The sequence below is a fragment of the Undibacterium umbellatum genome (assembly GCF_014284125.1).
GTDB lineage: Bacteria > Pseudomonadota > Gammaproteobacteria > Burkholderiales > Burkholderiaceae_D > Undibacterium > Undibacterium umbellatum.
On record NZ_JACOFX010000004.1, the window covers coordinates 1 to 351,864 of the forward strand.

Below are 351,864 nucleotides of genomic sequence, written 5' to 3' on the forward strand. Positions count from 1 at the left end.
TTGGGCGAAATCCAGCTTTATGTTTCGCTAGATCCACATGGGTGACTGGTGCGATTCACGCAACCACACGTTGAAGCAAAAGGCACGACGGCATTTTGAAACAAACATGTGGTGGCGCAGTAAATATGATCGCGGTGTGTTGCGAGTATCTTGTTCGACTACTTGACTACCGGGGGCTAATGGGTGACCCCGGCTTTTGCGATTACGCCTTACCGCGTTACACATGGCCTTTCCGGCGTGCCGTATTTATATTATTTTGGCACCAGCCAATATTTAGTCAATTTCCAATTTTCCTGCGGGGTATTTTGGTAGAGAAGAATTACTTCTCTCTCTTCCATCTGACCCTTTTTTAATTTTATGCCAGTGAATAACCCGTTTTCGACGGCAGCATCTGCAATGGCAGTTAGGCGAAATTTGACATGCATGTACACATTGCCAGTATCCCCCTCACCACTATAAATTCTATGTCTTTCGAATGAAAACTTGCGTTCTGACTCTTTGACAAATATTTCATTAAAGTCGGTCAATACAGAATCCGATGACGGCTTGCCACAACTAGGCAAAACGACACAAAAAACTAATAGCAGTAAAAGACGAACAACCATGCATGGCCTTTCAACCTGTGCCACCTGAACAGCATTTGACGCATGACTGTTCTGGGCAATCGTTTCCATTCGGTGAGCAGCCTCCTGTTTTAGAACATGCGAATCCACGCTCATTGTCCTTTAAATCGGAACACTGAAATGCCCAAGGCGGTTCACCGGATATCCGTCCACTTAAATCCCATAAGTCATGCCAGTAGCCGGGATCAGGTCTTACATTACGACAATTCTAAACTAAGAAAATGTATGAATGTAAGACCTGACCCCTGCTTTGGAGAAAATGTATGAATGTAAGACCTGACCCCGGCTTCTGCGTCACTGGTAGGTACTTGATGATTTTCCACAACCCAGGTCTTCAATGAATTATCACAAAGTTTCAGGACTGCAAGTGTCTTAGATAGTCTCTGCATTTCGGCATCGCTATCTAATGGATTGAGAATGACATAACAAAATCTTGTCACAAATATTCCTAACAAGCTCCGGTACGTAATATCCATAAAATCCCGTTGAGCACCGCACGATTATCATGCACTTCGGGCCTTCCACGACCATCACTACGCCTGGTCGATTCTGGAATTAAGGGAGCCAATATGCTCCATTGATCTTCGGTTAATTCTTCTCTTCGTGTCATGCTCCAAAGTTAACATAATCCAAAAAAAGATAACAGGCCCTATTTATGAAATGAGTTCTAGCGGGTAGTAATGGGCTAATCACATTTTTATCAATCGACTTCACCTCCAAACCGAATTGTTTACAGTTTGTAGCTGAGAGCATTCCCGGTGGAGCAATTCTTACTATTTTTCCCTTGATGATCACAAAAGAATCATCATAACTACTTGCAAGATCTATCATTTCTTTTTGTGCATTCTTAATTAATACCGGGACACAGTTTTGACGATTCATATTTTCACGAGAAGGAAAAATATTGTGATTTTCGAATCGGTACCGCAAAAACCCACGAACAACGACATCCTGCTCATTATATTTTTCAGTATCTAAAAATACCGCTACATCTTGTAATTGTTTATTGTGCTCAACGCTTGTACAACCAGACATGGACAAGATATAAGCCATAGAACTGATGACGCAAATTAGCGCTTTATTTAGAAAAATCATCTTCAATTTCATTTAAAATCAACCTGTAATTTAATCTCTATGATAAATAATATGCAAAGGCATCATCATTTTTTACATTCACAATTTTGACCACGGGATTGAGTTTGAAACTCATTCAATTGTTGTTGCATCGCTCTCCGATCGCCAGTTGTTATTCGTCACTTGGTCTGGCAATTTCAGGTTTGCATCCCTAACAGACGGGGTCTTATATTACGACAATTCCAAACGAAGAAAATGCATGAATGTAAGTGTAATAATCGGCTCGCCGCCGAAAATCACGCCGAAGCAAACACTAGAATTCACTCTTTTAAAATCAATGACTTAGAATGTTTGCTTAAGACACCTGACTCCAGCTTTACATCTCGATGTCACAGGATTATGGGCGGTTTTTTCAAGATGAAAGCATACAAAAATCACAAAAAACTAACTTGCATCACCCGAGTTTGAATGTCATCATATTAATGCTTTATTTGCAATACCCCTATATGCGAATAAAGTTTGACTTTCTCTACAAGGAGTTTTTGTGATATTCAAAAAAAATGTGGTTGCATTAGGTACTGCTTTGTTGTTATCCATGTCAGGCGCTTTCGCAGCTGGCACGCTCATCCCCTCTTCCAATCGTGTTGATATGTCGCACGACGCGGCTCGCAATATCATTTACATTACCGATGCCAACCAGGTACTGCGTTATCACCTTACCAGTGGCAGTTTCTTGTCACCTATCGTACTAGGGCCTGTCACTAGCGGTGGCAGCAAGGCTCAACTGAAAGGGATAGATCTGTCGCCCGACGGCAATACCCTGGTAGTCGCAGATCAGACTAGCGATAGCAGCTCACAATGGGTATATCTGATCAATTTGAACGGCAATCTGACCGGGCCTCAGGCAATCAGCAAGGTCTCCATGCAAAAAGAATTCATGGAGAATGGTATGTGGTCTGTAGCGTATGCCGGTGATGGCAGCATTTTTGCATCATCACAGTTTGCCGGGTCTGGCACGGTTCCTCTGCGCCGCCTTGATCCCGCCACGTTCAACTGGAGCAAGCTTGGTACTTCTTACCCAGAAAATATCTTTAGCCAGAACACGATGTTGTCAGCCAGTGGCAATGGCGCAGTGGTTGCATTTGCAGAATCAAACAGTTCAGCTGGCCCCTGGGGACTATATGACGTTGTAAACAATAATTTGAAACGCTTCAATAATTACCAGACTGGCACATCTGCTTACAACTATGAAATTGCCACCAACAGCAATGGCACACAATTTGCCATTCCCACCTACTTTGGCACACAGATTTTTGGCGCAAACTATGCAAAACAAGGAGTCATAGGCCAATATGCTGGCCCACAACCTATCGGTGTTGCCTATCACCCTGTTGAAAATCTGATTTATTTCCCATGGGCTGAAACGCGTGAAGTCAAAGCATACGATTCCAATACCCTGCAGCAGGTGGCAAGCTATGATTTTGAAGACAACTTCATCTCCAATGGCAATAACGCCTACAAACAGGGACGTACCAAGTTATCACGAGATGGTTCTATTCTGATGGTGACAGTGACCGGAGGCGTTCGTTTTATCAAAATGTATGACAGCCTGCGTGCCAATACAGTCACGGCCACCAATACTGGTGAGCCAATGACATTGAACTTGCAAGGTTCTATCGGCAATAAGGGCAAGCTAACGTATAAACTTGCCACCAACCCAGCACATGGTACGGCCAGTGTTTCTGGTAGCGCAGTAAGCTATATACCGACACCAGGATACAAAGGCAGCGACAGCTTTATCTATACCGCCAGCTATGGCAATGCAACAGTCAAAGCCAGAGTGGTCGTCAAGGCAGCGCCCAAATAAGTCCAGCCAGGCCAGGGCGAGCCCCGTCACTTTTTTTGAATAACAGGGTTTGCCGCTGAACAGCTTCCAAGGCCATCATCGCCCGCCTGCCATCACAGGCGGGCGATGTCGCATGTAAATCGCTACAGCGTCACAATTCTTTTGCCAGCGCTACCATGCGCTTGATGTCATTGACCAGGAAGGATGGTACGCCAGCGATATGCTCAGCAGGTATGGCAGGGCAAACCATGCGGTCTATCAAATTGCCACATGCCCCCTGCCTTCATGGGAGACTGGTGCGATTCACGCAACCACACGTTGAAACAAAAGGCACGACGGCATTTTGAAACAAGCGTGTGATGGCGCAGTAAATATTATCGCGATGTGTTGCGAGTATGTTGTTCGGCTACTTGACTACCGGGGCTAATGGGTGACCCCTGCTTTTTAATGTAAGTCCTGACCCCGGCTTTGCGGGGCCGGTTACTACGCTTACATTACGACAATTCCTAACTAAGAAAATGTATGAATGTAAGAGCTGACCCATCTTTGCTCAAGGGCCGATTGCGCAGCGGCTAGAACTCATAAATTACTACCGTCAAGTTTAAGTCCGCAATGCAAACATTTTCTTGAAAAGCTGTTAGAGACATGGGGCGAAAAAAAGCCTGTGCCATAGCGCTTGAAGTGAAATTTCTCACCACACCTCGGACAAAGATATGAGTGAAGAAAAAAACTGAGAAAGAATCCGACAAATGCCCAGAAAAAAAATAGTTGGTAAATCGGCAGAACCGCATGCTTGAAGCTCGATGGAAGCACCAAAAAACTAGCAGCAAATAGAAACGTCACTAGCCATGGAAAATGGCAAACAAACCTAAGCATGCGTAAAGAACTTAGTTTCTCTTGGATTTCCAAAGGGGTTTTTGGTGTGTGCGACATATTGAGTTCTAGCGTTTGAATTGTGGGGCGGCGTAGCCGTACCACACGAATGATAAGTTATACATCGTCATCTGGCTTATCCATGAAGTCCTGCCATTCATTTTGGTGGTACACCTCGGAATTTTGCGAACATGGGCTTAGGTCCTACATTACGACAATTTCAAACCAGGAGAATGTATGAATCTAAGACCCCAACTTTCCGTGTTGCGAGTATGTTGTTCGGCTACTTAGACTTTAGAATCTGACCCCGTCTTTCGCTTCGTCAATCGGAGCTACGCAAGCTAATGACCCCTTTTCGGAAACTACTCGCCTTCTAGCCCATCGTTGATCATTTGCATTATCCAAGGAGGGGATGCTAAACGATTCCGTTCAAACCTTTTTAGCAAACATGCCGCCCCATCTAGCTCTTTGTCCCTACAAGAGAAATAAACAAATCCATCTTGCACTGCGACACACTGTCCGGCAATTCCTCCTTCAGAAACAATATATGCATGCCCCTCAAAAAGCAAAAACAAGTGCATCAGATTTGCAATCAAAAGCTCAGTTTTATTATTAATTTCTTTATCTTCTGAAAATTCGAATAGAAAAGTTCGCGGCAAATTCCGATCTAACTTTCCTGCTCCGAATAGCAGTATTTGTATCAATATAATTTGCATCGAATCCAAGCAATTAGAATCGTCTATTTGAAATATTTTCCATTTCCCCTTTGGAAGCCAAGAAACTACGTGAGTTGCAAAATTTAATAACTCTTGCGCATCGCTAGGCATTTGATAATTTATCCAATGTCCATTGCTATTTTGGTTGATAACTGCATCTTCTATACGATTCCAATTGCCAATTTTCTTTCCAATTCCAGATAGAAATAGATTAGCTTCATCCAACGATAAAACTTTCATTTTCAACTCCCGGTCTTACATTACAGAAAATAGAAAATGTGGTCATGCCTTACATAACAACAATTTTAAGCTAAGAAAAAGCATGAACGAAAAACACGCCCCTGACTTTTACTTTCGCTAGTCGGCGCCACGCGAGCCAATAGATGACTCCTTTGTTTTTTTGTGCGCTTCAATAAGTTGGAATTCAAATTGATCCACTTCCAATTTTGCATGAATTACCTGCCATACCGACGACTTCTTTTTCAGGGTTATGTACACTTTTCCGCTTCTCGCTTTGCCAATTATTTTGCATTCAAACTCGGCAGACCCCTGATCACCAACTGACTCCAACTCATATCCAAAGGGCGCCAATTTAAATTCAGTAATTTCTCCAAGTTCTTTTTGTGCAATGGTAGATCTAAAAACGAAGTCTTTTGCAACCTCAAATGCTTCGCTTGTACTGGAATAAAAATAGCCAGTGAAATAAGTCCCCAAAGTGATGACTACGATCAAGAGCGACCACTTTACAATACGCTTATGCATTCTCTATGCTCGAAATTTAGCTATTCAAAATATGATGTACTATGTTTAGCGCCGACGCTGGCTTTTGCCAAAAATGGTATTCACTCTTCATATCACTCTTCACCAATTAATTGCCTGTATTGATGACGACTATAGTCAACCATCGCCAGGAACCATTCATCAAAGCCAGTAAATTCATCGATTACCTGCCCTGCCAACCAAAATACTTTCCCTGGATTTGTCGAGTTCGGGGTTGAAATGACGAATACATCGATGTCTTCCATTGCTACGGCGATCGGTGTTAATTCTTCTCGTCGAAATCCACACAGTTCTTGCAGGCTTTCCAGGCTTTGCAACAGGGCATTTGCGCGGTCAAAACGCGCGCCTTGTACCAAGTCCTCTGCAGAAAACAGGTCAATTGTCTGGAAAAAGCTGTGCCAACCATTGGCATGCAATAAGAACAGGCGTAGTTCCAGATCAAGTGAAAAACCAAGCATTTTCTCGGTCGAGTCGATTTGCTCTGTTGAAGCGGCGACTTCAGGGAATGGATATTCCCACAATGACGCTTGGTCTGCCTCTGCATTTTTTTGTCTCACCATGTGTGCGATCAAAATCTCCCGCTTCCAATCCATTGTCGATACTCCAGAAACAAATGTCGTTTGAGAGCTTATCATTATTTCTCAGTGCTTTTGATCGTCTCCATATTTTTTCTATGACCCTCCATTGCCTAGATCTCCCATTGCGTAGTGCCTCAGAAATTGTCGTGGCAATGATCGCGTCTTTGGCCCAGATAGGCGGTTTTGAGTTAGGGATGCACGCCAATCGGGTGCGTCCTGACAGCAATCTTAGGGGTGAAATGTCGGTGTTTTAGGCGCAGTCGCTCAAAGACCTGCCAAAGCCCGCATGAGATTATTCATTGGAAATCAATTACTTAGAATGTCTTTTTAAGAGATTGAACGGTGAATTTACTTGACCAGCCTGTCTTTATCATGGATGATCGCGTGCTCAAAATCTCAGCAATAAAATTAGCGTTCTTGAATCAGCCAGGGCTATCGACTCAGCTCAATCAGCCTTGTCATTCACTTGTGATTTTTCCAGTGAATAATGGCGCTTTAATATATTCAATACAAAATAACTACTTCAATGAAATTATTCAAACAAATTTCTTGCACACTATTCTGTGCAATTTTGCTTTCCGCTTGTGGCGGTGGTGGCGGTGGCAGTGCGCCTGGTAACGGCGGCGGCAGTAGCGGCGGTAGCTCGTCCAACACCGGGAACAATAGTAATCCGGCTGGGGACTGGCTCACTTTTAATCCTGCACAAGTAGATATTACCGTCTATGAAGGGGAAAGTCTGCCGGTGAATATCGTCGGTACGGCAACGAAGACATTTGCTAAAACCATCAACATTGCGATCGTTGACAATGTTGGCGTGATCACGCCCAACACCGGTGTTTCGGCAATAACGCCAATGCAATACCGAGTGACGCTCAATAGCAATCCGGGATTAAAGCCCGGTGTCTATAGCTCGCAGATTTTAGTACGGCTGTGTGAAGATGATCCCAGGGTCTGCAACGTGCCATTTCAAGGCTCGCCTTGGACCTTGCCCTATAAAATCACCGTCAAAGCCAAGGCAGATGCTACCCAGCGTGTAAGCATTTCGCCAGCAAGCATTGATTTATCAGGCAATGAGGGCGACAATCTTCCTATGAAGATCAGCGTCAAACCAGGTCAAGACCTTCCGGCATCGTTCAATGTCGGTATCGTCGACAAGGACAAGTTGACTTACTCCTCATCGAATATGGGGTTCCAATATAAACCAAATCAAGAATACAACGCTGATTTTGTAGTGCGGCCCAATCTGCTGCCGGGGACATACTCAGGCCAGTTTGAAGTCAGAATTTGCGTCGACGATCCGAACTATTGCAGCCAGCCTCTGGCCGGTTCTCCCTGGATAGTTCCTTATAAGTTCACGCTCAAATCAAAAGCAGCCGGAATTACTTTAAATATCAATAGCTTGCCTTCTGTACTGGATTTTACCTACTACGAAGGAGAAACCAGGCAGTTCAGCATTTCTGCAGAATCTGTGACGGATATTGGTAAGCCTGTTAATCTTGGCATTTACGATTCAGCGCGCAATTCGACAGTTAAGAGCAGCAATAAAGTCTCCAATACGAAGACCATTGCGACGTTGGAAACAAGCCCGGCTTTGAAGGCGGGTGTTTATAACAGCACGCTGGAAGTACGTACCTGTGTCGATGATCCAATTGACTGTAAATGGCCGTTCAACGGCTCACCTCGCCAAATCCCTTTAAAGATTACAGTACGCTCCAACACCAATTTAACGCCGTTGAAATCCTTGCCGCAGGTCAGCAGCTGGAGCACATTCCAGGGCAATGCGGCGCATAGTGGTTATGTACCTGCGAGCTTCTATCCCAGCAATTTCTTAAGGCGCTGGAATTGGACACCTGCTAGTGCCGGCTTCCTGTCTGACATCAGCATAGAAAACGGTGTGGTCTTTCTTAACAAGACCAGTGCCACTTACCCAAGCGGTGTCTATGAATTGACCGCGCTGAACGAAAGCAATGGACAAGTTCTGTGGAAAACACCGATGGGAAAGCTGTCCAAAGCCAACGCGCCGGCGGCTGGATCAGGCAAGGTTTTCGTGACTTCAACAGGGCATAGTGATACGTTTTTCTGGGTATTCGACCAGGCCACTGGTGCTTTGCTCAACAAGATTGCGATGAACTCACAGTGGGAAACCTATCTTGCGCCGACTGTCTATGGCAATGAAGTGTTTACTGAAAGTGGCTACTACGGCGGGATGAGTAAGTACAGTATCGGCGAACAAAAAATATCGTGGGGAATTGGCCTGCCACAATATGATACCTGGACCCCTGCGGTCGATGCCAATTTTGCCTACACCTATCTGTCTGGCAGTTTGCATGCAGTCAGCAAAGCGGATGGAAAAGTCGCCTATACTATCAAGAACCCTGATTTTTCCTGGGCGGGTTATGGTGGATCAACGCCGGTTCTGTCCGAAAGAAATATGGCATTTGTCAGCGGCAATGGTCTGCAAGCTTTTGATCTGAGCAAGCAAACCCGCGCCTGGAGTGTCACTGGCAACATCTCAGCTGCCCCAGCTTATGCCAAGGATGTGGTCTTTGTTCTCAATGCCAATGGGACTGTACTTGAGGCACGCTCTGCACAAACTGGCAGCCTGGTATGGATGGCGAGTGCGCTGTCTTCAGACAATGTTTCTCGTAACTTTAGAAATATGGTGGTGACTGATAATCTGGTGTTCATCAGCTCCGGCAATAACACACTTGCGATTGACATCAAAACCCGTCAAGTCGTCTGGGAACACCCATTCGGTGGCTCACTCGCTATCTCAGATCGCGGCGTTTTGTATATCAAAGGCGATAGTCGTATTGAGGCGATCAATCTTCAATAAAGTGATCGGTAAGTTGTAGCATTTCATCCTTGGCTAAGTTGCATTTTCTTGGCCAGGGAGGTTCAACATTGTCACGGTGCGTGTGACGTCACATCGACACCCTGGGCGTGTTGAGGTCTCTTTCAGATAAAGCATTTCCGCAGTATCGGTATCGCGGCCCTGGAAAAACGGGGCAGCGAAAAACTGGGTCTGGTCTCTTAAGCAAACATTCTAAGTCATTGATTTTCAATGAGTAAATTCTCGTGTTTGCTTGGGCGCGATTTTCGGCAGTGAGTCGATTACTATGCTTGCATTACGACAATTCTAAACTAAGAAAATGTATGAATGCAAAACCTGACCCTATCTTTTCGTTTTCGTGATCCCATCTCGATAAAAACTTGACGGGAACCATAGAACCTAATGGGTGACACCGGTTTTGTTTGAAACATCCGATTACACTTCGCTAATCGGAGCTACACATGCTTCAAATTGATACTTTCGATAGCCTTTCAAGGACAAATCTTTTTCAATCACGTCGTCTTTTTTCTTTCCACCATTGAAAAAAGTAATTCCACGCAAAGACGAGGGCATTTTTGCAGAAATAAATGCGTCATAATCCAGCGCCGTTCGAAAAAGCCATAATTGCTCTAACTTAGGTAATCCTTCAAAGCCATCAATACGGCTCAATGTTTTGCATGTCGAGATATAAATATCTCTCAGCAAAGGATTCTCGCCTAGCTTTAAGCTATCTAATTGAATTTGACCTGATATTTCCAATTTTTCCAACCTGGGAAATCTACCGATATCCCCAAGTTCTTTCAGTCCTCGCACTCTCATGATTCTCAATTCTCTTAATTCTGGTGCCTCAATTTCCGCAATTGATTCATAACCTCCAAATTGAACTGACAGATCTTGTAAATTTCGAATTTTTGACACAAAGCTTAAGTCAAGCGTATTTTTTATTTGGAGTAATGATAAATTACGGAGTTTCGGTAATTGCGTGATGACATCAATATTTTTGAATTGCCCTCCCGTACCAAAATCGCGTAACTTCTGATATTTTCTTAAATGAATCAAGTCAATATTTGATTTTTTGTTTTCGCCTATGAAAAGGGTATCTAATCCGTGAAGAGCTTCAATAGATAATATATCTGGGACATCAAACCCAGATGCGCCTAGGTTCAATTCTTTTAAATTACTCAAATATGAAAGATCGCAAATATTAATGCAATTATTCATGCCATCAATAATGACATTTGTCGCTTCTGGAATAGACCGTAGTATGGACGCATTAAATTGCTCACCAAAATGTCCCCAAAAACGTATCTGAAGGTCAGGGCCTATCAATTTTGCTGCTTGATTTAATTCCGCAAGTAATTCAGGTGAGCAGGACGACGTCGAGCCAAATTGAATGACGACACGCCACCCCGGGGAAATCAAATTTTTAATCTCAGTTATATCAATCGCCCGAGGGCTTTCGATTCGATGATAGCAATACATTTTCATACTCCATAAAACTGCAAGAGGCGGGCAGGTCTCCTTAAGAAACATTACGACTATTCCAGGCTAAAAAAATGTATGCATATAAGCGCAGTAATCGGCTCTCTGTCGAAAATCGGGTCGAAGCAAAAATTATGATTTATTCATATAAAATCCATGACTTAGAATGTTTTCTTAAGAGAGCTGCCCCCAGTTTCCGATTAAACTACCGGATGAAAAACCACCTGCACAAGTTTATTTTCCAACTCGAGAAACTCAATGTTTTCCAGCAGTTCAGGATCATATAGCGGCGCCAGTAAAAACAATTTTTGACAAGTAAAAAATATTCTTAGTTGTAAGAATGAAAAGGCAATCCAATCAAATACTGATGGATTGGATACATCAGTCCATCGAGCAAGAAAGTGTCGGAATAACTTTACCTCCGCACCAGACATTATGATAGTGATCGCATACTTTCGGTCTGCGGTTTCCATAATTCTATAAATTTCCCGGATGCTCGTCTTTTTTTGGGTAACGTTATTCATTAAAAATTAAATAATTTAAAAAAATCAATGAAACTTTACTTGAAGGTAGGCGTTGTTGAAAACATCTTGATTATCAGGGCTGGCGAATAACTTCAGCCTTGTTACGATCGTCATTCATCCATTTCAATGCATTTTGTTTTGGATACCTGGCTTGAGAAACACCATTCTGTTCGGCCAACTCTAACCAGCGTAGCGCTTCAATATAACTTGTCCTTGTTCTATCTCTCTGCAAAACAGAGCCAAGATTATACTGAGCAATAGGATTTCCTCTATGCGCAGAAATTCTGAGCCAATACACCGTTTTATCAAAGTTCTTACCCGCTATATCGTAATACATCCCCAAAGCGTTAGCTGCCCACATGTCTCCAGTTTGCGCTTTTGCGATTAAGTCATTAAGTTCTATTTTTGATAAGCGCAGATTATCCACGACATACGCTTTGGACGACTTTTCTCTTTTGGATATACTCTGTCTATCAAGTAAAGTGCGGTTCTCTTTATTGGACAATAAAACATGATCAGCAAATGAATTTGAAGATACGAAAAAAAGAATGCTCATAAAAATAATACTTTTCATATCAATTCCCTCGCCTACATGTATACATGACGAATTTACCGGATTTACTTAAACATTGGTATTTTTGATCGGCATCGTCGCGCCCGTTATGAAATGAACGCCATCTGAACGACACAGAATATGGGGACACAAAAAATGGCGTCAGGTCTCTTAAGAAAACACGTTGAAACATAGATTTTTTACATGACGGCAATTCTACGCCAAGAAATGCATGGATATAAAATCTGCCCTCAACTTTGTTGAGCAATATGTGCCATGTTCTTGATTGATTTGCTTTTCATTCTTGCGATAGACCTGGTCATCTTCAAGTGTTTCCATCTATCTGTCCCTCAGCTTCAAGCATGTTGTAGCTTGATCGTACAAGCTTCAATTTCTGTCAGTGTTTTGTCAGGCTGTGCCCATCGATGCGGTGTTGTCGTCTTTTGATACACGACATGCGTGCGATTGCGCTGCGTCAATCGCACGCTGCTGACTAATCCAAAAATCAGTATCCACTCATTGCGCTGCAGCCTTCCAGTAGCGGTCTATCCATTGCTGGTGCGTGGGCATGGCGGAGACGGCGTGCAGGAAGGTGGTGCGCATGCCTTCGACGTAGTCGAGCAGTTTGTCTTCGGGCATGTCGTCGACGATGGGGTGATAGCCTTGCGGAGTGATGCGCTGACCCAGCATGACCTGGACCCAGCTTGGTAGCGCGAAGAAATCTTCGCCGTTGCGGAAGTAGCGACCATCGTAGCGGAACAGGTCTATCGCCTCGCGCAAGCTGTCGGGGATTTCCATGGTGCGGCAATGGTTCCAGAACGGTGTGTCGGTGCGTTCTGTGGCGTGGTAGTGCAGGACCAGGAAATCGCGGATACGTTCGTATTCTGTCACGGATTCACGGTTGTAGCGTTCGGCCAGCAGCGGATTGAAATCACGTTTGGGGAACAGGCTCAGCAAGCGGGTTATGCCGGACTGGGCCAGGTAGATGCTGGTTGATTCCAGTGGTTCGAGGAAGCCACTGGCCAGACCCAAGGCGACTACATTCTTGTTCCAGAATTTCTTGCGCATGCCGGTGGTGAATTGTAGCTGGCGCGGCTCGGCCAGCGCCTTGCCGTCGAGGTTGGCCAACAGGGTTGCAGCGGCTTCGTCGTCACTGATGTGCTGACTTGAATAGACGTAGCCATTGCCCACCCGGTACTGGAGCGGGATGCGCCATTGCCAGCCTGCGGCACGTGCGGTGGCGCGCGTGTAGGGGGTGATAGGATCGACACTTTCACTCGGTACTGCCAGTGCGCGGTCGCAGGGCAGGTAATGTGTCCAGTCGAGGTAGCCAGTCTTGAGTGTTTGCTCTATCAACAGGGCGCGAAAGCCGGAGCAATCGATGAACAATTCGCCATCGACGACTGCGCCGCTGTCCAGGGTCAGCGATTCGACAAAGCCATCGTGGGCGCGCTGTTTAATGCCAATCACCTTGCCTTCGATGCGTTGCACGCCACGGCTTTCTGCCAGTTCACGCAAATAGCGGGCATACAGTGTGGCGTCGAAATGATAGGCGTAGGCGATGTCGGCCAGGGGGGAATTGGGTGCAGCATTATGGTCGCGGGGTGCGAACTTGCCGCGTGGTGCCATCACGGTCTGTGGCGAGTAGTCGCCGATGGGTGCGGCGCGGCCAGACAGAAAAAGCTTGAGCCAGAATTGGTGAAATGGCAGTGGGCCCAGTGAGCGACCGATGGCACCAAAACCGTGGATATAGCTGTCGCCGATGCGGCCCCAGTCATTGAATTGTATGCCGAGCTTGATGGTGCCTTGTGTGCGTTTGACAAACTCGGCTTCGTCTATGCCCAGCGATTGTCCATTGAATAGCCTGATGTGCGGGACGCTGGCCTCACCGACGCCAACGATGCCTATCTCTTCAGATTCGACCAGGCGTATGGTGGCACCCTTGCCCAGGTAGGTGGCCAGAGCAGTAGCCGCCATCCAGCCCGCGCTGCCGCCACCAACGATGGTGATATTGCTGATACGCTTGTTGCTTGTCATTGCGCCTCCCAGAAAAAACGGCAGTGGCCGCTTGGTCGGCCACTGCCTGTAAAAACCTTCCCCGGCCTGACGGCGCGGGGAGGTGGCGGGTAATACTGTTAGATGAGAAACTGATCGATTAGAACTTGTAATTCATCCCTACGTAGAATACACGACCTGCATAACCACTGGAGTAGAAGCGGTCTTTAGTGTCGTTGCCAAGGTGAGAACTTGACTCTGCCTGGGTCAGGTTCAGCACGGAGGCAGTCAGGCTGAGCTGGGCGTTAAAGTTGTACGCTGCATTCAGGTCGAGCTGGCTGTATGGGTCTTGGTAGACATTCAGGCCATTCACCAGACCGCCGACGACTTCACCACGACGGTTGTACGAAGCACGCACCAGGTATTGATCGGTGCTGTAGAACACGGTCAGATTAGACTGGCTTTTGGCACTGCCAACCAATGGTGACTTGCCGATTTCCTTGCCATTGGCGAGGGTGATCGCAGCCTGGTTGGTATTGTTATAGGTGTAGTTGAACTGGAAGCCAAGCCCGGATTTGAAGGTATGCTGTGCATACAGTTCAACACCCTGGGAGACTGCATCGCGGCCACCAGCGCTGGTTGAATAGTTTTGCACGGTCACTGTGTTACCACCAACAACCATGGGCATGCTCAGCACAACAGGCACCGCGAAGTTGCTGACGTTTTTACGGAAGATGCCAGCACCCAGCACCGAGCCGCGATGGAAGTACCATTCCAGGCCCAGATCAAACTGAGTCGCCTTGTACGGTTCCAGTGACTTGTTGCTGCCCTGACCAAACCAGCCCTGCTGATCCGCACCACCAGTCAGGCGACGGTCATTGACATACTCCTGGCTGTAGTAGTTCAGGCTGCCTGGAGAGGCGATGTCACCATAGCCTGGACGTGCCACTACTTTTGAAGCTGCTGCACGCACGACCAAATCATCACGGAGATCATAGGCCAGGTTAAAGCTTGGCAAGACGTCGGTGTAGTTGCGGTCAAGCGAGCTGACCACGAACGAGGATTTGCGTCCCATGCTTTCTGGCACCGTGGTGTAACCACTCACGCAACCAGAACCCGCCGGAGCGCCAGTGGCTGGCAAGCCACCTGCACGGCATGGTGCCGGTGTGCCGTTGGCACCGTTGAAGAAGTAGTCGTTGTAGTAGTCAACCTGATCGGTAGAATCAGCATGTTGCTTGGTCTGCACCAGTCTCACGCCGACATTACCACGCAGGCGATCGGTTTTGATATTGGCTTGCAGATAGGCAGACATGATTTTTTCATTGACGTTATAGACGAAGTTGTCTTCGTTACGCGTCCGCATGGCGCCGTAAGTCTGGTCCAGGTGAGCAATATAGGCCGGGAAATTGATCGCCGGGAATGCGCTGGAGCTGAAGCCGCCCGCAATATTGTCCAGCGATGTCGGGTACAAGAAGCCCGGCTGGAACTTGGACGCGCTGGAGTCACAACCAGCCTGGTAGCGATTGTCGTAGTTGCTGCCATCGGTGCCCTTGCAAGCCCAGTAGTTGTTGCCAGTGCTGCGGTGGGTGCCGCCATCACGGTACTTGGCACCAAACTGCAAGGAGTCCAGCCAGTTGCCGTCGGTATGCCAGGTAAAGTCGGCCTGTGCATATTTTTGTTCGGTGCTGTTCTTGGTCCATGAAGACGAGGTGGAGCCAAGATCGATTTCGCCTATACCTTTTTGCAGGTTGGCCATCAGTTGCGGCGAGAAGGTCATGGTGGGCGTACCTACCGTACTCCAGGAACTGGCGTAGTTACCCAGCGTCCAGCTGCTGTCGGCGTTTTGCATGCGCGGTTTGATCGGCATGGTGAACTGCATCTCAGGTCCGCCGCTGGCCCAGGTACGACCGCCCTTGAAAGTAGCGTCGATCGACGTGCCGCGCCATTCGGCTTCGAAGTCGGCAGTCTGCGACAAGGAGCGTTCGCGGTTGAAGCTGCCCGTGATCTGCGGAGTTGGGATGGTGCAGTCATCAGGGCCGAAACCGCCAGTATTTTTGATGCCGCCCGCTGCCGCCGCATTGCCGCTGCAATAGTAGGTCTTGCCTGGGCGGGCGCTGTATTGCGCGCCGGTGACAATGGTGCCGCTGCGGTCAAAAGTCAGTCCGTCAAGCATGCGGCCACCAGGCCAGTTGCCATCACCGTCATAGCGTGCCAGATTCCATTCAGGAATCTTCAAGGTATTGGTCTGCGAGTTTTGCGACAAATCAAAACGGAAGTAGTTGGCCGTCAGGTTGAGGTTGCGCACTGGTTTGAATTGCAATGTCAATTGCCCGCCCTTGCGTTCACGCTCTTCCGTCTTGACATCAAGATTGACCGAGGTTGGCATCATGAAATTGCTGTAGTACTTGCCGCTCTGGTCGTAGAAACCAGACTGCCCCCACCATTTGGAGTTCAGACCTGATGGGCCACCATTGACATCAACTGCGGGGTGGGTTTTGTAGTTGTCTGCATACCATTGCCAGTTTTCTGTGCTGGCACCCATGGTGCGTGCAGTACGGTTTTGCTGGGTGTAGCCAACCAGCACGCCGAAGCGATTGCTTTCATCATGCCAGGCATACTGTCCAGAGATTTGTCCATCGACTTTTTTGGTGGTGTCGGCCCAGGTCCCTTCGGCGGAGACAAAGCCACTATGGGACTTGACTTCCAGCGGACGGCGCGTGCGCAGGATCACTGTGCCACCTATGCCGCCTTCGTCGAAACGCGCTTCCGGTGTCTTGTACAGCTCGGCACTGGAGAGCATGTTCGACGGCATGAGCATGTAGTTGAATGAGCGTGTAGGGTCGCCGTTGGATTCTGCCGTGGCGATGTAGTTGCCGTTTAACTGTGTCAGCGTCAATTCAGAAGACAAGCCACGCACGCTGACATTTTTACCTTCGCCACCGCTGCGGTTAACGATAACGCCAGGCACGCGCTGCAATGCATCTGCCACGTTTTTGTCCGGGAACTTGCCGACATCTTCTGCGGTGACCACTTCAACGATGGAGTTGGCAGTGCGTTTTTGATCCAGACTTTTCTCGATCGCATAACGATAGCCAGTCACGACCACTGAAGGCGGCTGTTTCGCTTCGGCTGCCTTTTCTGCCGAGTTTTCTGCTGGTTTTTCAGCAGTCGCCGTTTGCGCGTAAGCAGTGGAAAAGGCCAGCAATGCTGCACCCACCGCCATGACGATGGGCCTTACACGGCAATGACGATGGCGTGAAGCGGAATGGGTTCTGAAGCTCATGTATGTCTCCTGGTTGTGCCCAATAGCGGGCTTGTTATATGGCGCTGGCAGGGTTCTCTTCATTCGTGGAGCAGACCGGTACCTTCCGCATCTGTTCGCTTTCACAGAGAGCGTACAACGCAAACTGGTGAGAGTCCCGACGATTTACTAAACGACACAATTTACTTCTGCATGTCGTTGGGCATTGCATTGCACCCAGAGATGTTTATACAAAAGAAAATACGGCACTCAAACAAAATTTCAGAATTAGGCTGAAGTTTAGTTTGATTAGTAAACGCAAGCAGGGGTGAATGTGTGGCGATTCCGCCACAATGGCAAGCCGTCAAAAGGCTGATTTTCCATGTTCCTCATTCTGTAGATTGGCGGTCATCAGGCAAATCGCAACCGCATCTGATTTGGGAAATTAAATGGAGAAAAAAATCGTGATTTGCTGGCACTACCCGGCTTAAACCACGATGTCTGGACATAAAGGAAATACAAATATTGCCAGCTGCCTATGCGCCGCAAGGCTTGCATGTCAGTGCGCCCCAAGTTGGGCGACCATTTTGTTTAGTGAACTTTATAAACAAGCATGCATTTTTTTGATTCAATTGAAGTAAATAATTTGACGCGTTATAAATATCATGACGAAAAAAGCCTGGTGCAAACACAAAATAAAGGCAGAAAAACAAAGACTTTGCGTTTATTAAACCATCACTAAACCAAGGCAAGGAGACTATGAGAACGCAGCAGACAATCTCGCCCAACTCTTCATGTTGGTGTCAGCACGCCCTGGCACACATGGTCCCCGCACACTTATTTGAGTATGATCCCTTGATGTTTTCTTAATATTAAGGTGTTTGGTTTTTCAGCCAGCCAGCATTCCCGCCCTGGCTTTCATTTCAGCTTGATTGGAGTCTCACAATGTCCTACCAGGTTTTGGCAGTTCTGACACTTTGCAGCGGTATCTTCTGTGTAAACTCATTTGCAGGGCAACTGGAAAAGCCTGGCGAAAAATCGCATGCCTTGGCTGTGATTCCCAAACCTGCCAGTCAACAATTGGGTCAAGGTAGTTTTAGCCTGTCTGGTAAAACCCGGCTGTTCGCGAGTGATGCGGCTGCATTGTCGAATGCCAGCCTGTTGAATGACAGGCTGGAGCAAACGCTGGGTTTCAGGCTGGCCGTGCTACAAAAACTGCCAGGCAAGGGCGATGCCAATTATCTGCTGTTGAAGACTGAAGCGCAATCGACCAACAAGCAAAGCCAGGATGAAGCCTATGCACTGGCGATCAATCCACAGTCCATAGCGTTGAAAGGCTCGCCAGCAGGCCAGTTCTATGGCATGCAAACCTTGCTGCAAATGCTGCCAGCCAAGGCCAGCGACGTGGCCCGCTTGCCTGCTGCCAGCATTGCTGACAACCCGCGATTCTCCTGGCGTGGTATGCACCTGGATGTGGGACGGCATATGGTGTCGGTAGAATTTATCAAGAAATTCCTCGACCAGATGGCGTTCTACAAGATGAATACTTTTCACTGGCACCTGACAGAAGACCAGGGATGGCGCATAGAAATCAAAGCCTATCCCAAGCTGACAGAAGTGGGTGGCTGGCGTAAGGAAAGCACGCTGAAGCGTCATGTCGAGCCTTACATTGGTGATGGCAAACCCTATGGTGGCTTTTATACCCAGGAGCAGATAAAAGAAGTAGTTGCCTATGCTGCTGCCCGCCATATCACGGTTGTGCCAGAGATTGAATTGCCCGGCCATGCGCAGGCGGCCTTGGCAGCCTACCCTGAACTGGCCTGTACACCGGGCCCGTTCGAGGTAGCGACCAACTGGGGCATATTTGAAGATATCTTTTGCCCAAGTGAAGCCACCTTCCATTTCCTGGAAAACGTGCTGACCGAGGTCATGGCCTTGTTTCCTGGCCAATACCTGCATATAGGTGGCGATGAAGTGCCCAAGGCGCGCTGGAAAAAAAGTGCGCTCGCGCAGGAAGTCATGCGCAGGGAAGGCTTGAAGAATGAAGAAGAATTGCAAAGCTGGTTCATACGCCGCGTAGAAAAATTCATCAACAGCAAAGGCAAGCGCCTGATAGGCTGGGATGAAATTCTGGAAGGCGGCCTGGCCCCCAATGCCACCGTCATGTCCTGGCGTGGTGAAGATGGCGGTATCGCGGCAGCCAGACAAGGCCATGATGTGATCATGAGCCCGACCAGCCACTGCTATTTTGATGCTGGCCAGGGGCCAAAAGAACAAGAGTCGTGGGAACTGGGAGGCGAGCTGCCTATCGAGAAAGTGTATGCCTACAATCCCGTGCCTGCTGTGCTCAAAGCTGAAGAGCAACGCCATGTCAAGGGCGTGCAAGCCAATATCTGGACTGAATATCTGAGCAAGCCAGAGATGATTGAATACATGGCCTTTCCGCGTCTGCTGGCTATGGCAGAAGTGGCATGGACTGCGCAACAAGGAAAAGAGTATGCCAGCTTTGAAAAGAGGCTGGAGGCCCACTATCCAAGACTGCAACAAGCCGGGCTGGCCTATCGCATCCCCCGCCCCATTGGTCTGCCAGCACAAGTTAATGCAATGGATAAGACACATACCCTGGCCCTGCACGCACCTGTCGCGGGCAGCAAGATGTATTACACCGTTGACGGCACAGTGCCGGACACAAGCTCGCCTCAATATATTCGCCCGCTGGTGATTGCTGTCAAGCCAGGCCAGGATAGCCTCGTGCAAGTGCTGACGGTGAGCCCGGACGGCAGACATAGCGCCGTACAGCGTAGCGTCATTCGTAGTGCTGGCATTGTGCAAAAATAAGCTGACTTCGTACTGCATGGGATCTCGGTAAAGCCCGCCATTTGTACATGGCGGGCGTTGGCAGTGACCGGTCCAGCCTGTGTCCCCCTCATTCCTTTCATCATCGGATTCTAAATGAACACGTCCCGGAATTCCTTCATGCGCTTTGTGCACAACTCTTGCATGGCCTTGCTTGCTGCCTCATCCAGTCTGCTCATGCTCGCGCCTGCCGTGGCGGCTTCCACTCGCGTGCAGGATTTATCCGGCACCTGGACTTTCCGCCTGCTGCCCGATGACCCGGCTGCCGCTCAGCATGCGCAAGCCACACAATGGCGTGCCGCACAAGTACCAGGCCATGTGCATACCGATTTGCTGGCGCATCAATTGATTGCTGACCCTTATGTGGGCGATGCCGAAGCCGCCCTGCAATGGATAGGCAATGCTGCCTGGGAATACAAACTGGAATTTGATCTGGATGAAAAAAACCTGACATCAAAACACCAGGACCTGGTGTTCGAGGGGCTGGATACTTTTGCTGATATCTACTTGAATGGCAAGAAAATTGCAGCGACAGACAATGCCTTCCGACGCTGGGTTTTACCAGTCAAGACGCTGCTGAAAAAACGCCAGAATGAATTGAAAATCATCCTGCATTCACCCATACAAAGACTGTTGCCACAAGTGCAGGCCATGCCGATCAAACTGGCGGGCAACTATCCATCGCCGTTTGGTGATGAACCCCGTGACGCCATGACGGGCAATTTTTCCCGCAAGCCTGGCTATCACTACGGCTGGGACTGGGGGCCACGCTATGTCACTGCCGGTATCTGGCGCGCGGTAAAAATTGCCAGCTATGATGATCTCTTATTGCAGGATTTTCATATCCAGCAAGACAGGCTGAATGCACAAAGCGCAGAGCTGGAGGCAAAGTTTGAATTGCAAGCTGATAAAGACGGCCAGGTTGATCTGGAAGTGCGCGTCAGTGACCCGGAGGGCAAGCAGATCATGTCCAGGAGCTTGCATGCCAGCGTCAGGAAGGGCCGCAACCAGCTCTCTTTGCCACTACAGCTCGATAATCCACGCCGCTGGTATCCGCATGGCATGGGCGAGCAAGCCTTGTACAGCTTTGAGCTCAGTCTGAAAAAGGGCAAGCAACTCATCACCGAAGTAAAAAAACGCACGGGCTTGCGCCAGGTGGAACTGCGCCGTGACAAGGATCAATGGGGGCAGGCATTTGGCTTTGTCATCAATGGCGTACCGGTGTTTGCCAAGGGTGCCAATTTGATTCCTTTCGATATGTTCCCCAACCGCGTCAAGCCTGAACAAATGCGGGCGATTTTGCAGTATGCAAAAGATGCCAACATGAATATGTTGCGGCTATGGGGTGGCGGCTACTATGAAAGCGATGCCTTTTACGACATGGCAGATGAACTTGGTTTGATGCTCTGGCAAGATTTCATGTTTGGCGGTGGTGTCGTGCCTGGCTATGACAAAACTTTCCGTGCCAATGTTGTCGCCGAAGCCAAAGACCAGTTATTGCGCTTGCGTTCCCATCCCAGTATCGTACTCTGGTGCGGCAATAATGAAGAAGAAACAGCCTGGAAGGATTGGGGCATAGGAAAAAAACTCACTGAAGAAAATCCGATTTTTGCCGAGCATGTATGGGCAGGCTATGTCGCCTTGTTTGGCAAGGATTTGCGTGAACAGGTTGCTCTGCATGGTGCGGGTGTTCCCTACTGGTCCAGCTCACCCAGCAATGATCTTGCTGACAAGGCTAACGATAGTAACAACGGTGACAAGCATTACTGGGATGTCTGGGCTGGTTCGCAGCCAGTCGAATTTTATTTATCCGAGACACCCAGGTTCATGTCGGAATTTGGCTTGCAAGCCTGGCCAGTGCAAAGCACGGTCGATAGTTTTGCGCCACGTAGTGAACAAAAGATCGATGGCCCGCTGATCCGCGCCCACCAAAAGTTCCTGGCCGGTGAAGGCAACCAGCGTTTGCTGCACTACATCCGCGCGAATTATCATGAACCAAAAACCTTCGCTGACTTTATTTACCTGAGCCAGTTGATGCAGGCTGAAGGTATAGAGCTGGCATCGCTACATCACCGCAGCAGCATGCCACGCACCATGGGCTCTTTGTACTGGCAACTGAATGATGTGTGGCCAGGTGCATCCTGGTCCAGCGTGGATTATTTTGGTCACTGGAAGGCTTTGCATTTTCATGCCAGACGATTCTTCGCACCAGTGACAGTGGCCGCCTTGCATGACAAGGGAATCACCCGCCTGAGTGTCATGTCAGACCTGTTGCAAGAGCAAAACCTGGCGTGGCGACTGCGCATCATGGACGTACATGGCAAGGCCTTGCGCGATGAAACCCAGGCACTCAAGCTGCCCGCCACCAGCGCCACGGAACTGGCACAGATCAAGGATACAGACTTGCCAGCGGGAGCGGATGCCAGCACCGCTTATGTTGTGGTAGAGCTGATGAAAGATGGAAAAAGCATCGCCCGCAGCATTGCCTATCTGCAGGCATCGAAACACATGCAATTACCCAATCCTGGGCTGGAGGCAAAGATAGTCGCTGAGGCTGATCATTATCGCCTGGACTTGCGGGCAGAAAAGCTGGCGCGTGCAGTCTGGCTGGATTTTGGCGAGCATCAAGCACGCCTGTCGGACAATGCCCTGACATTACTCCCTGGCGAAAGCATTTCCCTGCGCCTGGACAGTGTGCAAAGCCTGGCTACTTTGCGCGCCAGTCTGCGCATACAGCATCTTGCCCAACTCCAAACTACGCACCCCTAACGAGAAATCACATGCGAAGAAAATTGCCAAATCTAAAAACCGCCCTGTCTATCCTGCTATGCAGTGCCAGCCTGTTGCTGGAGGTGAATCCAGTCTCAGCCCAACCCGTCATGCAGGCAGGGAAGCTGACCTCTTTCACGCGCAATGCCGACGGCGTGGCGATAGCCACTGAGCATGCCCATGTGGCACTGACGGTATTTGCCCCCGGTGTGATACGTGTGCGCGTAGACAAGAAAGCCCTGGGGCCGGATTTTTCTTATGCCGTCACTGGCAAGCCCGGCAAGACAGATTTCCAGCTCAGTGAGCAGGAAGACAAGCTGGTGTTGAAAACGGCTGCCTTGCAGGTGCAGATACAGAAACGGCCATTTTCTGTGCGCTTTGAAACGCCAGAAGGTGTGCTCATCAACCAGGATGAACCTGGCTTGTCCAATGCTTGGATAGGTGACGAAGTCGGTAGCTACAAGACGCTGCAAGAGGGTGAGCGCTTTATCGGGCTGGGTGAAAAAACCGGCAACCTCGACAGACGTGGCAGTGCCTACACCAACTGGAATACCGATGCCTTTCGCTATACCGGAGAAACCGATCCCCTGTATGCCAGCATCCCCTTCTACATAGGCATACATCATGGCTTGAGCTATGGCATTTTCTTTGACAACAGCTACCAGACTGACTTTAATTTTGGTGCCAGCAACCGGCGTTTTTCTTCCTTCTCCGCCCAGGGTGGTGAGCTCAATTATTACTTCATTTTCCAGCCGCGTGTGGCAGACATTATCCGTTCATATACAGACCTGACCGGGCGCATGCCCTTACCGCCCTTATGGAGTCTGGGCTATCAGCAAAATCGCTGGTCTTATTATCCAGAAGCAGAAGTGATGCGGATAGCGAACACCTTGCGCGAAAAGAAAATCCCGGCAGACGGCATCACCCTCGATATCCATTACATGGATGGTTATCGCGTATTCAGCTGGGACAAGCAGGCATTTCCTGACCCCAAGGCCATGACAGACAAGCTGGCAGCACTGGGTTTCAAAACCACCGTAATTGTTGACCCCGGCATCAAGATAGACCCAGGCTATGGCACTTATGCACGCGGCATGCAGCAGGATGTATTTCTGCGCTATGCCGATGGCGCGCCCTATGCCGGCGAAGTGTGGCCAGGCTGGGTGTATTTCCCGGACTTTACCCGCCCTGCGGCGCGCGCCTGGTGGCAGGCTGAAATCGCCAGTTATGCAAAGCAAGGGGTGGCCGGTATATGGAATGACATGAACGAGATATCCACCTGGGGCCAGAAAATGCCCAACAATATTCTCTTCGATTATGATGGCCACCCCACTACCCACAAGCAGGGCCGCAATGTCTATGCGCTGGAGATGGCCAGAGCCAGCCATGAGGGAATGAAGCAGGCAACAGGCGAACGCCCATTCACCTTGTCACGCTCAGGCTATGCTGGCTTGCAGCGCTACGCGGCGATCTGGACAGGTGACAATACGGCAGATGAAGATCATATGTTGCTGGGTGTACGCCTGCTCAATAGCCTGGGCCTGAGCGGCATGCCATTTACTGGCATGGATATCGGTGGGTTCACCGGCACGCCTGCGCCTGGCCTGTATGCACGCTGGATGCAGATAGGTGCTTTCACGCCCTACTTCCGCAATCATGCGGCCAGTGACAGCCGCTCGTCTGAACCATGGACTTATGGTGAAGACGTGCTCAATATCAGCCGCAATTATATTAATTTGCGCTACCGTCTCATGCCTTATTTGTATTCCAGTTTTTACCAGGCAAGCAACTCCGGCCTGCCGGTCATGCGCTCACTGGCGATAGATTACACCCATGATGAACAGGTATATAGCAGACATTACCAAAACCAGTATATGTTTGGCGATGCTTTCCTGGTTGCGCCTTTTGCCAGCAACAAGGAATTTGGCCGTCTCTACCTGCCCCAGGGTGACTGGTATGACTTGTATAGCGACAAGCTGGAAGCTGGCAAGCAAGCCAGGGCGCTGGAATTGCGGCTTGACCGTTTGCCAGTCTATGTCAAGGCGGGCAGCATCGTGCCTATGCAGTCGCTGGTACAAAGCACGGCGCAGCAACCGGAAGACACCTTGTTCATCCATGTTTATCACGGAACGCAAGGCAACACTGTCAGCTATTACGAAGATGACGGCAAATCCTATGCCTATCAAAATGGCGATTACTACAAGCGCCAGATCAGCTTTAAGCCAGAGCGCAAGGAGATACAATTCGACGCTGTAGAAGGAAAACATGGCTCCAAATTCCGCAAGCTGGAAATCCTCTTGCACGGTTTTCATGGTGTCAACAGTGTAGAGTTAAACGGCAAGACTCTCCCTGTGCAGGCACGACGTGTTGGTTTTCTCGGTAAAGGCGATAAAGAGTTGAATTTATCTGCTGTCACGACCGCCAATAGTGCTGAAAAATTCACGCTCAGGTATTGATATGTCGACGCTGTTATCAAACCAACTGATCGTCGCGGATGTAGGGGGAACCCATGCCCGCTTTGCCATTGCCGGGCTAAACCCGCACGGCGAACCTGAACTCAGGGATTATCATCGCTTTGCCTGCGCGGATTATTCCAGCCTGGCCGCGATTATTCGTGCCTATCGTGAAATGACTGACAAGCAATTAAATCAAGCCAACAGTCAAGCCAGCATCGCCATTGCCGGTGTGATACAACAAGACCAGGTGCGCAATAGCAATTTGCCCTGGCCTGTCTCTCGCATGCAAACCATGCAAGAGAGCGGACTTGCGCAATTGCGCTTTGTGAATGATTTTGCGGCACTTGCCTGGTCGGTGCCTGTCATCAACGCGGCAGATGCGCTCATCCTCAATCCAGGCAATGCACCAGCGCTGGTCGGACCAGTGCTGGTGGTGGGGCCAGGAACCGGGCTGGGCGCGGCAGTCTGGCTGCCAGGGCCACCTTCTCAGGTACTGGCGACGGAAGCGGGCCATGCAGCACTGGCGGCTGGCAATCCACAAGAGGCATTACTGCTTGCACAATGCTGGAAATCTACGCCTCATGTTGACAATGAAATGTTTTTGTCTGGCCCTGGCCTGTTGCGTCTGTATCGCACACTTGCGCTCATGCAGGGCAAAGCCAGTACCCTGGAAACCCCGGCGCAAGTAAGCGCTGCTGCCATCGCCGGGCAAGATAGTATTGCCCAGGAAGCCGTAGAGACTTTTTGTGCCTTGCTGGGCAGTTTGCTCGGCGATCTGGCGATTTATTATGGTGCGCAGGCAGTCTACCTGGCAGGCGGGATACCCGCGCAGATCAGCGAACTCCTGCAAAAAAGCGATTTCAGAAACCGCTTTTTAAACAAGGGTGTGATGCGTGCGGTGGTAGAAAATGTCCCGGTCTATCTGATAGAACCCGGCCAGCTTGCCTTGCTGGGTGCGGCCCAATGGAATTGGCAAACAGGAGTACGCTGATGGCGGGGATCCTGCTGGAAATTGCTGCGAATTCGATCGAGTCTGCCCTGGCTGCCGAGGCCGGTGGCGCAGACCGGATCGAGCTTTGCGATAACCTCGAACAAGGCGGCACCACGCCTTCGCATGGCACGATCGCGATTGCGCGTGAACGCTTGCATATACCCATCCATGTCTTGATACGGCCACGCTCAGGGGATTTTATCTACACCGAGGCGGAGCGCGAAGTCATGCTCTACGATATAGAACACTGCTTGCAGACGGGCTGCGATGGTGTGGTGCTTGGCGCACTGGATGCGGAAGCAGAGGTGGATAGCACATTCTGCCGCGCCATGCGCGCAGCGGCAGGCAATATGTCATTGAGCTTTCATCGCGCCTTTGATCTTTGTGCCGCGCCAGAGCGCAGCCTGGAGGAGATCATCTCGCTTGGCTTCGAGCGCATATTGAGTTCAGGTCTGGCAGACTCTGCCCCGCTAGGTAATGCACAACTCGCCAGCTTGGTGCGCCAGGCAAACCAACGCCTCAGCATCATGGCTGGCGCAGGTATCAGGCCGGAGAATCTGGCTGTCCTAGTGGCAGCAAGCGGCGTCACCGAAGTGCACGCCTCGGCCAGTGGAGTGCATTTCGGTACGTTACATCACAAAAGAAAATTGCACGGGCTTGCAGCGGACTTTTTGGAAACACAAACAGAGCTTGTACGGGAGTTGCGCCAGGTGTTGGATCAGTTGGCGTGATTAATCTGGTGGGCTGAAACAAAAAAAGCAGGACCGGGGGCAGTCCTGCCTATAAACTCGTTGAGTGTGTGAAGCTTAATTAGTTTTTATTGTTTATCGAGCGCGCCTGGCGGCAGTGCCTGCAAACTGCTGCCCCAGGATTTGGCTTTGTCATCACTGCTCAGGTCCAGGCTGAGTTTGCCACCGGCCTGTATCTGCTCCCAGGATAACCATACCCGTGACAACGGTTTGCCCTGCCACTGCGCCTGGCGGATATAGCGTATGGGCGTACGGGCTGCAGCCTTGCTTTCTATGCTGAGCGTTTTGCCATTTCCCAGATCCAGATCGACCTTGGAAAATTTGGGTGCATGCAGCAAGAACTGGCCGCTGCCCGGCATCCACGGATAGATACCCAGGCTGCTGAAAATATACCAGGCCGACATGGTGCCAAGATCATCGTTGCCAGTCACGCCGTTCGGGGCATTGCTGAACAGGGTTTCTGCGGCACGCAGGACCGTGGTGGTTTTCCAGGGTTGACCTGCCAGGGTATACATCCATGGCACATGCAAATCCGGCTCGTTATTGGGGTTGTAGCGATACTGGTTATAGTAACTGTATGGCCCCACCACCCAGTCCTTGCGTACAGCCTGGTAATCGTTCTTCTCGATTTCATCAAAGGCAAAGAAGGCATCGAGTCGCTTGGCTGCTGCCTCACGCCCACCCATTTCGGCAAACAAGGCTTGTGCATCCTGCGGCACCAGCCATTGGTATTGCCAGGCTGTGCCTTCATGAAAGCCATGTTCGGCACGCGGATTGTAGTGGCCTTGCAGTTCTGAGTACCAGCTACCATTTTCCAGTCTTGGCCGTGGGAAGCCCTTGAAGCCCAGCTCTTTGTCAGCGGCATCCTTGTCCCACAGCTTGCGCCAGTTTTGCGCACGCTGGCGCAATATGGCAGCATCTGCCTTTTCACCCAGCGCCTCTGCCATGTAGGCCAGTGCGCCATCGGCTGCGGCATATTCCAGGGTTGCTGAGGCACCATGATGCGGATCTACATCCATGCCCTTGGCCCTGAAGCCTTTATCGTATTGCACGAAACCATCACGCAGATATTGTGGGTTGCCTGCCCGCCCTTCTGAGCGCAATTTAAAACTTGGCACTTCAAAGGCATTCTGGCGCAAGGCAGCATAGGCAGCTTTTTCCTTGCCCGCCAGGGCACCATAGCGCCACAAGTCAGCCATGAAAGGTGTGACCGGGTCACCCGTCATGACATTCGATTCAAAATTCGCATAACCCCAGCGCGGCAACCAGCCTGCCTGCTGTTGTATCTTCAAGACCGAGTCGGCAATATCACGCGCCCTGGCTGGACGCAGCAATGCGATCAGCTGATTCTGGGCGCGGTAAGTGTCCCATAGTGAAAAGAATTCGTAGTAGTTGCCATTGTCGACCTTGTGGATGACATCGTCGTAGCCGCGGTAACGCCCGTCAGTATCATTGCCTGTCAGCGGTTGCAACAGTGCATGGTAAAGCGCGGTATAAAAGACGGTGCGGTCATCCGTGCTTGCACCTTCTACGCGTATGCTGGAGAGTTCCTTATCCCATTCGTCCTGCGCCTGCTTGCGCATATGGTCAAAGCTGCGCAGCTTGCCATTGACTTTGCCTTCTGCGCGCAAATTTTTCCTTGCTCCTTCTGCATCGACATGGGAAATAGCGCTGATGGCGGTGACTGCCTTGTTCGCTTTCAGGTCAAAACTGAGCCAGGCACCATGCGGCTTGCTGTCACCTTGCTGGCTCAATTGCATTGTGGCCTCAGTACCGCCGCTTTCATCCCAGATGCCATGAGTACGGAAAGGCTGGTCAAATTCCAGCCTGAACCAGGTTGTGTATTGCGCGCCGCCGCAGAAACTGCGCGTGACTATCTTGCCTTCCAGGGTGTGATTATCGAGCACTTGCAGATGGCTGCCTACCACTGAATGCCGTTCATTTGCCTGACCAAGATTGACCAGGATATGGCCTGTTTCAGTGGTCTCATGGAAAGTATAACGCTCGGCTCCAGCCCTGGTGACTGCCGTAGTCTCAGCAGTGATGCCACCATAATCGGTAAGCCTGACTTTGAAGTAACCCGCATGGCCCACTTCACCATCGTGGGTGTAGCGGGAACCGTAAACTTTATGGTCGAAGCTGCCCGGCTTGCTGGTATCAAAATTACCGCCAGGTTTGATGCTGCCTGTGACGGGCAGGACTGAGAGTTGGCCGCCCTGCTCCCAGCATCCAGCGCCAGACAAGAACGAATGGCCAAAGCCACGAATTTTTTGATCGGTATAGCGCCAGCCTGAATAGTGCTCGCCGATAGGGCTGAGCTGTATCATGCCAAAGGGGGCGACAGCTCCAGGAAAAGTATTGCCGTCATCCTGGGTGCCAATAAAGGTGTTGACCGGGTAGTTTTTGTCTTTTGCTGTATCTGCATAAGCGATACTGCTGGCATTAGTGCCGGCCAGTAGCGCAATCATGCTGGCGACAGCTAAGCGCCTGAAAGTGGATAGAGTATTCAATTTGTCTCCTGTGTTTTTGTCTTGCCGTCATCGTGATGGCGGCAAGGTTCATCTTTTGCTTTATTTCTTTTGGTTCAGCTTGAATGGATGCGCTTCTGTATTGAAAGTGACTGCATCAAAATTGAGAGTCTTCTTTGGTGCGAACAGCAAATAGAAATATTTGAAGGTTTCGGCAAATACAAAGCTTTCCATCGAGTCTTCGCGGCTGGTATTGCGGACATCCTTGAGCGCGGTGAATCCAGCTTCGCTACGGCAGCGCTTGACAAAGTCGAGGAAAAATTCCTTGCCCATGGCGCGGTACTTGTTGTCACCTGTGTAGTGGTACAGGTAATACGCTGACTCGACGATCTCAGGACGCAAGGCATATTCCGGCGAAGTAACTTGCATGGTCTGATAGTTCAGGGCTTCTGGCTCTATGCCATGCAGACGCCACATTTTCAGATTGGATTCCTGCAGGCGTTTGGCTCTGTCCATGTCACCACCGAGAGCCAGTAAGGCTGGCATGAAGGCATCGAGTGCGCCATATTGCGTGGCGTTACGGGTGCCCTTGTCCATGTCAGCATGGCCGTACCAGAGTTCGCCACGTACCTCGTCGCCTAAATACTGGTTAACGCCGGGGATACTTTTTTCCCACATGGTCTTACAATCCTGGTCACCAAACAACTTCCAGCATTTGTACAGATATTCATAGTAGGAATCGATACCACCACCGATGTGGGCGTTCTTGTTGACCCAGACACCCGCCTCGACATCGACGGCTGACCCAACCAGGCCCAGCTTGGAGCGCAGATCATAAGTAGCCACCAGCGCCCGCTTGGCTTTGTCATAATAAACCGGGTTGCCAGTCAGCTTGCTCAGCATGCCAAACTCCAGCAGCAAGGTGCCTGTTTCTGCCGGGTTACTGATCTTGCCACGTACCTTGCCAGTGCGCAGATTGACATGGGTGTAAGGCATGCCAGTGGGCGATTCAAATACCGGCAGCAAGCGCTGGCCCAAGTCCGTGGCCAGCGCCAGCAATCTTGGGTCTTCGGTCATCTGGTAGGCAGACAGCAGGCCACCCAGCAAGCGTATGGTGATTTCAAAATTCTGGACATCCATGTCCTGGTCGAAAGAGAGCTTGCTGGCAATCAGCTCACGTGCTTCATCAGCCTCTTTCTTCAAGCCCATCAGCAACAGGGTATCGAGCGCATCCACCGGTGTCATCAATAATGACTGGGCATACCAGTTATGGCCGGTTTTGCTCACCGGTTTCAAGGCATCCTGGCCCCAGGCATAGCGCTTGTAGGATTGCCAGGCATGCTGGGTTTCCTTTTTTACTTGCTGGGCCAGATGGGCAGCTTCTTTTTCCGTGACGGTTTCCTGCTTTGAGGCGTGGCTCAGGTTGCCGATACTCAGAGCGGCCACCAGCAGTATGCCGGGCAATAGTTTGATACGCATGTTGTTCTCCTCAATCACTGATATGGATGTTTTTTTGTCAGGGTCTTTGTCTGTGATCTCTGTTCAAGATCTCTATACAGAAGCGTTGTACAGTGCTTCGATTTGTTGCAGGCTTGGTGCCTGCGCGCCTGCTGCCAGGCAAGCTGCCGCACCGGCCGCCAGGGAAAAGCGAAGGTGGCTGGTCTGCTCTCTTTCCGGATGCATGGTCAGGCTATACAGCAAACCTGCAATGCTGGCGTCGCCTGCACCTATGGTGTCAGCCACCGTCACCTTAATGGCGTCGGCCTGCCATACCAACTCTGCTACATGCAATGAAGCGCCCAGTTCGCCACGGGTGTACAAGACGGTGGCGGCAGGGTTAATGGCGCGCAATTGCGTGAATGCCTGATCAGCATCCTGGCAACGGAACAAGCCGCGCAGGTCATCGTCAGAGACCTTGATCAGGTCTGCCAGTTGCCCCATTTCTTGCAGGATGGGGTCATAGTCGGCATTCATGTTGTTGCGGAAATTCGGGTCGTAACTAATCCGCACACCTTGCGCCTTCAACTGACGTGCCAGACTCAATAATTTTCCTGCCAGCGGCTGGCGGGCCAGGCTGATGCCGCCAAAATGCGCCCATTGCAAGCGTGAACTCCAGCCTGTCGGCAACTGTGCCGGGTCAAAATGCAGGTCTGCACTATCGCTGCCGATAAAGAAGTAACTGGGCGGTGTGCTTTCGCCAACGATGGCCAGCAATGGCGGGCGATCGTATTGCTGCAGCAAACGCAAATCCAGCCCGGCATCGGCACTGGCGCGTACCAGTTCCTGCCCGAACAAATCCTTGCTGACGGCACCTGCGAAACCGGTTGCCAGACCCAGTTTGGCCATGCTGCGGGCCACATTCCAGGTCGAGCCACCAACCACGCTGCGCCATTGGCCGGGGCCGCAAGCGATCATGTCGGTCAGGGCTTCACCGGCACTGAGCATGATGGGGAATTCAGCTTCCATGTTTCTCCTCCTTCAGAACGCGCAGGATTTCATAGCAGGCACCCATGGTGTGATAATCCACTTTACCCGCCGGGCTTTTCTCATCACTGAGCTTGTTATTTTCGCGCGACAATATCCTGAACCAGGCACCAAACTCATGATCTATCATGTGCTGCCAGCTGTACTGCCACAGGTGTTCATAGGTGTCCCAATAGCTTTGCTTGCCTGTGCGTTTAGCCAGCAGGGCTGCGGCAGCCATGGATTCGGCCTGCACCCAGAAGTATTTGTCACCATCACAGATACTGCCATCCGGGGCGAAGCCATAGCAGATACCACCGTATTGTTCATCCCAGGCGAACTGCATGGCTTTCTGGAACAAGGCTTCGGCAGTAGGCAATAGCCATTCCTTGTCGTGTTGCAGATGCTGGGCATGGCTTTCCAGTTGCAGCAATAACTTGGACCACTCGGTGAAATGGCCAGGCTGGAATCCCCAGGGGCGGAACAGATTGGCCTTGTCATCCAGGTTGTAGTTCCAGTCTATGTTCCAGTTGGCGTCGTAGTGTTCCCAGATCATGCCACCCGCCAGCGCAGCCTGGCGCTGGGTGATGTTGTGTGCCACGGTTTCTGCCCTGTGCAAAAAATGCAGATCACCGGTTGCCTCATAGGCGGCCAGCAAGGCCTCGCAGGCATGCATATTGGCATTCTGACCGCGATAGCTGTCCAGATGCTGCCAGTCGGCACTGGCCTGGTCGGCATACAGACCATGTTGAGGCTCCCAGAACCGGCGTTCCATCAAGGCCATGGTTTCATCGAGATAGCCACGAGCCTCTGCCACGCCAGCCATCAATGCATGGGCATAAGCCAGCATGACGAAGGCCAGGCCATAGCAGTGATTATCGCCATCGACGACGGTCTTGCTGGCGTTTTCCCAGCGCAATTGCCAGGCGTAGCCGCCAGTCACCGGGTCACGGTGCACCTGGCGCAAGAAATCCACGCCATGCTTCACCTGCTCCAGATAGGCTGGATTATCAAATTGACGATAAGCCATGGCATACACAAAGACAAAGCGGGTGCTGCTGACCAGATGGCGACTCTGGCTATCATAGATACTGCCATTGTCCTTGAAGTAGTGGTAGAAGCCACCACTGGCATCAATACTGCGCGGATAGTAAAAATTCAGCGTGTCACTGATATGGTCAGTCAGGACAGAAATTGATTTGAAGTCAGGAAAGGGATGCATACAGGTATGGGTGGTGGTCAATAAGGGCCAAAAATTGTTACAAATCATCGTTACAACTGATCGTTACAACTAATCGTCGCAACTGCTTTCGCGCACGATCAGTTCAACGGCCAGGGTTTTTTCTACGATGTCGTCTGCTTGTTTGCGTATCAGCAAATCCACGCCGGTGGCACCGAGTGCTTCTTTGTTCACCCTGATACTGCTCAGGGGAGGTATCGACTTGGCGGCAGCGCTGATATCATCAAAACCAACTATGGCGATGTCATGCGGCACCTTCATGCCAAGGTCAAGACAGTAGTGCAGCGCCGCCAGAGCAGCGCTATCGTTGTAGCAAAACACGGCATCAGGAGGGCGACTGAGGCTCAGCAGTTCGCGCATGGCTTCGCGCACGCCGCCTTCAATGTCGCTGGGGTCGGGGATGCTGACTTCCAGGCTGGGATCTGCCAGGGTCTTGGATTCATACAGGGCCTGGCGGAAACCACGCGCCCTTTCCTGGATACTGAAATGTGCCAGTGAGCCTGAGATCATGGCGATACGTTTGCGGCCAGTCTGTATCAGATGGCGGGTAGCCAGGAAGCCACCCAGGCGGTTGTCGGGGTTGATCGAGGTATAGCCGCGCAAACGCATGTCTACCAGCACGATGGGCTTGCTGGTGTGCAGCAGGGCTTGCAACAGTTCTGGCTCAAAAAAGCCAGCGCACAATATCGCGTCCGGCTGGTGCAGGCGTATCTGCTCCATGACAGGCTCTGAGGGGCCGATTGCCACGAAAGAGAGTGCTATCCCTTCCCGGCGGCAAGCCTCTTCGGCACCATGCAGTACAGGGGAGAAAAAAGGGCTGCTCGACAGGGTATTGTGCTGGCGATGCAGGAGGAAAACGATGCGCCTGATCCGGCCCTGCTTGAGATTGCCAAAATCATAGCCCAGCTCACGCGCCACTTTGCTGACACGCACGCGTGTGGCCTCGGTTAGGCCACTCTGGTTCTTCAATGCGCGTGATACCGTACCAATCGACAGTCCGGTCGCCTGTGCAATATCGCGTATGGTCACACTCATGAAGTGAACTCCTTGCTGGTTAGGTCAGTTTCGATATCTGGAAAACGGGCATTCATCATGTTCATTGTGCTGATCAGGCTTCTTGTTCTGAATGCGCTTCATGCATTCTTGCGTTTATCAACATCAGCGCCGCATCTGCGTGCTGCATATGCCTTGCCAAGGGTAAATTCAAGCGACCTTGAGCAAACTCAAGCAGGCTTAAGCAGGATTAAGCAGGTTTAATAAACGTATCAGCGCATGTCAACAAAGCCTGTAAATCCTCAGAAAATGCAGTGTTTTACAGAGTAACTCTTTTATACAGGTGGCAAAATCGAGGGTCAATAAACGGCGGGTAAATTGTCTTAGTTTATTAATTTTAGTAAACAAACTTTAAAAAAAGCGCTTTATTGATGCAGATCAAAAAAAATGGCGCACCTGAAGCGGCGCGCCATGCAAGTCAGCAACAGCTATTTTTAATGCCCGGCGGTGCTGGTTTTACCCAGTTTGATACCTTGCGCACGCAAGATGCCCTGCACTTTCCAGGCATAGAATGCCAGGTAGGCAAAGCAGACGACGCCCACCAGGTAACTCATTTGTATGCCTATCTTGTCAGCCACATATCCCTGCAACCAGCTGACGATGCCGCCACCCATGATCATCATGATCAGGTAATTGCTGCCCTGGCCTGTGTGCTTGCCCAGGCCGCTGATTGCCAGGGTAAAGATGCAGGGCCACAGAGTGCTGCAAAACAAACCTATGCTGGTGAATGCATACACACTGACCATGCCCGAGGTACTCATGCCGATGACCAGGCCAGCTATCCCCAGCAGGGAAAAGATGCCCAGCATTTTGGCGGGATTACCCTGGCTCAGCATGTCGGCTGCAATCAGTACCAGCACGATGGCGGCATACACATAAAATTGACTGAGCTCATGCTGGGCGATCGCATTGACCAGCAGGAACACGCTGAAAGCCAGATAAGGTGCCAGGAACTTGAGCAGCTTGCCCAGGCCAGCCTGCACATCAAAGGCTTCAACTGCACCGGTCCAGCGCCCTATCATCAGACTGGCCCAGTACAGCGAGATAAACGGTGCCACGTCCCTGGTTTGCAAACCCAGCTTGCTTTCCATGTAGGCTGGCAGGTTGCTGGCGGTAGACACTTCTACGCCCACATACACAAAAATAGCCAGCATGCCCATGACCAGTTGCGGGAACTGCAGTGCCGATTGCTTGCCCGATGCATGGCCGGAATCTTCATTGGCCTGTACCGCCGGACGATCAGGCAGAGAAGAGAACTTCAGCATGATGGCGACCAGCAAGAACGCCGCACCCAGCATCAGATACGGGAATTTGACGCTTTCTATACTGAGCTGGCGGTTCATGCTCGTCGGCGCACCAAAGATGGCAAAGCTGACGATGAGCGGGCCGATGGTCGTGCCAAAATTGTTGACCCCACCCGCCAGTGTCAGCCTTTGCGAACCTGTCTCAGGGGAACCCAGGGCGATTGCCAGCGGGTTGGCGGCAGTCTGTTGCAGCGAGAACCCCAGGCCAACAATGAACAAGCCCGACAGCATCAGTGTGAAGGAGCCGGTATTTGCCGCTGGCAAAAACAACAGCGTGCCTGCCGCTGAGATCACCAGCCCGAGCGCCAGCCCGTTCTTGTAACCCATTTTATTGACCAGATCAACGCCCATGAAACGTGATACCGCCAGATAGATCAGTGAGCCTACGGTATAGGCCACGTAGAAAGCCAGGGACACCAGTTGGCTTTGCTCCTGGCTAAGATGAAAGGCTTCTTTAAAGACGGGGATGAGAATGTCATTGCTGGCAGCAACGAATCCCCAGAAAAAAAACACTGTCACCAGTGGTAAAAATTGTCCCCATTGTGTTTTTGTATTAGTCGCATGCATAGTGATATAAGTAATTTAGGTTTGACTGCACATGTTGCACTTGCCAGGCTTGGTTTGTCTCTCTTCGGTTTGGTGGTTTTATCCAGGTATGACAATAGTAAGCCTATCATCTGCACCTTGATTAGGAAACTGCAGTTTGTATATATACCGCCCTATGGACGGGCGTGCAATTCCAGTTTTATATTTGGATGATGTTTATAGATTTTACTAAACAGAGATTTACTAGGCCGTAGGGCATCCTTACGATGCATTTTGGAGGAACATGACAGGACCGTTCGTATAGTTTTGAAGCGCTTGCTACCGCTCTTTGCGCAATATACATAAGATTACGTTGTGCTTACAGCTACTGACAGTCTGCTCAATAATGGTCAGCTTTATTTTCGAAAAAACAGAGCCGTAGCAGGCTATCATAACTAACTCTCTTTAAACCATCTTTTGTCGGGATTCTTATAAAACATATCCTGATACGCTGAAATTGAATCTTTGATGTACTCAACAAAGCCCGAAGAAATCTGAATAGGCACAGGATTAGCCTCCGAGAATGCGAAAATTGGAGGATTATCATTCCCATCACAAATAAAATAGTGATATGACCCACCTTGGTATTCTGAAAAGAGGAATGCATTTTCAGGAAGTGAAAAACTCACTCCCCATTCTCGAACAGCTTCACCAAAGCTGTCCCACATATACAGCACATCATCATAAAAAAAACTAATATCTCGCGAAAATAACCCAGCTGAAATTCCGCATTGCTGTAGAAAGTCCTTATACGACTTGGGTAAGCGAATAGAGTACTTCTGTTCAATCAATTCAATTTCTTTAGCAGATATTCCTAAAATACCAGTTCCCTCATCTAGTCCCGCTTGCTCTAACCATTTTTTGAAATTTATCATGCAGTACTTCCCTTTATTTAGAAATTTTGGCCTTTTCTTATTTTCCCACCAGGTACAAGCGCTGACCTCGCATTGTCAGTATGAGTTCCAGGTATGAATCAAACGATCACATGACTACAGGCGACGTATTCACTCAAAGAATTTTCCACACCCTCTCAATCATGGCATAGCCCTGCCCATCATAGTGCTCCAACTCCGCACTACGATAAGGGAAAAAGTCATTCTCACCAAAGTAGGCTTCGCTGAGTTCGGCAAAGTATTCCTGATGATTGCTAAGGGCATAGGCTGCCTGCAACGCTGGCCTGTGGTCGCGGGTGACCTGGCGGTAGAGGCCAGCGGCTTTGGCATTTTCAAAGGCGCGCAGGATAGTGGCATCCAGCTCGGGGTGCTGAAAATGATAGGCGTGCGCCATTTCATGCAACAGGGCACAGGCTTGCGAATTGACCAGGGTGGTGAATTCTCTCCAGTTACAGATTTCTATATTTCCGGCAAACTCGATCGGGTAGCCATGTTCTTGCAACCATTTCGCCGAGGGATGATGTTGTGCACCGAAAGCGCGGTAAGTGCCGCTGGACACATAGATACTGACGCCCCGCAAACTGCCTTGTGTATGGGCGGGCAATTTTTTGAGTGTGCTCAATTGCCCGCTCAAGGCTGTCATGAAAGCAGACCTGGCAGCGGCATCTGCGGTTTGCAAACCCTGGTCGAACATCAGGGTCCAGCCATCGATCTGGATTTTCTGGTAGGGGCTGGCGGCACTCAAGGACGTGCTGGCCAGCGATAACCAAGCGGGAGCGAGCAGTAAGACACGGCGGCGCTGGTTGGGATGAGTTGTTGGCATGCGAGTTGTCAATGATCTCTTTGTCGACGATTAGAACATAGCGAACTGGACTGTTGCAATAGCCTGCTTTAGCCATGATAACGCTTAACGCCAGGTACAGATTGCTACTCATGCTAGACTTGCGGCCTGTTCCTCATTTATTGCAGTCATGATTTCTACGAACGGTTTTCAATGTGCGACATGCGGTGCATTTCATGAAGGCTATGCCATGTGCTATGGTCCTGCCGCTCCAGAAATATGGAGCACCATACCAGAAGCTGAACGCGACGCACGTTGCGTGCTATCGTCAGACCAGTGCATGGTGGATGAGCAATATTTCTTCGTACTGGGGCGAGTAGAAATCCCCATCATAGAAACGGGCGAACAATTTGTCTGGCTGGCTTGGGTCTCTTTAAGTGCTGAAAATTTTAATCGCACCTGCGAGTTATGGGAAGAAGAGGGCCGCGAAAATGAGCCGCCTTACTTTGCCTGGTTTTCTTCTGCCCTGCCCTATGAGAAAAGCACTCTCCATCTGGAAACCATCTTGCATACCCGTCCCCTGGGCGAACGCCCGGCAATAGAGCTACAGGAATGTGATCACGTTTTATACCATTATCAAAAGCACGGCATGCCACTGGCAGAACTGCAGGCGCTGACCGAGCGCATCATGCATGGCTGACCGACGGCAACAGCTAAAAAGTGATCTGACAGCGACAATCTGCAGAGTGATCTGTGCGCTCATTCACCCAGGCATCTCGCCTGCAGTGTTACTATCAATTTACTTGTCCAATTCAAAAATTTCATCCATTGAAACGCAGCAAAAAATACAGAAAAAACCCGCTCACGGAAAAGTTGCACATCAGCCGCGCGCAGCTTGATGGCCTGGATTTACTGGCAGAGTTGCTTGCATCTGCTCAGTTGCTTGAAGCAGCAAGCTTGCAGGCGAGCTTTGCCCGCATAGGTGAGGTTCTATATAGCAATGCCTTGCGCCTGCAACTTGATGAAGACAGCGATCACCTGATCCTGTTTGCCCGCAGCGTCGCTGGAGAAGTGATGTCCACCGAGGCGGCTCAGCTATTCTGGGAAGGCGCTTCGTGCTGGCACCATAGCCCCGGCTTTGACTTTCCACCCTTTATCAAAAAAGGCAGTGGTGCCAGGCTATCGGTGGCAGGAGTGCTGGCAACAGAAAGAACGCAGCAACTCATGGCTGCCATGTTTTTATGGGTTTTGCGCGTAGACCCTGATTTGCAGGAGCAAGCCCAGCTTATCCTGGATGCCTGCCCTGACTTTGCCCATTTGAAAACGATGATGCCGCCATGACTGCCTTTGCTATGTATGTTGCAGCAAGTTAGCTAAAAAACCTTTTCCACGTTGCGACCTCGTCATCCGGCCCGACGCTGCGTTTTTTGCAAATGTTGAAGCGGCCTGCGCCATTGTCTTTCAGGCTGCCGTCGTCGGCGATGTAATAACCGGTGCGGTAGTATTCTTGCTCATCCTTGAACTTGGGCTTGTGGATGACCACCGGTTGCAGCATGGTGGGCATGGGCTTGCCGTCCTTGGTCTTGCAATCCCACTTTACGGCGGAGCCGCTGTCGTCCACACGCATGGTGGCGACATGGTTGTTACGGGGCTGGTCCCATTTGATCTGGTAGACGGCATACGGCAATTTACTGGCGTTGGCCTTGAATTGCGGGTCGTCCTGGCGGGCTGGCACGGTATCGACCACGATCAGGGCCATGGAGGCATTGCGCTTAAATGGCATGGAGCGGAAGTTGGGTGATTCTCTGACCCAGTAACTGACATGGTAATTGCCCGCTTTGCTACTGTACACCTGGCGCAACTCTTGCTGACTGAACAAAGCCGCGCGTGATTCCAGCACCAGCTTGTAACCAAGCTGCTCGCCTTTGATATTGATGGCGGAGTAAGCAAAGTCCCTGAACTTGGGATCTGTCGCCATACGGCTATAGATGGGGTCATCAGCACGTTGGGTGATGACGTCGGCATCCTGGTCCATGGCGGGCATGGCTGTCCACATCTGGGCCTGGGCTGTACCGGCCAGGCTCAGCGCGGCAATACCGCATGCCAGGCCAACATGGATGTTCTTGATCGTGTAGGTATTCAACATGGTATTCAGGCGTCCAAAGAAATTAAGTCATCAGGTTTTCAGTTTCATGCCATTGCTCAATGCAAAATGGTGCAGTTGATCAATGATGTTCTTCTTGGAGACGGCGATGGTGATGACGCTGTGCTCTGCATCATTGATCCAGAATTTGACCCTGCCGATGGCGTCAGAATAGGTCAGCCAGCGCTTGAGTGTCGCAAAGCCACCATTTCCGCCACCGGCGATTTCAGGATCCTTCATGCCGCGGATGGAGTTGTCCACGACTTCGTAAAACAGTACATCGGCACAGGCAAAGGATTTGGACTTGCCCTCGTCAATGATAAAGATGGACTTGGTATCATAGTTAACGGCGAGCCCGTCGTGGTCACAGACATCGGCACATTTTGCACTGTTGACGCCCGAGAATTGCTGAATCTCCGCCACCAGCTTGCTGTGTCTGCGCGTTTCCGAAAACAGGCCTGCAAAGAAGCTGTAGATAAACCAGACGACCACAGGCAAACCCAGGATATTGATCATGTACTGGGCGCTGAAGGTGATTGCAATAAGGTAGAACAGGAACCAGGCTATCAGGATGTTCCTGATAAGAGGAATAGTGATTAAATGCATTATTCTTTTGAGCATCGTGCCAACCTTATCATTACGGAAAGTATTTATAGCACATTATAAATCTGTGTCTCCGGGTATTCTCACAGCTTGCATGGCAAAAGTGTAATCAAAAGTTACAATTTGTGCAGGCCAGACAGCGCGGCTTGGTATCCCACGCATCCTGAATCAAATTTTCATCATGATGGCTTGCATAACATTAATTTATCTGTATATACTGTGTATATGAAATATGGTTTTGTGTTTTCTCAAACAGATAGAAGTCCCATGTATCAGCAGATCATGGAACAAATTAAACAGCGGATCGCCGTTGGCGATTGGCCGCCCAATACACTTTTACCCTCCGTTCGCGAGCTGGCTACGGAAACCAAGTTAAGCATTATCACGGTCAAGCGTGCCTATCTGGAATTGGGGCGAGAAGGAGTAATTATTACCCAGCAGGGCAAAGGAAGCTGGGTAAGCGACACGCTTGACCTGGCCACAGTTCAGAAACAAGAGTTAATCCAGCATCTGGAGCAGGCCAGCAAATTGGCAAAATCACTTGCCATACCAGAAGACAAAATACTGCAACTGATAAAGCAGTTTATGGAATAGGGAGAAAACCGGATGGATTTGCCGCTTGCAGTAGAGTGTAAAGGCCTTACCAAGGATTACAGCCATTTTAAGCTGCAAGGCGTTGATCTGTCTTTCGAGCAAGGTGCAGTAATGGGGCTGGTCGGTCCTAACGGCGCCGGCAAATCGACGATCTTGCGATTGGTGATGGGCTTGCTGGGGCCAGACGCTGGCTCCATCAGGGTATTGGGGCATGCCATGCCAGACGAGCAAATCGCGGCCAAGCGCAATATCGGTTTCATCTCAGATGACATGCGGCTTTATGAGAGCGAAACAATTGCTTTTCACATGGATTTCATCAAATCGATATTTGACACCTGGGACGCCGACTATGCCGACATCCTGTTGCGCCGCTTCGACTTGCATAAGCATCAAAAGGTCAAAGGCCTGTCCCACGGCCAAAGAGTCAAGGCTACGTTGTTGTTAGCCTTGGCACGACGGCCCAGATTGCTGGTTTTCGACGAGCCAACCACTGGCCTGGATCCGGCAGTCAGGAAGGAAGTGCTCGACGAAATGATGAATGCGCTTGCAGACGAAACACGATCCATTCTTTTTTCATCACACAATACTTTGGATATAGAGCAGATATCCGACTACATCACCTTTATCTATGGCGGCCGCATCATCGAATCCCGCAACAAAGAAGATTTCATGGATGGCTGGCGCAGACTGCGCCTGACCAATATGCAAAGCAAACCTTTGCCAAACCTGCCAAATATCAAGGATATTCAGCAGAGCGGTCATCTGTGTGCGGTGACTGTCAATGAATATGATGAATCCGTTCCCGCGCAATTCAACAGCGCAGGCCAGGTCATCACAGCCATCGAACGCTTGAGCCTCGAAGAGATATTTCTCGCAAACGTCAAATGCGCCAAGGCAATGACAATGATGGAGTTTATCCAATGAACGTCTCGATCATCCCCCAGCTTGTCAAAAAAGATTTCCTTCTCGTTTACCGCACCATACTGATGTTTGCTCTGGTGAGTCTGAGCTTCATCGGCATTTTGCCGCTGCTCCATGGAAACATTCCAAACTGGGTGCTTATCAATATCGGCTTTATGATGCTGCTTGGGCCTGCTGCGACATGCGGCATTGTTCTACTTATGAAGACAAACGTGTTTGAGAAAGAAAAATCCACACAGCCCTTCATCATGAGCCTGCCAGTCTCAGCGAAGGAATTCACTCAAGCAAAGCTATTGATCAACCTGCCGGTATTTACCGTCTTCTGGCTGGTGGTCAGTGCGGTTGCATTTTACTTCGCCTTTGGGCTTGGGCTCTTTCCACAGGGCGCGGTTCCATTTGTTACCATGGTATTTCTGGGCATATTTGTCGCCTACACCTGCATACTGAGTGTCAGCTTGCTTTTCCAGTCGCTGCCGATGACCGTTCTTTCCATTTTGATCTTCGAGTTGGGTACGTCCGCTTATTTGTGGACTATCGCCTTTCTCGATCCGGTTGCGCATTTCGTGTATGGTCCAGTCATGATGTGGAACACCACTGCAACGACTATCGTGACAGTACAAGTGCTCGTCGCAGTATTCGCTATCTTGATGACATTACATATTCAGGGTACGAAGCGGGACTTTATCTGAGCCGGAATAGTCGCATTGGTTGCGACGAAACCCGGCCATGTTCAACACAGGTGACCGCGTACTCTCGGTGTGAGTGACCTGCCTATCACTTCACGTTTGAACAAATCCAGCACGATGGAAATATAGAACCAAGCGTCGTCTTCCCCCACCGAAATTGACGATCGGGCAGCATGGCTGCTATCAGTATGCCTTGCCTTGAGTCAGTTGTTAGCCAATCCGCCTTGCCCATTTCTTTAGCAGCCTGCAATAAGTTGTCACAGGCACGCGCCGGGTTGGATAGTCGAGCCTGGTCATGTCTGCCATTCACCATCAACAACGTGCTGGAAATGCTGCCAGACAATCGCCGCGTGGCGTACCTGCACTCAGGGCAGGAGGATGTGGATGATCTCATCAGCGACTTGCAGGCCGCTTTGCAACAAATTGCTTATTGAATGTTAATAAATTAAAAATAATACATATCAATATTGCAGGCCCATATACAATTGCATAACATAGATGTAAATTTGGTAATCATGTTTTAATTTCATCATTTAAAGACAATTTGTCTATGGGCTGGCCAGGCTGACACAATCGCCTCAAGGGAAACTGTTACAAAATTCACATTGCAATGATATTGCCGTAGAGTATTATTTATAAACGAGCGCAGGAGAAAGGATGTCTAATGAATGACAGCATTCCGCAAACCCGGCCAGTCACCATTCTGGTCGTCGATGACGATGATGTAGACGTCCTGGGTATAGAACGCGCTCTGAAAAAACTCAAGATCGCCAACCCAATTGTGCGCGCCCGCGATGGCGTTGAAGCGCTGGAAATCCTGCGCTCGCCCGAAGGCCTGCCCAAGCCTTATATCATCTTGCTGGACATCAATATGCCGCGCATGAACGGGCAAGAGTTGCTGGCTGAATTGCGTCTGGACAAAAACCTGAGCTCTGCCGTGGTGTTTGTGCTGACCACTTCACAAGATGACCAGGACAAGCTGATGGCTTATTCCAAGCATGTGGCTGGCTATATCGTCAAACAGCATGTCGGTGACGGTTTCATGCGCGTCACTGAAATGCTGGATCATTACTGGCGCGTAGTTGAGCTGCCTGTAGCCTGAGGTACAAACATGATACTGAGCGCCCCCCTCCAAACTTCCACTCTCGACATCCTCATCATCGATGATGATGAAGTTGACAGGCGCAACGTTATCCGGGCGCTCAAACAGGTTTCGGTCAGCGTCAGGATCGTCGAAGCCAGCAACGCGCTGGATGGCTTGCTCAAAGCCAAAGAGACCTTATTCGATGTCATTTTGCTGGATTACCGCCTGCCTGACCGTGACGGCATAGAAGTATTAAAAAGCCTGCGCCTCGACAAGACCCACCATGCTGCCATCATCATGCTGACGCACCAGGAAGACGTCAGCCTGGCCGAGCAAGCCATAGACGCCGGGGCGCAAGATTTTTTGTTAAAAGAAGAAGTCAATGCACGACGGCTGATGCGCGCCCTGCACCAGGCACGCCACCGTCATAAACTCGAAGCCGAACTCAGCCGCAGCTATAACCAGTTGCGCGAACTGGCCGAGCATGATGCCCTGACTGGCCTGGCCAATCGCTATGATTTTGAACGTGCCCTGGCCTTTGCCGTCAGCCGTGCCAAGCGCGAAAACCTGCATGGAAAAATGGCGGTGCTGCTGCTGGACCTGGACCGTTTCAAGAATGTGAACGACACCTACGGCCATGCCATTGGCGACCAGTTGCTCATCAAGGTGGCGCGCCGCCTGGGCACCACCACCCGTGGCAGCGACTTGCTGGCACGACTGGGTGGCGATGAATTCGTGGTGCTGGTGCAGGATATGGAAAGAATCGACCAGGCTATTTTGCTGGCCAGCCGCATCGTCGAAGCCTTCAAAAAACCCATCGTACTGGATGGCCTGGAATGGCATGTCACCATGAGCATAGGCATTGCCGTCTTTGGCTCGTGCGCCAATGATGCGACCGAGCTCATGAAATGCGCCGACATTGCCATGTACCGCGCCAAGCAAGAGGGGCGCAACCAGAGCCATTTTTATTCTGATCAGTTACACCAGGCCGTGCGCCACCGCATGTACCTGGAACGTGATTTGCGCCACGCCCTGCGCAATGAGCAATTGCAAGTGTATTACCAGGCCAAGATCAACCCTTTTGATGGCCGCATAGGTGGCATGGAAGCGCTGCTGCGCTGGCACCACCCTGTCGAAGGTGTGCTGACACCCGGCGTATTCCTGCCCATGGCAGAAGAACTGGGATTGATGTTCGAGATCGACCAGTGGGTCATGCGCACCGCCTGCGCCCAGTTACAGGAATGGCGCTCGCTGCCGTTCTTGCACGCACAAGACTTGACCATGGCAGTCAATGTCTCAGCCATCCAGCTGCAGGGCGACAATCTCATCTATACCGTCGATGAAGCTTTGCTGACCAGTGGCCTTGATCCCAGTTACCTGGAGCTGGAAATTACCGAGAATGCATTGATACGCGACCCCCATCATGTCGCCACCATCCTGCACAAGCTGGTTGGGCGCGGCGTCAAGCTCTCACTCGATGATTTTGGCACGGGTTATTCTTCCTTTGGGCATTTGAAACTCTTCCCCATCCATGTGCTGAAGATAGACCAGAGCTTTGTCGCCGGTGTCGGCAAGGGTGATTCACCGGAGCGCCTGCTGGCTGCCATGATCGCCTTTGCCCAGACCATGGAATTGTCGCTGGTGGCAGAAGGGATAGAAACCGAACATCAGGCGCGATTCTGTGCCGACCGCGGTTGTGAGCTTTTACAGGGTTATTTGTATTCTCGCCCGATACCATCGAGTGAATTTGAAGATCGCTACCTGACCGGAAGCTTCCGCCATGAACCAATTGGACCAGAATGACACAGCTAGCAATCGCCCGTCAAACTGTGTGAATGAGCAGCACGCCCTGCTGGCTGCCATCGTCGCCTCGGCCGATGATGCCATCATAGGCAGCGACCTCAGCGGCAATATCCTGAGCTGGAACCATGCGGCAGAAATCCTGTTTGGCTATAGCGTCACGGCAATTTACCAGCGCCCCTTTACCAGTCTCTTCCCGTCCGGGCAATTGCCCGATCATCTCTCGCTCATCAAACTCTTGCAACAAGGTGCCTCGATAGGTCATTTTGAAACCATGCGGCGCTGCCAGGATGGCACAGAACTGCCGGTGGCCCTGACCATCTCGGCCATACGCGACGAGGGTGACAACATCATCGGCCTGTCGCTGATTGCGCGTGACTTCAGCGTAGGCTACCGCATCGCCGCCCGCCTGACGCAAAGCGAACGTCATTTCCGCCAGGTGGTGGATGCGGCGCCGAATGCCATGGTGATGATAGACCGCCGTGGCCTGATAGAAATGGTGAACACTCAGGCCGAAACTATCTTTGGCTATACCCGATCAGAATTGCTGGGCAAGCCGCTGGAAATCCTCATCCCCTCTCGCTTCCAGCGTCATCATCCCAGCCTGCGCACTGGCTACTTCGCCAACCCCGTCAGTCGCACCATGGGTCAGGGACGCGAGTTGTATGGTTTGCGCAAGGATGGCACCGAATTCCCGGTAGAGATAGGCCTCAACCCCATAGAAACTACCGACGGCATCAAGGTTTTGTCGGCGATTGTCGATATTACTGAACGCAAACGCCAGGAAGAACGCTTCCGCCTGGTGGTGGAAGCCGCACCAAATGCCATGGTGATGATAGACAGCCAGGGCAAGATAGAAATGGTGAATGCACAGACTGAGGCCATCTTTGGCTATGCGCGTGAAGAATTGCTGGGCCAGCCCATGGAAGTGCTGATACCGGCCCGCTTTCGCGCCCACCACCCTGGCTTGCGCAGCAATTTTTTCACACAGCCAAGCAGTCGCAGCATGGGTTCTGGCCGTGACCTGTTTGGCCTGCGCAAGGACGGCAGCGAGTTTCCGGTGGAAATCGGTCTCAACCCCATAGAAACTGCCGACGGCATCAAGGTCTTGTCAGCCATCGTCGATATTAGCGAACGCAAGCGCCAGGAAGAGCGCTTCCGCCTCGTCGTCGAAGCCGCGCCGAATGCCATGGTGATGATAGATAGCCTGGGCAAGATAGAAATGGTGAATGCCCAGACCGAGCACCTGTTTGGCTATCAGCGTGAAGAACTACTGGGCCAGCCCATGGAAATCCTCATCCCGGCCCGCTTCCGGCCACAGCATCCCGGTTTGCGCAGCAGTTACTTCGCCAGCCCCAGCACCCGCGCCATGGGCACAGGCCGTGACCTGTTTGGCTTGCGCAAGGATGGTAGCGAATTCCAGATAGAAATTGGCCTCAATCCCATACAAACTGCCGATGGCCTGAAGGTGCTGTCTGCCATTGTCGACATCTCTGAACGCAAACGCTTCACCGATGAACTGTCACGGCGCAACCAGGAATTGAATAGTTTTGCCTATGTCGCCTCGCATGATCTCAAGTCGCCCTTGCGCGGCGTCGACCAACTGGCCACCTGGCTGACTGAAGACCTGGCCGGCAAGATCGATGACGAAACAAATGAACACCTGCGCCTGATGCGCATGCGCATCAAACGCATGGAGAAACTGCTGGATGATTTGCTGCTCTACTTCCGTGCCGGGCAATCAGGTGGTTCGGTAGAACGCATAGACGTTGCTGAACTGGTGCGCGATGTGTTTGATCTCTGCTGCTCCGACAAATCGTTCAGGCTGGAATTGCAGGGCGAATTCCCGCGCTACCATACGCACAAAGTACCGCTGGAACTGGTGTTTCGCAATCTCATCAGCAATTCCATCAAACATCACGACACCAGGCAAGGCTGCATCGTCGTGCAAGCCATCCCGAATGATCAATGGCTGGAATTTGCCGTCTGCGACGACGGCCCCGGCATTGCGCCAGAACACCGCGAACGCGTGTTTGCCATGTTCCAGACCTTGCGCCCGCGCGATGAAGTAGAAGGTAGTGGCATGGGCCTGGCCATCATCAAGAAAACCATAGAATCCCTGGGTGGCAGCATCGCCCTCAGCGACAACCAGCCACGCGGAGCCATCTTCAGGTTCACCTGGCCACGTAAAACAGTCGAGGCATAGTCATGGCGATGTCAGACAAGAACAGGACATCCATGACATCTCAGGCAAGCCTGGAATTACTGGCTGCCATTGTCAATTCATCAGAAGACGCCATCATCGGTAGCGACCTCAATGGCCATATCATCAGCTGGAATCATGCCGCCAGCCTGCTGTTTGGCCATGCGCCTGAGGCCATACTCGGTCAGGCCTTTGCCCTGCTCTTCCCCGCTGGTCAATTGCCGGATCACCTGACCCTGATACAACTGCTGGAGCAAGGCAGCGCCATCGGCCAGTTTGAAACCATGGGCCAGCACGCCGATGGCAACGAGCTGCCGGTGTCACTGAGCATCTCCGCCATCCGTGATGCAGCGGGCCGGATCTTTGGCCTGTCCCTTTCTGCACGCGACTTTAGCAATGGCTATAAACTCGCTGCCCGTCTCGCCCAAAGCGAAAGGCATTTCCGCCTGGTCGTCAATGCTGCCCCCAATGCCATGGTGCTGGTGGGCCAGAACGGCTTGATAGAAATGGTCAACGACCGCACAGAAAAAATCTTTGGTTACCAGCGTGCCGAACTGGTGGGACTCGCGTTTGACCTGCTCGTACCTGAGCGCTTTCGCAAGCAGCACCATGAACCACAAGCGCCACAAATGCAACAAATGCAACCAGCTCCCACATTGTATGCCCTGCGCAAGGACGGCAGCGAGTTCCCGGTCGAGATCGGTCTTAACCCCATCGACACTGCCGACGGCGCCAAGATACTCTCTGCCATTGTCGACATCTCCGAACGCCAGCACTTCATCGATGAACTCTCACGCCGCAATCAAGAGTTAAAAGATTTTGCCTATGTCGCCTCGCATGACTTGAAAGCCCCCTTGCGCGGCGTAAGCCAACTGGCCATGTGGATCACCGAAGACCTGGAAGGCCAGATCAACGAAGAAACCCGCGAACACCTGCACCTCATGCGCGTGCGCATCACCCGCATGGAAAAATTGCTGGAAGACTTGCTGCTCTACTTTCGCGCCGACAAACTTGGCGGCAACATCATCACCGTTGACTTTGCCGAACTGGTGCGCGATGTCTTTGAACTATGCTGCAGCGACGCCTCTTTCGATCTTGAATTGCAAGGCAGCTTCCCCAAAGCCCCCACCCACAAAGCCGCCCTCGAACTGGTTTTGCGCAATCTCATCAGCAATGCCATCAAACACCACGACAAAAAAAGCGGCCACATCATCGTGCGCTCTGTTGCCTCGCCCGAAGATACACACTATATCTTCGAAGTCGCCGACGACGGCACAGGCATTCCCCCAGAACATCATGAACGCGTCTTCGCCATGTTCCAGACCCTGCGCCCCCGCGACGAAGTAGAAGGCAGCGGCATGGGCCTGGCCGTCATCAGGAAAACCATAGAGTCGCTAGGCGGCAGCATCAGCCTTGCTGCCAACCAGCCACGCGGGGCAGTGTTCAGGTTTAGCTGGCCGCGGGTCGCAGAATAATTTTACTAACCTAAGCAGTGAACGTGGAGTACGCTGAGCAGCGAAACACACAAGACCAAAAAACTCACCACAGAGACACAGAGACACAGAGGAAGGAAAGACTGCTTGCAAGCAGTCTTTGTTCCGCAGGCATGCGGTATACCGCACGAATTCTCTGATGCACCAAAGAGGAATGCAAGAGACTAAAAGAAGATATTGCCTGGTATTTTCTATGCCCACCGCCCCCTCTGTGTCTCTGTGCCTCTGTGGTGAGATTGTTGGTCTTGCTTTCACCAAGAAAAGAATGGGCGTTTTGCCAGACAGCATCTCAAAACGCCCATCCCATCTCTACTGCGGTGGGAACAAATACGTCACCGAGTAATTGCCACTGCCAGAATACGATTTGACTTGCACATAGTAGTAGCCGGCCGTGCCAGCGTAGTTGATAGACTCGGTCGATGTGCTGCCTTCGCTGCTGGCTACCTTGGTCCAGGCGCTGCCTGAATATTTGTAGAGGTAGAGGTCAAAGTCGGTGCCCGCTGGCCCGCTCAGTTGTATGCTGAAGGTGCCGCTGCCTGCCTGGATATAGCCGGGTGATGCGCTGGGTGCATTGGCTGTCGCGCCGTTGGTCAGGGAACCTGTCTGGGTGACCAGGCCGCCTGTAGGCTGTCCGTATGAAGCAAACACGGCCCTCGCCAGTCCTTCGTTAACGGCATGCCATGGATAGCCAAGCGTGCGCATGCGTGAATTTTCTGTGGGGCGGTATTTCCCTGTCTTGCAATATTGCGCGCCCTGGAAGGTACCAACCGTACCATTGGGATATTGCCCCAGGCCGGTCGGCACGGCAGTTGTAGAGGCGATTAAGCGCCCCCATTTGACATTGCGCGTGCCGTTGAGTGAGACGTTACTCGAAGTCGGCTCTGCCCCCTGGTTGCAGGTGCCATAATCATATTCGTCGGCCAGTGCAAAGGCGGTGTGGCCAATCTCATGCAGGGCAATTTCTACGGACTGGGCATTCATCGACAAGGTAGCGATTTCACCGCCAGAGCCGCCATAGCGCGTGGAGTTGGACACGACGACGATAACATCGCGCTGGTCAGGCGCGAGCACAGAACCGATGATGTTGTACACCTTGGTCGAATTCACGCAGAGCAGGCGGTCGATGTTATAGCAATAAAAGCTGCCATCCATGGCGGTGTCGCGGTAAACACCTTTATCCGGCTCATCGGCTCCGGATTGATTACTGGCGACATCGACACGGTGTACATTCATGCTGGCGCGGTTGGCGACAAACAGAGGGTCGGCCAGAAAACCATCTATCACTCTCTGCGCGTCAGTACGCCATTTGCCCATCTCGGCAGCGGTATATCCGTCGCCAACAAAGACCAGATCCATGCGCGCATTTGCCGGACCATTATTGACGATGGTGGTGACAGTTGCAGCAGGTGGCGGGGCCCGCATGCGTGCCAACTGGCTGCTGCGCAGCATTTTTTCCAGCGCAGCACGGCCAAATACGGTCTGCTGCGGTGGTACAGGTGTCATACGAGTATCGCCCGCGGCCCCCATGGATTGCTGCAGGATTTCTATGCTGGCGATCTTTGCATCAAAAGGCATCGACACCTCAAAGACACCGTCTGCCTGCCTGACTTGCTGAGACACTTCAATGGCCCCGGTTTTGGGGTCGAAAGCTTCTATATGACGCTGCTGTGCATTCCTCACCAGCACTTCATGGATGACAGCCCCCTGTGCATTTTTGGCGACGACGCGCCACTTCTCTGTCTGGCCGCCATCTGCCAAGCTGGGCGTCAGGGCAAATTCGCCAAGCTCGGCGTGAACTGGTGTAAAACTGGCGCTCTGCCTGCCATCGCTATAAGCAACACGCAAGGAGATATTCCCGGCATGTGCAGTGCTGATTTGAACTGCCATTGCTGCAACGAACATCAAAATAAGTTTGATCGCATTCATACGGTCTCCGAATAAAATAGGGTGAATGTAAGAACTTCGTGCTGATTGAATGGAACGTTCCTGCCGGAAGAAGTTGGCAAGAGGGCAGACGCTGCGCAAGTTGTCGGCAGCTGGAGATCAGTATAGTAAACTGGGTAGAATAAACAGCAATTAATGTAAGCAGTTGTGAATGCTGGTGATGCTTGTCAGACGCATGCTATTTGACGCGAGTATAAGATTTGACAATGCAACAGAAATCAAATGGCCATCTGCAAGATGCCTGACAACATACCCTACCTATTGGTGGTAACAGGCAAATCCAGTTCTGCCCCATACACCCGTATCAAGTCATCGACATGCAGTGGCCTGCTCAGCACAAAGCCCTGTATCAGCGTGTCGCCAAACTGCCGCAAGAATGCCAGTTGATTGTCCGTCTCCACGCCTTCAGCAATCACATTCAAATGCAGGTTACGGCCCAGTTCTATGATGGTGCGGACGATGGCGCGGTCTTCGCTTTGCTGGGGCAGGCCCATGATGAAAGAGCGGTCTATCTTCATCGAGGAGATGGGCAGGTTTTTTAAATGAGCGAGTGAAGAATAACCCATGCCAAAATCGTCGAGGCTGATGCCAAAGCCCATACGCCGCAACATACTCATAATGGGGATGACGTGGTCTGGCTGTTGCATGAGCATGCTCTCTGTCAGTTCCAGGCAGAGGTGGTGTGGTTTGATGCCGGATTTATCGACGATGGCGCGCAATTCGTCGGGCAAGGTGCTGGAGGTGAATTCAGAGGCGGCCATGTTGACATGTACCTTTAAATTCTCAAAGCCAGAGCGGTGCAGGCGTGCCAGGTCATGACAGGCGCGGTGTACTACCCAGTTGCCGATCTGGATGATGAGACGGCTTTCTTCTGCGATGGGGATAAAAATATCCGGGCGCACGATGTCGCCATTGGCGCGGCGCCAGCGTATCAGGGCTTCTATGGCATGAATCTGACCGTTACCAGCGAAGATGGGCTGGTATTCCAGATACAGGTCATCGTCGGCGATGGCCTGATGCAGCTCTGCCTCCATGGTCAGGCGTTGGGCCAGGTCGGATTGCTGTACGGCCAGGGTGTATGAGGTGCTGCTGGAAAAATAACTGACGGCATTACGGCCGCTTTTCTTGATACGGTACATGGCGGTGTCCGCACCCCGCAATAGCTCAGGCCCGGTCAGGCCATTGTCGGGATAGATGCTGATGCCTATGCTGGCAGACACGGCAAGCTCATGGCCATTGAACATGAAAGGCAATTGCGCTGCATGCAGCACTTGCTTGACTAGGCGATCAAGCTGTTCATTGAAGAGTGTCTCAGAACCATCGGGCTGGTACAGGATGGCAAACTCATCGCCACCCAGCCTGCCGACCAGTTTGCCCGGTATGGCCAAAGCTTGCAGACGCTGTGAAAAACCACGCAGGACAACATTGCCAGCCTCATGACCAAAGGCGTCATTAACAGGCTTGAAACGGTCAAGGTCAATAAAAATAAGGCCAAATACTGCACCGTTGACGGCACTGCGCTTGCAGGTGCTGTCGAGTATCTGGTAAAAATGGCTGCGGTTGGCCAGCTCGGTCAGGCCATCAATTTGTGCCAGCAGGCGTATGGTTTCCTGCTGCTCCAATCGTTGCGCTGTCTGTGCAATCAGTGCGCCTATGGTGGCTGAGAGCGTCGGCAATTGTGCTTCGCTCTGACGTGTCAAGTGACTATAAAATTCCAGCACACCGGGGCAGTGGCGTTCACCTTCGTCTGTGATATAGGCAACCGGGAAGATATAACCAGAACGTAACTGGCAACGGCTAGCACTTTGATTGCGCAAGAAATCTTCATCGCCATCCATGTTCTCTACCCAGCGTGGCTCACCTTGCTGCCACACCTGCCCTACCAGTCCTATGCCTGGTCGCACCTGCATGGCCTGACTATCCTGGGTAAACATGGTCAGGGACTCATGTTGCGCATGCCAGTAATTTTGCAAGCTGAGTTTGCGCTCGCCCTGGCTGTCGGTCTCTACAGCCCAATAGGCACCCCAGTCCCAGCCCAGGTTTTGACACACGAGCTGGATGACTTTGGTAACGGCACTGCCTATGGAATCTGCGCCAACAAACAAGCGCGTGCTTTCGAAACTGAGCCGTTCGCGCATGGCCGCATGTTTGGCCGCCGTAATGTCAGTCAGTATGCCTTCGCAAAGTTCGTGGGTATGCGCTCTGGCAATTGATGTCAGGCGCAACCAGCGCAAGCCGCTGCCCTCAATAAAAATGCGGCACTCCCATTCCAGCGAAGTGCGCCTGGCATCAACGCTTTGCAGGAAGCCATAGCCTTGGCGCATGTCTTCCAGCAGCACCCTGTTAAAACTGCTCGCAGGGCTGGCATGCCAGCCTGCCTGCACACCCAACAGGGTGGCAGCAGCCATAGACAAGACCATTTCTTCGCTGCCAGGATGAAACCACCAGCGCCCAAAAGCCGCAGCCTGCTCGACCGGATCAAGCACCGACGCCTGCGCCAGCAAGGCAAGCAGTTCAGGCGTGGTGCAGTGTTCTACATACTCTGGCAGGAATGAAAGAGAGGACAGTGGAGTAGAGTCATGCATGGTGAGAAATACGTCCTGATATGCAATGGGATATTTATCACCAGCAATTTTTGTACCACTGCACAAGGCAATAATGCTGGTTTGTAGTGCGTAAAGGCCTGACTATCTGAGCGCAAACCCGGTTTCTTATCGAGAGAGCATCAGCGCCCAAGAAAAGTACATCAAAAGCGCACCAAAATCGTACAAAAAGCTTGCCTCTCTATACCTGCAAAAAAACCAGGGTAACAACCCTGGCTTTTTTCCTGACTCTGTCTTTACTTGCCAGGGTCTAAGCAATTGCCTGCGCAAGCGCCTCAAGCGGCCTTGTACTGTAATTGCCTGGCTTTCGGTTTTGTGCCTGCGGCCGAAACTGGCATCGCCCCGTCTGCGCGGTGCACGCTGACCTGCCTGGCGTGAGCGGAAACCACACTACCGTCATTCAGCTTGAAAACGCTGATGGCTTGTTGCAGATGCTTGCTTTCTTCAGCAAGGCTACCAGAAGATGCAGCGGCCTCTTCCACCATGGCTGCATTTTGTTGTGTCAGTTCGTCCATTTGGGTAATGGCCTGGTTCATTTGCTCTACACCATCGCTCTGTTCACGGCTGGCATTGCTGATTTCATGAATAATGCTCGTGACATTTTGCACTGAGGTCACCAGTTGCGACATGGTACTGGTTGCTTCTTCAACCAGTTTATTGCCCGTGCCGACCTTGCTCATGGAGTCGCCGATGAGTGTCTTGATCTCTTTGGCGGCACCGGCAGAGCGTTGGGCAAGATTGCGCACTTCACTGGCAACCACCGCAAAGCCACGCCCCTGCTCACCAGCGCGGGCTGCCTCTACTGCCGCATTCAGTGCCAGGATATTAGTCTGGAAGGCAATGCCGTCAATCAGGCTGATAATGTTCTCTATACTTTTTGCCGAGTCGCTGATTTCATGCATGGTGGTGCCCACCTTATTGACCATCTCACCACCTTGCTGCGCCACCCTGGAGGTGGCTTCTGCGAGTTGGCTTGCTTGCGCCGAACTATCCGAATTTTGCTTGATGGTAGATGCAAACTGCTCCATGCTGGCGGCAGTTTCCTGCAAGCTCGATGCCTGGGATTCTGTGCGGTTGGACAGGTCCATATTGCCGTCTGCAATCTCCCTGCTGCCCCTGGCAATGGAATTGACGTTACTACGAACGTCATTAATGATGGCAACAAGATTGATATTCATCTGCCGCATGGCTTGCATGAGTTGCCCCATGTCACTGTTATCGCCCTTGGGGACGACTGCAGTCAGGTCACCACCTGCCATGGTGCGGGCAGCCTGAACGGCTTGCTGTAAAGGCTTCAGGTAAGCACGATGAATGGCAAAACCATTCCAGGCGATCAATGCGCTGGCCAGGCACAAGATGGCCAGGTCAAACAACTGCAAGCCAGAGCGCATGAAGTGCGCCACACTGCCAGCCGCGACGACGGCAAAGATGGCCAGCATGCCCAGGGTGAGCCTCGCCGTACCAGACATTTCCAGCCCACGTTGTATCCTACCCTTCAGGCCGGTCTGTACCAGTTGCCCATGATGCAGTTTCATGCTGCCACTCTTGTCTTCACGCATGCGCTGGTACAGTTTTTCTGCATCATCAATCTCGGCACGGCTGGGCTTGGTCCTGACCGACATATAACCAACTACCTGATTCTTTTCGATGACGGGCGTAACGTTCGCCCTTACCCAATAGTGGTCGCCATTTTTGCAACGGTTCTTGACCATGGCATCCCACTGGCGGCCTTCCTTGACAGTACTCCACATATCGGCAAACGCCTGGACGGGCATATCTGGATGGCGTACCAGATTATGCGGCGAACCGATCAGCTCATGCTCTTCAAAACCGCTGATTTCAATAAAGGTGGGATTGCAATACTGGATATTGCCCTGGAGATCCGTTTTGGAAACGATGGACTGCCCGTCTTTCACTTCAACTTCTTTTCCGCTGACTGGTTGATTATTGCGCATGGGAGCTCACCTCTTCAAGAAATTGCGACGACATTGACCCACGATGACAGAATAGCTGCGACACCTATCTACATGAAATCCAGATGCTTTTTTACGTCAGGCGGTGGCAGTGGCGACGTCCAATTCCTTGTCCTGCAGCAGCGCATCCAAATTAATCAGGATTAACATGCGATCGTCTTGCAGCCCAAGCCCTGTGACGTAGTCTGCATTGAAATCGGTGTTGAAACTGGGTGCTGGTTTGATTTGCTCTGGGGTAAGCGTGGTCACGTCAGAGACGCCATCAACGACAATACCCACCATGCGGTTTGATGAATGCAAGATAATGACGACCGTTGTATCGTCATAGCTTGCCGTACCCAGCTTGAGGCGGATACGCATGTCAAAGATAGGGATGATGACGCCACGCAAATTGACGACACCTTTGAGATAAGCAGGCGCACCAGCAATGGTGCTGACTGGCTCGTAGCCACGTAGTTCCTGCACTTTCTGGATATCCACACCATACTCTTCGCCGCCTAGGCGAAAGGCGAGAAACTCGCAGGGTGAATCTGAAAAATCGTTTGCCTGGGTGTCAGGATGTGTTGACATGCTGTGCTCCAAATCCGCTGCTATCACCAGTCACGAAAGCTCGTGCCCGATTAAAAATCCGCACACCATTTTGGTGCTATGGACGCATTTTGTATCTATACAAAATCGATGGATCTGGGCCTGACCCCTGGTGCAGATCAGCGCACAATCAGGCTCTTGCGCCGGAAAACAAACGGGGACAGGTTCTGCCTGTACTCAACAATCTCTGCCCCAATATTTATTATGGCGCGCACAAGAATACACGTATTGCTTTACATCAATATCTACATGCTTCAATGAGCCATGTTTTTCATATGGTTTTATATTTTACTAATGTTTGCTGTTTCTTATATTAGCAACAATAATTAAATTTAACAGGTAATTTAGCATTAAATGATAAATAAACCACAAAAAAGCCAGAGCACCCGCCCTGGCTTTTTTGACTTGCTTGCAGACAACAGGCAAACCCAACTACCGCCTGCCCATCATCTGCCATTACTACATGGCCTTACACAAACGACGCCTCATTCACATCACAAGCCGCATGCCTTGCATACGTCGCACTGGCAAACGCCCTGCCCTGTGACAAGGAACGCAAGTCGTTCGTATGGCCGAACAACCTGGTCAAAGGCACATCAGCCACGACTTCAACACGGCCTGTGTTCTCGGTGATGCCCAAGACACGGCCACTGCGTTTTTGCAAGTCGCCGATAACGTCGCCCGTGTTAATGGCGGGAGCATCAACAGTCACTTTCATGACCGGTTCAAGCAAGACCGGTTTGGCCTTGCGCAAGCCTGCCAGCACCGCTTCTTTGGCGGCGATGATGAAAGCCATTTCGTTACTGTCAACGGCATGGAAATCACCATCAAGCAAAGTGACTTTGACGCCAGTCACTTTTTGCCCAAGCGGGCCTTGTTGCATGGCCTGCTGCACGCCTTTTTCAACAGCCGGGAAAAACGCCGTTGGTATCACGCCGCCCTTGACGACATTGGCAAAGGCAAACTCGCCTTCATCAAGCAACTCAAGCCGCACAACAACGCGGGCATACATGCCCTTGCCACCGTTTTGCTTGTCCAGCTTGCCTTCTGCTTCGACCACAGGCAGGCCCATGGTTTCCTTGTAAGCCACATGCGGCGCACCGACACGTATATCCACCGCTGCTTCACGGCGAGCACGCTCCAGCACCACATCCAGATGCAATTCACCCATGCCCCACAAGATGGTCTCGCCAGTTTCGACATTATTTTCCAGACGCAAAGACGGGTCTTCACGACGGAACTTGTCTAGCACTGCCAACATCTTGGCACGGTCAGTACCACTGCCGGGCTCAACCGCCAGCGCCACCACAGGCTCGCCAGCATGAATGGTTTCCAGCGTCCACGGCTGCGACTTGCCAGACAGGGTTTGGCCTGTCAGCGCGTCTTTCAGGTTGGCGATGGCGATGATACTGCCCGCTGTTGCCTCAGCCACCGACGTACGTTTGTCAGCATGCACGACATACAGACGGCCTATGCGCACAGGTGCATCGAGAGTCGCATTCCAGATGGTTGCACCTTCATGCAAACTACCACCATAAATACGCACAAACGCAAGCGAGCCATGTTCATCATGCGTGACCTTGAACACCAGCGCCGCCAGAGGATCAGCATCGCCAGTTGCCACGGTCACACTGTCACCGTTCAGCGTTGCCACAGGAGCAGCGCGGTCATCAGGTGCAGGCAGCCAGGCTATCACGGCATCAAGCAGCGGCTCTATACCTGCGTTTTTATACGCAGAACCTGCCAGCATGGGCGTGGCTTTTCTGGCCAGCGTCAGTGTACGCAAACCTTGCAATATTTCTGCTTGGCTGAGCGTGTCATTCGCCAGATAAACATCCGTCAGCACATCACTCGCTTCTGCTGCAACCGAGGCTGCATACGCATAGGCCGCCAGCGCTTGCGCCTGCAATTCTGCGGGCAAAGCCAGCACCGTCATATTGCCCTTGGCATCCCATTGCAGCAGACGCTGTTGCAAGACATCAATGACGCCACCAAACTCATCCGCTGCACCGACAGGTATCGCCAGCGGCACAGGTCGCGCACCCAGTTGCTTGCGCACTTGTTCTGTGACGCGGGCAAAGTCAGCGCCGGTCTGGTCCATCTTGTTGACGAAGATGATCATCGGCACGCCATGTTTCTCGGCCTGGTGCCAGACAGTCTCGGTCTGCGGCTGCACGCCAGCCACGCCGGACAAAACGGTGATGGCACCGTCCAGCACGCGCAGGGAGCGTTCAACTTCAATCGCAAAGTCGATGTGGCCTGGTGTATCAATCAGCGTGAATTCATGACCGTTCCAGACGCAGCGGGTCGCCGCTGCACCAATGGTGATGCCGCGTTCTTTTTCCAGTGCCATGGTGTCCATGGTGGCATTGCCTTCATGGACTTCGCCAGTACGGTGGATTTCGCCAGTTTTAAACAGGATGCGTTCAGACAGCGTGGTCTTGCCAGCGTCTATATGCGCGATGATGCCAAAGTTGCGCCAGTTGTTGCGCACATTGTTGAGCGCAGAGTGAGCAGATGCCTTGTTGGAAGCGGCACGGGGGACAGTGTTCGTCATGATGGGTCTTTCTACATAGCGAGCGGTCGTGGGTTGTCTTGGTGACAGCGCCGCGGGGCCATGCGACCACCCTCATTTCAGTGGACCCGCGCGCGTTCTACATCTGCTGACTTCATGTTATATGGCTCCTCAATGAGAGAATGTTTGCTTCAAATGGCACTACAAAGTGCTGACTAAAATGGTGCTCAGTTTTTGGTTATCAAGGGCAAAAACAGAGCGCCGAAAACAAAGTACTGGAAAACAAAAAAGGCCCTTGTGGGCCTTTGTTTTTTCCTGATGCTATCTGATCAGAGTTTCAACGGGCACACATCAGCGGCCCCGGGATGTCGTCTGACATGCCGGGAGGGCGGAGGTAAAAAAGAGTATGCTCAGTGTTTTCATCCGAATAGAATAATCCTGTTTTTGCAGCTTGTCAAATAGGGAGGCAAAAATTTCGGAGAAGGAGTGAAGTTTGCGTGAATCATCATTTCTGCACATTCATCTACTAGCAATTGCATATTTATTAGATAAAATGCATAATTCAGTCATCGAATACAGTTCAGCAGAAAGTATTTAATGAGCAACAACACTATAGACACCGCCATGGCCAAGCGCATGCTTGATGCCTCTGCCATACAGGGCGCGTCCATCATCGGTCAGCCAGGCGGTTGGGGTGTCATGCTGAAATTTGGTATTACAGAAAAACCGCTGGGCGCACAAAGAACTGACCAGCCTCGCGTGTGGCGCTCACTTGACCGCTGCATGGATTACTTGAAAACCGAATTGCATATCACCCGCGTCGATTTGCTCGATGCCAGCAAACACAGCGATGCATCAGATAAAACCAGCGTTCGGAAAGACACCTCAGAACGCATGCGCCAGGCACATGCAGCCGCCGCTTACAACAAGTGGTTTCGTGAACAAGTGCAAGCTTCGCTGGATGACCCTTCCCCTGGTATCGCAAATGAAGATGTCAAACAAAATTTTGCCGCCAAGCGCGCAGCATTGAAGCAGCGTATTGCGGGCAACAAAGCTTGAAACTAATCTGGAAACCACTCGCGCTGGCAGATCGCGAACGTATCATGGACTACATCGCAGAAGACAAACCACAAGCTGCGATTGATCTTGATGAAGCTTTTGAGCACACGGCAGATCAGCTTTTGCTCAACCCACGTATGTACAAACCTGGCCGTGTCAAAAAAACCCGTGAAGCAGTTGTTCATCCCAACTACATCATCGTTTATTCGATTGATAGAAGTACCATTAACATACTCAGGGTCTTGCATAGTGCGCAGGCATGGCCTTGAATTGCAAATTCAAGAACACTTAAAAATCCATCATTGAATTCGCATTGCACTTAAGGCTACGCTGAATAAGCATCAATTTTCGATGGACGAAACTCCAAGTAGCACATTCAATTGATAAAAGCGTCGTTCGAGCTATTTTTGCTCCCCCCATCAGGCCATTGATGGGGTTTTTGCTCATTTTTGTCCACTATGGGCGCACCTGTACCAGCAAGTGCCGACGCGATAAATAAATATTGGCCAAGGCCAGCGCAGTAAATGCGCGTGCGGCATTCTTTGCCAATCCACAATACCGCACCTTGCTGAATCCCCAGAGGCGCTTGACCACCGCAAAGACGTGCTCAACGCGCGCACGGATCTTCGATTTATTGCGGTTCTTGCCTCGCTCAACCTCGTCAATCTCCCCTGATTTGCGGGTGCGTTGATTGGTAAAGTCTTTGGCTCCTGGTGCTTTGGAGAGAATCAAATTCTTTTGACTGGCATAGGCACTATCACCGTACACCCGTTTTTCACGCCCATGCAGCAGCTTGGGCAGGGGATGCTTGTCATGAACGTTGGCTGATGTCACAACAGCACTATGTGTCAGCCCACTTTGGCTGTCGACGCCGATATGCAGTTTCATCCCAAAGTACCATTGCTTCCCCTTACGCGTTTGCCGCATTTCGGGGTCACGTTGCTTCTCACTGTTCTTGGTCGAACTCGGTGCAGCAATAATGGTCGCATCGACGATCGTGCCTGTCTTTAAACTCATGCCGCTGCTGCTAAGAACGCGGCCAACTTCCGTGAATAACTGTTCAGCGAGCTTATGCTGCTCCAGCAAATGCCGGAACTTGAGCATCGTGGTGGCATCAGGCACCGACTCACAGCCAAGATCTATGCCAACAAAGCGACGCAGGCTGACGCTATCGTATAGGGCTTCTTCGCAAGCAAAGTCGGCCAGGTTGAACCAATGCTGGATGAAGTGAATGCGTAACATTCGTTCCAGGCCAATTGGTGGTCGACCGTTCCCGCGCTTCGGATAATGCGGTTCAATGATTGCGCAGAGTTCCTTCCACGGCACTATCTTGTGCATCGTGTCGAGAAAAACGTCACGTCGTGTCGGTTTGCGATGTTGTTCAAAGCTCGCATTCTGATCTTCTGCCATCGCCAGTGTCTGTTGTTTCATGGAAGTCAAACGTCTTGTTCGGTTGTCAGTCTTTAACGCTTGAGAATAGAATCCGTTTACTTAATCAGCGTAGCCTTAAACCTTCCGTGATACAGATGCATTAAGAAATGCTCAGTTACAACATGGGCCAGCCGATCAAAACTAACCTACAAAAATAAAGAAAAATTAAATGCAGCAGATCATTGGTACCATCACTTCACTGATCATTGGTTTTTTTGCTTGGGGTTTCACCCTACTATTTAGCAAAGGTTCAAATTCACTTGGCTCCTTTGGTTGGATTGACGCCTTTGTTTTCTTTACTCCTATCGTCTGTTTGATAGTGCCAGCAGCGACCCGCCGTTTTAAAGACAATTCGCCAGCCCAGGGAATGTTTCTGCTTGCCATTGCGCCCATTATTGGAATATTGAACTATATCCCCTTGTTTTTTTGCGTGTTTCTAATGACGAAAATCTTTGGTAACAGCCCAAATAATGATTATTATTCAGTTCTCTTGTGTCAATTGGTCTGGGCCTGCGTACTTTGGGTAAATTTAAAAGTAGCTGACAACGGACCTAAGCTTGAGGACCGTCCCCTATCAAATCAGGAACAGCACAAAGCAAAGAACTATTCTGGAATTTTGCAAATCATAGGATTGGCATATGCTTGCCTTGTCGCATATTTTTTGTTGAAACTATGAATTACCTTTACCAATCTGCATCACTATTTTTTCCATTGCCCGCTACCGCAAAACTGATCAAATAAGCTCCCCCTACCTCACCCCATAAACCGCCGACACCCGCGTCCCTACCACCAGCAAAAAATGCGTGACCGCACAGGCACTCAGTATCCACGCCAGCGGTAAGCTACCCACCAGCGCCCCCGACAACACCAGGCTCACAGGCATCAGCAGTTTGAACAGCGAACCGGTGAGGCCGGATATGCGGCCTATGTAGCGGCTGTCTGTACTCTCCTGGCGATAGCCCCAGACGCAGACATTGCCGATGACTGTGCAAAAGCTGTTGATGCTCAGTGCCAGCAACAACAAGGGGATGCTATTGCCCCAGGCCAACAAGAGCATGGAGCAGGCCTCGACGCCCAATTCCAGCGCCAGCAGGCGGCCCAGGCCAAAGCGCTGGCGCAGGCGGCTGGCGACCAGGCCGCCGATGACGCCGCCTATGCCTGCCACGCCATACATCAGGCCGACTTGAGCCGCGCCCAGTTGCAACTGGTCACGGGCGCGAAACAAAAAGAGTACATCTACCACGCCCGCGCTGCCATTGATGATGACCACCAGCCAGGCCATGTGCCACAGGGGTTTATTGGCGACCAGCACGCGCCAGCCATCGCGCCACTCATTCCAGAAACCATCGGGATCAGGCTTGCGCACTGGCAGTTGCAAATCCCTGAGCAACCAGGCGGCCAGCATCATCGCAACCATGGGCAACCACAGGCCCAGGTCCATGCGTATGGCAATCACAGCGCCCGCCAAAGCCGGGCCAAGTATGCTGAAGACCTGGCTTAACACCGTCAACTGCCCGGTGGCGGGCAAGAGCAATTGTTCTGGCAGCATTTCTTTGAGCATACCCATGCGGCATATCGCATACAGGTAATGCAGGGTCATCAGCAGGAAGGCGGTGATGAAGAAAAATGACAGTGCCCGCGCACCATTATCCAGCAGCATTGCCTGCATGCCGGTTAACACGACGATGCCGACAATGGCAAAGCGCGCCCAGCGGCCCCGGTCTATGCGGTCTACCCAAACACCGATGAACATTGCCAGCAGCAAGTTAGGCAACAACTCAACCGCGCGCATGCCCGTCATGACCCCGGCAGATTGCGTCAACTGGTAGAGTATCAGCGGCATGGCCAGTTGATAGATTTGTGTGCCTAGCGAAAAGCTGATGGTCGATGCATACAGACGGCGAAAGTTGGCGTGTTGCCAAAGCGAAGGAGTGGACATGAAGGAATGCGAGAGAACCTGGTTAATCAATGTTTTAGTGGACTGTAACAATAGGAAACGAAGTGCCTGCCATGTGCGCAACGACCATGGCTGCGTTGCAAATGCTCGCGATAGCCCCGCTATCGCTGCGCTTTGCGCCTTGCCCTGATGCGTCGGGCGCATGTCTTTCACTTCCGTTTCCTACTGTTACAGTCCACTAGCGTATATCAAAGGCGGAAAGACAAAAACGGATAGAATCAAGTATTTCTTTCCGCCTTTATTACGACACCAAGATGCGCCTGCTTGATCACTTCCAGCGCCTGGCCGACTGGCACCCCAGCGCCCCTGCACCTGACCTGGCACAGATTGCTGCGGCCCTGTGCTGTAGCGAACGCAATGCGCGCACACTGCTCAAGCGCATGCAGGAGCAAGGCTGGATAGACTGGCAGCCAGGCAATGGGCGCGGTCATCGCTCACGCCTGCGCCTGTTGCAAGACCATGAAAGCCTGCGCCTGCAAAGACTGCATCACCTGCTGGCTGACGGCAAACTGGAAGCTGCCTTCGATGGCTTGCCCAGTGCGGGGCGTGAACGCCTCAAGCAATCGCTGCCCGGCTATCTGGGCAGTGGCCGTGCTGGCACTTTGCGCATGCCCTTCTACCGCCCGCTGCATGCGCTGGATGCCATCCACATCAACCGCCGCACCGAGCAGCACATCATCATGCAGATATGCGCTGGTCTGACCGAATATGATCGTGCCAGCGAACAAATCATCCCCGCACTGGCGCACAGATGGGATGCCAGTGCCGATGGCAGCAGTTGGGAATTTATCCTGCGGCCCGGCCTCCAATTCCACGATGGCCGCCCTGTGCGGGCCGAGGATGTGGTCTATTCCTTGCAACGCGCCCGTGATACCGCTGGCCCTTACCGCGCCATGTTTGCTCATCTGGCCAGCATCAGTGGTACTGAGCGCAGTGTGAAGCTGCAACTCAACAAACCCGATCATTTGCTGCTGCACCTGCTGGCGCACCACGCCGCCGTGATCATGCCAGTGGATGATGACAAACGCGCAGATTTCGCCAGCCTGCCTATGGGTGCCGGGCCTTTTCGCCTGATACGCAACAATGAACACCGGGCCACGCTCGCAGCGTTTGATGGCTATTTTCGCGAACGCGCTTTGCTGGATGAAATTGATTTATGGGTCGTGCCACATGGCAGCCCCTTGCCTGAAGTTGACCTGCATCTGGCGCATGCATCGCCTGATCAAGTACCTGCACCTGATGATAGCTGGTCGCGAATACGCGCGCTGGAACAAGGCTGTGACCTGGTCATGCTGAACCCGGCCCGCGCAGAATTTGCCACGCCTGCTGCACGCCTTACCATCGGTGCCTGGTTGCGCCCCGCTGCGGCAGAGTTGGCCGCAAAAGAAACCCGCCCCATGGCTTTTGGCATGCTGCCGCAGTGGAATCATTTACCTGAAAAAACGACGATAACAGCACCCACCTTGCCAGAACATCTGGACATAGTGACCTATGAGCTGGACAGCCATATAGCCCTGACCCATTGCGTCGCGGGCAGGCTGCGCGAGGCGGGAGCCGCCGTCACTATCCACATCCTGCCCTTTCCCGAATTTGGCCCCTACGGCTGGCGGGATTGGGCGGACGTCGTGATTGCTGGTGACGTACTCGACAATGACATGGAATTTGGCTTGTACAGCTGGCTGGCCGGAGAATCACTGGTCAAGCAAATGACGGACAAAACAGCGCGCAACTGGCTGGCGCTAGCCAGCACAAAAATCGCTGCAGAGGCAGACGCGATAAAGCGCGCAGCATTCATCGAAGCCTGCTTCGCCCGTATGGTAAAACAAGCCTGGATACTACCCATGCGCCACACCCGCCACGGCATAGACTATGGCCCGCAACTCGGCGGCGTGACCCTGGCACGTTGTGGCTGGATGGATTTTCGCAAGCTATGGTTGCGGCCTTGAAGTATGTCAGCAAAACCGGTTAAGCAGGAATAACTAAGTAGAAGTAGCGCTAGCCGCGAACGTTTTACCTTGTCTATCGTTGTTAGCTATATCAGGCATTCGCGGCTAAAGCCACTCCTACAAAAAATCCAGCGCAACACCTGACGCACCTCACTTATTTCATTTACAATAAATCTTTGTTCATCAATTACTCAAATGTCCATGCGCAAAATCATTCCCCTCCTCATGTTGTCAGGTGCACTCCATGCGTCTCTTGCTCATGCAGATCTTGACGCCGGATTTAAAGCGGCAGAGAAAAAGGATTTTGCAGCTGCACTCAAGGAATGGCAGCCACTGGCAGAAAAAGGCAATAACGTAGCGCAATTTCATCTGGGCGTCTTGTATGCAAAAGGCCAGGGGGTGCCGCAAAACTATGCCAAGGCCGCAGAATGGTATCGCAAAGCTGCCGACCAGGGATACTCCAGCGCACAGCACAACCTGGGTGCTTTTTACTATAAAGGGTGGGGGGTAACAAAAGATTATAAGCAGGCTTTCATTTTGTTCAGCAAAGCAGCCGCGCAGAATGTGCCCACAGCGCAATTCAGGCTTGGTGTCATGTACGAACTTGGGCAAGGTGTTCCTAAAAATTCTACAGAGGCACTCATCTGGTTCCGCAAGGCAGCTGAGCTTGGCGATGCTGAGGCCCAAGTGCAAATGGGCCACATCTACTTTACTGGAACAGGTGTCACCAAAGACGAAGCGCAAGCGGCGGCATGGTTCCGCAAAGCGGCAGACCAGGGGGATGCCGATGGGCAGCTCAATCTGGCGTTTATGCTAAACAATGGCGAAGGTATCAACAAAGATGCTCAACAAGCTTTTGAATGGTATCTCAAAGCAGCAGAGCAAGGCCGGGCCATTGCACAATACAATGTGGCGTTCATGTATGACAAGGGCCTGATAGTGCCGCAAGACCATGCAAAAGCCTTTACCTGGTATGGCAAAGCAGCAGAACAGGGAGACCGGTCCGCACAACTCAGTCTTGGATACCTGTACAACCAAGGGCGTGGGGTAAAGCAGGATTATGCACAAGCGCTGGCATGGTACAGCAAGGCTGCCGCTCAAGGCGTTGCCACTGCACAATTCAACGTGGCAGCCATGTATCTCGACGGCGAAGGCGTGACACAGGATAACGCGCAAGCTTATAGCTGGTTTCACAAAGCCGCAGACCAGGGACATGCTGCCTCACAATTTTATGTAGGCATTTTGCACCTAAATGGAACGGGCGCGCCCAGAGATTTTCCTTTGGCCTTAAGCTGGTTTCGTAAAGCTGCTGACCAGGGCAATGGCGATGCCCAGTTAGCATTGGCGGCAATGTACGAGAAAGGAGCCGCCGTATCACAAAACAAGGTAATAGCCTGCGCACTTTACACGCTGGCAGCCAGCTCGAATACCGAAGGTGCTAAAACAAGTCGCGACAAGATCCTTGCGACAATGTCTGAACAATCAGCCGATGCAGCGCAAAAACTGTCAATGCAGATGGCTGGGCCTGGCAACCTGCTCAAGGCACTTGATCAGTATGTGCTACGGTGAATGTGTCAAGTACACAGATCAAAGCTACCCTTATGCAAAACATCCACCCCATCACCCGCGCCGATATCAGCAGGGGCACGATCATCATCACCGTCGGCATGCCGTATGCCAGCTTCGTCGACAAATTTGGCGAGAAGCATTCAGATCATCCCAGTGACTGGGACAGCCCAGGCCCGGTAGAGCTTTGGTTTTTTGAGCTACCCTGGGGACATAAAATCACACTGGAATATCAGATCAGCATAGACCAGTGCAATATCTATCTGGACTTGTTGGAAATTGACGCCGTACTGGATTATCTTCAATTGCGCGCGTATGAATTTTACTTATGGACTGACAGTATCGATTACATCAAGAAGTTTCATCCCGAAACGCAAACAGCATTGCAAGCCCATCACTTGTACCGGCTGGATGACAATGGCAACTGCATCCTCATGCAGACTTACGAAAGCTTCAGGGTCGCTGACTATTACAGAAGACTGTATGAAGAGCGCGGGCATAAGCAGTTGTACAGTGTGGAACGGGCGGCAGAATAATTTGGTTTAACTAATTTGTAGGGTGCGCCGTGCGCACCAGATTTAGACAATATTAAGCTTGCATATAGAAATAAAATGTACCTTTGGCTTTGAGTGTTTACCGGAGACCGTGCGTGACATCCTGCATGCCAATAGCAAACATAAAAATCACGCAGAGAATTCCATAGGTTTTGCTATCTTTCAGGATAAATTTTCTTTATGAAAAACAGTTACAACGACGCAGCGTTTTTCCTACTGCTTCATATCACAATCATTCTGTTCATGGTGGGAAGTCAGTTTCTGGGAATGAATTGGTCTTTCGCCGAGAGCAATGCCTTTGGGATCTTGCTGGCACACCCAGGCTTAGCAATGCTGCATTTATCTTTTTCCCTTTGCCTCTTATTTTTATTCTGGCTCAAGAACGAGAAAACACACAAACTGATGTTTTGCATCGCACTGATTGGCTGTATTTACGGAGCCTACCTGATTATCTTCCATGCGATAGGTCTAGATTTTCTATTGATATTTGGTGCCAGCAGAATCATGCGCTTTAGCGCGCCAGTCGCACTGCGTGGCGGAACCGGCATATTTGCTAAGCCTATCCATCGAGCAGAAGATCATGCACAAAAAGAAAATTGATCAAAAAATGAATCTCAAAACATTCACACTAGCAGCATCGATACTTTGTTCTGGATTGCGCAGGTAAGGCTACCGATGAAAAACAACTACAGCGATGCCGTGATTTTACTGGCACTTCATATTGCGACTATCCTGATCTTGATGGGTGGACAGCTACTTGGCGTGCATTGGTCTTTTACCGAAGAAAATAGATTTGGGCGCATGCTGACACATCCTGGGCTGGTGGCGATACATCTATTCTTTTCCACCAGCCTGTTATTTTTATTCTGGCTCAAGAATGAGAAAACATACAAACTCATGCGTGGCATTGCACTGGCGGCCTGTATCTATGGGCTATTTCTGGCCTTTGCCGTTTCCATAGGTATAGATTTTGTACTGGCGTTTGGAGCAGGCAGGCTATTGCGTTTTGGCGCACCAGTGGCATTGAATAGCGAAGCTGGCGTATTCTCCAAGCCCACCCATCGTGCTGATGGAAATTAAAGCAATCTACAAAACAGTACGGCATACGTAAATCATGCATACCCATATTAAAGATCCTGCAGCATTTTTTCTTGCACTTGGCGGTATGCATGACGCCAGGTTTCATGTGAGAGTCAATCAGTCAGATGAGACATTGATGATTGATGTGGACGACATCTATCTCAACTTCCTTGATTTGCCTGAGTATCCTGGAAAACAGAACTCTACTTTTACTTTTTTCGATGTAGAAAATATCTGCTTGGATTTTGCGGTGGAAGACAGTATCAATTGCCGCATTTATGACATAACGATTAAGAGCGAGAAAGATTCGTGCAGAGATACTCTGATAATGTCCATCTCACCAGGCGGGCAACTCGCTTTTGATTTTTCTACTGTAAGGCGAGATTAGAGTACGCTGTATTCACCCTATAAATTTACGAACAGCCACTCTCAAAGTCAGTAATCACTCGATCAAAAAAAGCACGCAAGCAAGCGGTAGAACAAAAGAAAGCGTCATTGATGTCATCAAATAGTGTCAGTGGATTGCCTGATTCAGTCACACCATGATCTAACAGGCTGACAGAAGTAATGACATCTGCGGGCGCAAAAGAATCTGTATTACCAATTCTTTCCATCGCATTGATTGAAAAACAAATAAATTTCCCGTCAGCGAGCTTACCGCAGTTGCCACAGGTTCCACTTGCGGGGAAAAATCTGCCTGTTTTGTGTGTTTGTAGAGGATATTTCATATTTTGGAATGAGCATATGCCGGCAAGTATTGACGCGCGCGGCACGCCAAGATTAGCAAGCAAGGTCTATATCTGTATTGCCCTCATCTTAACGCATCCCCGCATCAAACAAAAACGGCAGCAGCCGCGCGATATTGCGCGCGTCGTCTATGCCTCGGTGTGCGGTGCCGGCAAATTCCAGCCCGGCATGGCGTATTGCCTGCCCCAACCCCAGTTTCTTGCTCAGATTAAAACGCTCAGACATCAAAGGCTTGAGGTTGATGTGCGGTGCGCCTATGGGATTGGGGATGCGGTGGAATGCACAATCCTGCTGAAATTGCTTGCGGTCATAATCGCCCCAGGAACAGAACACGAAACCCTGGTATTGATACAGCCATTTTTTAACCTGTGCGGCCACGTCCTTGAATAAAGGCGCGCTGTCCACGTCATGTTGTTGTATGGAGGTGAGTTCTGTGCAAAAGCTGGTCAGAACTGGATATCTGACCGGCCGCACAAATCGCTGGAATTCGCTGACAACTTGAAATTGGCGTGCTTCGACCATAACAGCGCCGAATTCGATGATTTCCATCTGCTCACGCGGCACACTGCCCTGGTCGCAGCAGGTGGCTTCAAAGTCGATGACGAGGTAATAATTTGTTTTCATATTTTTCTTATTGTTGGGCGCGCAAAGTCGCAGGCACAGGCCATGCTGCCACGCGCATTTTTAAAGTTTTCTGAAAAGAGATTCAGATTTTATATCGCAAGTATTTTTTGATGTCTGCAGAGCGAATTGCTGTGTGACATCTTGCTGAACATGTCATGCTTGTTGTGTCGCACCAGCTATTGTTAACTTCTTTTTTAGGCTGGCCAACATATCCGGGATGGGTCTTGATCACATAAGGCGGTAATGCTGCGATGGACGGATTGTAGCAAGGGCTGCTTGAGGAAAGAAAGCTTTTTTGCATTTGATGTTGTGAGTTTGCTGCATACAAACCCACGCTTTTGCATGGTTTGTGCTGACTGCCATTCACATTCTTTTAGCAAAAAAACTCATGGAAGGCCAGTTCGTTCATTGCCATATCTGCTACTATCGTCCATATGATCCCGTCTTGATTGCGCCATGAAAAAAAATCTCCGGCTTTGTCTCGCTGTTGCCATACTATTGACCTGTTACCCTGCAGCTTCGCAAAGTATTGCTGAAGCAACTGCGATTCGCCAGTCAGGTGATTTGAAGACTGCGTTTGACATGTATGAAAAACTTGCTCATCAAGGCAATGCAGAAGCGCAGTTTCATCTCGGGTTTTTCTACGAAACCGGGCAAGTCGTACCGCAAAATTATGTGCATGCTGAAACCTGGTACAAAAAATCTGCACTACAAGGCTTTGTCAAAGCCCAGTCCAGCCTGGCCTGGCTGTATGCGAATGGTCTGGGCGGAGTAAAAAAAGACCCTTTGCAAGCCGCCATCTTTTATGAAAAGGCCAGCGCCCAAGGTGATGAAGTTGCCGACGGCTCGCTCTACAGGCTGTACAAGCTTTACCCTGAACTGCGCGACGCAGTAAAAAATGCCAGAGAAGCCGAAGCCAATGCCAGCCGCCAGCAAGCCCTGGCGCAACAACAGCAAGTGGAAAACGAGGCGCTGCAAAAAGAATCGCTCGCCTGCCTCGATACACTTTACAACGACACCAGAACCAAATCACTGGCTGGCAAGCTACTCATGGATACCCGCAAGACAAGCAGCCTGGAACTGATGGCGAATAACACCAAGCCCAATGCCAAGGACAAGGCGGCGCTGTCGTATGTCGTCGCTGAATGGGAAAGATGCATCGATATCCATGCCGAACCGCGCAAGAAAACACTGCGACCAGAAATCGAACAGTTAATCAGCGCCTACCGGCTGGATTTGCGCAATGCCTTTGCCGACCTGTATGGCGGCAAGTACAGCTACGGTGAACTGGCCAGGAGCAGGGCCAAACTGGACCTGGAATTCAATCACAAACTCAGCAACACGGTCGCCAGCCTGCAAGCCAAAGACATGGCCGATGCCAGACAAGCGCAAGAGGCAGAAGCGCAAAGACGCTATGCCGAAGCACAAAACCAGCAACAGCGCGATGCAGAAAAGCAAAGGCAGCAAGAAGCCCGCCGCCAGCTACAAATCCAGGAGGCTCAACTGCAACTGGCCCAACAGCAAGCGCAGCAACAAGCTCAATTGCAACAACGAAATAACTTCTTGCAAAATTTGCAGTTACTACAAATGCTTAACCCGCCAGCTCAACCACAGGCGCCAGGACAAGCACCGCAGGTGATCATTCAGCAGACACCAGCGCCGCCGCCGCCACCACGTCAATGTACATCGACACGTTTTGGGTCTACGGTAACCACGAATTGTTTTTGAATGCGTCATGTGGCTTTGAAGCAAACTTCAATTGCGTAAAAAACTGACGATCAAAATACAAAATGTATCCAGCAAACTATAATTCAGAAAACATTTGCATAGCTCTTGGTCTGGGGGGTTTTGCCAATGACGATGATATGGCTCAGGCAGAATATGCTTTGCGTGTATTGTTCAAAACATCCCATGAGCCAGAAATGTGTCTGACATTTATTCAAAAAGAGGGGGTAGTCAAACTCACGCTAGTAGCAGCATTGTCACCGGTCTGGCAACAAGCCTGGGAAATACCAAAACAAACACCGACTCTTCGCTCACAGACAGACATCCCAGTCGATGCCTTCATGCATCTGCTTGATTTGCTCATGGTGGCAGAATGCGCACTGGAAAAACCACAGTCGTTCACCGTGCATGACGGCATGGTCGTTCATACTGTCTTGCGTGGCGGGGCTTACGGCTTAATCAATATAGGTGATAACAACGCCAATCATAAAGCCTATTCCCAATTTTTTTGTGAGGTACTTGATCTGGCGAAATCAACCATGAACGATGTCAATGCAAGTCTAGCATTTCGCCAGTTTAGAGGACCAACCAAGCAAGTATGCAGAACCCTGATGCTGGGGTCGCAAGAAGAAACTGCCCAGATCATGAGCGCATTACAAAGGGTGCATGCAGAGGATAAAAGCAATTAAATCAACAAAGCATCTTATACTGGCACACAACTTCTACTTAACACATTAATTCCACTTCACATTACTCACCCCGCCCAGGAACCCGCATGAACACCGTATTCGCCGCCCCCGTCTTTGACACCACCGTGATATTTGAAGGCAAGGAACTCTTCAAAGGCAAAAGCGCCGCCGAAAACTGGGCCAAAAAACTGGGTGCAGAACTCGACTGCGTCACCACCGTAGAAAAGATAGGCACGGGCTGGGCTATCTGCGGCAATGTCGATGGCGAGGATTGTGTCTGGGCGATCTTGGGGCAGAGGTTGAAGAGGATCAATAGGGAATAAAGGATTGATGGGATGCGCTTTAGTGTGCCTGCGCACAAGAATTTCCCTATTCCAGGACGACCATGATGGATGAAGCAAGCTGGATACAAATCGCATACCCAAGCACAGAGCCAGACTGGCCTGCGGTCGCGGAGGGCACGTTGCTGCAACTGGTCAGAGAACATGAAGAACCCAATTGTGCCGAATTTGCACTCTCAGAACTTTGGCGCCGCAATCATCCTGCGCTTGAAGAACTATGCATGTTGCTGTTACACAGCCCGCATGCAGATCAATGGCTGAAGGCTTCCGCTATCTCAAAACTATTGCTATCCAAACCCATGACAGGCTTTGATGTGGCGCTGGAAATGCTCGACACATGTGCCGCAGTACAACTGGAAGAAATCATAGAGGCGGCCAACTATGAATATCAGGGCGATTTGCGTGACGCCTTGCTGTTGCATCCTTTGATACCGAGGCTGAAAAAGCGTTTGCAAGAACCAGAGATGAAAAACCTGCCATTTGTTGATTTGTTTTTTGAGAATTTTGCCTGATCACTGCACACAAAGACAGCCTTTGCGCGATCAAATCACAGCTTAAAACATGCGTGACATTGGGCAAGCAAAGTCGCTGGATTCCGGATCGAGTCCGGCATGACGGGTTTGAGGATATGAACTCGAAAATGAATATCCGTATCCGGCGATTTGTCATTTCCAATGCAAACGGCAATACTTTCGTTTCTCGTACCCACAGGACACACGACCCTGACTACGTCCACTGTGCTGGTCCATGCACGGAAATCCCCTATCCAACAATAGCCACTGCACCGTCATGCCAGACTTGATCTGGCATCCAGCGTTGATTAGCCGTGTCTTTTTTGAGGTCGTGAAAGCAAAGCATGCTTAAGAACAAGCCAGCAATTTAACTCCTGCTTGCCAGTCCCTCTCACAAAAACTCCACCAGTTGCCCGCTCACGCTACGCAGGCGTTGGCTCATGAGTTTGGCCAGCCGGGCCAGGATTTGCACTGCCAGCGCTGGCTTTTCCCTGATGATGCGCTGGTAATTGTCCTTGGTCAGCAAGAGCAGGATACTGGTATGTGAGGCGATGCAGGTGGCTGAGCGTTTTTCGCCATCGATGATGGACATCTCGCCTATGGTCTTGCCGCGCCCTACCGATACGATGCGGTGAGGCGTGCCGTCCAGATCAGTCTTGAGTATCCCGACTTCACCCTTGACCAGCAGGCCCATGTAAGAACCTGATTCGCCCTCCCTGAAAATGGTCGTGCCTGCCGAGACTTCATAGCATTGCAAATAGGCCGCCAGGGCCTCGATGTCTTTCCACTCAAGGTCAGCGAAAAGCTGGGATTCGGCAACCATGTCGCAGATATCGCGCGCCTGAAATGTTGTGCCCGCGCCAACGAGACGGAAACCTGGCAAAGCCTGATCTGGATTCATTTTTTGCACCTGTTCAATTTCTTTGAGTGACCATCAATCACACGAGAAAATCGCGTAGCCATAAGCCATTGTGGCTCGCCAATATTTTCATAGTTTATCGCAATCAGGACAACTACAACAGTGCAATAAGTTGAGCAAAAAATGTGCAGATTGCCAACATGCGCGTGAAATATCCGCTATCTGCCAACGCGATCAACTGTACCTCTGAATGGCAAGTAGTGAAAGAAATGCATGAAATGGTTTATTTAAGAAGATGCTAATTTGCAATGATCAGGTATAATTTTTGGCTTCCAGTACTAGCCAACAGCTATAGGGCGCTGAATGGGCAGACCGCCTTTTCAGCAATCCCAATTTTACAGAATCAGATGAAAAAATATCTAAGCATCATTTTGCTTTCTCTCGCAGCTGCAACACTAAACCCTGTTAATGCGCAAACCAATGAACTTCAAGTTCTTTATGACAAAGTTCAGTCACTCTCCAAACAGGGGAAATACGCCGAAGCGATCACTGCCGCGGAACAATTATTGCGTCTGTCAGAGGCAAATGGGCCGGAGAATCAGAATGTTGCCAGCAGCCTGAATGAACTCGGTAGTTTATACAGGACGCAAGAAAAATATGCAGAAGCCGAGCCTTTATACCTTCGTGCGCTGGCAATTCGTGAGAAAACACTGGGGCCAAACCATATCGACGTAGCACTCGTTTTGAATAACCTGGCCTTAACTTACAAATTGCAACGCCGCTACGCTGAGGCTGAGCCTTTATACAAACGCGCCCTAGTCATCATAGAAAAAGGGCTGGGTCCGGAACATGCCTATATGGCCTCAGCCCTCGATAACCTGGCCATGCTTTACCTGGCCCAGGATAAATATGCCGAGGCAGAGCCTTTGATTAAACGCTCCCTGATCATCACTGAAAAAGTAAAGGGTACGAATAATTTTACGATGGCGGTCATGACCGGCAATCTTGGAGAATTACTTGAAAAGCAAGGTAAATTCGAAGAAGCTGAATTGTTTTATAAGCGCTCCACCGACATCTGGAAAAAGGCAGCCGGTGCAAATCAGCCAGTGGTAGGAGCAAGTATGGAAAGGCTTGCGACACTTTATATAAAATTATCCAGGTTTACTGAGGCGGAACCACTATTGAAACAATCACTGGAAATTGTGGAGTACGCGATGGTCCCGAATCACGAACGCATCATACGGACCCGCAATAAGCTCGTCGATTTTTACCGCAAAACTGGCCGTGAAGATGAAGCCGCGGCGCTGGAAAAAAGTGCAGCCAAATCTGGCAAGTAGTAGAGCCAGCAAGGCTTGCGTCGTTGCGCTTCCCATCATGCGTAGTCATGTAAAGTACACATCCCCTTAAGCATAAATTAGCGCACAAACTTTACAAACTATCCCTCACATCCCCATCCGCATACGCCTGATATCGCGCAGCGGTGGTTCACCAAACAGCCGCGTGTACTCCCGGCTGAACTGGGAGGCGCTTTCATAGCCTACTCTGAGGGCGGCGCTGCTGGCGTCGATGTCTTCAATGAGCATGATCTGGCGGGCGTTTTGCAGGCGCAGGTGTTTCAGGTATTGCAAGGGGCTCATGCCTGCCACGGTGCGGAAGTGCAGCCTGAAGGTGGAGGCGCTCATGTGGGCCTTGCTGGCAAGCTCGTCGATGGCAACGTCCTCGGTGTAATTCTGCTTGAGCCAGGCGATGACGCGGGCAATTTGCTGGCCCGTTGAGCCAGCGGTGACCAGGTGGCGCAAGACCGGGCCATGCTCGCCATTGAGCAGGCGGACGATAATCTCTTGCTGTATCAGCGGCGCCAGCATGGGCACTAGTTGCGGTTCATCCAGCAGGCGTACCAGGCGGGTGATGGCGTCGAGCAAACCCTCATCCATATTCACGACAGACATCGCCAGCGAGGATGCGGCCTTGAGCGGTGCAGCGAATGTCATGCCAGCGGCGCACTGGGTGATGGTATGGGCATCAAGTGTCAGGTACATGCCCAGAAATGGTTTGGTGCTGCTGGCAGCCGTCACATAAGACACCACCGGCAAATCGACCGAGGTGACCAGGGATTGCCCTGGCACATAGTCAAATACTTCTTCCCCCAGATTGACGCGCTTGCTGCCTTGCACGGTCACGCCCAGCCCCAGACCATAGAAACAGGGCATGGGGTCGGTGATCTTGCTGCGTCTCACCATGATCAAGCCTGGTACCTGGGTGATGCAGTCGCCGTCTGCCTGAATGATGTTGCCGACCATGTCAGCCAAAGAGGGGCTTGATGATGGATAGGCGGCTGTCTGGAGTGAGGTCTGCATGATACGACGCTAGGTTTTTTGAACTGTAGGTTTTTGAACTATCGTCAGCCTACCATTTTCAGGGTGGAAATTTCAATTTCTGCCGGGCATTCATCGAAATAGGCAAGAAATACGTCGAATCAGGCAAACGCTTTATTGGCGGGAGAGCTGACAATAGCCGTCAATTAACGCATTGCAGCGGCAGCCTGAACATGGGCATGGCCGCCGCCATTCACCTGGCACCAATCCGGCACCATCCCGGCATCAACAACATATCGTCACCCCATACTGGAGGTTTTCATGATCAACTCAACTATTAATGGCAAGAATACCAGCGTCGATGTCGCCCCCGACACGCCTGTGCTGTGGGCCCTGCGCGATACGCTGGGCCTGACCGGCACCAAGTTTGGCTGCGGTGCGGCTTTGTGCGGTGCCTGCACCGTCCATTTGAACGGCCAGGCCATACGCTCTTGCGTGACGCCCATCTCTGCCGCTGTTGGCCAAAAAATCACCACCATCGAAGCCATAGGTCAGGACAAGGTCGGCAAAGCCGTGCAGGCCGCCTGGGTCAAGCATGACGTGGCCCAATGTGGTTACTGCCAGAGCGGTCAGATCATGAGCGCTACCGCCCTGCTCAAAACCAACAAGAAACCCAGTGACGCCGACATCGACAGCGCCATGGCGGGCAATATCTGCCGCTGTGGTACTTACGTACGTATCCGCGCCGCCATTCATGACGCCGCATCCACCTTGGCCTGATCAGGAGAACCAACATGCATTTTGAAGCCCGTTTGAATGAACTGCCACGCCATTTGCAATCTCTGTTGCAATCCACCAGCCCCGAAACTAGTGCAACTGGCCTGAGCCGCCGCAGCTTCTTGAAGATGGCAACTGCCAGCGGGTTTGCCCTGGGTTGCTACCCCATGCTGGCGATAGGCCAGGACGCCGCAGCCAAGGCACCCGCCGGTTTGAAACCAACCGAGCAACCGGGTGCCTTTGTCCAGATTGCCAAGGATGGCACGGTCACAGTAACGATTAACCGCCTGGAATTTGGCCAGGGCGTGCAAACCGCCTTGCCCTTGATACTGGCAGAAGAGCTTGATGCCGACTGGAGCAAGGTCAAGTATGCCAATGGTAGTAATCACCCCGCCTATGTCGATCCGGCATATGGCATGCATTTGACGGGTGGCTCAAATTCTATCGCCCATTCTTATACCCAGTACCGTGAGCTGGGTGCACGCACCCGTGCCATGCTGGTACAGGCTGCGGCGACACAATGGAGTGTTGATGCCTCTGGCCTGCGCACAGAAAAAGGCGTGGTCGTCGGGCCAGGTGGCAAAAAACTGACCTATGGCGAACTGGCAGAAGCGGCCATGAAATTGCCAGTGCCAGAAAAAGTCGTTCTGAAAGACCCAAAAAGCTTCCGCCTGATCGGCAAACCCACAGGCCGCCTGGACGCCAAAGCCAAGTCAACTGGCACCCAGGATTTTGGGATTGATATGCACTTGCCCGGCATGCTGACGGCTGTTGTCGCGCGTCCGCCGGTATTTGGTGCCAAACTCAAGTCTGTCGATGATAGCGCTGCCAAGGCCATCAAGGGTGTCAAGGCCGTGGTACGTGTGCCGGTAGATCGCGGTGGCGAAGGTGTAGCAATTATCGCTACTGGCTACTGGCCAGCCAAGCAGGGGCGCGATGTGCTGAAGCTGGAATGGGATCTGGGCAGCGTAGAAAAAGTCGATAGCGTAAAACAACTGGCCAGTTATAAAGAATTGGCCAAGCAGCAAGGCGCATTGAAGTACAACGACGATGTATCAAAAATCGCCACTGCACCGCATAAACTGAATGCTGAATTCAGTTTTCCTTACCTGGCCCATACGCCTATGGAGCCCTTGAACTGCACCGTCTCCATCAAAGGCGACAAGGCAGAATTGTGGGTTGGCACACAAATGCCTGGTCTGGATGGCTTTGCCGCATCCGCCGCGCTGGGCCTGAAGCCAGAAAACATCGCTGTCCACACCCAGATGGCCGGTGGCGGTTTTGGTCGTCGTGCCATTCCTACCAGCGATTATGTGGTGGAAGCCTGCAATGTTACCAAGGCAGCAGTCGCCGCTGGCCTGGATGCGCCAGTGCGCACCCTGTGGAGCCGTGAAGATGACGTCAAGGGTGGCTACTACCGCCCCATGCATGTGCACAGGGCAGATATCGGTTTTGATGCGCAGGGCAATATCCTGGGCTGGGACCATGTCATCGTCGGCCAGTCCATCGTCAGCGGTACGCCATTCGAAGGCATGATGGTCAAGAATGGCGTCGATGCGACCGCCGTTGAAGGCATGAAAGAACCGTATGACATGCCGATGCGCCTGTCAGTCCATCACCCAAAAATCAATGTGCCGGTCTTGTGGTGGCGCAGTGTGGGCTCTACCCATACTGCCTTTGTGATGGAAACCCTGCTCGATGAAATCGCCGAAACCACCAAGCAAGACCCGGTGGCCTATCGCCTGAAACTGATGGGTGACAAGCATCCACGTCATAAGGCAGCCCTGGAACTGGCGGTAGAAAAATCTGGCTATGGCAAAAAGAAACTGCCTGCAGGTCGCGCCTATGGCGTCGCTGTGCATGAATCCTTCTCGTCCATCGTTGCCTATGTGGTAGAAGCATCCATCAAAAATGGCCAGCCCAAATTGCACAAGGTCACGGCTGGCGTGCATTGTAATCTGGCGGTCAACCCTAAAACGGTGGAAGCACAGGTGCAGGGTGCGGCATTGATGGGCTTGTCGATGTGCCTGCCAGGCGCAGCCATCACGCTCAAGGATGGTGTGGTCGAGCAAAGCAACTTCGGTGATTTTGTTGTGCCACGCATTACCGACATGCCACAGGTTGCCGTGCACATCGTACCTAGTGCAGATGCACCTACCGGCATGGGCGAACCTGGCTTGCCAGCGCTGGCCCCGGCATTTGCCAATGCCGTTGCCAGAGCAGGTGGCAAGCGCTGGCGTGAACTGCCATTCAAGACGGCCTAAGGTCAAATCAGTTAAGGTCAAAGCATGGAAGATCTCGATACCCTGGTCCTGCGTACTGCGCTAAGCTGGCACACGCAGGGCTTGCAAGTCATTCTGGTCACGGTGGCGCGCACCTGGGGTTCCTCACCACGCCCGCCAGGGTCGCTGATGGCGATCAACGGGCGCGGTGAAACCGTGGGCTCGGTATCGGGTGGCTGCATAGAAGATGACCTCATCCACCGTATCAGGGAAGAAGGCGTGCAGGCTGTTTGTGCAGGCAATCTGCCGCTGGTGCTGCGCTATGGCATCTCTGCCGACCAGGCGCACCGCTTTGGCCTGCCCTGTGGCGGTACGGTAGAGCTGGTGTTGGAGCCAGTATCTGCCCATAGCCGTCTGGATGAATTGCTGCTCGCCTGCGAGCAGCGCCGCAGTGTGGAACGCACGCTCGATCTGCAGACTGGCCATGCTCAACTAAAGGCAGGCCAGTATGATGGTTTGCCCAGGCTGGATGATCACAAACTGGTCACGTACCTTGGCCCACAGGCACGCATCATCGTCATCGGTGCCAGTGATCTGTCGCGCTACCTGTGCCAGTTTGCACTGAGCCTGGGCTTTGCCGTCATCGTCTGCGATCCGCGTGAAGAATACCGCGCCAGTTGGCAATTGCCGGGGGTAGTCGTCAGTGATGAAATGCCGGACGACCTGATACTGCGCCTGCAACCCGACAACCGCACCGCCGTCATCGCCCTCACCCATGACCCCAAGCTTGATGACCTGGCCCTCATCGACGCCCTGCAATCAAACGCCTTCTACGTCGGCGCCATCGGCTCACGCCGCAACAGCCAGCAAAGACGCGAACGCCTGCACATCCATTTCGATATCCCTGAATCTGCCTTGCAAGCCCTGCATGGCCCAGCAGGTCTATACATAGGCAGCAAGACCCCGGCAGAAATCGCCCTCTCCATCATGGCAGAAATTGTCGCGATCAAGAATGGCATCGCGCAGCCAGCCAGCACGCCTGTCGTGCTTGGCAAGGCCATGTATGAAAGCCAGCCACGACAGGCATCAGATACCGCCACCTGCGCGATATAAGCCTGGCAGACAGATGCCGACCTCGCTGCGGCCTGATATCATCCGGTATCACCGAGGAAAAACACATGAGCGCACAAGCCCCCCGCAGCCTGAACGGCATCACCCTGGAAAAAATCCTGGAACAACTCGTCAACTATTACGGCTGGGACCAACTAGGCCAGATGATAGACATCAACTGCTTCACCAGCGACCCCAGCATCAAATCCAGCCTGAAGTTTTTACGCAAGACACCGTGGGCCAGGGCCAAGGTGGAGGAATTGTATTTGGGGATGCCGGGGTGAAGCTGGACGTTGCCGTAACCAGGGTGCGTTATAACGCAACCTGCAAACTGGAACTTTGGGGGTAAAAAAATGATTGAGAAAAATGCTTCCATGAGCGAACAAAATATCTTATTAGACAATATGCCTGAAAGTATTTCCAAATTAGTAATTGAACCATGGGCGGAGGAAATTGCGATTGAGCAAGGAGACAAAGTAAATGTAGTAGGATTTGGCCCGATTGCGAATGCACGGTTGCAGCTTGAGTTTAAAAATAACTCGTTAATCATTTATGCTTGGCAAGGCTCTACATTAACTGTCCGATTGAATGAGAGAACTGTGGAAACGGCATCAAAGGTAATCGAGGCCATTTGAAGAGGGACATACAGCCCCCGTAGATACGATTAGTGAAACGTAATCGTACGCATGTCGTGCCACAAATAGCGAGAGCTTATAATCAAGCTCCACGGTCACCGCTTTTCCATTTCAACGCGAGTGCAATGAATGCTTTGTCCGGGATCATAAAGCAGTATAGAGAATTGCTGCTCACCATGCGTACGATTACGTTTCACTAATCGTACCTACGACAATGTGATTTTTGCAATGTACAAATGCAGCTATCCGTAGTTTCTTTAAGGTGAAGAAATTGAAATTAAAAATTCGATCTAAAGATTTGTTTTTAGGTGCCTTGCTTAGTGTAATCGATGCTGGGATTTTTGGTCTATTGGAAAAATTTAGTCAATCGACTTTATTTCTCGTTCTTTCACTATATCTCTATTACTCGGCAAAAAAACTTTCCAAACAGGAGAGGTGCGATTCGGACTCTGCAAAAGATCGAAATGATATGTAAAGAAACAGGTAAGAGGTAATCAAGCCCCCGTAGGTACGATTAGTGAAACGTAATCGTACGCATGCGATGCCGCAAACAACAAAAGGTCACGATCAAGCAGCAAAGAGTATCCCCATGAAAAATATCTTGGAAGAAGTTTCCACACTCGCCCAGGCAGCCCACATAGAATTGCCGCCCTTGTTGCAGGCACTCTATCGCGATGGCTTGACCAGCTATGGCAAAGACAGGGCAGACTGGCAAGCCAACTGGGAACACTACCTGCAAGAATCACCGCCTGCGCTGGCCAGCAGCTATGATTTTGAATGGCTGGATGCAGAAGCGATTGCAGAAACCATCAAGGGCTGGCTGCACCCTGAAAGCCAGAACGGTCGCAGCTTCTTCCCTTTTGCCCAGTCTGGTGCAGGTGATGTCTTTTGCCTGACAACGCATGAAGATGAGCATGAAGGTGAATGCGTCGTGGTCTATATCTGGCTTGACTCAGACGCACATACGATAGAGGCGTTTTCATTTGCTGATTTTATCTACTCCAGACTGGTCACGGCGATGACGGATATGAGCCACTTGCTTGATGACTTATCCAGTGCCGCCAACGCCAGACAGTGTCTGCTGGCCGATATCCGCAGGTTAAGCGCTTACTTGCCCGCCGACGATGCGACGCGTTTGCAAGCTTATCTTGAACGCCCGGTGATCGAAGTGGAAGTGACCTACGGTCGCCGCACTGAGCGCGTGCCTTGCCTCATCGCTGATGAAGACTATAAGCTGCTGATGCAAGGAAAGCGCGCAAGCGTGGACTGGCCAGTGCATATTGTGGCGCGATGGGACGTTCGGCCTGTGTTGCCTGCGTAGGTACGATTAGTGTAGCGTAATCGTACGCATGTGGTGTGCAAATAACGAGAGGTCTCAAGCATCGCATGGATGCCGCTCACTCATCTCAGCGAAAATGTGATAACTGCTTGATTTTACATCACAAAGTGGCGGCAACTATTGAACAGCGTAGAGAGTTGCTGATGACCATGCGTACGATTACGTTGCACTAATCGTACCTACATCGCTGGTGCAGGTGATGTCTTTTGCCTGACAACGCATGAAGATGAGCATGAAGGCGAATGCGTCGTTGTCTATATCTGGCATGACTCTGACGCACATACGATAGAGGCGTTTTCATTTACTGATTTTATTTATTCCAGACTGGTCACGGCGATGACGGACATGAGCCACTTGCTTGATGACTTATCCAGTGCCGCCAACGCCAGACTATGCCTGCTGGCCGATATCCGCAGGTCAAGCGCTTACTTGCCCGCCGACGATGCGACGCGTTTGCAAGCTTATCTTGAACGCCCGGTGATTGAAGCGGAAGTGAACTACGGTCGCCACACCGAGCGCGTGCCTTGCCTCATCACGGATAATGACTATAAGCTGCTGATGCAAGGAAAGCGCGCAAGCGTGGACTGGCCAGTACATATTGTGGCGCGATGGGACGTTCGGCCTGTGTTGCCTGCGTGGGTACGATTAGTGTAGCGTAATCGTACGCATGTGGTGTGCAAATAACGAGAGGTCTCAAGCATCGCATGGATGCCGCTCACTCATCTCAGCGAAAATGTGATAACTGCTTGATTTTACATCACAAAGTGGCGGCAACTATTGAACAGCGTAGAGAGTTGCTGATGACCATGCGTACGATTACGTTGCACTAATCGTACCTACTACACCAATCCTACCCACGACACTAATTTCCCAAATCGTCAAAAAAATCCAGGAAAGCATAAGCTTTACCATCAACGCATTGAATCAAGTCAACTACCTGAAAATCAACGATCCCGTTATTCTCAGCGCAGAGTTTCAACCAACTGATTTCACAGGAAAACCCACAAATTCCACCTTGTTCGCGAATTTTCCTCGCCAATGAAAACGCTTTTTTGATATCCGTTGCTGCAAGAGATTTGATAAATTTAACCAAATTCATGTCAGAAACACTGCCGCCAAAAATCAGAGCAACGCAACCATACTTCTCAAGCAGCTTTGCCCGAACAGGATTACCCAGAGGTCCGTCTGCATCTACCTCGATTGCATTTCCACATTGATGGCAGCGATAAGAGCTGCTCCAGGACGGCCCTTTAGAGAAGCGCAGACTATAATTGACCTTCATCGAAGTGGCGCAACTACCACAAGATTGTTCTATATCCATTACCATTTTCCGGCACTACTTTGTGAGTCAAAATAACCAGGCCTGAAATTTCTTTACTTCAAAATCATGCATGAGAATACGCGAGACCATTCACGCCTGCATGAGCTACTTTCCCTGACTTACGCAGCCAGCCTGTCAGCCACTACACGCATGAACGCCTCAGGCTCTGCCTGCGGTCCATCACCAAAATTGCTATGGTCGCCGTCGGCAGTCCATTCGCAGAAGACTGTCCTGCGTGTGCCGTCCATATTGATGCCGCACTCCAGGGTGAAGTAGCGCACGCCTACGTCCTCAGGTACTTGCTCGCTTTCGCCATCCAACATTAACACTGCGGCGACGTAGTGTACTTCTGCCACTGCTCTGGGTTCTGGCATTTTGAGTATCACGGCGGGGTATTGCAGCAGGCGGCAAGTCGTGACTTCGACATCGTCGACATTCAACTCACTGGCAGGTTCTTTGACATGCCTGGCGCAGACATCCCACATCCAGGCCAGGTAGGGCCTTTGTTCTTCCGATGCAATGATGGAGAAGAATTGCAAAGGGTTATCTACACATGCCTGGCGCACGCCCTGGTGGGCGAATATATAGTGCTGCTCGCGCGGTTCGCTGAGCAAGTCTGTTGATGGGTCTTTCTTTTTTTTTCCGAACATGAATGCTCCTTCTACATGTGGGTCTGCTTCATTCAGTGCTGGTGGAGTGTCTTTGCGACGCACACCAAGCAAGCGTTCACATCGCCAAAGTCTTGTGATGTAAATAGTTGCGATAGGTGATCTTGAAGCTGTCGATATCGCGCTTGTCGTCCTGTATCAACAGATCGCGCACTTCGTAAGCGCCATCTTCAATTTTATATACCCAGAAATCGAGAATGACTTCAGGGTGATCTTGCGAGACGATGGAGACGCCCTTGCCACCACCGATGATGTTGGAATATTGATAGACCATGAATTTGCCTTTCAATATTTTCTTGTCCAGCGCCAGGCTATCAAGCACCTTGGCGGCCCCTTCATCGACAGGAGACACTGCCTCACGATGACTGGCATAGGTATTGAGAAACTTGCGCAGGTAAATCACTTCGGCAGTTTTATACGACTTTCCGTATTTGACGAGTTGTTCTTTATTGAGTACGAGTTCTTTGGGTGCTTGTGCATGGCCGAGCAAAGGAAGCAGAAACAGGGGGAGCAGGAAAATTGTACGGAATTGCATGGATACTTTCAGTGTTTTTTTCATTATAAGCGATGGCAGTTAAGCAGTACCACAGGCTGCACCTGGCTTTAATCGCCCGACACCATCAATATCACTATGATGCGATCACTGTCGCGCTGGTGAAATGTCCATAGGTAACGTTGTGCCCTGTGGTCGTCATGGTTCAGATATTCTGTGCAGTCCGGGTTCCAGGCATAGATATCCTGTTCGCCGTGCATCCCATTGAACAAGCAATCTATCGTTTCAAAGTAGGCACTATTGATCTTGGCGTTGTCGCCATTCAAACCATGTTCTGGCTCACAAAACATGTCTGTGAAGCTGGGTTCGTCTCCGTAGAGCGAGTTTAGGGCTATTCTGTTTTTTGGAATTTCATCATCGCCAAACCAGAAAGCCCAAAGTGGAAATTGTTTTCCTTTACTCTTGAGCACAAGGCGACGCTGCTCCAGATCGCAAGCCTGACCAAGGAACTGTTGCCTGGACATAGCGAGCGGCGCATCCAGCAAATGTGCATGGACAGCTAATTGAATATGGTCTGGTTTAAAGCGTTCTTGATAGTCGTATGCTTCAGACAGCCTCTGCTTGAGCTGATCGCAGCGCTTCTGCATCAACTGCGAGGCAAACAAAATTGCTTGCCGGTGCGTTTCTACAGTGACGGGCATGCCAACGGGAATACGCAAGGGTGCGAATTCAACGTCACAGCCTATCTGTGCCAGCTTCAGATACAGATCTTGAAATTCTTCGATTTCTTCAAATTGGATATCCATAACGCGTACCGCGATTTTGTTGACGTGACATGATAGCAAATTGCAGGACAGGCTAGTGGTACGTTACAAGGCGCTTTACAAGACTGGTGCAGCAGCCAAATTTCGGCTCCGATGCACAACGACGTTCACCAAGAATCCGACTGGCAGTTCAGGAGAATTCAGTTATCCGGCGTTGTTGACTTGCGTATTGTCAGCCTTTTGCTGAGAAGTCCGGCTCATCCACAGCATCGTACAAATATACAAAGAAAAAAATGCTGTCTGTATGAATTCTGCATACCAAAACAGAAAAATCGACATGGTCAGCAATGACGACGCTGCGCCGTTATTTGTATTCTCTGTCTGTCTTTTGGGGAACGACAACAAGACTGCCCAACATAACATGATGAGAAAAAACGGGCCTGCGAAAGCCGGGTTCTGCAAACTACGCATTCCCGTCAAAAAGAAGTCCGTGCCGACTACGCGATACCACAACATGGGCGTACCCAGAATAGCAACGGCTACCCACGCGAAGAAAAAGCCGTCTCTTTGATTTGCAGGCTTTGTTTTCGAAATCTGAGCTGTTGTGCTGCTGAGTGGCTCGCCCTCACCCCTTGCAAGAGTACTCAATAATCCGAGACCAGCGCCCATGATGATCAAGCCACCCGTGCGATGAAACATCGCATAAGTTTGCAGTAAAAACCCGATGGTCAGGAATGAGCACCCCACGCCGACGATGTTTTTTCTTGTCTGCCTCTTTGGCAAGGAAAGAAGGACTGCACAGAAAAATATGATTAACAGGAAAGGAGCTGAGTATGAAAATTTTTGCAGTCTACGAAAGCCATCCAAAAAATAGTCTGTTCGAAAAAAATAGTACCAGACAGGTGGTAGCCAGACAGTCAGTGTCAGCAACCAGGCAATGAGGAGGACTTGTTTGTGCTTGGATATCTGCATCAGAGTATTTTATTTTTTAGCACCGCATTGTGGCGCAATTGATGTTGAAGATTCATGCTTGATTTTTTGCTTAGGCGCTACATGCAGCTTGATAGCTGAGCATCTTGTAGCGGCTACTTTTCTTCAAATCTCAGTCGATAAAAAATCACGCGTACTTCGATTTCACGGCCTGTGGATTTGCTTTTAGAAAAACTGAGGAAGGGGCCGCTACGGCGGGCGATACTGAGGGCGGCCAGGTCCAGGTCATGGTTACCTGATGATGTTTCAAGCTTTATGCCATCTCCTCTTAAATAGATGCTGCCATCTTCCTTAATCGGAATGGAGACGTAGGCCTGGCCCTGGAGTTTCTTGTCGTGCATTGATGGAAAGTTACTGGCGACATAGCTGTCGATTTTCTGGCTCACAGCTTGATAGAAACTGGCCAGCTCGCTATCGTTGGTCGTGGGAGTGACATAGACTTTTTTTACCTTGCGGGCAAACTTTCGTGTTTCAAGAAACTCCGCATTCAGCAATAGCTGCCAAAAAAGCAGAACTACCATGCTCGCATGAAAAAATTCTGGATCAGAACGAAAGAACACCGCAATCGCGAGCAAAGAAGCAGCCGCGCCTGATCTGGCATTGACAGTGTGTTTTGCCGGGAAGGACAACAAGACCGCCCAGAATAACATGATGGACACCAAAGGCGCTGCGACAGCCAGGTCTTGCACACCGCGCATACTGCGGAGAAAAAAGTCCTTTCCGCTCAAGAATACCCAAAACCAGGGTAAGGCAAGCATGAAGACACTGGCCCAGACGGTTATGGTGCTGAGAATTTTTTTCACAGGCGCTTTTTTATCGCCTTGATGGAGTTCAGCAGATTTGTCGTCCATCTTCCTGGATACACCTCCTGTCAAGGTATGCAATAAGGCAAACCCGGCCAGCAGGAAAATGAGGCTGCCTGTCAGTGGCAAACCGGCATAGGTTTGGAGCAGCAAGCCCAGAGTCAGAAATGAACATGCGGCACCGATGATGTTTTTCTCGGTCCTGTACTTTGGTATCGATAAAATTACAGACCAGGCAAGTATAAGCAGCAGGTAATATACTGAATCCCATAAGTCACGCACACCATAGACGCCGGGGAAAAAGTAAGCTGTCTGGAAAAAATATTGCCTGGTGGGTGGCAGCCCGACGAGTATCGTCAATGCCCAGACGATGAGGAGGACTTGTTTTTGTTTTGAAACCAGCATCGCAGGGTTCTTATTTCCCATCTTCGGCCACTGGCTCCCCCCTCACCATACTTAACAGTATCATTCCTGAAAAGAGGATGACGAAGCCGCCAGTATGATGAAAGAATTCATAATAAATGAGCAAAAAACCCAAACTCATGAGAGAACTACCTGCACCGATAACATTTTTCTGTGTTCTGGTTTTACGTAGTGTTAGCAGGATAGCCCAGCAAGATATGATCAAGAGGAAAGGGGCTGACACTTTGAAATCCTGCAGGCCACGAAAATTCCCCAGGAAGTAATCAGCCTGGACGAAATAAAACCAGATCGGCGGCAACCAGACGAATATGGTCAAGCCCCAGACGATGGATAGAATTGATCTGGTTTTGTTTAACAGCACGGGATTCCTTATTTGATAATGCTGACTATTATGCATACTTGCCATATTACCATTACTCACATTAAACACATAGCCAGCCTCCCCCAACCCCCTCACATCATGGCAAATGCCTGCTTTGCCAACGAATGGATGCTGCGAATGCCCAGTTCACAGCGAAAGCCCGTCTTACCTATGGCAATTGCCTTTAAGTTGGGCGCATTACGACGAGTCCAAATCAACGGCTGCGTTTGTCTATTTCTGATTTCTCCCGCGCAGCTACTCCTTCTCCACATACAACTCCCGCGCCATGGTGACCACATCATCGACACTGAGTTCGCTGAATCAGATTGGCAGCACCGAGTGCCAGCAAATCCCGGTTGGGGGCGATAGTATCGCCATGGCGTATCGCAAAATTGCGGATGGCGCTATAGGATTCGGCGTACAAAATCAAGAGCATGGCAATGCTCAGCTCACCGATGCGCAGATACTGGATATAGGTCACCCCTGCTCAGTTGTGGTGCTCTGGGCGGTCATCAGCAGCCCGGTGGCACTGGCGACTGGCAGCCATAGAGATAGTTTCGCATGGATTTCGGTGACGGGCATGTGGCAGCGTCTGGCTGCAGCCTGTGCACAGTGGCTGAGTGTGCGGGCTTGTCGTCTGGCGGCAGACAGGGCGTAAAACTGCCAGTCCTCAAGTGCATGGCAACTGACGTGGTAGCGGTGGCGGCTGATGGCAATGCAGGAGGTGGCCCTTACCAATGGATGTTGCGGTCTGGCACTGCCGGGGACTGTGGCAGCGGCCAGCCAGGGCTGGAAGGCGGACAGCGGGTGTGCAGTGAGCAGCAATCGTGTGGTGGCAGGCAGACTGATGACGGTTTTCGCACCGAGCAACACTGCCATGGGGTCTGGTGCGGTATAGTCGGTTTGTTCCAGGCCGGGTGCGCGTTGCGCGCAGTTGCGGGCATGTTCTATCAAGGCCAATTCAAGCGGGAAGCGCAGGCTGTGGCCTTCTCTGGCGGCACTGCGCTGGGTGTGCCGTAAAAACCGGGTGAAGTGGCTGCCCAGATCATGCAGGGAATAACTCGCAGGCGGGAAACTCGCCAGATAGCTGCGGCAAAAGAAGTTGAATAAATCCTCGCCCAGATGCAGGCGTAAAGCCGGATAATCACTTTGCAGGCAAGCCAGCAGGCGCAACCAGTAGCCATTGGCATACACTGCCAGCCCGGCCTGAACATCAGCGACTTTGCCCTTTACCAGCATGGCACTGGCATCACGCCCGTGGGCAATGGTGGCATGCTGCAAACCCGCTGCCAGCCCCTGTGGGTTGGTGATGGATGCCAGCATCCATTGCTGTAGCTGCACCAGCGTTGCGGGTTCAGGCTGGTTCGAGATGGTCATGGCTGTGCTGGCTTGCTGCTGGCAGGTGGAAATCAATGGGATGCGCAAACTGCAGACCTTGTTGCTGCTGTACCGCTTGCTGGGGCAACTGTCCGGCGAGCACGGCGCTGGCTTTGGCCAGCTCTGCCAGCAGGTCTTCGTAATCAGGGACGTTGGCATCCCATTCCAGCAGGGTGGCTACGCCGCCGGTGAGTTTTTGCGCCAGTGCATACAGCTGCCACACAGGAGTGGGCACGGGTGCGTCGTGGGTGTCGATGAGTAACTCGCCTGCGCGGGTGGGGCCCGCCAGATGGAGTTGCACAATGTGACTGTGCGGCAAGGCGCGCAGGTAGTCGATGGCATCAAAACCGTGATTGTGGGCGCTCACATAGACGTTGTTGACATCCAGCAGCAGGCCGCAACCTGTGGCCAGAGCCAGGCGGGAAATAAATTCCCACTCTGGCATGGTGGAGTCGGCAAACTGTATATAGCTGCTTGGGTTTTCCAGTACCAGCGGGCGCTGCAATATGTCTTGCACCTGATGCACCCTTTGGATCAGGTGTTGCAGGCTAGACTCATGAAAAGGCAGCGGCAACAAGTCATGCGAATTATGGCTGCCCAGGCCAGTCCAGCAGATGTGGTCAGACACCCAGACTGCACTGACGCGGTTTGCCAGCTCCCTGAGCTTGCGCAGATATTCCAGATTGAGCGGGCTGGCGCTGCCTATCGACAGTGAAACGCCATGCATGACGATGGGCAATTGAGCCGCGAGTTGTTCCAGCACATGGGCGCTGTAACCTGCATGATCAATGAAGTTTTCTGAAATGATTTCAAACCAGTCTACCCTGGCACCGCCAGCCAGTATGGCTGGCAGGTGCTGGGTGCGCAGGCCAAGACCCATGCCCAGATTGGGCAAACCCAGCCGGGCCTGGCTTGCGCCCTGGCTGGTGCTGTGCATGATGTCTGGCTGCTTCACCGGGATTGCCTGCACATGATGCTCAGTTAGGCGGCAAGACCATGCGCAGCGGGCTTGCTGCAGGCGGGTTGCCCGCAGCAACGGGGGGCTGTTGTGCATTCATGACGGCGGTATAAGCAGTCCAGGCTGCAGCGTACACGGTCTGGTTTTGGGTAAAACCAAAGGTGCCAAGCGTAGCCGGTGGCGTGCTGAAAATATCGGCAATATCCATGGTGCCACCGCTGCCATAAGTCTGGAAAACCGAGATCGGTACGGCACAACCACCTTTTTGATTACAGGTATTGTCGCTGGGGGCGATAAAGTTTTTTGAATTCCCTGCCGTATCAATGATGGGGTAACCGCAACCACCCAGGCCCTTGCAGGAGTTGGAGCTGGAGCAGGTATGGTAAGCCGCCAGCGCAGCGCAGCTATTGCCCGGATTTTGCACACTCAGACCCTGGCAGGCATGGCGGTCGGCATCGGTAATGGGAGGCAAGCTACCGCTGGCAGACAAATCAGGTGCCTCACCAAACACAGCCCAGTACAGCGACATGCGGTCACCAGAAGCCGCCATGGCCTGGTAGGGGAACCTGGCACTGCTGCTGGCCCAGTATTGGGTCAGCGCCTTGTTGATGCCATCGACAGCACCTGCCACCAGTTGCCCCAGCAATTGCGGATAATCTTGACCCGTGCGCATGGCGGTCAATGAGGCAGCGACTTCGTCCGGGCTGGGCAGGTTGGCTTGTGGCTGATAGGCTGATGTCTGCAGGTCAGCACCTGTCCAGGCATTACCTGCGGCATACCATTGGGCAAAATTGAGGTAATCAGGTTCTTGCACGACGTTTTGCAGTTCATTAAAACGATCCCAGTGGTCGATGACGTCGCCATGCGAGCGGGCATCGACATTGCCTGGTTCGTACGGGTAATCAACTATCAGCGCTGCGCGGTCGGGGCGGAAGCGGGTTTCAACGGCATTGTCGGTGACTTCATCCCGCAAGCCGACCGTGGTATCAAGCGAGACGTTTTTATAAATGCGTCGCTGAACCTGCAAACGGAAGCCCTTGAGCAAGTTTTCTACCCCACCCTCACCCTGGTTGACGATGCCATTGATCATGTCGATGGCTTGCAGCAAGGCCATGTCGGGGTCACTGGCGCTGATTTTCATGGGCATCAGCGGATACTCATCACGACTATGGCCGCTGTATTTGCCATTGAAGATATCGCGCTGCTGATCCAGCCTGCTGGCATCAAACAGCTTGGACCACAGCGTTACGCCGCCTTCATACTCAATCGCCAGGTACTGCATGAAGCACTGGTACATCCAGCCTATGGTGCCAAACTGGGGAAGATTGGCCTCGGTGTTTTTTGCTGTCCAGTTTTCAAAGGGAACGGCAGGGAAATAGTCGGCAAGCTTGTCGGCCTTGATGTCTGCCCTTGCATCATCATGGCTTTGTTCTATCGCCAGGAAAAGTTGTATCTGCTCTGTTGTCAGCGCAGCCAGGTTGACTTTCACGTCGGCAAAACTGGTGGTATCGGTGAGGTCAACAATGTGCGGGATGGTTGTCAGTGTCGGCCCATAGCAAGCCCAGCCGCCATTTGTATTTTGCAACAAGGTCTTGTCAAAGAATTGCGGCGGCGCGCCCAGCACGGTGGCCAGGTTGGCAGCGAGTTGCAGGTGCAACATCTCCTGGATAAACACACTGAACACAGTATTGTAGGCACGCTGGTTGGACGTCAGCGTGGTGCCCGCCGTGGTGGACATGCCGGGCCACAAGCGCCCCTGCGCCAGCGGGTTGCTGATCGTGTGCGTACCCTGTATGGACGACATCGCTGCCAGGTACAAAGGAATGGTGAAATTCTCCACATTCACCGCCGCTTGCGCCAGGGCAAGCACCGCTGCCGTGTCTTCTGGCAAACAGGAAATGGGGCGGCATTTGACTGGACAAAAACTGGTGGGGATTTGCCCCCTGAGTGCATCATTCGACATACGGTCTCCTATGGGTGTGAGGGAAAAACCTTGTTCAGAACAGATGTCAAAATGGTACACCAATAGTCACAAAGATAATGCAAAATAATTATTACATAATGTTAACTTTAAGCATTTCTCTGCTTGCCCGAATGGAAAACGCAGACGCGTGATGTGTGTAGTGCTGAACAGTCAGGCCTTTTCGGGTTGCGGAAAATCAGACGACTTTACTCTGTAGGCATTTGCCATCCAGAACATGGCAATGGACGTAAATCCTGCTGAACCGACATGCGAAAAAAATAAGTACGTGTGGTAAGCGATATGAAATTATCATATTACTATTACTCATTGCAATCAAGTAGCGGAAGCAGCGCAGTGTAGTCCAACTTGATCCAGACTTACGCAGCCGGGGCGGCTCTGAGTTAGCCCCATCAAACCTTCTCCACATACAACTCCCGCGCCATGGTGACCACATCATCGACACTGAGTTCGCTGAAACTGCCGATGTGCAGATGGGGTATCTCTGCTCTTTCCAGCACGATGCGGCTGGCGGATTTGAGGCGGGCCAGCATCAGGTGCTTTTTTTGCAGATAGAGGCTGGCGCAAAAGTCTGAGAGGGCTTCTATGCTGGAGCTGTCAAGATCGGGGGATTCTTCCAGGCTCATGACGACGACTTTGGCGTCGCTGGCGACGGCATATTGCTTGGCCAGGCTCATGGTGCGTTCAGCATTGCCAAAGAACAGGCCGCTCTCTGGTCGCAGGATCAGCACGCCGGGGATGAATTTGGCCTGGGGATAATTGACCAGACTGACAAAGTCGTGGCCACCATTTAAACGGCCAAGGACCGAGATACTGGTATAGGCCAGCCTGCGCAAGAGCATCAGCAAACTGATGCCGATAGCCACCAGCAAGCCATCCAGCACCCCCAGCAAGAGCACGGCTACAACCGCAGCCAGGGCCACGAACCTGTCCCTGTGTAATTTGAAGTAAGGATAAAACGCCGATGGCCGCAATGAATGGCTGACCGCGTGGATGACAATGGCCGCCAGCACTGGCGCAGGTGTCAGGGCAATCACTGAGAGCATGGTCAGCACGATGATCAACAAGGTCGCTGCGGCGGCCCAGCCTGCCGCTTTGCTGCGTGCGCCATTGTTTTCATTGGCAGCCGTAGCAGAAAAACCTGCACCCACGGGCAAGCCCTGGAACAGGCCCGACATCAGATTGGCAGCACCGAGTGCCAGCAAATCCCGGTTGGGGGCGATAGTATCGCCATGGCGTATCGCAAAATTGCGGATGGCGCTATAGGATTCGGCATACAGAATCAAGAGCATGGCAATGCTCAGCTCACCGATGCGCAGATACTGGATATAGGTCAAATCTGGCAAGCTGGGGGCTTGCAGTTGCAAATCAATTTTGCCAACCAGTGGCACCCCGTACTGGGCCAAGCCCAGCCACTGCCCTGCCAGAATACCCAGGGCCAGCACCAGCAAACCTGCTGGCAGGTAAGAAAAGCGCGCCAGCACAAACAAGAGCAGCAAGGCCACCAGGCCCACGGCCAGCGACAGCCAGTTCCATTGTGGCAGTTGCTCCAGCAAGGCATAAGAAAAGCGCAGCATGTCAGTATGATGAACATGCACCCCGACCACATGGGCAAACTGTTTGATGATGATGACAGCAGACAAACCAAAGGCAAAGCCGCGCAAGACTGGCCGGGCGATAAAGTCAGAAATGCTGCCCAGTTTGGCCACACCGGCAATCATGAAAAACACGCCCGTCATGATGACCACGCCCATCGACACCAGTATGCGCAAACCCACGTCTCCGTTAGCCATGGCTGCCGTCGCCGAGGCCAGCACGGCGGCAGAAGATGAGGTGGCTGCGACGATGGCAAAGCGGCTGCTGCCCATCAGGCCATAACAGACCAGGCCCGCAAACACGGCGACGATACCTGCCTGCGGCGGCAGATTGGCAATGCTGGCATAGGCCACTGCCTCAGGCAAGAGCAAACCCGCCAGCGACAAACCAGCGATGATGTCAGACCAGGCCCAGGTTTTGTTCATGTGCTTTGAATGTGGTTGGATGCATGCGCCTTGTGGTGACGAGCACTTATTAGATAAATAATTTATATTTTATGGCAGAGAGTAGCAGCCAGTATACGCTGCGTGGATAGGGATGGGGGAATTGTCAGGCTGTGGCAGATGCTTGTGAGCATCAGCAAAACTGCATAGACCAGTATGAACGAAAGAATGGACGCAGCAAACTACACAATTTTGCTAACCGCGCATATTCCTAAAGAAAAGTCTGTCTGGAAAAAATATTGCCAGACTGGTGGCAGCCACATCGCTAATGTCACGAACCAGATGGCGATGAGCGCGTCTTTGATTTTCGGGATGTGCATTGCGAGAGTCCTATGATTTCCATTCGCGATTGATGACATGCGTGGCCAAAGCTACAGCCCGCGCCCCGTATCCTTCCGCTCTATCCCGACCAGTTTCAAAGCCAGCACAGCCAGACCCAGCACGATGCCCACAATGATGTCAGTGATCTTGCCCGAATAAGGCAGCAGGAAGATGCTGTACAGGATGCAAGCCAGGATGATGACAATGCAAGCCCCGATTATCATCGTTCTGATGATAGTTGTATTGCCTGCGGGAGGTGTTTTCATCTCTATCGCGCCTCACTAAGCCAGACCAATCTTGTGCTACATGCCGATAGTCCACATTTTACTTCGTCTTAGCAAAAAGTATTGCGTACTTCATAATTTATATTTCCTATCGGCAATACTCCGGTGTAAAGCTTTGGCTATAAGCGCACTGGCCGAATTGCGTTTCCCCTCGTTTCCCCTATCGTATGACGTCGCTGGCCGCAACAGGTCGTCGTGCAGGCTTCTCAACATTGCGCCGCAGCTCCCTGCCAAAACAGGCAAAAACCGCAACATTATGTTACAAAGCAAAATATCCGGCCTCAAAATCGGCTAACTTCGCATTTTTTTCGCTCCAATGATCAGCAGAATTTCCATGTGGAAACTATCTATTTTCCCTATATTCACCTAACTTCAGACAAGCTGCTGACAAAATGATGACAAATTAAGCTTGCTAATATATTTCCCCTTCTGATACATTGCGTTACATTAATCTGCAATACGAAACAAATGGTGCGATTGTGAACATGTTGAACTGGCGTGAGTTGTGGACTGCGGGCAGGGTACTGGAGGCTATTGATACAAAGAAGTTGTATGCAACAGGCAGTTTCACGGCGAGCCTGCGCTGGGCTCTGTCTGTGCGCCTGGCGGACGAGCGTACCAGCCTCAAGAGCAAAGTCCTGTTCCTGTTACGCAGCAGTGCGCGCCCGCAAGTGAGCTTGCGCTGGTTTCATTTCCTGCACCAGACCTATTTGCGCAAGGCTGCACCAAGAGATATGGCCTTGCTGGACGCCATTCACCGCCCCTTCTTTGACCGCCAGATTTGTTGCGTATCGCGCCTGCGCCTGTTGCGCAATCATTTCCATTTATCCGCCCAGTTGTTTGGCAGACGCCGCACTCAGGAGATGCTGGCAGGTAGCGACTTTACCCTGGCCACCATCGTGGGCAAGGATGAACAGAATTACCGTATCAGCCTGTTCCGCAGTTGCGCCTTTCAACGTGAAGGCGGCTTGAGCCTGGGCCTGTTCCAGGGTAGCCAGCTGTTGCAAAGCATTAGCTTTTCATTTGACCGCAAAGGCCACCAGTTGATGATCAGAGTAGGTGGCGTGCAATCATGTAAGCAGAACGCGCGCGAGACCATGCGCGCCTGCACCAAGAACCTCTTTGGCATACAGCCACGCCTGTTGTTGATCGAAGCCTTGCGTAGCCTGGCGCGCGAGCTGCACTGCACGGGCATAGAATGCATTGCCAAGAAGAACCATATTTACCAGTCCTGGCGCTACCGCTTCAGCAAGACCATCAAGGCAGAGTACGACAGCCTGTGGCAATCTGCCGGGGCCTGCGCACTTGCCAATGGCAATTACCTGCTGCCGCTGGCGAGCGAGGACGTGCCACTTTCTGAGCGCCCTTCCAACAAGCGCAGCGAATACCGCTCGCGTGATGGCCTGACCATGGGCATGCGCGAAGGGATAAGGCGCAGCCTGGTCGCGGCCTGAGCCTGGCTTGCCAGACTTGCGTGGCTTATTTGATTTAGATGGCTTAATTGGCTTATACGGGGCAAGTACAAGTTGCCCTTTCAAGCACCTACTCCGTCTTTAGCAGAAGCGGCTTCAGCCGCGAATGACTGTTGCCGCACCCAGCTAACGGCTAAAACCGCTCCTGCGGTTGCAATTGCAGTGACGTAGGGCGCATTGCAATGCGCCGCATGAAATCATCACTTCTCAAAGCAAATCATCCTTGCAGTGTGCGGCGTGCACAGGCGCATGTTGCACAAGAATATATTGCGCCCAGCATCACGGCCAAGTTCGGGGAAGACGGTTTGCGCCAATCAATTTTGATTACAATAGCAATGACCAGGTGTTCTGCCTGCCTCAGTCACACAAACATACCACCAGCACAAATTGGAGGTATTGATGAGCAGTGCTTCAATGGCAAATTCTGGCCCCACCAGCAGCGACAGCGAAACAGTCGATCTGCGTGCGCAGACGCTTTACCACGGTACCAGGGCTGACCTGCAGGTGGGCGATCTCATCGCGCCGGGTTACCGTTCGAACTATGGCAAGCGAAAGAAGGCAACTTACGTGTATCTGAGCGCGACCCTGGACGCCGCTACCTGGGGTGCAGAGCTGGCAGCCGGTGACGGCCCGGGCAGGATTTATATCGTGGAAGCGATGAGCGAGATCTTCAATGACCCGAATCTGACGGACAAGAAGTTCCCTGGCAATCCGACAAAATCATACCGCAGCCGTGAGCAATTGAAAGTCGTCGGCAAGGGCACGCACCAGAAATGGTCCAGGCCATGAAGAATCACATAGAACAACTGCGACTGCAGGGGATAGAGGCGATCGACGATTGAGTCGCCAGCCATGTCCCTGACATTTCAAGCTGCTTCATAGCATATCATCATGCTAAACAATAACACACTAAACTATCATAATAGCGCGCTTGCGCACCCATGATAGTGATACTATACTGTGCATATGCTCACAAACACCTGCACCCTTCAACTTTTCATTGACGCTTCCTGGCGTGATGCGGCTGCACTTGAACTGACGGGTGAACCACGACTGGGAAAAGCGGCTGCCACTTATATAATTTACTCACCCGACTATACGCTCAAGTATTGGGAAAGAGCAGATGCAGCGGCGCTGACGGTAAATATGCCTGTCGATCTGTTTGGTCGCAGCAGCGAGGCTTGGCCAGCTTTTCTCATAGATTTATTACCTCAAGGATATGGTCGTCTTGAATTATTGCGGCAACTCAAGATGGCGGACCAGTTGGCATCTGATGCGGGCACTGCAGACTGGCCTTTGTTACTTGCTGGTGCTGGCAATACAATTGGCAACATCAGGGTAAAAGAAGCGCATGAATGGGTCGCAGCCCGTAGTGGCAATAGTGAGGGCAAGCAGCGGGGCTTCACCGCAGATGAAGTAGCAGCAAGGGCTGAGGATTTCAACGAATACCTGGCGCAGCATGGTTTGTTTCTGGCGGGCTCATCAGGCATACAAGGTGAATGGCCAAAGATTTTGTTGACGCGGGCACACGATGGTCTGTTTTATCTGGATCACACTTTGCCTGATGAACAAGCAGCGGAACATTTTATCGTTAAATTTGGCCGTGGTGCGAACCGTGACCTGGCCAACATCCTGCGCCTGGAAGCTCCATACATGCACCTCGCCAAAAGACTTGGGTTGCACGTGCACGCCGACCTCATCTTGCGCGGGCGTGCTCTGTTCATCCCCCGTTTTGACCGCGAAGTGAAGGACGCTCAGGTGCTCCGACACGCGCAGGAAAGCATAGCATCCTTATGCGGCATCAGCGGCTTGGGCAATCTTCCTACACATAATGAAATTTGCCAGCGCCTGGCAAAAGTCGTGACTGATCCAACGCTCGATATCATCGAGTACATCAAACGCGATATCGCCAACATCGCCCTTGGCAACAAAGACAATCATGCACGTAACACTGCGATACAGCGCAGACAGGACGGCAATATCGTCCTGACGCCCTTGTTTGATTTTGCGCCGATGCGTTTGCATCCTGATGGCATTGCCAGAAGGATACGCTGGCAAGCAGATGACGGCGGTTCGCCAGACTGGGCCAGTGTTATCCAGCAAGCCTGTGCAGCGGCGGCACTCGATAAGGCTGTAGTAACAGATGGCATACGAATGATGGCAAAGCCAATGGCGAGTCTGCTTGATGATGCAAGGGATCTGGGCATAGAAGAAGAATTCCTGACACCGCTGGAGCAAAGCATCATGAATATCCGCAAGCAACTGGAGAAGCTGTAAATGGACAAGCGTTTCAAACCACTGTCTCCAGCAGAAGAGTTACAGGCGCGGCGAACACTGGCGGAAGAACTGGCGGCAGAACCGGCCATGCCGGTTCCGGCTGTCATCAGAAAAATACGTATGAGCCTGCGCCTGACCATTGCTGAATATGCGCGGCTTTGCGGGGTGTCTGCCCGGACTTTGCAAGACATAGAGCGTGAAGTATCCAGCCCCAGCCTGAGTACGGCAGACAAGCTGCTACGCCCCATAGGGATGAGCGTGGGCGCAGTACAAAAGCCACTGCAATACCAATAAACCACAATCTTGCAGCAAGATGCTGTAATTCTCACAAGAAAATCGAGTAAACTTAAGCGACAACAATATTGCCAGCCCGCTTTACGCTGCCCCACAACCGGAGAACATGCTTGATGACAGCCCAGCAGAATCCCATGTCTGCCGCCAGGGTATTGCTGCCGGCCAGCCTCTGGTTTTTTGTGCTGGCGGTGGCAGGCATGTGGCTGACGCGGGGTGAAAACCAGGTGTCCATCTTGTGGTTTGCCAATGCGCTGGCTGTGGCTTATATGCACGGCCAGGGGCGCAGGCGGCAATTGCAGATACTGGCACTGACCATGGTCGCCAGCCTGGCAGCCAACCTGCTGACGGGCAATAACCTGGCGGTATCTACCCTGTACACGCTTGCCAATGCCGCAGAGGTAGCGCTGGTCAGCTATACCATACGCCATGCCGGGCTGGCTCAGGACTTTGAACATTCCAGCAGCGATATGCTGAAAATGATACTGCTGGGTTTTTTGCTGCCCTGCGCCTGCAGTGCCACGCTGGCCGCAGCACTGGTGGCCTGGGTGGGTCTGGGCGAGTTTGAACTGATTTTCACTGGCTGGTATGTATCGGCCTCACTGGGCCTGATCCTGATTTATCCGCTGGTGCGCAGGATGCGGCTGCAAGCGGCGCCCGCCTGGGCCAGCCGCATCGACTGGCAACGCTTTGCCCGCTATGCCTTGCCTATACTGGTACTGGTGGTGGTCGCGCTGCTGTATCTGCCGCTGCCCTTTCTCTACATCCTGGTGGCACTGACTTTTGCTACCCACAGGCTCAATTTTGATGAAGCCCACTTGCTGACCGTGCTGGCCATCACCTGCCTGGGCCTGATGCTGAGCCTTGGCCATGTCATGCCCCTGGGTGGCGTGGCACGCTGGCAATTATTGTTTGTCTATCTGCCCATCCTGATTACTTCGGTGCCGCCGATGCTGATGGCGGCAGCGCGCAATGAAAACCAGATCAGGGAAGCCGAGCGGCAGCGGTTTTCTGAAGAGCTGCAAAAGAGCAAGCAATCGCTGCAATCCACCATCGACCATATGCCGGCGATGATAGGCTACTGGGACCAGAAATTGCATAATCATTTTGCCAATGCCGCTTACGAAAAATGGTTTGGCCTCACGCCAGATCAGATACGCGGCATGCATATCAGCGAAGTGTTAGGGCCGGCAATATATGAACAAAACTCAGCGCACATGCACGCTGCGCTGGCAGGCGAGGCGCGTATTTTTGAGCGCTCTATCGTTGACGGCGATGGCAAGCTGCACAATGCCCTGACCCACTATACCCCGCACATAGTCAAAGGCAAGGTGCAGGGGTTCTATGTTTTCGCATCCGATATCACGCCATTGAAAGAAGCGCAGCTGCAAGAAAATCGTGCCCAGGCCAAATTTGCCAGCGTGATCGAGGCTGCCAGTGAATTTGCCATCATCACCACTGACATGGTGGGCACGATCACGCTCTTTAGCAAGGGTGCCGAGCGCATGCTTGGCTATGGCGCAGACGAGCTGGTGAATTTGCACACCCCCGCCATACTCCATCTCCAGGAAGAACTCAGGGCAAGGGGTGAACAACTCACCGCCGAGCTTGGTTACCCTGTAGAAGGCTTTGAAGTCTTTGTCGCCAAGGCCAGGCGCGGCTTGCCGCAAAGCCAGCAGTGGACCTTTATCAGCAAGCAGGGCCAGCATATTCCGGTCAATCTGGTGATCAGCAATATCCATGACGAGCATCAGCAAACCATCGGTTTTTTAGGCATTGCGACCGACATCAGCCGCCAGAAACAACTGGAATCCTCGCTGATTGCCGCACGCGACCAGGCGGAGATGGCCAGCCGCACCAAATCAGAATTCCTGGCCAATATGAGCCATGAAATCCGCACGCCCATGAATGCCGTGCTGGGTATGAGCTATTTGCTGGGCCAGACTGATCTGAACGCTAACCAGCGCAATTATCTGGACATGATACGTTCATCCGGCCAGTCCCTGCTGGGCATATTGAACGACATTCTGGATATCTCAAAAATAGAAGCAGGCCGCATAGAATTGTCACCCACACGCTTTCACCTGAAAGATGTACTCAGCGCCCTGGCCAATATGATGTCCGTCAATGTCGGCGAGAAACAACTGGAATTATCGATGGGCATAGACACCGCCGTGCCGAGGGAACTGATCGGTGACGCGCTGCGACTGCAACAAGTGCTCATCAACATCACCGGCAATGCCATCAAGTTTACCGAACAGGGTGAAGTATCGCTACTGGTGCAGTTGAACCCTCAGGAAGCCCAGACTGGTGACCGCTTGCTGGTGCAGTTCATTATCCGCGACACAGGCATAGGCATGTCGGCCGAGCAAATCAGCCGCCTGTTCAGTGCCTTTGAGCAAGCCGATGCCTCCACCTCGCGCCGCTTTGGCGGCACCGGCCTGGGCCTGGCGATCTCAAAACGCCTGCTGGATTTGATGGGTGGCGAGATCAGCGTGCAAAGCCAGGAAGGTACGGGCACCGAATTTGTCGTCAGCGTGCCCATGCAAGTCGCCCCGCCGCTGGCAGACGACAGCAAACCCGCCAGCCTGACAACGAGCAGCAGCCAGGCGCGCAAAATTCTGGTCGTCGATGACAATGCCACCAGCCGCAGCTATATCGCCAAAACCATACAAGCCTGGGGCTGGCAGGCAGACACCGCCAGTTCTGGTGAGCAGGCCCTGCAAAAAGTCCGCGAACATCTGGCGCACATGCACGACCCCGACTATGACTATTGTGCCATTCTGATCGACTGGCACATGCCAGGCCAGGATGGCCTGACGACCCTGGCAGCCATCAAAGCCCTGCTTGCCAGCCAGCAAATCCCCCTGATATTGATGACTAGTGCCTATGACCGCAGCGCCCTGAACATGGATGGAAAACCCGATGCCCCCGATGCAGTGCTGCTCAAACCGGTGACCGGTTCCAGCCTCTATGATGTGCTGCAAGAAACCAGCCACCATCTGCAGCATGCTACGCCCCTGGCCACAGCCAACCTGAATAGCGCCCCGGTTGTGATAGGCACTGGCAGCTTCACCGGCAAACAAATCTTGCTGGTAGAAGACAATTACTTCAACCAGATCGTCGCCACCAAAATCCTGGAGCAAACCGGTGCCGTGGTCAAACTGGCCAATAACGGCAGCGAAGCGGTAGAAATCATGAAAAGCGCGGCCGGGCAATTCGACCTGGTGCTGATGGACGTGCAAATGCCCGTCATGGATGGCTGGACCGCCACCGACATCCTGCGCAATGAGCTGGCCATGAACCTGCCTATCCTGGCCATGACCGCAGGCGTGATGACCTCAGAACGCGAACACTGTCTGGCCGCCGGCATGAACGACGTCATCTCCAAACCAATAGACATAGACCAGATGCTGGCCGCGCTGGCACGTTACCTCTCACCAGCCCAAGCTGCCACCCCGGCCCCCTCGCCTGCCCTGCCACCTGTCCTGCCAACTGTCAGCAACCAGCCTGCCAGCCATATCCCGCCGATAACAAACGCAGACGCAGACAGCAGGCCCACATCCAGCCAGCCAGCCATCACCAGCACTGCCTTTGATCCAGCCAAACTCATGGCCCTGGCCAAGGGTAATCCCGCGCTCATCAAGACCCTGTCCGGCGTGATACAAAACATGATGAATCATGCCAGCGACGACTTTGCCCTGGCCATCAGCCACTGGCAGCAAGGCGACACCCAGCAAGCTGCACGCGGTCTGCACACCCTGCGCGGCAGCATAGGCACCCTGGGCGCCAAGGACTTTGCCCAGGCCGCACTGGCACTGGAAAACGCCATCGTCCAGCAAGACCAGGCCCGTCTACCCGAGCTGCTGAAAGTCGCCCAGGCGCAATTGCAACTGACCATCGACAGCGTACAAGCCTGGCTGCAGGCACAAAATAATGACCAGGCTGCAAGGCCACCACAAATCACGCAACTTAGCCCGGCGCAATTGCAAGAATTCAAGACCCTGCTGCAAGACCAGAACATGAAAGCCAGTTCCCTCTACAAGGAACTGCAAGCCAGCCTGCAACAAGACTGGTCTGCCGAACGCCAGCAAGCCATGGAAAATTCCATGCTGGCGCTGGACTTTGCAACAGCCCTTGATTTACTAGGGCGTGCTGACATATCTTTTAGTCAAGCGAATGGGTGAGAAACCTTGCCTGGCTAGGCGTGCGGAGCGCTGCTTGGCGAGCCAAGTGAGCGACGCACAACAACGCCAGGCGAGGTTTCTGGCCCATTCCCTCCGGGTTCCACCTAGGCGGCCCCCACCATATCGCACGCTGGACTGCGTTGCGTGTCTTGTCAGGGGCACCAGCCCTGACTGCACCACCCTTGCAGGGCGCATGTGCGCTGGTAAGCGCACATCGTTGCGCAGGCAGGCGGCATGCCGCCCGCAACCCCTGCTCCACCACATTGCCAGCCCGCGATATGGGGGGAACGCTTTGTCTAAAAGATATGTCAACACGCCCTAAAGCCCAGCACGTAAATAACAGCGCGGCTTAATATCAACAAAAAGGATTGCATCAAGCGCAACAGGTGCTATTCTGGAAAATACCGACTGCAGTATTATTGACACTGACATGGCGACACTAAAATATCTGGCATCCCTGACAAACAATCAAGAATTCTTGTCACGCCGCCCCAACATACTCATCGTTGATGACCAGGTGATCACTATCCAGACCCTCACCCAGATTTTTGCTGACGACCATGAAGTCTTCATGGCCACCAGCGGCCAGAAGGCCCTGGAATTTTGCATGAAAACCCCGCCCGACCTGATCTTGCTTGATATCATGATGCCCGACATGGATGGCCTCGAAGTCTGCGCCCGCCTCAAGCAAGACGAACTGACTGCCGACATCCCCGTGCTGTTTGTCACCTCCCAAAACGACTCGGCAGAAGAATCACGCGCACTCATGGCGGGCGGCATCGATTTCATCAGCAAACCCGTCAACCCGGATGTGGTGCGCGCCCGCGTCAAGACCCATATCACCCTCAAACTGCAACACGACCTGTTAAAAGAACTGGTGTTTACTGACCCCCTGACAGGTTTGCCCAACCGACGCAGCTTTGACAATTCCTTCGACAAGGAATGGCGGCATTGCCAGCGTTATGGCAAACCCCTGGCCATCCTCATGATCGATATCGATTTTTTCAAACAATACAATGACCACTATGGCCATCAGCATGGCGATATCTGCCTGGCCGCTGTTGCCGCCTGCCTTGACGCCAGCTTCCGCCGCCCACATGACGTGGTAGCCCGCTATGGCGGTGAAGAATTCATCTGCCTCATGTCAGAATGCGAACTCGACGCCGCCGTCAGCAAGGCCGAGACCTTGCTGCACGCCATCATCGAACAAGAGATACCTCACATCACCTCCAGAGTCTGCGAGATGATCACCATCAGCATAGGCGTGGCCGCCACCGTGCCCGGCAACAGCCAGGACCAAGCCACCCTCATCACCGCCGCTGACAAAAAATTGTACGCAGCCAAGCAGGCGGGGCGTAACCGGGTTGAGAGTTGAGCGTTGACGATAAGAAAAAGCACTGCCCGGCGCATTGCATTTCAAAGCAATCGATACAAAAAAATCGACGTACTATCCAGATGAATAGCACGTCGATCTTTTCAAGCGCAACCCTCATCACAAGGGTGCAGGCTTAGCGGCTTATTTCGATGCTGCTGGCGCGGCGGCTGCTGGTGTTGCTGCCTTGGCTTCGTCCGCTTTCTTGTCTTTCTTCGCATGCTTTTCCTGCTTGGCATGCTTGACTGCTTTTTCTACCGCTGGCTTGGCTTCTACCGCTGGCTTGGCTTCTGCTGTTGTTGTCGCTGTCGTTGCTGCGGCAGCCTTCACAGCCGGTGCGGGTGTGCTGGCCACGGCAGATGCAGAGGCCGCAGCGACTGGTGCAGTTGCTGTTGCAGCCTTAGCTGGTGCTGCTGGCGTTTGTGCAAATGCACTACCCATCAAAACGGTAGAAGCGATCAGTGCGGTCATGAGCTTGTTCATTTTTTATATCCTGGTGTGGTGGTGTTTTTTTCCGGCAGCATTTTGCTGCCGGTATTCATATGATTGCGTTAAAACTTATTTCGAAGCGGCGCTGGCAGAGGCAGAAGCAGAGGCTGCTTTCACTTCTTTCTTGGCGCTCTTGTCAGCTTTAGCTGGCTTGGCTGGTTTGGCTTCTGGCGTAGTAGCAGGTACCGTTGCTGCTGGAGTAGAAGCTGCTGCCGATGCCGACGCTGCCATCACTTTTGCAGCCGGAGCAGATTTTGCGACGCTGGCGGCTGCGGCAGAAGCTGCTGGCGCTGGCTTGGCCGACGCTGCTGCGCTGGCGCTGGCTGGCGTTTGTGCAAATGCGCTACCCATAACAACTGTGGAAGCGATGATGGCGGTGATCAGTTTGTTCATGATATGTTTTCCTATTTGTTTGGGTTACTTGCTTTTGTTTTGCTGATTTTTTTGTTTCGTAGTCAGCCTACGTAAGCCAAAAACGCCATCCAGGGACTTTGCGTTGACGCAAAAAACCACATCCTGTGCAGCTTAGTGTTGTTGTTCTAAACCGCATGTCACCTGTCAACCGTTTGCACTGCTCATGCGTTACGCGCGTAGGAACATGAATAAATCAAGACCTCGCAGCACAAAAAAAATTGAGACGCACAGAAAAAAAACGACGCCTGCTTTATGCATGACGTCGTTTTGTTTTTTGGGAAATCGATTTCCCGTTGAGCTGGTGCGTTGTAACGCAGCGCACTAAAGCGCACACCTTGCGACTGTCACCACGGGCATTACTCTGTGGCCGTTCTGTACCTCTATGGTGAGTTCTTTGGTCCAGACCTTCATCACGCGAGTGCTGAACCGCAGAAGCACAATTACCTCACCTTGGACCACCTTGAAAACGGGCTGTTTCAAAAAATGCGCGGCGTCCTGTGATGACAACCTCTTCACCAATCATGAGCAGGGTTTCTTGTGGCTTTATCTCGCTTGAAAAATCCAGGCTGCCATACAGCATGTTCACTTCCAGCTTGCCGATCTGGACTTGCTCACCAAGATGAAAACTACCGGTGCAACACTTGTCTTTTTTTAATTCCTGGCAAGTCGATGCAAGTTTGAGTCGTTTCACAGACAGTTGTTGCAGGTTCACTTGTGGCACACAGTCTGTCATTTCCAGGCTCAGTTCCGTTGTCGATGTTGGCAAGCGGCCAGAGATATCAAGGCTGTTGACACCAGAGAATTCCAGCTTGTTGACAGAAGCAGGCAAGAGGATTTGAACTTCGTTGTGCGAATAATCCCCCGGTGTCACACCTCTTTCCAGCGTGATATTGATGACCCCATCAGCCGCATCTCCGCGCACGGACATACCCAGGCTTTGATTATTGACGGAGACCTGAGAAATCTCCGGATCAAAAATCAGCTTGATATTCCTGGCGACAAAGTTCGCATCCGGCTTGCGTATAACCAGCCTGTCACCACTGCCAACCACAAACTGTTGTCCAGACTTGTGCAAGTCTATCTCATGTGAGCTCAGCTCTTTTTTCTGTTGCTTCAGCAAGGAATTGCCAACAAAATACCAGACCACGGCAAACACAAACAACCACAAACCCAATTTGGGCAATGAGCGAGGTATCATGCGACCTCCCGTTCTTTGATATGAAAGTACAAGGCTGCCCACAACAACGCTGGCAAACCCAGCCAGAGAGCCAGTGACAGCCCATATTCCGATGTGCTGTACGTCTGGACTTCATCAAAATTCAAAGCGAATATCCCCAGTTGCGGCAAGGTTTCCGTCCATATGGAAATGATGAACAGTAAGAACAAAACCAGCAAGGTGCGCAACACGGGCGAGCGCTTGAAGTAAGCAGTCCCGCTGGCGATAAACGCCTGCGCCGTCGACAATATCACAAAGAAAAATACTTGCCCGGTCATGAACATTCTCGCATCTTTGCTGCTCACCTCTGCCAATTGCGTTGTCAGAAGGGGGAAGTAAACACGAAAATCATAGTTACAGCTTTCACAACTGCCCGCTTGAAAAGCCATCGCCTTGGCCACCTGGACGGCAGGATAATTCAATAGCATGTATAGCAAGGTGTAAGCTAGCGGATAAAACACGCTGATCACCAAAAACGCCATCAGCCACTTTTCAAACACGGATGCAGGGCGCATCAGCGCGACCAGGCTGGCACCAGGATTAAGCAGGTACTTGAAATAGCGCCCCGCAAAAATTATGCCCGAAAAAAACAAACCCGTGAGATACCATTGCATCTGTCCCACAAACTGAAACTGCCTGAGTAAAGTATGTCTGTCACTACTGAAAAAGATCGCCATAAAAATCAAATCCAGCATTACCAGCACCGCAACAAACCAGGCATACTCGCGCCATTTTTCGGCCCAGTGTGCGCGTAGCAAACGGCCAAAGCGCGTGGGACTAAAAAAATTGTTCATGATGGTTTTCCCGTCTCGGTCTGTACACTCGCCACGGCATCAAGCACACCCTGCTTGTTCATGCTGAGAGCCTTGTAAAGCAGCTCAAGGTTGACTACACCTGGCGCGGTATCTCGATTGCACGCCACATACGCCCATTGATTTCCCAGTGCCTCTTGATAAATGGCACCTGCTACATCTGCCTGATTATCCGTCACCCCCAGGTAGAGGCTGCGTTGCAGTGTTTGCATGCTGGCCGACAGGGCAAGTTTGCCGCCATCCACAAACAAGACATGGCTCATCAGGCTTTCCAGATCATGCGCCTGGTGGGTGCTGATGATAACCATGCGGTCGGCATGTTCTTTGCCGCTCAGTATTTTTTTAAACTGTGAACGCCCGACGATGTCGAGGCCATTGGTAGGTTCGTCCATGAGCAATAAGGGCGTGTGGGTTGCCAGTGCAAAGGCAATAACCGCTTTTTTCTTTTGCCCCAGGCTCATCGCTGCAAAGCTTTTGTCACGTGGGATTTCAAAAATCTCGGCATAGCTTAAAAAGTCATTGCCAGAAAATCGCGGATAAAACGGTGCATGGGTTTTATATAACACCGCCAGGCTGATATCCGGGAGATGAAACTCTTCCGGCACCACATACACTTGTTCCAGAAACGCAGGCAAGCGCGCCGCTGGTTTAAATCCCAGCACCTCCACCGCTCCCCCATGCGGGAACAGCAAACCCGCCAGCACCTTGAGCAGCGTCGATTTACCACTGCCATTGCGGCCAAACAAACCATACACCCCAGGCTGTGTCAGTTGCAGCGAGAAATCCTCATAGACACTCTTGCGCCCATATTCAAATTGTAGTTCTGTGACTTTGATCATCTGTTTCCTGTTGACGCCTATGTAAAGACCTGACAATCGCCTGCGCAGTTTGGCACCTATTTCATCCGCGCCAAACCGAATCACCCGGAAAGCAAAATCAGTTATTATTTCCGTGCGCGCACTTTACTTGAAAAACTCTGGCGCAGTAAGAACGAGAGTTTATTATCATTTGGCATCCTGGTGAGACTTTATGCAGACACTATTTGCAATAGATAGCCTCACTCATCCGGAAACAAAATACTGGCACTTGGCAAATAGAAGTTGGATATCAAGACAGGTGGGATAATCTAGTTGGTCGGCACTATCTGCGTCATCGCCATCGTCGTGCTGACCTTGGTACTATCCACTGTGCCAGAGTCACACAGCCCTGCTCTGCATGGCACCGCGACGCTCACGCATGTTGAAATGAATGCCAGCCATATACTGATTAGCGGCCAGTTTCTGGGATTTTTATGCCAGCAAATGGCAAGAAGTAAGTTTTTTGCGATACAAGAGTTGCCTTGTAACGCACCCGACTGGTTGCCTGTCCCGTAACAAGAATACTGGTGCACTATTGTGACAAGCTGACTATATTTTTATCGGCAGGCTGTTTGCGGACAAAACGCACACTTGCCCTATTTCCCCTTACTTCACCATCAATGACCGTTGGTATAAACCTGCACTTTTCGAGTATGCCGATCAGTTCACCGTACAAGTTTCCCTCATTTTTGAAATTTCCACCACGGAAACCATAGGGCTTTCCATCAACATCGATCTTGAAGTTGATTTCATTTTCCTGAGGTTTGGCAGTAGTGAATTCCATGTCAAAAATGTCGGATTGATAGCTGGATTCGATTAACTCTGGCTTTGGGTAGGGCTTACCACCAGGATTGACCTTCCAGTCATATTCGTAATACGCCCATCCCGCAACAGGGCGTCCTTCAAATGTTGCCACATTAAATTTGCATTGGGCTATTGCATAGAGTGCCATATCATCCAGCCGCTTCCAGTCACTGCTGATGGATGCATATTTGCCTATCACCTCACCATCTTCTGCGATCAGGAATTTCAAGCTCATTGAACCCTCCATCGCGTATCGGGTAGTTTCAGGCGGGAAAGGCGGGTTCTTGCAACTCTCTTTGACCAGCTCAGCAGCTTTGTACTTTGGGTTGAGCGCCACCTGCCATATGATATTCGGCGGGTTCAATACCTCTTTCATATCCACTTCCACCTGCTTTGCCAGATCATCACGTTTCGTCTCTTGATAAACCTTGATCAGATCAAGCACTGCGTTTTTCTTGTATGAATTGTCCAGCCCAAATTCTCGCTTTACCTTGTTAAGATAAACGGCCAACCTCAAATAATTCTCGGCTTTATCCCATTCTCTTTGACGCACATACACCTTGCCAAGGAAGGCAAATTCCTCATCCAGGCGAGTTGCCCTTACACTGCCGCTGTTCTTCCCAAAAATCTCAATCGCCTGCAGTGAGGCTTGCTCTGCTTCAGCAAGCTTCTCCTGCAACAAGAGCAGTTCTGCATACATGTGCAGAAAATTGGCATAAGATTGCCCTGTCAATTGTGGATGTATCTCTCTAAAAGCCAATATCTGTGAGCAAACTTTTTGTGCCTGGTCAAGTTGCCTGGACTTGATATGCAATTCCATTTTTTGGGTAAGAACCCTGAACAGTAACAGAGGAGAAGTAGTTTGCACCTTATCCGCGATGACCAGAGCCTGCTGGTTCAATGACAGACTGTTCTCAATATTCGCTGGAATGCGGGAGGACTCCTTCGCCGCCGTCGAGATCAGTTCATTGACATTGCCAGCCGTATCAGCATACGTAGCGTTTGACAGTAGCAGAGCCAGGGCAGGTACAAGGGGGAAATTCTTCATATTAGAAAAGTTTTTAAAAGAAGGAGACGCATACAGGTCAGCATTCATGATAAGCAGAGCCTATGCAAGGGCCTTACTTTTTGGGAATTGTAGAAATTAAATTGACCTGGATCTTAACATCTATAGCGGGTCAAAAAGTCCTGAGAAGGCAGTAAATTTTTCAGGTACCAATTGGCCATGACCATGGGCGCAGATTCAAACTCTCGCCTCATGACTGCCAACGCTGGTCACACTGCCCACCTTGACTTAAGCCCATTAAAGGTCTGCCTGGGCGGCGCGTTGTAAAGCCACCCCTACTGAATGCGAGGCGCATGGTGAGCCAATTTTCTGAATGCATTATTCCTGCACAATACCTCTGCTAACATACCCTTGCCGGTAATTCCGCATCGGCATAGTTACATAGACCAGCCCCTGGTCCGACACCAAAGACACTTCATCAGTCGCTTTGTTGAATTTCACCAGAAGCTGCGCATCAGCCGATTTGGGCAAAAGTATGCTCCTGGTAACCGACATCAGATTGCAATAGTCATCACCGCAAGCATAGATATAGGCATCAATGAGAGGCAGTCCGCTGCCAACCAGATGAAATACCCCAAGCAGATAAGATTTTCTGTCCAGATTGACTCTTTGCGTCACATGCGGCAACTTGTCCTGATTTTTTTCCAGCCACACCTCCAGTTTTTCTTCAGCAGAACTCATGGACGGAAAAAGAAGAAATGATTCTGCTCTCACTTGTGATGTAAGAGTCAGTAAAAATACAAAAGGCAATATTATTCTATGCATAAATCAATCTACAAAATCCAAGTTTATCCGTACTAACTACTATCACTATTACTTGAGCGGAAACGTCCAAAGCACTTTCTGCATATTGCCAGGCAACTCCCATACCTCAGTAGACAACGCTTGACCTGATCGTTGGCATTCCTTGACTAACGTGCCAGCTACCACATTCACCAGACCGCTCGTTCTTGAAAACAAATAGAAAAATCAGGTCCCGGTGCAACCGCATAGACTGGCCAGCCAAATTCTTTTTCCACTTTGGCTTTTAATTCCTGCATCAGCAACACCTTGCAAGGCACTGGCACATCTATCATGCCGAGTTTTGTCCATTCACGTCAGCAAAACTCAGCTTGCTTGACTGTGCAATTTTCTCCATGCTCTCGCTCGCTCCTAAGACATCGCATGAATTTCTGAGCATGCCGCACGCGTAATAATTGCTTCGTTTATCGCATTTTCATCATTGCAAAAATTCACTCTCACTTCCCCATCCATTTTTTCAACAAGCGTTTTTTAAGCGATGCACGTTCTTGCGGATTGCATCCTATGCGATTGGCGATATGTTCAGCAGCTTTTTCCTGGCGCGCAAATGGGCGGTACGTGTGGCCGTCCTTGCCAAAGGCCCACACATTGCTGACCTCTCTTTCCAGCACGGGCAGGTGCGCCGCCAGTTCTTCCGGGCTGGCGCTGCGCAAGGCCATGCGCTCGGTCGTGCGCCAGCGGGTATGCCACATCTTTTTATCCTTGCGTTCGCTACTACAGACGGCTCTTCCGCTGATAGGATTAGTGCGATGGCTACGACTCATGGGCTTTACTCTCAAAAAATTCCACATTCACGGCGACAAACGCCCTGGCCCTCGATGGATAAATGTCGCCTCTTTAATGCCGGGCAAGCCCAGGAACAAGGCCGTCAAACGGGCCAGACCAAGGCCAAAGCCACCGTGCGGTGGTGCTGCGAGTTTAAATGATTCCAGATAAAACTCCAGCCCCTTTCCTGTCAGCCCCTTTTCTGCCAGTTGCGCCATCAGGATATCGTACCTGTGCTCGCGTATGGCACCCGTGGTAATTTCAACGCCACGATACAACAACTCAAAACTCCGTGTCAGGCGCTCGCCTTCGCGCATATGGTAGAAGGGTCTCTGCTTCCATGGTACGCGGGTCAGTGCCACCAGCTCATGGCCCTGCTCCTGCATCATCGCGCCCAGCTTTCGTTCTTCCTCAGCACTGAGCGACTCGTCGCCGGATACACCGAGCAAGGCCTGTGCTTCTGCAAATTCAAGCATGATGCAGGGGCCAGGAACCCTCGCTTTGGGATAGTGTAATACCAGCTCTGGCCCCATCCTGGCAATCACTTGCTGCAAGGCGGCAGTGATCATTGCACACTCAAGATCGATGATCTCGACTTCGCTTTTCACCCCTTCGAGTTCCACGTCAAAGGAGATAAACTCGGTCGCGTGGCGCGATGAAAAACTGGGTTCTGCCCTGAACACAGGCCCGACCTCATAAATCTTGCCCAGGCCCGCCATGATGGCAATTTGCTTGTATATCTGCGGTGACTGGGCCAGATAAGCGCGTTCGCCAAAGTATTTCACTTCAAATACTTCGGCCCCTGATTCAGATGGCGCACCCATCAACTTTGGCGAATGTATGCCAATAAAACCCTGATGCCTGAGATAGCTGGTCATTTCCATTTCGATTTCACTTTGCGCTATCAGCGCCAGTGCCTCTTTGCGCTCGCGGAAGCGCGCCGCCGGCCATGCCAGCCTGGCGCCAATTTCACTGTCTGCGGATATTGGCCATTGTATTGTCGGTGACAGCAGTTCTATTGACTCAGCCTGTATCTCAACGCCGCCAGGCGCCTGCGCCGATGCGACTACAGTGCCTTCGACCGCAGCATAGGCCTGATGCATCAATCCCTTCGCTTGCTCACGCGCCGTACCAGATGCCACGACCTGCACTTTGCTCGCGCCCGACTGCAAAATGACAAACGCCATTTTGCTCTGTATGCGGGTAGTCGCCACAAAACCCTCTACTCTGATTCTTTTTCCTGCTTGTACAGCGATTTCCTCGAATGTAAACATGTCCTTCTCCTTGATTGCGGGTTGATAAAAATGCCGCCTTCGGATTCCGGAAATGAAAAAGCCCGGAATCTCCGGGCCTTTTTGAATCGTGGTATTCGCTATTTAATCTGATAATGCGCAGATACAGCGAAACGACTCCAGCCCGAGTTCGAGTTGGAATCATTATTATTAATGCGAGCAAGCAGCAAACCACTGTTCGCGCAGGCAAAGCTACGCAGGGAGCGCGGCTCCGGCGTACTTGCAATGCGTGGATACAAAACAGTTTGCATGGTTACTCTTAAAAGAATTATTGGGTGTCTGCATGAGACAGTGCAACAAGGCTATATCAAGATGATCCAGGCTGTCAATAGCCCTCGCTGATTTACTGCTCTGCAAACCCGGACACGCCTTCCAGAAAGCAGGTGCGTTGTAACACACCCTAATTACCTATTGCCCCGCCACAATCTCCAGCACCGCCGCAATTCGCCCTGCCAGTGGTAACACGCCGGGTTCATAATTCGACAGCACAACCACGGTATAGCCTGCATCGCGATACATTTCGAGTTTGCTGTAGATGCCAGGGAACTGCCCGCTGTGGCCCACGACTTGACCCAGCTTGCCCGAGCTTAGCTCGAAGCCGTATCCATAGCTGCCCTTGTCTGCACGGCCGCCGGTATGGTCTTGCCAGAATAACTGGCGTGTTACTGGCTTGAGCAATTTATCTGCCCGCAACGCATTGGCAAAACGCTGCAAATCATGCACAGTAGAATATGCTGCGCCATAAGGTCCGCCGCGCACAGGTATCAGCAATGTGTTTTCCTTTATGGTCTTCGATGCTGGCAAGCTGAGGTAGCCAGTCGCGAGGTTCTCTGTCCCCTCGTCCCTGACATAGGTGTCGGTACTGAGCATGCCTGCCGCATGGAAAACATGCTGGCGCACATAGTCGTCATAATATTTTCCAGAAACTTTTTCGATAATGACACCCAGTAAAAGCATACCTATATTACTGTACAAATAATTGCTGCCGGGCGTAAACTCTGGCCTTGCGTCGCGCGTAAATGCTTTATAGCCATCCAGGTTTTGCAGCGAAACCAGCTGCCTGTACGGGCTGTTAAAAAACTTGTCATTAAAAATATCGCCCAGGCCAGATGTGTGCGACAGCAACTGGCCTATGGTGATTTTCTTCGCCACTTCAGGTGACAGCCAGCTGGCATCCACATATTTGCTGATCGGGTCGGCATACGACAAACGCCCCGCCTCTGCCAGCTGGCCTATGCCAACTGCAGTAAACATCTTGCCGACCGAGGCCACATTAAACCTGGTACTTAACGTGTTCGCCACACGATAACGCTTGCTGGCCTCTCCACATGCCGCCTCGCTGATGATGCTGTCGCCTTTTGCGACCAGGTAGGCACCAGAAAATTCATCCTTGCTGCAAACCGTACGGAACAATGTTTGCAGCTTGTCTCTGAGTGCTGCTTCCATAGCGGGCGACAGGGCCGTGTTTTTTTCTGGAATTGCAGACGCAGTGGTTTGCCCGGCAACCTGGGACGACAACAGCAAACTCAATATGGCAGGCAGTACATGGTAAGGACGCATTCGTTTCCTTTTCGGGTGCATGGATGAGAAGCGGAAAAAATTTTGTTGACCGCTTTTGTTGACCGCAGTTCATGACGTTGTATATTTTATATGAGTATGCAATTAAAATGAACAGCACCACTCATCTTTATGAGTCACACATGACACTGCAGGGCTTATGTATTTGCCGCTTCATTCATCTCGTAGATACTGTCTTGTGCGGAAAAAATAGGCGTCCTGGATTCAATGCATACCAACCAGCTCGTAGGTACGATTAGCGCAACGTAATCGTACGCATGCAATTGCACAATCTTGTGCGTTACCTGGAAATTTCTGGATACAAATTCAATACGGAAATTTGCAATGTCTTTCCGCTCTTTGAATCTTGAAACATCCATTTTGAACGAGGAACTGCATTACTGTTAAGGAGAAATCTACATCACTACCTGCGTGTCAAATCGATCGTATCGAAGTGATTCATGCGTACGATTACGCTGCGCTAATCGTACCTACGCGAGCTAGCCGATATCACTTTTCAGCATGCGACATTTGAATCAACTCGACATCAACTTCATTGAGCAGACCTTCTAGTTTCCTCGGTACAGGGCTATCTACAAAAACCTCTGCAATTTGAAATGGATCTAGCATGGGGGTCATGTTATTCAGGCTGGCAAACTTGCCAACGACATATCTTGCGAAATATCGAGAATTTTCTATGTCGTTGACGTACCAACATCCACTGTATTTTTGCACGAAATACTCGCCGATAAATTGGCCAACTCTTAACATAAGCCATGTCCTGTCGTCATGGTCTGCAATCGCCATGTTTTGTAATGCGCTATCCAGATAACTTGCAAACATTTCGGCATTTTTTAAAACTTCATGTGCCGGCTGAATTCCCATTACACCAACAAACTCTACAAGTGTTGGAATAAGTCCTTCATAAAATTCATTCAAGCCGTCTTTTCGTTTTTCTAATAATTCACTGTCTTCTGGTTTCATTGGTAGTTCGTTCCAAAATATAGGTTTCGATAGAGAATGGTATCTAGTGATGTTCGCATCTACGCATTATCGCACCCCAAGTCCCGAAGAGCGCTCGTAGATATGATTACCATCGCGCAATCATGCGCATGCAAGCGCCCGCAAACCCTTTGCCTATTCCCGAGATCAAACCACTGCCCACATCAAATTGCGGCAAACAATTTAGGGTATTAATTCTAAACACCACATTTTCACCCCAACGTGATTCACCCTTAACGCCATCTGTAAAAAACCTGTATCACAACAAGCTTTTTTTGTGCTGAAACTGCTTAAAAAATGCACAAATCGGCACAGAGAATTGTCCTTGTTTTGTATTTTCAGGCACATATTGTTGCAATTTCACAACCGATTTATCAGCCTCCATTCATGCATTTTCAGTAATGAAACTATCTACTTTCCTCTGTGAAAATAAGTTTTCAAAAATATCAAGGGTGTTGGCAGAAATTATTTGTATATACATAAACACTTATTGCTTTTGACATATTGTTAAAGAATGTTAATAATCATTTTCGTTGAAAAACGGCAAACTGGTATTAGTTTTCATTTTTGCCGTCTCAAAATTTAGCAGTACAAATATCCTTGCATGGCGTGTGTCTATTGCAAGTGGTCTTACTATTGCCTGAAAGAATTGCAGTGTGAGCAATCTGATCAATTGCTTGCATGGCAATGCGGAATGAAGGGTGGGCCTCGCGCAGCTTGCCTGGAAATCCTTGGATGTAGGGTGAAGACGGTGCGGATACACCGTTTTTGTCTGTGCATCCATCCCTGCTTTGGGAAGAGCAGGGATGAGCATCTCACTGTACCGGCCGCCAACACGAACCGGACACTACTTCGCATCAAAAAAACAAGGAGAGAAGTAATGCGTATCAGTTGTCATTTAAAAATAGTAACTGGTGTTTCCATGGCTTTGGCCATGATGTTTAACACCGCCCAGGCTGCCGAAGCATGGGCACCGACTGCCACCAAGGCGACGGTGGTACCACCCGCACTGACTGCCAAGTCTGCCCCTGCCGCGCTGATGCAGGCCGGTGCGCCGACGCGGGTGGTGGTTGCACTCAAGCTGCGTAACAAGGCTGAGCTTGATACCCTGACCACGGGTATCCTCAACGGTAAAAACACCAGGTCGATTTCCAGTGCCGAGTTCATGTCGCGTTATGCACCAACGACAGCGCAAGTGCAGGCCGTGGTCAATCATTTGAAGAGCAGTGGTTTCGTCAACATCTCGGTGTCGGATAACCGCATGCTGGTGACGGCAGACGGTGCGGCAGCCACGGTGAAAACGGCTTTCAATGCAGATCTGAAAACCTACTCGGTGCAGGGTCGTTCTGTGCATGTCAACACGACAGATGCACAGGTGCCGCAGTCACTGGCAGACACGGTGCTGGCAGTGCATGGCTTGCAAAACCTGCATACCTACCGCACCAACCTGGTCAGGCCACATGCCAATACCCTGGCTGTCGGTGGGCATAATCCTACCGAGTTTTCTGCCATCTACAATGCCAGCAGCTTGCCCAGTGCGGTGAATGCCACCATAGGCATCATCACGCAAGGGAGCATGACGCAAACCATCAAGGACTTGAACACCTTCACCAACAAGGCTGGTTACCCAACGGTGAATGTGGAAACAGTGACGATAGGTGCGCCCAGCTCTGATACCTCCGGTGTCGGTGAATGGAATATGGACACGCAAGATGCGCTGGCAACGGCGGGCGGCACCATCAAAAAAATGGTGTTGTACACGGCCACCACGCTGAACCTGACGGACATCACGGCGGCCTATAACCGTGCTGTCAGCGACAACGTGGCCAAGGTCATCAATGTCTCTTTGGGCATGTGTGAAAACGATGCGTTCAATGCGGGTATCACCGCCAGCAATGACCAGATTTTCCAGACTGCGGTAGCACAGGGCCAGACTTTTGCAGTCTCGTCCGGTGATTCCGGTGCTTATGAATGCGGTGGCCCTGGTACATCGCAAAGTTATCCGTCGGCTTCACCTTATGTGATTTCGGTGGGCGGTACTTTGCTCAACACTTCAGGCACGACCAGGATTTCTGAAACGGTGTGGGCTTGTACCACGGCCGCCAGTTGCCAGGCCGATGCAAACGGTGGCGCAGGCGGTGGGCCATCCCTGACGGAATCAGCACCCAGCTGGCAAATCAGTTCCGGCGTTTTGGGTTCTTCTACCAAGCGAGGCACGCCAGATATTTCATTCAATGCAGACCCTGCCAGTGGTGCACTGGTGATTGTCAATGGTGGTATCCAGCAAATTGGTGGCACCAGCCTGGCAGCACCTATCTTCACCGGCTTTTGGGCGCGTGTGCAGTCGATGAACAATAACAGCCTGCCCTTCCCTGCTGCGGCGATTTATCAAAAAGCCGCCAGCACACCGGGCATGTTCTACGACATCACTTCTGGCAGCAATGGCGGATACAGCGCCACGGCAGGCTGGGATTATGCCAGCGGCTATGGCAGCCTGAACATGGCTAACTTTGCCGCGGCCATGGGCTCGACGCCACCACCACCCAATGTCCTGGTCAAGGATGTGCCAACCACTGGCATCAACCTGGCAACCGGTGCCAACCGGGTGTACACCTTTGCCGTGCCAGCCGGTGCCAGCAACCTGACGTTCAAGACCACGGGCGGCTCAGGCGATGCTGATCTGTATGTACAAGTGGGGGCAGCACCAAGCACCACGACCTACCTGCAAAAATCAGATGGCTCGACCAGCACAGAAACCATCACCATCGCCGCACCAACAGCAGGCACTTACTACGTCTTGCTGAATGGTTACACCGCGTCGAATGGCATCAGCCTGGTAGCCAGCTATCAGGCAGGCATACCCGGCAATGTGTTGAACAATGGCGTACCGGTGACAGGTATCAACCTGGCTTCTGGTGCTTCATCGGTCTACACTTTTGTGGTGCCTGCGGGCCGCCCATCAGTGACATTCAAAACCAGCGGCGGCTCTGGCGATGCTGATTTGTATGTCAAACTGGGTTCTGCACCGACCACAACGTCTTACCTGCAAAAATCCAATGGTGCCAGCAACAATGAAAGCATCACCATCAATACACCTGCCGCCGGGACTTATTATGTCCTGGTCAAAGCGTATAGCACCATCAGCGGTGTGACTTTGCTGGCGACGAATTGAACGATGCCCTGAGCAAGTAGTAATGCAGTATGCAAGATGAAGTAAGGCCCCGGGATTTTTCCGGGGCCTTATTTTTTCGCTTGCCGGATTGAGTTTTTCTCCTCACATCAATGATGTTTATAATGAGGCTCTTATGCAGCTTGAAGAACCGGAACATGAATGTGGAATTATTCACTGGATGAAAAAACCGAGCGCGGCGGTGGCTATGGCCAGTCAGAAGTGGAATTGCGCTATGCACTGAGAGTCAAACACAATTTGGTGATGTTGAAAGTGGCGACCTATGAAGAGTCACTCTGGAGTGTACTGGTATCCATGCTATTTTGGTCGCCGTTAATATGGTTCCTGTTTTTTCTACCAGTTTGTTTCTTACTGCTCTGGGTCGCCAGCAGTTTTATCGACCTTCCACAGTATATGCATGGTGTCTATGCGCTGCCACTCGCCTATGCCAGCGGCTTGTATTTATCGCTGCGTAAGCAATCCCCCCTGCGCGACTACAGGACCAGAAAGCAATATGTAGGGACGAAAACGCTACTGCTGGACTTCAAACAACAATTGCTGATCGCTGAAGAAGTGTTTCGTTTTGCACCAGAAAAAAATTGCGTGCAGACCGTCGCCTTCAACAAAATCCATGTCAGTATCGAATGGAATAAAGGCGTGGAAGACTCTGACTATCCAGGTTTTTATACGGACTACGTCGGCATTTATTTGCGACTGAAATCTGGCGGCCTCAAGGGCATGGCATGGGCAAACAGAAAGCTGGGAGAACCAGTCTTTCGCCGGGAATACGATAGCGGCAGTACCGACCAGGCAGTAAAAACCCAGGCAGAACTGGATGAGATGATCGCTCTATTAAAGACGCAAAATCTGCATCAAAAATAACAACTGGAGTCAATCAATCATATGCTTGCCAGCCAGCACCGCTGTCTTGCGGGAAAAGGAGCGACCGACTCCCGACATTTAAAGTAACGGTTTATCCTGCGGACAATACTTGTACGGCGAGAGTACCTTCACCGCATTGTCTGCCACGAGACGTAACTGGTGTTGCACTTGTGGACTGATATCTGAAGGAGCAATGTCAGGTAGTGACGAAGGCAATTTTCCTGACAGCGTCGCGTACAAGACGAAAGCCGTCAGTTGCGCGCCAGCTGGTGCCGAATGGTTGCCATCGTCAGCATACAAAGACAAGTCAGGGCGGTCTTGCAAAGCAAGATCCCACGCCTGACCAATCGGCGCGATACAAGCGGGAGCCTGTTCAGCGATCTTGACATGCTGAGCAAAGATACGATCAGTCTCCGCGATGCCCCTCCGCGGCCATTCTGGAAAAAGCACTGGCAAGGCATTGGATTTACGCGCCAAACCAACCAAAGTGATTGCTTCAGCAATGGAATAAGAATTGACGCCCGAGCTACTGTATTTCTGTGCCTGCAGAATAACAGCATTCCATTTCTGATTATTGAGTAAAGCTAGCGTGGGCTCATACTTCGAGTGTTCGTCAAGAAACAAACTCGCCGGAGCTGCAACGACCGAAATGGTCTTTCCTGGATGCGCAACGCGCATTATCGCCTCTAACCGCGCTGACACATTGTTGAAAAGGGTATGGCTATTCCCGATCATCAAAACCTTGATTTCAGCGTTGCCCGTGCCAGCGCCCGTGTCAACGCCCGCAGTGTTCACCGAATTACCAGACGTTGCCTGCGATCTGTCTGAACCGCCGCCACAAGCCATCAGCAACAAACCCATCAATAAAGAAAATAACAGTCGATGCAGGCTATTGCGCCGTTGGTCGTAAAAATTCCCACATATCATTTGTCATTCTCCTTGATGTCGGCGCTTGGATGTAGGCCCAGGAAAGCAGCTTATGTCGTACCAACTTCTTGAAAAGAAATCGAATCGAAAAATCGTTTCTCAAGATACGCAGTTGCAGAAAACCCACGTGATCGTTGTGGCTGCACACGTGCCTTCGTTCTACGGCCAGCAATAGCCTAATCGCATCGAACGATAGGGGTGACACGGCCTATTTTCGCAAAGTCATTCTGATTGCTGGCGCTTGCGTTTAGCTCAGATTATACAACACATTTTTTCGCGCTTATTTGGCAATTTCAAGGGTTTTTACAGAGGGCGAAAGGGATGCAGCGAGCAAATCCAGGACGATACTGAATGGGTCAAGATCCATCGTGGTGAAAGATTAATTGTCTACCATGCCTCTATCGGTTAGGCTAGGTATTGACTGCGCTCCTCAACCAAAAACATTCCCCCACGTCTGGTAATTCACGCACGACAAAGCCGCGTCTTTCCAGTACACGGCGTAATTTCAGGTTGGGCTTGGCACAATGTACGGCGTGCACACGCCATTCCAGAAACTGCAAACCTTCACGTTGCGCATAGCGGTTGGCCAATGATGCCAGGGCGGGTAAAGCGCCTTCGCCGCCACCATCAACGTGCGCCAGTTCCATAATGAGGGTGTCACCAGAAACGCAAAGCGGCCCAGCATGTTGGCTGACCCGGCCTTGAAGACCAGCGCTTCGTCGCTGAGTATGATGGACTGCATCAGTTCAGCAGGAAGGTTCAGGATTTCGTCGGTGGTGTAGCCTTCCAGCAGTATGTTTGACATGGGTTTGACGTATGATCAATATTGGTTATCGATCATAACAAAATTCAGTCAGTCGAGGGGACGTAACAGAGTGAGGGACTGATCTGACATTCATACATTTTCAAACCGGCGGGAGATTGCGCGATCGCTAATAGCTCCCAGGGGTTACTTGGGTAGTTATCTTAAAATTTTGCCCGAGTTCCTTCTGCAATCTTCCAGCCAGGCGCTCGCCAGCCGTTATGAAATTGCGCTCGTGATCTGCATTTTTAAAGCCTGAATTTAGCGGATCTTCAGTATTTAATGTTTCCGTATATTCGTCTCCCCACAATGAAAGTAGATTTTTCAGTTCATCTGAAATGGGGAGGCTGTCGTGGTCAATGTTCCCAATCTCCCCCGGTGAAGCCTCCCATAAGGGGAAACAGTTGTAGTCAGCCATTAATTTGATCATTCTCATTTTTTACCTACGGCGATGGTACAGGTCTGACATCCATACATTTCCAACCCGGCAGGCGATCATGCCGTGGTGCTAATCTTCAGTAGGAGTCAGATAACTGAGCTTCTCTGTGTCCCACCCATTAGTTTCTTTTCTTCGCCAAGTCAGTTGCCCTAACAACCCACCCTCGCTGTCATACAAGCGAATATTGGCTGCGCTAAGCACTCCAGGACCGGGCCCGCAATATGGGCCAATATGCAGCGTCTCGCCTTCTATGAAACCAAAATCGCACTCAGCATGTTTGATCAAGGGCTGCGCAACGTCAAGATATTGAAAGTTCGTACCGCCACAACAGAGTACCCGTGGTGCATGGCGGCGTGCCATTCTCCAGCGGAGATAATGACCGACTTCGCTTACGACTTGTTCAGAATCCATAAATGCTGAATGCAGAGGATAGTCTATCTCTTTCCCGGCACGTGCAGCGCCATAGGCGTTTTCAAAGTCGCGCAATGGAAGTATGTCTTCGGCAGCGCATAAGCATGCACAATCCTTGCACCAGGCAGGCCGCAGCGGGATTTCAAGTAACTGGCTATCTTCCACTTGTTGTCCCATGGCTACCGAACCCAAGTAGTAATAAGCCTCGCGAAACGGCGCTCGAAAAGTTGTCTGGCAACTGGAACAGCGAAATTCATTAGGAAACATATATGCTACTCACAAGTATTCGGTGGTACGGGCCAGGTCTGACATTCACACATTTTCAACTCTGCGGGGCAATGACGCGATTGCTAATCACCCCGAAAGATAACACTTTGCAGCAGATTCCTCGAACTACCTCTGTGCTTACTCGGTGTCTCTGTGTCTCTGTGGTGAGTGGTTTGCATGACCGTTGCAGAGCGTCACATCACGCCAAGCCTGCGATTGACGCTATGCCAATCGCACTTGCGGGTATAGCGAATGGCTTTTGCATCGGGCACAATAGAGCGCACTACTCACGCCGCAGCACATAGCCTGTTGCCGCAAACGTTTCATTGCCCACCAGCTTGCCCTCAGAACGGGAGTGGACTTTGAAACCTTCGCTCAGGTACAAAGCCAGTGCGGCTTCGTTGCCTTCCAGGACTTCTGTATCAAGCTTGCCATCAAGCGCGGCGATGGCGTGGCGCAGCAATTGCCTGCCTATGCCTTGCTTGAACATGGCCGGGTCTACATACAGCCAGGTCAATTCGTCTTCTGACCAGCCTGCAAAGCCTTGTACTTGGCCATGCACTTCAGCCACCACCAATGCGCCATCGAACAAGCCTTCATTTTCGCCGGTTTGCTCCAGCGTTAAAAACGCATCCATCAAGCCCGCTGCCTGCAATTCAAAGACACGCGCGGCATCATGGATGACGCACAGGCGCTCCCAGTCGCTGGGTAAATAGGGTCGTATGTTCATTTGTTTTTTTATTGTTGGAAATGGGCCGATCAATGTAAAGGATAAACCAGCGATTGACAACTTGCACTGGCATGATTGCTGCGTTTCCACCTGCAATATGAATGCCGATGTGTGGAAAAAATCACTCGCCATAGATAAGGCAGCAATCAGCAATTTATTTCCATTCGCAGCAGCGTTGAATTTGTGGTTTGTTTCGGTTTTCGTGGGGAGTAGAATAGACGTGTTAGTGTGGCGTGCAGCTCGTCAAACATCGTTGGCAGAGAACATCCCCCTCTTTGCAAGCCCTTTCCCTTTTGGAGTTAACTGCAATAATGCTCATCTTTGGCACTAAATTCTTTGGACACGTTGAAACGATTGATGACCGCATTCATATTGCAACGCGTTTCCATCACTTGCTTTTTATTCCGCTCATTTATCAGGGCAGCTTTATTGTGCTGGATGAGAGCCAGGCGCTGCGCATTGCCATCAACTTGAAGTCGATTGCCTTTGCCTACCTCAGATTGTCGCTGGTTGCAGTCATTATTTATGCGACGCTCGTTTTGATGGTGATGCTTTCCTCCTCTCCCATCGAGCTTGATGCATGGATTGCTGCGGCAGGGAGCGCCGCTGTCATCATCCTGTCATTCGTGGCTGTGTATTACAGTTTTCAATTTGGAAAAGCAAGCGAACAAAAGAAAACCCAGCTACTGGAAATGCTTGCGCAAAACAGGGCAGATATCATGCCTATCGTTAATGCGCAAATGCGTCTCTTTTGAAGCGTGGGTGGGGCGTCTGCTTTGCAGGATACGTTGTACCTCACCCTGCCCTTGATAGCAATCACGCCCTCTGCGGAGCATGTTTTTTGCGTCAGACACAATTAAGCAGCCTCTGCCCCTGATGTTCTTTGATTAATGAAAGAAATTGATTACACTTACAAGCTGGCAATTCTCGCTGGTTTTTCAAGAAAGTGATCGCGCCCATTACCTCTGCCCACAAATTGATCGTCTGCCATGAGTGTGACCTGATCTGCATGGACTTGCCGCTGGCGACGGGTGAAGCCGCGAGCTGCCCGCGTTGCGGGGCGACGCTGTACAGGAATGGCAGCGCCAGTGTCGACCTGGCGCTGGCGCTGGCTCTTACCTCGGTGATTTTGTTATTGCTCTTGAATAGCTTCCCGCTGCTGTCGCTCAAGGTGCAGCAAGTCACCCGCGACACCACCTTGTTGCGTGCGGCCCTGACAATGTGGGACGATGGCATGCATCTCTTGTCGCTGCTGGTGATCGCGACCACCATGCTGGCACCGGCCATGCAGATATCGGTCGCCATTTACTTGCTGTGCGTGATCAGGTTTGGTGACGCCAGCCGGGCGCTGGGCGCACCTTTGCGCGCTTTGCAAACCCTGCGGCCTTGGAATATGGTGGAGATTTTCATGCTGGGCTTGCTGGTGTCGCTGGTCAAGCTGCAACATATGGCTGACATTGTCATCGGCCCTGCCTTGTGGTCATGCGCGTCGCTGATCTTTTTTTCGGCGGCACTGACATCGGTACTGACACCGCGCAATGTCTGGCTATGGGCGCGTGCGGCAGACAACAAGACTGCACCTACCGGGGTGACGCATGGTTGATCACCCGCCAGAACACCGCTACATCCCCGTTGCTGGCCTGGCCGGCCAGACTGGTGCTGCTGCCGGCCTGATCAGTTGCGATATTTGCGAAACCTTGTGCTGCACCCATGACGACGCTGCCACCCATTGCCCCAGTTGCGGTGCCTCCCTGCATTTGCGCCACAAAGACAGCCTGACCAAATCACTTGCCTATCTGGTGGCGGCGACGATCTTGTATATACCCGCCAATCTCTTGCCGGTCATGCAAACCAATACCATTTTTGGGACGCAGGATGACACCATCATGAGCGGGGTGCTGGTGCTCTTGCATACAGGCTCGTGGCCGCTGGCGCTACTGGTCTTCTTTGCCAGTATCGTCGTGCCCTTGCTCAAACTGTTTTCCATCAGCCTGCTGCTGTACACCTGCTGGAAAAAATCCACCTGGAACGCGTTGCAGCGCACCCAGTTATTCCGCATGGTAGAAGCCGTGGGCCGCTGGTCGATGCTGGACGTGTATGTGGTGACGGTGCTGGTGGCGTTGGTGCAGTTCAAGTCCCTGGCAGCGATACACCCTGGGGGTGGCGCGCTGGCTTTTGGTGCTGTCGTGGTGCTGACGATGTTGTCGGCACAAAGCTTTGATTCACGTTTAATCTGGGTAGCAAAGTCGCATGAGTGATCCAACTTCTGAACATCCTGGCACGCCTGCAGCAGACCAGTCCGCACCGACTGGTGAAACTGTTGTTACTGTTGATGCAGTCGACGCTGTCGTGCCCGCCGTCAAGGTCCGGCCAAGGCGACGCCTGCCCTCCTTTGTCTGGGCGGTGCCTGTCATTGCGGCCCTCATCGGTGTCTGGCTGGTGGTACAAGGCATTACCAGCCAGGGGCCGGTCATCACCATCAACTTTAAATCAGCCGAAGGGCTGGAGGCAGGCAAGACCAAACTGCGCTATAAGGATGTCGATGTTGGCCATGTCAAAGCCATTGCCCTGTCACCAGACCGACAGCGTGTGCTGATCACGGCGCAACTCATCAAAAGTGCCTCTGACATTCTGGCCACGGATACCCGTTTCTTCATTGTCAAGCCACGCATCTCTGGCGGCTCTGTCTCTGGTCTCTCCACCCTCTTGTCCGGCAACTACATCAGTGTTGATGTCGGCAAGGCAGAAGAAACCACCAATGATTTTACCGGCCTGGAAGAACCACCCCTGGTCAACCGCGATTCGCCAGGGCGCGAATTTGTCTTGCACGGTGCACAGACTGGCTCGGTCAATTATGGCTCACCCATTTTCTTTCGCCACATCAATGCTGGCCACGTCACCAAGTTCCAGCTAGACCGCGATGGCAAGGGCGTTACCATCCGCGTCTTCATTGACGCACCGTATGACCAGTACGTCACTGCCGATACCCGCTTCTGGCATGCCAGCGGCGTTGACATGCAGCTTGATGCCAATGGCTTGCGCGTCACCACAGAATCGCTCACGTCCCTGATTGAAGGCGGCCTCGCCTTCCAGGAACATGATGATGCCCTGCCCGGTGGCAAACCCGCCTTCGAGGGCAGCGTCTTCCCCCTGTTTGAAGATCGTGAACATGCCATGCGTGCACCAGACACCAAGGTGCGCAACTTTCTCATGTACTTCCCTGAAACCCTGCGCGGCCTCTCCAAAGGTGCGCCGATTGATTTGCGCGGCATCGTCATCGGCGAAGTCAAATCCCTGGGCGTAGAATTCACCGAGAATGGCCGCCTGCCGCGCTTCCCGGTCGAAGTCAGCCTCTACCCTGATCGCCTCAAAGCCCGCGTCCGATCAGGCGCCCGCCTGCCCGATGACGATACCGAAGCCAAGGAAAGATCGCTGCTTGACCACCTCATCGCCCGTGGCCTGCGCGGCCAACTGCGCAGCGGCAACCTGCTGACAGGCCAGCTCTATATCGCCCTTGATTTTTTCCCCGATGCCGCACCCGCAAAAATGGACTGGCGCAGCGACTACCCCGTGCTGCCTACCGTCGGCGGCGGCCTGGGTGAAATCCAGGACACCGTGGGCCGCATCGCCAAGAAGATAGACAAGCTGCCTTTCGACAAAATATCAGGCGAACTGGTACAAGCCCTGGGCAAGCTCAACACCACCCTGGCCAGCACAGAAAAACTGGTGCGCCGCCTGGATGCCGAAGTCGCGCCCGAGCTGACCTCCACCCTCAAAGAGGCACGCAGCACCTTGAACAGCGCCAATGCCCTGCTGGCAGAAGACGCCCCGCTGCAGCAAGACATGCGCGAATCACTCAAGCAAGTCGCCAAATCTGCCCGCGCCGTCGCCAACCTGGCCGACACGCTCGAACGCCACCCCGACGCCCTCGTCTTTGGCAAACAAAAGGTAAAACCATGATGCGCAGCCTGCCTCTCCTGACGATATCCCTGGCTAGCCTGCTGCTGGCCGCCTGCGCCACACCGCCCGTTGAACACCTGTACCGCCTCGACTACCCCGTGGCAAGCGCCAGCCATGCCGAGGCGCAATATGAAGTCGTCATCGCCACTGTCAAACTGCCAGAGGCCGTCAACCGCCAGCAACTGGTCATCCAAAAATCTGCCACCGAATCCCTCATCTCTGACGAACAACGCTGGCTGGCCCCGCTGGATGAACAACTCACCCACGCCCTCACCGCCCACCTGCGCAAAAACCTGCCCGACGCCTGGCTCTCCACAGACACCGGCATCAACGCCAGCATCGCCGCCACCCCAGGCAAGACCCTGCCCCGCTACCTCGTCAAAGTACAAATCGACCAGCTACTCATCCACAGCGGCAGCCAACTCACCCTCGAAGCCAGCTGGGTCGTACTCGACCACAGCCGCAAACTGCTCAAGCGCGAACACCAGGTATTTACCGTGCGCCTGAATGGCACCGCATACGAAGCCATAGCCCCGGCCATGTCAGAGGCAGCACGGCAGTTGGCGGAGCAAGTCGGGGGGAGTGTATTGGGTGCGCGCAAGTGAGTAGATACCTTGCCTCTGTAGGTATGATTAGCGCAGCGTAATCGTACGCATGCGATGCCGGACAAGTCACAACATCGCCTATAAAATCTCTGCCTTCAAGCGCCGGAAGAACGAAGCTCTTAATATGAATTTTCTCGAGAAAACCAGTTTTAAAAATAACAAACCATGCTTCACATGCGTACGATTACGCTGCGCTAATCGTACCTACGCGCTAACTCATCGCTCAGCATTGCCTCACGCTAAAAATAACTCTATCTTCATACTGAAAACACCTGCAAGATATGCCACCCAATTTTGACAAAGATGCTGCACTTGAATTGCAGCAACTGGATATTATCCATCACAATGATGGTGCGTATAAAAAATTCAAACCATTTTATCTGGGAGGGATATTTCTTCTTTTGAGTCTGGCTACCGGTGCTTCTTTCCATTCGATGTCACTGCGGATATCTGTTCACCAGCTCATTATCAGCATAGTGGCCGCCTTGGTGATGCTCGTTATTTTAATCGGCATGTATGCAAAGACCTTATGGAGAATCAGACACAAGACTATGCGGAAAGAGGATATCCTCCATCTTAGAAAATGGAATGCATATGAAGCTGAACACCAGGATAAGATTGCTTACATTACCATCGCAATATTGGCAGTGCTTTGCATATTCTTTAGCGTCGGATTCTTTTTTGTTTTGATGGCGCAGTTATTCCTTCTGCTGGGATTATTCTTTGTTCTTTTTGCGACTATCACCAAATTTTTTTAATTGAGTTGATTTTCTTTTTGGTGCATTTGCTTGTAACTAGCTCGTAGATACTGCGATTAGCGCAGCGTAATCGTACGCATGCAATGCCTGAAGCAACGAAAGACCTCAAGCAAATCCCATGAGAACCATCCGTCCTGCTATGCACGAGTGTAATGTATACTTGATTCAATATCTTAAAGAAGTCGTGATTCTCTATCAGCCATGCGTACGATTACGCTGCGCTAATCGTACCTACGCGAGATTGAAGGCGTAAGATATCTTGCAGATGATAAGCGGCCAGGATCGCCATGAAAAAAGTAAGAACCTCTTTTTGGAAACAATCTGCATCTTTTTACATAGGTGCAGGCCTTGTCGCAGAAATACCTTTGACGCTGTTTTTGAATCTCGATATCACCCGTCAATTTCTCGACAGGTTTGTCGATTGGCCACCACCAGTCTGGTTGGTGATGATGCTCGTGCTCCTTGCTTACGTTTTTACATGCTGGCTCGGTTATAAGCTGGGTCTCGGAGAGTGAATTTTTTTTGGGCGACCTGTCCACAATAGCCCGTAGGTACGATTAGCGCAGCGTAATCGTACGCATGAGATGCCGGAAATAACGAAAGGCATCCAGCATCTCCTCTGATACCCGTCTGTCCTTCTCCTCATGAGGGTGATGTATACTTGATTCAAAATCTGACGTCAGCCAATTTTATCAATCAACGTCGAGAATTGCGGCTTACCATGCGTACGATTACGCTGCGCTAATCGTACCTACGCGAGCTACAAGAGCTAAACACTAAAGACTACTATGCGCAACCAAATCCGGGATGAAGTTATTTCTATCGCTCCTCACGATGCCATGGAAGGTGATGATATTTCTCGCTGCCTTGCATGGATAGACTCCGGTGTTGATTTGTGTCGCATAGCAAAGCCAGCCACGCCACCGATGCATCTTGTGTCCTATTTTGTTGTTGTAGATGATGGGCATGTCCTACTGGTCGATCATCGGAATGCACAGTTGTGGCTTCCGCCAGGTGGCCATGTTGAACAAGGCGAACACCCGCGTGTTGCAGTTGTGCGTGAATTGGAAGAGGAACTCGGCTTTGTGGCATCACATCCAATAGAGGCACCTCTATTCCTGACCATAACGACGACTGTTGGGCTGACGGCGGGACATACGGATGTTTCGCTATGGTACGTAGTGCGCGCTAGCCGTTACCAAAACTTCCAATATGACGAAAGCGAGTTCAGGGATGCACGTTGGTTTCCGTTCGACGAAGTCCCGCTTGAGCGCACGGACCCGCATATGAAACGCTTCCTTACCAAGCTGGCCCGCGTAGATACGATTAGCGCAGCGTAATCGTACGCATGCGATGCCGGAACATCAAGCATATCCCATGAGAACCATCCGTTCTTCTCTGCACGAGTGTAATGTATACTTGATTCAATATCGTAGAGCAGTCATTTTATCGAGCAGCCATGCGTACGATTACGCTGCGCTAATCGTACCTACGCGAGCTACAAACATACCATTAAAAAATCCCCAGGATACTCTCCCATGTTTTTACGCTTTACAAAAAGCTCGCGTAGGTACGATTACCCGTAGGTACGATTAGCGCAGCGTAATCGTACGCATGCGATGCCGGAAACTCAAGTAAATCCCATGATAACCGTCTGTCCTTCTCTGCACGGGTGTGATGTATACTCGATTCAATATCGTAAAGTAGTCGTGATTTTCAATCAGCCATGCGTACGATTACGCTGCGCCAATCGTATCTACGCGAGCTGCTGCCAACTGGCGCGCAAATGATGACTTCATTGGATTCAGAGGAGTGAAACAGTAATGACTGCACTTATTTTTGAAACAGTAGGCGATGTAAACAGCACATATGCATATCTATGTGTTTATCAGGAGAGTGATAAAATTAATCCATTTATGGAAATCAGCCTCACTGAGGATAGGGAAATATTGTTTACCATTTACTCGTTTCCAAAAAACGTCGCTTTGACAACTGCGCAATGGGAAGAGATATCTGATAAAGCAAAAATATTTCTCCCTAAAGCATTAGCAAATGAAGACGCATCCTGATTTTTATAGTTCTTCAACCCGCGTAGGTACGATTAGCGCAGCGTAATCGTACGCATGACTAACCGTAAAACATCTGATCTTCCCCAAATAACATGCCCAATTACCGCCGCGCATTCATCCCGGGAGCAACATGGTTTTTCACCGTGAACCTGCTGCAACGGCAAGGCAACGATCTGCTGGTGCGCGAGATTGAACTCTTGCGCGAGATCATCAAGAATGTGCGGCGTAAATATCCCTTTCATATCGATGCCTGGGTAGTCTTGCCAGAGCATATGCATTGCGTCTTCACCCTGCCTGAAGGTGACAGCGATTTTAGCCTGCGCTGGCGGCTCATTAAGAGCGGTTTCTCACGCGCACTGCCCAAAACAGAATCACTCTCCGCTGCACGCCATGCTGCAGGTGAACGCGGCATCTGGCAACGCCACTATTGGGAACATCTGATACGCGATGAGCTGGACTATCAAAGGCATGTCGATTACGTGCATGTCAATCCGCTCAAACATGGCTTGGTCAGGCGCGTTTGTGACTGGCCCTATTCCACTTTTCATCGCTATGTTAGCGAAGGCGTGTATCCTGTTGACTGGTGTGGTGATGTGGCGGCGGAGATTTGTGGTGGTGATTGATAGGCGTGTGCATTTCAATCTGCGCCAGGAATCGCAGCTGGCCATGCGTACGATTACGCTGCGCTAATCGTACCTACGCGGGCTATAATAAAGGACAGGTAATTACAGCCACCCAGGCAAATTTATTGAATGAACGATCGTTCAGATTGTGATATGCTTGGTCTCATGAAAAATCCACACCCCTCCCAGACCCGCGAAGAAACTACCAGCCTTCGCCGTGAAGCCATCTTCCAGGCTGCACTTTGCTGTTTTGTAGAGAAAGGCTTTCATCAGGCCAGCATGCGCGACATAGCCGCTCTGGCGGGCGTGAGTGTGGGCAATGTGTACAACCACTTTCCGTCAAAAGAAGTCTTGATTGCTGAAATTGCAGCCCTGGAGATGCGGGAACTGGCTCCTTTGCTGCTTGCGCTGGAGCGCGCTTCGCCGCTGAGTGGCCTCTTGAAGTTTGCCAGGGACTACACCGCTTTGTGTTCAGAACCTGGCAGCGTCATGCTCAGCAGCGAGGTGATTGCAGAGTCTGCCCGCAATCCGGTGCTTGCGGGGCTTTTTGCAGACAACCACCGCAATCTGGTCGCTGCCTTGCGCCGCACCTTGCAAGCGGGCATGCAAGCCGGGGAGATAGACCCCGCACTGCCCGCAGATACGACAGCGGCGCTGGTGCTGGATGCTATCGAGGGGCATGCTCTTCGCGCGGTACTGTTTGCCAGCAAGAAGGCGCAACGTAAAAGGACGGAAGACGAGCTGGCCCTGCTGTTAAACAAGCTGTTGCAGCCATGAGACCATCACCATGAAAACGCAAACGTCACCTCGCCTTGAAGGCCTGGACCTGGCGCGCTGCCTGGCGCTGGTGGGGATGGTGCTGGTCAATTTTCGTTTGGCCATGGGGGTTGAGCATGGCAAACCCACCTGGTTAGCGCACGCATTTGAAGCTTTGCAAGGCCGCAGTGCAGCCCTCTTTGTGGTGCTGGCTGGCATGGGCTTTGCCATGGGTCTGCGCCGCCTTGCGCGTTCTGAGGCGATTGCACTCACCTTGCGCCGGAGTATTTTCCTGGTGACGCTGGGAATGCTCAATTTTCTGGTGTTTCCAGCGGATATCATTCATTACTACGGGGTGTATTTTCTGGTGGGTGTTGTGCTGTTGCCCCTGGGTAGTCGCGCCCTGCTGGGGTGTATGGCGGGTATTGTTGTGGCTTTCCCCTTGCTCAGCTTTTTCCTTGATTACAACCAGGGCTGGAACTGGACGACGCTGGAATACGCTGGTTTCTGGACACTGCCTGGTTTCCTGCGACACCTGCTCTTTAATGGCTTTCACCCGGCGCTGCCATGGGTGGCATTTCTGCTGTGGGGTATGTTTCTGGCGCGCACCGCATTGCACAACACACGCACCCAGGTTGCCATGGTGGTGGGTGGCGCGGCTTGCGCTTTTCTCGCCCATTGGCTATCCGCAGAGGCTATCGCTTTGTGGCCGGCGTATGCAGATCTGTTTGGTGTCAGCCCCATGCCGCCGATGCCATTGTACATGCTGGCCGGTGCCGGGGTTGCTACCAGCATCATCGGTCTCTGTCTTGTTATCGTAGCGCGTTGGGGTCAGTTTGCTGGCTTGCGACTCTTGCTTCCGGCTGGGCGCATGACGCTCACGCTCTATATTGCGCACATTTTCATCGGCATGGGAGTTTTAGAAGCCATGGGCTGGCTTACAGGACAAGGCCTGGTGCAGGTTGCAGTGGCCGCCACCACGTACTGCCTGCTTGCCTTAACATTCGCATGTGTGTGGACGAAATTCTTCGAGCATGGGCCGCTGGAATGGCTGATGCGCCGACTCACACGATAAACCTTCTTGCGAACCCAATTGAATATGCAGACCGCAACCAATCCCGACCACAACGCGCTCAGCACTGAGCTGGATGCTTACCTGCGCAGTGTTTATCCCAGCCATTTGCCAGGGGCGGCGGTGCTGGTTGCCAAGCATGACAAAGTCATCCTGCAGGCCGCTTACGGCATGGCGCACATGGATGAGGCTCGCCCCCTGTCTACCGATAGTGTCTTTCGCATGGGTTCGCTGACCAAGCAGTTCACGGCCGCAGCCATCATGCTGCTCGCGCAGCGCGGGCAACTCCATGTGCAAGACGCGCTGCATACTCACCTCCCCGACTTTCCAGCGCTGGGCCGGGGAATTCGCCTGGAGCACTTGTTGAACCACACCGCTGGCCTGGCTTGTTACACAGACCGCCCCGACTTTGAGCTGGTGGAGCCACTCGACCTGTCGCCAGTGCAAGTAGTGGCCTTGTTTCAAGATACGCCACTGCTGTTTGTGCCTGGAAGCCAGTTTTCGTATAGCAACTCCGGCTACTTTTTGCTCGGCCTGGTGATTGAGAAAGTCTCAGGCATGTCGCTGGCACAGTTCTTTAGCAGCCAGATGTTTCTGCCGCTCGGAATGCGATCCACTGGCATGGAAGGATACGCAGGCCTCTGCCCCCTGCAAGGCTACACGGAAGAGCCTGACCTGCAGCTTGCACCTGTCATCAGCATGTCGATTCCCTTCGCCGCAGGCGCGCTGGTCTCAAGCATTGGAGATATGTACCTCTGGGAGCAACACATGGCACGCTCGACTCTGCTCTCGAAAGAAAGCTGGCAACAGATGTGTGCCCCGACACGCCTGCTCAGCGGCGAGCTGTGCGGTTATGGCTACGGCCTGGAGAATCGCCAGGTTCATGGCATCTCCGTAGTAGATCATGACGGAGGCATCAGCGGCTACAGTAGCTATAGCGCACGCACCCTCGATAGCGGCTTGTTTGTGCTTGTGCTGAGCAACAACGATTCAGGGCAACCGTCTACGATCGAAGTGGGGGAATGGCTGGTGCAAAAGGTGACAGAACGTGGTGGAGCCTGTGTCGATACAAGCGCAGCGTAGTCGTACGCATGGACAACGGTAATTTTCTAAGCCGCTGAAAAATCACGACTGCTCTATGAGCTTGTATCAAGTATTCATCACACTCGTTGCTGAGATGAGCGGGCGATTGCTTCATCTGTCACCCACAAGGTCAGGCGACCGCGCCGCCGAAGACCGGCGTGGTACTCCGCCCAGGTCGTTACCTTGAATTTCATCTTCGGTATGTGGTGGCGTCGCTTTTCGTTGTGTTTGTTGGGCATGGACCGGCACGGATTATCAGGGGCCAGCACTTTACCCGATTCACTTGGTGTCCGTGCAACAACGCCGGTGTAGGGCGTGCCGTACCCATGAGGCGTTTGTGTGTGGCTTCGGCCACCGCGTTGCACAAGGCATCGCCATCGCTTCAACCATCATTGCGCTATCGCGGCGACTTCAAGAAACATGCGAGATCGCTACAACCCAGGCTGCTACGAACAACCCAACGCCAAACGACGCATGGGCCATCAGACTGCGCAGGCGCGCGGTGTTCGGCTGCGGTGTTTTCGATGCGGCAATGCCCGCACCCATGCCAGGTTGCAAGATGAAGAACGGGGCCGCGACACTGAGCACCCCGAAGATCGCAGCGGGCAGAAAGGTGGGCTGGCGCGCCCATTCAATACCCACACACGCCAGAAGCGCCGCCGCGAAGGCGATCCCGATGCCGTAATGGGCACCCCAGCCGATGACGCCTTCGCCACGAATGGGAGTTGCCCGTGAGATGCTCTCGTGTGTGAAGCGTCCACTCGGCAGGTGACCGATCCAGCGTCCGACCATCGCATAGTTTAGCGACGGAATGCCGAAGCAGCGCTTGATGAAGATTGCCCACAAATCCATCACGACAGTTGCGCCAATGCCGATCAGCGTTGCGCATACGAGGAATTCGAGTTCGTTGTTCATGGCATTCCCCTTCTAGTGCGCCTGAATCGGTCGGCATCCTCTCAGCCCTTGAGCTGAGGAGCGATAGAGTAGGACCATCGCCAGGCGTGCTGCAATGACATACACGACTGCGGTCGTACCTAATGCCCATACGTACCCGACTACAACATCCGCTTGTACCACAGCCACCGACATTAGGGCAGCCAGGCCGACCGTCGGCCCCAGCACGGAAAGGCCGCCCGATGTCGCCATCGCTTTGCCAAAGGCCGTCGTCTGGGGAAACAGTGTGCGCAACAATGCCATAGCAGCGGGTGCCGTCAGAGCACCACCGACACCTTGCGCGAAGCGCATGCCTACCAGCACCTCGAAATTGGGAGCGAAGGCGGCGACCATGGATGCGAGTCCTAAGATCGACAGCCCCACCCCAAACATCTGCCGCCCGCGATAGCGGTCTGCCAATCGCCCGCCGAACAACAGCAGGCCACTGAAAGGCAGTCCATAGGCCGCTGTCACCAACAACAGATTCGCGGGACTTAACGCAAACTCGCTGGCGATCTTCGGTAGTGGCACATTGATGAAGGTGATCGTGAAGATCAGGGTCGCCTGGACTATTGCCAGGATCGTAAAGGCCAGGCCAGTACCTTGTAGCGGCCCACCTGCTCGAGTAGCAGTCTGAGGCGGTTCGATGCCGTTATTTGGGAGAGTTGGTGACACGGGTGAAGACTCCTTTTAAGTTAATCAAGTCACGACGACTGGCAGGGATAGGCGCGGATATGCGGCTATGTGGCTGAATGACCTAGTGTCAGAACCACCGCCGTGTTCGTCTTTTATCTTGTCCAAAGAACACACTACATTCAATTGATTGATTGAATGATAGATTGATGCTATTGTTATGTCAATGATCCCTACAACCCCTCCATCGCACCCTCAGCGTTTCGTCGCACTGGCAGAGATTGCCCGGACGCTGGGGCATGCCCATCGTCTCGTCCTTCTTGATCACATCGCCCAGGGGGAACGCGCTGTTGAGCGCCTGGCAGAACTGTCCGGGCTGTCCCTCGCCAACGCGTCCCAGCACTTGCAACACCTGAGGCGCGCAGGCCTAGTCCAAACTCGGCGGGACGGTAAGCATGTGCTGTATCGCATGGGTGCAGGCCCAATCGCCAGCTTGCTCGCGTCCCTGCGGGACTACGCGGAGCATCAGCATGCAGAACTCGAAGAATTCGTCACCGACAGCATCCACAAACGGGAACGCTTGGAGGGCGTCTCTATCGAAGAACTGCTGAGCCGGATTGAGACCGATAGCGTTGTTCTGCTCGATGTGCGCCCGGAAGAAGAGTTCGCGCTGGGGCATCTGCCGGGGGCCATCAACATTCCCGCCGAAGAGCTGGAGCGCCGACTTATTGAGTTGCCTCCGAACGCGGAAATCGTGGCCTACTGTCGAGGGCCGTACTGTGTCCTCTCCACCCATGCCGTGGAGGCCCTACGAGCCAATGGTTTGCAGGCACGCAGATTGAGTGCAGGATTTCCCGAATGGAAGGCCGAAGGGCTGCGCGTTGAAACCACCCCTTCCTAAACGGGTCGTAAAGATGCTTTCCCTTGTCCCATTAGACGACTGGATGCCGATCTAGCCAATCGTTGACCCGCGCTGTCGCCCAATCTCCCAGCCCGTGTAGGTACGATTAGCGCAGCGTAATCGTACGCATGGTCAGTGGCAATTCTCTATGCTGCTGAAAAATCACGACTGCTTTGTGAGTTAGAATCAAGTATTCATCGCCCTCGTGCTGAGATGAATCGACAGCGATCATGAGATTTATGTGAAGCCTTTCGTTATTTTGGCATCGCATGCGTACGATTACGCTGCGCTAGTCGCACCTGCGCCCCCGAGCAGGTTCTAATGGGCGCACCTGAATCAGTTGAGGATAAACATCAACCTAAGAGGTAAAAGGTATTTTTCGATGGGTGCACATAATAATCATATGCATATTTTTTCTCACATTCGCCTTCGTCTCGTCTATGGCTGGACGGATACCATCATCGGTCTCCGGTGAAGCAGTGAAGCGGTGGTCAGGTAGCTGGAACAGATCGTCTTTGCCGCCGAAGCTGTAGCCAAGCACTGCGAACAATTCGGGGTAGCGGGCAGCCGACAGCGTGCGGCCATCGCAAAGCATCCATCCCCTCGCTTCGAGCGCGGTGCTCATGTGCTCATTGGAGGTATCCAGGTAACCAGAATAAGGGACGATCGTGCCTATCGGTGTGCTGCCAAATCCTGGCTGGCCAAATCCTAGTGGCCGAAATAAGGGATTATTCATGTTCAGTGTTCTCATTGATTTTTCTCTGCCAGCCCGTGTAGGTACGATTAGCGCAGCGTAATCGTACGCGTGGACAGCGGCAATTCTCTACGCTGCTAAAAAATAACGGCTGCTTTTTGGGCTTGAATCAAGTATTCGCCATTATCGTGCTGAGATGAAGAGACGGCGATCATGAGATTTGCTTGAAGTCTTTCGTCATTTTCGGCATCACATGCGTACAATTACGCTGCGCTAATCGTACCTACATTCCTTTTTCTATAATTCAGCTATCTCCACATCACCAAAATCAAAAGAAAAGAAGTAAAAAAAAGTAACGATAAAAATGCTGATATTTTTGTTTTATTTAGATCATTGCTATTATTTTTTTGCCGATATTAAGACATAGCGATATCAAAAACAAAATATAATAAAGAATTAATGTCCAAAAAATACACGCTTGCAGGGCATATGCCCCTCCACTAGAATTCAGTAACTTCTCTGGAAAAGCTATGAGCTCTCCAGTCAAATTTACGACGCTAGAAGTAGCTCCCTCAACTCCAGCCATCAATATCGTTGCAAAAATATATAAAGTAAATATTGGAAAAAAAATAGCTGAATATTTGCCTGCAAAAATCAAGGCGTTCAATGTCTGTAATACAGAATTTTTCTCGAACATAGTTTCGTTTGAATTACCCATATTTCCTCGAGCTCGCGTAGGTACGATTAGCGCAGCGTAATCGTACGCATGGTCAGAGGCAATTCTCTATGCTACTGAAAAATCGCGACTGCTTTCTGCGCTTGAATCAAGTATTCGCCATTATCGTGCTGAGATGAAGAGACGGCGATCATGAGATTTGCTTGAAGCCTTTCGTCATTTTCGGCATCACATGCGTACGATTACGCTGCGCTAATCGTACTTACGTTCTTTTATCTGCGCCAACTTACGGATCGTTTTATTCCGACAACAGTTTTGGCTTGAAATTAAGAATCGCATCAGCGATCGCTTCCGCAGATACTTCACCATTCTCAGGATAAAAAATCAATCCAGTCACGTTAGGCATCGGCGAAACTTGCTCTAACTTATCTATGTACGCATCAAGCTCCTCTTCAGTCCCTTCCGCGTTCATGATCTTTGCAATGAGGTCAATCAAATATTTTCTGTCCGGCGCTATCATTGCTCTCTCCCGTAGTGGAATGCACCATCTAATATTTTCGTATGCAACCAGCGGCAATTCTTTATGCTGCTGAAAAATCATGACTAATTTTTGAGCCTGAATCAAGTATTTGTCATTCTCGTGTAGAGATGAATCGACGGCGATCATGAGATTTATGTGAAGCCTTTCTCTATTCTCGGCACAGCATGCGTACGATTACGCTGCGCTAATCGTACCTACGTCCCTAGTGGAAATACATCCTAAATAAGTCAAATACAACAAAAGCACCAATTACTAAGCTATACAAACTTGCGAGCTTTTTCCAAGCAGAAGAGTCAGACTCATATCGAATCCGTTTGGTGTTTTTTCCAGAGCCAATTGGAAGAGGTGGCTTTTTTACCCAAATAAAAACGATAGAAAATAAAAAGAAAAGAATAAAAAATCCACTGAAAAGAGACATGTATATACCTACAAAAAAACACAACAAAAAACAAAACTTTTTATCGACTTCTTACAAAGCTCGTGTCGGTACGATTAGCTCGTGTAGGTACGATTAGCGCAGCGTAATCGTACGCATGGTCAGCGGCAATTCTCTGTGCTGCTGATAAATCACGACTGCTTTCTGAGCTTGAATCAAGTATTCGCCATTATCGTGCTGAGATGAAGAGACGGCGATCATGAGATTTGCTTGAAGTCTTTCGTTATTTTCGGCATCACATGCGTACGATTACGCTGCGCTAGTCGCACCTGCGCCCCTGAGCAGGTTCTAATGGGCGCACCTGAATCAGTTGAGGACAAACATAAACCTAAGAGGTAAAAGGTATTTTTCGATAGGTGCACATAATGATCATATGCATACTTTTTCTCACATTCACCTTCGTCTCATCTATGGCTGGACGGATACCATCATCGGTCTCCGGTGAAGCAGTGAAGCGGTGGTCAGGTAGATGGAACAGATCGTCTTTGCCGCCGAAGCTGTAGCCAAGCACTGCGAACAATTCGGGGTAGCGGGCAGCCGACAGCGTACGGCCATCGCAAAGCATCCATCCCCTCGCTTCGAGCGCGGTGCTCATGTGCTCATTGGAGGTATCCAGGTAACCAGAATAAGGGACGATCGTGCCTATCGGAGTGCTGCCAAATCCTGGCTGGCCAAATCCTGGTGGCCGAAATAAGGGATTATTCATGTTCAGTGTTCTCATTGATTTTTCTCTGCCAGCGCAGTTGATTGATAACTTCAGCACAGCCGCCACTGACTGCACCAGATTGGCTGGCTTGCTGATTTTTGGGCACCGCTTCCTCACCTTGCGTGAGGAAATTTGTGGATTGCCAGCGAGGCGCAAAAAGCGAGGCTAACGAGCCAAAGGAACAAGGCCATAGGTGTACTTGATGATGTAAGCGATACCCTTGACATCTCCTCCTGTTGTTGCCGCAGTTTCGGCGCCTGGCAAGCTCGCGTTGCGGTAGTCAGGGATACAGAATTGTTCACCTTGACCTCCATAGCGATAGCCAAGCACGGCGTACAATTCGGGATAGTGGACAGCCAAGAGCGAGCGTCCATCGCAAACCATCCAGCCCCAGGCTTCCAATGGGTTAGGCAGATTGTCATTGCTGTTAGCTGGGCTATGGCCGCCAGCAAAAGCGACGACCGCACCGACCGGCACATCACCAAAACCTGATCGCATCCCAAAAGGGCTATTCATGCCATGTTGCATCATGTTGCATCCTTCATCTCAAGAGTGTGAATCGACGAAATCGCCATATTGACCGGCTCATCCATATCCATTTTGCCTGTTGCATCAGAAAAAACTGATACTTGACAAATGTTATTCAATGATAAACTAAATTAGTCAATTGGGATACTTCGCGCTGGCCATGATGAGTCAACGTCAAGGCAGGCGGACCCATGCAGCCACATGCTGGCAGCTAAAGCCGCTCTTCAAGTCTGGTGCGGTGATGTGGGCCACAATAATCCGGGAACGCCAACGGCGTAGCTGTACTCATTCGGATGCTCTCTGTCGGCTGCCAACACTCTCAACTTCGCCAGAAAGTTCAAGCATAAATATTCAGTGCCCATGTACTTTCGACTTCCAGTTTCAACTGCGTCAAGGCTGGGGCCAAGGTCATGCCGAACGGATAATACATTCGCTTGATTACCGTATGCAGAGAGTCTATTATTGCTCGATTTGCAAATTGTCTGGCAATGGCAGTTTTACGGACACCCTCCATTGCGACACAATCTGAAATGTAGCATCTTGCGAGAGTCGTTTACCTTGCGGCAGACGATCAATGATTTATTTCAACCGATGAGACTTAATAATACTATGGAGAAGACATGACTGAAGCAACGAAAAATTCAGCGTCGTCAGGTGGGCTAAGCTGGTTTGCCCGTAGCCTGAATGTGATTGAACGCGTCGGCAATAAATTACCCGATCCCGCCATCTTGTTTGCCTTGTTCATGATTGCTGTCTGGGTGATTTCCTGGGCGTTGTCGGGTGTGAGCTTTACTGAAATTGACCCACGCAATGGCAAGCCAATTCAAATTAAAAACTTGCTTGAGGGAGCTGCACTCACCACGTTCATGGCAAAGTTGGTCAGTACCTTTGTCAGCTTCCCGCCATTAGGCGTGGTATTGGTTGCGATGCTAGGGCTTGGTGTTGCAGAGTACACTGGTTTTATCAACGCTGGCTTGCGTTCTATTTTGTCAGTAACGCCAAAAATGTTATTGACGCCAGTCCTGGTGGCTGTGGGTATTTTAAGTCACGTCGCGGTTGACGCTGGCTATGTCCTGGTGATCCCATTGGGCGCTGTAATTTTTTATGCAGCCGGGCGACACCCGCTGGCAGGTATAGCTGCTGCTTTTGCCGGTGTTTCCGGCGGCTTCTCGGCATCCTTGTTCATCCCGAGCAGCCTCGATCCATTGCTGGCCGGATTGACTCAGGCATCGGCTCGTCTCTCGTCCAATCCGGCAGCGGCAGAGTTGATTATCAACCCTTTGAATAATTACTACTTCACATCTGCTTCAGCGATATTAATTGTGTTTATCGGTTGGTTCTTGACGGATAAAGTGATAGAACCTCGCCTGAAAAACACGCCTGTCGATGGTGATCCGGCAGGCTTGCCGACCCTGGACCCGTTGACGCTGTCTGAGCGACGTGGTTTGCGCTTTGCTGTCTTATCCATGTTGTTGTGTATTGCACTGCTGGTTGTTACTATCTATCCGGCGACTTCACCCTGGCGTGGTACTGATGCCAGCCTGACCCATGCGACGGCACCTTTGATGCAGTCGATCGTCGCCTTGATTTTAGTGTTCTTCCTGATTCCCGGCGTGGTGTATGGCTATGCTGCGGGCACGGTAAAAAATCACCGTGATGTTATTCAAGGCATGACCAAGTCCATGAGCGGCATGGGCTATTACATAGTGATGGCATTTTTCTGCGCGCAATTTATCTACGCATTTGGACAGTCAAATCTTGGCGCATTGATTGCCATCAAAGGTGCTGGCGGTTTGAAAGAGCTTGCATTGCCCATGGGCGTAACCTTGATCGGCATCGTGATACTGACCAGTCTGGTGAACTTGCTGGTGGGCTCGGCTTCTGCCAAGTGGGCATTGATCGGTGCGGTGATGGTGCCAATGTTAATGGAGTTGGGTGTGTCACCGGATTTGACCCAGGCAGCGTATCGGGTAGGTGATTCGTCAACCAATATCATCACGCCGCTGATGCCGTATTTCCCATTGATCGTGGTGTTTTGCCAGAAGTATGTCAAATCAACCGGCATCGGCACCTTGATTGCCTTGATGCTACCTTACTCAGTTGCCCTGCTGGTACTCTGGACCACATTTTTGCTGTGCTTCTGGATGCTTGGTTTGCCACTGGGCATCGGCGCAAGTTATAGCTTTCCGATAGCACGATAAATGGCTGGACGCGGGCTTGGTGCATTGCGCAACAAATGCACCAATAACCGCCGCCATCCCTCAAAAAAATCGACATGCTATCCAGATGAATAGCACGTCGATCTTTTCAAGCGCAACCCTCATTACAAGGGTGCAGGCTTAGCGGCTTATTTCGATGCTGCTGGCGCGGCTGCTGCTGGTGCTGCTGCCGCTACTGCTGGTGCTGCTGCCTTGGCTTCGTCCGCTTTCTTGTCTTTCTTCGCATGCTTTTCCTGCTTGGCATGCTTGACTTCTTTCTCTACCGCTGGCTTGGCTTCTACCGCTGGTTTGACTTCTGCTGCTGCAGTTGTCGCAGTCGTCGCTGCTGCAGCCTTCACAGCCGGTGCTGGTGTGCTGGCCACTGCAGATGCAGAGGCCACGGCGACTGGTGCTGTTGCAGCCTTAGCCGGTGCTGCTGGCGTTTGTGCAAATGCACTACCCATCAAAACAGTAGAAGCGATCAGTGCGGTCATGAGCTTGTTCATTTTTTATATCCTGGTGTGGTGGTGTTTTTTTCCGGCAGCATTTTGCTGCCGGTATGCATATGATTGCGTTAAAACTTATTTAGAAGCGGCGCTGGCAGAGGCAGAAGCAGCGGCTGCTTTCACTTCTTTCTTGGCACTCTTGTCAGCTTTGGCTGGCTTGGCTGGTTTGGCTTCTGGCGTAGTAGCAGGTACCGTTGCTGCTGGAGTAGAAGCTGCTGCCGATGCCGACGCTGCCATCACTTTCGCAGCCGGAGCAGATTTTGCGACGCTGGCGGCTGCGGCAGAAGCTGCTGGTGCTGGTTTGGATGCCGCAGTCGCAGAAGCGCTGGCTGGTGTTTGTGCAAATGCGCTACCCATAACAACTGTGGAAGCGATGATGGCGGTGATCAGTTTGTTCATGATATGTTTTCCTATTTGTTTGGGTTACTTGCTTTTGTTTTGCTGATTTTTTTGTTTCGTAGTCAGCCTACGTAAGCCAAAAACGCCATCCAGGGACTTTGCGTTGACGCAAAAAACCACATCTTGTGCAGCTTAGTGTTGTTATTCTAAACCGCATGTCACCTGTCAACCATTTGCCCTGCTCATGCGTTACGCGCGTAGGAACATGAATAAATCAAGTCCTCTCAGCACAGAAAAAAACGACGCCTGCTTTATGCATGACGTCGTTTTTTTTGGGGAAATCGATTTCCCCGTTGAGCTGGTGCGTTACAACGCCCCCTACTAAAGCGCACACCTTGCTGCTGTCACCAAGGGCATTACTCTGTGCCCGCTCTGTGCCTCTGTGTCTCTGTGGTGAGTTCTTTGGTCCAGACTTTCATTACCGATGAGTTGCCACCCAACACGTAGGGTGCATCACGACGCACCACTCTTCAAATTGGCTGCATTTCACGTTGAACCGGTGAGTGGTGATACGCCCTGCTTACCGGGATTTTGAGAAAGTACCGCGACATCCATTCATCGCCGTGCACGTGAATGAATATCGGCCACGGCAAGCAGCACATTGCAATGCGCACCAGGTCAATGCGGGCATCACATGCGTACGATTACGCTGCGCTAATCGTACCTACACGGATTGAACCCGGCCTTCGGGCGAAATCGAAACCAATGCGCATTTGAACTCATTATCAACTCCGCATTTCTACCAGAAGTATTGACTACACATGGTTTCAATCTCTTCTCCGTTTATGTAAAAATCGGCAGATTGACCGTGAGGAATCCATACAACCATCGCATCTTCACAAGAATGAATTTCGAGTGGCACAGTATCTTGACCCTTCAATTGAATCGCCAATGCGTCATTTTTTTTCAATAGAATCTCATCTGTAGATGGTTCTATAAAAACCTTCAATTCGTTAAATTCTGTATTTTTTAAAACTATACTCATTCCCAAGCATCCAATATTTGTTGTATTAATTTCGACCTTGCTACGGGGGAATCAACCGAATTTCCTTTTTCGGCTGCTATCGCAGCCCGCGTAGGTACACGGGCTGATGATGTATTTTGCCTGGGGCAATGGCGGGCAATACATTTTCATCATTCCTGAACTTGAGCTAGTCGTGGTCTTTACCGGTGAAACCTACAACTCAGACAAGTCGGAACTTCCGTTTACCATCTTGTAACAATATATCTTGCCCTCGATTCTCTGATGCGAGCTGATTGCCGAAGCATTTGAAAGAAATCATACCTGATAGCACCTTCATGAATCAGTTACTACGAACATTACCTGTAGGCCATGGCTGATTTCGTTAACAGGTCCAATAAATCCTTTTACGCAAATCAACCACATCGGGGCCATCGCTACAGCCACCAACGTCCCTGGCATAGCGGTCAGCCTTGCTGGTGCCTATGATCCATTGTTTCGATGCTGCATGCCACATTAGCGTTCCCTCGGCAATGACGCCTTTGGGAAAAACTTCCGATGCGCGCCGGTTGATCAAGACGATATGATGACCACGAATTTTGGCCGTCAGCACCAGGCTGGGCATGTTGGGTTGTTCTGCAAATCTGTGTTTGAACGTATATTGTCCAGACTGGAGCGGCAACGGCGGCGCGGCGGCGACTGTGCTTGTCCAGATGGCCAATACGAACATCGCGATCAGGTGTTTTATTCCATGGACAGTCATGTGCTTCTTTTTTGACGGCATCAAATTCCCATTCCCCCCCGTAGGTACGATTAGTGCAGCGTAATCGTACGCATGTGAGCCGCAACTTTATTTACTGATTGAAAAACAAAACGGCTTTTTGATATTGAATCAAGTATACATCGCACTTGTGCACGGATGGATAAAAGACGAATACAGTATTTGCTTGTGGCCTTTGGTTATTGATGGCACTGCATGCGTACGATTACGCTGCGCTAATCGTATCTACACGGGCTAGTCCCACCGTGCAAACATGCTCGCCGCCCGCATTCATCCCATTTTCCAACATGCTTATGTTTTGACGATCATTTTTTTTCTAACCAAAATTGCAAAGTGTAATCTCCAGAGTCTTTTCGATACGCTTCCAAGCACAGCCTGTAATCCGGTTTGACGCATCCCACTTGACGATACCATGACTCTTTACTGGACGACAGCCAGGGAATTATTTCATCAGAGATTTTCTGCGGAATCATGCTTTCAGTGAAGTCGCCGTCTTTCTGTTCTTCTTTGCGCTTGAGATAGGCTGTCAGCTCTTCTTTTGAATAGCTTTGTTTGACATCGACACTTATCGATTTCAATTTCCTGCTATCCGGATAGGTAGACAGTGAGATACTTTTCGCTTTTGCCCGAAAATCAGTCTTATCGGGAAGACGGACGGTCAAGTAGTAAATAATACCGTCGCAATAATAGTTATTATCGAGCCCGGTAAATTTAAAACAGTGTGCTTTTTCTTGCGACATGATTGTATCTATCGTCGTGCTCTCGTCCACCGTTACATTGATATGTGCAGGCCAAATGCGCTTGATCAGGAAAATACTTGTAGGCACAAAGACGCAGAGGGATAAAAAACCAATAATGAGCGACTTATCAAAATTGGTTCTGCGCCTTTTGTAGGCATAGACAAGACCAAACCCTGATGCAAGGTAAGCCGCCGCCCAGATACATAGAACACCCCCCCCAGATAAGCGAGTTCAAGACCCATTCCCCCCATCATATATTCGCCCCTTCCGCATCAATGATGCTGTCAGGCAGCAGACCTGCCGTTTTTTGAGATTTCATCAACATTCCTTTCAGACTGAGATTGTTTTTATTGTTGTAATCAGTGTAGCGTAAATGCGTGCATCATGCTTTTATCATAACGGCGCTGATAGCCACGCGTACGATTACGCTACACTTTCTACCTACGTCCCGGACAGGCTCTTTGCTTCCATTATTTTGATATTTTCAAATGCGGCACGATCTCAACTGGGATTGGATGAAGATTCCTGGGATCGGCCATCTTCTGAATTTGCTGGCGCGTGATCTCACGAGTAGCCGGGTTATTGTATCGGTTAGTAAACTGATCCAGCCCCGTGCTTGCATAAGCCCAGCGTTCATTAATGTTAGAGAGATCGATGCTTTTATCCGTTGGCGAAATTTCAAAATAGCCGGGCTCCCCCTTTTGACCAACATGCACATCCAATGGCAGTATTCGTGAACCGGTAGCACCGTTGATCCATGCGCCTCCGCTCATCATGGGTTTTTTATACATTTCTTGAAGAACATTTCTTTGTTCATGATTAAGCATTTTCTTGGCTGAAATAGCGCGAAGTATTTCTGCCCGCTCGGGGTCTTTGGTTTCCTGACTGGCTTGAAGCGCTTCAAATGCCTCTCTCATTTCATCTTTCATGCCAATATCATTGGCAATCGAGAGCAATTTCGCAGCACCATGCTGCTGATAAAAGCGCAGATACGGCGTAATGTCTTCAAATACTTGCTGATTTCCTTTGGCAAGGTTATCAAAGGCCATGCCAGGCATGGAAGAGCTATCCAATCCTCTATCAGGTGTAGCCGATAAAAAATATTTACCTTCTACTGACTCGCCTCTATTTCTCAGAGACCGCTTGGCAAGCCATGCGAGTGCGGCACGAACTTCGTTCGATGCAAATGGTGCGAGACCAGTCCAACCCAATTCTGGATTTTTTTTATTGATATCTGCATAGGTGGTAATGTAAATGGAATTTTGGTCAAATCCCTTACTAAAAGTATCGCCACCGTGTTTCTCTTTCAAGTGCCGACCGACATCCATGATGCCTTCTTTAATGCCCTTAAATGATGAAATAAGCTCGTTTCTACTGTGTTGCCTGACGCCATTCCCAAAGCTGACCTGCGCGTTTGATTGTTCAACCCGCTGCCTTTGTGCCAGCTCAATCGCCTGCCGTCTTTCAGACGTATCAGCCGCAATCAATTGGCCACCTGCACGCAGGTTCGCATTGGTGATGTTATTCGGGATAGTCAAGACGCGTCCAACTGGTAGATTGCGTGCACCATCGGCGGAAGTTGCTAATCCATTCTGAGCAAGGATGGACATGCCTGCCCGGCCATCATTAAAATATTGCTTACCGAGCTGCGAGGGATTATCACCACGTTGGATAGTGTGTGTACGAGGTGCAAATCTGAGGTCTGCAGCATTACTGAGCAAGTCGTCTATCTTTATCGGGATATTGACACCGCGTTCTACTTCTTCTCGCGTCAAGACGGGCATGCCACGCAATCTGCTAACGTCTCTTTGCAGGGGCAGGCTTCCTACGTCCTCAGGACGAATCCTTTCTGTAAGACTTGCGCCCAAAGAATAATCAGGCAAGAAATTAGCGCTATCGTCATCTGCTAATTTCTCTCTGCCATACGGGGTATATGTTGAATTGCCTTCTTGCAGGTCATCAGGACTAACGATGCCTAAACTATATTCCTGCGGAGTCGAAGTATCAAATCTGCTGAGTAATCCCGTATTTCGCGGCGCTAAATTTTGCGCAGCAAAAGATTCGCTGTTTGTCTCACCATTATTCGACATGGTGTTCAACAGCCAGCTCCTCGCGGGGGTGCTAGCTTGCAGGTATTCACGACCGAAGCCACCGGCGTCAGTAGTGGGCATGCTGTCGTCTCTTGCCATCAGCCTGACGCCTGTGTTTGCCGGGGAGAATTGGTTGCCCATGTCAGCGAACAACGGCAGCCTGTAGCTGTCTTCATCATTATCGGCTCTGCGCATGGCGGTGCCGGATAGCAAGAGACGGATGCTGGGGTCGAGGTCTGAGAATTGCAACTCGTCTGCCAGGTCTTTACCATAAGCTGGCGCATTGAAATTATCATAGTCGTCAAACTCATCAAAATCGGGAATGCGGTAGTACAGGCCGTCGCGGCCGCGTATGCTGCTTCTGTTTGGCATGGTTGTTCCTTATTTGTTTTTGAATGAAGATGCAGGCTTGTTGCCTTGTTGTGGCATTGCTGTTGCGCATGGCAATGCGCCCTGCACTACAGCAATTGCTTCCTGTAGGAGCGGCGTTAGCCGCGAAGCTTGCGACCCTTGCAAGCATTCACAGCTAAAGCCGCTCCCGCAGAAACTCTTCTCCTGCATCAAGAGCTTGATACAGCGATGTTTGTTGAGCGGCGTGCGTCAGGCGCACCGGTTTTTTTGATGTGAATGCCTGCAAAATAATGGTGAAATATAGTGCGCACGGCGCGCCCCCTACTGACCGCATGACGCAGTTTTTGGCATATCCAATTTTTTTTTTGTACATTGCCGTGATGTAGGGCGCAATATATTACGCCGCATGTGCACTTGGCATACGGCAAAGATGTTTTTCGAGAGAATGCGGTGATCACATACGGCGCATTGCAATGCGCCCTACGTCAAGGAAATTGCTGCCCGCAAGAACAGCTTCGGGCGCGAAAAATAAGTATGATAAGCATTTGCGGCTAAAGCCCCCCTACGGGAACATGCGCGATTTGAAAATGCAGGTGTTCGTATTTGCCAGCTCACACACCCCATTCAGCTAGTATGACTTTAAAGTCCGGAGAGATATCAAATCCTGGTAGCCAGTCGTCTTCAGGATAGGCATCAAGTCTCACATAAAAACTGCCATCTTCGTGCAAATATAAACAAGAGATTGGCGCGTTGAGGAGTCGGTAATCAGGATGCTTTTTTCGCCACTCCTCAGTTGGAGCATCAGGCAAATTGGATGAGGCAATGATTTCAGGTAGCCGTGCAATCAACTCTGCAAATATGTCCATTTGCGCTTGAATCGGTTCGCTTCCCATTGCATTTATCGAAACAGGATAATCTATCCCATGTACTTTTGCTTCTGCAATCCAGTCATTGTGTTCGGCGCGGTGCCTGTACTGACCAACCAGCGGGTGACTTATCCAATTCAGGTTTTGGGTTTGTGCGACATGATTTTTTTCGTTCATTTTCTTCTCCAGAATAATGAGTCTTTGTATTGTCGATATTCTTCATCGACAAGAATTTTTTTATACGAACATTCTACACGGTATACATTTTTCAACATGTAGCAGTACCTGCCACCGCGCACGTCTCCTCCAATGAGGAGACGAGGGAAAATTCGTCACGAACTGGCGATATAAGGTATTTCTATCTTGTTGGAGGAACTACTCCTACATCCTGATCCCGGTAACCAACGCCAAAGTAGCGATTGATCGAACCACAATTCTGGCAGGCGGCTCTGATATTGCCTGTAGGATCATGTAGCTGGGCTGCTCCCATAAAGCCCCAGGGTTGTTCATTATTATTCAATATCTGGGAAAAAACCTGAGGTTCGGCGCAGGTGCCGCGAAATCCTGCGGTATCTGGATGTAAATTGTTTTGGTCGATCAGCTCTTTTACGAAAGAATTCTCTATTGACGGAATCTTTAAGTCTCTTCGAGGGTTAATGCTATATCCGAGTTTCACTCCCCCTGCCTTGTCAATGAAAGCGGTTACCATTCCTGATTTTGCGTCGTTTTGCACTTCTTTCACCGCTTGTTGTGCCAAAAATTCAGCATTCGCCTGGTTTGGAAATATCCGGACTTTATCAAGCTGGTTCCTCCAGTCAGCTGGTAAATCAGCTTTTGAAAAATTGCGTTCATCCTTAAGCCCAGCTTCTGACATGAAGCCGCTTTCAGGTCGCATGCTGTCGCGATTTGCATTCGCTCTACTACTGAAGCCTGAATTTGTATTAAAGAAATTCGCTCTGCGAAATGGAGGAACTGTATTGCTTCCCCATAATTGTTGACTGTCATAAGTAGTACGACTTCGCGGTCTACCAACCCTTGCCCCTGCAATATCAAGCCCTATGGCGCCAAGTTGATTTGCAGATTCAACTTGTTCTTCATTTCCGCCAAACAGGCGGGTATAAAAGCCGGGGGCATTAAAAATTGGGCCAAGCAAAGCGAGTTCGAGATTGTTCTTTGCTCTCAACCGTGCCGCATAGTCGGTCCTGTCCAGTTCCATGCGTTCATTCGGCCGCCCGGCATGTAGCATTCGTAAAGAATCGGGCATCCTTGATTGATCTGGAGTTTCGAACTTTCTCAACTGTGGCAGTTCATCTGTCAACTCTTGCCAGTAGTAATAGCCCGGCGGTGGCGGTGACCATTTTGTGAAAACTTTTTCTTTACCTGCACCTGGTCCAAAAATGGTGACCTCTTCTGTCAACGGTGCCATTTGAGGCTTGTTGTAGGATATTGCCCAGCTCATGGCGCCGGTATCGCGGTCTGTAAAACTTGGCGGCCCTTGCTTCGCAATGATCCCGGGCAAGGAATCATACCTATCGCCAGGATCGCTTTGGCCTGGCGTGGCACGAGGAAGTAAACTTTGCCTCTTTGTGTAGGTTTGCGGGCTGCCGCCATAGAAATGTTCATCTGCAGCAGCTAGTCTGATGTCCGACTCTGCTGGCGAGAAGCGGCTGCCCATGTCAGCAGAAAGCGGTAGACGGTAGCGGTCTTCATCACGACCACCTCTGCTGACGATCGTATTGGACTTCAAGCGGGGAATGCTGGGGTCAAGATCTGAGAGTTGCAGTTCGTCTGCCAGGTCTTTACCGTAAACTGGCGCATTGAAATTATCGTAGCCGTCAAACTCATCAAAATCGGGAATGCGGTAGTACAGGCCGTCGCGGCCTCGTATGCTGCTGATGTTTGGCATGCTTGTTCCTTATGTGTTGTTGAATTGGGGTGCGGGCTTGCTGCCCTGTTGCGCGTGGCAATTACTCAGTGCAGGGTGCGCTGCGCGTAGCAGTGTTGATTTTGCTGTTTGAAAAAATTGGCTGGAAATGCTGCGGGTGGTACGGGGATTGTGCGGAGTAATGCGTTACAACGCCCCCTACTAAAGCACATACCTTGCGACTGTCAACACGGACATTACTCTGTGCCGCTGTGTCTCTGTAGTGAGTTCTTTGGTTCTGACCTTCATCACGCTTGTGCCACCCGCAATACGTAGGGTGCATCACGACGCGCCATTCTTCAAATTGCCTGCATTTCACGTTGAACCGGTGAGTGACAATACGCCCTGCTTACCGGGATTTTGAGAAAGTGCCGCGACATCCATTCATCACGGTGCACGTGAATGAATATCGGCCACGGCAAGCAGAAAATTGCAATGCGCACCAGGTCAATGCGTATCACATACGTACGATTACGCTGCGCTAATCGTACCTACGCGGGCTTCTTATCGCTTTCGAAATTGACATCTGAAAAACGACGTTCAGGATCTTTTTCTACTCATTCAAGTCTTTCAATATCTCCGATATCATCTTCCTCACTTCGTCATCTTTGTCATGGACAAACGGCCGCAATAAGCTTGACTTGTCTGGTCGATGTGAGTATGCAATGATTGGTATTGCATGTACCAGACATATGGCTGGAAGCTGGTTTAAAAGTTCAGCAGTTTCATCTGCAATCAAGTGTGTTAAATCCCCATTGTCAAATACTGTCGCAAGGAGATTGAATATACTCTCATTGACAGCTGGATCAGCTTCATGTTTGAGTTGATTCATTAATTGCTTCACGATAGATTCCAGATCTGTCGGATTTACCTCCCCATAAACAATAAGGTCGTTCAACTCATCAATGAGCAAATCGCGCTCTTTACACGCAGGGTTACTGATTCTGTTCATCAAGTCGTTCATTGTCCACCTTTCTTTGATTTCATTAAACCTGCCAAGCTCATTATTGGCGCTATGATGCGAAAGCTGGTTCAGGTCGCTTTAGGCGTATTGAAATCTGGCAAACCATTCGATGCTAGCTTACATTTAGCTTGACCGGAATAACAGTATCTACACGGCCTGAATCACACCCCCCACTCAGCCAATGTGACTTTGAAGTAGGGAGAGATATCAATCATAGGGATCCAGTCGTCTTCAGAATAGGCATCAAAACTCAAAAAAATCTGCCATCCTCGTACAAACGAAAAAACGAAATTCGTGCGCTGGCGATCCGGTAATCAGGGTGCTTGCTCCTCCATTCATCCGTGGGCGCATCCGATAAATTGGAAGAGGCGATGATTTCAGGGAGCAGTGCTATCAATTCTGCAAACCTGTCCATTTGCGCTTGTGATGGTTCGGTTCCCTTTGCGGCTATCCTGAATGGATAATCAATGCCGCGCACGGCAGTATCAGCAGCCCAGCTACCCGATGGTCCTCTCCTGAAGTGTCCGACCAGAGGATGGGGAATCAATTCAGGATCCAAGTATGAAGGTTCTAAATTTGTTTGATTTGGCACGTGATTTTTCCTGATATCGGGTACGCTAATTGTATCTACACAGGCGACTCTCAATTCCTGCTCCCTTGAACCAGATCCGATATAACACCAAATTTTTTTGCTTATGTGATCCACTCAGCTTCAATCACGATGAAATCTGGCGATGTCTCGAAGCTTGGGGACCAGTCATCTTCAGGAAAAGCACCAAGAAAAATAAGAAAATTGCCGTCTTTACGGATCGACAAATACTGAACTTTTGCATTAAGCAAGCGATATTCGGGGTGTTTTTTCCTCCATTCATCCGTGGGGGCATCAGGCAAATTGGATGAGCTAATGATTCCGGGCAGCCGTGCAATCAACTCTGCAAATGTGTCCATTTGCGCCTGAATGGGTTCGGGTCCCTTTGCATTTAACGAGACGGAGTAATCAATCCCATGTACAGGTGCTTTTGCAATCCAACTGTTCTGCTCAACGCGGTATCTGTATTGACCAACAAGGGGATGATTGATCCATTCCAGTTCACTGGCTTGCTGCACTTGATTTTTTTCGTTCATTTATTTCTCCAGAATAATCTATATGCTTCTTTAGGTCAGCCCGCGTAGATACGATTAGCGCAGCGTAATCGTACGCATGTGAGCTGCAACTTTATTTACTGATTGAAAAGCACGACGGCTTTTTGATATTGAATCAAGTATACATCGCACTCGTGCAGGGATGGATAAATGACGAATACAGTATTTTCTTGAGTCCTTTGGTTATTGATGGCACTGCATGCGTACGATTGCGCTATGCTAATCGTACCTGCCCGGGTTAATTGTATCTACGCAGGCTACTCTCAATTCCTGCTCCCTTGAACGAGATCCGATATAACACCAAATTTTTTTTGCTTATGTGATCCACTCAGCTTCAATCACGATGAAGTCTGGCGATGTCTCGAAGCTTGGGGACCAGTCATCTTCAGGAAAAGCACCAAGATAAATAAGAAAATTGCCGTCTTCACGGATCGACAAATACTGAACTTTTGCATTAAGCAAGCGATATTCGGGGTGTTTTTCTCTCCATTCATCCGTGGGGGCATCAGGCAAATTGGATGAGCTAATGATTCCGGGCAGCCGTGCAATCAACTCTGCAAATGTGTCCATTTGCGCCTGGATGGGTTCGGTTCCCATTGCATTTAACGAGACGGAGTAATCAATCCCATGTACAGGTGCCTTTGCAACCCAGTCATTATGCTTAACACGGTACATGTACTGACCAACAAGCGGGTGATTGATCCATTCCGGTTCTTTCGCTTGCTGTACTTGATTTTGCTCGTTCATTTATTTCTCCAGAATAATCTATCATTGCGCAATCTATATACTTCTTCAGGTCAGGCTCTCTGATACAAATATTCTACTTGATATATTGGTTCAAAGCGTTGACGCACGCAACACCCTGTGCACGTCAACACTAATGAGAAAATAAAAAATAGTTACAAATTGACGATGCAGGGCATTCCTATTTTTGCGGAGGTACAACTCCCAAATCCTCATCGCGATAACCAACCCCGAAATAGCGATTCACAGAACCACAATTCCGGCAGGCTGCCCTGATCTTGCCGGTCGGATCATGTATCTGTGCTGCCCCCATGAAACCCGATGGTTGATTATTATTGTTCAACATCTGTGAAAAAATCTGGGGTTCTGCACAGGTGCCGGGATATCCTGCAGTTTCTGGATTTAAATTGTTTTTGTTGATCATGTTTTGCACGAAAGCGTTTTCTATTGAAGGAATCTCTAATGCTTTTCGAGGTCTCTTGCTATATCCAAGCCTCACTCTACCTACTCTGTCAATATTGGCGCTTACCATTCCTTCTTCCGCGATGTCCCGCGCTTTTTTTGCCGCCAGTTGTGCCAAACTTTCTGCATTAGTCTGGTTAGGAAACATCCTGAATTCATCGAGTCTGCTTGTCCAGTCAGATGGTAAGCTACCTATCGGAAAGGGGCGCTTTTCTTTGATTGCTGCTTCTGACATGATGCGGCTTTCAGGCTGCATGCCATCGCGGATTGCATTCGTTCTGCCATAGAAACCCGGGTACTCATCAAAAAATGTCGCTCTGCGAGAAGGGGGAACAAAGCTGTCTCCCCTTGGTCGTTGACTAGTAGTAGCGTTTCGTTGAGACGTCCCTGCCCTTGCCCCTGCAATATCAAGCCCTATGGCGCCAAATTGATTTGCAGATTCGACTTGTTCTTCATTTCCGCCAAACAGGCGGGTATAAAAGCCGGGAGCATTGAAAATAGGGCCAAGCAAAGCGAGTTCGAGATTGTTCTTTGCTCTCAACCGTGCCGCATAGTCGATCCTGTCCAGTTCCATGCGTTCATTCGGCCGCCCGGTATGTAGCATTCGTAAAGAATCGGGCAACCTTGATTGATCGGGAGTTTCGAACTTTCTCAACTGTGGCAGTTCATCGGTCAACTCTTGCCAGTAGTAATAGCCCGGCGGTGGCGGTGACCATTTTGTGAAAACTTTTTCTTTACCTGCACCTGGTCCAAAAATGGTGACCTCTTCTGTCAACGGTGCCATTTGAGGCTTGTTGTAGGGTATTGCCCAGCCCATGGCGCCGGTATCGCGGTCTGTAAAACTTGGCGGCCCTTGCTTCGCAATGATCCCGGGCAAGGAATCATACATATCGCCAGGATCGCTTTGGCCTGGCGTGGCACGAGGAAGTAAACTTTGCCTCTTTGTGTAGGTTTGCGGGCTGCCGCCATAGAAATGTTCATCTGCAGCAGCTAGCCTGATGTCCGACTCTGCTGGCGAGAAGCGGCTGCCCATGTCAGCAGAAAGCGGTAGACGGTAGCGGTCTTCATCACGACCACCTCTGCTGACGATCGTATTGGACTTCAAGCGGGGAATGCTGGGGTCAAGATCTGAGAGTTGCAGTTCGTCTGCCAGGTCTTTACCGTAAACTGGCGCATTGAAATTATCGTAGCCGTCAAACTCATCAAAATCGGGAATGCGGTAGTACAGGCCGTCGCGGCCTCGTATGCTGCTGATGTTTGGCATGGTTGTTCCTTATGTGCTATTGAATGGGAGGTATAGGCTGGTTGCCCTGTTGCGCGTGGCAATTGCTCAGTACAGAGTGCGCCGTGCGTACCGGGCGTTGATTTGGATATTTGAAAAATTGGCTGGAAATGCTGCGGGCGGTACGAAGTGGTGCGGGGTGGTGTGTTAGAGCGCACCCTGCACGATGCGCAATGTGCAGGGTGCGCGGCTGATTGTGCCGGGCTTACAAAACCAGCTTGCGTTCTTCGACCAGGTATTGCAGTTCGTCCAGCGCATTGATAAAGGCTTCTTGCGGGTCGAGCTTGGGGTATTTCCAGAAGTTCATCAGGCCCAGGTGTTTGCAGATGGCCCAGTAGGTCCAGGGTTGTTCGAGGCGCAGGTCGTTGATGAGGGCATCGATTTCCTTGACCTTTTTATCCCTTTCCAAATCCCAGACAGCATGGCAATCGTCGCTGGCGACGCAATAATTGCTGAGGGCATTTTTGCCGATGATGCCGCCACCGATGCCGGTGTCGCGGGCGATTTCTGCGTGGTTGTTGTTCATCCACATGGCCCATTGGTCCAGCCAATAGGTCAAGAGGTCTTTTTGCTCTTTTTGTGGATCATTGCTTTTGGTAACTGTGTGTGCAAAATTCTGACGTGCGTTCATGCTTGCTCCTTGTTGTGCATGGGCTGTAGAGGTGTTGCTTGCGTATTTTTTTTAAACTCTAAGGCTTTAAGATCTATATCAAACCACCCGCCGATACGATTCCCAATCAAACACCAGGGCCTTGCCGCCGCCTTCGCGTAGTCTGTCCATGGCGCGGGTGCCGATGTAGCGTTCGAGTTCTGGCAGGCCCAGGTTGCTGATGAGGATGCTGGGTTTCATGACTTCGTAACGACCGTTGATGATGTCGAACAGCAGCATTTTTTCTGTCTCGCTGCCAAACTGCACGCCGACTTCGTCGAGTATCAATAAATCTGGTTCTACAAATTCCTGTATCAGTGCCGCTTCGGTGTAAGGGCTGTCGCGGCGGTAGCTTTCTTTGATGCGGCGTACTGCTTTCAACACTGAGCTCATCACGGCCTGTTTGCCTGCCTCCATGATGTGTCTGGCAATACCCACGGCCAGATGGGTTTTACCTGTGCCCACGCTGCCGCAAAAGATCAGGCTGCGACCTGTTTTAAGGACTGCATCAAACTCTTGCGCATAGCTTTGGCAAGTGCGCAATGCCTGCTCTGCGGCGGTGCAGGTAGGGCGATAATTTTGCAGATTGCGTTCTGCAAAGCGTGCCGGTATGGCAGCACGACCCAGACGTTTTTGCCACAGTGCGGCTTGTTGCGCTTGCCGTTGTTGCTGCATGCTGGCATGGCGTTGTTTCGCGTCGCTGGCTTGTTGGCATTGCTCGCAACCAGACCAGATGCCGGGCTTGTGCGAGTAGGCGGTGTAGCCACCGTGCTGCTGGCAATGCCTTTGCTCGCTGCAGAGCTGCATACCACCGACGCGGACAAAACTGCTGCTGTCAGAATGAGCCATCCTGGGCTATCCCCTGTGTGTAGTTGGTGTTGGCAAACCCTGTGTGCTTGCTGCTGGCAGGTGGCGCGTGATCGGCAGGCATGCTCCAGTCGGCCTTGTAGTGCTCGTAGGGACCAAAGAAGGTGGCTGCATGCTTGACGAATTTGGGTGACTGCCCGCTGGCGACGATGTAGGCGGCATAGCGCCTGACACCATCGACCATGAGTGCTGCATCGACACCATCTCGCCGTCGCGCCAGCCAGGCTTGCCATGCTTCTTTTTTGCTGGCACCGGGTCGGCGTGGATAGGCTTTCCAGGCGGCTTCGAATTCGGCGGGGCATTCGTCGAATTTGCCTGATTTTTTTGGCTTGGCAAGCTTTGATTCCTCACCATCGATTTCCTGACAGGGCGAAGTCATGCCAGGTTTTATAAGATTACAGGAATCAGTAATCAGATTATATGAATCAGCCGGAGCAGCATCCGTTAACTCTGGTGCAGGGTTGTTAGCTTGCACAGTACTTGCACTGTGCTGACCTGGTGCTGGCAGGGCACTGGGTGGTTCATTCCTGTGCGGATGCTGATGGGATTTGAACTTGCAGATCTGAATATAGCCTACGCCGTCCACCACATAACGCTCGATAAAGCCATGTTTGGCTAATGAGTTCAGCAGGCCATCGATATCGCAATCGTCATAAGACATGATCTCGCTTCGGATTCTTTTATGGCGATCTTCCAGTCGGCCCTCTCTGTCAGCCATAGTCCACAAACCAGCAAACAGCAAGCGGCCAAGAGGAGGGATTTCAGCCAGCAAGTCATTTTTAAAAAAGCTATGCTTGATATTTCTTGCGCGGGGCATGTAAAAAATTCCTTTTAATACTGATTGAATCTGACCACACAGGGCATGCAGGTTGCACCGGACCTCGCCAGACTACGAGGCAACAGTCCAACACTTCGCTTTCTCTGTGGCTCGGTGGTGGATGGTCTCTTTTTGCTACCCACCACGACACAATTTGCAATACGTATACACAGGCTGATTCTGCGCATTGCAAAACTGCCGTATTGACCGCATTTGTCCGCGCCCGTGACGGCAGCGCGGGCCTTTGCATAAGCGGCGTGGGGTGATGGTGTGGGTGGGAGAAATCACCCGGTTGTCCAGATGCTGCCAGTCGGTGGTTGCGGGTGACTGGCTCAGCATAGGCAGCTCCTGGTTGGTATTGCTGATGGATTTTTTCCACAGGCGTACCCGATCAGGCGTGCGCGTGCGGACACCTGACGCTGGATGTCTTTTTGTATTGTCATGTTGTCGTAGTGTGGCTGCGTGGGCAGCTTTAATAATGGTGCGGTTAGGTAGAACCGGAAGACCTATCAACACAGAAAGGGCAATGAGCTATTGCAAGAACCATTGTCACGTGACGTGTACATGACTCCCGCCCCTTCTAGGGGAGGAGCCTGGGCTCGGTTCTTAATATCTCGTTCCTCTGTGTAGAGAGGTCTTCATCGTCAAATTTATATGCCCCCTGCATGCAGGGCCTCGGTCGTCAGAAAGACGACAAAATAATCAGCCGGGTAGCAAAAACACAGGCGGCTGATGGTGACCAGGGAATCCTGGTGGAGTAAGTAGATGGTTAAACAGTATTCGCGCGGTAACAGATCAAGGCAGGCGAACGGCTTTATGTTTAAGGTTGTAGGATATGTGGATTGATACCTTCGCTTCATTGTCGGATGCATACCGGATTAAAGTAAGCGAGCTCTTCCCCACAAGTTCAATTATATACATTTTCGTATTACCATCCAAGTTTTTTTCACTAATTCTTGGCATTTTTAATGCGATAACGCATAATGCAGCCATGGACGCGAAAACTAATATCAAATACCTTATGGATAAGTCGGGCATGAACCCGACTTCGTTGGCAACTGCCCTGGAAAAAATGTTCCCTGATGAAGTCCGGGTGCCGCAGGCGACGATCTTTCGTATCGTCGAGGGCATTACCAAGGACCCGCGCACTTCGTCGCTGGCGCCAATTGCCAAGTTCTTTAATGTCAGCCTGTCAGATTTGCGCAGCAAGGATTTGCGCGGCTATGAATCCAGCCAGCCTGCCGCTGTAATTGATGAGAGCATCGGCATTGCCGCTATTAATTACTATTCAGCCAAAGGCTCCTGTGGTGGTGGCGCGCATAATGAAGACGCCGAGCCCAAGGGCCAGCTCATTAAAGAGGTCGGCTTTTTCAAGAAATATGGCGTCAAGGCAGAAAACCTGGCCGCCATCTATGCCGACGGCAGTTCGATGGCAGACTTTATCGTCGATGGCGATATGGTCATCATCGACCAGACCAAGACCGAACCGCAAAGCGGCAAGATCTTTGCCATCCAGCACCCTGACGGCCTGCGCATCAAGCAATTGCGCCGCGAAATCGACGGCACCTGGGTGCTGGAAAGCCGCAACCCGGACAAGCGCACTTATCCCGATGAGCGCATCACGCCTGAGAATGTGGGCTTGCTGAAGATTATCGGACGCTTTGTATACAGGCAAGGTGGTTGATGCGGCTTGAAAGTGCTGTCTATATAAGTACAGCGATGGTCACCGCAGTTTCATGTTCATTTGCTATGATAGGTAATGTTGAAGCCCATGATTACTAACCAACTCAAATAGGGCTTACGCAAAATTGTCCCAGCAAGGCGTCGCGACGAAGACAGTACTCTAGTACGGCTAGGAGCGACAACGCAGCTGGGGCGGTTTTGCGTATGCCCCGACACATATGCAAACTACGCTGTCCTACGCACTCCACACCCCGCGCCTGATCGTGCGCATGATAGAAGAAAGCGATCTGCCTGACTTGTACCAGGTGTTTTCTGACGAGGCCGTCACCCGCTTTTTGCCCTATATCACCTGGACCGACACCCTCGCTGCCCATAGCTGGTACCAGCGCGTCAAGGAGATGGCGGCGCAGGCGGCGGCCATGCAATGCGTGATCGTCGATAAGGAAAGCAACAAGGTCATCGGCGCTTGTCTGCTGTTTCGTTTTGATACCGAGTGTGAGCGTTGTGAACTGGGCTATGCCTTGGCGCAGCCCTACTGGCGCGGCGGCTACATGGCCGAAGCCCTGCGCGCCCTGCTGACCCATGCCTTTGGCGAGATGGCTATCAACCGCGTGGAAGCAGAAGTTGATCCGCGCAACCCCGCCTCTGCCCAGCTCTTGCGCAAACTGGGTTTTACCCAGGAGGGCTTGCTGCGCCAGCGCTGGAAATTTAAAGGTGAGATCAAGGATACCTGGATGTTTGGCCTGCTGCGCGATGAATGGCAGGCAGCGAAAGGGGCTAACTGATACTGGCCTCGGCCTTACTGGCATACCATCGCCAAACCGATTCAAGACTTGTCCCACCACACCAAGGAAGACACTCATGACTACCTTTGCCACCTCACGCGACATCCCCGCCAGCCCAGAGCAAGTCTTCGCCGCCATCAGCGACCCGCAACGCCTGGCGCGCTGGTGGGGCCCTGCCGGTTTTACCAATAGTTTCAGCATTTGCGAATTCAAGCCCGGCGGCTACTGGTCTTTTGTCATGCACGGGCCTAACGATAAAAACTATCTCAACGAAAGCCAGTTTGCCGAGATAGAGGCACCCAGCCTGGTGGTCGTGCAGCACATTTCCGAACCCAGGTTTCGCCTGACGATTTCGCTGGCTTCGTCAGCGACGGGCACCCTGGTGTCATGGTCACAGGTTTTTGAAGATGCTGACATTGCCAGCCAGGTTGAGCATATCGTGGTGCCAGCGAATGAGCAGAATCTGGATAGGTTGACGGCGGAGGTGGTGGGTGGGTAAAGACTGCTCTGTATTAATTTCGAATAAAGGCTTATATTGCATTGCAAGCTTGCATAATATATTTCTGAAAGAATCCCCATCATTCCAAGGTCATTGAAGCCCCCCCCCGGTAAGGTAAACCCCAAAATTAAAGATTGTCTTTTGGGGTTTTTTTACGTCCTTTATATCCATTCCTGCACTTTCCACGTTTACATATAACCAACAATTCCATACGAAATCATACTTTTTAATACAATTTCGTATTGACAAGGATTATACGGAAGCGTATAGTTCTATACATGGTCAGACAAACAAAGAAAGCGACAAATGAGCACGCAAACTTATTTTGGATTACCCAAAACCTATTACGCCCAACCAGCCACTGCATCGACGGCGGTACTCATCAACGGGCAAAACCTGATCGACGCCTTTGCTGAATGCAGTATGGAACAATGCAACAAAATGGCCAGCATGCTGGACCAGGGGCGGTATGAAAACTTTGGCAGGATGATGGCCAAGGTGATGCTGGACTGGCAGCAATAAGTCTTGAACTGAAATTTGTGCGCTGAAATCTGAACACTGAATTTTCAACACAGCATTGTCAGCATTTATTCAACATTGAAACGCGCTGCAACTAATCGCATCGCACACGCAAAAGTAGACGCTGGTGAAATTGGGTCGCGGCTAATTTCACGTTCGCCGGAGTAGCGTCCGGCACCTTGTCTGCGCTGGCCTTGCACCTTCTGCTGCCGCGCTCACACGCGGCGGGCAAGGCCAGCGCATCACATTGTCATCCGTTTTTTCCAGCACCCAGCCAGCCGCAATGGCCAGCTATAGCAGCACCGCAGCGACAACAGCGTTGCACACCAAAGCATCACCCCATCTGAGTAGAACTCATTTCATAAATAGGGTGAGATGCGTTTGCCTCATAACGTGGGCTGGCAAGGCGGACGAGGCAGTCAATAGCGGTGCTATTGATAACGAGTCGAATTGTCAGCACCTGCAGTCCAGCACGCGTTATGAGGCAAACCCTTCGGGAACTAACGATTTGGGCGCATTGCAGCGTTGCGCCCTTTGCTAAGGCAGGAGCCTTAGCTGCAGGTCACGCCTTGCACTGCATCCCAAATCGTCTTGTTCGCACTCACCCTATTTATGAAATGAGTTCTAGATTGATTAACACGAGAACGAGTGCGTTTTTTCGCTGTGTATGCGCTCGCCTGAATTTTGTGAGGACTAGCATGAAAACATCCCTGACAGACTGGCTGATCACTGCACTGGCGTATATCGTCATCTGTGCCGTGCTGAGCATGATGAGCAATGAAGAAGACCATCCGGGCAATGCAGATCAGCCTGAACAACAGGCGGCACCTGCCAGCCAGGCGGCCACATTACACGCCTCGGTGAGCGCGCAGCTGGCCCAGACAAGCAACAAACCACAAGCTGAGAACAAGGCACTGCGCCAACTGGCGCAAGAAGCAGAACGCATGACCGGCTTTGGCGCGAGTGTGCAATGAAACATAGCCGCCAGTTACGTGCCGTGGGCAATGCCCTCTTCGATGCGCGCAGCAGCCAGTGCATGGCGATTGCCTACGGCTGGCAGGCCGAAGCGCATTACGATGCCAGCGGCAATATCTGCAACCCGGATGCCCTGCAACCATCTGACGAAGCCATCGCCAATGCCCGCGTGTGGGCCATGGCACCAGAGCTGCTCGACAGGGCACAAGCCCTGGCCGCCAGGCTGCGGCAGGATAGTCAGTGGTTTGCCGCGCCGGAAGCACAAGCCCTGCGTCAACTTTGCCAATCATTAGAGAAAGCCACAACATGAACGATACACACGCCCTCATCAATCACCTGCACATGCGCCTGCGCATCATGTGTGCTGTCTACCGCATGATCAGAAACCTGGGCTATAGCCGTCTGGCGGCATGCAAAACGGCACTGCAACACTGAACGATTTTTTTACTGCAAGGCGACAACATCAATGGCAACTGTCAATAAAGTTATCCTCGTCGGCAACCTGGGCCGCGACCCGGAAACCCGCTATGCCCCCAATGGCGAAGCCGTCAGCAATATCACCATCGCCACCACCGACAACTGGAAAGACAGAACCAGCGGTGAGCGCAAGGAACGCATAGAGTGGCACCGCGTCAGCTTCTTTGGCCGTCTGGCAGAAGTGGTGGGCATGCACCTCAGGAAAGGTGCCAGCGTCTACATCGAAGGCAGCCTGCGCACCCGCAAGTACCAGGACAAGGATGGTCAGGACAAATTCATCACAGAAGTGCGTGGCGACACCATGCAGATGTTAAGCAAACCTGGCACGCCAGCAGGTAGTGCCGATGGCCTGCCAGCAAGAACACCACAGCCAGCCAGAACGCCTGAAACCTGGGACAACATGGATGATGACTTGCCGTTTTGAATGCCAGAAAACACAGGATATTTAAAAAAATGTAGTCCTCTCCCCTGCCAGGGGAAGCAATTAACAACCGCCGAAAGGAAACAACATGAGAAACGACATCGCCGTACGCTATGCCCAGGTGGCGCAAATCCTGAGTGACAAATTCCTGTTCATTGAAGACATCATGCGCGAGCTGCGTACCTCGGAGAATTATGCGCGCAAACTGATTAGTGACCTGTGCTTCTCAGGCCATGTCGTACAACGCGCCACGCCCACGCCCCGTGGCCGCAGCAAACTGCAATTTGGCTGGCACAGCGGCAAACCCGCTCCCACCATGTACACCCGCCAGATCAAACCCGACACAGACAAAATCCGTCGCACTGATCCGCTCATGATAGCCCTGTATGGTGAAGCAGGATGCAGGCAGGCCGGCAGGGCAGCAGCATGACTGAGCAAACCTGTGGCCCCTTGCGCGTATCGTGCCAGCTCTTGCCCTGGAGCCGCAACATCGACCTGCGCCTGGCACGCCGCCACGCAGGCAAGCTGCACACCGCACTGCCCCTGCACTTTGCTGAAGTACCAGAAGGCCAGCCCGGCGCACCTGCACTGACGATGCCATATGAAGATGCCCAGCAACTCATGGATGAACTCTGGCACTGCGGCTTGCGCCCCACTGGCAATGCAGGCATATCAGGGAGTGCCAGCAATACCAGCAGCAGTACCGGCAACATCAGCAGCAGCGCCGCGCTGGCCGCCACAGAACGCCATTTAAAAGACATGCGCGACATGGCATTTTGCCTGCTTGGTGCATACAAGGTCTAAGACCAAAATACCATCGCTACAAGACAGGAGCATCATGGCAATCAAACGCATCATAGGCCAGGACGGCCTGCCCTACCTCATCAACTCGCCAGATGAGACAGGCGACGAACAATACGCTGACTGGTCTGCCCCCGGCTTGCTACCCGCGAGCTATTCAGGCCAGCCTGACGCCCAAGACCACATCCGGATGATGCCCTTCTCGGACATCCACAATTACGAAGACGAACAACTGCCTGCGCGCCTGTACGCCAGACTGCCAGCGCAGAATTCCAGCCTCCTGCCACTCGATACGGCCAGCAGCAGCGACTATATGCCCAGCCCGGTGCCGGTCAAAGGTTTGTTATTGCGTGCCATGGCGGCCAATGATGAATCAGGCGCGAGTGTGCCTGCTGCGCAGACGGACGACCTGGATAGATGGTCGTACAATCCCATGCATGAGCGTGAGGAAGACGCATCAGAGGATCAAGCTGTAATGCGCGGGAAAATGGGGCTGTTGAACAGGTTTTCTTATCCGGATTCAAGGGACCGAGATTCAAATGTAAATGACTCTAATGAGCCGCAAGATGACTCTCCGGAGAATCATAAGTCACGCTATCAAAATAATTTCATGAATATCTATTTTAAAAATGATCAGCTAGCCAATGGCGATGGAAAAACCAGATTATTTAAAGATGAATCATGGCAACAAGCGACGTATCGCCCATCCATCAATATGAAACATGCTATTACATCTGATATTGATGCTTGGTCCAACCAGGCTATGGGTTTTGGCGAAAGCCCAAACTCACCAACTAGTGCGATACGACTCGTTACTGCCTCGCAAGCGGATAATATTTCTTCCATAATTGGTAAGAGTGATCCACGAGAAATTGGTAACTTCATGCAAGCCAATACCCTTGACAGCAGTCGAATTCTGGCAGGGAAAACCTACATGATCCCTCAGAATAGCCGCATAAATGGGGATACGCATAAGATCGGCCAAAGAGCATTGGATATAGATAATATCCGTCGACTTTCCTCCGACCGTCCAAACATATCTCAGCAAGATTTATCAACTTCTGAAATCGCGTATCTAAGTAAGATGCTTAATCAAGATATCCTGGGAAACAGAAATTTAATTCCAAAGGACGCACCGTTGATGCGTACTGGCGGGTTACAAACGTCACCTTTTGGAGGCACTCCTCATTATGGTGCTATTGATGTTCGCGGCGGAGACGAAAGCTTACGATCCATCCAAAGAGTTCCAAAAGAGATTCCTACAAACCATTTACAACCTGGTGAAACTATCCAGGGCAATGTGTTCTTTGGTGGAGCGGGAATGGATGGCCCCTATATCCAGGATATGGTCCGTGCGTTTGACCAGCACGGAATAAAATTAACGCCAGCAAACAGGGATACCTGGTCGTATGGAACCTTAATAGATGCAGGGCCTGGCGTGCAAGCGTATCGATATGGTCGACACCCATTTCCTACTCCGCTTGAGAAATTCGATCAAAGTGGAAGCCAGTTCAACCTCATTGGCTACTCCTATGGCTCAGAAGTGGCAACACAAGTCGCCGTAAACTACGCCAGAGCAGGTACAAAAGTAGACAATCTTGTTTTGATCGGATCTCCCATCAGCGATGATTTCCTAAAAACTGTCAAGAACACAAAGAACATTAACAATGTTATCGTATTAGATCTTGAAAAACAGGGCGATCCAATCAAGGCAGGTATACCACTCACATCCTTGGTTGCGGGAGCACCTACCTTAATCAAACAGATGTTGGCAGGTACTGGGGAAGGTCATTTTTATTATGCCCCGGACTCAGATGCAGGTAAGGAAAGAAGAAATGCCCTGGCAGAATATCTATACAAGCAAGGAGTTCGATAATGGCCGTTTGGCAGCAACGAATAAGCATGGTTTTATATTTTTTTTCTTTGAGCATTAACTCTTTTGGAACAGTCTGGCTCGTCTATTATCATTGGAATGTTTGGATGAAAGGTAAATTCTTTTTAAGCTCTTTTAGTGGAATCATTGTGGCTGAATATGTCACTGTGAGCCTTGCATTATGGATCGCTGGAAGGTATCTTTATAAGACAAAGATATTGGATCGTCTTGTTTATGGATTGACAGCCATTCCCTTCTTGATGCTTATTTTCATTCCTGCAAAATTCTATATTGACTAAACACCCATGACAATCGAAGTGAAAACGACGTCAAAATATTAATTCACATTTCTGGTCGCGGTTAGTCACAGCAAGCAGGAAGCAGGAAGCAGGAAGCGTTTTAACGCACCAACTGTAAAGGTAACCCGAGGATGGTAACAATACGGAAATAGGCCAAAACCTGGCCGCCCTTAAAAGTAAGACATGAATTCCATCTTGAAAAAAGTAGCGAGCATACTTTCCTTGATATTCCTTGCCGTGCTTCCGCTGCTTGCCTTTACTTACTTCCTGTTCCATGAGCCGGGAGAAAAGGTGCGCGAAATCTATTCGTATGAAGATCAGAAAAAGAGGGGTGGCCACCATGTCACCATCTCAACTGATGGAACACATAAACATCAATTTACTGATGAGGAAGACCGCTACGTCTTGAATGTTTTCTTTTATAAGCGATTTATCAGCGTAGACATTTCTCTTTTCAACCGGGATGAGGATATCATCTCTTACCTGAAAAAATGCAAGGTCATTGAAACAGATGAAGGTCTTACTTTTTTGCAGCCTAGCGGTTATTCAACATTCATTCCCAGGTCCGAGCTGCCTTGAAATGAATAGCTGCATGCAGGCATGATTAATGCACCGCATTCGTAGATTCTGCACACATATCAAGTCAACAGCGATTAGGGTAAGCGTTGCAATGCACCAACTATGCGGCAAAAACGAGGGCGCTGGCAATGCGAAAGCGGTGCGTCAAAACGCACCCTGCTCGCATCTCAGTCTGGTCCTTACATCACCGCAATCAGGCGCACCCTTACCGCATCTTGTTCGGCAGTTTCGCAGCGTTCTATGCAAATTTGCAGGTCTTCGATGAGGTCTTGATCATCGTCGGCTTCTACCAGGGCTTGTTCCAGTACGCGCAGGGTGGACAGCAGTTCGGTGGGACTGACCCATTTGGCATTGTCGGCCAGCCATTGCTCTGCTTCATCTTCATCCATATCTTCTTCGCTGACATTGAGTTCCATGTCAGAAAAATCGACAAACTCGGTCAGGGCGACGATATCGAGCGTAGCGCATTTCTCATCGAGGGCATCCATGCTGTCATACAGAAAAGCCAGGTCATCCGGCGCAAAATCGTCGGAATCGTTTTCCAGTGTCATCCACAAGACGGTACTCATTGCTGTTGTTCTCCCAGGTAGAGGATATTCAAAAATGCTGCTTTGCCCATTGCGACCCCGCCGTTTGCCTGGCAAGCGGCAGGCAATGTGCCAGTGTATGCCAGATTATCTGGTATAGTAATGACAATAGTGTGACAATCACATGACGCGCCCACGATCGTTTTCACCTGGACGGTACTTCACCCCCACTTCAAGCTCATTTTAGCCCGCATGCAAGCCCAGCTCATCGCTTTATTAAACGCCCATGTCCCTGTTGATGCCACAGAAGCCGCACATCTGCACAAGGCGCTGGATTTTGTCGGCAGCACCGCCGATTGCTGCAGCCGCACCACGCTGGTGGGGCATATCACGGCATCTGCCTGGATACTTTCTGCCGATCGCCAGTCAGCCTTGCTGACGCATCACAAGAAACTCAATCGCTGGTTGCAACTGGGTGGGCATGTGGACGAAGAGGATGCCAGCATACAAGCCGCCGCCATGCGTGAAGCGCGCGAAGAAAGCGGCATCGACGGTTTGCAATTGCTGAGTGCGGCCTTGTTTGATGTGGATGTACACCCCATCCCCGCCAGAGCAAACGAACCAGCACACTTTCATTATGACTTGCGATTTTTATTCCAGGCAGTGAATGACAGTGTGAGCGTCAGCGATGAATCGCATGCACTGGCCTGGGTGGCTTTGAACGCGCTGGCGCAAGACGCAGAGAATGCCTCGGTGAGCCGGATGGCGAGGAAATCTTTGGTCGCTGCGAACGTGTAGGATGCTGGCTGAATCCATTTAATTCATAACACCACTTTGTCATTTTTTGTACTCATGAGCGCAGAAGCGCCAACGATTACCTTAGCGACAACATAACAGGCAACTTCTGGCTTCCATCTCAGTGTGAATTTGCTTTTTTTCCCATTTACTTTGCAGACCAAAAAGGTGCCATGCAGATCATGATGAACTTGCTTCGCGGACTTTTCATTGCAGCAGCATTTGTAGTCGTATCGGCCAATGCGCTGGCAGAGCTGCCAGAAATACCCCGCCATCCACCGTTTCGAGAACTATATCTGGCACGGGATAAGTCCTTGGTGGCGTTGATTGATAATGGCGTGGTCAGAAGTAGTGATCAAGGAAAAACCTGGACCAGAGTTTTTGAAGAAGATCGCCATCGACGAAGCGGGTTCTTCGTACGCCAGAAAAAGCAGTTGCTGCTGGTCATAAGGGGAGGAAACATCTACGCCTCCAAAGATGAAGGGAAAACATGGCGAATGAGAGGCATATCAGCAGACGTAAATTGGTCAAGCTATCTGGGCTACAGAGGAGGAAAATATCTAAACAAGATAGATGACAGAGGTTACATTTTTGTTTGCGACCAAGATAAATTGCATATTTCTGAGAACGGCGGAAAAAGTTGGTCCAGCCAAAAACCATTACCGACTTTACTTGGGCCAACCCAAAGTATTCTGAACATAGCTTTCGATAAAAACAAGGTCTATCTATTGAGTCAGCACGCTTTGATAGTGAGTGAAGACAGGGCCAAGACTTGGAATGTAGTTACTGCTGGCAAATTCCCAGAGATATTTGGCACTGCATTGACTGATCCATTGAGCCACGTATCTTTCGATGCAAGTAGTAATGGTGACCTATTCCTGATAGGTAAAGGCCAAATCTTTGTTAGTAGCGATGGCGGTGTGCACTGGGAATTTCGCGATTTCAATATCCCCGCAAGCCCGTCTGAGATCCTGTTTTCTCGTCGCGATGCAATTTATATTGCAGCAATCAACGAACGTGCCCCCTCGTCGCAGCGATATAAAGTTTTCAGGAGCAAAGATAATAGAACCGCAGTAGAATTTTCTGCTCATCACCCGACACAAGACTTACAGCTCGACAAGCAGGCAAATATCTACATCGTCACCGAAAAAAACATCTACAAGACTATAGACGAAGGTGCTAGCTGGGAGGTAATTAACAACAACCATATCAAATGGTACGAATACTGAGCGGTCTTGATTTTTATCAGCCCAAGACCTCTATGGCCGCCTGGAGACAATTGCTGACCTTGCACATTGCCTGGTGCTATGTTCATTCGCAGACTAAACAAGGCATGTGCACTGTCTTGATCCCCCCATACAAGCCTGGCTGATTTTGACAGTGCGCAAGAAACTTGCGCCATTCGGAAAATAGGCGCGTGCACTGCGGCATTCGCGGCAGTCTTCACCTGTGGCAGGCAAATGGCGACAGGTGTGGCGACCCTAATGTCTTCATCAGTTCATGTTTTGCATTAAGTGTGTGACTGGCGGGCTGCGGCATCCCCCCGCTTTTGCAGACGCTGGCATTTCATATTACACAAATTCAGGGTGTGTTGCAAAAAGTCGAAGGTGAAAACATCGCATCATAAATAGCAAGCACGGAATTCAAATATTCGGTACAGTTGATCTATGCAAAGTTTTTGCGCGCTATCTCCTGGTGGTGTGTGGTCTGTCCCTGGCATGCAGCGGCGCAAGCTTTGATGCAGGTCAATGAAGGTGATGCATTGCATGGATCGTTTTTGCACTTGCAGCAAAAAGTGTAATCGGCAATGTTTGCTTATACTGTTGCAACATGTTTATTCGCACCCTGTGAGTGCGGCATCCTTAGAGGCAAGGAATATGAAAATCTATTCGGAAATCATCGTTCTGTATGCGCACGTCGCCATGCCAGGCGAAGATGATTTCTGTCCGGCATTCTGGCAAGCAGAAGAATTTGATTCTGATGGCGATTTTTATGGCGATGACGTCGCCAAAGACTGGACCACGCTGAAGCTGACCAAGCATTATGCCAATGGCCGCGATAGCGACTTTCAACTCTACGTACACCGTGAAAAAGGTGGTGACGCCGCGCATGAACTGGCCCGCTTTATCCAGTACCGCAAGGACGGCCACTACAAGGAAAAAAAGCAAGTGCATGAAGCCAAAAACCTGTGCGTGGCATCGCTGCAAATCAGGGCTGCGTCACTTGAAGACTACCGCGAGTTTTTACGCACCGTGCATTTTTTTCTGGAACATACTGGCGGCATCGCGGCCAATGTGGGCGGTTTTGATGCCTGGGATTTCAAGACGGAGTTTGTGGATTGATGGCTGGTAGGGTGTGCCGTAACGCACCGGCGCTGGAATTCAACTCTATGTGATGCATTTGCTGCGTCATGATGAACATTGCTTGGCCGTTCGCAAAAAAATAGCGTAAATTATTTTTGACACATCAGTGGTGCGTTGTAACGCGCCATACATGACTGCATCGCAATGAAGTAATGTGTTGTTGATCCACCGTCTGTCGATATTGTATGCCCCGCATGCGTACGATTACGCTTGCGCTAATCGTACCTACCGCACTAATGTCATTGGGCGTGCTTCTGCCCTTTCGTCATGTCGCCCAAGCAAAGCTGCTTTACAATAGCGATATCGAGAACAAGCAGTCGCATCTTTATGAATGAACAGGATTTCTGGCACATCGTTGCCGTCACCAATCGCACGGCGCGCTACCAGCGTTTTCGCGCCGAAGATCTGGAATACCATCTCAGCAAACTGGCACCGCAACTCATCGTCGAATTTAATCTCCACTTCCACAAGCTCGTCAATCAAGCAGAGACCGGCGACGTGTATGGCGCAGGATGTCTGTTGAGTCAGGACTATATGTCTGACGATAGTTTTTTGTATTTCCGTTACTGGTTGGTCTCTATGGGCCAGACAGCTTATGAACAGGCGCTGCTTAACCCGGACAGCATGGCAATGCTGGAAATTGTCCATGATCGTGATGGCTACCCACGTGTTTCTGATGAGTCCTATTGTTACGCTATCTACAAAGCCTATGAAAAAGTAACAGGCAAACAAATCTTCGATGCGCCCAGCGCGTGGGAAGTAGATAAGAACTCAGTAAAACCTGAAGATTTCAACTGGCAGGATTACACCCACGTCAGTTTGTCAGAAAAATTTCCACTGCTGTGGGCCAATTACCTGGCCAGTGAGCCAGATCGCGAAGCCGCCTATAAAAGATTTTCTATCAGTAGTGAGGGCATCAGTGGGGAATGGTAAAGATGTTGAAGCCAACGCCTGCGCGATGGTCTCTTGATGCACAAAGGCACCATCACCTGCTCACAACATCTCTAGCGTACGCGTGAAAGTCTCGCAGACTATCCTGAACACACTGCCCCGTGAAAAATACCATTCATGAACCACGGCCTGATTGTCGTCTGTCAAACTCACTTCATGTATCAATAAATCGCCATGGCCAATTGTCCCAAATGGTGGGTGAACAAACTCTTGCGGTGTCACGATGCTGTACTCAATCACACCCGAATAAACAAGATGGATTTTAAGATCATGGTATGGCCCCAGAAAGCTTGCTTCAATCTGAATGGCGCGCATTTCTGAGCGCTCACCACTCGCTGGTTCCGAGATGCAAAATCGCTCAAGCCAGGCATCATGCAGACTTTGATGGCTCATATCGTAATTTCGATTATCTACCGCGAAGGCATACACGTCTGGCGGAAAATGATCACAATGCACTTGCAAGTATCGTTGATATGACGTGAAATCAAAGTCATATTCCCCTTTAATTAGCGATTCAAAGAATTTCATCTTATAAAAATGTAGGTTAACTCGTGTGCGATTGGCGAAGCGCAATTGCTCGCATGCTGATTCACTGTAACTTATTTCTGATTTTGTTGCTCGCAGCTCACGTAGCTGCAATTAGCCCACCGTCATCGTACAATTCTCCCGCTCCACCAGTCGCCAGTTGAAGGCAGCCAGCCACCGCCTCGCAATGCAGTGCATGTGTTGTTGATAAACCGTCTGTCGATATTGTATGCCCCGCATGCGTGCGATTACGCTTGCGCCAATCGTACCTCGCTACGGTAGAGCCTGTGAACTTGGCAAGCCAGAGGCTGATGTCATCACTACTTGCCTGCATGATCGCGCAGGCGAAGCGAATGCTCTCGCCCAAAAAATACAAAAAAAAGCCACGAAGGGGGAGACTTCGTGGCAAACAATACCTAAGGAGACACTACCAGCATATGGTATTCAAATAATGTTACACAAGTATGACTATTCGATTTTACATTTGCTTACAAGCATGCAATCTGTACCCTAGCCCGTAGCGCTCCTTTGCAAAGTGCCGCAGCTCAGCCGGTACGTACCTTGCCAGGATGAGGGATGCCAAGTTCTCTGAGTTTCTCTTCACGTATGCGGTAGGGACAACCGCCCATCCACATGTCCTCTTCCGGGTGTGGGAACTTGCTGGCGACGAAATCAACAAAGCGCCTTACCTTGGCCGATAACTGGCGGCGGCTGGGGTAGACCATGGAAATCGACACCGCACCAAAGCAATGCTCAGGGAACAGGCGCACCAGTCTGCCTTGTGCCAGATCATCGTCAATCTGGAAGGAGGTACGCAGCACAAGGCCCATGCCTGCCAGCGCACAGGCGCGCAAGACGTCGGCATTATTACTGATGACCTTGGCCTGTATGGGGATGCTGCGGAAAGAATCGCGCCCGGTGCGCTTGTCAAAGGCCATCCAGTTATCGCGCAAAAAATCATAGTTGAAGTTGAGGCAGCGATGGCCCGAGATATCCTCAGGCGTGGCTGGCGTGCCATGCTCTTCCAGATAAGCTGGCGAGGCGCAGAGCAAGACCTCGGACGTGGCCAGCTTGCGCGAGATCATGCTGCCATCGACTTTTTGCAGGTCGAGGTAAAAGCCGACGTCTATCCCCTCTTCCACCAGATCAACATGGTGGTCAGTGATCTTGATGTCGAGCATGACATCAGGGTATTCTTTGGCAAACTCAGGCAACAAGGGGGCCAGTTGCGCTTTGCCGAAATGCGGTACAGAATACACCCGCAAGGTGCCGCTGGGCTTTTGCGCCGCATACGAGGCAATGGCATCGGCGTCGTCGATGTCGCTCAAGATGGCGCGCACCCTTTCCAGGTAGACCATGCCAGTCTCGGTCAGCGACAATTTGCGGGTAGAGCGATTCAGCAAGCGCGTGCCCAGATGGCTCTCCAGATCGGCCATATACCGGGTCACTACCGCATTGGACATGTCCATTGCCGAGGCTGCCCTGGCAAAATTGCCCAGCTCCACAACCTTGGCAAAAATGCGCATAGATTGCAATCTGTCCATTTCAAGTCCTTTATTGTTCCTGTTTCAGCAATAGTATATTCCCATTTCAATACTTTATTGTTGAATCCGAAAAGCATACACTGCTTTCCATCGGTGCAGTGCAACATAAATCCAGCTCTACACCGCGCTACTGGCGACGACTTGATTCAGTTGTTATCGGAAGTGAAATTTCACTTCTCATGACAATTGGGCAAGATCACCGAGGTGGCTGACCCTGAAACTTACTTATATTGATAGGAACGATCATGAATGCGAAACAACTCTTTTTGGCAACCAGCGTTACATTTCTGACAGCCACTGCCGCCTTTGCTGCTGACACAGCGCCAGTAGAAAAAACCCGCGCCCAAGTCGTCGCTGAACTGCAAGAAGCACGCGCCAATGGCGAAGAAATCGGCATGGAAGGCTACTCTTGGTACCCAGCCCAGAAAGCGGCCCTGGTCAAAGCCAATGAAACACGTCTGGCTGCTGACAAAGCCAATGCTGAAAAAGTAGCAGGCAAAGCGCAAAAATCGACACAGAACTGATGGTGTTGAAATAGCTGGTCAGGTATGCACTGGCTGGCGGATAGAATGAAAAAACCCGGCGATCTTGGATTGGCCGGGTTTTGTTTTTCTGGGTGATGTTGTGAAGACCTTTCAACACAGAGAAAGGAAAGACTGCTTGCAAGCAGTCTTCGTTACGCAGGCGCGCGGCGGGCCGCCCTATGCGGGCCGCACGAAATCCCTGCTGCACCACAAAAGGTTGCACCGAGTTTCACAGGGAAAATCTGAGTTGACTCTGCCTTTGACACGCTGCTCAATACATCGAAATCCCCATCTTCAACAAGAAGCCTTACCTCGTCATGCCATAGAATCCCAATTAGTCGGTGTTTGCCTGAATAAAAACGTACATGACAGCAAACGTACGAACCCACTAGATATCGGAACAAGCCATATCTAGAATTCGATGCTCAATTTCTTCTTATAAATCTCTAGACGCTTTTCTGCGCGTTGAATGAACTGATCATAATACAGAATCTCAGAATACAACTCTCCATATTTAATGTTAGCTTGCGTAACAGGCTCTGTATTGAAATAACCAAGGCCGCTAGGAAACATTGTGAAAGTTCCAGGCATTCTGGTTTCGTCTAATGTATCCCCAATCAAATATCCATAGAATTTTTTGATCTTTCCATTTGATTTTGATGCAAGTAACCTGGAATATTGTATAAGGTCAGAAATATGCTCCTGCAACTCGACACCTGGTGCTTTAAATTCAATAATAATAGCAGCTCCCTCACTATTAAAGATAGCAATATCCGGTCGCTTTTGTGAGTGATTTTTATTGTTTTTTGCGAACAGTTTCTCTAGCTCGTTGTCGATTTCTGGCTCAAATAGCATATTTGACTTGTCAAATTTTATGCTAGATAAAGCTTTATCAGATGCTATATGTTCGAAGTAGTGGTATTCCTCATTCAATAACCAAATATCGTGGTCAATCAATTCAGAATTATCTTTTCCACGTGGGAAAAAAATATTGTGAATTATCTTTTCATTATCCCGCTTGCCATCTTCATCCTGGCAAATCAGCATAAGTTCAGTGGCTTTCTTTAAAATCTCAAGCATTGATGCTCTTCGAACTACCAATTGAGAGAGATTCGCCATGTCAACTTTTTTGATATTAGATGTGTACTTCCATGAGAGAAGCGCTACCTTTTCTCTAAAATCACTAGTTCTCGGATCAAGACCTAGTAGCTCTTCCTTGATATTAAAAATATCGGACGTATCGCGAACTATTTCATCCTGAAATTTTCTAAGAACTCGCCGTGCGATATTTTCTTCCGTATCACTATAATGAACTTTAATATTCACTGAATTTAGCATTGCGTGCGTGATACCAAATCGGGCTTGAGTTGACCAAATTAATTTTTCTTTGTCAAAATCACTTGGAGTGATTATTTCATAGACATAGTCAGACAACGAATCAATAATATCTTGAAGAGAGAAGGTCGAATCAAGCTCTCCATTAGAACCACATTCCATTGGTATATTAAAGCCATCTCGCTGCTCATTTACCTTACCCTCCAGGAATTCGCCTTCTACTAAAATCAACTCAAAATTCCCATTTATTGGATTATTTCTGTCTGAGGTTTTTTTCAGAAATTGTTTCGTCAAAGATTGCACCAACGCAAAATTCGCACAGAGCGCAACCTCATGCTTTAAACCGGGATATGCTTGGTAAGGCAATGAATATCGAGTTATGTTTAACGTGATATTTCGATCAAGTAGCTCTCTGTCATGCGAACAAGTCAAAGGCAGCCTTTTAACTTCTGTTGCCGTTGGAAGATCTTTTGAACATATCGATAGTTCTTGACTAGGAACTTCCTCATCTGCGTCAATGCTAGTCTGCTTTATCGATATTGAGAATTCACCGATTAAGCCTTTTAAAACTATGAGGCGCTGAAGAAACGCGATATACAAGTGGCTATGCACCGCTTTCGCCGAAAATTCTTCTCTCAAATCAAGTGACCCAGCATTCTCAACAACCGCAAGAGTTTTATTGAAGTCCTGAAGTATTAGTGTTGTTTCAGTTTCTTGTGCGTCCACTTCTACAGTATTGAAACTTTCCTCAGATACTTCGCGAGTTTCAGCACGAATACTTAGCGTGCGATGAATCGTCTTACTATTTTCGGCCAAAATGCTACTGATCTGCAGTTTTTTAAAATAATGAAAAAACTGAATCCTACCTGCACCTTTACATTTTCCAATGCCGACAATTTCCAGATAATCTTTATAGGTTGAGTCCTTCGTAACAAAAGCCTTGACCTGTTTCTCACCAAATCCAGCGCCATTGTCAGTACAAGAAACACGAAGGTCATAACCGGCGTTAAAAAACTCAGTTTTATAAAAATCAAGGCTTATCAAAACAAAGAATGGAGGAACACAGCTTTCTGCTTTTTTCCTAATAAGATACGAATCAATGGAATTGGAAAGTAATTCTTCAAAAACTATATATTTATTTTTACTGGCCGACGTGTTTTTTAGACCGCCCTTGATGTCAAGCGTCATATTATGTATCCGTTACGAATATATGAAAATCGGGTTAAGTGTAAGTTTGAGTTAGGTAGCGCGATCGTACTACTCAGCAGTTAGTCGCACAGTAGCATAGTCAACATTTTCCTAAATGTATTGCTGCAATAATTTCACTCTCGCATCTTAACGTAATCCTTTTACCTGCACCTCCATTGTATGGATCACAATAGGATATTTAGTAATTTTAAATCTACTCTAAATTACAATCATCTGCAACTTTTATAGCCTAACGTCCTGAACATCATGCCAAATTTGCTCAAGTTTCTGATGACGTTCAACTCTAACGCTTTCTTGATTGTTGCGGATGAAACTTCGGCAAGCAGCAAAGCATACTGGACTCGTACAAATAAACCACTTGATGCAGGATCAAGTCCGGCATGAAAGATTTAAAGGTGCTGCGTTAAAACCTTCTCTCTGCTCGCAGAAGGCCGCGCTTCCGACGTAGCCGGAAGAGCATCGCAATGCGCCGCACGTGCGTGTCGCTAACGGTGTGCTCTATTTCACCGGCAAGTCAGAAATTGAGGATGACTCCCGTATGAGCGGCTTCAGCCGCGAACAGATGTGCCGGGTCAGGAATTCGCGGCTAAAGCCGCTCCTATGGGTGCCAATCATGGTGACCGTATACAGGCTGATCCACTTGCACATCATGCCAAACTTGATCGCGCCGCCGGCGTAAAGCACTACTCCTCAATGCCGAAATACCACTAGTTGTTTTTTGCATGGATGAGCTTGCTTTATCTTGTAATAAAGTTTATTTTAAAAGACAATATATTAGTTTTATTTCAAGATAAAACAAGCGTCAGCATCAAGCTTTTGCTGTGGATATTCCCAAAAAACTGCCGTGCGTTTTACCTGGTCGGGCAAAAGTGTGCGCCTGGCGGACGGTAGCGAACTGGCCCTGGGGCTTTTCACACTGCCATTCCTGCATTCAACGCTGGTTTTGCCAAACTCAAGGAGAAGTCTATGGATACCGTAACTAGCCAAGTCCCCACCTTAGTCCCCGATCTGGTTCCCACCCCCTCCCGCCGCCGTTTTTTGCAGACATCCACCGCCCTTGCCACTGCCAGCATGCTGGGTATTTCAGGTGAGGCCAGCGCGGCACCGGCGCTGCATAGCAAGCGCAACCTGGCGGCGCTTGCACGCAGCATGGCTGGACGCCTGATTTTGCCTGGCGAGCTGGGCTACATGATGGCCGCAGCACCGAACAACCAGCGCTATGCAGACATCCTGCCCGTCGCCGTTGCCATGTGCGCCAATGATAAGGATGTGCAGTTGTGCCTGCGCTGGGCGATAGATCATCGCCAGCCCTTTGCGGTGCGCTCCGGTGGCCACAATTACGCAGGCTTTTCGACCACCAGGGGTTTGCTGATCGACGTTAAGGCGATGAATGGCATCAGCGTCAATGAAAAGGAGAACACCTGCACCATTGCAGCAGGTGTCAGCAACCAGGACATGGCCAACTTCTTTAGCGGCAGCAGCCTGGCTGTGCCATCGGGCCGTTGCCCCACTGTGGGTGCGGCGGGTCTGGTGCTGGGTGGTGGCTGGGGCTTTTCTGCCACCCACGCGGGCCTGACTTGCGATAGCCTGAAATCGTCAGAAATTGTTTTACCCAGCCAGCAACTGGTGGTGGCCGAAGACAAGGGCAGCTATCAGGATTTGTTCTGGGGCTTGCGCGGCGGCGGTGGCGGCAATTTTGGGGTGAATACCTCGTTCACCTTTAACTTGGTGGATGTGTCGCACAATGTCACCATTTTCAATATCCTCTGGCCTGCACAGAAACAGATAGAATTGTTTTCTGCCTTGCAGGACCTGCAGCAAAATAATCCCACCACCATTTCTACCCGCAGCAAAATCGTGCCCCGCCGTGCAGGCAGCAACTACACCATGGCAGATTTGCAGGTCACCACCCTGGGCCAGTTTTTTGGCGGCAAAGAAGCTGCGATGAAGGCTTTGGAGCCAGTATTGAACATGCTCACGCCTGTCAAAGCGGATATTCGTGAAATGACTTACTGGCAGGCGCGTGATTATCTGATCACCGACGACCCCAATGGCATGTATGACCTGCGCTCTTCTTATGTCGGCGAAAAAATGTCACCAGAGGGCATGGAAATGATGGTGCGCTGGATGCTGAAATGGCCAGGCGGTTCACTGGTGCCAGAAAACATGGGCATTCTGTTTGCGATTGGTGGCAAGGTGCGCACCGTGGCCGTCAACGCCACTGCCTACCCACATCGCAATGCCAATTATATTTTTGAAATGGAAGCCGCCTGGGGGCCGATCGACAAGCTGGACGTGGTACAGAGACAGCAACAATGGCTGCGCGACTACTTTACTGCCATGAGCCCATTCGTACTGCCGCAAGCCTACGTCAATTTCCCGAATCGCGAACAACCCAACTGGGCAAAGGCTTACTATGGCCCTAACCTGGACCGCTTGAAAACCGTCAAGCACAAGTACGACCCGCACAATTATTTCAAATTCGAGCAAAGCATTCCGCAGGGATAAAATACCTAGCCTGCGACGACAGGCCCCGCACACTGTCATGCCAGACTTGATCTGGCATCCAGTGTCGTTAGCCGTACCACCCGTTTGGCCGCAAATGCACAACAGAGTATGAATGCCTCAGCAAGAAAGCACGCTGGCGGCAGGTGAGCGAACCCACTGGATGCCGGATCAAGTCCGGCATGACGGGTTTGCGGTCATGAGCATGCAAGGGCTTGGTCTCGTGTAAAGGCTCAACATAACCACAAACCCCCAAAATATTTTCTCTCCTATCAAAAAATATTTTCTGCACCAACATGGCAATAAAGCCTGGCAAACAGGGGCCTGGCTGCTGTTTTTGCACTGGCGTGGAGAGTTTATTGTCGATTCAATATAGCCTGCGTGCACCTGAATAATGCACGACTAGCATTATGCTTTTTGCGAATAATGCCTATATGAAATAGTGATTTTTTTGCGCCGCCTGGGCCACGTATATTGCAGTCATCTGCCTGCGACATGGCAGTCTTTGCCCCAGGTTCAACGATCAATCTATTTTTTCTGAGGAGTTCATTATGACCCCACATTTGCGTCTATATGCCGTCGTCACCACCCTGGCTTTTGCCCTGGTTACCATCCCCGCTTTTGCCATGAATGCCAGCCAGGCTTTTGTGGAGTCTGGTTGTGATGCACCCTCCTATGATCAAAGGACGCTGACAGATGAAGTGCAAGGCCAGGTCAGGCTAAATTTTTTGCTGGATGAAAAAGGCAGCGTTGTGGATGCCAAGATTGCCGGCAGCAGCGGCATTCGCGTGATTGACAAAGAATCCTTGCGCGCTTTAAAGGCTTGCCGTTTTCAGGTCGGTGTCACACCGGGCTGGAATAATCTGGCCTTTGTCTGGAAGTTGAAATAAGCAGCAGGACTGCCAACGGCGTGTTCCGGTGCTATATTCTGCCTTCAGAATAGTGCACCGGGACCGCGCCTTGAACACCACAGAAACCTCCACCCTCTCTACCCTATCCACCCCAGGCGGTAACAAAGCCAACGAAGACCTGATACTCAGTCTCAGCCATGATGACGGTACACTGGATTTGCTGATGTTTGATGGCGCCAGTTCGGTATCGGGACAGCACTATCTCGATGACGCCATGGGGGACCCCGCCTGGTTCGTACAGCAATTTTCTGCGGCACTGACACAAATCGCTACGCCCAGCTTGACGCAGGCAGACAGCATCGCGCTGGCCTTGCTGGCCCTGCGTGAGCAGCACGCGACTTTGCTGCAAGCAGCCGCCATGCCCACGTATGCCTGGCCAATTGCCGCCCTGACCTGGTTGCGCGTGCCGGCAGATGGCAAGCGAGCCAGCCTCTATGCACTGGGTGACTGCAAGGCTTTCTTGCTCGATGCGCAGGGCAAGGCCACCGATCTAGACCCCTATCACAACCCGCAAGAAGGCATACTCAAAACCGCGATAGAGCAATTGAAACAGGAAGGCCTGGATGAGCAGGCACGCTGGGCCAGGCTCTTGCCTATGCTGCGTGACAGGCGTGTGGCGCAAAACATGAACACGCAGCCATCCATACTCTGCCTGCATCCACAGGGGGATTTCGCCGCACGTGAGCACCACATCCCGCTGGACTCATCAGGATATGTGCTACTCATGACAGATGGTTTTTACAGGCTGGTGGACAGCTACCACCTCAATACCGACCAAAGCCTGCTGCAAGACTGCGCCACCCGTGGGCTGGACGCGCTGATGCAGGAATTGCGCGCGCATGAAGCAGGCGGTGCTGGTGGCATGACAGTCAAAAAGGCGGATGATGCATCGGTGGCGATGCTGCGCCTGGGGGAGTGAGCTTGTATTTCGTGGTTCAAAGTAATATTACCAACGACTACGCCGCTCCTTATAATTGCCACGGCATCAATTTAACTGCATAAGAATTTCTCTCAGCCGATGCAAGCAATGAATGCTGTGTCTCTGTAACTCTCGCAACAGAGCGCCATTCATTCGTTGGCTGACGGCATAAAAAACAATTGAGATTGCGATATGACAAGCATACCTACATACTAGCATTTTCGTTTACTGACCTACACTAGGGAGCACAAGATGGGAGGTAGAGCCTTTATCGTTATAGGGCCAGATGCAGAAGAACAAATGGAACCGTTTCGAAGTTTTGATGGTTATGTAGACAAGCATGTTCGAAGCATAGACATACTTCAAGAAACTCTGGAAGATTTTGCAGATTCCCAATCTGGCCTCTCACCCGCAACATCCATGAGTTTTGAAAGCTATGTACGTGAACGTCGAAGTTTAGGAAGAATACTAAAACCTGGAGAAACACCAGACTTTTTGGATAAGGACCGGTTTGGCTGGGTACGTTTGGATGAAGCAGGCAAGGTGAGTGAAATATTTCATCGCGACAGGCCATATAGTTTTTGGGTCAACTGGGGAGTGCTGGCAACTTCTTGGATGCTTAAACCCGGCATTGCTGCAACATCAACTATCGCATCAGACAGAATATCTGGATCGAGCACACCTGGCTATACAGGCAGTGCCTTGAAACGGGAAATTGATTGGAAAAAAATGCGAGGCGACATAGCGGAGGAAGCTGGTGAATATTGGGATTTGTCCGCAGCGGGCATGCCATTACCAACGCATACCAGGCTTAGCTATGCAGGTCTTTCCCGGAATATCTTCCTTCAGTATCCTCGCGAGAAATTCGTTCAGGTAAATGTTGATATGCTCATTAATAGAAGTGCCCTGATAATGAATGGCAAGGTAATAGATGATCAGGATTTTAATGGGTGGGGCAACATCGCTTCAAAAAACGAAGCCTGGTATCGTTATCTGAATGAGCTCATTGACTCACTCCCTGATGACACATTAATGACAGATGTTTATACACGAGATTAGTCATTCAAAAAAGCCCGATAACGATTGTTCAGCAAAGTGAGTTCAAATTAATAATGAACAAGAACAAACTACGCATTGCTGCCTTCCAGCGCCATCCTGTTTTTGATGACCTGCAAAAGACGACGGCACGATTACAGGAAGACCTGCGCTGGTGCCGGGATCATGGTGTGGAGCTGGCCATCTTCCCAGAATCTTATTTGCTGGGATATGCCTCAGATGCGCCTACGATAGCGCTGCGTGCCCTGTCCATCAATAGCCCCGCCTTCCAGCAAATGCTGTCAGACTTATCTGTATTTGAGACTGACATCATGATAGGATTCTTTGAGCAAGGCGCGGCAGGTATCTACAATTCTGCGGCTGTTATCCGGCGAGGCAGGCTGTTGGGCACCTATGCCAAACAGCATCCCAATGAACGCGGCGTTTTGGCAGGGGCGGCATCGCCCGTGTTTGACCGCTCTGGATTTTCTTTCGGCATCAATATCTGCAATGACGCCAATTATCCTGCATGCGCAATGACACTCAGCCAGCAAGGCGCGCAATTATTATGCTACCCCTTGAACAATATGCTGTCCCCCTCTACCGCCGAAAAATGGCGTAGCAAAAGCGTGGACAATCTACGCCAGCGCGCCATGGAAAATGGCTGCTGGGTGGCTTCATCTGACGTAGTCGGCACACATGAAAACAAGATCAGCCATGGTTGCACCTGCATCATCGCACCTGACGGCAGCATGGTCGCCCGCGTTAATGAAGGAGAGGCAGGCGTGATCGTGTTTGATATCCCCATCCTGGCCTTCAAATAAATGCCAACACCAGCCCCGGCAAGAACATCATGCCTGTCAGCATGACCGCGCCACGCCGCAATTGATGAGAGCACGAAGTGGGCATGCGGTGGGCATACAGCGTGAAGTCCCGGTTTATCCGGGTTTTCTGGCGATATGCACAGCCACTATCCCCAGCGACAGGCGTTCATAGCGGATATCGCAAAAGCCCATGTCCAGCATTTCTGCGGCCAGTTGTTCTGCGCCGGGAAATTCGCGTACACCGTGCAGCAGGTATTTGTAGGCGGATGCATCGCCACCCGTGGCAAGCCAGCCTATGGCGGGGGTACAGATAGCCATATACATCAGGTAGGCACGATGTAACCATGCAGGGCGAATGTTGGACGCCTCCAGGATGATAAGACGGCCACCAGGGCGCAAGACGCGCAGGGCTTCTTGCAGGGCCAGATGGCGCTGGCATATTTTCAGGCCGAGTGAAATTGAGTAGGCATCAACACTGCCGCTGGCAATGTCAGGCATGCTGTGCATGTCGAGCTGGCAAAGCTGGACTTGCGCACCATGCTGGCCCAGCTTGCCTTGCGCAATGGCCAGCATTTGCGGGCTGATGTCAGAGGCAATAATACGGCGGCTGGCAGGGATCTGCTTTTTTAACACGCGCAACATGATGTCACCTGTGCCTGTTGCACCATCAAGCAAGGTTTGCCATTCTTCCTGCGCGATGATGTCGGCAACACGGCGCTTCCACATGCGGTGTATGCCAAAACTGAACAGATCGCACAGCCTGTCATAACGGCTGGCGATGCGGCCAAAGACATCGTCACTGTGGGCAACAAATTCTGCGGCGTTGTCGGAATGTTGAATAGACATATGCTCAGGCATGCTCGTGATGAGAATAGAAATAAGCCCTGAGTGTAGCTTATCAGGTATGAGCAAGCCCATTTTTTATTGCGATGATTTTTGAAAAAGACCAGCCATCTCACTGCAGGGACATGGGGAAACAGAGATCGCATCGAGGCTGTCTCACCACAAGCGAATCGCGCTAGTGTCTCCTGCAAAAAGAACTTCTGAAAATATTTTAAAGAGATGTGTAAGTAATCCGAAATCCAGCCGACTGATGCATAAGTTCTGTTTGTTGATGCGAATTTGCATGGCAGGCAAGGAGCTTGGTTTAACTATCACCACTTTTTTTACCTTCATCTATTTTCGGAGAACACATCATGAAAAAATCTATCCAAGCTGGTGCATTGATCGCTGCTGCTGCCGCTACCATGGCTTTGTCTGGTTTTGCCATTGCTGGCACCAGCACCATCAGTGCAGGTGACAAGGTACATTGTGCTGGCATTAATAGCTGCAAAGGTACGAGCGATTGCAAGACAGCCGAAAACGCCTGCAAGGGCCAGAACTCTTGCAAAGGCCATGGCTTTGTCTCCGTGGCTGCCGGTCAATGCCTGGCCAAAGGCGGCAAGATCATTGATCTGGACAAGTAATCCGGCATCCTCGCCTGGTCAAAGAAATGCGTTGGCGATACAAGCCAGCGCATTTTCTGTTTTCACTTCACATCGCTACCTCATGACAAATCCCTCTACCTCTGCCAGCTTTGGCCTGGGCTTGCGCACCGATCATTATCTGGCCATTCTGGCCGACAAACCGGCGGTGGACTGGTTTGAGATTTTGTCTGAAAACTATATGGTGCCTGGTGGAAAACCACTGGCCATGCTCGATGCCATCCGTGCTGATTACCCCGTCGTCATGCATGGGGTGTCGATGTCGATAGGCACACCGGAGGGGCCATCAACAGACTATCTGCGTGACTTGAAAAAACTCATCGACCGAGTCGCACCGATGTGGGTGTCTGACCATATCTGCTGGACCGGTGTACATGGCAAGAATATGCATGACCTGTTCCCGCTACCGTATAACGAGGAAACCATTGCCCTGGTGGTGAATAATGTACGCCGGGTGCAAGATGTATTAGGGCGCAGGCTGGTGCTGGAAAATGTATCGAGTTACCTGCAATACAGCAGCGACAGCATGCCCGAATGGGAATTTGTCGCCGCCATCGCCGAGCAGGCCGACAGCATGATTTTGCTGGATGTGAACAATATCTATGTCAGCAGCGTCAACCATGGTTTTGATGCGATGGACTATTTGCGCGGCATCCCTGTTGGACGTGTGCAGCAAATCCATCTGGCCGGGCATAGTGACCATGGCACGCATATTGTCGATACCCATGATCAGCCCATCGCCGACCCGGTATGGGACTTGTATGCGCAGGCGATACGCCGCTTTGGTGCGGTGCCCAGCATGATAGAGCGTGATGACAATATCCCGCCACTGGCCGAACTGGTGGCTGAACTTGAACGGGCGCGCAGTATTTGCAATAGCATTTTGTCGCCAGCTATAGCCGCATAAAAAAGGAAGATCACATGAATGCGACTCAGTACCTGCAATCCGATTTTCAGCAGTTTATTCTGGGGCAGCGTGATGCTGGCAGCATGCACATGCACCTGGCAGTGACACCCGGCCTGGACCGTGATGCGCGGCTGGATATTTATTACCAGGCGTATCGCCTGCGTTTGCGTGATGCCCTAGCCGAGGCGTACAGCAAAACACACGTCTATCTGGGTGATGCCATGTTTTATCAGGCATGTGCAGCGTATATCGAAAACCACCCTTCGCCCTATCGCAACCTGCGCTGGTTTGGCGATGCATTTGCAGCGCAGTTAGGCACGCAGTTTCCTGATCACCCGCAAGTGGCCGAGCTGGCGCGATTTGAATGGGCGCTCGGTCTGGCCTTTGATGCAGAAGATCATCCCATCCTTGGCCTGCCTGATCTGGCCACAATCAGCGATTGGGAAACCGTGGGTTTGCGTACCAGCAGCTCGCTGCAATTCATCCCCATGCAAAGCAATGCCGTCGCCATCTGGCTGGCCTTGAGTGAAGTCCAGACACCACCTGCGCCAGCATGCAATGAACAGCCCACCACCTGGATAGTCTGGCGCAAACAATTGCAGGCATGTTTCAGATCGCTGAATAAAGAAGAAGCCCAAGCCCTGCAAGGTGTGAGCCAGGGCCAGCGTTTTGCTGATGTATGCGAACAGGTGGCAGAAGACAAACCAGAAATCGCCAGTGAGATAGGCGGCTGGCTGCAAACCTGGGTGGTGGATGAGTTGTTGGCGGGGGTAGTGGAAAGCTGACAAAGAGCAGTACAAGTGTACTGCCATGTACACCATTCTGATCAGCAAGAATCAAAGGCTTGATGATTCGTATTATAAAGCCAAAATGCAGGCCATGACTTCGTGGCACGGGCTTGCATGTCAATAAATTGCAGCCTCGTTGAGGCATTGCAACAGCTTGCAAATTTCTTCGATTATTTTCATCTCAAGCACTGGCGTCAGGCAATTGTCTGCCTCATAATCCGCGTCCGCCAGAAAAAAGGGGGATCTGACTTGTGCATCTTTTCACAAGAACACCATGCTATTTTCATAGCGCCCTCCTGATCTGGCGTTTGTGTTGACGTTTGCTTTACTAGCTTGTTTCTCATCCACCCCTGATGTTGACGACATCACTTTCCAGGAGTCTCCATGAGTTCTAAAAACGACACATTCTCTTTTTACAGCAAACAGCAAGAACAGCAGACATCAAGCAGGCCGATCCGTTTGCCCACGGAGTCGGGGCAGCGTGACCATCATTGGGCAATGACGCGGATTATCCTGCCGCGCTTCCTGCGTGAAGATGTCGCGGCCGTTTTCACAGAACACTTGCGCCAGGATGGGCGCAAGATGGTGGCAGATACCTGGGACGACTTTGGTCGCAGCACCATCAAGAACCCGTCCGATGTTATCCCCAGTGAAGAGATTGCCGTCTTCATCGACCACACGGCGAAAGGCACCGAGATCATCACGATACAAATGCCCATGCCCCTGTATCGCAATGAAACTTACTTCATGGCCATCGTCTGCCAGGCACCGCCTGACAACTATCGTACTTTCAGCCTGGAATATAGTGTGATGCCGCAAGGGGGCCAGCCATTTACCATGCTGACCGGCATCTGTAATGGCAGCCGCAGCAATTATGGTCCGGGCCCGGCACCGGGGAAAGAGGCATTTATTAATGCAGTCACCAGAATACTCAACGAAGACCAGGCGCCCATGACGACCTTTGATTTGCCAGCAATGCCTTAGTGACTATCAATTTCAGGTAGTAACTCTTCTTGTTTATATAAAGCAGCTTCTTCGACGGATCAGATGCTGTTAGGGCGTGTTGACAGGCAGGGCATGAACAATCGCCCTGCCTGTCACTATTTCATTTCCACAAATGTTTCCATTTGTAATTTTCTGAAACAATTTGACACAATTATGGTGTCAATGTTTTAATCCACGCTTTGATTTTTGGCGAAGCGTCGCTTTGCCTTCCATAACAAGAACGCGCAATATGAAATTTGACTCTTTCAACGCCAAGCCGCAAGGCCAATCGGCCGGGGCTCTCAGCCTGGACGGCTGGGATAAGTCAGAAAGTCAGCCTGAAGTAAGCCATGTGTCATCCAGCCAGCGCGAGTTGACTGGGCATGACATCGCCAATTTGCGTCCCAGGGAGTTTCGTAACGTCAGCCTGGGACTGGAGTTGTATGCGCCAGGTAAGTGGCACGAAACCAAGAATAGCCGCTCCTTACGATTGCATGATATGGCCACTGGCACCAAGCTAAAGGCAAAGGGCTTTGCGCGGCAGGATGTGTCGATAGAAAAATGGGTGGGTATGCGCCTGCCTATGCTGACGAAAGAAATGCCAGAGATGACGCAGGTGGCGAAACCCGTTGCCATTCAGGGCGAGAACTGGGGAAGCCGCGTCCAGGGGATAGTCACAGAATACCAGGGCCGCTTGCCTGGCGATGAGGAAGATAGCCATCTGCTGATATGCTGCCTGCGCACCGACAGCATGTTGATTTCAGTGACCATCAGCGCGCCAACACCAGTGTTTGCCATGAATCGCGCTGTGTACAACTGGATCTTTAGCCGCTGCGACATAGGCATGGCGTTTCCGGTGTTACCGGCGTTACCGGCCAGCACACGCGGGACTGGTGCCCGACATCAGCCTGCGCAAGACTCTTATGATTATGTGGAGTTAGGCAATCTTGCCAGCGGCATGCGCTTACTCAATGTGGCCATGTTGATGTTTGGCGGCATCGTCTGGTCGGTACAGCATTTCCACTTGCGCGGCACGCAAGCTGCGATCATGGTGTTTCCGTTTCTAGCGCTGGTCGCCGTCATGAGTCTATTTGGCTTGATACGCGTGTACCGTGGTGCTGACTGGGGGCGGTCATTTAAAATTATCGTGGGCATCCTGGCTTTTATCCCATTTTTCAATATCCTGGCCGTGCTGGCCATCAATCTGCGCGCCAGAGCTATTCTGCGTGCCGAGGGTTACAAGATAGGTTTACTGGCTTGCAAAGAGGCGATACCAGAATCCAATCATGACATGAGCAATGTCATCATGTTGACGGTCGTGCTGATACTGGCTGAATTTGGCTATGCGTCTTATATGAACAGTCGCTCAAGCGCTGCCCCGGAGTCGGCACTGACAGAACTCTCTGTACCAGGACAGCACTTCAGTATCAGCATGCCCGGCGAGCCTGTCGAGCAACGGCTTGCAGCACACGCCGGGGTCAGCAATCACCATACCTATTTATCGCGTGCTGGCAAGCTCCAGTATGCCATTACGTATTTCGATCTTGCCAGCAAACCAGACGAACCGGGTCTCTTCCTTGAAGGAATAAGGGATGGCATCGTCAGTGATCTTAAAGCCATCGTCATTGAAGATAACACCACCATGCTAAAGGGAAACGCGGGGCGCAGCATGGTCTTGTCTGCCAAGGGAGAGATCAAGAAAGTGACATTTTTCCTGGCTGGAAAAACCGTCTACCTCATCGAGGTAACTGGACCAAAAAGCGAAGAGCATTCACCCAGGATTGCTGCGTTTTTTGAGTCTTTTCATTTGAACTGATGGCGGCAAGAAAAAACAGTACGCACTGGCCAGGCCAGAGTACCGCTTTCTTGTCAGTATCAGTTGATTCTGTGCTGCTCTTTGCAGTCGCCCGGTTGCAGGGCAACTTTCCAGGTGTCGGTGGACAAGTCATTCAATGAACGCGCCTGCGTAGTGAAGACGTAGTCAATCCTGAGCTTTGCTTCCGACAAGGTTTTCATCTTGCCCTTGCAGTAAGCCTGGACCAGCACTCGTTTAAATTCTTCACGCTGTTCGGTAGAGATCTCCCGCTTCCATCCCTCAGTCGAGTACAGGCTGACTGTATGGTCAAAGTATTCTGCCTTCTCAATTTTCACACCGTTCTCAAATTTGATGGGCAGCTTTTCCTGAATACGCTCTACGGCATATTTCGCTTTGGTATCGTTCACTGTGGATTGATAGCCCTCTTGCCCCATACCAAACAAGAATTTTCCAAGAACCACAAGACTAATAAGGAAAATCAAAAAACGCATCAGTATGAGCTTTCAAATAGAATGAGGGAGAGCGCACTGCGCAAAATGCAGCAGCAATGCCCTGCTCTCAATGAGATTGACAGTGGGAGCGAAAGTGAAATGCACGCGCACGCCAATACCAGAGAGGGCCGCATTTTAACAACGATGGGCGTGCAAGAATATAAAAATATTGCAAGCGCCAAGGGCAATGCTAGAACACTTTTCTGACCTGTCATTCCATTTACCTGAAAACGGTGAGATTCGAACTCACGGCCCCCGACAGCGATGCTGTATGTAGACAGGTGCATTGATCCACTCTGCCACGCTTTCAAATTTATTCTGCCACATGCTTTGTAGACGCAAACTCGCTCGCGCACGCATATGCTTTACTGACGCGCTCTTGGTGCTCTTGGTGCGCGTGGTGGGACTCGAACCCACATGCCAGAGGCGCTGGTGTTTAAGACCAGCGTGTATACCAATTCCACCACACGCGCTTTACTTCTGCCCCTTGAACACATACAGAGGCATTAACTGGCGGAAACGGTGAGACTCGAACTCACGGAACCTTTCGGTCCTACTGTCTTCCAGACAGCTGCAATGGCCGCTCTGCCACGCTTCCAAATTTCAACATACTGGTGCGCATGGAGGGACTTGAACCCTCACGCCTTGCGGTACTGGCTTTTGAAACCAGGGTGTCTTCCAATTCCACCACATGCGCATTACTCATTTACCTCAACCTGCTTTGGGGTGACCACCCGGAATCGAACCGGGATAAGCGGAATCACAATCCGCGACTTTCACCGTTAAGCTATGGCCACCCCAAAGCAGGCTGAGTTTTTCTTTCATCGTTACTCATTCCCTATACTGAATTGCAGACAGAAAGCAAATTCAGGGTGTAGAGAACGTCGTGTAAAAACGACGCCCCCTACAGACCGATGCAAGGTTCAAACTGGTCGGAGTGCGAGGATTCGAACCTCGGACCTTCTGCTCCCAAAGCAGTTGCGCTACCAGGCTGCGCCACACTCCGAAAAACTTCACTACTCAAACTGGCAGGGGATCAAGGATTCGAACCTTGGTATGCCGGACTCAAATTCCGGTGCCTGGCCGCTTGGCTAATCCCCTATATAACTGGTGCGCATGGAGGGACTTGAACCCCCAATCCTTTCGGCACTGGTTTCTAAGACCAGCATGTATCCCAATTCCACCACATGCGCATTTATTCATTCACATCACGCAGCATAAAATTGCGCGATTCAACTGGTCGGAGTGCGAGGATTCGAACCTCGGACCTTCTGCTCCCAAAGCAGTTGCGCTACCAGGCTGCGCCACACTCCGAAAAACTTCACTACTCAAACTGGCAGGGGATCAAGGATTCGAACCTTGGAATGTCGGGTTCAAAACCCGATGCCGTCACCGCTTGGCTAATCCCCTGTAAAACTGGTGCGCATGGAGGGACTCGAACCCTCAAACCTTGCGGTACTGGCTTTTGAAACCAGGGTGTCTTCCAATTCCACCACATGCGCAAAATTCATTTACCTCAACCTGCTTTGGGGTGACCACCCGGAATCGAACCGGGATAAGCGGAATCACAATCCGCGACTTTCACCGTTAAGCTATGGCCACCCCAAAGCAGGCTGAGTTTTCTTTCATCGTTACTCAGTTCCTGTCCTGAATTGCAGACAGAAAGCAAATTCAGGGTGTAGAGAACGCCGTGTAAAAACGACGCCCCCTACAGAACGATGCAACGTTCAAACTGGTCGGAGTGCGAGGATTCGAACCTCGGACCTTCTGCTCCCAGGGCAGTAGCGCTACCAGGCTGCGCCACACTCCGATATGACTCACTTGCTTGTTGCAATCTGCAATCAAGCTTAAAAATTCTGCGTTATAAAACCAAAAAGCCCGGTGCGTTAATCGCATCCGGGCTTGTCGCTACAGTTGGCGTACACCTTTAACTGGTGACGTTTCCCTGCGGGGTTTCCCCCCGGATGTTGAGTTGCACGCATGCGCCCAGATGATGCAAGGGCAAGGCGAAGAGCGGGCTGGGTGATGCTGGTTGCGGTTGCAGGGCTGGCTGCGACTGCAGGCCAGCGGCTACAGAAAGGGATGGGGACAAAGGTGCATCCAGCAGCGCTGCACCAGCCTGTGCCATACCCTGCGCGATGAGGCGCAAGTTCTGGTTCAGTTGTTGGAGTAGCGTTGTGTTCACAATATGTCCTGTTCTTTAAGTTTGATGTTTGTATTAAAGCTGTTGTTGCTGTATTCGATGGATGTATCTTGCCACAGCTTTTTGAATAAAACAAGCATCTGATGACGATTTTATTCAATTAATGTTTTATTTTTTCTACAGGCGAGCATTTTTACATAATGAAGAGAGGCTAACAAACCTGACGCCTCGCCATGAAATAGACTGACTTCATTAAATATTATGCTAGACTAATTAACATTAATTTGATCGTTGCTGATGCTTGGAACTTGCAATGGGCCCCCGCTCTTCTGCATACCTCTACAGGAGAAAACTGGAAGGGTAATGCATGAAAACACTGCGTAAGACCTTCAATATCAAGCTCAAGCGCGTTCATGATGCGCCATTTCTCATTGCTGTAGTCCGTATCAAAAATCTGCTCATGGTTTCTCACTTTTAGTAAAGTTAAGGGGTTGTTATGTCAGGCAAAAAACTAAGCGATTTGACGAAATATATAGGGGTACTGCCCTATGCCAGTGAACTACTGGGTGTGTATCAACCCCTGCTGGGCTGGAAGTCAAAAAGAAAAGGGAAACGTCATGCGCGTTTGCTGGAGCGTGAAAAGTCTATTACGCTCAATGAGGCATTAAAACAAGTTCAGGGCAGTTACAAGTTCTTGCAACAAGAAGGCAATCCTGCAGCTTTTTTGGCGAACAGGCCGGCACAAAGCACGATCAAAAATTTGATAGAAATCAACGTAGGTAGCGTTCAGAACCCGGTTGTCTCACCAAACCAAAGCAGCTTTCTCCTCAGTGCATTAAGCAGCGCGTTCGCTGATCGGCTTGCGAATGTCGATGCAGGTGATTTGGAAAACAAATTTATTGACGCGTGTGATCTGCTCATTCATGCCGATGCGCTTAAAGAAACCTTAAACAGCCAGGATGAACATGGCGTACTAAGCAATGTGATCAACGCCGCCAGCCAATCTTTTGAGGGCGAACAGAATATAAGCGATGAAATGAAGCGGCAAGGCTTTTCAAGCTTGCTGGAGCATGAGTCCAAAGTAGCCGGAATGCTGTTGTACTTAAAAGAGAAAAAGCAGTTTGACACACTCAAAAGTCTGTTTTTAAAAAACAACTCAGGGCCATTTGAAAATTTGAATTTTCACTCGCTGGGTGAGCTTTTCTTTGACCGCACTCAAGCCAGCATCAAGGAAAAAGCAGAGGCAATCAGTTTATCGCCTATCGGTTTGGTGCATTTATTCAGGCAGTATTTCTTTGAACTGGATACCTTTTTAGGTACGCCCATAGAGCACATCTGGCTTAGCCCTGCCGCCTCCGCCGAATTAATTGAAGTGTCGAGCAAGCGTATCCTGACTGAGAGATCGACCGAATTTTCGACCGAGACCTTATTTAAAAGTGAGCTGGAGAAAAAGTCTGATGAAGAAATGAGTGATTTGGTCAGGGAAAGCAACAGGCAAGATATTAAATTTGGCGCGAGTGTGACAGCCTCGTATATGTCTGTCACTGCAAGCTCTAATTTTGATTACGCGCAATCTCAGGAAGAAGCCAGAGAATCCACCCATAAGCGCACACGCCAGCAGAGTGAAAAAATCAGCCAGGAATTAAAGCAAACTTATAAAACCACCTTCAAGACTGTCATCGAATCGAATGACACTCACAGCAAGCGTTACATACTGGCCAACAATACAGCGCAACTCATTAATTATGAAATGCGCCGAAAAATGCGGCAAATTGCGATACAAGTGCAAGACATAGGCACTTACTTGTGCTGGGAAACTTTTGTCGACGAACCAGGCAAGCAGTTGGGATTAGCGAATCTTGTCCACATTGCGAGCGATGAGTCGCTGAGCAAAATACACGACCCGGAAAAAATTATTCTGCCTGAATCAATTGATGTTCCCAGTGAAATCAGTTACCCCTGGCGAATCACAGAATTACCTAACGGGGTACATATCTTGAAACTCATTCCTGTCATCCCGCCAAGACAGGATTATATCCTCAGCCAGTGGACCCTGGATTTAATGAACGGCCCTCCATGGGATTTCAAAATCATAGAAAGAGCCGCAATCGTTGTGGACGGTGAGAAGCGCATTACTGAGCTGGCTTTTGTCCTGGACATTCACAATGACGATGGAATTGAAGACGACAGAAGTTATGATTTTAAATTCAAATGTTCAATTCGTTATGTTCCATCAAAAGCCGCGATTCAAAAAAACAAGGAGGACAATGATGCGCTGATCAACAAGACGACGGAAGAGCGCAGCCTTGCAGCAAAAGAAGACTTCATAAAGAAAGTGCGTGAACGGATTAAGCTTTCGTCAGAGATCAGGCCGAGAAAAAATGAGGATTTGCGCGAAGAGGAACGCATTATCATTTATCGCAATCTCATCAAATCTTTAATGCATGAAGACAATTACCAGCGAGGAGAGAGCGCAGAAGAGCTGGCAGTGCGCCACAATTTGTCCGAGTACCTCAACTCGCTCTTTGATATTGACAAGATGCTCTATTTTGTCGCCCCGGAATGGTGGAAGCCCTCCGTCCATCATGGCCAGTTTGTGGGCACCGCGCCACTGAATAGAGAAGGCACCGCCACCACTGTGGCGAACAACACGGGGCAGGCTGCATGGAGGGCACATTTTGCCTCTCCGCTGAGCATCATTCAGCCCGTTAAACGCAACAACGAAACCCAGATCAACTCTGCGTATCTCGCCAATTGGTCAAGTAATGAACAACGTAGCGATAATTATCTCATTACTGAAGAGTCAGCCCCTGCCCCTTTGGGCGCGTCTTTGGGCTGGCTCATGCAATTGGATGGAGATAATATGCGTAACGCTTTTTTAAATGCTCCCTGGGTCAAAGCCGTCATGCCTATACGGCCCGGCAAGGAGAAGGAAGCCCTCGCCTGGTTAAGAAGTGCCAACGTCGAAGGCATTGATGGCCTCGATGCGATGACAGAAACGCTGGATGAAAACAATGTTCCCATGAGTATTGAGCAATCCATTAATCAACTCATTGATAAACTCAATAAGAAACATGAATATCAAAAAGCGAATCAGGCTTTTGGCAAGAAAGAACTGGCAGATGAACTTGATGAGGCCGGCAATCCAGTAGTGATCGACGACAGGGACAAAGTACTGTCACGCCCCATTAACAAGGTGTTTGAGCACGGTTTTTATCCTTTGCAAAATAGTTTTGCGTTTAAACCAGGTGCAGAAGAAGATACCCCGTATTTTGATGTGTTCGATCAATGGATAGAAATTGTTCCTACCGATCAGATTGTGCCTGTTGCCGTTGAGTACGACCCAAAAACAGGCAGAATGAAGTAAGCACATCATGGGCAAGCCAACTATTCCAACGCCCATCAAGCCTGGCCCTGGGTCTATTGTGCAACCCAGCCAGGCAGCAAGCCCCGCACCACCAGAAATAGCGGCTCCTTATACGATCCCTGCCCCGCGTACTACAAACAGGCAAGCCACCGAGACCGCCTTGCGCTCATTGCTGGATGCCAATCTGCTGATAGAGCGGGCTAAGATCGTCACGCCTGCCGATATTGGGCGTCTGCAAGCGGAGTTAGGTATTCAAAATTACCCGGTTGAAGCACGCATCAAATTTTATTTTAACGCCATTGAAGCGCATCGAAGTCGCTACACAGGTGATATTGATAATCTTTATGAATTACTCGCCTTCGAATTCAACGCTTTAGCCGATGAACATGCTTTTCCTTTTCTTGAGAGTTTGCTGAGGACGGGTATCGACAAAGTTAAAAAGATGAAAGACGTGGCAGAACAATCGCCCGTCGTTGGACAAAACGCACGTTGGACTGGTGTTTTAAAACTACTTTTGAATTATGAAAAACAGGGTGCCAATCTTCGCTCTGCAAATGCCAGTTCATCGCAAACAGAATCTCCATGGCTGGTTCACTGGAACCGCGCCAAATTTCTGGTCGAAAAAGATAGGATCATCCCCGCCGAAACACAAGCCAGGTTATTCAAATACGATCAACACAGCTCCTATGGAGGCTATCCAGATGCTGACCCCCAACCACAGGCAGTAGGCTCGCATGAACTCAAGGAATTGGTATGGGAAGAATTCAAAAGTGAAGGTTCATGCGCATCCATTAATATCTTGGATGGTGCCATATTTACCTGGGGACGAGGTTTTGCTGGCTTAGGCGGTGGCTTACTCTCTTTACTGGCTAAAATGTATGCCGACCCTGATTTTCAACATCTGTTTCAAGCTGTTGGCATTCAAGTTTTGCAAATTTCCATAAAAAAAGTCAAAAGCGATGTCTTGCATATCGTCACCAGCGATGGTGCAATACAAGGCAAGGATGCCTTGGTGTGGAATTACATCAAAAGTAATCGCGCGCTCATTCTCTTTTTTATTGCCTTGGGCGAAATGAAGGTAATGCCTTTGCAACTCAGCAAGACTCAGGATTACTACAGGCAAAAAAACGTTGATCTACAATTTGCAGAAATATGTAATAGGAACCCCATTTTCAAAGTTCCCGACGCACAACTCGCACTTTGGAAGCAAGACTTTGCCTATAACCCGGCGCTGAATAACGCCGGTGATAGCGAAGTTCAAAAGAAAAACGCTGCGGCCAAGAGCAGTTACGAGTGCTATGTTCGATTCCTGGCCCATCTATTTCATTGGCTGCCTGTCTTTGGACAAGATGCCGTGCGAAGTAAAGAAAACAAACAACCCAAGCTTTTTTCATTAAATATTCTCAAAGATGAGAATGGGCAATACTACAAGGCCAGCATACACAATACCTTGTTGCAATTTGCAGATAGGGCAGCGGATGACCCTATCAACCAGGCCTGGACGGACATAGGTGGACTAGCGCCGAATGAGCAGATTAAAATTTTTTACAACAGCCTGAAAAAAACCAGAACAGTGCTGGATGAAAACGGCAATACTGGCCCAAAGAAAAAACAAACCAATGTCGCCCCGCTTATTATGGATAGTGGCCATTTTCCTGTTTTTGGGCTACGACGGAATAAAAATGCAAGCCCTCTTGAAAGCGGACCAGTTAACGCGTTCATAGCGCAAGGTTTGACTAACGGTAAGGTTATTGAGTTTTCTACGATTGAACTGTTTGATAACGCGAAGCCAGAATTAGGGTATCAAGTTAACGAGCTAAAAACCGGGCGAGTCATTAAGTTGAATCGAATGGAATTTCAGGGGGCTGCGATTTACTACAAATTTTCGCCCCCAAAAAAGTCTGGCGATCATCCTACTATTACGGGTGGTTATGTCATCAAAGCTATTTAGGAATGATCGAACACAGACAGTGCAAAGCGTGCTTTGCATGTGTTAATACTATCCCCTTGAGTGAATATGAACATAAAGACTGCCATCATTCAAGTCATCACCACTTGCATCCAACCACGGAGTAAGCCATGCCACAAAACAGCGCAGACAATACCAAACCCGCCTCCCCTCTCTGGAAAAACTGGAGTCAGAATCTGTTTTACCAGGGCGACAATTATTACTACACACCACGCACGCGTGCAGAATTGCAAACCATCGTCACCAATGCCGCAGCACAGAACAAGCAGCTACGTGTGTCCGGCCAGCGCCACTCGCAAACCCCGCTGGTGGCCAGCAGTGAAACACCTGCCAGTGGTGTCGTCATCGTCGATCTGTCTTGCTATGCCGACCTGGGTCGCGAAGGGGATCAGCGCATGCAGATCAACAGCGACGGCAAAAGCGTCACCGTGAATACGGGTGTACGTGAAGATGAACTTGACGCTTTCCTGACACAAAACAAACTGATGCTGCAAACCGTGACTGCTGGCGGCTTTTTCAGCCTTGGTGGCATGACCGCGGTGGACGTGCATGGTGCGACTGTACAGGCACCTATCTTTGCCGAGACCGTGACTGCCTTTGCCATCATGGGGCCCAGCGGTATCGTCAACACCATTGATGCGAATACGCCCAAAGTAGGTGCCTGGTCACCACTGCAATTTGCCCGCGTGTCACTCGGTGCCCTGGGTGTCGTCACAGCCGTGACCATCAGCGTCATGCCACGCCCTTTTGCCAACTGCCTGAGCGCCGGCATCACTGATTATGTCTGGGAAAACGCTGCCAACTTTGGTGCTGGCCTGTCTGCCTTGCTGGCATCCAAATCCAGGGTGGAAACCTTCTTCAACCCCTATGCACTGAGCGGCACCAGCAACTTTACGGCGGCCTGGTGGAATGTGGAAAGCGGCTCAGGTGCAGCCCCTACCCCGGAACCAACACCAGACGCCTGCCAACTGGCAAAGAAAGACGAATTTGGCGCACCGTATTTACCCTTTGGTGAAGACCTGGCCGAAGACGCCGCCATCTATGCGCAAAGCTTTGATGCGCCAATAGTCGGTACCGCTGCGGCGGCTCTGATCACCTCGACGGCGATCTCCGTCATCAAGGGTGAGGTCAAGGCCGCTGCGCAAAAGAATTCTGACCTGTGGCTGGGCGATGCTGCCAGAGTCATCTTCATGTCTTATTTTATCGAACTGCCTGACCTGGGTGCCAGCAGCTTATCCACAGTATGGGGTGCATTAAAGTCAGTCAGCGACAAGGTCAACAAGAGCAGCAACTTTCACATCGCCGCACCAATGGAATTTCGTTTCATCAAGGGTGGCAACACTGCCATGGCAGGCACCTATACCAGCAATGCCGAGGCTTATTTCGTCAACCTCGATTTGATCGCCTTCGTCGCCGTGCATGAAGACAAAAGCGGACTCGACTACCCCACCAAGCTGTTGAACTTTTTTGCCGAAGTCGAAAGCGAATGGGTCGCCCTCGGTGGCTGGCCCCACAATGGCAAAATGTATGGCTTCTATGACCCCGCCACCGGCCCTGCGGCAGCAACGCAGCCCTTCAACCCTGCTTTCATCAAGCAGTTACGCAGCCGCCGCAAGGAGCGCGTGCAAGCCTTTGATGATTATCGCCAGAGTTGTGACCCTACCGGGATGTTTATTAATCCTTATGTGGCGAGACTGGTGGGAGAGTAATGGCTGCGGCGTCAAATTCTGCCTCCTGATATGTTGATGACAGGTCAGCATCGACCGAATGCCGAGCCTGGCAGTCATTGGATAGACATACGGCGCATTGTTCGCCGTATGTCTGCAAGGTTCCCGGCATGGATTATTAGCCCTGAGTCCTGTCAACCCATGCGGCGCATGGCGATGCGCCCTACTTTGCGGATGTTCAAAACACCGCTGCGACGCAACCACCATCAAGCTTTCCATTCACTGACACTCAGATTCATTGCAACAGTGTTGCAAAACAATTTGAATTACTTTATGATTCTGGAAATGCAATTGTGTTGCAAATAAATTTTCCGCTGTAGATCATGTGTTTCCAGACGCATGGTTGATGCTGCCTGCATGTTTGACGAACTGCATTCTAATTTGCTTGCGAATCGGCGTGCGAATTTGCGTGCTGATCTGCCTGATGTTCAGCGCCGCGTGCGCGTCCATGCAAGCGCTACGCAAAGCTGGAAAATTGTGGAATACCTTGATACGTGCAGACTGAAACCAGTCTGTTTTTTTAAGTAAATAATGCAACAAAGTTGCATTTAACAATATGACCAGGGCTGGATATCCCACCTGATAACACAAAAACCGCTGCCCCTGATTTGTCATCGAATACCACTACTGCACCCGCCACCACCTATCCCCGACACAGGACTCATCATGCCGACTACCCAGCTTTTGCCCGTGACCGTACTCTCAGGTTTTTTGGGTGCAGGTAAAACCACCCTGCTCAATCACATCCTCAACAACCGTGAAGGCAAGCGCGTGGCTGTCATTGTCAATGACATGTCCGAGGTGAATATCGATGCAGACCTGGTGCGGCAAGGTGGGGCTGAATTGTCGCGGGCGGACGAGAAGCTGGTGGAGATGAGCAATGGCTGCATTTGCTGCACCCTGCGGGAAGACTTGCTGATAGAAATCCAGCGGCTCGCCAGTGAGCAGCGTTTTGATTATCTGCTCATAGAATCAACCGGCATATCCGAACCCATGCCGGTGGCCGAGACCTTTACTTTCCGTGATGAAGATGGTCGCAGCCTGTCTGACATTGCGCGGCTCGACACCATGGTCACGGTGGTGGATGCCTATAACTTCTTGCGCGACTATGCCTCGGGTGACAGCCTTAACCAGCGTGGCACCTCCATGGGTGAAGAGGATGAACGCACTGTGGTTGATCTGCTGGTGGAGCAGATAGAGTTTTGCGATGTCATCGTGCTTAACAAGGCCGACATGGTCAGTGCTGATGAGTTTGAGAGGCTGAGCCAGATCTTGCGTGCGTTAAACCCGCGAGCCGATATCGTGCCTTGCAGTTTTTCCAATGTGCCACTGGACCGGGTTTTGAACACAGGCCGCTTCAATTTTGAACAGGCATCTGCCGCACCAGGCTGGCTCAAAGAGCTGCGCGGCGAGCATGTGCCTGAGAGCGAAGAATATGGCATACGCAGCTTTGCCTATCGCGCGCGCAGACCGTTTCACCCGCAGCGTTTCTGGTCTTGCATACACCAGGGCTTTGCGGGTGTGGTGCGATCAAAAGGTTATTTCTGGCTGGCGACGCGTATGGATATCGCTGGCGAATGGTCGCAGGCAGGCGGTATTTGCCGTCACCATCAAGCGGGCTTGTGGTGGTCTGCCGTCAACAAGGCAGAGTGGCCGCAGGATGCAGACTATCAGCAGCATATTTTAAGCAAATGCATAGAACCCTATGGTGACCGCCGCCAGGAACTGGTGTTCATCGGTGTGGACATGGATCAGGCGGCGATAGAAGCGATGCTGGATGCCTGTCTGCTGACAACGGCCGAAATGACAGAGGGAGCAGTGCAGTGGATCAGCTATGCCGACCCGTTTCCATCGTGGATGAAAGTGGATGACAGCGATGATGACGATACGATCTCACAGCACATGGAAGTAACAGCATGAACAAACTGATCCAGATCATTTTTCTAAGCTTATTGCAAGCAGTAGCAACCAGCAGCACCGCCCATGAAGCCCATGTACACGGCAGCGCCACGGTATTGCTGGCGCAGGATGGCAACAGACTGACGCTGGAATTTGACAGCCCGCTGGATAACCTGCTGGGCTTTGAACATGCGCCGCGAACGGACAAGCAAAAACAGGCAGCCAGGGCTTTGCTTGATATCATGCAAAAACCAGACACCTTATTGAAGCTCAATGCCGAGGCAGATTGCCAGCTCACCACCGTGAAGGTAGTTGCTCCTGTGCTGCAAGCTGCAGCGGCTACGGCGTCTAAGGATGAACATGCGAATCTTCATGCTGAATATGAATATAGCTGCACCAAAGCCGCAGCATTAAAATCGCTGCACCTGAGTCTGTTTGATGCTTTCCCTGCGATACACAAAGTCGATGCGCAAATGGCTGGTGCGCGCGGGCAAGTGGCGGCAACGCTAACGCCGAAACAACGCACGCTGACATGGTGATGTCTGCAATAGAAAAAGACAGCAGCCCCGCGCTGAGCCTGAGCAACGTGCTGTTCCGCTGGCAGGGCGGGCAGGCAGCTTGTCTGGACATAGAGCACTTTAGTATCAGCAAGGGTGAAAGCGTGTTCCTGTACGGCCCCAGCGGCAGTGGCAAGAGCACGCTGCTGTCGCTGGCGGGTGGCATCATCACGCCGCAGCGTGGGCAGATCACGGTGCTGGGCAGTGATCTGGGTAGCTTGTCTGGCGCAGCGCGTGACCGTTTCCGGGTGGATCATGCGGGATTTATTTTCCAGCAGTTCAACCTCATCCCTTATCTGTCGATGCTCGAGAATGTCTTGCTGCCCTGCCGCCTGTCGCAAAGGCGGCAGCAACGTGCCAGTGCAGCGCATGGCAGCACGCGTGAGGCGGCAATGGCTTTACTGAATACTTTGGGGCTGGATGCCGACCTGTACCAGCGCCATGTCACAGGACTTAGCATAGGCCAGCAACAGCGCGTGGCTGCGGCGCGTGCGCTGATCGGCCAGCCAGAAATCATCATCGCTGATGAACCTACGTCGGCACTGGATGCCGACAGGCAAAGAGACTTTATCGCGCTGATCTTGGAGCAATGCGTCAGCCATGGCAGCAGCCTGTTGTTTGTCAGCCATGACCACAGACTGGCCAGCCAGTTTAGCCGCGAACTGGATTTGCAAAAAATTAACCGCGTGGAGCATCACTGATGTTTTCGCAGCTATTTTCGCAGTTATTTTATTTCTTGCGACTGGCAGGCAAGAGCGCCTGGAACCGCCGCCTGACCCTGGGCCTGATGCTGTTTGTCATTAGCCTCTCGGTTTGCCTGTTGCTGGCGGTAGAGAGGCTGCGCAATGATGCGCGCGAGAGTTTTTCGCATGCCGTCTCTGGCACTGATCTTGTCGTAGGTGCGCGTACCAGCCCGGTGCAACTGATGCTGTACGCGGTGTTTCGCATTGGTGCGGCGACCAATAATATTGCCTGGCAAAGTTACCAGGATTTGCTGCAAGACCCGGCGGTGGCCTGGGCCGTGCCGCTGTCGCTGGGTGACTCGCATCGCGGCTTTGCGGTGGTGGGTACCACGCCAGATTACTTCAGCCGCTTTCGCTATGGTGATGCACAAGGCTTGCAACTGCGGGCGGGCCAAGCCTTTGGCGAGAGTGCAGACCATTTGTTTGCTGCCGTCATAGGGGCGGATGTGGCAGACAATCTGGGCTACCAGGTCGGCTCAAAAATCACGCTCAGTCATGGTACTGGCGATGCTGCGCTGGCTGAACATGCCGACAAGCCTTTCAAGGTAGTAGGCGTGCTGGCGCGCACCGGTACGCCGGTAGATAGCAGCGTGCATATCAGCCTGCAATCCATGCAGGCTATTCATCTTGACTGGCAGGGTGGTGCGCCTGTACCGGGCTTTTCTATCGCGGCAGAACATGCGCGCAAGTTTGATTTGCAACCAAAAGAAATCACCGCTGTGCTGGTGGGCCTGCACAAGCGCAGCATGGTGTTTCGCTTGCAGCGGCAGATCAACACTAAAAATGGAGAAGCCTTGCTGGCCGTGCTGCCGGGTGTGGCGCTTGATCAGTTGTGGCAAGTCATCAGCATCGTTGAGCGGGTCTTGCTGGCGATGTCTTCGCTGCTGGTGGTACTGGGCAGTGCAGGCTTGCTGGCGGTGATGCTGGCGAGCCTGAATGAGCGCAGGCGTGAACTGGCGATTCTGCGTTCTGCCGGTGCTGGGCCGGGACATCTGTTTTTGATGCTGATGGCAGAGAGCCTGGGCCTGACCATCGCCGGGGCTATCAGCGGCCTGCTCCTGCTCGATGTGCTGACGCTGGCAGGCAAGGACTGGGTACAGATGCATTACGGCATCCTCATCCAGTCTGGCCTCATCAATGCCACAGAAATCCCGCTGCTGGGCATGGTGGTGCTCATGGGCATGCTGGCCAGCCTGATACCTGCCTGCCTGGCTTACCGAAATTCCCTGGCCGATGGCTTGACACCGCGTCTGTAGAAAAAGGATCTCCATGAAACAAAGAAAAAATTCGCGCTTTGCTTACCAGTTCTGGCTGGGCTGCGCCTGCTGTATTTTATTCATGCTGACTGCCTGGTTGCTGATGACAGCCAAGGCTGCGGAACCCGCCGGGCAATACAAGCTGGGGGACAGGCTGCCACAGAATAAGGTTGTAGCCGCGCCGCCCAAGCCAGTTACACCAAAAACACCAGCCACGCCCGCCGCAAGTGAAAGCTACAAAGAGATACGGTGGGAAGCCCTGATTCCCAAGAACTGGGACCCCAGCAAGGATTTCAAGAACCTGGACATGAACTTCCTCAACGACAGCGACCCACGCGCCATGGCCGCCCTGCAAACCATGCGCGAAGCCTGGGACAAGGCACCGGTTGAGGCCAGCCTCAATGGTACGCGCATCAAGATCCCCGGCTTCATCGTGCCGCTGGACGGCGAACGCGGCAAATTGCGCGAATTTTTACTCGTCCCCTACTTCGGCGGCTGCATCCACACCCCGCCGCCACCTGCCAACCAGATCATCGATGTCGTGCTCGACAAGCCCGCCAAGATACAGATGATGGATGCGGTATGGGTCAGCGGCGTGCTGGAAACCATCCGTAGTGATACCTCCATGGGCAGTGCGGGGTATCGCCTCAAGGGGGTGAAGGTGGAGGCTTATGTTTATCCGAAGTAGCTTATCCGAACCAGCGCAGGTTAGGCCAACCTACGCCCTATTCAACCTCCGTCCCCAAATCAATTTTTCAATTTCCTCAGGAATCCCATGCATTACAAACACCTCACCCTGCTCATCGCCGCCGCATACCCCGTGCTCACCCACGCCCAGGAACAAACCCAAAGCGAAGTCCTGATCAAAGCCCAGAGACAAAACTACCGCAGCATCTCCGCCACCGGTGCCACCAAGACCGATGCCTTGCTGGCAGACCTGCCGCAAAGCGTGCGGGTATTGACGGCTGATCTGCTCAAGGACAATGGCGTGACCAGCCTCAACAATGCGCTGGACTTGACGAGTGGCATTGCGCGCCAAAGCAATCTCGGTGGTTTGTGGGACAGCTATGCCATGCGCGGTTTTACCGGCGACCCCAATTTTGGGTCTGACTATATGGTCAATGGTTTCAGTTCCAGCCGTGGTTACAATGGTTTGCGCGATACTGCGAGTACACAATCCATAGAGATATTGAAAGGGCCATCGTCTGCACTATATGGCCGTGGCGAACCCGGCGGCACGGTGAATATCATGACCAAGAAACCGCGCTTCAAGCCTGCCTATGATGTTGACCTGACGCTGGCCAGCCACCAGACTTACCGTATTGCTGCTGACCTGACCGGGCCAGTCAGCGAGACCATCGCCTACCGCATCAATGCGGCGGCAGAACAGGGTAACAGCTACCGCGACACCATCAGCAGCAAGCGCAGCTTTGTCTCGCCCTCGCTGGTGTGGCTGATCGGTGAGCGCACTACCCTGTCGTATGAACTCGAAGCCAGTGAACAAAAAACACCATTCGACCGTGGCGTGCTGGCCGTGAATGGCAAGCTGGGCCTGATACCCAATTCACGCTTTCTGGGTGAGCCAGGGGACGGCCCGATGACGGTAAAGTCACTGGGGCATCAGGTGTTTGTGCAACATGATTTCAACCAGCAATGGTCGCTGCAAAGTGGCTTGTCTTACCGCGACAGTGCGCTCAGCGGTTACTCCACCGAGGCAAACAATCTGCTGGCAGATGGGCGCACCTTGCGCCGCCAGCGCCGCTACCGTGATTTTTCTGCGACGGACAAATCTGCGCGGGTGGAACTGGTCGGCAAATTTGACACTGCTGGCATCAAACACCATGTGCTGCTGGGTGTGGATACCTACCAGTTTGATGACAGCCGCGTGCAGTTGCGCCGCAATCCATCAGCCACCAATGCCTATGCGATCGATATCTACAATCCTGTGTATGGCAAAACTGCCGACCCGCTGACGCTGTCGATCAACACCCTGGAGAACCAGCGTGCGCAAGGGTTTTACCTGCAAGACCAGCTTGATCTTGGGGCGCAATGGAAGGCACTGCTGGGCCTGCGCAGTGACCACTATGACCAGACGCTGACTAATTACCGCGCGTCCGTCGCCAGCAGCCAGTCACTCAGTGCCACCAGCCCGCGTGCTGGCCTGGTGTATCAACCCGTGAAAGGCATATCGCTGTATGCCAATGTGGCAAAAGGTTTTAGACCGAATAGCGGCATCAGCATCAGCAACACCGCCTTCCCGGCAGAAGAAAGCCGCTCCTATGAAGTGGGCCTCAAGTTTGATACACCAGACAACAAGACCAGCGCCACTCTTGCGCTGTACCGTATCAAGAAAAGCAATGTGCTGACCACCAACCCGGCCAATACTGATTTCTCGATTGCGGCAGGTGAAGTGGGCAGTAAGGGGCTGGAGCTGGATGTGGCGGGCGACATCGCCAATGACCTGCGCCTGTCTGCCGCCTATGCCTATACCGATGCAACCGTCACCAAGGGCGACAACACTATCATCACTGGCAGCCGTTTCCCGAATGTGGCCAAACATAGCGCCAACCTCATTCTGAGCCAGTTATTCAACATAGGCACAGCCAGAGCCAGCGTCGGTGCGGGCATCAATTATGTGGGAGAACGCCTGGGTGACGTGGCGGTGTCTTCGAACTTTATGCTGCCCGCCTACACCACAGTGAAACTGATGTCTTCTTACAGCCCCAGCAAAGCCACGCGGGTGTCGCTGAATGTGGATAATCTGTTCAACAAGCGCTATTACGCCAGTTCATATAGCCAGTTGTGGGTGGCACCTGGTACAGAGCGCAGCGTGAGTCTCACCCTGCATCAACAGTTTTGATGGTGTTGACGATGACGGCCAATAATCCAAACCAGCAGCGTATCAACAGCATCGATGCGCTGCGCGGCCTGGTCATGATGATCATGATGTTTGACCATGTGCGCGAAACTTTCTTTTTGCATCAGCAAGTCAGCGACCCCATGGACGTGAGCCAGACTGCGCCAGCATTATTTTTTACACGGCTCGCTGCACATCTGTGTGCACCGGTGTTTGTGTTCCTGACGGGTTTGTCTGCCTGCTTGTACGCAAACCCGCCATCAGGCCCGCGCGATGCCAGTGGCTTTCTCATCAAGCGTGGCTTGTTGCTGGTGGTGCTGGAACTGACGGTCGTCAATTTCGCCTGGGCCGGGCAATTTCCGCCGCCGACCATCTACTTGCAAGTGATCTGGGTCATCGGTCTTGCCATGATTATTCTGGGTTTGCTGCACAAGTTGCCGCCGCTGGTGTTGGGCCTGCTGGGCTTGCTGATCGTGGGCGGGCAGAATGCCCTGGCTGGCCTGAGTTTTGCACCGGGCACCGCATCGTATAGCTTATGGACCTTGCTGCTGCACAGGGGCTATCTCATCAGCGACGCAGCCATCAAGATCAAGGTCAGTTACCCTCTGCTGCCGTGGGTAGGCATCATTCTGCTGGGTTATGTTGCTGGCCATTTGTATGCGACAGGCATCAGCGCCCCGCGCCGTCAACGCCTGTTGGCCATCCTGGGCACCACCGCTCTGCTGATGTTTGTCGTGCTGCGCTGTGTCAATGGCTATGGCGACACCCAGCCCTGGCAAGATCATGGCAACGAACTGCTCACACTGATGTCCTTTTTCAACCTGACCAAGTACCCGCCCTCACTGGACTTCGCCCTGCTGACACTGGGCACAGGCATATGCTGTTTATCCTTGCTGGAAAAATACCCCGGCAAGTTAAGCCGCATCGCCAGTGTGTTTGGAGGTGCCCCCATGTTTTACTACCTGCTGCATCTGCTTGTCCTGCTGGGCTTGCAAAAACTGATGCTCGCTGCTGTTGGTGCCAGCCATGGACAGCGGTTTGGTGTTGAGCATGTCTGGCAAGTCTGGTTGATTGCTGTAGCCCTGATACCAGCGCTGTACTACCCCTGCCGCGCCTTCGCACGTTATAAACGGCAAAGCGGGAAGGCATGGGTCAGGTATTTTTGATGGACAACGAATCACCCAGCGGGGTGCCAGGGTGCGCGATCCTCATCATTTTCTCGACATGGAGATGGCGCGCGCGGCGTACCCAGCCACCGGTTTATGGCCGTGACGTAGTCATGGCGGGGGGCACATTGCGGTGCGCTCAGTGTCATCATCGTACATGGCGAAGAATGAATATTCCTCTGTGCTTTCTCTGCGCATCTGGGGTGAGAGGTTTACAAAGACAGCCGTAACTTACGATGTTGTTGCAGAGTCTCGTGAATGAAACCATGCAAGATCAAGCCCATCCTGTGCCATCGCAATCTCATCCAGTATAGGTGCGAACGGCACAACAGCCTGTTGCTCAAGCCTGGCATACAACTCTGCCGCGAAGCGGTGCGCATAGTCTTCTTTGGTCGCCTGGGTTTTTGCGGCCCATTCCTCATAGGTGCTGCGGTTTATATCAAGGTGATGACCTATCTCATGCAAGAGTGTACGGTACAGTATGGTATTGCGTGAAGACTGGGCGGTACGCGTAACCTGGACACCGCGACGGGTCATTTCGATGTGATGACCATCTTGCCGCAAGCGTTTTAACTCACGAGCTTGCTCAGGGTTGGTTGACTTGGACCAGATATAAGAGTCAGGCATTTGCGCCTCAATGATGACAGCGGCACCACGTTGTTTGCGTATTTCATACCTGTACGCTGCCCGGCCCCACACAGGCTGCAAGATGCCCTGTTTGCGGGTGGGCTGGCGCAGGACGATGAAATCAAAAGCTGCCGTCACCTCGTCAGGGCAACCTGCCAGCACCTTGCAAATATCGTCTATGCTGCAAGGGTAAAAGTGACCAGGTCGCGTAGGCTGGACAAAGAACAGCATCTCACGCCCATTGATCTGGCGTTTGACCAGCACATGCGAGCCCAGTTGTTCCAGAAAATACTCACCCCAGGCCTCAGGCACGACCATGCGGTTGTCATTGCCGTGGCCGTGGGCCTTGGTGCCGACATGTTTATTTCTGCGGGTGGGGTTCCAGCCAGGGTGCATGCTTTATAGATGCTTGATAGAAACGCCAATTGTAATACAGCCCACGGGACTCTACTCCCATACTTCAGTCTGGTGTTTTTTCCTGTAGTAAGCAATGAACTGCAAGATGGCATTCAAACCAAACAGGCCACCGGCAATGAATTTTGCCACTTGCTGGCTCTGTGCAGACTGCAGGGCCCGCAACAAGAAAATCAGGCAGATCAGGAATTGCCAGTCACGGCAACAACCGCCTTCAGGGAAGACTAAAATCAAAGCTGTAAAAATGCTGCCCTTCCTTGATTTCAATGCCCATGCTGCCGCTGATGCCGGTCAGCGCATCGGTGCCTGAATCAGGTACGACCTGTATCGTCAGTTGTGGCTGGCCACGGTTCATGGTGCCGGTGTGCATGAGGACGAAACTGCCCTTCTTGCCCAGCAAGGTGCCAGTTACTCGTTCTATCGCGACATAGCCCGCCGAGCCTTTGATCTCGCCCATGGCTGACAGCATCTCGCCCAGGCTGTGGGCTTGCAAATCGCCATGAAATTGCTTGTCTATCGTCATGCGGCCCAGCCTGGCAGCTTCTATTCCTGGTGCTGCGGCTTGCGGGTTGAGTTTGACTTCAAATGTGCCGCTGATGTGATGTGGGTGTTGCATACTCTGCTCCTTTGCGATGGTAGGCGGGAATTAAGGCCTGAGTCTGTCAAGTCGCAGTGTACAGCGAGAACGCACTGGAGGCGACAACAGGCAGGCAATCGAACCGACTTACGTTGACCAGACCCATTTTGTGCGGGATTTCAGTCAGTTGGTGGCGATGACTCAGGGAGGATGAGAAGAGTTTGCGTCAGGCAGGGCAGGCTTGCAAAATAGATAATTATGTTTTATCTTATATTTTCTCCTCCCCGACAACAAGGAAATAGCATGAACTACGACAATAGCGCGACTGCCCTGTTTCACCCTGAGCTGCAAGCTCCCTTACTGACAAATAATTTTCCGGCAAGCGAACATGCACTTTGCGCAGAATTGTCGCGGCTGGCGTATTGGCGTTACGAAAACGAGGGGCTAGACGACCAAGGCAAATTTGTACGCAAAGAATTCACTAAAATACTTGTCGATGCAGGTTTTAATCACCTGGTGCTGTTGATCGACGCACGCACCGGTACGCAGGGCTTCGCCGCCACCAGAGGGGGGAAAGCCTATGTTGTCTTTCGTGGGTCACAAACGGATGAGCCTGCAGATATCTTCATCGATGGCTTTTTCTGGCCAGTACCATGGAGAGGCAAGGGCTGTGTACATAACGGCTTTCTGGCATCTTACCAAGGTATTGAAGGCCAGCTCAATGAATGGCTTAAAAAACATCAGGACATGAGGGTCTACTTTACTGGCCACAGTCTGGGGGCCGCAATAGCAACGCTGGCGGCAGCCATCCATACCAACAGCACTTTGATTACTTTTGGATCACCGCGTGTTGGCGATAAAGAATTCGCCCAAGTCTTTGATCTGCGCGATGTTCGTCGGTATGTCAATCATGCCGATCTTGTTACCCGTGTACCACCCGATTCTCTACCCTTTGCTACTTCAAACTCTGGTGCTTCAACAATTTTTCCAAAGATCGTCTATTTCGCACACGTCCAGGGCATGCGCTATCTGGATGCAAACGGCAAAGAGGCAACTGGTAAAAATGCGCTAACCAAGTTTGAACACGCCAGTAATTCAGTGTCATTCAACTGGCGCTTACAAGTACGTGGTATGTGGGATTCAAATGAGACCACGATCAATAGTCGCTCCCTGACTGATCACGCGCCGATCAATTATCTGCGGGCGGTGCTGGATTTGCCAGGGTAACAAGGGGGCCATAGCGCCCCCCGTTTTTTCGCTTTATCAGGCAACAATAAAGTTGGCAATTTCGCTTTGCAGGGTTTCTGCCTGTTGCGTCAGTGCGCCTGCGGCTGCGGCGGTTTCTTCGACCAGGGCAGCGTTCTGTTGGGTATGTTCATCCAGTTCATTGATGGCAGTGGCGACCTGCGACACACCGGTTGCCTGCTCTTTAGAGGCAGAGGCAATTTCGGTCAGGTAGGTATTGATCTGGCGGGCGTTGTTGACCATGGTGTTCATGGTGGCACCAGCCTTTTCTACGACGACGGTGCCACTGTTGATCTGATCGACGCTATTGGAGATAAGGCTCTTGATCTCTTTGGCGGCATCGGCACTGCGATGCGCCAGGCTGCGCACTTCGCTGGCAACCACGGCAAAACCACGGCCTGACTCACCTGCGCGGGCCGCTTCTACGGCGGCATTGAGCGCAAGGATATTGGTCTGGAAGGCGATGCCGTCAATCACAGAAATGATGTCGCTGATCTTGGAGGACGATGCATGGATATTGTGCATGGTGTCCACCACATCGACGATGACCTTGCCACCTTCTTCTGCGACGTTGGCGTTGTCGGCGGCAAAGCGTGCCGCCATCAGGGCCTTGTCGGTGGTGTTGTTGACGGTGCTGCCGATTTCTTCGATGGCGGCGGCTTGCTCTTCCAGCGAGGCTGCGGCATTCTCTGAACGCGATGACAAATCCAGGCTGGCAGAAGAAATTTCGCTGCTGGTGTGGTGCAGGGCGCGCGCCGAGTGGCGCACGGTGCGTATCAGTTCATGCAGGGCATTATAGGTCCTGCGCAGATCGACGATCACATCTGCTGTTTCGTCCTTACCCCACGGTGCAGCGGGAGAAACCCGCAAGTCGCCCCCCGACATTTCATCCAGATGCTTTCTGATTGTCTGCAACCCGCCGCGCGTCACCAGAAAGAAGCTGTAGAAGAAATAGGCTGCCAGCAACATGAAAAAGATAAATAGACCAAATCCTGTATATAGTGCGTTTTTCATGCTTGCGATGCGGTTTGCGAGAATTTCATCAAGCTCAGCCAGCATGTGGCCTGCCAGTAGATGTTGCTCCTCTAAAGCCTTATTCGCATGAGAGACGAAAGCGATTTGAAATTCAGGTGAGAAATTCTGAGTTTCAACGAAATTTTTTTCAAACACTGTTATAAATGAGGATATATCGCTACTGATTTTTTTTGTATCCACTTGCTTCGCCAGAGCGGGATCGGCTCCCACAGCTTTTCCAAGCGCTTCCTGTAAACCTTCAAATTCATTTGCTGCAACCGCATGCAGACTGATCAGCTCCACACTCTGCTTAGGGCTGACGTTGCCACGTTGCAATGTCGCAATGCCCATACCACGCAACAAGCCCGTCTGATCAATCACCTGTGGCATATGGCCTAAAGATGCATCCATCAGGTAGAAGCTCGCAACTTCTGGGTCCAGGGTCAAGTTTGAACCATCGGTCACGAGGCCCATCAACTCGAGCAGGGCTTTTATATGTTTGCCATGGACTAGTAGAACTTCATCCACCGTCTTAGCAGAGGCTGTCTCAGCATAGGCTGCCTGGACTTGGGCAAAGGCTTTCGCGCTGCCAAAATCAGCCCCATATTTTTTTTCGGCTTCCGCCAATTTGGCCTGCAATACTTTCAGTTTTTCTTTGGTCGCTTCAACCGTGGCAGCAGCTCCTGCGTTGGCAATTGCAAGGCCAGAGTCTCGGCGTAATTGCTGGGCATAGTCGATCATCTGAAAAACAATCTGATTGTATTCGACCCCTTGTCTTTCTTTAGCCGAGAAATTGATATTCTCAAGCGTCTGTTTCACATAATGCCAAGAAATCAATGACATGGGGATCAAAAACATCAGGCAAATGACAGCCGCTTTTGACTTAAACCGCAAATTGCGCATCAAGACCACACCCATGCTCCAGATTCCAAGGGCGGCGAAGGCGGAATCATATTTGGGCTTGGCAGATGGCGCGGCCAAGAATTGTTTCAGTTCCGCACTGGCTCTGACAATGTTCGACATACTCACGTCCTTTTGATACGAAGTTTAGCGCTATGGAGGGAGCGAAGTGTGCATGAAATGTCTCCTGAGACACACAACCCGGCTTTGATGCAAAAACTGACCACGATGCTGCCGCTTGCTGCTTGATGACTTACTTAGCTGATGCAAAATTTGAAACCGTGTTGCACTATCTGATTACTCGTGAGGATGCCAGCTCATCACACGCCGGAGTTCTCGCTCCAGTGCGTCGATCTCCAGAGGTTTGCTGACATAGCCATCGGCTCCCGCGGCGCTCAGTCTGGCTCTGTCCGTTGGTTCCGCATGACCAGTGACCATGATGACACGCTGATGCCTGCCGTTAACCTGCTCTTGTTTGCGCAATGAGGCAAGCGCCTGCAAGCCATCCATATTGGGCATCATGATATCCATCAGAACCAGGTCAAAACGTCTTTTGGCTAATGCAGCCAGGGCCTTTTCACCGTCGTCAACCACCACACCAGTGTGGCCCAGACTATTGAGCAGGATAGTGGCGAGCCTTTGCATGAAGAAATCATCATCAGCCACCAGCACATGCAGTGAAAGTGCATTTTTTCCAGTGCCTGTATCCCCCATGCCTTGCAGTCCTCTGCCAAGATATCAAACCGGTTTTTGATCAGTTTCACCGCATCGCTACTGTGTTGATCGACTTAAAACCAGGGCGAGGAGGCAAATGAAGGTGTTTCTTCAGACTTGCTTATTGAGTACTTAGCTTACCCGAAAAAAAGTAGAAAAATACGACTTGCACCAAAAATCCACACACGATAATGTCATTAGCAACAATCGTTGACATCCCTTGCATTTGGCAGTTTCAATAATACAAGCACAACATTGCACATACACATTGTAGGAAAATCATGCAATATTGCAATATTAACTTTCATTAAATCTATCTCATCACCCCATGCCCGCCAGCCGACCAAAACAATTCACCCTGCTGCCCTGCCACTTGCCTGGCGTGGAAGCAGTGCGGGCGCAATCCCGGCACCGCTTTGGGCGGCACATGCATGAGCAGTTTGGCATAGGCGTTCTGGTGCAGGGTGCGCAAAAGTCCCTGAGCAGGCTGGGCATGGTCGAAGCCATGGCGGGGGATACGATTACTGTCAACCCTGGCGAAATCCATGATGGCACGCCGATAGGGGATAGCGGGCGTAGCTGGCAGATGCTGTACTTTGAACCGGCGCTGATCGCCAGCCTGATGACCGATATCAGCGAAGGTAAAATGGCCCAGGCCGAATTTCGCCTGCCAGTCATGCGTGATGCACATATCAGAAAAGCAACGCAGGAATTGTTTGCGACGATGACTGCAACACCGCATGTGGCAATGTTAGCAGAAGAACAAATGCTCTTGCTGTTCGCCAGTGTCATGCAACAGCCTGCCGTGCTCGGCCAGACGACGCCGACTGCCATACACCATGCACGCAGCCGCATTGATGACGACCCGACCGCCATCCTCAGCCTGCAAGACCTGGCGCAGCAAAGTGGCATGAGCCGCTTCCAGCTCTTGCGCGCCTTTGCCAAAGTCACGGGCATGACGCCGCATGCCTATCTCCTGCAACGCCGCCTGCACCACGCCCGCCGCCTCATCGATGCCGGCATTCCGCTGGTACAAGTCGCCATGGACAGCGGCTTTGCTGACCAGAGCCATCTGACGCGGCTATTTGTGCGCAACTTCGGGATATCGCCAGGGGCTTATAGCACCAAGCGATAAGCTGCAATTTTATTCAAGACACCGCAATTTCAAACTGGCACGCTGTGGTTTTTTCATCCATAGAGAGGCAGGCAATGTCAGAGAAATTAGTGGGATATGCATATTTGGCGCTGGCGATGTTCGTCGTTGGCAGCACGGTAGTGGCCAGCAAAATCATAGGCAGTGACTTGCCGGCCTTCACCGCAACAGCCCTGCGCTTTGCCATCGCCTTCCCCTGCTTTTTAATCTTGATGTGCGTCACCGGTACGCGCCTGCCAAAGCTGGGTAAGCGGGACTGGTTCTTGCTGGTCTTGCAGGCCGGGGCTGGCAGTGTCGGCTACACCACATTGCTGATCGCCGGTATGCACCTCACATCTGCCGCAGATGCCAGCGTCATCATCGGCACCCTGCCCATTGTTTCTGCCGCGATTGCTATTGCTGTTTTAGGTGAAAGGCCACATGCCAGCTTATTGCTGGCGGTGCTACTGGCAGGTGCAGGGGTATTGTCGATTGCAGTCAGGGAAGACGGGTCTGGTAATGCTGGTCAGCATTCGCTGCTTGGCAACGCCCTTATTTTTGCTGCTATCGTCTGCGAAGCTTTGTTCATCCTGCTCAATAAACGCCTGAAGACGGCGATACCACCACTGGCCTTGTCCACCATCATGACGGGCCTGGGGCTGGCCTTGTCCATCCTCCCCGCCCTGTTTGAAATGGCATGGCAAACACCCGTCAGCAACAAGGCAATCTGGGCCGTCATCTACTATGCAATAGTGCCGACGGTCGCTGGCTTTTTGCTGTGGTATGCCGGTGCCGCCAAAGTCAGCGGCAGCGAAGCCGCCCTGTTCACCGCCCTCGCCCCGGTATCTGCTGCGGTGCTGGCAGTTGTGGTGCTGGGTGAGACCATCAGTGCCAGCCAGATCACGGGCATCACCTGCGTGCTGCTGGCGATAGGCGGGATGGCTTTGTTGGGCAATGGTCGACCTGTGTTTTTAAAAAGACCAAAAATCTCACCACAGAGACATGGAGACACGGAGACACCGAGATAACACCGAGATAATTAATTAAGCGCGTCGTACCCAAATGCCAGTGGTGGCAAGCAAACTCTCTAAATACTTCTCTGTGCTTACTCTGTGTCTCTGTGCCTCTGTGTTGAGCGGTCTTGAATGCGCTCGCCGCTTCCTCAGATGGTTCATCGAGCCCCGTCTTATGCAAAACCGTGTACATTATGCATCTGTCCAAACCAGCCACCACCCATAACAGGGCTGTGCCATGTTCACAAAAAAAATGCTCCCCTTTTGCATCGCCTTAGCTGCCAGCGTATTGACCGTCACTGCCAGCGCGCAAAGTCTGTCACCGACTGAGCAGCAAATCGTCGCCGCAGTGCATGCCAGATCAGAAGCGGCCCTGCAATTACTGGAGCGCAGCGTCAACATCAATAGCGGCACACTCAATCATGCAGGCGTGCGTGAAGTGGGCAAGCTGTTTCGTGTTGAGCTGGATGGCCTGGGTTTCAAGACCAGCTGGTCTGAGATGCCCGCCGCCATGAACCGTGCCGGGCATTTGCTGGCCGAGCGCGAAGGTAGCCAGGGCAAGCGGGTGCTGATGATAGGCCATTTGGATACTGTCTTTGAAAAAGACAGCCCCGTGCAATTGTGGGAGAGAAGAGGCAAGCGCGTGCGCGGCCAGGGCGTGAATGACATGAAAGGCGGCGATGTCATCATGATCGAAGCCCTGCGCGCCCTGCATGCCGTGGGCGCGCTCGACAATACCCGCATCCAGGTCATCTTCAGCGGTGATGAAGAAAGCGCAGGCCATCCCATCGCCACCTCACGTGCTGATCTCATCAATGCTGCCAAACGCAGCGACGTGGCACTGGCCTTTGAAGGCACGGCACTGGACAACCAGGGCAATGCCACCGGCACCATAGGCCGCCGTGCATCAGGCGGTTTTGTGCTGGATGTAAAAGCAAAACAAGGCCATTCTGCCACCGTGTTTAGCCACACTGGCTATGGTGCGATCTATGAAACTGCGCGCATACTGAACAGCTTTCGCGAGCAACTGATAGAGCCTGACCTGACTTTCAACCCCGGCAATATCCTTGGCGGCACCGAGATCAGTTACGACGGCCAAAACAGCAAGGGCACAGTCTTTGGCAAAACCAATGTCATCGCCCCCAGCGCCCAGGTGCATGGTGACTTGCGCTACCTCAGTGCAGAACAGGGCCAGCGCGCCAAAGACCGCATGAAAGACATCGTCAGCAACAACCTGCCCGGCACCAGCGCCAGCATACGCTTTAGCGAAAACTACCCGCCCATGTCCCCCACACCCGGCAACTACGCCCTGCTGGACCTGTATTCCAAAGCCAGCTTTGACGCAGGCCTGGGCGAGATAAAAGCCTTCCCACCGGGTGAGCGCGGCGCAGGTGACATCCAATTCGTCGCGCCTTACGTAGACAGCCTGGATGGCCTGGGTGCCACTGGCAGAGGTGCGCATTCACCGGATGAAGACCTGGATATTTCATCGATACAGAGAGCGACCATCAGGACGGCGATTTATTTGTATCGGTTGACGCGGTGAGGAGCGAGGGAGAGATGTAAGAACAGCGATCATCCGGTGGTGCGCATGGCGCACCCTAAAAAAAGTTCCTGATACAAAAATGACAGACGAGATAATCCAACACACCGAGCAAAGTCGCTGGATGCCGGATCAAGTCCGGCATGACGGTTTGGGGGATGTCGCTTTTAATTGTTGCACGCGTTTCCGAGCATCACAATAAGCCGACTCGCTAGCCAGTGTTGACTGCGCCAAGTGCAATTGCCGTGTTAAAAACTTCAAGGCCACTCAACATAGAGACTCCGGGACACAGAGCAGGCACAGAGATATTTTAGAAGCCCCACATGTCGTGAGCCGCGCGCGCAGTTGAACTCTGTGTCATCTCTATGTTGTAGCAGGGGCTACGTGCGGCGTGCCGCGCGCCTGCGTAACGAAGACTGCTTGCAAGCAGTCTTTCCCGGTCTCTGTGTCTCTGTGTCTCTGTGTCTCTGTGTCTCTGTGTCTCTGTGTCTCTGTGGTGATATTTTTGGTTTTTATCAAAAACCCGGCACTACAAATACGGCGCAATATTCCTCATCGCCCGCTCGACATATTCTTCTTTCTCACCCACCGGGGCGACGTAATGGATGGCGCTGGCTGCGGCTTCTGTGTCTACCAGGCGGGCGATGACCCAGGCGGCCAGGTATTGCGATGCCAGGCAGCCGCCAGCGGTGGCGATATTGCCCCTGGCGTAAAAGGCCTGGTTGAGTACGTCGATGCCTGCCGCCTGCACCCAGGGCTTGGTGGTCAGGTCGGTGCAGGCTGGCACCTTGTCCAGCAAACCCAGCTTGGCCAGCACGAGTGTTCCTGAGCATTGTGCAGCCAGCAATTGGCGGGATGGATCAAGCTGCAATTGCGCCATCAGGGCCGCGTCTTCCACCACTTCCAGGGTGCGTGAACCGCTGCCGACAATGACGGCATCTGCCGTACAGGCTTCTTGCAAGGATATCTGTGACTCCATCAGCAAGCCATTCATGGAGCGTATTTGTGCAGATGGGCTGGCGATGGAAACGCGCCAGCCTGGTGTCTTGATGCGGTTCAGTATGCCTAAAGCGATGAGTGAATCAAGTTCATTGAAACCCTCAAAACTGAGAATGGCGATGTGCATGTGCATCTTTCTGGGTGAGGATAAAACTAAAGTTGGCCGCTCATTGTCCACTCTGTACCTGCCCTGCGCGTCTGTATTGAGTGGTCTTGATTTCGTGAGCACAACAAGTTGCGCTCAGCCTTCTCAGGTAATCATATCCCAATATTTTTGCGCCATTTCCTCGTCCTCTTCCACGCCTTCGCCATGTTCATACATGAGGGCCAGGGTTTCTGCAGCTTTGGGGTGGCCGGCTTCTGCGGCGCGTTTATACCATGCCACTGCCAGTGCCATGTCTTGCTCTACGTGGCGGCCAGTAGCGTGGAAAGCACCGATGTTGTACATGGCGCGAGGATGTTCTGCTTCGGCAGCACGGCGCAGGCAGATGATGGCTTTGTCCTCATTGACTTCGACACCTATGCCCTGGGAATGATAGATATACAGCTCAAACATGGCATCGGCATTGCCCATGGAGGCAGCCTTGTTGAGCATTTGCGCCGACCTGGCTGGGTTGGCATCCGTACCAAAGCCATGACAGGTGACCAGTGCCAGCAGGTAGAGGGCATCGCTGTCGTCCTGGTGTTGTATGCACCATTGATGTAGCAAGGCAAAGGCTTGTTGCGCTTCTTCCTCGGCGCAGTCTTCACGCCGGTAGAACCAGCGATAGCGCATCAGCGGCACAGCAGCAGCATGTTTGCCCAGGGCGATCACTTCCAGCAAGACTTGTTCTGCCGCAGGAACATCGGCGTCATCGATGGGGCTACGCACCAGCCAGTCCGCCAGCTCTATGCCAGCCTCTGCCAGGCCAAGATCAAGCGCCTTGCGCAAGGCGAGCGGCACTTGGCGTGCTTCGTCTACGGGCAGGATACCTATGATCAGGTCGCCACGTTCTATCCGGTTCAGCATGGCGATGGACCAGGCTTGCAGTTCAGCAGCGTCTGCCAGCGTAGTGCTGGCTGCTATCCATTGCGGTACGTCTTTGGGGTCTATGTTTTGATTCATTTTTTTCTCTACGTTTTATTTCAACATATTATGTCTTAACCATGGCATTTCATTGAGTATGGTGACTTTGACTTCTTCAGTTGCAGCATCGACTTCCACCATGCACAAGGGTTTTGTATCCCAGTGATTATCAATAGGTATGCCGTTGACACACATCTCTTCTTCAGGTTTGGCGGGTGGCAAAAGGCTAACTTTGAGGGTCACGCTGTTTCTTGGTTTTCCTGGGATGATAATGACACCAGAGGTGATGCGTCCTGCCTCATCTGCCGGAATCTGAGTTTCGCCAAGCAGACGTATAAAATGTGCCCAGGCTAGCTCTTCCAATTCTTGCCAGCGACGTTTTCTCTCTACATGTGGATTCATGATTTGCTCCCCTTCTCTTTACGCCACTCCTTCTGGCAATTTGCATAATTCGCAAATTCATAACTGACGCCGACTTCGCCACGGTTGATGGCCTTGGCCTGGGCGAAGACGATGATGTTGAGGATGTTGTCGGGGAGTTCGCGCTCTGTCTTGCCGCTGGCCCACAGGTAGCCGTAGCTGACTGAACCTTCTTTGAGGCCGACCATCCAGAATTGCGGGCGGCGGGTGTAGATGTCGGTGTTGGCTTTGTCTTTTTTGAGGCTGGGTTTGCCGTATTGCTGTTCCAGCGCTAGTGCGATGCGGTCGGCAGCGGCTTTGATTTGTGCGCCTGTGCCACTGACAGCGGTAATGGTACGGGATGCGCCTACCTTGCAGACGCCGCTGATGGGGGCGGTGATGGCGTAGTAGTCACTAAAATCATCTGCCGGTGCCGGGGGCTGGCCCTGGAACAAATGCCTGGCCTTGTCGGATTTGACAAAACCCAGGCTGCTGGCAAGTTCGGTTTCGCTGATGGCCATGGCAAGGCCGAAGGGGCCAGTGTACTTCGCGATGCTGGCCGCTAATGGCAAACTGGCCGCTGCGGGCGGGCTTGCCGGTGGATGAGTGGGAGCACTTGCGGGCAGCAGCGCTGTAGCCTGGCTGGCTGTGGCTTGTTCGGTCGCCGGGCAACCTGTCAGCAGGCAGCATGCGGCTATGCTGCTGATGCAAAGTTGGTAACTAAACAGTTTATTCTGCATGTGCAGTGTTCGCATTCATTTTCTTGGCCAGCTTTTTTCAAGCTGACAATGTAATGCGTTTATGCCTGTGTTTGCAACAAGCTTGAGAGATCAATCGACTTGTTTCAGCATCGCCAGGATTTCCTCGCGGGCCTGCGCCTGTTGCTGTTCCCTGGGGATGGTGGCGTCACCGTCCAGGAGTTGGTAGCGGTAATGGGCGAATTGGGAATGGTTGCCGCCGTCAATTTCTACCCATCTGGTTTGTCTGGGCAGCAAGTTTTTGTTGGCGATGATTTTTTCTCTTGGGGCGACCTGGTCATTGGTGGCAAAAACTTTGGTCACGGGTATGCGCAAACCCGACAGGTCGGCCGATTTGGGATGGGTACTACCCAGCAACAGCATGCCGGCTATATGGTCAGTATCGGTCTGCACATAGCGCGCCGACAGGGCAGCGCCCAGGGAATGACCGGCAATCACCCAGGATGGCAGGCCGGGATGGCTGCTGATGATGTCTTTGGCTTGCGACAAGACGATTTCCTTGTGGGATTCCAGCGGGGCAAAGCGCCAGGGCAGTTTGATGATGAATACCGTAAAGCCGGCTTCGGCCACTGGCCTGAGCAGGGGGATATAGGCATCTGCTGCAATGCCGCTGCCGCAGAAAAAAATCAGGCCACGTTTTGGCTGGGCCAGCAAGGGGCGCAATTCCAGGGATGCCGGGGTGTCAGTGAGTGCGATGCTGGTACTGGACTGGAACATGCTGTCATCGACATCGCGGGTCCGGACATTGTTGATCATCCAGAGGGTGGACAAGGTGGCAAAGCTGAAAAAGAAATAGCGTATCCAGCTATGGATACGGGTTTTTACAGCGAGTGGTGGCTTGCTCATGGCAAACATGGCAGGGATTCCATCTAGACAGGACAGGAGTGTGACCAGGCCAGCCACACTCTTTCGACTCATTATAGGCGCTCCACCCATCTGTAGCTAATGCAATTGCAAAACAACAATGCAATATATTGATTATTTGATTTTTTTGACATCCAGCACAAATCTGTCTTTGAGTTTCAAAGCCGAACCACAGCCTGTGAGTGGCTGAAGGCAATAAAGTTCAGCTTGCCGGCCCACAAAAATGAATATCCTTGCGTCGTCGTTTTAGCGGTTGCGGAGACGTAAAACTGTAGCGTATATTGCGGCTTGTTATCAACTCACCATGGATACCCATGACGCGATTGCTCATCAGCAGCTTGTTTCTACTCCTGCCTGTGCTTCAACTCAGCCAGCCTGCCGCAGCCACTGAAGTCCCACCAGCAACTACCACCACAGAAGAACCCCAGTCGGTCGCCGTCAATGGTATCAAGAATCCTGAACTGCGCTCTTACCGCAATATGCTGGCCGGGCTGGACATGTTTGAGAGCAAGCACCATCTGGCGCCAACGGCGGATAACTTGCGTTTCGTGCTCAAGCCCAGGCATGCCAGTACTTCGCTGGCCGGTCTGAGCCTGCGCATCGCCAATGATGACATGTCCATCCCGGTGGAGGTTGCTGCTGATGGCAGCTTTATCTTGCCACGTGACCAGGCAGCAGCCGATGGCGAGGCCGAATTGATACTCAATCGCGCACGCGGTGAATTCAGTGGCATGCCACGCGTGACCAGCGCCAATGTCCCGGCAAATATGCGCCGCCTTGGTGATGTGCGTCTTGAATGCCAGGTCGCCATCGCGATTGCCAAGAAAGAATTCAATGTCTTGCTGCGTGCCGCTGCCGCAGTGGCTTTGGGCGGCACCGACTGGTGCCTGTCCTCCAGGGTCAGCTATGGTACTTTTACACCTTTCCCGACGGACAGCGTCAGCCTGGTGTCGGGTGATAAACGCACGGTGCTTTTGAGTGGTCATCGCCTGAAGTATGCGGTGCTGCCGCTTGCTGACCGCAACTGGCCTGACGATACCCTGGTCGAATTCCAGCCATCACCAGCCACCAGCATTGCCCATTTCACTGCCCAGCCTATCTACCTGAGCGGCACCATGAACAAATGGGATAACTCTTTGCCTTTAACGCAGGTTGATGCCAGCAATTTTAGTGTGGATGTGGTTTTAGCCAAGGGCATCAGCAAGTTCAAGATAGTGTCGAAAGACTTCAAAATGGTCGAACTTGGTGTAGGTGACACCAGGGCCAATGAAACCAAAGGCAATTTCGCGATCAATACTGGCAAGGCGCTGGCCTGGGCAGGCAAGGATGTGTGGTTTGAGCCGCCACAGGCTGGCAAGTATAGCTTTACCCTGAATGTGGCTGATCCGGATGCGCCGGTGTTGACGATTACGGCACGGGAGTAGTGGATGCGGGTTGTGCGGGTGTGGGTTGCAACAATGTAGCTTGGGCCGCCCCTCCCCTCACATCCTGTCCAGCGGCAACCTCGTCATCAAGAAATCCAGCAAGGCCGCCACGCGTGGGGGTATCGCCTCCTGTTTATAGAATACCGCCCAGACTGGTTGCATCCAGGGCAGGCTGATGTCTGGCAGCACGGGCTTGAGCCTGCCGTGGGTGCGGTCGGCCATGGTCAGAAAGTCGGACAGGCAGACGATGCCAGCACCTTGCACGGCTAGGTGACGCAGGGTTTCGCCGTTGCTGGCGCTGACGACGGGGTCGATGATGTAGCCTTCATTGTTTGCGGCATCCGTAGCAGGTAGCGGCCAGGTATTCAGGCTGGCGGGCGCGGTGAAACCGAGCAGCCTGTGCTGCGCCAGGTCGGCCACGGTCTGTGGTTCACCATGGCGTGCCAGATAATGCGGTGCGGCTACCAGGCGGATGCGGCTGCTACCCAGGCGGCGTGCATGCAGGCTGGAATCGCTGAGCTGGCCTATGCGTATCGCCAGGTCGGCCCTTTCTTCGATGAGGTCAACAAAGGTTTCGCCGCTGACCAGTTCCAGCCTGATGAGGGGATAGGCATCCAGAAACTCCGCCACCAATGGCGCGATCAGGTGATCAAGTGCGGGGGTGGCGGCGTTCACCCGCACCAGGCCGGATGGCTGCGACAGGCGTGCAGTCAGTTGTTCTTCAGTGTCATCAATATCACAAAGTATCTTCTTTGCCCTTTGCAATAGCCAGTGACCTTCCTCGCTCAGCTCCAGCTTGCGGGTGGTGCGCGTCATCAGCGTCATGCCCAGTTGTGCTTCGAGACGGGAAATGCTGCGGCTGATGCCGGATGGCGTTTGCCCCAGACGCTCGGCAGCGGCTGAAAACGAGCCGGTATCAGCCACCGCGACCAGAGCCTTCATGGTTTCCAAGCTTAGCATTATTGACTCCGAGTCATAAGTTAAGTGTAGCTTAAGCTATTTTTCTTTGCCCTGCATGGGATCAGACTCCGTATTCGTTCTATTTTCATTACCTGGAGTCAAACATGCCACTTGCTCTCTGGGCGCTGACACTCAGCGCCTTTGCCATCGGTACGACAGAATTTGTGATTGTCGGCCTTATCCCCACCATCGCCAGCAGCCTGGCGGTGTCTGTTCCTTCTGCCGGTTTGCTGGTCAGCCTGTATGCGCTGGGCGTGGCTGTTGGTGCGCCGGTGCTGACTGCACTGACTGGCCGCGTGCAACGCAAGCAGTTATTGCTGGGCCTGATGGCCTTGTTCACTATCGGCAACCTGGTGGCCTGGATGGCACCCAACTATGCCTCGCTGATGGCGGCACGGGTGCTGACTGGCCTGGCGCATGGGGTGTTCTTTTCGATAGGTTCAACGATCGCCACTGGCCTGGTCGCCAAGGACAAGGCAGCCAGTGCGATTGCGCTGATGTTCAGCGGCCTGACGGTGGCGCTGGTCACGGGGGTGCCGCTGGGTACCTTCATAGGACAGCATCTGGGTTGGCAGGCGACGTTTCTGGCAGTGTCGGCACTGGGTGTGATTGCGTTTATCGGTTGCGCGATATTGATCCCCGCCACCATCGCCAGCAGCAAGCCTGCATCTTTATTGACGCAAATGGCGGTGCTGAAAAAACCGCGCCTCTTGCTGGTATATGCGATGACAGCCCTTGGTTATGGCGGCAGCTTTATCGCCTTCACTTACCTGGCACCGATACTGCAAGACATCAGCGGCTTTAGCGCCAATGCGGTGGGCCTGGTGATGCTGGTGTACGGTGTATCGGTCACCTTTGGCAATATCTGGGGTGGCAAGCTGGCAGATAAAAAAGGGCCAGTCGCGGCACTGCAGATCGTGTTTGCTTTGTTAGCGCTGGTGTTGCTGGTGCTGACTTTTACTGCGCATAACAAATGGCTGGCCTTGCTGACCGTGCTGGCCTGGGGTGCAGTGGCTTTTGGTAATGTGCCGGGCTTGCAAGTGTATGTAGTGCAGCGGGCTGAACAGGATGCGCCACAGGCTATAGACGTGGCATCAGGTTTAAATATCGCGGCATTTAATGTTGGCATCGCCTTCGGTGCCTGGGCAGGTGGCTTGATAGTCAGCCATATCGGCTTGATGCATACACCATGGATAGGTGCGCTGGTGGTAGTGGGTGCCTGGGGCTTGACGACGCTGGCGGGGCGGCTGGACAAGGCGGATGGGATTTCCGTCTCTCCTGGACAAGCAAGGGCAGTTGCCATGCATTGAGTGTGGTTAGGCCCCCTTCATCTTACTCCTCAGTAGCGGCTTTAGGTGCGAACAATTGACACAGTGTTAGCTAATAAAGCCGCCCTGCATTATTGCAAGGCTCGCACCTGCCTGTAAAAATTATCCTGCCAAAGTATGGGCGTAGTTTCTTTCTTCCAGATCCGCTTTCGCTTTAGCAATAACAGCGACAGCCTCCTCAGCACGTCCAGTAGCTCGCAATACCTTGATGATATTGGTGACATCCTTGATGAACCTGTCCCACATTCCTTGCATAAAATCATCGTTAGAAAGTTCCGGCATGGTGGCACAGATTTTCAGTGTTTCGTCATGTTTTTCCAGCTTGTCTTCATAGAATGCCAGCGCATCGTCAATATAAGTGGCGCACACGGCGATGTGTGGCGAACTGACCAATTCGTCCCAGATGAAATGCACGATTTCTTTGGCGAGTTTGGGGTCTGCCTGATGATAACCAATGAATTTTTCCAGCACGGTCTCTTGCTGATTAAGGCAGGCACCTATAGCGGCATAGTCATGAAAATATACTGGATTGCGCGACTGCTCCAGCGCAAGGATGCTGTGTTCAAACTTTTGTTCCAGACGAATCCGGGCTGGCTCATACTCCTGGCCCAGTCGCGCCCATTCAAAAAGACAAAATGACAGCCGCACACCGTAGAGCGTAGCCTGGTCTTCGTCCAGGGCATGATCAAAAAACCATTCATAGGATACCAGCGATGATTCATATTCTTGTGCGGCATGCGCCTGCCTCGCCTTGTCGAGAACTTGCGTGGCCTGCTGGTTATGATCATTCATTAGGTGATTTTCCTTTAGTGAGTTGCCAATGTGAAGAACTTGATAATCAATTACGTGGCCAAAGCGTCGTCGCCTGGGTAATCAACTGAATAGTCAGTTGAGCGCTTGTGCAAAATTTTCCATGATGTAGAAATCAATTTGTTACTTTCAAATTTTATTGAGTAACTAAAATCCGCTTGTCAGTTGGGGATAATTTTCATTATTGCAAGATTTCATTTAAGTATTTGCGATACATTTTCTACCGTCATTTATTGTCAGGCATACGATCAACTTTGGCGGACGTGGCAATAATATGTCGCAAGCTGTGACGTATACACTGATCGTTGAATAAATCCTGGCTCCCACTACCTCGTGCTAGCAGCTTGCCTGCATTAACCCTTATAAACGGCTTTGGCCGCGAACAGCCTGTGCATGTCACTCGTCATGTTCGCGACGGTAGCCACTACTACCTGCCTCCTCACAAACAAGATTTGCCCAGTCTGATGCTGTTGCAAAACAGGGTTGGCAACTGCTTTTCCCGCGGACCAATTGTAAGTTTTCTGTAACAGGGAAATCAATTTGTTTCTTACAATTTTGTCATAAACAAAGGAGCGGTAATACCACTTTCATTTTCAGGAAAATTTTGTCAATAACAAAGTTAATTTTGATATTCCATGGCCATTTTTTGTCAGCGGCGCATCTGGGTCTGCAGAGGGTTTGTGCATGTGGTATTACCACGCGAATTGCCACAAGAATGGAAAAGTTTCCAACTTTTGCAGGACAAATTTTCCAGTCAGTATTGGGATGCTTTCCAGACTGACCAAATCTGTCAACCCCAATGACAAAATTTGAGATGGGCCACGCCCCATTTCAGGGCAGACATCAGCCCATTTGCGCGACCTTGCAACATGCCTGGCAATTGGATACTGTCAAGCCTCGACCAGTAACACAGACCAGTTTTACCTGATTCTCTTTTGTGAAGGCATGGTACAGACCAGGCTTCACTGGCACATCCACAAGCATGTGCCATGCAATATAGACAGATGCCGTGCACACATCCACGCATCCATATGCGCCAACGTAAAAACCAGGAGTTCCTACGTGAAAAAACTATCCAATCGCATGACGGCCATCTGCCTGGCCTCATCGCTACTTTGCCTGCAACTGGCAGGATGCGGTGGTTCAAGCACTGCCGATTCAGGTACAACAAGCACAAGCCCCATGGCTGCGCCACCGCAAGGCCCACCTGCAGAAACTGCACTGACACCTGTCAGCGCTACCGCCAGCTCAGTTGAACGTGGTGACCTGTCGGCAGCGGCGGCAATCGACCATAATGACAACACCCGCTGGGGCAGTGCTTTTACCGATGACCAGTATCTGACGCTGGACTTTGGCAAGTCTGAAACCATCACCCGCGTGCGCATACAATGGGAAAATGCCCATGCCACGCAATACCTGCTGCAAGTCTCTGACAATAATAGTGACTGGACCACGATCAAGACGGTAGACAATAGCAAGGGTGGTATTGAAGACCTGACAGAGCTGAATGGCAAAGGCCGTTACCTGCGCGTGAAGGGTATCAAGCGTTCTACCCAGTATGGTTATTCCATCATCGAGATACAGGCATTCACAGGCACGCCAGTAACACAACCTGGCACAGATCCAACCCAGCCCAGCCAGCCCGGCAACCCTGGAACGATAGACTTGAGCAAGCCTGGTGTTGCCGTCAAGCCTGTCGCCGCGACTTCATCCGCAGTAGAAAACCAGGCCATGTCAGCCGCCATGGCGATCGATGGCAAAGCCAATACCCGCTGGGGCAGCACCTCTGAAGATGGTGCCTGGATACAGTTTGACTTTGGTGCCAAGACACCAGTCGGTTATATGAAACTGGTATGGGAAAACGCCTACGGCAAGGAATACGCCCTGCGCGTCTCCGACGATGGCCAGACCTGGACGCAACTGCGCTATGTCAGCGGTGGCAAAGGTGGTTCGGAAGAATTCTTTAACCTGGGTGCAAATGCCCGCTACCTACGCCTGCAAGGCGTGGCCCGTGCTACCCAGTATGGTTACTCTTTGTTTGAAGTTGAATTCAAGTCACCAGGCAGCGACAACACCCTGCCAGATGCCACCACCTCTGCTTTAAAATTCCCTGCCAGTGGCAGTGGCTGGGCACCTTTGCCTGCTGCAGCAGAACCGCTGGAAAGCCTGCAATTCACTTTACCTGACGGCACGCTGGTCACACGCTTTGGCGCACGCGGCCTGGCGCGCCATGGCCGTGAACGTGGCGAAGAATGGAATGAGATAGGCTATGGCCCGAATGAAACTGTTGATGCTGCAACCGGCTTGCCAGTCGATAAAGGCCCCGGCAATTACCTGACCTTTGTGGCGCAATATTTCAAGAACCGCACCTGGGGTTTTGAGATCATCGACAATAGCCGCGTGGCAGGCGTGACCAAGCCTGTACTCACAGTCAATCAATACAATACCGTGGACTTTTTGCCGGGTGGCGTGGCTTTCTTCCGTGGCTTTGACCGCGTTGGCGTCACCGGTTATGGCTGGATGAATCCGGGTGAGCTGGTAGACCGCAATGTCGCCATCTGTAAACCCGTACCCTACCCTGCCAATAACAAGCTCAGCAGTGCTGACGGCATCAATGGTGCCTGTACCTTGCGGGTCAAGAATTATCCCGGACATAGCGACCTGGATGCAAACGGCTTCCCGAATGGCAAAAACATTCCGGCACGCCCGCTGGTGGTGGGTGACATTATCGAAGTGTCGCCATCCATGTTCTCCACGCCTGAGGGCATGGCTGCCAAGGGTGATAATGGCGGTGTGCGCTATTACTCTTCTGAATGGATTTATGTGGTTGGTGCTGGTCTCAAGCCTTGGTATGGCGTACAGCCACGTTTGAACTCGGTGCCACTGCCGGATGAAACTTTGTCTGGTGGCCAGGGCTCAGTCTCTTACAATTATTCTGACAATGGCTTGTTCATGTTCCAGCAGCCGCACAATAATGCGGGCATGCAAAACATACAGCGCTTTGTTGAAGGTCGCCGCCTGGTGCATACCAACTTCACCACGGGTGACCATAACGAGAATGGCAATGACCGTTACCAGCAAGCCGTGGGTTTGCAGGGGCCGCGTTTCAACCAGTCTGCCTGTATTGCCTGCCACGTCAATAATGGTCGCAGCCCTGCACCCGTCGCCATCAACCAGCGTCTCGACAGCATGTCGGTACGGGTGGCAGCTACCAATGCAGCGGGCCAGCAATTGCCGCATCCGCAATATGGCACCGTGGTGCAGATGAATGCCTACTCAAGCAGCGGCATGCCACAAAACTGGGGCACCAATGTCAACGTCGCCGGTTTTGAAACCCGCACAACAAAACTGGCCGACGGCAGCAGCGTAGAACTGCGCAAACCCACGCTGGCATTTGAGGGTGCCGTACCAAGCGTGTATTCGCTGCGCGCTGCCCAGCCGATGATAGGCATGGGCTTGCTCGAAGCCATACCTGAAGCCGACATCCTGGCGCGTGCCCGCACATCGCCAGATGCCGATGGTGTCATGGGCACCGCCAACTATGTGTATGAACCAGAAACCGGTGCAGTGCGCGTAGGCCGCTTTGGCTGGAAGGCATCCAAGGCGACCCTGCGCCACCAGACTGCCGCTGCGCTGTTGCTGGATATGGCAGTCACCTCTGCGCCCTACCCTAACCGTAGCTGCACGACAGATCCGGCTGGCTGCGCCAAGGCGGGAACACAAAAAGGTATCTCGGAAAATGATCTGCAATTGATCACCCAATACCTGGGCCTGGTGGCCGTGCCTGCACAGCGCAGCATCGCCAGCGGTTTCCCCAAAGGGGTGGCAGCCATGGAGGAACATGCTATCAATCCTCAGCAAGTCAGTGCGGGTGCCAAGGTATTCCAGTCCATGCGCTGTTCAGCTTGCCACACGGTGGAGATGAAAACGGGCAGCGGCCATTTGCTGGCTGAATTGCGCAACCAGACCATCAGGCCATACACAGACATGCTGCTGCATGACATGGGCGCTGGCCTGGCCGACAAGCTGGTAGAAGGCCAGGCACTGGGCAATATGTGGCGTACCGCGCCGCTGTGGGGCATAGGCTATACCGACAAAGTCATGGGCAATAACAGCAAGGTCGGCTACCTGCACGACGGCCGCGCCCGTAACCTGACCGAAGCCATACTCTGGCACGGCGGCGAAGCAGATAAATCCCGCCAGCGTTTCGAGAACCTGTCCAAGGCTGATCGTGATGCGGTGCTGGCTTTCTTGAAGTCTTTGTAAAGCTGGTGTAATTCGCTAGCATTGCTTAGTAAAACGGCTGCTGAACAGATACATGTTCAGCAGCCGTTTTCCTGATGGGCAGGCACTCTGCGAGTATGATGCAACAGAGATATCATTCTTCATATTTTTACGAAGAAATCCCATGCGCCAACTGGCTAAGGTCTGATATTACTTCTCGTCCTTGCAGATCAGTGCAATTTGCGAATCCTTGAGTTTAGCAAGACGCATTCTATCTACTACAAGTTTTGAACAAACGGGCTCAATTGATTTTCTGGCGTCAGCAGTCGCCGCAACTTCTTTTGGTGCAGGTACAGGGCAACCTGCTCTGATATTTTCGACTACCTGACGCACGCCTTTAGTATTTATATCCTTCGCAACCAATTGCTGCAACATGGTTAACACCTCAACACGCAGCCTTTCACTCTGAATCAATTCTTGAAATTCAGCGCCAGTCAAAGTGACCGATCTGACATTTTTTTCAGTTTGACTGGCAAGGCGCATCGGCCTTGCCTCTTTATCTCCAAACCTGAGAGTGACGGAATCTACTCCACCTTTGATTTTTATATAGAGCGTATCTTCCGTTAACTGGGTTTCAAAACCCTCACCCAGCAAGCCTGTGCAACTGACCTTATCTGTCATCATGTCAACGCTGCGTACCACACGCCAGTCATTTTCCTTGAAAACAACAGGCGCATCAGCGAGTGCTGCATAAACTGTTGGCGCAACCAACGCCGAAATCAATAAGCCACTTTTAACAAATCGCTTGATCACTTTTTCTCCTCTTATAAAATGAATCTCAATATCAATGTTTCCACTCCGGCCATATTTTGCATTAAAAACCATGATTCGTTCTCATTTTTTAGAGGTCTGGATACGATTAACGCATCATCACCGTAGACATGCTATGTCTTTGCATCGCGCCTGTTTTGCGGCTTGCAACGGAGTATGAACCGCGTTCATCTTGAAATGGATAGGCACTGATCATGCGTTAAGCCTGGAATATTTTCCTTTTTGGATGGCATGCTCGTGCGCGATTACGCTGCACTAATCAAAACTGTGTTCCGCAACGCCTGTCAGTTCATAACATCTGCACTCTCAGCCAAATGTGAAGGCAAACGCGCCTGCACCTGCATCAAGAAAACGGATTTCAAACGTCAATTCCCTGACCTTGCCCAGACTGGCGCACCAGTTGGTAAAGGCGTGCATCGCTGATGATGCCATTGCCTGCTGCATCGGTATCTGAACCGTGGTCTGCACCGGGTACATGGCCATCTATCCTGACCTGAAAACGCACAGGCATGCCATCGTCGCGTGGGCCCAGCACCAGATGCAGGGCCGTAGATACGATTAGCGCAAGCGTAATCGTGCGCATGCTACCTGTTCCAACTCTCTTCTGCACCATGGCTACATTACGGTTTTCATTCGAAAATAAACCATGTTCATGTTGAGATAGACTGGCGAGTATCTTGCGATATGCTTGAGGTCTTTTCCTTTTTTTGGGGCACTGTTGTGTACGATTACGCTACTCTAATCGTATCTCCGGGGACTATCTCTGCTCAACCCCATTCCCTTATAGGACGCGGGTTTTCAGATGCATTTATTATTCCATGCAGCTTTAATAACTCGAAATAGAAATTTGGCAAATTCTGCAAAAAGAACCAATTTGCCATGCCAAATTCATTGAGCTCCACTACTACCCTTCCGTCGAACAAATTGATAAACAATACCTCACTCTCTGTGAAAACAAGGTTTTCCCGCACCTCAGGGTAAGTGGTAGAAATTGGGTAGGCTAAAAATGAAAAGTCATCACTCGTGCCAGCCAAAGCTTGACTGGGAATCAGAACCTCTGGCAATTGATGACTGACATTTTCTCTATCAATAGTCGCTAATCGCGAAGTTAGGGCATCTACCAAACCCGGCAAAGCGTCTTGCAACAATACTCCAGTGACAGGTGACGATCTGAACCCGACTTTAAACGTATTGTTCATCCAAATGCCTTCCTATTCGCCAGAACGATACCAGTCAGTGTTTTCATGCGAATGAGCTCTAAAATCAATACCATAGCACGGGATTGGTGGTGGATGCGTAGCAATCACGAAGGCAGGCACAACATCAAGACATCGCGACATCTCCAAGCCAAGGAAATGTATGCATGAAAGACATCGCCCCGGATTTCGCTTCTGCGCTCATCACCGGGGCCTTTATAGCGGCAGTGTCGCTCTTCTACTTGGTGCAATCAACTTTCAACAATAATCGCTGGTGGGCTATAGGTTTGCGTGAAGCTGACAGTGGGGCCGGGAACGTAGACTCTTAAAATCAAAAAGAAACTTTCGTCGCTGGGGGACTGTAACCAGTAACTTCCGGCAGGTAAGGTGTCGGGCTTGTCGCTTTGGATCACGATGGTGATGCCGCCCTCGGCATCGGTGGTTGAAAATTCCGGGTAGTAGCCATTGATGGAATAATTGCTGGAACCGGGGCAGAGATTGTAAGTCGAGTTATACAAGGTGACCGACCAGAAGCCATGCATGTCAGCGTTGAAGGGCGGGAAATTGCCAGCCGAAAACGTCATGCGATAGCAATTGGAACCATTCAATTCATTGCCCTTGCTGTCGATGCTGGTGTTGATATACACCGCTTCGTCCGGGTCATTGGCGCAGATGCCCGACAGGGATTGCACCGCTGCGCGGGTGATAAAGTCGCTGTGCTGCCCGGCGCGGCCCACGTCTTGTGGTGGATACGTCCAGTTATTCACCGTTTTCCCGCGAGATTTGCTGAATTTTTTCAGCAAGTCCAGCCCATCTTTCGCCGCCCGCTGAAGACCGATGCGGGCAGCTTCGGATTGCTGCTCTACATGCTGGTTCGGGCCGATGTTGATCGTGGCAAAGAGGTTTAGCAATTGCTGCTGATTGATCCCCGGTGGCAAACCGGGCGGGTTTTGTGTCATGGATTCGTTCATGGTGTGCCATGCTCCTGCGGTATGGTTGTAGTCCACACCCCAGGGTATCATCACCGGTTTTTTATACGGCGTAGGCGCATTGGGCCAGTCGGCCAGCGGCGTTAAGAGGTATTGCTGCTGGACCTCATTGGCGGCTTGAACTTCGGCCGTGCTGCTGTTGTTGACTCCGGTGCGTCCCAGCAGGAATACGGTATCAGTGCGCGAGCGCGGCAAGATATCCGCCACGCCATCTGGCACCGTGCCGTTCCAGTGGTGTGGTGCGATCAGGTAGTTGCCTGCTTCTGTACCTGTGGCATACGTTCCCACATAGGCAAAGTTGTCGGCATCCATGCACACCATTTCGATCACGAAATACCGGTCGGTGACTGCTGGAACCGAGATAACTATGGGGTCTTCGGCGATGTCGAGCCAGGCAGTGGAGTACAGCGTATCGGTATTGGGCGCACCACCCGTTTGTGCTGCCGGAGTAGCCAGTACGGCTGCGTGATGAAAGGTATTGATAGGCGCATACAGGTCAGGCAGCCCATGCTTTTCTGAAAAATGCTTGCCTGCTTCGCTGGCCCACAACCAGCGCAATTGCGCATTGTAAATCCAGGGGAAACCATAGATGTAGGCTTGAATGCCCAGCGAATACGCATACTCTTCTTCGGCATTGTCTGCGTCAGGCAGACTGAGTTGCGGCAATAGCAGGCTGAACTGGCTGGCGTCCGGTGTTGATGCTGCATTGCTCATGATGACTCCTGTCAGGGGTGGAATGCTGGGGACTGAAGCGAAACACGTTCTTTGTCTTGGAGGCGTAGTCAGTGTTTTCAAACTAGCTCGTGTTTGCCAAGCTTGAAACCCTCTCTGGCAAGAGAGGGTTCCCTACAGCGATAGCCTTGTTGGTGCAATTTTTTGCAAGCCCTATCCTATTTAAAACAGGCGCTGGTATCTTGCGGGTTTTTCGCATTGCCAGGCATCAGCTCGAATGGCGTAAAGCGGCCAGGTGCCGTGTATTGCTTTTGCACGTAGTCAGAGTACGACGCCAGGGCGGCGTTCATCGCATGCAGCCGGTTCAAAGTGGAAAGCTGCTGCAGTGGTAATGTCACCAGGCTGGACTGGTAGACTTCGCCGCGTGTCCATTTCTTACCCTGTGTGATGGTACCGACCAGCCTGGCCTGCAGATCAGCGGCACTTTGCCCCAGTGCGTTTTTACCGCCAACAACATCAGGCGGCAGCAGTTCAGGGTTGACGATCCATCCCTTGGCCTTGGCCACCGTATTACCAAAAATAATCAGCTCGTTCAAGGTCATATTGAGTGCTGTGTAATTGCGCAGGGGCAAGGGAGAATCGCCAGTCGCGGTTTCTTCTGTATGCCCGGCGATGTGCGGCGCCGTGGCACAGGTCGCACCAAAGATGAGTTGCAACTTATTGCCGTCGAGTTTCATATAGCTGCCGACATCGGTGCCGCCAGGAGGAGAAGGCGCATCGTCACCGCAGTAAGTCGAATGCGAAGCCGTGTCCTGCATGCTATGTATGTACAAACCGATGCGGGCAAGCTGCACCGGAACCGGCGGCAAGGCTGGGTCTTTCCACAAGACACCGGTGGTGCGTGACTTGTCCTTCAACCAGGAGCCAAGTTCGCGGTAGCTGACGTCGCCACTGCTGTTGTCGAGAATTTTATCTCCCGAATTGAAGCTGACCTGAACACCCTTCTGGGAGCGCGTAATCACTGGCACATTTCCCTGCACAGTGACGCCGGTCCTGCACGCCGGGCCACTGAAATTGGAAGCGCCATTGGGCACTGTCAAACCTGCCGCGCACAGCAAGCCAGGTTCTTCATCTGGCTGCATGGCCCATTGCCGCATATTGGAGAGCGAACCCTCATAAACATCGTCAATCACGAGCGGATAGCCGGGTACAGGGAAGTGAAACGGGTACACGGCCTGGATACCACTGGCACCATGCACGTCCGTGCCTGCACCGTTAGGAGAAAACGGCAGCACGTAGTGATACAGCGGGCCATCGGTTGTTGCATTGGTGCGCTGAAAACCATTAAATTTGGCCGTGATATAAGACTGGCCAGAGTTGCTAGCAGACGCTTGCACGCCGCACTGATCAATGGGTGCATATTGCGTGTAGTCTGCCACTTCATTGTAAGCAACAATCCAATACGCCACATCGGCCCTATAGCCCAGTGCCTGCGCCAAAAAGTAAGTGGCATCTGAATGGATCATGCTTCTGGCGGGAACAGGCGCGGCAATTTGCTTCACCGCCTGCGCAAGCTGCGCCGGACAAGCTTTACCTGCAGACGGCGTCTTCGCACACGCCGCACGCGGCTCCACGCAGGCCACGATCTTGCGGTCTTTCTTGGAGACACAGATATCTTCAAAATAAGCATGCGCGACTTGCGGCGCAAAGAATAGAGCCGCCAGCAGGGACGACCCACTACCGATCAAACGCTGAATTTTCATGTGATGTAATCCCAGGATAGTATTCGCACAAGCTGCTAAAAACGTCAGGCTGACGAAGATTGTTAAAATGAAGGCTGTCGATCAAAAACAGGATGAAAGCGACGAACGCTACAAGGATGCCTGGAAAATCGCTGACAAAATTGAGATTAACATAAAAACATCTTTAATTAATGTAATTACCACATCAATTAGTCAAAATACAACAACTGTGACTGTGTTTTTTCTATCGCTTTTTTCAGGGCCGTAGATACGATTAGCGCAAGCGTAATCGTACGCATGCTACCTGTTCCAACTCTCTTCTGCACCATGGCTACATTACGGTTTTCAGTCGAAAATAAACCATGTTCATACTGAGATAGCGTAGCGAGTATCTTGCGATATGCTTGAGGTCTTTACCTTTTTTGGCGACACGGTTGTGTACGATTACGCTGGGCTAATCGTAGCCACTTGGTCTTGCCAGATTTTCTGCCATCAACGTCACCCAGGTTTTGAGAAAAAGCAGCCCTTCATAAATATTTTTGCAGATCAGCGATATTCAATCTGGTCGCCATTTTTTGCCGGTCTGCCTTCAATTCTGCCAGAGCTGTTTTCAATTCGCTTTCCGTCGGTCTCAAGGGTTTCAGACTGGGGCCGAGGACAGGGATGATGCGGCGTTTGACATAGCGGTTGCCTGCTGTGAGCACTTGCCAGCCTATTCCCAGCAAGGCGGTGATGGCGCAGGCAAGAAAGATCAGGCCTTCGTCAAAGGGCAGGATTTTCATTAGCAGTACGGGGACGATGCTGATGAAAAAAATCGAACCCACCAGCGCCAGACTGATACCCAGGTCTATGTGAGTCTGCGCCATGCGCCGTTCTACCAGGGGCGACAAGAGATGAAAGGGTATCCTGATCATGGAAGCGCGTTCTTGTGGCGTCAGCAGGGCTGGCGTTTTTATGATTTTTTCTGCGAGTTCCAGCCTGTCTTTATACACTTCCGACAGGTTTGGGAAAGTCGTCTTTATCAGCTCAGCAAGCGATTGCCACTTCTGGGACAGTGTGTGATACCAGGCAGGATCGGCATTGAACAGCGTATTGCATTGCAGGCATTCACGCTCATGGCTAAGCAACTCCCCGTCACCGGAGGTAATGTAATATACATGGCCAGCCAGGCCGACGCGGACCAGCCTGAATGCCTGCGGCGCACGGCAGATAGGGCAAAAATCGGCTGCATAGCCAATATTTTTGCGTACATGTTTTTTCCCCAGACGATGAACACGGATTTTCCCCCTTCAGTTTTTTTATCTTGTTTGATATCAGCATCATGCCTGCATAATCAGTGTTGGCATTATATCCATGAACTATTGTCCAGCAGTTGGAAATCATTGCAAAAACACAAAATAACAGAGTCTTACCTTCGCCTATTTCAGTCGTGTGACACTATCTTCATGTAAGACCAGCACCTTCCGTAGTTCTACTCCCCCGCATCCAGATACCCAAACACCGCCCTCCTCACCCGCTTGCGCAAATTGGCGGCACTCGTATTTGCGCGCGCCCGCTGCATCAACCTTACCCTTGATGATGCCCATTAAATCAACCATGACTTCTGTATCGCTGGCACCTTCTGGCATATCGGCCTGAGAGAGTATGTCGCGTATGGTTTTGCGCAGGCGGGTGGACTGGCGTTTGAGGTCTGCTGCTAGGGGCAGGCGTAGCTCTTCGGCGTCGAGTATTTTTGCCAGCGCTGGTCTTTTTAGCTGGTGGGTGACGGCAACAGCTATCAAGTCTTAGAGTGCCTTGCGGCCGCCCTGCTCCAGGTCTATTTTCTCGGCATCTTCGACGAGTGCCGTGGTTTGCTCCAATATCAGCGCCCTGCTGATGGCGTCTTTTGAGGGGAAGTATTGGTAGAGCGAGCCTATGCTGACGCCAGCCTTTCTTGCTACTGCGTTGGTGGAGCAGGCACTCAGGCCTTCAGATTCGAGAATGTGAGCAGCAGCTTGCAAGATGGCATCTACGGTGGCGACAGAACGAGCTTGCGTGGGGCTTTCACGAGGGCCGACCTTGCAGCCGCCATGGTGACCGCTGCTACATCAGCGCCTGAGGACCGTGTGTGGGATGTATTTGGAAATGATGCGGAGCCTGTGCCTGGGTGATTGGCAAAATGAAGAATACGCTTATTGAGGCCCAACCTGAGCAAACTTTGCCGAATCGCTTGATAACATTATCATTTTTGTGTTTATATCAACCCATCAATTCAATATTGGCATTTTTTGATTTGATTTTTTTCATTTTCGCTAAAGGCAGCTTGAAACCCGGCTTGCCTGAGACGATGTAACGATAATGGTATTCAATGAATTCTGTGTATAAAAACCTGTCTTCCTGCGGCAGGCATTTGCTGGCATCTGCCGCACTGGCCTTTGTCATGCTGCCTGTTAGCGCGCAGGCGCAAGCCACATCTGAAGTAAAGGCCGATTCAAAAAGTGCTGCGACTGCCGTGCGCCGCATTGCCATCACCATCGACGACTTGCCATTTGAAACCCGGCGTTTGAAACTCGCCGATGAACAACGTGCGACCAAGGCGATACTGGCGACTTTGCAGGCCCACAAGGTCAAGGCTTTGGGCTTTGTCAACGAAGACCGTTTGCTGGTCAAGGGCGAGGTCGATGCCCGCATAGGCTTGCTGGAGTCATGGCTGGATGCGGGCATGGAATTGGGCAATCATAATTTTGGTCATCTGGGTTTTCATGGCAGCAGCCTGGCAAAGTATCAGGAAGCCGTCTTGCGTGGTGACACTTTCACACGCTGGCTGATGCAAGAACGCAAGCAGGTACCGCGCTATTACCGCTACCCACACAACCAGACTGGCGATAACGCTGAAGTGCAAAAGCAGTTTGAAGACTTCCTGCAACAGCATAACTACAAGATCGCGCCTTTCACGATAGAGCATGATGACTTCACCTATGCCCGCGTGTACGAGGATGCCGTTCTGAAAAACCGCAAGGAGGATGCCGAGCGCCTGCGCAAAGATTATCTGGCCAATCTTGACCGCGCCGTCAACACCTTCGAAACAATGAGTGATGAAATGTTTGGACGGCAGGTTTCCCACATCCTCAACATCCATGCTTCGCTATTGAATGCCGACATGCTGGACAAGATGCTGAGCAAACTGGAACAACGCGGCTATCAGTTCATCACCCTGGAAGAGGCATTGCAAGACCCGGCCTATCAATTACCAGCCGGGCCCAGCCGTCAATATGGCATGTCTTGGCTGGCACGCTGGGCACGCATGGCAAAAAAACGCCTGTCAGTGTATGGCCAGCCTGATCCTGAAGAATGGATCATGAAGTGGGATAAGGAATTGCAGCGTTGAGGTTTTTTGCCAGGCCGCAGGTTGAGCCGGGCCCAACCTGCTAGCTTCAAGACCACTCAACACAGAGGCACAGAGACACAGAGACACAGAGTCAGCACAGAGAGAGATTTTTGAGTGAGCATAGTATTCGAGTACGTCGCTTCCCCCTTTAAAATCTCAGTGTTCCCTCTGTGTCTCTGTGGTGAGAAGTTTGGTCTTTTGAAAATACGCAATTAAACACCTCAATACGCCGTCTCCGCCACATTCTGATGCTCCAGCACTGCGCGCAGGGTGTTGCCCATCGTGCCTTGTTCTGGTTTGCCAGCGAAGCCGCATTCAGTAATGCCATTCAGGAACTCGGCATCGCGGCCGCTGAACAAGGGGCAGCGCGGGAATAGCTCGGCCACCCAGTCAACAAAGGCGCGCACCTTGGGTGACAGATGGCGATTGGCCAGATACACCACCGAGATGGGCATGGGGGCTGGTGCCCATTGCGGTAAGACTTCGCGCAAGGCACCCGACTGCAGATGTGGCATCAGCATGAAGCGCGGTGCCTGTATCAGGCCAAACCCCTTGAGCGCACAGGCCAGATAGGCTTCCGAGTCATTCACGGAGATTTTGCCGTTCACGGTGAGGGCTATGTTCTTGCCATCGACGATGAAATCCCAGTCCCGGTTACGGCCAGTGCGGCTGGAAAAATAATGCACGGCCTGATGGTGCTGCAAATCTTCCAGAGCTTGCGGTTCGCCATGCAAATCCAGATAGTCAGGCGCGGCACAAGTGATGCTCTGGAAAGTGCCTATGCGGCGGGCAACCATGCTGGAATCCTGCAACTCCCCCACCCTGATCACGCAATCAACTGCCTCTTGCACCATGTCCACCATGCGGTCACCCATGCCCATGACAAGCTTGATATCGGGATAGCGATCATAAAACTCGCAGACTTGCGGCAGCAAGACCAGGCGGCCTATCGAGGTCGGCACATCGATGCGCAAAGACCCCTTGGGGCCGCGCGCCACGTTCTGGAACGAGGATTCGGTCTCGTCCACATCCGCCAGAATACGCACACAGCGCTCATAGTAAGCCGCGCCATCTGGCGTCAGGCTCAGGCGGCGGGTGGTGCGGTTCAGCAGGCGCACCTGTAACAGGCTTTCCAGGTTCTGGATGATGGTGGTGACGGTAGTACGCGGCAAGCCGAGGTTGTCGGCGGCACGGGTAAAACTATTGCTGTCCACCACGCGGGTGAAGACTTGCATTGCCTGGAAGCGGTCCATCGCGGTACTCCTGAATAACTGGTTGGCATAGTCAAGGACTATTCGTCTGAACGAAGTATAAACCTAATTTGATGCTTGATTAGTCGGCCTGGCGGAATAGTCATGTTCGATTATAGGCGTTTATCCGGCAGCGCATAGTGCCTACTATTCGGTCCATTCACTAAGCTCTGGCGCGATTGGCGACAATATGATGGACGAAACAGCAATAATTCCCGATATTTCTGGCAACCCCGGCAACACCATCAAGAAAAGAAAAAAGACCACAAAGACGGCTGAGCCATCTTTGCAGATAGAAAATTTCCTTATCCCTGGCCCGCTGGGGGTCATTCCCGTGCGCCTTTATCGCCCGCAGGGCAATGCAGTTTTGCCGCTGGTGCTGTATTTCCACGGTGGTGGTTTCATCAGCGGTTCCTTGAATGATGCCGATGTACCGGCGCGTTTTATTGCGCGGAACAGCAATGTCATCGTCTTGTCCGTTGGCTATTCACTGGCTCCGGGCAAGCCCTTTCCTGCCGCGCCGGAAGATGCGTATACCGCCATGCTGTGGGCTATCAAGAATGCCGCCAGCATCAGGGCTGACGCCAGCCGCCTGGCAGTAGCGGGCGACGATGCAGGTGGCAACCTGGCGACTTGCCTGACACTGATCGCACGTGACCGCAATGCCCCGCCGATTTTGGCGCAAGCGCTGATAGGCCCGATGCTGGACCCCAGCATGACACGTCTGGGTGACGCCAAGAAACTGGAATCCGACCTGACCCCGCAAGAATGCGCGCATTGCTATGGCCAATACCTGCCGCGCTCATTGCAACGCCTGCACCCCTATGCTGCACCGCTGGAATCCAGCCGCCTCGGTGGCTTGTCGCCCGCCTTTATCGCCACTGCTGAACATGATGTCTTGCATGTGGAGGCAGAAAAGTATGCGGCTGCCCTGATCACCGTTGGTGTGCCTGTGCAAGTAGCCCGCTTTGCCGGGATCAAGCATGCATCACTGCCTGAGCATCAGCCCGTACTGGTGGAAGTGGCAGATTTTTTGCGCCGCCGTCTGGCCTTACCTATGGAATTGACTACATCTGCTTTCGTATCCCTGGAGGAAAAATAATATGTCTGACGAAACAAAAAATTCTCAAGAACTCAGTAACTTACATCCAACATCCACGAGGAATATCATGTCTGAATCCACTACGTCCACTGCACCAAGCCGCAAATCCATCGCCATCAGCGCTGCCATTGTTCTGTTGATCGCTGCCGCAGGCACCATAGGTGCCATCAATGTTGAAGCCAGCGATGCCGCACCCAAAGCTGCTCCACCGCCAACCACAGTCGATGTCGCCGAAGTCGTCAGCCGCAATATCGTCGATTGGCAAAATTATTCAGGCAAGCTAGAAGCGGTAGACCGCGTCGAGATACGTCCGCTGGTAAGCGGCACGCTGACTGCCGTGCATTTCAAGGACGGCAGCCTGGTCAAGAAAGGTGATTTACTGTTCACCATAGACCCGCGCCCGTATGCTGCTGAAGTGGCACGCTTCCAGGCGCAACTGGCTGCTGCCGAGGCACGCGCTGCCTACACAGGTTCTGACCTTGCCCGTGGCGAAAGACTGCTCGGTGAAAACGCCATTGCCCGCCGTGATTTTGAAGAAAAACAAAATGCATCGCGTGAAGCAGCAGCCAATGTACTGGCAGCACAGGCAGCTTTGAAGACAGCAAAACTCAATCTTGAATATACCCAGATCACGGCCCCCGTTGCGGGCCGCATCTCGCGCGCTGAAGTCACAGTCGGTAATGTCATTGCAGTCGGTGCCAGCTCACCAGCTTTGAGCACGCTGGTATCTGTCTCGCAAGTGTATGCATCTTTTGATGTAGATGAACAAAGCTTCTTGAAATACGTCAACCCGGCGCAGGCAAAGAATGCCCAGGTGCCGGTCTTCCTGGGTCTGGCGAATGAAGAAGGTTACTCACGCCAGGGCAAGGTGGTTTCCATCGACAACCGCGTCGATACTTCCTCAGGGACCATACGCGTGCGCGCCGTTTTTGAAAACCAGGATGGCTTGCTTCTGCCCGGCCTGTATGCCCGTGTACGCCTGGGTGGTGGCGCACCACATGCGGCCCTGATGATAGATGAAAAAGCCGTGGGCACAGACCAGAGCAAACGCTTTGTGCTGGCAGTCGACAAGGACAACCACACAGCTTATCGCGAAGTACGCCTCGGTAACAGGCAGGAAGATTTGCTGATCGTGGAGTCTGGTTTGAAAGCCGGTGAACGCATCGTCGTCAATGGTCTGCAACGTACACGCCCTGGTGACACCATCACGCCGAATGTGGTGGCGATGAGTAAAGCGCCTCCCGCAACTCCCGCATCTGCTGCCCCAGCGACCCCGGTTGCAGGTGCTGAAGACAAGGCTACTCCAGCTAACAAATCTTAATCGTCACATACATAAATATAGACGCAGATAGAAAAATATCATGAATATCTCAAAATTCTTTATCGACCGCCCCATCTTCGCCGGGGTGCTGTCGGTAATTATCCTGTTGGCCGGTGCGCTGGCCATGTTCCAGTTGCCTATCTCGGAATATCCCGAGGTGGTGCCACCTTCTGTCGTGGTGCGGGCGCAGTACCCCGGTGCCAATCCCAAGGTGATTGCAGAAACCGTGGCTTCTCCTTTGGAAGAATCCATCAACGGTGTGGAAAACATGCTGTACATGCAGTCACAGGCAAACAGTGATGGCAACCTGACGGTGACGGTCAACTTCAAGCTTGGTGTCGATCCTGACAAGGCACAGCAACTGGTGCAAAACCGTGTCTCGCAAGCCTTGCCACGCCTGCCTGCAGATGTGCAGCGCCTTGGTGTGACAACCATCAAAAGTTCACCTGCGCTGACCATGGTGGTGCATTTGATTTCACCGGATGACCGCTATGACATGACTTACCTGCGCAACTATGCAGTGCTGAATGTCAAAGACCGTCTGGCGCGTATCAAGGGTGTGGGTGAAGTGGGCTTGTTTGGCTCTGGCAATTACGCCATGCGCGTCTGGATGGACCCGCAAAAAGTGGCACAGCGTGGCTTGACCGCATCTGACGTGGTGAATGCTATCCGCGAGCAAAATGTGCAGGTTGCTGCTGGTGTCATCGGTGCATCACCTAATGTGCCGGGCACACCTTTGCAATTCAATGTGAATGCGCAAGGCCGTTTGAAATCGGAAGCAGAATTTGCCGAGATCATACTCAAGACTTCTGCCGATGGGGCAGTCACCCGCCTGGCGGATGTGGCGCGCATAGAACTGGATGCCTCTGAATATGGCTTGCGTTCTTTGCTGGACAATAAACCAGCCGTCGCTATACCTATCTTCCAGGCACCGGGTGCCAATGCGCTGGATGTGTCTGACCAGGTACGCGCTGCCATGAAAGAATTGTCGGCAGACTTCCCAAGCTCAGTGCAATACAAGATCGTGTATGACCCTACGCAATTCGTACGTTCCAGTATCCATGCGGTCGTCGAGACTTTGCTTGAAGCGATTGCGCTGGTGGTGCTGGTGGTCATCGTGTTTTTGCAAACCTGGCGTGCATCGCTGATCCCCTTGCTGGCCGTGCCGGTATCCATCGTCGGTACTTTTTCTCTGATGCTGGGCTTTGGCTATTCCATCAATGCCTTGTCACTGTTTGGCATGGTGCTGGCCATCGGTATTGTGGTCGATGATGCCATCGTGGTGGTGGAGAATGTGGAAAGAAATATTTCGGCTGGCCTGACGCCGAAAGAAGCGACGTATAAAGCCATGCGTGAAGTCAGTGGCCCCATCATCGCGATTGCTTTGACGCTGGTTGCCGTATTCGTACCACTGGCCTTCATGACTGGATTGACCGGGCAATTCTACAAACAGTTTGCGATGACGATAGCCATCTCTACCGTGATTTCTGCTTTCAACTCGCTGACCTTGTCACCAGCACTGGCAGCAATTCTGTTGAAAGGCCATGACGAAAAACCAGACTGGCTGACGAAGGTGATGAACCGTCTGTTTGGTCGCTTCTTCAATGCCTTCAACCGCATGTTCAATCGCGGTTCTGAAAAGTATTCCAAAGGTGTGGCCGGTGTTATTTCCCGCAAGGCTTCCAGCATGGTGGTGTATGTGGTGTTGCTGGCGGCAGCCGTGGGTGTTTCCTATATCGTGCCGGGCGGCTTTGTGCCGGGTCAAGACAAGCAATACCTGATCAGCTTCACGCAATTACCGAATGGTGCGACGCTGGATCGTACTGAAAAAGTCATCCGTGACATGTCGGCCATCGCCTTGAAGGAACCGGGTGTGGAGAGTGCAGTTGCCTTCCCGGGTTTGTCCATCAACGGCTTTACCAATAGCTCCAGCGCCGGTATTGTTTTTGTGACGCTGAAACCGTTTGAAGAACGCCGCAGCAAGGAGCTGGCAGCAGATGCGATTGCAGGCAAGCTGAACCAGAAGTATTCAGCGATCAAGGATGGTTTCATCGCCGTCTTCCCGCCACCACCTGTCATGGGTCTGGGCACAGTTGGCGGCTTCAAGATGCAGATAGAAGACAAGGGTGCACTTGGCTATGCAGAACTGGATGCCGCAGCACAAGCCTTTATTGCCGCTGCCAAAACAGCGCCAGAACTGGGTCCCATGTTCTCAAGCTACCAGATCAATGTGCCGCAACTGGATGTGAATCTCGACCGTGTCAAGGCCAAGCAACTGGGTGTGCCGGTAACCGATGTGTTTGACACCATGCAGATTTATCTTGGTTCTTTGTATGTAAATGACTTCAACCGCTTTGGCCGCGTGTATCAGGTACGTGCCCAGGCAGATGCACCTTATCGTGCCAAGCCTGAAGATATCCTGCAACTGAAAACCCGCAACAGCGCTGGCGAAATGGTGCCGCTGTCTTCCCTGGTCAAGGTAACCCCTAGCTTTGGCCCGGAAATGGTGGTGCGTTATAACGGCTACACGGCGGCTGATATCAATGGTGGCCCCGCACCTGGTTATTCATCCAACCAGGCACAGGCTGCGGCAGAACGTATTGCTGCAAAAACCCTGCCTGCCGGTATCAAGTTTGAATGGACTGATCTGACTTACCAGCAAATCCTGGCGGGCAATGCAGGTGTCTGGGTATTCCCTATCAGTGTCTTGCTGGTGTTCCTGGTATTGGCGGCGCAGTATGAAAGTCTGACCTTGCCACTGGCAGTCATCATGATCGTGCCCATGAGTTTGCTGGCGGCCCTGACCGGCGTCTGGTTGACGGGTGGTGATAACAACATCTTCACCCAGATAGGTCTGATGGTGCTGGTGGGACTATCGGCCAAGAATGCCATCCTGATCGTGGAATTTGCGCGGGAGCTGGAACTGCAGGGCAGCACGCCTTTGCAGGCAGCGATAGATGCCAGCCGTTTGCGTCTGCGCCCTATCCTGATGACCTCCATCGCCTTCATCATGGGTGTGGTGCCACTGGTGATTTCCAGCGGCCCTGGTTCTGAGATGCGTCAAGCGATGGGTGTTGCGGTGTTCTTCGGCATGCTGGGTGTCACCCTGTTTGGCCTGTTCCTGACTCCTGTGTTTTATGTATTGCTGCGTACTCTTGCAGGTAGCCGCAAGCTGCATTCTGCGGTGGTGCATGAAGCACCAGCCGTCGCCCATGGCCACGCGATAGTAAAAATTTGAGAGAGCATGATGATGAATACAATCAAACCCCTGAAATCTGCTTCATCCCTGTTGATGTTATTGCTGGTGCTGGCTGGCTGTTCAGTTGCACCGATTTATCAGAAAGCGGAAGTGACAACTCCCGCTGCCTATAAAGAAGTGCAGGCAAACAGCAATTGGAAAGAAGCACAACCCTCAGAAGAAGTTGCCCGTGGCGACTGGTGGAAAATCTTTGCAGATGACAGCCTCAATGAGATGGAAAGCCAGGCCATGGCGGCCAACCAGAACCTCAAAGCCGCTGCCGCACGCCTGAAGCAATCCCGTGCCTTGCGGCAGGATGCCCGCGCTGGCCTGTTGCCGCAAGTGAATGCGGGCCTGGGTGCAAACCGTGGGCGTGCAGCACCGGCGTCCCAGGGTTTGCCTGAGAATGCCAGGATGCCGACCAGCACCACTTACAATGCCCAGCTAGGCGCATCGTATGAGCTGGATCTGTTTGGTCGTGTCGCCTCCAGCATAGATGCCGCAACGGCAGATACGCAAAAGAATGAAGCTCTGTTCCAGTCCGTGCAACTGGCCTTGCAAGCCGATGTAGCACAAGCTTACTTTTTGCTGCGGGAACTGGATGCAGAGCAGGCTTTATATGCCGCTACGGTAGAACTTCGCTCGAAAACCCTGAAGCTAGTGCAAACCCGTTTTAATGAAGGCGATATCAGCGAACTCGATCTGGCACGCGCCAAGGCAGAACTGGCAACAGCGCAGTCAGAATCACTGGGCCTGGCGCGCAGCCGTGCGGTGGCAGAGCATGCACTGGCAGTCTTGCTGGGCAAGACACCGGCAGAATTCAATTTCCTGCCACGACCCTTGTCACGCATCGTTGTCAATGTCCCGGCAGGTTTGCCATCGGCCTTGCTGGAACGCAGGCCAGACATAGCAGCAGCTGAACGCAGCATGGCTGCCGCCAATGCCCGCACAGGCGTGGCTCGGTCTGCCTTCTTCCCAAGACTGGATATCACAGGCTCTGCCGGTTATGCATCAGCCAGCCTGGGTGACTTGCTGAACTGGAGCAGCCGTACCTTCTTGCTGGGGCCTTTATTGTCCATGCCCTTGTTCGATGGTGGTCGCCGCCAGGCCAGTGTGGACAGGGCTGGCGCAGTCTATGAAGAAGACGTGGCCAACTACCGCCAGACCGTGCTGAATGCCTTCAGGGAGGTAGAAGACAACCTGGCCGACTTGCGCATCTTGCGTGACCAGACTCAGGCGCAAGACAATGCCGTGCAGGCGGCAGAGCGGGCGGCGAAACTCTCGCATGTGCAATACCGCGAAGGCTCGGTCAGTTACCTGAACGTGATCGATGCTGACCGCACCGTATTGCAGCAACAGCGCATCGCTGCACAACTCGATGGTGCGCGCGCCAGGTCAGCAGTGAGTTTGATACGTGCACTGGGTGGTGGTTGGGATAGTCGCAGCCCGGCAGTAGCCACTATCAAGCATGTACAGGTGGCAAACGCAGAGTAAATTCTGGCGTCTTGATTTCCCCAGACCAGCGTTGTTATGGCTTTTGCAGCGTACTTCCTTGCTGGAAGTACGAATCCCCGCTTTTTGTCCGAAGAACGCTAACGCAGGCTTGCACGTCTAATTCGAATCCGCATATCATAAAAAAGATAAACTTCACTTTCATGCGAGTTTGTGTAAAGTTGATGGAGTCACCAGACCACGACAGCAATGGCATCGCATTCATCTAGCGAGAATCATGACAGACACATTCGACAACCGCCCCCGAAGAAAAGCGCTGCAATTGGCGGCGTCTTTTCTGGCAGTCACTTTACAAACACAAATAGGACATATCGCCATGGCAGCAGATGATGATTTCTTGAAGTTCAGTTCGTATAATCTTAGTGTCCGGGTTTTTAACGGCGGTGACTTTCGCCTGGTCTATGCCAATTCACCGCATGCCCTTGCCATAGGTGAAATTGCCAGAGAGAAGACTGAGGCGGATGCAAAGCGAGCGCCAGGTTTTAGTTCAGGCTATACAGCCTTCGCAGGCCCGGCAGAGATGGAATGGCGCTCCAAAGACGGTAGCCTGCTCAAGCACACGCTAGACCTCGACAGCATATTTAAAGACAGAAAAGTGCTCCACCATGAAGACCCGGCGCGCATCTATAAACCCTACCCGTTCTCTGGTGGCGGACCAACCATCGTGATCGAAGCAAATGACCACACCGTGAACGTGTATATGTTTACTACCCTACAGATCATCTCTGAAGACCCCAATGTCACCCTCCGTGAAGCCCATAGAAATTGTGTGCTGGCGTATTCAAAAACCTTGTAAGCCTCTTTGACAGGACAGATGATGGCTGTAACCCAGGCAACGATGGCCGGAAAATAAAAACTGAGCCCGAACTTTTGTGATGAACAGGTGTGCAGGATTTGAACCTGCGCTTGCCTCGTCGTGGCGTCGTAGACGAGCGGAGCGCGTATTCTCTCGTGAAAGGCTTTCACACTCTTGCTGCCACTTCTCCCCTCTTGGTTGGGGCGGCGGCATGGCAATGATGATGCCGCTCGTCGCATTACTGCAATCAATGGCCTTGAGCGTGTGATTGCTTCTTGTCTGTGCTACCCACCATGGGTGATCACTATCAAGATCACGCAGGCTGCATGGCAGTTTCCAGGCTTTTGTCCGAAGAACGCAAATATTGGCTTGCAGGTCGAACTTGAATCTGACTATAATTTAGCACTATTAGTCTCATAAAAATATCTACTTCAATTTCGTGCGTGCTTGTGTCATGTTGATGGAGTCACCATACCACAACAGCAATGGCATCGCATTCATCTAGCGAGAATCATGACAGTCACATTGGACAACCGCCCCCGACGAAGAGTGCTGCAATTGGCGGCGTCTTTTCTGGCAGTCACTTTACAAACACAAATAGGACATATCGCCATGGCAGCAGATGATGATTTCTTGAAGTTCAGTTCACATGACCTTAGTGTCCAGGTTTTTAGCGCCAGTGACCTTCGCCTGGTCTATGCCAACTCGCCGCATGCCCTTGCCATAGGTGAAATGGCCAGAGAGAAGACTGAGACGGATGCAACACGAATGCCAGGATTTACTTCAGGTGAATACCCGACCTTTGCAGGCCCTGTAGAAATGGAATGGCGCTCCAAAGACGGTACACAGCTTAAGCATACACTGGATCTCGACAGTATTTTTAAAGATAGAAAAATCCTTCATAAAGAAGACCCGGCGCGCATTTATAAACCCATGCCAATTTCAGGTGTTCCACCCATCATCATCATCGAAGCAAATGACCGCACTGTGAACGTATATATGTTCACCACAATACAAATCATCCCCGAAGACCCTAATACCACCCGCCGTGAAGTCCACAACAATTGTGTGCTGGCGTATTCAAAAACCTTGTAAGTCTTTTTGACAGGACAGATGATGGCCGAAACCGCAGGCAATGATGGCGTGGACGTCAAAGTGGCGACGCCCGAAGATCTCGCCACTTACACCAAAGCGCAAGCCCAGGTCGATGCATTTAAAGTACCGACGATTTACGACACTCATGACCCGCATGCCAGAGTATTTGTCGCCCTTTTTGATGGCACTGGCAATGATGCCATCAATGACCCTGAGCACTTGACGAATATTGGCATTTTGAAGGAACAACTTGAAGACATCAATAGGAAAAATCCAAATATCGCTTCTCGTTACATAGAAGGCCCAGGAACGCAAGGTGGCGTCATGGGCACGGCCGATGGTGCGCTGGGCTTGACGCACAGCGCTCGCGTTGAGGCCATGTACAGAAAGTTTGAGGTTGTAGCTAACAACTGGCTCAGGGAAGACCCGGATGCCAAGATCAGCGTCATCAACACCGGCTTTAGTCGCGGCGCTGAAGAGGCGGCGACATTTTCTCGTCTCGTCGCTGAACGCGGGGTGCTCGACCTGCAATCCAAAATCGTACAGGCACCACTAGATGGCTCAGGCCCGCCTACTGCGTCCTATACTGCGCCGCCGCTGCGCTCAGGCGACAGCATGCCGCAAACCCTGGCTTTGTTCGACCCCGTCGGCACGGGTGTGCCATGGTTAGGTGACCGAAGACCTGCGCCGTCGGTTGTGTCGGGCTTGCAATTTAGCGCCAAGGATGAGCAACGGGTGCAATTTCCCGGAACAAATTATTGGCCCGAAGGCACGTCTGCTGATGGCCGTTTTTTGAGAGTGACAGTGGCCGGGGCGCATTGCGATATTGGCGGCGCTTACGAAAAAAATGGCTTGTCGAATCGCAATTTCAATATGATGTCGCAGTTTATCAATGTCTCGCTGGGGGACAATCTGGTCAAGAAACTGGAGATACCTGCAGACCCAGCCATGAGTGCGATTCACGATTCATCGCAGCATAAAATGTATTGGATAAAAAAACCTGGGGATCGTCTTACCATTGACAGGCTGGATATTTTGGGCAGAAGCACAGAACCCATGAACCCGGCGATGGAGATCTATACAAAAAACGCCAAAGCCCTGGGTGCGCCGCAGGAAGAGAGCAAACTGGCTGCTACTGGTTCTGCCACGACGCCTGCGGCCGCAGCTGTGCCAGCCCCGGCCTCGTCAGCAACCGCCATCAAACTCGATGGCAAGGAAGATCAACAACCCAGGCAAGCAGCGCCAGTGGCTGTTGAGCCAGATGCCAAGCCTGTAACCAATACCGGTTTGCTGACGATGCATGACAGCCCGTCCAGCCGTTTGATGTCGCAATTCAAAGAGACGCCACGAGCAACGGCACAAGCCAAACTATAAGCGCACCGGAATAGCTTATGGGTATGGCTAGTTTCGCCAATACTGCCGCCCAGGGGATAATGCCTTGGGCAGGTCTTGCGTCACGGCAATTCTAAATTAAAAAAATGTATGAATGAAAGCCCCCCTCCTGCCTTGCAAAACCGCCATACGCAGAAATCGGCTGCACGCAATATTCCTTGAACTCGTGGTAGAGCTAAGAGATCACTGGCCCGTATTGCCAGCTGCAAAAAAAATCATCAAACCAGCGGATCTTTCTTCAGGGCCAAATGCCAGGACTGGGCATAAAAAATCTTTTTTTGCAGCTTCATCGGCTTAAGATTGTTAAGCCCTCCCTCGAGCGAGCACTCGATGAATGCATTTGCCACGACCATCGCCGAATAAGCGATTTTCACCCCGCTGCGCGCCCGCCACCATGTCCTGCGCCTTCTATCCTTACCAAGTCATCTGGTTTCACAAATTGTCTTGCCATGTATGCATACTGAACAAATGATCAGAATCATGCTATTTTGGCATTTTTTATACTTATAAATATGTTATTTTACTTAATAAATTCATATGCACGTCATCACCACCCCACATCATCACCTGGCAGCACCAAGCAAGCTCAAGTAAGCCCAAGTAAGTTCATAAAGCTGCTCGCAACACCTCAGTAAGCACTACCGGCGGTAAAAAAGCTAGCCTCACTCGCATAAAATCACAACAGGAGCAGCAATGTCAGAACAGACTTATGAAATAGGATTAGTGGGCGCCGGCGCTATCTCGGCAGGTGCCTATACCGGCGGCGTCGTCGATTTCATGGTGCAGGCACTCGATGCCTGGTATGCTGCCAAGGAGCAAGACCAGCAAAACAGCAACACCACTGTGCCTCCGCATGATGTCAAACTGTCGGTGTTTTCCGGTGCTTCTGCAGGTGCCATGACCGCCGCCATCGCCACCGCCTATCTGGCCTCAGAACAGCCACCTGTTACCAGCCCCGACGATGCCCGCAACAAGGCAGGCCAAAACAAACTCTATGACAGTTGGGTAGAACGCATCGACATCAGCCACCTGCTAGAGAGCAAAGACCTGGCACATGACAACGCCCCCGTCACCTCTCTGCTGGACTCCAGCATCCTCAGCGACATCGCCAACAGCGGCGTCTCCATCAACCCGCGCCCCGCACCGCGCCCGTACCTGGCCAGCAACTTTGAACTCATCCTCACCGTCACCAACCTGCGCGGCATTCCCTATGGCTTCAACCTCCTTGGCAGCCAGCAAGGTAGCTACAATATGTCCCTGCATGCCGACTATGTTCATTTTCGCATCAACCAGAACGGCGACCAAGCCCTGCCAGACCGCCACAGCATGCGCTGGGTCGACTTCCAGACCGACTCCCCCATCAAAGACAAACTCAAGCTGGCCGCGCTGGCCTCCGGTGCCTTCCCCTTCGGCCTGGCACCACGCCTGCTCGACAACTCCATCGCCAGCGCCCCGGCAACTGACCTGTATGGCGCCCGTAGCTGGCCCGTACCCACGCCCGACGCTGTTCCCCACCAATGCACCAGCTACCGCAACATCCCTGCCAGTTTTGGCCAGTTGCCGCCAGAATACCACTACGCCTATTATTGCGTCGATGGCGGCGTCATGAACAATGAACCGCTGGAACTGGCACGCAAAACCCTGCTCACCGATGGCCAGCACAATCCGCGCGAAGGCAACAAAGCCACCAAGGGTCTGCTGCTGATCGACCCCTTCCCCAATAACAGCGAATTTACCCAGCAATACCCGGCCAGCCCGGAAGTGCCCGACATCATCAGCACCGGCATGGCCCTGTTCTCTGCCCTCACCAACCAGGCTCGCTTCAAACCCGATGAACTCTTGCTGGCCGCAGATGAAAACGTCTATTCCCGCTTTATGGTCGCCCCCAGCCGCGACAATTCCGCCACCCCCATCGCCTGTGGCACCCTCGGTGGTTTTGGCGGCTTCCTCAAGCAGGATTTCCGCGCCCACGACTTTTTCCTGGGTCGTCGCAATATGCAGAAATTCCTCAAAGACCACTTCGTCCTGCCAGAAAACAACCCCCTGTTCGAACACTGGCCAGAAGAAATGCGCGCCAAATATTGCGTAAAAGACAAAGACGGCAAACCCCTGCGCTACCAGGAACAGCAACCAGGCCAGAATCAAGGTGAGGGCGAGGGTGAAGAGCAGGGCGAGATCGAGAAGCAGGACAAGGACACAGTCAAAATCCCAGCTCCGCGCCTGCTGCCCATCATCCCCCTGGTCAACAACAGCCTCATCGACGGATGCTACAAACCAGTCTGGCCCAGCTATAGCCAGGACGAACTTGAACAACTGCGCAGCCAGATCAAAAACCGCCTCGACAACGTGGTGGACCATCTGATCCAGCATTACCTGAGCAAACAATGGCTGATCACCCGCTGGATAGCCCAATTCGTCGTCTTCAGAAAGAAGCCAGAAATCCTCGACAAAGCATGCGTCTATATCAGCGCTGAATTGAAAAAGGCAGGCATCATGACATAAGCTAGCCCAGTAGTAGCAATGCCAGCCATGCCATGTGCTGGCATGGCGAGCCTCTGGTAGAGCCACCACCGCAAAGTTTTCCCCACAACAAGAAAATTAGATAAATTTGCAACAATCTGCAAAATATATTGATTTTTTGCTCATTTTAATTATGAAAAATGCTAGCCTAATACGCATTAGGTGAAACGTGATTTTCCGCAAAAAAAATTGGAAACATCCCTTGATATAAGGCAGATTTCCAAACACTGGCACGCCTGGCAAGCAAAGCGAAGTGCCGGTGATGTTCGCACCGGTTGCCACTCAAAAAACAGCAATAAGCCAGCCATCGGCGCAGACCAAGACACAGGGAGGACAACATGCACAACATCAGTCTGACGACAACACTGCTTATCAGTATTGCCTTATTGATGCTTGACGGGCGCGCATGCGCCCAAGGCCTTTCAGGTAATACAAAAACGCCTCTAGTCAAATCCGAGCTTACAGTAGAGTTAATCAAGGCGATGTCTGATAGCGATAAAAAACGCATCTACATCATCCAGGGCGAAGATTACGTCGTGATCAAATCTCAGGGCGGCAAGGTGTACACAGTCAACCTGTTTGCGGCCGATGCTGTCAAAAAAAATACGGCTGACAAACCCGAAGATAAAAAATCGGAATAACACAACGGCCATTCAAACACTGCCGTGTAGCAGATCAGCAGATCAGCAACCCAGGCATATCAGCAAGAGGAGCAAGCATGCCAGCAATCGACGCGACACAAGCCACGGCACCGGAAGCAAACACGGCCACGCATGCTGGCATAACAAGTACGAACAGTACCACCGGCAATACCCCCAGCAACGAGTCCATCGCAGCCAGCGCCAGCCCACCTGCCAACGTACCAGGGACAGCAGACGCTCCCACACCGCCATCGCGCAAACCCGCCAGCAGCATTATCGTCGTGCTACTGCTCGCGATCAGTTTGCTATATGTCATCACCGCCACTGAACACCACTACAACAGCGCCCACGATAAAAATCTGCTCATACAAAAGCAAATCCTCTGCCTCTCCCTGGAGAAAAACCTGCAAGCCCAGCTCAAGACCAGCAGCGACAATTCACACATCAGGGTAACCAAAGAAGTTCTCAAACAATGCGAAAAAAGCCTGTACGACAACCCTGATTTTTCTGGCTATGCGGACAAACTGACTGCTGACAAAGACGCTGAAGAAGCAAGCAAAGCAAAATTGCTGGAACGATTCTTCTTCTCGCCGGGTGGCGCGGGCAACTTCGTCTATAAAATTGGTCTGGCCGCCTTGTATGCCATCATCATCCTGTGCGCCTCACTCATCCTTATCGCCATCATAGAATCGCAAGGACTGATTCACCATGACAGCAATGACATCATTGACAAGCTCAAAAGCTGGATGGGGAGCAAGAGCGATGACAAAGACAAGAACAAATCCGCCCTACCCGGCCTGCTTGCCACCGCCTTGTTTGTCGGCCCCGCAACAATGGGCGGCTTCATGGCCATCCATACTGAGCCACTCAACATATCCATGAAAGCAAGTGGCAAGATTGGAACTGGTGGCACCAACAGAGACATCCATATCGGCGGTGACGGTAAACCCATCAACATTCCAGTCAAGTTTGATGTCGACCCCGTCAGCACCTCCCTGCCCATCACCCTCAAACCAATTGCCGCGCCTGTCAGCATCGACGTCAATGTCAATGGAGACGCAAAAACTGAAACCACCTTACAACATCAGGTCAACGTCGCCCTGCCCACGCTGGAAGCCAAACTGGAAAACAATTTTCGAATTCAAGATGAACTTAACACGCGCCTGATCGTTCTATTGAACAAGCCCACTCCCAACATTGCACTAGATACCGCTGGTATCAGCTCCGCCATTACTCGCTTGTCCCATGCACAGGAAGAAAACCTCAAGATTCTCTCCAGCCTTAGCAAAGAACTCATCAACCTGTCAAAGAACGAAAAATCCAAAATCAACTCCAGCGGCCTGGAATGCACCATCAAAGGTAATTGCCCCCCGATGCATTGACAAGCTCCTAACCAGCAAAACGTGCTGACTTTCCTACCTCAAACAGCGCCCTGACTCCTCCTCGTCCGGCTCAGTCGCTGGCATGGCCCAGCTTGCTTACAATGTGGGACGACAATTCAAAGCTAATAAACTGCATGAATGAAAGTCCTGGGTATCATCTAGCCTTCCCCCTCCTCTGGCGTTAGCCAAAGGAGTAAAGTTAATGTGCGAACGAAACTTTAACGAGGAGGACTGTATGTTATTTTGCGGGATAGACCTGCATTCGAACAATTGCGCTGTGACTATTTAAGTCAAATCCGACAAAGTATTGTACACAAGGCAGCTGGATGATGATCTGCCCATCCCTTAGACACAACACGGTACTCAGATGTTTCTGGAATAGCTATGATACTTGGGCGAAATCCAGGATGATGTTTCGCTGAATCCACATGGGAGAAGCTGCGATTCACGCAAGCACACGTTGAAGCGAAAGGCACGACCGCATTTTGAAACAAGTGTGTGGTGACTCAGTAAATATGATCGCGGTGTGTTGCGAGTATGTTGTTCGCCTACTTGACTAACGTGGGGAAATGGGTGGCCCCGGCTTTTGCGACACATGTTTTGTGGTGTCTTTCTTTGGCAAAAAAATTATCAATAGTTATCACAAATTACATGAATCGGTGCACAATACAAGAGCTGACGGCAGCTCAATTTCTTCCGTCCCCATCACCATTTCATAAAGGAGTGTCGATATGCCTGCTCTGCTCTGGGATCGCAAAAGCGTGCCGCCCGCTGCCACCGTGGTAGTTAAACGAATCGAAGGTTTCTTCAGCAACCCATACGACGATAACGGAGCCTTACCTGGCGGCACCTGGACAATTGGTTACGGCACCATCGTCGATGCTGACGGCAAGGCGGTGACGCCGCGAACGGCTGCGATCACCGAAGCCCAGGCGCAAGAATTACTTCGACGTGACATGGGCGGCGCGGCGCGAGATGTCGCCCAGCGCGTCAACGTGGAATTGACCGAAAATGAAGCGGCTGCTCTGATCTCCTGGACCTACAACTTGGGTGGCGGCAATCTGTCCAAGTCGACCATGCTAGTCAAGTTGAACTCCCATCAGAAATCTGGCGTGCCGACCGAGATGCGTAAATGGATTAACCAAGAAGGCAAGCCTTTGGTCGGCTTGTTGCGCCGGCGCTGGGCCGAGGCCGCCATCTTCAGCGGCATCGATCCCATCAATGCTTGCGTGCTTGCCTGGAAAAACATCGATTCGCTCGACGACTGGCCCGATTTCCCCAATGCTTGACTAGGGCGTGTTGACATATCTTTTAGACAAAGCGTTCCCGCCATATCGCGGGCTGGCAAGGCGTGCGGTGCAGTCAGGGCTGGCGCCCCTGACAAGACGCGCAACGCAGTCCAGCGTGCGATATGGTGGGGGCCGCCTAGGTGGAACCCGGAGGGAATAGGCCAGAAACCTCGCCTGGCGTTGTTGTGCGTCGCTCACTTGGCTCGCCAAGCAGCGCTCCCCACGCCTAGCCAGGCAAGGTTTCTCACCCATTCGCTTGACTAAAAGATATGTCAACACGCCCTAATGTGTAGTAGGCGCGACTGATCTACGGGGGGCTGGTCCCCCCATTTTTTTTACCGTAGCTAAAACTAGCACTATGCCGCAATGGCGAGTTTTTGTTTCGGAGCCCCACCCACCCAAGGCCATGTTGCGCCTTTGGTGACTGTATGGCCAAAGCCACCCTGTGCCGCAATCCCGTACTTCTTCCACAGTATCAAACAGATGATGGGATACCCATCGATAGCGCGGTGGGTATCGTGCCGCGCTTGCCGCTTTGGTTTTGAAAACCAACCTGCTTCGCATCGAAATTGTTGTTAAACGCATCATTCATGCAAATTTAACAAAATAATGCTGGCATTCTTATTATCATATAGTAAAGTCATTATATTAATTTTCATCCGTCTGCCTGCTTCTTGTCTACCGCCTGTGTATGAGGTGGCAGACAGCTAGCAGGCGGCAACAGACTGGCCTTATGGTCAGCCTGCTCTTGCTCCATCCTTTCCACCCGCGACACCACCTTGCCAGCTATAGGAGAAGCGCCATGAACACCTCTTTGACTCTTGCCAGCCCCCAGCACCCCCACGCTATAAGGGGGCAAGCATGATACGCCTGCAACTCAACCCCATTGCCAGCATCGCCGATGCCCAGGCCATGTTGCAAACCGCCATCAATGTTGAATTTGGCACCCTGCCGCCCTATCTGTATGCCCAGCTCAGCATACTGCCGGGTAGCAATGCCCCCGCCATGGCGCGGCTGCAAACCATTACCCATCAGGAAATGATCCACCTCTGCCTGGGCGCCAACATCCTCAATTCTCTCGGCGGCAGCCCCAAGCTGGTGGCACCGGTCTATCCTGGGCCCCTGCCGGGCGACATCGGCTTTGATGGCAAAGTGCTGACCCTGCACCTGCTGCCGTTTGGCAAGGACGCCATGAAACAGGGCATGGACATAGAAATGCCGGTAGACCCAATCGACTTCCCGCAGCTCAAAACGGCCACCCTGACTGCCACCAAGGCCGTCACCATCGGCCAGTTCTATGAAGCCCTCGATGCCTATCTGAAATCCCTGCCCGCCAGCGCCTGGCAGATGAACCGCAACCAGATCAGCGACGCCCAGTTCTTCCCTGGCCAGATCTTTGCCGTCAACAACTATGCCGATGCCCACCGCGCCATCCAGGTCATTGTCTCCGAAGGTGAAGCCACCAGCACCAGCCCGCTCGACTTCAGCAATGAACTGGCTCACTTCTACCGCTTTGAAGAAATCTACCGCAACCAGGTGCTCACCAGCATCCCGGCCAATCCCGGCTATGCCTGGGGTGCGCCGCTAGGCGTTGACTTTGCCAAATCCTACCCCGCCGTTAACGACCCACAATTGCTCGACTACAGCAAACAGCCAGAAGCCGCCCGTGCCGCCCAGCAAGCCTGCACCGTTGCCTACACCGCCATGGTCGACAGCCTTAACCTGGCCTTGAACGGCGATGCCGCCCAGCTTGGCATTGCCGTACGCCGCATGTTTGACCTGCGTATGGCCGCCATCCACGTCCTGCAGACGCCGCTGGCCGACAAGAGCAAAGTGGCCGGACCGGCCTTCATCTACCACGCTGCCTGAACACGGCACACCGCAACGATCACGGGAGAAACAGCATGAGCATTCTGCAACTACCACGCATCCACTTCAGGGGACAAATGTCCTGGGACCCCATCGTCACCAACAACTACCCCAATTTCTATAATGAAGACACCGCCCAACCCGCCCTGACCCCATCTGAGAGCATGAACCAGTTCCGCCAGGCAGCCATTGAAGCTGCCAAGGGTGGCAACTGGAATCCGCACGGCACCCACCGCTCCGCCTTCTTTGACACCAGCGTCACAGCCGTTGACCTCGGCCATGGCCCGGTCACCACCGACAAACTGTGCGGCGCACCGGCGGTCCTTAACGCCATGCTGGTTGACCTGGAACCGTATGGTTCCTGCTCCTCACAATTATTCTTTGACACACTGCGCTTTGGCATAGACGGCGGCTGCCGCATTGTCGCACCGCGTAATGAACGCTTCACCGCCCGCTACATCAACTTTAATCGCAACCCTTTCGGCTTTACTGCTGGCGGCGCCTCCGTCAACTGGCAAACTACATTCGCCACCGCTGGCCTCACCATCAACAGCCACGGCAGCGATGTCCTGCACGCCCTGCAGCAAGCCCTGCATGAGCCAGACGCACTTGGCCTGGTAGTCGCCTTCAATGCCTACCGCACCATTTATTTTGATGACCCCACGCTGCAAAATAGCAAGCCCCCCAGCATACCGGTACAAAACCAGCGCGAAATACTCTACCAAAAATTGCTGGCCGGTGGCTTCCAGCCAAATCCCGCCCGCAGCCTCATCGTCGGCACCATCGGCGTCTGGCGCAAGGGCGAAGCCACGCACGAACCGAGTGACCGCGCCCTCTTGCCCGATGCCAATGCCAAAGCCTTTGTCGCTACGGCCCATGCCCGCATAGACCGCGGCCATGTCAACCTCGATCTCTCCAACAGTATCAGCGAAACCGGCGCAGCCCTCATCAAGCAAGACCTTGGCACCCTGCAAGTGGTGGCCGTCGATGCAGCCAGCAAAAAAGAATACCAACTGGCCAGCTTCAACTACCCCCAATATGACCGCCACGCCTATGAAGCCAGCGCCGGCATTGTCAGCGTGCCGCTCAACCCGGCCTTAAGCGCCGCCGACCTGGCCCATGCCGAACTGGCCGACTGGCAATTACGCAGTAGCAAAGAAGGCTTGCTGCTGAGTGAATCGGCGACCCGCATCATCCCGCAAAGCCCCAATCTCTACCTCGACCAGGGCCCGGCTGGCAACACCAAACTGCAACTCTACCTGCATGGCAAACCCGTGCAAAAAATCAGCGACGTCACCGTCTACCAAGTCAAAACCAACCTGCAGACCGAAGAACTGGACATCATCGGCACACAAGAACTTAAAACCAATGCCCAGGGCCAGCTCGTCATCAGCGCCGATGCCAGCACTGGCAATGTGTATGGCTACCTACCCCTGCTCGGAAAAAACCTGCCCCCCCCACCCGACCTGAAAGACGGCATCGACACACAGACCTACACCTATGCCTACGTGCGCGTGCTGCCTGCCGACAGCGCCACTGCCGCCCTCCCACCAACCTGGGACAATGTGTACAAAAACGTCCTCATCAACTGGAACGCCATGGCACCCTGCATGGACAACTGGCTAGACCTGGCCAACCCGGTACAAGTCCACAACTACGCCAGCATCCTGCAGCGCCTGACCGACCCCAAAGCTTTTGAAAGCTACCTCTTCATGCCCGTCACCCGCGACATGACAGTCGGGCAGCGCAGCCTGCTGAACAACTTCCTCAAGCAAGCCCTGCCTCATCCAGCCGACCTGGTAGAAAAAGTCAGCACCCGCACGGTGGCCACCGCAGCACCAGTCAGTGCCAGCACAGCGCCCCAGCAACAGCCAAACGGCAAGCCCAATTTTGTCGAGCTTAGCCGCAGCCTGCGCAATGTCGACAATGAATAAGCAGAGGTGAAACAGAGAAAAGTAATATAGCGAAAAGCACCGAAGGCAGCACCAATGCAGGGCGCAGGCTTTTGTTCACGAGCCTGCGCCCTCTTCGTCACAGATGAATACAGGGCAAACTACCGCAGCGTTAGCACCTGTTGACGATCTTGAACGTAAGCGCGAGCCTGGCGTATGCGCTACATAAGCTGCTCGTGAACGAGAACCCATTTCGCTTTTATGCCAGATCAAAATGAAATCAGGTCCTACATCACGACAATTAAAATCAATAATCTGCATGAATGAAGAACTCATAATCATCTAGCCGCCCCCCTCTTCAGCAATTGGCCAAAGGAATAAAGTCAAGGCGCGAACGGACTTTAACTTGGGGACGGTACGTTATTTTGCGGCATAGACCTGCATGCAAACAATTGCGCTGTGATTTTTTAAGACGCATCTGACAAGGTGTTGTACCCAGGTCCGCTGGCCATTGATCTGGAAACTATTTGTGACCACAGCCTTTTTTCATGCCTCGATTTTAGATTTTCCATGCAGTTATCCTGGCTTATTTACGCAGGCGCACGGATTCCGATTGTCCCAAAAAGCCAATATGACTGCACGAAGCAAACGATCCTTTTCCGCATGCTCTGCTTTGCGTATTTCTTTTCACGTGACCACACTGAAAGCTGGCGCAATGGACGTTCTATTCAGTATCAAGAAAGGATCTCACGCATGGCCTATCGACACAGAGAGTTTCACAGGCTGGAAAATATAGGATGGTTGCGTGCTGCTGCTTTAGGTGCAAACGATGGCATAGTTTCGACTTCAAGTTTGATACTTGACGTTGCTGCGGCACATGCAACCCACAGTAGCATAGTCATTACCGGTATGGCGGACCTGATTGCTGCTGCCAAGGGAAAAATAATGCACTGCCTGACGGTGCTTCAAATCCGCAAGGGCTTGCGGGTTCGCCATGCAAATCCAGATAGGCAGGTGCAGCGTGGGCGATACTCAGGAAAGTGCCTGGGCGATCGGTCGTCAAGCTAGCAGCAGATCACGCGAGCACCCAACTGCAGTGCGATACGCGCCTGCCGCATCTCGCACCGCAACGCAGAAAACAAATAGAGTGAAACCATGCACACAACTGGATACAAATTGTTGCAACTCTTTGAAAAATGAAAAGCTAAGATGGCGCTCCCAGCTTGACATTTATTGATGTGCAAGCCATTCCCATAGCAGAATATCTACCCCAAATAATACAGTGACACACAAATCCACCACAGCCCATACTCTGGCTTGCATCAGCCTGGCCTTGCTGGCTACCGCTTGCAGCAAGAAAAACGAAGATCCCTCTGCCCCAGCAATGGCATCCATGCCAGCAGTAGCGTCTGTCGCTGCAAGCACCCCGGCAGCAACTGCCAGCAATGCAGCAGCCAAACCTGCAGAGGCTGGTTCCAGCAAGTTGCAAGACTATATCGCCTGCTATAACAAGCTGGACGGTGACGCCCACCGCAGCATTGCGCGCTATCAAAGCTGGGTCAAGGACATGGACAAAGGCCCAAACGGAAAAGAAATGGTGGTGTATGGTCTGTATAAAATCGATATGGATGACATCGCCAAATGCAAAGCAAGTTTTGGCAAGGCCGCACAAAGCAAGCTCGACAATGCCGCGACTGCCTATATCGACATCCTGAGTGAACTGGGCGCGCTGGTTACTGAAGCAGAAGTGTACTACAGCCGCGACAATTATAAGGACGATGCCTTTGCCAAAGGCAAGAAACTGCATGGCCCACTAGCCGATGCGATGAAACGCTTTGAAGAAAAAAGCAATGTCTTCTCGAATGAAATCGAAGTCGAGAATGACAAGGCCCTGGATGCAGAAATGCAGCAACTGGAAAAATCCGAAGGCCGCCAGCTGCCCTATTTGCAAATGGCATTGATGAGCAAGGCCAAGCAACTGGTGCGCCTGATCGGTGAAGAAAGTTTCGACGCTGCTGCCGCCGGTAAATTGTTGGCCGACTATGAAAGTCTTACCGATGAAGCCATCGCCTACGCCAAGAAGAATAGCGAAAGCGCGGCCAGCGGCTGGTCCACTCTTGAACGTGCAACAGAAGATTATCGCAAAGCTGCAAAAGAACGCGTACGCCGTATCCGCGACAAGGTGGCGTACAGCGAAGGTGAAAAAATGATGCTGAAGCCAGGCTCAGGCTGGATGGTGGAAGGCAGTCAGGAAAAAGTCACCAAAGCCTACAATGCGATGATAGAGGCGAGCAACCGCATGAATCGCTGATACAGATAACACCGGGACTTTCGCAGCACAATTGAGGCAAAAGTCCTGAACACAGAACCAACCCGGTAGTGCTCCAGTCCCCATCTGGAGTCGCTCTTTATAATGCCCTCGTTTTTTGAGGGCATTTTTTTATGGTTGCACAGATTTGCATTGCGCCGCTTGCTTGCCGATAGTCGCCTGGTCGCCAAACAACAGCCTCACCCCACATTGAGAACCAAACATCTTGCTCTGGTCATGCCCCACCCCCTGCACATCAAAATAATGATGCACGAATTTGCCTGATGCTTTGTCTGAAACTTTGCCTGCCTGGCTTTGTCCGCTCAGGTATTGCTCATAGGCCCAGTAAGCATGGGCGCGTTCGAAACGTGTGGCACCCTGGGCCTCTGCTGCACAAGACTTGTCTAGTACGCGGTGATTGGGGTCGGTATCAAGGCTGCCGACCAGATAAGTCACCTGCCTTTGCAGATGGCGCTGGGATAAATCCTTGCCCGCCATGCCCCTGGCATAGGCGACCATATTTTGCATGCCATAACGATAGTCATCATAGGCCGGGCAGATGGTTTTATCATAGGGCGCAAATTGACCGGTACGCTGTAGCCTGTCAGGCGTGAAGTGTAAATAGGAAGACGGGTTCGCCACCACATACTGCACGTCCAGCCCTCTGGCCCGCAAGCTTTCATCGACATGGTTCAACACTGCATAACGATGCACCAATTGCCCGCCACCAGAATGTCCGGCGAAAGTGATTTTCTTTAGCAGCGGCAGACGCGATTTATCGGCAAGGAACTGAGCGATATCATCCAGCACCTGCAGGGAACTGAGACCAGCCAGCGTCCCGGTGCCAGGCAAAGCGGCGTCACCCCCCGTCCATCCTTGCACAGACCAGACCGGCATTTGCTCAAAGCCCTTGTCAACATCGGGCTTGCCAGGAAAATTAGGCGCCAGCACCAGCACCTCATCCTGCGAACGGCCAGATGCCTGCAACAAGGCCATCGCCGCTGCATAATAATCATTCCCATTGCGCTGTATGCCATGCTGGACGATGATGACTTCACGTATCTGGCGCAAGTCCCCTTTCAGGACATGATTGGCATACACAGGGAAGTCATAACCTGCCTGTTGCTCAGGCACAGGCAGGTGCAAGCGCTGCCATACCGGGGCAGCAGCTTGTACAGGCAGTGCCAGACTGGCGGCCAGGACAAACACTGAAAGCGGGCAGAGGAAATGATATGGTCTCATGTAAGCCTCAACTAAAGTATCGTAGCAATCATGGCTTGCCGATGTTGTCGATGCAGGGCCGCGCCAGGTTTGTTAATGTATGCCGGTAAAGGGTTCAGGTTTTATCCACCTTGTACCTATTGTGATCCTCGTTTGAGCGGGGCCGGAAAATTCATTCACGGATGGCACATTATTGCGCGACTCCAGCGCCATGAAGGCTGGCAGGGTGACCTGAAAATCACTACCGAGAGGGGTATCAAGATGGAAGCTGATGAACAGATTGCTGCGTGTACTGCCACTAAATCCCTCCGCCTCCCGCGTGATTGTGTCGATGGTATCGCATGTGTTTGCGTTTATATGGACTGGGCGGTAAATCTTGCCATGATTATGTACCATGGCTGACTGACATAGCACGGCAAAAGTATACTCAGGGCCTCGTTTTTCAAAGACATGATCTGTGCTGACATGAATACTCACTTGCCGGATGTAGCTGTCTGCGGAAATGGAATAGGCAACCCGGTCTTCCTGGCTGACTTGAAAAAACGTAGGCTGCGTCGCATATTCCTTGCGACGGATGACTTTGATGGCACTGTCGTCAACCACGTCATAATATCGGCCACAGGCACTGAGCAGCAAAGCACCCACGCAAAGACCCATAGCTTTCGTGATTTTTTGATTGATTCTCAACATATGATGGACTATTCCAATTACCTTGTATGCCAGAAATCCGAGACATTCTCTATGAATGACTATTTGCTTTCTGCGCCTGCCACGTATTTGGCGACGATTGGGCGGCAGGCTTGTATTGATGCTAGCATAAGATGCCTGAGAGGGACCATATCGTCATGAACAAACACCGCAGCGACTGGATACTTCACGCACCTGGCTCTGCCAGGCTGGAACGCATAGAAGCCTTTTTTGCTGGCAATGCCTACGCCATGCACAGGCATGATACCTATGCCATCGGCACCACCCTGTCCGGCGTACAGAGTTTTCTCTATCGCGGTAGTGAGCGGCATAGCCTGCCTGGTGGCACCATGGTGCTGCATCCTGACGAGGCCCATGATGGGCAGGCGGGCACAGGGGCAGGTTTTCATTACCGCATGATCTATGTCGAACCTGCCCTGATACAGCAGATACTGGGCGGCCAGGCCTTACCGTTTATCAGGCATGGCCTCTCGACAGACCCGCGCCTGTTTGCCGCCACCCAGGCCCTGATACAGCGCATGGACAGCCCCATGGACGCTATGGAAGAACAGGATGCCCTGTTCGACTTGGCCCAGGCCTTGCACGCCTGCTCTGACAAACACATCGTCGATGCCGCCAGCAAACAGTATTTTGATTATCGCGCGGCGGAACGGGCACGCGAATACATGCACAGCGCGCTGACCAACAATATCACTCTGGAAGAACTGGCAGAACACAGTGGCCGCGACCGCTGGAGCCTGTCACGCGACTTTCGCCTGCTGTTCGGCACCAGCCCCTACCGCTACCTGACCATGCGCCGCCTGGACCTGGTCAAGAGCCTGCTGATGCAAGGGTACACGCTGGTGCATGCTGCACTGGCGGCTGGCTTTAGCGACCAAAGCCATATGAGCAAACACTTCGTCAAAACCTTTGGCCTGACACCGCTGCGCTGGCTGAACATGCATGGCAAGGTGACGCGTCGTTAAGAACTGACGCACAAACGTACAAGAATTGCAGATGGGGCTTGCGTATGCTGGGGCTTTTCAAACATAGCCAGGGATACCAGCCATGAGCAGCAAGACCTATCAAAGCATCAACTTCAACAGCAAATTCAGCCTGTTCAGCGAACAGTGGTCACAAAAAGTCATCGCCGAAATGAACGACTACCAGTTCAAAGTCGCCCGGCTGCAAGGTGATTTCATCTGGCATGATCATGCAGACACAGACGAGAGTTTCATCGTCCTCGAAGGACAATTACGCATCGATTTTCGCGATGGCCATGTGTTGATATCAGCAGGTGAAATGTTTGTCGTACCGAAAGGCGTAGAACACAAACCCAGTGCGGTCGATGAAGTCAAACTCTTGCTGATAGAACCGCGCGGTGTCGTCAACACCGGCGCTGAAGGTGGTGAGCGTACCAGTGCGATGGATGTGTGGATTTGAGGTTTAAAGTTCGCTTCGTCGCCTGCGATTGGCTTTTCTGCATCGTCTAAAAAGAACGCACCACTCATTCTAAGCGACCAATCCCAAAACGTCATGCCAGACTTGATCTGGCATCCAGCGGCGTTGGTCGTGCACATGTGCAGTAATCCGTTGATCACAAATCAGCAAGCGCATAGACCGCCAGGAAATTTACAGTCACGGTTGGACGACGCTGGATGCCGGATCTAGTCCGGCATGACGAGTGTAAGGATAATCGCCAGAAATCGACACGACGTTTATACCCTTAAATTTATGCTTATTTCATGCGTCGCAAGAGGTTTAAATTGCGACGTCAATTTCGAAATTCTGGTGCGAGACACGCATCAAACACTTCGTGCAATTTTTCCAAGTCTATATTCCGTGGAAAAATCTTATCCTGGGTTTTAGCACTACCATGCAGTACCGTAAAAATCGCCCAATCCATTTTAAGCAACCGCTCGTTGTCTTTAATAGCGTAGATATCCTCATATACTCTATCATGCAGTGTACTCAGCTCAGGTATGGTTACGCCACCGTTATCATGAAATTTTTTACTGCTTACATCAATGCTTGCTGGCCAGAGCGAGACCACCATCTCAAACAATACATCAAAATTTGTCATCCGTAATCCTCGATTATTTTCTGATACGCACAGCACATCCGGCAATTGTGTAGCGACATATTGAAGTACCTATCTGTTTTTATCCACAGCAACAAGCTTATTTACCTGCGGCGGATATTTTTCATCAAACACCTTAATGCGCAGCATACCTATTTTCTCGCGTCTTTCATTAAGCTTTTCTGGTTCATGAACCTCCCCATATAATTCTACGCCGTCTTTTCCAGGAACAAAATGAGTCCCATACAGCTGACCCAAGCCCTGATCAAAACGCATGCGGTCCAGCATCATGACATAGCGAAAACTGTGCAGCTGATTATTCTCATATAGCTTTTCAAAGTAAGGAAAATATTCGATTCTGTCTTCCTTGCTGCTGTGCTGGATAGTCAGGAACATGGCAGAGTTGGCCTTGTAGCTCAGTTGTTTTGCATCAGGCCAGCCACAGGTGTTGAAAATATCGTGGACGATGGCGCGATTTTTTGCATCTGCCACAAGTATGTCTTGCAGGATTTTTTCTACTTTGGCTTTATTTTCAGGACCGGGCGCAAATTGTTGATCATAGCCAGCCAGCATATGCGCAGTACGCAAACCCTGATCACGCTCCAGCACTTGTTCAAGTTCTGCATTCATCTTGCTTGCTACGCAGATTTCTTGTGCCGGGCATAAAACAGAATGGAATGCGAGCAGCAGAAAAAGTATTTTTTTCATTGATGTCTCTCAAAAATGTTGATGAGCGATTGCGGCAAGAAGACGCGTGCTTACTTCCCTCACCCAAGCGTGAATATGAACATAGCAACAAGTTATCATTAAAGCACTTGTCATTTCACATAAACAACATATTTTTATGAAAGACAAATATTATTTCCTGTAATATATTACATATTGCTCTTCAGTACTTTTACCAGAACAACGCATTAGCAGTCATTCACAGCCAAAAACCAGCATGCCCATCCCAGCCAGCACAGCCCCCTTAACCCGCTCTCTTGCCCGAGAAGAGGTGTACCGCAATCTAAAGCAATGGATCATAGAATTGCAGCTCGCCCCTGGCGAGATACTGCGTGACCAGGAGCTGGCGACGCAGCTGGGGGTGTCGCGCACGCCCGTGCGTGAAGCCTTGCGGCAACTGGAGGATGAGGGTCTGGTCGTCACCAGTTTTCATAAATGGACCAAGGTCGCACCGTCCAACCTGGCCGATATTGCCCAGCTTTATCCAGTCGTCGCCGCATTGGAAGCCGCCGCGCTGGAACTCGCCTTGCCACATTTGACGCCTGCCGATTTGCAGGAGCTGGCTGCGAGCAATGACGCATTGGCAGCGGCGATTGCGGCGCAAGACCACCAGCTTGCCACGGCGCTGGATGCGGAATTCCATGCCATCATCGTTCGTGTCAGCATGAATCTGGAAATAGAAAAGATGCTGGCCAGCCTGCGCCCGCGCATACGCCGCATAGAACTGGCGCATTTTGGTGACCAGCGCATGGCACCGCAATCAGTTGCAGAACATGCGGCCATCATCGAGGCTTTGCGTGCTGGTGACAGCCAGGCTGCTGTGCAGCTCATCAAACAAAACTGGAGCCTGCCGCCAGATTTATTGCAACTGGCCACCAAGACCACGATGGACCCGGCCCCAGCCACCCTCACCTGACTAAGCTCATTTTTTGGAGACTTCCCTCATGTCATCTGCCCTGCTCATTATCGACTTCCAGAAAGCCGTCTTCACCGAGCCGCCCGCCTATCAGGCTGAACTGGTGCTGGCCCGCATCAGCGACCTCATCACCAGGGCGCGCAAGGCGGGCATGGCGGTCGTCTACGTACAGCATAATGAAGCAGGCACGGTATGGGAAAAAGACAGCGAGACCTGGCATTTCCCCATGGAGATTGCGCCGCAAGCTGACGACTATATCTGCCACAAGCAGCATAGCAGCGCCTTCCAGCAAACCGGTTTCCAGGCCGGGCTGGCAGAGCGTGGCATCGATGAAATCTATGTTTGCGGTTATGCCAGTGAATTTTGCCTGGACAGCGCGATACGCCAGGCCGCAGCCCTGGGCATCAAGACCAATGTAGTGGCCGATGCCCACACCACGCGCCAGCGCCCACACCTGGATGCGCCTACCATCAGCAACCACCATAACTGGGTGTGGAGCGAGATGGGCCAGATCAATGTCATCCCGGCGGCGCAATTGCCATTTTGAGACTGAGATAAAACCATGACTCATATCAGCAGCCAACTGGCACAGCCTGCCAGCGATATACCCGAAGGCTTTGCCTCATTGTCGCAAGGCGTGTTCCATGCATCGACCATCGTCTTCCCCGATGTCGCTTCCTTCCTGCACAGGCAGGAACAGGCGCATACCGGTTATAGCTATGGGCAAAACGGCACGCCTACCCATTATGCGCTGGCACATAAGCTGTCCGAACTGGAAGGCGGCGGTTACACCGCGTTGGTGCCCAGCGGCCTGGCGGCCATCGTGCTGGTCAACAGCATGCTGCTGGGTGCAGGTGACCATGTGCTGCTGCCAGACACCATCTATGGCCCCACCCTGACAGTCACGCAAACCCTGTTTGCCAAGTGGGGCGTGCGCCATACCATCTACCCCAATGATGTCGGTGCAGATATTGCCGATTTTTTTGAAGATACGACCAAGCTGGTCTGGACAGAAAGCCCTGCCTCCAACAGCATGGAAATGCAAGACATACCCGCCATCGTGGCTGCCGCCCATGCGCGCCAGATCAAGGTCGCCATCGACAATACCTGGGCCACCGCGCTGGGTTTCAGGGCGCTGGACTCGGGCGTGGATTTCAGCATACAGGCCCTAACGAAATACGTAGGTGGCCATTCTGATTTACTGATGGGCGCAGTCAGTACCCGCGATGAAGCCAGCCATCACGAACTGCGCAGGACTGCAGAATTGCTGGGCTATTACGTCGCCCCCGATGAATGCTTCCTGGCCCTGCGAGGCTTGCCAACACTAGCCTTGCGCATGGAAAGACAATACGCATCCGCATTGCGCATGGCAGAATTTTTGCAAAGCCATGCGGCGATAGACCAGCTACATTATCCGCCGCTGCCAGGCGATGCTTATCATCATTTGTGGAAACGTGATTTCAAGCTGGGCAATGGCCTGCTGTCTTTTACGCTCAAACAAAATGAGCTGTCCAACATAGAAAAATTTGTCGCGGCGCTGAAGCTATTCACTCTGGGCAATAGCTGGGGCGGCGTGCACAGCCTCATCGCCGTGGCACCACAGCGCGCCCCCAAAACCGGCTGGCTGCTGCGCCTGCATGTGGGGGTGGAACACGTGGATGATTTGCTGGAAGATGTGAGGACGGCGCTGGAAGCGTTGGAAATATGAAAATAATCGCATTCATACTCACCTTACTTGCATCCAACCTGGCACAGGCCACTGACTTCGCCGGACAATTGCAAGCCATGGGCTTTAGCCAGCAAACACGGGAAAAACCAGGCGGCATAAAGCTGGATCGCATTCATCTTCCCTTTTATGGCGTCAAAAGTGATAAAGGGCAGCTCGTTGTCAATCAGGGTCAACGTACGCCAAATGGCCTCAGCTTCTATATCGACAGCAAGCGATATCACTATGAAGCACGCGACAATGGCGAGTTTGGTGGCAAACTGATCGCTACCGATAAACAGGGAAAATCCTTCACTGTCATTAAAGAAAACATCAAGGGTTTCTTCAAACTGAACCAGCAAATTTTTGTACTTGCCGGACTTGCGCATCACCTTAGCGACAGTGGCCGTCTCTACCGCATTGATGAGAGTAGCGGCAAACCTGAGCTGGTGCTAATCACCCTGTTGACAGGCGCACCCGTCGATGTCGCTACAACGCAAGACCGCGTATATGTGCTGACAAGAAATGAATTGGAAGTAATCAGATTTTACAAGGATGAAGTTAGTTTGAGCATCATAGTTCACAATGCGCCGTGGTACTCTGTACCAGCCAATATCACCATGCATGATGAGGAATTCGCCATCGGCATGCATGCCGGTGTGGTGGTCGTTAACTATGATGAACTCAGAAAAATTGCTGACATACAGTATTTTTCTAAATAGTATTGAATAGCTGAGCACAGCGCCGCCAGTCGACTGCGGCGCATCATGCAGATTGCTTTCGCCAGATATGCTCTTGCAAAAAACAATTGCATCCTCAACTACGCAATATCGACACAGGTAAAAGAGTACACATCATGAACCATCATTACAGACAGTTCCTACTGATCCATAAAGCGGCAATCGGGCCGCCAGGATTGATGAGGAACAATGATGAAAGATCTCTCTCGCGCCCTACGCAGGCATCATGCTGCGCGGCTTAAAAAGAAACGTCAATACTATTTCTATCGCTGGCCAAAAAGACTCACCCTGGCCGAATTAGGCTCGGTGCTGAATACGGCAACAAGATGCAGCTGCTTCATGTGCGGCAATCCACGCAAGTATTTTAAGGAACGCAGCGTGCAGGAGAAACGCTGGATGCAGGTAGTAGAATAATAGAATGATGCACTTTGTAGGTACGATATAGCTCAGCGTAATCGTTCGCATGCAACAAGTAGCAGCTCAGCATTGCTGCTATTTACAGGTACGACATGCGTACGATTACGCGATGCTAATCGTACCTACGCGAGCTGCGGGGCATCCTACAAATTACAGACATTCGCCAACCATAGGAGCGATTACTGACTGCTAATCGCCCTTAATCGCTGGATGGATATTAGAGCCAGGATGAACAGTCTTAAAAATGACTACGATTTCGTTTGTAAATGGGGAAATTTATAATGAGTTTTGCACTTTTCGAAGTTGTTTTTTTGAACGAGAATTTATCTGATGAAGGTCTACTTGTGGGGACGAAAGGTACTGTAATTGACATTTACATACAGCCAAGTGAAGCATATGAAGTTGAATTTTGCGATAGTGCAGGAAGAACTATTGCAACCCTGGCTCTATTGCCGAATCAATTGAGGCTGAATGAATAAGAGCTGTTTCAGGCTCGATATTCATACATTTCAAACCCAGCGGGGGAAAACCATTCAGTGCTTTTGAGATGAACACGTTAAATAAACTAGTAAATTTGTTGACGCCATATGTGAAAGACAAAACACCTGTTGCCGAGTCAAAAATCTGGCAATTCGTACACGAGAAAAATATTTTCTTGCGCGAAGATCATTTGAATTTTTTGATGGAGTTCGGATTTGAGGTGCAGAATGGTCGGGTGCAAATCTTTAAGAACTATGGAGGAGATTTTGACTTCGAGCAATTTGCTAGAGTTTATACCCAAAATCATCCTGATATGGCTCTACCAAATGGATATACTTACTTTGGCTCCACTTTTGTTGGTGAGGCGTATTGCATTGAGCACGAGTCAGGAAAAATTTTTACTTATGACTCAGGTGAGAGATACGATTTGGTGCATGAAAGCATAGCTGGTTTTCTTTTAAATTGTTTTCTTATAAAAGACTATGAGTCTGCATTTGCCAATACGACAGCAAGACAAGATTTGGATTTGGAGTTTTTTACTAAATTTAGATCGACAAATGAAAATGGCAAAATAAATGAGGCAACACGCTTTGAAGATAGTAGTGGTCAAATCAATGTCGACTCTGAATTTTACTCAATTGATAGACAGTTAATTAAGTTGTTTTTGCCGAGAAGAGCTATGGTCACAATGAGTGGAGGTATTTTAGATCAGTTGTGAAATCGGGATCACTCGTTAGCCCTCGATAGTCATGTAGTCGAACCAAATACTCGGAACACTCCGAGATCATATTTGGACTACTGGCTTTTTCCAGCAGCTCGATGACGCCAGGGGCAACAGTAATTGAGGCTCAACATCTCTGCCATTTCCAGGCACAACATGCGTACGAATGTATGATTGCGCGATGCTAATCGTACCTACGACACTGAAGCCTCTGCACCATCTCAGTGTCTCAGTATCTCAGTATCTCTGTAGTGATATTTTTGCTCTTATTCAGTGATGACGTTACAAGTAACGGCCCCTACCTGGTATTGCCAGCGTTCAATTCATTCCGCAGACTCTTCCAAACGCTGCCGCATCAAAACCACAAAACTATCCAGCTCAGGCGCAGGCCCAGCGCCCAGATTGGCGTTGGTCGCCATGTCGTCTATCTCGCGCAAGACAGTGCCGCCGCCCATGGAGGTCTGGCCTAACACATAGTAGCGGATGTGCTCATTTCGTTTGTCGCGCACGACGCCGGAGAAATGCGGTGCTATCACCCAGGTGCCTGCGCTTTGCGTTATTTCCTTGACGGACTTGCCTGTCAGGTCCACCGCCACCGGCTGTGGATAGGCGAGTACCAGCAAGCTATGATTGGCATCAAGATCAAACTGGTGCCAGTGATATTGCCCGGCTTCATCTTGCAGGCTGGGGATGGAAAGTGATTTGCAGGCCAGGTGATAAAACAGAAAATGCGAAGTCTCGCTGGAACTTTCGACGATATCAAATAACTGCTTTGCCTGACGGAAAACGTAATGGGGCAGTATCTGGTAAGCAATGTTATAAGACAATTGCTCCAGGGAGGTGCGTGCAGGAGGTTTGCTTTTGAAAAAGTCCAACAGTCCCATGTTATTTTCCCGGAGTGTCGTTAAGAGGATTTCTCGCAAGATGGCGAGCGAGAAATTCAGTCAGGAGAGCCACTGGCTTAAGTCCGGGGCTTAAGCAAATGAAAACATAAGCGATGTTGTTTTGTCAACCATTCAAACGAATAAGAAACATAATTTCATCATGTTTCACATCGCCAATTCAGGTGCTGCATGCTGCGCATGATGGGTAGCACGCAGCACACAAAGTCAAGCCATGCTTTCCAGCGCCCGCGCCAGCTTTTCCACATCATCAAGAGTATTCAGATAAGAGAAAGATGCCCGCGCAATGCTGTGCAGGCCACGTGCCTGCATGTCCAGCGGCGTGTACGGTACGCCATTGGCACCGATATAAATGCGCTCTTGCGCCAGTTTGTTTTTAAGTGCCACCGCATCATGACCACGAAAATTGAAAGCGACGATGCCTGATTGCGCGCCCTCGCCCATGTCATGCAGGCTGATGGCGGGTATGCTGGCCAGCCTTGCGCGGCAGGCTTTTGCCAGCGCAGCGCTGACACTGCCGAGATTTTCCACGCCCAATGTCAGTGCGAGTTTGACGGATGCAGCAAGGCCCAGTTGCAGGGCCACGGCGGCTTCACTGGTTTCGAAGCGGCGGGCGCCCTGGCGTAACTGCACTTCGTCTGCTGCTATGGGGGCTGAGGATACATCGACCCAGGCAGGTTCCAGTTTATCGAGAAATGATTTGCTCACATACAGCAAGGCCGTGCCGCGTGGGCCGCGCAAGTGTTTGCGGCCTGCGCTTTTGAGCACATCGCATTGCAGTGCTTGCACATCAACAGGTACTTGGCCCAGGGCTTGCCCGGCATCGATGAGATAAGGCACGCCTGCTGCGGCAGTGACCTTGCCCACGGCAACTGCATCGTTGATGAGGCCGCCATTGGCGGGCAGCCAGGTTAGTGAAACCAGGCGCACGCGGCCGTCCATCATCTGCGCCAGTGCGGTGGCATTGACACTGCCATCGGCATGACAGGGGATGGTTTCTACCGTGGCACCGGCTGCCTGTGCTGCGCGCTGGTAGTTTGCCAGGTTACCGCCCCATTCTTGTCTGCCTACCAGTATGCGGTCGCCCTGCTGCAATCTCGGCATGGCGGCGAATGCACTGCCAAAGCCGCTGGAGCCTGAGGTCATGAGGGCGATTTCATCGCTGCGGGCATTGATGAGTCTGGCGGCATCTTCACGCAATGCTTGCAGTTTGTCGGCCACCAGCAAGGCCGCTTCCATGGGGCCGACCTGTGCTTCCAGATCAAGATGTTCATGGATGGCTTGCAAGGCAGCCTGTGGCAATAGCGAAGCACCGGCATGGTTCAGGTGCAGGCCCTTATCCAGACCCGGAGTTTGCGCACGCAATTGAGCAAGCTGTTCAGTGCTGATCATGCTGGCACCAGTTGCACTATCGCATCCACTTCAACGGCTGCACCCGTCGGCAGGCTGGATACCCCTATCGCCGTGCGTGCATGGCGGCCACGTTCACCGAGGGTGGCTACCATCAGGTCTGACGCGCCATTGGCGATGGCGCTATGGCTGTCAAAGTTTGGTGTTGCAGCAATGAAGACGCCCAGGCGCTGTACCTGGGCGATGCGTTCTACATCGCCACCAGTGACGGCATCGATGATGGCCAGCACACCGAGGGCGGCAATTTCTGCATCCTGTTTTGCGGCTTCCGGCGACAAGCCAGCGCCGACCACGCCAGCCTTGGCCGCACCGGGGCGGCCGATTTGTCCGGCGATGATGAGCAAATTACCTTGCAGGGTGTAGCTGAGATAATTGGCTGCCGGTGCCTTGACTGGTGGCAGGGTGTGGCCAAGTTCTTGCAGTTTTTGTGAGATGCTAGTCATGATGATTCTTTAGCTAAGTTGTGGATTAATCGAGAGCAAGAGCTTGCCTTGTGTGCCGCGCTCTGCCAGTGCAATATGGGCTTGGGCTACATCGGCCAAGGGATATTCTGCATGGATGCGCAAGCTGACCATGCCTGTGGCCAGATATTGAAATACCTTGCTGGCAGCTTCTTGCAATGCCTCAGCCGTGTTCAGATAATGCGGCAAGACCGGGCGCGTCAGGGTGATGCTCTTCTTCATGAGTTGCAAGACATCGACAGGATCAGGCTGGCCGCTGGCTGCACCAAACAGGATGACGTGGCCACAAGCGGCGACTAGTTCCAGGCTTTGCGTGAATGTGCTTTTACCGACAGAATCGAACACCACATCCACGCCACGCCCCTGGGTTTGATCAAGCACCTGGGCAAGCCACTTGCTACCATCATCATAGCGAACAGGCTGTACGCCAACACTGCGCAACCAGTCTGCCTTACTGGCAGACGAGGCCGTTCCAAACACCGTCAAGCCACGTGCCAGCAGTATTTGCACCAGCCAGCCGCCAACCCCACCAGCCGCGGCATGCACCAGCACGGCACCAGACCTGGGCAAACGCGCCACCTGATCGACCAGCATGATGGCAGTCAGGCCATGCTCGATTGCCGCGCAGGCATCACGCAGGCTGACCTCATCCGGCACGCGCATCAGATGGGCGACAGGCACCGCTACCTGGCTCGCATAACTGCCCTGTACACCGATGGTGTAAGCCACTCTGTCACCCACGCGCCAGCTACTGTCTGCCGGGGCCGAGGCAACGATGCCCGTACCTTCTATACCCATGGCCCAGGGCAGTTTGACGCCAGGGTAACGGCCTTCGCGCTGGTAGATATCCACAAAATTCACCCCCGCCCAGGCGGCATTGACGATGACTTCGCCAGTTGGGGCAGGCACTTCTTGCAGTTGTAACTGCTCTGGCCCGCCGAACTGATTGACGATGATTGCTTGCATTTGCTTTTTCCTGGATTGAACAATGCTGAAATTATTGTCGTAATATGTCAGGACAAAAAACGATACTTTCGCAATATGAGAGTGAGGAAAAATCAATATGCATGGCAAACTGCCGCCCCTGTTCACCCTGCAAGCCTTTGAGGCAGCCTCGCGCCTGGGCAGCTTTAGCCGTGCAGCAGAAGAATTGAGCCTGACGCCCGGTGCCATCAGCCGCCAGATACGCCAGCTGGAAGACTGGAGCGGCCTCACTCTGTTCAAGCGCCATGGCCCAAAGGTGAGCCTGACGGACGATGGCACCGCCCTGCTGACGCGCCTGGCCGGGCCTTTGTCTGCCCTGCACCAGGCCATTTACCCGCCAGCCGACACCACCCAGAAAACCCTGCACATAGCCACCCTGGCATCGATCGCCAAAGAATGGCTATTGCCGCGCCTGGGCAGCTTTAGTTCTGCCAATCCACATATCCGCCTGATCATTGATACCGACTATGCCCTGGTGCGCGCTGCACCGCGCGTGGCCATGGTGGCGATACGCCACGGCAGCCGCCAAAGCACAGACCAGATTTGCGAAACCCTGTTCACAGACCGGCTCATGGCCCTGACTTCTCCAGAACTCAAAGCGAAGCTGGGCACCGATCCCACATCCTGGCCCGCCAGCGCCATGCTGCAACACCTGTCGCTGGACCCGGCAGCATGGCTTGCATCCGCAGACATGCCAGAAGACTTTACACTGCAAGGCCAAGCCTTTAACGATGCCGACGTGCTGCTCGAAGCAGCCCAGCTTGGCCAGGGCATTGCCCTTGGCCGCCTCTCCATCGCCTGGCGGCGCTTGCAGGCGGGCAGCCTGGTCCTGGCCTGCGACACCATTTGCCCAACGCCACGCGACAACCTCCTGATCTTGCGAGAAGATAGCGCCAGCTTGCCCGAAGTACATGCCTTTACCACCTGGCTGCGCGAACAGGCAGGTGCATGGCAGCTGGAAGTGGATGCATTTGATAAGTATCAACGCAAGAACAAAGACATTGGCCCATCTGGAAATTAAATACCTGCATGGAACTGGTGGGCACAAGGGCCTGATACAAGATGTTTCTTGGTCATTTCACTGACGAAAACGCAAATGAAGACTAAAATGTAGTCTACGCAGTCTTTCAGTGAGAGTGGCTACATGAAACCCGTCAGCAAGACCCCAGAATTAGCAAGCACAAGCGCAATCGTTGGAATACTAGGCATCGCGACTTTAGCCGGGCTACTGTATGTCACGATTACCGATACCACTCACACTGCAGCCCCCATCAAACTGACACAGGCCAGCACCAAACTTGCAGGCAACACACCGGCGTCTGGCAAAGCTGGCTGGAATCAATTAAATCCTGCACAGCAAAAAGCCTTGCTGCCCCTGCAATTGCAATGGGACAAGCTCGATGAAAAGGATAAAGCGAAATGGCTGAAAATTGCCAACCGCTATGCCAGCCTGGCACCTGAAGAACAAAAACGCTTTCATAAGCGCATGGAATCATGGGCGCAACTCAGCCCCGAACAAAAACAAATCGCCCGCCTGAATTATTCCCAGGCAAAGAAACTCGAAGCCACACAAAAATCCAAACAGTGGGAGGCCTACCAGCAACTACCCGCAGAACAAAAGCAATTGTTGGCCAGCGGCGTGCCACCTCAATTCGCCAAAGTACCATCACCCAAGCCACTGGCTGACACCATCAATACGGCACTGGAAAGTAACCCAGCATCAGCATCCGTCAATGAACAAAGCGCCGCATCTGCCAGCATAGGAGCTGACCAGGATGCCCGGAGTACGCCGGGTTTTCAGGCTGATTTGACTGGGGTGGGGAAGTAAGGTTTTCACGACGTTCTTATGAATTTTTCAGCGCCATGTTAGCGAGATGGGTGGCAATGGCATTGAGCAAACCAGTCACCCAACAACAATTTTCTACATGGAGAGTGTCTGTGCAAAATTACAAATTGATTTTTCCAATTTTTCTTTTGACCTTAAGTCAAATCGTATCAGGAGAAACTATGCTGGAAAAGATAAGTTAAAAAGCAGTGAACCTTTTAAGAAAAACATTCGCCTTATCGATGCAAAACAAAATGCTGAAGCAACTGCCGTTGTAGCTGCGCGCGGGATACCAGGCAAATCTCAGTGTGATCTGAAACAGCAATCGATTCAATTCGAGTTGTCACGACTAAAATGATCTTCACATCGGATAACGTTTGATGGCGAGGTCGCACAGGTGCGATTAGCTGTATTAGTTTTGATATTTTCCGGCTTGATATTTGGCGAGGATGATACCTATTTCGGGCTACCTCAATTGCCCTTATAAATCCCCGCTTCCAAGGTGTACTCGCCACTGCGCACGTAGTAGGTGGATTTGTTTTCCAGTTGTTTGGTGACAGGATTATTGTAGCGATAATCAACCCAGCCTTTGCCCTTGGCTTTTGCGCCTTCGACAATTTCTTTGCGGAAGAATTTGCCGTCAGCATCGGGCAAGACTATCATGTTTTTTCCTATCAATTTGGGATTGATAGGATGCGCCAGGGTGGTGCCATCGAGGCTACGCACGACGAGGTAAAGGTCGCCTTTGACGAATTCAGGGTTTTTGTTATTCACTTCTTTGATGAGTGCTTCAACACTGTTTTTCTTGACGTAGGCCAGACCTTTTTCAACCATGTCTATGGCGTCAGCCGGGCTGTCAGCATAAGCATTCGGGAAAATCATGGCACTTAACAGTGCCAGAGAGATCATTGCAAATCGCTTCATGATGTCTCCCGATGTGATAATGTTTCCTCAGTATATGCAAGGAGCATAGCTGAGACAAGATAAATTGCTGGCTTGCCTGTCGGTAGTGTGTATTGTCTTCAGGGATGCTGAAACGATACCGTTCGCCGGAAGGCATGGCTTAGCATGCCAAATCATTCAAGTGCTGACAGCGCACCTTCCGTCACTACCAGCAACACGCAACTATCACCATCGATCCCATGTTCTGCTCTTAATGCAGGGTCTGCTGCGACATGCAGTAAACCCGCCAGGCCAGCACAGCCGGATGCGGTGCTGGCTGGGCCGCCGTAGGTTTGCATGATGCTGATGGCAGCCTGTAATTGCGCTTCGCTGACGCTGATGGCGCTGGCCTGGTGTTGCAGCAAAATCGCCAGTGCCGGGGCAGACGCCAGGCCGCAGGAGAGCATCTGGGCGCTAGTATCCAGGTCACCAGTGACATTGATCGGGCTGCCTGCTTGCAGGGCCAGGGAGACACAGGCGGCTGATGCAGGTTCGACGGCGATGATGCGGCGTGGGTCGCACATGCCGCCGCGCAAGCCCTGCGCCATCGCGGCGGCCAGGCCACCAACGCCTGCCTGGATGAAAAGGTGGCTGGGCCGCTGCGCCAGCTCTGTCGGCAATTGCTGTTGCAATTCTGTACAGATCAGGCCATAACCATCCATGACGTCCTGCACAACGATGTCATGCGGGTCTGCCGATGTGTCTGCCACCAGCAAGCCTGCGCCGCTACTGGCGGCGGCTGCGGCTTGCAAGACCGCTTCATCATAGCTGCCCTTGATCCAGACGACTTCACCACCCAGATGCTGTATGCGCTCTGCCCTGGTTGCTGCCACGCCCTCTGGCAAGTAGATGATGGCTTTTGTGCCTGCGCGTTTGGCTGCGGCTGTGACTGCCAGGCCGTGGTTACCATCGCTGGCGCAAATGAGTCGGGGTAGCCTGGTGGCTGTTTGGAGTTCTTCCAGCGTCGCTTTGCCTGTGGCGCGGGCCAGTGCGCGCAAGGCCGCGACCATGCCGCCCAGTACCTTGAAATTACCTAGCGGGCGCTGGTTTTCTGCCTTGACCAGAACGCGCCGGACTCTGGCCGCGGCAGCCATTTGTGGCAAGTCCAGCAAGTCTGTGGCCTGATAAGCATTCAGCAGGTCGGATGCCTGTATATGGTGTAGTGATGTGGTTTTCATCTGCACAGATTACCGTTTCGCCAAAAATCTACGCCGCAAAGATGGTGAGAACTTGCCAGAAACAGGCAGATTACAGCCCTCCATTGCGTCGAAAACGCGCGAGACTGGGATTAGCATGGGGCAGTCTCTCACTACATGAAAACATCGCCATGCAATTACTTTATCAAACCCATTCTCCCTATGCACGCAAAGCCCTGGTATTTGCACATGAAGCCGGCCTGGCTGGCCAGTTGGAAGTCATCCACCATGAAACCAGCCCGACCAACCGCAATGAAGCCGTCTATGCACAAAACCCGCTGGGCAAAGTGCCGGTATTGTTGCGGCCTGGCTTGCCACCTGTTTTTGATTCTGATGTGATTTGCGAGTACCTGGACAGCCTGCACACGGGCCACCCGCTCATCCCCTTGCAGGGCGAAGCACGCTGGCATGCCTTGCGGGTGCAGGCCGTCGCCAAGGGGATGGCAGACTCTGGCATTGCAGTACGCTGGGAAACCTCGCGCCGGCCAGAAGCCTTGCGCTATCCGCCATTGCGTGATGGCCATACACAAAAACTGCTGGCCAGTTATGACTGGCTGGAGCAGGAACTGGATGTGGGCGGCGCGGTGCATGTCGGCCATATCGCCGTGGCAACATCGCTGAGCTGGCTGGAGTTTCGTGAGCTACCTGGCTTCAGGGATCAACGACCAAAATTGACGGCATGGTATGAAGCCTTCATCGCACGACCATCGATGCTGGCGACGCCTTTATCAGGTGAAACCCAGGACTAATGGATTAACATTATTCTGCCTCATCCAGCGGCACAGGAATACTCAAGCCACGCTTGACCAGCCCCAGGGCGACGTTGGTGGTGTAGCGTTTGACGTTGGCATTTTCTTGCAGCAGGCGCGACATCAGTGCTTCGAAGGCTTCCATGTGAGGTGCCGTGACGATGAGGACAAAATCGACTTCGCCGGTGACATAGAAGGCTTGCTGTATTTGTTCTTGCTCATTGAGCCAGGAACGCAATTGTGCCAGCAGCTCTGGTCGCTCGCGTTCTACTTCCAGCGAGACGATGAAGAAATTGGGGCGGCCTATTTGAGCAGGGTCAAGCACCGCGGCATCACGCATGATGACACCCTGCTCGCGCATGCGGCGCAAGCGTCTTTGTATGGCCGAAGGTGACAAGGCCACCTGTTCGGCAAGGCGCTCAGCCGCCAGGCTGGAATCTTGCTGAACCAGGTTGAGTAACTGGCGGTCGAATCGGTCGAGTTGCATGGCGAATGTGAGCTAAGTCGTCAGGAAGTGATCTGGTGCGGAATTGTAGCACCTGGAACTTCTAACTCATTTATGCAAACTTATTTGCGCGGTTTTGCCTTGACAGGAAAAGCCATGCCAAACACCTGCCTAGCCAGCGGGTGAGCATCTTCAGGCAACCGGCCTTCGTAGTAAGAAGCGATGGTTTCCAGAAAGTCGCGGCGGGCAAGGACGGCATTAATCTGTTCTATGGCTTGTTCGCCAAACGGGCTTTTGGCGCATGCAACATAACCCAGCAGGAAAGGGGGTTGCTCTTGCAGGGGATAGAATTTCAGGTCGACAAAATCTGCACTGTCACGACTGTTCAAAAAACTGGCTTCATAGGGATAGCCGAGGATCAGGTTAACGCGACCCAGGGCATTCATCTGGAACAGGCTTTTCGCCGCATTGGGGGCGCTGTTGAGAAGGATGTTTTTCTTGCCCTTATCCTTATAGATCTGCAATAGTTCATCAATGGCAGCACCATAGCTGCGGCCACTTTGCACGCCAACAGTCAGGGCCTCGTCCTCCAGCAGCCTGCTCAGGTTGAGTTTGTCGCCCGCCCCCAGATACGGGCGCAATTGCGCAATCTGCGCACGCGGCATCATGGCACCGGGTGATATCTGGGCAAAGAATGGCGTTGAGAACACCATGGTTTTTTCGCGCTCGGCATTTTTAAACAGGCCCAGGGCACAGGCATTGGGTTCATCTCTGAGCATCAACTCCAGACGCTTGAGCGGCACGTGGATGAGCTTGTGCTGGTAGGCAGGCAAGGCGGGGATGAGATGGCGTTTCAAAGCAAGATCAAGGATGCCCTCAGCCTTGTTTGGACCCTCAGGGATATACAGCGGTGGCAAAGGATAGACATACCAGTTGATCTCGCCCGCAGTCTCCCCAGCAGCCTGGCTCATGCCACTGGCAAGCAAGCCAGCGGCCAGGGCTATTCCCTTGAACCACTTTCCAGCAAACGCATGCAGAAACGAAGCACCCCGCATTCACCCTCTCCTCTTCACTACTTGTCATAGTACAGCACAAGTATGTCACATTTTGCATATTTGACAAAGATGGAAGAGAGGCGTCTTTGCTGGATGCGGAGTGCGCACCATCATTGTTTTTCATACGTCAAAGACTGTGCGCGCAGTGCTCCCTATTGTGAGGCCAGAATTACTCAAAAATCCCCGTCAGTTGACACCGACAATACCCGCCATTGTTGCAATTCCTGCTGGTGTTTTTCCAGGCTGGCAGCGACGACTTCTACGGCATCAGAACCGGCTGCATAGCGCAATGGTGGTTCTGCCATATTGCTGATGGCCAATACCGCAGCACCCAGTTTGACCGGGTCACCAGCTTGCTGGTGGTTGTAGCTGGCGAAGGTATCACGGCTGTTGATACCGCTGTTGGCGTAATCGCTTATCGTCTTGTCGCCATAGCGTACCGATGTCTGGTCAAGAAAATCTGTCCTGAAGAAGCCAGGTTCAACGATAGTAATATGGATACCGAAGCGTGCCACTTCAAGCGCCAGTGATTCTGAGAATCCTTCGATGGCAAATTTGCTGGCGCAATAGACAGATGCACTTTCAAAACCGGCCACGCCACCTATCGATGACAAGTTGAAGATATGCCCGCGCCTTTGTTCACGCATGACAGGCAAGACTGCGCGTGCCATGTTCATGCTGCCATACACATTGGTGTCGAATTGCTGGCGGATTTCTGCGGTGCTGATTTCTTCAAACAGACCGAGTTGACCATAGCCCGCATTATTGACCAGCACATCCAGGCTGCCAAACTGTGCGCAGGCGGCCTTGACGGCGGCTTGAGCCTGGGCTTCGTCATTGACATCCAGCGTCAGTGCCAGCACTTTATCACCATAGCTGGCAAACTGGCTTTGCAGTTTGCCGATATCGCGGCCAGTAACGACGACCTTGTCGCCACCATCCAGTGCGGCCCTGGCTATGGCTGCGCCTATGCCGCGGGTGGCACCAGTAATTAACCAGGTTTTTTGTTTCATGATCTGCCTTTCGAGTATGACCGCTGATTGCGGAATGTGGCCATGATAGGCAGACAGCACCACAAACTAAATGCCGGAAACTTTCTGATTCTTGCCTAATCCTATTGCGCCCGGCAAATTTGCGGCGATTATTGCTATGATGAATGCCTGTTCCTCTTCTTCACACTTATGCAAAACCAGGACGATATCAACCAGAAACTGGCCAACATGGTGGCCAGCCTGACGCCGCAAGAGGGCTTTACTGCCTCGGCGCTGGACTATGTGCATTTCATGCGCAGCGACCATGCCTATAGCCGCACGCCTGTCATGTATGAGCCCTGCATCTGCATCATCGTGCAGGGGCGCAAGCGGGCCTATCTGGGGGATGCCATGTTTATCTATGATGCGCGGCAATACCTGGTGGTCTCTGCGCCCATGCCCTTTGAAGCCGATACCGAGGCCAGCACCGAGCAACCCATGCTGGGTATCCATGTCGGCATACAGCAGACCCTGGCGGCAGAACTGGCGCTAGCAGTTGAAGAGGCACAAATTGCACAGCCTGCCAGCATGAACGGTGGCACAAGCGCAGCCGCAGCCTTCATGTATGCCACGCAGGTGGACGATACCCTGGCCCAGGCCGTGCTGCGCCTGTTACAAGCCCTGGCATCGCCGCTGGAGGCAAAGATATTGGCACCTGCCATTGTGCGGGAAATTTACTTCCGCATCCTCATGGGCGAACAGGGCGCAGCCATGCGCGCCGCCCTGAGCCAGGGCAGCCATTTCCAGAAGATCACCCGCGCCCTGCGCAAGATACATGAAGGCTACAGCGACAAGCTCGATGTGGACAGCCTGGCGCGTGAATCAGGCATGAGCCTGCCCGCCTTTCATCTGCACTTCAAGCAGGTGACCAGCACCACACCCGTCCAGTACATCAAGGCCATGCGCCTGCACAAGGCACGCCTGCTGATGATACGTTCCGGCATGAATGCCTATACCGCATCGAATACCGTGGGCTATGAAAGCAGCTCACAATTCAGCCGCGAATTCAAACGCCTGTTTGGCCGCAGCCCACTGGAAGAAGTCAGGCAGATGCGTACGGCCTTGCGCATGCATGAGGGGGCTGGCTTGAATTGATTTTATCCCTGGCCTCGTCGCGCAGGCTGACTATCATTCCTGCTCATGTTGCTGGTGTATACTTGCGTCAGCATATCTGAGCCCCCATATTTTTCTTGTTCTCAACATCTTTACTGGCCTAAACTTTTCTTGCGCCCACCTGCATGACTCAATCAAAAGACCTAATCACCATCGCCACTTTTCTCAATCCCTGGGATGCCCATATCTTGCGGGGATTGCTGGAATCGGAAGACATCCCGGCATGTCTGGCTAGCGAACATGTAGTCTGGCTCAACTGGCAATGGTCTATGGCATTGGGTGGCGTAGATTTGCGTGTGCCTTATGCAGCGCAGGACCGCGCCAAAGAAGTGCTTGAGCAGTATATGCAGGGGGATTATGCCGCTGCCCTGCAAGCGGCAACGGATGCCGAGTTTGGTGCTGCTGAACAGGCAGATGCTTGCCCGCATTGCGGTAGCCGCGATATCTCAAGCAGCAATACCAACCCGGGCATGCTCAGTGCTCTCGGTATATATTTTTTCCTGGGCGTTATCGTACCTCAGCCCAAGGCAATAAAGTGCAGGGCTTGTGGTCACTCTCTTAAAGAACTGGCTGAAGATGCAAGCAAGAGCTAAAGTGCGTGGCTTGCCTTGGCCATTTTACAATGTAAAATAGCTCATGTAATTAAGCCAAATCCATCTGGAGTATTTCATGACCATCACCATCGTCAACAACACTGGCTACGAAGCTTTCTTCACCATCAACAAAGGCGATCTCGTCATTGCGCATTGGACACACCTGAGTGGCAATGGCAAGCTGGAAATCCAGACCGATATGATAGGCACCATCATCGCCAGGGCGAATTTTCTGAATACCGAATACGTCTCTGACAGGATGCAATTGAATGACACCGCCGCCTATGTCGCGCAGATAGACCAGGACCTGGAAAACAAATCCTATGTCTTGCGCCTGGTGGAAACCGGCAGCAGCAAACCGCCTTTCATGCAGCTCTACAAGACCTGTACTCCGCCAGTCAGCTTTATCCTGCAAATGCATGGTTTGTTCGAACAGGAAATCACCCAGGGACGTGGCTTTAACGCACTCAATTTGCAGACCGGCCCCGGCTATACGGTACAGGCTGTGATCAACGGTATTACGCTGCCGACAGTGAACTTTAGTGATGAAAACGCCAGCATCACTGCGGTGGCGGTAGAAGATAATCCTGTGGCAGGCTTTTACAAGCTGGAAGTGACTCAATCAACGAACTGAGGGTTGGCAGTATCAACAATCGACGTATGCAGTTTGCAAATTGGGCCAGCCCAAGCGACGAAACTGCCCCTGGCTCTGGTGTGTATTCCTCTATGCCTGCCCGGAGAACCAGCAGGGAATCCGAACGACATGCTGTTTTCCATCCTATCGAGGACTGCTATACGCCTACGGACGCACCAAACGCAAGTTGGGGCGTTTGGGTGGCATATCTTCCGCCGCAATCGCATTGACGACCTGCAATTTGGCCTGAGGTCCCTGCATGGTTCCAAGTTTGAAGCCGCCACCAAGTTGCGCCAGATGGTTTGCCTGCTGCTCCATTAACCTGGACGTGGTCGTGCTCACGCCCAGCAGGATGGCGTCTTTGCGGTTCGCGTAATCCATGTCGCTGACTGCGTGCCTGATTTGCCTGATGCTGGCTTCCTGTTCTTTGGTGGAGGCATTGATACTTGCCATCACGGTATGGGAATACTGTATGGCAGTGAGCAGATGTTCAGTGCCTGCGCCGCCCTGGCTGATCAGCTTGCTGCCGTTCTCCATTTTCTCCTGCGACTCATTGAGCAGATTTTTTATTTCTTTGCTGGCAAGGGCAACACACTGGGCCAAGTGGCGTATTTCTGGTGCTGTCACCGCAAGACCCTGGCTTGCATCAGATGCAGTGCCGTCTTCCATCGTGGCCTTGAGCGCCAGGGTGTCAATCTGGAAGGCCAGTTCATCAATCACGTGGATGTTGTCGGCAATCTTGTCCGATGCATGCCGGATTTGTGTGATTGTCTCAAACGCCCCACTGGCCGACTCCATTTTTTTAATGGCAAGTTCGCTACTGTCATCGACCGCTTGCATGGCCTGCCGTGCTTTCTCACTATTGTGGCGCACTGCTGATGCCAGTTCTTTGGTGGCAGTTGTTATTTGCCTGTGCAAGCTGGCTTGCAGATCAATGCGCGAGGACAACATTGCATTATGGTTCACTTGCAGGCCAGATGTTCTGGCGATGTGGGCAGTGTCCAGACGCATGTCCTTGACGGTTTTTGTCAAACCCCTCTGCAATTGCTGCATTGAGGCCAACAAACTTGTCCCCTCAGTCACATCTGCGGTGATGTTGACATCGAGATCACCGTCAGCAATTTGTCTGGCTATCTGAGCGGCATAAGCTGGCTCACCACCAAGCTGGCGATACATGACCTGGATAAGGAAGTAAGCCAGTGCTGCGGCCAGTACCAGGCCCAGGGCGATGATAGCCAGTATCAGCTGGTTTGCTGTGTCGTATCTGGCTTGTGCACTTGCATACTCTTTTTTCGCCAGGTCCAGCTGCGCGGTCCGCAAGCCTTGCACGGCGTTGATGATGGGGCCATGAAGCGGCTCGGCGAGCCGCTTGATTTCTCTGATTCTTGAGGTGTCAGCATCGCGCAGGGCTTCGATGAGAGGCAAGCTGACTGCGTGGTCGAAACCGATACGCAAATTTGTCAGTTCGTCTGCTTTTTTTCTGGTTTCTGGTGACATGGAATGAGTTGCAAATTGCATCCACAATTGATCCATATCACGCTTGTCGCGCTCGATCTCCTCTGCGCTTGCCTGCATTCCTTCTATTGTTGGATCGGCCAAAGAAGCTGGAATAGCATAGCGACTATTTAATAATAATTTCTCTATGCGGTAGATATTATCCAGCACTAACGTGTGCTCTGCATGGCTGGTTTTAAGACCTTGGTGCAAGGCATTCATCGCAAACAGGCCTGCCAGCCCGACCAGTATTATCATCGCACTCATGATACCCATCACGAGCATCAGCCTGGTTTTTAGCGTCGTCTTCATTGCACTGCTCCGATCATCAATCTTTACCAAAAAATAAATCAGCAAAATACATGACAGCGCACAAATATTATTTCAACAACAAGCACCCTGAGGTTTAACTTGTCATGTATTTCACTTTCTTCAAGCGACATATTTGCGGCGTTACTTTTGCGCTGCTATTCATGAAGGTAGAGGAAAATTGCCGGATGGAAAACCATATTTAGCAATCTTTGACGGTCGGTAATATGAATTCACATTCATATAGAAATGATACTAATGGATCATCTTGCCTATCCCAGAATCTGGGGCGCTGCTGGCATACATCACGACGGTGCCATTTTCCTGCATCGTCGTCAAAATAATTGCTGCTATGTGCGTTATCGAACTGTTCATAACAGTGTAAGCGCGCATGCTCAAGTCTCCACTTACCCAGAAGGACAAGATAATGATTGATACTACGTCCAGTACATATACGCCCAACGGTCCAGCTGTCAGCAGCAATGGACACCAAGGTCCAGGCCCTGAACTGATGGGTGCCAACACACTTACCGGTAACAACGTCGTCAACCAGGCCGATGAAAATCTGGGTGACATCAAGGAAATCATGCTGGACATGCGCACAGGCCGTGTTGCCTATGCCGTAGTGGCTTTTGGTGGCATCCTGACCATAGGCGAAAAATTGTTTGCCGTACCATGGTCAGCGCTGACGCTCGATACCCTCAACAAACGTTTTGTGTTGAACATCGAAAAAACCCGCTTTGAAAACGCACCCGGTTTTGATTCTGACAACTGGCCAGATATGGCCAACCAGGCATGGGCAGACTCCATCCACAGTTACTACGGCCTGACAGTATGAATGCATGACGAAACGCTGCAAGCGCAGATCGCCGCAGTCAGAAAGACGACCTTGATCTATGAACAGCAGCATTTCGTTTTTGTAGATGACGAGTAAAAGTGACACAAAAACTGGTGCTGTTGGCTGAAGAGGCACAGCGCCAGTTTTGCGTCAAAAGTAATAACAAAGCAAGGAGCACGATCATGGACTATACAGAAATGCTGTTCGCCTTTAACGTACATGAAAAGGCGGTGCATCAGCGCAGCCGCCATTTGTTCCGCACACCAGAACCCCAGCGTGATGCCGAAGAAAAAACTTATACACTGGAAATGGCTGTCAATGAAGTATTGGCAGAAACCCGTAAAGTGGCGTTGATGATCAGGACCAGTCCTTACTAGTTTTATTTGGCAGTTTTCAACAAACTGCCGCATCCACTTTCTTGAGCCGGCCCTGTATTAATCAGGGGCAGCAAGGCAGCAAAAGGGCTCAGCAAGGCCAGTCCGATGGCACCACCGGCGCGCATGGCCATGACGGTTTTATCGACCGTCACCTGGGGATGTAAAAACGTGCCGCGTACATACAATGGCGCACGCAAGGACAGGATGCGCAAGCCCTTGCTGTTGGGCTTGATCGTCAGGTTCAAGTCTTCTTTCTGTAAATTGATGCTACCAGTGATGTCTATCAGTGCCTCGTCAGTATCAATCAAAAAACTGCGTGCATTCATTTGACCATTGGTGACCGAAAAATCTGCCAGCATGCAATTGAGTTTGACCTGTTTGTCACCAGCAAGACGGGTCAGGATGACATTGCCGATATTCAAGCCCATTTCTTCCAGCAAGAGTTTGCTGACAGAGCCATGGTTGATCACGCTGCTCAGTTCGCCATTGGATGATGCCAGCAACTCAGCCACAGAATCACCGGTGGCAGTCAGCCTGGCATCGGCATTGATCTCCCCCACAGTCAGCTTTGATGCGGCAAGCGTGGGGATGAATTTTTGCAATTGCACATGTCTTGCCGTCACCTGCATTTTTGCCCGTATGGCTGGTGCCTGGGCTATATTGCTGTCTTGAACCATTTCCTTGCTCTTGACTTTGTTACCGTCGCCGCCACTGCCATCGAGAGTAATATGCGCCTGCATCTGTCCACCAGCCAACTCGAAACTCAGGGGTAGCATGGTGATCACGCCATCTTTCATGATCAGCCTGGTTTGCAGTTTGTGTATGGGCAAGACTTTTTGACGTATCAGTTTGGCGGCGCTCAAGCTTACATCTGCATCGATGCTGCGCCAGCGTTCCGTATGAAAGCTTTCTACTGGCAAGAGTTTGTCAGCAGGTTGCACGGCTGCCGTACCACGCTTGATTTTGCTGGCATTGGAATCGGCACCAACCAGCGGTGCCAGGTCGATAGATTGCAAAACTTCAGAGCGCATATTGCCTTGCAACAGGGGACGCAACTTGCCCCCTTTTCTGGTTTGGTAATCCAGGCTGCCAGCGAGGTCGCTGGACCCGACCTTGCCGGTGAATTTTTCATACTTCCAGTGATTGTCGATCTTGCCCAGGGTGGCACTAAGATGGCCTGCGGTGCTATACGCCGGGGTTTCAGGCAGGACTATGCCGGTCAGCGGATACAAGCGCGCCATACTATTGCCGGATATTTTCAGTTGCATATTGACGGCTGCCAGTTCGCTGGGCCTGGTGACACTGCCTTCGACACTGACTTTGGTTTGCCCCATTTGCAATTGTGCCAGGATGGGAAAAGGCTGAGTCTGATTTTGCAAACTCAGGATGGCCCCTGCCTTGCCACTGCCAGTGACAGCTTCGCCATACAGTTTGCCCTTGAGTTTCCAGCTGATCCCATAGTCAACATCCGTACTGAGGCTGTCTATATCTGCGCTGATGTCTGCATGGCGGATGGCATCTATGTAATGCACTTTGCCCTGGCTGAGTACCACTCTGTGCAATTCCAGCCGCCAGGGTGAGGATGTAGTGTTTTTCTTGAAGGTCCAGTTATTGCTGCCATCGGCATAGCGCTGCAAGAACAGGCTGCTGTCCTGGAAGCGCAAAACAGGGATGTCCAGCTTTTTTTCAAGCAAGGCCAGCGGGTTCAGCGAAAAAGACACTTCATTGATCTGTGCCATGTTTACTGCCGGAATCGGACCCGAGGCGGAAGCGGATGCCGGCACTGGTTTTTCTGGATGCGCTATCCCTGCAATATCTGGTGGCAGGCCGATATGGATATCCTGGGCCAGCAAATGCGGCCAGGGAATCTTGCCGCGCCAGCCAGTCACTGTTTCTGGCCCGCTGTGCGGCTCTTCCCAACTCAGGGCCAGATTGCCGCGTATGCTGAATGGCCGTCCCAGGGCTTCGCTGGTGCGCTCATTGAGCCAGGGCTTGGCGCGATTCCAGTCCATATTGAGTACGATCACCACGAAAATAGCCACCAGGCTGATCACCCCCAGCATCAGCCAGAGACTGATGCGCACTATTTTATTGTTGATTTTCATGAATAAGTAGTTGATGTTTTATTGCCAGACTATAGCCTACTGGAAAACAATATGGCTCTATGTACGGCAGCGTACTGACGTCATTTTTGGCGGAGTATATAAAGGAGTCTGGGCGAAGCAAGTCGTCTATCAGAACTCCTTATTATCTCTTTAACCGGAAAATCATCATGCATGAAGTCAATAGCAATCTCCGCAATGGCATGGACACAGCGGCCATACGCGAAGCAGCCAAGAATCTTGATGACGGTGCTGTCACCGCAGGGTATCAGGGCAATCGCAAGGAAGTCATCGCCATGCTCAATGGTGCTCTGGCCACCGAACTGGTCTGTGTCTTGCGCTACAAGCGCCATTATTACACAGTAGCTGGCGTACATAATGGACCTATCAAGGCAGAGTTTTTGCAACATGCCATGGAAGAACAGGGACATGCAGATTTGCTGGCAGAACGCATCGTCCAGCTCAACGGCAAGCCTGACTTTAACCCGGCCTCACTGGCTGAGCGCAGCCATGCTGAATATGATGATGCCGAGGACGTGCGCGCCATGCTGAAAGCCAATCTGATTGCGGAACGTGTGGCCATAGAATCGTACAGGCAGATGCTGGAAAAAATCGGTGACAGCGACCCAACTACGCGCCATATGCTGGTGGGAATCATGGCCAAGGAAGAAGAACATGCGGATGATATGCGGGATTTACTGGCATAAGCCAGGCCCGCCATAAAGAAACGCAGCATCACCACAGCAGCACCAACTTCAAGAATTGCAGTTCCAACTCAACACCTAAAGGAAATATCATGCTCGAATCTGATTTTAAATCTGTCAACAAAGACATCAAAGTATTACTCAAAGATGCGCAAGCATTGTTTAATTCTGCGGCAAGTCTCACCGGCGAAAAAGCCGATGAAATGCGTGCGCGCGGTATGAAGATGGTGGATGCGGCGATGGCCATGACGCACGATGCGCAAGTGTCGGTCGTGGCCACTGGCAAGCAGATGGCAGTGTCTACCGACACGTATGTCAAGGAACATCCTTGGAGCACCATAGGCGTGGCTGCAACTGTCGGCATGCTGGTGGGCCTGCTGTGTTGTCGCAAATCTTGATCAGCTACAGCCAGTTACGCCGATAAAAAAGCAGCCTGATGTCAAGGCTGCTTTTTTCTTGCCTGCGTTGTTTGTGTAATTTGCTCTACGCAAAACACCCGCAATTGCTGCAAGACCTGGGCCACGGCCTGATTGCTGGCGACAACACCGCCATAGGCATCTTCACTTGCAGTGGCGGTGCTGGCGCTGAATTCGCGCCAGGCAATGATTTGCTGGTTTTGCCGGTCTGACAGATGAGCGCGCAGTTTGAACTGGATGCTGCTGGGGGTGCTGCTGAAGTCTTGTTGCAGGCTGAGTATTTCCAGGTCCAGCCGATAAGTTGTCAGCACAGCGCTGGGTGCCTGCAAGACCACCTTGAAGATGCCGCTCGATTCCAGTGCGGTGGCAACCAGGGGCATGAGCATGGCAGCAGGTGGTTTTTGCCACTGGCTTTGCTGGAATTCTTCGATCTGGTAGGGCTGCCGCATGAAGAGCATGCGACTGGTATCATAACCAGCCGCAGCACGGATATTACCAACCAGGATACTGGCCGTGGCATTGGCGGGCACAGGTGAACTACTGGGCACGACGGCATCCAGCCTGTACACTGCCATCGGTGGCACATTGGCAGGTTGCAGGGCTGAACAAGCAGTGAGAGTTGCTACCAGTGTGGCGATCAAACTGATGTGATGTGACTGCTTCATGGCGTGACTCCTTTGGATTCACCCGGACCTGGCGGTGGTGATTGTCGCCCTCTGATCAGGCTGCTGGGATTGTGTTCGGTCTGTTCTATGAGGCGGGTCATGGCGGCTGACAAGGTCGTCAGTTCTGCCATCAGTCTTTGCAGTTCTGGCAGCGTGTCGCTGCTTAACTGTCGCACGCCGCCGCCAAGTTCATCGGCAGTTTTCCTGGTGCTGTCGCTGGCCTTGCCTGCCTTGTCTGCCATGCTCGCCACTGCATCGGCGCTCTTGCCTATACGCTGGAACAAGGCATCGATCTTGGCACTGGCCTGGGCAGTATTGTGGGTGGTGATGGCGGCATCACTGATAGCCACGCGCATGGCATTTTTTTGCGAGGCCAGTGTGTCCATGACGGTGGAGGTGTCACGCAAAATCTTGCTGAAGGCTGCGCGGTTTTCATCGTTCAGGATGGCATTCACATTGGCTGCAGTACGGTCGAGATTGGCCAGCACCGCACTCAAGACATTTTCCAGCCTGGCGCTTAAAGAGGGTTTCGTCGGTATCTGTGGATAGGGTTGGCCTTCTGTTGCCTGTAACAGTGGCGCTGCCGGCGAACCGCCGCTCAACTCTACATAGGCAATACCTGTCAGCCCCTGGGTTTTTAGTACTGCCAGGGTATCGGTCTTAATGGGTGTGCCAGCGACAATGGCAAACACCAGTTGTACCTGCTGCGGATTGGCTGGGTCCAGGCTGATGCTGCGTACCTTGCCGACGTTGACGCCCTGATATTTGACAGGCGCTTCCAGATTCAGGCCTGCCACTGATTCATTGACAATGGATTGGTACAAGACGGTCTGCTGGCGCTTGCCCAAGCCGACCGACAGCCACAATACCGCAGCCACCAGCAACGCGCCCAGTGCCAGCACAAAGGCGCCAACGGCAGCATAATTTACTTTGGTTTCCATGGATTTTCCTGTGTAGCCCGTTTTTCACTACTATGTTTTTCATTGCTATGAACTTGTTGCTGCGCAGCCCTGCCGCGTGCCCCATCGAAATAATCACGGATGATGGGGTGCTCCAACTTAGCCAATTCTTCCATGGTGCCCACCGCCAGCACCTTGCCCTCGCCCAGCACTGCCACCCTGTGCGTGACTTGCCATAGCAAATCCAGGTCATGGGTAATCATCACGATGGTGGGCTGGTAAAGCGCATGCAGATCGCGCAGCAAGGTGTCCAGGCCACCGGCACTGGCGGGGTCCAGGCCGGCAGTCGGTTCATCGAGGAACAAGAGTTCCGGATCCAGTGCCAATGCCCTCGCCAGTGCAGCACGTTTCAACATGCCACCACTTAATTCTGCCGGGTACAGGCTGGCCGATTCTGGCTCGAGACCACTCAACGACAATTTCCAGGCAGCGATGTCGTTGATACTGGCATCATCCAGTTCGCTGTGTTCGCGCAATGGCAAGCCTATGTTTTCTGTGACTGTCAGCGTGCCAAACAAGCCGCCTTTTTGAAACATCACGCCACAGCGTTGACGTAAAGAACTGGCCTGTTCGTCGCTAACGCCAGCCAGATCACAACCGAGTACCTTGACCGTACCTGAATCCGGGGTGTGCAGCAGAATCATTTCACGCAGCAAAGTCGATTTGCCAGAACCGCTGCCGCCGACGATCGCAAATATCTCACCACGGCGTATCTGCAAGTCCAGCCCCTCATGCACGACCTTGTCACCAAAGCGGGTGCAGACTTGCTGCATTTCAATGGCATAGTCATAGCTCGCAGCCTGGGGCGTGGACTGAGTATCTGTCATTACAATCCCATCAAATTAAAGATGACAGAGAACACGGCATCCAGCACGATCACAATGAATATCGCCTGCACCACACTGCGAGTGGTCTGGCGGCCTACACTGTCGGCATTGCCCTTGGTACGAAAACCCTGATAGCAGCCGATGATGACGATCACTGCTGCAAACACCAGTGATTTACCCAATCCTATGAGCAAGGTCTTGAGAGGGATTTCTGTGGCAAAGCGGGTCATGAATTCATGCGTGCCCACGTCGAGCTGGCTGCTGGCCATCAGCATGCCACCTGTGACACCGACCAGATCGGCAAACAGGGTCAGTAGCGGCAAGGCCAGCATTAGCGCCACCAGTTTGGGCAGCACCAGCAATTCTATGGGCTTGATACCTATGGTTTGCAGGGCATCGATTTCCTCGGTCACGACCATGGTGCCTATCTGCGCTGCATAGGCAGAACCAGAACGACCGGCGATGATGATGGCAGTAATCAGTGGTGCAAATTCGCGTAGCATGGCATAGCCAACCAGCTCGACCACGAAAATATTCGCGCCATAATGCTTGAGCTGGTCTGCGCCCTGGTAGGCGATTACGATGCCCAGCAAGAATGAAGTGACACCGACGATGGGCAATGCCTCGAAACCGGCCACCTGGATATTGTGCAGGATAGTACGACCACGCCAGCGGCGCGGATGCAGGAACAGACCCAGCAGGCTGAGGGCGGTCTCGCCCATGAAGCTTAACAATGCCAGATTGTCTTTGTACACATCAACACTGGCCTTGCCGATTTTTTCCAGCATGCCTGGCGTTTTTTTGACAGGGGTAGCAGCAGGCGGTATTTCACCCAAACCATCCAGCATTTGCTGATATTGCGCAGGCCAGCCATTCATCTTCAATTGCACGCCGCTGTCCCGCATTTTTTTCAGACGCGATTGCAATACCCAGGCCGTGATGCTATCGATTTTTTGTATTTGCTGGCCGTCCAGTTCCACCACTGCTGGATGTCGCATGAGCAAGGCATCCATCTGGCGTATGACCTTGCCTAGTTGGCAGACTGTCCACGTGCCGGAAAATTCCAGCACTCCTGGTGTCGTTTGCTTGATGCTGGCAGGCATGGGGGCGGGGTCATTGGCAGCTATTTGGCCGGCAACTTTGTTTGTTATGGTCGCGACTGGTTCAGGGGGGCTGGTGGGGGCGGCGGGCATGATGATTTATTTTTTGATGCACATGCTGACTAGCTTGCCGTGTTATTGGGTCTTGATCTGTTCGGTGGCGTACCAAGTTTTATTTTGCTGGCTGGGGTAGTTTTAAGGGGTGCGCATGGCAGTTTGATGAATCGATGATCCCTATCGAAGCATGCATGGGTGATACGCTCGTTTCCTTCAGCTACGTTATTCCAGCGTGTGGTTAGCTGGAATCCATCGGGCTGGCGTTCCAGCGGAGTTCGTAGCGGGCCACGCAATGTATCAAATTCAGAATCGAGGATTTACGAATTGGATTTTCAAATACTCTCATCAGTCATTCACGATTGCAGGCCGGGGGTAGCCCGGCGGCTACTCCCTTTTCTTGCTCGCCAAGAAAAGGAAGCAAAAGAAGGCGACCCAGGCGTCGTCGCCCCTGCGGGGTTCCCGTTTGTGCGGTACAAAAAATGGGAAATGCCCGAAACTCGCTACGCTCAAACAACGGTCATTTCTTTTTCCATTTTCTGTACCGCACAAACGGCGTCGACACATGGGAACTGCGAACGTCAAAAACAACAGCAACGTCAAAGTCAACAGCAACGTCAATACGACCACTATTCATATTGTTCAGTTCATTAAGTACCTATGCAATAAGCTTCCCTTAGCATGATCACTGCCCCCGCCACCCTCCCCCCAGCGCCTTGTACAAGCCCAGTTGCGCCTGCAATCTGGACAGGCGGATTTGTGTCAGTTGATCCTGTGCCTGGAAACGGCTACGTTGGGCATCGAGCAAGACTAGCAGGTCGTCGGTACCGGCGCGGTAGCGCACTTCTGACAGGCGCAAGGCCTGGTCGCTTTCTTGCAGGCTGGCTTGCAGCAGGTTCTCTAGCGACTGGGCGCGGCTGCTGGCTGCCAGGGCGTTGTCTACGTCGGCCAGGGCAGCCAGTACGGCTTTGCGGTAGGCCAGCAGCAATTCGCGCTGGCGTGATTCAGCGATGCTGACCTGGCTGCGCAGGCGGCCACCATCAAAGATGGCTTGCGTCAGGCCAGCGGCGATGTTGAAGGTAGTCAATGGGGCATTGACCAGGCCTTGCAGGCTATCGCTGGCGAGGCCCAGAGAGCTGCTGAGGCTGATGCTGGGGAACAGCGCGGCGCGGGTGGCATCGATGTTGGCGTTGGCAGCCGCCAGTTGCGCTTCGGCGCTGGCCAGGTCAGGGCGGCGCTGCAAAAGGCTGGCGGGCACTCCGGCTGCCACGGCAGGCAGATTCAATTGCTGTAGCTTGTCACCTGCGACCTGGAAGCCAGGTGTTACCTGTCCCAGCAAGATTGCCAGGGCATACAGATATTGCTGTTCTTGCAGTTGCAAGGGTGGGATGGCGGCTTGCTGGTTTAGTACGGCGGCACGCTGGCGCGTCAGATCGAGTTGAGCGGCTGCGCCGTAACGCACGCGTGCTTCCACCACTTGCAAGACACGGCGCGCAATTGTCAGGTTTTCTTGTGCCACGGCCAGACGTTCACGTACTGCCAGGATTTGAAAATAGCCTGTGGCGATACCGGCAACCAGGCTGAGTTGCAGACTGTCGCGATCAAACTGGCTGGCTTGTTGCTGACTTTTGGCGACACGCACACCAGCGGCATTCTTGCCCCAGAAGTCGAATTCATAACTGGCGCTCAGGCCCAGGCTGGTGCTGTTGCCACTACTGCTGCTATTGTTATTACTGCCGCCTGCATCAGTAGTTGCCGTGTTGCCGCCACGTGTTTCGCGATGCGATACACCAGCAGAACCAGACAACACAGGAAACAGCGATGCCCCGGCGATGCGGGCCTGCGCTTCTGCCTGCACGATACGTTCAGCGGCCATGCCGAGATCAGGATTATTTTGCAAACCTAGCGCGATCAGGCTATCCAGTTCAGGTGAAGCAAAATCTTGCCACCATGTCGCAGTGATCGTGCTGGCAGAACTTGCCTGTGCCTCTGACCATTGTGCAGGCAGGTCTTTCACGACAGAGGCACTGTCCCGACTGGTACTCTGGCTGGCGCAGCCATTGAGTAACAGCAAGATGACAATGGCAAGGCCAAGGCTGAGGCTGGATGTCAAGGTGTCAGGATAGCGTTTCATCATTTGCCCAGTGCGATAACAGGGTCAACCTGGGCTGCCTTGCGTGCCGGGAAGTAGCCAAACACCAGGCCTATTGCCAGTGCGCAGCCAAAAGCCAGCACCACCGGTGCGATGGAAAATTGTATCGGTGTGCCAAACATATTGATGATGAGAGCGGCCAGCATGCCCAGTGCCACGCCCAGCGCACCACCCAGCACGGATACGACCAGTGCCTCGATCAAGAACTGTTGCAGGATATTGCGCATGCGTGCGCCAGTCGCCATGCGTATGCCAATCTCCCGCGTGCGTTCAGTGACGCTGACGAGCATGATATTCATCACGCCTATGCCACCCACCAGCAAGGAAATCGCAGCAACAGAAGCCAGCAATACGGTCAGGGTATTCTGTGTATCGGTGGCGGTTTCCAGTATGCTGGCCATATTGCGAATCTGGAAATCGACCGCCCGATGGCGTGCCTGTAGCAAGCTGCTGACGGCATCCTGGGTGGCATCTATGCCTGCTACATCATCGACTGCGACGGTGATGGTGCGTAAAAAGCGCTGGCCAAACAGCCGCAGGCTGCCTGTGCTCAAGGGTAGAAGTACCACGTCATCCTGATCTTGCCCGCCAGGCGATGCGCCGCGTGCGGCCATCACGCCTATCACCTGGAACAGCACATTATTCAAGACCACATACTGGCCTATGGGTTTGCTGTCGCGGCCAAACAGATTATCCACCACGGTCTGTCCCAGCACGACCACGGCGGTGTAGCTGCTGACATCGTCTTCCGAAAAAAAGCTGCCCTGGCTGACACCCCAGTTGCGCGCCAGTGGAAAGCTGGCCGAAGTGCCGGTGGCCTGGGTCTGGTAATCGGCATTGCCAAAGCGGGCGGTGACGCTGCCACCGAGTTCAGGCACGGCTGTCAAGACATTGGGCAAGCTGGCAATAGCGTCGGCATCTGCAGATACCAGTGTCGCCACGCTGCCACCAACGCCACGGCGGTTGGGTGCACCAGGGCGCACCACCAGCAAATTACTGCCCATGGAGCTGATGCGTGCCAGCACAGTCTGCTTGGCACCATCGCCTATGGCCAGCATGGCAACGACGGAACCAACGCCAATAACGATGCCCAGCAAAGTCAGCACGGTGCGAAACAGATTCGAGCGCAAGGCCCTGAGTGCGGTCTTGGCGGCAGCCAGCAAACCACTGAGGAATGCTTCACCCCGGTCATCACTGCTGTTGAAAGTATTGTCCAGCGTGGGATTGTCTTTTTGTGCTGCCCTGGATTCAGGCGCTGTGATATCTGGGCTGCGCGTACCAGAGTCGGCGACGATCATGCCATCCTTGATCTGAATTATGCGATGCGCCTGTTCGGCCACCTCTTGTGCATGGGTGATCAGGATGATCGTATGGCCGCGGCGCGACAGGTCTTTCATCAAGGCCATGACTTCGATGCCGCTTTGGGTATCGAGCGCACCGGTAGGCTCATCTGCCAGCACGATGCGACCTCCATTCATGAGGGCGCGGGCAATCGAGACGCGCTGTTGCTGGCCACCAGACAATTGACTGGGACGGTTACGCAGGCGTTCACCCAAGCCCAGGGTGGTCAGCAGGGAATTGGCACGCTCACGTCTTTGCAAGGGTGCCACACCGGCATAGAGAGCTGGCACTTCGACATTCTCGACCGCATTTGCAGTGGGGATAAGGTTGTAACTCTGAAACACAAAACCAAAGGCTTCACGCCGCAAGCGCGCCAGTTCATCGCGCTCGAAACCGGAGACATCATTGCCTTCAAACAGATACGTGCCAGACGTGGCGCGGTCCAGGCAGCCGAGTATGTTCATCAGCGTGGTCTTGCCGGAGCCAGATGCGCCCATGATGGCAAGAAATTCACCCGCATAGATTTTCAGGCTGATGCCATGCAAAATCTCTACTTCCATGTCCGCGGTCTGGTAAGACTTCCTGACATCACGCAATTCTATTAACGGCAGGTCGGGGCTGCTCATCTTGGGCCGCCGCGCTGATTATTGCCGGTCAGGGCGCCACCTGGCGTTGCGGTCGCCGGGGCGGCGGCTGACCTGGTGCCAACCACCACTTTTTCACCTACTTCCACGCCCGACAGGATTTGCGCCGACACCCGCGTCATGACGCCAACCTGCACTGCCCTTTCGCTGACTTTGCCGTCCGCATCCATGACGCTGACCATGGCCTTGCCATCCTTGAACTGGCCACGCGGGTCCTGAGCCGAACCGCCACGCCTGCCAGTTTTCGCAGGCTTGCCATTTTCAGGCACGGCATGCAGGGCTGTCAGCGGTACAAAGACGGCATCCCTGGCACTGGCGAGTACAAAGAATACTTGCGCCGTCATTTGCGGCAGCAGGTTCTGGCGTGTATTCGGCACTTCAAACAGGGCATCGTACAAGACTACGTTATTGACAACATTTGGGGTAGGCGAGATTTGCCTGAGCTTGCCGTAGTAGCGGCGTGTGCTGCCACCCAGGGTGGTGAAATATACATCCATACCCAACTTGAGTTTGCCCACATCAGCTTCTGATACCTGTGCCTGCACGGTCATGATGGACAGGTCGGCAATGCGCATGATGATAGGTGCCTGCTGGTTGGAATTCAGGGTCTGCCCTTGCCGGGCAGTTTGCGAGACTACCGTGCCTGCTATTGGCGCATAGATTTTGGTGTAACTCAGATTGGCATCATCACCACGCAGGGTCGATTCAGTCTGTTGCATCTGGGCCTTGAGTGCTGCTACCTGGGCCACGGCAGAACGTTGCTGTGCCTGGGCGATTTGCAAAGCTTCTTCTGTCGTGGCCTGTTCCTGCATGAGGTTTTTTTGGCGCGTCAGTTGCAGCTCAGCCAGTTGCAGTTGGGCTTGCTTGTCGCTCAGTTGTGCAGTCTGGTTGCGCAACTGGGCGCGGTCGGCGTCGGCCTTGGACAAATACACGGTGGGGTCTATTTCAGCCAGCAAGTCCCTGGCCTTGACGATGGCACCGACTTCCACATGCAGCTTTTTAAGCTGGCCGGATACCTGGGTGCCGACATCGACAAAGTCTTTCGGTTGCAGGCTGCCGGTGGCGGTGATGGCATCTTCGATATCGGCCTTTTGCACCTGGGCAGTGAGCAGTTTTTCAGCATTGTCTGTACCATCCATGACCAGATTTCGCACATAGATACCCCCGGCAATAAACAGGATCAAGGCAACAACGATCGCAGTGATGATGCGAGGGCGTGTCCAGCGACTGTGCGGTCTGATGGCGGGCGTGCTGGTCAGTAATGGCGACGCAGATGGTGGCTTGCTCACCGGGGTGACAGTAGCGGCATTGGCATCACCAGTCGCCACACTGGCGACTGCGGTATCTGCCATCAATAAGGTAGCTGTGTTGGCGGTGGCAGATTTTTCAGGGTGCTTTTCTGAAGCAGGCTGAGATGGCAGCTCAGGCGCACTCATGACTTCGCCAGCCATGTAGTCGCTGGCATCACCAAGAGCAACTTGCGCAAAACCGCTCCAGCGACCCAGCATGGCATTTTCATGCACATGCCTTGTATGGGCCACCGTATTATGCCAGAGCGATTTTGCGGAAGTTCTCTCATGCGGAATACCCCTGAAAAAGTTGCTGCACTCAGCACTTGCCAGACCCTATGCTGACAGCGCTGCATTGCGACGTCCGTACGCTGGCGAACAGACGCGTATTCACTCCTGCAGCAGGATGACGGTGTGCGACCAGATAACAGCACATTTTGAATCCCATGCAAACCAGCATAGCAATGGTGAGACTGGTGCGTAGCAACAAAATGTATCGCTTTGCATCTAGTTGTAGATATTACCAGTACTGAACACCTGGTCACAAACCAGGTGGACAGCTTCCTTGACCCGGCGCAATCACCTTGATCGCGCCCCTGTTATTGAGAGAAAATCATGCTCTATACTATCGCTATTATTTTACTTGTCTTGTGGCTGCTCGGCATGGTGTCTGCTTACACCATCGGCGGTCTTATCCATATCTTGCTGGTGGTTGCCATCGTCATGGTGCTGCTGCGTGTGATACGTGGCGAGCGGCTCTGAAGCCTTTGTCACATATACCCAGGGCTTTGCTGCAACGTAGCATTGCTCTGGGGCGTTTGCTGCCCGGCATAGGCAGCATCTTGCAGTGCGCCGTCACTGAATGGATACGCCACCGCTCCTCCAGCAAGGGAGCTGCGCTGGCTTTTTACACCTTGTTCTCAATGGCACCAATACTGGTACTGGTGCTGGCAATTGCCGGGTTTTTCTACGGTAAAGAAGCTGCCCAGGGGCAGCTATTCCATCAACTGCAAGGTCTGGTTGGACGTACCAGCGCCGAGGCCATACAAGCCATGCTGGCAGGCGCACGCAATGAGGATGAAGGCCGTCTGGCTACCATCATTGCCAGCGTATTGTTGCTGGTGGGCGCCACCAGTGTGTTTGCCGAATTAAAAGAATGCCTGGATGAAATCTGGCAAGTGCCACTGCAAACAGATAACGGTATCTGGTATTTGCTGCGTACTCGTCTGTTGTCGTTTGGCTTGATCCTGGTGCTGGCCTTCCTGTTGCTGGTATCACTGGTGGTCAACGCGGTCTTGCTGGCACTGGAGCATTATTGGCGCGGCAGCCAGATTACCGTGACTTTGGTGTTTTTGCCCCTCTCTGCCCTGGTGGGCTTTACCGTGATTGCCTGCCTGTTTGCCGTCATCTTCAAAATGCTGCCAAGAGTACGCCTGTCGTGGAATGATGTCTGGGTAGGTGCACTCGGCACAGCCGCTTTATTCCATGCTGGCAAATATGCCATAGGCGTGTATATAGGCAACAGTGGCATCGCCAACAGCTTTGGTGCCGCCGGATCAATGATCGCGATTTTGTTGTGGGTATACTATTCGGCACAGATTTTCCTGCTCGGTGCAGAGTTTACTCGCCAGTATGCGTACTCACTGGGCAGCTTGCAAAAACAAAAGCAAACTGCCACGTCGTAAAGTAGAACTCATTTCATCAATAGGGATGAGTGCTAAGCACCTGACTTATTTAGCCGAGACTCTCCAGATGATGTTACCAACGTCATCTGCCACCAGTACCGCCCCCGCTTTGGCGATATGAATGGTGGGCAGCAATTTTTGTTCCGGCTCAGGCAATACAGGCTGGCTGCCAAAACCTGGCGTGTCTGAAAGTGCGTTTGACTGCACAGACGCTACCATGCAGGCCTGCAAGCTCAACAGCACGCAGGTGCTGAGAATAGGTAATGTGGGTTTCATCCGTTTCTCCAGAGCAGAAAAGTAACTTTTCAATAAGCGATATAGACAATCGATATAAAAGCACTGGAGCTGATTGCGCGTCTGTTCGTCAAAGCACACTGATCAAAAAATATAGACCCTAAGCAATTCAGGGATAAAAATACTAGCCGCCTGTGCAACACAGGAGGAAAGGTTTCGCCTTACAGAATAAATCATATTGAGTGACGAAATGCTTGAACTCATACCAAAAACATCAGGTTTCGGTGAAATTTCATCACACCATTTTAATGCCGAAATGTTTGCTTACAATCATCCATGATTTGTCACCGAATTAATATTGTTAAACAATGTAAACTGTATATTATTACTGCTGGTTAATAGTTTTATCAATGGAAACGCAACTGCCCAGTTTCGTTTTATCCATTCAGAGCACATGAACACAGCATTTCTACATGTAGTAAAAGAGCCTGATCTGGCAAGGGATTTGAGCCGGATTGCGGATGATTTTGACATACTCGGTTTTTTCCATCACTTTGGCAGTTCCTGTTTTGCCATGTCAGCCATGCTGGCACAGATACTGTCAGCAAAAGGCTATCAGGCCAGAGTCCAGGCTTGTTATGGTGAAATCTGGAAAGATAATGGCGTTTTTTACATAGGCTATCAGGGCTTTGCCCATGAGGGGCAAAAAGAAGGCCATGCCGTCTGTATCGTCAATGAACAATACCTGGTCGATTTTGGTCTGGGCACCTTAAAAAAACACTATGACCCGAATTTTGAATCTGCACTGGTCTGCGAACTTGCTGACGGCGCGGAGCATATTGCGCACACCCAGCTCGATAATGGCGCTGACATGCTCTGGAGGACCGACTGGATTTCCCCCATGGTAGAACTGGAATTGCAGTCACAAGAGCTGGGTATCCAGCGCATTTTGGCAGTCTATCAAGATTTTCAAAAAAACCGTGTGGCGTATCTGGTCAAAAAAATGTTTGCCGCCCCCCCTCTCATGCCAATCCCGGATGCGCCATTGGTCTTGCGTCTGGCAACCGCCGCATAATCCTCACACTGATGGCCGCAGCCGCAAGGCCCGCTTTACCATTTCGCCTTGCACCGGGGATGCCAATATGGTTAATATTGGCTATCAAATAATAATCACAGCATTGAGAAAAATATTACCTTAAGTCACCATTTGAAAAGCTAATCATCTTGAGAGCATGTTAAATTATTGCTCTTAAAGCCTGAGGTTTTTCAAATCACCCAATGTGGAAAAGCATCATGACTGAACCGCGTGTAGACTTGCCCGTCAGAGTGCCGCCAGCACCGGCCAGGTCCATACGCAATTATTTGCTGATGCTTGTGCTGGCAGTATCCCTGCCTTTGGCGGCGGTTGTGGGCTTTGGTATTTATCACGACTTCCAGCAATCCACCGAATTCACCAAAAATTCCCTCAAGATCATGACGAATGTCATGTTGAAGAATACCCGTGGCAAACTGGATCAGGCCCACAAGCTGATGGAAGGTGTTGCCAGTTTACCTCTGGTCAGAAAATTGCAATTGCAGGATTGCCCTGAAAAAATGGCTAACCTCGCCAGCCTGAACCCGGCCTATGCCCGCCTTGTGATTACCGATTTGCAAGGACAAATACTGTGCAGCGCCAGGACTGGCTCCGCAGCATCCATCACAGCCGTGGTCAGTACTGCTGAACTTGCAGATACCATCAAGAGCGGGAAACTGAGCATTTCGCCGCCACGCCGCCTGAATGCATCGGCAAGCTGGAATACCGTCATGAGCCTGCCTGTGCGCAATGAAGAGCAAGCCATCATCGCGCTCGTCATCCTGTCGCTGGATGTGAATTTTTATGATCCTGCCATCCCTGCCGAATTTTTGCCTGAGTCCAGCCGCTTTGGTTATTTCCGCGATGATGGCATCATGGTGTGGCGTAATGTTGATCCCGATGGTGTCATAGGCACCCGCCCCAATGCAGATGCTGCAAGGCGTATCGTCAAAGTAAAAAGCGGTGAATTTGAAAGCCGGGCCGTAGATGGGATAGTTCGCTTCTTTTCTGTCGCACCGCTGACTGAGTATGGTCTGGTGGCCTTTGTCGGTGTGCCATCGGCTACCATATTTGCCGAGGCCCGCAGCCGTGCCTATGAATCCATAGGCCTGAGCCTGGCGATGATCAGTCTGCTGTTGTTGGTGGCGCGTGTGATAGGACGCTGGATCACCCAGCCCGTGACTGCCCTGGGACGTGTCGCCCATGCGGTCAGCCATGGTGACCTGGGCGCCAGGGCGCAATTGCAGGGGCCTGCTGAATTGCAGGCCGTGGCCTTTGAATTCAATCGCATGTTGGCGGCGCAGCAGCATAGTGATGCCCAGTTCCGCGCTTTTCTTGACAATAGTGCCATCGTTGCCTGGATCAAGGACGAAGACGGCCGCTATCAGTTTGTCAGTGACAACTATTTGCGTCGCTTCGCCTTTCAGGCAGATCAGGTGCTGGAAAAAACTGACCATGATTTCCTGCCTGCCGAGCTTGCCGATGCTTACCGCGCCAGTGACCTGGCCTTGCTCAACAGTGGCGGGCAAGATGAAGCCATCTGGCCTTCTGTCAATGCGGATGGCAGCAATAGCTGGTGGCTGGTCAACAAGTTTGTTTTTCTTGCGTCTGATGGCAAGCGCCAGCTTGGCGGCCTTGCCGTCGATATTACCGAACGCAAGCGCATGACCGATCTCGATGAAATGATTTTGCAGACCGCCATGGATGCTTACTTGATGGTGGATAAACATGGCAACATCAAGGCCGTCAATGAAACTGCATGTAGCATGATGGGTTACACCCGCGAAGAACTGCTAAATCTGAACATAGACGATATCGATCTGCTGTACGAAGAACATGGCAAGCCCGCACATGAAAGACTGGACAATGTACGCCTTGCTGGCGCCATGCAGTTTGAAGCCAGGCACAGATGCAAGGAAGGGCATATCATTGATGTTGAAGTCTCGGTGCGTTACTTGCCAGGCCAGGAATTATTCCCGGCCTTTGTGCGCGAAATAACAGCGCGCAAACAGGCAGAGCAAAGCCTGCATCTCGCCGCCACCGTGTTTGAATCGCATGAAGGCATGTTCGTGACAAATGCCAACAAGATTATCCAGCAAGTCAATCGCGCCTTTACCGAGATCACCGGCTATAGCCGCGAGGATGCGATAGGAAAAAGCCCCAAGATTCTTAATTCTGGCCGCCATGACACGGAGTTTTTTGCCGAGATGGATGTACATCTGGGCATGAGCGGCTCCTGGCAGGGTGAAATCTGGAACCGGCATAAAGACGGCCATATCAGCCCGCAATGGCTGGCCATCACCGCCGTGTATGGGCACAATAATGAATTGCTGCATTATGTCGGCACCCTCGTCGATATCTCCATGCGCAAGGCAGCAGAAGATGAAATCAAAACCCTCGCATTTTATGACCCGCTGACCCGCCTGCCCAACCGCCGCCTGCTGACGGACCGCCTGCAGCAAGCCTTGCTCGCTTGCGCCCGCAGTGGCCACAAGGGCGCGCTGATGTATATCGACCTCGACAACTTCAAGACCCTGAATGATACCCAGGGCCATTACAAGGGCGACCTGTTGTTGCAGCAAGTCTCGGAACGCCTCATCCATTGCGTGCGCGAAGGTGATACCGTGGCACGCATAGGAGGTGACGAGTTTGTCGTCTTGCTGGAAAATCTCAGCGAATTTGCTCATGAAGCTGCCAGCCAGATAGAAATGGTGGGCAAGAAAATCCTCGCTGCCTTGAACCAGCCATATGAACTCGAAGGCTATGAATGCCATAGCACACCCAGCATAGGCGCGACCCTGATTGCCGTGCACGACTGCGGCTATGAAGAATTGATGAAGCAAGCTGACCTCGCCATGTATGCTGCCAAGACCGCAGGCCGCAACACCCTGCGCTTTTTTGACCCCGCCATGCAAGCCGTCGTCAGCGCGCGAGCAAGCATGGAAAAAGAATTGCGCGAAGCCTTGCGTGAACAACAACTGCGTCTGCATTACCAGGCCCAGGTGGGCCGCCATGGCGAACTGGTGGGGGCCGAAGCGCTGGTACGCTGGCAGCACCCGCAACGCGGCATGATTTCACCCGCCGAATTTATCCCGCTGGCAGAAGCGACTGGCCTGATCCTGCCGCTGGGCCAGTGGGTCTTGCGCACCGCTTGCCAGCAATTACTGATCTGGGCCAAAGACGCCGACAGCGCGCAACTGACCATCGCCGTCAATGTCAGTGCACGCCAGTTCAGGCAGCTAGATATCGTTGAGCAAGTCCTCGGCATTCTGCAAGAGACTGGCGCAAATCCGCAATTATTGAAACTGGAACTGACCGAAAGCCTGCTGGTTGATGATGTCGAAGACACCATCAGCAAAATGGAGCAACTCAAGGCCGCTGGCCTGTGCTTTTCACTGGATGATTTTGGCACCGGTTACTCGTCACTCACCTATCTCAAGCGCCTGCCACTGGATCAGTTAAAGATAGATCAGTCCTTTGTCCGTGATGTACTGACAGACCCGAATGATGCCGCCATCGCCAGGACCATCGTCGCCCTCGGCCAGAGCATGGGCCTCTCCGTCATCGCCGAAGGTGTAGAAAGCGCAGAACAAAGAGACTACCTCGCCAGCCAGGGTTGCTATGCCTATCAGGGTTATTATTTTGGCAAACCTGTGGCAATTGCAGAATTTGAAGCAGCAAGAATCAAGACATTCGCGAGCTGAATATGTCACTTTCGAGTGCAAAACTTGTCTGATGCGAGCGCATGCTGCTATAGTCAAATGAAGAATTGCATTTGCAGAACATTGCCAGACCAACCTGATGAAAAACGCCAGGCAAAGGAGCAGCATGAAAATCATCTGTATCAACGCTTGTTTGCGTATGGCATTCTTAATGATTTTCATCATGTCTGGGCACAGCTTTGCCCAGCCCCAAAAACCTGTATCCCCGAACTACCCTGCCCTGATCCTGAATTCGGAAGACTTCCCGCCTTTCAATTATCCTGACACCGATGGTAAGTCAGCAAAAGGCCTGGCGTCGGAAAAAATCATCGAGTTAATGGCACGGGCAGAAGAACAATACAGTATTCATTTCTTTCCTTGGGTGCGCTCTTTCCAGTCTGCGCAGAAAGATGCAAATACCTGCATCTATGTCACCACCCGCACGCCTGCCCGCGAAGCGATGTTCCAGTGGGTAGGCCCCCTGGTAAAAAACACATGGACAGTGTTTGCGCGTGCCGACGATACGCGCCGCCCGATCAGCATAGATGACTTGCATCCCTACTTGCTGGGTGCTTATCGCCAAGGTGCGGTATCAGAGCATTTACTGGCCAAGGGCTTTCGCACTGAACTTGCCAATGCTGACCGCGACAATCCGAGGAAATTGTTAGCAAAACGTTTTGATTTTTGGATAACAGGCGAACTGGTAGGGCATGCGTTCATTAAGGACCTGGGTCTTAAAAATCAAATCGTACCCATCTTGCCTTTACAAACCAAATATCTCTACCTGGCTTGCAACCACGGCGTCGCCAAGGAACGTATAGATCGCTTGAACATGATCTTGAAAAATATGGAGAACGATGGCACCAGTGCCAATATTGAGAAAAAATTTCGCTAAAGGCTGCGTTATTAAAGAAACCAGTCAGCACAGTTTTCCGGATGTATGTAACGGCCCCAGATCCAGTAAGAGAAATTCAACACCACCATCAATGACAGCAACATGCGCATGTGCCTCAAACCACAGTTATTGAAACCAAGTCTCTGATAAAACGGCGCTTGCTCGCTCACCGTGGACTCTCCTGCCAAATAGTAGTAATAGTGCAACCAAATATGAAGCAAGCGATGTAAGGCGGCAGAGACAGTCCATAGTCGACACAGAAACGACAGGGATAATGCATACTTCCTGGCAATAAAAAAAGCTCTTGGGCATAGTAGAATGACGGCATACCCCCTTACCGGAAATCTGCATGTCCAAGAAAAACGAACTTACCCTGCTGATGGCAAAAGTTCTTTTAAAACTCACCTCCGAGTCCCCGCAAGCCTGGGACCAGTCGTATTGCCGTTTTTTGGCCCAGGATAAAAACCAAGCCAGCTTCCAGTTCATGTCCAGACTGGGCAAGACACTCAGGGTCTTACCAGCCCCGCCTGAATACACAGACTTGCTGGGTCCATTGATGCATTCGCTGTTTGATGAAATGCAGACAGAAACCACGCACAGGCCAGTCCTCGCCGTACTGACCGTCGATGCCGCCAAGACGTATAAACTCAAGCTGGAATACCATAACCCACATGCCCATGAGATCAGCCTGCAGGCGCTGGGCACAAAGACCTCGTACTTTGCCAGTGACGAAGTAGACTTGCCGCTCTGAGACATCTCACGGCACAGAAATGAGCAGGAGATTGCAATCGGTAAAAGCCTGAAATGGTGCGCGAGGTTTTCTGTTGATATTCATACGATTACGCATAGAATCTAATTGAACCTGCGCGGGCTACTAAACACCCTGCAACATCATTTGCGTCAGCAAGTTCCAAGCGAGTCCTTTCCAACAGTAAAGTTACATGGCAAATGTAAATTTACCAACATCATTACACAACTCTATCATGATTTGACTTCGCTCGAACGGCTTTCCGGGGAATTTGATATATACGCCAATGGCGTATAATATAAAGATAAGGTATCAATGTATTGAAAGGGTGTCGATGGTTTTTGTAGAAACTACTGTTTTTACCAGTCAATTGAAAGGCTTGTTGACTGATGAAGAATACAGGCAATTACAAAACGAACTGGTAGAAAACCCTGAATCTGGCAGCCTGATTAGTGGTGGCGGTGGAATTCGAAAGATACGTGTCAATTACGGCAGTAAAGGTAAAAGCGGCGGGGCAAGAGCAATTTACTATTTTAAATCAGCAAATGACCAAATCTACATGCTCGTGATTTATCCAAAATCAGTGAAAGACAATTTATCAGCCGCCGAAAAAGCCATACTCAAAGATTTGGCCAAGTCATTGTAAGTCGCAAATGCAAGGAGTTAAAAATGGACAAAGAATTATTCGCAAACCTGGTTGCCAGTCTTGCAGAAGCAGGCAAAATCGCTAAAGGCGAGGCCAAGCCTGCTCGTACTACGACATTAAATAAATCTGGCAAGACGAACAAAGTTCAGGCAAAACCAGGAAACAAAACTGCCACTGTGCCAGCAATTCCACATACAAAAATCGATGCCAGACAAGTGCGCGAGAAAACAGGTTTGTCACAAAGCGATTTTGCCACTGTCATGAACGTCAGTATCAAGACCCTGCAAAACTGGGAACAACACAGACGTGAACCAACTGGTGCGGCAGATTCCCTACTCAGAGTATTTGCCGCTGCGCCAGAGCTGGTTTTGAAGGCTTTGCATCAAGCCTGATTGCTTTTTATTTAGCAAGCGTAGCTAGGTTTCCACAGAATCTAATCGCATCTACGCGAGTTCACTCAATTTTTGTAGGAATTTTGGATTTGAGATAGCAGCTTAAAATACAGTAAATTTAATGTAATCACACCCTAATTGATGCTCTTTTTCTCGCCAGTCGTATACGTATTCATTTTCGTCAAATCCTTTGCATGCAATGCCAAATGATGTCGTGCCATTTGGATTGGTGACAGCTTTTCTAGCAATGTACTTCCAATACAAATAATTACTTTTGTTAAATTTCTCGGATTCGAAGCGCGATAATTGGACAATTCCACATTCGCCGTCAGGTGCTGATTTTGCAATCCACACAGGCATCTCTCCACTAAATTGTGGCGCTGGTTGAAAGCTCTGCTTAAATGTTTGAGAAGAAACTTTGCATGTTCGCATTTCACGGTCATGACTATTGCGGACAATATTTAAATAATTGCTTTCATCAGCTTTATCACAGAACGCAACTAAGTCTCGCCCCAATTTTGCACCATCCCTTTTTTCAGTGGCACTCATCTGACTTAATTTTTCACTTTTCGGCGCTTTGCGCTTACCGTCAAATATCTCAATCATTTGGCGATAAGAGTCGCACTCTTCTGCACTAAATTTGATTGGATTTTTATTGTATTCTTCTTTTGCCTTAATTAATTTTTCAGGCAAGTTCTCTGGACTCGTCAATCTTCGAACGCTTGATTGTGTAAATTCGCAGTCTAATAAGTTTGATTCTCGATTTAAACATCTATATGTAAGAGAATGCGTTTCTTTGGTGTTATAGAGCAAACCGACAGTTGGTGCCTCTGATGCAATTGCAACCTCAAAAAAAAGAAGCGTTATCAAAAAAAATAATCGAAAATTACGCATAATATTTAACTAGATCAGGTCTTTGCATTAGTTCGATATTCAACAAATATCACTTCTTATTTTTTGCCTGCGCTAACGCACTACCAGCAGCTGATTTCGATTGAGCACTCGTTCGACCATCACGCAACACCTGAGAAGCAGCACTTGCAGCAGAGGACGAAGTTTGTTTTTTAGGTGCACTTGTCTGTGACAAAGCACTAGCAGCGGCAGTTTTCGAATTTGCACCAGTTGAATTGCTATGTAGAGTTTTGGAGGCTGATGTGGCTGCTTTGCTTCCTGTGGTCTTAGTATTTGCCATACTTCGTTCCTGTTATTGAGTGACACCAACATTCAAAAAAATTGATTTTAAATTTACTTAATTTTTATTTAAGTATATGCATTACATTCGGTTACATTTACCAAGAGAGTGATATATTTTAGACATTTAACAAAATTAAAACTTTTCTGTTGTATTTGTGTGTTGACTCAAGTTAAAAAGAAGACAAATTTACGACTTAGAAGAATTTTTCATTCGTAAACATTTCCAAATTGCATCACGTCGTTATATGAATCTATTTATTTGCCAAGCTAGGAAATTTGTATTTAATTTCTCAAAAAAAATGACTGCGTCACCTCCAAGTGATGCAGTCACATAATCAGTATAGACAGAAGTGTCACGCCCTGGGAATTATCAACGTGATCTCTATTTTTCTATCCATCGCTACTTCCCCACCCTATCCCCCGCAAACCCGATCACCGACGCATTCGCCCAGTTTGCGCACACCCTGGCTTTGTCATTCGCCTTGATGCCTGTCGTCTTTAACACCAGCTTGCTGATGCCGCGTATGTCGAGTTCTGGTTTGACTACGGCTGGTGCTGTGATCAGGCCGCTGTCGAACAGGAGTTTGTCGTCGCCCCAGACCTGGAATTGCAGGCCGCCGTTGTTGCGGCAACTGTCGTCTATGCCGACGTCGGCGCGGAAGGTTTGCCAGTTGCCTGTGAGTTTGTAGCCGACTTCGCTATTGCCTGTCACACCCAGGCCTTTGCGGAAGCGCAGGCCGTTCATTTGCATGCTCGCGTCTCCTTTGCTTGCCTGGACTTTATACGCCATATCTCTGGCGTAGCTGGCGCTATTGCTGGCAACAGCATCAGACAAGAACACTTGCGCCTTGGGCTTGTCGGGCATGGGGTGTTCGAGGATGCTGAACTCTGAAATAGTGATGGGGGTGACGATCACGGGGTTGAAGGCATTGTATGCCTTGGCAGTGTTGGTCGCGCCTGTGCTGGTCAGCACCATCGGGTCTTGTGCTTCGCCATCATCATTCTGGTCATGCGTGCTAAGTACGCGGAAGCGGAACAGGCGGCCTGCTCTGGCGGCAAATTCCACTTTTTGTTTTTCTTGCTGTTTTTTCAGACGACCTGTGTAAACCGGTTTGCCCCATTCGCCATTGGTATCGGCCAGGTAGATTTCAAAGTCTTTGACCTGGCCGTATTGCCAGTTCTTGTCATTGCGTGGCGCGATTTCAAAACCGCTGACCATGCGGCGTTCGCCCAGTGCCAGGCTGAATTCATGGGCACCGGTTTTTTGTGACTGGTCACGCAGGGTGCGGAACCAGGTGCCGGGCTTGCCGTCGAAGGCATTTTCCAGCGGATGGCCAGGTTCTTCTGCCGGGCGGTTCAAGACGATGAGGTTGTCTGCAGCGATGGTGTTGCCCAGATCAGGTGCAGCCGGGTAGTCAGCCGTCGCTGCCAGTTGCTTGCTGGCGGCAATTGCCAGGTGAAAGCTGTAGGCTTTATCTACGGGTAGTTTGGCAGTTTTTACGTGGACAGTGCCGTATTTTTCATTGGTGTCGTAAAACCAGCCTGTACTGCTTTTCTGAAATTCTTCACGGGTCTTGAAGGCGGGCAAAGTCTGCTGGCCAAAAGTGACGGCATCTGGCTCTGCGCGGCTATGCACTTGCAATTGCAGGATGCGCTGCGCTTCCATGCCTGTGTAGCTACCATTGACTGCACCGACATTGATGCGGATATCACCCGCCTTGTTTTCTGGCGCATCGACTGTGAAGACTTGCTGGCTGGATTTGCCAGCCTGATACTGGCGGCTTTCGCCATCGTCTTCATACAGGGTAAAACTGGATTTGCCATGGGGGTAGATATCCAGGGTCAGCACGTCCTTGGGCACCTGTCCATCAAACAGGGCGACCGGGTACATGGGCAAAATCGCGCCAGCGCGCACCATGACGGGCAGTTTTTCCAGTGTGACTTGCTGGTCGATGACTTTGCCTTTGGCATCGGCCTGCACAACGCGGCCATCCCAGTAGTCTATCCACTGGCCTTGCGGCAGGTAGATGCCCTTGCGCCAGCCTCTGCTTGCAACCTGGCTGCGATACACTGGCGCAACCAGAAAGTCTTTGCCGAGCATGAACTGGTATTTGTAGTTTTCGTTATTGGCATTAGGGTCTTGCGGATAATCCCACATGAGGCCACGCACGATGGGCGCGCCTGTCAGCTCAGTCTCATGCGCATAGGTGTACATGTAGGGCATCAGGCGCATCTTGAGTTTCAGATAATCGCGGTTGATGCTGCGGTACGGTTCATCAAACCACCAGGGATGTTTACGCCCGGACTTGGACCAGCCTGACATGCCCATCAGCACGGGTGTGAAAGTTTTCCATTGCAGATCGCGGGTGAAGGTTTCCGGGCTGCCGCCAAAAATGCCATCGACGTCACCGGTGGCATAAGCCTGGCCAGACAGGCCTGAACCTATCAGGGTGGGGATATGCCAGCGTATATAGTCCCAGCTACCAGACTGATCACCCGTCCAGGTAACGGCATAGCGTTGCGTACCTGCCCAGCCCATGACGGTCCAGACAAAGGGGCGTGCGTCTGAATTGTCGAGTATACCCTTGGCTGCTGCCATGTTGGCATCGAGCGAGAATTGATAGCCCTTGCCTGTCCATGCCACGTCCAGCTTTTGCGCACGCGTGCCTGCGGTGCCGACTTCCCATGCGATTTTATCGACACCGTTTTCTGTCCACAGGCCAGTGCGGAAGCCATGTTTCTTCAGCCCGGCAACGACTTCGGGCAGATTGGTGTAGCCGCAGCCATAACCATCATTCGGCAAAATCCAGCCGCCGGGCATGTCGTGTTCGCGGTATTTGGCGGCGATGGAATTGATGACGTCCGGCGTCTTTCCTGTCGGGCCATCGCTCCAGTTGCCGGGTACGGTGCCGGGCTTTTTGCTATTGTCGCCATCGTTATAGCAATCGGCATCACCATATTCATAAGCCCAGCGCGGCAAGAGTCTGGCGCGGCCTGTCAGTTCTGTGTACGAAGCCAGTACGTCCTTGATGGAATTGCCGACGAAGTAATAGGCATCGAAACGTTTTTCCTGATGGCTGGTGCTCAGGTATTCATTCGAGCGGAAATCATAGCTGCCATTGCTCCAGGTATTGCGCAAGACGCCATAGCCTTTGCTGCTCATGTAGAAAGGCGCGGGGCTGGGTCTATCGCCTTCTTCCCAACCTCCTGAATAGGAAACTTCCATCTGCTTGCCCTTGAAGGCATAGGCACCGTTTTGCTGGCCGCCACCAAATAAGACTTCATCTGCGCTGCTGGAGAGGGTCTGGAAGCTGGCTTTGTCACCCAGTTCCAGCGGCTGGATTTCTTGCCAGACCAGGGTTTTATTGTCTGGCTTGTAGAGGGCCAGACGCAGTGGTGCGCGGTAGATGCGCAAGGCCATGGCCGAGGTTTGCACCAGTTGGTATTCGGCTTTTGAATCAGCTTGCGCCGTTAACTGGTAAGGGACTTTGTCGTAATCCTGCTTCAGCACGATGGGCGCGGCCTTGTCACCAGCATCGAGCAATTGTCCTTTTGTGCCAGCCCATACGCGAAACAGATCGGGCTTGAGCAGGCTGATGCGTACGATGCTGCCATCTGACGTCACCAGTTCTATCTGATTGGCATCGGCTGCTATTTTTTGCATGTTCCCCAAAGGCGCGGCTTGGCTGACACCACTGAACACATGGAAGATCAGGCTGGCGATGACAGTCTTGCGTATGGCGGCGTGCAAAGTTTGCATATTGGGTATTCATCCTATCTTTGATGTTGGGGCGCTAAGTTCAGGCACATGGCAAGCAATAATAATGTGCATACAGCAATGTAACTGTGTCCGGTCTTTTGTAACAGTGAGATTTATTTTTTGCCTTCATCAAGAAATTTTGAATGGCAGGCCAATACGGTCAACAAGTATGGCGCAGGCGCGACAAATAATGGTTGACGACGCGGCGGCAGGCGTCGCTGGGCCTGTGCCGTACCAGCGTAATCTTCCGGCCATGGCCGGACAACAACATGGCCTGCTCCAGCATGAGCTTGCCTTCGCCTATCAGCACCAGTTCTCGCACGCCAGGCAAGACTTGCGAGATGGGATGGTGATGCTGGTCATGCAAGACTTCGGCTATTGCCAATATCATCAACTGGCAAGGGATATTGCCATAACGGCAGTGCAGGCTGAGCTGCCTGGCTGTGATCTGGATGCTGCTTTGCCTGTCCAGACCATCGCTGACGATATCGACCTTGCAGGCAGACATACGCTGAAAGCCTGTGAAGACTTCTGCCGTTCTGGCTGGACAAATTATCAAAACATCGAGAATATCGGCAGGCGAGCGCATGAAGGCTGATAGGCGGGGCAATTAATGTGAAAGTAACATTGTATCAATGCTGCAGTTAGCCTGGACTCAATGTGCTTTTGCCTCGCTGATCAGCCATTGATGAAACGCCTGAAAAGCCGGGTTCTCTTTCATGTCTGCCGCATAGATGAGGTAATAATCAAGCCGCAACGGGGTTTCCACATTCAGCGGCCTTGTCAGGCGGCCCGCAGCAATATCGTATTCCACCAGCAAGGCCTGGCCAAGCGCAATGCCCTGCCCGTCTATGGCTGCCTGCAAGGCCATCAGGGCCAGGGTAAATAGCGGCCCCTGGCGGGATTCCTGGTTGGGCAAACCCAGGGTAGAAAACCAGGCTTGCCAACTGGGGTAGTCGGGGTCATTCATGGCACTGACTTCATGTAGCAGGGTTTGCCTGGCCAGGTCAGCGGGTGTCTGCAATTGTTCGGCGATGGCCGGGCTGCAGACCGGGAAAACTTCCGTCGCGATAAAAGGCTCGATGCGGAAATCAGCAAACTGGGTACGGCGAAAATCAATGGAGATATCGCAATCACGGTAAGTGCGGTCCACTTCAGAGACGATTTCTACCCGTATATGCGGATGCCGGTTCAGGAAACGATAAAGGCGCGGCACCAGCCATTTGGAGCCAAACGATGGTGGCACGCCCACGCGCAACAAGGCATTATTATCATTAAGCAAAGCATCCGTCGCCTGCTGGAAAATCCTGAAACCTTCGCGTATGCGTGGCAGATATAACTCCCCCGCCTCGGTGAGCCTTAGGACATTATTGCTTCGATGAAACAAATCGATGCCCAAATGATCTTCCAGCAACTTGATCTGGTGGCTGATTGCCGCATTGGTCACATGCAACTCTTCCGCCGCCCGCGTAAAATTCAGCCGCCTGGCGGCAACTTCAAAAACACGCAGCGAATTCAAGGGCGGAAGACGTTTAGACATGGGCATCCATCAAAAAACAATACGGTAACAGATGTTCATTAAATTTAGTTTAATGAAAGATTGAAATATTTTGAGGCGATGAGATGTTGGATTTCTGGCAGTATGCGTGTGAGGGTTGGAAGAATAAGAACAAAACCTCTCAACACAGAGACATGGAGGAAGGGAAGACTGCTTACAAGCAGTCTTCGTTACGCAGGCGAGCGGCATGCCACTCGAATTCCCTGCTACACCACAGAGAAATACAAGAGAATGCACAAAAAAAATCCGGGCATTCATTATTCGTAGGTTGGGCCGGGCCTCGTTAGGCTACGGTTTACCAGCCCAACACTCGGCGGTTAATTAATGTATACGTCGTTTAAAAGCCCAGTGTTGGGCTGATGAAGCGTAGCCCAACCTACAATTCGCAAACAGATCAAGCACCACCCCGACATTGAAATAATCTAAACGCAGTCTCAAAAATTAATCGCTGGCAAGACCAGGCGGGCATGGTTAAGCTTCTGCCACTTTCCAGCTCTTTATACTGATTCTTATTGCAATGACCCACATACTGACGATAGATACCGGCACCACCAATACCAGGGTGACCCTTTGGCGCGATGGCGTCGTGATTGCGCATCAGGCGCATGAAGTGGGTGTGCGTGATACGGCAATCAGTGGTAACCGCGAAAAACTGCAAAAAGGTGTGCGCGCCACTTTGCTGAAAACCCTGGAACAGGCCTGCCTGAATGAAGACGATATCAGCCTGGTATTGGGTTCGGGCATGATCAGCTCTAACGTCGGGCTGTTTGAACTGCCGCATGTGCTGGCCCCGGCAGGCTTGCAGCAACTGGCGCGCGGCATGGTGTCGGTGACCATCCCCGAAGTATTTTCCAAGCCCCTGTGGTTTGTGCCCGGCGTGCGCAATGTGGTGGAAAACATAGGCCTGCACAATTGTGAATCCATGGACATGATGCGCGGTGAAGAAGTCGAAGTCATTGGCGTCATTGACCAGATGGGCATTACCGGCCCGGCCATGATGGTGATGCCGGGTTCGCACTCCAAGTTTGTGTGTATCGACGACAAGAACCGCATCACTGGCTGCGTGACCACGCTGGCGGGTGAACTGATGTATGTCATCACCCACAATACTATCCTGGCGCAATCGCTGGAATCATCATTTGCGACCACCATCAGCCCCGAGATGCTATTGGCCGGTGCCAAATCAGCGCAAACCATAGGCCTGGGTCGCACCTGCTTCAATGTTCGCATACTTGACCAGTTCACTATTTATGAGCGCAATGACAGGGCCAATTTCCTGCTGGGTGCCATCCTTGGTGCCGACTTGCTGACACTCAAAAACAGCACGGCCATCAAGATGCTACCGGGCACACCCGTCATCATCTGCGGCAAGCCCATCATGAAAGAAGCCCTGGCCTTGCTGATACAGAACGATGATTATTTCTCAGGCAAGGTGACCGTGGTCAGCGATGAAGTGCAAGCGCATCTGGCAGGGCTGGGAGCCATCAAAGTTGCCACGGCTCGCGGATTAATAAAATAAATAGGACATACGCAAAATTGCCCCAGCAAGGCTCTTGCCGCCCACATACTGGTGCAGACCACAAGGCTGACCACAGAGACACTGTGCTTAGTGGTTTACCTACTCGTTGAAAGAAATCATGACTAAAGAAATTACACGTTACGGCAATATTCCTCAGGGTGCTGGTGGGCAGCGCTTGCCATTTTCGCCTGCGGTGCGGGCTGGGGACTTTGTGTTTTGTTCTGGCCAGGTGGCCATGAAAGAAAACGGCGAAGTCGAAGATGGTGGCATAGAAACGCAAACGCGGCACACCATGGAGAATGTCAAAAAAGTGCTGGCGCTGGCTGACTGCACGCTGGCCGATGTCGTCAAGGTGACGGTATGGCTGGATGACACGCGCGACTTCTGGACTTTCAACCGCATCTATCTCGACTACTTTGGTGAACATCCACCGGCACGTTCTTGCGTGCGTTCTGAAATGATGGTTGACTGCAAGATAGAGATAGAAGTCACGGCATACAAACCAGTTTGACGTCCCCATAGGGCTTACGCAAAATTGTCCCAGCAAGGCGTAGCGACGAAGACAGTACTTGAAGTACGGCGAGGAGCTGCAACGCAGTTGGGGCGGTTTTGCGTTAGCCCTCGTCTTAACAACCGTAGATATAATCATGCACATGCAAATAGATACTGCCTACCGATCCATCTATGTCTATGCCTGGGATGTACTGGATATCGGTGTATCCGCCTTTGTCGATGCGGCGCTGGCCATGGGTGTCACCGACGTCAGCCTGGCTTGCAGCTACCATGCAGGCAAATTCTTGCGGCCACATGCACGCAAGGGGCCGAAGGTGATTTTCCCTGAAGATGGCGTGCTGTATTTTGAACCACGGCAAGAACGATATGGCGAAATCAAACCGCAGGCACATAGCGATGCCGCCATTCGCAATGTGCTGGCAGACTTATTGGCTGATGGCCGCCTGCGTGTGCATGCCTGGACAGTCTTGCTGCACAACAGCCGCCTGGGGGCGGCTTATCCACATCTGACGACGAAAAATGTCTTTGGTGACCGCTATGTGTATAGCCTGTGCCCCATGCAGCCAGCCGTGCTGGAATATGCGCGTGCTGTTTGCCGTGATCTGGTGCAGCAATATGAGCCAAGCAGCCTGATACTGGAAAGCCCTGGCTGGCAACCCTATGCACATGGCTATCACCATGAATTTGCCCAGTTACCAACGAACGCCTGGCTGGATGTCATGCTGGGCATGTGCTTTTGCGATGCCTGCCAGCGTGCGGCAACTGAGCAAGACATACAGATTAAGGCTGTGCAACAACGCATTGCTGGCAATATCAACGACTACCTGAGTAACCCCGTGCCTGTCACCGCCAACCAGGCACAGGACTGGATACAGGCAGACTTGCTCAGGGACCAGGAACTACGTGCCTTCATTTCCTTGCGCCAGCATCGTGTCACCAAACTGGTGAGCCAGATCGCTGCTGAATTACGCAAGACCACGCAACTGGCCATCATCCCCACGGTGCAAAGGCCCACTGCCGATTGCTGGCAGGAAGGCAGTGACCTGGCAGCCCTGGCTGACGTGGCAGATTATCTGGAAGTACCATTCTACGAACCCACAGCGGCACGCGCCATCCATGATGCGCGCCATACCCTGCGTGCCATCGGTGACAAGCCAGAAAAGATACGGGCAATCTTGCGCCCCGGTTATCCTGATCTCAACACCGGTGCAGAACTGGATACTGCCATCACAGGTTTGCGTGAACTGGGCATCAGTGATTTTGCGTTCTACAATTACGGCTTGCTACCACAAAAACAATTGGATCATCTGGCAGCGACACTCAACAGCCAGTTTGGAAAGGATGTAGCATGAAACGTCATGTACTCATCACCGGAGCTTGCGGCGGCATAGGCAGCGTACTGTGCCAGCGCTTTATCGCGAATGGCGACCAGGTATACGCCCAGGATCTGCCGGGTGCAGCACTTGAAGCGCTGGTGAAAAAACTGGGGCCACAAGACTGTGTTGCCGTTGGCGCTGATCTGACTGACGCTGCCGCCCTGCAAACCGCACTGGCACCAGCCCTGCAAGGCAATAGCATTGATGTACTGGTCGCCAATGCAGGCGCAGCGCAAAGCCTGAACCTGGCCAGCACCACAGAAAGCAGCTGGAAGCAGGACATGGACCTGAACCTGAACGGTACTTTTCATAGCGTGGAAGCCGTGCGCAGCGGAATGCAGAGCAAACGCAAGGGCAATATCGTCCTGATAGGTTCAGTGAATGGCATGAGCTCGCTGGGCCACCCCGCCTATAGTGTCGCCAAGGCTGGCCTGATCAGTTATACCAAGGCACTGGCCATGGAACTGGGCAAGCATGGCATACGCGCCAACATCGTCTGTCCCGGCACAGTAAAAACCCAGGCCTGGCAAGCACGCGCCGAGAAAAACCCGCAAGTGTTTGAAGACTTGAAGAAATGGTATCCGCTGCAAGACTTTGCGACGCCAGACGACATTGCCGACGCAGTGCTGTTCCTGGCATCCGATGCGGCACGCGTGATCACCGGCGTAGCCCTGCCAGTAGACGGTGGCCTGATGGCAGGCAACCGCATGATGGCGATGGAATTGACGCAGGAAGAAATTTAGATAGAACTCATTTCATGAATAGGGTGAGATGCGTTTGCCTCATAACGTGGGCTGGCAAGGCGGACGAGGCAGTCAATAGCTTTGCCTATTGACAACGAGTCCAACGCAGTCCAGCGCGCGTTATGAGGCAAACCCTTCGGGAACTGACGATTTGGGCGCATTGCAGCGTTGTGCCCCTCGCTAAGGCAGGAGCCTTGGCAGCGGGACACGCCTTACACTGCATCCCAAATCGCCTTGTTCGCACTCATCCTATTTATGAAATGAGTTCTAGTTGTTTAAGACCTTTCAACACAGAGACACAGAGTTTGCACAGAGGGGCACAGAGGAAAACAAGAAAACAAGAAAGCAAGAAAGCAAGAAAGCAAAATACCAAGAATTTAAAGAATTTAGAGAACCCCATGCTGAACCTGACATCACTGAATGAACAAAGCCTGTTACCAGGCACCAAGGGGCTGGCCCTGACTGCCCCGCTGCTGCAAAAAGACCTTGGCGCACAAGCCTGGAATGTATTGAACGCCGACACCAGCTTCCCTGTCGCTGTATTGAAAGGCAGCGCCCTGCAACATAATCTGCAATGGATGAAGGCTTTCTGCGCCAGCCGTAACATCGTTCTGGCACCTCATGGCAAGACCACCATGAGCCCGCAACTGTTTGACATGCAATTGCGCAATGGTGCCTGGGGCATGACACTGGCCAATGTTAATCAAATGCGCGTAGCCCAGCGATTTGGCGTCAAACGCGTCATCATCGCCAATCAGCTCGTCAGCAAGAGCGATATCCATTCTGCCCTGTCCTTGCTGGCAGAAGACCCTGAATTCATTTTTTATGCAATTTGTGATTCTGTCGTCGGTGTCAACATGCTGGCAGATGCTGTGCGTGAAGCGGGCTTGCAAAGACCCTTGCCCCTGCTGGTGGAACTGGGCTTTGCAGGTGGTCGCACTGGTTGCCGCAGCAGGCAGGAAGCGCTGGAACTGGCACGCCATATTCACCGCAGTCCTTACCTGCAACTGGCAGGTGTAGAAGGTTATGAAGGCTTGCTGGTTGGTAAAAACCGCGAGCAGGATTTAATGCAAGTAAAAAGCTTTTTGCAAGATATGCTGGCCCTGAGCCAGCAGGCAGACCGCGAACAATTATTTGACTTGCCCGAGATATTAATCTCTGCTGGTGGCTCTGCGTATTTTGACCTGGTGGGCGAGGAGTTTGCCAGCAAAATGAAACTCTCACTCCCCTTGCTGCCCATCTTGCGCAGCGGTTGCTATGTCACGCATGACCATGGTTTTTATCATGGCCTGGTGGAAGAAATGCATGGCCGCGTTGCTGACTTGCCAGCAGGTGGCTTGCGACCCGCACTGGAAGTCTGGAGCATGGTGCAATCGCGCCCTGAAAACGACCTGGCCATCCTGACCATGGGCAAGCGCGATGCTTCATACGACATTGACATGCCCCTGCCTTTTGCCACCCATAGACCAGGCCACGCCAGCGCCCCATTTGCCCTGCCAGCCGCTTGCAAGATAGAAAAAATGAATGACCAGCATGCCTACCTGCGCCTGCCCAAAGACAGTGGCCTGTGCCAGACCCTGGCAGTGGGCGACCTCATCGCCTGCGGCATTTCCCACCCCTGCACGACCTTTGACAAGTGGCCGCTAATGCTGGTGGTCGATGATACCTATCGCGTACAGTCTGCCATCAACACCATATTCTGATCATGCCAGACGGTACATTTGATGTCGTGATCAGCAATGCCCTGGTGTATGACGGCAGCGGCTGCGCACCCTACCCTGCTGACATAGGCATATGTGGCCAAAAGATAACAGCCATCGCAGCGCCTGCCAGCCTGAAAGGGCTGCACATCATCGACGCCAAAGGCATGGCCGTGGCACCCGGTTTTATCGACGTGCATACCCATGATGACAGGGTAGTCTTGCAACAACCCGCCATGCAGCCCAAGCTGACGCAAGGCGTGACGACCGTCATCACCGGCAATTGCGGCATCAGCCTTGCACCCTTGCAAGCCAGTGCTGCAGTGCCTGCCCCCTTGTCGCTGATAGGCGCACAAAAAGACTACCAGTTTGCCAGCGTGGCTGACTATGCCGCCGCCGTCACAGCTGCTGAGCCAGCCGTCAATGTAGGCATGTTGATAGGACACTCCACCCTGCGCGTGAATGCGATGGCAGACTGGTCAGGCCCTGCCAGCGCAACAGAAACCAGCCACATGCAAACCCTGTTGGCAGAAGGTATGGGGGCTGGCGCACTGGGTTTCAGTTCCGGCCTGTTTTACCAGACCAGCAAGGCCTCCGACAATGCCGAAGTCATCGCACTTGCCAAGGTCAGCGCCGAGGCTGGTGGGGTGTACACCTCGCATATACGCGATGAATACAATGGCGTCATGGATGCCCTGGCAGAAGCCTGCGATGCCGGGCAGGCGGCAAATCTGCCCGTGATACTCTCACATCACAAATGCGCAGGCACGGCCAACTGGGGACGAACGACCGAAACACTGGCTTATATCAGTGAGCGCCGTCGCAATCAGGCGGTAGGGCTGGATGCCTATCCCTATGCCGCAGGTTCCACCGTGCTAGACCCCGATTATGTCGATGGTGTCATACGCATTATGGTGACATTTTCTGAACCTTACCCGGCCATGTCAGGACGTGACCTGGCAGATATTGCCGCTGAGTGGCAAGTCGATCAACAAGAAGCAGCGCGCCGCCTGCATCCCGCAGGCGCAGTCTATTTTCAGATGCGAGAAGATGATGTGCAGCGCGTACTCAGCTATCCGCACACCATGATAGGTTCTGATGGTTTGCCACATGATGCGCATCCACATCCACGCCTGTGGGGCGCTTTTCCGCGCGTGCTGGGCCATTATGTGCGCGAAGAAAAACTCTTCAGCCTGGCTGAAGGCATACGCCGCATGACGACCTTGTCTGCCGATCACTTTGGCCTCAAACAACGTGGCCGCATCGCTTGCGGCTGCTGGGCTGATCTGGTGATTTTTGATCCGGACACAATAAGTGACGCAGCCACTTTTGCGCAGCCCAAACAAGCTGCCAAAGGTGTGCTGTGGGTATTGGTGAATGGCGTCATCGCCATGGCAGATGGCAAGCTGACTGGCAAACGCGCTGGCAAGGTTTTACGCAGACAGGATGAGCGATATGCGTACAATGACTGAAGCTGGTTCGTCTGGCAAAGAAATAATGATGAGCAAGCCTGGTATGCAGAAGATTATCTGCTCTGCAGCTTCTTGATGGCCAACTGGTACTGGGCAGAGTTTGGCGAAGAAAAGCCTGAAGAATTTTTCAGGCTGTAAACTGGCGAAAATACAAATAACTTTTGTTCACTATCACCACGGAATAAGACCAAAAATCTCACCACAGAGACACTGAGACGGCACAGAGGCTTGAAATCCTTCAAGCAAACAATTCTTCCGCTTCTGCAAATCCATAAAAACTGCGTTCCATGTTTTGCCAGCTGCCTGTTTTCCTGGCTTCTTCTGCAATATCACGCAGCGTACCCATCACTGCCAGCATGGGGCAAACACCCAGGCTGACGCGGCTGGCACCGGCATTAAACAAATCCTGCGCGATCGGTGCACCTGGCATGGCCATGATATTGAGCGGTCCTTTGATCGCTTGCGCCAGACGTGCAATGATAGCCAGATCAGCCAGTGCCGGTACAAAGACCATGTCAGCACCGGCTGCCAGATAGGCATTGCCACGCTGTATGCTCATCGCTATGCGTGCCTCGATATCTTCACCCAGGCCAAGCAGGAAAGTATCCGTGCGGGCATTGATCCACAAAGGCAATCCAGCCTGATCCGCTGCCTGCCTTGCTGCAGCAATGCGTGCACATTGGGCATCCACAGCAAACAAAGCTGTGTCGGCAGAACCGTGAGCATTGTCTTCAAGATTGACACCAACGACACCGGCAGCGATGACCTGCCTGATGGTCTCTGCCACCGCTTCCGGCGCAGCACCATAGCCAGCTTCGATATCAGCGTTGACAGGCACGTCGACTGATTTGGCGATAGCGGCAATTTGCGCCACCATCTTGTCGCGCCCTATCAGTTCGGCATCACAAAAACCCTGAGAATATGCAATGCCACCGCTGGTCGTACCCAGGGCAGGAAAACCCGCTCTGGCAAAAATACGGGCGCTGGCGATGTCCCAGGCATTGGCCAGCAGGAACTGACCTTGTTGATTCAATTGACGAAATTCCTGGGCCAGTTTGATTTGTTGTTGCATGGTGGGTTCTCTTTTATTGTGCTTGAAAGATGCGCATTGTTCCATAGCGTAGTACCCCTGACTGGCAGTTTTCGGCCCTTGTAATTTGTATACTATTTCTGATTTCCACCTATTGCGTGACAGGCATGAGGATGCGACACTATGCCTTCTGCCATCTCGTCTTGCCCAATGAAAAAAACAAAACCAAAAGTGCTGGCACTCGACCTTGAAGGCACACTGATTTCAAACGCCATGAGCCAGATTCCGCGCCCTGGCCTGTTTGAATTCCTGGAGCGTTGCGCTGCACTTTTCCCATGGCTGGTCATGTTCACGACAGTCAAAGAAGAAAAATTCCGCCAGATTGCCCGGCTGCTAGTGGACGAATGCAAGACACCAACATGGTTTGCCAATATTGAATACATCAACTGGCAAGGTGAAACCAAGAATCTGGAATTTATACCGAATGCAATAGTGGAAGAAAGCATCCTGGTCGATGATTTTGAAATCTATGTGCATCCCGGCCAGGCTGCGCAATGGATGCCGATAGAATTTTTTGATTATCCTTATCCTGAGGATGACAAGGGTTTATTCAAGATGTTGAACAAGCTTGAAGTCCGATTGACAAGCTCTGAATAATGTCTAATCAGCGTAGCTCTATTTATCATTCTTGCTGGCATTGCAGGGATCAGGCACTGCACTGGCCAGCTTGTACTTGAGGTAATAAAATCCTTCGTAGAGTACAGACTGGCTTTTTGAACGCCAGCTGACATAACGGCTGGTCGGTGTAGCAGCGGAGATAGCATGGATATGCAACTCATTCGCCATAGCCATCGCCCGCCTCATATGCAGTGGGTCACTGACGATCAGCACTTTTTGCAGTTTTTGTTCCTGCATGAGCTGGCAAGCCTGCACCAGGTTTTGCCAGGTATTCGTCGAGCTTTCTTCTATCAAAATCTGCGCGGCAGGAACGCCTTCAGCCATCGCGTACTGACGGGCCGCGGCTGATTCTGACAGGCGATCACCGGCACTCAAGCCGCCGGTAAAGATCAGGTAAGACACCTGACCAGTTTTGTATAGCTGTATGCCGTGTTTGATACGCTCGGCAAATACTGGTGATGGCTTATCTTTCCAGACGGATGCTCCCAGCACTATCGCCGCATCTGCTTTGATCTTTCCAGGCTCTGCAAATTTCTGGCTGAGCAGTGCAGGATAATAAGCGATGCTCAGCAAGACCTGGATATACGCAGCCAGCAAAAGCAGGACCAAGAATACAACAAGGCGCTTGGCGTTGATTGTGCTGAAGTAGCGACGCAGCGCAGGCAAACGGGATATCACTTAGGCTTACTGTTTTCTTAGCACGCGCCAGGGCTTGCTGGTTTTGGGGTCTACCGGCACGCGTTTTTCATTGCTCGCATAATCATCTTCAAACACTGCCCAAGTTTCTCCACGCTGGAACAGATACCAGAATGGCAGTTTGCGGCCCTCTACACGCAAGGGAGTGCCGTACAAATCGAGTTCAGATAAATCCAGTGACAGACTGGCTTTGGATGGCTTGCCATTGATGCTAAGTCTGCCGTTCTGAAAACACCATTGCTCTTTTTCTTCGCCGACAAAACAGCCTTGTATGATACGTGCCAGATACAAATCAGCTTCTTTTTGGGCAAGCCTGCCCAGGCGTTGATAAGGGCCTTGTTCTGTCCTGCGTTTGCCATCACCAAGCAACCAGATTTTGTCGCCTTGCAGACGCAGGCAATATGCTGTTTCGTCACCCTCATGCCAGGCCAGGTTTTGTTTGATTTGACCGTCTTTGATGGTTAGCGCCACTTGCTGGCCATCCGTCGCCGCCATCGCGCCAGTCCAGTTGCCATGTTTTTTCAGCAAATCAAGAAAAGAACTGCTGCTCCAGTAGCCTTCCTGTTTCTTAAGCCCGGCATCACCAGTGCAGAGCTTGTCTGATGCAGCCATGGCAATTGATGCACAGGACAACAGCAGAGCGATGCTGATTTTTTTGATGATGAAAGCCATGTTTGATTTTTTCATCTTGAAGACCTTATTCCATCGCATGCAAGTAGTCAATCCAGAGTTGAAAGTAGCGTTTCAATTCTGCTTTGCGTATGTGAGTATCGGCATGATGGATTAAAAAATCTGCCTGGTTTTGCAATTTGTCAGCCAGCAGCATTTTTCTGACCTCTGGCAATATCCATCCCACATACAAGTGCAGATCAGCGATTTCCCAGGTATCTGTATGTGGCTTGCACAAATAGGCATTGGCAGCACGTCGGTATTCCATGACCAGCAAGATCACCTCTGGCGAAAAAGCTGATACCAGGGGTGCGTATGTCGCTAGTTCCTGATCTGCCTGAAACAGTGGGTGCAGACAAAAAGCCTTTAAGGCGTTGAGGCTGGCATCCAGAGTTATCATGATTTCCAGGCCATCATCGATATGCTTCATCAGCAATTCCTGGCTGCGTGCGGCCTGGCGCGCTCCGTAGACTTTGCTGATTTCCTGGTATTCCCTGGTTTCTGTGATTGCGTGTTTTAACACTATACTTGCCTGAAATTTTCCATGTTTAGCTTCTCCAACATACACGAGCTTATGCAGTAGATTTTAACAGAACAGCAAAGTCAAATCGCCTGATCTTGACCTTGCTGCCAGATTGCGATCTGTTTAGTTTGTCTTCTTTGCCAGGTTGACCGTCATCTTGATATCAAAGTCCAGTTGCTTATCCGGCGTTTCTTTTTGCAATGTGGCTGTTTGATTCAAGCCTGTGATGAGTTTGGGTTCTGCCACCAGCGCCCCATCTTTCTCGACTTTCATGGCGATGACGACGGCATCTTTGTACTTGTCTGCCGGTGCTGGCAGCAAGGTGAAACTGATTTCCCATTTGGCTTGCTGTTTTTTTGATGTCAGACCTATCGTGGCTTGCTTGCCCTGCTCGACCATGACGGTAGGTGAAAGAGTTTCGCCGCCTACGCTGATATCGGTATTGACGAGATAGCTATCGACACCAGCTTTAATGGCTTCCTGTTTCTGCGCAGCTTGAGTAAGCACCACACTGCTTGGCGTAACTGCCCAGGCACTATAGGCGCTGGCAGCGCACAAACCGCTCAGCATGAGATAGGAGACACTACGTTTAAACAGACCAGGTTTTGAATGTTGCAATTGCATGATTCTCTCCTTTAAGGGATGACGGGACGGCCAATGACAGGCCAGGGCGCTGGGGGTGATACTGAGCTGGGTTTTGAGCATGGCTTCGGCATAGGTACGCCTGGCTTGTGGGTCTTGTGTTATCACAAGCGCGTCACAGGCCAGTTCCTGATCGAGTCGAAAACACCTTGCCGCAATAAACATCAAGGGGTTAAACCAGAACAGGCATTGCATCAATGCGCACACGGTATTGGCAATGACATCTCCACGACCTTGATGCACCAGTTCATGACGGATGATAAGTGCCTGTTCTGCTGCGCTATAACGCTCAAAAAAATCTGCTGGCACGATGATTTTTGGCTTGAAAAATCCTGTCAGCGCGGGGCCAATGTCATTATCACTGGTAAGGTAGAAGCCCTCGCATTTGATCAATGTTCCCATACGGCGCAAGAAACGCTGGTGCTGCATTCCAAACAGCACCAACATGCCAAGTCCACCTATAATCCAGGCGCTGACAAGCATAGTTGGCCAGATACTGGCTGGTGCAATGTCTAGCAGAGCCATGCTGGAAATGACCTGGTCAGCAGGAGCGCCATGCGCTGTGGGCATGTCCAGATATTGGCGATGCGGGAAGAGCATGGCAATCAAACTCAATGGCAAAATTCCCCATAGCTGATAGGCGATACTGGCACCAGCTAGCCTTCGCAATCCTTGCCGGACAAGCAGGATGAAGACAATCAATACACTGGTGACCAGGCAAGCCAGCAATGCGGGCTGCAATAAACTATTCATCATCACCCAGCTCCTTGATCAGACGTTTGAGTTCGGCGATATCCTGTTTGGATAATTTTTTTTGTTCGCTAAAGTGGGCAACCAAAGGCGCAATGCGGCCATTGAACATACGGTCCAAAAACCCCTTGCTCTCGGACATCAGCCATTGCTCGCGCTTCAATACAGGTGAATACAGAAAGCGCCTGCCGTCTTTTTCCGCCTTGATCGCACCTTTCTTCAGCAAACGGTTCAGCAGCGTCTTGACGGTGGTTTCCTGCCAGTCTTGCTGTTGCACGAGAATGGCACTGACCTCTTCGGCCGCCAGGGGATGGCGTTGCCACAGGGTTTCCATGACCAGCGATTCTGCTTCGCTGATGGCGATGTTTTTCATTATTGTCTCCGGCAATATTGATCAATTACAGATGTAATCGATAATTGATGATTACACGTGTAATTATTCAAGTCAACAAACAAATGCTTCTCCGTAAAAACTTTGCTTGCATGCGCAGGTCAAGGATTGCATAATTGGCCTTACCAATTTATAACTGGTCAACCAATAAGGATGTTATGCAATACTGCAAAAAGAGTCTGCCATGCAAGTCCTGGCTGCCCAAGGTCATACTGCTACTCGCCTTTCTGAGTGGGCAAAGCTTTGCTGCCGACAATGATGCAGGTAAGGCGCGCTATCAAAACCCTGTCATCCATGCCGACTATTCTGACCCTGATGTGATACGCGTAGCCGACCGCTATTACATGACTTCATCGAGCTTCAATAGCGCTCCTGGCCTGCCTTTGCTGGAATCGGCAGATATGGTGCACTGGCAACTGGTTGGGCACGCCCTGCCCCAGCAACTACCGTTGGCAGACTTTGTACAACCACAGCATGGCAAGGGAGTGTGGGCGCCTTGTCTGCGCTATCACAATAATCGCTTCTGGATTTTTTATCCTGACCCGGACCAGGGTATTTATGTGATGACAGCGGAAAAATTCCGTGGCCCCTGGAGCACTCCTCATCTGCTGCTGGCGGGCAAGGGCATCATTGATCCTGCCCCCTTGTGGGATGACGATGGCCAGGCTTATCTTGTCCACGCCTGGGCCAAAAGCCGTGCTGGTTTCAATAATGTGCTGAGTCTGCGTCGCATGAACAACGAGGCGACCAGGATACTGGATAGCGCAGGCCAGATCATCGTCGACGGCAATAAACTGCCCAACTACAAAACCCTGGAAGGACCCAAGCTACATAAGCATCAAGGCTATTACTATATATTCGCCCCTGCTGGTGGTGTAGAAGAAGGCTGGCAATCAGTCTTTCGCTCGCGTCATATCGCGGGGCCATATGAAGACAGAATAGTCATGACACAAGGCGCGTCGACCACCAACGGCCCGCACCAGGGTGCCTGGGTACAAACGCCGCAAGGCACTGACTGGTTTTATCACTTCCAGGACAAGCGCGCCTATGGCCGCATCGTCCACTTGCAACCGATGCACTGGAAAGATGGCTGGCCGGTCATAGGAACTGACATCAACAATACCGGCAAGGGTGAGCCTGTACTCAGCCACGCCATGCCGCTGGCGGGGAATTTTCCTGTCACAGAACCAGCTACCACAGATGAGTTCGACCAGCAGCAACTGGGTCTGCAATGGCAGTGGAATGCCAACTGGAAAGCCACCTGGTTTTCACTGACAGACAGACAGACCGGATCATTTGCGCCTGTATACACAATATGACACCAGCTTTATTGCTGAAAAAAATTTGGTAAATGTACCCGCATTGTTGCTGCAAAAACTGCCAGCAGAGCAATTTACGGTAGATGTCAAACTGGACGTGAACCATCTCAACAATGATGGTAGTAGCGGCCTCATCCTGTATGGCCTCAACTATGCATGGCTAGGGGTGCAGCAAGCGCAGGGGCGCGAGCTATTGTTAACTACCTGCATCAAGACAGCGGTGGCTGCTGCCCCATGCACAGAAACTATTCAGGCCAGCCTGCCCTGGCGTAGCAACATCGCCTACTTGCGCATGCAGGTACAGGCTGGCGGAAAGACCCGCTTCTACTACAGCTCTGACCAGCAGCAATATTCAGCGATAGGCATGGCATTCACCGCCAGCATGGGGCGCTGGGTAGGTGCGCAGATGGGCCTGTTCAGCATCAGCAACGACACAACTGCATCGGCGAACAACTTTGTGGATTTCGATTACTTCAGGGTCACAAAAAATTAATCCTTGCCCACCAGTGCATTGATAAAGCTGCTAGCAGCCTGCATGACTTGCTGGGCCGACCAGCCTGGTTGATACAGACTGGCACCCAGTCCAAAACCATTCGCGCCCGCCTTCAAATACGCTTGCATGCCTGCCGGTTTGACGCCACCCACTGGCAGGCACAGGCTATCGGCAGGCAAGACCGTACGCCAGACTTTTAACACCGTAGGTGGCACCGACTCTGCGGGGAACAACTTAAGCCCATCCGCCCCCGCATGCAGTGCTGCAAAGGCTTCACTGATGGTCGCTACTCCCGGCAGGCTGTACATGCCACGCTGGCTGGCCGCTGTGATCAGGGCAACATCCGTATGCGGCATGACAATCAAACCGCCCCCCACATCCTGCACCTGCCCCACCTGCTCCAGCCGCAATACCGTCCCCGCTCCCAGCAAACAATCCTCAGGCAAAGCCCTGGCCAGCACACCTATGCTGCGCAAGGCATCGGGCGAATTCAGGGGTATCTCCATACAGCGAAAACCTTGCTCGTACAGACCCAGGGCAATTTCTTCGCATTCATGGGTCTGGATGCCGCGCAGGATCGCGACCAGGGGGATGGAATTAAGGTAGGTGGAAAAATTGGTGGATGGGGACATGGTGAAATTTTTTCGTGAAGTATTTGACAGTGCTTTGGTAAGTATATTGCTGTAACGTTCGAGTAGCCGGATTTTGAATTTGGGGACTGCTGTTGCTGTTGCTGTTGCTGTTGCTGTTGCTGTTGCTGTTGCTGTTGCTGTTGCTGTTGCTGTTGCTGTTGAGTTTGATTTTGACGTTGTTTTTGAATTTTTGCAGTTCCCATGTGTCGATGCCGTTTGTGCGGTACAGAAAATGGAAACAGAAGAGCCGATGTCTGAGCCGAAGGCGAGTTTCGGATCTTCCCATTTTTTGTATCGCACAAACGGGCACCCCGCAGGGGCGTCGACGCCTGGGTCGCCTTCTTTTGCTTCCTTTTCTTGGCGAAGCAAGAAAAGGGAGTAGCTGCCGGGCTACCCCCGGCCTGCAATAGCAAATATCGTGTGCAAGTCAATAAAAACCAAACTTAAAAATATCGTTTCTTTTTTTATGCGTTGATCGAAGGCTGAATGTTGGGCTGGTAAAGCGCAGCCCAACCTACATTTATTTCAATGCGTCAGTCGCATGCCATTACTTAAACTGATAATTCAACGACAGCTTCACTATCCTCCCCAAAAAATTATCTTAATAATTTACCCCATAATTCCCGCGCGGATCATATTCATGCTTATGGTTGACTGGTTGATACAACTGCCTATCATGCCACCCACCTGACCAAAGGTGTAGACCGGCAATTTGCTGCACAAGCCCGGATTGGCGGCACAGACTGCGGCAGCCTGGTCCTGATAGGCCATGTGCCAGCCAAATTAAGTGTGTCATGACTGTCTCACGCATTTTCATTTTTCTGTCTTTCATGTTCCTGGTCTCTGCTTGGCTGACATATCTGGAATCTGAATATGTTTTCTAATCAAAATCACTCAGGTGTCTGGCAAACTCTTGTGGAGCAATGCACACATGATTCGACATGAAAAAGTCTAAGTCGTCTGTGAATGTCACGCCATCGACATATTTTCAACTTCACGTTTAGCTAAATTTGATGGTGATGAAAGACCTTATTTGTAACGGAGTGAATAAAGCAGGCAAGTACACAAGGGATGCTTTTTGAACTACGGTAAAATCCAGGCCTTTGATGCTTTAGTGGACTTTCACAGTGAAAATCGGAGTGCCTGCCATGTGCGCGGCGATCATGGCAGCGTTGCAAATGCTCGCGATAGCCCCGCTATCGCTGTGCTTTGCTCCTTGCCCTGATTCGCCGGGCACATGTCCTTCACTCTCGATTTCACTGTGACAGTCCACTAGCCGTCGCCAAGCAGCCCACTTAAGTAAAATCATGACACTTTATAAAAAAAACAAACTGGCGAAGGTTCTGACTACAACATCCAGACATCATAAACAAGGTCTTTTTGCCCTCTTACTGGGCACATTTTTCACCGAAGCCATGTGGGTAAATCCGGCGCTGGCACAGGCAATTGCAGCGCCAACGAAACCAGCAGCTACCAAGCCTGCGCCCGCTACGCCAGCAAAGCCCGAAATCAAGACTGAAACCAAGCCAGCATCGCCGCCTGAAGTCGAAGCTCCAACGGTCACCGTCTCTGCAGAGCGCCCCAGCAACCGTATCGACCGCCAGGTCTATGATGTTAAATCTGATGTCAGCAGCACCAATGGTTCGGCGGCTGATGCCTTAAACAATGTGCCCTCAGTGAATGTAGACCCGGATGGCACGGTCAGCCTGCGTGGCAGCACCAAGGTGCAAATCCTGATTGATGGCAAGCCATCTGCGATGCTGCAGGGAGACAACCGCGCGGCTACCCTGGCAGCCATGCCTGGGAATGATATTGAATCGGTCGAAGTCATCAATAACCCCGGTGCGCAGTTCGGCAACGAGGCAGGTGGTGGCCCCATCATCAACCTGGTCATGCGACGCACGCGCCAGCCGGGTGGCTTCGGCGTCATCAATGCCAATGGCGGTTCTGCGGGTCGCTACAATACTGCGCTCTCTGGCAGTTATCATGAAGGTGCATGGGGCATACAGGGTGGCGTCAATTTCCGCCATGATGGTCGCAATTCTGTAGGCGATGCGGTACGTGACCGCATCGATGGCATAGGGGCGGCGACACATAACACCCAGACTTCCAGCGCAAAAGGTTTGAATAATTCTTCCGGCCTGAATGCTGCGCTGACCTACAACCTGGGTGCCAAAGATACCCTGGGAGCCAATTTTTCTTACTCTGCGCGTAACAACGACCAGCAATCTGAAGATCACTACCTGACCTTTAACAAGGATAATGCCTTGTTCAGTGATTATGTACGCACCACCCAGCGCAAGGGTGACGGCACCAGCTATAGCTGGGGTGCGCGTCTTGACCACAAGGGGGACATCAGTGGCGAAAACCTGAAACTGGATTTTCGGGTATCGTCATCCGAGAATGCCAGTGTCAGCAATTATGCCAATGTGTATGCAGTCAAACCCGAATTGATGTCCGACAGGTATACCCTGCAAGACAATAGAAGCAATGTAAAGCTGGTCGACTTCACGGGTGACTATGAGCGCCCGCATGACAATGGCCTGGTCAAGCTGGGTTATAAAATCGCCGACAATAAGAGTGAATTTGATACCGGCTATTTCGATATCAACCCGGTCAGCAATGCCCGGACTGTCAACACAACCAGAACCAATCGCTACAGCCTGGATGAAGGGAATCTGGCACTGTATGGCTCATACCAGTTGCGCTTGAATGAGCAATGGGGGGTGCTGGCAGGTTTGAGGACAGAATATACCCACATCGATGTGCGGCAACTGAGTGCCAATATTGCGGCAACGAATCATTACCTCAGCTATATCCCGAGTTTTTTTGCAAGTTATAAACTGTCGGACGATACCACCCTGCGTTTCAGTTATGCCCACCGCATACGCCGCGCCGGTGCGAATGAACTTAACCCCTACGTCAGCTATCGCGACGAACTGAATGCCTCCAGCGGCAATCCCGGACTGAAACCTACCCAGACCGATTCTTTTGAGCTTGCGTATGAAACACGCGTTGACAAGCTCGATGTCAATCTCAGGGCCTATTATCGCAAAGAGAGCGACTCCATCATCTATCGCCGGACTTTTCTCAAAGACGGTGTCTTGCTGACCACGCCAGACAATGGTGGTGGCAGCCATACCCGTGGCCTGGAGTTCACCGTCAGCGGCAAGCTCACCCCCAAGCTTTCCATCAACACCAGTGGCAATCTCTTGTTGGGTGAACAAACCTATATCAACACTGCCGGGCAGGAAGTCCACAGGCCATCTACTTCCCTGAGCGTGCGCGGCAGGATCAATTATCAGATTACTGACGACGATCACCTGCAACTGAGCCTTAACACCCAGGGCCGCACCGTGTCGGGCGAGGGTTATCGCCAGCCCAATTCCACGGCCAATTTCAGCTATCGCCACAACATCACCAAGAGCCTGAATCTGGTCGTGAATGTGACGGACATCTTCAATTCCAACAAGACTGAAACCCAGGTCGATACTGATATTTTGAAAGAAAGTAGCATACGCCGCTATGATGGCCGCCTGATCTACGTCGGTTTTTCTTACCGTTTTGGTGGTGTCACGCCTGGTGGCAATTCGCGCCCTCCCCGAGGGTAATAGCGAGAGTGATAGCCGAGGTGACAAATCAGAAGGCAAATAAAGCGACAGCTTTGCTCTTTCGCAACGATCTTCTACAAAGCAGGCTCTGGTTTTGAGTTAAAGTTATGGAAACGCTATATCTGCTGCCACGGCGGGATGTAGTGAAAATTTGACATAGATCAAATGTTTTGTGACCGACCATGACATCTTGAAGCTGGCTGAGCATGCATCTGTTTCAGTAATGACAATGCAGCATAAGCAGCACTGGATGCTATGGAGGCCATCGCCATCATAACGAGACAAACAAGATAGAAGCCACCATGCGTATTTTGCTAGCGGAAGACGATAGCGTCCTGGCCGACGGCCTCACCCGTTCGCTGCGACAATCCGGTTATGCCACAGATTGTGTCAACGACGGCGAGGCGGCCGATACTGCTCTGACTACCCAGGATTTTGATTTACTGATACTCGACCTGGGCTTGCCCAGGCTCAGTGGGCTGGAAGTCTTGCGCCGCCTGCGGGCGCGCAACTCACGTCTGCCGGTGCTGATATTGACGGCGGCAGATTCGGTAGAGCAAAGGGTCAAGGGCCTGGATCTGGGGGCCGACGATTACATGGCCAAGCCCTTTGCCCTGTCCGAGCTGGAAGCACGGGTGCGTGCTTTGACGCGCCGTGGTGCTGGTGGCGGGCCGACTGTCATCAAGCATGGGCCGCTGACGTATGACCAGGTCGGGCGGATTGCCTATATCCATGAACAGATGCTGGATTTGTCGGCGCGTGAACTGGGCTTGCTGGAAGTGTTGCTGCAACGCACGGGGCGGCTGGTGTCCAAGGAGCAATTGGTCGATCACCTCTGTGAATGGGGTGAAGAAGTCAGCAACAATGCCATCGAAGTCTATGTCCACCGCCTGCGCAAGAAAATAGAAATTGATGGCGTGCGCATCGCCACCGTGCGCGGCCTGGGTTATTGCCTGGAAAAATTCTTTGTCCCTGCTGCCCCTTCCGGCGCTGCACAAGTTGCACCAGCGACGCCAGCTACACCGGCCACTACAACTGAGCAAAAATGAGTGTCCCGCCAGGCAGTGCCGACAGCGACGCAATAGCGCCTGACAGCACGGCAGGCAAGCAGCCGGAAGAAAAAATCCAGCGTTCATTGTTTGGCGAAATCCTCGACTGGATGCTGGCCCCGCTCTTGCTGCTATGGCCCATGAGCATCGCCATCACTTATCTGGTGGCCAAGTCCATCGCCAACCAGCCTTTTGACCGGGCGCTGGAAGACAATGTGCTGGTGCTGTCACAGCAAGTCAAGGAAATTGACGGGCAAGCCATTACCCAGCTCAGCAATCCGGCGCGTGATATTTTACGTGCCGATGATCTCGACAATATCTATTTCCAGATCAAGGGCCTCAAGGGCGAAGTCGTCGATGGTGACCGCGACTTGCCTGCTCCAGCAGAAGATGACAAACCGCCCGCAGGCAGCGTGCAATTCAGGAATGCTGTCTTGCGCGGCATCGACATACGCATCGCCTATAGCTATATCGACCTCAACAGGACGGGCAAGCGTGGCCCCAACAAAGACCCGCACCTGGCCCTGGTGCAAGTGGCAGAGACCCTGGAAAAACGCAGCCTGCTGGCCAATGAAATCATCAAGGGGGTGATACTGCCGCAATTCATCATCTTGCCGATTGCCCTGGCGCTGGTCTGGTTTGCCCTGAGCCGTGGCTTGTCGCCACTGGCAGAGTTGCAGCAACGGATCAGGGCGCGCAGGCCGGATGATCTCAGCCCCATTGATTCGCGCCATGTGCCGGAAGAGATTACGCCCCTGGTCAAATCACTCAATGAAATGCTGGAGCGCCTGGCGCAAACCATCGCCATCCAGAAACGCTTCATCGCCGACGCTGCCCACCAGATGAAAACCCCGCTGGCGGGCATGCGCATGCAGTCCGAACTGGCTTTGCGTCAGACTGACCAACATGAGATACATCAGTCGCTGGCCCAGATAGCCACCAGTTCAGAAGCCGCTACCCGGCTGGTGAATCAATTGCTGACGCTGGCCCGCGCAGAAAACCTCGCCCCCACCAACCAGCCACGCGAGCAAATCGATCTCAACATCCTGGCACGCAATGTGGTGCAGGAATGGATACAGACATCCTTCGCAAAAAAGATAGACCTGGGTTTCGAGCAAGACAAGAATGCCGTGCTGATCTTTGGCAGCCCGCTGATGCTGCGTGAAATGATCAGCAATCTGATCGACAATGCCTTGCGCTATACCCCGCAAGCACATAGCGTGACCGTGCGCGTACGCATAGACCATGACGAAGCATTGGCGATACTGGAAGTAGAAGACAATGGCCCTGGCATACCGCCAGCAGAGCGCGAGCGCGTGTTTGAACGCTTTTACCGCATCCTCGGCAGCAATGTGCAGGGCAGCGGCCTGGGCCTGGCTATCGTGCGCGAAATCGCCAGTCAGCATGATGCCCGCATACAGATACTGGATAACCCGCAACCGCAAGATGCTGCTCATCCCGGTTGCCTGTTCCGCATTTCTTTCCAGTTGAATCCCTATGATGAAGTAGCCATGGAAGGTTTGTCATGAGCAATCAAGCAGACAACGCAGGTAGCGTCAGCAAACACTACTGGCGTCACACCAGGAGGCTGACCACAGTTTTGCTGGTGTGCTGGGGCGCATTGTGCTTTAGCGTATTATTTTTTGCGCGTGAATTATCAGCACTGACTTTCTTTGGCTGGCCTTTTTCCTTTTACATGGCAGCCCAGGGCCTGACGCTGAGTTTTGTCATGATACTGGCTATCTATTCCCTGGGTATGCACTGGATAGGCCGCAAGCAAACAGGACATTGATCACATGCCACAAAAACGCTTCACCCAAAGACTGACGCTGTACTATTTGTGGTACACCCTGCTGTTTTTCATCTTCCTGATCAGCCTGGCGATACTGGAAAAAGAAGGCGTGCCGCGTGCATGGATAGGCTATCTCTTCATGTTCGCCACCATCGTGCTGTATGCTGGCATTGGCGTAGTCAGCCGCACGTCCGACATCAGCGAATATTATGTCGCCGGGCGGCGAGTGCCTGCCGTCTTCAATGGCATGGCAACCGCCGCCGACTGGATGTCTGCCGCCAGCTTTTTAAGCCTGGCTGGTGGCCTGTATCTGCAGGGTTTTGATGGCCTGGCCTACATCATAGGCTGGACTGGCGGCTTTTGCCTGGTAGCGATGCTGATAGCCCCCTATCTGCGCAAGTTTGGGCAATACACTATCCCTGACTTTCTCGGTGCGCGCTTTGCCGGCGCACCAGGAAACAACATGGTCAGGATCATCGCCGTGTTTGCCACCGTGTTCATCTCTTTCATTTATGTTGTGGCACAAATCTATGGCGTGGGCCTGATCACATCGCGCTTTACCGGCGTGGATTTTTCGGTGGGCATCTTCCTCGGTCTGGCCAGCATACTGGTGTGTTCTTTTCTTGGCGGCATGCGCGCCGTTACCTGGACCCAGGTGGCGCAATACATCATCATCATTATCGCGTTTTTGATCCCGGTGGCCTGGCTGTCGGTCAAGCATACCAATAATCCGGTTGCCCCCTTGTCATATGGCGCCGTGCTGCCTGAACTGGTCAGCAAGGAAAAGAGCTTTCAGTCAGACCCCAGAGAGCAGGAGGTGCGCGCCATCTACCGCCAGCGCGCCGATGAGCTGCAAAAGAAAATACAGCAACTGCCACTCTCGTGGGAAGAAGACCGGCTGGAACTGCAACACAAGCTGGAAGAATTAAAGTCCGGCAATGCCTCGCTGCTGGAGATTAAGGCCGCTGGACGGGTGCTGGCAAACTATCCAAAATCACCACAAGAAGCGCAAAGCCGCTGGAGCGATATCCGCAATAATTATCTGAACAAGGCGCAACCCGGTTTTTCCAAATACACGCCCTATGCGGCCAAAGACAAAAACGAATCCGACAACAAGCGCAATAACTTCATGGCGCTGGTGCTATGCCTGATGATGGGCACAGCCGCCCTGCCCCATGTGCTGGTACGTTACTACACCACCCCCACTGTCAAGGAAAGCCGCGACTCGGTATTCTGGTCGCTGTTCTTCATCATGCTGCTGTACATCACCATCCCGGCCCTGGCGATTTTGGTCAAATATGACATCTACAACTCCCTGGTCGGCAGTGAATTCGCCAAACTGCCCTCCTGGGTCACCTATTGGGCCAATATAGACCGCAACAACCCGCTGGTGAATATCACCGACATCAACCGTGACGGCATTGTCCAACTGGCCGAGATCGTGCTCGATGGCGACATCGTCGTGCTGGCTACGCCAGAAATCGCTGGCCTGCCCTATGTGGTTTCTGCCCTGGTCGCCGCCGGTGGCCTGGCCGCCGCCCTGTCCACTGCCGACGGCTTGTTACTGACCATATCAAACTCACTGTCACACGACATATATTACAAAATCATCGACCCGCAAGCCTCCACCCAAAAGCGTGTGACCATCTCCAAATTGCTCTTGCTGGTAGTGGCGCTGGTCGCTGCCTATGTGGCCTCACTCAAACCCGCCGATATCCTGTCACTGGTGGGCGCTGCCTTTTCGGTCGCCGCATCCGCCCTGTTCCCGGCGCTGGTGCTGGGCATATTCTGGAAACGCGCCAACCGCCAGGGTGCCATCTGCGGCATGATCACCGGCTTTGTCATCTGCGTGTTCTATATGCTTTACACCCACCCCCTGTTCGGCGGCAATCCCGCCAACCAGTGGTTCAACATCGCCCCGATATCGGCAGGCGTTTTCGGCGTGCCCGCAGGTTTCATCACCATGCTGGTGGTCAGCTTCTTTACACCAAAACCGGATCAAAAGACGCTGGAACTGGTGGATTTTATACGGCAGCCTTGAGTTTGTGCGCCTCCCCCCTGGGCACTGAGTGCATGCACCTTTCAGTGAGCTTAGCGCATGATTTTGAAATTTTTGAATCCTTTTTCGATTTGCCGCCCTCTGTCCATTTATTCTCATTTAGATTTTTGGATACCACATGCGCTCATCTCTTCTTGCCCTATGTATGATCCTGCCTCTCAGTGGCTGCAGCCAACTGAAAGCAGTTAAATTTCTCGCACCTCAGTCGTTTGGGTTTGTACAAGTCAGCCCGAATCTTTATGTCGAAGTGGGTACCGATCAAGCCACGCAAACCCGCTTGCAGGCCGACATGCTGGTGGCGGAAAAAGCCCTGGGCACAGTGTATGGCAGCGTTTTATCCAAACCAGTGGTCCACGCCTGCATGACGGAGCAATGCTTGCGGTCATTTGGTGGCCAGGGCACGTTTGCCAAGGCATATGGAAACCGCATCCTGCTATCTCCGATAGGACTGAACTGGCACTTCATCGCCCATGAATGGTCGCATGCAGAAATGATTAAACGCTTGGGTTTCCATGCCTGGAAAGAAATTCCGCAATGGTTTGATGAAGGCTTGGCTGTGATGGTGAGCGAAGCGCCAGTGCATTCCGAAGCGCACTGGCAATACCTGCAAGCCCAGCATATCGCCCACCCCAGCCGCGAAGAACTTTACAGCTTGCGCAGCCTGAGCGCCTGGAATGCGGCAGGTACGCGCTACAGCGACAATAAAAATACTGAGCGCCGTGCGCGTGGCGAAACGGAAATCCACTCCCTATACACCACCGCTGGCCACGAAGTGCGCACCTGGTTCCAGCAGGCGGGAACTGCGAACTTGCTGATCTTGATCTCCAAACTCAATGAAGGTAATAAATTTGATGCGATTTACCATCCATGACACGATGAACTGAAACTGATTCCAGCAGCTACAGATCTGCCTGCGCATGGAATGCAACGTGATACTGAGATGTTTATCGAGTAACAGCATCTATTAGCCAGCAAGCCTGAAAATATGGACAAGTCGTATCCAAGGCCTGCCTCAAAATCGAGTTGTTCTCTACAGCGGCGGCCAGGCAATGAGTCTCAAATGGGAAAATCGAATATGCTAGCCGATGAATCCGATCAATGATGATAAGATTATTGACCATTATCCGAGTAATCACGAAATGAAAACGATAGCAGAGCTTTTGCTAGCTGGTTTAGAGTGGCAAGCAAATGTAGAAAAAATAGAATACATTCCAGATTGGCCTTCACCGTGCGCAATTCTGCCAATTGACAACGAAGGCATAGTCGCTTGGCGTCCAGTAGCGATCGAGGGAGACACCGCGTTTAGTGCGCTTGACTTAAGACCTGAAATAGCAGAGTTTTTTACCAGCTATTTTGGAAGACCCATATACGCAAATCACTCCGGCGAAGAGTGCACCATCTATGCGAGCTGGAATCAAGACGAACTAAAGTCGGCAGCAAATAATGTGCAACTCATGTTGCAAGAAGACGCGCCTATCTGCATAGCCACCACCAGTTCCGACTCTTATTTCGGTGTTTGCAACACGACTGGTACGGTCTGGTTATGCGAACCCGGCTACCCACCTATGCGCCAAGTAGCAGAATCTCTGCAGGCCTTTTTATCTGAAAATTGAAACTTTATGTAGTAAGTAGAGGCGACTAGGGCGTTATCGCCCGCCGAGTTGGAAATGCATGAATGTCAGACCTGCCCCCTCGCCCCTTTACATTTTGAGTTTTACCACTTTAATTCCCATCTGCTGCCAAACATACACCATCGCGTGTCATGTAACAGTCAACGAAACCAGCGATCTCGCCTGGTGCATATATCGTCAAGAATGAATCATTGGTCGCCACAGTAAACGTGATGCTATTGGTGTTGTCGTCACAGATAGCGTGAACCTCGACACTCTCACCGGGTTGAATGATGAAGTATTCTGAAAGTGGCTCCAGCAACACTTTAACCCGCTGATCGATACCTGTTTTAAGGACATGTCTGTATGAGATTGTTAAATCCAACAAAAATACATTTCCGCACGGAAAAATTTCGCTTATTCTCTCATCTGTGCATTACCGCTAAAACTCAAGTGGCAAATTGAAATCGAAAAAATCGCCCTCAAAGCTTGCTTGAATTTTCGCCACTCCCGTTGCCCATCCCCCGCAACGAAAAATGTAGTCATCAACGGCCCAAATCCGCCGCGTTGTTAGGCCGCGTTGAAATTTGATTAGGTCACGTCCGTACCATTTTTTCGCATTTTTTACCGGCTGATAAATATAGCGAGTATCAGGTATTCTGATTACTGATATTTTGTCGAGACTCCCTATAATCTCGCCCGCATTTAATATTCTCAATTTTCCTTGATACACCTTTCAACCTATCAATATGCCCCTGCAAGCGAACAGCCACATGGAAGTACTTTCGTTCACCCTTGGCGACGAAGAATACGGTACGGATCTGCAGAAGGTGCAGGAAATCCGGGGTTATGACGCCGTTACACAAATTGCCAACATGCCGGACCATTTCAAGGGCGTGATCAATCTTCGCGGTGTGATCGTACCGATCGTCGACATGCGCATTCAGTTGAATCTGGGTACGCCTACATATGACCAGTTCACGGTCGTCATTATTCTCAATTTCGGCGCGCGGATCATTGGCATGGTCGTGGATAGTGTGTCCGATGTCATAACGCTAACGCCTGATCAGATCAAGCCAGCCCCTGCGATGGGCACCAACATTAGTTGCGATTATTTGATTGGCCTTGGCACAGTGAATGAACGGATGCTCATCCTCGTCGATATTGCCCGGCTGATGTCGCAGGTTGATATAGGACTTCTCGAAGAAGTCGCAGCTTGATAATGCAATGAGCCGATTTTTTGTATTAAAATATTAACGATTGGAAGTGACATGATGACGAATGAAGCGCGTGGTATGACGGTGAGGACACGCATCTGGGCTGGCTTTGCCTTGGTTTTATCAATGATGATAGTTCTTACGAGCATCGGGATCGCGCAGGTCAACTCGATTTCCAAAGGCCTGACCACGATCGGGGATGTCAACAGCGTCAAGCAACGCTATGCGATTAACTTTCGCGGTAGCGTCCATGATCGGGCAATCGCGTTGCGCGATGTGATCTTTGTCCCAACAGAGGCCGAGCTGCAGCCTGTTCTTGAGAAAATTGCCAGCCTCTCGGCAGACTATGAAAAGTCCGCAGGGCCGTTGGACAAAATGTTTAGCGAGCGAACCGACATCAGTAGCGAGGAAAAGCAGATCCTGGCAAGCATCAAGGAAACAGAAGCACGTACGCTCCCCCTGATTAAGAAAGTCGTCGAACTGCGTCGTGCTGGCGAGAGCGAGCAAGCCAAGCAAATAATGCTAGCTGACGCACGCCCTGCTTTTGTGGAATGGCTTGGTCGCATTAACAAGCTCATCGATTTCGAAGAAAACTTGAATCGTTCCGAATCGGCGTCTGCACGGGGTACAGCCAGTGGTTTTCAAACACTAATGATGATTATGTGCTTCGGTGCGCTCATCGTGGGTGCAGTTGTTGCTACTCTCATTACCCGTAGCATCATGAAGGCGCTCGGCGGCGAACCCAGTAAAGCTAGTGCAATTGCCCGCAGCATCGCATCAGGCGACCTTAGCGTTATTATTAGCCTCGACTCTCGCGACCAGACAAGCGTATTGTCAGCAATGAAGGAAATGCGTGACAGTCTGGTGAGTATCGTGGGGCGTGTGCGCAGTGCAACCGAGTCGATTTCAACTGGCTCATCGGAAATTGCATCTGGCAACCTAGACCTGTCTCAGCGTACCGAGCAGCAGGCATCATCACTTGAGAAAACCACTACTTCCATGGAAGAGCTGACAGCGACGGTGAAACAGAATGCGGACAATGCGCGACAAGCAAATAAACTGGCTGTAACTGCATCGGGTGTAGCGGTCAAGGGTGGCGAGGTTGTGGCCCAAGTTGTTGACACGATGGGGTCGATCAACGATTCCGCCAAAAAGATCGTCGATATCATCGCGGTCATTGACGGCATCGCTTTCCAGACAAACATTCTTGCCTTGAACGCAGCTGTCGAAGCGGCGCGCGCGGGTGAGCAAGGGCGTGGTTTCGCCGTCGTCGCGAGCGAAGTGCGCAACCTTGCGCAACGCTCTGCTGCAGCTGCCAAGGAGATCAAGACCTTAATTGGCGATTCCGTGGAGAAAGTCGACGCCGGCAGCAAACTGGTGGCCGAAGCCGGCAGCACCATGGGTGAGATCGTCGGCAGTGTCAAGCGGGTGACCGATATCATGGCTGAAATCATGGCTGCCAGCCAGGAGCAGAGTGCCGGTATCGAACAGGTGAATCAAGCTATTGGCCAGATGGATCAAGTCACGCAGCAAAATGCAGCGCTGGTGGAAGAAGCGGCGGCGGCGGCCGAATCGATGCAGGAGCAGGCTGACCAATTGGCGCAAACGGTCGCGATTTTCAAGCTTGATAGCACTTCACAGTTTTCAGTCGAAGCTGCTCCGGCTCGCCCTGTAAGGTCGACTGCATCGATTCGTAAGGAAGGCCCGGTCGCCCTTCCGGCTTCGCCGACCCAAGCAGCTCGCAGGCAGGCAACAAAGAAACTCGAAGCAGTCGCGCCGGCTGGAAATGAATGGGAATCGTTTTAAAGGTTCTTGTTAAATCACAACTTGCCCGAGAACCTCATCACTAGACGAGGGCGCAAAAGCTGCAAAAGATGTGGTCTTACATTCATACATTTTCTTGGTTTGAAATTGTCGTAATGTAAGACGTGACCCAATCTTTCTGACCCTATCTTTCTGGGGGTTAATGGGTGACCCTATCTTTTTGGACCCTATTTTTTTGCAGGTTGGGCAGCGTGCTTCCGTCGCCGAATTCCAGCGTGACATGGTTGGCGTCAACAAAGTCGCCACAAAAACCCGTGCTAGATGCAAAGAGAACAGGCGCAGGTCTTCAAGCAGGTTCTCGACCCTGTTCATGCATCAGCCTCCCCCTAGAAAGGCGGTGCGAAACTCCGGTGCGGGTTCCCGGTTGGAATAGATGTAGAGCATGACCCCATTTGGATCGCGCAGCGCAAAGCCGCGGTCACCCCAAGGGTGATCCTCGGGTGGAGTGTCAGGGGTGAGGCCAGTGACCAGAAGTTCGTTGTAGGTATCATCCACATCGGCAACGCAGAAATTATAGGTCAGGCCCGTGGGGTCACAAGCTGGCTGCTCGTGCTGTGGTTCCATGAATTGCAGCGACAGTCCAGGGCCGAATTCGAGGCTGATGAACCAACCGCAATCGAACACGAGGCGGGCGCCGAAATGTTTAATGTAGAACGCACGAGAGGCGGCGACATGCGGTGTGGTAATGGCGGGAGAAGCTGTTGTTGGTTGCATTGTGGCCCCCTCAGGAGATTGCTGTCATGTCGGAGCAAAGCTCGACCAGGCCGCCGCTCGGGTCTCGGACATAGCCGACGATCTGCCCCCACGGTTTGGCCGTTGGCGGCGACAGCGGGCTTGCCCCGGCCGCGACCGCTCTATCCCATGACGATTGCGGATCGTCGCAGATCAACGCGATTTCCACCGCCTGGGCCAGATCACTGGCACGCAGGGGGCGAATGGCCAACCCGTTCATCTCGGCCATCTCTTCACCCGCGAAGGCCAGGGTGGTGTCGCCGGTTTCCATCTCGGCATATTGGTTACTTTCATGGAGAAACCGCAGCGTCAGGCCGAAGGCCGCCTCGTAAAAGGCGATGGTTGCCCGAACATCTGGGACATAAATAATGGTATAGCCGAATCTGACTGTCATAGGGACCTCCTTGTTCATTTCCCCCAACCATACCAGCGGCGCCGCTGCCGGTCTTGTAAAAATCAGACATCAATCGCCAAGCGTGACCAGTGTCACATCCCCCATCCGGGCAGGCGAAAGCCCGCCAAAATCGCGTAAAGCGTGGGTCATATGGGCCTGATCAGCATATCCCGCCTCAAACGCCGCTTCAGATGGGCGCAGGTGATGGTCGCGAAGCAGGCGCAGTGCGCGGTGAAACTGCAAAATCCGGGCATAGGATTTGGGTGGCAGGCCCGTCGCATCGCGCACGATCCGCTGAACCGTCCGGGTGCTGATGTCCTGCATGCGCGCTATATCCTGAACCGCAAGTCGGCCACCGGAAGCATGGAGCGCGCTTAGAATGCGCAGGGTCTTTATGGGCGGAAGACTGTGCCCAAGCGCAATGCGGTGTTGCACGAAAGCAACCAACCGGCCCGGCAGATCGTCCGGTGAAGTCGCCTCTGCACATAGATCGGCAAGCTGTGGGCAGGCGCCGATCGCCGCCTCACCCATAAGGTTCCCGTCCCGCAAAAGCCCAGGGCTCAGCCCCAAAATGGGATAAAAAAAGCCCGGACGCAGTCGGATACCAGCAAAGCCCATGCCCGGTTCCACCACAACATCATAATGCCGGGTCGTCGGGCCTGTCACCACAACGGTGATGCTATTGATCGGACGTACCTTGGCGCAGAACCGTAAAATGATATCACAACGCCCGTCGGGCAAAACCCGATGGGCGCGGGCCTTGTCAGCTACGGACACCCAGACCGCTTCGATCCCACGGCCAGGATCGGCTCCACTCGAAAGCTCGGTGTAGCGTGAGGGGTGCGGGCTGCATGATATCGGGGTTTGCATCAAGGCTCGGTTCCGGATGGCGTCGAAATGGACATCCTATCATTTGATTTGTGTCGATGAATGATGTCAGCGACGGTATTCTTGCTGATCGCTAGGTCACGCGCGACCTAGCGATCAAAATAGGGGCACCCATTAGTCCCCGATCAAAATAGCGTCAGGTCTCTTAAGCAAACATTCTAAGTCATTGAATTTTAACGAGTAAATTCTAGTGTTTGCTTCGGCGCGATTTTCGGCAGCGAGCCGATTACTCCGCTTACATTACGACAATTCTAAATTAAGAAAATGCAGGAATGTAAGAGCTGCCCCCCTTCTTTCATGCGGATGTTCACCTATAACTTGGAACAACAAGAAAATCCGAGAACTGTAGTCCCGTCTGTTAAAACGAAGGTATATGAAATCTCATTGTCATTTTCTGCGCTAAACATTGTTCCGGAAACCTCAAATGGTGGTACATCCTCCTTGCTAGACGTCACTGTCATCACAACTTCGCTGTCGTCGCTCACCTTACCCACAAATTTTGCATAGATGTCGGAGTCCTTGGTGCACACATCTCCAAGGCACATCACACCTGAGATATCACAATTATCTTCACTCACTTCAAAGTATGCTTGGCCTCTAGTGACAAGCCAACGCCCTTTAAAATCGACACCCATAAACCAATTCCAATTAAATTCCATATCGTCCTGAACTCCGCATTCAATTAACCACGACAACCTGACACACAGCCACTATCTTTCGCCATGTCGAGTACGCTATACCATCTTAAAATTTTTTCTGCTTCTTGTTCTCAACTGTCCTCTGATAGTTCTATCGAGGACGCTTGTCACTCTGTATAAAAAGGGTCATAACAATGCGAGCAAGTTAAAGGCTACAATGACTCTGTCGCTTGACCCCAGCTAGTCGTACTGCATTTGTGAATATTTGGATATGGCTTTCCCATCTGAGGCCACCGACACGCCACAGACTGCTTTGTCAAACATAAATCCAGGAAACAAGAAGGTGTGGCCTTTATCTTCTACTGATCCGTAATGAAGAGCACCTCTTTTACCTAATTTTTCTTCAAATTTTGTGACTGCAAGAGAAATGTCTGAGCCCAGTTCAATCGCATCGCAGAAAGCCTGCGCTTCTCTTTCAGCAGACCAGTTTATATACCCCACCAGAGCAATCAAAATTACTGGCACTGAAATTATGGCAAAGGCGATTTTCACAAACATGGAGTAGCGCCTTCTGACCGGATCTTTTTTATTGACTATAAAGCTCATTTTTCAGCATTGACTTTCGAATCTAAGATTACGCAATCTGATCGTGGCTGTGCATTGATTCCCGAAAACCCCGATCGATTTCAAACCTATTCATGTTGTGAACATCTTGTGATTTTTTCTTCGTAGAATTCACCTTCGGACAATTTCCATATATAACTCTCTGTCCCATCTTCATGATCTGCATGAAATATTCCTGTCAGGTAGTCGGTTGCCCAGTCTTCTGTATGAATGATTTCTTTTGTGAGTGTTTTTAGCTGATCTCTGATGTAGCTGAGGCGCTGGATTCGTATATCTGCACCATAGAAGATGTAATGCGTCCAGTTGATATGCGTGTCTGGTATTACCCAGCCCTGGTTATACATTTCTGCTCCTGTTGCATCAAATCTGTAATCCCTGGCTTTATCAATGAAGGATGAAATGACTGCCTTGATCTGTGGGATAGACTCTTCACGGCATTCTATCCAGCCTCTGACGCTTATATATGTTCCCATGCTGCTTAAGTGGAGCCTTGACGAAAATGCATATTGTACTATTGTCAGTTCACCTCACTGAAAGACAAAAAAACCACGCTGCTGCTAAGCGCAATGTGATCTGGCACGTTTCTCGAAATGCTGTATTGGAACCGTAACCACGAGTTAGGACAATCTGCAATAAAAGTACCCGCCTGTCGCCGTCAGAGGGCAGGGAAAAACACCCATGAGCTGCCTAGTCTTGCCTCAATCAAATACATCAACCACAAGCTCAGGCGGACAGGTATCACTGGCTTAGAATCTATTTCCGTGCATTTTGGTAAGTCTCTGCGCTGAAGCCCTGTAGGACGAAGAGCCAAAAAAGTTCTTATACAAATTAATGCTTTACTTTGATAAATCCATTGATATACTCCAATTAACATCCCATAAACATCCAATTGCCATCCAAATGGATGATAGTTCAAAGTTAAAGAAAAAATATGACTGTCACCGACATACGGGCCAAGGCTAGCGATACTGAAAAAATTACCATCAATCTTGGCCTGGTCGATCTGGGTCAGGTTGATTTGCTGGTACAGGAAGGTTTCTATTCGAACCGTACTGACCTGATACGTACAGCAATACGCAATCAGTTGCTGACTCATGCTGAAGTCATACGCCAGACAGTAATACGCAAGAGCCTGGTACTGGGTCTGCAGCATTACACGCGTGCCGATCTAGAGGCCGTGCGGGATGCAGGGCAGCGTTTGCAAATACAGGTATTGGGGTTGGCCAGTATTGCAGCCGATGTCAGCCCCGAGCTTGCCGTGGCGAGTATCGAATCTATTTCTGTCCTGGGTGCATTCCAGGCCAGTAGCGCGGTAAAAGCCGCGCTGGCAGACCGCATTCTTTGAATGCACAAGTCCGCTTCATATGCACCAACATTGAAAGTAGAACATGAATTTTAATCAAGACCTGCTGGCCCGCATGCGCATGGCAGGACAATCCTGGCGCGATGCACAGGCATTTGCCGTGCCAGTTAAGGGCAGCATTAATCCAGAGCAATTGCAGAAATTGACTGCCGTCACAGAACTGATACAACGTACTCTTAACGATCATTTGCCAGGACTTGCAAAAGCAGATACGCATGCAGACATACATCACACAAGAGCAGACGATGCAAAGTGGGAGCAGTCGCTGCATGACATCAACCCACGGCCTGCAAAGAAACACGATGTTCAGGCACGAGGCGAAGCTGCGCCTCAGGCAGATGTCATTGATGTTGACACTCTACAGACCAGGAAAAGTGATAAAAGTAATGCAGGCCGATTCATCAGCGGCAGCTATGCCAATGCCCATGGCAAGCGCGGCTATAAACTGTATGTTCCTTCCAGCTATGCTGGAAATACCGGACAGGCCCTACCTCTGATCGTCATGCTGCATGGCTGCACGCAAGGGCCAGATGATTTTGCCACCGGCACAGGTATGAATTTGATAGCAGAGCAGCAGCAATGCATCGTGGTCTATCCGGCTCAGGACCAGGGCGCAAACACGTCGAAATGCTGGAACTGGTTCAAGGCTATGGATCAAAAACGTGACCAGGGTGAACCTGCTCTGATAGCTGGTATTACCCGTGAAATCATGGCTGATTATCATGTCGACGAGAGACGCGTGTTTATCGCTGGCATGTCTGCTGGCGGTGCTATGGCGGCCATCATGGCAGATGCCTATCCCGAGCTGTATGCCGCAGTTGGCATTCATTCTGGCCTGCCTTTCGGCGCAGCGAGCGATTTACCGTCCGCACTGGCAGCCATGCGTGGTGCTGCCAGCCAAAGCAAGAAGCCTTCTGCAGGCGCGGCAATACCTATCATCGTCTTCCATGGCGATCAGGATCATACCGTCAACAACAAGAATGCCGATCACATCATGACACGTTACCTCGACCATAGTCAGGCAAGGTCATTACAGGCACAAGAAGAGAACGGCAGCGGGAAGAACGGTCGCCGCTACACACGCACGCGCTACGCTGGCGATGTCGCATCCCAGCCAGCCCATGCTGAACAATGGGTCATCCACGGCGCTGGTCATGCCTGGTCAGGCGGTAATAGCCAAGGCAGTTATACCGACGCTTCAGGGCCAGACGCCAGCCGCGAAATGTTGCGCTTCTTTCTCTCGCAAGCGAGCAACATCAAACCCGACTGAAAAAATATCAGCAATAGCAAAGTCCCTCGCCAGAAGGGATAAGAAATGAAGCCTTATGCACTGATATGCATAAGGCTTTATTTCAATATACAGTTCTACTTATTAAAGCGATGGGCGCACAAATTTTTCACGAGCCCACATGCGCGTTTTTGCTGCCGCCACAAAGTCTTTCAACTTATCCGTGGATATGACAGCAGCATCTTTATTGATGCCCGCTGCATTCAGCAGGATCTCGCCACCCGCATCATAAGCAATCGCTTTCAGGTGACTAAATGCATCCCTGACAAAGTCGCAGGCTGCCATATCCCCTTCCAGTTTTTTTGCCGATTCGTCAGTAAGAACAACAACGATGGCATCAAATATCACCGACGGGCTGCCTGCCAGTTGACCATCTATTTTGGCTTCTGTGCCATCTGACAAATGTACGCCATTGATACGCGGTGCGATGATCTTGTACTTGGCATCGGCGCTGGCCACAGCAGCTTTTACTTTTTCCAATATCTTGGCATCTGAGCCTTCGGCAATGAGTACACCGACCACACGACCTGCCAGGGTATCCTTCATTTTATCTATCAATCGCAAGGCTGGTGATACGGGCAAATCCTGTACTATTACCATGGTGGCAGGTGCCGCGGGTAACTCCTTGATGCCCAGGCCATGGGCCAGGCGTTGTGCCAGTTCTTCATCGATATACCGCATATGACCGACCATCGCCAAACGTATATGCGGATGCTCGACTTTTGACAGTTCAAAGACCAGTGCCGCAATAATATGTGCTTGCTCTGTTTCGTCCTGGCTGGCAAAAAATTGACGTGCCTGGCTGTAATGATCTGCAAAACTTTCAGGGCGTATCCGGCCTTTGTCACCTGCCACAGGCTCTGCCACGCTGTTAAAACCTGTCAATGGCTGTTCGCGTGGCGCGTCCTTTGCCAGCGTGTTTGGCTCATACGCAACCCTGCCTGTAGGGCGCGCCATTTGCATATGACCATCACGCTGGTGATTGGCCAATGGACACTTTGGTGCATTGACAGGAATCTGGTGAAAATTAGGTGAACCCAATTTGGACAACTGCGTATCGAGATAAGAAAATAAACGCCCCTGCAACAAAGGATCATCCGAGAAATCAATGCCGGGGACTATATGCGATGGGCAAAACGCCACTTGCTCTGTCTCTGCAAAGAAGTTATCTGGCCACCTGTCCAACACCATGCGCCCTACGACAGTCAGTGGCACCAGTTCCTCAGGTATGAGCTTGGTGGCATCGAGATGATCAAACGGGAATTGATCTGCTTCTTTTTGCGTGAATAGCTGCACCGCCAGTTCCCATTCAGGGAAGTCGCCTGCAGTAATGGCTTCAAAAAAATCACGCCTGTGGAAGTCAGGGTCAGCACCGGCAATTTTGACTGTCTCATCCCAAATGGTGGATTGCAACCCTGCTTTTGGACGCCAGTGGAATTTCACGAAAGTGGCTTCTCCATCCGTGTTAACGAGCCGGAAAGAATGCACGCCAAAGCCTTCTATCATGCGCAATGATCTTGGCAGTGTGCGGTCTGACATGATCCACATCACCATGTGCATGGCTTCTGGCGTCAGTGAAATGAAATCCCAAAAGGTATCATGTGCAGTTGCTGCTTGCGGGAAGCCACGATCAGGTTCCATTTTTACGGCATGGATAAGATCAGGAAATTTAATGGCATCCTGGATAAAAAAAATTGGAACGCGAGTTCAAATAAGAAGTGCAACAGAAGCTAAATTGGTTTGAATGGGAAGATGCGGTAGCATCCGAACTTCCAGACCTCCAAGTCAAAGTTGCCCGAAATGACATACACACATCTTACCCAAGAC

The 351,864-nt window shown here is 51.7% G+C and carries 333 protein-coding genes, 13 tRNA genes and 6 pseudogenes; 178 read left to right on the plus strand and 174 right to left on the minus strand.

Going from position 1 to position 351,864, the window contains the following annotated elements:
- Positions 1-251 precede the first annotated feature (251 nt).
- From H8L47_RS10000 to H8L47_RS10010, 3 genes and pseudogenes are all read right to left on the minus strand, one after another.
- Positions 252-674: a hypothetical protein gene (locus H8L47_RS10000; protein ID WP_186953457.1), complete on the minus strand. Its 423-nt coding sequence runs from the start codon at positions 672-674 to the stop codon at positions 252-254.
- A 403-nt stretch (positions 675-1,077) separates the two neighbouring features.
- Positions 1,078-1,233 (minus strand): annotated as a pseudogene (locus tag H8L47_RS10005) (transposase); the annotation flags it as partial.
- Positions 1,230-1,730 carry a hypothetical protein gene (locus H8L47_RS10010; protein ID WP_186953459.1) on the minus strand — a complete coding sequence of 167 codons (501 nt, stop codon included), beginning with the start codon at positions 1,728-1,730 and terminating at the stop codon, positions 1,230-1,232. The pseudogene H8L47_RS10005 and the gene H8L47_RS10010, both read right to left, overlap by 4 nt.
- Before the next feature lie 511 nt (positions 1,731-2,241).
- On the opposite strand from H8L47_RS10010, the gene H8L47_RS30240 reads away from it, so the two are divergent.
- Positions 2,242-3,564, plus strand: a complete 1,323-nt coding sequence (locus tag H8L47_RS30240; RefSeq protein ID WP_186953460.1) for an Ig-like domain-containing protein — start codon at positions 2,242-2,244, stop codon at positions 3,562-3,564.
- A gap of 1,214 nt (positions 3,565-4,778) precedes the next feature.
- Here the strand turns inward: H8L47_RS30240 and H8L47_RS10020 are convergent.
- The 3 genes from H8L47_RS10020 to H8L47_RS10030 form a co-directional block, all read right to left on the minus strand.
- Positions 4,779-5,372 carry a hypothetical protein gene (locus H8L47_RS10020; RefSeq protein WP_186953461.1) on the minus strand — a complete coding sequence of 198 codons (594 nt, stop codon included), beginning with the start codon at positions 5,370-5,372 and terminating at the stop codon, positions 4,779-4,781.
- A 117-nt stretch (positions 5,373-5,489) separates the two neighbouring features.
- On the minus strand, positions 5,490-5,894 hold the full coding sequence (locus H8L47_RS10025) for a cytochrome c oxidase assembly factor Coa1 family protein (protein WP_186953462.1): 405 nt from the start codon (positions 5,892-5,894) through the stop codon (positions 5,490-5,492).
- Between the two features lie 92 nt (positions 5,895-5,986).
- Complete coding sequence (locus tag H8L47_RS10030) at positions 5,987-6,547, minus strand: SMI1/KNR4 family protein (RefSeq protein ID WP_186953463.1); 561 nt, start codon at positions 6,545-6,547, stop codon at positions 5,987-5,989.
- A 514-nt stretch (positions 6,548-7,061) separates the two neighbouring features.
- On the opposite strand from H8L47_RS10030, the gene H8L47_RS10035 reads away from it, so the two are divergent.
- Complete coding sequence (locus H8L47_RS10035) at positions 7,062-9,326, plus strand: PQQ-binding-like beta-propeller repeat protein (RefSeq protein ID WP_186953464.1); 2,265 nt, start codon at positions 7,062-7,064, stop codon at positions 9,324-9,326.
- 432 nt (positions 9,327-9,758) lie between these two features.
- Here H8L47_RS10035 and H8L47_RS10040 read toward each other — a convergent pair whose 3' ends face one another.
- The 5 genes from H8L47_RS10040 to H8L47_RS10060 form a co-directional block, all read right to left on the minus strand.
- Entirely contained in the window at positions 9,759-10,856 is a 1,098-nt protein-coding gene (locus tag H8L47_RS10040; RefSeq protein ID WP_186953465.1) for a leucine-rich repeat domain-containing protein, read from the minus strand.
- Positions 10,857-11,005: 149 nt separating this feature from the next.
- Positions 11,006-11,329 carry a hypothetical protein gene (locus H8L47_RS10045; RefSeq protein ID WP_186953466.1) on the minus strand — a complete coding sequence of 108 codons (324 nt, stop codon included), beginning with the start codon at positions 11,327-11,329 and terminating at the stop codon, positions 11,006-11,008.
- Positions 11,330-11,402: 73 nt separating this feature from the next.
- Positions 11,403-11,903 (minus strand): tetratricopeptide repeat protein, encoded by a 501-nt coding sequence (locus tag H8L47_RS10050; protein ID WP_186953467.1) that lies wholly within the window; start codon positions 11,901-11,903, stop codon positions 11,403-11,405.
- A 495-nt stretch (positions 11,904-12,398) separates the two neighbouring features.
- Entirely contained in the window at positions 12,399-13,919 is a 1,521-nt protein-coding gene (locus H8L47_RS10055; protein WP_186953468.1) for a tryptophan halogenase family protein, read from the minus strand.
- A 118-nt stretch (positions 13,920-14,037) separates the two neighbouring features.
- Complete coding sequence (locus H8L47_RS10060) at positions 14,038-17,160, minus strand: TonB-dependent receptor (RefSeq protein ID WP_186953469.1); 3,123 nt, start codon at positions 17,158-17,160, stop codon at positions 14,038-14,040.
- 903 nt (positions 17,161-18,063) lie between these two features.
- On the opposite strand from H8L47_RS10060, the gene H8L47_RS10065 reads away from it, so the two are divergent.
- The 5 genes from H8L47_RS10065 to H8L47_RS10085 all read left to right on the plus strand — a co-directional run bounded on the left by H8L47_RS10065 (position 18,064) and on the right by H8L47_RS10085 (position 26,921).
- Positions 18,064-19,956, plus strand: a complete 1,893-nt coding sequence (locus H8L47_RS10065) for a beta-N-acetylhexosaminidase (protein WP_186953470.1) — start codon at positions 18,064-18,066, stop codon at positions 19,954-19,956.
- Between the two features lie 114 nt (positions 19,957-20,070).
- Positions 20,071-22,743 carry a beta-mannosidase gene (locus H8L47_RS10070; RefSeq protein ID WP_230413681.1) on the plus strand — a complete coding sequence of 891 codons (2,673 nt, stop codon included), beginning with the start codon at positions 20,071-20,073 and terminating at the stop codon, positions 22,741-22,743.
- Between the two features lie 11 nt (positions 22,744-22,754).
- The gene (locus H8L47_RS10075; RefSeq protein WP_222616483.1) at positions 22,755-25,199 is read left to right on the plus strand and encodes a glycoside hydrolase family 31 protein; all 2,445 of its coding nucleotides are present in this window, start codon (positions 22,755-22,757) and stop codon (positions 25,197-25,199) included.
- Position 25,200: 1 nt separating this feature from the next.
- The gene (locus H8L47_RS10080; RefSeq protein ID WP_186953471.1) at positions 25,201-26,190 is read left to right on the plus strand and encodes a glucokinase; all 990 of its coding nucleotides are present in this window, start codon (positions 25,201-25,203) and stop codon (positions 26,188-26,190) included.
- The gene (locus H8L47_RS10085) at positions 26,190-26,921 is read left to right on the plus strand and encodes a copper homeostasis protein CutC (protein WP_222616484.1); all 732 of its coding nucleotides are present in this window, start codon (positions 26,190-26,192) and stop codon (positions 26,919-26,921) included. Before H8L47_RS10080 ends, H8L47_RS10085 begins: the two co-directional genes overlap by 1 nt.
- An 86-nt stretch (positions 26,922-27,007) precedes the next feature.
- Here the strand turns inward: H8L47_RS10085 and H8L47_RS10090 are convergent, their stop codons facing one another.
- The 8 genes from H8L47_RS10090 to H8L47_RS10125 form a co-directional block, all read right to left on the minus strand.
- Positions 27,008-29,449, minus strand: coding sequence for a GH92 family glycosyl hydrolase (locus H8L47_RS10090; RefSeq protein ID WP_230413682.1), 2,442 nt, complete (start codon positions 29,447-29,449; stop codon positions 27,008-27,010).
- A gap of 60 nt (positions 29,450-29,509) precedes the next feature.
- On the minus strand, positions 29,510-30,886 hold the full coding sequence (locus H8L47_RS10095) for a glycoside hydrolase family 47 protein (protein ID WP_186953473.1): 1,377 nt from the start codon (positions 30,884-30,886) through the stop codon (positions 29,510-29,512).
- A 72-nt stretch (positions 30,887-30,958) separates the two neighbouring features.
- On the minus strand, positions 30,959-31,873 hold the full coding sequence (locus H8L47_RS10100) for a carbohydrate kinase family protein (RefSeq protein WP_230413683.1): 915 nt from the start codon (positions 31,871-31,873) through the stop codon (positions 30,959-30,961).
- The gene (locus tag H8L47_RS10105) at positions 31,863-33,092 is read right to left on the minus strand and encodes an AGE family epimerase/isomerase (protein WP_186953474.1); all 1,230 of its coding nucleotides are present in this window, start codon (positions 33,090-33,092) and stop codon (positions 31,863-31,865) included. Before H8L47_RS10105 ends, H8L47_RS10100 begins: the two co-directional genes overlap by 11 nt.
- A 69-nt stretch (positions 33,093-33,161) precedes the next feature.
- Positions 33,162-34,145 (minus strand): LacI family DNA-binding transcriptional regulator, encoded by a 984-nt coding sequence (locus H8L47_RS10110; RefSeq protein WP_186953475.1) that lies wholly within the window; start codon positions 34,143-34,145, stop codon positions 33,162-33,164.
- 452 nt (positions 34,146-34,597) lie between these two features.
- The gene (locus H8L47_RS10115) at positions 34,598-36,034 is read right to left on the minus strand and encodes an MFS transporter (RefSeq protein ID WP_186953476.1); all 1,437 of its coding nucleotides are present in this window, start codon (positions 36,032-36,034) and stop codon (positions 34,598-34,600) included.
- 413 nt (positions 36,035-36,447) lie between these two features.
- A complete protein-coding gene (locus H8L47_RS10120) occupies positions 36,448-36,927 on the minus strand; it encodes an SMI1/KNR4 family protein (RefSeq protein ID WP_186953477.1) in 480 nt (159 codons plus the stop codon).
- A 133-nt stretch (positions 36,928-37,060) separates the two neighbouring features.
- A complete protein-coding gene (locus tag H8L47_RS10125) occupies positions 37,061-37,768 on the minus strand; it encodes a hypothetical protein (RefSeq protein WP_186953478.1) in 708 nt (235 codons plus the stop codon).
- Between the two features lie 148 nt (positions 37,769-37,916).
- Here H8L47_RS10125 and H8L47_RS10130 point away from each other — a divergent pair, with 148 nt between their 5' ends.
- Complete coding sequence (locus tag H8L47_RS10130) at positions 37,917-38,426, plus strand: DUF2199 domain-containing protein (protein WP_186953479.1); 510 nt, start codon at positions 37,917-37,919, stop codon at positions 38,424-38,426.
- A gap of 173 nt (positions 38,427-38,599) precedes the next feature.
- The gene (locus H8L47_RS10135) at positions 38,600-39,067 is read left to right on the plus strand and encodes a hypothetical protein (RefSeq protein WP_186953480.1); all 468 of its coding nucleotides are present in this window, start codon (positions 38,600-38,602) and stop codon (positions 39,065-39,067) included.
- A 28-nt stretch (positions 39,068-39,095) separates the two neighbouring features.
- Here the strand turns inward: H8L47_RS10135 and H8L47_RS10140 are convergent, their stop codons facing one another.
- Both H8L47_RS10140 and H8L47_RS10145 read right to left on the minus strand, forming a co-directional pair.
- Entirely contained in the window at positions 39,096-39,872 is a 777-nt protein-coding gene (locus H8L47_RS10140) for a hypothetical protein (protein ID WP_186953481.1), read from the minus strand.
- Between the two features lie 30 nt (positions 39,873-39,902).
- A complete protein-coding gene (locus H8L47_RS10145) occupies positions 39,903-40,490 on the minus strand; it encodes a hypothetical protein (protein ID WP_186953482.1) in 588 nt (195 codons plus the stop codon).
- 249 nt (positions 40,491-40,739) lie between these two features.
- On the opposite strand from H8L47_RS10145, the gene H8L47_RS10150 reads away from it, so the two are divergent.
- The 8 genes from H8L47_RS10150 to H8L47_RS10185 all read left to right on the plus strand — a co-directional run bounded on the left by H8L47_RS10150 (position 40,740) and on the right by H8L47_RS10185 (position 49,235).
- Positions 40,740-41,066, plus strand: a complete 327-nt coding sequence (locus H8L47_RS10150; RefSeq protein ID WP_186953483.1) for a GntR family transcriptional regulator — start codon at positions 40,740-40,742, stop codon at positions 41,064-41,066.
- A 12-nt stretch (positions 41,067-41,078) separates the two neighbouring features.
- A complete protein-coding gene (locus H8L47_RS10155; RefSeq protein WP_186953484.1) occupies positions 41,079-41,990 on the plus strand; it encodes an ABC transporter ATP-binding protein in 912 nt (303 codons plus the stop codon).
- Complete coding sequence (locus tag H8L47_RS10160) at positions 41,987-42,676, plus strand: hypothetical protein (RefSeq protein WP_186953485.1); 690 nt, start codon at positions 41,987-41,989, stop codon at positions 42,674-42,676. Before H8L47_RS10155 ends, H8L47_RS10160 begins: the two co-directional genes overlap by 4 nt.
- 170 nt (positions 42,677-42,846) lie before the next feature.
- Entirely contained in the window at positions 42,847-43,107 is a 261-nt protein-coding gene (locus H8L47_RS10165) for a PLP-dependent aspartate aminotransferase family protein (protein WP_222616485.1), read from the plus strand.
- Positions 43,108-43,337: 230 nt separating this feature from the next.
- Positions 43,338-43,775: a response regulator gene (locus H8L47_RS10170; protein ID WP_186953487.1), complete on the plus strand. Its 438-nt coding sequence runs from the start codon at positions 43,338-43,340 to the stop codon at positions 43,773-43,775.
- Positions 43,776-43,784: 9 nt separating this feature from the next.
- Positions 43,785-45,560, plus strand: coding sequence for a putative bifunctional diguanylate cyclase/phosphodiesterase (locus tag H8L47_RS10175; RefSeq protein WP_186953488.1), 1,776 nt, complete (start codon positions 43,785-43,787; stop codon positions 45,558-45,560).
- Positions 45,538-47,763 carry a PAS domain-containing sensor histidine kinase gene (locus H8L47_RS10180; RefSeq protein WP_186953489.1) on the plus strand — a complete coding sequence of 742 codons (2,226 nt, stop codon included), beginning with the start codon at positions 45,538-45,540 and terminating at the stop codon, positions 47,761-47,763. Before H8L47_RS10175 ends, H8L47_RS10180 begins: the two co-directional genes overlap by 23 nt.
- A gap of 32 nt (positions 47,764-47,795) precedes the next feature.
- Positions 47,796-49,235 carry a sensor histidine kinase gene (locus H8L47_RS10185; RefSeq protein WP_186953490.1) on the plus strand — a complete coding sequence of 480 codons (1,440 nt, stop codon included), beginning with the start codon at positions 47,796-47,798 and terminating at the stop codon, positions 49,233-49,235.
- 327 nt (positions 49,236-49,562) lie between these two features.
- On the opposite strand, the gene H8L47_RS10190 is transcribed toward H8L47_RS10185, so the two are convergent.
- The 5 genes from H8L47_RS10190 to fusA all read right to left on the minus strand — a co-directional run bounded on the left by H8L47_RS10190 (position 49,563) and on the right by fusA (position 58,918).
- Positions 49,563-51,179 carry a M64 family metallopeptidase gene (locus H8L47_RS10190; protein ID WP_186953491.1) on the minus strand — a complete coding sequence of 539 codons (1,617 nt, stop codon included), beginning with the start codon at positions 51,177-51,179 and terminating at the stop codon, positions 49,563-49,565.
- A 272-nt stretch (positions 51,180-51,451) separates the two neighbouring features.
- Positions 51,452-53,782: a putative bifunctional diguanylate cyclase/phosphodiesterase gene (locus H8L47_RS10195; RefSeq protein ID WP_186953492.1), complete on the minus strand. Its 2,331-nt coding sequence runs from the start codon at positions 53,780-53,782 to the stop codon at positions 51,452-51,454.
- A 293-nt stretch (positions 53,783-54,075) separates the two neighbouring features.
- On the minus strand, positions 54,076-55,755 hold the full coding sequence (locus H8L47_RS10200; RefSeq protein WP_186953493.1) for a PAS domain-containing methyl-accepting chemotaxis protein: 1,680 nt from the start codon (positions 55,753-55,755) through the stop codon (positions 54,076-54,078).
- Between the two features lie 96 nt (positions 55,756-55,851).
- Positions 55,852-56,343, minus strand: coding sequence for a chemotaxis protein CheW (locus tag H8L47_RS10205; protein ID WP_186953494.1), 492 nt, complete (start codon positions 56,341-56,343; stop codon positions 55,852-55,854).
- A 487-nt stretch (positions 56,344-56,830) separates the two neighbouring features.
- Positions 56,831-58,918 carry an elongation factor G gene (gene fusA / locus H8L47_RS10210; protein ID WP_186953495.1) on the minus strand — a complete coding sequence of 696 codons (2,088 nt, stop codon included), beginning with the start codon at positions 58,916-58,918 and terminating at the stop codon, positions 56,831-56,833.
- Positions 58,919-59,473: 555 nt separating this feature from the next.
- On the opposite strand from fusA, the gene H8L47_RS10215 reads away from it, so the two are divergent.
- Together H8L47_RS10215 and H8L47_RS10220 are read left to right on the plus strand one after the other, a co-directional pair.
- Positions 59,474-59,935, plus strand: a complete 462-nt coding sequence (locus H8L47_RS10215) for an antitoxin PaaA2 family protein (RefSeq protein WP_186953496.1) — start codon at positions 59,474-59,476, stop codon at positions 59,933-59,935.
- Positions 59,932-60,204, plus strand: a complete 273-nt coding sequence (locus tag H8L47_RS10220) for a type II toxin-antitoxin system RelE/ParE family toxin (protein WP_186953497.1) — start codon at positions 59,932-59,934, stop codon at positions 60,202-60,204. Before H8L47_RS10215 ends, H8L47_RS10220 begins: the two co-directional genes overlap by 4 nt.
- A gap of 187 nt (positions 60,205-60,391) precedes the next feature.
- Here the strand turns inward: H8L47_RS10220 and H8L47_RS10225 are convergent, their stop codons facing one another.
- A complete protein-coding gene (locus H8L47_RS10225; RefSeq protein WP_186953498.1) occupies positions 60,392-61,366 on the minus strand; it encodes an IS5 family transposase in 975 nt (324 codons plus the stop codon).
- Positions 61,367-61,535: 169 nt separating this feature from the next.
- On the opposite strand from H8L47_RS10225, the gene H8L47_RS10230 reads away from it, so the two are divergent.
- Positions 61,536-62,042 carry a hypothetical protein gene (locus H8L47_RS10230; RefSeq protein WP_186953499.1) on the plus strand — a complete coding sequence of 169 codons (507 nt, stop codon included), beginning with the start codon at positions 61,536-61,538 and terminating at the stop codon, positions 62,040-62,042.
- Between the two features lie 72 nt (positions 62,043-62,114).
- On the opposite strand, the gene H8L47_RS10235 is transcribed toward H8L47_RS10230, so the two are convergent.
- Positions 62,115-63,305: an MFS transporter gene (locus H8L47_RS10235; protein ID WP_186953500.1), complete on the minus strand. Its 1,191-nt coding sequence runs from the start codon at positions 63,303-63,305 to the stop codon at positions 62,115-62,117.
- A 272-nt stretch (positions 63,306-63,577) separates the two neighbouring features.
- On the opposite strand from H8L47_RS10235, the gene H8L47_RS10240 reads away from it, so the two are divergent.
- The 6 genes from H8L47_RS10240 to H8L47_RS10265 all read left to right on the plus strand — a co-directional run bounded on the left by H8L47_RS10240 (position 63,578) and on the right by H8L47_RS10265 (position 68,857).
- Entirely contained in the window at positions 63,578-65,269 is a 1,692-nt protein-coding gene (locus tag H8L47_RS10240) for an ABC transporter substrate-binding protein (protein ID WP_186953501.1), read from the plus strand.
- 201 nt (positions 65,270-65,470) lie between these two features.
- A complete protein-coding gene (locus H8L47_RS10245; protein WP_186953502.1) occupies positions 65,471-66,838 on the plus strand; it encodes a tetratricopeptide repeat protein in 1,368 nt (455 codons plus the stop codon).
- A 32-nt stretch (positions 66,839-66,870) separates the two neighbouring features.
- On the plus strand, positions 66,871-67,371 hold the full coding sequence (locus H8L47_RS10250; protein ID WP_186953780.1) for a hypothetical protein: 501 nt from the start codon (positions 66,871-66,873) through the stop codon (positions 67,369-67,371).
- A 198-nt stretch (positions 67,372-67,569) separates the two neighbouring features.
- Positions 67,570-67,989: a hypothetical protein gene (locus tag H8L47_RS10255; RefSeq protein WP_186953503.1), complete on the plus strand. Its 420-nt coding sequence runs from the start codon at positions 67,570-67,572 to the stop codon at positions 67,987-67,989.
- Between the two features lie 75 nt (positions 67,990-68,064).
- Entirely contained in the window at positions 68,065-68,469 is a 405-nt protein-coding gene (locus H8L47_RS10260) for a hypothetical protein (protein ID WP_186953504.1), read from the plus strand.
- Between the two features lie 34 nt (positions 68,470-68,503).
- Positions 68,504-68,857 carry a hypothetical protein gene (locus tag H8L47_RS10265; RefSeq protein WP_186953505.1) on the plus strand — a complete coding sequence of 118 codons (354 nt, stop codon included), beginning with the start codon at positions 68,504-68,506 and terminating at the stop codon, positions 68,855-68,857.
- A gap of 25 nt (positions 68,858-68,882) precedes the next feature.
- Here H8L47_RS10265 and H8L47_RS10270 read toward each other — a convergent pair whose 3' ends face one another.
- Positions 68,883-69,260 (minus strand): hypothetical protein, encoded by a 378-nt coding sequence (locus tag H8L47_RS10270; protein WP_186953506.1) that lies wholly within the window; start codon positions 69,258-69,260, stop codon positions 68,883-68,885.
- Between the two features lie 25 nt (positions 69,261-69,285).
- Complete coding sequence (locus tag H8L47_RS10275) at positions 69,286-69,840, minus strand: 3'-5' exonuclease (protein ID WP_186953507.1); 555 nt, start codon at positions 69,838-69,840, stop codon at positions 69,286-69,288.
- Between the two features lie 456 nt (positions 69,841-70,296).
- Between H8L47_RS10275 and H8L47_RS10280 the strand changes: the two genes are divergently transcribed.
- The 4 genes from H8L47_RS10280 to H8L47_RS10295 all read left to right on the plus strand — a co-directional run bounded on the left by H8L47_RS10280 (position 70,297) and on the right by H8L47_RS10295 (position 73,107).
- Positions 70,297-71,568, plus strand: a complete 1,272-nt coding sequence (locus H8L47_RS10280; RefSeq protein ID WP_186953508.1) for a tetratricopeptide repeat protein — start codon at positions 70,297-70,299, stop codon at positions 71,566-71,568.
- Between the two features lie 62 nt (positions 71,569-71,630).
- Positions 71,631-72,254, plus strand: coding sequence for a hypothetical protein (locus H8L47_RS10285; protein WP_186953509.1), 624 nt, complete (start codon positions 71,631-71,633; stop codon positions 72,252-72,254).
- Between the two features lie 86 nt (positions 72,255-72,340).
- The gene (locus H8L47_RS10290) at positions 72,341-72,577 is read left to right on the plus strand and encodes a hypothetical protein (RefSeq protein ID WP_186953510.1); all 237 of its coding nucleotides are present in this window, start codon (positions 72,341-72,343) and stop codon (positions 72,575-72,577) included.
- Between the two features lie 65 nt (positions 72,578-72,642).
- A complete protein-coding gene (locus tag H8L47_RS10295) occupies positions 72,643-73,107 on the plus strand; it encodes a hypothetical protein (RefSeq protein WP_186953511.1) in 465 nt (154 codons plus the stop codon).
- 391 nt (positions 73,108-73,498) lie between these two features.
- Here the strand turns inward: H8L47_RS10295 and H8L47_RS10300 are convergent, their stop codons facing one another.
- Positions 73,499-74,008 carry a Crp/Fnr family transcriptional regulator gene (locus H8L47_RS10300; RefSeq protein WP_186953512.1) on the minus strand — a complete coding sequence of 170 codons (510 nt, stop codon included), beginning with the start codon at positions 74,006-74,008 and terminating at the stop codon, positions 73,499-73,501.
- Positions 74,009-74,274: 266 nt separating this feature from the next.
- Here H8L47_RS10300 and H8L47_RS10305 point away from each other — a divergent pair, with 266 nt between their 5' ends.
- Positions 74,275-75,303 carry a tetratricopeptide repeat protein gene (locus H8L47_RS10305; RefSeq protein WP_186953513.1) on the plus strand — a complete coding sequence of 343 codons (1,029 nt, stop codon included), beginning with the start codon at positions 74,275-74,277 and terminating at the stop codon, positions 75,301-75,303.
- Between the two features lie 105 nt (positions 75,304-75,408).
- Here the strand turns inward: H8L47_RS10305 and H8L47_RS10310 are convergent, their stop codons facing one another.
- Positions 75,409-76,323: an AraC family transcriptional regulator gene (locus tag H8L47_RS10310; protein ID WP_186953514.1), complete on the minus strand. Its 915-nt coding sequence runs from the start codon at positions 76,321-76,323 to the stop codon at positions 75,409-75,411.
- Positions 76,324-76,602: 279 nt separating this feature from the next.
- Between H8L47_RS10310 and H8L47_RS10315 the strand changes: the two genes are divergently transcribed.
- The 7 genes from H8L47_RS10315 (at position 76,603) to H8L47_RS10345 (ending at position 83,018) form a co-directional block, all read left to right on the plus strand.
- Positions 76,603-77,061: a (2Fe-2S)-binding protein gene (locus tag H8L47_RS10315; protein ID WP_186953515.1), complete on the plus strand. Its 459-nt coding sequence runs from the start codon at positions 76,603-76,605 to the stop codon at positions 77,059-77,061.
- Positions 77,062-77,075: 14 nt separating this feature from the next.
- Entirely contained in the window at positions 77,076-79,322 is a 2,247-nt protein-coding gene (locus H8L47_RS10320) for a xanthine dehydrogenase family protein molybdopterin-binding subunit (protein WP_186953516.1), read from the plus strand.
- Positions 79,323-79,346: 24 nt separating this feature from the next.
- Positions 79,347-80,393, plus strand: coding sequence for an XdhC family protein (locus tag H8L47_RS10325; protein ID WP_186953517.1), 1,047 nt, complete (start codon positions 79,347-79,349; stop codon positions 80,391-80,393).
- 65 nt (positions 80,394-80,458) lie between these two features.
- Entirely contained in the window at positions 80,459-80,674 is a 216-nt protein-coding gene (locus H8L47_RS10330; protein WP_186953518.1) for a VF530 family protein, read from the plus strand.
- Between the two features lie 69 nt (positions 80,675-80,743).
- Positions 80,744-81,025, plus strand: a complete 282-nt coding sequence (locus H8L47_RS10335) for a hypothetical protein (RefSeq protein WP_186953519.1) — start codon at positions 80,744-80,746, stop codon at positions 81,023-81,025.
- A 589-nt stretch (positions 81,026-81,614) separates the two neighbouring features.
- Positions 81,615-82,346 carry an SMI1/KNR4 family protein gene (locus H8L47_RS10340; RefSeq protein WP_186953520.1) on the plus strand — a complete coding sequence of 244 codons (732 nt, stop codon included), beginning with the start codon at positions 81,615-81,617 and terminating at the stop codon, positions 82,344-82,346.
- 363 nt (positions 82,347-82,709) lie between these two features.
- On the plus strand, positions 82,710-83,018 hold the full coding sequence (locus tag H8L47_RS10345; RefSeq protein WP_186953521.1) for a hypothetical protein: 309 nt from the start codon (positions 82,710-82,712) through the stop codon (positions 83,016-83,018).
- Positions 83,019-83,226: 208 nt separating this feature from the next.
- On the opposite strand, the gene H8L47_RS10350 is transcribed toward H8L47_RS10345, so the two are convergent.
- From H8L47_RS10350 to H8L47_RS10410, 13 genes are all read right to left on the minus strand, one after another.
- On the minus strand, positions 83,227-83,685 hold the full coding sequence (locus H8L47_RS10350; RefSeq protein ID WP_186953522.1) for a hypothetical protein: 459 nt from the start codon (positions 83,683-83,685) through the stop codon (positions 83,227-83,229).
- Positions 83,686-83,804: 119 nt separating this feature from the next.
- Entirely contained in the window at positions 83,805-84,335 is a 531-nt protein-coding gene (locus H8L47_RS10355) for a hypothetical protein (RefSeq protein ID WP_186953523.1), read from the minus strand.
- A gap of 76 nt (positions 84,336-84,411) precedes the next feature.
- Positions 84,412-84,888, minus strand: a complete 477-nt coding sequence (locus H8L47_RS10360) for a hypothetical protein (protein ID WP_186953524.1) — start codon at positions 84,886-84,888, stop codon at positions 84,412-84,414.
- A 68-nt stretch (positions 84,889-84,956) separates the two neighbouring features.
- On the minus strand, positions 84,957-85,652 hold the full coding sequence (locus H8L47_RS10365; RefSeq protein ID WP_186953525.1) for a hypothetical protein: 696 nt from the start codon (positions 85,650-85,652) through the stop codon (positions 84,957-84,959).
- A gap of 162 nt (positions 85,653-85,814) precedes the next feature.
- A complete protein-coding gene (locus tag H8L47_RS10370; protein ID WP_186953526.1) occupies positions 85,815-86,582 on the minus strand; it encodes a hypothetical protein in 768 nt (255 codons plus the stop codon).
- Between the two features lie 113 nt (positions 86,583-86,695).
- Positions 86,696-87,808, minus strand: coding sequence for an energy transducer TonB (locus H8L47_RS10375; RefSeq protein ID WP_186953527.1), 1,113 nt, complete (start codon positions 87,806-87,808; stop codon positions 86,696-86,698).
- Positions 87,809-87,818: 10 nt separating this feature from the next.
- Complete coding sequence (locus H8L47_RS10380) at positions 87,819-88,187, minus strand: hypothetical protein (protein WP_186953528.1); 369 nt, start codon at positions 88,185-88,187, stop codon at positions 87,819-87,821.
- 298 nt (positions 88,188-88,485) lie between these two features.
- The gene (locus H8L47_RS10385) at positions 88,486-88,668 is read right to left on the minus strand and encodes a hypothetical protein (protein ID WP_186953781.1); all 183 of its coding nucleotides are present in this window, start codon (positions 88,666-88,668) and stop codon (positions 88,486-88,488) included.
- Positions 88,665-89,564: an HvfC/BufC N-terminal domain-containing protein gene (locus tag H8L47_RS10390; protein WP_186953529.1), complete on the minus strand. Its 900-nt coding sequence runs from the start codon at positions 89,562-89,564 to the stop codon at positions 88,665-88,667. The genes H8L47_RS10385 and H8L47_RS10390 overlap by 4 nt, the downstream gene beginning before the upstream one ends.
- Positions 89,542-90,501, minus strand: coding sequence for an MNIO family bufferin maturase (gene bufB / locus H8L47_RS10395; protein ID WP_186953530.1), 960 nt, complete (start codon positions 90,499-90,501; stop codon positions 89,542-89,544). Before bufB (H8L47_RS10395) ends, H8L47_RS10390 begins: the two co-directional genes overlap by 23 nt.
- A 40-nt stretch (positions 90,502-90,541) precedes the next feature.
- The gene (locus H8L47_RS10400; RefSeq protein WP_186953531.1) at positions 90,542-92,485 is read right to left on the minus strand and encodes a ferritin-like domain-containing protein; all 1,944 of its coding nucleotides are present in this window, start codon (positions 92,483-92,485) and stop codon (positions 90,542-90,544) included.
- Positions 92,486-92,895: 410 nt separating this feature from the next.
- The gene (locus H8L47_RS10405; RefSeq protein ID WP_186953532.1) at positions 92,896-94,524 is read right to left on the minus strand and encodes a SulP family inorganic anion transporter; all 1,629 of its coding nucleotides are present in this window, start codon (positions 94,522-94,524) and stop codon (positions 92,896-92,898) included.
- 389 nt (positions 94,525-94,913) lie between these two features.
- Complete coding sequence (locus H8L47_RS10410; protein ID WP_186953533.1) at positions 94,914-95,129, minus strand: hypothetical protein; 216 nt, start codon at positions 95,127-95,129, stop codon at positions 94,914-94,916.
- Between the two features lie 503 nt (positions 95,130-95,632).
- Between H8L47_RS10410 and H8L47_RS10415 the strand changes: the two genes are divergently transcribed.
- The 6 genes and pseudogenes from H8L47_RS10415 to H8L47_RS10440 all read left to right on the plus strand — a co-directional run bounded on the left by H8L47_RS10415 (position 95,633) and on the right by H8L47_RS10440 (position 104,749).
- Complete coding sequence (locus H8L47_RS10415) at positions 95,633-96,601, plus strand: DUF535 family protein (RefSeq protein ID WP_186953534.1); 969 nt, start codon at positions 95,633-95,635, stop codon at positions 96,599-96,601.
- Between the two features lie 432 nt (positions 96,602-97,033).
- Positions 97,034-97,461: pseudogene (gene arr, locus H8L47_RS10420) on the plus strand (NAD(+)--rifampin ADP-ribosyltransferase).
- Positions 97,462-97,585: 124 nt separating this feature from the next.
- On the plus strand, positions 97,586-98,896 hold the full coding sequence (locus H8L47_RS10425) for a type II toxin-antitoxin system HipA family toxin (protein ID WP_186953535.1): 1,311 nt from the start codon (positions 97,586-97,588) through the stop codon (positions 98,894-98,896).
- Positions 98,897-99,190: a helix-turn-helix domain-containing protein gene (locus tag H8L47_RS10430; protein WP_186953536.1), complete on the plus strand. Its 294-nt coding sequence runs from the start codon at positions 98,897-98,899 to the stop codon at positions 99,188-99,190.
- Positions 99,191-99,303: 113 nt separating this feature from the next.
- On the plus strand, positions 99,304-103,374 hold the full coding sequence (locus H8L47_RS10435) for a response regulator (RefSeq protein WP_230413694.1): 4,071 nt from the start codon (positions 99,304-99,306) through the stop codon (positions 103,372-103,374).
- 430 nt (positions 103,375-103,804) lie between these two features.
- Positions 103,805-104,749, plus strand: a complete 945-nt coding sequence (locus H8L47_RS10440; RefSeq protein ID WP_186953538.1) for a GGDEF domain-containing response regulator — start codon at positions 103,805-103,807, stop codon at positions 104,747-104,749.
- Between the two features lie 141 nt (positions 104,750-104,890).
- Here H8L47_RS10440 and H8L47_RS10445 read toward each other — a convergent pair whose 3' ends face one another.
- The 5 genes from H8L47_RS10445 to H8L47_RS10465 form a co-directional block, all read right to left on the minus strand.
- On the minus strand, positions 104,891-105,229 hold the full coding sequence (locus tag H8L47_RS10445) for a hypothetical protein (RefSeq protein WP_186953539.1): 339 nt from the start codon (positions 105,227-105,229) through the stop codon (positions 104,891-104,893).
- A gap of 75 nt (positions 105,230-105,304) precedes the next feature.
- Positions 105,305-105,628, minus strand: a complete 324-nt coding sequence (locus H8L47_RS10450; protein ID WP_186953540.1) for a hypothetical protein — start codon at positions 105,626-105,628, stop codon at positions 105,305-105,307.
- 466 nt (positions 105,629-106,094) lie between these two features.
- Complete coding sequence (locus H8L47_RS10455; RefSeq protein WP_186953541.1) at positions 106,095-106,847, minus strand: hypothetical protein; 753 nt, start codon at positions 106,845-106,847, stop codon at positions 106,095-106,097.
- Complete coding sequence (locus H8L47_RS10460) at positions 106,844-107,659, minus strand: hypothetical protein (RefSeq protein ID WP_186953542.1); 816 nt, start codon at positions 107,657-107,659, stop codon at positions 106,844-106,846. Before H8L47_RS10460 ends, H8L47_RS10455 begins: the two co-directional genes overlap by 4 nt.
- Positions 107,656-108,516, minus strand: a complete 861-nt coding sequence (locus tag H8L47_RS10465) for an ATP-binding cassette domain-containing protein (RefSeq protein ID WP_186953543.1) — start codon at positions 108,514-108,516, stop codon at positions 107,656-107,658. Before H8L47_RS10465 ends, H8L47_RS10460 begins: the two co-directional genes overlap by 4 nt.
- A 291-nt stretch (positions 108,517-108,807) precedes the next feature.
- Here H8L47_RS10465 and H8L47_RS10470 point away from each other — a divergent pair, with 291 nt between their 5' ends.
- Positions 108,808-109,050 carry a hypothetical protein gene (locus tag H8L47_RS10470; protein ID WP_186953544.1) on the plus strand — a complete coding sequence of 81 codons (243 nt, stop codon included), beginning with the start codon at positions 108,808-108,810 and terminating at the stop codon, positions 109,048-109,050.
- A gap of 16 nt (positions 109,051-109,066) precedes the next feature.
- On the opposite strand, the gene H8L47_RS10475 is transcribed toward H8L47_RS10470, so the two are convergent.
- The 6 genes from H8L47_RS10475 to H8L47_RS10500 all read right to left on the minus strand — a co-directional run bounded on the left by H8L47_RS10475 (position 109,067) and on the right by H8L47_RS10500 (position 115,803).
- Positions 109,067-110,386, minus strand: coding sequence for an energy transducer TonB (locus tag H8L47_RS10475; protein WP_186953545.1), 1,320 nt, complete (start codon positions 110,384-110,386; stop codon positions 109,067-109,069).
- 336 nt (positions 110,387-110,722) lie between these two features.
- Entirely contained in the window at positions 110,723-111,085 is a 363-nt protein-coding gene (locus H8L47_RS10480; RefSeq protein ID WP_186953546.1) for a hypothetical protein, read from the minus strand.
- Positions 111,086-111,642: 557 nt separating this feature from the next.
- Positions 111,643-111,969, minus strand: a complete 327-nt coding sequence (locus H8L47_RS10485) for a hypothetical protein (RefSeq protein ID WP_186953547.1) — start codon at positions 111,967-111,969, stop codon at positions 111,643-111,645.
- 27 nt (positions 111,970-111,996) lie between these two features.
- On the minus strand, positions 111,997-113,244 hold the full coding sequence (locus H8L47_RS10490) for an amino acid--tRNA ligase-related protein (RefSeq protein ID WP_186953548.1): 1,248 nt from the start codon (positions 113,242-113,244) through the stop codon (positions 111,997-111,999).
- Positions 113,245-113,670: 426 nt separating this feature from the next.
- A complete protein-coding gene (locus H8L47_RS10495; protein WP_186953549.1) occupies positions 113,671-114,822 on the minus strand; it encodes a serine hydrolase domain-containing protein in 1,152 nt (383 codons plus the stop codon).
- A 507-nt stretch (positions 114,823-115,329) separates the two neighbouring features.
- Entirely contained in the window at positions 115,330-115,803 is a 474-nt protein-coding gene (locus tag H8L47_RS10500; protein WP_186953550.1) for a hypothetical protein, read from the minus strand.
- 898 nt (positions 115,804-116,701) lie between these two features.
- Here H8L47_RS10500 and H8L47_RS10505 point away from each other — a divergent pair.
- On the plus strand, positions 116,702-118,993 hold the full coding sequence (locus H8L47_RS10505) for a pre-peptidase C-terminal domain-containing protein (RefSeq protein ID WP_186953551.1): 2,292 nt from the start codon (positions 116,702-116,704) through the stop codon (positions 118,991-118,993).
- Between the two features lie 159 nt (positions 118,994-119,152).
- Complete coding sequence (locus H8L47_RS10510; protein WP_186953552.1) at positions 119,153-119,872, plus strand: hypothetical protein; 720 nt, start codon at positions 119,153-119,155, stop codon at positions 119,870-119,872.
- Positions 119,873-119,950: 78 nt separating this feature from the next.
- On the opposite strand, the gene H8L47_RS10515 is transcribed toward H8L47_RS10510, so the two are convergent.
- The 5 genes from H8L47_RS10515 to H8L47_RS10535 all read right to left on the minus strand — a co-directional run bounded on the left by H8L47_RS10515 (position 119,951) and on the right by H8L47_RS10535 (position 123,448).
- Entirely contained in the window at positions 119,951-120,799 is an 849-nt protein-coding gene (locus tag H8L47_RS10515) for a hypothetical protein (RefSeq protein WP_186953553.1), read from the minus strand.
- Between the two features lie 410 nt (positions 120,800-121,209).
- Positions 121,210-121,446: a hypothetical protein gene (locus H8L47_RS10520; protein WP_186953554.1), complete on the minus strand. Its 237-nt coding sequence runs from the start codon at positions 121,444-121,446 to the stop codon at positions 121,210-121,212.
- A gap of 285 nt (positions 121,447-121,731) precedes the next feature.
- The gene (locus H8L47_RS10525; RefSeq protein WP_186953555.1) at positions 121,732-122,037 is read right to left on the minus strand and encodes a hypothetical protein; all 306 of its coding nucleotides are present in this window, start codon (positions 122,035-122,037) and stop codon (positions 121,732-121,734) included.
- Between the two features lie 72 nt (positions 122,038-122,109).
- Positions 122,110-122,718 (minus strand): hypothetical protein, encoded by a 609-nt coding sequence (locus tag H8L47_RS10530; protein WP_186953556.1) that lies wholly within the window; start codon positions 122,716-122,718, stop codon positions 122,110-122,112.
- Between the two features lie 283 nt (positions 122,719-123,001).
- Entirely contained in the window at positions 123,002-123,448 is a 447-nt protein-coding gene (locus H8L47_RS10535; RefSeq protein WP_186953557.1) for a GNAT family N-acetyltransferase, read from the minus strand.
- Positions 123,449-123,723: 275 nt separating this feature from the next.
- On the opposite strand from H8L47_RS10535, the gene H8L47_RS10540 reads away from it, so the two are divergent.
- The 13 genes from H8L47_RS10540 (at position 123,724) to H8L47_RS10600 (ending at position 134,374) form a co-directional block, all read left to right on the plus strand.
- Positions 123,724-124,203, plus strand: a complete 480-nt coding sequence (locus H8L47_RS10540; RefSeq protein ID WP_222616487.1) for a hypothetical protein — start codon at positions 123,724-123,726, stop codon at positions 124,201-124,203.
- A 191-nt stretch (positions 124,204-124,394) separates the two neighbouring features.
- On the plus strand, positions 124,395-125,051 hold the full coding sequence (locus H8L47_RS10545) for a paraquat-inducible protein A (RefSeq protein ID WP_186953559.1): 657 nt from the start codon (positions 124,395-124,397) through the stop codon (positions 125,049-125,051).
- Positions 125,044-125,706, plus strand: a complete 663-nt coding sequence (locus H8L47_RS10550) for a paraquat-inducible protein A (protein ID WP_186953560.1) — start codon at positions 125,044-125,046, stop codon at positions 125,704-125,706. The genes H8L47_RS10545 and H8L47_RS10550 overlap by 8 nt, the downstream gene beginning before the upstream one ends.
- Positions 125,699-127,408: a PqiB family protein gene (locus H8L47_RS10555; RefSeq protein WP_186953561.1), complete on the plus strand. Its 1,710-nt coding sequence runs from the start codon at positions 125,699-125,701 to the stop codon at positions 127,406-127,408. The genes H8L47_RS10550 and H8L47_RS10555 overlap by 8 nt, the downstream gene beginning before the upstream one ends.
- A complete protein-coding gene (locus tag H8L47_RS10560; RefSeq protein WP_186953562.1) occupies positions 127,405-128,013 on the plus strand; it encodes a PqiC family protein in 609 nt (202 codons plus the stop codon). The genes H8L47_RS10555 and H8L47_RS10560 overlap by 4 nt, the downstream gene beginning before the upstream one ends.
- A gap of 281 nt (positions 128,014-128,294) precedes the next feature.
- Positions 128,295-128,771, plus strand: a complete 477-nt coding sequence (locus tag H8L47_RS10565; RefSeq protein ID WP_186953563.1) for a hypothetical protein — start codon at positions 128,295-128,297, stop codon at positions 128,769-128,771.
- A gap of 287 nt (positions 128,772-129,058) precedes the next feature.
- Positions 129,059-129,286, plus strand: coding sequence for a hypothetical protein (locus H8L47_RS10570; RefSeq protein WP_186953564.1), 228 nt, complete (start codon positions 129,059-129,061; stop codon positions 129,284-129,286).
- Positions 129,287-129,559: 273 nt separating this feature from the next.
- The gene (locus H8L47_RS10575) at positions 129,560-130,111 is read left to right on the plus strand and encodes an NUDIX hydrolase (RefSeq protein WP_186953565.1); all 552 of its coding nucleotides are present in this window, start codon (positions 129,560-129,562) and stop codon (positions 130,109-130,111) included.
- A gap of 483 nt (positions 130,112-130,594) precedes the next feature.
- On the plus strand, positions 130,595-130,840 hold the full coding sequence (locus H8L47_RS10580) for a hypothetical protein (protein ID WP_186953566.1): 246 nt from the start codon (positions 130,595-130,597) through the stop codon (positions 130,838-130,840).
- Between the two features lie 92 nt (positions 130,841-130,932).
- Positions 130,933-131,463, plus strand: a complete 531-nt coding sequence (locus tag H8L47_RS10585) for an REP-associated tyrosine transposase (protein WP_186953567.1) — start codon at positions 130,933-130,935, stop codon at positions 131,461-131,463.
- A 165-nt stretch (positions 131,464-131,628) separates the two neighbouring features.
- Positions 131,629-132,240 carry a TetR/AcrR family transcriptional regulator gene (locus tag H8L47_RS10590; protein ID WP_186953568.1) on the plus strand — a complete coding sequence of 204 codons (612 nt, stop codon included), beginning with the start codon at positions 131,629-131,631 and terminating at the stop codon, positions 132,238-132,240.
- A gap of 10 nt (positions 132,241-132,250) precedes the next feature.
- The gene (locus tag H8L47_RS10595; RefSeq protein WP_186953569.1) at positions 132,251-133,294 is read left to right on the plus strand and encodes a DUF418 domain-containing protein; all 1,044 of its coding nucleotides are present in this window, start codon (positions 132,251-132,253) and stop codon (positions 133,292-133,294) included.
- Positions 133,295-133,318: 24 nt separating this feature from the next.
- Positions 133,319-134,374, plus strand: a complete 1,056-nt coding sequence (locus H8L47_RS10600) for a serine hydrolase domain-containing protein (RefSeq protein ID WP_186953570.1) — start codon at positions 133,319-133,321, stop codon at positions 134,372-134,374.
- Positions 134,375-134,785: 411 nt separating this feature from the next.
- Here H8L47_RS10600 and H8L47_RS10610 read toward each other — a convergent pair whose 3' ends face one another.
- A complete protein-coding gene (locus tag H8L47_RS10610) occupies positions 134,786-135,289 on the minus strand; it encodes a DUF2938 domain-containing protein (protein WP_186953571.1) in 504 nt (167 codons plus the stop codon).
- A 12-nt stretch (positions 135,290-135,301) separates the two neighbouring features.
- Entirely contained in the window at positions 135,302-135,982 is a 681-nt protein-coding gene (locus H8L47_RS10615) for an MFS transporter (protein WP_222616488.1), read from the minus strand.
- A 184-nt stretch (positions 135,983-136,166) separates the two neighbouring features.
- Here H8L47_RS10615 and H8L47_RS10620 point away from each other — a divergent pair, with 184 nt between their 5' ends.
- Positions 136,167-136,841, plus strand: a complete 675-nt coding sequence (locus H8L47_RS10620; RefSeq protein WP_186953572.1) for an ArsR/SmtB family transcription factor — start codon at positions 136,167-136,169, stop codon at positions 136,839-136,841.
- A 358-nt stretch (positions 136,842-137,199) separates the two neighbouring features.
- On the opposite strand, the gene H8L47_RS10625 is transcribed toward H8L47_RS10620, so the two are convergent.
- Positions 137,200-137,577, minus strand: coding sequence for a phage tail protein (locus H8L47_RS10625; RefSeq protein WP_222616489.1), 378 nt, complete (start codon positions 137,575-137,577; stop codon positions 137,200-137,202).
- 488 nt (positions 137,578-138,065) lie between these two features.
- Here H8L47_RS10625 and H8L47_RS29400 point away from each other — a divergent pair, with 488 nt between their 5' ends.
- Positions 138,066-138,293 (plus strand): hypothetical protein, encoded by a 228-nt coding sequence (locus H8L47_RS29400; protein WP_222616490.1) that lies wholly within the window; start codon positions 138,066-138,068, stop codon positions 138,291-138,293.
- 216 nt (positions 138,294-138,509) lie between these two features.
- Here H8L47_RS29400 and H8L47_RS29405 read toward each other — a convergent pair whose 3' ends face one another.
- The 3 genes from H8L47_RS29405 to H8L47_RS10640 all read right to left on the minus strand — a co-directional run bounded on the left by H8L47_RS29405 (position 138,510) and on the right by H8L47_RS10640 (position 139,894).
- Positions 138,510-138,878, minus strand: coding sequence for a bacteriocin immunity protein (locus H8L47_RS29405; RefSeq protein ID WP_222616491.1), 369 nt, complete (start codon positions 138,876-138,878; stop codon positions 138,510-138,512).
- A 385-nt stretch (positions 138,879-139,263) separates the two neighbouring features.
- The gene (locus tag H8L47_RS30055; protein ID WP_268978050.1) at positions 139,264-139,389 is read right to left on the minus strand and encodes a hypothetical protein; all 126 of its coding nucleotides are present in this window, start codon (positions 139,387-139,389) and stop codon (positions 139,264-139,266) included.
- Between the two features lie 127 nt (positions 139,390-139,516).
- On the minus strand, positions 139,517-139,894 hold the full coding sequence (locus H8L47_RS10640) for a phage tail protein (protein WP_222616492.1): 378 nt from the start codon (positions 139,892-139,894) through the stop codon (positions 139,517-139,519).
- On the opposite strand from H8L47_RS10640, the gene H8L47_RS10645 reads away from it, so the two are divergent.
- A complete protein-coding gene (locus H8L47_RS10645; RefSeq protein WP_186953576.1) occupies positions 139,893-140,063 on the plus strand; it encodes a hypothetical protein in 171 nt (56 codons plus the stop codon). The two genes, H8L47_RS10640 and H8L47_RS10645, sit on opposite strands and share 2 nt — an antisense overlap.
- Here the strand turns inward: H8L47_RS10645 and H8L47_RS10650 are convergent.
- Positions 140,060-140,410 (minus strand): phage tail protein, encoded by a 351-nt coding sequence (locus tag H8L47_RS10650; protein WP_230413684.1) that lies wholly within the window; start codon positions 140,408-140,410, stop codon positions 140,060-140,062. The genes H8L47_RS10645 and H8L47_RS10650 overlap by 4 nt on opposite strands.
- A gap of 632 nt (positions 140,411-141,042) precedes the next feature.
- On the opposite strand from H8L47_RS10650, the gene H8L47_RS10655 reads away from it, so the two are divergent.
- Entirely contained in the window at positions 141,043-142,623 is a 1,581-nt protein-coding gene (locus H8L47_RS10655) for an AbgT family transporter (RefSeq protein ID WP_186953578.1), read from the plus strand.
- Positions 142,624-142,769: 146 nt separating this feature from the next.
- On the opposite strand, the gene H8L47_RS10660 is transcribed toward H8L47_RS10655, so the two are convergent.
- The 3 genes from H8L47_RS10660 to H8L47_RS10670 all read right to left on the minus strand — a co-directional run bounded on the left by H8L47_RS10660 (position 142,770) and on the right by H8L47_RS10670 (position 144,510).
- Positions 142,770-143,126: a hypothetical protein gene (locus H8L47_RS10660; RefSeq protein WP_186953579.1), complete on the minus strand. Its 357-nt coding sequence runs from the start codon at positions 143,124-143,126 to the stop codon at positions 142,770-142,772.
- A 75-nt stretch (positions 143,127-143,201) separates the two neighbouring features.
- Positions 143,202-143,525, minus strand: coding sequence for a hypothetical protein (locus tag H8L47_RS10665; protein WP_186953580.1), 324 nt, complete (start codon positions 143,523-143,525; stop codon positions 143,202-143,204).
- A gap of 739 nt (positions 143,526-144,264) precedes the next feature.
- Positions 144,265-144,510, minus strand: a complete 246-nt coding sequence (locus H8L47_RS10670) for a hypothetical protein (RefSeq protein ID WP_186953581.1) — start codon at positions 144,508-144,510, stop codon at positions 144,265-144,267.
- 109 nt (positions 144,511-144,619) lie between these two features.
- Between H8L47_RS10670 and H8L47_RS30060 the strand changes: the two genes are divergently transcribed.
- A complete protein-coding gene (locus H8L47_RS30060; RefSeq protein ID WP_268978051.1) occupies positions 144,620-144,745 on the plus strand; it encodes a hypothetical protein in 126 nt (41 codons plus the stop codon).
- Between the two features lie 126 nt (positions 144,746-144,871).
- On the opposite strand, the gene H8L47_RS10675 is transcribed toward H8L47_RS30060, so the two are convergent.
- From H8L47_RS10675 to H8L47_RS10700, 7 genes are all read right to left on the minus strand, one after another.
- Positions 144,872-145,249 carry a hypothetical protein gene (locus H8L47_RS10675; protein ID WP_186953582.1) on the minus strand — a complete coding sequence of 126 codons (378 nt, stop codon included), beginning with the start codon at positions 145,247-145,249 and terminating at the stop codon, positions 144,872-144,874.
- Positions 145,250-145,572: 323 nt separating this feature from the next.
- Positions 145,573-146,007, minus strand: a complete 435-nt coding sequence (locus H8L47_RS10680; protein ID WP_186953583.1) for a hypothetical protein — start codon at positions 146,005-146,007, stop codon at positions 145,573-145,575.
- Between the two features lie 470 nt (positions 146,008-146,477).
- Positions 146,478-148,469 carry a LysM peptidoglycan-binding domain-containing protein gene (locus H8L47_RS10685; protein WP_186953584.1) on the minus strand — a complete coding sequence of 664 codons (1,992 nt, stop codon included), beginning with the start codon at positions 148,467-148,469 and terminating at the stop codon, positions 146,478-146,480.
- Between the two features lie 154 nt (positions 148,470-148,623).
- Positions 148,624-148,821: a hypothetical protein gene (locus H8L47_RS29410; RefSeq protein ID WP_222616493.1), complete on the minus strand. Its 198-nt coding sequence runs from the start codon at positions 148,819-148,821 to the stop codon at positions 148,624-148,626.
- A 238-nt stretch (positions 148,822-149,059) separates the two neighbouring features.
- On the minus strand, positions 149,060-149,491 hold the full coding sequence (locus tag H8L47_RS10690; RefSeq protein WP_186953585.1) for a hypothetical protein: 432 nt from the start codon (positions 149,489-149,491) through the stop codon (positions 149,060-149,062).
- 181 nt (positions 149,492-149,672) lie between these two features.
- On the minus strand, positions 149,673-151,220 hold the full coding sequence (locus H8L47_RS10695) for a hypothetical protein (RefSeq protein WP_186953586.1): 1,548 nt from the start codon (positions 151,218-151,220) through the stop codon (positions 149,673-149,675).
- Between the two features lie 571 nt (positions 151,221-151,791).
- A complete protein-coding gene (locus H8L47_RS10700; RefSeq protein WP_186953782.1) occupies positions 151,792-152,202 on the minus strand; it encodes a hypothetical protein in 411 nt (136 codons plus the stop codon).
- A 24-nt stretch (positions 152,203-152,226) separates the two neighbouring features.
- Between H8L47_RS10700 and H8L47_RS10705 the strand changes: the two are divergent.
- Positions 152,227-152,334, plus strand: a pseudogene (locus H8L47_RS10705) (IS110 family transposase); the annotation flags it as partial.
- A gap of 118 nt (positions 152,335-152,452) precedes the next feature.
- Here H8L47_RS10705 and H8L47_RS10710 read toward each other — a convergent pair.
- From H8L47_RS10710 to H8L47_RS29415, 8 genes are all read right to left on the minus strand, one after another.
- Positions 152,453-152,794, minus strand: coding sequence for a hypothetical protein (locus H8L47_RS10710; RefSeq protein ID WP_186953587.1), 342 nt, complete (start codon positions 152,792-152,794; stop codon positions 152,453-152,455).
- 101 nt (positions 152,795-152,895) lie between these two features.
- Positions 152,896-153,327, minus strand: a complete 432-nt coding sequence (locus tag H8L47_RS10715; protein ID WP_186953588.1) for a hypothetical protein — start codon at positions 153,325-153,327, stop codon at positions 152,896-152,898.
- 333 nt (positions 153,328-153,660) lie between these two features.
- Complete coding sequence (locus tag H8L47_RS10720; protein WP_186953589.1) at positions 153,661-154,092, minus strand: hypothetical protein; 432 nt, start codon at positions 154,090-154,092, stop codon at positions 153,661-153,663.
- 178 nt (positions 154,093-154,270) lie between these two features.
- Positions 154,271-155,815: a hypothetical protein gene (locus H8L47_RS10725; RefSeq protein ID WP_186953590.1), complete on the minus strand. Its 1,545-nt coding sequence runs from the start codon at positions 155,813-155,815 to the stop codon at positions 154,271-154,273.
- 223 nt (positions 155,816-156,038) lie between these two features.
- Positions 156,039-156,464 carry a hypothetical protein gene (locus tag H8L47_RS10730; protein WP_186953591.1) on the minus strand — a complete coding sequence of 142 codons (426 nt, stop codon included), beginning with the start codon at positions 156,462-156,464 and terminating at the stop codon, positions 156,039-156,041.
- A gap of 78 nt (positions 156,465-156,542) precedes the next feature.
- Entirely contained in the window at positions 156,543-157,331 is a 789-nt protein-coding gene (locus tag H8L47_RS10735; protein WP_230413685.1) for an ATP-binding protein, read from the minus strand.
- The gene (locus tag H8L47_RS10740; protein ID WP_186953592.1) at positions 157,318-158,166 is read right to left on the minus strand and encodes a hypothetical protein; all 849 of its coding nucleotides are present in this window, start codon (positions 158,164-158,166) and stop codon (positions 157,318-157,320) included. The genes H8L47_RS10735 and H8L47_RS10740 overlap by 14 nt, the downstream gene beginning before the upstream one ends.
- Positions 158,167-158,301: 135 nt before the next feature.
- A complete protein-coding gene (locus tag H8L47_RS29415) occupies positions 158,302-158,682 on the minus strand; it encodes a hypothetical protein (RefSeq protein ID WP_222616494.1) in 381 nt (126 codons plus the stop codon).
- 475 nt (positions 158,683-159,157) lie between these two features.
- On the opposite strand from H8L47_RS29415, the gene H8L47_RS10745 reads away from it, so the two are divergent.
- The 13 genes from H8L47_RS10745 to H8L47_RS10800 all read left to right on the plus strand — a co-directional run bounded on the left by H8L47_RS10745 (position 159,158) and on the right by H8L47_RS10800 (position 167,077).
- Entirely contained in the window at positions 159,158-159,850 is a 693-nt protein-coding gene (locus tag H8L47_RS10745; RefSeq protein ID WP_186953593.1) for a LexA family transcriptional regulator, read from the plus strand.
- Positions 159,851-160,067: 217 nt separating this feature from the next.
- Positions 160,068-160,634: a GNAT family N-acetyltransferase gene (locus H8L47_RS10750; protein WP_186953594.1), complete on the plus strand. Its 567-nt coding sequence runs from the start codon at positions 160,068-160,070 to the stop codon at positions 160,632-160,634.
- 76 nt (positions 160,635-160,710) lie between these two features.
- Entirely contained in the window at positions 160,711-161,133 is a 423-nt protein-coding gene (locus tag H8L47_RS10755; RefSeq protein ID WP_186953595.1) for an SRPBCC domain-containing protein, read from the plus strand.
- Between the two features lie 306 nt (positions 161,134-161,439).
- Complete coding sequence (locus tag H8L47_RS10760; protein WP_186953596.1) at positions 161,440-161,655, plus strand: hypothetical protein; 216 nt, start codon at positions 161,440-161,442, stop codon at positions 161,653-161,655.
- 695 nt (positions 161,656-162,350) lie between these two features.
- Positions 162,351-162,626 carry a hypothetical protein gene (locus tag H8L47_RS10765; RefSeq protein WP_186953597.1) on the plus strand — a complete coding sequence of 92 codons (276 nt, stop codon included), beginning with the start codon at positions 162,351-162,353 and terminating at the stop codon, positions 162,624-162,626.
- Complete coding sequence (locus H8L47_RS10770) at positions 162,623-162,937, plus strand: hypothetical protein (protein WP_186953598.1); 315 nt, start codon at positions 162,623-162,625, stop codon at positions 162,935-162,937. Before H8L47_RS10765 ends, H8L47_RS10770 begins: the two co-directional genes overlap by 4 nt.
- A complete protein-coding gene (locus H8L47_RS30065) occupies positions 162,934-163,062 on the plus strand; it encodes a hypothetical protein (protein ID WP_268978053.1) in 129 nt (42 codons plus the stop codon). Before H8L47_RS10770 ends, H8L47_RS30065 begins: the two co-directional genes overlap by 4 nt.
- Before the next feature lie 31 nt (positions 163,063-163,093).
- Positions 163,094-163,528: a single-stranded DNA-binding protein gene (ssb, locus tag H8L47_RS10775; RefSeq protein WP_186953599.1), complete on the plus strand. Its 435-nt coding sequence runs from the start codon at positions 163,094-163,096 to the stop codon at positions 163,526-163,528.
- An 85-nt stretch (positions 163,529-163,613) separates the two neighbouring features.
- The gene (locus H8L47_RS10780; protein WP_186953600.1) at positions 163,614-163,955 is read left to right on the plus strand and encodes a hypothetical protein; all 342 of its coding nucleotides are present in this window, start codon (positions 163,614-163,616) and stop codon (positions 163,953-163,955) included.
- On the plus strand, positions 163,952-164,329 hold the full coding sequence (locus H8L47_RS10785; protein WP_186953601.1) for a hypothetical protein: 378 nt from the start codon (positions 163,952-163,954) through the stop codon (positions 164,327-164,329). The genes H8L47_RS10780 and H8L47_RS10785 overlap by 4 nt, the downstream gene beginning before the upstream one ends.
- Before the next feature lie 34 nt (positions 164,330-164,363).
- Positions 164,364-166,202 carry a hypothetical protein gene (locus H8L47_RS10790; protein ID WP_186953602.1) on the plus strand — a complete coding sequence of 613 codons (1,839 nt, stop codon included), beginning with the start codon at positions 164,364-164,366 and terminating at the stop codon, positions 166,200-166,202.
- On the plus strand, positions 166,202-166,498 hold the full coding sequence (locus tag H8L47_RS10795; RefSeq protein WP_186953603.1) for a hypothetical protein: 297 nt from the start codon (positions 166,202-166,204) through the stop codon (positions 166,496-166,498). The genes H8L47_RS10790 and H8L47_RS10795 overlap by 1 nt, the downstream gene beginning before the upstream one ends.
- Positions 166,499-166,681: 183 nt before the next feature.
- A complete protein-coding gene (locus H8L47_RS10800; RefSeq protein WP_186953604.1) occupies positions 166,682-167,077 on the plus strand; it encodes a hypothetical protein in 396 nt (131 codons plus the stop codon).
- Between the two features lie 179 nt (positions 167,078-167,256).
- On the opposite strand, the gene H8L47_RS10805 is transcribed toward H8L47_RS10800, so the two are convergent.
- Positions 167,257-167,646 carry a hypothetical protein gene (locus H8L47_RS10805; protein ID WP_186953605.1) on the minus strand — a complete coding sequence of 130 codons (390 nt, stop codon included), beginning with the start codon at positions 167,644-167,646 and terminating at the stop codon, positions 167,257-167,259.
- Positions 167,647-167,856: 210 nt separating this feature from the next.
- Here H8L47_RS10805 and H8L47_RS10810 point away from each other — a divergent pair, with 210 nt between their 5' ends.
- The 4 genes from H8L47_RS10810 (at position 167,857) to H8L47_RS10825 (ending at position 171,695) form a co-directional block, all read left to right on the plus strand.
- Positions 167,857-168,402 (plus strand): NUDIX hydrolase, encoded by a 546-nt coding sequence (locus H8L47_RS10810; protein WP_186953606.1) that lies wholly within the window; start codon positions 167,857-167,859, stop codon positions 168,400-168,402.
- 179 nt (positions 168,403-168,581) lie between these two features.
- Complete coding sequence (locus tag H8L47_RS10815) at positions 168,582-169,628, plus strand: WD40/YVTN/BNR-like repeat-containing protein (RefSeq protein WP_186953607.1); 1,047 nt, start codon at positions 168,582-168,584, stop codon at positions 169,626-169,628.
- Positions 169,629-170,276: 648 nt separating this feature from the next.
- Entirely contained in the window at positions 170,277-170,741 is a 465-nt protein-coding gene (locus H8L47_RS10820) for a hypothetical protein (protein ID WP_186953608.1), read from the plus strand.
- 348 nt (positions 170,742-171,089) lie between these two features.
- The gene (locus H8L47_RS10825) at positions 171,090-171,695 is read left to right on the plus strand and encodes a DUF4240 domain-containing protein (protein ID WP_186953609.1); all 606 of its coding nucleotides are present in this window, start codon (positions 171,090-171,092) and stop codon (positions 171,693-171,695) included.
- Between the two features lie 60 nt (positions 171,696-171,755).
- Here the strand turns inward: H8L47_RS10825 and H8L47_RS10830 are convergent, their stop codons facing one another.
- Both H8L47_RS10830 and H8L47_RS10835 read right to left on the minus strand, forming a co-directional pair.
- Complete coding sequence (locus H8L47_RS10830; RefSeq protein WP_186953610.1) at positions 171,756-172,241, minus strand: hypothetical protein; 486 nt, start codon at positions 172,239-172,241, stop codon at positions 171,756-171,758.
- Between the two features lie 542 nt (positions 172,242-172,783).
- Positions 172,784-173,782 carry a LysR family transcriptional regulator gene (locus H8L47_RS10835; protein WP_186953611.1) on the minus strand — a complete coding sequence of 333 codons (999 nt, stop codon included), beginning with the start codon at positions 173,780-173,782 and terminating at the stop codon, positions 172,784-172,786.
- Between the two features lie 245 nt (positions 173,783-174,027).
- Between H8L47_RS10835 and H8L47_RS10840 the strand changes: the two genes are divergently transcribed.
- Complete coding sequence (locus H8L47_RS10840; protein ID WP_186953612.1) at positions 174,028-174,306, plus strand: DUF4148 domain-containing protein; 279 nt, start codon at positions 174,028-174,030, stop codon at positions 174,304-174,306.
- Positions 174,307-174,717: 411 nt separating this feature from the next.
- On the opposite strand, the gene H8L47_RS10845 is transcribed toward H8L47_RS10840, so the two are convergent.
- Positions 174,718-176,829 (minus strand): hypothetical protein, encoded by a 2,112-nt coding sequence (locus H8L47_RS10845; protein ID WP_186953613.1) that lies wholly within the window; start codon positions 176,827-176,829, stop codon positions 174,718-174,720.
- A 987-nt stretch (positions 176,830-177,816) separates the two neighbouring features.
- Here H8L47_RS10845 and H8L47_RS10850 point away from each other — a divergent pair.
- The 5 genes from H8L47_RS10850 to H8L47_RS10870 all read left to right on the plus strand — a co-directional run bounded on the left by H8L47_RS10850 (position 177,817) and on the right by H8L47_RS10870 (position 183,044).
- Positions 177,817-179,358 (plus strand): FAD-binding oxidoreductase, encoded by a 1,542-nt coding sequence (locus tag H8L47_RS10850; RefSeq protein ID WP_230413686.1) that lies wholly within the window; start codon positions 177,817-177,819, stop codon positions 179,356-179,358.
- 548 nt (positions 179,359-179,906) lie between these two features.
- Positions 179,907-180,245, plus strand: a complete 339-nt coding sequence (locus H8L47_RS10855; RefSeq protein WP_186953614.1) for an energy transducer TonB — start codon at positions 179,907-179,909, stop codon at positions 180,243-180,245.
- A 70-nt stretch (positions 180,246-180,315) separates the two neighbouring features.
- Complete coding sequence (locus H8L47_RS10860) at positions 180,316-181,185, plus strand: hypothetical protein (RefSeq protein WP_186953615.1); 870 nt, start codon at positions 180,316-180,318, stop codon at positions 181,183-181,185.
- 252 nt (positions 181,186-181,437) lie between these two features.
- On the plus strand, positions 181,438-182,244 hold the full coding sequence (locus H8L47_RS10865; RefSeq protein ID WP_186953616.1) for a hypothetical protein: 807 nt from the start codon (positions 181,438-181,440) through the stop codon (positions 182,242-182,244).
- 53 nt (positions 182,245-182,297) lie between these two features.
- A complete protein-coding gene (locus H8L47_RS10870) occupies positions 182,298-183,044 on the plus strand; it encodes a carbon-nitrogen hydrolase family protein (protein WP_186953617.1) in 747 nt (248 codons plus the stop codon).
- A gap of 114 nt (positions 183,045-183,158) precedes the next feature.
- Here H8L47_RS10870 and H8L47_RS10875 read toward each other — a convergent pair whose 3' ends face one another.
- Positions 183,159-183,890: a ubiquinone/menaquinone biosynthesis methyltransferase gene (locus H8L47_RS10875; RefSeq protein WP_186953618.1), complete on the minus strand. Its 732-nt coding sequence runs from the start codon at positions 183,888-183,890 to the stop codon at positions 183,159-183,161.
- A 350-nt stretch (positions 183,891-184,240) separates the two neighbouring features.
- Between H8L47_RS10875 and bufA2 the strand changes: the two genes are divergently transcribed.
- The 5 genes from bufA2 (at position 184,241) to H8L47_RS10900 (ending at position 189,023) form a co-directional block, all read left to right on the plus strand.
- On the plus strand, positions 184,241-184,510 hold the full coding sequence (bufA2, locus tag H8L47_RS10880) for a BufA2 family periplasmic bufferin-type metallophore (RefSeq protein WP_186953619.1): 270 nt from the start codon (positions 184,241-184,243) through the stop codon (positions 184,508-184,510).
- A complete protein-coding gene (gene bufB / locus H8L47_RS10885) occupies positions 184,440-185,435 on the plus strand; it encodes an MNIO family bufferin maturase (RefSeq protein WP_329605442.1) in 996 nt (331 codons plus the stop codon). Before bufA2 ends, bufB (H8L47_RS10885) begins: the two co-directional genes overlap by 71 nt.
- Positions 185,436-185,449: 14 nt before the next feature.
- A complete protein-coding gene (locus tag H8L47_RS10890; RefSeq protein ID WP_186953620.1) occupies positions 185,450-186,220 on the plus strand; it encodes an HvfC/BufC N-terminal domain-containing protein in 771 nt (256 codons plus the stop codon).
- Positions 186,221-186,607: 387 nt separating this feature from the next.
- Positions 186,608-187,207, plus strand: coding sequence for a hypothetical protein (locus tag H8L47_RS10895; protein WP_186953621.1), 600 nt, complete (start codon positions 186,608-186,610; stop codon positions 187,205-187,207).
- 250 nt (positions 187,208-187,457) lie between these two features.
- The gene (locus tag H8L47_RS10900; RefSeq protein WP_186953622.1) at positions 187,458-189,023 is read left to right on the plus strand and encodes a hypothetical protein; all 1,566 of its coding nucleotides are present in this window, start codon (positions 187,458-187,460) and stop codon (positions 189,021-189,023) included.
- A 59-nt stretch (positions 189,024-189,082) separates the two neighbouring features.
- On the opposite strand, the gene H8L47_RS10905 is transcribed toward H8L47_RS10900, so the two are convergent.
- Positions 189,083-189,430 carry a hypothetical protein gene (locus tag H8L47_RS10905; protein WP_186953623.1) on the minus strand — a complete coding sequence of 116 codons (348 nt, stop codon included), beginning with the start codon at positions 189,428-189,430 and terminating at the stop codon, positions 189,083-189,085.
- An 18-nt stretch (positions 189,431-189,448) separates the two neighbouring features.
- On the opposite strand from H8L47_RS10905, the gene H8L47_RS10910 reads away from it, so the two are divergent.
- Positions 189,449-189,721: a hypothetical protein gene (locus H8L47_RS10910; RefSeq protein ID WP_186953624.1), complete on the plus strand. Its 273-nt coding sequence runs from the start codon at positions 189,449-189,451 to the stop codon at positions 189,719-189,721.
- 18 nt (positions 189,722-189,739) lie between these two features.
- Here H8L47_RS10910 and H8L47_RS10915 read toward each other — a convergent pair.
- From H8L47_RS10915 to H8L47_RS10980, 14 genes are all read right to left on the minus strand, one after another.
- Positions 189,740-189,823 (minus strand) — tRNA-OTHER (locus tag H8L47_RS10915).
- Positions 189,824-189,903: 80 nt separating this feature from the next.
- Positions 189,904-189,987: transfer RNA gene (locus tag H8L47_RS10920), tRNA-Leu, on the minus strand.
- Positions 189,988-190,025: 38 nt separating this feature from the next.
- A tRNA-Ser gene (locus H8L47_RS10925) sits at positions 190,026-190,112 on the minus strand.
- Positions 190,113-190,126: 14 nt separating this feature from the next.
- A tRNA-Leu gene (locus H8L47_RS10930) sits at positions 190,127-190,211 on the minus strand.
- A 25-nt stretch (positions 190,212-190,236) separates the two neighbouring features.
- Positions 190,237-190,311, minus strand: a tRNA-His gene (locus H8L47_RS10935).
- A 132-nt stretch (positions 190,312-190,443) separates the two neighbouring features.
- Positions 190,444-190,520: transfer RNA gene (locus tag H8L47_RS10940), tRNA-Pro, on the minus strand.
- Between the two features lie 20 nt (positions 190,521-190,540).
- A tRNA-Gln gene (locus tag H8L47_RS10945) sits at positions 190,541-190,615 on the minus strand.
- 7 nt (positions 190,616-190,622) lie between these two features.
- Positions 190,623-190,707, minus strand: a tRNA-Leu gene (locus tag H8L47_RS10950).
- 44 nt (positions 190,708-190,751) lie between these two features.
- Positions 190,752-190,828: transfer RNA gene (locus H8L47_RS10955), tRNA-Pro, on the minus strand.
- Positions 190,829-190,848: 20 nt separating this feature from the next.
- Positions 190,849-190,924 (minus strand) — tRNA-Gln (locus tag H8L47_RS10960).
- A 7-nt stretch (positions 190,925-190,931) separates the two neighbouring features.
- Positions 190,932-191,016, minus strand: a tRNA-Leu gene (locus H8L47_RS10965).
- A 25-nt stretch (positions 191,017-191,041) separates the two neighbouring features.
- Positions 191,042-191,116: transfer RNA gene (locus H8L47_RS10970), tRNA-His, on the minus strand.
- Positions 191,117-191,247: 131 nt separating this feature from the next.
- Positions 191,248-191,324, minus strand: a tRNA-Pro gene (locus H8L47_RS10975).
- A gap of 117 nt (positions 191,325-191,441) precedes the next feature.
- Positions 191,442-191,699 carry a hypothetical protein gene (locus H8L47_RS10980; RefSeq protein ID WP_186953625.1) on the minus strand — a complete coding sequence of 86 codons (258 nt, stop codon included), beginning with the start codon at positions 191,697-191,699 and terminating at the stop codon, positions 191,442-191,444.
- 454 nt (positions 191,700-192,153) lie between these two features.
- On the opposite strand from H8L47_RS10980, the gene H8L47_RS10985 reads away from it, so the two are divergent.
- From H8L47_RS10985 to H8L47_RS11030, 10 genes are all read left to right on the plus strand, one after another.
- Positions 192,154-195,024, plus strand: a complete 2,871-nt coding sequence (locus H8L47_RS10985) for a hypothetical protein (RefSeq protein ID WP_186953626.1) — start codon at positions 192,154-192,156, stop codon at positions 195,022-195,024.
- A gap of 7 nt (positions 195,025-195,031) precedes the next feature.
- The gene (locus H8L47_RS10990) at positions 195,032-196,975 is read left to right on the plus strand and encodes a hypothetical protein (RefSeq protein WP_186953627.1); all 1,944 of its coding nucleotides are present in this window, start codon (positions 195,032-195,034) and stop codon (positions 196,973-196,975) included.
- A 128-nt stretch (positions 196,976-197,103) separates the two neighbouring features.
- The gene (locus tag H8L47_RS10995) at positions 197,104-198,702 is read left to right on the plus strand and encodes an FAD-binding protein (protein WP_186953628.1); all 1,599 of its coding nucleotides are present in this window, start codon (positions 197,104-197,106) and stop codon (positions 198,700-198,702) included.
- 684 nt (positions 198,703-199,386) lie between these two features.
- Positions 199,387-200,640 (plus strand): zinc metallochaperone GTPase ZigA, encoded by a 1,254-nt coding sequence (gene zigA, locus H8L47_RS11000; protein ID WP_186953629.1) that lies wholly within the window; start codon positions 199,387-199,389, stop codon positions 200,638-200,640.
- Entirely contained in the window at positions 200,637-201,158 is a 522-nt protein-coding gene (locus H8L47_RS11005; protein WP_186953630.1) for a DUF2796 domain-containing protein, read from the plus strand. Before zigA ends, H8L47_RS11005 begins: the two co-directional genes overlap by 4 nt.
- Positions 201,152-201,877: an ABC transporter ATP-binding protein gene (locus H8L47_RS11010; RefSeq protein WP_186953631.1), complete on the plus strand. Its 726-nt coding sequence runs from the start codon at positions 201,152-201,154 to the stop codon at positions 201,875-201,877. Before H8L47_RS11005 ends, H8L47_RS11010 begins: the two co-directional genes overlap by 7 nt.
- Positions 201,877-203,175 carry an ABC transporter permease gene (locus H8L47_RS11015; protein WP_186953632.1) on the plus strand — a complete coding sequence of 433 codons (1,299 nt, stop codon included), beginning with the start codon at positions 201,877-201,879 and terminating at the stop codon, positions 203,173-203,175. The genes H8L47_RS11010 and H8L47_RS11015 overlap by 1 nt, the downstream gene beginning before the upstream one ends.
- 13 nt (positions 203,176-203,188) lie before the next feature.
- Entirely contained in the window at positions 203,189-203,863 is a 675-nt protein-coding gene (locus tag H8L47_RS11020; RefSeq protein WP_186953633.1) for a DUF3299 domain-containing protein, read from the plus strand.
- Between the two features lie 87 nt (positions 203,864-203,950).
- Positions 203,951-206,035, plus strand: a complete 2,085-nt coding sequence (locus tag H8L47_RS11025) for a TonB-dependent siderophore receptor (RefSeq protein WP_186953634.1) — start codon at positions 203,951-203,953, stop codon at positions 206,033-206,035.
- A gap of 11 nt (positions 206,036-206,046) precedes the next feature.
- Positions 206,047-207,198 (plus strand): DUF1624 domain-containing protein, encoded by a 1,152-nt coding sequence (locus H8L47_RS11030; protein WP_230413687.1) that lies wholly within the window; start codon positions 206,047-206,049, stop codon positions 207,196-207,198.
- Positions 207,199-207,429: 231 nt separating this feature from the next.
- On the opposite strand, the gene H8L47_RS11035 is transcribed toward H8L47_RS11030, so the two are convergent.
- Genes H8L47_RS11035 through H8L47_RS11045 form a run of 3 tightly spaced genes read right to left on the minus strand, consistent with a single transcriptional unit; the run spans position 207,430 to position 208,855 of the window.
- On the minus strand, positions 207,430-208,221 hold the full coding sequence (locus H8L47_RS11035) for an ImmA/IrrE family metallo-endopeptidase (RefSeq protein WP_186953636.1): 792 nt from the start codon (positions 208,219-208,221) through the stop codon (positions 207,430-207,432).
- Between the two features lie 51 nt (positions 208,222-208,272).
- The gene (locus H8L47_RS11040; RefSeq protein ID WP_186953637.1) at positions 208,273-208,473 is read right to left on the minus strand and encodes a hypothetical protein; all 201 of its coding nucleotides are present in this window, start codon (positions 208,471-208,473) and stop codon (positions 208,273-208,275) included.
- Complete coding sequence (locus H8L47_RS11045; protein WP_186953638.1) at positions 208,454-208,855, minus strand: DUF3224 domain-containing protein; 402 nt, start codon at positions 208,853-208,855, stop codon at positions 208,454-208,456. The genes H8L47_RS11040 and H8L47_RS11045 overlap by 20 nt, the downstream gene beginning before the upstream one ends.
- A gap of 264 nt (positions 208,856-209,119) precedes the next feature.
- Between H8L47_RS11045 and H8L47_RS11050 the strand changes: the two genes are divergently transcribed.
- Positions 209,120-210,043 (plus strand): lipase family protein, encoded by a 924-nt coding sequence (locus tag H8L47_RS11050; protein WP_186953639.1) that lies wholly within the window; start codon positions 209,120-209,122, stop codon positions 210,041-210,043.
- Positions 210,044-210,079: 36 nt separating this feature from the next.
- On the opposite strand, the gene H8L47_RS11055 is transcribed toward H8L47_RS11050, so the two are convergent.
- Together H8L47_RS11055 and H8L47_RS11060 are read right to left on the minus strand one after the other, a co-directional pair.
- Positions 210,080-212,098, minus strand: a complete 2,019-nt coding sequence (locus H8L47_RS11055) for a methyl-accepting chemotaxis protein (protein ID WP_186953640.1) — start codon at positions 212,096-212,098, stop codon at positions 210,080-210,082.
- Between the two features lie 174 nt (positions 212,099-212,272).
- Entirely contained in the window at positions 212,273-212,689 is a 417-nt protein-coding gene (locus H8L47_RS11060) for a response regulator (protein ID WP_186953641.1), read from the minus strand.
- A gap of 328 nt (positions 212,690-213,017) precedes the next feature.
- Between H8L47_RS11060 and H8L47_RS11065 the strand changes: the two genes are divergently transcribed.
- From H8L47_RS11065 to H8L47_RS11075, 3 genes are all read left to right on the plus strand, one after another.
- Positions 213,018-213,824, plus strand: a complete 807-nt coding sequence (locus H8L47_RS11065) for a helix-turn-helix transcriptional regulator (protein WP_186953642.1) — start codon at positions 213,018-213,020, stop codon at positions 213,822-213,824.
- A 74-nt stretch (positions 213,825-213,898) separates the two neighbouring features.
- Positions 213,899-214,849: a DMT family transporter gene (locus H8L47_RS11070; RefSeq protein WP_186953643.1), complete on the plus strand. Its 951-nt coding sequence runs from the start codon at positions 213,899-213,901 to the stop codon at positions 214,847-214,849.
- A gap of 223 nt (positions 214,850-215,072) precedes the next feature.
- On the plus strand, positions 215,073-216,380 hold the full coding sequence (locus H8L47_RS11075) for a M20/M25/M40 family metallo-hydrolase (RefSeq protein ID WP_230413688.1): 1,308 nt from the start codon (positions 215,073-215,075) through the stop codon (positions 216,378-216,380).
- Between the two features lie 526 nt (positions 216,381-216,906).
- On the opposite strand, the gene H8L47_RS11080 is transcribed toward H8L47_RS11075, so the two are convergent.
- The 5 genes from H8L47_RS11080 to H8L47_RS11100 all read right to left on the minus strand — a co-directional run bounded on the left by H8L47_RS11080 (position 216,907) and on the right by H8L47_RS11100 (position 220,517).
- Positions 216,907-217,503, minus strand: a complete 597-nt coding sequence (locus tag H8L47_RS11080; protein WP_186953644.1) for a DJ-1/PfpI family protein — start codon at positions 217,501-217,503, stop codon at positions 216,907-216,909.
- Between the two features lie 123 nt (positions 217,504-217,626).
- Complete coding sequence (locus H8L47_RS11085) at positions 217,627-218,481, minus strand: tetratricopeptide repeat protein (protein WP_186953645.1); 855 nt, start codon at positions 218,479-218,481, stop codon at positions 217,627-217,629.
- Between the two features lie 15 nt (positions 218,482-218,496).
- On the minus strand, positions 218,497-218,844 hold the full coding sequence (locus H8L47_RS11090) for a hypothetical protein (protein WP_186953646.1): 348 nt from the start codon (positions 218,842-218,844) through the stop codon (positions 218,497-218,499).
- Positions 218,841-219,596 carry a hypothetical protein gene (locus H8L47_RS11095; protein ID WP_186953647.1) on the minus strand — a complete coding sequence of 252 codons (756 nt, stop codon included), beginning with the start codon at positions 219,594-219,596 and terminating at the stop codon, positions 218,841-218,843. The genes H8L47_RS11090 and H8L47_RS11095 overlap by 4 nt, the downstream gene beginning before the upstream one ends.
- 75 nt (positions 219,597-219,671) lie before the next feature.
- A complete protein-coding gene (locus H8L47_RS11100) occupies positions 219,672-220,517 on the minus strand; it encodes an alpha/beta hydrolase (protein ID WP_186953648.1) in 846 nt (281 codons plus the stop codon).
- A 260-nt stretch (positions 220,518-220,777) separates the two neighbouring features.
- Here H8L47_RS11100 and H8L47_RS11105 point away from each other — a divergent pair, with 260 nt between their 5' ends.
- The gene (locus H8L47_RS11105; protein ID WP_186953649.1) at positions 220,778-221,887 is read left to right on the plus strand and encodes a hypothetical protein; all 1,110 of its coding nucleotides are present in this window, start codon (positions 220,778-220,780) and stop codon (positions 221,885-221,887) included.
- 57 nt (positions 221,888-221,944) lie between these two features.
- On the opposite strand, the gene H8L47_RS11110 is transcribed toward H8L47_RS11105, so the two are convergent.
- Positions 221,945-222,850 (minus strand): LysR family transcriptional regulator, encoded by a 906-nt coding sequence (locus tag H8L47_RS11110; protein ID WP_329605445.1) that lies wholly within the window; start codon positions 222,848-222,850, stop codon positions 221,945-221,947.
- Positions 222,851-222,951: 101 nt separating this feature from the next.
- Between H8L47_RS11110 and H8L47_RS11115 the strand changes: the two genes are divergently transcribed.
- Positions 222,952-224,157, plus strand: a complete 1,206-nt coding sequence (locus tag H8L47_RS11115; protein ID WP_186953651.1) for an MFS transporter — start codon at positions 222,952-222,954, stop codon at positions 224,155-224,157.
- Between the two features lie 120 nt (positions 224,158-224,277).
- Here the strand turns inward: H8L47_RS11115 and H8L47_RS11120 are convergent, their stop codons facing one another.
- Positions 224,278-224,967 carry a hypothetical protein gene (locus tag H8L47_RS11120; protein WP_186953652.1) on the minus strand — a complete coding sequence of 230 codons (690 nt, stop codon included), beginning with the start codon at positions 224,965-224,967 and terminating at the stop codon, positions 224,278-224,280.
- Between the two features lie 1,200 nt (positions 224,968-226,167).
- On the opposite strand from H8L47_RS11120, the gene H8L47_RS11125 reads away from it, so the two are divergent.
- Positions 226,168-229,251: a di-heme oxidoredictase family protein gene (locus H8L47_RS11125; protein ID WP_230413697.1), complete on the plus strand. Its 3,084-nt coding sequence runs from the start codon at positions 226,168-226,170 to the stop codon at positions 229,249-229,251.
- Between the two features lie 168 nt (positions 229,252-229,419).
- On the opposite strand, the gene H8L47_RS11130 is transcribed toward H8L47_RS11125, so the two are convergent.
- From H8L47_RS11130 to H8L47_RS11150, 5 genes and pseudogenes are all read right to left on the minus strand, one after another.
- Complete coding sequence (locus H8L47_RS11130; protein ID WP_186953653.1) at positions 229,420-230,094, minus strand: hypothetical protein; 675 nt, start codon at positions 230,092-230,094, stop codon at positions 229,420-229,422.
- Between the two features lie 252 nt (positions 230,095-230,346).
- Positions 230,347-230,584 (minus strand): annotated as a pseudogene (locus H8L47_RS11135) (cytochrome c biogenesis protein DipZ); the annotation flags it as partial.
- A 223-nt stretch (positions 230,585-230,807) separates the two neighbouring features.
- Positions 230,808-231,239, minus strand: a complete 432-nt coding sequence (locus H8L47_RS11140; RefSeq protein ID WP_186953654.1) for a hypothetical protein — start codon at positions 231,237-231,239, stop codon at positions 230,808-230,810.
- Between the two features lie 248 nt (positions 231,240-231,487).
- On the minus strand, positions 231,488-232,939 hold the full coding sequence (locus H8L47_RS11145; protein ID WP_186953655.1) for a DUF1254 domain-containing protein: 1,452 nt from the start codon (positions 232,937-232,939) through the stop codon (positions 231,488-231,490).
- Between the two features lie 176 nt (positions 232,940-233,115).
- Positions 233,116-234,660 (minus strand): hypothetical protein, encoded by a 1,545-nt coding sequence (locus H8L47_RS11150; RefSeq protein ID WP_186953656.1) that lies wholly within the window; start codon positions 234,658-234,660, stop codon positions 233,116-233,118.
- 67 nt (positions 234,661-234,727) lie between these two features.
- Between H8L47_RS11150 and H8L47_RS29420 the strand changes: the two genes are divergently transcribed.
- On the plus strand, positions 234,728-234,907 hold the full coding sequence (locus H8L47_RS29420) for a hypothetical protein (RefSeq protein WP_222616495.1): 180 nt from the start codon (positions 234,728-234,730) through the stop codon (positions 234,905-234,907).
- Between the two features lie 259 nt (positions 234,908-235,166).
- On the opposite strand, the gene H8L47_RS11155 is transcribed toward H8L47_RS29420, so the two are convergent.
- From H8L47_RS11155 to H8L47_RS11170, 4 genes are all read right to left on the minus strand, one after another.
- Entirely contained in the window at positions 235,167-235,766 is a 600-nt protein-coding gene (locus H8L47_RS11155) for a hypothetical protein (protein WP_186953657.1), read from the minus strand.
- Between the two features lie 291 nt (positions 235,767-236,057).
- On the minus strand, positions 236,058-236,420 hold the full coding sequence (locus H8L47_RS11160) for a hypothetical protein (RefSeq protein WP_186953658.1): 363 nt from the start codon (positions 236,418-236,420) through the stop codon (positions 236,058-236,060).
- 3 nt (positions 236,421-236,423) lie between these two features.
- Positions 236,424-236,639 (minus strand): TetR/AcrR family transcriptional regulator, encoded by a 216-nt coding sequence (locus H8L47_RS11165; protein WP_186953659.1) that lies wholly within the window; start codon positions 236,637-236,639, stop codon positions 236,424-236,426.
- A 238-nt stretch (positions 236,640-236,877) separates the two neighbouring features.
- The gene (locus H8L47_RS11170; RefSeq protein WP_186953660.1) at positions 236,878-237,060 is read right to left on the minus strand and encodes a hypothetical protein; all 183 of its coding nucleotides are present in this window, start codon (positions 237,058-237,060) and stop codon (positions 236,878-236,880) included.
- Here H8L47_RS11170 and H8L47_RS11175 point away from each other — a divergent pair.
- Positions 237,059-238,006 carry a polysaccharide deacetylase family protein gene (locus H8L47_RS11175; RefSeq protein WP_186953661.1) on the plus strand — a complete coding sequence of 316 codons (948 nt, stop codon included), beginning with the start codon at positions 237,059-237,061 and terminating at the stop codon, positions 238,004-238,006. The two genes, H8L47_RS11170 and H8L47_RS11175, sit on opposite strands and share 2 nt — an antisense overlap.
- 221 nt (positions 238,007-238,227) lie before the next feature.
- Here H8L47_RS11175 and H8L47_RS11180 read toward each other — a convergent pair whose 3' ends face one another.
- Entirely contained in the window at positions 238,228-239,259 is a 1,032-nt protein-coding gene (locus H8L47_RS11180; RefSeq protein WP_186953662.1) for a LysR family transcriptional regulator, read from the minus strand.
- Between the two features lie 187 nt (positions 239,260-239,446).
- Here H8L47_RS11180 and H8L47_RS11185 point away from each other — a divergent pair, with 187 nt between their 5' ends.
- The 11 genes from H8L47_RS11185 (at position 239,447) to H8L47_RS11235 (ending at position 255,544) form a co-directional block, all read left to right on the plus strand.
- Positions 239,447-240,358: an alpha/beta hydrolase gene (locus tag H8L47_RS11185; protein WP_222616496.1), complete on the plus strand. Its 912-nt coding sequence runs from the start codon at positions 239,447-239,449 to the stop codon at positions 240,356-240,358.
- Positions 240,359-240,425: 67 nt separating this feature from the next.
- Complete coding sequence (locus tag H8L47_RS11190) at positions 240,426-241,679, plus strand: efflux RND transporter periplasmic adaptor subunit (protein ID WP_186953663.1); 1,254 nt, start codon at positions 240,426-240,428, stop codon at positions 241,677-241,679.
- 40 nt (positions 241,680-241,719) lie between these two features.
- A complete protein-coding gene (locus H8L47_RS11195; protein WP_186953664.1) occupies positions 241,720-244,917 on the plus strand; it encodes an efflux RND transporter permease subunit in 3,198 nt (1,065 codons plus the stop codon).
- Between the two features lie 12 nt (positions 244,918-244,929).
- Complete coding sequence (locus H8L47_RS11200) at positions 244,930-246,411, plus strand: efflux transporter outer membrane subunit (protein WP_408057691.1); 1,482 nt, start codon at positions 244,930-244,932, stop codon at positions 246,409-246,411.
- A 235-nt stretch (positions 246,412-246,646) separates the two neighbouring features.
- Positions 246,647-247,225 (plus strand): hypothetical protein, encoded by a 579-nt coding sequence (locus H8L47_RS11205; RefSeq protein ID WP_186953666.1) that lies wholly within the window; start codon positions 246,647-246,649, stop codon positions 247,223-247,225.
- A 513-nt stretch (positions 247,226-247,738) separates the two neighbouring features.
- Positions 247,739-248,320 carry a hypothetical protein gene (locus tag H8L47_RS11210; protein WP_186953667.1) on the plus strand — a complete coding sequence of 194 codons (582 nt, stop codon included), beginning with the start codon at positions 247,739-247,741 and terminating at the stop codon, positions 248,318-248,320.
- Positions 248,321-248,341: 21 nt separating this feature from the next.
- Positions 248,342-249,694, plus strand: a complete 1,353-nt coding sequence (locus H8L47_RS11215) for a phospholipase effector Tle1 domain-containing protein (protein WP_186953668.1) — start codon at positions 248,342-248,344, stop codon at positions 249,692-249,694.
- A 711-nt stretch (positions 249,695-250,405) separates the two neighbouring features.
- Complete coding sequence (locus tag H8L47_RS11220) at positions 250,406-252,214, plus strand: patatin-like phospholipase family protein (protein WP_186953669.1); 1,809 nt, start codon at positions 250,406-250,408, stop codon at positions 252,212-252,214.
- 356 nt (positions 252,215-252,570) lie between these two features.
- Positions 252,571-252,873, plus strand: a complete 303-nt coding sequence (locus tag H8L47_RS11225) for a hypothetical protein (RefSeq protein WP_186953670.1) — start codon at positions 252,571-252,573, stop codon at positions 252,871-252,873.
- Between the two features lie 77 nt (positions 252,874-252,950).
- The gene (locus H8L47_RS11230; RefSeq protein WP_186953671.1) at positions 252,951-254,255 is read left to right on the plus strand and encodes a hypothetical protein; all 1,305 of its coding nucleotides are present in this window, start codon (positions 252,951-252,953) and stop codon (positions 254,253-254,255) included.
- A 731-nt stretch (positions 254,256-254,986) separates the two neighbouring features.
- The gene (locus H8L47_RS11235; protein WP_186953672.1) at positions 254,987-255,544 is read left to right on the plus strand and encodes a lysozyme; all 558 of its coding nucleotides are present in this window, start codon (positions 254,987-254,989) and stop codon (positions 255,542-255,544) included.
- 655 nt (positions 255,545-256,199) lie between these two features.
- On the opposite strand, the gene H8L47_RS11240 is transcribed toward H8L47_RS11235, so the two are convergent.
- Positions 256,200-256,403, minus strand: coding sequence for a hypothetical protein (locus H8L47_RS11240; protein ID WP_186953673.1), 204 nt, complete (start codon positions 256,401-256,403; stop codon positions 256,200-256,202).
- Between the two features lie 2 nt (positions 256,404-256,405).
- On the opposite strand from H8L47_RS11240, the gene H8L47_RS11245 reads away from it, so the two are divergent.
- The 4 genes and pseudogenes from H8L47_RS11245 to H8L47_RS11260 all read left to right on the plus strand — a co-directional run bounded on the left by H8L47_RS11245 (position 256,406) and on the right by H8L47_RS11260 (position 261,616).
- Positions 256,406-257,413, plus strand: coding sequence for a ferritin-like domain-containing protein (locus H8L47_RS11245; RefSeq protein WP_186953674.1), 1,008 nt, complete (start codon positions 256,406-256,408; stop codon positions 257,411-257,413).
- A gap of 35 nt (positions 257,414-257,448) precedes the next feature.
- A complete protein-coding gene (locus H8L47_RS11250) occupies positions 257,449-259,347 on the plus strand; it encodes a hypothetical protein (RefSeq protein WP_186953675.1) in 1,899 nt (632 codons plus the stop codon).
- Between the two features lie 711 nt (positions 259,348-260,058).
- Positions 260,059-260,238: pseudogene (locus H8L47_RS29725) on the plus strand (VIT1/CCC1 transporter family protein); the annotation flags it as partial.
- A 349-nt stretch (positions 260,239-260,587) separates the two neighbouring features.
- Complete coding sequence (locus H8L47_RS11260) at positions 260,588-261,616, plus strand: YiiG family protein (protein ID WP_186953676.1); 1,029 nt, start codon at positions 260,588-260,590, stop codon at positions 261,614-261,616.
- 129 nt (positions 261,617-261,745) lie between these two features.
- Here the strand turns inward: H8L47_RS11260 and H8L47_RS11265 are convergent, their stop codons facing one another.
- Both H8L47_RS11265 and H8L47_RS11270 read right to left on the minus strand, forming a co-directional pair.
- Positions 261,746-262,855 carry a hypothetical protein gene (locus tag H8L47_RS11265; RefSeq protein WP_186953677.1) on the minus strand — a complete coding sequence of 370 codons (1,110 nt, stop codon included), beginning with the start codon at positions 262,853-262,855 and terminating at the stop codon, positions 261,746-261,748.
- 72 nt (positions 262,856-262,927) lie between these two features.
- Positions 262,928-263,524 carry a hypothetical protein gene (locus tag H8L47_RS11270; protein WP_186953678.1) on the minus strand — a complete coding sequence of 199 codons (597 nt, stop codon included), beginning with the start codon at positions 263,522-263,524 and terminating at the stop codon, positions 262,928-262,930.
- Positions 263,525-263,679: 155 nt separating this feature from the next.
- On the opposite strand from H8L47_RS11270, the gene H8L47_RS11275 reads away from it, so the two are divergent.
- Both H8L47_RS11275 and H8L47_RS11280 read left to right on the plus strand, forming a co-directional pair.
- On the plus strand, positions 263,680-264,507 hold the full coding sequence (locus tag H8L47_RS11275) for an AraC family transcriptional regulator (RefSeq protein ID WP_186953679.1): 828 nt from the start codon (positions 263,680-263,682) through the stop codon (positions 264,505-264,507).
- A gap of 82 nt (positions 264,508-264,589) precedes the next feature.
- Positions 264,590-264,964 carry a cupin domain-containing protein gene (locus H8L47_RS11280; protein WP_186953680.1) on the plus strand — a complete coding sequence of 125 codons (375 nt, stop codon included), beginning with the start codon at positions 264,590-264,592 and terminating at the stop codon, positions 264,962-264,964.
- A 331-nt stretch (positions 264,965-265,295) separates the two neighbouring features.
- On the opposite strand, the gene H8L47_RS11285 is transcribed toward H8L47_RS11280, so the two are convergent.
- Positions 265,296-265,604, minus strand: coding sequence for a hypothetical protein (locus H8L47_RS11285; protein ID WP_186953681.1), 309 nt, complete (start codon positions 265,602-265,604; stop codon positions 265,296-265,298).
- A 69-nt stretch (positions 265,605-265,673) separates the two neighbouring features.
- Positions 265,674-266,309 carry a DUF6624 domain-containing protein gene (locus tag H8L47_RS11290; RefSeq protein ID WP_186953682.1) on the minus strand — a complete coding sequence of 212 codons (636 nt, stop codon included), beginning with the start codon at positions 266,307-266,309 and terminating at the stop codon, positions 265,674-265,676.
- A 235-nt stretch (positions 266,310-266,544) separates the two neighbouring features.
- On the opposite strand from H8L47_RS11290, the gene H8L47_RS11295 reads away from it, so the two are divergent.
- From H8L47_RS11295 to H8L47_RS11325, 7 genes are all read left to right on the plus strand, one after another.
- Complete coding sequence (locus tag H8L47_RS11295; RefSeq protein ID WP_186953683.1) at positions 266,545-267,243, plus strand: GntR family transcriptional regulator; 699 nt, start codon at positions 266,545-266,547, stop codon at positions 267,241-267,243.
- A 28-nt stretch (positions 267,244-267,271) separates the two neighbouring features.
- Entirely contained in the window at positions 267,272-267,790 is a 519-nt protein-coding gene (locus H8L47_RS11300) for an isochorismatase family protein (RefSeq protein WP_186953684.1), read from the plus strand.
- A gap of 15 nt (positions 267,791-267,805) precedes the next feature.
- Positions 267,806-268,951, plus strand: a complete 1,146-nt coding sequence (locus H8L47_RS11305; RefSeq protein WP_186953685.1) for a trans-sulfuration enzyme family protein — start codon at positions 267,806-267,808, stop codon at positions 268,949-268,951.
- Positions 268,948-269,670 (plus strand): hypothetical protein, encoded by a 723-nt coding sequence (locus tag H8L47_RS11310; RefSeq protein WP_186953686.1) that lies wholly within the window; start codon positions 268,948-268,950, stop codon positions 269,668-269,670. The genes H8L47_RS11305 and H8L47_RS11310 overlap by 4 nt, the downstream gene beginning before the upstream one ends.
- Before the next feature lie 207 nt (positions 269,671-269,877).
- Positions 269,878-270,102 (plus strand): hypothetical protein, encoded by a 225-nt coding sequence (locus H8L47_RS11315; protein WP_186953687.1) that lies wholly within the window; start codon positions 269,878-269,880, stop codon positions 270,100-270,102.
- Positions 270,103-270,386: 284 nt separating this feature from the next.
- On the plus strand, positions 270,387-270,584 hold the full coding sequence (locus H8L47_RS11320) for a DUF4926 domain-containing protein (protein ID WP_186953688.1): 198 nt from the start codon (positions 270,387-270,389) through the stop codon (positions 270,582-270,584).
- Positions 270,585-270,694: 110 nt separating this feature from the next.
- Complete coding sequence (locus H8L47_RS11325) at positions 270,695-271,303, plus strand: hypothetical protein (RefSeq protein WP_186953689.1); 609 nt, start codon at positions 270,695-270,697, stop codon at positions 271,301-271,303.
- Between the two features lie 326 nt (positions 271,304-271,629).
- Here the strand turns inward: H8L47_RS11325 and H8L47_RS11330 are convergent, their stop codons facing one another.
- The 4 genes from H8L47_RS11330 to H8L47_RS11345 form a co-directional block, all read right to left on the minus strand.
- Positions 271,630-272,190, minus strand: coding sequence for a hypothetical protein (locus H8L47_RS11330; RefSeq protein WP_186953690.1), 561 nt, complete (start codon positions 272,188-272,190; stop codon positions 271,630-271,632).
- A 225-nt stretch (positions 272,191-272,415) separates the two neighbouring features.
- A complete protein-coding gene (locus tag H8L47_RS11335; protein WP_186953691.1) occupies positions 272,416-273,600 on the minus strand; it encodes an aminotransferase class V-fold PLP-dependent enzyme in 1,185 nt (394 codons plus the stop codon).
- The gene (locus H8L47_RS11340) at positions 273,597-274,064 is read right to left on the minus strand and encodes a RidA family protein (RefSeq protein WP_186953770.1); all 468 of its coding nucleotides are present in this window, start codon (positions 274,062-274,064) and stop codon (positions 273,597-273,599) included. Before H8L47_RS11340 ends, H8L47_RS11335 begins: the two co-directional genes overlap by 4 nt.
- Before the next feature lie 6 nt (positions 274,065-274,070).
- The gene (locus tag H8L47_RS11345) at positions 274,071-275,045 is read right to left on the minus strand and encodes a quinone oxidoreductase family protein (protein WP_186953692.1); all 975 of its coding nucleotides are present in this window, start codon (positions 275,043-275,045) and stop codon (positions 274,071-274,073) included.
- Positions 275,046-275,142: 97 nt separating this feature from the next.
- Here H8L47_RS11345 and H8L47_RS11350 point away from each other — a divergent pair, with 97 nt between their 5' ends.
- From H8L47_RS11350 to H8L47_RS11360, 3 genes are all read left to right on the plus strand, one after another.
- Positions 275,143-276,084 (plus strand): LysR family transcriptional regulator, encoded by a 942-nt coding sequence (locus H8L47_RS11350; protein ID WP_186953693.1) that lies wholly within the window; start codon positions 275,143-275,145, stop codon positions 276,082-276,084.
- 123 nt (positions 276,085-276,207) lie between these two features.
- Positions 276,208-276,891 carry a DUF3106 domain-containing protein gene (locus tag H8L47_RS11355; protein ID WP_186953694.1) on the plus strand — a complete coding sequence of 228 codons (684 nt, stop codon included), beginning with the start codon at positions 276,208-276,210 and terminating at the stop codon, positions 276,889-276,891.
- Positions 276,892-276,937: 46 nt separating this feature from the next.
- The gene (locus H8L47_RS11360; protein ID WP_186953695.1) at positions 276,938-277,246 is read left to right on the plus strand and encodes a hypothetical protein; all 309 of its coding nucleotides are present in this window, start codon (positions 276,938-276,940) and stop codon (positions 277,244-277,246) included.
- Between the two features lie 113 nt (positions 277,247-277,359).
- On the opposite strand, the gene H8L47_RS11365 is transcribed toward H8L47_RS11360, so the two are convergent.
- Both H8L47_RS11365 and H8L47_RS11370 read right to left on the minus strand, forming a co-directional pair.
- A complete protein-coding gene (locus H8L47_RS11365) occupies positions 277,360-277,812 on the minus strand; it encodes a cache domain-containing protein (protein WP_230413689.1) in 453 nt (150 codons plus the stop codon).
- A 152-nt stretch (positions 277,813-277,964) separates the two neighbouring features.
- Positions 277,965-279,008, minus strand: coding sequence for a pyridoxal-phosphate dependent enzyme (locus tag H8L47_RS11370; RefSeq protein ID WP_186953696.1), 1,044 nt, complete (start codon positions 279,006-279,008; stop codon positions 277,965-277,967).
- A 149-nt stretch (positions 279,009-279,157) separates the two neighbouring features.
- Between H8L47_RS11370 and H8L47_RS11375 the strand changes: the two genes are divergently transcribed.
- On the plus strand, positions 279,158-279,775 hold the full coding sequence (locus H8L47_RS11375; protein ID WP_186953697.1) for a glutathione S-transferase family protein: 618 nt from the start codon (positions 279,158-279,160) through the stop codon (positions 279,773-279,775).
- Positions 279,776-279,785: 10 nt separating this feature from the next.
- Here the strand turns inward: H8L47_RS11375 and H8L47_RS11380 are convergent, their stop codons facing one another.
- The 3 genes from H8L47_RS11380 to H8L47_RS11390 all read right to left on the minus strand — a co-directional run bounded on the left by H8L47_RS11380 (position 279,786) and on the right by H8L47_RS11390 (position 282,288).
- A complete protein-coding gene (locus H8L47_RS11380; RefSeq protein ID WP_186953698.1) occupies positions 279,786-280,262 on the minus strand; it encodes an Lrp/AsnC family transcriptional regulator in 477 nt (158 codons plus the stop codon).
- An 80-nt stretch (positions 280,263-280,342) separates the two neighbouring features.
- Complete coding sequence (locus H8L47_RS11385; protein ID WP_186953699.1) at positions 280,343-281,275, minus strand: TIGR02285 family protein; 933 nt, start codon at positions 281,273-281,275, stop codon at positions 280,343-280,345.
- Positions 281,276-281,448: 173 nt separating this feature from the next.
- Positions 281,449-282,288, minus strand: a complete 840-nt coding sequence (locus tag H8L47_RS11390) for an oxidoreductase (protein WP_186953700.1) — start codon at positions 282,286-282,288, stop codon at positions 281,449-281,451.
- Between the two features lie 168 nt (positions 282,289-282,456).
- On the opposite strand from H8L47_RS11390, the gene H8L47_RS11395 reads away from it, so the two are divergent.
- From H8L47_RS11395 to H8L47_RS11405, 3 genes are all read left to right on the plus strand, one after another.
- Positions 282,457-283,401, plus strand: a complete 945-nt coding sequence (locus tag H8L47_RS11395; protein WP_186953701.1) for an AraC family transcriptional regulator — start codon at positions 282,457-282,459, stop codon at positions 283,399-283,401.
- A gap of 143 nt (positions 283,402-283,544) precedes the next feature.
- A complete protein-coding gene (locus H8L47_RS11400) occupies positions 283,545-284,012 on the plus strand; it encodes a putative signal transducing protein (RefSeq protein ID WP_186953702.1) in 468 nt (155 codons plus the stop codon).
- Between the two features lie 76 nt (positions 284,013-284,088).
- Complete coding sequence (locus tag H8L47_RS11405; RefSeq protein WP_186953703.1) at positions 284,089-284,646, plus strand: hypothetical protein; 558 nt, start codon at positions 284,089-284,091, stop codon at positions 284,644-284,646.
- A 165-nt stretch (positions 284,647-284,811) separates the two neighbouring features.
- Here the strand turns inward: H8L47_RS11405 and H8L47_RS11410 are convergent, their stop codons facing one another.
- Together H8L47_RS11410 and H8L47_RS11415 are read right to left on the minus strand one after the other, a co-directional pair.
- Positions 284,812-286,452 carry a methyl-accepting chemotaxis protein gene (locus H8L47_RS11410; protein ID WP_186953704.1) on the minus strand — a complete coding sequence of 547 codons (1,641 nt, stop codon included), beginning with the start codon at positions 286,450-286,452 and terminating at the stop codon, positions 284,812-284,814.
- Positions 286,453-286,704: 252 nt separating this feature from the next.
- The gene (locus tag H8L47_RS11415) at positions 286,705-286,842 is read right to left on the minus strand and encodes a hypothetical protein (RefSeq protein ID WP_186953705.1); all 138 of its coding nucleotides are present in this window, start codon (positions 286,840-286,842) and stop codon (positions 286,705-286,707) included.
- Between the two features lie 34 nt (positions 286,843-286,876).
- Between H8L47_RS11415 and H8L47_RS11420 the strand changes: the two genes are divergently transcribed.
- Entirely contained in the window at positions 286,877-287,287 is a 411-nt protein-coding gene (locus H8L47_RS11420; protein WP_186953706.1) for a PRC-barrel domain-containing protein, read from the plus strand.
- A 182-nt stretch (positions 287,288-287,469) separates the two neighbouring features.
- A complete protein-coding gene (locus H8L47_RS11425; protein ID WP_186953707.1) occupies positions 287,470-287,664 on the plus strand; it encodes a hypothetical protein in 195 nt (64 codons plus the stop codon).
- A gap of 2 nt (positions 287,665-287,666) precedes the next feature.
- Here H8L47_RS11425 and H8L47_RS11430 read toward each other — a convergent pair whose 3' ends face one another.
- Positions 287,667-289,769: an AsmA family protein gene (locus tag H8L47_RS11430; RefSeq protein ID WP_186953708.1), complete on the minus strand. Its 2,103-nt coding sequence runs from the start codon at positions 289,767-289,769 to the stop codon at positions 287,667-287,669.
- 167 nt (positions 289,770-289,936) lie between these two features.
- On the opposite strand from H8L47_RS11430, the gene H8L47_RS11435 reads away from it, so the two are divergent.
- A complete protein-coding gene (locus tag H8L47_RS11435) occupies positions 289,937-290,473 on the plus strand; it encodes a ferritin-like domain-containing protein (RefSeq protein ID WP_186953709.1) in 537 nt (178 codons plus the stop codon).
- A gap of 89 nt (positions 290,474-290,562) precedes the next feature.
- Entirely contained in the window at positions 290,563-290,868 is a 306-nt protein-coding gene (locus H8L47_RS11440) for a DUF883 family protein (RefSeq protein ID WP_186953710.1), read from the plus strand.
- A 41-nt stretch (positions 290,869-290,909) separates the two neighbouring features.
- On the opposite strand, the gene H8L47_RS11445 is transcribed toward H8L47_RS11440, so the two are convergent.
- The 7 genes from H8L47_RS11445 to H8L47_RS11475 form a co-directional block, all read right to left on the minus strand.
- On the minus strand, positions 290,910-291,551 hold the full coding sequence (locus H8L47_RS11445) for an ABC-type transport auxiliary lipoprotein family protein (protein ID WP_186953711.1): 642 nt from the start codon (positions 291,549-291,551) through the stop codon (positions 290,910-290,912).
- Positions 291,548-292,492, minus strand: coding sequence for an MlaD family protein (locus tag H8L47_RS11450; protein WP_186953712.1), 945 nt, complete (start codon positions 292,490-292,492; stop codon positions 291,548-291,550). Before H8L47_RS11450 ends, H8L47_RS11445 begins: the two co-directional genes overlap by 4 nt.
- Positions 292,477-293,337 carry an ABC transporter ATP-binding protein gene (locus H8L47_RS11455; RefSeq protein ID WP_186953713.1) on the minus strand — a complete coding sequence of 287 codons (861 nt, stop codon included), beginning with the start codon at positions 293,335-293,337 and terminating at the stop codon, positions 292,477-292,479. Before H8L47_RS11455 ends, H8L47_RS11450 begins: the two co-directional genes overlap by 16 nt.
- A complete protein-coding gene (locus H8L47_RS11460) occupies positions 293,337-294,530 on the minus strand; it encodes an ABC transporter permease (protein ID WP_230413690.1) in 1,194 nt (397 codons plus the stop codon). Before H8L47_RS11460 ends, H8L47_RS11455 begins: the two co-directional genes overlap by 1 nt.
- A 646-nt stretch (positions 294,531-295,176) precedes the next feature.
- Positions 295,177-296,625 carry an efflux transporter outer membrane subunit gene (locus H8L47_RS11465; RefSeq protein WP_222616499.1) on the minus strand — a complete coding sequence of 483 codons (1,449 nt, stop codon included), beginning with the start codon at positions 296,623-296,625 and terminating at the stop codon, positions 295,177-295,179.
- Positions 296,625-298,610 (minus strand): MacB family efflux pump subunit, encoded by a 1,986-nt coding sequence (locus tag H8L47_RS11470; protein WP_186953714.1) that lies wholly within the window; start codon positions 298,608-298,610, stop codon positions 296,625-296,627. Before H8L47_RS11470 ends, H8L47_RS11465 begins: the two co-directional genes overlap by 1 nt.
- Positions 298,607-300,169: an efflux RND transporter periplasmic adaptor subunit gene (locus H8L47_RS11475; protein WP_329605443.1), complete on the minus strand. Its 1,563-nt coding sequence runs from the start codon at positions 300,167-300,169 to the stop codon at positions 298,607-298,609. The genes H8L47_RS11470 and H8L47_RS11475 overlap by 4 nt, the downstream gene beginning before the upstream one ends.
- Positions 300,170-300,532: 363 nt before the next feature.
- Here H8L47_RS11475 and H8L47_RS11480 point away from each other — a divergent pair, with 363 nt between their 5' ends.
- Positions 300,533-300,679: a lmo0937 family membrane protein gene (locus H8L47_RS11480; protein WP_186953715.1), complete on the plus strand. Its 147-nt coding sequence runs from the start codon at positions 300,533-300,535 to the stop codon at positions 300,677-300,679.
- A gap of 77 nt (positions 300,680-300,756) precedes the next feature.
- Positions 300,757-301,602 carry a YihY/virulence factor BrkB family protein gene (locus H8L47_RS11485; protein WP_186953775.1) on the plus strand — a complete coding sequence of 282 codons (846 nt, stop codon included), beginning with the start codon at positions 300,757-300,759 and terminating at the stop codon, positions 301,600-301,602.
- Between the two features lie 45 nt (positions 301,603-301,647).
- Here the strand turns inward: H8L47_RS11485 and H8L47_RS11490 are convergent, their stop codons facing one another.
- Positions 301,648-301,878 (minus strand): hypothetical protein, encoded by a 231-nt coding sequence (locus H8L47_RS11490; protein WP_186953716.1) that lies wholly within the window; start codon positions 301,876-301,878, stop codon positions 301,648-301,650.
- A 412-nt stretch (positions 301,879-302,290) separates the two neighbouring features.
- Here H8L47_RS11490 and H8L47_RS11495 point away from each other — a divergent pair, with 412 nt between their 5' ends.
- From H8L47_RS11495 to H8L47_RS11505, 3 genes are all read left to right on the plus strand, one after another.
- Positions 302,291-302,911: a hypothetical protein gene (locus H8L47_RS11495; RefSeq protein WP_186953717.1), complete on the plus strand. Its 621-nt coding sequence runs from the start codon at positions 302,291-302,293 to the stop codon at positions 302,909-302,911.
- A gap of 218 nt (positions 302,912-303,129) precedes the next feature.
- On the plus strand, positions 303,130-306,612 hold the full coding sequence (locus H8L47_RS11500) for an EAL domain-containing protein (protein ID WP_186953718.1): 3,483 nt from the start codon (positions 303,130-303,132) through the stop codon (positions 306,610-306,612).
- Between the two features lie 124 nt (positions 306,613-306,736).
- Positions 306,737-307,504, plus strand: coding sequence for a substrate-binding periplasmic protein (locus tag H8L47_RS11505; RefSeq protein WP_186953719.1), 768 nt, complete (start codon positions 306,737-306,739; stop codon positions 307,502-307,504).
- 11 nt (positions 307,505-307,515) lie between these two features.
- Here the strand turns inward: H8L47_RS11505 and H8L47_RS11510 are convergent, their stop codons facing one another.
- Positions 307,516-307,674, minus strand: coding sequence for a hypothetical protein (locus H8L47_RS11510; RefSeq protein WP_186953720.1), 159 nt, complete (start codon positions 307,672-307,674; stop codon positions 307,516-307,518).
- Positions 307,675-307,853: 179 nt separating this feature from the next.
- Here H8L47_RS11510 and H8L47_RS11515 point away from each other — a divergent pair, with 179 nt between their 5' ends.
- From H8L47_RS11515 to H8L47_RS11525, 3 genes are all read left to right on the plus strand, one after another.
- Positions 307,854-308,255, plus strand: coding sequence for a hypothetical protein (locus tag H8L47_RS11515; RefSeq protein ID WP_186953721.1), 402 nt, complete (start codon positions 307,854-307,856; stop codon positions 308,253-308,255).
- Positions 308,256-308,586: 331 nt separating this feature from the next.
- Entirely contained in the window at positions 308,587-308,898 is a 312-nt protein-coding gene (locus H8L47_RS11520; protein WP_186953722.1) for a type II toxin-antitoxin system RelE/ParE family toxin, read from the plus strand.
- Positions 308,899-308,921: 23 nt separating this feature from the next.
- A complete protein-coding gene (locus H8L47_RS11525; protein WP_186953723.1) occupies positions 308,922-309,290 on the plus strand; it encodes a helix-turn-helix domain-containing protein in 369 nt (122 codons plus the stop codon).
- Positions 309,291-309,392: 102 nt separating this feature from the next.
- Here H8L47_RS11525 and H8L47_RS11530 read toward each other — a convergent pair whose 3' ends face one another.
- From H8L47_RS11530 to gcvA, 5 genes are all read right to left on the minus strand, one after another.
- Complete coding sequence (locus H8L47_RS11530; protein ID WP_186953724.1) at positions 309,393-310,184, minus strand: hypothetical protein; 792 nt, start codon at positions 310,182-310,184, stop codon at positions 309,393-309,395.
- A 49-nt stretch (positions 310,185-310,233) separates the two neighbouring features.
- On the minus strand, positions 310,234-310,482 hold the full coding sequence (locus tag H8L47_RS11535) for a hypothetical protein (protein ID WP_186953783.1): 249 nt from the start codon (positions 310,480-310,482) through the stop codon (positions 310,234-310,236).
- A 402-nt stretch (positions 310,483-310,884) separates the two neighbouring features.
- Entirely contained in the window at positions 310,885-314,244 is a 3,360-nt protein-coding gene (locus H8L47_RS11540) for a TIM-barrel domain-containing protein (protein WP_186953725.1), read from the minus strand.
- A 160-nt stretch (positions 314,245-314,404) separates the two neighbouring features.
- Positions 314,405-314,833 (minus strand): hypothetical protein, encoded by a 429-nt coding sequence (locus H8L47_RS11545; protein ID WP_186953726.1) that lies wholly within the window; start codon positions 314,831-314,833, stop codon positions 314,405-314,407.
- Positions 314,834-314,899: 66 nt separating this feature from the next.
- The gene (gcvA, locus tag H8L47_RS11550) at positions 314,900-315,784 is read right to left on the minus strand and encodes a transcriptional regulator GcvA (RefSeq protein WP_186953727.1); all 885 of its coding nucleotides are present in this window, start codon (positions 315,782-315,784) and stop codon (positions 314,900-314,902) included.
- A 535-nt stretch (positions 315,785-316,319) separates the two neighbouring features.
- On the opposite strand from gcvA, the gene H8L47_RS11555 reads away from it, so the two are divergent.
- The 6 genes from H8L47_RS11555 (at position 316,320) to H8L47_RS11580 (ending at position 323,125) form a co-directional block, all read left to right on the plus strand.
- A complete protein-coding gene (locus tag H8L47_RS11555; RefSeq protein ID WP_186953728.1) occupies positions 316,320-317,321 on the plus strand; it encodes a 2-dehydro-3-deoxygalactonokinase in 1,002 nt (333 codons plus the stop codon).
- A gap of 118 nt (positions 317,322-317,439) precedes the next feature.
- Positions 317,440-317,832, plus strand: coding sequence for a RidA family protein (locus H8L47_RS11560; RefSeq protein ID WP_186953729.1), 393 nt, complete (start codon positions 317,440-317,442; stop codon positions 317,830-317,832).
- Between the two features lie 136 nt (positions 317,833-317,968).
- Positions 317,969-319,186, plus strand: coding sequence for a hypothetical protein (locus H8L47_RS11565; protein ID WP_186953730.1), 1,218 nt, complete (start codon positions 317,969-317,971; stop codon positions 319,184-319,186).
- Positions 319,183-319,953 (plus strand): SDR family oxidoreductase, encoded by a 771-nt coding sequence (locus H8L47_RS11570; RefSeq protein WP_186953731.1) that lies wholly within the window; start codon positions 319,183-319,185, stop codon positions 319,951-319,953. Before H8L47_RS11565 ends, H8L47_RS11570 begins: the two co-directional genes overlap by 4 nt.
- A 398-nt stretch (positions 319,954-320,351) precedes the next feature.
- Complete coding sequence (locus H8L47_RS11575) at positions 320,352-321,656, plus strand: amino acid deaminase (RefSeq protein WP_186953732.1); 1,305 nt, start codon at positions 320,352-320,354, stop codon at positions 321,654-321,656.
- Between the two features lie 2 nt (positions 321,657-321,658).
- Positions 321,659-323,125: an N-acyl-D-amino-acid deacylase family protein gene (locus tag H8L47_RS11580; RefSeq protein WP_186953733.1), complete on the plus strand. Its 1,467-nt coding sequence runs from the start codon at positions 321,659-321,661 to the stop codon at positions 323,123-323,125.
- A 238-nt stretch (positions 323,126-323,363) separates the two neighbouring features.
- Here the strand turns inward: H8L47_RS11580 and H8L47_RS11585 are convergent, their stop codons facing one another.
- Positions 323,364-324,197: an isocitrate lyase/PEP mutase family protein gene (locus H8L47_RS11585; RefSeq protein ID WP_222616500.1), complete on the minus strand. Its 834-nt coding sequence runs from the start codon at positions 324,195-324,197 to the stop codon at positions 323,364-323,366.
- 168 nt (positions 324,198-324,365) lie between these two features.
- Here H8L47_RS11585 and H8L47_RS11590 point away from each other — a divergent pair, with 168 nt between their 5' ends.
- Positions 324,366-324,812, plus strand: a complete 447-nt coding sequence (locus tag H8L47_RS11590; protein WP_186953734.1) for an NIF family HAD-type phosphatase — start codon at positions 324,366-324,368, stop codon at positions 324,810-324,812.
- A gap of 18 nt (positions 324,813-324,830) precedes the next feature.
- Here the strand turns inward: H8L47_RS11590 and H8L47_RS11595 are convergent, their stop codons facing one another.
- The 5 genes from H8L47_RS11595 to H8L47_RS11615 all read right to left on the minus strand — a co-directional run bounded on the left by H8L47_RS11595 (position 324,831) and on the right by H8L47_RS11615 (position 328,486).
- A complete protein-coding gene (locus H8L47_RS11595) occupies positions 324,831-325,511 on the minus strand; it encodes a YdcF family protein (protein WP_186953735.1) in 681 nt (226 codons plus the stop codon).
- Between the two features lie 6 nt (positions 325,512-325,517).
- Positions 325,518-326,216 carry a hypothetical protein gene (locus H8L47_RS11600; RefSeq protein ID WP_186953736.1) on the minus strand — a complete coding sequence of 233 codons (699 nt, stop codon included), beginning with the start codon at positions 326,214-326,216 and terminating at the stop codon, positions 325,518-325,520.
- 10 nt (positions 326,217-326,226) lie between these two features.
- Positions 326,227-326,721, minus strand: coding sequence for a hypothetical protein (locus H8L47_RS11605; RefSeq protein ID WP_186953737.1), 495 nt, complete (start codon positions 326,719-326,721; stop codon positions 326,227-326,229).
- A 123-nt stretch (positions 326,722-326,844) separates the two neighbouring features.
- Positions 326,845-328,119, minus strand: coding sequence for a M56 family metallopeptidase (locus tag H8L47_RS11610; RefSeq protein WP_186953738.1), 1,275 nt, complete (start codon positions 328,117-328,119; stop codon positions 326,845-326,847).
- Positions 328,109-328,486 carry a BlaI/MecI/CopY family transcriptional regulator gene (locus tag H8L47_RS11615; RefSeq protein ID WP_222616501.1) on the minus strand — a complete coding sequence of 126 codons (378 nt, stop codon included), beginning with the start codon at positions 328,484-328,486 and terminating at the stop codon, positions 328,109-328,111. Before H8L47_RS11615 ends, H8L47_RS11610 begins: the two co-directional genes overlap by 11 nt.
- 176 nt (positions 328,487-328,662) lie before the next feature.
- Between H8L47_RS11615 and H8L47_RS11620 the strand changes: the two genes are divergently transcribed.
- Together H8L47_RS11620 and H8L47_RS30070 are read left to right on the plus strand one after the other, a co-directional pair.
- The gene (locus H8L47_RS11620; protein WP_222616502.1) at positions 328,663-329,823 is read left to right on the plus strand and encodes a glycoside hydrolase 43 family protein; all 1,161 of its coding nucleotides are present in this window, start codon (positions 328,663-328,665) and stop codon (positions 329,821-329,823) included.
- On the plus strand, positions 329,801-330,316 hold the full coding sequence (locus H8L47_RS30070; protein ID WP_222616503.1) for a beta-xylosidase family glycoside hydrolase: 516 nt from the start codon (positions 329,801-329,803) through the stop codon (positions 330,314-330,316). Before H8L47_RS11620 ends, H8L47_RS30070 begins: the two co-directional genes overlap by 23 nt.
- Here the strand turns inward: H8L47_RS30070 and H8L47_RS11625 are convergent.
- A complete protein-coding gene (locus H8L47_RS11625) occupies positions 330,313-330,948 on the minus strand; it encodes a 2-dehydro-3-deoxy-6-phosphogalactonate aldolase (RefSeq protein ID WP_186953739.1) in 636 nt (211 codons plus the stop codon). The two genes, H8L47_RS30070 and H8L47_RS11625, sit on opposite strands and share 4 nt — an antisense overlap.
- Before the next feature lie 79 nt (positions 330,949-331,027).
- Here H8L47_RS11625 and H8L47_RS11630 point away from each other — a divergent pair, with 79 nt between their 5' ends.
- Positions 331,028-331,330, plus strand: coding sequence for a hypothetical protein (locus H8L47_RS11630; RefSeq protein ID WP_186953740.1), 303 nt, complete (start codon positions 331,028-331,030; stop codon positions 331,328-331,330).
- A 227-nt stretch (positions 331,331-331,557) separates the two neighbouring features.
- Here the strand turns inward: H8L47_RS11630 and H8L47_RS11635 are convergent, their stop codons facing one another.
- The gene (locus tag H8L47_RS11635) at positions 331,558-331,719 is read right to left on the minus strand and encodes a hypothetical protein (RefSeq protein ID WP_186953741.1); all 162 of its coding nucleotides are present in this window, start codon (positions 331,717-331,719) and stop codon (positions 331,558-331,560) included.
- 536 nt (positions 331,720-332,255) lie between these two features.
- Here H8L47_RS11635 and H8L47_RS11640 point away from each other — a divergent pair.
- From H8L47_RS11640 to H8L47_RS30245, 9 genes are all read left to right on the plus strand, one after another.
- Positions 332,256-334,559, plus strand: a complete 2,304-nt coding sequence (locus H8L47_RS11640) for a TonB-dependent receptor domain-containing protein (protein WP_186953742.1) — start codon at positions 332,256-332,258, stop codon at positions 334,557-334,559.
- Between the two features lie 302 nt (positions 334,560-334,861).
- Complete coding sequence (locus tag H8L47_RS11645) at positions 334,862-335,608, plus strand: response regulator transcription factor (protein ID WP_186953743.1); 747 nt, start codon at positions 334,862-334,864, stop codon at positions 335,606-335,608.
- Positions 335,605-337,137: a sensor histidine kinase gene (locus tag H8L47_RS11650; RefSeq protein WP_186953744.1), complete on the plus strand. Its 1,533-nt coding sequence runs from the start codon at positions 335,605-335,607 to the stop codon at positions 337,135-337,137. The genes H8L47_RS11645 and H8L47_RS11650 overlap by 4 nt, the downstream gene beginning before the upstream one ends.
- Positions 337,134-337,400, plus strand: coding sequence for a DUF4212 domain-containing protein (locus tag H8L47_RS11655; protein ID WP_186953745.1), 267 nt, complete (start codon positions 337,134-337,136; stop codon positions 337,398-337,400). The genes H8L47_RS11650 and H8L47_RS11655 overlap by 4 nt, the downstream gene beginning before the upstream one ends.
- A gap of 4 nt (positions 337,401-337,404) precedes the next feature.
- Positions 337,405-339,441 carry a sodium:solute symporter family protein gene (locus tag H8L47_RS11660; protein ID WP_186953746.1) on the plus strand — a complete coding sequence of 679 codons (2,037 nt, stop codon included), beginning with the start codon at positions 337,405-337,407 and terminating at the stop codon, positions 339,439-339,441.
- Between the two features lie 136 nt (positions 339,442-339,577).
- Positions 339,578-340,330 (plus strand): hypothetical protein, encoded by a 753-nt coding sequence (locus tag H8L47_RS11665; RefSeq protein WP_186953747.1) that lies wholly within the window; start codon positions 339,578-339,580, stop codon positions 340,328-340,330.
- 214 nt (positions 340,331-340,544) lie between these two features.
- A complete protein-coding gene (locus tag H8L47_RS11670) occupies positions 340,545-341,072 on the plus strand; it encodes a SecY-interacting protein Syd (protein WP_186953748.1) in 528 nt (175 codons plus the stop codon).
- Positions 341,073-341,842: 770 nt separating this feature from the next.
- Complete coding sequence (locus H8L47_RS11675) at positions 341,843-342,289, plus strand: chemotaxis protein CheW (RefSeq protein WP_230413691.1); 447 nt, start codon at positions 341,843-341,845, stop codon at positions 342,287-342,289.
- 54 nt (positions 342,290-342,343) lie between these two features.
- Entirely contained in the window at positions 342,344-344,092 is a 1,749-nt protein-coding gene (locus H8L47_RS30245; RefSeq protein WP_408057692.1) for a methyl-accepting chemotaxis protein, read from the plus strand.
- A gap of 333 nt (positions 344,093-344,425) precedes the next feature.
- Here H8L47_RS30245 and H8L47_RS11685 read toward each other — a convergent pair whose 3' ends face one another.
- The 6 genes from H8L47_RS11685 to H8L47_RS11710 form a co-directional block, all read right to left on the minus strand.
- Entirely contained in the window at positions 344,426-344,824 is a 399-nt protein-coding gene (locus tag H8L47_RS11685) for a VOC family protein (protein WP_186953750.1), read from the minus strand.
- 10 nt (positions 344,825-344,834) lie between these two features.
- Positions 344,835-345,236: a VOC family protein gene (locus tag H8L47_RS11690; protein ID WP_186953751.1), complete on the minus strand. Its 402-nt coding sequence runs from the start codon at positions 345,234-345,236 to the stop codon at positions 344,835-344,837.
- Between the two features lie 69 nt (positions 345,237-345,305).
- The gene (locus tag H8L47_RS30250; RefSeq protein ID WP_186953779.1) at positions 345,306-346,106 is read right to left on the minus strand and encodes a helix-turn-helix domain-containing protein; all 801 of its coding nucleotides are present in this window, start codon (positions 346,104-346,106) and stop codon (positions 345,306-345,308) included.
- 329 nt (positions 346,107-346,435) lie between these two features.
- The gene (locus H8L47_RS11700; RefSeq protein ID WP_186953752.1) at positions 346,436-346,783 is read right to left on the minus strand and encodes a hypothetical protein; all 348 of its coding nucleotides are present in this window, start codon (positions 346,781-346,783) and stop codon (positions 346,436-346,438) included.
- A gap of 219 nt (positions 346,784-347,002) precedes the next feature.
- Positions 347,003-347,368, minus strand: a complete 366-nt coding sequence (locus H8L47_RS11705) for a hypothetical protein (protein WP_186953753.1) — start codon at positions 347,366-347,368, stop codon at positions 347,003-347,005.
- An 86-nt stretch (positions 347,369-347,454) separates the two neighbouring features.
- The gene (locus H8L47_RS11710) at positions 347,455-347,859 is read right to left on the minus strand and encodes a hypothetical protein (RefSeq protein ID WP_186953754.1); all 405 of its coding nucleotides are present in this window, start codon (positions 347,857-347,859) and stop codon (positions 347,455-347,457) included.
- Between the two features lie 458 nt (positions 347,860-348,317).
- Between H8L47_RS11710 and H8L47_RS11715 the strand changes: the two genes are divergently transcribed.
- Positions 348,318-348,731 carry a CopG family transcriptional regulator gene (locus H8L47_RS11715; RefSeq protein ID WP_186953755.1) on the plus strand — a complete coding sequence of 138 codons (414 nt, stop codon included), beginning with the start codon at positions 348,318-348,320 and terminating at the stop codon, positions 348,729-348,731.
- A 43-nt stretch (positions 348,732-348,774) separates the two neighbouring features.
- A complete protein-coding gene (locus H8L47_RS11720; RefSeq protein ID WP_186953756.1) occupies positions 348,775-350,019 on the plus strand; it encodes an extracellular catalytic domain type 1 short-chain-length polyhydroxyalkanoate depolymerase in 1,245 nt (414 codons plus the stop codon).
- Positions 350,020-350,121: 102 nt separating this feature from the next.
- Here the strand turns inward: H8L47_RS11720 and H8L47_RS11725 are convergent.
- Positions 350,122-351,738 (minus strand): annotated as a pseudogene (locus H8L47_RS11725) (catalase); the annotation flags it as partial.
- Between the last annotated feature and the right edge of the window lie 126 nt (positions 351,739-351,864).

What these genes read in the sequence shown, in the direction of transcription:
- H8L47_RS10000 (WP_186953457.1), bottom strand. Translation starts at nt 674, where the DNA reads ATGGAAACGATTGCCCAGAACAGTCATGCGTCAAATGCTGTTCAGGTG.
- H8L47_RS10010 (WP_186953459.1), bottom strand. Translation starts at nt 1,730, where the DNA reads ATGAAATTGAAGATGATTTTTCTAAATAAAGCGCTAATTTGCGTCATC.
- H8L47_RS10020 (WP_186953461.1), bottom strand. Translation starts at nt 5,372, where the DNA reads ATGAAAGTTTTATCGTTGGATGAAGCTAATCTATTTCTATCTGGAATT.
- H8L47_RS10025 (WP_186953462.1), bottom strand. Translation starts at nt 5,894, where the DNA reads ATGCATAAGCGTATTGTAAAGTGGTCGCTCTTGATCGTAGTCATCACT.
- H8L47_RS10030 (WP_186953463.1), bottom strand. Translation starts at nt 6,547, where the DNA reads ATGATAAGCTCTCAAACGACATTTGTTTCTGGAGTATCGACAATGGAT.
- H8L47_RS10040 (WP_186953465.1), bottom strand. Translation starts at nt 10,856, where the DNA reads ATGTTTCTTAAGGAGACCTGCCCGCCTCTTGCAGTTTTATGGAGTATG.
- H8L47_RS10045 (WP_186953466.1), bottom strand. Translation starts at nt 11,329, where the DNA reads ATGAATAACGTTACCCAAAAAAAGACGAGCATCCGGGAAATTTATAGA.
- H8L47_RS10050 (WP_186953467.1), bottom strand. Translation starts at nt 11,903, where the DNA reads ATGAAAAGTATTATTTTTATGAGCATTCTTTTTTTCGTATCTTCAAAT.
- H8L47_RS10055 (WP_186953468.1), bottom strand. Translation starts at nt 13,919, where the DNA reads ATGACAAGCAACAAGCGTATCAGCAATATCACCATCGTTGGTGGCGGC.
- H8L47_RS10060 (WP_186953469.1), bottom strand. Translation starts at nt 17,160, where the DNA reads ATGAGCTTCAGAACCCATTCCGCTTCACGCCATCGTCATTGCCGTGTA.
- H8L47_RS10065 (WP_186953470.1), top strand. Translation starts at nt 18,064, where the DNA reads ATGTCCTACCAGGTTTTGGCAGTTCTGACACTTTGCAGCGGTATCTTC.
- H8L47_RS10070 (WP_230413681.1), top strand. Translation starts at nt 20,071, where the DNA reads ATGAACACGTCCCGGAATTCCTTCATGCGCTTTGTGCACAACTCTTGC.
- H8L47_RS10075 (WP_222616483.1), top strand. Translation starts at nt 22,755, where the DNA reads ATGCGAAGAAAATTGCCAAATCTAAAAACCGCCCTGTCTATCCTGCTA.
- H8L47_RS10080 (WP_186953471.1), top strand. Translation starts at nt 25,201, where the DNA reads ATGTCGACGCTGTTATCAAACCAACTGATCGTCGCGGATGTAGGGGGA.
- H8L47_RS10085 (WP_222616484.1), top strand. Translation starts at nt 26,190, where the DNA reads ATGGCGGGGATCCTGCTGGAAATTGCTGCGAATTCGATCGAGTCTGCC.
- H8L47_RS10095 (WP_186953473.1), bottom strand. Translation starts at nt 30,886, where the DNA reads ATGCGTATCAAACTATTGCCCGGCATACTGCTGGTGGCCGCTCTGAGT.
- H8L47_RS10100 (WP_230413683.1), bottom strand. Translation starts at nt 31,873, where the DNA reads ATGGAAGCTGAATTCCCCATCATGCTCAGTGCCGGTGAAGCCCTGACC.
- H8L47_RS10105 (WP_186953474.1), bottom strand. Translation starts at nt 33,092, where the DNA reads ATGCATCCCTTTCCTGACTTCAAATCAATTTCTGTCCTGACTGACCAT.
- H8L47_RS10110 (WP_186953475.1), bottom strand. Translation starts at nt 34,145, where the DNA reads ATGAGTGTGACCATACGCGATATTGCACAGGCGACCGGACTGTCGATT.
- H8L47_RS10115 (WP_186953476.1), bottom strand. Translation starts at nt 36,034, where the DNA reads ATGCATGCGACTAATACAAAAACACAATGGGGACAATTTTTACCACTG.
- H8L47_RS10120 (WP_186953477.1), bottom strand. Translation starts at nt 36,927, where the DNA reads ATGATAAATTTCAAAAAATGGTTAGAGCAAGCGGGACTAGATGAGGGA.
- H8L47_RS10125 (WP_186953478.1), bottom strand. Translation starts at nt 37,768, where the DNA reads ATGCCAACAACTCATCCCAACCAGCGCCGCCGTGTCTTACTGCTCGCT.
- H8L47_RS10130 (WP_186953479.1), top strand. Translation starts at nt 37,917, where the DNA reads ATGATTTCTACGAACGGTTTTCAATGTGCGACATGCGGTGCATTTCAT.
- H8L47_RS10140 (WP_186953481.1), bottom strand. Translation starts at nt 39,872, where the DNA reads ATGTTGAATACCTACACGATCAAGAACATCCATGTTGGCCTGGCATGC.
- H8L47_RS10145 (WP_186953482.1), bottom strand. Translation starts at nt 40,490, where the DNA reads ATGCTCAAAAGAATAATGCATTTAATCACTATTCCTCTTATCAGGAAC.
- H8L47_RS10150 (WP_186953483.1), top strand. Translation starts at nt 40,740, where the DNA reads ATGTATCAGCAGATCATGGAACAAATTAAACAGCGGATCGCCGTTGGC.
- H8L47_RS10155 (WP_186953484.1), top strand. Translation starts at nt 41,079, where the DNA reads ATGGATTTGCCGCTTGCAGTAGAGTGTAAAGGCCTTACCAAGGATTAC.
- H8L47_RS10160 (WP_186953485.1), top strand. Translation starts at nt 41,987, where the DNA reads ATGAACGTCTCGATCATCCCCCAGCTTGTCAAAAAAGATTTCCTTCTC.
- H8L47_RS10165 (WP_222616485.1), top strand. Translation starts at nt 42,847, where the DNA reads ATGGCTGCTATCAGTATGCCTTGCCTTGAGTCAGTTGTTAGCCAATCC.
- H8L47_RS10170 (WP_186953487.1), top strand. Translation starts at nt 43,338, where the DNA reads ATGAATGACAGCATTCCGCAAACCCGGCCAGTCACCATTCTGGTCGTC.
- H8L47_RS10175 (WP_186953488.1), top strand. Translation starts at nt 43,785, where the DNA reads ATGATACTGAGCGCCCCCCTCCAAACTTCCACTCTCGACATCCTCATC.
- H8L47_RS10180 (WP_186953489.1), top strand. Translation starts at nt 45,538, where the DNA reads ATGAACCAATTGGACCAGAATGACACAGCTAGCAATCGCCCGTCAAAC.
- H8L47_RS10185 (WP_186953490.1), top strand. Translation starts at nt 47,796, where the DNA reads ATGACATCTCAGGCAAGCCTGGAATTACTGGCTGCCATTGTCAATTCA.
- H8L47_RS10190 (WP_186953491.1), bottom strand. Translation starts at nt 51,179, where the DNA reads ATGAATGCGATCAAACTTATTTTGATGTTCGTTGCAGCAATGGCAGTT.
- H8L47_RS10195 (WP_186953492.1), bottom strand. Translation starts at nt 53,782, where the DNA reads ATGCATGACTCTACTCCACTGTCCTCTCTTTCATTCCTGCCAGAGTAT.
- H8L47_RS10200 (WP_186953493.1), bottom strand. Translation starts at nt 55,755, where the DNA reads ATGCGCAATAATCAACCAGTCAGCGGAAAAGAAGTTGAAGTGAAAGAC.
- H8L47_RS10205 (WP_186953494.1), bottom strand. Translation starts at nt 56,343, where the DNA reads ATGTCAACACATCCTGACACCCAGGCAAACGATTTTTCAGATTCACCC.
- fusA (WP_186953495.1), bottom strand. Translation starts at nt 58,918, where the DNA reads ATGACGAACACTGTCCCCCGTGCCGCTTCCAACAAGGCATCTGCTCAC.
- H8L47_RS10215 (WP_186953496.1), top strand. Translation starts at nt 59,474, where the DNA reads ATGAGCAACAACACTATAGACACCGCCATGGCCAAGCGCATGCTTGAT.
- H8L47_RS10225 (WP_186953498.1), bottom strand. Translation starts at nt 61,366, where the DNA reads ATGAAACAACAGACACTGGCGATGGCAGAAGATCAGAATGCGAGCTTT.
- H8L47_RS10230 (WP_186953499.1), top strand. Translation starts at nt 61,536, where the DNA reads ATGCAGCAGATCATTGGTACCATCACTTCACTGATCATTGGTTTTTTT.
- H8L47_RS10235 (WP_186953500.1), bottom strand. Translation starts at nt 63,305, where the DNA reads ATGTCCACTCCTTCGCTTTGGCAACACGCCAACTTTCGCCGTCTGTAT.
- H8L47_RS10240 (WP_186953501.1), top strand. Translation starts at nt 63,578, where the DNA reads ATGCGCCTGCTTGATCACTTCCAGCGCCTGGCCGACTGGCACCCCAGC.
- H8L47_RS10245 (WP_186953502.1), top strand. Translation starts at nt 65,471, where the DNA reads ATGCGCAAAATCATTCCCCTCCTCATGTTGTCAGGTGCACTCCATGCG.
- H8L47_RS10250 (WP_186953780.1), top strand. Translation starts at nt 66,871, where the DNA reads ATGCAAAACATCCACCCCATCACCCGCGCCGATATCAGCAGGGGCACG.
- H8L47_RS10255 (WP_186953503.1), top strand. Translation starts at nt 67,570, where the DNA reads ATGAAAAACAGTTACAACGACGCAGCGTTTTTCCTACTGCTTCATATC.
- H8L47_RS10260 (WP_186953504.1), top strand. Translation starts at nt 68,065, where the DNA reads ATGAAAAACAACTACAGCGATGCCGTGATTTTACTGGCACTTCATATT.
- H8L47_RS10265 (WP_186953505.1), top strand. Translation starts at nt 68,504, where the DNA reads ATGCATACCCATATTAAAGATCCTGCAGCATTTTTTCTTGCACTTGGC.
- H8L47_RS10275 (WP_186953507.1), bottom strand. Translation starts at nt 69,840, where the DNA reads ATGAAAACAAATTATTACCTCGTCATCGACTTTGAAGCCACCTGCTGC.
- H8L47_RS10280 (WP_186953508.1), top strand. Translation starts at nt 70,297, where the DNA reads ATGAAAAAAAATCTCCGGCTTTGTCTCGCTGTTGCCATACTATTGACC.
- H8L47_RS10285 (WP_186953509.1), top strand. Translation starts at nt 71,631, where the DNA reads ATGTATCCAGCAAACTATAATTCAGAAAACATTTGCATAGCTCTTGGT.
- H8L47_RS10290 (WP_186953510.1), top strand. Translation starts at nt 72,341, where the DNA reads ATGAACACCGTATTCGCCGCCCCCGTCTTTGACACCACCGTGATATTT.
- H8L47_RS10295 (WP_186953511.1), top strand. Translation starts at nt 72,643, where the DNA reads ATGGATGAAGCAAGCTGGATACAAATCGCATACCCAAGCACAGAGCCA.
- H8L47_RS10300 (WP_186953512.1), bottom strand. Translation starts at nt 74,008, where the DNA reads ATGAATCCAGATCAGGCTTTGCCAGGTTTCCGTCTCGTTGGCGCGGGC.
- H8L47_RS10305 (WP_186953513.1), top strand. Translation starts at nt 74,275, where the DNA reads ATGATCAGGTATAATTTTTGGCTTCCAGTACTAGCCAACAGCTATAGG.
- H8L47_RS10310 (WP_186953514.1), bottom strand. Translation starts at nt 76,323, where the DNA reads ATGCAGACCTCACTCCAGACAGCCGCCTATCCATCATCAAGCCCCTCT.
- H8L47_RS10315 (WP_186953515.1), top strand. Translation starts at nt 76,603, where the DNA reads ATGATCAACTCAACTATTAATGGCAAGAATACCAGCGTCGATGTCGCC.
- H8L47_RS10320 (WP_186953516.1), top strand. Translation starts at nt 77,076, where the DNA reads ATGCATTTTGAAGCCCGTTTGAATGAACTGCCACGCCATTTGCAATCT.
- H8L47_RS10325 (WP_186953517.1), top strand. Translation starts at nt 79,347, where the DNA reads ATGGAAGATCTCGATACCCTGGTCCTGCGTACTGCGCTAAGCTGGCAC.
- H8L47_RS10330 (WP_186953518.1), top strand. Translation starts at nt 80,459, where the DNA reads ATGAGCGCACAAGCCCCCCGCAGCCTGAACGGCATCACCCTGGAAAAA.
- H8L47_RS10335 (WP_186953519.1), top strand. Translation starts at nt 80,744, where the DNA reads ATGATTGAGAAAAATGCTTCCATGAGCGAACAAAATATCTTATTAGAC.
- H8L47_RS10340 (WP_186953520.1), top strand. Translation starts at nt 81,615, where the DNA reads ATGAAAAATATCTTGGAAGAAGTTTCCACACTCGCCCAGGCAGCCCAC.
- H8L47_RS10345 (WP_186953521.1), top strand. Translation starts at nt 82,710, where the DNA reads ATGAGCCACTTGCTTGATGACTTATCCAGTGCCGCCAACGCCAGACTA.
- H8L47_RS10350 (WP_186953522.1), bottom strand. Translation starts at nt 83,685, where the DNA reads ATGGATATAGAACAATCTTGTGGTAGTTGCGCCACTTCGATGAAGGTC.
- H8L47_RS10355 (WP_186953523.1), bottom strand. Translation starts at nt 84,335, where the DNA reads ATGTTCGGAAAAAAAAAGAAAGACCCATCAACAGACTTGCTCAGCGAA.
- H8L47_RS10360 (WP_186953524.1), bottom strand. Translation starts at nt 84,888, where the DNA reads ATGCAATTCCGTACAATTTTCCTGCTCCCCCTGTTTCTGCTTCCTTTG.
- H8L47_RS10365 (WP_186953525.1), bottom strand. Translation starts at nt 85,652, where the DNA reads ATGGATATCCAATTTGAAGAAATCGAAGAATTTCAAGATCTGTATCTG.
- H8L47_RS10370 (WP_186953526.1), bottom strand. Translation starts at nt 86,582, where the DNA reads ATGCAGATATCCAAGCACAAACAAGTCCTCCTCATTGCCTGGTTGCTG.
- H8L47_RS10375 (WP_186953527.1), bottom strand. Translation starts at nt 87,808, where the DNA reads ATGCTGGTTTCAAAACAAAAACAAGTCCTCCTCATCGTCTGGGCATTG.
- H8L47_RS10390 (WP_186953529.1), bottom strand. Translation starts at nt 89,564, where the DNA reads ATGACCATCTCGAACCAGCCTGAACCCGCAACGCTGGTGCAGCTACAG.
- bufB (WP_186953530.1), bottom strand. Translation starts at nt 90,501, where the DNA reads ATGCACAGCACCAGCCAGGGCGCAAGCCAGGCCCGGCTGGGTTTGCCC.
- H8L47_RS10400 (WP_186953531.1), bottom strand. Translation starts at nt 92,485, where the DNA reads ATGTCGAATGATGCACTCAGGGGGCAAATCCCCACCAGTTTTTGTCCA.
- H8L47_RS10405 (WP_186953532.1), bottom strand. Translation starts at nt 94,524, where the DNA reads ATGAACAAAACCTGGGCCTGGTCTGACATCATCGCTGGTTTGTCGCTG.
- H8L47_RS10410 (WP_186953533.1), bottom strand. Translation starts at nt 95,129, where the DNA reads ATGAAAACACCTCCCGCAGGCAATACAACTATCATCAGAACGATGATA.
- H8L47_RS10415 (WP_186953534.1), top strand. Translation starts at nt 95,633, where the DNA reads ATGTTGAACTGGCGTGAGTTGTGGACTGCGGGCAGGGTACTGGAGGCT.
- H8L47_RS10425 (WP_186953535.1), top strand. Translation starts at nt 97,586, where the DNA reads ATGCTCACAAACACCTGCACCCTTCAACTTTTCATTGACGCTTCCTGG.
- H8L47_RS10430 (WP_186953536.1), top strand. Translation starts at nt 98,897, where the DNA reads ATGGACAAGCGTTTCAAACCACTGTCTCCAGCAGAAGAGTTACAGGCG.
- H8L47_RS10435 (WP_230413694.1), top strand. Translation starts at nt 99,304, where the DNA reads ATGACAGCCCAGCAGAATCCCATGTCTGCCGCCAGGGTATTGCTGCCG.
- H8L47_RS10440 (WP_186953538.1), top strand. Translation starts at nt 103,805, where the DNA reads ATGGCGACACTAAAATATCTGGCATCCCTGACAAACAATCAAGAATTC.
- H8L47_RS10445 (WP_186953539.1), bottom strand. Translation starts at nt 105,229, where the DNA reads ATGAACAAGCTCATGACCGCACTGATCGCTTCTACCGTTTTGATGGGT.
- H8L47_RS10450 (WP_186953540.1), bottom strand. Translation starts at nt 105,628, where the DNA reads ATGAACAAACTGATCACCGCCATCATCGCTTCCACAGTTGTTATGGGT.
- H8L47_RS10455 (WP_186953541.1), bottom strand. Translation starts at nt 106,847, where the DNA reads ATGATACCTCGCTCATTGCCCAAATTGGGTTTGTGGTTGTTTGTGTTT.
- H8L47_RS10460 (WP_186953542.1), bottom strand. Translation starts at nt 107,659, where the DNA reads ATGAACAATTTTTTTAGTCCCACGCGCTTTGGCCGTTTGCTACGCGCA.
- H8L47_RS10465 (WP_186953543.1), bottom strand. Translation starts at nt 108,516, where the DNA reads ATGATCAAAGTCACAGAACTACAATTTGAATATGGGCGCAAGAGTGTC.
- H8L47_RS10475 (WP_186953545.1), bottom strand. Translation starts at nt 110,386, where the DNA reads ATGAAGAATTTCCCCCTTGTACCTGCCCTGGCTCTGCTACTGTCAAAC.
- H8L47_RS10480 (WP_186953546.1), bottom strand. Translation starts at nt 111,085, where the DNA reads ATGAGTTCTGCTGAAGAAAAACTGGAGGTGTGGCTGGAAAAAAATCAG.
- H8L47_RS10485 (WP_186953547.1), bottom strand. Translation starts at nt 111,969, where the DNA reads ATGAGTCGTAGCCATCGCACTAATCCTATCAGCGGAAGAGCCGTCTGT.
- H8L47_RS10490 (WP_186953548.1), bottom strand. Translation starts at nt 113,244, where the DNA reads ATGTTTACATTCGAGGAAATCGCTGTACAAGCAGGAAAAAGAATCAGA.
- H8L47_RS10495 (WP_186953549.1), bottom strand. Translation starts at nt 114,822, where the DNA reads ATGCGTCCTTACCATGTACTGCCTGCCATATTGAGTTTGCTGTTGTCG.
- H8L47_RS10500 (WP_186953550.1), bottom strand. Translation starts at nt 115,803, where the DNA reads ATGAAACCAGAAGACAGTGAATTATTAGAAAAACGAAAAGACGGCTTG.
- H8L47_RS10505 (WP_186953551.1), top strand. Translation starts at nt 116,702, where the DNA reads ATGCGTATCAGTTGTCATTTAAAAATAGTAACTGGTGTTTCCATGGCT.
- H8L47_RS10510 (WP_186953552.1), top strand. Translation starts at nt 119,153, where the DNA reads ATGTGGAATTATTCACTGGATGAAAAAACCGAGCGCGGCGGTGGCTAT.
- H8L47_RS10515 (WP_186953553.1), bottom strand. Translation starts at nt 120,799, where the DNA reads ATGATATGTGGGAATTTTTACGACCAACGGCGCAATAGCCTGCATCGA.
- H8L47_RS10520 (WP_186953554.1), bottom strand. Translation starts at nt 121,446, where the DNA reads ATGGAACTGGCGCACGTTGATGGTGGCGGCGAAGGCGCTTTACCCGCC.
- H8L47_RS10525 (WP_186953555.1), bottom strand. Translation starts at nt 122,037, where the DNA reads ATGAGAATGATCAAATTAATGGCTGACTACAACTGTTTCCCCTTATGG.
- H8L47_RS10530 (WP_186953556.1), bottom strand. Translation starts at nt 122,718, where the DNA reads ATGTTTCCTAATGAATTTCGCTGTTCCAGTTGCCAGACAACTTTTCGA.
- H8L47_RS10535 (WP_186953557.1), bottom strand. Translation starts at nt 123,448, where the DNA reads ATGAACATACGACCCTATTTACCCAGCGACTGGGAGCGCCTGTGCGTC.
- H8L47_RS10550 (WP_186953560.1), top strand. Translation starts at nt 125,044, where the DNA reads ATGGTTGATCACCCGCCAGAACACCGCTACATCCCCGTTGCTGGCCTG.
- H8L47_RS10555 (WP_186953561.1), top strand. Translation starts at nt 125,699, where the DNA reads ATGAGTGATCCAACTTCTGAACATCCTGGCACGCCTGCAGCAGACCAG.
- H8L47_RS10560 (WP_186953562.1), top strand. Translation starts at nt 127,405, where the DNA reads ATGATGCGCAGCCTGCCTCTCCTGACGATATCCCTGGCTAGCCTGCTG.
- H8L47_RS10565 (WP_186953563.1), top strand. Translation starts at nt 128,295, where the DNA reads ATGCCACCCAATTTTGACAAAGATGCTGCACTTGAATTGCAGCAACTG.
- H8L47_RS10570 (WP_186953564.1), top strand. Translation starts at nt 129,059, where the DNA reads ATGAAAAAAGTAAGAACCTCTTTTTGGAAACAATCTGCATCTTTTTAC.
- H8L47_RS10575 (WP_186953565.1), top strand. Translation starts at nt 129,560, where the DNA reads ATGCGCAACCAAATCCGGGATGAAGTTATTTCTATCGCTCCTCACGAT.
- H8L47_RS10580 (WP_186953566.1), top strand. Translation starts at nt 130,595, where the DNA reads ATGACTGCACTTATTTTTGAAACAGTAGGCGATGTAAACAGCACATAT.
- H8L47_RS10585 (WP_186953567.1), top strand. Translation starts at nt 130,933, where the DNA reads ATGCCCAATTACCGCCGCGCATTCATCCCGGGAGCAACATGGTTTTTC.
- H8L47_RS10590 (WP_186953568.1), top strand. Translation starts at nt 131,629, where the DNA reads ATGAAAAATCCACACCCCTCCCAGACCCGCGAAGAAACTACCAGCCTT.
- H8L47_RS10595 (WP_186953569.1), top strand. Translation starts at nt 132,251, where the DNA reads ATGAAAACGCAAACGTCACCTCGCCTTGAAGGCCTGGACCTGGCGCGC.
- H8L47_RS10600 (WP_186953570.1), top strand. Translation starts at nt 133,319, where the DNA reads ATGCAGACCGCAACCAATCCCGACCACAACGCGCTCAGCACTGAGCTG.
- H8L47_RS10610 (WP_186953571.1), bottom strand. Translation starts at nt 135,289, where the DNA reads ATGAACAACGAACTCGAATTCCTCGTATGCGCAACGCTGATCGGCATT.
- H8L47_RS10620 (WP_186953572.1), top strand. Translation starts at nt 136,167, where the DNA reads ATGATCCCTACAACCCCTCCATCGCACCCTCAGCGTTTCGTCGCACTG.
- H8L47_RS10625 (WP_222616489.1), bottom strand. Translation starts at nt 137,577, where the DNA reads ATGAATAATCCCTTATTTCGGCCACTAGGATTTGGCCAGCCAGGATTT.
- H8L47_RS29400 (WP_222616490.1), top strand. Translation starts at nt 138,066, where the DNA reads ATGAGCTCTCCAGTCAAATTTACGACGCTAGAAGTAGCTCCCTCAACT.
- H8L47_RS29405 (WP_222616491.1), bottom strand. Translation starts at nt 138,878, where the DNA reads ATGATCGCCGTCGATTCATCTCTACACGAGAATGACAAATACTTGATT.
- H8L47_RS30055 (WP_268978050.1), bottom strand. Translation starts at nt 139,389, where the DNA reads ATGATCGCCGTCTCTTCATCTCAGCACGATAATGGCGAATACTTGATT.
- H8L47_RS10645 (WP_186953576.1), top strand. Translation starts at nt 139,893, where the DNA reads ATGTTCAGTGTTCTCATTGATTTTTCTCTGCCAGCGCAGTTGATTGAT.
- H8L47_RS10640 (WP_222616492.1), bottom strand. Translation starts at nt 139,894, where the DNA reads ATGAATAATCCCTTATTTCGGCCACCAGGATTTGGCCAGCCAGGATTT.
- H8L47_RS10650 (WP_230413684.1), bottom strand. Translation starts at nt 140,410, where the DNA reads ATGAATAGCCCTTTTGGGATGCGATCAGGTTTTGGTGATGTGCCGGTC.
- H8L47_RS10655 (WP_186953578.1), top strand. Translation starts at nt 141,043, where the DNA reads ATGACTGAAGCAACGAAAAATTCAGCGTCGTCAGGTGGGCTAAGCTGG.
- H8L47_RS10660 (WP_186953579.1), bottom strand. Translation starts at nt 143,126, where the DNA reads ATGAACAAGCTCATGACCGCACTGATCGCTTCTACTGTTTTGATGGGT.
- H8L47_RS10665 (WP_186953580.1), bottom strand. Translation starts at nt 143,525, where the DNA reads ATGAACAAACTGATCACCGCCATCATCGCTTCCACAGTTGTTATGGGT.
- H8L47_RS10670 (WP_186953581.1), bottom strand. Translation starts at nt 144,510, where the DNA reads ATGAGTATAGTTTTAAAAAATACAGAATTTAACGAATTGAAGGTTTTT.
- H8L47_RS30060 (WP_268978051.1), top strand. Translation starts at nt 144,620, where the DNA reads ATGTATTTTGCCTGGGGCAATGGCGGGCAATACATTTTCATCATTCCT.
- H8L47_RS10675 (WP_186953582.1), bottom strand. Translation starts at nt 145,249, where the DNA reads ATGACTGTCCATGGAATAAAACACCTGATCGCGATGTTCGTATTGGCC.
- H8L47_RS10680 (WP_186953583.1), bottom strand. Translation starts at nt 146,007, where the DNA reads ATGTCGCAAGAAAAAGCACACTGTTTTAAATTTACCGGGCTCGATAAT.
- H8L47_RS10685 (WP_186953584.1), bottom strand. Translation starts at nt 148,469, where the DNA reads ATGCCAAACAGAAGCAGCATACGCGGCCGCGACGGCCTGTACTACCGC.
- H8L47_RS29410 (WP_222616493.1), bottom strand. Translation starts at nt 148,821, where the DNA reads ATGTACAAAAAAAAAATTGGATATGCCAAAAACTGCGTCATGCGGTCA.
- H8L47_RS10690 (WP_186953585.1), bottom strand. Translation starts at nt 149,491, where the DNA reads ATGAACGAAAAAAATCATGTCGCACAAACCCAAAACCTGAATTGGATA.
- H8L47_RS10695 (WP_186953586.1), bottom strand. Translation starts at nt 151,220, where the DNA reads ATGCCAAACATCAGCAGCATACGAGGCCGCGACGGCCTGTACTACCGC.
- H8L47_RS10700 (WP_186953782.1), bottom strand. Translation starts at nt 152,202, where the DNA reads ATGAACGACTTGATGAACAGAATCAGTAACCCTGCGTGTAAAGAGCGC.
- H8L47_RS10715 (WP_186953588.1), bottom strand. Translation starts at nt 153,327, where the DNA reads ATGAACGAAAAAAATCAAGTGCAGCAAGCCAGTGAACTGGAATGGATC.
- H8L47_RS10720 (WP_186953589.1), bottom strand. Translation starts at nt 154,092, where the DNA reads ATGAACGAGCAAAATCAAGTACAGCAAGCGAAAGAACCGGAATGGATC.
- H8L47_RS10725 (WP_186953590.1), bottom strand. Translation starts at nt 155,815, where the DNA reads ATGCCAAACATCAGCAGCATACGAGGCCGCGACGGCCTGTACTACCGC.
- H8L47_RS10730 (WP_186953591.1), bottom strand. Translation starts at nt 156,464, where the DNA reads ATGAACGCACGTCAGAATTTTGCACACACAGTTACCAAAAGCAATGAT.
- H8L47_RS10735 (WP_230413685.1), bottom strand. Translation starts at nt 157,331, where the DNA reads ATGGCTCATTCTGACAGCAGCAGTTTTGTCCGCGTCGGTGGTATGCAG.
- H8L47_RS10740 (WP_186953592.1), bottom strand. Translation starts at nt 158,166, where the DNA reads ATGCCCCGCGCAAGAAATATCAAGCATAGCTTTTTTAAAAATGACTTG.
- H8L47_RS10745 (WP_186953593.1), top strand. Translation starts at nt 159,158, where the DNA reads ATGGACGCGAAAACTAATATCAAATACCTTATGGATAAGTCGGGCATG.
- H8L47_RS10750 (WP_186953594.1), top strand. Translation starts at nt 160,068, where the DNA reads ATGCAAACTACGCTGTCCTACGCACTCCACACCCCGCGCCTGATCGTG.
- H8L47_RS10755 (WP_186953595.1), top strand. Translation starts at nt 160,711, where the DNA reads ATGACTACCTTTGCCACCTCACGCGACATCCCCGCCAGCCCAGAGCAA.
- H8L47_RS10760 (WP_186953596.1), top strand. Translation starts at nt 161,440, where the DNA reads ATGAGCACGCAAACTTATTTTGGATTACCCAAAACCTATTACGCCCAA.
- H8L47_RS10765 (WP_186953597.1), top strand. Translation starts at nt 162,351, where the DNA reads ATGAAAACATCCCTGACAGACTGGCTGATCACTGCACTGGCGTATATC.
- H8L47_RS10770 (WP_186953598.1), top strand. Translation starts at nt 162,623, where the DNA reads ATGAAACATAGCCGCCAGTTACGTGCCGTGGGCAATGCCCTCTTCGAT.
- H8L47_RS30065 (WP_268978053.1), top strand. Translation starts at nt 162,934, where the DNA reads ATGAACGATACACACGCCCTCATCAATCACCTGCACATGCGCCTGCGC.
- ssb (WP_186953599.1), top strand. Translation starts at nt 163,094, where the DNA reads ATGGCAACTGTCAATAAAGTTATCCTCGTCGGCAACCTGGGCCGCGAC.
- H8L47_RS10780 (WP_186953600.1), top strand. Translation starts at nt 163,614, where the DNA reads ATGAGAAACGACATCGCCGTACGCTATGCCCAGGTGGCGCAAATCCTG.
- H8L47_RS10785 (WP_186953601.1), top strand. Translation starts at nt 163,952, where the DNA reads ATGACTGAGCAAACCTGTGGCCCCTTGCGCGTATCGTGCCAGCTCTTG.
- H8L47_RS10790 (WP_186953602.1), top strand. Translation starts at nt 164,364, where the DNA reads ATGGCAATCAAACGCATCATAGGCCAGGACGGCCTGCCCTACCTCATC.
- H8L47_RS10795 (WP_186953603.1), top strand. Translation starts at nt 166,202, where the DNA reads ATGGCCGTTTGGCAGCAACGAATAAGCATGGTTTTATATTTTTTTTCT.
- H8L47_RS10800 (WP_186953604.1), top strand. Translation starts at nt 166,682, where the DNA reads ATGAATTCCATCTTGAAAAAAGTAGCGAGCATACTTTCCTTGATATTC.
- H8L47_RS10805 (WP_186953605.1), bottom strand. Translation starts at nt 167,646, where the DNA reads ATGAGTACCGTCTTGTGGATGACACTGGAAAACGATTCCGACGATTTT.
- H8L47_RS10810 (WP_186953606.1), top strand. Translation starts at nt 167,857, where the DNA reads ATGCAAGCCCAGCTCATCGCTTTATTAAACGCCCATGTCCCTGTTGAT.
- H8L47_RS10815 (WP_186953607.1), top strand. Translation starts at nt 168,582, where the DNA reads ATGATGAACTTGCTTCGCGGACTTTTCATTGCAGCAGCATTTGTAGTC.
- H8L47_RS10820 (WP_186953608.1), top strand. Translation starts at nt 170,277, where the DNA reads ATGAAAATCTATTCGGAAATCATCGTTCTGTATGCGCACGTCGCCATG.
- H8L47_RS10825 (WP_186953609.1), top strand. Translation starts at nt 171,090, where the DNA reads ATGAATGAACAGGATTTCTGGCACATCGTTGCCGTCACCAATCGCACG.
- H8L47_RS10830 (WP_186953610.1), bottom strand. Translation starts at nt 172,241, where the DNA reads ATGAAATTCTTTGAATCGCTAATTAAAGGGGAATATGACTTTGATTTC.
- H8L47_RS10835 (WP_186953611.1), bottom strand. Translation starts at nt 173,782, where the DNA reads ATGGACAGATTGCAATCTATGCGCATTTTTGCCAAGGTTGTGGAGCTG.
- H8L47_RS10840 (WP_186953612.1), top strand. Translation starts at nt 174,028, where the DNA reads ATGAATGCGAAACAACTCTTTTTGGCAACCAGCGTTACATTTCTGACA.
- H8L47_RS10845 (WP_186953613.1), bottom strand. Translation starts at nt 176,829, where the DNA reads ATGACGCTTGACATCAAGGGCGGTCTAAAAAACACGTCGGCCAGTAAA.
- H8L47_RS10850 (WP_230413686.1), top strand. Translation starts at nt 177,817, where the DNA reads ATGGATACCGTAACTAGCCAAGTCCCCACCTTAGTCCCCGATCTGGTT.
- H8L47_RS10855 (WP_186953614.1), top strand. Translation starts at nt 179,907, where the DNA reads ATGACCCCACATTTGCGTCTATATGCCGTCGTCACCACCCTGGCTTTT.
- H8L47_RS10865 (WP_186953616.1), top strand. Translation starts at nt 181,438, where the DNA reads ATGGGAGGTAGAGCCTTTATCGTTATAGGGCCAGATGCAGAAGAACAA.
- H8L47_RS10870 (WP_186953617.1), top strand. Translation starts at nt 182,298, where the DNA reads ATGAACAAGAACAAACTACGCATTGCTGCCTTCCAGCGCCATCCTGTT.
- H8L47_RS10875 (WP_186953618.1), bottom strand. Translation starts at nt 183,890, where the DNA reads ATGTCTATTCAACATTCCGACAACGCCGCAGAATTTGTTGCCCACAGT.
- bufA2 (WP_186953619.1), top strand. Translation starts at nt 184,241, where the DNA reads ATGAAAAAATCTATCCAAGCTGGTGCATTGATCGCTGCTGCTGCCGCT.
- bufB (WP_329605442.1), top strand. Translation starts at nt 184,440, where the DNA reads ATGGCTTTGTCTCCGTGGCTGCCGGTCAATGCCTGGCCAAAGGCGGCA.
- H8L47_RS10890 (WP_186953620.1), top strand. Translation starts at nt 185,450, where the DNA reads ATGAATGCGACTCAGTACCTGCAATCCGATTTTCAGCAGTTTATTCTG.
- H8L47_RS10895 (WP_186953621.1), top strand. Translation starts at nt 186,608, where the DNA reads ATGAGTTCTAAAAACGACACATTCTCTTTTTACAGCAAACAGCAAGAA.
- H8L47_RS10900 (WP_186953622.1), top strand. Translation starts at nt 187,458, where the DNA reads ATGAAATTTGACTCTTTCAACGCCAAGCCGCAAGGCCAATCGGCCGGG.
- H8L47_RS10985 (WP_186953626.1), top strand. Translation starts at nt 192,154, where the DNA reads ATGTCAGGCAAAAAACTAAGCGATTTGACGAAATATATAGGGGTACTG.
- H8L47_RS10990 (WP_186953627.1), top strand. Translation starts at nt 195,032, where the DNA reads ATGGGCAAGCCAACTATTCCAACGCCCATCAAGCCTGGCCCTGGGTCT.
- H8L47_RS10995 (WP_186953628.1), top strand. Translation starts at nt 197,104, where the DNA reads ATGCCACAAAACAGCGCAGACAATACCAAACCCGCCTCCCCTCTCTGG.
- zigA (WP_186953629.1), top strand. Translation starts at nt 199,387, where the DNA reads ATGCCGACTACCCAGCTTTTGCCCGTGACCGTACTCTCAGGTTTTTTG.
- H8L47_RS11005 (WP_186953630.1), top strand. Translation starts at nt 200,637, where the DNA reads ATGAACAAACTGATCCAGATCATTTTTCTAAGCTTATTGCAAGCAGTA.
- H8L47_RS11010 (WP_186953631.1), top strand. Translation starts at nt 201,152, where the DNA reads ATGGTGATGTCTGCAATAGAAAAAGACAGCAGCCCCGCGCTGAGCCTG.
- H8L47_RS11015 (WP_186953632.1), top strand. Translation starts at nt 201,877, where the DNA reads ATGTTTTCGCAGCTATTTTCGCAGTTATTTTATTTCTTGCGACTGGCA.
- H8L47_RS11020 (WP_186953633.1), top strand. Translation starts at nt 203,189, where the DNA reads ATGAAACAAAGAAAAAATTCGCGCTTTGCTTACCAGTTCTGGCTGGGC.
- H8L47_RS11025 (WP_186953634.1), top strand. Translation starts at nt 203,951, where the DNA reads ATGCATTACAAACACCTCACCCTGCTCATCGCCGCCGCATACCCCGTG.
- H8L47_RS11030 (WP_230413687.1), top strand. Translation starts at nt 206,047, where the DNA reads ATGACGGCCAATAATCCAAACCAGCAGCGTATCAACAGCATCGATGCG.
- H8L47_RS11035 (WP_186953636.1), bottom strand. Translation starts at nt 208,221, where the DNA reads ATGCACCCTGGCTGGAACCCCACCCGCAGAAATAAACATGTCGGCACC.
- H8L47_RS11045 (WP_186953638.1), bottom strand. Translation starts at nt 208,855, where the DNA reads ATGCAACACCCACATCACATCAGCGGCACATTTGAAGTCAAACTCAAC.
- H8L47_RS11050 (WP_186953639.1), top strand. Translation starts at nt 209,120, where the DNA reads ATGAACTACGACAATAGCGCGACTGCCCTGTTTCACCCTGAGCTGCAA.
- H8L47_RS11055 (WP_186953640.1), bottom strand. Translation starts at nt 212,098, where the DNA reads ATGTCGAACATTGTCAGAGCCAGTGCGGAACTGAAACAATTCTTGGCC.
- H8L47_RS11060 (WP_186953641.1), bottom strand. Translation starts at nt 212,689, where the DNA reads ATGGGGGATACAGGCACTGGAAAAAATGCACTTTCACTGCATGTGCTG.
- H8L47_RS11065 (WP_186953642.1), top strand. Translation starts at nt 213,018, where the DNA reads ATGCCCGCCAGCCGACCAAAACAATTCACCCTGCTGCCCTGCCACTTG.
- H8L47_RS11070 (WP_186953643.1), top strand. Translation starts at nt 213,899, where the DNA reads ATGTCAGAGAAATTAGTGGGATATGCATATTTGGCGCTGGCGATGTTC.
- H8L47_RS11075 (WP_230413688.1), top strand. Translation starts at nt 215,073, where the DNA reads ATGTTCACAAAAAAAATGCTCCCCTTTTGCATCGCCTTAGCTGCCAGC.
- H8L47_RS11080 (WP_186953644.1), bottom strand. Translation starts at nt 217,503, where the DNA reads ATGCACATCGCCATTCTCAGTTTTGAGGGTTTCAATGAACTTGATTCA.
- H8L47_RS11085 (WP_186953645.1), bottom strand. Translation starts at nt 218,481, where the DNA reads ATGAATCAAAACATAGACCCCAAAGACGTACCGCAATGGATAGCAGCC.
- H8L47_RS11090 (WP_186953646.1), bottom strand. Translation starts at nt 218,844, where the DNA reads ATGAATCCACATGTAGAGAGAAAACGTCGCTGGCAAGAATTGGAAGAG.
- H8L47_RS11095 (WP_186953647.1), bottom strand. Translation starts at nt 219,596, where the DNA reads ATGCGAACACTGCACATGCAGAATAAACTGTTTAGTTACCAACTTTGC.
- H8L47_RS11100 (WP_186953648.1), bottom strand. Translation starts at nt 220,517, where the DNA reads ATGAGTCGAAAGAGTGTGGCTGGCCTGGTCACACTCCTGTCCTGTCTA.
- H8L47_RS11105 (WP_186953649.1), top strand. Translation starts at nt 220,778, where the DNA reads ATGACGCGATTGCTCATCAGCAGCTTGTTTCTACTCCTGCCTGTGCTT.
- H8L47_RS11115 (WP_186953651.1), top strand. Translation starts at nt 222,952, where the DNA reads ATGCCACTTGCTCTCTGGGCGCTGACACTCAGCGCCTTTGCCATCGGT.
- H8L47_RS11120 (WP_186953652.1), bottom strand. Translation starts at nt 224,967, where the DNA reads ATGAATGATCATAACCAGCAGGCCACGCAAGTTCTCGACAAGGCGAGG.
- H8L47_RS11125 (WP_230413697.1), top strand. Translation starts at nt 226,168, where the DNA reads ATGGCTGCGCCACCGCAAGGCCCACCTGCAGAAACTGCACTGACACCT.
- H8L47_RS11130 (WP_186953653.1), bottom strand. Translation starts at nt 230,094, where the DNA reads ATGGTTTTTAATGCAAAATATGGCCGGAGTGGAAACATTGATATTGAG.
- H8L47_RS11140 (WP_186953654.1), bottom strand. Translation starts at nt 231,239, where the DNA reads ATGAACAATACGTTTAAAGTCGGGTTCAGATCGTCACCTGTCACTGGA.
- H8L47_RS11145 (WP_186953655.1), bottom strand. Translation starts at nt 232,939, where the DNA reads ATGAGCAATGCAGCATCAACACCGGACGCCAGCCAGTTCAGCCTGCTA.
- H8L47_RS11150 (WP_186953656.1), bottom strand. Translation starts at nt 234,660, where the DNA reads ATGAAAATTCAGCGTTTGATCGGTAGTGGGTCGTCCCTGCTGGCGGCT.
- H8L47_RS29420 (WP_222616495.1), top strand. Translation starts at nt 234,728, where the DNA reads ATGAAGGCTGTCGATCAAAAACAGGATGAAAGCGACGAACGCTACAAG.
- H8L47_RS11175 (WP_186953661.1), top strand. Translation starts at nt 237,059, where the DNA reads ATGCTGCCTGTTAGCGCGCAGGCGCAAGCCACATCTGAAGTAAAGGCC.
- H8L47_RS11170 (WP_186953660.1), bottom strand. Translation starts at nt 237,060, where the DNA reads ATGACAAAGGCCAGTGCGGCAGATGCCAGCAAATGCCTGCCGCAGGAA.
- H8L47_RS11180 (WP_186953662.1), bottom strand. Translation starts at nt 239,259, where the DNA reads ATGGACCGCTTCCAGGCAATGCAAGTCTTCACCCGCGTGGTGGACAGC.
- H8L47_RS11185 (WP_222616496.1), top strand. Translation starts at nt 239,447, where the DNA reads ATGATGGACGAAACAGCAATAATTCCCGATATTTCTGGCAACCCCGGC.
- H8L47_RS11190 (WP_186953663.1), top strand. Translation starts at nt 240,426, where the DNA reads ATGTCTGAATCCACTACGTCCACTGCACCAAGCCGCAAATCCATCGCC.
- H8L47_RS11195 (WP_186953664.1), top strand. Translation starts at nt 241,720, where the DNA reads ATGAATATCTCAAAATTCTTTATCGACCGCCCCATCTTCGCCGGGGTG.
- H8L47_RS11200 (WP_408057691.1), top strand. Translation starts at nt 244,930, where the DNA reads ATGAATACAATCAAACCCCTGAAATCTGCTTCATCCCTGTTGATGTTA.
- H8L47_RS11205 (WP_186953666.1), top strand. Translation starts at nt 246,647, where the DNA reads ATGACAGACACATTCGACAACCGCCCCCGAAGAAAAGCGCTGCAATTG.
- H8L47_RS11210 (WP_186953667.1), top strand. Translation starts at nt 247,739, where the DNA reads ATGACAGTCACATTGGACAACCGCCCCCGACGAAGAGTGCTGCAATTG.
- H8L47_RS11215 (WP_186953668.1), top strand. Translation starts at nt 248,342, where the DNA reads ATGGCCGAAACCGCAGGCAATGATGGCGTGGACGTCAAAGTGGCGACG.
- H8L47_RS11220 (WP_186953669.1), top strand. Translation starts at nt 250,406, where the DNA reads ATGTCAGAACAGACTTATGAAATAGGATTAGTGGGCGCCGGCGCTATC.
- H8L47_RS11225 (WP_186953670.1), top strand. Translation starts at nt 252,571, where the DNA reads ATGCACAACATCAGTCTGACGACAACACTGCTTATCAGTATTGCCTTA.
- H8L47_RS11230 (WP_186953671.1), top strand. Translation starts at nt 252,951, where the DNA reads ATGCCAGCAATCGACGCGACACAAGCCACGGCACCGGAAGCAAACACG.
- H8L47_RS11235 (WP_186953672.1), top strand. Translation starts at nt 254,987, where the DNA reads ATGCCTGCTCTGCTCTGGGATCGCAAAAGCGTGCCGCCCGCTGCCACC.
- H8L47_RS11245 (WP_186953674.1), top strand. Translation starts at nt 256,406, where the DNA reads ATGATACGCCTGCAACTCAACCCCATTGCCAGCATCGCCGATGCCCAG.
- H8L47_RS11250 (WP_186953675.1), top strand. Translation starts at nt 257,449, where the DNA reads ATGAGCATTCTGCAACTACCACGCATCCACTTCAGGGGACAAATGTCC.
- H8L47_RS11265 (WP_186953677.1), bottom strand. Translation starts at nt 262,855, where the DNA reads ATGAGACCATATCATTTCCTCTGCCCGCTTTCAGTGTTTGTCCTGGCC.
- H8L47_RS11270 (WP_186953678.1), bottom strand. Translation starts at nt 263,524, where the DNA reads ATGTTGAGAATCAATCAAAAAATCACGAAAGCTATGGGTCTTTGCGTG.
- H8L47_RS11275 (WP_186953679.1), top strand. Translation starts at nt 263,680, where the DNA reads ATGAACAAACACCGCAGCGACTGGATACTTCACGCACCTGGCTCTGCC.
- H8L47_RS11280 (WP_186953680.1), top strand. Translation starts at nt 264,590, where the DNA reads ATGAGCAGCAAGACCTATCAAAGCATCAACTTCAACAGCAAATTCAGC.
- H8L47_RS11285 (WP_186953681.1), bottom strand. Translation starts at nt 265,604, where the DNA reads ATGACAAATTTTGATGTATTGTTTGAGATGGTGGTCTCGCTCTGGCCA.
- H8L47_RS11290 (WP_186953682.1), bottom strand. Translation starts at nt 266,309, where the DNA reads ATGAAAAAAATACTTTTTCTGCTGCTCGCATTCCATTCTGTTTTATGC.
- H8L47_RS11295 (WP_186953683.1), top strand. Translation starts at nt 266,545, where the DNA reads ATGCCCATCCCAGCCAGCACAGCCCCCTTAACCCGCTCTCTTGCCCGA.
- H8L47_RS11300 (WP_186953684.1), top strand. Translation starts at nt 267,272, where the DNA reads ATGTCATCTGCCCTGCTCATTATCGACTTCCAGAAAGCCGTCTTCACC.
- H8L47_RS11305 (WP_186953685.1), top strand. Translation starts at nt 267,806, where the DNA reads ATGACTCATATCAGCAGCCAACTGGCACAGCCTGCCAGCGATATACCC.
- H8L47_RS11310 (WP_186953686.1), top strand. Translation starts at nt 268,948, where the DNA reads ATGAAAATAATCGCATTCATACTCACCTTACTTGCATCCAACCTGGCA.
- H8L47_RS11315 (WP_186953687.1), top strand. Translation starts at nt 269,878, where the DNA reads ATGATGAAAGATCTCTCTCGCGCCCTACGCAGGCATCATGCTGCGCGG.
- H8L47_RS11320 (WP_186953688.1), top strand. Translation starts at nt 270,387, where the DNA reads ATGAGTTTTGCACTTTTCGAAGTTGTTTTTTTGAACGAGAATTTATCT.
- H8L47_RS11330 (WP_186953690.1), bottom strand. Translation starts at nt 272,190, where the DNA reads ATGGGACTGTTGGACTTTTTCAAAAGCAAACCTCCTGCACGCACCTCC.
- H8L47_RS11335 (WP_186953691.1), bottom strand. Translation starts at nt 273,600, where the DNA reads ATGATCAGCACTGAACAGCTTGCTCAATTGCGTGCGCAAACTCCGGGT.
- H8L47_RS11345 (WP_186953692.1), bottom strand. Translation starts at nt 275,045, where the DNA reads ATGCAAGCAATCATCGTCAATCAGTTCGGCGGGCCAGAGCAGTTACAA.
- H8L47_RS11350 (WP_186953693.1), top strand. Translation starts at nt 275,143, where the DNA reads ATGCATGGCAAACTGCCGCCCCTGTTCACCCTGCAAGCCTTTGAGGCA.
- H8L47_RS11355 (WP_186953694.1), top strand. Translation starts at nt 276,208, where the DNA reads ATGAAACCCGTCAGCAAGACCCCAGAATTAGCAAGCACAAGCGCAATC.
- H8L47_RS11360 (WP_186953695.1), top strand. Translation starts at nt 276,938, where the DNA reads ATGGGTGGCAATGGCATTGAGCAAACCAGTCACCCAACAACAATTTTC.
- H8L47_RS11365 (WP_230413689.1), bottom strand. Translation starts at nt 277,812, where the DNA reads ATGAAGCGATTTGCAATGATCTCTCTGGCACTGTTAAGTGCCATGATT.
- H8L47_RS11370 (WP_186953696.1), bottom strand. Translation starts at nt 279,008, where the DNA reads ATGAAAACCACATCACTACACCATATACAGGCATCCGACCTGCTGAAT.
- H8L47_RS11375 (WP_186953697.1), top strand. Translation starts at nt 279,158, where the DNA reads ATGCAATTACTTTATCAAACCCATTCTCCCTATGCACGCAAAGCCCTG.
- H8L47_RS11380 (WP_186953698.1), bottom strand. Translation starts at nt 280,262, where the DNA reads ATGCAACTCGACCGATTCGACCGCCAGTTACTCAACCTGGTTCAGCAA.
- H8L47_RS11385 (WP_186953699.1), bottom strand. Translation starts at nt 281,275, where the DNA reads ATGCGGGGTGCTTCGTTTCTGCATGCGTTTGCTGGAAAGTGGTTCAAG.
- H8L47_RS11390 (WP_186953700.1), bottom strand. Translation starts at nt 282,288, where the DNA reads ATGAAACAAAAAACCTGGTTAATTACTGGTGCCACCCGCGGCATAGGC.
- H8L47_RS11395 (WP_186953701.1), top strand. Translation starts at nt 282,457, where the DNA reads ATGCAAAACCAGGACGATATCAACCAGAAACTGGCCAACATGGTGGCC.
- H8L47_RS11400 (WP_186953702.1), top strand. Translation starts at nt 283,545, where the DNA reads ATGACTCAATCAAAAGACCTAATCACCATCGCCACTTTTCTCAATCCC.
- H8L47_RS11405 (WP_186953703.1), top strand. Translation starts at nt 284,089, where the DNA reads ATGACCATCACCATCGTCAACAACACTGGCTACGAAGCTTTCTTCACC.
- H8L47_RS11410 (WP_186953704.1), bottom strand. Translation starts at nt 286,452, where the DNA reads ATGAAGACGACGCTAAAAACCAGGCTGATGCTCGTGATGGGTATCATG.
- H8L47_RS11415 (WP_186953705.1), bottom strand. Translation starts at nt 286,842, where the DNA reads ATGCGCGCTTACACTGTTATGAACAGTTCGATAACGCACATAGCAGCA.
- H8L47_RS11420 (WP_186953706.1), top strand. Translation starts at nt 286,877, where the DNA reads ATGATTGATACTACGTCCAGTACATATACGCCCAACGGTCCAGCTGTC.
- H8L47_RS11425 (WP_186953707.1), top strand. Translation starts at nt 287,470, where the DNA reads ATGGACTATACAGAAATGCTGTTCGCCTTTAACGTACATGAAAAGGCG.
- H8L47_RS11430 (WP_186953708.1), bottom strand. Translation starts at nt 289,769, where the DNA reads ATGAAAATCAACAATAAAATAGTGCGCATCAGTCTCTGGCTGATGCTG.
- H8L47_RS11435 (WP_186953709.1), top strand. Translation starts at nt 289,937, where the DNA reads ATGCATGAAGTCAATAGCAATCTCCGCAATGGCATGGACACAGCGGCC.
- H8L47_RS11440 (WP_186953710.1), top strand. Translation starts at nt 290,563, where the DNA reads ATGCTCGAATCTGATTTTAAATCTGTCAACAAAGACATCAAAGTATTA.
- H8L47_RS11445 (WP_186953711.1), bottom strand. Translation starts at nt 291,551, where the DNA reads ATGAAGCAGTCACATCACATCAGTTTGATCGCCACACTGGTAGCAACT.
- H8L47_RS11450 (WP_186953712.1), bottom strand. Translation starts at nt 292,492, where the DNA reads ATGGAAACCAAAGTAAATTATGCTGCCGTTGGCGCCTTTGTGCTGGCA.
- H8L47_RS11455 (WP_186953713.1), bottom strand. Translation starts at nt 293,337, where the DNA reads ATGACAGATACTCAGTCCACGCCCCAGGCTGCGAGCTATGACTATGCC.
- H8L47_RS11460 (WP_230413690.1), bottom strand. Translation starts at nt 294,530, where the DNA reads ATGCCCGCCGCCCCCACCAGCCCCCCTGAACCAGTCGCGACCATAACA.
- H8L47_RS11465 (WP_222616499.1), bottom strand. Translation starts at nt 296,625, where the DNA reads ATGAAACGCTATCCTGACACCTTGACATCCAGCCTCAGCCTTGGCCTT.
- H8L47_RS11470 (WP_186953714.1), bottom strand. Translation starts at nt 298,610, where the DNA reads ATGAGCAGCCCCGACCTGCCGTTAATAGAATTGCGTGATGTCAGGAAG.
- H8L47_RS11480 (WP_186953715.1), top strand. Translation starts at nt 300,533, where the DNA reads ATGCTCTATACTATCGCTATTATTTTACTTGTCTTGTGGCTGCTCGGC.
- H8L47_RS11490 (WP_186953716.1), bottom strand. Translation starts at nt 301,878, where the DNA reads ATGAAACCCACATTACCTATTCTCAGCACCTGCGTGCTGTTGAGCTTG.
- H8L47_RS11495 (WP_186953717.1), top strand. Translation starts at nt 302,291, where the DNA reads ATGAACACAGCATTTCTACATGTAGTAAAAGAGCCTGATCTGGCAAGG.
- H8L47_RS11500 (WP_186953718.1), top strand. Translation starts at nt 303,130, where the DNA reads ATGACTGAACCGCGTGTAGACTTGCCCGTCAGAGTGCCGCCAGCACCG.
- H8L47_RS11505 (WP_186953719.1), top strand. Translation starts at nt 306,737, where the DNA reads ATGAAAATCATCTGTATCAACGCTTGTTTGCGTATGGCATTCTTAATG.
- H8L47_RS11515 (WP_186953721.1), top strand. Translation starts at nt 307,854, where the DNA reads ATGTCCAAGAAAAACGAACTTACCCTGCTGATGGCAAAAGTTCTTTTA.
- H8L47_RS11520 (WP_186953722.1), top strand. Translation starts at nt 308,587, where the DNA reads ATGGTTTTTGTAGAAACTACTGTTTTTACCAGTCAATTGAAAGGCTTG.
- H8L47_RS11525 (WP_186953723.1), top strand. Translation starts at nt 308,922, where the DNA reads ATGGACAAAGAATTATTCGCAAACCTGGTTGCCAGTCTTGCAGAAGCA.
- H8L47_RS11530 (WP_186953724.1), bottom strand. Translation starts at nt 310,184, where the DNA reads ATGCGTAATTTTCGATTATTTTTTTTGATAACGCTTCTTTTTTTTGAG.
- H8L47_RS11535 (WP_186953783.1), bottom strand. Translation starts at nt 310,482, where the DNA reads ATGGCAAATACTAAGACCACAGGAAGCAAAGCAGCCACATCAGCCTCC.
- H8L47_RS11540 (WP_186953725.1), bottom strand. Translation starts at nt 314,244, where the DNA reads ATGCAAACTTTGCACGCCGCCATACGCAAGACTGTCATCGCCAGCCTG.
- H8L47_RS11545 (WP_186953726.1), bottom strand. Translation starts at nt 314,833, where the DNA reads ATGCGCTCGCCTGCCGATATTCTCGATGTTTTGATAATTTGTCCAGCC.
- gcvA (WP_186953727.1), bottom strand. Translation starts at nt 315,784, where the DNA reads ATGTCTAAACGTCTTCCGCCCTTGAATTCGCTGCGTGTTTTTGAAGTT.
- H8L47_RS11555 (WP_186953728.1), top strand. Translation starts at nt 316,320, where the DNA reads ATGACCCACATACTGACGATAGATACCGGCACCACCAATACCAGGGTG.
- H8L47_RS11560 (WP_186953729.1), top strand. Translation starts at nt 317,440, where the DNA reads ATGACTAAAGAAATTACACGTTACGGCAATATTCCTCAGGGTGCTGGT.
- H8L47_RS11565 (WP_186953730.1), top strand. Translation starts at nt 317,969, where the DNA reads ATGCACATGCAAATAGATACTGCCTACCGATCCATCTATGTCTATGCC.
- H8L47_RS11570 (WP_186953731.1), top strand. Translation starts at nt 319,183, where the DNA reads ATGAAACGTCATGTACTCATCACCGGAGCTTGCGGCGGCATAGGCAGC.
- H8L47_RS11575 (WP_186953732.1), top strand. Translation starts at nt 320,352, where the DNA reads ATGCTGAACCTGACATCACTGAATGAACAAAGCCTGTTACCAGGCACC.
- H8L47_RS11580 (WP_186953733.1), top strand. Translation starts at nt 321,659, where the DNA reads ATGCCAGACGGTACATTTGATGTCGTGATCAGCAATGCCCTGGTGTAT.
- H8L47_RS11585 (WP_222616500.1), bottom strand. Translation starts at nt 324,197, where the DNA reads ATGCAACAACAAATCAAACTGGCCCAGGAATTTCGTCAATTGAATCAA.
- H8L47_RS11590 (WP_186953734.1), top strand. Translation starts at nt 324,366, where the DNA reads ATGAAAAAAACAAAACCAAAAGTGCTGGCACTCGACCTTGAAGGCACA.
- H8L47_RS11600 (WP_186953736.1), bottom strand. Translation starts at nt 326,216, where the DNA reads ATGAAAAAATCAAACATGGCTTTCATCATCAAAAAAATCAGCATCGCT.
- H8L47_RS11610 (WP_186953738.1), bottom strand. Translation starts at nt 328,119, where the DNA reads ATGATGAATAGTTTATTGCAGCCCGCATTGCTGGCTTGCCTGGTCACC.
- H8L47_RS11615 (WP_222616501.1), bottom strand. Translation starts at nt 328,486, where the DNA reads ATGAAAAACATCGCCATCAGCGAAGCAGAATCGCTGGTCATGGAAACC.
- H8L47_RS11620 (WP_222616502.1), top strand. Translation starts at nt 328,663, where the DNA reads ATGCAATACTGCAAAAAGAGTCTGCCATGCAAGTCCTGGCTGCCCAAG.
- H8L47_RS11625 (WP_186953739.1), bottom strand. Translation starts at nt 330,948, where the DNA reads ATGTCCCCATCCACCAATTTTTCCACCTACCTTAATTCCATCCCCCTG.
- H8L47_RS11635 (WP_186953741.1), bottom strand. Translation starts at nt 331,719, where the DNA reads ATGGCCTATCAGGACCAGGCTGCCGCAGTCTGTGCCGCCAATCCGGGC.
- H8L47_RS11640 (WP_186953742.1), top strand. Translation starts at nt 332,256, where the DNA reads ATGACACTTTATAAAAAAAACAAACTGGCGAAGGTTCTGACTACAACA.
- H8L47_RS11645 (WP_186953743.1), top strand. Translation starts at nt 334,862, where the DNA reads ATGCGTATTTTGCTAGCGGAAGACGATAGCGTCCTGGCCGACGGCCTC.
- H8L47_RS11650 (WP_186953744.1), top strand. Translation starts at nt 335,605, where the DNA reads ATGAGTGTCCCGCCAGGCAGTGCCGACAGCGACGCAATAGCGCCTGAC.
- H8L47_RS11655 (WP_186953745.1), top strand. Translation starts at nt 337,134, where the DNA reads ATGAGCAATCAAGCAGACAACGCAGGTAGCGTCAGCAAACACTACTGG.
- H8L47_RS11660 (WP_186953746.1), top strand. Translation starts at nt 337,405, where the DNA reads ATGCCACAAAAACGCTTCACCCAAAGACTGACGCTGTACTATTTGTGG.
- H8L47_RS11665 (WP_186953747.1), top strand. Translation starts at nt 339,578, where the DNA reads ATGCGCTCATCTCTTCTTGCCCTATGTATGATCCTGCCTCTCAGTGGC.
- H8L47_RS11670 (WP_186953748.1), top strand. Translation starts at nt 340,545, where the DNA reads ATGAATCCGATCAATGATGATAAGATTATTGACCATTATCCGAGTAAT.
- H8L47_RS11675 (WP_230413691.1), top strand. Translation starts at nt 341,843, where the DNA reads ATGGAAGTACTTTCGTTCACCCTTGGCGACGAAGAATACGGTACGGAT.
- H8L47_RS30245 (WP_408057692.1), top strand. Translation starts at nt 342,344, where the DNA reads ATGACGAATGAAGCGCGTGGTATGACGGTGAGGACACGCATCTGGGCT.
- H8L47_RS11685 (WP_186953750.1), bottom strand. Translation starts at nt 344,824, where the DNA reads ATGCAACCAACAACAGCTTCTCCCGCCATTACCACACCGCATGTCGCC.
- H8L47_RS11690 (WP_186953751.1), bottom strand. Translation starts at nt 345,236, where the DNA reads ATGACAGTCAGATTCGGCTATACCATTATTTATGTCCCAGATGTTCGG.
- H8L47_RS30250 (WP_186953779.1), bottom strand. Translation starts at nt 346,106, where the DNA reads ATGCAAACCCCGATATCATGCAGCCCGCACCCCTCACGCTACACCGAG.
- H8L47_RS11700 (WP_186953752.1), bottom strand. Translation starts at nt 346,783, where the DNA reads ATGGAATTTAATTGGAATTGGTTTATGGGTGTCGATTTTAAAGGGCGT.
- H8L47_RS11705 (WP_186953753.1), bottom strand. Translation starts at nt 347,368, where the DNA reads ATGAGCTTTATAGTCAATAAAAAAGATCCGGTCAGAAGGCGCTACTCC.
- H8L47_RS11710 (WP_186953754.1), bottom strand. Translation starts at nt 347,859, where the DNA reads ATGGGAACATATATAAGCGTCAGAGGCTGGATAGAATGCCGTGAAGAG.
- H8L47_RS11715 (WP_186953755.1), top strand. Translation starts at nt 348,318, where the DNA reads ATGACTGTCACCGACATACGGGCCAAGGCTAGCGATACTGAAAAAATT.
- H8L47_RS11720 (WP_186953756.1), top strand. Translation starts at nt 348,775, where the DNA reads ATGAATTTTAATCAAGACCTGCTGGCCCGCATGCGCATGGCAGGACAA.